This window comes from Tardiphaga sp. 839_C3_N1_4 (assembly GCF_051811045.1).
In the GTDB taxonomy this organism is placed as follows: Bacteria; Pseudomonadota; Alphaproteobacteria; order Rhizobiales; family Xanthobacteraceae; genus Tardiphaga.
The window spans coordinates 2,777,130-3,229,010 of record NZ_JBPWQD010000001.1; the positions used below are offsets into that span (position 1 = coordinate 2,777,130).

A 451,881-nucleotide genomic window follows, 5' to 3' on the forward strand; every position below is an offset into this window, starting at 1 on the left:
GGTGCTCGGCGGTATCGCGCGTGCCTTCGGCTTCTCGATCCTGCGTTTCATCGGCTATATCAAGGACGAGCTGCTGATCGTGCTCGGCACCTCGTCGTCCGAGACCGTGCTGCCGCGCATGATCACCAAGATGGAAGCCCTGGGCGCATCGAAGCCGGTCGTCGGCCTCGTCATTCCGACCGGCTACAGCTTCAATCTCGACGGCACCAATATCTACATGACACTCGCCACGCTGTTTCTGGCGCAGGCCACCAACACGCATCTCACCTTCGGCCAGATGGCCGCGGTGCTGGGCGTGGCGATGCTGACATCGAAGGGCGCATCGGGCGTCACCGGTGCGGGCTTCGTGACGCTGGCCGCGACGCTGTCGATCATCCCCGATATTCCGATCACCGCACTGGCCATTATCGTCGGCATCGACAAGTTCATGAGCGAATGCCGCGCGCTCACCAATCTGATCGGCAACGGCGTCGCCACCATCGTCATCAGCCGCTGGGAAGGCGAACTCGATCGCCATCAGCTCCACGAGGCGCTGCTGCATCCGATCGATTTCGGCGAAGAGATGGAGCGCCGGCCGCTGGACGAACTGCCGGCAAAATCGGCAGCCTGATCGCCCTGTCTAGGGCACGCGATCCGGCATCAGCGTCGCCGCCGCCTCTGCGCTGGCGTCCGCACCTGACAGCAACAGATACTGCCCGTTCTGCAACGTCGCGGCGCTCGCCACGACGACGGCGCGCTTAGGGCAGATGCCAAGGCAGCTCGTCAGCACCACGCGTGGACTTTTTACGTCCTGCTGCACGCTGCGGCGTTTCAAGTCCGACTTGAGCGATTTGCGCAGTGCCTTGCCATCATCAATTCGACCAAGGCATTTCTTGCAGACGAGGACGGGCGACGCGCGGCGCAAGCGCGCGGTGACGACGGGTTTACTGGCCATTGCTCTTATATAGAAACCGCCTGCTGCATTGCGATCACCCCGAGCGCCGGTTGCTGGTGTTCTGCGTGAGATTGCCGTGCGCCGCCTGCTCGCGAATATTGTGCTTCTCGTCGTCGCGATGACCCTTGGTGTTATCGAGCGTGACCTTCGGCGCGCTGCCTGGCCCCTTGTCGCTACAGTTATCCTCGGGAACGGGCTGGATGTGCTTGGTCATCGGGAATCTCCCCTTGTAGGTCGAGGGCAACGCAGCCGCCCAAACTGCGTTCCTTAACCAGGCTCCGGCACATGAAATCGCCGCCCGCCGTTGAACCTTCTGGCGCCGTTGTTTGACGCATAAAATGTTGAGTGGGGGCGCTGCATGAAAATCGCGTTGCTGATCTTGCTGGGTCTGGTTCTGGGGTTGCTCGGTGGAGCGGCCGTGGGGATCGGAGCCGGTGTTGCTTGGGTCGAATTGTTCAAGACCAGCAATTTCGAGGGCTACAGCGCCATGCTGGTGTTTTTCACCTTTATGCCCATTGGCGCACTCCTCGGCGCCGTCGGCGGGGCCCTTCTGTTTGGCATCATGGCCGCCCGCAATGGCGATGTCGCCGTCGAACGCCTGCCCCTGCAGGATCGCGATCAATCCTACCGGTAAGGTTATGCCGGCCGCATAATGCAGCTTAACGTTTTGGTGAGCAGCTCCTCACCACGAACATTTGTGCATTGCAAAATAATCCGTTGAATTTTAGCGAAATTATATTACTTCAGCTATCAGCAATTTGTGCAGACCGCCGGGGCAACGTTGCCCCGGCGCGCAAGTGTTTCAACCATTTTCAGGACTATCCCAATGACAGAGCATAGCCTCTGGCGTTTCTCGCGCGCGTTGCATCGCGCCATCAATGAACGCCAGCTCGACCACCTCACTGACATCATCGACGACAATATCGAGTGGGCGGTCTACGGGCCGATCGACATGTTTCCGTTTCTCGGTGCGCGTCACGGCAAGGCCGCCGTCCTCGATGTCTGCAAGCAGATCGCCGACAATGTGCGGGTGCATCGCTTCGAGCGTGAGTCGATGATCCTTGGTGACGAGTCTGGCTCCGCAATGATGCGCTTCTCGCTGACCGCGCTGGATTCGAACCGCCCCATCAGCCTGCGGCTGGCGCAATTCGCGCAGTTCAAGGCCGGGCGTCTGACCAGCATGCGCGTGGTCGTGGATACGTTCGACCTGGTCGAACAGGCATTGGGCCGGCCTATCCATCTGCCGAAGATCGCCTGAGCGGCACGGCGATTGCCAATCGCCACGTCCATCCCCAGCGAAATGTTGCGACGCCACAATTCCGCCGGGCCTGATGGTATTATGTGCCAATCGATCCGCGATCTTGCTGGGCAGTGGCACGATGGCTTCAATCAAACCGACATATTGGGCGCTCATCACAGCACTCGGCGGAACCGCGTTGGCTTTTCCGGCTCACGCGCAGAATCCGTGGCGTGGTCTCGTCGATGTTGCGCCGCCTCCCGGTGAAATAGAGTCGGTCGACACCACCCCCACTCCTCCTGCAAACACCCCGGAGCCCGACTGGAGCCTCTTGAACGCCGACGATTCGCCGACGGCGAAGGCATCGCTCCGCGAGAAGCGCTCGTCGCTGATCGTCGGCAGCCCGTCGTCCAGCTGGACCAACAATGAGAACAACGGCGCGTCCGCACTCTCGGTCAAGCAGTCGGTTACGCCGTTCTGGGATACGCGCGTCGGCGCCGACATCAATGTCGCGCGGCAGACCGCGCCACGAAGCGCAGCCGATGCCTATCGCAGTCAGTTCGGCGACGGCACGGCACAGGCCCAATCAGGCGGCGCCGCCTGGGCGGCAGCGACTGCTCCCGGCGTGGGTTCGATCTGGGACAAGACGGCGATCGAAGCGCGTGTTGATCCGGGTGCGGATCAAACCAAACTGGGCACCTCGCTCAGCAAGTCGGTACCCATTGCCGGCGATCAGTATTCACTGACCCTGCAGAGCGGCTACAACGTGATCCAGCAAGGCAATATTCCGGCCATTGGCTATAACGGTCGCCCGACGCGCAGCTATGAAACCGACCAGCTCGCGCGCTTCAACATCACCGATACCGGCACCAGCTTCGTCGCCGGACAATCGCTCGCAACCACCGACGACAAATGGCTGCGCAAGTTCGGCGCCGAGCAGAAGCTGTTTGGCGGCGTCAACGTCTCCGGATCGATCAGCGAGACCGTTCAGGGCGTGACCAACAAGACGTTTTCGGCCGGCTTCAAGCATAGCTGGTAAAGTAAGTTTTAATACACTTTGCCAGATGATTGCCGGCAAAGATCGGCGCCCTGCCCCATATTCGCCGCGATCTCGTCAAAATCCACTGCGCAGATGCACACGTAAATTTGTCATGCGGGGGACCGCGCTCGCTCATTGTGAAGTTCACTTCACACAAACAAGGAAGAGCTGATGAGTGCCATTCGTTCAGAACAGACAGAAGCCAAAGATGACGACAGCAACCTCGCCGCTGTGTCTGAAGTCGAAGCGGGCATCCGCGACTTCGTGCGCAACGATATCGCTTACCTCCGTCGTCCGGTGCCTGGCATGGTGAACAATTCAAGTGAAACCACCACCGGCACCGAAGCGCCGCTGGAAGCGACGACCGAAGCGACCGTCAACAGCGTCAATTCGCTGATCCAGCGCGTCGCCGGCACCTCGCTCGGCGAGATCGAGAAGCTGGTTTCCGAACTGGAGAGCCTCCGCGACCTGCTCCACGCCGAAGGCCAGCGCGTTCAGCGCGAGATCTCCGGCTATGCCCAGCTCAGCCAGGCCGCGATGAAGTCGACCCGCCTGATCGCCGACAATGTCGCTCAGTGGAAGCGTACCGCTGACGGTCTGCGTCACGACTGATCGGCACTAGACCGCCCGAATCAAAAACCGCCGCCCGAAAGGGTGGCGGTTTTTTCGTGAGCCCGTTCAATTGAACTTTATTCGTTTTGTTCCCGACCAACGGTTACGCAGCACCTGCGAACTACTTTTGGGGGAATCGATCCGTGGAGACCATTCGGCCGAACAAAACCGATCCCATTCCGGCGCGCAGCAACGCACCCAGGATGGGGACCATTATCTTGCGTTTTGTCGGATTGCTGTTGGTGGCCGTGGCATTGCTCGCCTGGGCCTGGAGTCGCTGAGGTCGCCATCGACCCCACTCACGAAAAAACCCGCGCAGCTCGACGCGGGTCTGGTTAGCAACTCGTAAAAATTACTCGCTGACGACCGCGCTGCTCTCGAGCGTATAGGCGCCATCGGCATAACCCTTGACCACCATGCACGTGGCCAGCATCACCGCAAGCGTCACGCTCGCGAAGATGAAGCCCACAAATTTCAATCCGGTGCGGTCAGCCATTGTCGTCCCCAAAATCGTCCTACGAAGTGTCGTCTCGGTCGTCATACCCGTGAGTCGCAGATCACGCTCACAAGGTTCAGAACCCCTTAACAGAGTTCGGGTTCCATCGATAAAGTTTGAAATGGTTAAGCCGCGTCGCCCCGTTGCGGCAGGAAGACCGAACCGAGGAAGCTGTAGACCTCCTCGCCGCGCTGATTAACGGCAACGTTCTTCGACTGCAAGATGCCCCAGCCCGGACGCGTTGCCGTCGCGCGCACGGACACAACCTCGCTGCGATAGGTCAGGGTGTCACCCGCAAGAACAGGCCGTATCCAGCGCAGATCGCGAAAGCCCGGAGATGGCCCACCGACTGGAGGCTCTTCGCCCCGCGCTTCGGCTTCCGCCTTGGCGCGCTGGCCATCGGCCACCAGCAACTTCATGCAGATCGATGCCACGTGCCAACCCGAAGCAGCAAGACCGCCGAACAGCGATTTGCGACCCGCCTCTTCATCGAGATGGAATGGCTGCGGATCGAATTGTTCGGCAAACGCCTTGATCGACTCGGCCGTGAACGTGAACGAACCGAGTTCGCGGCGATGACCGATTTGGATGTCTTCCAGATAGCGCATGCTGCGACCTAATTCCCGGCGACGGCTTCACGCCGCCCGATCATGATCGGCGTGATCATCTCGGAAATCATATGCCCCTTGGCGTTGAGTACGCTGAACTTGAATTTGACGATGCCCAAAGTCGGCCGGCTTTGCGATTCGCGTGCCTCGACCACTTCGACATCCAGTGTCAGATCGTCGCCCGGGCGAAACGGCGCAAGCCATCGCATCTGATCGACACCCGGCGAGCCCATCGATGCGGTCTTGTGCAGAAAGCCGTCATAGATCATCCGCATCATCAGCGAGCATATGTGCCAGCCGGAGCCGGAAAGTCCTTTGAGCATCGATGCGCTTGCGGCAACTTCATCGAGATGCATCGGCTGCGGATCGTATTCTTTCGCATAGGCGATAATCTCGTCGCGCGTAATATGGCGCGGCCCGAAGGTCCCGAAGTGGCCGGGCTTAAAATCTTCAAATGTCAGGGTCATAATGGGGAATGCCGTCGAGGAAGCCTGATTGTGGCCGTTATTTGCAGCAATCTCAACCCGGTCGCTTGCATGGCTTTCCCGCGATCCTGCCCGTCAATGTGGTCGGGCCGGGATATTTGAAGCCGTTTCTGAATGCAATTGAATTTGTCACTCATCTACACGGCGGGGGATTTCACCGATGTTCGAATTTCGGGATCTGTTTCAGTGGGACCGTTTCATCACACCCACAATCATCAAGACGTTCTACTGGCTGGTGATCGCACTGATCATTCTGTTCGGCATTTCCGGGATCTTTTCCGGTCTCGCCGCAATGGCCATCAGCCCGTTCGGCGGTTTCGTCCTCGTGATGTCGAGCCTCGCCAGCGTGATCGTCGGCATCATCTTCGCACGCATTGCAGCTGAGTTCGTTCTGATCGTGTTCCGCATCAACGAACATCTCGGCGCGATACGGGATCAGGGGCAAAACCTCGGACAGGATCACGGCCACGGCCAGCAGTACTGAGCGTTAGTTCTCTCCGCCGTCATTGCGAGGAGCCCTTGCGACGAAGCAATCCAGTCTTCGCTTGTGGCTCCTGGATTGCCGCGTCGCTTCGCTCCTCGCAATGACGGGGAGAGGATTGAGAATATCTTACGTGTTGAACCGGAAATGCAGCACGTCGCCGTCGGCGACGACATATTCCTTGCCTTCCAGCCGCAGCTTGCCGCCATCGCGCGCGCCGGCTTCGCCACCGAGCCTGACATAGTCTTCATAGCCGATGGTTTCCGCGCGGATGAAGCCCTTCTCGAAATCCGTGTGGATCACAGCTGCAGCCTGCGGTGCCTTGGTGCCCTGGGTGATGGTCCAGGCACGGGCTTCCTTGGGGCCGACGGTGAAGTACGTGATGAGGTGCAGCAGCGAATAGCCTGCACGGATCAGGCGATCGAGGCCCGCTTCTTCAAGCCCGAGCGTATCGAGGAATTCCACGCGTTCGGCACGTGACAGCGTCGCGATCTCGGATTCGATCTTGGCGGAGATGGCGACTGCAACGGCGCCCTCCTTCGCAGCATGTTCTGCAACCCGCTTCGAATATTCGTTGCCCTCACCGGCCGCACCTTCCTCGACATTGCAGACATAGAGAACAGGCTTGGAGGTCAGCAGGCCGAGCATTCCGAAAGCGCGCTCTTCCTCGGGCTTGCGCTCGAGAAAACGCGTCGGCTTGCCGTCGCGCAGCAGCACCAGTGCGCGCTGGACCAGATCGAGCTGTTCCTTCGCGTCCTTGTCGTTGCCCTTGGCCTTCTTGGTCAGGTTGTCGATGCGCTTCTCGCACGAATCCAGATCCGCGAGCATCAGCTCGGTCTCGATGATCTCGATATCGGCGAGCGGATCGATCTTGCCTTCGACATGGGTGATGTCGTCATCGATAAAGCAACGTACCACATGGGCGACAGCATCGACTTCGCGGATGGTGGCGAGAAACTGATTGCCGAGGCCTTCGCCCTTCGACGCGCCCTTCACCAGGCCCGCGATGTCCACGAAGGTCAGGCGCGTCGGAATGATCTGCTGCGACTTGCCGATCTCGGACAATTTGTCGAGCCGCTTGTCCGGCACCGCGACTTCACCGACATTCGGCTCGATGGTGCAAAACGGATAGTTCGCAGCCTGCGCCGCGGCAGTTTCGGTGAGCGCATTGAACAGCGTCGATTTGCCGACATTCGGCAGTCCGACGATCCCGCATTTGAATCCCATGACCCTGTCCTAATTCTTCGACGGCTTCTCAGCGGAGCCGTTGTCGTCCTTCGACGTGAAACCCTTGGCCTGCATCGTCAGATGCACCTTGTTCTGAAACGACGAGTCCTGACCACCGACCAGCAGGCCGACATGATCGGACACCGCATCGTTGAACGCTTCGAGCTGAGGTCGTTCGGCCTTGGCGAAATCGCTCAGCACGTGATTATGCACCAGCTCCTTGGCACCGGGATGTCCGATGCCGAGGCGCACGCGCCGATAGTCGTTGCCGACATGCGCGGAGATCGAGCGCAGACCGTTATGTCCGGCAATGCCGCCGCCGACCTTCACGCGCACCTTGGCGAATGGCAGTTCGAGCTCGTCGTGAAACGCGGCGATGTCGCCGAGTGAAATCTTCAAATAGGCGGACGCTTCCTGCACCGAGCGGCCGGACTCGTTCATGAAGGTCATGGGCTTCAGCAGGATGACGCGCTCACCAGACAGCGTGCCTTCCGAGGTCTCGCCCTGAAAGCGACGGCGCCACGGTCCAAAACCGTGACGCCGCGCGATATCATCGAGAACCATGAACCCGATATTGTGCCGGTTGCCCTGGTATTTGGCACCAGGGTTTCCGAGTCCAACAAAGAGAAGCATGACGCGGAGCTCCGCGCCGGATTACTTCTTCTTCGCCGGAGCGGCGGCAGCAGCCGGAGCCTTCGCGCCAGCGGCGGGGGCCTTGGCGCCGGCAGCCGGAGCCTTGGCACCAGCAGCGGCGGGAGCCGCAGCAGCGGCCGCAGGGGTCGCAGCTTCTTCACCGTAGCCCGACGGCGGCACGATGGTGACCAGCGTCAGGTCAGCATCGCGAGCCAGCGTCTTCACGCCCTTCGGCAGAACAACGTCGGTGATGTGCAGCGACGTGCCGATATCGAGCTGGCCGACATCGACTTCGAGGAACTGCGGAATGCTCTCGGCTTCGGCCTCCAGTTCGATCGTGTGGGTCACGATGTTGATGGTGCCGCCACGCTTCACGCCCGGAGCGCCTTCAGCACCCTTGATGTGCAGCGGAACGCTGACGCGGATGGTCGCGCCTTCGCCGAGGCGGAGGAAGTCGACGTGAAGCGGGAAGTCCTTGACCGGATCGAGATGGAAGTCGCGCGGAATCACGCGGTGCTTCTTGCCCTCGAGTTCGATGTCATAAATCGTGGTGAGGAACCGGCCAGCCAGAATGCGCTGACGCAGTTCGGCATCATTCACCGAAATCGCCACCGGGGGCTTGTTGTCACCATAGATCACTCCGGGCACTCGGCCGGCGCGACGCTCTGCCCGTGCGGCCCCCTTGCCGCCGACCGGACGTGAGGTCGCCTTCAATTCCTTGACGGTCGCCATCGTTTAAGTCCTTGTTTTCTAAAAGTTAAAGGCCGCAATGCGGCCCGTTTTCACGCTGCAGCAAGCCTCCAGGGGTGCGGGGGCTGCGGACGTGGGCGGCTTCTACCGCCGAAATGCCAAAAAGACAAGGAAATGACAGGCTTTTTCTTCGTCTACGGGCCCCTTCCAGGGGCTTATTTTAGCCGTCCGTGCACGGGCAGCCGATGTCCGGCGCGCCGTGCAGGCCACCGGCAGGCGCCCGCTCAGCCGCCGAGCTTGGCTTCCAGCGCTGCGATCCGGGCCTTCAGCGCCTCGTTCTCCTCGCGGGCGAGCCGGGCCATGTCCTTGACCGCCTCGAATTCCTCGCGCTTCACGATATCGAGGTCGCGCAGAATCTTCTCAGCCTGGTTACGCACAACCGTATCGACCTCGCGCTTGACGCCTTGGGCCGCGCCGGCGGCATCATTCATCAGGCGGCCGATCTCGTCGAAGAACCGATTGTTGGTCTGGGTCATGGCAAGAACTCCGGTCGGATGAACAAACACGCGGGATCGATGTGTGGATCGGCAATAGCGATCCCTCGGGATCGACAATGGCGATCCCGGCCGCGCAGTTCAAGTATCGCCTGCTTTTGGCGTTCACAACTGCAGAAGTCCCTTAATTCGTCACATGCCAATGCTTTACTGGCGCCATCGGGAGCCGTAAGCCCACCACATGCCATTCCTGACCATCGCCTTCCCCGTTTTCGATCCGGTCGCCATCGCGCTCGGCCCCATCGTCATTCGCTGGTACGCGCTGGCCTATATCGGCGGCATCGTGCTCGGCTGGATCTATGCCCGCGCACTGATCAAAAGCACGAAGCTCTGGGGTGGCCCTTCGCCGATCTCGCTACTGGATTTCGACGACTTCATCCTGTGGGTGACGATTGGCATCATTGTCGGCGGCCGCACCGGCTATGTGCTGTTCTACAATCTGGATTTCTTCATTACCCATCCCGCCGAGATCTTCGAGCTATGGAAGGGCGGCATGTCGTTCCATGGCGGCTTCATGGGCTGCGTCTTTGCCGTGTTTCTGTTCTGCTGGAAGCGTGGCCTGTCGGTGCTGTCGCTCGGCGACATCACCTGCGCGGTCGGCCCGATCGGTCTGCTGCTTGGACGCCTCGCCAATTTCATCAACAGCGAATTATGGGGCCGCCACGCCGACGCCAGCGTGCCATGGGCAATGGTGTTCCCCAATGGCGGCCCGCTGCCGCGCCATCCCAGCCAGCTCTATGAAGCCGGCCTCGAAGGCATCGGGCTGTTTCTCATTCTGGCCCTGATGATCCGGGCCGGTGCGCTGAAGCGGCCGGGCCTGATCCTCGGCGCCTTCATCTTTTTTTATGCGCTGGCGCGTATTACGGGAGAATTCTTCCGCGAGCCGGACCCGCAACTCGGATTTCTGTGGGGTGGGCTCACCATGGGCATGCTGCTCTCCGTGCCGATGATATTTGTGGGACTCGTTTTGATGGTGCGCGCCTGGCGAAAGCCGCAGGCATCGCTCGAATTGAGTCCGGGCAAGAAGGCCTGATGTGACCGAACAATCGCCTCTGCAGGATGAAATCAAGCGCCTGATCAAGTCGACCGGACCCATGCCGGTCTGGCGTTATATGCAGCTGTGCTTGACCCATCCGCAACACGGCTACTACATTTCGCGCGATCCGCTCGGTCGCGAGGGCGACTTCACCACGTCGCCGGAAGTCAGCCAGATGTTCGGCGAGCTGCTTGGCCTTTGGTCGGCCTCGGTCTGGCGCGCGATCGGCGCGCCGCCCTTCGTCCACCTGATCGAACTTGGCCCCGGCCGCGGCACCATGATGGCCGACGCGCTCCGCGCCCTGCGCGTGCTGCCGCCGCTGTATCAGGCGCTCAACGTGCATCTCATCGAAATCAATCCGGTGCTGCGCGAGAAGCAGAAGGCCACGCTGTCCGGCACCCGCAACATTACCTGGCACGACAATATCGAAACCGTCCCCGCGGGCCCGTCGATCATCCTCGCCAATGAATATTTCGACGTCCTGCCGATCCATCAGGCCGTGAAGCGCGAAGGCGGCTGGCACGAGCGCATGGTGGATATCGACAGCAACGGCCAGCTGATGTTCAGCGCGTCAACTGATCCGCTACCGCGCTTCGATGTGCTGCTGCCACCGCTGGTGCGCGCAGCCCCTGTCGGCGCGGTGTTCGAATGGCGCCCCGATACCGAGATGATGAAGATTGCCAGCCGTGTGCGCGATGAAGGCGGCGCGGCTCTGATCATCGATTACGGCCATGTCCGCAGCGATGCCGGTGACACCCTGCAGGCTATCGCACAGCATAGCTATGCTGATCCGCTAAAGAATCCCGGCATGGCCGATATCACCGCGCATGTTGATTTCCAGGCGCTCGGCCGCGCGGCGGAGGATGTCGGCGCACGCGTGCACGGGCCGGTGACGCAGGGTGAATTCCTCAAGCGCCTCGGCATCGAGACGCGCGCGTTGACCCTGATGGCCAAAGCCACGCCGGAAGTATCGGAAACGGTCTCAGGCGCACTGAAACGCTTGATCGATAGCGGCCGCGGCGGCATGGGCTCGATGTTCAAGGTGGTCGGCGTCTCCGATCCCAATATCGACACGCTGGTGGCGCTGAGCGACGACACCGGCATAGAGACCCCGACATCATGACTTTCACATCACCTTTGCTGTCAGCCATTCCCGGCCTGCGCCACGCGTTCTTCACGCGCGACGGCGGCGTCTCCGAAGGCATCTATGCCGGCCTCAATGGCGGACTTGGATCAAACGACGATCCCGCGCATGTGGCGGAGAACCGCAGGCGCATGGCGGCGGAGATGGGCGTCGCCCCCTTGCACTTCCTCACCGCCTATCAGGTCCATTCGCCCGATGTCGCCGTCGCCACGGCACCGTGGAATGGAGATTCACGGCCGCGCGTCGATGCGATGGTGACGAAGGTCGAGGGCCTGGCGCTCGGCGTCACGACGGCCGATTGCGGACCGGTGCTGTTTGCCGATCCCAAGGCTCGCGTCATCGGTGCTGCCCACGCCGGCTGGAAGGGCGCCTTCACCGGCGTGCTCGAGGCCACCATCGCAGAGATGGAAAAACTCGGCGCCAACCGCTCCGACATCGTGGTCGCGATTGGTCCGCTGATCCGCCAGCCGAGCTATGAGGTTGGCGCCGAATTCGTCGAGCGCTTCACCCAGGCCGACGCCGGCTTCGCCCGGTTCTTCATTCCCTCGACCCGCGCCGGCCATGCCATGTTCGACCTCAGCGGATTCATCCGAATGCGGCTGGAGCGGGCCGACATTGCCATTATCGACGACACCGGCATCGACACCTATCCCGACGACAACCTGTTCAGCTATCGCCGGTCCGTGCATCGGAACGAGCCGGATTATGGCCGCCAGATCCACGCCATCGTGCTTGAGCGGTAACTCGCGCGTTGACGCGCCGTTATCCTTAACGCGGCCGAACTGCCTCAAACTGAACGTGAATTGTCGGGGAGCAGTGACCGTTTCGGTCACCCTGGAAAGACCTGTGGCCGCGTTGCCCTAGACCTTAACGCATTTTAACGATATCGCTCGACCTGTCCGGCGCCGCTTGCGGCAAACGGACGGAAGTCGGGACGCCCTATGCGATTTTCTGCCCTTACGACCGATCGAGCCAGACCGCGCCTGATCCAGGCTACGCTGTTGCTGACCGTAGCGTTCGGGCTTGCCGGCTGCGCCAATGTCCCCAATTCCGGCGGCGCCATGAATGCGCAGGCCAGCCTTTCCACCGCCTCCGGCCCGACGGTCGCATTCGAGTCCATCGACGGGCCTCCGCCGCAGGTATTCGACCGCATGGTCAACCTGCTGGATAGTGAAGCGCGCCTGCGTAACCTTGCGGTTGTGTCGCGCAAGGAGAGCGCGGCTTTCCGGGTTCGCAGTTATCTCGCTGCCCAAGTTCGCGGCGGCCAGACCTCGATCGCCTGGGTGTGGGATGTCTATGACCGCGACCAGAATCGCGCTTTACGCCTGTCAGGCGAGGAACAGGCCGGTAAAGGCGGCCGCGACGCCTGGGCCACGGCCGACGACCTCGTCTTGCGGCGGATCGCGCAGGCGGGGCTCACCGGCCTCAATGGCATGATCAATGGCACCACGCCCGGCGAGCAGCCACCCGCGCCGCGCGGCAACGGACCCGCCATCGCCAGCACCGGTGAATTGCCCGTGCAGGCCACCGCATTTGCCGAGACGCGCTGACTTCAGTTCACGTTAAGCAGAGGCCCGTTTTTACGCAGGAAAACAGCGGCTAACGGGTTGCCAGCGGATGGCCGACCTTGATATCACCTCGCTCAGCTAGACGAGTTCTTGTGGGTAATCCGATATGCTGAACGTTGTATCCACCAAGCCGCGGGGAGACGCGTCGATGTCGGCCAAGAACGGTTCGATCAAACTGGTCGCCGGTAATTCCAATCCTGTCCTCGCGCAGGAAATCGCGACCTCGCTGAATATCCCGCTGACCAAGGCCAGCGTCCGGCGCTTCGCCGACATGGAAATATTCGTCGAGATTCAGGAAAACGTCCGCGGCTCCGACGTCTTCATTCTTCAATCCACGTCGTTCCCGACCAACGACCATCTGATGGAATTGTTGATCATCACCGATGCGCTGCGCCGCGCTTCCGCGCGCCGCATCACCGCGGTGATCCCCTATTTCGGCTACGCTCGCCAGGACCGCAAGGCCGGTGGCCGCACCCCGATCTCGGCCAAGCTGGTGGCCAACATGATCACCCATGCCGGCGCCGACCGCGTCATGACGCTCGACCTGCATGCCGGCCAGATCCAGGGCTTCTTCGATATCCCGACCGACAACCTCTATGCTGCGCCGCTGATGGTGCGCGACATCAAGGAAAAGTTCGATCTCGCCAATGTGATGGTGGTGTCGCCCGACGTCGGCGGCGTCGCCCGTGCCCGCGGCCTTGCCAAACGCATCAACGCGCCGCTCGCCATCGTCGACAAGCGCCGCGAACGCCCCGGTGAATCCGAAGTGATGAACGTGATCGGCGACGTCGCCGGCTACACCTGCATCCTGATCGACGACATCGTCGACTCCGGCGGCACGCTGGTGAACGCCGCCGATGCGCTCCTCAAATACGGCGCCAAGGACGTCTCCGCCTATCTCACCCATGGCGTCTTGAGCGGCGGCGCCGCCGCGCGCATCGCCAATTCCAAGCTCAAGGAATTGGTGATCACTGACTCGATCCAGCCCACGGAAGCGGTGAGCAAGTCACCGAACATCCGCGTGCTCTCGGTTGCCTCGCTGATCGCCGAAGCGATCGGCCGCACCGCATCGGAAGAGTCGGTATCGAGCCTGTTCGACTAAGGCTCGCGCCTTTACACGATCCCAGCCGCGACCTGACCGCGCAGACGTTCCAGACTGAGCAAGGTCTCGGCGCAGGCGGCGGCAACCTTGAGGCCGCTCTCCGCAAAGTGCTTGCGGAAGAATGCCGCGCGCTCTTCGGTCTCGTGGAAATCCTCCGGCGCCGTCACGGCCGAGAACACCGGGATCTCGGTACGTAGCTGCACATCCATCAGCGCACGGATGACGGTGTCAGCCACGAAGCCGCGGGTGCCGCTGTCGATCACGAGGCCGGCCGCGACGATGGCCGTATAGCGCCGCGTCTTGGCCAGCACCTGGACATGCAGCGGGATCTCGAACGAGCCGGGCACTTCGAACAGATCGACCTGGGACGGGCTGATATGACGCGCCTCGATCTCACTCAGAAACGACTCCCAACAGGGCGCAACAATGTCGCGATGCCAGGATGACTGCACGAAGGCGACGCGCTGCGGCTTGGCGAAGCGCGGATGCTGGACTGCGGATGCCTCGGAGGTGGTGTCGTTCATGGCCTGATACTTTCGTTACGGCCAAACTATGCCGAAACCGAACCAGCCCAGCAAGGCCGTCCACAGGCTGTATTGGGGTCCAACAGGACTCCCACGAGGCCGGGAAAGCTTGCGGGCCGCACGGAAGAATCAATAGTTACCACCCCAACCGGACTCGCGGCGCGCGAGGGCGCACCGCACAGACTCGCAATCCGAGAATCCGATTCCGATTTGTTCTCATTGCGGCGAGATGACCTGTGGATGAGGGCCGGTTTGTCTGTGGATGGATTCGTGGTGCCGTTGCGCAGATTCAGCAAATCACATCACTTCAAACTCGCAAGGTCTGGACGAATAGAACTTGCAGCCTGCAGCGACGCTCCGACATTTTCGCGTACCGGCCAGCTGTTTGCATCATCACATTTCAAGAGCAAGGTCGCGACGGCATGTCACTCCTCGAAGGTACTATCGATTCACGGCTCAATCCGCTCGCCGTTGTCGAGGATATTGCCGCCGATCATAACTGGGCGTTCGAGCGCTCCGGCGAAGACGAAGTCACAATTGTTTCCAAAGGTGACTGGACCGATTACCAACTCTCCTTCACCTGGATGAACGAGATCGAGGCGCTGCATCTGGCGTGCGCCTTCGACATGAAGATTCCGCCCGCTCGCCGCGCGGAAGTGCAGCGCCTGATCGCCGCGATCAACGAACAGATGTGGGTCGGTCATTTCGATATCTGGACTCACTCAGGCATGGTGATGTACCGGCAGGCGCTGGTGCTGCCCGATGGCCTCACCGCGACGACCGCGCAGTGCGAAGCGATGCTCGTCTCGGCGATCCATTCCTGCGAGCGCTACTATCCGGCATTGCAGTTCGTGGTATGGGCCGGCAAGACCGCAGCCGAAGCGATGTCTGCTGCGATGTTCGACACTGCCGGCGAAGCATGACCGACGCGCCGGTCATCACCGTGCCGGATGCGCCCGGTGAGGCCGAACGGCTGGTGGTCGCAAATGCGTTGCTGGCCTACAATACCAAGGCCGTTGGCCCCAACAATTATCAGCCGCTCTCGATCCTGATCCACGATCCCGCAACCGGCGAGCCGATCGGCGGCATCTGGGGCAAGACCGCGTTTAACTGGTGTTTCGTCGAGCTGTTCGTCGTGCCCGAACAATTTCGCGGCCAGGGCATAGGCTCGAAGGTCCTCGCCAAGGCGGAAGAGATCGCGCGTGAGCGCGGTTGCATCGGTCTGTGGCTCGATACCTACTGGTTTCAGGCGCGGAGCTTCTATGAGAAGCAGGGCTATGAAGTGTTTGGCGAAATCCCGGACTATCCGCGCGGCGGCCCGCGCTACTTCCTAAAAAAGAGCTTCGTATAGATCGGTTCAGGCTGTGCAGCCCGCCCCGCAATGATATGGTCCCGGCCGTTCTGACAGTCGGGATTTTGCGATGACCTCCTCCACGACCTCACGCGCGCTCAACACCATCGACGCCCACATCGTGCTGGCCGGCGCCGGGAAGATGGGCGGCGCGATGCTGACGGGCTGGATCGCTGGCGGGCTCGATCCCAAACGCGCCGTCGTGATCGATCCGTATGTCTCCGACGAGATCAAGGCACTCGCGGCCAAAGGCGTCCGCCTCAATCCGGATGTGAGAGACATCGGCGCTGTCGCCGCACTGGTTATCGCCGTGAAGCCGCAGATGTTCGCCGAGGTCGGGCCGACGCTGCGCACAATCGCCGGATCATCCCTCGTGGTCTCGATCATGGCCGGCACCACCATCGCCGGCATCGCCAAGGCCTGCGGCGGCAATGTGGTTCGCGCGATGCCGAATACACCGGCCGCAATCGGCCGCGGCATCACCGTGGCGGTTGCCGCCAGCGACGTATCGCAGGAGCAACGCGGCCTGACCGACGCGCTTTTGCGCGCCACCGGATCGGTCGAATGGGTCGATGACGAAAGCCTGATCGATGCTGTGACGGCCGTCTCCGGCTCGGGGCCTGCCTATGTGTTTCTGCTAGCCGAAGAAATGGCCCGCGCCGGCATCGCTGCAGGTCTTCCGCCTGAACTCGCGATGAAACTTGCACGAGAAACCGTATCCGGCTCAGGCGAATTGCTGCGCCAGTCCGATCTCGACGCAGCGACGCTGCGCAAGAATGTCACCTCGCCCGGTGGGACGACTGCAGCGGCGCTCGGCGTGTTGATGGCCGATGACGGCTTCGAGCCGTTGCTGACACGCGCCATCGCCGCGGCAACGGCGCGGTCTAAGGAACTGGCGAAGTAGTTACACCGGCACCCGCACCACCGCCCTCAATCCGCCCATCGGACTCTCGGCCAGCGTGATGTCGCCACCATGGGAGCGCGCGATATCGCGGGCGATGGCGAGGCCAAGACCTGTACCGCCTTCGTCCTGATTGCGGGCATCATCGAGCCGCAGGAACGGCTTGAACACTTCCTCTCGCATGTCGGCGGGGATGCCGGGGCCGTCATCATCCACAGTCACCGTGAGATAGCGATGATCGCGATGGCCGGTGATGGCGATGTCATTGGCATGGCGCGCCGCGTTCGAGACGAGATTGCCGAGGCAGCGTTTGAAGGCCGCAGGCTTCACCGTGACGATCGGCAGGCCGTGGAACGTGACCGTCGCCTTGTGGCCGTTGCGCTCGGCATCGCTGCGCAATTCTTCCAGCGCCGCCGCCATGTCTGTCGGCTGCGCCTGCTCGCCGCTGTCGCCGCGCGCAAAGGCGAGATAGGCCTCGAGCATGCCGGACATCTCATCGATATCCTTGCGCATGCCATCGACTTCCGGACCGTCCTCGATCAACGCAAGCTCAAGCTTGAAGCGCGTCAGGATGGTGCGCAGATCGTGCGAGACGCCGGCCAGCATCGCCGTGCGCTGCTCCATCGCGCGTTCGATACGCGCCTTCATCTCGATAAAGGCATTGGCGGCACGACGGACCTCGCGTGCACCACGCGGCCGGAAATTCGGCGCCTCGCGGCCCTTGCCGAAACTCTCGGCGGCGTCAGCGAGTTTGAGGATCGGGCGGATCTGGTTACGCAGGAACAGGATCGCGACGATCAGCAGGATCGAGGACGTCCCCACCATCCAGAACAGGAAGATTTCCGAATTCGATGCGTAAGCAGCACTACGCTGGGCGAAGATGCGCATCACGGCATCATCGAGCTGGATGCGGATTTCCACGAGATTGGAGCGGCCCACGGTGTCGATCCAGAACGGCCGCGTGATCTGTCGACCGATCTGGACAGACAGCGCCTGATCGAGCAACGAGAAGAACGGCTTCGGACCGGGCGGCGGCATGTCGCCGAGTGGCAGGAAATCCACCACGAGGCCAAGGCGCTGCTGAGCGATGGCTTTGATCTGCGTGCGGTCCTTATCCTGCGGATAGACCTTGTAGACATCGATCAGCGTTGCGATGTCCTGCACCACGGCCTGCGACAGGCGGCGCGTCACCGTGTTCCAGTGCCGCTCCATGAAGACAAAGGCGACCACCGACTGCAGCAGCACCATCGGTACGATCATGATCAGCAGCGTGCGGGCATAGAGGCCCGTGGGCATCACACTCTTGAAGCGCCGGCCCATCAGACTGTGCGCCGCAGAGACGCGGCCTGCCGCAGAGCGGAGGATGGTGATGCCGGTGTCGAGCGTGGTCATCGTGCAAACTTCATCAAACTATGGCGACGCGACGAGGCGATAGCCGATGCCACGCACGGCCTGCAGGAAGAGCGGATTGGCTGGATCGGTCTCGATCTTGCGACGCAGACGATTGATCTGCACGTCCACCGCACGCTCGTTCACGGTGCCACCGCCGCCGGTGAGTTCACCGCGTGGCACGGTCTCGCCGGGCGCCGCGGCCAGCACGCGCAGCATGTCACGCTCGCGGTCGGTGAGATGGATGATCTCGTCACCCTGGCGTAGCTCACCACGCGCGAGGTGATACACATAAGGCCCGAATTGCAGCGACTCTGCGCGCTCGACTGGCACCGGCGCACTACGCTTCAGGATGTTTGCGATGCGCAGCACCAGTTCGCGCGGCTCGAACGGCTTAGCAACATAGTCGTCGGCGCCGATCTGCAATCCCTCGATCCGGCTTTCCGCCTCGTGCCGTGCCGTCAGCATAATGATCGGCACGGCCGAAGACGTCCGAATGAAGCGCGCGAGCTCGAAGCCGGTCTCGCCTGGCATCATCACATCGAGGATCAGGAGATCGAAATGCAGACCGAGCAGCTTGGCGCGCGCTTCCTTGGCGCTCGGCGCCGTGGTGACGCGATAGCCTTCGCCCGAGAGAAAGCGCGAGAGGAGATCGCGGATACGGCGGTCGTCATCGACCAGCAACAGATGCGGCGCATCGTCGGCCAATGGCACCGGCATTCGTTTGGCCTGAGCTAGCATCATGTCTTGTTTGTCCTGCCGTCAGTTTTGGCGGATGCCTGGCCCAAGATGACCTGCAGCACCTTGTCGGGATCATTGCGGTCGATCATGGCCGAGAGAAACCTGCCGATCGCTTCAACTTCGACCGGCGTAAAATCCTTGAGCGCGCGGTTGATGCGATCGGTCTGCAAACCCGCGAGCTGCGCAACGAGAGCTTCACCCTTGGCCGTGGCGAAAAGAAGCCGTTGCCGGCGATCGGCCTCGCCGGATTTCTGAACGATATACCCTTCATCGAGCAATTGCTTGAGGACACGGCCCAGCGACTGCTTCGTAATACGCAAGACATCGAGCAGATCGGCAACCTTCAGGCCGGGATAGCGATGCACAAAGTGTACGACCCGGTGATGGGCGCGCCCGAAACCGAACTGGTCCAGCACATCGTCGGGATCGCCCACAAAGTCGCGATAGGCAAAGAACAACAGCTCGATGATGTCCCAGCGGGGCGGTTTCGCAGGATCGCCGCTGGATTGCCGCTGGATCGTCTCAAGCGATCGTGACGTCGCGTCCTTGGAATTTACGTCAACCATATTGACATATCTTGGGTTCAATCTTACAAAACTGACCATCGCGACGAAACATTAGAACTCTCGCCGCACGGCCCAATAGGGCCGATCTGAGAACCATACCGGACTTCGGCATGGCGCTAAAGCCTGTCCTCGGTCATCCACCGGGGCCGGAAACGCTTTTGCCGTGGGTCCGCTTGACGTAGAACAACATCGACGCTGCCGCCCCCAGGAGCTGCGCCGTAAGCAGGAGTGAGGTCCATGGGAGTTTCGTTCGATAAAATCGATGGCGCAGCTTTGCTGAAATTCGACATTCAGCCCGCGGCGAACGCGGTGTCCGAGGCGGACCGCGCAGCAAAGCTCAGGGATCCGGGCTTCGGCCGGGTTTTCACCGACCACATGGCTCTGGTCCGCTACAACCAGAAGAACGGCTGGCATGGCGCGCGCATCGAATCCCGCGCGAATTTCCCGCTCGATCCCGCAGCGGCCGTCCTGCATTACGCGCAGGAGATTTTCGAAGGGCTCAAGGCCTATGTGCGTGAAGACGGCGGCGTGAATCTGTTCCGCCCCGATGCCAATGCAAGGCGCTTCAGAAATTCTGCCGATCGTATGGCCATGGCCCCGCTGCCCGAGCCCGTGTTTATCGAAGCGATCGAGCAACTCGTGCGCATCGACCGCGCCTGGATTCCATCAGGCGAAGGCAGCCTCTACCTGCGCCCGTTCATGGTCGCGAGCGAGATCTTCCTCGGTGTGAAGCCGTCTGCGGAATACATATTCGCTGTCATCGCCTCTCCGGTTGGCTCCTATTTCAAGGGCGGCCCCGCCCCGGTGTCGATCTGGGTGTCGGAGAACTACACGCGCGCTGCGATCGGCGGCACCGGCGCCGTCAAATGCGGTGGCAACTACGCCGCGAGCCTGCGCGCGCAGGCGGAAGCCAGCGATCACGGCTGCGATCAGGTCGTGTTCCTCGACGCGGTCGAGCGCCGCTACATCGAAGAACTTGGCGGCATGAACATCTTCTTCGTGTTCGAGGACGGTTCGCTGCTGACACCGCCGCTCGGCACGATCCTGCCAGGCATCACGCGTGATTCGATCATCGCATTGGCGAAGGATAAGGGCACGCAGGTACGTGAAGAGGCTTACACGCTCGACCAGTGGCGTGCCGATGCTGCCAGCGGCAAGCTGAAAGAGGCCTTTGCCTGCGGCACGGCGGCGGTCATCTCGCCGATCGGCCAGGTGCGCTCTGCGAGCGGTGATTTTACCATCAATGGCGGCGCGGCTGGCCCCGTCACGATGGGACTGCGCAAACAGCTGGTCGACATTCAGTACGGTCGCGCGCCCGACCCGCATAACTGGATCCGCAAGGTTCTGTAAGCCTACGCGCCTGAAGACAACAAATGCCGCAGCCCTTCGAGACTGCGGCATTTTTATTTGGCTCAAGTCGCCGGCACGAGCCCGAGTTGCTCGCGCCGGGTCCAACGCCAAAGCATGACCGGTGCAACGACCGCCAGACCCGCTGCTAGCCCGATCCAGATGCCGACGCCGCCGAAGCCCAGCTTGAATGCGAACAGCAGGCTGAGACCCATGCCGAAGCCCCAATAGCCCAATGCGGCAAAGATCATCGGCACGCGCGTATCCTGCAATCCGCGCAGCATCCCTGCAGCCACCGACTGCGCGCCGTCCGCAATCTGGAACACCGCCGCACAAAACAGAAACGACATTGCCGTATCGATGACGACGGCATTGGCGGGATTGCTCAGATCGATGAAGGCGCCAATCAGGAGACGCGGCGCAGCCAGCAACAACATGCTCATCGACGCCATGAATACCACCGCAAGGCCGAATGCAGTCCATCCTGCTCGCGTGATGCCATCGCGATCCACGGCGCCTTTGGCCAATCCAACGCGGACAGTTGCCGCCTGGCTCAGTCCCATCGGCACCATGAAGGAGATCGATGCGATCTGGATTGCAATCGCGTGCGCCGCGATGGCGGCCGTTCCAAACTGCCCCATCAGGAACACCGCCGCATTGAAGACGGTGATTTCGAATGCGAGCGTCGCGCCGATCGGCAGACCGATGCGCCATAGCTTTGCAAGGCGCGGCCAGTCGGCACGCCACCAGTTGCCGAATAGACGATAGCGCCGAAACTTCGGATGCCATCCGACGACGAGCGCAAAGACTGCGAACAGAAAGATATTCGACAGCGTGGTCGCAAGACCGGAGCCGCGCAAACCCATCTCCGGAAATCCGAGATGGCCGAACACTAGCACCCAGTTGGCAGCAGCATTGAACAGAGTGGTGACGCCCGTCACCACCAGTGCCCAGAGTGGGCGTTGCACGGCGGCAACGAATGAGCGCAGCACGATGAAGCCCAGCGCAGGCAGGAAGCCCCACTGCAACATGTGCACGAAGCTCTGGGCGTCGGCAGCGGCCTGCGCCTCCTGACCGAACAGCAACAAGATCGCCTCGGCATGCCAGAGGACGATCCACGCCGGCACCGAGACGATGAGCGCTGTCCACAAACCTTGCCGGAACGTCCGCCGGACATCGCGCACCGCATGCAGCTTACGGCCGATCGCCTCCGCCATCATCGGCGACGTCGCCGTGACAAGACCGATGGCGAAAATCAGAAGCGCGAAATAGAGATTCACGCCCAGCGCCGACGCAGCCAGAGCCTCCGCGCTCACGCGGCCGAGAATGATTACGTCGGTCGTCGTCAGTGCGATCTGTGCCAGATTGGTCAGGATCAGCGGCCAGCCGAGCGCAAGCGTCGCCCGCAACTCGGTGAGCCACAGATCGCGCGTTGGCGCTTTCCGACCGACAGCCAACAGCATGGAATCCTTCACTCGATTTGAGTGACGCGGCTGCAAGGGCTTTCGCGTCAAAATCTGTCCGACAACGATGTCGGACATTCACACATCAAAATGCGCGTGAAGGTGCCGTGATAAACGCTACGGGCGTATTTGGCCAGATGCCGAACTAGCCGACGCCGCGACCTTGCAGCGCAGCAGCGGACACCCAGAACACCTCGCCTTCGGAGTCTTCAGTGTCCAGCCAGATCAACGGCAGATCGGGAAAGGCTTCATCGACATTGGCGCGGCCGCGACCGATTTCACACAACAAACCGCCATGCGGGTTCAGGTGATCGCCAGCCTGTTCAATGATCTTCCTGACGATATCGAGCCCATCATCGCCGCCATCGAATGCCATCGCGGGTTCGGCCAGGCATTCATCCGGCAAATCCGCCATGCCCTGTGCATCGACATAAGGCGGATTGGTGATGATGAGATCGTAGCGGGTATCGCCGAGCGGTTCGAACAGATCGCCCTTGTAAAGCGTCAGTCGCTCGTCGAGACCGTAATCGATGACGTTGCGCATGGCGACGGCGAGCGCTGCGGGCGACAGATCGACGGCGTCGACCTGCGCATTAGGGAACGACTGGCTGGCTAGGATCGCGATACAGCCAGAACCTGTGCAAAGATCCAGCACGCTTTCGATCTCCATGGGATCGTCGATCAGCGATCCGCCTTCGCCGTCGTCACCACTGAAATGCGAATCCAGCAATTCGCCGATAAAGGAACGCGGCACGATAGTGCGCTCGTCCACATAGAACGGCAGGCCGCGCATATAGATCTTGTTGAGCAGATAGGCCGCCGGTTTGCGCGTCGTCACGCGGCGATGAATGATGTCGAGGATCTGCTTGCCTTCGGCCGCAGTTACCCGCGCCATGGCGAAATTCTCGAACTGGTCGGGATGCAGATGCAGGACTTCGCAGACGATGAAGGCGGCTTCGGCCACGGGATCGGTGGTGCCATGCGCAAAAGAGAGCCGGGCCTCGATGAAACGGCTGGTGGCGTAGCGCACATAGTCGAGCAATGTCGCCAGCTCGCCCGGCGCCACCTTCGGGAGGGTCGCCGTTGCGATCTTCTTCACGGAGGTCTTTGCCTTTGCAGAAGCCTTGCGCGCAGATTTCCTGACCGCCTTCTTCGCGATTGTCTTCACAGTCTTCTTTGCCATCAGTTTTTATCCCAGCGCGCCGCGGCGTCGTCATCGTCGGTCTTCGCAGCAATCCAGCTGCTGCCACCGGCGGTTTCCTCGCGCTTCCAGAACGGAGCATGCGCCTTGAGGTAATCCATCAGAAACTCGGCGGCCTGAAACGCCGCCTGGCGGTGCGCCGACGCGGTCAGCACCACCATGATATTCTCGCCGGGCAGGATGCGGCCGACGCGGTGAACGATCGTCAATCCGGTCAGCGGCCAGCGGCTCATCGCCTCGTCGGCATGGCGCGCGATCTCCGCCTCGGCCATGCCGGGATAATGCTCCAACGTCAGCGCCGTGGTTGCGTCGCCGCTGCCACTTAAGTTTTCTTGGCCGCGGCAGATGCCGCTGAATGTGACCACCGCGCCGATATCGGTCCGGCTAGCCGTCAGCGCGGCGATCTCGCTGGAGACGTCGAAATCGGCATCCTGAATGCGGATGGTCACGTTGGAGGTCATGAGATCAACGCAGTCGTTGGTAAATCAGCCGCCGGTCATCGGCGGGAAGAATGCAATCTCGCGGGCGCCAGCGATGACGGTGTCGGGCCGCACATGGGTGTGGTCGATGGCGACGCGGATCACCTTCGGCGTCTCGAATGCATAGGCATATTCGTCGCCGCGCGTGCTCAGCCATCCGATCAGATCGCCGACAGTGCGCACGGCTGCTGGCGGCTCGACCGTCTCTTCGGCCTTGCCGATGCGTTCGCGCACCCAGGCGAAGTAGACAACCTTCATGCATCCTCCGCGATGAGGTGATGAATGCCGGAACGGAAATAGTCGTAGCCTGTGTAGATGGTGACGAGCGCCGAAATCCACAACAGCAGCAGGCCGAGCTGCGTGGTGATCGGGATCACCTGATCGCCGGCCTCGCCGGCCAGCAGGAAGCCGATCGCGATCAGCTGGGCCGTCGTCTTCCACTTCGCCACCTTGGTGACCGGGACACTGACACGGAGCGCGGCGAGATATTCGCGCAGGCCCGAGACCAGAATTTCGCGGCACAGGATCACGATGGCAGCCCACAGGGTCCAGCCATGGATGATACCATCGGCCGCCAGCATCAGCAGGCAGGAGGCGACCAGCAGCTTGTCGGCGATCGGATCGAGCATCCGGCCAAAGGCCGACTGCTGATTCCAGATCCGGGCGTAATAGCCATCGAGAAAATCCGTGACCGCGGCGCCGATGAAGACGGCCAGCGCAACCCAGCGCAGCCATAGCGGGCCATCCATGATCGATTGCGAATAGATGCAGCCGACCACCACCGGAATGGCGGCAATGCGGGTCATGGTCAGGATATTTGGCAGGGACATCGCGGAATTCGCGGCCCGTCTCGTGGTCTCTGTCATCCGTCTTACCAATACTGCCAGAGCGCGGAGGTCAACCGCCAGCGAAGCGGGGCGGCTCAGTTTACCGCAAAACTGCCCCAAGGCATGCGACAGCCAGATTACGTCTCGTTCATCTTCGCGGTCATCGGGCCCCGGGCTGGGGGTGGAAAAAGTCGAAAATCTTGCGGGCGCTCTCGGCCGAGATGCCGGGAACCTTGCCAAGGTCGCCCACCGAGGCCCGCTCGATCTCTTTCAGCGTTCCGAAATGGTGCAGGAGTGCCCGCTTGCGGGTTGGGCCGATCCCCGGGATTTCCTGCAATCCGGCCTCGCGGATGTCCTTCTTGCGCAGTGTGCGGTGCGATCCGATGACGAACCGATGCGCCTCGTCGCGCAGCCGCTGGATAAAATACAGAACGGGGTCCCGGGGCTCCAATTTGATAGCCTCGCGGCCAGGAATGAACATCGTCTCGCGGCCGGCGTCGCGATCCCGCCCCTTGGCCACCGCCATCAGGGTCACATCGGTCAGTTTCAGCTCGTCGAAGATTTCCTTGACCGCATTGAGCTGGCCGCGGCCGCCATCGATGATGACCAGATCGGGCCAGAGCGGCACGTCATCGTCCTTCGGCTTCGCCGCTTCCCCTTCAGCCGGCGGCGCCAGCAGCCGCTTGAAACGGCGCTGCAGCACCTCCTTCATCATCCCGTAGTCGTCACCGGGTGTGAGCCCTTCCGACTTGATGTTGAACTTGCGGTACTGATTCTTGATGAAGCCATCCGGCCCCGCCACGATCATGGCACCGACCGCGTTGGTGCCCTGGATGTGGCTGTTGTCATAGACCTCGATGCGCTTCGGCACGGTGGCCATGCCCGCCATCTTCGACATGCCTTCCAGCAGACGCGTCTGCGTCGCCGTGTCGGCGAGCTTGCGGCCGAGCGCCTCGCGGGCATTGGTCAGCGCGTGGACGACCAGCTCTTTTTTTTCGCCGCGCTGCGGTGTCAGCACCTCGACCTTGAAACCTGCCTTGACACCGAGCGCGCTGGCCAGCAGCTCGCTTTCCTCGATGGCATGCGACAGCAGCACCATCTTCGGCGGCGGCTTGTCCTCGTAGAACTGCGCCAGGAACGAGCCGAGCACTTCCTCCGGCGTGTACGATTTTTCGGCCTTGGGGAAATAGGCGCGATTGCCCCAGTTCTGGCCGGTGCGGAAGAAGAACACCTCGACACAGGAATAGCCGCCCTCCTGATGGATGGCGAAGACGTCGGCCTCCTCCACGGTGCGCGGATTGATGCCCTGCTGCGACTGGATCGCAGACAATGCCGCAAGACGGTCGCGATACAGCGCGGCGCGCTCGAAGGCGAGTTCGTCCGACGCCTTCTCCATTTCGCCGGCCAATAGCTGCTTCACCGCGCGGCTGCGGCCGGACAGGAAGTCCTTCGCTTCACGCACCAGTTCGGTATAGCCGGGAAAATCGATCTCGCCGGTGCAAGGACCCGAGCAGCGGCGGATTTGATACAGCAGACACGGGCGCGTACGGCTCTCGAAAAAGGAATCAGTGCACGACCGCACCAGGAACGCGCGCTGCAGTGCCGTGATGGTGCGGTTGACAGCGCCCACCGACGCGAATGGACCGAAATAGCGGCCGGGCCGCGACTGCGCGCCACGATGCTTCAGAATCTGGGGTGCCCAGTGATCGCCCGAGATCAGAATATACGGAAAGGACTTGTCGTCGCGGAGCTGCACGTTGAAGCGCGGCCGCAGTTGCTTGATGAGATTCGCTTCGAGTAGCAGCGCCTCGGTCTCGGTCGCCGTCGAGATGATCTCAACCACCACGGTCGCCGCGATCATGCGTGCGATGCGCATCACCTGCCCGGTTGGCCTTGCATAGGACGACAGCCGCTTCTTCACGTTCTTGGCCTTGCCGACATACAGCACGTCGTTGGCCGCATTCAGCATCCGGTAGACGCCCGGCGATGTAGGTGCATGGCGCACGGCATGTTCGATGGCTGCGCGGCCGATCGCCAACGGGCCTTCGGCGACCACGTCGCCGAAATCGTCATCGCCAGCATCCGGGAGCGCGCCGTCTTCCTCGTCGTCGGCCGCCGCGGGTTCCGGTTCGAGGTCGGGTGGCGCCTGCAGGGTCGAGTGGATGCCCTGTCCGGAACTAGGGCTGTCGGAACCTGGCTCTGCCGCGGGCTCGGATGATGTCTCGTGCAGCGGCTCGGTGGGGTCTTGAATCATGAGCCCAATTTAGGCGCTGCGGCGGGTCATCGCCAGCATCCGACCGACCCAAATGCCCGTGCAACAACCGGTTTCCCGGGTGCTCGCAGCAAGCCACAGGATTTTGGCTGTCCGCCCGGGAAATTCGCGGACTGTCAAAAGTAAGACTCTTTTAACGCCAATACGGCGGCGCCGAGGGCCGTTAAGGACCGCTTAATCTAAAACTCTCGATAAATCGTCTCGATAAATGATGGAATTCCGTAACCCTAAGGCTTCGTTCGGCAGATCCCGAGCGCACTCCCTGGGCCGGCAGTAACGCGTATTTTGGAGAGTTGAGATGAGTAAGTTTGCGTTCGCGGCAGTCGCCCTCGTGGCTGCAGGTGCGACAACAGCACATGCGGCGGACATGCCTTACCGGTCGCGCGCCCCCTATACCGTTGCCCAGCCGCTCAACGCCTATAGCTGGGCCGGCCCGTATCTCGGCGCCACTCTTGGTTACGAATGGGGCAGCGTCTCCAACACCGGTGCGAAGCCCTCGGGCATCGCCGGCGGCGTGACCGGCGGTTACAACTGGCAGAGCGGCAACATCGTGTTCGGTCTCGAAGGCGATCTGCAGGGCACCGGCGCCGATGACCGCTTCGCCACCTACAAGTTCTCGAACCCCTGGTTCGGCACCGCGCGCGGCCGCATCGGCTACGCCTTCAACAACGTATTGCTCTATGGCACCGCCGGTCTCTCCTTCGGCAGCCTGGAAGCCGAGCTGAACGGCCTGCAACAGTCCCAGACCTCGGTCGGCTGGACCGCGGGTGTCGGCGCCGAAGTCGGCATCTACCAGAACTGGACTGCCAAGATCGAATATCTCTATGTCGATCTGTCCAAGAACACCTACACGCTCACCGGTACCGACAGCGCGCTCAGCTTCGGCACTGTGCGCATCGGCGTGAACTATCACTTCTAAGTCCGGCTCCGGACGCCTCGCGTCCGGACCACTGCTTCAAGTACTTCGACTCCAAGTACAAGAAACCATCGCCATCCACTCCCGGCCGCGCTGCGGCCGGGATTTTTTTATGGCCCACTCCCAAGCTGGATCCGCCGCTATCCCGTGATGACCAGATTGACCGCTTTGGGGCCCTTGCCCTTTTTGTCGGGCTCGACCTCGAAGGTGATCCGCTGTCCTTCGATCAGGTCCTTCAAGCCGGCGCGCTCGACTGCGGTAATGTGCACAAACACGTCCCGTCCGCCATCGTCCGGCTTGATGAAGCCGTAGCCACGCTCGCCATTGAAAAACTTGACCGTACCGCTCATGCCCATCGGGTCCCTCCCCGCAATGCTCCGCCGCGGCGCTTTCGCGCTGCGACCGACCGGACATTCACTCCACGGAAGCTAGGCCTTGTTTCAATATCGATTTGGGCCACGTCACTCCGCCGCAACCATTCGCGGAAGCGGAACGTAAAGCCAGTCACAATGACAGCAGCTTAATACGGTTCCGCCGGGATTGACTACCGTTTTTGGCGGCGCCGTTTGATAGTTGGAGTTTGCGTAGTTCAGCGCAGGCTGTGCGACGTCAGGGTTTGGCCGTCTCGAGCCGGAAGCGTCCGGCGCCGCCAAGGCCAAGCGGCTTCTCGAGCTGCGGCAGGATTTCCTTGAGCTCGGTAGCAAGCTTCCACGGCGGATTGACGATCAAAAGTCCCGTCGAGGTCAGCGGACCATCCGCCGTTTGCGGTGCAACGCTGAATTCGAGGCGCAGACATCTACCAGGCGTGGCGGATGCAGCGGCCGTCGCGGCAACGTGCTGCGCCAGCTCATCGGTGGCGCGGCGGCTTTTGGCGGGATACCACAGCATGTAAATGCCGGTCGCCCATTTGGCATAGACCTGCTCGAACACTGCAGCCATCCGCGCGAACTCGTTCTTGTCTTCATAGGGCGGATCGATCAGCACCACGCCGCGTCGTTCTTTCGGCGGCACATAGGCCGGCAGACCGATCCAGCCATCGATATCGACCACGCGCGCCTGCTCGTCCCTCCGCAGCGCTGAGATTAGCTTCTTGCGCGCTTGCGGCTCGACCTCGCAGCACACCATGCTGTCCTGCGGCCGCATCAAGGCGCGCGCGATCAGCGGCGAGCCGGGATAGGCTTTGAGTTCGTGCGGCGCATTGAATGACCGGACGATGTCGAGATAGGGCGCGACCAGCGGCGCACTGGCTTCGCTGAACCGCGCCTGCAGGGCGCGCGCGATGCCGGTGGTCCATTCGCCGGAGCGCGTGGCTTCGTCGCCGGTCAGGTCATAGAGCCCGGCGCCGGCATGACTGTCGATGACGCGGAACGGCGCCGGCTTCTCCTGCAGATGCGTCAGGATGCGGACCAGCACGATGTGCTTGATGACATCGGCAAAGTTGCCGGCGTGGAAGGCGTGGCGATAATTCATGCGCCAGCAGTACGCTAGGAATGCCGGTTGAGCTAGCCGCCTCGCATCGGCGGCATCACCACCTGATCGCGGCGGCAGGCGCGGCGGTCAATCTCCTCGCAGGCGCGGAACTGGAGATCCTTGCTCATGCAGACCCGGACCTCGGTCAGGCGGTTTCGATCGCAGGTCACGGCGATGGCCGAATTGCTGAGACCCGGATTGACCTTGATGAAGGCTTCCTCGATTGCGTCAGGCGCAATTGTCTTGGCCTGCTGCAGATCGAGAAACTCGTCGGGAATTTTGACGCCGGCGCGCGCCTTGCGGATGGCTTCGAAATAGGCGCGCTGGCCGAGGCCGGAGCAGGTGCCGTGCTTGTCCCATTCATTGAAGATCAGGCCGGGCGCCGGCATCAGGTCGAGCATCGACTGCATGATATTGCGTGCCAGCCGCGGGGCCGGACGCTCGCAGTAATTCGGGAAGCCGCGGTCATATTGCGGCCACAGGCCATGAACCACGAAAGAGTAAGGCCGGCCGCCGCATTGCATCTGGGCCGAGCGGTTGTTGCCACCGCGCTCCTGGGCCGCCTCGCAGAAACTCGGCGACCACGACAGCGACAATACGTAAAAATCGAATTCGCCCGGCGCGTTCTGCCGGCGGTCCTGTGCTGAGGCCGGATCGACGCTCAGCGCCGCGAGCGCGAGAAACCCAAGCGAAATGACAAGTCGAAATGCCTGAAACATGACGCGCCCCACCCCTGAGAAGGGCAAACCTAATCAGGCATCAAGAACAATTCAAGAACAAAATGGGTTGGATCCGCAAACAAAGCTTAGTGCTTCGCCGCCCGGCAACGCGGGTTATAGGCCCAGTCGCGGTCGAGACCGACGACGCACCATTCCACGCCCTGGCCGTAGCCGGCAAAGCCGCCATCCTCGATGATCGAGTAATGCACCTGGCGCGTCTTGCCATCGGTCAGCATCGCGTCGGCGGTGCAGTAGCGGCGCGGGATGTTGTCGGAGGTCCAAGGGCGGAAGGCCGTCTCGTGGACTCGGCTGAAGCCGGTAATCTGCAGCGCCGAATTCCAGAAGGTGCTTTCCTTGTCCTGGAACTGCGACGAAATCGTCGAGAGACCAGCTTCGCAATCCGCCAGACGGCCCTCGTAGTTCGGCCCGGACAGCCAGAAGTTCAGCTCGAGCAGGTTCGCAGCCTGTGCGCCCGGAGCCAGGGTCATAAGCCCGAGAACGGCGCCGGTAACGGCAGCCAGGACGGCTTTCTTCCAGGATGAAATGAGGTCGCGCATGGGGAATCCGCCGTCTGATGATTGTTCCCGGAACGTGCCGCGAAGCCCGTGCAGGGTCAAGTGCATCGCGGCCACACCCAGCGCACAACTCTGTCAGAACCCGGACGGCGTTCTTTTCAGCGTCGCCGATGCCCTCTAAGGTGCCCATAACGATGGAGACGGTGATGCGAATGATTCGGTTGGCGATTTTGGCTGCAGGTCTGAGCGGTGCGATCATGAGCAGCGCGGCCAAGGCCGACTGGGTGCCTCCATTCAAGGGCAATGACACCGGCGGCATCATCTCCACATCCCTGATCAGCCAGACCGACATTCGGGCCCTGGCGATCGATCATTGCGCGCGTTACGGCAAGGTCGTGAAATTCCTGAGCGCACCGCAGGAATATGGCGCCTACGTCTCGTTCGCCTGCCGCTGGGTGCCCTATGGCGCCTCGGATCGGCCGCTCCGCGTTCGCTACTGAACCTTTTCACGCGACACAGCGTCTCATCGGCTTGGGGAGAACCAAGCATGATGCGACGCTGTGTTTCACTGTTGAATATTTCCGTTTTGAGCGCGACTGCGATGTTGTGGGCAATACCCGCCATCGCCGATCCCATCGAGTTGCCGGCGCGCAAGGCCGGGCTCTGGGAAATGAAGATGCAGGGCAGCGCCGGGATGCCCGGCATGACGATGCAGCACTGCACCGACGAGACCACCGACAAGTTCATGAACACGACCTTCTCGCCGATGGCGAAGGACATGTGTTCGAAGAACGAGATGAAGAAGACCGCGACGGGCTATGTCACGGATTCGGTCTGCAATATCGGTGGCACCACCAGCACGTCGCATGCCGAGATCACCGGCGATTTCAACTCTGCCTATACGATGAAGATCACCTCGCAGAGTTCGGGCGGCGCCAAGGCCAACACTGGCGACAGCACCACGCAGCTGGAAGCCAAATGGCTCGGCGCCTGCAAACCGGACCAGAAGCCCGGTGACATCATGATGCCCGGCGGCATGAAGATGAATGTCAAAGACATGGAGAAGATGAAGGGCATGCACCGGCCGCAATAGAGCCGCGCGCCCGCTGCGCCGATGTTTTCCACCGCTGCGTTCTCCGCTATAGATGATGGTAATCATCCCAATGGCGTGCATGACGCCAGCGACAGGAAACTCCGAAGGGCAGCTCCATGACTGAATTCACCGCATTGATGTCGTCCATGACGCGCTCCGGCGACGGCTGGGCCACCCATGTCAGCGACGACTGGCTACAGGGCCGTACCGTCTATGGCGGTCTGGCCGCGGCACTGTGCATGCAGGCTGCGCTCAATGAATTCGGCGCCGTGCCGCCGCTTCGCTCGGCGCAGATCGCCTTCGTCGGCCCGGCCCCCGGTCCATTGCAGTTGCGCGCCAGCGTTCTGCGCAAGGGCAAATCGACCTTGTTCGCCAGTGTCGATCTTGTCGGCGAAGCAGGCCTCGCGACCCGCGCCATGTTCTGCTTCGGCGCCGCGCGTGAATCGGCTTTTGCCCATGTGGTTACCGGGACGCCAGAACTGAAAACACCGGAGGACTGCCCGGACTTCTTTCACCGTGCGCCGCCGACGCTACGTTTCCTGGAGCATATCGAAGGCCGGCATATGGGGGGCTCGATGCCGTTCAGCGGCAGCGAGGATCCGCAGATGATGCTGTGGCTGCGCCACCGCGAGCCCGGCATCCAGCCGTCGCTGGTGGCGTTACTGGCCTTAGCCGACGCGCCGCCACCGGCAGCTTCCGTCCGATCCACAACGCCCTCGCCGATCAGCACGATGACCTGGTCGATCGACATGCTCACCGACGAGATCACCACCGACGACGGCTGGTGGCTGATCCGCAATGTCGCCGAGCAGATCGCCCATGGTTATTCCAGCCAGGCGATGACGCTGTGGAATCGAAACGGCCGGCCCATCATGGCCAGCCGTCAGAATATCGCAGTGTTTGGATAGTAGAGGCTTACTTCTTCGCCGCGGCGGCTGCGCGCTCGACGAAGGTCTGGCCACCCTTCATCTTATTGTTGAGCGGCGCTTCGTTGATCTGGATGACGACGGCATCGGCGGTGACGCCGAGATTCTTCACCAGCGCCTGGGTGATGTCGAGCATCATGCCCTTCTTCTGCTCGTCGGTACGGCCTGCCGCCAGGTTGATCGTGATCTCAGGCATTGATGTCTCCTTTTATGATTTCACTCTCGTCATGGCCGGGCTTGTCCCGGCCATCCACGACTTTCTCAATCGACCGTATCAAACAAGACGTGGATGCCCGGGACAAGCCCGGGCATGACGATCAACGGATGGTTATGAGCTCCACTTCACGCCGTGCTTGTCGAGAATCTTGCGGACCGCGCTGACGAGATCGTTTTCCGCGATTTTGGTCTGCGCTTCTGCCTGCTTCTGCAGATAGGCGTCACGATCGCCTTCCAGATCCGACAGTCCGGCACCGAGGATCAGATCCTTCAGCATCACTTCGCCGGTCGCCTTTTCGTCGGAGCCTTGAATGATCACACACGGTGAATTGCGCCGGTCGGCATATTTCAGCTGGTTGCCCATGTTCTTGGGATTGCCGAGATAGAGTTCGGCGCGGATGCCGGCATTGCGCAGGCTCGCAACCATCTTCTGATAATCGGCGACACGGTCGCGATCGAACACGGTGACGACGACCGGGCCGAAATCCGGCGTGGTGTCGATCTTGCCGAGCAGCGTCAGCGCCGCCTGCAGTCGCGAGACGCCGATCGAGAAGCCGGTTGCGGGCACCGGCTCGCCGCGGAAGCGCGAGACGAGACCATCGTAACGACCACCGCCACCGACGGAGCCGAAGCGAACGGGACGGCCCTTTTCGTCTTTGGTTTCGAGCGTGAGTTCAACTTCGTAAACGGGGCCGGTATAGTATTCGAGGCCGCGCACGACAGACGGATCGATCTTGATACGATCGGCTTGATAGCCCGCCGCAGTGATCAGCTTTTCGATCTCGGCAAGCTCGGTGCGTCCCTGCTTGTACGCATCGGAGCTATCGAGCTTCGCAGTCGGCTCGCTCGCCGCGTCGAGGCTACGCAACACGGTTTCGGAATCTTCCGCGGCAAGCCCGGCGCCCTTGGTGAAGTCGCCCTTGCCCTCCTCGCCACCATCCCAGCGTCCGGAACCAAGCAGCTTCCTGATCTCGTCGACCGGAAACTTGTCCATCTTGTCGATGGCACGGAGCACGGTGAGCCGTCGCCCGGCATTGTCGTCACCGCCGAGGCCGATGCTCTCCATCACCCCGTCGAGCACCTTGCGATTGTTGACGCGCACCACATAGCTGCCGCGCGGAATGCCGAGCGCTTCCATCGCATCCGCCGCCATCATGCACATCTCGGCATCGGCTGCCGGCGAGCCGGAACCGACGGTGTCGGCATCGAACTGCATGAACTGGCGGAAGCGGCCCGGACCCGGCTTCTCGTTGCGATAGACGTAACCTGCACGGTAGCTGCGATACGGCTTCGGCAGCGCGTCCCAATGTTCAGCGACGTAGCGCGCCAATGGCGCGGTCAGGTCGTAGCGCAGCGAGATCCACTGCTCATCATCGTCCTGAAACGAGAACACGCCTTCATTGGGCCGGTCCTGATCGGGCAGGAACTTGCCGAGCGCATCGGTGAATTCCATGGTCGGGGTCTCGACCGACTCGAAGCCGTAGCGCTCATAGACCTCGCGGATGGTGTCGGTCATGCGCCGGGTCGCGGCGATATCTGCCGGTCCGCGGTCGCCAAGGCCACGCGGCAGACGCGCGCGCAGTTTCTGGGGTTTTTTGGGCTTTTCAGACTTTTCGCTCATAGCGGCGTGGTACCAGCGCAGGCAGGAACCGGCAAGCGCAGCGCTGGCTGCCATGCGTATTTGGCCTGCGTGCTGCCCCGCGGCGCGGCTACCGCCGCCGCGGAACCATCACCCTGTCTCCTCGTTCAATTTGACACGCCGACAACGTTGGCCGACTCAGAATGAGGCTTTCACGATGCCACCGCTCGCAAGCGCCCTGCTGCAAACAGGGCTCGCGCTCAAGCTCAATCAGGTCAAGCGCGCCACATCATCCTATATCCGTGACCGCAGCGAACAGACCCAGGGCATCGCGGTGTCTTACGCGGTTGCTGCCGGACTTTATGCCGCCGCAGGCGTCTTCCTGATCGCCACCTTGCTCGTCGGCGCTGCCGCGCTGTTTCGTTGGGTCGAACTGCGCTACGGGCTGTTTCAGGCCTTTGGCGCAACCGGCGGACTACTGCTGGTGCTCGCTGTCCTCTTCGCCGTCCTTGCGGCGAGCCGGCTGAAACGTCCGGCGAAGCAGTTTCCAAGCTTAGGGAGCCGCTTGCGTGTCGCGATCAATGCGAGCCCCAGCCAGCATGAGCAGACGATCTCGGCAGCACCCCATCGTGCAGCCGCACCCAATGAATTCAGGCCGAGCATACGCCCTGTCCAGTCCTCGCAGAGCAGCGGCCCGGTGAAAGCTGGACTGGTGCTCGCCGCGACGCTTGCCGGCTGGGCTTTCGCCCGGCGCCGCAACCTTGCGCAACCAGCCCCTACCCGCAGACCCGCGAGCAAAGCGAACGCTTGATGGCCGTCCGCCGATCCGACACGGACAGCCTGCTGCTTGTCGCAGCGACAACATTTGCCGTGCTTGCGTTGCAGAGCTTTTTCTCGGCGCGCACCGCAGAGAGGTCCGTTGTCGATGAGCCGCACCCGATCGGCGACAACGACATCCCGCCACCGGCGACATTCACCCGCGAACTCGCCCAGTCCGGCCGCGGCCGCCATTCGGCCAGTCCGCTGCAGATTCCATGGACGGGCTGGAAGGACGTGCTGTGGCGGACCTATGAGCAGATCAATGATGACCGGTTGCTCGCTATCGCGGCCGGCGTCGTGTTCTTCGGCCTGCTCGCCGTGTTTCCGGCGATCACTGCGCTGGTTTCCTGCTACGGGCTGTTCGCCGATGCTTCCACGATTTCGGACAACCTGCAGACGCTGGCGCTGATGCTGCCGGACGGTTCGTTCCAGATCGTGCAGGATCAGATCGCGCGCGTGCTCGCCAATGGCCCGGCCAAACTCGGCCTTACCTTCCTGTTCGGCCTTGCGCTGGCGCTGTGGAGCGCGAATGCCGGTGTAAAGGCCGTGATAGATGCGCTCAATGTCGTCTACGGCGAGCGCGAGAAGCGCAGCTTCATCAAGCTCAATATGCTCTCGCTCGCCTTCACCACCGGTGCCATCACCGCGCTCCTTCTCATGGTCAGCGCCGTCGTTGCGTTGCCGCTGACGCTGGACCGGATCGGTCTCGCAACCGACAGCAAGACGATCATCAGCCTCGCTCGCTGGCCTCTCCTGCTGCTCATTGTCGTGCTGGCGCTCGGCATCCTCTACCGGTTCGGCCCAAGCCGCCCCGGCGCGCGCTGGGAATGGCTCAGTATCGGCACACTCGCTGCGGCCCTGCTCTGGCTTGCCGGCTCGGCGCTGCTGTCCTGGTATCTGTCGAATTTCGGCAATTACAGCGTCACTTACGGCTCGCTCGGTGCCGCCATCGGCCTGATGATGTGGATGTGGATGTCCGCCATCATCGTTCTGTGCGGGGCCGAACTGAATTCCGAGATCGAGCACCAGACCGCCGTGGATACCACCGTCGGACCGGGACGACCGATGGGCGCACGCGGCGCTGCCATGGCCGATACGCTGGGCCGCGCCAGCATCTGAGGTGCAAAAGCACCGGTGGGCAAGTTCTCCCAGCCCTGCTTTCCGAATCAACAATAATGCTAAGCTTCCCCGTACACTTAGCGCGGGAGCGCTCGCGGCCGTGCCTCCGCCGCGCCGTTCAGGAGTTTGGATTTGAGGATGTTGCGCGCGTTATGATCCGCATCTCCACGATTTTTGTCGGCATTTGCATGGTGCTGGTCTCAGCTTCGCTTGGCCTGGTGCTGTATGCGATCGCCGGCATCAGCGGCTACGAATCTGCCATCGTCGCACTGACCGCGCTGACCGTGATGATCCTCTACAACGCCGTGTCGATGCGCATCAAAGACCGCACCGAATCCACCGGCCAGATCACCGATCTGTCGCGCGGCACCGCCGATCTTGCCCGGCAGGTCGCCGAATTCGGCCGCCGCCTCGCCGTGGTCGAGAGCAAGATCGCATCCGCCGGCACAGCCAATCAGGACCGTATCCAGACCGTCGCCGGTGAGATCGGCGAATTGGGCGCGCTGGTGAAGCAACTCGCTACATCGGTCGCCACCCATGAGGACATGCTGACGGCGATGCCCGCCGCGCCGGCGACTGTTTCGGCGGCGATCGCCCCGCCATCGCCACCGGTCAAAGCCGTGACCGCTGCCGATGTGCCGCTCGCCGTCGAGGTCGCCGAAGACACCGTGACACCGACGGCTCCTGCGATCGTCGTCCGGCCGGAGGCAAAGCCGGCGCGCGACAATGCGCAATTCACCGCCATGGTGAAGGATGCCATCTCCGACAATCGTATCGACATCTATCTGCAGCCGATGGTCACGCTGCCGCAGCGCAAGGTGCGCTTCTACGAGGCGATGACGCGGCTGCGCGACGACAAGGATCAGGTGATCACCGCCGACGAGTTCATCGGCCCCGCAGAAGCCGCGGGCCTGATGGGCCAGATCGACCACATCGTGCTGCTGCGCTGCATGCAGGTGCTGCGCCGCCTGATGGTGCGCAACAAGGATGTCGGCGTGTTCTGCAACATGGCTGGCGCGACCCTGTCGAATGCCGAGACCTTCGCGCAATGCATCGACTTTCTCGAAGCCAATCGCGCGCTGGCGCCGTCTTTCGTGCTGGAATTCAAGCAGAACGTGTTCCGCAATCTCGGCCCGATCGAGAGCGAGCATCTCGCCGCCCTCGCCCAGCGCGGCTACCGCTTCTCCATCGATCACGTCACGGATTTGCGGATCGAGCCCCGCGACCTCGCCGATCGCGGCGTGCGCTTTATCAAGGTACCGGCAGCACTCCTACTCGACCCCAAGCAGACGTCGAATTCCGACATTCATCCCGCCGACCTCTCCGACCTGCTCGGCCGGTTCGGAATCGACCTGATCGCCGAGCGAATCGAGGGCGAACGGGCCGTGGTCGACCTGCTCGACTTCGACGTCCGGTTCGGGCAAGGCTTCCTGTTCGCGGCGCCCCGCCCGCTCCGGCCGGAAACGCCGGCCAATGGCGGTGCGCCAAATCCCGCTATCAAAGAACCCGCCAGGGAACTCGCCAAGGCACCCACGGACCCCAATGGCCTAGCGAGATCCGCCCCGACCACGCCTGCGCGGCCTGAGCCGCCGCGCTCCACCGGCAATGCCGCGCTGGCGCGCCGCGCCACCGGCCCGAACTGAACGGCCCTCAATCCAATGACCACACTACGTTTCGCCGAGCGCTTGCGCGATCTCACGGACAATGTCGATGTCGTCCTCAGCGACATCTGGGGCGTCGTCCATAACGGCCTCGAGTCGTTCCCCGAAGCCTGCGAGGCGTTGCATACGTTTCGCGCCAAGGGCGGCACGGTGATCATGATCACCAATGCGCCGCGCCCCGCCGACTCCGTGCAGCGGCAGTTGCGCAAGCTCGGCGTCGCTGACGACACCTATGACGCCATCGTCTCGTCCGGCGACCTCACGCGCAATTTCGTCGCGGGCCGCCCGGGTCAGGCGATGTATCTGATCGGACCGGACCGCGACAGTTCGATCCATCGCGGCCTCGATGTGAAGCTCACCCAGCTCGATCAGGCCGACTACATCGTCTGCAGCGGATTGTTCGACGACGAGACCGAATCCGCCGACGACTATCGCGACATGATGAACCAGGCGCTGGCGCGCAAGCTGACGCTCGTATGCGCCAATCCGGACATCATCGTCGAGCGCGGCGACCGCTTGATCTACTGCGCCGGCGCGGTCGCTGAACTCTATCGCGAGATGGGCGGCGAGGTGATCTTCTACGGCAAGCCGCATCGGCCGATCTACGATCAGGCCATGGCGCTGGCCAAGGCGAAGCGCGGCAAGGACACGGCGCTGGACCGCGTGCTGGCGATCGGCGATTCCGTGCGCACCGATCTCACCGGCGCACATGCCTATGGCATCGACCTGCTGTTCGTCACCCGCGGCATCCATGCCGGCGACTTCGAAGGCATCGAACAGATGGGCGCCGCGGAAGTGAAGGAACTGTTCGGCCATCCACCGAAAGCGCTGATGCGTGAATTGAAGTGGTGAGCTGACACATAGAGTGGGGTGACGCTCTCGGTCGTCATGGCCGGATGGCGCGAAGCGAGCTTCGCAATAATCCCAGGCTTCTCCCCACGTCATGGCCGGGCTTGACCCGGCCATCCACGTCTTCCTTCATGTGTGACTAAGGCGTGGATACCCGGCATGCGCCGGGCATGACGGCGTTTGTGTTGAGCGTTCGCGCGTCACGCGATTTCAGATTCAGCTGTCAAACATTCCCTGCTCTTCAGACATGCGACATCGCCCCTGTTGTTTGCGGCGCGGGGGCGCCGTCGTGTCTTGCATTCCCTGCCCCCTGTGAGAGGGCGTGCGGAACGCCGGGTGCCCGTTGCACCCTTGGGCCTGATGCGAATGCGGTCTTCCGCAAGGGGTAATGCATCAGGACTTTCGGAGGCGCAGGGCAAGTGCCCGGCGTTCCGCCTGCGGTGTTTTTTCGGTTGCCTGCACATCTGCCATGGCGAACGGTCCCATCACCAAAATTAATGTCCCAGGGCGGAGGGACAGGGTAGCCGCAAAGCACTTGGCCGGACGCGTTTTGACTTGGTCGTCCGTCACACTGTCCAGGGGGTCTTTCCATCCCAAGGTCGGCCGTCTCCTTGCCAGTGTCATTGCTGGCGCAGATCCGTCCTGCCCGAAGACAGACGTCACCCCCAAACCGCGTGACGCCGCATCTCCGGCGTCCACCGCATCCCACCCGCGAACGTGACGATCGCGATCGCCCCTCTCGGTGGGGCAGGACAAAGGGGAATATAAACCTGATGGAGATGCTGTCAACGGGAGATAGGAAAAAATGTTTAGGCGTTACTTGCCGCCTCAGACTGTCATTCCGGGCGGCTGCGCGCCTTCGCGCAGGCGACCCCGGAATCCCGACATATTTTGCGCTGAGCACTCCGGGATTCCGGGTTCGCACTTCGGCGGCATTGCCGGCGACGCACACCCGGAATGACAGGGGGAGCCGAAACGCAAAACGCCCGGCAAGAGGCCGGGCATTGCGAAACTCGAAAGCTCTGAGCGAAGCTGCGCGGCTTACGCCGGCACGGTGTCGGGAAACACGGCTTCGATCTTGGTCTTCAGCGTCGCCGCGTTGAACGGCTTGACGATGTAGTTGTTCACGCCGGCCTTCTTGGCGGCAATCACGTTCTCGGTCTTGGATTCTGCCGTGATCATGATGAAAGGGGTCTGCGACAGGTTGGGGTCGGCGCGGACTTCCTTGAGCAGGTCGTAGCCCGTCATCGGCTCCATGTTCCAGTCTGAAATCACCAGGCCATACTTCTTGGTACGCATCTTTTCCAGCGCCATCGAACCATCGCTGGCATCGTCGATGTGTTCGAAACCAAGCTGCTTCAGAAGATTGCGAATGATGCGGATCATGGTGTTGTAATCGTCCACCACCAGCACCGTCATCGACAAATCAACCGCCATCTTCATTCCCCCTGAGGCACGATACGCAAATGCAAAAAATGATATTTGCCGTCAGGCAAACCGTTCCAACCGGGATTGGCGAGTATTGCTGTCCGCGGCTTGGGGCAAGAATTAGCAGGGTGGGTTAAATTTCCAGTTAACCGCCCCATGGCGCGAAATTCGTCAAATTCGAGAAGAAAGCTGATTTTACCTTCGCTTGACTTCGACGTGGTGGGCGCGCCACGGTCCCTCACCCGCCAAAACCACCAACGAATCCAATCATGACGACTGCCTTCACCGTAATCCGCGACACAACGCCTGCGAATGCCATCCCGCGCGGATGCGTCGTGGCAATGGGTAATTTCGACGGCGTCCATCTCGGCCACCGCGCGGTCATCGGTGCTGCGTTACGCATGGCGAAACTGCATAAAACAAGCGCTTTGGCGGTGACCTTCGAGCCGCATCCGCGCAGTTTCTTCAGCCCGAACACGCCGCAGTTCCGGCTCTCTGACGAAGCCGCCAAGCTGCGCCTGCTGGCGGGAACCGGCCTCGCCGGCGCCGTCGTCATGACCTTCGACAAGGGACGCGCCAGCACCACGGCGCAAGACTTCATTCACCACGATCTCATTGAGCGTCTCGGCATCAGCGGCATCGCCGTCGGCTACGACTTTCATTTCGGGAAAGGCCGCGTCGGTTCGCCCAGCCTGCTGGCCAACGAAGCGCCGCGCCTCGGCATCGAAGTCGACATCCAGCCGCATATCGATATCGATGAGCGCCCGGTGTCTTCGACGGCCATCCGCATGGCCTTGGCTGAGGGCCAGGTCACCGAGGCCACGGAGATGCTGAACGGGCCGTGGTTCATTACTGGCGAAATCATCCACGGCAATAAGCTCGGCCGCGACCTCGGCTATCCCACCGCCAATATCCGCCTGAATACCAATTGCGGCCTCAAGCACGGCATCTACGCCGTGCGGGTTGGCCGCGGAAAAGAGCGCTTCGACGGCGTTGCGTCGTTCGGCCGCCGCCCGACCTTCGACAACGGCGCGCCTCTGCTCGAAGTGTTCCTGTTCGACTTCAAGGGCGACCTTTACGGCCAGACACTGGACGTCGCCTTCATTGCCTTCATCCGCGATGAAATGAAATTCGAGGGCATCGAACCGCTGATCCGCCAGATGGACGACGACAGCACCAAAGCGCGGGCCGCGCTGGCAGCCGCACCGGATGCGTTTCCGAAGCTGGGAGACATCGACTGACCAGGACCGAAAAGCAGAAAATGCTGGCGGGCGAACTCTATCGCCCCGGCAGCCCCGAGCTGGTCGCTGACGAGAAAGCCAACAAGGCCTGGCTCGCAAAATACAACGCGCAATTGGACCGGCCTGTGGCCGAACGACGGACACTGCTCGCCGAGCATTTCGGCAAAGTCGGCGCAGACTGCGTCATCCGACCGCCGTTCTTCTGCGACTACGGCTACAACATCCATCTCGGCGACAACGTCTTCCTGAATTTCAACTGCGTGATCCTGGACATCGTCGAGGTTACCATCGGCGATCGCACCCAGATCGGCCCGGCCGTGCAGATCTACGCCGCCGACCATCCGCGGGACGCAGAGACCCGCCGCAGCGGACTGGAATTCGGCCGGCCGGTCAAAATCGGCGCCGATGTCTGGATCGGCGGCGGGGCCATCATCGTGCCCGGCGTGACCATCGGTGACGGAGCTGTGATCGGAGCCGGCAGTGTCGTGACCCGGGACGTTCCGGATGGCGCCACCGTGGCCGGCAATCCGGCCCGGGTGATTGGCAAACGGGGCTAATCCGGCCCTTTGCGATCCTCTCCCCGACTGCTATTGAGTGCCGGATGTCTGCACGGCGCCCCAGCATAAGCATTATCGGCCCGGCTTCCGCCTGAGCTTCGCTCGGCGCAAGACCGGGACCGTCCAGTTTCATCGCGTTTTCACGCGTTTCAGCGCCATTCGAGCAAGCCAGAGCAATTATGTCCGACAAGCCCGCCAAATCCGATACGCACGACTATTCCAAGACCCTCTATTTGCCGCAGACCGAATTTCCGATGCGCGCAGGCCTGCCGACCAGCGAGCCGAAAATGCTGGCGCGCTGGAACGAGATCGACCTCTACGGCAAGCTCCGCGAGACCGCGAAGGGCAAGCCGAAATTCGTGCTGCATGACGGCCCGCCCTATGCGAACGGCAACATCCATATCGGGCATGCGCTCAACAAGATCCTCAAGGACGTGGTGACCAAGAGCCAGCAGATGCTGGGCTTCGACTCGAATTACGTGCCGGGCTGGGACTGTCACGGCCTGCCGATCGAGTGGAAGATCGAGGAAGAGAACTACCGCTCCAAGGGCAAGGTCAAGCCGAACTTCAAGGACGGCGCGGCGATGATCGCGTTCCGCCAGGAATGCCGTGCCTATGCCAACAAGTGGCTCGACATCCAGCGCGAGGAATTCAAGCGCCTCGGCATCATCGGCGACTGGGCCGGCCGCTACGCCACCATGGACTATTTCGCCGAGGCGCAGATCGCGCGCGAGCTGATGAAGTTCGCGGCCAATGGCACGCTGTATCGCGGCTCGAAGCCTGTGATGTGGAGCGTGGTGGAAAAGACCGCGCTGGCCGAAGCCGAAGTCGAATATGAGGACTACACGTCGGATGCGGTGTGGGTGAAATTCCCGGTCGCCGCCGAATTCGGCCGCCTCGCCAAGGCCGCAGTGGTGATCTGGACGACCACACCATGGACGCTGCCGGCCAACCGCGCCATCTCGTTCTCCAGCAAGATCGCTTACGGCCTCTATGAGGTCACCGAGGCGCCGGAGGATAACTGGCTGAAGACCGGCGATCTGCTGATCCTCGCCGACGCACTGGCCGAGAGCGTGTTCAAGCAGGCGCGCGTCACGTCATGGAAGAAGAGCAGCGAGCTGTCCTCGGACATCCTCGAAGATCTGGAATGCCGTCATCCGCTCAAGGGTCTCGCCGGCGGCTATGATTTCATCGTGCCGCTGCTCGACGGCGATCACGTCACCGACGATACCGGCACCGGCTTCGTGCATACCGCGCCAAGCCACGGCCGCGACGACTTCGATATCTGGACGTCGAATGGCCGCCAGCTCACCGAGCGCGGCATCGCGACCACGATCCCCTATACGGTTGATGAGAACGGCACGCTCACCGAACAGGCGCCGGGCTTCACCGGTGCGCGTGTGCTCAACGACAAGGGCGAGAAGGGTGACGCCAACGAGGCCGTCATCAAGGCGCTGGTCGAGCGCGGCATGCTGGTGGCGCGTGCGCGCCTTAAGCATCAGTATCCGCATTCCTGGCGCTCCAAGAAGCCGGTCATCTATCGCAACACGCCGCAGTGGTTCATCGCGATGGACAAGGACATTTTGGACGACGGCAAGGCGAAGTCCGGCGACACGCTGCGTCACCGTGCCCTCGAGGCCATCAAGATCACGCAATGGGTGCCGGCCACCGGGCAGAACCGCATCAACGGCATGATCAACACCAAGCCCGACTGGGTGATCTCGCGCCAACGCGCCTGGGGCGTGCCGATCGCGGTATTCGTGCGCGAGAAAGGCGACGGCTCCGCAGAGATCCTGCAGGACGAGGTCGTCAACAAGCGCATTGCCGACGCGTTCGAGAAGGAAGGCGCCGACGCCTGGTATGCCGAAGGCGCGCGCGAGCATTTCCTCGGCTCGCTTGCCAATGAGGAGTGGAAGAAGGTCGACGACATCTGCGACGTCTGGTTCGACTCAGGCTCCACACATGCCTTCGTGCTCGAAGACCCCGTGCACTTCCCCGGCCTTGCCGGCATCAAGCGCAAGGTAGAGGGCGGTGCGGACACCGTCATGTATCTGGAAGGCTCCGACCAGCACCGCGGCTGGTTCCAGTCGTCACTGCTGGAGAGCAGCGGCACCCGCGGCCGCGCGCCCTTCGACGTCGTGCTGACTCACGGCTTCACGCTCGACGAGAACGGCCGCAAGATGTCGAAATCGATCGGCAACACCATCGAGCCGCAGAAGATCATCAAGGACTCCGGCGCCGACATTCTGCGCCTGTGGGTCTGCGCCACCGATTATGCCGACGACCAGCGTATCGGCGCGGAGATCATCAAGAACACCATCGAGACCTATCGCAAGCTGCGCAACAGCGTGCGCTGGATGCTCGGCAGCCTCGCGCATTTCCACGACGAGGAGCGCGTAAAGGCAGACGATATGCCGGAGCTCGAGCGGCTGATGCTGCATCGTCTCTCGGAAGTCGATGCCGTGGTGCGGCAGGCCTATACCGATTTCGACTACAAGACGGTGGTGGCCACGCTCGCCGCCTTCATGAACACCGAACTGTCGGCGTTCTATTTCGACATCCGCAAGGACACGCTGTATTGCGACGCGCCGTCGTCGGTGACACGCAAGGCGTCGCTGACCGTGATCGATTACCTGTTCCGCTCGATCGTGACCTGGTTCGCACCCATTCTGAGCTTCACCGCCGAGGAAGCGTGGCTGTCGCGCTACGGCAGCGCGGCCGTATCGGTGCATCTCGAACCGTTCCAGAAGACGCTGCCGGCATGGCGCAACGAGGCGCTCGCCGCGAAGTGGGAGACCATCCGCAACGTCCGCCGCGTCGTCACCGGCGCGCTGGAAGTCGAACGTGCTGCCAAGAACATCGGCTCGTCGCTGGAAGCCTCGCCGCTGATCCATGTCACCGACAAGGCGATCTTCGCCATTCTGGCCGACGTCGATCTCGCGGAGATCTGCATCACCTCGAATGCGATGCTGACCAATGCCGAAGCGCCGGCAGGCGCCTTCGCGCTGAACGACGTGCCCGGTGTGGCCGTGGTGGTGGAAAAGGCCGTCGGCACCAAATGTGCGCGGTCGTGGAAGATCCTGCCGACGGTGGGCGAAGACAAGGAGTATCCTGACGTCACCCCGCGCGACGCGCAGGCGCTGCGGGAATGGAAGGCGCTGGGAGTGGCTGTTTGAAACCAGCCGTCCGCTCCGGGCTGATCGCAGCCATCGTCATCCTGATCCTCGATCAGGCGACGAAGCTGTGGCTGCTCTATGCCTTCGATCTTGGCCATCGCGGCGTGGTCCCGGTCACGCCGTTTTTCGATCTCGTCCTGGCCTGGAATACCGGCATCAGCTACGGCTGGTTCTCCGATTCTGGCCCGACCGGCCAGATCGTGCTGGTGGCCATCAAGGCGATCGCGGTGGTGGCGCTGGCCGTCTGGATGGCGAAATCCGAGACCAGACTGGCCACGATCGGGCTGGGACTGATCATCGGGGGCGCGATCGGCAATGCCATCGACCGGTTCGCCTATGGCGCCGTGGTCGATTTCGCCCTGCTGCACGTCGAAATATCCGGCAAGACCTACAACTGGTACGTGTTTAACCTTGCCGATGTCGCCATTGTTGCCGGTGTAGCGGCCCTGCTGTATGACTCTTTCTTCACGGTACCCGCCGCAAAAGCGCCCTGATCCCAGCCGATACGCAAGGCCAAGGGCGATACCAGCGGAACCGCACCAGGATTCTTCGGATTCTTGCCGATCCGCCAGATATTTGAACAGGATGAACACGATGCGCGAGACCGAAACCGGTTGGGCTCTGCACACTTCATCGGGCGCCTGGACGCGCGCCCTGCGCCTTACCGCCGTTGCCCTTAGCGTTGGTCTCGTGATGTCGGCAGGCGCTGTACGCGCGGCCGATGACGATGACGATGACTCCACCGTCGAACAGAAAGTGATCAAGCAGATCATGACTGGCCTCGGTGGCACCAACATGGAAAACACCGGCATCGACTACCGCGAGCGCTCGCCGCTGGTGGTCCCGCCGAAGATCGACCTGCCGCCGCCGGATGCCAGGGGCCCTGCTCCTGTCGCGAACTGGCCGAAGGATCCGGACGTGCAGCAGCGCCGCGCGGCTGCCGCTGCCGCGAAGACCGGACGCCCTGAAGAAGTCCTGGAAGCCGCGCGGCCATTGACCCCGCGCGAAATGGCGCCGAAGCGCGCACGCGGCGCGTCTGCTGCCGTGGACAATTCCTCGCCGGGCGATCCGAACAAGAACATCGTGCTGAGCCCGAAACAGCTCGGCTATGAAGGCGGCCTGTTCAAGAACATGTTCGGCAGCAACAAGGGTGAGACCGCCGAGTTCAAGGGCGAGCCGACACGCGAGTCGCTGACCCAGCCGCCGGCCGGCTACCAGACGCCTGCCTCGGGCTATGCCTATGGCACCGGGCCGAAGGAAGTCATGAAGAACGATTACAACGTGAACCCGATGACGGGTAAGTTCTGATCGCAGCGCTCCCTTTGCGCCGCCATTCCAAAGACGTCCTTTCACTGCGATCAGCTAGTACGCGCGGATGTGTCCCGCGCGATGGCTTGGTCACGCCTTTCCCCATGCTTTGGAGCTGTTAGCCCCGCCATGACCTCATCATTCCGACTTGCCGCACGATCCGTCGCAGTCGTCACTTTGCTGCTGGCTCCCGCCCTTGCGATATCGGGCGCCCGCGCACAGACGGTGACGGCGAAGCCGCCAACCACGTTCAAGCTCGATAACGGCATGCAGGTTGTGGTGATCGAGGATCACCGCACGCCCGTCGTGACGCAGATGATCTGGTACAAGGTCGGCTCCGCCGACGAGACGCCCGGCAAGTCCGGCCTCGCGCATTTCCTCGAACATCTGATGTTCAAGGGCACCGCGAAACATCCGGTCGGTGAATTCTCGCAGACCGTGCAGCGCGTCGGCGGCGAGGAGAACGCTTTCACCTCGACCGACTATACCGGCTACTACCAGCGCATCAGCAAGGACCAGCTCGGCAAGATGATGGAATTCGAGGCCGATCGCATGACCGGTCTCGTGCTGAAGGATGAGAACGTGCTGCCCGAGCGCGACGTCGTGCTGGAAGAATACAACATGCGCGTCGCCAACAGCCCGGATGCCCGGCTGTCGGAGCAGATCATGGCCGCGCTCTATCTCAACCATCCCTATGGCCGCCCGATCATTGGCTGGCATCAGGAGATCGAGAAGCTCGACCGCGAGGATGCGCTCGCCTTCTACAAGCGCTTCTACGCCCCCAACAATGCGACGCTGATCATCGCCGGCGATGTCGACCCGCAGGAGATCCGCCCGATGGTGGAGCGCACCTATGGCGTGGTCCCGGCGCAGCCGGCGATCCCCGAACGCCGCATGCGCCCACAGGAGCCGACGCCCGCCGCGCCGCGCACGGTGACGCTCGCCGATCCGCGTGTCGAACAGACAAGCCTGCGCCGCTATTATCTGGTGCCATCGGCCACCACCGCTGCGGCCGGCGAGAGCCAGGCGCTCGATGTGCTCGGCCAGTTGATCGGCGGCGGCGCGAACTCATATCTCTACCGCGCCCTCGTCATCGACAAACAGCTCGCGATCAATGCCGGTGCCAGCTACCAGGGCACGGCCCTCGACAGCGCACAGTTTCTGATTTCAGCTTCGCCGAAGCCGGGTGCCGAATTCGCCGATATCGAAAAGACCATCGACGCCGTGATCGCCGACCTCGCAACCAACCCGGTGCCGGCTGCCGACCTCGAACGCGTCAAGACGCAGCTCGTCGCCGAAGCCACCTATGCGCAGGACAGCCAGGCCTCACTGGCGCGCTGGTACGGCGCGGCACTCACCACGGGCCTCAGCGTCGAGGACATCCGTAGCTGGCCCGACCGCATCAAGGCAGTCACCGCCGAGCAGGTGCGCGCAGCCGCACAGACCTGGCTCGACAAGAAGCGCTCGGTCACCGGCTATCTGATCAAGGATACATCTGCGCCGAAGCGCGAGGAGAAGCGGTCGTGAGCATCATCTTCAACGCCGGCCGCCTCGGCATAGCCGTCGCCACCGCCTTCTCACTCGTTACCCTGACGGTGACGCCATCTTTCGCCGCCGCCAAGGTGCAGCGGCTCGTGACGCCAGGCGGAATCGAAGCCTGGTTCGTGCAGGATGCAACCGTTCCCCTGATCGCGATGGAATATGCGTTCGGCGGCGGCGCGGCACAGGATCCGAAGGATAAATCCGGCACCGCCAACATGGTGGCCAGCCTGATGGACGAAGGCGCGGGCGATCTCGATTCCACGACCTTCCGCGATCGCATGGAACGCCGCGCCATCGAGCTCAACTTCAACGCCCAACGCGATTACCTGCGTGGCTCGCTGCGCATGCTGAAAGAGCATCGTGACGAGGCGTTCGACCTCGCCCGGCTCGCTTTGACGTCGCCACGCTTCGACGCCCCCGATGTCGAGCGCATCCGCGCGCAGATCATGTCCGGCCTGCGCCGCGAAACCTCGAACCCGAATTCGCTGGCGACGCGCAAGTTTCTGCAGATGGCGTTCGGCGACCATCCCTACAGCCGACCATCCAATGGCAGCCTGACCGACGTGCCGACCATCAATGTCGACGACATCAAGGCCTACAAGCAACGCATCGTCGCGAAGGACACGCTGAAGATTGCCGTGGTCGGCGACGTCGACCCCGACACGCTCGCGACATTGCTGGACAAGACCTTCGGTGGCCTGCCCGCCAAGGCGACACTGACGCCGATCCCGGACGTCACAGTGGCCAAGCCGCCGCAGAAGGAATCCGTGACGCTGGATGTGCCGCAGACGGTCATCACCTTCGGCAGCCCCGGCGTCAAACGCGACGATCCGAACTTCATGGCTGCCTATATCGTCAATCACATCCTCGGCGGCGGCACGCTGTCGTCGCGGCTGTATCACGAAGTGCGCGAGAAGCGCGGACTGGTCTATTCCGTCAGTGGCTCGCTGCTGTGGATGCAGCATTCCGGCATCTATATCGGCAGCACCGCGACGCGCGCCGACCGTGCCACCGAGACGGTCGATACCGTGACCAGCGAAGTGAAACGCATCGCCGAGCAGGGTCCGACCCAGCGCGAGCTGGACGAGGCCAAATCCTATCTCAAGGGTTCGCAGATGCTGGCGCTCGACACCTCGTCGAAACTGGCCGGCGCACTGTTGCAATATCAGCTCGACAGACTGCCTATCGATTACATCGAGAAGCGCAATGCCGTGGTCGATGCTGTCACGCTCGATCAAGCCAAGGCTGCGGCGAAGAAGCTGTGGGCCGATGGCCTGCTGACCGTCGTCGTCGGCCGCGCGCCCCAAGCCGCCGCAGCGCCGGTGGCCCCGGCGCCGAAGGCCAACTGAGGCGCCGACGTGCAGATCGCGGTGATCGGCGCCGGGGCCGTTGGCTGCTACTATGGCGCCAAGCTGCTGCGCGCCGGCCATGACGTGACATTGGTCGGGCGCCAGATCCATGTCGATGCCATCAATGCACGCGGCCTTCGGTTCGAGAGCGCCGAGTTCGATGGGCTCATTCCGGCGAAGGCGGTGACGCAGATCGCCGATCTCGCGCCGCCGGACCTCGTTCTGTTCGCCGTGAAGTCTGGCGATACGGACAGTTCAGCGGCCGCGCTCAACCCTGTGCTCAAAGCCAATTCCATCGTGCTGAGCCTGCAGAACGACGTCGACAATCCCGAGCGTCTGCGCGCCAGCCTCAGCCAGCCGGTGATCGCTGCAGCCGTCTATGTGGCCTCCGAGATGCCGGGTGCCGGTCATGTGAAGCACAACGGCCGCGGCGAGTTGATCATCGGCGCATCGCCCGAAAGCGAAAGACTGGCGAAGCTGCTGTCCGACGCCGGCGTGCCGACCGCCGTCGCCGGCGACATCGACGCGGTGCAGTGGTCGAAGCTCATCAACAACTGCGCCTATAATGCGCTCTCGGCGGTGGCCGGGATTGCCTATGGCGAGATGTTCAAGGTCCAGGGCGTGCCTGACATCGTCACCAATGCCGTCGTGGAATGCATGGCGGTGGCGCGCGCCTGCGGCGTGTCGCTGCCGCCGGACCTCTTGGACAAGACCCTCGCTCTCGCGGCCAGCATGCCGCTTCAGCAATCCTCAACATCGCAGGATCTCGCCCGCGGCAAGCCGTCGGAGATCGACTTCCTCAACGGCTTCATTGTCCGCAAGGGCCTGGAGCACGGAATTCCGACGCCAACCAACCATGTGCTGCAGGTCATGGTGAAGCTGGTCGAACGCAGCGGGTCGCGGCGCGCCTAGCGGCGCTTCACGGGCTTCGGTGGATCCCAGAGCCGGAAGCCGCCTTTGAATGCATTCGCGTTGTCGCCGCGCCGGGTCTTACGCGGGAGTTTGTCGAGCATCTCCACATTGCCACCGCCGAGCACCGTATAGTCGGGCTCCAGCGCAGCCGTCAGATCAGCAACGACATCAGCCACGCGCTGCCGCCACTTCTTCTTGCCCAGCCGCTTGAGGCCGGCGGCGCCGACATAATCCTCGAATGTCTTGTGGCGATACGGCAGATGGCCCAGCTCCATCGGCTCCAACACGCCATCGATGATCATGGCCCCACCGAGTCCGGTGCCGAGACCGAGAAACAGCATGCGCCCGCCATCATAGCTGCCGACGGCCTGCATCATGGCGTCGTTCACGAATTTGATGGGCTTGCGGAATGCCCGTTCGAAATCGAAACCCTTCCAGCCCGTGCCGAGATTGTGTGGCTCCTTGAGCGGACGATTGCCGGCCACCGGGCCGGGATAGCCGGCTGAGACGACGTCATAGCGCCAGTCTTTGGTCAGCGCCTTGACCTTGCGCACCATTTCCTTCGCGGACAGGTCCGGACCGGATTCGAATTCGCGTTTGATCCCTTCACGGCTGGTCATCACCTTCACATGGGTACCGCCGATATCGATGGTGAGAATATTGCGGGGGGTCTTGGTCATGAGACGTCCGGATTGACTGATGGTGCAACGATAAGCCTTGGCAGGGCGCCAGTTCCAGCATTACCGCTATGTCCCGGGCATATCTTTGCGATCTGCGATCAAGCGCACGGGGGCACCAAGCAAAACGCGGTATCCTGTGCTACGGAGACAGAATGCTGCTCCGGATCACCCGCTCCATCGCCATCGACGAAGACGATATCGATATCGTCTTCGTCCGCGCGTCCGGACCTGGCGGGCAGAACGTCAACAAGGTCTCGACCGCCGCGCAATTGCGCTTCGACAGCCGCAAGCTGACGCTGCCGGAGGATACAGCGATCCGGCTGCGCACCCTCGCCGGCCAGCGTATGACCAAGGACGGCGTGATCGTGATTCACGCCCAGCGCTTCCGCACCCAGGAGCGCAACAAGGCCGACGCCATCGAGCGGCTGGTCGAACTGATGCAGGAAGCCGCCTTCCGGCAGGCGCCGCGGCGGGCCACCAAACCGACGCTGGGCTCGAAGATGCGCCGCCTCGACGGCAAGAAGCGCCGCAGCGACGTCAAGGCCGGCCGTGGCGGGCGTTTCGACGACTGAGCGGCAACCAACGCAACAAGCCAGACCACTTTTCCAGGAATTTCCCGATGGCCAAACCCGTTCATTCCATGATCCGCGTGCTCGACGAAGCGCGGTCATTGGACTTCTACAAGCGCGCCTTCGGGCTCGAGATTGCCGAGCGCTTCGCATTTCCCGATTTTGCGCTGATCTATCTGCGCCACCCCTCCTCGCCCTTCGAGCTCGAATTGACGGTGAATTTCGATCGAACCGAGCCCTATGTGCTGGGCGACGGTTACGGCCATCTCGCCGTCGTGGTTGATGACGTCGCTGCAGAACATGCCCGGTTCGAAGGCGAGAATCTGGCACCCGGGCCACTGCGCGATTTCAAGCATGAGGGCCGGACGCTGGCGCAGTTCTTCTTCGCCACCGACCCCGACGGCTACAAGATCGAGGTGATCCAGAAGGGCGGCCGATTCGCGTAAAGCGTTTTTCGAGCGAAGTGGATACCGGTTCGCGTCAAGAAAACGCGTCAAAACAAAAAGCCAGAACCGGGGAAAAGCGGGTTGCGGCGGGGACATCCGGCACCCGGGGCCATAGAATGGCGCTTCAGGTTCCCTACATAACCCTGCCCCGTCATCACGCCCCGAGATCCATGCCCGTTCGCCAGCTCCCAGAAACCATCGTCAACCGCATCGCCGCCGGCGAAGTGGTGGAGCGGCCGGCCAGCGTGGTGAAGGAACTGGTGGAGAATGCCATCGATGCCGGCGCCAGCCGTGTCGAGATTTTCACCGATGGCGGCGGGCGGCGAAAGATCGCCATCACCGATGACGGCGGCGGCATGACCCACGCCGATCTCACCCTGGCCGTGGACCGCCATGCCACCTCGAAGCTCGATGACGAGGACCTGCTGCAGATCCGCACCCTCGGCTTTCGCGGCGAGGCCCTGCCCTCCATCGGGTCCGTCGCGCGGCTGAGCATCACCACACGCCACGCAAGCGAACCACATGCCTGGTCTCGCACCGTCGACGGCGGCGAGAAATCTGACATCGCGCCTGCGGCACTGTCGCAGGGCACCCGCGTCGAGGTCAGCGATCTGTTCTACGCGACCCCGGCCCGGCTGAAATTTCTCAAGACCGACCGCACCGAAGCGGAAGCAATCCGCGAAGTCGTCCGCCGCCTCGCCATGGCGCGGCCGGACATCGCCTTCACCATGGCCGGCGAAGAACGCGCGCCGGTGACATGGGCGGCGGCGTTGCCCGGCCCGGCCGGACAGTTGACGCGGCTCGGCGACATTCTCGGGCCCGAGTTTCGTCTCAGCGCCATCGAAGTGCGCAGCGAGCGCGAAGGCGTCGTGGTCGAAGGTTTTGCCGCGGCACCATCGCTGACCCGCGCCAATGCGCTTGGACAGTATCTGTTCGTCAATGGCCGTCCGGTCCGCGACAAGCTGATCATCGGCGCGGTGCGCGCGGCCTATTCCGATTATCTGCCCCGCGACCGCCACCCGATCGTCGCACTGTTCGTCACGCTTGATCCGCAGGAGGTCGATGCCAATGTGCATCCGGCCAAGACCGAGGTGCGTTTCCGCAATGCCGGGCTGGTGCGTGGGCTGATCGTGCATGCGCTGAAGGAAGGCCTCGCCCGCGAAGGACGCCGCACCGCAGCCAATAGCGACGGCGCCGTGCTGGACTCGTTCCGCCCCAACTTCGCACCCAATTTCGCGCCGCGCGCAAATGCGAACTGGGACTGGCAGCGCTCGCCGGCCTATCCAGTCAATCCAATGCCGGGCTTCGATGGTTCGGCGGCGTTTGCCGAACGGAGCCAGGCCGCTTTCGATGTCGGCACGCCATCCGCCGATGTGCGTTTCGAGGACGCACCGCAGACCGACCTGATCGACCGGCCGCTCGGCGCCGCGCGCGCACAGGTGCATGAGAACTACATCATCGCGCAGACCCGCGACGGCATGATCGTGGTCGATCAGCACGCCGCCCATGAGCGCATAGTCTATGAGCGGCTGAAGGCGTCGCTGGCCGCCAATGGCGTGCAGCGGCAGATCCTGCTGATCCCCGAGATCGTCGAAATGGACGAGGCCATCGTCGAGAAACTGTTCGACCGCGCCGAGGAACTGGCGAGCTACGGTCTCGCCATCGACAGTTTCGGCCCCGGCGCCATCGCCGTGCGCGAGACGCCGTCGCTGCTCGGCAAGACCAATGCGGCGTCGCTGCTGCGCGATCTTGCCGAACACATGGCCGAATGGGACGAAGCGCTGCCGCTGGAGCGCCGCCTGCTGCATGTGGCCGCGACCATGGCCTGCCACGGCTCGGTGCGCTCAGGTCGGCGGCTGCGGCCCGAGGAAATGAACGCGCTGCTGCGCGAGATGGAAGACACGCCGAATTCCGGCCAGTGCAACCACGGCCGGCCGACTTATGTCGAGCTGAAGCTCAGCGATATCGAGAAGCTGTTCGGGAGGCGGTAGCGCGTCTCACGTATATTTCGGATCGCGCTCGAGCAGCTCGATCGACACGCCCTGCGGCGCGCGGATGAAGCAGATGCGCAGGCCGGGCTTGAGCGTATGCGGCTCCTTGGTGAACTCCACGCCCTTGGCCTTCAGCGACGCAGCCACCGCATCGATGTCCTTCACCTTCAGGCCGAAATGGTCGAGGCCCTGATAGGGCGTGGCCGGCGGCGGGTTGACGCCCATCTCCGGCGTCACGGGGGCGAGGAAGATCATGCCGCCGCCGAGCCTGATATCGATACGGCCAGGGGCACGCAGGATCTCGGCGCCGAGCATGTCAGCAAACCACTGCGCGGTGGCTTCGGTGTCCGGCGTGCGGATATGGACGTGATCCCAAGTGTATTCGATCGCAGACATCGGCGGCTCCTTTTGACGTCTTTTTACACAGATCGCAGAAACGTAAATTCGGTATCGTCATAGGCGCGGCGCTCGAGTTCTTCAAACCCGTCGGGCGCCGCAAAGGCAGCATCCTTCGCCTCTTCCACCACGAGCAAAGCGCCCGGCGTCAGCCAGCCACCATCGCGCAGCGAGGCCAGCGCCTTTTCGGCGAGCTTCATGCGATAGGGCGGGTCGAGGAACACCAGCGAGAACGGCTCGACCGGATGGGCGGGGCCGAGATCGGCGGCATCGCGGCGATACACTTTGGTCACGCCGCCGAGACCCAGCGCCTCGACATTGTTGCGGAGCAAGGCGCGCGCCTCGGAACCGTTATCGACGAACAGCGTGAACTTGGCGCCGCGCGATACGGCCTCGATGCCGAGGGCACCAGTGCCGGCAAACAGATCGAGCACGCGCGCGTCCTCAATCGGACTTTCGTAAGCGTGGATCAGGATGTTGAACAACGACTCGCGCAGTCGATCCGCCGTGGGACGGATCGCCTGCGTCGTGGGCGATGCGATGTTGCGGCCCTTCAGCCGGCCACCGACGACACGCATGGCTTACTCGTCCCGCGGCTTCAGATCGCGCTTGCCGTGATAGCCGCGCTTCGGCTTCTTCGGCGGGCCACCGAAGGTGGCTGCGTCCTCGTTGCGGGCACGCGACTCTTCCGAGCCGGCGCGCTGCACGAGAATGCGACGGCCCTTGCGGTCTTCCACCGTGGAGCGCTTCAGCACCGGCTTCTTGACGATCACCGGATCGAGCGAAACGTCGCCCTTGCTCGGCAGTTGGCGGCCGAAATCGGCACCCGACGCTTCAGCGATCTTCTCGCCGAGCTGCTCGCGCAGCACGCGGGTCTTCACCTCGTCGACCTGGCCTTCCTCGATCTCGCCGAGCTGGAACGGACCGTAGGAAATGCGGATCAGGCGATTCACCTCGAGACCGAGATGCGCCAGCACGTTACGTACTTCGCGGTTCTTGCCTTCGCGGATCGCGAACACGATCCAGACATTGGCGCTCTTGTCGCGCTCCAGCGTCGCATCGATCGAGCCATATTTGACGCCGTCGACCTCGACGCCGTTCTTGAGCTCGTTGAGCTGCGCCTGCGTGACTTCGCCATGGGCACGCACGCGATAGCGCCGCAGCCAGCCGGTCTCCGGCAGTTCCAGCGTCCGCGCGAGGCCGCCGTCATTGGTCAGCAGCAGCAGGCCTTCGGTGTTGAAATCGAGCCGGCCGATGGAGATCAGGCGCGGCAGGCCTTCGGGCAGATGATCGAACACCGTCGGCCGTCCCTCGGGATCGGCATGGGTCGTCATCAGGCCGCGCGGCTTGTGGTAAAGAAACAGACGCGTGCGCTCCGGCGCCGGCAACGGCTTGCCATCGACGGTGATGACGTCGTTGGTCGAGACATCGAGCGCCGGCGAGTTGATGACGCGGCCGTTGACGGCGACGCGGCCCTGCGTGACCCATTCCTCGGCATCACGGCGCGAGCACAGGCCCGCGCGCGACACGACCTTGGCGATACGCTCGCCGGCCTTCTTGGCCGCGGGAACGCGCGCCGGGCGGCGCGCTTCCGGATCGCGTTCGCGATACTCGCCACGGCCACCAAAGGCGGGACGCTTCGCAAAGATTCTGCTGTCGTCCTCGTTCTCACGACGCGGACGCTCATCACTGTCGCGGCTCTCGCTGCGACCATGCTCCTGCCAGTCGGTGCGGCCACGCGGCTCGCGCGGACGATCGAAGCTCGGACGATCTTCACGCGGACGCGAGAAACGCGGACGCTCGCTGTCGCCACGCTCCGGCCGGTCGTCACGCGAACGCTCGAATTTTGGCCTGTCGAATTTCGGCCGATCGAAATTGCGCGCACCATCGCGCGGCGGACGCGCGCTGCGGCTGCCACGATCATCCGAACCGCCTTCGCGCTTCTGCCAGGGTTTCTGCTCGCTGCGATCAGGGCCGCGCTCGAAATCACGCCCACCGCGATCGTTGCGATCACCGCGATCCGGACGATCGCCAAAGCTCTTGCGCGGGCCGCCGCGATCCGGCGCACCACGGGAGAATTTCTTGTCGCCGCCGAACTTCTTCTCGGCGCTGAAGGGCCGGTCGCCGCGCGGACGATCACCGTCGCGCGAGGGGCGCGGGCTGAACGGACGATCGCCTTGCGGACGATCGTTGCGATCACCCTGCGGGCGATCAAAGCGCGGACGCGGACGATCGCCATCGCCGCCGCGGAAGCCTTCGCCGCGCGGCGTATAGGGGCGCTTCTCACCGCCGCCATCGCGCGACGCATAGGGCTTCTTGTCGCCAAACTTCTTGTCGGAGAAACGTCCGGCCGGACGCGCATCGCCGCGGTCGCCACGCGGGGCGCGGTCATCCCTGTTGAAATTCGGACGGTCGCCACGCGGTGCTTCTCCGCGCGGGCTGTAGGGACGTTTGTCACCGCCACCGGCGCGCGGGGAATACGGACGCTTCTCGCGATCGCCGAAATCCTTGCGCGGCCCACGATCCGGACGATCGCCACCACCGCTGCGCGCAGGACGGTCGTCGCGGTTGAAGCGGGCCGGACGCGCATCGTCACGATCGCGACGCGGCGCATCGCCGTAGTCACGGCGCGGCGCGCGATCATCATCGCGCTTGCCGGCGTAAGGCTTCGATCCAAAAGACTTGGCACCAAAAGACTTGGCACCGAACGACTTGCCGCCAGAAGGCTTGCCACCGAACGAGCGCTTCTCGCCGCCGCCAGCACCGGCCGGTTTCGGCGCATAGGTGCCGTCGCGCTTGGCGAATTTCTTCTCTGGTCCACGTGCGGCGCCGGAGCGGCCCTTGCCGGCCCCGCCTTTGCCACCGGGTGGCCGGCCGCGCGAGGGGCCGTTGTTTTTGTCGTTGTCGCGGGGCATGAAGGGTCTCACTGCAGCGGGAGCTGAATTGGGTTGAGCGGTGCGGACAGGGTTCGCGGGCCGAAAATGCGCGCTCATTGGGGCGCATTCTCACGCAAAACCAGTATCCACTTTTGCTGAATGCAACTCCGTAGCAGAGTTTTGCGCAGGAAACGAGCCGTTGACCGCACCTTCTTTCATGGATCTGGCGCTGAAAGCGGCCGAAAACGCCGGAAATGCCGGCGAAGTCCCCATCGGCTGCGTCATCGTCGGGAATAACGAGGTGATCGCCACGGCCGGCAACCGCACCCTCCGGGACCGCGACCCGACCGCCCATGCCGAAGTCCTGGCGATCCGGGAGGCCGCCGCGAGGCTCGGCAGCGAGCGGCTGGTTGACTGCGACCTGTATGTGACCCTGGAGCCCTGCACCATGTGCGCCGGCGCGATCTCCTTCGCCCGGATCCGGCGGTTGTATTACGGGGCAGCCGATCCCAAGGGCGGCGGGGTCGATTCCGGCGTACGCTTCTTCGCTTCGCCTACCTGCCACCACGCGCCGGAGGTCTATCCGTCCGTGGGCGAAACCCAGTCCGCCGCGCTGTTACGAGAGTTTTTTAGAGCGCGGCGCTGAGGCTTTGCTGACAGCCAAGTCAACGGGAACGCGGGTTACTTCGTGCCCGTCTTCGTGGATGACGCAGACGTGGCGCTCATGGTCCTGATGCGTCGCCGGCCGTGCGCTGACTTCGTCGGCGATCACATAAGCCTGTGCAATCGCTTCGGCGTCACTGCGCAGCTCCCGACCAGCATGGTCGCGCTGCGTCGTGCCGTTCTTGAGGTCGAAATAATAGTGCGCCATGGGTACCTCACAGCCCCATCAACGCGTTCCACAACCTTCGGTTCCCCGAGAGGATCACCCCAATACCGTTACTTGCCTTTGCGCTCCCGCGCCACCGCCTGCCAACCGATATCGCGGCGGCAGAAACCTTCCGGCCAGTTGATCAGGCCGATGGCTTCATAGGCGCGGCGCTGGGCCTCAGCGACGGTCTTGGCGGAGGCCGTCACGTTGAGGACGCGCCCGCCATTGGCGAGAATCCAGTCGCCGGATGCCTTGGTCCCGGCGTGAAACACCTCGACGCCCTCGATCTTCTCGGCCCGGTCGAGACCGGCAATCCGGGTGCCCTTTTCATAGTCGCCGGGATAGCCCTTGGCGGCCATGACCACGGTGAGTGCGGGATCCGGGAACCAGCGGAGGTCGAAATTCTTGAGCTGCCCGTCGCAGGAGGCGATCAGGGCTGGCAGCAGATCCGACATCAGCCGGACCATCAGCACCTGCGTCTCGGGATCGCCGAAGCGGGCGTTGTATTCGATCAGCTTCGGACCCTCGTCCGTGATCATCAGGCCGGCGAACAACACGCCCTTGTAGGGATTGCCCATCGCGCTCATGGCGCGCAGCGTCGGCAGGATAATCTCGTTCATGGTGCGATCGCGGATCGCATCGGTAAACACCGGCGCCGGCGAATAGGCGCCCATGCCGCCGGTGTTCGGCCCCTTGTCGCCGTCGAAGGCGCGCTTGTGATCCTGCGCCCCGACCAACGGCAGCGCATGCTCTCCGTCGCACAGCACGAAAAACGAGGCTTCCTCGCCGGTCATGAATTCCTCGACCACCGCTTCCGCACCGGCTGCGCCGAAGCCGCCACCCAGCATCATGTCGATGGCGTCTTCCGCTTCCTTCAGCGTCATCGCAACGACCACGCCCTTGCCGGCGGCAAGACCATCGGCCTTGATCACGATCGGGGCGCCCTGCGCGCGAATATAGGCCTTGGCGGCGTCCGCATCGCTGAAGCGCTCATAGGCCGCGGTCGGAATGTTATTGGCCTTGCAGAGATCCTTGGTGAAGCCCTTGGAGCCTTCGAGCCGGGCGGCTGCCTTGCTCGGCCCGAACGACCTGATACCGGCAGCAGCCAGATCGTCGACGATCCCCTCCGCCAGCGGCGCTTCGGGGCCGACCACTACGAAATCGACCTTGTTCGTCCTGCAGAACGCAATCACGGCGGCATGGTCGGTAACATCCAGCGCGATACATTCCGCCTCTTTGGCGATGCCGGCATTGCCGGGCGCGCACCAGAGCTTGGTCAACAGCGGAGACGCGGCGAGTTTCCACGCCAGCGCGTGTTCGCGACCACCGGAACCGAGGAGGAGAATGTTCATAACCAGCCAGACCAATTGCAATCAAACACGCCCACCATTTAGCACGGCGCGTCGGGACAGCAATCAGTGGTCTGAGTCATCAACCGGCCAAGCGGCCACTCCATCAAGCGACGGCGACATGTGTTTCCGCGCGATAGCGGCGGATCAAACCCACCGTCCAGCCAAGGAAATAGCCGGCGCACGCCCCTGACACCAATTGCCCGATCAGCGGGACGGCAGCACCCGAACCCAGCTTCATCGCAGTTGCGACCGCCACTGCATATTGCAGGAGGAAGACCGACAGGTTGCGGATCAGGGGCAGCCAGCTCCCGGGACGCAGAATGGTGCCGTCCTGCCGATCGACCGTCATCTCGCCGGGACCGACCCACAGAGCGACGGCCGCCATCACGATTGCCGCTGCCAGCCATGCCCCGATCAGATGCAATTGGCCGCCGGCAAAGATCAGCCGCGACAGCCCCATCAGGAGAAACACCATCGGAACGATCAGCAAACGGCGCAGCTGTGTCTTTCGCGGCCGGAGCGACAGGCTTCCGAGCCAGATCAGCAGTGCCAGCAACGCGAATACCCAGATCGGCGTGTTGGTCAGAATGCGCCACGCGATGTCCATGACAATCTCCAGAGCTTTACGTTACTTGCTTTGCACTACTTGCCTTCCGCAGTCGCGATGATCTCACGCAAGGTGGCGACATGCCGCGCGAAGGCGCCGCGCCCGGTCGCAGTGGCCGTCACCGTCGTCTGCGGCTTCTTGCCGACGAACGCTTTCTCGACGCTGACATAACCGGCTTTCGCCAGTGTCTCGATATGTGCGCCGAGATTGCCATCGGTGGCGCCGGTCAGTTTCTTCAATCGCGGGAAATCCAGCCCCTGTGCCGGATGCAGCGCGTTCAGCGCGGCCATGATCTTGAGCCGCAGAGGCTGATGGATGATGTCGTCGAGCTCTGCCATGTCAGCTACGCCGCATCCAGAGACCGCCGAGCAACAGGCCGCCGCCATTGACGACAGCCATCCAGAGCGTGAACCACGGTCCGGCGAAGAAGTAACCGAGCAGCGTCAGCGCGATCACGCTCATGCCGATCACGACGAAGACACGGCCGAACCAGAACCCTGTCATCACGTAAGGCAACATGAAGTAAGTCGTCCAGAACGCTGCGATCTGCCGCGGCGCCATGTTCCCGAAAACGATACTCCACAGACAGCCGAAAGCCACGAACGCAATAAACGCTGCCGTTGCGCGGGCATCGAAGGTGCTGACGCCTTCGCGCTTCTTGTTGAGGGCCCCGATGATGATCGCGCAGATAACACCCGCGACAATGATGACCGACCAGATGACGGGAGCCGCAGCAGGTGCGAAGAACGAGAGCAGATAACCGATAAAAGTCGCAACGCCCCATAGAATGAGCATCGTGCTGGCATGCCGATAGAACACCGACTGTCGGACCAGCCGACTGAGGCTCTCGATCTCCATCAACGCAGCACTGGCTTCCTGACTGTTGATCACGGTGTCACCTCGTTGCGAGATCGTCGGCAACGACGGCGACGAAACTTGTCGTGCTGACGACGTCCATGTGATTTGCATTGTCTAGGACGCGCACGTCGATATTGGCTTTCGACTGCATCGCCTCGCGATATTTGTCCGCGAACATCAGCTCGTCATCGCGCCCGGCGATGACCGATATGGGCCCGTTCGCCGGATCGAGATCCAGGCGATAGTCACGATGCGTGCCGAAATTCTGCAGCAGCCGAAACGAATATTCGGACGTCAGAATACGTTTCGAACCCGGTTGCACGGCAAAAGCAACCACCGGAAGCTGCGAACAGCATGTCACCCCGAACGACTGCAGCACACTGAGCGCGACGATGCGCGGCACATTCGGACTGGCCCATCCGCCTGCGTTCTCGCGTGTGGAGGGCGACTTCAGACCGAGATAGGGTGACAGCAGAACGGTGCGTGCGAACAGTCCCTGATTGACGGACCCTGCGACGCGCAGCGCAAACCCGCCGCCCGACGAATGCCCGGCGAGCGTCAGTGGCGACGCCAGCCCCTGCCCGCGCAAATGGCCGACGAGATCTGCAAGATCATCGTCGAGCTGGCCGAGATAGGCGATATCGCCGCGGGTCCCCGACGCGCCATGGCCGCGCATGTCGGGAGCGATGCTTTCGACGCCCCGCGCGGCAAGCGCTTTCGCGAGGGCGTGCACCGCCATGCTCGATCCCGACGAGCCATGAATGAGCAGTGCGGCACGGTTCACGGACGGTCCGGATGGCGCGTAGCGCCGGTAGGCCAGATTCGAGCCGTCTCTCGCCTGGAAATACTGCAGCGGCGGCACGCCGCCGCGATCCGCACTGCGCGCCGTGTCCGCAATGGAGGCCAGTGCCTTGGGACGGGACACCGGCACCGCAATCATGCCGGCTAGCACCAGGGCGACCAGACCTGCTGCAGCAAGGAGCCAAACGATGCCACGAACTGCGAAGGTCAATATCCACGCCATAATACCGCCATTCTCTGAATACAGACTACTCTGTACAACAGAGTTATCTGCAATTCAATATCTGATTGGCGTTTTGCGACCGACATCCCTACTTTGCGACGATCCTGAAAGCCGAGATTCGATGCCCAAAGCCGCTGCCCCCCTCACCAATTCCCCCGAATTCACCGTCTCCGAGCTGTCCTCAGCCCTGAAACGGACGGTGGAAGACACATACGGGAACGTGCGGGTGCGCGGCGAAATCTCGGGTTTTCGCGGGCCGCATTCGTCGGGTCACTGCTATTTCTCGCTCAAGGACGAGAGCGCCAAGATCGAGGCGGTGATCTGGAAGGGTGTCCATGGCCGGATGCGGTTCAAGCCGCAGGAAGGCCTGGAAGTCATCGCCACCGGCAAGCTGACCACCTATCCCGGCTCGTCGAAATACCAGATCGTCATCGAGGCCATCGAACCTGCCGGGGTCGGCGCGCTGATGGCGCTGATGGAAGAGCGCAAGCGCAAGCTTGGCGCCGAGGGCCTGTTCGACGAAGCGCGCAAACAGTTGCTGCCGTGGCTGCCGGAAGTGATCGGCGTGGTGACGTCGCCGACCGGCGCTGTCATTCGCGACATCCTGCATCGGCTGGAAGATCGCTTCCCGCGCCGCGTGCTGGTCTGGCCCGTGAAAGTTCAGGGCGAAGGCTCGGCCGAACAGGTCGCCGCCGCGATCCACGGCTTCAATGCGCTAACGGAAGGCGGCGCCATTCCGCGGCCCGATCTCCTGATCGTCGCGCGCGGCGGCGGCTCGCTGGAAGACCTGTGGTCGTTCAACGAAGAGATCGTGGTGCGTGCTGCGGCCGAGAGCATGATCCCGCTGATCTCGGCCGTCGGCCACGAGACCGATATCACACTGATCGATTTCGCCGCCGACAAGCGCGCGCCGACGCCGACGGCAGCCGCCGAAATGGCGGTGCCCGTGCGCGCCGAACTGATGGTGGAGATATCCGGCTTCGAGCGCCGCATGATGCTGTGCTGGCAGCGCGGACAGGAATCCCGCCGCAACGAACTACGCGCCGCGGCACGTGCTCTGCCGGATCTCAGCGAATTGCTCGCCATCCCGCGCCAGCGTCTCGATGGCGCAACCGCATCGCTGCCGCGCGCTCTGAAAGCAAATACACACGCGCATCATCGCCGCTTCGCGCAGGCCAGCGCGGGGCTGACGCTGCGCGTGCTGCGCGCACAGATCGCCCATGCTACGCAGCGGCTGACGGTATCGGGCGAACGCCTGAGCCTCTCCGCGCGTGCATTGCTTCGGCAGCGTCGCGATCGCTTTACTGGCCTTGAAGCACGATTGAAGACCTCCAAGCTCGCCAATGCGCAGGCGCAGCGCAATGCCATCACACGCGACAGGGAACGCGCGCTGCGTCTATCCGAACGTGCCCGCCGTGCATTGACGACACTGGTACAGCGCCAGCAGGCGCGCGTGCAGGCGTCGAGCCAGCTGCTCGGTGCCCTTTCCTATCGCAGCGTGCTGGCCCGCGGCTTTGCGCTGGTGCGGGATGAACAAGGTGCCGCGCTGTATGCCGCCGTCAATATCGGAGCCGGCGCCCGCCTGAGCATCGAATTCGCCGATGGCCGCGTCGGCGTGACCGCCGATGGCGACCGCCCGGCCGCGGCAGCGCGTGAAGCGCAGCCTGCGTCGCCGGCTGCACCGAAAAAGGCGACGAAAATCGATCAGGGCAGCCTGTTCTAGAGGTTGCGCAGGCCGCCTTTATTGGGCGACGCCGCGGCCCTATTTATGCTACGAGTGACGACATTCAGGGCCGGTGACCGATCCGGCAAGACGACTTAGTGACGATCCAGGAGACAGCCGTGCTGAACAAATTTGGCCCCTCGGGCCACGGCGAAGCCCAGTTGCAATATCTCGACGGCGATTTCCGCGTGGTGTCGCCCGGCACCTATGTGACTTGCGCCATCACAGGCGAGCGCATCCCACTGGATGAGCTGAAATACTGGAGCGTCGATCGGCAGGAAGCCTATGCGGTGCCGAATGCGGTGCTGGCGCGGCATTATCCGGACGCAGTGAAGGGTCAGAAGTAAGCTCGTATCGGTCGTTCCGCAGGATGAGCCCGCTTCGCTTAGCCCACCTTACGTTCTGAGCGTCTTCACTCTTGCCTGATTGAGCCGTTCGATCACGAAAGCCTGCAGCGCCGCCTTGTCCTCGAAGGCCAGCGTGACGGCGAATGGCACGATCTCCGCCGCGGCCGGCATGCTGCTGAGCTTGACGATGTCCTTCTCGGTCGTCACCAGCGTGAGCCCATCACGCTTCGCTTGCAGGGCCAGCGCATCGATCTCACCGGGCGCATACGGGTGGTGATCGGCGAAAGCTTTCTCCACAGCCACGTCCACGTCTGCATGACGCAACGTGCGGAAGAAGCGTTGGGGATCGCCGATTCCCGCAAAGGCCAGCACGCGCTTGCCGCGCAGAGCCGCCACTGACGCCTCGTCCGGCACGAGGCGCGCCGTCAACACCGGACCACCCTTGCCCGCGACCAGCGCCGCCACGCCCGTCGCCGCAACACCATCGCCGATCACCACGAGCGCATCGGTGCGTGCGATCTGCAGATCGAGCGGCGCGCGCAAAGGTCCTGCAGGCAGCACACGGCCGTTGCCGAGACCGCGATTGCTGTCGATCACAATGAACGATGCATCCTTGGCGATGGCCGGATTCTGGAAACCGTCATCCATCACGATCACACTGGCACCGGTCGAGCGCGCCAGCGCTGCGCCCGCAACGCGATCCCCGGAAATCACCACCGGCACCTGCCGTGCCATCATCAGCGGTTCGTCGCCGACATCTGCTGCCACATGTCTCGACGGATCGACTTTCACCGGTCCACGCAGTCTGCCGCCATAACCGCGACTGAGCACCACCGGCGTCTCGCCGAGATCGCGCAGCACGTGTACCAGTGCCAAAGTCGTCGGTGTCTTGCCGGCACCGCCGACGTGATAATTGCCGACGCAAAGAACGGGAATGCCGACATCGACGCCCTTGCGCGCCATGCGGCTGCCTGCGACTTCGCCGTAGATGGCGCCAAGCGGCATCAGCAGGCGCGACAGCCATGTCGATGGCGGCCGCCAGAACGCGGGCTCACGCATCCTGCGCTCCCGCTTCGAGCCGGAGCTGCATCAAATAGGGCTCCAGCGCATGCAGCGTACGGTCGAGCGCACCGCTAAGCCGTTCAACCACGCGATGCCCGGCCTCGATCGCGGCATTGCGTGCCGCCTCGTTGCCGAGCATCTGGCCGAGCTGTTTCACCATTTGCTCCGAGGAGTCCGCGAGCTTCGCGCCGCCGGCGCCATCGAGCGCCTCATAGACATCGGTGAAATTGAAGACGTGCGGGCCATGCACCACGGATGCACCGAGCTTCACGGCTTCAATCGGATTCTGCCCGCCATGCGGCACCAGCGAACCGCCCATGAACACCACCGGCGACAGGCGATAGAACAGGCCGAGTTCGCCCATGGTGTCGGCCACGTAAATATCAGTGCCTGCATGCGGCAATTCCTCGCGCGAGCGCAAGGCGACCTGCGCACCTGCCACCGTGATCATCTGCGCGATATCTGCGCCGCGATGAGCGTGGCGCGGCACGATGACCGTTAGCAATTTCGGGAAGAAGCTGGTCAGCGTCTTGTGGGTCTCGAGGATGATCTCCTCTTCGCCGGGATGCGTCGATGATGCGACGATGATGGGGCGACCACGCGTCACCGCCATGAGCTTGTCGAGCTTCACGGCGTCACCGGGCGGCGCCTGCACATCGAGCTTCAGATTGCCTGTCACGACGACGCTGCGCGACCCCAATGCGCTGAAACGCTCGGCGTCGGTTTCGGACTGCGCCAGGCAGATCTCGAAACGGCCGAGCAAAGCGCCGATGGTTGCCGAGAATTTCTGCCAGCGCGGGAACGAACGCTGCGACATGCGCGCATTGATCAACACCATCGGCAGCCGACGCTTGGCGGCGGAGATGATGAGGTTCGGCCAGAGATCGCTCTCGATGAACAGCGCCAGACTCGGCTTCCAGTGATCGAGGAAGCGCGCCACGAAGCGCGGTGAGTCATAGGGGATGTATTGATGGATGATATCGGTCGGAAAGCGCTTGGCAATGATCTCGGCCGAGGTCACCGTTCCCGACGTCAACAGGATGCGCATGCCCAGCGCGCGCAACCGCTCGATCAAGGCCGCTGCGGCCAGCACTTCGCCGACGCTGGCGCCGTGAATCCAGACCAGCGGCCCGGTGGGACGCTCGATCTGCGAAATGCCGCGACGCTCGTCGAGGCGGGCGGGATCTTCCTTGTTTTGTTTCAGCCGCCGCTTGATCAGGAACGGCGCAAGCGGCGCAAGCGCCGCCGACAATCTGCGATAGGCGCGCAGCGTGAGCGGCAGCGCGTTAGGCACGACCCGCACCTTCCGGCCGACCTACCGCGTCATAGGCACGTTGCGTGGCCTCGTTCAGCGTGGCCTCGAGCTGCAGGCGCAGCGCCTCCATGGTGGCAGCGTCGGCATCCGCAGGAACGCTCAGCGGTTCACCGCCGACCAGCGCGCCCCGACCGAACGGCAGATTGATCGTCGTGCGGTCCCAGTTGTTGAGCTGGACGTAGCGGCTGGTGGCCATGGCAAACGGCATGATCGGCCGGCCGCTTTCGCGTGCCAGCATGATGATGCCCATGCCGGCGACACGCGAGCGCTTCGGCACGTCGGCGGTCAGCGCCATATTGATACCGCGCTCCAGCACCCGCACCATTTCCTTGAACGCACCGACGCCGCCCTTGCGATGAAACGCGCCGCCATGATCGCCGGAGCCGCGGACGGTGGCGATGCCAAGGCGCTCGGCAGCCAGCGCATTGAACTCGCCGTCGCGATGCTTCGAGATCAGCACCGCGCCGCGATAGTCCTTCTGCCGGATGAACGGCGTCATGAAGTGTTGGCCATGCCAGAACGCCAGAATGACCGGCATCTGCGGCTCGACGATGTCATAGACATCGACGGGATCGAAGGTGAATTTGTTGGTCTTCCAGACCAGACGCAAAAATTCGGCCGCGAGAAACCCCGCGGCGCGCTGAACCCAGCTGCTGCGCAGCGTGTTTCGGAGCAGTCGTTTCAAGCGGTCGGCTTCGCGTCTTGGCCGGGATCGAGCAACCGATGGAGATGGACGATGAAGTAACGCATATGGGCGTTGTCGACGGTCTGCTGCGCCTTCGCCTTCCAGGCCACGAATGCCGACGCGTAATTCGGATAAACGCCCACCACTTCAACCTGGCTGAGGTCCTTGAAGGTTGTCCCTTTCAGATCAGTGAGTTCGCCGCCAATGACCAGATGAAGCAGTTGCTGTGGTGTGTCCGACATGAATCCTGTTCCTGCAGCGGCCGGCTGCGATCCGATAAGTCAAAGATAGTGGTGCTGCCGGTTAAACCCGGCGGTTCTGGAATTGCTCGACGATGTAAGCATGGCGATCGGCCCCCGCTGCCACCAGCAACCCGTGCGTGACTTCCCGGCGATTATAGAGGATGGGATCGCCCGAAAGCTCGGTCATTCTACCATTCGCTTCGTGCACGATCAAATCCGCGGCGGCCAGATCCCAGTCCCGGCTCTGCCCCCCGGCAAAGGCTGCATCCAGCCGGCCATTGGCGATCCAGCACAAGCGCAGCGCCAGCGAGCCGATTCGCGGATAGAGGGTAATGTCCTGCCGGGGATGGACCATCCGCTCGACCAGAGGCTTCGGGCCCGCCACGCGCGAAAAGTCCATTGCGGAACCGGTCGTAGCCCGAACCGGAACGCCATTGCAGGTGGTGCCCTGCCCGCGGATCGCCAGAAAAAATTCATCTGTGGATGGCGCAAATACCGCGGCCATCACCGGCCGGGCGTCCTCGACCAGCGCGACACAGACACACCAATCCTCGCGACCGGCGAGATAACTGCGGGTGCCGTCGATGGGATCGATGATCCAGGTCAGGCGCTTGCCGAGACGGGACTCGTCATCGGCGCTTTCCTCCGAGAGCCAGCCATAATCCGGCGTCGCCGCGCGAAGCCGCTTCTCGATCAGATCGTTGAGGGCGATATCCGCTTCGGAGACGGGGGAGGATTCGCCCTTGGTCCATTTCCTGAGTTCTGTACCGAACATTGCGAGGCCGAGCTCGCCGGCGGCCCGCACTGTGTCCGCCATCAGGGCAACATCTTGCGCGAGCCGTTTGTCTGTATCGAGATCAGCGTCCGGCAATCGTCAGTCCCTCGACGCGCACGGTCGGCGCGTTGACGCCGTATTTGAAAGTGAGGTCGTTCGCAGGTGTCATCGACTTGAAGATCTCGAACAGATGGCCGGCGATGGTGATCTCGCTGACGGCGTAGGTCAGCTTGCCGTTTTCGATCCAGAATCCGCCGGCACCGCGGCTGTAGTCGCCGGTCACGCCATTGACGCCCGAACCGATCAGATCGGTGACGTAAAAGCCTTCCTTGATATCGGCGATCAGGTCTTCGGGGCTCACGTCGCCCGCTTCCATGTGCAGGTTATACGCGCCGGGCGATGGTGACGACGACACGCCGCGATGCGCGTGGCCTGTCGTGGTCATGCCGAGTTCGCGCGCGGTCGCGCAATCCAGCAGCCAGGTGGTCAGCACGCCGCCATCGATGATGGCCTGCTGCTTCGTCGCAACGCCTTCGGCATCGAAGGACTGCGAGCGCAGGCCGCGCACGCGCAGGGGATCGTCGATGATGCGGATATTGCTGGTGAACAGCTGCTTGCCGAGACTGTCCTTGAGGAACGTGGTCTTGCGCGCGACGGACGCGCCATTGGCGGCGCCGATGACATGACCGACCAGCGAATTCGAGACGCGCGGATCGTACACCACCGGCACCTTGCAGGTCGGCACTTTGCGCGGATTGGCCCGCGCCACCGTGCGCTCGCCCGCGAGTTTGCCGACGCTGGCCGGCGACTCCAGGTCGGATGCATGCAGCGCCGAGGTGAAGGCGTAGTCGCGCTCCATCTTGGTGCCGTCGCCGACGATCGCGGTCATCGACACGCCCTGGCTCGATCGCAGATAGGAGCCGTGGAATCCGGTGGAGGTCACCAGCACCATGCCGCCGATGCCGGTCGAGGCGGATGCACCGCCCGACTTGGTCACCCCCTTCACCGCGAGTGCCGCCGCTTCGGCTTCCACTGCGCGTCGTTCGAGTTCGTTCACCGACGGCACGACGGGATCGAGCAGATCGAGATTTGCAAAGTCGCGCGCAAGCAGCGCTGGGTCCGCAAGGCCGACATATTGATCATCGGGTGCGACGCGCGCCATCGCGACAGCACGTTCGGCCAATTGTGCGACATTGTCGCCGGACATGTCATTGGTGGAGATCACCGCCTGACGGCGACCAACGAATACGCGCAATCCCATGTCGTCGCCTTCCGAACGCTCGGAGGCTTCGACCTTGCCGTCACGCACTTCGACGCCATGCGACACACCGCGCACCGCGACCGCATCCGCGGCATCCGCGCCGGCCTTCCTTGCAGCCTCGACGAGACGCTGTGCCAGCACCGAAAGCGCGGACTGGTCGAGCAGATCGGAATTGTCGGATTTCGTGGAGGCGGACGACGACGCGTTTGGTGAAGAATTCACGAACAAAATCCCAACGTTGAGAGACGATTTTCGACCGGTCCGAAGCGGTGATGGCCGCTGTTAGAGATGTGCCTATTTCGCAGGGACTTCAAGCATTTGCCGTGCCGAAAAGGAAAGAATTTCAGGGCTTTCGCAACGACTCGTCAATCATGTCTGCCAAGCTTCTGTCAATCATGAAGGGCAGTCGGATTCGATTAACCAGCCTTTTTAAGCCGATTCCGAACCGGCTCTGGCAAGCTCTCCCCATCGACCGAAAGCATAATTTCGGCGGGGAGATAAAAAGCCGTGAGGCATCAAACAGCGACAGGTGGGGCCCATGCCCCGGGATCGAGCAGCGCATTGCGGCTCGATCCCCATTCACTTCCGGTTCGTTTCGAGGCGCATGATACCCGCGCCGACGGAGCGATCCGCCATATCGAACTGCACCGTACCCGCGTTGTCCTGCATCGCGCCGTCAGCGGCATGCGCATGGCGATCAATGTGCGCGTCAGCGATTTTCTCGGCGTCACCCTGCGCGGTCTCGACGACGGCAAGATGCTGATGCTCGCGCATCGCGATCCATCGCTATCGATTCCATTGCTGGTCAGTTCCGATCGCGAGGAAATCGACATGGCCTGGCAGATGTGGAGCGAGATCTTCGCACTTCCGCAATTGCCCGAAGAGAAGACCTACGAACCGTCGCAGCGCCGCCGTCGCCGCAATGCGATTCGCGAGCGCCGCCCGAAATTCCTGGTGCGTCGTCGTCCAGGCGCGTTGCTCGGCGAAGCCGGCATGTACAAGGGCGAGCGCGAGATCATCGCGCGACATTAATGAGACAGGCAGGAACCTCCTGCCGCTTCACTCAAGGCAACCGCAGCACCTTCTCCGGATTCATGATCCGGTCGGGATCGAGCGCAAGCTTCACCCGCCGCATCAGATCGAGCTCGACCTCCGACGTGTAGAGCGGCAGCCGGTCGATATGCATGCGGCCGATGCCGTGCTCGGCGCTGATGCTGCCGCCACAAGCCACGCTTTCCTGATGCACGATGGTGTTGGCCTCGTGCGCCGCAGCCTCGCGCACCTGCGCATCGCCGATGTCGTAGGGAAACACAACGATCACATGGACATTACCATCACCGACATGGCCGCAATGGGCGACCTGCGCATTCGGCAGCTCGCGCTGCAGCCGACGCGTGACGCGGTCGATGAATTCCGGCAGCGCCGAGATCGGCACCGACGTATCGTTCGACACCGTGAAGCCTTCGCGCTTGTTGGATTCCGAAATCGTGTGGCGCAGGTTCCAGATTCGGTCAGCCTTGGCCTGATCGGTGGCGATCACCGCATCGCCGATGAGCCCGTCCTCCATCGCTGCGGCCAGTGCCGTCTCGAGGCTTTCCACGGCATTCCAGTCCGCGGCGCTGTCAGCCAGTTCGAGCAGCACATACCACGGTGCTTCATCTGCCATCGGACTGCCGCTCGCAGAACCATGGCGCAGCACGATCTGCAATTGGTTCTGCGACATCAGTTCAAAGGCCTCGACACGCCCGCCTGTGGTGCGCTGCAGATACTGCAATAGCGCAATCGCTTGGCCGACCTCGTCCATCGACACCATTGCCGTCGCCGAAACGACGAGCTTCGGATACAGTTTCAGCACGGCGGCAGTGACGATGCCGAGCGTGCCCTCGGCGCCGATAAAAAGCTGTTTCAGGTCGTAGCCGGTATTGTCCTTGCGCAGCGCCTTGAGGCCATTCCAGACACGACCGTCTGCCAGCACGACTTCGAGCCCGAGCACCTGTTCGCGCATATTGCCATAGCGCAGCACACCGGTGCCGCCGGCATTGGTGGAGATCAGCCCGCCGATCTCGCAACTGCCGACGCTGCCGAGCAGCACGGGAAATTGCCGGTCGTGCTGGTCTGCCAGTGCACGCACATCCGCCAGAATGCAGCCGGCTTCCAGCATCACCGCATTGTTGAGCGGATCGAGATGACGCACGCGGTTGAGCCGCGAGACATTGACGATCAGGCAGTCCAATTCGTCCGGTGCGATCGCTCCGCCGGTGAGCCCGGTATTGCCGGCTTGCGGCACGACGGCCACACCGAAGTTGCGGCAGACGCTCATCAGTGCTGCAACTTCCTCCGTACTTCCCGGCAGGGCTACAGCGACAGCAGCCCCGCGATAACGCGCGCGCCAGTCTTGCTGATAGGAGTCGGCATCCGCACCAGTGCGCACATATTTGCCGCCAATAACTGCGGCCACGGCAGCAAGAAATGCGGCAGGATCAACTTTCAGAGACGTCAACACGCTATCCTTCCGCAGAGCTACTCAGCCTTCAGACCCGCGGCCTGAATGATCGGGCCCCACTTCACGCCCTCGGCTTTGACCTGCGCCTCAAGCTCAGGACCGGTCGAGCCCACCGGATCGCCGCTCAGCTCGCGCAATTGCTTCGCCACGTCCGGATCGGCCACGGCCTTGCGGAACTCCGAACTCAATCGCTCGGCCAGCGCCGGCGCCATGCCGGGCGGGCCGAACACCGCGTTCCATGTATAGGTCTCGTAATCAGGCAGGCCTGACTCGGCAACGGTCGGAATGTCCGGGAATGATGGCGACCGCTTCTTGGTCGTGACGGCCAGTGTGCGGATCGAGCCCGCCTTGATGAACGGCGCCGCGCCGCTGAGCACGTCGAACAGAACCGGGATCTGTCCACCCATCAGGTCGTTCATGGCCGGCGCACCGCCGCGATAGGGCACGTGCTCCATCCTCACGCCCGCCTGCACCTTGAATAGTTCTCCCGACAGATTCGGCGGCGTCCCCACACCGGACGATCCATAGCTGTATTTGCTCGGATCGGCCTTGAGCAGTGCGATGAGTTCCTTGACGGTGGTCGCTTGCACCTGCTTGGACACCATCAACACATTGGGCACCGTGACCAGCATCGAGATCGCCGTGAAATCCTTGACGGGATCGTAGGGCGGCACCTTCGCCATCAGAGGATTGATCGTGTGGGTGGAGATCGTGCCCATCAGCAGCGTCAGCCCGTCGGGTTTCGCGCGCGCGACCCGCGTGGCACCGACCACACCGCCCGCGCCGCCGACATTTTCAATGAGGATGGTCTGCCCGAGCTGATCGGAGACCTTCTTGGCGACATGGCGGCTGACGATGTCGGTGGCCCCGCCTGCGGCGAAAGGCACGACCAGCGTGATCGGACCTTTTGGCAATTCCGCCTGCGCCCAGGCATGGGTGCCAGGAATCATCATGCTGGACGCCGCGACGGCTGCCGAGCGGCAGAACGTGCGGCGCGTGATCTTGCTCGCCATTGTTTCCCTACCCTTGATGATTTTTGTTTCCCACACTGGTTTTCCAGCATTGGGTCTCCTAGCGATCGTCGGAAGGGCGCCGCATCCATAGGGATGAGCGCCCATCCGTTGGTTCAGAGCGGTGCGTGTCCGAGCGCAGCGCGGAAGCGGTTCTTCACATAGACACCATCGCGCGGCGGCAGCACGCGCGGCGGGTTTTCCGCCTTCACCTTGATGGTCGCGAGTTTGACGCCATCGCGCGACGACAGGCGAGTGCGCAGATCGTCCACGCCAGCCATATCGTGAATCTCGCGCGTCCAACCGAAGCCGCAGGCTTGCGCCACGCGATCGAGATTGACGCCAAGCCCGGCGTGGCTGACCTGCATGCCGGTTTCGCCGAAATGCCCATTATCGAGAATCGCGATGGTGAGATTGGCAGGTTTGCGCGTAGCGATGGTGGCAAGTCCGCCCATGCCCATCAGCATCTCGCCATCGCCGGTGATGACCAGCACCGAATGGTCGGGCTTCGCCGTCGCAAGCCCAAGGCCGACCATGGCCGCGCTGCCCATCGCAGCCCAGAGATAGTAGTTGTTGTCGTGATCGCCGGCAGCCATCACGTCATAGGACGGTGAGCCCAAACCGGTCACCACAAGCAGATCCTTGCGGCCGGCCAGCAGCTTCTGCACGACCTCGCGGCGATCGAGCGCGCCGGTTGCGTTTACTTGACCCACTGCTTCTCTCCGATCAAACGCTGCCCCAGGAGCAATGCACAGGCTGCATCGCCATTGAATGCCATCGATGCGGCGCCATGCAACAGCGGTGCTACATCCTGCGGCTCATCGGCGCGCCAGGTCAGCACGCCCATCAGGTTGAGCGCCTTCTCGGTCGCCTGCCCCATCGGATTCTGCCACGCATTGAACTCGGCCCAGTCGCCGCGCATGGTCACGACCATCAGAAGCGGGAAGCGCGTGCAGGCCTGCAGCGCCAGCGTGTTGATACAATTGCCGACACCACTGGACTGCATCAACAGCGCACCGCGCTCGCCGCCGAGCCAGGCGCCCGCGAGATAGCCGATGCCTTCTTCCTCGGTGGTCAGCACCACGGAATTGATTGCATTGTCTTCGTCAGCGAGACGGATCGCCGTGGAATGGCCGGCATCGGGCACATAGACGATGTGCTTGACGTCGGCCTCCTTCAGGATGCGGAATACGTCGTGTCGCCAATCCACCTGTGAACCGGGCATGGGCCCTGCGTCTGACATTCCAGTCTCCGTTGCTTGCAGCATAGCGCTGACTCACGCTTAGCCCAAAGCAGACCGCGCAACGCATACAGATTTGCTTGATGAGATATGCCGAGATTTGATCTCTGGCGTTGCAGCACGCGACAGCGCGCGAATGGTGCGACGCAGCTACGTTTTCTCGGGATCGATCATGTGGCCGACCCAGATATTCCGGGCCACGAGATCGGCCGCGATCTCCGTGAATGTATCGCCGACGAAGCGCGCCGCCGCGCTGACCGAGCGGTCTGCCGGATAGGCCAGCACCAGCTTGCGCGCCGGCGTGGGATTGACCAGCGGCGCCGCGCACAGCACGCCGCTCTCGACCAGCGCATGGATCGGCGCAAGCGGCAAAGCCGTCGAGCCAACACCGTTGCGCACGAGATCGATCATCGCACCGAAGGAGTCCGCTTCGACACTGCCACGCAGTTGGATGCCCGCCTGCCGCGCGCATTCCTCCATGATCCCGCGCAGTCCGTGGCGCAGACTGGGCAGAACAAGTTCTTCATGGGCCAGCGCCGCGAACGGAACGGGCCGATCCATGCGCAATCCCTTGCTACCGGCGCTGACGAATAGCAGGTTCTCCATCATTACCGGCACGATGCGCAGTGAACGCAGCGGCTGCGGATCGTAGGACACCGCGAGCTCGAGTTCGCCGCGCTGCAGCCAGTCGAGCAGATGCCCGGTGAAAGCCGATGACAGCCGGATCGAGAGCTGCGGATGCACCTCCTTGATCTTCTTCACCAGGGGAACGGTGACGATCTCGGCCACGGTCGGCGTCGTGCCGATGGAGACGAGCCCCTTGAACGACGCGCTCTCTTCGGATGTGACATTGCGGATGGCATCGAGCTCGGTCATCACGCGGGTCGCGTGGTTGAGAACTTCGCGGCCGATCTCGGTGATGACCATGCCGCGCCCGTGCCGTTCGAACAGCACGGCGCCAAGTTCTTTTTCCAGCAGTCTGATTTGCCGGCTCAGGGCTGGCTGCGCGATGCGCAGGCGATCGGCGGCCTTGCTCAGGCTTCCCAGTTCGGCCACGTGGATGAGTGTCTTGAGCTGTGCGACGTCCATCTCTGTGGTCCACCAGTGCTTCAGACGGCGCGATTACGCCGCCCGCATGATGGCATCCACGAGCAATCCTGCAAACAGCAGCAGCCCCGCGTCGCGGTTGGATTTGAACAGCCGCAGGCACAGCGCGGAGTCGCTGATATCGGTGCGTGCGACCTGCCAGGCCAGATGCACCGCGAATGCCGCGAGGCCAAGCCATGCCGGCCAGCGTGCGCCTGCCAACAACAGCGCCACTCCGATCAGCAACACGGCAAGCCCGTAGAACAGCGTCAGCGCGGCTTGAGTGCGCTCCCCAAACAACAGCGCGGTCGACTTCACGCCGATCAGCGCGTCGTCCTCGGTGTCCTGGTGGGCATAGAGGGTATCATAGGCGATCACCCAGCAGATCGAACCGGCATAGAGCAGCAGCGCCGTCGCATCGATGCGGCCGAACACCACGGCGAAGCCCATCAGCGCGCCCCATGAGAAGGCAAGACCCAGCACGCTCTGCGGCCAGTAGGTAACGCGCTTCATGAAAGGATAGGCGGCAACGATGCCAAGCGAGGCGATGCCGGTAGCGATGGCGAAAGTGTTGAACTGCAGCAACACCACAAGGCCGATCAGTGCCTGCAGCACCAGAAATGCAAAAGCCTGTTTCGCCGTAACCTGCCCAGCCGGAATCGGCCGCGAGCGCGTGCGCTCCACCTTCGCGTCGAGGTCGCGATCGGTGATGTCGTTCCAGGTGCAGCCGGCACCGCGCATGACGAAGGCGCCGATGAAGAACAGCGCGATCATCTTGGGCAGTTGATGAATATCATGCGCCATGCCGGAGGCGAGCGCCGCCGACCACCAGCATGGCATCAGCAGCAACCATGAGCCGATCGGACGGTCGAAGCGCGACAGCCGCAGATAGGGCCGCGACCACAACGGCGCCGAGCGATCGACCCAGTTGCCGGTCGCATCCGCAACGCGGGCGGCCGCGTCGCTCATCGGAACAGAATGATCTGCCACCCGATCATCGGGTGAGCACGTTGCCGTTCAGCGTATCGAAGGTGGTGCCGCCGCTCTTGCGCGCATTGTTCGCTTCCGGCAGCGATGCCGACGAGCCGAGTACATCGCTCAGACGCGGCGCAGCCGCCGGGCCGCCACCACCACCACCCCGTTGTTGCTGCGCGACGCTGCAGACCTTCTGCCGCATGCCTTCGGTGTTCTTGTGGCCGGTCTTCATCTGTTCGCCGACATTGGGCGGGATGCCGCACTTCTGCGCATTCGCCTCGATGTATTTGATCATCTTGACTTCGGTCTGCGAGAAAGAGGTGATCAGCTTGCAGGCCTCGTCCGGAGGCGCGCGGCGTTCGCTCGCAGCCTTGATGGCAGCGCCCTTCTTTTCGGCGTCCTGGCGCAGGGGCAGAAAGCCCTTCATGCAATCTTCGCCGCCGGGCGGACCTGCCTGCTGCTGCGGAGGAGCGCCGAAGCCGCCGCCACCGATTGGCGCGGCGCCATTGGAGGGAAACGCGCTGGGCGCAGCCGCTGCACCATTGACCGGCGGAAATGGCGATGCGCTGGCAGGCGCGCCGTTCACCGGCGGGAACGGCGACGAACTCGCAGGCGCAGCCGAGCTGTTGCCCGGCAGCGGCGCGGGAAACGCGCCCTGGGCGTGAACTTCGATAGCCTGCATGGCGAATAGGGCCATGGACAGCGGCACAATCAAACGACGGATGATCACAGATATTCCTCCGGCAGCTCAGTGCCCCGATTGATCGGGGGCGAAGCCCATCCTGATTCAGGACTTTCTACGATTCCTGCCAAGCCTTAACAACCCACCAAGAGCACGCGGATTCGGGCGGCAGCACGGCGCAAACCCGCGTTCCCGCATGATAATTCGTCGCAGTTGGGCTAAAGCTCGCCCTCTGAATGGAACATGAACGATGCCGCAAGCCGATTTCCGCAGTCCCCGCCTGTTTGTCGATGCGCCTTTTGCAGCCGACGCGACCATTTCGCTCGACCGCAACCAGAGCAATTACCTCGGCAATGTGCTGCGGCTAGGCTCCGGCGCCTCGGTGCTGGTGTTCAACGGCAAGGATGGCGAATGGCAGGCTGCCATTTCCGGCGGCAAGCGGGCAGACCGCCTGACCCTGCTGACCCAGGTCCGGCCGCAGGACCGCCTGCCCGATGTGACCTACGTGTTCGCGCCGCTGAAACATGCCCGGCTCGATTACATGGTGCAGAAGGCCATCGAAATGGGCGCGGCAGCGCTGCAGCCGGTGATGACGCGCTTTACCCAAGCCAGCCGGGTGAATACCGAGCGGATGCGCGCCAATGTGGTCGAGGCGGCCGAACAATGCGGAATTCTGAGCGTGGCCGCTGTCGCCGAGCCGCTGAACCTGCCCAAATATCTCGATCAGCGGGATGCCAAACGGCTGCTGATCTTCTGCGATGAGGCCGCCGAGGTGGCCGATCCCGTGACCGCGCTGACGGGCGCCCGGACGGCCGCCTCCGCCGGAATCGACGTGTTGATCGGTCCGGAGGGCGGCTTTGCCGACGAGGAACGGGCTTTGCTGCTGAAACAGGCTAATATTCTCCGGCTGGCGCTGGGCCCGCGGATCATGCGGGCCGATACGGCGGCGGTGGCCGCTCTGGCGCTGGTGCAAACGGCCCTTGGTGACTGGAATGGTAACCAAGTAGGCAAATAGCCCACTGCCATGACCCGACATTAAGGCCGCCGGGCGATGGTGGTCGAAACGTCGCAACCGCCATGCTATGGGCTGCGCCAACGACCACTCTGTTGAGATTGCTGGACTTCGAGATGACCAAACCCGCCGCCCCTCGCGCGACCGGATCCGCCGCCTGGGCGGATGCGCTGCTGTTGTCGTTTGCCGAGGCCGGCTACGCCCATGCCGAGCCGGCGATCCTGCAGCCGGCCGATCCGTTCCTCGATATGTCCGGCGAAGACATCCGCAAGAGCCTGTATCTGACGACCGACGCGTCGGGCGAAGAGCTGTGCCTGCGGCCGGATCTCACGATCCCCGTGGCGCGCGACTATCTCGCCTCACCGCAGGCCGGCCAGCCCGCGGGCTTCAGCTATCTCGGCCCGGTGTTCCGCTATCGGCAGGGCACGCCCAGCGAATTCCAGCAAGCCGGCATCGAATCCTTCGGCCGTCAGGACCGCGCAGCCGCCGACGCCGAAATGCTGGCGCTCGGCCTCGAAGCGACGGCCGCCTTCGGCCTCAGCGATATCGAAATCCGCACCGGCGACGTCGCACTGTTCGCGGCGCTGATCGAGGCGCTCGACCTCTATCCGGTGTGGAAGCGCCGGCTGATGAAGGACTTCAACCGCAAGATCAGCCTGACCCACGATCTCGACCGGCTGACCCTCGCGGAATCGCCGGTGCGCAACGAATATGAAGGCGTGCTCGCCGCGCTGGCCGGCTCCGACCGCAAGGCGGCGCTGGCACTGGTCACCGACCTGATGTCCATCGCCGGTGCCACCAATGTCGGCGGACGTTCGGTGGCTGAGATCGCCGATCGCTTCCTCGAACAGTCGACGCTGAAAGGCGGCGCACTGCCGCGCGATGCGCTGGTGCTGATCAAGCGCTTCCTCGCTATCTCAGGCGATCCCGACGATGCCTTGCAGCAACTGCGCAAGCTCGCCTCCGATGCCAAACTCAACATCACGGCCGCCATCGACGAATTTGAAAGCCGCATCGGCTTCATGGCGGCGCGCGGTATCGATACCACCAAGACGCGTTTCTCGACGTCATTCGGCCGCGGAGTCGACTACTACACCGGCTTCGAATTCGAACTGCACCGCAAGGGCAATGGCACCGAGCCGCTGGTAGCCGGCGGACGCTATGACGGACTGCTGACGCAGCTCGGCTCCGCCACGCCAATCCCCGCGGTTGGTTTCTCGGTCTGGATCGAAACCTTGACCCAACACGCCTCCTCGGCGCTCGTTTCCGGGAGCGCGTCATGACCGCACCATTCGTCCTCGCCGTTCCGTCCAAGGGACGGCTGCAGGAAAACGCCGAAGCCTTCTTCACCCGCGCCGGCCTGACGCTGGCGAAGCCGGGCGGCGTGCGCGATTACCGCGGCACCATCGCCGGCTTCGACAATGTCGAAATCGCCTATCTCTCGGCCAGCGAGATCGCCTCGAACCTGGCGCGCGGTGCCGTGCATCTCGGCATCACCGGCGAAGATCTGCTGCGTGAAAGCATCCCGGACGCCGACAAGAAGGTCGCCTTGATCGAAGGTCTCGGCTTCGGCAGCGCCAATGTGGTCGTTGCCGTGCCGCAGGCCTGGATCGACGTCCGCACCATGGCCGATCTCGACGACGTCACCACCGGCTTCCGCGCGCAGCACAATCGCCGCATGCGCGTCGCCACGAAGTATATCAACCTGACGCGCAACTTCTTCGCGTCCCACGGCGTGGTCGACTATCGCATCGTCGAAAGCGCCGGCGCCACCGAAGGCGCACCGGCCACCGGCACCGCCGAACTGATCGTCGACATCACCACCACCGGCGCGACCCTCGTCGCCAACGGCCTCAAGGTACTCGATGACGGCGTCATCCTGCGCAGCCAGGCCAATCTTGTCGCCTCGCGCGCCGCCGACTGGTCGCCGCAGTCTCTGGAAACCGCGCGCATCATTCTCGACCACATTGCCGCGCGCGCCCGCGCCAGCAAATATAAGGAAGTGCGCACCCGCTTCGCCGGCTGCAATCAGGCGCTCCTCACCGAGGCTCATAACCGTTTCGGCGTGGTGTCGCCGTTCGGCGGCCCGACCTCGTCGGGCATGATCACGCTGCACTGCCCGCCGGCGCAGCTTTACGCGCTGAGCAGCTTCCTGCGTGCCAACGGCGCAGATACCGTCTCGGTCGCCTCGCTCGACTATGTGATGGATCGCGAGAATCCGCTGTTCGCCAAACTTGAGGCGTTCTTGCGGCAGTAACGCGCAGCACAGCGTTTCGCCTTGCTGGCGGACGCACCGGCTGATTACCATATGATTCATGAGTATATTTTGGATATCGGAATCTGATCGATGATGCTGGGCAGCGACGTATCGAGCCTATCGACCGATGCCGCGACCGCCGCGGCACAAGGCCTGTCGATCGTTGTGCCTGTTTACAACGAGGCGCCCGGCCTTGCTTTGTTTCACGAGCGGCTGGCCGAGCTTGCGACTACACTGAAAGAACGCCACGGCCTCGCCTGCGAAGTCGTCTATATCGATGACGGCAGCGCCGATGGCACGCTGGCGGTTGCGCGCAGCCTCCAAGCGACGTCGCTCGACGTTCAGGTCGTGTCGCTGTCGCGCAATTTCGGCAAGGAAGCCGCGCTGATGGCGGGGCTCGACCATGTCACCAAGGGCGCGGTGCTGTTCATGGATGGCGATGGCCAGCATCCACCGTCGCTGGTCGAACAGCTGGTGCGCCACTGGATCGTCGAAGGCTATGACGTCGTCTATACCGCCAAGGCGCATCGCGACAACGAGTCCTTCCTGCGCCGCCAGGCCGTGCGCGGCTTCTATGCGCTGATCAACTGGGGCGCGCGGCAGAAAATCCCGGAAGACGCCGGCGATTTCCGTTTGCTGTCACCGCGTGCCGCGGCGGCGCTGCGCCAACTGCCGGAGCGCAACCGGTTCTTCAAGGGACTGGCCACCTGGATCGGCTTCCGCCAGCTCCGCGTCGACTATGAACCGGCCGCACGCGAACATGGCGTGACGTCTTTCAATCCCAAGCAACTGATCGGCCTGTCGATCGAAGGCCTGACCTCGTTCTCGGTGGCGCCTTTGCGGTTCGCCAGCCTGCTCGGTCTGCTGCTCGCCTTCGGCGCGTTTCTGTTCGGTCTGTCGATCCTGTGGGAGACATGGGTGTCGGGCAAGTCGGTACCGGGCTATCCATCGCTGGTCGTCGGCCTGATGACCCTCGGCGGCGTGCAGCTGATCATGATCGGCGTGCTCGGCGAATATATCGGCAAGATCCTGTCTGAGCTGAAAGCGCGGCCGATCTATTTCGTCGCCGAGCACAGCGTGAAGCGCAACACTCCCGATAGCGTGGGGCAAACCACCGACCGGACCGCTGCCGAATGACCGGCGCAGCCCTGCGCCGCATCACACTCTGCGCCGACGATTACGGCATCAGCCCCGGCGTCAATCAGGGCATCCGCGAACTCATTGCGCTTGGACGCCTCAACGCCACATCCGTGATGGTGGTCGGTCCAGCGATTTTGCGCGATGACGTGAGTGCGTTGCAGGACGCCGTCGCCAAGAAGCCGAATTGCGAGATCGGGCTCCACGCGACACTGACCGCCCCGTTTCATCCGCTGACGATGCACTACCGGCCGCTGCTCGATGAACTGTTTCTGCCGCTCGGCAAGATGCTGCGCTTCAGCCTGTTGCGAAAACTTGATCGCGAAGCCATCGAAACCGAACTGACTACGCAGATCGCGAAGTTTGTGACCCTGTTCGGGCGCGCCCCCGACTATGTCGACGGACACCAGCACGTGCAGACCTTCCCGCAGGTGCGCGATGCACTCCTCGCCGCAGTGAAGAAAAATGCGCCGAAGGCCTGGGTCCGCCAATCCGGCCGTGTGCTGCCGTTAGGCCAACGCCTCGATAATCCCAAGGCGCTGCTGCTCGACACGCTCAGCGCCACGTTCCGCCGACGTGCGACGCGCGCCGGCGTGACGTTCAATCCGGGCTTCGCCGGCGCCTACGATTTCACGAAGCACGCCGACTTCGGCGCGCTCATGGCCGGTTTCCTCAACGACCTTCCGGATGGCGGGCTCGTGATGTGCCACCCGGGTCATGTCGATGAAATCCTGATCGACCTTGATCCGTTCACCGACCAGCGCGAGCGCGAATATCAGTATCTGGCTAGCGATGCCTTCGCGCAATTGCTGGTGGCAAACAACGTCACGCTGGCGCGCTAGTCCGCGAACTGCCCGCTCGCCTTGATGATCGGCGCCCAGCGATCGACCTCGCTGTCGAGCTGCTTCTTCAATGCCTGCGGCGTCGCCTGATCCTGGGGCACCGGATCGGTGTTGATGTCGTTGAAGCGCTTGATCAGCTCGGGATCGCGCAGCGATTCCTGCAGCGTCTTCGCCAGCTTCTGCACGATGTCATCCAGCGTGCCCTTCGGCGCATAGATGCCGTGCCAGGCGCCGGCCTCGAACCCCTTCAGGCCGGCTTCGTCGGCGGTGGGCAGGTCCGGCATCGACGACAGGCGCGTCTTCGTCGTGATGGCGTAGCTCTTCACCAGCTTGGCTGCGATCGGGCCGGTGGTGTTGGTAGTCTGATCACAAGTGAGATCGATCTGGCCGGCGATCAGGTCGTTCATGACGGGGCCGTTGCCCTTGTAGGGCACTGACAAGATCTGCTTGTCGATGGCATTCATGAACATCAGGCCGCAGAGCTGCGAGGCCGCGCCGAGGCCGGCATTGCCGAAGGTCATCTTGTCGCCGTTGGCTTTGATATAGGTGATCAGCTCGGCGAGCGTGTTCGGCGGCAGGTTCGGCCTGGAGATGATGGTCATCGGCGCATTGGTGACGAGGCCGATCGGCGCGAAGGCGGTCTTGGTGTCGTAAGGCAGTTTGCGATACAGCGTCGCAGCCGTAGAAATTCCGATGTGATGGATCAGGATCGTGTAGCCGTCCGGCTCGGCGCGGGCCGCGCGGGCGGCCGCGATGGTGCCGCCGGCGCCTGTGGCGTTTTCGATGATGATGGTCTGGCCGAGGATCTTCGACATTGTCGCAGCGGTGACGCGCGCGACGGTGTCGGTGGCCCCCCCGGCCGCGAACGGCACCAGCATGGTGATCGGCCTGTTGGGATAGCCCTGCGCGAAGGCAGCGGAGCTTGCCAGCGTAATCGCAAACGCAAGTGTAGCTGTGGCTTTCATGAGATCCTCCCTGAATATTGTTTTGATTTATTGAAGGCGAACGCCCCGGTGAGGCCGGGGCGTTCGGAAATCGCGTCAGACATTCGAACTATGGATCGCGTCCACCACGGCGTCGGTCACTTCTTTCGTCGTGGCCTTGCCACCGACATCCGGCGTGATGATGCCGGCTTCGCAGACCTTCTCCACCGCACGCATTAACCGCGCGGACGCATCGGGTTCGCCAAGGTGATCGAGCATCTGTGCCGCAGTCCAGAAGCTGGCCACAGGATTGGCGATCCCCTTGCCGGTGATGTCGAAGGCCGAGCCGTGGATCGGCTCGAACATCGAGGGAAAGCGGCGCTCCGGATCGATATTCGCCGTCGGCGCAACGCCGAGGCTGCCGGCCAGCGCGCCGGCGAGGTCAGAGAGAATGTCAGCGTGAAGGTTGGTCGCGACGATGGTGTCGAGGCTCTGCGGCTTCAGCGTCATGCGCACGGTCATGGCATCGACCAGCATCTTGTCCCAGGTGACGTCAGGGAAGTCCTTCGACACTTCGTCGGCAATCTCATCCCACATCACCATGCCGTGGCGCTGGGCATTCGACTTGGTGACCACGGTGAGGAGTTTGCGCGGACGTGACTGCGCGAGCTTGAACGCGTAGCGCATAATCCTGATCACGCCGACCCGGGTGAACACCGACACTTCGGTGCCGACTTCCTCCGGCAGCCCGCGATGCACGCGGCCGCCGCAGCCGGCATATTCGCCTTCGGAATTTTCGCGCACGATCACCCAGTCGAGATCGCCGGTTTCGACACCGCGCAGTGGCGAGGTGATGCCGGGCAGGATTTTGGTCGGGCGCACATTGGCGTATTGGTCGAAGCCCTGGCAGATCGGCAGCCGCAGGCCCCACAGCGTGATGTGGTCGGGCACGTCGGGCGCGCCCACCGCACCGAAATAGATGGCATCGAACTTCTTCAGCTTCGGCAGGCCGTCGGCCGGCATCATGACGCCGTGCTTGCGGTAATAGGCAGAGCCCCAGTCGAAGGTCTCGACATTGAAGGTGACGTCGCCGACCCGTTTCTGCAGGGCGTCGAGCACACGAGTGCCGGCGGCGATGACTTCGGGTCCGATCCCGTCGGCCGGAATGGCCGCGATGGAATATTCGCGCATGGTGAGGTCCCTGCTGGGTTGAACTGGCTCTCGCCACCCTGCAGGCGAGCCGCTCCCGGCTCAATCGCGGTTGTTTATACAAATAAATGATATAATGGTTTGTACTTGTCATGGCCGGGCCTGTCCCGGCCATCCACGCCTTTCTTCGGTGTGGCCAAGACGTGGATGCCCGGCACAAGGCCGGGCATGACGAAGAGGGACCACCGATGGATCTGCACCAGTTGCGCTGTTTCGTGACGGCGGCGGACGAACTGCATTTCGGCCGCGCGGCGCAGCGGCTCGAGATGATGCCGTCGGCACTCGGCCGCTATATCCGCCTCCTCGAGGACGATCTCGGCACACGCCTGCTGACGCGCACGACGCGCAGCGTTGCCCTGACCGATGACGGCGTCGAGTTTCTGAAACAGGCACGCGACCTGCTCGCCCGCGCGGATCAGATTGCGTCGTCCTTCCGCGCACGCGTGCGTGCCCGTGCAGCCACGATCCGCGTCGGCGCAATCGACAGCGCCGCCGCCGGGCTTCTGCCGGCGCTGCTTCACGATCTTCGCGAACGCGCCCCTGACGTTGCCATCAAGCTGGATGAAGACAAGACGATTCGGCTGCTGCCGCGCCTGCTGTCGGGCCGGCTCGATCTCGCTTTTGTCCGGCCGCCCGAGAGTGCCGACAAGCGGCTGGAATTCATGTTTCTGTTTCACGAGACAGCCGTCGTGGCCGTCTCCGAGCGCCATCCGCTGGCGTCGCGCACGCATCTGACGATCGCCGATATCGCCGACGAGCCTCTGATCGTGCCGGAGCGACGGTCGCGGCCGCACAGTCACGACCTGACGATGAAGCTGTTTGCGGAATCCGGGCTGCAGGCCAATGTCGTGCAGATCGCCGACGAGAAGCAGACCATCGTCAATCTCGTCGCCGCCGAAATCGGACTGGCGATCGTGCCACGCTGGACCTCCCGCATGCCCGCACGCGGCGTTCGCTATATGCCGCTAGGCATGGCGGCAATGAACAGGCTTCCGCTCGCCGCGGCGTGGGTCAGAGGGACCCGCGATCCGGCACGGGATCAGATTCTCGACATGCTGAAGGCCAATCTGGCACGCTACGCGCTGGAAGCATGACAAGAGGAAGCACGACAAGGCCTGCCGGTCGTTTTGTCGCATAACTAAATTTAATCCAGGCGGCACTTATTGCGACACAAAGCGTCACTACATCTCCAGCGCGCAAAGCAAGCGCGCTTTGAAGACAGAGGACGCCATGACACCGCAAGAACGCCAACTGGTTGACGATCTCTTTGACCGGCTCAGCAAGGTCGAAGGCGCGCCACGCGATCCAGACGCGCTCGACGCCATTGCGCAGGGCCAGCGCCGCGCCCCCAATGCGCTGTATGCGCTGGTGCAGACCGTATTGCTGCAGGACGAAGCGCTGAAGCGCGCCCATGAGCGCATCCAGCAACTGGAAGGCAACGGCGCCCCCGAACAGGCTGCTCAGGGCGGTTTCCTCGATTCGATGCGGGACGCCCTGTTCGGTCAGGGCCAGAGCCCGAACCAGCCGCGCGGCTCCGTGCCGAGCGTTCGCCCGCCCGAGCCGAGCCGTCCTGCCTGGAACACCGGGCAGGTCATCGGCCAGCCACAGCTACAGGGTGGCTATGGTCAGGGCGGATATGGCCAAGGTCAGGCGCCGGGACAGTTCGGCCAGCAGCAACCTCAGGCTGGCGGTGGCGGTTCGTTTCTGGGTACCGCAGCGGCGGCCGCAGCCGGCGTGGTCGGTGGCTCACTATTGCTCGGCAGCATCCGTTCGATGATGGGCGGCAGCCATCAGCAAGGTTTCGGCGACGCCGCCAATGCCAGCGAGAGCAAGAGCCCGTGGAGCTCCGGTTCGGATTCGTCCGGCGGCAGCCTCGGCAATCAGGCCGGCGTCAATGATATCGGTTCGTCCAGCGGCTCCCGCGCCGGATCGTTCGATCAGGCGCAGGCCGATGCCGATCAGGACCAGGATCAAGACCAGGACGAGGGCGATTACGACGCCATGGATATGGATTCCGACGACAGCGATTTGGCCTGATCGTTTAGACCAGCAACACAAAAACGGCCGCTCTCACGAGCGGCCGTTTTCATGTGACGGGAGATCAATCAGATCACGACAACCCGGGCGCCGACGCCGACGCGGCCATAGAGATCGATGACGTCCTCGTTGCGCATGCGGATGCAGCCTGAGGAAACATTGGTGCCGATTGTCCATGGCTCGTTGGAGCCGTGAATACGGTACAGGGTCGAACCAAGATACATCGCGCGTGCGCCGAGCGGATTTTCCGGACCGCCTTCCATATAGCGCGGCAGATCAGGACGGCGCGCCAGCATTTCCTTCGGCGGCGTCCATGACGGCCATTCCTTCTTCGCAGTGATCGTCTTTACACCGGACCAGGTGAAGCCCGGCCGGCCGACGCCGATGCCGTAGCGCATCGCCCTGCCGCCACCCTGCACCAGGAACAGAAACTTGTTCGGCGTATCGACGACGATGGTGCCGGCGCTCTCGCTGCCCTGATATTCGACCATCTGCGGTTGATACTTGGGATCGAGCGTGGGACGCGCGGGATCTGCCGTCTCTTCCTGCCGATAGACGCGTTGTTGCGGATCCATCGGCGGCAGCAGCGAGCGGCGCTGCTCGTAAGAGTAGTCCGGCTGTTGCTGATAACGCTGGCCCTGCTGCGCCGGACCATCGCTGAACAGAAACTCGATGAAGCCGCCGCCCATGCGCGAGCGTTCGGCATAGGCCGTGCGCTGCATCGGGCGCTGCGGCTGCTGCGCATAGACCACCGGAGGCTCGGCGAACTGCGCCGCGGCTTCCACCGCAAGCGTCTGATGCGATCCAGCGGCGATGAAAGATGCGCTGGCAAGAAGCGTGAGAGAGAACTTTCTGAACATCGACGTACTCTGCACTGTTTCGTCGTGCGCGTTCTCACCTGAGAAGCGCTTTGCACACTCCGACTTAAGGTTAAAATCGCCTCGGTTTGGTAAACACAATCGCCGTTTGGATTCACCACGTCGTCAAACGGCGCAGTTCTATTTGGTAGCGTTTATTTTGAATGAACGCGAAAGCCCCATGGTTAACTAACAGTTTGCACAGCGATTATCGGCTATCGGTGCGATGTTCCCGCGTGAACTTCACGTTAAACTCATAGGTATACGAACGGGGGATTGATTGAACGTTGGGGGACCTGATGTCTGTTCGTCGCAAGCGATTTCGCATTGAAGAAGTTTTCGGTACTGCACCTATGCCCAATGAAGTGGTGGGCAGCAGCGAGCCGATGCCAATGCATCGCGAAATCATGGCTGAGCTCCGCGCGATCCGCGCGCAGATGGGAGCGCCGGCCCGCAACGCCGTGACAGATCAGGTCGGCGCCGCCGCCGATCAGCAGGTTGCGGAAGCACAGGCTCTGCTCGCAACCTACCGCGCTCAGATCGAGCAGTGCGAAAAGCTCAAGATCGAACTCGATCTGATCCACGACGCCATTACCCGCACCAAGATGGAAATCGCAGTTCTTCACGGCAAGAGCTTCGAAGGCGACGAAATGGCGAAGGTCAACGGTGAACTCGGCGCCGTCGTCGGCGGCACCGAAGAAGCCACGCAGCAGATTCTCGCAGCAGCCGAAGCCATCGATAATGCATCGACAGCGCTCGGCAAGGTGACCTCACCCGATCAGCAGAAGCAGATGCTGGAGGAGATCGGCGATAACGTCGTCGCGATCTTCGAAGCCTGTAACTTCCAGGACCTCACCGGCCAGCGCATCAGCAAGGTCATGACCACGATGAAGTTCATCGAAAACCGCATTACTGCGATGATGGACATCTGGGGTGGCGTCGATGAGATCAAGGCGCATGCGCCGGCCAAGGTCGATGACCGCAGCGAAGACGACAAGCTGCTCAACGGCCCGAAGCTGGACGGCGACGTCGGCCACGCTTCGCAGGACGATATCGACGCGCTGTTCGGCTAACGCCGAAACCTGCGCGCAAGGTTAGAAACGACTTAACGCCGGGCCGCAACGCCCGGCGTTTTTATCATCACGAAGCAGACCAGTACGATCAACGCTCCCGCCGTCCCGAGCAGCAGTACAGTGCGGTCCGACAGCGTCTCGACCGCGGATGCCACCACGAACGGTGCAAAGGCCTGCACGAACAGAGCCGGCCGCGCGATACGGCCGATGACGCGCCCATACCCGACCGGACCGAACATCAGAAGCGGCAGCGCACCGCGCGCGATGGTCATGACGCCATTGGCCGCGCCGAAGCCGATAGCGAACAAGGCCGCCAGCGGAAACGAAATCCCTGCAAAGGCCAGCATTGCGAAGGCCGATACTACCAGCACCACCGCCCCGCGCGCGATCCACAGCGGATGGGTGCGCCCCGCCAGCATGAAGTCTGCCAACCGCGATGCCACTTGCGCCGGACCGAACATCGCACCGATGGTCACTGCCGTTGCAGCACTGAGCCCGCCGCGCTCCAGCAGCGCCAGCAGGTTCGACGTCACGCCCGACAGAATGAAGCTGTAAAGCGAGAACGCCGCCGCCAGCAGGATGAACGGCCAGCCTTCCGGGCGCAGGGTTGCCTGCTGGGGGACGACAACGGCGTCCGCCACGGGCAGAGGCGCGACGGCGACGTGGCGCGGCAATGCAAAAGCATGAAGCGGCGCAACGACAAAGGCGAAGATCGCTGCGAAGGTCAGATACGTCCCGCGCCAGCCGACAGCCTCAAGCAGAAGATGGGTCGCCGGCCAGCCGACCGTCGAGGCGAAGCCACCTGCAAAGGTCACGAAGGTGATCTGCCGCCGCGCCGAGGCACCGAAGATGCGCGTCAGCGTGGCGAAGGCGGGATCGTAGAGCGACGCAGACATTGCAGCGCCGAGCAACAGCCAGCAGGCCAGATAGGTCGCGGGATGATCGGCTACTGAAAATAGAGCGAGGCCCAAGGCACCGGCCAATGCGCCCGATGCCATGACGACATTACCGCCGTGGCGGTCGATCAATCCACCAACCACCGGCGACAGCAGGCCCGATACGATCAGCCCCAGCGAAAAGCCCGCCATGCCGAAGGCCAGCGACCAGCCATGCGCCGCCGTGACATGCGGCATGGTCAGCACCGGTGGATAGATCAGGATGCCCCAGGTCAGGATCTGGGTGAATGCCAGCACAAGGACCGCGCGGCCCGGTCCGAAAACAAGGTCGCGCAATCGGTGCATGGGTTCACGTCTTCAAGGGAGTGGCGGGACCCGCCTTACGCCTCAGGTCAGGCCTTGTCAGGTCAGGCCTTGGGTGCGCAACGGACATAGACCATGTTGCCGTAGCGAACCGCAGCGTCCTTGTCGATGAAGCGCGTGACGAGAATCCGACCGTCGAAGGAGACGATCTCGCGATCCTTCTCGCCACCGGCGGGACCGGGCGGGCCGATATAGTTCTTGCCGCTCGGCGAGCCCTTGAGGCGCAGTTCCTGCGGCGTTGCCTCGTCGGCAAGATGCATGATGACCCCGCCGGTGGCGCCCTGGCCGATGATATAGGGCTGCTTGCACTGGCCGCGCGCGGCGTTCTCGGTGCGAACGCGATCGTTGGGATTCATGTAGGACGCCAGACCCCAGCGGCCGACGAGTTCTTCCGAGCGGATCGAGGCTGGCAGTTCCGGCGCCGGCGGGGGCTCCGGCGGCGGTGTCGGCTGCGAGTTCCCAAAGCTGAACCCGCCCAATCCACCAGACGTGCCGCACCCACCCAATGACAGCGCCAAAGTTGAAACGATCGCCAGATGGGCAACCGTGCGGGCGTAGCGTGACCTGATCATATTATCCCCTAGAGCAAATTCCCCGGCTGCCCGTCCCGGCAGCCAAGCGCAAAACACCTGACGGCGCAATGAGGTCGGCAGAATTACGCCGACTCTCCATTATGGTTTCCAGATCATCCTATATTGGCCTCACCAAGGCCTTAAGGCCTCGCTTGACTCAAAAAGCGTCTGGCCATATTTCCCGGACGCTCAATTAGCACTCCCGGAGCGCGATTGCTAAGGGAATGAGCCGGCCGCCCCGAGCGTCCCGGCTGGTTTCCCGCCCGCCTCCGAGATGGCAACGAAATCGCAAACCCTAAAGGGACACTCCCATGGCCAAGACCAAATTCCGCCCGCTGCACGACCGCGTCGTCGTCAAGCGCATCGTCGCCGACGAGAAGACCAAGGGCGGCATCATCATCCCGGACAGCGCCAAGGAAAAGCCGTCTGAAGGCGAAGTCGTCGGCGTGGGCCCTGGTGGCCGCGACGAAGCCGGCAAGCTGATCCCGATCGACATCAAGGTCGGCGACAAGGTTCTGTTCGGCAAGTGGTCGGGCACCGAGATCAAACTCGACGGCGAAGAACTCCTCATCATGAAGGAGTCGGACATCATGGGCGTGATCGCCTAAGCGACTCGCTTCAGCCTCCCCACACGCCGTCATCACCGGGCTTGTCCCGGTGATCCACGTCTAGGCCGCAAGCTCGGCAAGGCGTGGATGGCCGGGACAAGCCCGGCCATGACGGAGCTTTAAACTTCCCAAATTGGAGCACCATCAACATGGCAGCCAAAGACGTTAAATTCTCCGGAGACGCGCGCGATCGCATGCTGCGCGGCGTCGACATTCTCGCCAACGCCGTCAAGGTCACGCTCGGTCCGAAGGGCCGCAATGTCGTGATCGAGAAGTCGTTCGGCGCTCCGCGCATCACCAAGGACGGCGTCACCGTCGCCAAGGAGATCGAGCTCGAGGACAAGTTCGAGAACATGGGCGCGCAGATGCTGCGCGAAGTTGCCTCGAAGACCAACGACACCGCAGGCGACGGTACCACCACCGCCACCGTGCTGGCCCAGGCCATCGTCCGTGAAGGCGCCAAGTCGGTTGCTGCCGGCATGAACCCGATGGACCTCAAGCGCGGCATCGATATCGCCGTCGCCGCCGTCATCAAGGACATCACCAAGCGCGCCAAGCCGGTTGCGTCTTCGGCTGAAGTCGCTCAGGTCGGCACCATCTCCGCCAACGGCGACGCCGCCATCGGCAAGATGATCGCCCAGGCAATGCAGAAGGTCGGCAACGAAGGCGTCATCACGGTTGAAGAGAACAAGTCGCTCGAGACCGAAGTCGACATCGTCGAGGGCATGAAGTTCGATCGCGGCTACCTGTCGCCCTACTTCGTCACCAATGCCGAGAAGATGACCGCCGAGCTCGAGGACGTGTACGTCCTGCTCGTCGAGAAGAAGATCTCCAGCCTGCAGGCCATGCTGCCGGTGCTCGAAGCCGTGGTGCAGTCGGGCAAACCGCTGCTGATCATCGCTGAAGACGTCGAAGGCGAAGCGCTCGCCACCCTCGTCGTCAACCGCCTGCGCGGCGGCCTCAAGGTTGCTGCCGTCAAGGCACCGGGCTTCGGCGATCGTCGCAAGGCGATGCTGGAAGACCTTGCGATCCTGACCGGCGGTCAGCTCGTCTCGGAAGATCTCGGCATGAAGCTGGAAAGCGTCACGCTCGCCATGCTCGGCCGCGCCAAGAAGGTCGTGATCGACAAGGAAAACACCACCGTCGTCAACGGCGCTGGCAAGAAGCCGGCCATTGAGGCCCGCGTCAACCAGATCAAGGCGCAGATCGAGGAAACCACCTCGGACTACGACCGTGAGAAGCTGCAGGAGCGTCTGGCCAAGCTGGCTGGCGGCGTTGCCGTCATCCGCGTCGGCGGCGCGACCGAAGTCGAAGTGAAGGAAAAGAAGGATCGCGTGGATGACGCGCTGAACGCGACCCGCGCGGCCGTTCAGGAAGGCATCGTCCCCGGTGGCGGCACTGCGCTGCTGCGTGCCAAGAAGGCCGTCGGCCGTCTCACCAACGAGAACGCCGATGTGCAGGCTGGTATCAATATCGTGCTGAAGGCGCTGGAAGCTCCGATCCGCCAGATCGCCGAAAACGCCGGCGTTGAAGGTTCGATCGTGGTCGGCAAGATCCTGGACGAGAAGTCCGAGACCTTCGGCTTCGACGCGCAGACCGAAACCTATGTCGACATGGTCGCCAAGGGCATCATCGATCCGGCCAAGGTGGTGCGTACTGCACTGCAGGACGCCGCCTCGGTTGCCGGCCTGCTGGTCACCACCGAAGCCATGGTCGCCGAACTGCCGAAGGAAGCTGCACCGGCGATGCCGGGCGGTGGCGGCGGTATGGGTGGCATGGGCGGGATGGGAGGCATGGGCTTCTAAGCCCTGCCTTTTTCGCTCAACCGCTTTGTGATCGAAGGCCGCCTCCGGGCGGCCTTCTTTTTTGCCCTGATACAATGCGCCTGCGACTTATGGCCTTTCGCCTTGGTCGCGGTTCTGATTCAATCCCGTGATTAATCTCGCATGGGCGGAATCAGATAAATCCGCCCGGAGACACGTCGATAACGTCCAGGGACTTTGGAAATGCGCGCGCTTCATCTTTGTCTGCTCGGCCTTACGGTCACCGCCTCGGTTGCGACCGCCCACCACGCCTTCGCGCAGGTGAAAGCCGCGCCGAAGAGCCAGCCGGCAGGCCCCGAGACGCGCTATTTCACCTCGATCGACGGCGTCATGAACGGCAATGCCGACGTTATCCTGCGCGAGACGCGGCAGGGCAAGGCCGTCACGGCCGCGACGCTTGATATCTGCTATCCCGCCGAGAAGGGCAGCGACCGCAAGGATCGCTTCGTCGCCAATCTCACGGTCAGCGGTTCGACGCTGACCGGCGCAACGCAGACCCAGGTCGACAAGCTGCCGGTAACCATCAAGCTGAACCGCCGGCCGACCGGCGACACGTTCGAATTCAAGGGACAGATCTCGGTCGGTCAAACCAACAACAACGTGACGTCCTCGGACAATTCCGATCAGAGCGAGAAGGAATTCCAGGACAATCAGTCCACCGACGACAATATCGCACCCGCGCCGAAGGATTTCACCGAAGTCTCGCCAGAAGCCATCGCGGTGAAGATCAAGCTCGAAGCGGCGCTCGATTTCGTCCGGACGCTGCGCGGGCAGAATGTCGAAGTCGCACTGAACAGTCTGACCGTGTCCTGCGATGCGCTCCGCGCCGGCGAGCAGGTCATCAGCCTCGCCATCGATCCGGAACGCGCTGCAGCGTTCGTCGCCAAAACCAAGACCTATCCCGGCGTCGTCAATGTCGGCTGGACCACGGGCGCTATCGACATGGATCGTACCGTGCGCTTTGCAGCCGCCGACTGGCGCGATGGCGACAAGATCAATCGCGACAAGGTTGCGACCACGCTGGCGAATGTGCTCGCCAGGACCATGTCCGGCAAACCTGCCGCCACGTCATGGGACGACGAGACCGGAAAGCTCAAGCTGACCTTCAAGCGCCCGAGTCAGGTTCTGCCCGCGCTCGAATTGACCGAGACGGTCGAGGTCAGCGCGATCATCGCTCCCGACAAGCCCGGCACGACGGATAAGCTCATCCTGTGGGTCAGCACGCCGTCAGTAACGACCGCGGATGAGACTTCGGGCGCGAAGCTGGCTCTCGCGGATTCGCCGACGGCCGACGAAGAAAGTGATCCGCGCGATGACAACGGCGCGGTTGCAGCCGTCGCGGCGGAGTTCAAGGCACAGCGTTGGGATGCAGATAATTCGAACTGGAAGTGAGCGCCGCTACTTCCTCTCTCCCCTCGTGGGAGAGGGTGCCTGAGCGAAGCGAAGGCGGGAGAGGGGTAGCAGCAAAACTCAGCGCTTGTGGCCCCCCTCTCCCGTCTCGAACGCACTTCGTGCGTTCGATCCACCCTCTCCCGCTAGGGGAGAGGCGAAGTGGAGCGCCTTCGCAGCTCAAGCTATCAGTTCGTATTCAGCCGAAACCGCAGTGACTTCGGACCGACGAACGTCACACTGTCACCCCGCCGCTGCCAATTGGTGGCTGCGCCGAGATCGGCAAGTAGCTGATCATCCAGCGTGGCCTGCGCATCTGAACAGCTGCGATTATCCATTGCGCCGGCCACGAAGACGACCGTATTGCCGGCGACCGAGAACTGGCCCTTGCCGCCCTTGCACCACAACTCCACCCGCGCCTCGCCGGCATCGCCGATTTCCAGATTGGGAATCCGCTTCGAGCCGGGCTGACGTTGCGCATCCAGAGTCATTTCCATGCCGAATGGAAACTCGTCGGCGGCATGCACAGGGACGGCAATCAGAAACGCAGCACCGGCAAGAGTGGCCCGCAGCAAAGTGGTCATGGCAGTCATATGAATTCTCGGCGTGATGGGATCGGCGACAATGGCCGCGGTTCTACGCGCGGCGGCGCTGGTTGACCAGAACCGTCGGGAAACAATATGGCGCGACAACGAAAAATCCCCGCGGCCTTGCAGCCACGGGGATTCGTCATTGTGACGTTGCGTGCGCCCTACGGCGCCAGAACCATCAGCGTAAACGGATAGACATAGGCCTGCAGCATCACGAACAGGCCGACCATGCAGGCCAGCACGATCGAGTGCCAGAACACGAAGCGCAGGATTGTGCCCTCATGCCCGAACCAGTTGGTCGCGGTGGACGCCACAACGATCGATTGCGCGTCGATCATCTTGCCCATCACGCCACCGGACGAGTTCGCCGCGCTCATCAGGATCGGCGACAGACCGAGCTGTTCGGACGTGATCCTCTGCAGGTTGCCAAACAGCACGTTCGATGCAGTATCCGAACCGGTGAGCGCCACGCCGAGCCAGCCAAGCAGTGTGCCGAAGAACGGGTACAGCACACCGGTGGCAGCGAAAGCCAGACCGAGCGTCGCGTCGACACCCGACAGGCGCGTGAGCGTGCCTATGGCCAGCATCGCCGAGATGGTGATCAGCGAATAGGCGCAGATCTTGATGGTGCGGCCATATTCCACAATCATCTTCGCAGGCGAGAAGCCCATGATGAAACCGGAGATGATCGCAGCCAGCAACATGCCGCTGCCAGTATAGGAGACGTAGGTGAACGCGAACACCGCGCCTTCCGGCGTCGGCTTGGCGGCCACCGGCGGCACCTTGTTGATCATGTTGTGCAGCTCAGGCACTGGAAAATTCCAGGAGAAGATCGGATTGACGATCCCCTTGAACCAGTTGGTGCCCCAGACCAGCAGGATGACGCACAGGATGATCCATGGGGTCAGTGCGCTCCAGACCTGAGCCGAGGTCAGCTTCTCCGTGCTCATCGGCTTCACCGGTGGCACGGTCGACGCCGAGTCGTCATGCTGGCGCAGCGCGGCCGAGGTCCAGATCGTCTTGGGCTGCCAGACCTTCAGGAACAGGATCAACGCGCCCATGGAGATCAGCGAGGCGCCGATGTCGACGATCCACGGATTGATGAAGTTCGAGATCACGAATTGCGGGATCGCGAAGGAGAGCGCGGTAACGAGGATGGCAGGCCAGACTTCCTTCATGCCCTTCCAGCCGGCAAAGGCCCAGACCACCCAGAACGGGACGATCATGGAGAAGACCGGCAACTGCCGACCGACCATCGCGCCCAGAATGAAGGGGTCGAAGCCGGTGACGGTGGCAAGGCCCTGGATCGGAGTGCCGAGCGCGCCATAGGCGACGGGCGCAGTATTGGCGATCAGCGACAGGCCGGATGCTGCCAGCGGCGAGAAGCCGAGGCCGATCAGCACGGCGCCGGTGACGGCCACCGGCGTACCGAAGCCCGACGCGCCTTCGAAGAATGCGCCGAACGAAAACGCGATCAGCAGGATCTGCAGACGCCGATCATTGGTGACGCCGCCTATGGCGCGCTGCAGTACCTCGAAACGGCCGCTGTCCACCGTGAGGCGATACATGAAGATGACGTTGAGGACGATCCAGCCGATCGGGAAGAAACCGGTCACGACGCCAAGTGCCGATGCGCGAAGCGACATGTTGGCGGGCATCGTGAATGCGTAGATCGCCACAAGATTGGCGAGCACCAGCGCAATGATCGCTGCGATATGCGCCTTGACCTTGTTGGTGGCGATCAGCACCAGCAGGACGACCACCGGTATCGCGGCTACAAGCGTCGAGATCGCGGAGCTATTGAATGGATTGTAGACCTGATTCCACATGGTCGTTCTCCCCCTTTATATTATTGCAGCGGCTCGATCGTTATCGATCGGCAAATTGCTGATTGTTCACTTGCGAGGGCATCCACGATCGGTCAAAGCCGATAGCGCCCATAAGCTACGCGAAGGCGAGGCCCCCATGCCTCGCTTTTGGTGATGCTAGGGTGAATCACAGTTTCGCGACAAGGTGCCGCAGGCCATCAAACCAGCTACTTTAGTCTAAACGCTGGAATTCATTTCTGATCTTAAGGGCTTAGAGCCCTCCTCCCGGAGACGACCTGTGAATAACATCCGCTCCACGCTCGCGACCGTTTGGCGGATCGCGGTTCCTTATTTTCGTTCCGAGGACAAATGGGCGGGACTCGGCCTCCTCACGGCGGTGATCGCCATCGAGCTGGCGGTGGTCGGTCTCAGCGTTTTGTTCAATCGCTGGAACAACACCTTCTACAACGCACTGCAGGACAGAAACCTCGACGTCTTCACCTATCAGCTCGCTTACTTCAGCGTGCTTGCGGCGATCAACATCGCACTCAAGGTCTATCAGCTCTACCTCAACCAGTGGCTCCAGATCCGCTGGCGGCGCTGGATGACCGAGCGCTATCTCGGCAACTGGCTCGCCGACGCCAACCACTATCGCATGCAGCTGCAGGGCGACGCTGCCGACAACCCGGATCAGCGCATCGCCGAAGACGTGAAGCTGTTCGTGGAGAAGACGCTCGACATCGGCATCGGCCTGCTGAGTTCGGTCGTCACGCTGTTCTCCTTCGTGATCATCCTGTGGGGCCTGTCCGACGCGGCACCGCTGCATGTGTTCGGTCGGGATATCCCGATCCCCGGCTATCTCGTCTGGGGCGCACTCGTCTATGCCGTGATCGGCACTGCGCTGACGCACTATATCGGCGCTCCATTGATGGCACTGAATTTCCAGCAGCAGCGCTATGAAGCGGACTTCCGCTTCAATCTGGTGCGTGCGCGCGAAAATGCCGAGCAGATCGCTCTGCTGCGCGGCGAACCGGTCGAGCGCCAGCGACTCTCGACCCGCTTCCAGCTGGTTGTCGGCAACTGGATCGACATCATGCGCCGCACCAAGAAGCTGACATCCTTCACGGTCAGCTATCAGCAGATCGCGATCATCCTGCCCTATGTTCTGGTCGCACCGGCCTATTTTGCGGAGAAGGTCCAGCTCGGCGCCGTGATGCAGACCGCGGATGCGTTCGGCACCGTGCAGGGTGCGCTTTCATTCTTCGTCACGGCCTATCGCACACTGGCGGAATGGCAGTCCGGCGTGATGCGCCTTGATGGCTTCGAGACAGCCATTGCCAATGTACAGGCGCTGACGACCAAGGCCGATATCGTTCACGCCACTGAGACCGGCACCATTGACATCGCGCTGAGCGATCTGACGCTCACCCTCCCCAATGGCGCTCCCATGGTGCAGACGCCGGGCTTCAGCTTCCGCCGCGGGGAACGCACGCTGTTTACGGGCCCATCGGGCTCCGGAAAATCCACGCTGTTTCGCGCCATCGCCGGCATCTGGCCATTCGGCAAGGGCAAGATCTCGATCCCCGCGGATGCGGCGATCATGATGCTGCCGCAGCGGCCGTATTTCCCGGTCGGCACGCTGCAGGATGCGGTGGCTTATCCTGCCGGGACCGACGCGTTCAGCCCAGAGGAAGTCGCCGATGCAGTCAGGGCCGTGGGTCTGCCTGCGCTGGCGACCCGGCTTGACGAAGATGGCCACTGGAATCGCATGCTGTCGCTCGGTGAACAACAGCGTCTCGGCGTCGCCCGCGCGCTGCTGCAAAAGCCGCAATACCTCTTCCTTGACGAGGCGACCGCATCGCTCGACGAGCCCTCGGAAGAAGCACTTTATCGGCTGCTCGAAGACAAGCTGCCTGACACGACCATCGTATCGATCGGCCATCGCAACACGCTCGATGACTTGCATCAGCGCAAGGTGTCGCTGACGCGGTCCGGCGATCACTTCGCGCTGGGAGATGCAAAGGCCAGGACGGAAACCGCCTGAGGCGTGACGCGCCCCGCTAAAGCCGTTTCCGTTCCGATGGAATCGGAACGGGGCTCTAGCTTCTTGTTTGACGCGTTTTCTTAACGCGAACCGATACCCACTTCGCTCGAAAACGCTCTAAAGCCAGTGCCGCGGCCAGTCGCGGCCTGCCGCATAGCGATGCCAGACAAACGTGAAGCTCGCGAGCAGCAGCGCGCCGACCAGCACCGGCGCGAGCAGGAACGTCCACGGTAGTGCGTGAGACACGACAAGCAACGGATTGATCCCGGCAGGCGGGTGGAATGTGCCGGTGACATACATCGCCAGCACGGCGAGGCCGACGGCCATGGCGGCGGCCCAGGCATGGGGGCCAGTCAGCTTGAGCACCGCGAGCCCTACCAGTGTCGCGACGATGTGTCCGCCGACCAAAGCGCGCGGCTGCGCCGGCTCGGCTTCGGGTGAGCCGATCACGAGGACGATCGAGGTCGCAAAAGGGATGATGACCAGCGGATAATGCGCAACGGCCGAGAAGAACTCCATCACACCGATGGCAATCCCCGCCCCCAGCCCGGCAACGGCACCGGCCAGCGCATTGCGATGATTGTTGCGACGGATCGTTTTCGCTGCGCGCCGCAACCAGTCCCGATTCATGAAGCCCTATCCCAAAAGAAAAGGGGCGGCAGATTGCTCTGCCGCCCCTTCGATCTCAGTCGAAGTTCTTACTTCAGGTTCGACATCGCGGTCAGGTCAGCCGAGAGCTTGACGATGCCGGTCGCGCCACACCAGCTCGAGCCAGCGCCCGACGGGTTGATCGCGGTCACGTTGTTCGTGCCCGAAGCAGTGAAGTCCGAGGTGAAGGCGTTGCAATCACCCTTGGACAGGTTGGTGTCCGAGTAACGCAGGTCCAGCGTGAAGACCTTGTAGGTGAAGCCGATGCCGATGTTCCAAGTGTTGTAGTCGGCATACTTGATGCCGTTCGGGAACTGAGCGGTACCGTAGAAGGCATCCGAGGTGCCCAGCCACTGACGACCGAACTCACCCGAGACGTAGGAGCCGATGCCGGTCGAACCGAACCAGGTCGACGGCGCGATCACCTTACCGGTGATCGAAGCGTAGGTGCCATCAGCGCCGGTGTTCAGGAAGTTCGGCGAGTAGAAAGCGTTACCGCCGAGCGAGAAGTAGTCGTTGAAGGTGTAGTTCACCTTCGCGTAACCCTCGTAGAAGCTGACGTTCTTCTTCATGACGTTGAAGGCAGGACCAGCAACGTTCGAGCCGACCGGGCACACGCCGCCGCCGCCAACGACGGAGTCGATGCACTGGCCACCCGGATAACCGTAGTACCAGAAGCCGAAGTCGAACGCGGCTGCGCCCCAGGTCGGGCGGATACCGAAGTAGCCGTCGAGCTCCATGGAAGCGCGGTTGGTGAACGAGATGCTCTCACCGGCGACACCAGCGTAGATCTGAACGTCCTTGGTGATGTTGTAGCGCGGCTCGAAGTAAGCTGCGACCGAGCCCTTCTGGCCGTTGGACTGGGTGATACCACGGAACACGTAGTTGCTCATGATCGCGCTGCCGAACGCGATGTCCCAAGGATCGTAGGCAGCCACGATCGGCGGCGCCTTCTTGTACATCTTCGCGCCCAGATCGGCTGCGGAAGCCGAGCTCATCCCCATGGCGAGCACCGCAGCAGAGGCGACAACAATCTTCTTCATGACATTCCCCATCACTTTTGAAACCAGAGGCAGTTCCGTGTCCGAAAGACGGCGAGACCGCGAAATTCATCGACTGAACGCAACTTTGAGGCGCAAAGCCGGAGTGGTGAAGGAAAAAAAACGAGCAAGTGCCGCCTAAATAGGCGTTCTGACGTTTCCGTGAGAGGTTGTGGCGCGGTGTTGCAAAAGCACAACGTTTTTGGAGGGATTCCAGCCCGAAAATACCACCACGGGGAATTACCACTGACTGGGAATTGTGGATTGCCGTCCCTGGAGCGGTTAACAGGTGCCCGGTCAGAGCCTCCGGGCCGACGACCAGTCGAATCGCCTGCAAATTCAGGACACCCGGGCATCGGTTGAAATACGCATGCGCGACAGAGCCAGACCAAGCAAAAACCGCAGCGGCGAGCGCTGCGGTTTTCCGGAGTTTATTGGCGAGTCAGGAACGCCGACTTGATCCGGTCCGACTATCTGGTTTCGTCGTGATCGGGCGACGTATCGCCAGGAGATTCGATTGCCGTCGTCTCGCCTGAAGAATGTCCTTCGACCGGTGACGGATCAGGCTCCGGCGTCGCCCAGCTCGGTGTCTCAGCGATTGCCGGTGCGACCGGCTTGGGCTTGGGAGCACGCGGCTTGCGCGGCGGCTTCGGCGGCAGCGCAACCGGCGCTGGAGCTTCTGTCACAGCGGGTGCGGGCGCCGTGCTCGACAACAGCGTAGAAGGAACCTTCACGGACTTCTTGGCAGCTTTCTTCGGCGTTGCTTTCTTGGCAGCCTTTTTCGGCGCAGCCTTCTTCACTGCCTTCTTGGCGGGAGCTTTCTTCGGCGCCTTCTTGGCAGATTTCTTCGCGGCTTTCTTGACAGTCTTCTTGGTGGCTTTCTTGGCCGCCTTCTTCACCGTCTTCTTGGCTGATTTCTTCGCAGCCTTCTTGGCCGCTTTCTTCACAGCCTTCTTCGCGGATTTCTTGACTGACTTCTTGGAGGACTTCTTCGCGGGTTTCGCCGCCGTCAAAAGCTTCTTCTGCTTTTTCTTGTCCTTCTTCGACTTCTTGCCTTTAGCCATCGTGGTCCTCCTGTTGGCGCCGATCCAAAAGGGACCGGCGTTTCAAGTCTTCCGCGCCAGCACATGGCCAGTTTAACGCGGGGCCGGTGTCACAAATAGGTGTCACAATTAGATCAGTTCAATCCTGGCCTGGGACCGCCTGTCGCCCAATCGAGTAGCTCAATCGTATGTACGACCGGGACTGACGTCCCTCCGGCGATCTGAACCATGCAGCCGATGTTGCCGGCAGCGATGATATCCGGCTTGACCATCGCGATGTTGGCGACCTTTCGATCGCGCAACCGGCTCGCAATATCAGGCTGGAGAATGTTGTACGTCCCCGCCGAACCGCAACACAAATGGCTCTCTGGGATATCTTTCACCACGAATCCATTCTTGGAAAGCAATTCTTTGGGAGCGTGTGTGATTTTCTGCCCATGCTGCAGCGAACACGCCGAGTGATAGGCGACGACGAGGTCGCTTTGTTTGTCAGGCTTCGGCAGATCCATGGCGCTGACATACTCGCTGATATCCTTCGCCAGCGCAGAGACCTTGGCGGCCGGCGCGGCAAACTCCGGATCCTCGCGCAGCATGTAGCCATAGTCCTTGATAACGGTTCCACAGCCGGACGCCGTGACCAGGATGGCGTCGAGACCGCCCCGGTCTGCCTCCCCGAGCCAGACGCCGATATTGGCCCTGGCCCGCGCCAGCGCATCCCGGTCGCGGCCGAGATGATGGGTCAGCGCACCGCAGCACTGTTCGTCCCGGACCAGCACGACCTCGACGCCATGACGGGTCAAAAGGCTGATAGCAGCCTGGTTGATTCGCGGCGCCAGCACCTGCTGGGCACAGCCCTGCAGGAGTGCGACCCGGCCACGGCGAGCACCGATCGCGGGAAAAACGCTGCCACCCGATGGACCGGCGGCGGGTAACTGCTTCGGCGCCATGGTCAGCATCGCCTTCACGCGGCTAAGCAGGTTCGGGTTGGATTGCTTGCTGGTCGAGGGCAGCAGCGCCCCCAGCGGCCGCGCCAGCCGGGCCATGGTCATGCTCAGGCGAAACAGACCGGGACGCGGCAGCACCCAGGCCAGCACGTCACGCAGCAACCGCTCGGAGAGCGGCCGTCTGTAGTCCTTCTCGATCTTCACCCGCGCCTGATCGACCAGATGCATGTAATTCACGCCGGACGGGCAGGTCGTCATGCAGGCGAGGCAAGAGAGGCAACGATCGACATGCTTGACCACCTCCTGCGTCGGCTTCTGATCCTTTTCCAGCATCTCCTTGATCAGGTAGATACGGCCGCGCGGACTATCGAGTTCGTCGCCAAGCAGCACATAGGTCGGACAGGTCGCCGTGCAGAAACCGCAATGCACGCATTTGCGCAGGATCTTGTCGGCCTCGGCAATATCCGGATCGGCCAGTTGGGTCGGGGTGAATTCGGTTTTCATGTCGCAAGTCTTTCAAGTACCAAGGCCACGCGACATCCGGCCGCGATTGAGAATGGTCTTCGGATCGAAACTGTTACGCACGCGCTCGCCGAGCGCCGCGATGCCTTTGGGCTGCGGATGAAACACGTCAATGGCACGGCGCACATCTTCCGGCGCGCGGATCAGCGTCGCATGGCCACCGGCTGCATTGACCAGCTTGCGGAGTTGCGCTGCTTGCGCATCGGCCGATGGCGGTAGTGCCGCCCAAATCAACCCGCCGCCCCAGTCATAGATGACCTCGCCTTGCGAGCCTTTGGCGATAGCTTGGCCAAGCGCACCGCCGGATGCCGGCGGCGTCACGATGCGCCAGACCGGCCACATCGCACGCGGCCCGCTCGCTGCGAATGGCGTTACGTCACGGACAGCCGCCCACAATACCGCGGACGCAGCGTCTTCAAGTATCCCAGCCACGCCGAATGGCTTCAGCGTCGCGCTCAGTGACACCGCACGCTGCGACGCGGACGGGGTGATGCCTTCAAGGCGGATCAGCGTGGCCGACTGGTCGGGCGACGCGATTTCGCCAAGCGCGCCCTGCGTGGTGCGCAACGCCGAGCCGGGCAGATGCGCGGCACCTGACACATCGAAGGGCGACCCCAGCGCCGCGGTCATCGCCTTGTTCGCTGCGATATCATCGAGTCCGCGCAGCACCAGCGTGCGCTCGCTCTCCGCCCGCGGCATCACCTTGAGGGTCAATTCCGTCATCACGGACAGCGTGCCCCACGCGCCGGCGAGCAGCTTGCAGACGTCATAGCCGGTGACGTTCTTCACTACCCGGCCGCCAGCCTTGTAGCTGTCGCCGAAGCCTGACACTGCATGCACGCCAAGCAGATGATCGCGCGCACCGCCGGCCTGAATGCGCCGCGGCCCGGCGAGCCCGGCCGAGATCATGCCGCCGATGGTGCCGATATCCGGCGTGCCCAGGAGCTGTGACGTGTTCATCGGCTCGAACGAAAACTGCTGATTCTTGGAATCGATCAGCGACAGCACGTCGGCCATCGGAGCACCGGCCTGTACGGTGAGGATCAATTCGTTCGGCTCATAGGACGTCACCGCATTCAGCGCCGACAGATCGAGCACCGCATTGGTCGCAATGGGCTGGCCGATCGTGCGCTTGCTGCCATGACCGATGATTTCCAGCGGCTGCTCGCTTGCAATTGCCGCGCGCACCGCCTGCTCGACGTCCTGAGCGTCTCTGACTTTCAAAATATCCACGGATGCGTCCAACTAAAATCGCGGCAGATCAGGGAAAGCGAGCTTGCCGCCATGTACGTGCACACGGCCGAGTTCGGCACAGCGATGCAATGTCGGGAACACCTTGCCGGGATTGAGCAGACCCTGCGCGTCGAACGCGCATTTGATGCGCTGCTGCTGGTTGAGATCGACCTCGCTGAACATCTCCGGCATCAGGTCGCGCTTCTCGATGCCGACGCCGTGCTCGCCGGTCAGCACGCCGCCGACCTCGACGCACAGTCTCAGAATATCTGCGCCGAAATCCTCTGCGAGCTGCAACTCGCCGGGCTTGTTCGCATCGTACAGGATCAACGGATGCAGATTACCATCGCCGGCGTGAAACACGTTTGCGACGCCAAGACCGTATTTTGCTGACATCTCCTTCATGCGGCGTAGCACCAGCGGCAAGGCCGCACGCGGAATCGTGCCGTCCATGCAGAGATAGTCCGGCGAGATACGACCCACGGCAGGGAATGCCGCCTTGCGGCCAGACCAGAACAGCAGGCGTTCCTGTTCGGAGGTCGATATCTGGCAGGTGGTCGAGCCGCAGCCGAGCGCTATCTTCTCGACGCGCTTGATAAGTTCGTCGACCTCGACGCCAGGGCCATCGAGTTCAATAATTAAGAGCGCTTCGACATCGAGCGGATAGCCCGCATGCACGAACGCTTCCGCGGCATGGATCGCCGGCTTGTCCATCATCTCCATGCCGCCGGGAATGATGCCGGCGCTGATGACATCGGCAACGCACTGGCCGGCCTGCTCGACCTCGGCAAAGCCGATCATCAGCGCACGCGCCGTTTCCGGCTTCTGCAGGATACGCACGGTGATTTCGGTGATGACACCCAGCAGACCTTCGGAGCCGGTGATGATCCCCATCAGGTCGTAGCCCGATGTCTCTGCGGTCTTGCCGCCAACGCGAATGACTTCGCCCGACATCAATACAATCTCGCAGCCGAGCAGATTGTTGGTGGTCATGCCGTATTTGAGGCTGTGCACGCCGCCGGAATTCTCCGCGACATTGCCGCCAATCGAGCACGCGATCTGCGACGACGGATCCGGCGCGTAGTAGAAGCCTGCATGCGCCACCGCCTGGCTGATGGCGAGATTGGTGACGCCGGGCTCGACGACAACGGCGCGGTTGTCGAAATCGATCTCGCGCACACGCTTGAACTTACCGAGACCAAGCAGCACCGCATCGGCCAGCGGCAGCGCGCCACCGGATAATGACGTGCCCGAGCCGCGCGGCACTACCTTGATGCCGTTCTCGTGACAATATTTTAGAACTTTGGAGACCTGTTCAGTCGTATCGGGCAACACGACGACCATCGGCGGCTGGCGATAAGCCATCAACCCATCCGACTCATAGGGCAGCATTTCCGCAGCGCTGGAAATCACACCCTCACCCGGCACCAGCTTGTGCAGCGCAGCGACAATGGCCTCGCGCCTTGCGAGGACAGCCTGATCCGGCGCGGGCATCATGATGGTCATTGAACGCGCACTCCCGAAGATCGCAGCGATCACTCGGCTGCTTTGCCATGAATCAACCACGTCCGTGCGGCTTTGGGTAGCTTACCAAAGTGTGACGTGCCGGGACGCGCGGCAGCCGCCATCGCACTTGTGGACTACTCGGAGCGTGTGCAACAAACTAAGCTGGAAAGCCAACCAACAAAAAGAGCCATCCATGAAGTCTGTCACTTTCGGCGCCCTGATCGTTCTTGCCGCCTCGACCGCCTCCTCCTTCGCACTTGCACAGGACGTCGCCGCCGGGAAATCTTCCTTCAACAAGTGCCTCGCCTGCCACGCCGTTGGCGAAAACGCCAAGAACAAGGTCGGTCCGGAACTCAACGGGTTGAACGGCCGCAAATCCGGCACCGCCGAAGGCTATTCCTACTCGGACGCCAACAAGAATTCCGGCATCACCTGGGATGAAGCGACATTCAAGGAATACATCAAGGACCCGAAGGCCAAGATCCCGGGCACCAAGATGGCCTTTGCCGGCATCAAGAAGGAATCCGAGGTCAACGACCTCTGGGCCTTCCTCGCGCAGTTCGACAAGGACGGCAAAATCAAGCCGTAAGCGCTGAAGCCTTTTGGTTTGACGCGTTTTCTTGATGCGAACCGGTGCCCACTGAAAACGCGCTAGGCGCCGGCCGCCATCTTAGTCGGCAGCACGGCCTGCACCACAAGCCCGCGTGCGCGGGCATCCATCACGCCGACGGCGCGCAGCGCCAGCAGCGTGACGGTCTGCACCGCGTCGCGCAGCTTGGCCTGATCTTCAAGATTGTCAGGCGCCATCGGCCCGACCAGCGCTTCATGCAACGCGCCGAGCAGTGCAGCGGCTGCGAGCGCCGTGTCCTGCGCCGGCAAATGACCGGCGCGAATAGCGGCCGCAATGCGGGATTCGACTTCGCCGGCGATCTCGCGGCGGCTGGCCAGCCGCGACTCCGTCACATCGACCTCGACCGGCTCGGCCAAGATGCCCCACGACAATTTGCGGTGAGAGACGACATGCACGGCCACTGTGGTCACCGCAGCGGCGAGCGCCGATGACGGTCCCGGCGCGGCATCCGCTGCACGGCGGATCGCGGCGAGTTCGTCGCGCGAGACGTCAGCGATGAGTTCGGAAATCAGGTCGGCCTTGGACGGGAAATACCGATAAACCGTGCCCGCTGCGACATTGGCACGAACAGCAACCGGCGCGATCTGAACCGCCGCCATGCCACCTTCGGCACAGGTTTCGCGTGCCGCCGCCAGAATGGCGCTACGTCGCGCCGCAAGTCGCTTCACGACTTGATGGGTCCGTCGGTAAACCATGAGCGTTCTCGTCCCGGGCACCCCTTGGCCAACCTGACGGCTGTCACAAATAAGGCGCGTAACTTCAAGGTTTTGAGCGAGCTGCGAGGTGCCCGCGATAAGAACTGAACACTAGTTCAGACTCGTTGACAAGGTGTTTTGCGCATGGCGGGATTCAACTTTTCGGGTAGGCCTAGCCGCCGAATCCGAGCGCGCGGGCAGCCGCAGCCACTGCCATCCCGGTGATGACGGCAATGAAGTCGTTGCGGCGGATGATGGTCACGGCCATCGCGGCCAGAATGGCGAATACCACCACCGGCCCGCCATTGACGGCCACTGGCAGCGCGGCAGCAACAATGATCGAGCCGGGCAATGCGTCGAGCATCCGCCGCACCCGCGGCGTCACGTTGACGTAACCCATGAGCCAGTAGCCAGCGAGGCGCGAGGCCGCCGTGACCGCGGTCATGACAGCAAACGCAATCATGACATCACTGCGCAAAAATTCCGTCATGCGGGCACGTCCGTCGAACGTTGCGGCTCGGGCTCATCCATCAGCCCGGCACTAATCGCACCGGACAGCGCACCGGCGATGATGAACCACCAGCCGGGCACCAACCAATGCACCACCAGAGCCACGACGCCCGAGACGACCCACGGGATAGCGCGGCGCGGGCCCTTCCAGGCAGGAACCAGCATCGCGGCATAAAACGCCGGCATCACCAGATCGACGCCGTATTTTCTGGGATCGGTGAGTTGTTCGGCCAGCAAGAAGCCGGGGATGGCCGAAAACAGCCAGGTGAAATACAGCACGATGCCGCCGCCGAGATAGAACGACGCATCGGCGCCGCCGTGATCGCGGTAGCGCATCGCCGCGAGCCAGCCACCATCGGTGACCAGCAGCATCGACGGATAGGCCTGCCAGGCCGGCAGCGTACCGAACCACGGCCGCAGTGTCGCACTCATCAGAAAGAAGCGAATGTTCACGGTGAGTGTGAGCAGCGCCAACGTCGCGATCGCACCCGGTGTCAGCACGTCAGGCCATGACTGCATCGCAACAAATTGCGACAGTCCGCCATAGACCGTGGCCATCATCACTTCGACTTCGACGAGCGAGAGGTTCTTCTGCGCACACAGCGCGCCGAAGGCCATGCCGAAAGCCAGCGTACCCGGCAGCATCGGGCCGATGGCCACGATGCCGGGCAGAATGGCGGCGCGTGACCAGTAGGCTGGTGCTTTCGGGATATGGGTGGCGTGCATGGCGCGATCCGTGTTTTGGCAGCATGGGTGCTGCCATCACACGACCGGGTCAAGTCATCGCCGCCTCATGCGCGCCATGCAGCGCTGCGTGAGACGAAAGGCTGAGATCTTTCTAGTGGCGCATGATCCTGTCCGAAAACCGGCTTCCACTTTTCGGGATCATGCTCACTCCCAGCTGAGTGCACCGCCGTTCTGATATTCGATCACCCGCGTCTCGAAGAAGTTCTTCTCCTTCTTCAGGTCCATGGCTTCCGACATCCATGGGAACGGATTTTCCGTCTCAACGAATACCGGCGCGAGGCCGATCTGCGCGCAGCGGCGGTTGGCGATGAAGTGCATATAGGTTTCGCACAGCGCCGCATTCAGTCCGAGGAAACCGCGCGGCATGGTATCCCGCCCATAGGCCGCCTCGAGCTCGGCGGCCGTGCGGATCATGTCGCGGATTTCCTCCTGGAACGCTTTTGTCCAGAGGTGCCGATTCTCGATCTTGATCTGGTTGATGACGTCGATGCCGAAGTTCAGGTGGATCGATTCATCGCGCAGGATGTATTGATACTGTTCAGCGATCCCGACCATCTTGTTACGACGGCCGAGCGACAGGATCTGCGCAAAGCCCGTATAGAACCACATGCCCTCGAAGATCACATAGAAGGCCACGAGATCGCGCATGAAGGCCTGATCGGTTTCGGGCGTGCCGGTCTTGAAATCGGGATCGTCGAGATGCTGGGTGTGCTTGAGCGCCCAGGCCGCCTTCTCGGTGATCGAGGGCACCTCGCGATACATGTTGAACAGCTCGCCCTCGTCGAGGCCGAGGCTTTCCACGATGTACTGGAACGTGTGCGTATGCACCGCCTCCTCGAAGGACTGGCGCAGCAGATATTGCCGGCATTCGGGATTGGTGAGGTGGCGATAGATCGCCAGCACGATGTTGTTGGCGACGAGCGACTCGGACGCGGCGAAGAAGCCCAGATTGCGCTTGATGGCGCGACGCTCGTCCTCGGTGAGGCCGTCGCGCGACTTCCACAGCGCGATGTCGGCCTGCATGGAGACTTCGGTGGGCATCCAGTGATTGTTGCAGCCGGCGAGATATTTCTCCCAGGCCCATTTGTATTTCAGCGGCAGCAGCTGATTGACGTCGGCGCGGCAGTTGATCATGCGCTTTTCATCGACGGAGACGCGGCCGCCGGAGCGGTCGATGGTGCCGAGGCCGGTGGCGTCGGTGGGCGCTTCGGGGAGCGGGATGAATGCGCGGGACTTGGGGGCGGAGGAGGTGTCGGACCAGTCGAGCATTTTGTAGTTCCTTCGAAGATCAATCTCAGCCCTCATGGTGAGGAGCCGGCCGCTTGGCCGGCGTCTCGAACCATGGGAGCTTGGCGCCATCCTTCGAGACGCCGCTGCGCGGCTCCTCAGGATGAGGGACGGAGTGAGTGGATGGAGGGCGCGCCTTACTGGCACGCCTCGCATTCGGGATTGTCGATCGAGCACGCCATCGCGACATTGAGCTCGGGCGCCGTGAGATCCGACGACTTCACCAGGATCGGCGTCGCGCTCGCTTTCACCGGCGCTGCCGACACACCAGCGGAGACCGCATTGAGCTTGCCGTCGGTGCCCTTGAGCGTCGACTTCTCCACATGGGTCGCGCTGCGCGAGCGCAGGTAGTAGGTCGTCTTCAGACCGCGCGCCCAAGCCAGGCGATAGAGCTGATCCAGCTTCTTGCCCGATGGATTGGCGATGTAGAGATTGAGCGACTGCGCCTGATCGATCCACTTCTGCCGGCGCGAGGCCGCCTCGATCAGCCATGCGCTGTCGATCTCGAACGAGGTCGCATAAAGCGCCTTGAGATCGCTCGGCACGCGGTCGATGGATCCGACGCTGCCGTCGAAATATTTCAGATCCGAGACCATCACCTCGTCCCACAGCCCGCGCTTCTTGAGATCACGCACCAAAAACGCGTTCACGACGGTGAAATCGCCCGACATGTTCGATTTCACATAGAGGTTCTGATAGGCCGGCTCGATTGACTGCGCGACGCCGCAGATGTTGGAGATCGTGGCCGTCGGCGCGATCGCCATCACGTTGGAATTGCGCATGCCGGTGGTCTTCACGCGCTCGCGCAATGTGGTCCAGTCGAGCGTCGCGGAACGATCCATCTCAAGGCCACCGCGGGCATCGGCCACCAGGTCGATGGAATCGATCGGCAGGATGCCGCGGCTCCAGAGTGAACCGTCGAAGGACGGATAGCGACCGCGTTCGGCGGCGAGATCCACCGAGGCCGAGATGGCGTGATAGGCGATCGCCTCCATGCTGGTGTCGGCGAATGCGACGGCAGCATCCGACGCCATCGCGAGACCCAGCGTATGCAGGGCATCCTGATGGCCCATCAGGCCGAGACCGACCGGACGATGCTTGAGGTTCGAGCGGCGCGCTTCCGGGATGGTGTAGAAATTGATGTCGATGACATTGTCGAGCATGCGCATCGCTGTCGTCACCGTGCGCTGCAGGCGGGCGTGATCGATGCCCTGCTCGGTCACGTGATGCAGCAGATTGACCGAGCCGAGATTGCAGACGGCGACTTCGTCATCCGACGTGTTCAGCGTGATCTCGGTGCAGAGATTCGACGAGTGGATGACGCCGGCATGCTGCTGCGGCGAACGCAGGTTGCAGGGATCCTTGAAGGTGATCCAGGGATGGCCGGTCTCGAACACCATGGTGAGCATGCGGCGCCACAGATCGGTGGCGCGCACGGTCTTGTAGACGCGCATCTCGCCGCGCGCCGCCTTGGCCTCATAGGCGGCGTAACGCTCGGCAAACGGCTTGCCATAGAGATCGTGCAGGTCCGGCGTTTCGTCCGGCGAGAACAGCGTCCAGTCGCCGTCCTGCTCGACGCGCTGCATGAACAGGTCGGGCACCCAGTTGGCGGTGTTCATGTCATGGGTGCGGCGGCGGTCGTCGCCGGTGTTCTTGCGCAGATCGAGGAATTCCTCGATGTCCACATGCCAGGTTTCGAGATAGGCGCAGACGGCGCCCTTGCGCTTGCCGCCCTGATTGACGGCAATCGCCGTGTCATTGGCGACTTTCAGGAATGGCACCACGCCCTGGCTCTCGCCATTGGTACCCTTGATGTGGGCGCCGAGGCCGCGGACGCGGGTCCAGTCATTGCCGAGGCCGCCGGAATATTTGGCCAGCAGCGCATTGTCCTTCACCGACTTGAAGATGCCGTCGAGATCGTCGGCTACGGTCGTGAGGAAGCAGGACGACAGCTGCGGACGCAGCGTGCCCGAATTGAACAGCGTCGGCGTCGAGGCCATGAAGTCGAACGACGACAGCAGATTGTAGAATTCGATGGCGCGGGCTTCGCGGTCGATCTCGCGTAGCGCGAGGCCCATGGCTACGCGCATGAAGAAGGCCTGGGGCAGTTCGATGCGATTGCCCTGCACATGCAGGAAGTAGCGGTCATAGAGCGTCTGCAGGCCCAGGAACTGGAACTGAAGGTCCCCTTCCGGCTTCAGCGCGGCAGCGATTCGCTTGAGATCGAAGCGCGCGAGTTCGGGATCGAGCAGCTCCGCCGCAATGCCGGTCTTGATATAGGCGCTGAAATATTCGGCGTAACGCGTCGTCATATCGGCCTGTGACGCGTGGGTCGGGCTGCCGTGAACGAAGGACAGAACTTCGGTGCGCAGCTTGTCGAGGAGCAGGCGGGCGCTGACAAAGGTGTAGTTCGGCTCCTGCTCCACCAGCGTGCGCGCGGCCATGATGCCGGCCAGTGCCAGTTCATCCAGCGTGATGCCGTCATAGAGATTGCGGCGGGTTTCCTCGAGCACCGGGGCGGCATCGACTCCGTCGAGACCGGCGCAGGCCTCGTTGACGATCAGCGCCAGACGCGCCGAATCGAGCGGCGCACGGGTGCCGTTGGCGAGCGTGACATGCAGCACCGGTGCGGTGGAGACGAGCGCCGGCTTGGCGGCCAGTTCCTCGGCGCGGGTCCGCGCGCGTTCTTCGCGATACAGCACATAGGCGCGGGCCACCTTGTGGTGCTCGCTGCGCATCAGCGCCAGTTCCACCTGATCCTGGACGTCCTCGATATGGAAGGTGCGGCCTTCACTGACGCGGCGCGTCAGCGCCGCCACGACTTCGCCGGTCAGTTGTTCCACCGCCTCATGGACGCGGCGCGACGCCGCTGCCGTGTGGCCCTCGACCGCAAGGAAAGCCTTGGTCATGGCCACGGAAATCTTGCTGCCGTCGAAGGGAGATACGGTGCCGTTGCGCCGGATGATCTGCATTGAGGGTTCGCGCGCAGGCGCAGCGAGCGTTTCCGGCGACAGTTGAATCAGCGGCGCATGAGCCGCATCGCGTCCGTTGGACAAAACAGAAGATGAAGTAGGCATCGGCAAGACCCCGTGTGATGCATCAAGCAATGGGGGCTGGGGCCGAAAGGACGCTGCAAAATACACGGCGGAGATCCGCCGGCATTGCCTGCAAGCGACCGCTGGGACACCCCGCCCATGGACGTTCTGGTGTCGCGGCAGGTCTCCTGGCTCGCAGGTCAATGTCTGTTTCAGCCTTCCCGACGCTTGCGCATCAGTGACTTCGATCGAAACAGACTCACTGCTTACAGTTGCGGGGGCAGCGCCGGAATATGACGCAAAACAACGTCTTTACCGGCTTCCCTCTTAGCCACCAAGTCTTGCGACAGGGCGGACCGTGACGTCTACATTTGGTGTTACCCGCGGTGAAGTGTCAAGCGAGCATTGGCGCCGAACGCAACAAATTCGGTAGGGCTGTTGGTTCAGTGGACAACCGCTTGCGTGGCGGAAACCGCGGGGTCGTTGGCCGTTTCTGAACGATGCGATTCGTTGTCCGAAAGGACCGTGAGGCGCAAAACACCGTCATCAACCGATGGAGGATGCGATGCGCAACCTGGTAACGACCACTGAGAGGATCAAACTCAACGCTTTCGTCGAGCATCCGGGCGCACTCGCGGCGTTCGAGACGACGGAGCAGACCGCCCGGCGCCGGCTCGACGAGATGCTGAACGAGGCGCTGATGGACAGCTTCCCCGCCAGCGATCCGATTTCTTCGCTGCAACTCGCCTGAGCAGAATCAGACCGCGCGAAAGCTGGCCCGATACTGGCTGGGCGTCAGGCCGAGCCGTCGTACGAACACCTGACGCATATGTTCGGCGGTGGTGAAACCGGATTCATAAGCCACGACTTTCAGCGGCAGATCGCTGCCTTCGAGGCGGTTACGCGCCGTGTCGATCCTAGCGCCTTCGACAAAATCCGCCGGAGTCATCCTTGTTTCCTGCTTGAATGTCCGCGCGAAAGTCCGCGCGCTCATGCCCGCCACATCGGCCAGTTCGTCCACGCTGTGCGCATCGCGCAGATGGGCCATCACATGGGCATGAACTCGCGCGATCGGCGAGCCCGACTCGGCCGGCGGCACCAGATAGGGACTGAATTGCGACTGACCACCCTGGCGCTGCGCGACAACGACAAGACGCTTGGCCACGGCCAGCGCGACCTCCGCGCCATGATCTTCCTGGACCAGAGCAAGACCCAGATCGATGCCTGCGGTGACGCCGGCCGACGTCACCAGGGCGCCGTCACGACTATAGATGCGGTCGAACTCCACATGCGCTTTGGGGAAACGCAGCGCCAATAGCGGCGCATTCTGCCAGTGTGTCGTCACCGTCTTGTCGTCGAGCAAGCCTGCATGGCCGAGCGCGAATGCCCCGGTGCACACCGAACCATAACGCTCCGCATGGAGCGCCGCATTGGCCAGCCACTGTGTAAGCTGCGGATCGGCTTCAGCCGTCGGCAGCCCCGGCCCGCCGGCCATCAGAACCAGATCCCAGGGTTTGTCCGCGTCACTGAACGTCAGATCAGCGGACATCCTCAGGCCGTTCGATGCACGCAGCGGCGCGCAGTCTGCAGCGACAAGTGTGATGTCGTAGCCGTCGCCCGGCGCGACGAAGCCATTGGCCTCCATGAACACATCGAGCGGACCGGCCACATCCAGCGACTGGACGCCGGGGAATATCGCGAGGGCAACGCTCTTCATGGTGAGGCTTCATTCCAATGGCGAGGACAGGCCCAGGTCATTCTGAACAGATAGTCGTCTTGCGGCAGGAAATCACGGGTGAATGGCAGTCTCGAAGGTGGCCGGGCGATTGAGGATACAACGCGCCGGGGCGACAAGGGTGGATGACAATCCAGATTGCAAGGAGCATCCCATGAGCAAGACCATAGCCGGCATCAAAGTGCCAGACAGCGCCCTCGCCCGCCAAGTCGATCAACTGGTGCGCGATACCGAAAGCGATCTTCTGTATCATCACTCCAATCGGGTTTTCCTGTTCGGCGCGCTCGCCGGGCAGCGCAAGGGTCTCAAGGTCGATTCCGAGTTACTTTATGTCGGCGCGATGTTTCACGACATGGGCCTGCAGGCGCCTTATGCGAGCAAGGAGGAACGCTTCGAGGTCGATGGCGCGAATGCTGCCGCGGACTTTCTACGCAACCACAGGATTGATGAGCGCGACATCGACGATGTCTGGGACGCCATCGCGCTTCACACGACACCGGGCATTCCCAAGCACAAGCGGCCCGTGGTGGCGCTCGTGACAGCGGGTGTCGAGATGGATGTGCTGGGTCTTGAGTACGACGCCTTCACCGATCATCAGCGCCACGAAGTGTGTGCCTGCCATCCGCGCGGCCATGACTTCAAGAACGGCATCATCGATGCATTCGCTGCAGGGACGATCCACAAGCCCGAGACCACCTTCGGCAACGTCAAGGCCGACGTGCTCGACCTCCGCGACCCCACTTACAAGCGCGCGAATTTCTGCAGCATCATTCTGAACTCGGCGTGGAGCGAATAGCCTCCCGCACACGCATGGCGATCAACGCTGCCACCAGCAGCGTTGCGCCGAAGCCAGTTGGCGCGCCGAGAAATGGATAGGCGATCAGCAGCGCAGCAGCGAGACCGAGCACCGGCAGTTCGTGACGGCGAAAGCCTTCCGCGAGACCTATACGGGCGATGAAGCCGATGGCAATCGCAAGCACCATCACGTCGTACAGGAAAAGGTAGGGCGTCGTGAGCAAGGCGCCGACTGCCAGCGCAGCGGCTTTCAGCTCGTAGCGCACGCTGCTGCGCCACACCGGCACCAGCGCCGCTACGACAGCACCAATCATGATCCACTGAAACGTCCAGGCCAGCGGCTCGCTACCGTCGAAATAGCGCACCAGTGCGAAGATGCTCTGCATCTTGCCCCATGGCGCGCGGCCTTCGGTAAGGAAGGCCTGCGAGAACATCGGCATCCAGTGAATAAAGGCCTGCCAACTCTCGGTGCCGAAAGCGAGCCACGACACCGCGGCCAGCAGCGCGGTGGTGATGCCTGCGCTGACGAACGCCTTCCATTGTGACACCGCGATCAGCATCAGCGGAAACAGAAATCCGTATTGCGGCTTGTAGCTGAGCAGGCCCAGACAGATCCCCGACAGGATCGGCCGCGTCGGCAGCAGCACCAGCATGCCGCCGATCAGCGCCGCTGTCAGAAATCCGTTCTGCCCGACAAGGCCGTTGGTCATCACCACCGGAAAAGCCGCAGCCAATAAAAGGCCAAAGGGACGACCGACGATCGCACGCATCGCCGCCAGATACGGCACGAAGCTGACTGCAGCCCAGCCGGCAAAGGCCACGGCATAAGGCAGCTTTGCGAGCAGTGCCGCGATGAACAGGAACGGCGGCGGATAGTGCCAGGCGAAATTTCCGGGATAGCTCTGACCGAGAACAGCGATCTGGACCTTTTTCTGGATGTCCCAGTCATAGGCCCAGGCCGGATGACCATCGAGCACCAATCGCCCGGCAGACCACACATTGACGAAATCGGTGGGCGAGCCGAGGCCGTCTTCATAGATCCAGCCGCGACCGTAGAAGGTCGGGAAGAAGGCGAGATGCAACATCGCCAGGATGATGCAGACGACCAACAGCGCCGGCGGAATTGGGCCACGCTCGGGTGTCGAAGTCATCGTGAGCGGCGCTGGCATAGGGTCCCCAATGCGCATCAAGGGCGCCGGGCGACAGTGCCGAGGGAAGTTTGAGGAAGGTTTAAGTGGGACGTGGTCCCCAGATCGGGCCTCGCTCCATTTGAGCTACAGATAACAAAAAACGCGGCCTTTCGGCCGCGTTTTGCATATTTGCGTGTGAACGACTTTACGCCTGCGGCTGCGGCTCCAGGCCACCGTCCGGACGCGGGCGCGGCTTGCCAGCGGGCGGCACAGCCGAGGTGCGCGGGCCCGACGGCTCCAGCACCGACTCGCGGTTCGGCTTCTTGCCATTCAGCAAATCCGTGATCTCGTCGCCCGAGAGGGTTTCGAATTCGAGCAAGCCCTTGGCCAGCGTTTCGAGGTCATCGCGCTTCTCGGTGAGGATCTTGGTCGCTTCGTCATAGCCTTCGGCGACCAGACGCTTCACTTCGGAGTCGATCTTCTGCGCCGTGGATTCCGAGACCGCCTGGGTGCGGTTCATCTGCATGCCGAGGAAGACTTCGTCGTTGTTCTCGCCATACGACACCGTACCGAGTTCTTCCGACAGGCCCCAGCGCGTCACCATCATGCGAGCCAAGCGCGTGGCCTGCTCGATGTCGGAGGACGCACCCGAGGTGACCTTGTTGCGGCCGAAGATCAATTCTTCAGCAACGCGGCCGCCCATCATGATGGCGAGGCGTGAGGTCATCTGCTCCAGGGACATCGACATCTTGTCGCGTTCCGGCAGCTGCATGACCATGCCGAGCGCACGGCCGCGCGGAATGATAGTCGCCTTGTGGATCGGGTCGGTGGCGATGACGTTGAGGCCGACGATGGCGTGACCGCCTTCGTGATAGGCCGTCAACATCTTCTCTTCCTCGGACATCACCAGCGACTTGCGCTCGGCGCCCATCATCACCTTGTCCTTGGCCTCTTCGAACTCGCTCTGCGTCACCATACGCTTGTTACGGCGCGCGGCAGTCAGGGCGGCTTCGTTGACGAGGTTCATCAGGTCCGCGCCGGAGAAACCGGGCGTGCCGCGAGCGATGGTTTTGAGGTTGATATCCGGCGCCAGCGGCACCTTGCGGACATGGACCTTGAGGATCTGCTCGCGGCCGACGACGTCCGGATTCGGTACCACGACCTGACGGTCGAAACGGCCGGGACGCAGCAGCGCGGGATCCAGCACGTCAGGACGGTTGGTGGCGGCGATCAGGATCACGCCCTCATTGGCTTCGAAGCCGTCCATCTCGACCAACAACTGGTTGAGGGTCTGTTCGCGCTCGTCATTGCCGCCGCCGAGACCGGCGCCACGATGACGACCGACGGCGTCGATTTCGTCGATGAAGATGATGCAGGGCGCATTCTTCTTGGCCTGCTCGAACATGTCACGCACCCGGGATGCGCCGACGCCGACGAACATTTCGACGAAGTCCGAACCCGAAATGGTGAAGAACGGCACATTGGCTTCGCCCGCGACCGCACGCGCGATCAGCGTCTTACCGGTGCCGGGGGGGCCAACCAGCAGCACGCCGCGCGGGATACGTCCGCCGAGGCGCTGATATTTGCCGGGGTCGCGCAGGAATTCGACGATCTCCTGCAGGTCCTGCTTGGCTTCGTCGACGCCGGCGACGTCCTCGAAGGTGACGCGGCCGTGGGCCTCCGTCAGCATCTTGGCGCGCGACTTGCCGAAGCCCATCGCCTTGCCGGCGCCGCCCTGCATCTGGCGCGACAGGAAGATCCACACGCCGATCAGCGCGATGAACGGCAGCCATGACACGAGCAGCGACACGAACCACGGCACGTTGTCGCCCGGAGCCTTGGCGGTGATCGAGACCTTGGCGTCATACAGACGCTTGATCAGGGTCGGGTCGCTCGGCGCATAGGTCTGGAAGCTGGAGCCGTTGGTGAAGGTGCCGTGAATCTCGGGACCCTGGATTACGACATCGCGGACGTGATTTTGATCAACTTCGGTGAGGAGCTGCGAGAACGAAATGTCCTGCGAGGCGGTGCGCTGACCAGGATTCTGGAAAAGCGTGAACAGCGCCAGCAGCAACAAAACGATAATGACCCAGAGGGCAAAATTGCGCAGGTTCGCGTTCATCGATCTTCCTTCGTCGCCGCGCGAAATCGCGGCCTTATTCCCTTGTGGGTCGCCACAAGGGTTCACCCTGGGTCGGTCGGATACAATCTAGGTGCGACCGAGGGCGCTGCCAAGGGAACTGGGATGGACTATTTAACGCATCTACGCGCATTTCCGGTTCAAATAATGGCAGTGCTGACAGGGTTTTCCCACGGTGGTTAAGGTACTGTGGGGCCACAGGTAGGTCTTTGCACTCAATGGGCGCGGCGACGCCTCGGCGGCGCAGGAACGATTCTCAGGCGGTCCTGAGTCAGCGTGATCATGGCACCGGCGAGCGTCTGCTTCAGCAGAATACCTTTTCCGCCCGATCGCGCGGCCTGAAACATGGCGAATACGAGCGTTTCGACCTTGCCGAGCTCGGCCGGCCCTTCGTGCCCGACCTGATCGATCATCCGCAGCAACAACCGAACGCGAATTTCCTCCGCCAGCCCCGCAAATGCTCCTGCATCGATGGCTTCGGGCACCCTCCCCGGACTGTGCAGCGCCAGAAACCGCTCTGCCCCGTCGACCATCAGTTCCAGCGCGGCATCGGCACGCCGCAGCCGCGTTGCCAGCCGGGCGAGATTTCGCGAATCGAAGCCCTCGGACGACAGCGCTGGCATCAGAGTCCGCAGCCGCGGACGGGTGTAGTTCGAATCTGAGTTACTCGGATCGGTCACGAAGCCGATTTTCGCTTTGGTCAGCGTCGCAACAAGTTGCACTTTCGCGATGTGCAAAAAGGGACGCGCGAGCTGGATGCCGTCGCGCTCGGTCAGTCGCGCCATGCCCGCGAGGCCGGCGATGCCGCTGCCGCGCGCCATCCGCATCAGCAGGGTCTCGGCCTGATCGTCGCGGGTATGGGCAGTCAGTACATGGAATGCACCGACGCTGCGTGCGGCCTTGGCCAGCAGCAGATAGCGCGCATCGCGGGCCGCGGCAGGCAGCCCGGTTTTCGGCTTGGCGCCGGTCCAGCGGAGAGTGCGGTGAGGAATATCGAGAGATGCCGCGAGCCGCTTCACGTCGCGGGCCTCGCGGGCCGCTTCAGGCCGTAAACCATGGTCGATGGTCACGGCAATAAGGTCGGGGCCGCGTTTGAGCGCACGCCGCCAACGCGCGGCGAGCCACATCAGGGCGACGGAATCAGGACCGCCGGACACGGCAAGGACCAATGCTGGCGCGGACGCCCAGTCAGCGAATAGCTGTTTCGCCATCTGGGCCGAAATCGGCGACTGGTCGTCGTCGGACATGCGCGTCAGAACCGGTTGCGACCCGGCTGATTGTCCGGATCGATCACCTAGCACTTAACGCGTTTTTGCTCGCGATCCACGCCCTGTTTCACGCCGGCCGAGGCACGGGGATATTTCCGCGTCACTTCACCGAAAGCGGCACAGGCCGCTTCCTTTTCCTTCAGCGCGGCCAGCGACTGGCCAAGCCGCAGCAACGCATCAGGCGCCTTGGCGGAGGTGTCGTATTTCGTGGTCACGCCCAGGAATATCTCGGCGGCATCGCGATATTTCTGACGCTGGAAGAAGCTCTCGCCGAGCCAATACTGCGAATCCGCAATCATTGGATCGCCGGGATATTTCTGAGCGAAGTTGCGCATAGTCTCTTCGGCCAGCGCGTAATCACGACGCTGCATATAGCCGATGCCGAGATCGAACTCGTCCTTCGGGGTCGCGCCCGGCGGTAAGGTCGTCAGTGCTGGTGCTGCTCCGCCCGGGGCGGCATTGCCCAGCGGGAGCGGCTCGCCGGCCCCACGACCGCCCTGTGCACCGACCGGCGCGTTTGCGGGCATCGGCTGCTGCCCGCCACCCAGCGCGCGCGGCACGCCCGGCGCATTGGGGTTTGCATTGGGATCGAACGCATCGTTGCGTCGGCCAGCGCGAGGAGCCGGCGCGGGATCCTGAGCAATTGGTGCGGGTGCCGCGATCTGCGGCTGTTGCTGGTTGTAGCCCGGCTGTTGCACGGGAGCCTGCTGCATCGGCGGCTGCTGGACCGGCGCGGCAGCGACATTGGGACGGCCTCCTGCGCCCGCTGGGGCGGCGCCGACCTGCAGCTGCCGAAGCTGATCTTCGAGCTGGCGGTTACGGAATTGCAGTTCTTCATTCTGGCCGGTGAGCTGCCGCAGCTGGTTCTGCAACCGCTCGATCTGCAAGCCCTGATCGGCATCGTCGTCGCCCGATTGCTGGCCGTAGCCCTGCTGACGGGGAGCCGGCTGACCAAACAACTGCGCGGATACGGGCGATGCCGTCACGAGCAGGACAGACAATAACGCAGCGCCGGCGAGCGAATGAGATCTGGATGACATTTGAGCCTGAAAATGACCGGTTTCGCGCCCCATCGGCGCGCATCACGATGAGGATTTCACTACGCCAAAAATGTGACTTTCGACAGCGACAAAGGCGCCTGCCCCAAACAAAAACGGCGCCTGCCCGGGGACAGACGCCGTTTTGTTTGATATCAGACGTCGCTTACGCGCCGGCGTTCAGCACAGTGACCGCACGGCGATTCTGCGACCAGCACGAGATGTCGTTACACACCGCGACCGGACGTTCCTTGCCGTAAGAGATGGTGCGCATCCGGCTGGCATCGATACCGCGCGAGGCCAAGAAGGTGCGAACCGACTGGGCACGGCGAGCGCCCAGCGCAATGTTGTATTCGCGGGTGCCGCGCTCGTCCGCATGACCTTCGATGGTGAAGGAATAGCGGTTGTACTGCTGCAGCCACTGCGCCTGCTTGTCCAGGGTCGCGATCGCCTGCGGCGACAGTTCGGTCTGATCGCTCTCGAAGAACACGCGATCGCCGACATTGACGACGAAGTCCTGCTGGCTACCCGGCGTGGCAGCATTGGCCATCGCGCCATCGCCACCCAAACCATTCTTGTTGGCGCAGGCGCCCATCGACAGCGCCACGGCCAGCACTGCAGCCAGTTTTAATCCCTGGAGGATACGCATCTGATGCTTCATTCCCGGAGCCTCCACGCTCACGCTTTACCCAACTGTCATTCGGTCTACAGGGCGTTGGTTAAGCGAACGTTCCGTCAACCTTGATGAGGTGTTGCCAAAACCGATCAAAAGCCACAGGCCGCGAAAAAGCAACGACGTGGTTAATGGTTGGCAAATGTGGCGCGACGGTGAAGGTTCTGAGAAAGCAGCTGGTTTTAGGCAGAATCCCACTGCAGGGACTGCTGAGAAAGTCAGCAATGGCTGGCGATGGGATCGCCGCCGCCCTTCGCCCTCAGCTGCGGGGCAACACCGCGGCCTGAGCGATATGGAACTCGGATGAATGGAGATCCGGCGCCAGGGGTTCGCTCTTGCGCTCGAACAGAGCCCGCTGCTCGAAGAGACTGGAGCGGAAATGCGGGTAGCGCATAAAAATGCGTTCGCGCACCGCGGCGTAGTCGGCCGCCATCAGGCATAGCGGCTTGGTCAGCGTCGGATAAGGCCGCGGCTCGCACATCGGCGTCTGCAGGAAAACCTTGCGATAGAACGCGCGATGCTCGGCGCGCACGGTTGCCGTCCCGATATCGGCTTTGAAATAGCCGCAGGCGACATAGCCCAGCCGAACCGTCATATAGGGCAGTTCAGGAAACTTGGTGCGGTTGTTCGGGTCGGCCACGAAGCGGTTCGGGTCGACGATGATCTTCCCTTTGTCCAGCTCGGGACGCAGCAAGTCTCCGAATGCATCGACAGCGGGCGTTTCCGGATTATCCGGCGTCGCTACGCTGACGCGCAATGAGCTGGCGAGCTCGCCATCAACGAATATCCCGAAAGTCCATGAATTCGGCAAATCATCGAAACGGTCGGCGAGACGGCGATCCGCCCGAGGCTCGATGGCCCCCTCATGGAGATAGGCTCTATAGCGCAGGCTATAGATCGCCTCTTTCTCAGCTTCGGTTTCGGCAAGACGGTAGTCAACCCGGTCGAGAATATCGCTGCGCTTCGAAGCTTCAGTCGCTTGATCGGCCGAAGCCATCATTCCGTCTCCTACGCACCAACGCCATGACTACGCGAGTAAGGAAAGGTTAAAGCTTTCTTAAAAGTTGTCAAAGGTTCTGCCGCAATGTGGTTAACCCTTTTGGGCTATTCGGCGCGCGAAACGAATGGAAATGGAAGTTCGAGAGTGTGGCCCGCGGCTGGTCAGGCCGGCGCGCGCGTGGCCTCGACATTGGCGCCGGGCTCGATCACGCGACGTCCGTGGGACGCGTCCAGGAGCTGCCTGATCCGGGTCGCAGGCACCGGGCGGCTGAACAGATAGCCCTGGGCCTCGCTGATCGTGCCGTCGGCACTGATCAGCTCGAGCTGCTCGTTGGTCTCGATGCCTTCGACGACAACCGTCATTCCCAGATCGGCACTGAGGCGCGCGACGCCGCGCAGCAGCGTCAACGGACGGTCCGTATCGATCCCTTCGAGGAATGAGCGATCGATCTTCACCTTCTGCAGCGGGAAATTGTGCAGATAGCTCAGGCTCGAATAGCCGGTACCGAAATCGTCGAGCGAAATCCGGCAACCTGCTGCGTGAAGCTGCGCGAGGGCATCGTGGGTCCACTGCGTGTTACGCAGCAGGGACGATTCGGTGATCTCGATTTCAAGACGACGCGCCGGCAGACCGGACACGTCGAGGGCGTAGCGTACCTCGCTCAACACGTCGCGCTGATGAAACTGCTGTGACGAGAAGTTGACGGCAACGCTGACCGCGTCCGGCCACTTCATGCATTCGATACATGCCTTGCGCAAAATCCAGCGGCCAAGATCGACGATCAGACCCATGTCTTCTGCGACGGGAATAATATCGACCGGCGAAACAGTGCCGCGGACAGGATGATTCCAGCGCAGCAGCGCTTCGCAGGTCGAGATGCGTCCCGACTTCAGATTGACCAGCGGCTGGTAGTAAATCTCGAATTCTTCATTGGCGAGCGCCTGGCGCAGATCCAGTTCGAGCACGCGGCGCGCCTCGACCGTCTGGGCCATCTCGTCGCGGAAGAAGCAGAAGGTGCCACGGCCGGAGGCCTTCGCACGATACAACGCCATATCGGCGTTCTTCAAAAGGTTGTCAGCGCTGACATCGGGTTCCGTCAAGGCGATGCCGACGCTGGCGCCGATCTCGACCTGATGATTGTCGACCTCGTAGCGTTCACTGAGCCGTTCGACGATGCGACGCGCCAGATCGGCTGCATCATGATTTGTCTTGATGGCGCGTTGGAACACGACAAATTCGTCACCGCCAAAACGAGCCACGAAGTCATCCGCGCGCAACATTTCGCGCAGCCGATCGGCGACCATGCACAACAGCTGGTCGCCGCATGGATGACCAAGCGTATCGTTGACCTGCTTGAACTGATCGAGATCGACGAACAGCAGGGCCGACAGCGTGGATTGGTCCGAGCTCTTTAGCATGCGGCCGATTTCGTTCCGGAAACTGACCCGGTTCGGCAGCCCCGTCAATTCGTCGAAACGCGCCATGTGGCTGATACGCGCTTCGGAATTGCGGCGCTCGGTAATGTCTTCAAGCAGAACGACCGTGCCGCCGCCGACCATCGGCTGAAACTTCCACGACAATGCGCGTTCACTCTCGTGGGCATGATCAAGGGTCGTGATTTCGGCTGCCTTCGAGCTTTCAATCTCGGTGATGATGGTCATCGCGCTGGCCGACGACACCGTCCCCGCATTGACGCAGAGCGAGACGACTTCGCGAGCAGTCACGCCGCGCTGCACGAGATCCTCTGAAATCTCCATCATCGCGGTGAAGCGATTGTTGAGCACCGCCAACCGACCATCGGCGCCGAACATGCACAGGCCGTTGGGCATGTTGTTCAGCGCCGTATCGAACTGGCCGGCGATGGAGCCGACCCGCTCGGTGGCCAGCAGCGCCTTGACGTAGACGTCATGCAGACGAAGCGTGATCCGGCGCAGGCCGACAAAGAACAAGACGTTCAGAAACGCGAAGCCGATATAGTAGAAGTCACCGTGGATAATCAGTGCCAGCGCCATCGGACCGCACGCCAGCAGCACCTGCAACTGCGCGATCTTCGGACGGCCATAGGTTCGGCCGGCACCGGCCGCGATATAAGCGACGGTCACTGCCGTACCCAGCATGTGCGCGACCGGATCATCGCTGCCGAGCAAAACGACCCAACACCACAGGCCCAACGCGGCTGCATAGAGCGAGCCGCCAACCATGTAATTGAATTCCCAGCGGATCGCCTCGTCGGGCGTCAGCGCGGTCTCGCGCTTTTCATAGCGGCTAAGCTGAAGGGCCCGCAAAGCGCCAATGACGATGATCAGGGCGGCGCATGGCCACAGCAAAGGATTGCCGGTCTTCACCGCAGTCATGACTGCGCCGGTTCCGGCGCAGACCGCACCGGCCAGCATCGGAATCGGGTTCTCGAACAATGAATCGACGAGCGCCGTGTAGATCGACGGCGACATCGATTTGCTGTTCGTCCGGTTGTGGTCGGCGAGCTGCATCGGGCGTAAATGCGTCCTGTTCAGGCGCACATTGGTACCGGGTCCTGATGAAGTCTTTCTGAGGGAACATCGTTAGCGAACTGTTTACGCATTCGCATAAACAGCAAATCTGCTCGTGATTTCAGCGCGGTGGGCAAAGTTTGCCGGGAATAGCCGGTAATCCGCCCGTCGCCGCCAATCGTTTGTTTACGATAGCAATGGCGACCAGGCCGGGTCGGACGCGAAGCCAGGCGTCGGGACCTTGAGCTCGTTGCGGCCGGACACGTCGACCGTAAACAGGGACGGCCCCCCTCCCATATCGCGGAAGAACATGATCACGCGGCCATTGGGCGCGAAGGTCGGACCTTCGTTGTGATAGCCCGACGTCAGCAGCCGCTCACCGGAGCCATCGGGCTTCATGATGCCGATCGAGAACTGACCACCACCCTGCTTGGTAAAGGCGATATAGTCGCCGCGCGGCGACCAGACCGGGGTCGAATAGCTGCCTTCGCCGAACGAGATCCGCTGGGCGCCGCCCCCTGTCGCCGCCATCGTATAGATCTGCTGCTTGCCGCCGCGATCGGACTCGAAGCAAATGCGGCTGCCATCCGGCGAATAGGACGGCGAAGTGTCGATCGCCGGCGTATCGGTGAGACGCGTGGTGGACTTGGAGCGCAGATCCATCACGAACAGGTTGGAATTGCCACCCTGCTGCAGGCTCATGATGACACGCTGACCATCGGGCGAGAACCGCGGCGAGAACGACATGCCCGGAAAGTTGCCGACGATCTCGCGCTGACCGGTTTCGATGTTGAAAAGATAGACCTTTGGATCACCCTGGCCGAATTCCATATAGGTGATCTCTTGCGTGGACGGCGAGAACCGCGGCGTCAGCACCAGATCCGCCCCGCGCGTCAGGTAGCGCACATTGGCGCCATCCTGATCCATCAGCGCCAGTCGCTTGACGCGGCGCTCCTTGGAGCCCGTCTCGTCAACGAAGACCACGCGGCTATCGAAATAGCCCTTCTCGCCGGTCAGGCGCTCGTAGATCTGGTCGGAAATGATATGGGCGATACGACGCCAGTATTCCGGCGAGGTGAAATATTGCTGGCCTGCCAATTGCTGACCGGTGGCGATGTCCCACAGACGAAATTCGGCTTTCAGGCGACCGTCACCCTGACGGGTCATGCGGCCGGTGACCAGCGCCTGTGCATTCACGGTCTTCCAGTTCACGAAGTTCGGCGGCGCGTCGATGTTGACGGCCTTCTCGACGAAGGCGGCCGGATCGATCGGCGCGAACAGGCCGCTGCGCTTGAGATTGTTGGTGATCACCTGCGAAACGCCGACGCTCACTTCATTGTCCGCGCCAGTGCCGGCGGAGAAATTGGGGATTGCGATCGGCAGCGGCGCGACATTGCCTTCCGTGATCTGCACGCGCGCCTGCCCGAAGGCGGTTCGCGCACTGGTGCCCATCAGCAGACCGGTCGCCGCCATTCCTGTGATGATCTGTCGGCGGCTTGGGCGAAACAACATCGGGGGCAATCCATTCTTGTCGGTCATTATTGCGGGCTTTGCTCGGTATTCGTAATCGTCACCAGGAGTGACGTGCTCATGACCGTCGTTCGGTGAAAACGGGTTCGAAAAACTTCCACTCGTCAAAAAACGCCGTAGGCAGTTTATACGGCGCACATTCGATGATCGCACGCAGTGCGCTCTCCTGATAGACGCGGAAATACGGCGTCGATGGATTGCTGATGGCGACCGGCGTCGTTTCCAACGACCCGTCACGCTTCAGCTTGACGCTGAAAATCGACTCGGTCGTCTGCGCTTCGATGCCGCCATAGGGCTTCTTCCAGCAGCGCTCGACCTGCGACTTGAACATTGCGCCCCAAGTGGCGACGTTGTTGCTCGCATTGCCTTTCGCCAAACCCAGAGCCTCGTTCGGATTGAGGTCGGACCCCGTCACCGAATTCCGTGTCGGATCGCGCTTGTCGATCAGCGCCGCGATCTTCGACTGGTCGAACACGCGTTCGGCTTTCTTGGCTTCCGCCTGAGCCTTTGCTTCGGCCTTGGCCTTCGCATCGGCGTCAGCCTTGGCTTTGGCCTCAGCCTTCGCTTTGGCTTCTGCTTTAGCCTTGGCTTGCGCTTCGGCCTTCGCCTTGGCTTCTGCCTGCGCCTTGGCGTCAGCCTCGGCCTTCGCTTCAGCCTCTGCCTTGGCGTCGGCAACCGCCGCTGCTTTGGCTTCTGCCTTTGCCTTGGCATCGGCCGCAGCTTTCGCTGCAGCCTCGGCTTTTGCCGCAGCCTCGGCCTTCGCTGCTTCGGCCGCCGCTTTCTCGTCAGTCTTCGGCTGTTCCTTCGGCGCCGTCTCGGTGATCACCGGCGGCTTCTTGTCGTCGATCTTGCCGACGGTATCCTCGACCGGCGGCTTGGCCTCGGCGACCTTCTCCACCTTCGGCTTCGGATTTTCCTTCTTGCCGGTCTTTTGACCGACCATGGACTGGCTTTCGACGCTGATGTCGACCCCGACGGAATCCTCCGGCATCACTTCCAATGCTCTGGAAGAGAACGTGAAGAGGCCCCACCCGATCACGAACACATGGAGGATCACCGATGCGACGAGTGTCTTGTCGACTCTCGCGATCAGCTCTCCAATCCTGCTCGTCTCCGGTTGTTGCTCCACGATCTTAAGTCCCCTGCTCCGGCAGGATCACGATATTGGCCTTGAACCCGGCCGCCCGCACTGTGCCGAGCAATTTCATCATGTCCGTGTAGCAGACGTCGCGGTCGCCGCGCAGAAACACGGTATTGTCTGTCTCCGAACGCGTCGCCCGGATCGCCTTGATCTTGGCGTCGAGCTCACTCACCGGCACCAGGGCGTCGCCGACATACATTTCGACCGCCGAATTACAGCCGCCGCCGGTACGCTTCACCGACACGGTGAGCGGCGGCGTATTTGCTGACACCGACTTGCCGCCGCTCGCGATCGGCAGGTCGATATCGATGGTCGAGGTCATCAGCGGCGCCGACACCATGAAGATGATCATCAACACGAGCATGACGTCGACCATCGGCGTGACGTTGATCTCGGCCATGACGGCAGCACGCCGGCGCCCGCGCCGACCTCCGCCACCACCGCCCGAGCCCATATTCATCCCCATGACAGGGTGCTCACTTCAAGGTTCAATTCGTCACCCATCAGACGCGCTCGTCGATCTGGCGCGACAGGATCGCTGAAAACTCGTCGGCAAACCCCTCCAGGCGCTGCGCCTGTTTGTTCACTTCTGACGTGAATTTGTTGTAGAAAATAGTCGCCGGGATGGCGGCGATAAGGCCGATGGCCGTGGCAAACAGCGCTTCGGCGATACCAGGCGCGACCACGGCGAGCGATGTGTTCTTGGACGCCGCAATCGCCTGGAAGCTCGACATGATGCCCCAGACGGTGCCGAACAGACCGACGAAGGGGCCCGCCGAACCGACCGTTGCCAGCACCAGAAGCCGGCGCTCGAGGCGCTCGACCTCGCGGGCGATGGAGACGTTCATCACCTTGTCGATGCGCATCTGCAGGCCGGTGAAGGAGCGCGCCTGGCTTTCGAAAGACCGCTTCCACTCGCGCATCGCCGCGACGAAACACGCCGCCATCGACTGCGTCGGCTTGGCGGAGAGCGCGCGGTACAGATCCTCGATGGACTCGCCGGACCAGAAGGCCTGCTCGAACCGGTCCATGGCGCGGCGTGTGCGCGCATACAGGAACATCTTGTCGATCGCGATCGCCCAGACCCACACCGAACAGCCCAGCAGTCCCAGCATGACCGCTTTCACGATCCAGTGGGCCTGCAGGAACAGCGCGATCAGCGAAACGTCGGATGAAGCCAGCGGCAGGGCTGACTGCGCCACATCGGCCGGGTTCATGAACGGTATCCTCTCAACGCAAAAATCCTCAATTTGCCAGCGACTTGCTCATCGCTGGTGTCGCGGCCACGCATCGCGCGCGGCGCGGAACGCCAGTGCAATGTTCTTGTTGTGTCGCATGGAGGGCTTGTCCGAAGCCGGGCCCTAAATTCCCTGCCAACATGTCAAAACAAGGGCTTGCACGCGTTTCTGCGGCTTTTACCAGACGCCAGTCATGGTTAATGCGGAGTTACCAAAGCGTGTTTTGGCCGAGAAATGAAGCGGTATTCGCTTGTTCGTGAAGGGCCCGTGACAAAGCAAAACCGCCCGCCTGAATGATCAGACGGGCGGCGATGTCGGCATCGGGCGAAGGGGGCGCTACCGCCTGACGCCTATCAGTTTCGGGCTGTTAGCCCTGCGGCTGATTGTTATCCGATGGCGGGGTCGGCTTTGGGCGGTGCTGCGCCATGAACTGGTCGAACTCTTCCTTGTCCTTGGCGTGACGCAGGCGATCGAGGAAGTTCTTGAACTCGTGCTGTTCTTCCTCGAGGCGGCGCAGGGTTTCGACGCGATATTCGTCGAAGGCGCGGTTGCCGGAGGTCGGCGGGCCGAAGCCGAAGCCCGATCCGAAGCCTGAGCGCTCCATGCGGTTGCGCATGCGCTCCATCTTGTACTGCATCCGCTCCATCTTGTTCTCAAAACGGCCGTTACGATCCCAGCAACCCATTTTTCTGCTCCCGAGTGTGAAGAAGAGAAGTGCGAGGCCAACCGGCCACCAGACGATAAAACCGAGCACGATCAGTATGATGTGCCATGGTGAGCGCATCTGGTAGGACACCCGATCATCGGCGGGCGGACCCCATCGATTGTAATCTGCAGCGTTGGCCATTTTCCTCTCCATCAGCGGCACCATGCCGCTTGTGAATGTAAATAACATTTACATACGTAGCTCACGGCCGGATTTTGTCAAGGCGACCGCAAGGGGAGCGCCGCGAATTATTTTGGGGCGGTTCCCCAAGGCCCCGATTTGGGCGCCGTGGATGTGTCGGACTTGTGGACGTTTTGGTCGGTTGGAAAGCCCAGCCCGCGCAAATAAATCAGCGCACCGGCCTCCAGCAGGTCGTCCGGCGACATCGGCAATTTGCGCCGCGCGGCATCGCCGCGGCCGAACAGCGAGGCCACGCCGTGCGCCAGCGACCAGATATGCAACGCCATCATCATCGCCGGCGGACGCGTCACACCGGGCGGCGTCAAGGCGGCCAAACGTTCTGCCGCCGCACGGATCACACCGAAGGCACGTTCTCCCGCCGCGGCCAGTTCAGGACTGGAATCTACGGGGATTCCGGATTCGAACATCGCCGAATAGAAGGCCGGTTCAGTGCGGGCGAAAGCGAGATACGCCTTGCCGATCCGCTCGAAGGCCGTGACCGTATTCGGCCGGCCATCGTCCCACGCCGCCGTCAGCACCAGCTCGAACTGCTCGAAGCCACGCTGCGCGATGCTGGCGAGGAGGTCGTCGCGATCGCGGAAATGGCGATAGGGCGCGGCCGCGCTGACGCCGGCCGTGCGCGCGGCATCGGCGAAGGTGAAGCCCGCAGGCCCCTTCTCCGCAATCAGCCCCAGCGCTGCCTGCAGCAGGGCCTCTTTCAGATTTCCGTGGTGATAACCGCGCTCGCCGCGGCTGTCTTTGCGCCAGCTCATGTGAATGGCTTTAACATGAGCCGGGCCAAAAGGTCACACCAAAACGGTGTGACCGGCGCAAATTCCCTCAACAAATCAACGCCCGCCGCATGCGGAAATCCTGCGGCAGGCATGCGGCCGTGTTGCGACGCGACCGTTTCATGCCCGTCGCAGTGATTTTGCCTCAGCCGAGCCGCTTCGCGGTGGTCTGCATCTCCTCGAATCCCGAGGCGACGGCCTGCACGTCCTCCGGATAATCGGCCATTTCCTGCACCTGGCGGACCTCGATCACCTCGTTGGGCGTCGCCGGGCAGCGACTGGCCCAGGCGATGGCCTCATCGCGCGAGGCGACGTCGATCATCCAGTAGCCGCCGAGCACTTCCTTGGATTCCGCGAACGGCCCGTCGGTCACCACCGGCTTGCCGGATGGAAAGGACACCCGCGCGCCCATCGATGGCGGGTGCAGTCCGTCGCAGGTGATGAGCACACCGGCATCTATCAGCGCCTTGTTATAGGCCATCATCGCGGCGACGCGCTCGACATCCTCCGGCACCGTGCCCGGCGCCGCAGTCTCATAGCCGCCGGGGATCATCAACATCATGAATCGCATGGTCACTATCCCTATTGATCTCGTCGCTTATTTCTTGGCGGCTTGCGCGCGCAGGCGTTCTTCCTTCTCGCGCAATTCCGGTGTGAGGGCGTCGCCGAAATCCTCGGCCGCAAACACCTGACGGATTTCGATCTCGTCGCCGGCCGCGAACGGCGCGCGCTTCATCCACGCAATCGCCTCGTCCTTGGAGGCGACGTCGATCAGCCAGAAGCCCGCTATCAGATCGCGCGTCACATCGAACGGCCCCTGCTTCACCGTCGGCTCACTGCCGGTAAACGCGATGCGCGCGCCCTTTGAGGTCGGATGCAGCCCCTCGCCGGCCTGCATCACGCCGGCATTGCACATCTCTTCATTGAACTTGCCCATCGCGGTCAGCAGTTCCGTCGTCGGCATCACGCCGGCTTCGGTATCCTTGTTCGCATGCACGATCACCATGAAACGCATCGGTCTTTCTCCGTTTGAACGTTTGACTGCAAGGATGACGAAGCAGCTTTTGCCAGTCCGACATGATCGGTGAAATTATTTCAGACGTCATGACCGATGGATTTTTTCCTTCAACCATGGTCAGCGGCAATCCCGCTGCAAAGTTGAGCCATGCCGCTACGCAATCGGCCTGGTCCAGGCTTCTACAATTAGCGGATCACAACTGGCCGCGCGTGTGGCTCTCCCGGACGCAATCATCATCCAACCAGCATTTCGAATGATCGACTAGCGCGACGCCCGATTATCTTTCAGCGCATCTGCGAATTCGGTCACGATTGCCTTTATCAGGCGGCCGCTGAATCTGTCCTTTTGCCACAGCGCCGTCATCTCGACAGGAGATGGCTCCCAACTTGTCAGGACGCGAACAAGCGCACCGGATTTCAGCGCTGCTTCGACCAAAAAGAATGGCAGGTTGGCAATGCCGAGGCCTGCAATTGCGGCGTCCACCAATATCGTCTGCCGGTTGGCCGCGAAGCCGATTTTGGGATGGACAGTCGCAGTCACGCCTTTGTCGTTTCGCAGGTCCCATTCGACCAGATCGCGACGGATCGCAAGTGCGGGAATTTCCTTGACGTCCTGCGGCTCGTTCAAACCGGGGTGTGCCGATAAAAAGCCCGGACTCGCGACCAGCACTCTCGGCAAGGTGGCAATTCTCCTGAAGATGAGTTCGGAGTCCGCGACCGGCCCCATCCGAACCACCAAATCGTATCCTTCCTCAATCAGCGAAACTCTGCGATCGGCAAGGGTTATCTCAATCGTGACATCGGGATGTCTGGCCCCGAACCGGATCAAGACAGGCGCAAGCACTGCAGTGGCGATATCGGGCGGCAAGGAAAGACGAATGTTGCCCGACAGTGCGGCGCGTTCATCCTGAACTTCGGCTACCGCCTCTTCAGCGAGCGAGAAGGCCGCACGGCTTCGTTCGAAAAGTTGCTGCCCCTGCTCTGTGAGCACGACGCCCTTCTTCGTTCGCCGGACGAGTCGAACGTTCAAGGTATTTTCCAGCGCCGAGAGTCGCCGAGACAGCGTCGCTTTCGGAATGCCCGTCGCACGCTCGGCCGCCGCGAGCCCTCCCGCCTGGACAATGCGGGTGAACAGCGCAAGGCCGTCGAAATCTCCGAAGACTGTCATGTTCCATTTATGAAACATGATGACGTCATTTTTCAAGCCTGCCGCAGGCTTTGTTTCATTTCTACACTTATGGACGAGCAATGACGCTCTTTCAGCCAAAACGAGGTCAGATCATGCCCAATTACTTCACCCCAGAAAATTCCGCGCTTCTGCTCATCGATCATCAGATCGGCACGATGCAGTTGATCAAGAACATCGACGTCGCCCGGGCCAAGCGCATGTCGCTGGCACTGGCGAAAACAGCGAGCATCCTGAACATTCCGACCGTCCTGACGTCGAGCCAGGAAGATCGCCTGCAGGGGCCACTGTTGCCGGAGCTGCAGGAGATCCTGCCAGACGCCTTCAAGGCGCGCGTCAAGCGCGAAGGCATCGTCAACGCCTGGACCGACGTCAACTTCAAGGCGGCGGTGGAAGCGACGGGACGAAAGAATCTGATCATGGCCGGTGTCACGACCGACGTCTGCCTTGTCTTCCCGGCGATCGATGCGGTGACCGAAGGCTACAGCGTCCAAGCGGTCATGGATGCTTCGGGGTCTCCATTCGAGCTCTCCGAGGATATGTCCCGCCGGCGCATGCAGGATGCTGGCGTTGTTTTAACAGCGACCAACACGATGATCGCCGAGCTCGCTCAGAACTGGGGAACGCCCAATGGGCAAAAACTCATCCAGTTGCTGTTCACCGAAGTGCTTCCGCCGATCAATCCGTAACGCCATCGCGCCCGCCGAAGCCAAGGAGAAAAAACATGACCTCAGCACCAACCATCGAAGGGATCGGCGTCGTCTCGCCCGAAAGCCATCAGGTGCGGTCGCAAGGGCCATTCCAGTTGCGTCGAATCCATCCCGGCATCTCTCTGGGACAGCCCAATGACGCAGGCTTCGGCGGGCTTGGCGTTATCGACCACGCCCGGCTGCGACCCGGCCTCGTCGTGAGGATGCACGAGCATCGCAATGACGAGATCATAAGCTACATGCGCGCAGGCCGCATGCAGCACACCGACTCCGCCGGAAAGAGTGAACTTATATCGCCCGACCGGTTGATGGTGATGAACGCAGGCCGCGGCTTTCATCACGAAGAACGAGTCGTCGGAGACGACCAGATCGAAATGCTGCAGATTTTCGTTCGGCCTGAGGCCGCAGATGAAGAGCCAATCGTTCAATTTGTCGAAGTCGATGAGATCGAGCGAAACGATCAATGGCGGTTGCTGACCGGACCGAAAGGATCGGGCGCCCCGACCTTCGTACGTCAGGCCGTCTATTTGTACGACACCCAGCTGGCGGCGGGTCGAAGTATCGACCTCCCGTCCAAACCCGGCTTTGATCGTTGGCTATATGTTTTCCGGGGCAGAATATCTGCGGGACAGCACGAAGTCGGAACACACACCGCGCTGATGCTTGCCGCGGATCAGGCCGAGATGACTGTGACCGCCGTCCTGGAAGCGGACCTCGTTGTTTTCCTCGTCGATCGAAACGCGAAGTTCTCGCGTGGAGGAACTATCAGCGGCTGATCCGAATGGATGGTTCGGATCTTGTCCGCGCTCATATGATTGCGTCCTTACGACGCCTGCTTCACAAACACCCCATCCCTGTACGCCGCACCGAAATACACATCGATCGACCGGATAAGATCGCCCTCGAAGCCGAAGACTTCGGTGTTGCGAAAGCTCTTGCCGTCCTTGGCGACGCAGCGATAGGTCACGAAAGCCGTATCGCCATCGACGGCGATACGCTCAAGATCATGCTGCGCGATCCAGTCGGTCACACGCCAGCAGCGGGCGAAATAGGTCACCTTGTCGATCCCGTCGTCGAACGGGCTCGTAAAGGTGAAGTCGTCCGTAAACGCATCTTCGACGGCCTTGCGGTCATTGCGCAGATAGGCTGCAAACAGGTCTCGAATGATCCCGGCCTTGTCGGCACTCATGATGCTCACTCCCGCGGAAACATGTGCGCGTACGGCTCCGCCTCCTTCACCACCCGTGCGAATGATGGACGCGCCAGCAGCCGGCCCAGATAGGCCGAGACGTTGCGATGTGCGTCTCCGAACGGGTGCGCCTTGTTCGCGTAGTAGAGCGCCGGCGCAGCTGCACAGTCGGCGAGCGTGAACGCTGTGCCCATTGCCCACGCGTTCGTCGCCATCTGCTTGTCGATCATGCCGTAGGAGGTGGTGAGCTGCGCCCGCGCCATGGCGACGCCGTGCGGATCCTTCTTGTCGGCCGGCACCAGACGGTCGCCGACGATTTTCTGGGTCGGCGTGTGCACATAGAGATCGTAAAAGCGATCGCGCAGCCGCGTTTGCAGGCCGAGATTGCCGTCGGGGATGAAACTGGTGCGGCCGGGGAAATGCCGGTCGAGATATTCGATGACGATGGAGGACTCCGGGACGATCGCGCCGCGCGCATCGTCCTGCAGCACGGGGAATTTTCCGATCGGCCACAGTTTCAACAGCGCCGCGCGCTCGGCCTCGTCGCCGAGATTGACCATATGCGGCGTAAACGGCGTGTCGTTCTCGTACAGAGCGACCAACGTCTTCCAGCAGTAGGACGACAGCGGATGGAAATGCAGTGTGAGGGACAAGGGAACCTCCAGTCGGGATGGATGAAATACATCGCCGCTGCATGAGCCTGGCGAATGATGTCGACCAAGGACGAATGAGCCCTACACGTTCCGACAGGTATCGGCCCATTTTCGCGACAGAGGAGCCAAAATCCTTCCATACGGGCCTTGGACATATTCAGAGCTCGAAAAGTAGAACGATACTAAGCTGGCAACCTGTGGAAACGGTTGTTTGCCGTTCACACTGCCTCACGCGCGCGTTACCGACTTAGCTGAAAATTAGCTAAGGAGCGTAAGCGTGGCCATTTCCCAAACCTCACAGCGACTCTTCGGAGCGTCTGTCGCAGTTCTTATGACCTTCGCGATCGAAGCTCCGGCGCAGGCGCAGAGCCAGCTTCCGCCCGTCGTTGTCGAACAGGCCAAACCGCGTGCCACGCCAGCACGTCCGCAGCGGTCGCAGGCGGCGCGCTCCGCCGCCAGCCGTCGAACTGCAGCGCGGGGGCCGACGGCGCCGGCCGCGACCGCCGCTCCGGCTGCCGCAGCCTTTGAATCCGGCACCGGCCCTGTGCGGGGCTATCTCGCCGGGCAGAGCACCACCGGCATGAAAACCGACACGCCGCTGCGCGAGACGCCGCAGTCGATCACGGTGGTCACGACCGATCGCATGGCCGATCAGGGCGCGACGAGTGTTCAGGATGCCCTGCGCTATATCCCGGGCGTCTTCGCCGACGCCTACGGTGTGGACTCACGCGGCGACTATCCGCGCATCCGTGGTCAGGACCCCAATATCTATCTCGACGGCACGCGCGCGGCGGACGCCTATCGGTTCAACGAATGGCGGCCCGATCCCTATACGGCCGAGCGCATCGAGGTGATGCGCGGACCGGCGTCCGTACTGTACGGCGACACGTCCACGGCGGGCCTGATCAACCTGATCTCGAAGCGCCCGCAGGCGGAAGCGGCGAGCGAGATCGGCGTTCAATTTGGCAGCTTCAACCGCAAGCAGGTGCAGATCGATACGACCGGCAAGCTGACCAAGGATGGCGAGTGGTTGTATCGCTTCGTCGGCGTCTTCCGCGACAGCAACATGCAGACCGACTTCACTAAGGACGACCGCATCGTGCTGGCACCGTCGCTGACCTGGCGGCCGACCAACAACACCAACTGGACTGTGCTCGGCACCTATCAGAAGGACACGAGCGGCAGCTCTACGGCGTTCCTGCCGCATGAAGGCACGCTGTTCGCGGGGCCGAACGGCTTCATTCCGGTGAATCGCTTCGCGAGCTATCCCGGCTACGACAAATACCAGACCGAGACCGGTGCTTTCAGCAGCCTGTTCGAACACAGCTTCAACGATGCCGTGAAAATCACCCAGAACCTGCGCTTCACGCATGTCGAAGGCATCTATCGGACAGCCTACCCGGATTCCTACTCAAATCCCTCGAATCCGTTTCTGGATCCCGAGCACCGAACGGTGGCGCGCTACATCTCCAGCCAGGAAGTGGCCAAGGACAGCCTGACCATGGACAACAATGTCCAGCTCAAGCTGCTGACCGGACCTGTTTCGCACAAGATGCTGTTCGGCCTCGACTATCGCGACCTGAACCAGCGCACACGTTCAGGCGGTGGCTTTGATCCAACACCATTCGATCTCTATGCTCCCGTCTACACCAGTCTTACGGCGCCTGTGTTGTCCGACACCCCCGCGGTGCGGCAAAGCCAGCTCGGCCTGTACGCGCAGGACCAGATGCGGCTCGGCCCCTGGCTCGCCACGGTCGGCGTTCGACAGGACTATGTCAGCAACCGCGTCGCAGGCAGCCCCGACGAAGACACCAAGGCCACAACGGGCCGCGTGGGCCTGATGTATGAAACGCCTGTTGGCTTCAATCCCTACGTCACCTACGCGCAATCGTTCAATCCGATCTTCGGCGCCAATGTCTGCGCCGAGATCTGCAAGGCGCAGCGCGGCGAGATCTACGAGGTCGGTTTCAAGTACAATCCATTCCCGGGCACCGCGATCAACGGCGCTATTTTCGACACCGTCGAGAAGAACCGGCTGGCCTCAGGATCCGTGCCCGATGCAAATGGTTTCATCGCTTCGATCCAGACCGGACAGGTGCGTATCCGTGGCGTGGAGCTCGAGGTCATCACCCAGGTGACACCCGACCTCAGACTGATTGGCAGCTACTCCTATCTCGATGCCAAGGTTGAAAGCGGCGACAATGTCGGCAAGCATGTGGAAACCGTGCCGGATCATCAGGCATCGCTGTGGGGCACCTATCGCTTGACGTCGCTGGGTCTGCGCGACGTCACCCTCGGCGGCGGCGTGCGTTATATCGGCGAGTCCTGGGACGGCACGGATACGCTCCGCACGCCGGACTACACGCTGTTCGACGCCATGATCAAATACGAGACAGGCCCTTGGCGTTTCCAGGTCAACGCCAGCAACATCGCCGACAAACGGCACCTCGCCACCTGCCTCGCGCGTGGCGACTGCTTCTATGGCATCGGGCGCACAGTGCTGGGGTCAGCGACCTACCGATTCTGAGCGGGTCAGACCTGCCACACCCAGATCGCGGCCGGGCTTGTCCCGGTCGTTGTCGTTCTCTAAACAGCCCTGAACGAGCAAGACACAGGGCAGGATATGACCAAAGCTGACGGTAACATTCGCAAGGTTGCACTCGTCACCGGCGCCGCGCGCGGCATCGGCCTTGCGGTCGCCAAGCGCTTTCTCGGCGAAGGCTATCGTGTCGCGCTGCTGGATATCGAACGCGAGCTGCTCGACGCCAGCGTCAAGGCGCTGAACGATCCCGACAACACGCTGGCGCTGCATACGGATGTCTCCGACGCCGCTGCTGTGGATAAAGCCTTTGCCGCCACGCAGGCCCGCTTCGGCCGGCTCGATGCGCTGGTCAACAATGCCGGCATTGCGAATTTCAAGCCCCTGCTCGAGACGACGCTGGAGGAATGGGAACGCATCATGGCCGTGAACCTCACCGGCCCGTTCCTGTGCACCAAGGCGGCGGCTCCCTTGATGCGCGAGCATGGCGGCGGCGCCATCGTCAACATTGCCTCGATCTCCGCACTGCGCGCGTCCACGCTGCGCGTCGCCTACGGCACCAGCAAGGCCGGCATCATTCACTTCACCAAGCAGTCCGCTGTCGAGCTCGCGCTGCTCGGCATCCGCGTCAATGCGGTGGCGCCGGGCCCGGTGGAAACCGCGATGGCCAAGGCCGTGCATACACCGGCGATCCGCGCCGATTATCACGATGCGATTCCGCTGAATCGTTACGGCGGCGAGGACGAACTCGCGGACGCGATCTTCTTCCTGTGCAGCGACCGGTCGAGCTACATCACCGGCCAGATGCTGGCAGTCGACGGCGGTTTCGATGCCACGGGCATTGGCCTGCCGACGTTGCGGCGCGAGGGCATCAACGGCTAGCGAAGGTCAGCGCCCGGACGCGCAGCATCATCCGGATTGCACGGCTGCCGATCCATCGCGCAGCTTCGCCAGCTTAGAGAGATACTAATTCCAGACTAAATGTATGACGCCCCCGACGTCTTCCGGGCGCGGCGTTGCGTGATAAGTCGCCTGCATCACTTGGTAATGGGGTGCGGGCAAATGAAATTCAAATCTTCCACTCATCTGGGATGGCTTGTCGGAGCGGCGCTGCCGATGCTGGCGTTGATCACGACGCCATCGCAGGCGCAATCGCCGCAAGGCAGCACGGCATTGCCAGCCGTGGTGGTGGATCAACCCATTCGCCCGGCCGCACGTGCGCGCGCGACCCGCCCATCGACAGCACGCGCGCGTGCAACGCGCCAGGCTGCGGCGCGCAACAATGCGCCGGTTGCTGCTGCCACCGCGGCTGCCGGTGTTCGCGCGGAAACTGCCACCGGGCCGGTGCAGGGCTATCTCGCCAATCGCGGCATGGGCGGCACCAAGACCGACACGCCACTCCGCGAGACGCCGCAGTCGATCTCGGTCGTGACCGCCGATCGCATCACCGACCAGGGCGGCCTGTCTGTCCAGGAAACCCTGCGCTATGTGCCCGGCGTGACCGCCGATCCGTTCGGCGGCGATGCCCGCGGCGACTACACGTTAATCCGCGGCCAGGAGCCAAGCCGCTATCTCGACGGCATGCAGGGCTCGCGGCTCAGCCAGGTGCTGGAATGGCGCCGCGATCCCTACGCACTGGAGCGCATCGAAGTGCTGCGCGGGCCATCGTCAGTGCTGTATGGCGGCTCGTCCACCGGCGGCGTGCTCAACGAAGTGTCGAAGCGCCCGCAGGCCGAATCCCGCAACGAGATCGGCGTGCAGTATGGCTCCTTCGACCGCAAGCAATTGCAGATGGACTCCACCGGCAAGCTGACCAAGGATGGCGAGTGGCTGTATCGCTTCGTCGGCGTGCTGCGCGACTCCAACTCGCAGGTCGACTACGTGCCAAACGACCGCATCCTGCTGGCGCCGTCGCTGACCTGGCGCCCGACCAATGACATCTCCTGGACCGTGCTCGGCAACTACCAGAAGGACAGTTCCAGCTCGTTCAGCGCCTTCCTGCCCATCGAGGGCGTGCTGAAGCCCGGCCCCAACGGCTATATCCCGGTCAACCGCTTCGCCGGCGAGCCGAATTACGATCGCTACAACATCACTACCGGCGGCATCACCAGCTTGTACGAGCAGAACTTCGGCGATGCGCTGAAGATCAAGCAGAGCTTCCGCTACAGTCACACCGATGGCGATTACGCCATCATGTATCCGGACCTGTATTCCAACCCGACCAACCCGTTCCTCGACGCCGGCCGGCGTACCGTACAGCGGATCTACTACGCCCGTCAGGCGGCGAAGGACGCCTTCACCTCCGACAGCAATGCCGAAATCAAGCTGCAGACTGGCGCGGTGTCGCACAAGGTGCTGGTGGGCATCGACTATCTCGGCTTGCACGAGAAAACCCGCAGCGGCAGCGGCCTCGATCCGCGGCCGTTCGATCTGTATGCGCCGGTCTATAGCAATTTCTCGGCCTCGCTAACCGACGATCGGCAGGCACAGCAGGGCCAGACCGGCTTCTATGCGCAGGACCAGATGCGGCTGGGACCATGGCTCGCGCTGCTCGGCGTGCGGCAGGACTATGTCAGCTATAGTATCGAGGGGCTGCCCACGCAGAACGACAGGGCCACCACCGGCCGCGCCGCGCTGATGTACGAATTGCCGTTCGGCGTGACGCCCTATGTGTCCTGGGCGCAATCGTTCAATCCGATTTTCGGCGCCGGCACCTGCGCCACGTTCTGCAAGCCGGTGCGCGGCGAGCAGTATGAGGTCGGCGTCAAGTACAATCTGTTCGCCGGCACAGCGATCAATGTCGGATTTTACGACACCACCGAGAAGAACCGGCTGTCGGGCGACCCATCCAATCCGATCTTCTCGATCCAGACCGGCCAGGTGCGGATCAAAGGCGCCGAACTGGAAGTGTTGACCAGCGTCACACCCAATCTCGACCTGATCGGCGCCTATGCCTATACCGACGCGCGGATCGAGTCCGGTGACAATGCCGGCAAGCGCGTCGCCAGCGTGCCGCAGCAGCAGGCCTCATTGTGGGGCAAATATCGCCTGGCCTCGCTCGGCCTGCCTGACGTTACCGTCGGCGCCGGCGTGCGTTATATCGGCGAGTCCTGGGACGGCATCGACGTGCTGCGCACGCCCGACTACACGCTGTTTGATGCCATGATACGCTGGGACAATGGCCCGTGGCGGCTGCAGTTCAATGCGACCAATATTGCCGATACCCGCAACATCGCCACCTGTCTGTCGTTCGGCGATTGCTTCTACGGCATGGGCCGCACGCTGCTGAGCACCGCGACCTATCGATTCTGAGGCCCGGCACCCGCTTCGCTCGAAAACGCTCTAGAGAACGCGGAGCCCCAGCATAAAAAAGGCCAGCGCGCCGATGGATGCCGCCGTGCGCACGTGGTTCCAGCCGGTCCAGACCGACAGATAGCGCGTCCACAGACTTGCCGCCTCGGCGCTGTCGGCGGACGCGACTGCGAGCGCGTCGTTCAGCGGCACGTTGAAGACGACGGTGACGAGGAAGGTGCCGACGGTATAGAGCAGCGCGCCCGTGACGAGGTAGGGTGACGCCGGATGCGACCAGTTCAGCACCGCGATCACAGCGATGATGACGCTGAGCAGGACCGTGCCCATGAAAGCGGTGAGGAACAGCGGACTGAGGATCGTGCTGTTGATCGACTGCATCGCAGCAATGCCGGCCGGCGCCGGCAGCTTGCCGAGCGCGCTCATCACCGTGACCGAGAACACGAAGAACAACCCCGCCATCAGGCCGGAGCCTATCGCTGCCGCAAATGTCAGGCCGAACGACATACGTCCCATCCTCACCTCGACCCTGTCGGTGCTCAGCCTAGCAGTTTTACTACTCGGCGAGCTGCGGCGAAAGTTCGCGCGGGCGTAGCGTGGCGATACTGACGGCAAGCGCACCAACCGCCGTGCAGGCGATGGTCGCGACCATCGGCAGCGAGGTGCCGTCGAAGAACAGCCCGGACACGCCGATCATCACGCCGCCACTGACCATCTGCAGCGTGCCGCCCAGGGCGGAGGCGATGCCGGCGATGGGGCCATGGTTCTCCAGCGACAGCACCATGGTGGACGGGATCACCAGACCAAGGAAGGCGAAGGACACGAACAACAGCGGAATCAGTACGGCAAGGCTGCTGAAGCCGGCCAGCGTGAGCGCCAGCAGCACGACTGCGAAAAACGCATAGGCCGACACCGCCGCCATCACCACGCGGCCCATGCCGAAGCGGCCACCGAGGAAACCCGCGAATTGCGAGGCGCCGATGAAGCCGATGGCATTGACCGAGAAAGCCAGGCTGTATTGCGTCGGCGTCAGGCCGTAGTGCCCGATATAGACGAAAGACGATGTCGCCAGGAACGCAAAGAAGCTCGCCATGCCGAGGCCGCCGATGAAGGTGAGCCCGAGAAAGTGCCAGTCGCGCAACAGTTCGCCGAAGCTGCCGAGCACATTGCGCACACTGCCCGAGATGCGCTCATGCGCGGGGCGCGTCTCCGGCAGCAACGAGGCGACCAGCACAAGGGCAATGACGGCTGCAATGGTCGTTGCGACGAACACTGCGCGCCAGCCGAACGGCACGATCAGCGCACTGCCGCCGAGCGGCGCGAGGATCGGCGACACCGAGAATACCAGCATCACCAGCGACATCAGTTTCGTCGCCTCGACGCCGGTGTGCAGATCCCTGATGATCGCGCGTGGGATCACGCCCATGGCGGCGGCGCCGAGGCCCTGAATGAAACGAAACGCAATCAACCACGCCACCCCCGGCGCCAGCGCGCAACCAATCGACCCGGCGATGAACAGCGTCAGACCCGCATAGAGCGGCGCCTTGCGGCCATAGACGTCGGACAGCGGACCATAGGCGATCTGGCACAGGCCGAAAGCAATGAAGAACGCGATCAGCGTCATCTGCGTTGCCGAGGTCGTGGTGTGCAGATCGGCGGTGATCGCCGGCAGCGCCGGCAGATACATGTCGATAGCGAAGGGGCCGACGGCGGAGAGTAGGCCGAGCACGATGGCGTTGCGGGTAAAGGCGGACATGGGGAAATCTTTTTCTTTTCAGAATCTGGGCAGTGACGCGCGGACTGCGCGCTCCTTCTCCCCGCACCCGTGCGAAGCGAAACTTCGCTAGGCGGGGAGAAGGGTGGGATGAGGGGCAAGGCATGGCGCACCCACAACCATGATTTATCGGATCGCGCTGTAAGACGCGACCCTTGTCTGCAGTGTCTGCGATCAGCTCAGTGCCCCGCCCCTCACCCGCCGCGACGACGTGGCGACCTCTCGCCGCGCGAGTGCGAGGAGAGGTCAGAAAGCGGCGTACGCCTCACATCACTCCATCGCGCAGTTGATCATCCAGGGCGCGCCGAACTTGTCGACACACATGCCAAATCCCTTTGACCAGAACGTGGCGCCGAACGGCATCTTGATGGTGCCGCCCTCGGACAATGCCGCGAACACCTTGGCGCCATCTGCAGGATCCTTGATCTGCAGACAGACCGACATGCCCTGCATCTTCTCGAAATAATCTGACGGCGCGTCCGAGGCCATGATGACCTCGCCATCGACCGAGATCTGGCCATGCAGCACCTTCTTGGCCATCGAGGGCGGCATCTGTTCCGCCGCAGGCGAGCCTTCCACATGCATGATGACGTCGATCTTGGCGCCGATAGCCTTCACATAGAAATTGAGCGCCTCTTCGCAATTGCCGTTGTAGTGAAGATAGGGATTGACCTGCATCGCTCTTTCCTCCGGTTAAAGACTTTGGGGTCGGATCGGGATCATCGCGCGCAAATGGGGATCGCGCAGGTACAGCCCACCCCATGCCATCACGCCGATGTAAAAGCCAAACAACAGATGCGTGAATAGCGGGCTGTCGACGCGCAGGTGCGTCGCCATCGCGCCGCCAAGAAGCCCGGTGAGCAGAATGGCGCCGAAAACGGATGTACGCGGGATCGCGTAAAGCAATGCGCAGAGCAGCGTGAGGACGCCAAGGCCGCGCGCCTGTGCCATGCTGCCGCTATAGCCGAGCTGCTGCATGGTCTCGGTAACCTCCTTGATCGGCACCAGCTTGATGCCGCCATCCATCACCAGGAAGAGGACTACGAGGGTACTGAGGATGCGGCCGATCCAGATTGAGGCACGGGAAATGGGCATCAAATGGTCCTGCGGTTCGAATGGTGTGTTGTCTCAAAGACGAGCGGCGTGGGCGCAATCCGACACCGCCATGAAAATTATTTTGGAGCAGCCGCCTTGTTCTTCGCCTGATTCTTGGCCTTGTTCGCGACTTTCGGTCGCGGTTTGCTCTCCAGCATCAGCCGGTCGAGATGCATCCGGATGTGATCGGCCTCCGCGGACGTATTTGCCAGCGCGATGGCGCGGTTGAAGCTCTCGCGCGCTTCGTCATTGCGGCCGAGCTGCATCAGATAGGCGCCCCGCACGCCGAAAAAGTGGAAGTAATTTGAAAGTTTCGCGGCCAGCGGCGCGATCATCTCCAGTGCCGCTTCGGGGCCGCGCACTTTCGACACCGCCACCGAGCGATTGAGCGTGATCACCGGCGACGGCTGCAATATCTCCAGCGAGCCATAGAGCAGTTCGATCTGCGCCCAGTCGGTGTCTTCCGGCTTGGCCGCGCGGGCATGGAGCGCGGCAATGGCAGCCTGGATCTGATAGGCGCCGGTGCGGCGATGGCGCATCGCCTTGTCGATCAACGCCAGGCCTTCGGCGATCATCTTGCCGTTCCACAGCGTGCGGTCCTGATCGTCGAGCAATACCAGCGCGCCATTGGCATCGAAACGCGCCGCCGAGCGGGCATATTGCAGCAGCATCAACGCTACCAGGCCCATGATCTCCGGCTCGGCCGGAAACAGCTTGAGCAGCAACCGTCCCAGGCGGATCGCCTCCTCGCACAACGGCGCGCGCAGATCGATACTTTCACCTGATGCCGAATAGCCCTCGTTGAAGATCAGATAGAGCATGGCGGCCACGGCAGCGAGACGCTCGCTGCGCTCCGGCCTGCCGGGTGTCTCGAACGGCACATTGGCCTTGGCGACGGCTGATTTCGCGCGGGTAATGCGCTGTTCCATCGCGGCGTCCGAGACGAGGAACGCGCGTGCGATCTGCTTCACCGTCAGGCCCGAGACGATGCGCAGTGCCAGCGCGATCTGCTGCGTCGCCGGGAGCTGCGGATGGCAGCAGATGAACAGCAGCCGCAGGATATCGTCGCGATAGTGCGAGCCGTCGAGCCGGTCGGCGAGCTCGCTTTCGGCATCATCCAGATCAGATATCGCATGGTCGTCGTCCGGCAGCGGCTGCTGCTTCGCGCCGCGGCGGATATCGTCGATGGCCACGTTGCGACCGACCATGATCAGCCACGCCGCGGCATCGCGCGGCGGGCCATTTTGCGGCCAGGTCTTCAGTGCGCGCAGGCAGGCGTTCTGGAACGCCTCCTCTGCAGTGTCGAGATTGCGGAAATAGCGCAGCAACGCACCGAGCGCCTGGGGACGCGCCGAGGTCAGCGCCGCATCGATCCAGGCGACATCCGTCATGGCTGGAACGCTCCGTGAAAGACGCCAATGGGTCGGATCTCATACGCACCGCCGGGATTGGCGCGGCCGAGTTCCCCGGCAATCTCCAGCGCGCCATCGAGATTTTCTGCCTCGACGACATAGAAACCGAGCAACTGTTCCTTGGTTTCGGCGAAGGGGCCATCGAGCACCACCGGCGGCTCGTCCTTGCGCAGCGTTGTCGCCGCGGTGGTCGGCAGCAGGCGCGCCACCGGGCCGAGTCGGCCCTGCTGCGCGAGCTTGCCGTGCACGACGGCGAGCTTCGCCATCACGGCGTCGTCTTCGTCTTTCGACCAGCCGCCGACAACGGCTTCATCATGGTAGCAGAGGATGGCGTAAAGCATGGGGTCTCCTTGGATGAAAGACGGTCGGCATCGTGCGATACCGACAGGTTAGCGGAATTTATTGTGAAGCCGATCGGATTTCGCGCCGAGGGAACCGGCTAGCGCACCGGGCCGCAGAGCAAGGCAATTGCACCTTTCACGATCGCATTCAGCTCAGTGCGGAGAACACCGGCTCGGGCACGGATCGACAGCGAAAACAATATCGCCGACGCCATCTGCGATAGCGCCGCAACGTCCACGGTGTCCGGCATTTCGCCGCGCGTGAGTGCGGTGCGGAAGCACCAGCCGAAGGCATCGTCGACATCAGCAAAACCGCGATAGACCAATTCGCGGATGTCGGGATCGGCAATCGCATCCGAGGCCACGGTCATCACCGTGAAGCAACCGCGCGGCTCCTCACCGGTGAGATAGATGTCGAGTGCCGCATCGAAGAACCGGCGCAGCCGCTCCCGGATATCGATATCGGCCTTGAAGATCTCGGTGACCCGGACAGTGTAGTCGTCCCGATAGCGCTGGTAGCTCTTGATATAGAGTGCGCGCTTGTCGCCGAACGCGCCATAGAGCGACGGCCGGTTCATGCCGGTGACTTCGCTCAGATCGTCCAGTGATGTCGCCGCGAAGCCACCTCTGCGAAACAGCGCCAGCGCCTGCCCGATAGCCACATCGGGCTCATAGGCCCGCGGCCGCCCTCGCCGCTTCGGCCCGGCGGCAGGCTGCGGCGTTGCCACGACAACGGGCTTTTTCTTTTTTTGTACCATTTCGCACTAAATTCCTTGACCGGATCTATATTATGCGAGACGGTACGAAAATCAACCAACGGATCGACCACAACGGTCCGTCAGCTCAAGGAGACTTCCAATGGATCTCTATTTCTCGCCGATGGCCTGTTCGATGGCGACACGCATTGCGCTCTATGAGGCAGAAGCTGGCAGCGCCGCGCAATTCCTCGAGGTCGATCCGCTAAGCAAGGAAGTCCTCAGCGATGGTTCGGATTTCCGCAGCGTCAACCCGCTGGGGCTGGTGCCGACGCTGCGCACCGACGATGGCGCGATCCTCACCGAGAATGCCGCGATCCTGCAGCATGTCGCGGAGCGATTCCCGCAGTCGCCGATCGCCGCCGGTTCAGGCCTGGAGCGGTCGCGGCTGCAGCAGTGGCTCTGCTTCATTGGTACCGAATTGCACAAGGGATTTTTCGTGCCATTGCTCGCCAAGAAGGCCCCGGCTGAGATGAAGGCCTATACGCTGCAGAACGGCCAGTCGCGGCTGACCTATCTCGAGAATCACCTCACCGGACGTGAGTTCCTGCTCGACAGGTTCAGCGTCGCGGACGCCTATCTCGTCACAGTGCTGAACTGGACCATGGTATTGCCGGAGGTGGATCTAAAAAACTGGCCGGCGATCAAGGCCTATCATAAGCGCCTGCGCGAGCGCCCGAGCATCGTGCGCGCCGTCGCTGAAGAGTTCGAACTGTTCAAGGCCGAACAGGAGCGCCACAAGGCGGCGGCGTGATCACGCCACCGCGCGGCGACCGATGATGGCAAAGCGCAGTCGGCTGGAGATCCAGTCGATTGCCGCCACCGCGACGAGGATCATCAGAATCAGGAACGAGACCTTCTGCCATTCGAGCACACGGATCTGCTCAGCGAGCTGAAGACCGATACCGCCCGCGCCGACGATGCCGATGATGGTGGCGGAGCGGGTATTGGACTCGATGAAATACAGCACCTGACCGGCAATAACCGGCAGCACCTGCGGCATCAGGCCGAAGCGAATCTCATGCAGCGCACTGCCACCGGAAGCGCGGATACCTTCGACCTGCTTCTTGTCGGCGGCCTCGATGGCCTCAGAAAACAATTTGCCGAACGCGCCGAAATCCGAAATCGCGATTGCCAGCACGCCGGCGAACGGGCCAAGACCGACGACATTGATCCAGACCAGCGCCCAGATCAGCGTGTCGACGCCGCGGATCGAATCCAGAAAGCGCCTGACGGGAAAGCGCAGCCAGGCCGACGGAATGACGTTCCGTGCGGCGAGCAGACTGACCGGCAGCGCGAACACGGCTGCGAGGGTCGTGCCGAGCAGCGCGATCGACAGCGTCTCCCCCATCGCGTGCAGATAGGCAGGCAGCGACGAACCGGGATTTGGCGGGATCATCATCATGGTGATCCAGCCGAGTTCGCGCAGGCCGGTCCACATCCGCGCCGGCGAGAAATCGAGTTCATTGAGCCCGAAGATGAACAGGGCCAGCGCCGCGACCAAGATCACGGGCGCACCGGCGCGCGAGGCCATCGGTCGGTTGAAGACGTCAGGATAGCGTGCGCGCAATGCGGGGGTGTTGATATCAGGCCGCCCGCTCATGATCTCGCTTCCTTGCCGAATAGACGGCCGCGCAACCAACCGGTCCCGATGTCGATGACGAAGACCGCGACGATGATCATCAGCAGGATCGCACTGACATCGGAATAGTAGAACTTTCTAACAGCAACGACGAGTTCCTGGCCGATGCCGCCGGCGCCGACGAAGCCCATCACGGACGCACCGCGCACATTGATCTCGAAGCGCAGCAGCGTGTAGCTGGCAAAGCCCGCCGCGACCTGCGGCAGCACGGCAAAACGCATGCAGTCGACCCAGCCGGCGCCGGTCGAGCGAATGCCTTCCACCGGCTTCATGTCGATATTCTCGACGATCTCGCCATAGAGCTTGCCGAGCGCCCCAACGCAGTGGATCGCAATGGCCAGCACGCCGGCCATCGGGCCGAGGCCGAAGGCGATCACGAAGATCAGCGCGAACACGATATCCGGCACGGTGCGGCAGAATTCCATGAAGCGGCGCACGACAAAGCGCAGTGGCACCGAGGGCGCGGTGTTCTCGGCCGCGAGAAAATTCAACCCAAAGGCCAGCACGGCACCGATCAGCGTGCCGACATAGCTGATCAGCACGGTCTCGCCGAGCAGCGACAGCCACTTCTTCCAACCCCAGAACCACTCATTGACGTCGGTCCACACCCGGGTGCCAGCCTCGAGCGTGAAGATACGATCGAAATAGCTGCCGAAATTGCCGATCTTCTCGACGAAGGTCCTGAGATTGACCTCGGCCCCCAATGCCGCAACGAACAGCGCCGCAAAGCAGGCCACGACGACAAGCGTCGTGCGTAACCGCCGGCGCGCGACCGCCTTGCGATAGGCGTCGTTCAGCGCAGCGAGTTGCGGAGCCGGAAGGATGGAAACGGCGGCGGACATGATGTGCGGGCCTATCTGGGATCAGACACAGAAAAGGAGCCGGACCATTTCTGATCCGGCTCCCTTCAATGATCAGGCGATCAGGACGCCTTCTTCTTGCGAAGTGCGTCGACGAACTTGATCAGGTCGATGGTGGCGTCCCAATCCTTGGTGGTCGCGGCGTGGAAACCCTTCTTCTGGCCATCTGATAGCTTGTCGAATGCGGCCTTGTCCTTGGTCGGCGCGTCGGTGAAGGCCTTGGCGATAGCAACCTTCAGCTCTTCCGGCAGGTCCGAGCTATAGGCATAGGGACCGTTGATGATCGGGGCCGACTTGTGGATGATGCGGAAGTCTTCCTTCTTCATCGCCGAGCCGTCGGCATTCTTCAGCATGCCCTTGGTCAGCATCTGCTGCAGCGTCGAGTCGTTGTCGTTGGTCCACTGGTTGGCGGCGACATCGACGGTGCCCTGCGACAGCGCGAGCATCGCGTTTTCATGGCTGCCGGTGAACACGACTTTGCTGAAATAGGTGTCGGCGTCCGAGATGCCCATCTTGTCCAGTTCGAAGCGCGGTACGTTGTTGCCCGAGGTCGAGTTCGGATCGACGAGACCGAGGTTCTTGCCCTTCAGATTGTCGACCGACTTGTAGGGGCTCGACGCCTTGACGAAGAACACCGAGTAATAGCCGGTCGAGCCATCGATGTTGATGTCGTTGGCAAACGCATCGGTCTTGACGCCGGTGAGACGGGCGCGTGCGAACGAGGCCGAACCGTAGCTCGCGATATGGATATTGCCCGAGCGCTGACCTTCGATGACGGCTGCGTAGTCATTGGCAATGCGCAGGTTGACTTTCACGCCGAGTTCTTTCGACAGATAGGTGACGAACGGCGCCCAACGCTCGGTGACGCCCGAGGCGTTCTCGGCGGGAACGACGGCGAAGGTCAATTCCGGATACTTGGCTTTGTAGTCTTGGGCCGAAGCCGAGGTGGTGGCGAAAGCCAGCGCTGCGGCGCTGAGCAGAATGGAGCGACGGTTGATCATGACAATCCCTGTTTTGATCTGAGGTGAAACGTTTCTTCTTGGCAGAAAGCGCGTCTATCGCGGCGATGCCATCGTTACGATGACGTCACCACGATAATTTCAACGCACTGCAATCACGCGACGGCAGCAACACCGTATTCGGGAACTCGGGTGGGCGTCGGCACACGCGCCGATCCCATCACCTCGTCAGCTTCGAGATCGTAGAGTTCGCGGGCGATATGTTCGGTGAGCGCAGCCGGCTCACCGTCGAACACGACACGGCCGGCGGACATGCCGATCAAACGGTCGCAATAGGTGCGCGCCAGATCGAGCGAATGCAGGTTGCACATCACGGTGATGCCGAAGTGCTTGTTGATCCGCAGCAGCGCATCCATGACGATGCGGGTGTTGCGCGGATCCAGCGACGCGATCGGCTCGTCCGCGAGGATAATGTCGGGCTGCTGCACCAGCGCCCGGGCAATCGCGACGCGCTGCTGCTGGCCACCGGAAAGCTGGTCGGCGCGTTGCGAGGCGTATTGCGCCATGTCGAACTGTTCCAGCGCCGACATGGCCAGCGCGCGGTCGTCCTCGGGCCACATCTGCGTGAGCGAGCGCCACTGCGGCATCTCCGCCAAGCGCCCCATCAGCACATTGGTCAGTACATCGAGACGGCCGACGAGATTGAATTGCTGGAAGATCATCGCCGAGCGCGCGCGCCACTTGCGCAGATCGCGGCCCTTGAGTGCCGTGACGTCGACGCCATCGAACATGATGCGCCCATCGGTCGGCTCGGCCAGACGATTGATCATGCGCAGCATGGTTGACTTGCCGGCACCTGAACGACCGATCACGCCAACGAATGCACCGGGCTTGATCTCGAACGATGCGTTATCGACGGCAGCCTTGGCGCCGAAACGGCACGTCAGCTTATCCACCACCAGCATGAGGCACTCCAATGACAATAGACATCGCCACCGGTAACGCCCGCGTTTAACAATGATGTGACATGTGCCCTGCGCATACGGGTTATCGTCATTGCGGGAAAAACAAGCCCGAATTCATGCTGACGTCACGACACCGTCACGAAACCGACCGAAGAGGTGCCCGCGCGCCAGCGCACACTCTGATATATCACCCACCGATTCCTCTTCCGTCGCACGAGCGTCACATGGCTGGAAAACAACTCTCGCTCACGCCTGCGGTCGATCCCACCGCGAAACTCGTCGACACCAAGCTCGGCGCCTATACCGAAGTCGGCGCGCGCACGATCCTCAACGAAGTGACGATGGGCGACTATTCATATGTCGTGAATGACGGCCAAATCACCTACACGACGATCGGAAAGTTCTGCTCGATCGCGGCGATGATCCGGATCAATCCCGGCAATCACCCGATGCACCGGGCGACGCAGGCGCACTTCACCTATCGCGCCAGCGCCTATTTCCCCGGTGAAAGCGACGACGCCGACTTCTTTGCCTGGCGACGCGAACATCACTGCACTATCGGCCATGATGTCTGGCTCGGCCATGGCGCCATTGTGCTGCCCGGCCGCAGTATCGGCACAGGTTCTGTGATCGCCGCCGGTGCCATCGTGACCAAGGACGTCGCCCCCTATACGATCGTTGCTGGCAATCCGGCGCGACCGGTGCGGCGGCGGTTCTCGGAGGCAGTGGAAGACGGGCTGATGGAGCTCGCCTGGTGGGACTGGGAGCACGAGATGCTACGACAGGCACTGCCGGATTTCCGCAAGCTTCCGGTCGAGGATTTCTTAAGCAAGTATAAGGGCGTCAAGGCGCCCAGGCAGATGGCAGTGACATGACGGATATCTTCATCGACGGCGGACGCACTTTGCTCGGCCAGGACATCGCCGAGACCTCGCTGCAGATTGGGGGTGGCGTGATTGCGGACATCGGATCGGATGCGCCCCATGGCGCGCTCGGCCTCGATGCGTCCGATCTGCTGGTGCTGCCGGGAATCGTCGACCTGCATGGCGATGCCTTCGAGCGGCAGTTGATGCCGCGCCCCGGCGTCGACTTTCCGGTCGATGTCGCCTTGATCGACAGCGACCGCCAGGCCATCGCCAATGGCATCACCACAGTGTTTCACGGCACCACATGGTCCTGGGAGCCCGGCCTGCGCGGCGCGAAGAACGCCCGCAAGCTGCTGAATGCCATCGAGACGCTGCGGCCGCAGCTCGCATCGGATACGCGGTTCCACCTGCGGCAGGAGACGTTCAATCTCGACGCCGAAGATGAGATCGTAGGCTGGCTGCAGGCCGGTCGCATCAATCTCCTCGCCTTCAACGATCATATGGACATCGCCGGAATCTCAAAGCCGGCGAAGCGCGCGCGGATGGTGGAACGTACCGGGCTGAGCAGCGATGCCTTCGACCAGTTGGTCGATCGCGTGCTGTCGCGCACCGATGAGGTGCCGGCCTCGATTGTCCGCCTCGCCAAGGCGGCGAATGCTGCCGGCGTGCCGACGCTCTCTCATGACGACGCGACCCCTGCCATGCGCGACGACTTCCGCCAACTCGGCGTCAACATCGCCGAATTCCCGATCAATGAAGAGACCGCGAAGGCCGCCGCTGCGGCCGGCGACTTCATCGTATTCGGCGCACCCAACGTCGTGCGGGGCGGCAGCCACACCGGCTGGACCAAGGCGTCCGACATGATCGCCAAGGGCCTCTGCTCGATTCTCGCCTCGGACTATTATTATCCCGCACAGCTGCTGGCCGCGTTCCGGCTGCTCCATGACGGCATTCTGTCGCTGCCGCGGGCTTGGGCACTGATCTCGTCCGCACCAGCGAAAGCTGCCGGTCTCACCGACCGTGGCGAGATCATCGAAGGACGCCGCGCTGATTTGCTGCTCGTCGATGACAGCATCGCAATGCGTCCGCGCATCGTCGCCGTGATCGCGCAGGGCAAGCTCGTGCATCTGACCGATGCCACAAGGCTTCAGCCGGCGCGTGCCATGCACCGCAAGGCTATTGCCGCAGCGTAACGCGGCGGCTCCTCTCTCACTTGAGCATGATCGTTCCCGAAAACCGGCATCCACTTTTCGGGATCATGCTCTATGGTGCGGCCATGAATGAATTCCCGCGCTACGCGCTCTATTACGCCCCCGACGCCGACAGTGCCCTCGCCCGCTTCGGCGCCGAGACCCTCGGTTACGATCCTTTCACCGGCAATGACGTGCTGGTGCCCGGCGATCTCATGATGCAGGCGCCGGACTGGCCGGCGCTGATCAAGGACCCACGCAAATACGGCTTTCACGCCACACTGAAGGCACCGTTCTCGCTGGCGCCGGAAGCCACCGAAGCCGACCTGATCGCGGCCTTCCATGACTTCGCCCGGATGCCCCGTGCCATCCCGAAAATCTCGCCGGTGGTTCGTATCATCAGCGGCTTCACGGCTGTCGTGCCGGATGCGCCCTCCCCTGAGCTCGCCGCATTGGCGCAGACCTGTGTCGAAGGATTCGAGGTGTTCCGCGCACCAATGACGCCGGGGGATCGCGCGCGGCGCAAACCGGAGAACCTGACGCCGCGACAGGTCGAGCAGCTGGATCGTTTCGGCTATCCCTATGTGCGCGACGATTTCCGGTTTCACATGACGCTGACCGGACGGCTTGCTCCCGAGCGCAGCGCAGCGGTGCTGGCGATATTGCAGCAGCGGTTCGCGACACTTGATCTCACCTCACTGCGAATCGACCGCATCGGCCTGTTCCGCCAGACATCTGCGACGTCGCGCTTCCAGGTGCTGCGTCACGCGCCGCTGACGGCGACCTGACGCGTCACGAGGATGCCATCTCGTCCGCCCGTTTCCAGGCGGGAAACGGATCGGCGAGCCCGGCCCAGCCGGAGATATCCATGCCGGGCTTGCCGGGCACGAGGCAGGCATCGAGCCGGCGACGGATGTCGCTCTCATCCATGTCGGAGCCGATGAAGACGATCTCCTGACGTCGGTCGCCATAGATCTCGTTCCAGTTCTTCTTCAGCGACTGCCGCCAATACGGATCGTCCGGCCAGCGATCAACGGGGACATTGGCCCACCAGAATCCCATGCCTTCCGTGCGCACGATGGCGCCCGCCTGGCTGAGCTCCCCGACCCATTGTGGCCGCGTTGCCAGCCAGAAATGCCCCTTGCTGCGGATCACGCCGGCCCAGCTTTCGCGCAGGAAGGCCTGAAACTTCACGGGCTCGAATGGTCGCCGCGCGCGATAAACGAAATTCGTCACGCCGTATTCTTCGGTCTCCGGCACGTGATCGGCAAAGCCATAGAGCTCCTTGTGCCAAAGCGGATGCTGCTGCGCCTTTTCAAAATCAAATCGTCCGGTATCGAGCACACGGTCGAACGGCACATTGGCAAAGTTTGCCTCGATGATATCGGCGTCGGGATTGAGCGCGCAGATGATCTTGCGCGCGCTGTTGCATTGCTCGGGCGTGGCGTCATTGACCTTGTTGAGCACGACGACATCGGCGAATTCGATCTGCTCTACCAGCAGGTCCACGAGCGTACGCTTGTCACCGTCGAGCGCCTCGCCGCGGTCTTGCAGGAAGTCGGTCGAGGAGTAATCCTTCAACAGGTTCACCGCATCGACCACCGTCACCATGGTGTCGAGCTGTGCCACGTCGGACAGGCTGTCGCCGTTCTCGTCGCGGAAATCGAAGGTCGCGGCCACCGGCAGCGGCTCTGCAATTCCGGTGGATTCGATCAGCAGGTAATCGAACCGCTGGCTCTCGGCGAGCGCACGAACCTCCTTCAGCAGATCGTCGCGGAGCGTGCAGCAGATGCAACCATTGGTCATTTCGACCAGCTTCTCATCCGTCCGCGACAGGTTGGCACCGCCATCGCGAACCAGGGCCGCATCGATGTTCACCTCGCTCATGTCGTTCACGATCACCGCCACCTTCAGGCCGTGACGGTTGTTCAGCACATGGTTCAGCAAAGTTGTCTTTCCAGCCCCGAGGAAGCCGGACAAGACTGTGACGGGGAGTTTTTGCATCGAGATCGAACAGTCTTTTAAGGGTACGGGACATTGGGCTCTTCATATTTGTAATGTTATAACATTACAATCCTCATGCCTGTCAACCCGCGCACACCGATCCCGTCGATGCGCTGTCAGCTTTTCTGATTCTGCTGGAAATCATCTGGCGCGGTCAGCTCACGCTCATTGCGTGGACGCTAGCCAGCTCGCGCGATTGTCTCGGCATCCACCGGCTTGGCGAAGGTCACACGGTTTCGACCGCTGGCTTTCGAGACGTAAAGCGCCCGGTCCGCGGCAGGCGTGAGACCGCAGGGGTCGTCGCCCTCGCGGCCAATAGCAATGCCGACGCTGGCGCCAACCCTCAGTTCCAGGTCATCGATGACGAACGGCTCCGAGAGCGTCCGAATGATGCGGCGGCCCAGCAACATCGCCTCCTCGCGATTGCCGACGACGGATTGCACCACGACGAATTCATCACCGCCCATGCGCACCGCGAAGTCGCCGTCGCGCAAAATTCCGCTGAGCCGGCTCGCAACTGCCTGCAGCAGCGCGTCGCCTACAGGATGGCCATGCACGTCGTTGACCTCCTTGAACCGATCGAGGTCGACGCTGTGAACGGCAATGAGACAGCCCACCGCCCTGGCGCGCGCCGCTATGATCGCGAGGCGTTCCTGAAAGCCAAGCCGATTGGCTAGGCCCGTCAGCGCATCGTGCCGCGCGAGGGTCGAGAATTCGTGCTTGAGCGAGATCTGCTCGATATTCTGCCGATAGATGAAACGCACGGTCTCGAAGCTGCCGAGCAGGAACGCGATCAGGATCACGGCATAGAAAGCCAGATTGCTGTCGACGCGGGCCAGCGCTGAGAATGCCGTCGGCAAGGCAACCAGCATCAAGGCCGGCAGCGCGATCCCGGGGCGAACGGAAATCCGGCAGACGATGCCGGCCGCATAGCCGAAGACCAGCGCCGTTGCGAGGAGTTGATGCGCAGGATTCTTCGCCCAGAAAGTCGCCGCGCCAAGCAAGCCAATCAATCCTGCAAAGACGTAGCTGCTCCACGCGTAAAGCCGCTCCCATCGCTCGGCCGCGGCGATGGTGAAGCTGCGTTGACCTTTGCTGCGATGATAGACGCCCTCTGTCGCCACGCGGAAGATCGTGACGATCACTCCGGCTGCACTCAACCCGTAGAACCATGGATTTGCAGAACTAATGGCGACGTGACACGAGACGATGGCCAGTGTGAAGCCGGCGATCGAGAGCGGCACACGCGTCTGGAAGAGCATGTCGATGAGTTCGATCCGGACATGGTCCGGAACGCCTACGAAAATTGATCTCCAGAATCTGACCACGTCGCCTCTCCCCGAAGCACCCGATACCGCCAAAGTCTGAAATTTTCATCGGCGAACTCGCTCAAAATCTAACTGAGTTAATCGGCGGTTACCAAACGTACCGCTTGCCTCGTCGCATCCCCCGAACCTGTGAGCCAGACGGCTGACCCAGCAATGCGCGAGCTGGCCATTTGCCCACTGACGACGCCAACCATCCCTTGTATCCCTTGGCGCCTGCACTCCCAGCGTACTGCTGCCATCAGCAGTCCTGAGCTGTTTCAAACGTCCCAAATTCTGGTAGATGAAGCCGTCCCGGCAATCAGCCGAACGACATTCCCCCAAATATCCACCCGCCCCGCCGCCAGATCTCCGGCGCCGATCAAGTGCAGACGACCGGGCAAAGTTGGCCTCATGAACGACCTGTTGATCAAATTCGGTCTGCGCTTCGAGAGCCCTGAACAGGAAACAAGCTTTGTCCGAAGCTTTGCGCTCGGAGAGCTTCGCCGCGCACAGGCCGCGATGGTGCTTGGTGCAATCGTCTATTGCGCTTTCGCCATCTGGGACCGGATTCTCGATCCCCTCGCATGGACCACGACATTCGCCATCCGCGCCGCAGTCGCCGCCATCATTCTGCTGCCCCTCACCGCGGCACTGTTTCTGCCGCGTGCACGCCGCTGGGCCAAACCCATCTATCTTCTCTACTGCGTCGTGCCGGGCTGCGTCCTCAGCATCATCTATCTGTTCATCGATCGCGGCTTCGAACATTCCACGGCCGGAATCATCATCGTGATCCTGTTCGTCTCGACGCTGCTGCCGCTTCGCCTCCCCGCACTGACGGTTTTCTGCATCACTACATGGGCGTGCTTCATCTATTGCCAGACCTTTGCGACCTATCTGACGGACGGCTTGCGCTTTATCAACAATTTCGAGATCGGCTTTGCCTATGTGCTCTCGCTCTACGCGGTCGGTGCACGGGAATTTCAGGCGCGGCGCCAATTCCAGACATCGCAAGCCCTGCAGGACGAGAAAGAGCGCTCCGTTGCCGCGCTGGTTGAACTGCAGAGTACGCAATGGCAACTGGTGCAGGCCGAAAAGTTAGCGTCGCTCGGGCAACTGGTCGCCGGTGTCTCGCATGAAGTCAGCACGCCGCTCGGCGTCGCCCTGACCACCGCGACCGTTCTCGAAGGTGAGCTGAAGATGCTGACCGCCACAATCGAATCCAGTCAGGTGCAGCGCTCCGCGCTCACGCAGAGCATCGCGCGGCTCAGCGAAGGCATGAAACTGCTGTTCGACAATCACCGTCGGGCTGCGGACCTGGTCCACAGCTTCAAACAAGTCGCGACTGACGAAGCCAACCAGGAACGCCGCGCGTTCGAAATACGTGGCTGGCTCGGCGAAGTCATGAGTACGCTGCAGCCGCTGCTGGACCGCAGCGGCCACACGGTTCGCGTGATATGCGAGGACGGCATCGTGGCCGACACTTATCCGGGTGCCCTCGCGCAGGTTATTCGCAATCTGGCGCTGAATGCCGCGGTCCATGGCTTTCCCGATGGCCGCACCGGTGTGATCGAGCTTGCCGTCTCCCGGCTGGACGATTGCAACATGCGCGTCGTCGTGACTGACAATGGCGCCGGCATCCCACCGGACGATCTGCCGAAAGTTTTCGATCCGTTTTTCACGACACGGCGCGACAAAGGCAGCACCGGCCTCGGCCTGCACATCGTCTTCAATCTGGTCGTCTCGACCCTGAAGGGGCAAATCGATCTGGCCAGCGAACCGTGGCAAGGTACACGGTTCACACTGGACTTGCCGCTGGATCCCGAGAACCCTAGCTCACCGGCGTCGAAGACCGGCGAGTTCCAGGTCAGTCACGGCGCGACGGGACCTGAAGCTCGCCATCGCGCCTTGTCCTGATCGATCAGAAGCCGAGTGCGAGACCGTCCTTGCGGTGGTCCGAGGCGCCGAGCAGCACGCCGCGCTTGTAATCGATCTGGATGGCCTGGCAGCCGCCGATGCCGGTATCCATCATCTGCAGCGTATGGCCGCGGGCGGCCAGATCGTTGCGCACCGCTTCCGGGATGGTCTTTTCAAGCTGCAGCAGATTGTTGGTCGCGAACGAGCGCGGCGCCTCGGCAGCGGCCTGGATGTCCATCTTGCGGTCGATCACATCGGATATGAACTGGGCATGGCCGGTGGCCTGATAATGGCCGCCCATCACGCCGAATGGCATGACCGCGCGACCGTCTTTCATCAGCATACCCGGGATGATCGTGTGCATCGGCCGCTTGCGCGGGCCAAGCGAATTCACATGGCCGGGCTTGGCGCGGAAACTCCAGCCGCGGTGATGCAGCAGCACGCCGGACTTCTTTGCATAGATGCCGCTGCCGAACGGACCGAACAGCGAATTGATCAGTGACACGGCGTTGAGATCGCGATCGACCACCGTCAGATAGACCGTGTCCTTGTGGATGACCGAGTCCCAATCCTCTTCCGCAGAGGCGTGCTTCATGTCGATCTTGGCGCGAAGGTCGCCGATGAATTTGTCCGACAGGAAGCGCTCGACATCGACCTGGCCATAAGGCGGGTCGCAGAAATAGGCATCGCGCGTGCGATAGGCCGCCTTTGTCGCCTCGGCGAGCACATGGATACGGTCGGCCTCGCTCAGATTGGCGATGTCGTAACCGGCCAGCACGCGCAGGATCATCAGCGCCGCGAGGCCCTGTCCGTTCGGCGGACATTCGGCGACGTCATAGCCGTGATGATTGGCCGAGATCGGCGTCACATAGTCGGAGCGCTGCTCATTGAAATCATCGGCCTCATGCACGCCGCCGACGGCGCGCAGCGTGGTGATGATATCGTCAGCTACCTGGCCTTGGTAAAAGCCGTTGCGGCCCTCGCGCGCGACCCGGCGCAGCGTGGCAGCGAGCGCCGGCTGGACGCGCTTGTCACCGACCGCGGGGGCATGGCCGCCCGGCAGATATTGCGCGGTCGCGTCGGGATGCAGCTCCAGCTTGCGGCGCCATTTGGCCCAGTCAGCGGACACGCGCGGCGTAATGAGGAAGCCATTCTCGGCGGCATCGATGGCGGCGGCAAACACGTCGGCCAGCGGCTTCGAGCCATGATCCTTGCTGAGCGTGCACCAGGCATCGATGGCGCCAGGCACGGTAACGGTCTCGACACAGGTCTCGGGAATGTCGCGGGCGCCGGACGCCGCATATTTCTCGGAATCGATCTTGGCCGGCGTACGGCCGGAGCCGTTCAGCGCGATCGGCGCGCCGCCCTTCGGCGAATAGAGGGCGAAACAATCGCCGCCGATGCCCGTCATCGCGGGATCGGCCACGCATTGCACAGCGACCGCTGCCAGCGCCGCATCGATGGCATTGCCGCCCGACTTCAGCATCTCCACTGCAGCCAGCGTCGCCAACGGATGCGAGGTTGCGGCCATCCCGTGCTCGGCAACGGCGACGGAACGGGCAACGGCCATGAAATCACGCATGAGAGTCCTCTATCGGTACGAAGCCGCCTGGCGCAGATCGCGCGATGAGGCGGGAGAGATGCGGTCGAGCGCCGAGCAGATCGGCCCCCAGGCGCGCGGGGATGCCGTGTGGTTTAGCGTGTGAATCGGCAGTGCGGTAGCCGTTAGCGCAATAATGATACCGGCAGCTGCCATCGCGAGCGCGATATCGCGCCGCAACCCAACCGTGCAGATCGTTGCACGGCTCCCGGGGCCTATGCGGCCTGCCCGCATCCGCCTGATTACCGCGGCACCGGGCAACGCCGCAAGCAGGGCCACGAGGCAGCAGATCATGTCGCGTGCCTCCCGATCATGGCCTCAGGACTTGTGGCAGCAGGAGCTGGCGACAGTTCCCGTCGGCGCCTCGGTGCTGAGCACACTGCGGCCATCGCGCTCCGGCGCGATATCATGCGCCGGATTCGCCGCGAAGAAGCCGTTCGGCTTCAGCATGAAGCCGGCATATTCCACCGGCATCACCGGGAAGTCTTCCGGCTTGCAGACATGGGTATGTCCGAAGGAATGCCACAACACGATGTCGGTGTTCTCGATATTGCGGTTCTGCTCGATGTAGCGCGGCAGGCCGTCGCCGCCGGCATGGACGTTCGGATAATCGCCGCTGGCGTATTTCTCGGCAGGATCATAGGCCGTCACCCAGACATGCCTGGTGGCGAAACCGCCACGCTTGCGGACGAAACTGCCTTCCTGCGCCAGCATCAGCGGGCTCGGCATCACGGAAAGCTTGTAGCCCGCGGGATTGCCGACGCTGTTCTTGCTGTTCGGGTTGGTGACCTTCCAGTAGCGGCCGCTCTGACCGTCGGCGATCGCCGCCGCATCGCGCTCGCGCGCCAGCGTGCGGCTCTTGAGATCGAACGCATTGCCGTGTGGATTGTCCGTACCCCACGGGCGTTGCGCGAATTCGTGTTCGGTCACGGTGTTGCCGCCGCCGTCGAGGTCCATATGCATGCGGACATTGAAGAAGTGCTGATGCGTCGGGCCGCCGAGATTCTCGTCGACCATGCCGCCCCAAGCATATTTCTGGCCGGGCGCCACCGCCGCCGTCTGGATGATGCCGGTGAGCTTGGCCTCCAACTGGATGGTGCCGTCCTGGTAGAGATACCAGTAGAAGCCGTAGTCATAATTGCCGACGGTCGCGAAGAAGCTAATAACGAGGCGCCGCGAGCGGCGCACTTCGAACAGCCCATTACGGAATTCGTAATGCTTCCAGAGGATGCCATAATCCTCTTCGTGCATGCAGACCGCATTCTTCATCGTGAACGGCTTGCCCTGCTCATCTGCCGCCGGGATGTCGAAATAATGGATGTTGCCGAGGCAGTCGCAGCCGAGTTCGAGCGCGTTGGCGAGCATACCCAGGCCGTATTCGCCGGCATCGAAAGCCGACTTCCAGTAGTGATTGGCGCTCGGGTCGGCGTAAGGCACCACCATTTCGGTGACGCTGGCACGGTGGATGATGGAGCGCTTCCTGTCACCGTCCTGATAGCCAAGCTGGTTCAGCACCAGACCTTCGCGCGGCGTGAAGCCGACACGAAAACTCCACTTCTGCCACTCCACGTTCCAGCCATCGACCTTGAAGCTCGGACCTTCCGGCTGCTCAATATTCAGCGGCTTGATGTCGGTGCGCGGATTGGTGTTCTCATGGGCGCCGTAATTGCGCTTCTTCTTCGGAATCGGAATGACGACTTCGTCATCGAGCAGATCGACCACTTTCTGGTGGATCAGATCGACGACGGCCACGACACCCTCGACCGGATGCGCATAGGCGTTGTCCTTGATGTCCTCGCGGAAGAACGTGACGGCACGCACGATGCGGCGACCGCGCTCGAAATCGCGATCGAAGAAGCCCGACGAGAACGGATCGACCTGCGCCATCTCCATGTCCTTGTCGGACATGCCACGACGGCGCATCGCGTTACGCCAGCCCTCGTCGGACTTGACGATCTGCTCGCACAGCATGAACTCGCCGATCATCACCGGCGGCTGGCCGTAAGGCGCTTCAGAATTCGGCAGCAGCTTGGTATCAACGATCTTGCTGGCCGTGAGATCGACAATGTATTCGGTCGATGCGCCGGTTGCGGAGTCCAGCACCACGATGAAGGCGAGGCGCGGAAGCGGCGTGCCACCGGCATAGGCGCGCAGATCAGCCTTACTCGGCTCTTCCAGCCGCACGATGGGAAAGCGGGCCCGCGCCGACAGTTTGGCATCTCTCCTTACGAGATCGCAGGCCGCCCCGATTTCATCCAGCGACAGCGGGTTGAGCGGATGGAACGGCACCGGCGCAGCCGTTGGCTGAACGATCGCGTCACTCTCGATCTTGGTCATGACCGTCATAGGCAGAACTCCTGAAGGCGCCTAGCGCCATGGGGGATGGGAAGCGTCGAGGGTTAAGGACGCTCATTGCAAGCGCTCCCGGCCTGGGGCTGCCGAAAACAAGGCCTGTGTGTAGGGATGCTGCGGATTGTCGAAGATGTCGGCCGTCGGGCCGCTTTCGACGATCTCGCCCGATTTCATCACCATGATGCGGTCGCATAATTCACCTGCGACTCGCAGGTCGTGGGTGATGAACAGCATCGCAAGACCAAGCCGGCTGCGCAGATCGGCGAACAGTTTGAGCACCTGCGCCTGCACGGTAACGTCGAGCGCCGAGACGGCTTCATCAGCAATCAGAATCTGCGGCTCCGAGGCCAATGCCCGCGCGATGCAGATGCGCTGGCGCTGACCGCCGGAAAATTCATGCGGAAAGCGGTCGAGGATCTGCGTATCCATGCCGACAAGCTCCAGCAGTGTCGCGACCCTGACGCGTGCGACTTCGGGCGTCGCTCCAAAATTGACGACTCCTTCGATCAGCGATCGTCCGACCGAGAGGCGCGGATTGAGCGACCGATAAGGATCCTGAAACACGACCTGAATGTAGCGGCGATGCGGACGCAGCATCTCGTTGGATGCGCGCGCGATATCGGTGCCTAGCAAGCTGATCTCGCCCGATGTCGGCTTCATCAGCCGCGACACGCAGCGCGCCAGCGTCGACTTGCCGGAGCCGGACTCGCCGACCACGCCGAGAATTTCACCGCGGCCCAAAGTGAATGCAGCTTCCTTGACCGCCTGCGTCACCCTGCCCCGGCCAAGGAAACCGCGATGGCCATAGGTCATCTTCAGTGCCTTGACCTCCAGCACCGACGGCATCGGCTCCCGCACCGCGGTCGCCATGCGGATACCCTTGGGTACGGAATCGATCAGCAGACGTGTGTAAGGCTGCGTGGGATTCTTGAGGACAGCGTCGGCGCCGCCGCTCTCCACGACCACGCCCTTCTGCATCACCACGACCTGATCGGCGATATCGGAAACGACGCCGAAATCGTGTGTGATGAAGAGCACGCCGATATTCTTGCGTTTCACCAGATCCTTGATCAGCACCAGGATCTGCTTCTGCGTCGTGACATCGAGCGCCGTGGTCGGCTCATCGGCGATCAGCAGGATCGGTTCGAGCAGCATCGCCATGGCGATCATCACGCGCTGGCGCTGACCACCGGAGAGCTGATGCGGATAGGCATGCATCATCTGCGCGGCATTGGGCAGCAGCATGTCTTCCAGCGCCGCGAGAACGCGCTTGTCGACTTCGGCCTTGGGATGCCGCTTTTCGGAATGCCATTCGATCAGCTCCGCAAGCTGCTCACGCACGGTCATCACCGGATTGAGCGCCGTCATCGGCTCCTGAAATATCATGCCGATGCGGCTGCCGCGTAGTTCGCGCATCCGGTCGGATGTGGCCCCGATCAACTCTTCGCCGAGCAGCTTGATCGAGCCGGCGACAGGCTTCAGCCCTTCAGGGAGCAGGCCCATGACGCTGAAAGCTGTCACTGACTTGCCGGAGCCGGATTCACCGACGACGCAGACGATCTGCCCGAGCGGCACGGTGACATTGATATCCCGGACGATACGGCGTGCCTCGGCATCATGCGTCAGCCCGACGGTGAGACCCGCGACTTCCAGGACGGGCTCGCTCATTTGACGCCTCCCACCGAACGCGCGAGACGGGGATCGAGCATGTCGCGCAGACCGTCGCCAAGCCGATTGATGCCGAGCACGGTGAGCGCAATGCAGATACCGGGGAACAGCATCAGGCCGGGCCTGATTTGAAAATAGAGCCTCGCATCGGCCATCATGTTGCCCCAGCTCGGAATCTCGTCGGGCATGCCGATGCCGAGGAAGGACAGCGAGGCCTCGATCAGGATCGCGGACGAGGCGATATAGGTGGCCTGCACGATCAGCGGCGCAAGAATATTGGGAACAATATGTCTGATAACCAGCACCGGCAGCCGCGTGCCCATACTGACGGCAGCTTCGACATAGGCTTCTTCGCGCACGGTCAGGACGACGCTGCGCACCATGCGGGCGACGCGCGGGATTTCGGGAATGGCAATGGCGATACAGATGGTGACGAGATTGGCGCCGAGCCCGCCGATCAGCGCGATGGCCAGCAGAATCGCGGGAATTGCCATCATGCCATCCATCATGCGCATCAGCACATTGTCGATCCAGCGCACCATGCCGGCGATCAGGCCAAGCGCGCTGCCGGCCATAACCGCGATAACTGCCACCACCGCGCCGACAATCAGCGACACACGGCTTCCATAGATCAGCCTGCTCCAGATATCGCGGCCGAGATTGTCGGTGCCGAGCCAGTTGGCCGCGCTCGGCGGGCGCAGTCGCAGGCGCGGCTTGAGCGCAGCCGGATCCACCGTCCACAACACGCTGGCAAAGATCGCTACCGACGCAAGCAGGATGAGAACCCCGAGGCCGAACAGGATCGTCTTGTTGCGCAACAGTTTAGAGACGAAGGTCCAGACGCCGACAGGCGAAGACGCTGGCGCTATGACGGTAGTGGCGGTCATTGCGCGCTGATCCTTGGGTCGAAGAATGTGTAACTGATATCGACCAGGAGATTGATCGCCACATAGGCGCCGCCGAACACCATGATGATCCCCTGGATCACCGGGTAATCACGCGCCAGCACCGAGTCGACGGTAAGACGACCGAGACCGGGCAGATTGAACACGCTCTCGGTGACGACAACGCCGCCGATCAGCAGCGCCACGCCGATGCCGACGATGGAAACAATGGGCACCGCAGCATTGCGCAGCGCATGTTTGAACACCACGATGGGCTCCGGCAGGCCCTTGGCGCGTGCGGTGCGGACGAAATCTTCGTTCAGAACTTCGAGCAGGCTGGTGCGTGCGACACGGGCGATGAGCGCGACATAGACGAGACTGAGCGTCAGCGTCGGCAACGCGAGGTGCCACAGAAAAACACCGAGACCATTCGAGAGCGGCGCATAGCCCTGCACGGGGAACAATCCCAGCTGCATCGACAGCAGATAGATCCAGAAATAACCGATGGCAAAGGTCGGGACGGCGAAGCCGGTCACCGACGTCCACATGGCGAAACGATCGAACCAGCCACCGCGACGCCATGCCGCGAGTACACCAATCGGCACGCCGACGAGCACCGAGAAAATGATGGTGGTGAGCGAGACGGCGAATGTCGGACCGACGCGCTGGGCGATCAGCGTCGAGACCGGCTGATTGGAGACGATGGAGATGCCGAGATCACCCTGAAAAAGCCGCCACAGCCAGTGCAGGAACTGCACCGGCAATGGTTGATCGAGGCCGAGCCGCGCGCGGATCGCGGCGATCGCTGCTGGATCGGCATTATCGCCGGCAAGCTGCGCCACGGGATCGCCGGACGAGAAGCGCAAAAGAAGGAACGCAATCAGCGCGACCACCGCAAGCACGGGGACGACCGATACGGATCGCTTCAGGAGGACGCCGGCGATCGCCATAACGTTATGCCGTCTTCTCGACGTTCCAGAACAGCGGCGCTGGCGCCCTCACGATGTCCTTGAGAGCTTTGCTGTGTGATACCGGCTGACGGAACTGGCCTCCCGGAATATGCGTCATCACATCATAGGCGCGCTTCTGGATCGCCTCGGCGACGGACTTCTGGGCGGCGGCTTCAGGCTCCAGCGCAAATTTGTTGCGCAGGCTTTCGATCTCGGTGTCTTCCGGCCAGCCGAAGAAGCCGCCATTCTTCCCGCGGGTGTCAAGCACCGTGCTAGCCAGCGGGTTCATGAGTTCAGTCGTGGTGGTGACCCAATGGGTCATCGACCAGCCGCCATTGGCGGTCGAATCCTGCTTGACGCGGCGCGCCAGCAGCGAGCCCCAGTCCATGGTCTGTACCTCGACGTTCATGCCGATGGCACGGAGCTTCTGCGCCGTGACGGTGCTGGAGCCGGACAGCAACGGCGAGTCCGTGCCCTGTAGCATCACGACCTTCTCCCCCTTGTAGCCGCCCTTCTTCAGGAGGTCCTTGGCGCGCGCAATATCCGGCTTGGTGTTCCAGCCAACCTCGCTCGCCAGCGGCGTGGTGACGCCGAACATTGCAGCGGAAGCCTGATAATATTCGGGATTGCCGACCTGCGCATCGAGCCAGTCGGCCTGGTCGCTCGCATACATCACGGCCTGCCGGATTTCCTGCTTGTTGAACGGCTCCGTGAGCCAGTTCATGCGCACCACCGACATGAAGCCGAGTGGATTGTAGTCGGCGACGGTAACGTCCTTTGCGGCGATCAGCGACGGCAGGATGTCGTGCGGCGCGGCTTCAAGAAAATCGATCTCCTTGTTGATCAGCGCATTCGCCGCCGTCTGGAAGTCCGGCATGCTGATCCACTCGTAGCGATCGATCTTGACGATCTTGCCGCCGGCGAGGCCATCGGACGGCTCGTCGCGCGAGATGTAATCCGCGTTGCGCTCATAGACGGCGCGGTTGCCCGGGCGAAACTCCGACGCGATGAAGCGGAACGGGCCGGAACCAACGAACTCCGTGACCGGCTGATCCGGCGCCTGCGCGGCAAGACGCGCCGGCATGATGAAGGGCATGATGCTCGACGGCTTGGCCAGCGTCTGCAGCACCTGACCGTAAGGCGACTTCAGCACCAGCTGGAACGTGCGCTCATCGACGGGCTTCAACTCCGCGACGAAACTCATCATCCGCGAGCCCATGGTGTCGCGCTTGGCCCAGCGCTGCAGCGACGGAATCACGTCGGCCGACGTCACCAGCGCGCCATCATGAAATTTCAGGCCGGAGCGCAGCCTGAACGTATAGGTCAGCTTGTCGGCGGAGACCTCATAGGCCTCGACCATCTGCGGCCGAATCTGGAATTTCGAGTCGGTGGAGAACAGCGTGTCATAGATGTTCAGGCCGTGGTTGCGGCCGGTCCATGCGGTGTTGATCAAGGGATCCGTGGCACGCAGCGGCGCGTGCATGACGGCGCGGATGACCTTGCTTGATTGAGCGCGCGCGATACGCGGCATCATTCCTACGGCAAGACCGGCGGCGCTGACCTTGAGCAACGAACGACGGCTGAAATCATTGAACATGGCGGTCTCCAGGCAATGAGGGTGATGCGCAAACGTCAGATGGTAGGTTTGGACAGCGCTTCGCCGATGGCACGGAACGCCGCAAGCCAGCGATGGTCGATGGCGATATCCATCGGCTTCGGCTGTGCCGCGACCTTGACGATCACTGTATCCGTGGTGGGATCGATGTAGATCCACTGGCCATGGATGCCGACGGCCGCCAGATCGAGCCGTGCGGGATCGATGGTGTACCAGCAGGCGCGATAGCGACCGCTCGGAAATACGAAAGCGAGATCGCCATTGGCGAAAGCCTGCGTATTGCCATTGAGATGGATGTCATCGACCCAGTTGCCCGGTACCACCTGCGTTCCATTGGCGAGGCCGCGATTACGGATCATCTCGCCGAAGCGGGCGAGATCGCGCACCGTCGCGCAGATGCCACCCGCAGAGCGCGACGCGCCATGCGTATCGAGCGTGATATAGGCGTCGTCCTCGGCGCCCATCGGCGCCCAGATGTAGTCGGACAGGATCTGCGCATAGGGCTTGCCACAGGCCTTCTCATAGACCCAGCCCAGCACGTCGGTATTGGTCGATACATAGTGAAACACCTGGCCATGCGGTCCACCATTCGGCCGCAGCGTCGCAAGGAAGCTGCGCTGGTCGCCCTGTGCGGTGCCGTTGGGCAGAACGTCCCAGCCATTGCAGAGGCGATATTTGACGACATCGCCATCCGGGTCGTCGTAGTCCTCGTCAAATTTGATCGCGACGGTCATGTCGAGCAGATGACGAACGGTGCATTCGCCGTAGACCGATGAAGCTACTTCAGGAACATAGTGGGCGATCGACTTATCGACATCGAGCAGACCGCGCTCGACGAGGATGCCGCCCAGCGTGCCGCAGATCGATTTGCTGACCGAGCACACGAGATGCGGCGTATGCGGCGTCATGCCCTCGCCGTACCATTCGCTGACGATCCTGCCGTGCTGCATCACCAGCAATCCGTCCGCGTAGGTCTGCGCCAGCGTTTCGGCGACCGTTGTCTGCTTTCCGTCGGCGACAAAGGCCACCGTGGTGAGATCGCGAACCGATGACGTCAGTGCGCTCGGCGTTGAGGAGCGTCGGATATCCGCCGTCGGCAGCACCTGCCGCGTATTGCGAAAGCTCCACTGGCTGTACGGATAATTCCGCCAGTTGAAGCGGGTTACCAGCGCTTCGGCCGAAGGAGGCGCACCCCTCATGACGTCACTTGGCTTCATCTCGACCTCGTATGGCACCGCAGCATGATAGCGAACCGCCCTAGGGGCCTGCTCGCATGCGGGATCATCGGCGGGGGCGGATTTGGCCGTTATCAAGAATCGGCAATTCTTGCGAAAATCAGCACATGCCTTTCCAGCGGGACTGGCATAGGCTTTGCTTAGATTGACATCTGCACCCTGATTGAGCGGCCAAGAGTGGATCCGGCATGTTGTTGTCTCCTGATGTCTCTGCTGGTGGAAGCGCTGCAATAGCTACGGATTCCTGGCTATTCGACACCGCGAGCGATGACGTCGATACGCATTGCGCCAATCTCGGCCGCTGGCGGCTGGATTACGATCAGATCAGTTGCGGCGCTTTTCGCGGCACTTTCACCGAGGTACGGCTGCCCGGACTTCAGGTGTTCAGGGAAACCACAAGCCAGAAAGTGCGCCAATACGGACTACTCGGCTCCGACAGCTTCGGCATCGCGCTACCGTGGAATACCCAGACCGACATCAATTTCAACGGCGCCTGCATGTCGCCGGGCAACGTCATCACGTGCTTCGATGCAGAAGTCGACATGTGCACACCGCCGGAGTTCGAGTTGCGTGGCGTCGTGATGGACGCGGCGCTGATGGAAAAGACACTGGCTGCTTTGCAGATCGAACTGCCCGACGGCCTCTGGCATCAGTTGAGGGAATTGAAGACGGACCCGGATGCGATCGACCGCGTCCGGCAGTTGCTGGTCTATGCGCACCAGATCGTCGCGCAGACACCGCAAATTCTGGACGACATTGCCGCCCGTCAGCATCTCGAAGACAATTTGCTATCGGAAATTATCGACCTGTTGCCAACGTTGCAGCCTTGCGACGACCTGCGCGGCGGCAATGCGCGCAAGCGTCTGGTCGAACGCGCCTGCGCCTTGATGCTCGCGCGGCCGGACGAGCCGATGTCGATCCTCGATGTCTGCAAGGGCGTCGGTGCCAGCCGCCGCAAGCTGAACTACTGTTTTCAGGACGTGCTCGGCAGCAATCCAATCCACTACCTCCGAGCGGTGCGGCTCAACCGCGTCCGCCGCGAACTCAAGCGATGCGTCGATGAGCAGATCGGTGTGTACGATATCGCGGTGAAGTGGGGCTTCTGGCACTTCAGCCAGTTCTCGCTTGACTACAAGCGCCACTTTGCGGAATTGCCGTCCGAAACCCTGCGTCGGGCGCGAATGCTTCACTCCTAGCGCGCTGGCCCCGCAGGCGAACGACGTGTCGTTGAACGCGCAGTCTCATATTCATCGCGCGTCCGGGCGACCAGCGTCGCTACGGGCTCGATTGCAGCAACACCTGAGACAGAGTGGCCTGCGCTCCAGACATCGCGCCATCGCTTGACCCCGGACGTCGCCTGCCGGCCATAGAGCGCATCGGCGCGTTCTTTGGTCATGTCCGTCGGCAGATCTTTCGGATCAAGGCCCGCGGCGACAATCGAGGGAACCAGCGTATTGGTTTCCAGTCCGGTGAAGGCCCGCGACAGCAGAACATCATCGAGTTCGGACGTGACGAGCATCTGCTTGTACTCGTCCACCGCCATGCTCTCCTCGGTGGCAATAAACTTGGTGCCCATATAGCTGAGATCACAGCCGAGCACCTCGGCGGCAAACACCGCTTGCCCGTCCGACACGCCGCCGGCCAGCACGATCGGCCCCTCCCAGAACGAGCGAGCCGCGCGCACGAACGAAAAACCGTTGACCCAGCCGGTCTGCCCGCCGGCACCCGCCGTCAGCAGGACGAGCCCATCGACTCCCGCTGCAATGGCTTTCTTCGCATGACGGATCGAGGCGACATCGGCAAACACCATGCAGCCTGCATCATGCAGTGGTGCGACGACGGCGTCCGGCGGCCCCACGCTGGTGATCACCATCTCGCAGCCATGCCGGATCACCGTCGCAAGATCATCCTGCAAGCTCTCGCGGCGAATGATGAGATTCGGACAGAACGGCGCGTCGTCCGGCCGGAGCGCGCCGAGAATGCGCCCTATCCAGCCATCGAGTTCATCGTCGGTTCGGCAATTGGCGGTGGGAAACGAACCGATCACACCGGCCTTGCAGGCGGCAATGACGAGATCCGGACCTGACACGCGAAACATCGGCGCCGCGACCAAAGGCACCGACAGCCGCGGCCGAATTATTTCCGCAAACCGCGCAGCACTCGCCTTGCCGCTGGAGTCGTTGATCACGCGGCGGTCATCCGAAGGAAGCGGCATCTGTTTCCATTTCTCTCATTCTTCGGGAGGATAGCCGGAATTTCCCGGCGACCGCTATATGCCGGACGGAATGTCCGGCATGAGGCGGTTACTCCGCGGGCGATGCCACTGCATGCTCCTGCGCCTGGCCCCTCTCGTCCTTCTTGCGGCCCGGAAACAGGCGCTGCACCAACACATAAAGCACCGGCACGAAAAAGATGCCGAGTGCCGTCGCGGTGACCATGCCGCCCGCGACGCCGATGCCGATGGCATTCTGGCTGGCCGAACCTGCACCGGTCGCCATCGCCAGCGGCAGCACGCCGAGAACGAAAGCCAGCGAGGTCATCAGGATCGGGCGCAGACGCTGTCTCGCTGCGTGCAACGTCGCCTCGACCAGCGACTTGCCCGCCGCCTGTTGCTCGATGGCAAACTCCACGATCAGAATCGCGTTCTTCGCGGACAGGCCTATCGTCGTGAGTAGACCGACCTGGAAATAGACGTCGTTGGCCTGCCCGAACATCGTGGCCGCCGCCAGCGCTCCAAGGATACCTATCGGCACAGATAGCATCACGGCGAAGGGAATAGACCAGCTCTCATAGAGGGCCGCGAGACAGAGAAACACGATCAGAACCGAAATCGCATAGAGATAAAGTGTCTGGCTGCCGGTCAACCGTTCCTGAAACGACAGACCCGTCCATTCATGCGTATAGCCGGCCGGCAGTTTCTTCACCTGTTCGTCGACCGCGGTCATCGCGGTGCCCGAACTGGTGCCGGGTGCCGCCTGTCCCTGGATCTGCACGGCCGCCACGCCATTGTAACGCTCGAGGCGCGGCGAGCCGTAGCTCCATCTCTCGCTCGCGAAAGCTGTGAACGGCACCATCGAGCCCGACCCGTTGCGCACATACCATCTTCCGATATCGGTCGTCCCCATCCGGAACGGCGCGTCGCCCTGCACGTAGACCTGTTTCACGCGGCCGCGGTCAATGAAGTCGTTGACATAAGAGCCGCCCCACGCCGCCGACAGCGTCGTGTTGAGGTCGGTCAGGTTGATGCCAAGCGCCGTGGCTTTCGGCTGATCGATATCGAGATTGAATTGCGGCGTATCATCCTGACCGTTCGGCCGCGACTGCGCGACACGCTTGTCGCCTGCAAGCTGTCCGAGCAATTGATTGCGGGTCTTTAGCAGCTCCTCGTGGCCGGCACCGCCGGAGTCCTGCAGATAGAAGTCGAAGCCACTGGCATTGCCGAAGCCCGGCAGCGACGGCGGCAACACGGTGAAGGCCATCGCATCACGAATCTTCGAGAAGACTGCCATCGCGCGTCCGGCGATGGCCTGTGCCGACTTCGCGTGATCCGCACGTTCCGCAAACGGCTTCAGGCTGATGAATGCGAGGCCCACATTCTGACCTTGCCCGGCGAAGCTGAAGCCGCGCACCGCAAACACGCCCTGCACCGTATCCTTCTCATTCTCCATGAACTGGTGCTCGACCTGCTTGATCACGTCGAGCGTGCGGCCGGCGGTGGCGCCCACCGGCAGCTGGATCAGCGAGATGAGCGTGCCTTGGTCTTCGTCGGGAAGGAACGAGCTCGGCAACCGGACGAATAGCAGCACCATGCCGGCGACAACGGCGACGAAAGCGATCAAGGCAGCGGCGGGCCGCCGTACCACAGCACCCGTGGTCTTTTCATAGCCACTCGCAGTGCGATCGAAAGTGCGATTGAACCAGCCGAAGAAACCGCGCTTCTGGCCATGACTCTTCTCGGGCTTTTTCAGAATCGTCGCGCACAATGCCGGCGTCAGGATCATCGCCACCAGCACCGATAGCACCATGGCCGACACGATGGTGAGCGCGAATTGGCGATAGATGATGCCGACAGAGCCGCTGAAAAAGGCCATCGGAATGAACACCGCTGACAGCACGACACCGATGCCGACCAGTGCGCCGGTGATCTCGTGCATCGACTTCTCGGTCGCCTCGCGCGGCGACAGGCCCTCTTCCTCCATCACGCGCTCGACGTTCTCCACCACGACGATGGCGTCGTCGACGAGAAGGCCGATTGCCAACACCATCGCGAACATGGTCAGCGTGTTGATGGAATATCCGGCAATCGACAGTACGCCGAAGGTGCCGAGCAGAACCACCGGCACGGCAATGGTCGGGATGATGGTCGCCCGCCAGCTCTGCAGGAATACAAACATCACGATGAAGACCAGCACGATCGCCTCGAACAGCGTGTGCACGACCTTCTCGATCGACAATTTCACGAATGGCGTCGTGTCATAAGGGTAGATCACCTTCAGCCCCGCCGGCATATTCGCCGTGAGCTGATTGATGCGCGCCTTCACACCCTCGGATGTGGCCACCGCATTGGCACCGGTTGCCAGGCTGATGCCCATGCCGGCCGCCGGCTTGCCATTGTAGCGCGCGACGGCGTCATAACTCTTGGAGCCGAGTTCGACGCGAGCGACATCCTTGATACGAACCGTCTGGCCCGACGTGCTGGTCCGCAGGATGACGTCGTTGAATTGTTCGATTGTCTGCAACCGGCTCTGCGATGTGATCGTCGCATTGAGCTGCTGGCCATCGACTGCCGGGAGCCCGCCGAGTTGGCCTGCGGTCACCTGGGTATTCTGAGCTGTGATGGCCGCGGTGACATCGCCCGGCATCAGATTGTATTTCGCGAGCTTGTCGGCATCGAGCCAGATCCGCATCGCATATTCAGCGCCGAACAACTGTACCTGACCGACGCCCGAAACGCGGCTGATCGGTTCATTGATCGAACTCGCCACATAATCCGCGATGTCGCTGGCGGTCATGCTGCCGTCCTCCGAGACGAAGCCGAGAACCATCAGGAAGCTCGACGACGACTTCACCACGCGCAGGCCCTGCTGCTGCACCACCTGCGGCAACAGCGGCATCGCAAGCTGCAGCTTGTTCTGCACCTGCACCTGCGCAATGTCGGGATTGGCCTCGTTGCTGAAGGTGATCGAGATCTGCACAGTGCCGGTCGAGGTCGAGTAGGACGACATATATTGCAGATAGTCGACGCCGGTCATGTTCTGCTCGATGACCTTGGTCACCGAGTTCTCCGCCGTCTGCGCATTTGCGCCCGGATAGGTCGCGGAGATCGTGATCACCGTCGGCGCGATCTGCGGGTACTGGGCAATCGGCAGCCCGAGAATGGCCAGCAGGCCGCCGAACATGATCAGGATCGCAAGGACCCAGGCAAAGATCGGCCGCTTGATGAAGAAATGCGACATACCGTTATTCCTTACGGGCTATGGGCGCAGCGTCGGGGCCCGCGTCAGCCTGCTTGCCCGGATTCAGGGTCAGGCCGGTGGCGGGATCGACGGTCACCTCGACGGTCCGCGCATTGGCGCCCGGCTTGACCTTCTGCAATCCGTCGATGATCACGCGATCGCCCGAGGCAGCGCCGCGCTCGACAAGCCAGTTGTTGCCGACCGCCTGAGTGACTTCGATAATGCGCTGCTCGACCTTGCCGTCTTTGTCGACGAACATGGCGGTCGCTTGCCCGAGCGGATTACGCGACACCGCACGCTGCGGGATCATGATCGCAGTGCGATCGACACCGGCCACAACGCGCGCACGCACATACATGCCAGGCAATAGCGCCCGGTTTGGATTTGCGAAGATGGCGCGGGTGCTGACCGAACCGGTCGCCTCATTCACGCTGGAATCGGTGAAGCTGTATTTGCCCTTCTGGTCGTAAGTCTTGCTGTTCTCCAGCAACAGCTCGATCTGGACACGACCATCCGGCTGCTTCAACCGGCCGCTCTGAAGCTGCGAGCGCAGCCGCTCCATTTCCGAGGTCGATTGATCGAGATCCACATAGATCGGATCGAGTTGCTGGATCGTGGTAAGCGCACTGGCCTGACTCGCGGTGACTAGGGCACCCGGCGTAATCGACGACTTTCCAATGCGACCGGAGATCGAGGCGGTCACCTTCGTGCGGTCGAGCGCGATCGCTGCGGTATCGCGATTGGCCTCGGCAGCCTTCAGATCGGCTTCTCCCTGCTTGAAGGTCGCCACTGCATCATCGACATCTTGCTGACTGGCGGCATTGGTCTTGAGCAACTGCGTCTTGCGTTCGGCCTTCAGCCGCACGCTCACGAGATTGGCTTGCGCCTTCAGAACCGCAGCCTCCGCGCTTTCGAGCGCAGCCTGATATTGAACCGGGTCGATCTCGTAGAGAAGATCGCCTGCTTTCACTTCCGAACCTTCGACAAAGTTTCGCTTCTGCAGGATTCCCGTAACCTGCGGCCGCACTTCCGAGACCTGATAGGCATTGACCCGGCCGGGAAGCACGGTGGAGACCGGCGCCTCCCGTGTCTTCAGAACCAGAACACCAACTTCGGGCGCCGGCGGAGCCGTAGCTTCCTTCTTCGCCTCGCCGCATCCCGTGAGCGCCAACAAGCCAACCAGGGCGAAAGGGCGCGCAAATCCAAGGCTCATCATCAGTTCACCAATACAAAACGGCGTCCGGCATCCGCGCAAATCGCGGACGACGTCGCCGTTGGAAATATGTGGAAACTCTTCAGTTTCCGTGCAGGAAACTTGGTAGTTTCCTTCCGGGAAGTCAAGCGCTATACTGCGGGGGAAGTCGCTGCTCAAGCGTTTGTGAGACGGCCTCCATTAACGGAATCGATGCGCAATGGTTGCACCAGCAAGTGCGAGGAAGAATCGCGACGGCACTTTGTCGCAGGCAACGCGTCTGCCGCCAGCGGGTCCTGCCGCATCGAGCACTTCGGCTTCGCCATCCGACGAACGCACCGAGCATCTGCTCACGGTAGCCAAAGCAACCTTCACGTTGAAGGGCTTCGCGGCGACCACCATGGATGACATCGCCGGTGCGGCCGGGATGTCGAAGAAAACGCTCTACAAGATGTTCGCCAGCAAGAGCGAGCTGTTCCGCGCCATGCTGCTACGAAGCCTGCCGCAAGTCCGCTTCGGTCACGCGGAAGCCAAAGGCACGCCGATCGACCAGTTGAGGCTATCCCTGAAGCGCATTGTCGATATAGCCCTGGCGCCCGACGAGATCGCGCTGCATCGGCTGATCATCAGCGAACGCCTGCTCTCCCCGGATATCGCCGGTATCTTCGCCGAGGTCATCTTCGAACTGGGCGCCCGGGACGTGGTAGAGGCCCTTAAGCGCGTGACGCTCCGGTCCGAGCTGCGCGATCAGCCCATCAAGCAGGTGTCCGAAATGCTGCTCGGTATCGTGTTCGCCAATGATCATTTCAGGCTGATGGCGGATAACAGCTATCGCCTCAACCGGCGCATGCTCAACACGCGGATCGAGTTGGCGATCGCGATGTTCTGCAAGCCTGCCTGATCACGTATCCGATTTCTTAACCGATTGATCACCATAATCGGCCAAGCTGCGCCATTGCGCGGCATACCGCCGCGCGCCCTTGGACCGGATACGGCATGTTCCAGATGTTCCTGCGGGCTCGTGCCCAGAACTATCTTCGCAGCCTTGTCGGCGAGCGTGAGTTCAGGGCGCGTTCGGCCGAGCGCGATGCCGAAACTGATCGTGAGCGGCTGGATTACGTCCTTTCGGCCCTCGATAGCGCGCTCAGCAATGCCGAAGCCGAACAGGCCGGCCTCACCCGGCGCGTTGACGATGTGCTGGCGCGCGCGGCTGTGACCTTCGGCAATGGGGACGACGAGTATCTTACGCGGGAGAAGCTCGACAGCGATCACCTGGACCTGTTCGAGACCGAAATTTCAAACGGCCAGCGCCGGTTGCGCGACCTTGCTGTCAGCATCTCGCACTTCAAGTTCCTGAAGACCGCCATGCTGTCGCGGTTTCCGGATTACAAAGGGCCGGGGTCGCGGGCGTCATCGTAACGGCAGATGCCTATTCGCTTCGGGCGGAATCCTTGGCATCGCTCCAGCGCCGCTTGAAGCCCGCCGCATCCGGCGAACCGCCATCGCGATTGCGCCGCCGCTCACCGCTGAACGTCCGCATGTGATCGTTCACGAACGACATCAGTTCGTTGCGGAAACGCTCAGCCGAGAATTTCTCGGCCTGCATGCGGCAATCGGCACGCGAAAATGAACTCTCATTGGCCACGAAAGCGCGAACGCATTCTGCAATCGCCTTCGGCTCGTTGGAATCGAAAAACATGCCGGTGCGCAATTCGGGAGAGGCCGAGACCGTCTCGCGCGCACCGCCGCGGCCGAACGCCAGAACAGGCGCCCCCTCGGATTCAGCTTCGACAACGATGATCCCGAAGTCCTCCTCGGCAGCAAAGACGAAGGCACGCGCCGTCGCCATCAATTCGCGCAGCTTCTCATCACTGACAAAGCCGACAAATGTCACGTTCGGGCCGGCGATTGCCTTCAACCGCTCCGCATCCGGGCCGTCGCCTGCAACGATCAGCTTCTGATCCGGCAATTCAGCAAAGGCCTGGATCACGGCTTCGATCTTCTTGTAGGGCACCAGACGACTTGCCGCGAGGAAGTGGTCTCCGATCGGCAGATCAACCGGCAACTTCGACATGGTCACCGGCGGATAGATGACCTTGGCGTCGCGGCCATAGACCTTCTTGATCCGCTTGGCGACGAAATTGGAGTTCGCCAGCATGGCGTCTGGCCCATGGGCCGTGCGCACGTCCCAGATCCGGATGCGGTGCAGCAACGCCCGCGCCAACGCGCTCTTGATGCCAGCGGTGTAGCCGCTTTCATTCAGATAAGCGTGCTGCAGATCCCACGCATAACGCATCGGCGAATGCACATAGGACACGTGAAGCTGGTTCGGGCCGGTGATCACGCCCTTGGCCACCGCATAGCTGCTGGAAATAACCAGGTCGTAGCCCGACAGATCGAACTGCTCGATCGCGATCGGCATGAGTGGCAAATATGACCGATGACGTTTGCGGATGAACGGCATCTTCTGCAGGAAGCTGGTACGCGCCTTCTTGAAGCCAATCTTGGCGCGATCTTCTGGCGTCAGCACATCGAACAGCGTGAACACATCCGCTTCCGGATAGCACTGCAATATCTCGCGCAGCACCTGCTCGGCACCGCCCAGCGTGTAGAGCCAATCGTGGACGACAGCGACGCGCATAGGACCTCAACGGCGGAAACGACGAATGTGGGCTGACCTGAAAATAGACCAATGCGCCCCTTCTACAATCCACTCCTACAACTTGCGTTAATTCGATTGCGAACTGTCGGTAAAAATTGAATCAATTCAGATGTGTTCTGATAACCTCTGCGGAAAATGCTCCCCGGGTCGCAGGACGCGGTCGGTACCATGTCCATCCAGGGCAGAAGAGCGCGCATTCTGGCGCACCATCCGCGCCGTTCAGCATAACGAGAGTTTTTGCGCATGATGACGTTACGCCAGGTTGAAGTGATCCGCGCCGTCATGGTGACGGGCACCATTGGCGGCGCTGCCAAACTCCTGAATGTGTCCGCGCCCGGCATCAGCCGCCTGGTCAAATACACCGAGAAGTCGCTCGGCATCCGCTTCTTCCAGCGCCAGAACGGACGCTACTTCCCGACGCCTGAAGCGCAGAATATTTTCGAACAGATCAACGGTGTCTACAAGAAAGTCGACGATCTCACCGAGATCATCTCGAAGATCGGCCACGGAACGCTGTCGGAACTGCGCATCGGATCGGTTCCCAGTATCTCGCAGGTGATGGTGCCGCGCGCCATCGAGCAGGTGCGGCGGCGTTACCCCGGCCTGCGGATCGACATCAACATTCTCAAGCTTGAGGAGGCCATCGACTATCTGCTGCTCGGTCGCGGCGACTGCGTCGCCATGAGCTATCGGCTCGAACATCCCGGGCTCGACTTCATGCCGCTGGCATCCGGCGAATTGTTCTGCATCGTGCCAGAGGGACACGAACTCGCAGGTCGCAAGCAGGTCTCGGCCAAGGAGATCATCCGGTACCCCCTCATCGGCATCGATCCCAACGATCCCTACGGCCGGATCATGGCGGAGATCTTCGCCCGCAATAAACTCAAATACGACATCACCATCCGGGCGAGATTTGGCACCACGGTCTGTGCCCTGGTGAAGGCAGGGTTGGGCATCGCGGTCATAGACCAGTTCACGGTGGCCCATGGCGGCTATCCCGGCGTCGAGGTGATCCGCATCGTCGAACCCACCCGGTTCGATACCTACGTCGCCGTGAAACGCGGCGCGCCGCTGTCACTGCATATCGAGCATTTCATCGACTGCCTGCGCACCGAGATGCGCGCAGTCGGCTCTCACAAAATTGCCGCCGCAAAGCCGGCCGCGCGCGTCCGTAAAAAATAACATCATGTTATGTTTGTTGTATAACAGGGTAATTGTGTTAGATCGCCGCCGCGCTATCTTCTGTCCTGTTTCTGATGATGATTGACAGTATTGGCCATCCGTTCATGACCTCTGCGACGCCCCATACCCCGGCGACGGGCCAACGCTTCCTTACCGGCCTGCTTGGTGCGCCGATCGCGCATTCGGCGTCGCCGGCGATGCATGAGCGGGCCGCCGACGCCATGGGTGCACGCTGTTACTATCAGCTGATCGAAATCGCCGGTGCCGACCGCAGCGGATTGCGCGCCATCCTGGACAGCGTCCGTCGCCTCGGTTTTGCCGGCATAAACGTGACTTTCCCCTATAAGGAAGCCGTGGTCGATCTGCTCGATGATCTGTCCCCGGGGGCCAAAGCCATCGGCGCCGTCAACACCGTTGTGGTCCGCGACGGCAGACTGACTGGCCACAACACCGACACCACGGGCTTTGCAAGGGCCGCCAGGCAACTGGTCGCCAATTCCAACCATGGCCCGGTCGCGGTCATCGGCACCGGCGGCGTCGGCAAGGCCATCGCCTTTGCATTGGTTGATCTCGGCGTTTCGGAAATCCGGATTTTCGATACGGACACGGCCAAGGCCCGGCATCTCGTTTCCCTACTCCACAACCGGCAAAGCATCCGCGTGGCGGACAGCGTCGATGACGCGGTTCGCGGTGCAGTCGGCATCGTCAATGGCACCCCCATCGGCATGTTGCCCAACCGTGGCACGCCTGTGCCGGATGCGCTGCTGCATGCGGAAGCGTGGGTTGCGGATGCGGTGTATTCCCCGCTGTGGACGCCGTTGCTCAACGCGGCCAAGGCGAAGGGAGCTCCGGTAATGACCGGCCGCGATCTGGCGATCTACCAGGCCGCCGATGCCTTTGAGTTGTTTACAGGATTTGCGCCTTCACCGACTGAAATGGGAATTGCTTTCGACGCCGTCATGGTCAAAAGGTACCCGACACCAAATGCAGCCTGAATGAAGCGGCCGCTCATAAGGCCGCGTCCACAAACACAACAATAGCAACAGGAGGATTCCATGAAGCCAGTGTTTTTGGCGAGCGCCCTGCTCGCGACTGTATTGACCGGCGCTGCCATCGCGCAGTCCGGAGCCCCTATTAAACTCGCCAATGTCGCCGAGCTCTCGGGCGGCGGCGCCACCGTCGGCACCAACTGGAAGAACGGCATCGATCTCGCGATCGAGGAGATCAACTCCAAGGGCGGCGTGCTCGGCCGCAAGCTGGAAGTGACCCACGCAGACTCACAGTCGAACCCCGGTGTCGCCCGCGCCCAGGTTCAGAAGGCACTGGACGCCGAGCCTTATGTGCTGCTCGGGCCCGGCTATTCCGGCTCGGTGAAGGTCACCGCGCCGCTCGCCGCCGAAGCCGGCATCGCGCAGATCATGGGCGGCGAAGCCGCCGAACTGACCCAGGCCGGTAACAAGTTTCTGTTCCGCACCTCCTTCGGCCAGCAGTCGTCGATGCCGAAGGTCGCCAAATATATCAACGATGAACTGAAGGCGAAGTCCGTCGCCATCGTCTGGGTCAACAATGATTTCGGCAAAGGCGGGCGCGATTCCATCAGCAAGGAATTCGCCAAGTACAATATCAAGGTCGCGGCCGATCTCTCAACCGAAGCCGGCCAGGCCGATTTCGCGGCCGACGTCAGCAAGATCAAGGGAGCGGCGCCAGACGCGGTATTCGTCTATGTTAACGAAGAAGAGAGCGCGCGCATACTCAAGGAGCTGAAGCGCCAGGGCATCACCGTGCCGCTGGTCGGCGAAACCACGCTGGTCGGACAGAAGGTCGTCGAACTCGCCGGCGACGCAGCCAACGGTGCCCGCGGCCATGTCGGCCTCACCACCGACGCGCCGGTCGAACTGATCAAGGCGTTCCGCGACAAGTTCGTGAAGAAGTATAACTACGTCCCGGACCATAACGGCCTCAAGGGCTGGCTCGCGATCTACATGATCAAGGCCACCACCGAGAAAATGGGCAAGGTCGATTCCAAGGGCTTCGCCGACGCGCTGCACGGCTTCACCATCACCGCCGCCAAGGAGCCAGGCATCCTGATGGACGCGACCTTCGACGCCAATGGCGACATCGATAGACAGGGTTTCCTGGTCGAGATCGTCGAGGGCAAGCAGGTCGTCAAGCAGGTGCTGCCAAAGCTCGGCAACTGAGGCCTCGCGTACTTAACCTCTCCCCGCTTGCGGGGAGAGGTCGGAGCCGAGCGGAAGCGAGGCTTCGGGTGAGGGGGAGCGAGTGTTTCACTCGCAAGAGCCCCTCTCCCCAGCCCTCTCCCCGCAAGCGGGGCGAGGGAGCGCGCGGCCGGTGCTTTAGCTGCCGGCCATTTGGAGAACCACATGTCCAACCTTCTCGATCTCCTCATCGCAGGTCTTGCCACCGGGGCGATCTACGCGATCGTCGCCGTCGGATTCACGCTGCTGTGGCAGACCTCGCAGACCATCAATTTCGCGCAGGGCGAATTCGTCATGCTGCCGGCCTTCCTGATGCTGGCGGTGATGCATGCCGGTGCACCGTTCTGGCTGGCGATCCTGATCGGCATCGCGCTGTCGCTGCTGCTGCTGGGCCTCGGCTTCAAGATGCTGCTGGTCGATCCAATGCTGCGCCATGGCGTGCTGCCGCTGGCGATTGCGACCATGGCCCTGGCCATCGGTATCAAAGAGGCCGCCAAGCAATTCTGGAGCGCCGAAGCCTCGCCATTTCCATCGATCATCCCGGGCGGTGACATCACGATTTTCGGCCGCGTCGTCGCCCTGCAGAGCATCGGCGTGCTGGTGCTGGCGATTCTCGCAGTACTCGGCCTGACAACACTGCTGAACCGCACCTCCATCGGTCACCAGATGCAAGCTGCCGCGCAGAACCCGACGGTCGCACGCATCATTGGCGTGCCCGTTGAACGCATGATCCTGCTGACCTTCCTGATCAATGCGTTTCTGGTCGCGCTGGCCTCGCTTCTCATCACACCGATCTATCTCGCTAAATTCTCCAACGGCGAAGTGCTCGGCCAGGCAGCGTTCATCGCCGCCATTGTCGGCGGTTTCAATCAGGTCCGCGGCGCCATTGCCGGCGGCCTGCTGATCGGCGTCGTCGACAATCTGTCAGCCGCCTATGTCTCCACCCAGTATCGCGCCGCCGTGCCATTGGTTCTGTTGATCGCGATCATTCTGTTTCGGCCGCAGGGCATGCTCGGCCGCCCCGAGGAGCGCACCGTATGACCGCGGCCAAGTATCTCAAGATCGGCTTCGGCATCGTTGTCATTGCCGCGCTGATCATCGTTCCGATGAACTTCAACCGCTACGGCCTGTTCATCCTCAGCCAGTGGGCTGTGATGACCATCGCCGCCATGGGGCTCAATCTGACGCTGGGCTATGCCGGGCAGGTCTCGCTGGCGCAGGGCGCCTTTGTCGGCATCGGCGCCTATACCGCGGCGATCATGACCTCCAGCGGCATGCCGCTGATCGCGGCACTCGGCGTCGCCATCGTGCTGTGTTTCGTTATCGGCTGGATCCTCGGTTATCCCGCCCTGCGCGTGCAGCATCACTACCTGGCTTTTGTCACCCTCGCCTTTTCGACGCTGGCCTTCCTTGTCTTCCGCAACGAGGATTGGCTGACCAAGGGCATCTACGGCATCAGCAACATCCCTCGCCCGGAGATCTTTAGCTATCCGACGCGACGACCGTTGCCATTCTATTATGTCTGTCTGGGATCGCTCGGGCTCGTCTCACTGGCCGTCTGGTGGCTGATCCGTTCGCCCTGGGGCCGTGCTTTCATTGCGCTGCGCGAAAATCCCGTTCGTGCGCTTTCGCTCGGCATCGACACACGGCGCTATACGCTGATGGCCTTTGCGATCGGCTCCGCACTCGGCGGCGTCGCTGGCACGCTCTATGCGCCGCTGACCCAATATGTCGATCCCGTGCCATTCCACCTGTCGCTGTCCCTCGATCTCCTGATGATGGTGATCGTGGGCGGCTCCGGCTTCTTCTTCGGGCCCTTCCTCGGCGCAATGATCGCTGTGCTGCTGCCTGAATGGCTGCGCTTCACGCAGGGTTACTATCTCATGCTCTATGCCATCGCGGTGATCCTGCTACTGATCTACTCACCCACCGGCATTCTCGGCATTCTCGATCGTTACATCTCCGAACGCCGCACCAAGGCCGCTTCCGCGTTGCGCGCGGTCGCCAAAGCGAAACTGGAAACGGCGCCATGACCGCAGTCCTCGAAGTCAGCAATATCCGCAAGAGCTTTGGCGGCATCACCGCTGTCAACGGCGTCTCGTTCGATGTCCAGGAAGGCGAAATCCTCGGCCTGATCGGCCCGAATGGCTGCGGCAAGTCCACGCTGTTCAACTGCATCCTCGGCCAGCTCACACCGAGCGCCGGCGAAGTGAAGGTCGACGGCAAGGTGGTTACCGGGATGCGGCCGTCGGAGCTGAACGGCCTCGGTGTCAGCCGCACGTTTCAATTGCTGCAGGTATTCCCAAAGCTGTCGGTGCGCGAAAATCTGATCCTCGCCGGTCAGGAACACCAAGGTAACATGCTGTCACGCCTGCTCGGCCCATCCGATGCCGGCCTGACGGAGGCCGCCAATCAGATGATCGGCTTCTTCAAGCTCGACCATCTCGCCGATGAGCCCGCGGGCGGCCTCTCTTATGGCCAGCAGAAACTGCTCGACGCAGCGATGGCCTTCATGGGCGGACCGCGTCTCGTGCTGCTCGACGAGCCTGCCGGCGGCGTCAACCTAACAATGCTCGCGGATCTCAAGGACCGACTCGCGGCGATCAACCGGGAGAAACGCGCCACTTTCGTTGTCATCGAGCACAACATGGAATTCGTGATGTCGCTCTGCACGCGCGTAATGGTGATGGCCGAAGGCAAGGTTCTGGCGGTTGGGCGACCGGACGAAATCCGCGCCAATCCTGCCGTGATCGAAGCCTATCTGGGACATTGAGGATAGTGCCATGAGCGATGCAATCCTGGACGTTCAGAACCTTGTCGGCGGCTACGGCAAGATGACGATCTTGAATGGCACCACCTTCTCGGTGCCGGCTGGGTCCATCACCACCGTCATCGGGCCAAACGGCGCCGGCAAGTCCACGGTGTTCAAGGCGATCTTCGGTCTGCTGAAGCTGCGCGAAGGCAAAGTCGTATTCAAGGGCAAGGACGTCACCGGTCTCAGCCAGCGCGCACTGCTGACGGCAGGCATCTGCTACGTCCCGCAGGGCCGCAATATCTTTCCGGAACTGACGGTCCGTCACAATATCGAGCTTGGTGCCGTTGCCGCCGGCCGCGACATCACCGATCTGCCGGCCCGTATCGAGGCCGCTCTCGACAAATTCCCAGTGCTCCGCACCAAGGCCAAGCAACAGGCGTCAACCTTGTCCGGGGGCGAGCAGAAGCAGCTCGAAATCGCCCGCGGCCTCTTGCTCGATCCACAGCTGGTGCTGATCGACGAACCTTCCATCGGGCTGTCGCCGCTGATGGTGTTGCAGACGTTCAACATCCTGAAGGAACTGCGCGACCGCGGCGTCTCGATCCTGATGATCGAGCAGAACGCACGCTCGGCACTGGAGATTTCCGATTTCGGCATCGTGCTCGAACTCGGCCAGACCCGCTTGATGGACAAGGCCGACCGTGTGCTCAACGATCCGCGCATCGGACAGTTGTTCCTCGGCGGCGCCATGACGGAGACCGCGGCATGACCAAGCGTTCGATCGCCACCGTCTCGCTATCAGGCGCACTGGATGAGAAACTCCGCGCCATCGCTGCTGCCGGCTTCGACGAGGTCGAGATCTTCGAAGCGGATCTTCTGTCCTTCAATGGAAGCCCCAAGGACGTCGGCCAGATGTGCCGCGACCTCGGCCTGACCATCTGCGCTTTCCAGCCCTTCCGCGACTTCGAGGGCATGCCGGAGCCGCAGCGTAGCCGCAACTTCGCGCGCGCGGCGCGCAAGTTCGACCTGATGAAAGAATTGCAGACGGATCTGATGCTGATCTGCAGCAACATCTCGCCGGCCTCGCTTGGCGGTATCGACCGAGCCGCAGCGGATTTTCGCGAGCTTGGGGACCTCGCCGCGCAGCATGGCATGCGTGTCGGCTTCGAGGCACTCGCATGGGGCGCTCATGTCAACGACTATCGCGATGCCTGGGAGATCGTGCGCCGCGCCAATCACCCGTCGATCGGCGTGATCCTCGATAGCTTCCATGCGCTGGCCCCGGCATTTCCCGTCAGCGCCATCGCATCCATACCGGCGGACAAGATCTTTCTGGTGCAGCTCGCCGACGCGCCGAAGCTGGGCCTCGATGTCCTGTCCTGGAGCCGGCATTTCCGCTGCTTCCCCGGCCAGGGCGACCTGCCTGTGGCCAAGTTCATGGAAGCCGTGCAAGCCACCGGCTATAGCGGCGCGTGGTCGCTTGAGATTTTCAACGACCAGTTCCGCGCAGGCTCCGCCGTTCGAACGGCCACTGACGGGTTGCGTTCACTGATCCTGTTGCAGGATCAACTGGCAAAGACACCGGCCGACGCCCTGCAGCCAAAGACATCGACCCGCGGCGTCGGCTTCATCGAATTCGCCGTCAACGAGACCAAGGCGACTGACCTCGCAACGCTGCTCAGCCAACTTGGCTTTCACAAGACTGGCGCCCATCGCAGCAAGGACGTCGAGCGCTGGTCGCAGGGCGCCATCGAACTCGTGATCAATTCTGAGCCGGACGGTTTCGCGCATTCGCATTACGTGACGCATGGCCCCGGCGTGTGCGCCATCGCACTTGACGTCGGCAATACCAAGCAGGCCATGGCGCGCGCGGAAGCGTTGCAGGCGCGGACGTTCTATCAGCCAGTCGGACCGGGCGAGCTGGAAATCCCGGCGATCCACGGCGTCGGCGGCAGTCTTCTCTATTTCCTGGAAGCGGCCGGCAAGAACTGGGACGTAGATTTCGAGCCGCTCAAGAGCGATGCCGATACAGATCATCTTTCCGTCGTCGATCACATCTCGCAATCGATGCCCTATGACGAGATGCTGTCATGGCTTCTGTTTTACACCGGCATTCTCGACCTGCAGCGCCTGCCGCAGATGGAAATTCCGGACCCGGTCGGCCTCGTGCAAAGCCAGGCGCTGATATCAGCCAATCAGTCGCTGCGCATCATCTTGAACGGATCATCCGCAACGCGCACGCTGTCGAACCGCTTCATCTCGGAGTTCTTCGGTTCCGGCGTGCAACATATCGCGTTCTTGTGCGACAATATCTTTGCTGCTGTGGCCGATATGCGCAAACGCGGCGCCAAATTCCTGCGCATTCCCGACAATTATTACGATGACGTGGAAGCCAAATATGGGCTCGATGCCGAGCTGATGGCTGCGCTGCGCGACAACCAGATCCTGTATGATCGCGAAGGCGACGGCGAATTCTTCCAGATCTACACGCCGAGCTTCGATGAGCGTTTCTTCTTCGAGATTGTCGAGCGTCGCAACTATCAGGGATTTGGTGCGGCCAATGCAGGCATCCGGCTCGCCGCGCAAACGCGTGACGCGCGGCCTGTGTCCGTGCCGCGCGCCTGACGAACTCGTTAAGACTTACTTCGGCCGAACGCTTTGATGACCACCGGGACTGCCTGGGGGAGGAATCACCGGCGTATTGCTGTTATCGGAGCTCGGCGCCGGCGCCCGCATCGCGGAATCGACATTGCTCGGCGGACACAAAACGCCATCCGATTTCGCGAGCGTGTCGCCCAACGGCTCAGACCTCTGCCCGGTCGTCGTACCGCTGGGAGTAATCGTCCCCTGCGGGGTCGTTTGTGTCGGCGTGCAATTGGTATTTGCACGCTCTGCAGCTGGTGGTGCGGTCTGAGCGGGTGGCGTAGCAGGCGTTGGCGGCGCCTGCGCGAGGGCAGCGCTGGAACCGGCGATGACAAGACCTGCGATGACAAGCGACTGTTTGATCTGCATCTGGAGCAAACCGCGGGCGCGAATAGAGGTTCCGGCCTCGCGCTGCAACAGTCAGGATTTAATGTAGCGGATCAGCGAAAAATGCCCCATCGGCGGCATCGGCCGGCGCTCGGCCAGCCTGATCCCGCCATGCACCGCCGCCCAATCCACTAGCCGCTTCCACGGGAATTCCGGTCGCCAGCCAAGGCGACGCGCCAAGGGTGCAAAGGCCAGTTCGAAAATCTTGCGCGGACCGCTTTCAGCGCCGATGTGGTTGACCAGAATGAGCTCGCCACCTGGCTTCAGCACACGGACGAAATCATCCAGCGTCGCTTCCGGATCGGGCACGGCAGTGATGACATATTGCGCTACCACGGCATCGAAATGATTGTCGGGAAATGCGAGGTTCTTCGCATCCATGACCGCCAGCGTTTCGACATTGGTGAGATTGTGGGTGCGGACGCGCTCATGCGCCTTGCGCAACATCGGCTCGGAAATATCGACGCCGCAAATCTTCGTGGTGCGAGCGTAATCGACCAGCGACAGACCGGTGCCGACGCCGACATCGAGGATGCGGCCGCCGATGCGATCGGCCTCGATGATTGTCGATTGCCGACCGCTATCGAACACCTTGCCAAAAACGAGATCGTAAATCGGCGCCCAGCGCCCGTAAGCCTTCGCGACCCCTGCGCGGTCGATATCGCCAGCCATGCCCCTACCCTGAACTCTTACGCACGCATCGCTGCGACGGCGGGGACATTAGCATCGCGGGGGGAGGTGCTGACAGGGCTTTTCGCCGCAGCGCTCTTGATGAAGCCGCCGCCGAGCACGCGGGCCTGACCGTCCGGCGCGTCGTAGAACACACAGGCCTGGCCGGGCGACACGCCCTCTTCGCCGCCGACCAGTTCGATCTCGTAGCTGCCATTCACAGCACGCAGCCAGGCCGGCTGCGGTCCACGGGTCGAGCGCACCTTGACGAACAGTTCAAGACCACTGCCCACGGCGCTTTCCAGCCTCCCGCCGCCGATCCAGTTGACGTCGCGCAGCACAATGCGGTGCATCCGCAAGGCCTCGCGCGGGCCGACCACCACGCGCCGGGTGATGGCGTCGAGCTTGATCACATAGAGCGGCGCGCTCGCTGCAATACCGAGGCCGCGGCGCTGGCCGATGGTGAAATGGATAATGCCGTCGTGGCGGCCGATGACATGGCCATCCATATCAACGATCTCGCCCGGCTCGAGCGCATTCGGCTTCAGACGCTCGATCACGTCGGTGTAGCGGCCGGACGGCACGAAGCAGATGTCCTGGCTGTCCTGCTTGTCGGCGACCGACAGATCGAACTGCCGGGCCAGTTCGCGGGTTTGCGGCTTGCTCATGTCGCCGAGCGGAAAGCGGAGATAATCGAGCTGTTCCTGCGTGGTGGCGAACAGGAAATAGCTCTGGTCGCGATCGGCATCGGCAGCGCAGACCATGGCACGCGAGCCGTCAGCAAGGCGGCGTGAGGCCACGTAATGCCCGGTCGCCAATGCCTGCGCGCCGAGATCGCGCGCGGTCGCCAGCAGATCGCGGAACTTGACCGAACGATTGCATTCGATGCACGGCACCGGCGTTTCGCCGGAGGCATAGCTCGCGGCGAAATTGTCGATGACGGACTCGCGGAACCGGCTTTCGTAATCCAGCACGTAATGCGGGATCCCGATCCGCTCGGCCACGTCACGGGCATCATGGATGTCACGGCCGGCGCAGCAGGCGCCCTTGCGGTGGGTGGCGGCGCCGTGATCGTAGAGTTGTAGCGTAATACCGACGACGTCGTAGCCCTGCGACTTCAACAGCGCAGCCGTCGCCGAGGAGTCGACGCCGCCGGACATGGCGACCACGACCCTGGTGTCCTGCGGACGGCCTTCGAGATCGAGACTGTTGAGCATGGTTTCGGTCACTGATGCGACCGCGCTGGCTACAAACCGTCGCGATCAGGAAAACGGAGCCAAATCCCGGAACTTAAGGTCGGTCCGACAATGGTTGGGATATGGCACTTTAATATAGGCCGCCTTGCGCTCAATCAATCACGGCGCCTCGCCAGAAACGGCAATTCTTGCCGCCGGGCAGAAAAGATAATGCCGCGACGGCCCCCAAGCAGGCTCCCTCCAAATCGCAACATACTGATTTATATGAATATTTTTCTTGAACGAGACGTGGCCCGGTCCTTGCTGAAAGGAGGATAGAACTCTTCTGGAAAGGCCACCCGTGGTTAGCGTTACGCAGGATATCGCCTCAACCGTCTCGTTTCAGGGCACGCGTTCGACCTCGTCGCGCGACGATCAGCGGTCGGATGCCGACAGCTTCGGCTCGCTGGTCGACAACACTGCCGTAGTGGCCGATCGCGCCGCAGCCGCCCAGCCTGATCTGCCAGCACCGGCACGGCGCGACGACACGCGCTCCTCGAGCAATGACCGAACACGGCAGTCCGATGATCGCGCCGACAACGCGGCCGCGAATCCGCGCGACCGCGACACCCAGGCAGCCGATGCCGCGCAGGACTCCCGCAAGGCGACGAAGAGCGACCCGAGCGACACGAAGGCCGATTCCAAGGCCGACGCGAAAACGGGCGACAAGACCGACACCAAGGACGCCTCGTCCAAGGATACCGACAAGAGCGCAACGACCGACACCGACGCAACGGCCTCAACCGAGAAGCCCGTCGCGATCTCCGCCGTCGCCGTCGCAATTCCGGTGCCTGCGGCCACGACAGATGTTGCAGTAGCTCCGACAGCGCCCGAAACCACCGGCGTTGCACAGCCTCTCGCCATCGCTGCAGCCGTTTTGAAAGCCCAGACGGCAGTGACCGAAGCTGCGACGGCTGACGCCGAAGCGGCACCTGCAACGACGCCCCCGGAAGCCGAAGCGAATTTCGCGGCACTTATCGCATCCGCGACGCCCGCGGGCGGCAAAGCCGGCGCAAAGAAGACCGGCGCAGCCGATGCCACAACGGCATCAACGGCCGAGGCTAAATCAGAAGACAAGACCAAGACCACCGAGACGACGTCCGCGCAGCCAGCCGACGCGGCCGCAGCGTCGACCGTCGGCAAGGATACCAAGCCGGGCGACAAACCCGTAGATGGCTTGGCAACTGACGCGACCGCCGTTGCACCGGAAGCTGCAAAGCCTGCGGCTGGCGCTGGCCATGAGCGTCGCACCGAACACGTCGCTCAGGCTGCAGTAACGGATGTGACCGCGCCGACCACCAATAGCTTGCAGCAGCAGCCATTGCAGACCGCACCGACACCAATTGCAGCTGCGACCCCGCAATTGACCGCCACGGTCGCCACCAACGCGCCGGTGCCTTTGAATGGCGTCGCCGTCGAGATCGCGCAGAACGCCAAATCGGGCAAGAGCAGCTTCGACATCCGGCTCGACCCTGCCGAACTTGGCCGTATCGATGTCCGGCTCGAAGTCGACAAGCATGGCAATGTCACCTCGCACCTCACCGTCGAGAAGCCGGAAACCCTGACCATGCTGCGCCAGGATGCACCGCAACTGCAGCGCGCGCTCGAACAGGCCGGCCTCAAGACCAACGACAGCGGATTACAATTCAGCCTGCGCGATCAATCGCAAGGCCAGCAACAGAACAGTGGCGAGAATTCGGGCCGCAACGCCCAGCGCCTGGTGATCCACGAAGACGAGTCCGTGCCTGCGATCGCTGCGGGCCGCAGTTATGGCCGCATGCTGGGATCCAGCAGCGGCGTCGACATCAGTATTTGAGGAGCGAACCATGGCAGTTGACGCAACGACTCCACCCCCAGTCGTATCCGGTACCACACCGGTATCGAACTCGAGCAGCAGCTCCGGCTCGACGACCACCGGCATTGCCGATAATTTCCAGACGTTCCTGACGCTGCTGACGACGCAGCTGCAGAACCAGAACCCGCTCGATCCGCTCGATACCAACCAGTTCACGCAGCAGCTCGTGCAGTTCGCGGGCGTCGAACAGCAGCTCAAGTCGAACGATCAGTTGAAAGCCCTGGTCGATCTTGGCAAAGCTACGGAAGCGACGCAGGCGCTCATCTATGTCGGCAACAACGTCGCTGTCGATGGCAGCACGGCGCAATTCAAGACGTCGGCGACATGGAATCTGCTCGCCGACAAGGACTCTACAGCCACCGTCAACATTACGAATTCAGCTGGTAACGTTGTCTACACCGGCAAGTATACGTTGCAGTCGGGCAACGGCACTTTCGTATGGGACGGCAAAGGCAATGACGGCGTTCAGTATCCCGAAGGGGCCTATACGCTGACTGCAACGGGCAAGGACGACAACGGCCGTGATGTTGCTATCTCCACGGAAGTCCAGGGCGTTGTCGATTCCGTCGATCTGTCAGCGAGCCCCGCTCTGCTCTCGATCAACGGCAGCAACTATACCGTCGATAAAATCAAGCGCGTGGTGCGTCCGACGACAACGCCGACGACTCCAACCACACCGACAACCTGACGCTGCGCCGCATCATCTCCTCGGGACGATTATTTCGAACCAAATCCAGTTCTATTCGCATTGGAGTTGTAGGCTTAGGCAAATTTTAAGTCGCTGGGCGTAGATTGTTGAAGTGAGTTCAGTGGTTGAGAGTTTGTGAGTACGCCATGACAGAACCCCATCGCCCGAGGGTCAAATACGTCATCGGGCCTGACGGCAGTCCGTTAACAATTGCGGATCTGCCCGCGCCCGGAACTAAACGGTGGGTCATCCGCCGCAAAGCCGAAGTTGTGGCCGCCGTCCGCGGTGGCCTTCTGTCCCTGGAGGAAGCCTGCAGCCGTTATACGCTGACAGTCGACGAATTCCTCTCCTGGCAGTTCTCGATCGACCAGCACGGTCTGGCAGGACTGCGGACCACCCGCATCCAGCAGTATCGTCAGTAAACGAATCGTTAATATCTCCAATTCGATGAAAACCGGCTCCCTCATGGGAAGCCGGTTTTCGTCATTTGGCCATATTTTTGCCACCCGTTAACCGCCGTTAACCATATCGAAACCATACCCCGGCAAAATTTGCCCAGTCGGTCTTTGAGGCCGAATCTCAGGGGCTGGTTCGTGCAGAGTCTTCTAAGTTTCCTTAAGGGTCTCGGCGCGGCGCGCCTGATGGCGATGGTTGCGGTGACCGCCGCACTCATCGGCTTCTTTGCTTTCGTCATCATGCGGGTCACCACGCCGCAGATGACCACCCTGTTCACGGACCTGAGCGTCGAGGACTCCTCGGCGATCATCAAGGACCTGGAACGCCAGGCCATCCCCTATGAGCTGAAGAACGACGGTGCCGCCATCATGGTGCCGAAGGACAAGGTGACTCGCCTGCGCATGAAGCTGGCGGAAGGCGGCCTGCCCAAGGGTGGCGGCGTCGGCTACGAGATCTTCGACAAGTCGGACGCTCTCGGAACAACAAGCTTTGTCCAAAATATCAATCACTTACGCGCCCTCGAAGGCGAATTGGCGCGAACGATCCGGGCGATCGACCGGGTACAGTTCGCCCGCGTTCACCTCGTCCTGCCGGAACGCCCCCTGTTCTCCCGCGAAGCTCCCGAGCCTTCGGCCTCGATCGTCGTCCGCGTCCGCGGCGCCCTCGACCCGCAGCAGGTCCGGGCGATCCGCCATGTCGTCGCCTCGGCCGTCAACGGCCTGAAGCCGGCCCGGGTTTCGATCGTCGACGAAGCGGGACAACTGCTCGCCGACGGTGCCGCCGACGCGACCATGGAAGGCGCCACCGGCGACGAACGCCGCGCCGGCTTCGAAAAGCGGATGCGGAGCCAGGTCGAAGCGATCGTTTCCTCGGTGGTGGGCGCAGGCCGGGCCCGGGTCCAGCTCACAGCCGACTTCGACTACAACAAGGTCACGCAGACCTCCGACAAATTCGACCCGGAAGGCCGGGTCTTGCGCTCCAGCCAGAGCCGCGAAGAATCCTCCGCCGTCGGCGAGCGGGATGGCCAAGTCACCGTCAACAACGAACTGCCGGGAAATCAGGCGGCCGGCAACACGGGGACGGCGAAGGATCAAAGCAAGAAGTCGGAAGAAACCAACAATTACGAAATCTCCCGCGTCACCAAGACCGAAGTTACCGAAGCAGGCCGTGTCAATCGCATCTCGGTCGCGGTACTGGTCGACGGCAGCTACAGCAAGAACGAGAAGGGCGAGCAGGTCTACGCCCAACGCCCCAAGGAAGAACTCGATCGCATCGCAGCGCTGGTCCGTTCGGCCATTGGCTTCGACCAGAAGCGCGGCGATCAGGTCGAGGTCGTCAACCTGAAATTCGCCGAGGGCCCAACTGTCGTTCCGACGCCGGAGCCGACCGGTTTGCTCGGCATGATGCAATTCACCAAGGATGACGTGATGCACGTCATCGAACTCGCGGTCATGATGCTGCTCGGTCTGGTCGTGATGTTCATGGTCATCCGCCCGCTGGTCCGCCGCGTCCTCGCCTCTGAGCCCGTGCCGGCGCTCCCTGCAGCCAACGCTCTCGCTCTTCCCGACGGTGTCGCTCTCAGCGCTGACGGACAGACCGTCATTCCCGCCAGCGGCCCCAACATGATCGACGTCGCCACCATCCAGGGTCAGGTCCACGCGCAATCCGTGCATCGCGTGGGCGAACTGGCCGATCGTAACCCCAACGAAACCGCAGCCATTGTTCGCGCATGGCTGCAGGAACCGGCGTGATCTGAATGGCATCCGTTCCGCAAACCACCGGCGACAACAGCAGCGACATCGCCAGCGTCGTAGCATCGCTCGCACAGCGCCAGGGTGGCCGTGCGCCGGCGAAGCCGCTGAGCGGCCCGAAGCGCGCAGCCATCCTGATGCTGGCGCTGGGTGAACAATATGGCGGCAAGGTCTGGGCGCAGCTTGACGACGACGAGGTGCGCGAGCTTTCACTCCACATGTCATCGCTCGGCACCATCGAGCCGGAGACGGTCGAAGATCTGCTGCTCGAATTCGTGTCACGGATGTCCGCCTCCGGCGCCCTGATGGGCACTTTCGATGCCACTGAGCGTCTGCTGACCCAGTATCTGCCGTCCGAGCGCGTCAGCGGTATCATGGAAGAAATCCGCGGCCCTGCAGGCCGCAACATGTGGGAAAAACTCTCGAACGTGCAGGAAGAGGTTCTCGCGAACTACCTGAAGAACGAATATCCGCAGACCGTCGCTGTGGTGCTGTCGAAGCTGAAGCCGGAGCATGCAGCGCGCGTCCTCGGCATCCTGCCCGAGGATCTCGCGCTCGACGTCATCAATCGCATGCTCAAGATGGAAGCGGTGCAGAAGGAAGTCATCGAGCGCGTCGAACAGACGCTGCGCGTCGAATTCATGTCGAACCTCTCGCAGACCCGTCGTCGCGACGCGCACGAAGTCATGGCGGAAATCTTCAATAACTTCGACCGCCAGACCGAAACGCGATTCATCACCTCGCTGGAAGAAGACAATCGCGAGGCGGCCGAGCGCATCAAGGCGCTGATGTTTACCTTCGACGACCTCATCAAGCTCGATGCCGGCTCGGCACAGACCCTGATGCGCAGCATCGACAAGGACAAGCTGGGTATCGCACTGAAGAGCGCCAACGAGGAAGTGCGCGCCTTCTTCATGGGCAACATGTCGTCCCGCGCCGCCAAGATGCTGACCGACGATATGGCCGCGCTCGGCCCGGTCCGTCTGCGCGATGTCGACGAGGCACAGGCACTGCTGGTGAATTTGGCCAAGGATCTCGCCGCCAAGGGCGAAATCGTGCTGACCAAGAACCGCGCCGACGACGAGCTGGTGTATTGATGGCCGCCCCCGCAAAATTTCTGTTCGATATGGACTTCGCAGCGCCCGACAAGACGCGTGCGCCCGCGATCACGCCCGCCGAGATCGCGGAGAAGGTCGCCAACGCCGAAGCCCAGGCCTATCGCGCCGGCTTCGATGCGGCCCAGCGCGAAGCCAAGGCCGAAAGCGACCGTCGCGCCGCATTGGCGCTGGAACAGATCGGCGTTGCGATCTCCTCGATCTCGTCGCGCTTCGGGGCCATCGAAGAAAAGATGGAAACCGAAGCGGTCGATGTCGCGGTGTCGGTGGCACGCAAACTCTGCAATGAATTGATCGCCGTCGAGCCGCTCACGGAAGTCATGGCCCTGGTCCACGACTGTTTCAAGAACCTGGTGTCGACGCCGCATCTCGTGGTGCGCATCAACGACCAGCTCTATGACGAAGCACGCGAGCGCATCGAAAAACAAGCCAAGCAGAGCGGCTTCGCCGGTCGCCTCGTCATTCTTGCCGAGCCGGACATCGAGAGCGGCGACTGCAAAATCGAATGGGCGGATGGCGGCGTCGTGCTGGAACGCGCGGCCATCGACAGCAAGATCAACGAACTCGTCGGACGCTATATGGCGTCGCGCAATCAGGCCTGACAGGGCTGTGAGGACTAGAACATGAGCGATCCACAGGTGCCGCTTCCCGACCTCAATGCCACCGATCCCGGCGCAATGGGCGACGTTGGCTACGCTGACGAAGAACAGGTCACGCGCATTGCCGCCGATCTCGAAGCGGTCTTCGACGTTCCGGTTCAGGTATCGGCCGTGCTCGGCCGCTCCAAGATGGGTGTGGGTGAATTGCTGAAGCTCGGGCCCGGCACCGTGCTCGAACTCGACCGCCGCGTTGGCGAAGCGATCGACATCTATGTGAACAACCGCCTGGTGGCGCGCGGCGAAGTCGTCCTCGTCGAAGAAAAGCTCGGTGTCACCATGACTGAAATCATCAAGGCTGAACGCAGCTAATTCGGGACAAACGGCGCCTCAAGGGCGCGACCAGGATATAACAGGAGATCACCATGCGGCTTCTCATCGTTGGTACCCTCAAGGGCCAACTCACCACCGCCACCAAGATCGCCATGGATAACGGCGCCTCCGTGGTTCATGCCGAAGGCCACGATCAGGCGATGGGCGTGTTGCGCGGCGGCAAGGGCGCAGACCTCCTGCTGGTGGATGTCGCCCTCGACATCCGCGATCTCGTGATGCGGTTGGAAGCCGAGCACATCCATGTGCCAATCGTCGCTTGCGGCATCACCACCGATGCCCGCGCTGCGGTGGCGGCGATCCATGCCGGCGCCAAAGAATACATCCCGCTGCCGCCGGATCCGGAGCTGATCGCCGCCGTTCTGGCCGCCGTCGCCAACGACTCCCGCGACCTGATCTATCGCGACGAGATGATGGGCAAGGTGGTCAAGCTGGCGCAGCAGATCGCCGGCTCCGATGCGTCGGTGATGATCACGGGCGAATCCGGCACCGGCAAGGAAGTGCTGGCGCGCTATGTCCATACCCGCTCCAACCGCGCCAAGAAGCCGTTCATCAGTATCAACTGCGCTGCAATCCCCGAGCATCTCCTGGAGTCCGAACTGTTCGGCCACGAGAAGGGCGCCTTCACCGGCGCAATCGCACGCCGCATCGGCAAATTCGAGGAAGCCACCGGCGGCACACTCTTGTTGGACGAAATCTCGGAAATGGACGTACGGCTGCAGTCGAAGCTGCTGCGCGCCATTCAGGAGCGCGTCATCGACCGCGTCGGCGGCACCAAGCCGGTGCCGGTGGACATTCGCATCATCGCAACCTCGAACCGCAATCTCTCCGACGCCGTGCGCGAAGGCACGTTCCGCGAAGATCTTCTGTTCCGCTTGAACGTCGTGAACCTGAAGATCCCGCCGCTGCGCGATCGCCCGGCCGACATTCTTGAGCTGGCGCAACATTTCGCCAAGAAGTATGCCGACGCCAATGGCGTGCCGGTGCGTCCGATCTCCGCCGAAGCACGGCGCGTGCTCACCGCCAATCGCTGGCAGGGCAACGTCCGTGAACTCGAAAACACGATCCACCGTTCGGTGCTGATGGCCAACGGCGACGAGATTGGCGCGGATGCCATCCTGACCCCGGATGGTGATCGTCTCGACCTCGCCAAGACCCCGCCGGCCGTCGCGCACGCCACCATGGCGGCAGAAACCGTGACCCGCGCACTGGTCGGCCGTACCGTAGCCGATGTCGAGCGCGATCTGATCCTGGAGACGCTGAAGCACTGCCTCGGCAACCGCACCCATGCGGCCAATATTCTTGGCATCTCGATCCGCACGCTGCGCAACAAGCTCAACGAATATGCCGATGGTGGTCTGCCGATCACACCGGCCGGAGCAGGCGCCGGCGACTATCGTGCGGCCATGGGCGCGATGTAATTACGCAAAGAACGACAACGACGCGCCCTGCGAATAGCTCGGCGCGTCCTGCTTCCGAAAAATCTTGATCGGATCGCCCGGCGTCAGCTCCTGCCGGGTGAACATCGCATAGGCGTAGAGCGCGAGATAACCGATCGAAATCGCGCCGATCACATAGACGATCCCAATGCCGATCCGCTTCATGCGACCGCACCCCGCCGCACGAGATGGCGGAGCCACAGCCAGATCATCGGGACGACCACGAGTTCGCCGATCAGACTGATCAGGAGTCCCACGGTCGGAAAGCCATGACTGAGCAGGGCCAATAGACGCGCGGCAGCGCCGAATACGAGGATGAAGGTCACGATCGAAATCCGCTCAAAGCGCTTTTCGATCTGCGGGATCGCCGACCAGTAGATCAGCCCGACCGCCACCAGCACGCCCTTGATGAAGCGCACATAGCCTTCCATGGTCACGCCGAGCCTGACGCCCGACAGGCTGGTGCCGAACAGCACGCCGGTCAGGCCGAACAGGATGGCTACGAGGCCGACGATCGCCAGTGCGATCTGAAGCAGTCTGCGTTCCAAAATGGGCTCCTGGGCTCAAGCAGCCTAATAACTGCGTCATGGAACGACAATGAGCAACCGGCCACGTTGGCGCACGCGACTTGGGGTCTCCGGCTTGCGTCAGACGCCTGAATGGTTAGCTTTCCCCGCTGAGTCGCGGCAAAATGGCCGTGCACCGCTTTCCAGAGACGCAATGCCGACCTTTACCCCGCATCAGGATGCCGCGCTGAAAGCCGTCGACGACTGGCTGAAGGCAAAGCCAGGCCGCAACGGCACACCGCAGGTGTTCCGGCTGTTCGGCTTTGCCGGTACCGGCAAGACGACATTGGCGCGGCACGTCGCCGACAATGTCGATGGCGAGGTGAAATTCGCGGCCTTTACCGGCAAGGCCGCGCTGGTGATGCGCAACAAGGGCTGCGACGGCGCATCCACGATTCACTCGCTGATCTATCGCGCCCGCGAGAGCGGCGAGGAGCAGCCGAATTTCGAACTGTGGGACGACGCGCCGGCGTCGAAGGCCAAGCTGATCGTTATTGACGAATGCTCCATGGTGGACGCCGAACTCGGCCGCGATCTCCTGTCCTTCGACTGCCCTTTGCTGGTGCTGGGCGACCCCGCGCAGTTGCCGCCGATCCAGGGCGGTGGCTTCTTCACCGAGACCGAGCCCGACGTGATGCTGACCGAAGTGCATCGTCAGGCCGAACACGATCCGATCGTGCGCATGTCGATGGACGTGCGCGAGGGACGCTCGCTGCAGCCCGGGCAATACGGCCTGAGCGAAATCGTGTCGCGCAAGGCACTCGATCCGGACCGCGTGATGGCCGCCGATCAGGTACTGGTCGGCCGCAACAATACGCGGCGCGCCTACAATATGCGTGTGCGGCAGAAACTTGGCATTGAGGACCTGTTGCCGGTGGCCAATGACAAGCTGGTCTGCCTGCGCAACAACCGCAAAAAGGTGCTGTTCAACGGCGGTCTGTGGCGGGTGAAGGCGCGCGCCGCCTCGAAATCGCAGATCATCACCATGCGAATTTCCCCGGATGAGGATTTTGGCGGCAAGGTCACCAAGGTCTCGGTGCGCGCAGACTGTTTCTCCGGCGGTGTTGAGACGCTGCCATGGGAGCAACGTAAGCCTTACGATGAATTCGACTACGGCTACGTGCTGACCGTACACAAGAGCCAGGGCTCGCAATGGGATGATGTCGTCCTGTTCGACGAGAGCTTTGCATTTCAGGAGAGTCGCGCCCGCTGGCTCTACACGGGCATCACCCGCGCCGCGAAGCGCTTGAGCATCGTGGTGTGACGCCTGCATTTTACAGTTAATCGCATGGGTTGATCTGCCGCATCCCCGATCATTGTGCATTATGGAACCATAAGGCCGCCCACACGTTTCGGCCACTTACGCACAACAAGGAGTTCGATATGCATCCCGCGAAAATCCTGACGATGGCCACGATGATCGGCGCAAGCGCGCTGGCGATTTCTGCACCGGCAACATCCGCGCCGCTGATCAGCCAACCCGGCCTCGCCAGCGCCGTACCGTCGGCCACCGAGAACGTGCAGTATTATCGCCGTTACGGATATGGCCCGCGCTATGGCTACGGTCCTGGCTACTATCGCCGGGGACCCGACGCCGGCGCCGTGATCGGCGGCCTCGCAGCGGGTGCCATCATCGGCGGCGCGATTGCGGCCAGCCAGGCCAACGCGGCATCCCAGCAGAACGCAGCCTATTGCGCGCAGCGCTATCGTTCCTACGATCCGGCGTCAGGCACTTATCTAAACAACGATGGCAACCGTTATCCCTGCCCATAAGCGCTTAGCGCCATAGTCAATTAGAAAGCCGCGGGACACATGTCCCGCGGCTTTCTCGTGCCTTGGTCAAATCCTCACGAACTCGTGTCCGGTATCGCGTAACAAGCGAGATCCTTCTCCGTATCTCCGATATGCCGGCCGGAAATGTCGATTGCGAACCGCAGGCTCCGGTCTAGACTGCCGATATCCGGCCATCGATCATCCAAGAGGACCTGCTATGCGCCGCTCCCTGTTCAGCCGCCTCTCGCTCTGCGCCGTTGCCGGCGCATTGGCGATTTCGACCGCCCTCGTCGCTCCCACTTTTGCTGCCGAAGAGGCTGTCATCATTCCCGCACCCGCAGCGGACACGCCGGCCGCGACCGGCATTCAGACTGCGGTGATTGCGGGTGGGTGCTTCTGGGGCGTCCAGGGCGTATTCCAGCACACTGCGGGCGTCGTTAACGCTGTATCCGGCTATGCTGGCGGCTCTAAGAGCTCCGCCAATTACACAGCCGTGAGCACCGGCTCGACCGGACACGCCGAAGCGGTCGAGATCAAATACGACCCGGCGAAAATCAGCTACGGCAAGATCCTGCAGATCTATTTCTCGGTGGCACACGACCCGACCCAGCTGAATCGCCAGGGCCCGGATTCGGGCACGCAATATCGGTCGGAAATTTTCGCGACGACGCCGGAGCAGAAGAAAGTGGCGGAAGCCTATATCGCCCAGCTCAACGCTGCGAAGGTCTACAAGAAGCCGATCGTCACCAAGCTCGGAATGCTCGAAGCCTTCTATCCGGCGGAGGCTTATCATCAGGACTACCTGACGCTGCACCCGAACCAGCCCTATATTGCCTATAACGATATTCCGAAGGTCGAGAACCTGAAGAAGATCTTTGCCCAGAACTATATCGAAAAGCCGACGCTGGTGAGCGCGTCGAAGGTCACAAATTGACCTGAGCGCTCGCAGCCACGGCCGATCGGGAAGGAGAAAGAATGACCGATACGAAGACGACATCCGGCAAGGTCGAAAAGAGCGAAGCCGAATGGCGCCGCGAACTGACCCCGATGCAGTATGCGGTACTGCGCGAAAAGGCGACGGAGCGTCCGTTCACCGGCGAGTACGAACACGACCATACGCCGGGCACCTTCGTCTGCGCAGGCTGCGGCCAGACGCTGTTCGAGTCCGATGCCAAGTTCGATTCCGGCTGCGGCTGGCCGAGCTTCACGCAGCCTTCACGAGAAAGTCATATCGACGAAGAACGCGATGTGACCCACGGCATGATCCGCACGGAAGTGCTGTGCTCCAAGTGCAATGGTCATCTCGGACATGTGTTCGACGACGGCCCCGGACCCACGGGATTGCGATACTGCATCAACTCTGCGGCCTTGAAACTTCAGCCTAAATAAATACGTATCCCGTATCGAACTGTTTCCATGCCTCGCGCGACTCATCGAAGTCTCGCGGGGCATTTCTGTCAAAGCTTTTGCCTTCTGCCTGTTACTTGAACATGCCTCAGCGGCATGCACGTTTGCGAAGAAGAATAAGAAAGTACCAAGATGTCTACCCGTTCAAACCGTTTGTTGCTTGGCATTGCACTTGCGGGTCTCATTCTCGAAAGTTTGGTGTCCCACCCCGCACTGGCGACCGACAAGGTGTCGCTGTTCAAGGTGATCACGGCCAAGGACGAGATCATTATCGGCATTAACGATGATCAGCTCTCCACTTTCGAAGCCAAGAACGCCGGCGGCGTCGCCAAGCATCTGGTCCAGAAGGGTACGCTGACGGCTTGGCAATACGCGGTGCGCAAGGCTGAGGCGGGGGCGCTGGAGCAGGCGCCTTTGCGGCAGGTGGGACTTATGTCGACTGAGGCACTGCGGGTCGAGCCCTATACGACCCCCCTGAAAATCGTGCCGCTGCCGGATGTGACCGGACAATAGGCAAATATTGCGCTGCGCGCGCCGCTGCCCATGCCTTGGGCGCGCGCTAAGCTCTTTAAATCACAAAGCTATTACGGCAATACCGTCCGCGCACTGCGATTCATCATGCTGTATCGCAGGTGTCGCAATCGGCCAAAACGTGCTTATATTGGGGTCTGTCCTGAAATGATGTTCCGCGCGCCGCCGGATCGGCTGCATTGCGAATGAAGCGTCGTTTCGTTGCGTATTCAGATGAGGTCCCCGACCATGGCAGCTTTCAGCTACAACACCGCAGCCGAACTCTTCCCCGCCGCGATCCGCAAGAAAAAACGTGCCGGTTTCGCCTATCGTCGTTTCGATACGGCCGCCGCCGCTGTCCAGTTCGCGATCGAGGAGCTGCCGGCTGACTCGCTGAACGGCGCCTATCTGCAGGTCGAGGAAGCGCGTTTCGACCAGAGCGGCATTCGCTCGCTCTATGAGAGCCAGGACTTCCCGCTCGAGCGCCGCGTGCGCGCCGAAGAGCCTGCGACCGACGACGCCGACGCAGCTTGAGCTTTACGAATTGAGACGATCGCAGCCCGGACTCTGAACTAGAGTCTGGGCTGTTTTTCGAGCCACTTGCGCAGCATTCTGACGTTGCGGACATTGGCCCGGAACATCACGTCGAACGCATCGCCGATAAACGGCACGATGCCGACAGCACCGTCCACCGCAACATTGCCCAGCATGCGCGCCGTCAGATGCCACGGCGCACCGAGCGCCCGCGCCTCGCGCACCACCCATAGCGAGATCGCCGTGGTGATGATGTCGCCCACGATCGGAATCAAGCCGATCAGACCATCGATGCCGTAGCGGATCTTGGTGCCCGGCACGATGAAGGCGACGTCGAGCAATTTCGCCAGCGCATCCAGCCGCGCCAGCCGTTGCTCGCGCGTGAGATTGGCAAACGGATTGGCGCCCGTTCCGAAGTCGAACCGAAAGCCCTGCACATCCGGCCGAAGTTGCTCGGGCCGAACCTCAAAACCATCCTGATCGATGATCGGACCATGCGCGGACGCCGCCTTGCGCGGGCGGCGGGCGTCGTAAGTGGTTGATTGACCTGTGCTCATCATCGCCATCACATGGGGGACACACGCCAACTCTGCAAGCGGCATCGCGTCACGCCGCGTCGGCTGTCCACCTATTTGCCGCGTAGAAATCCGCCAACCACCGGTTGAATTGCAGGGAACCCGCTGTATTCTCCCCCGCCGAGAAACGGACAGGGGGATGGATCATGCGACGACCCTTGGGTGACGTGTGCCTCGATATCGCAAGCTTCGCCCGGGAGCGTAAGCACGAATTTCTCTCCTACATCCTGCGGCTCGCGGCAGCAGAGGCCTACAAGACCACGGCCGAAGACGACGCGTTCGAGATGCCGATGCCGCGAAGGCTCGCCGCCCGCGAATTGATTGTCGGTTTCTGGGACTGGGACATCAGCAACGACCGCAACTATCTTGATGCCGAGGCTGCACGCTTCTTCAATGTCGATCCCGACAAGGCCGCGCGCGGTCTGCCGAACACGGCCTGTCTCGCGGCGATCCATCCCGATGACGTCGCCCGGGTGCGTGCGGCCGTCGCGGCTGCGATGCGATCGGGCGGCGTGTTTGAGTGCGAATATCGCCTGGTCAGGAACGACCGGGTCAGATGGATTCTCGCGCGTGGCAGTTGCACGCTGGACGGACATGGCCGCCCCGTCCGCCTGCCCGGCGCGATCATCGACATCACCCACGACAAGACGATGAACTGAGGCGATCAGGCCAGCTTGCGGGCGCGGTCGATGGCTTCGTCCATGTTGAGATCCGGCACCATCGACGGCGCTTCCAGATCGCAGATGGCGAAGCGGTTCTTGCCGTCGTTCTTGGCGGCATAGAGCGCCTGGTCCGCAGCCGCGATCAGCCGCTCCGGATATTGCCCGACCTGCGGATGCCATTGCGCAACGCCGATGGACGCCGCAATCGGAATCTCGCCGGGCGCACAGCCCGCGGCGTCGATACGGCACACTTCCAGAATGCGGCGCGCGATGTTTGCCGCTTCGTGCAGCGTCGTCGCCGGCAGGATGATGCTGAACTCGTCGCCGCCGGAACGCGCGAGCAGATCGCCGGGGCGCAGCTTGCTCTGGGTCATCAGCGTGAAGTGACGCAGGCAGTCGTCGCCGGCTGCGTGGCCGTGGCCGTCATTGATTTCCTTGAAGCCATCCAGATCGATCGCCAGCAGCGCGAACGGCTTTTGCGTGCGGCGCGCCAGCGCGCATTCCTCGGTGAGACGCTGCACCAGGTGACGGCGATTGGCGACGCCGGTGAGATCGTCGACCAGTGCGAGTTCGGCGACTTCGCCGCGCAGGCGGTCGATGGCCATCAGGAGGAATCCGAAATTCCACGACATCGCCAGGAACACCAGCACCAGCACCATGGCGGCCTGGAAATTGTTGAAATCGGCAAAGGTCATGTTGCCGCCGATATTCGCCAAAGCGGCCGCCGAACGCACCGCATGCACGGCAACGAGCGTGATCGCGAGCCAGCCGGCGAGACGGGCGCCGGCATTGCCGCCGCCATCCTTGCGCGACAACAACAGCGGCACCGTCATGGCAACGGTGACCGACTGGCCGGCGGAATAGATCAGCACGCGCATCGCCATGTTGTCGTGCCACAACGCGAACAGCAGCAGGCCGGCCAGGCTGGCGCCGATGATGACGGCTTGCGCGCGCCAGCCCGTCGGGCGGCCGTAGAACTGGTTCATGCCGATGGCGGCGAGGCTGGTGGCCAGCAGCAGCAGGCCGTTGCCCAGCACGATGGCGATCAGCGGATCGACGCTGACGCCGCGCAGCACCGAGATGCTGTTGCCGAGCGCCGCGGCGAACGCGGCGGCTGTCCAGTAACGCGCGGCGTGCAGGTTGGGATAGCTGGTCGCCACATAGGCCCAGACCACGCCGAGGGCCAGAAAATTGACGGTGAACACCGTGAACAGGGTGCCGACGTTCAACATCGGCGGCACCCGCCACGTTGTGCGTCGCGCTTCTGCGCGCTGCTGTCGATCCCCGTCATCGCTCTCACCACTCGTTCCCAGCAGGTGGTAAAATGCGTCGGCGACGCTTAACGGAATCTCACTCGCGGCGGATAATCCCCAGTGTGGTTTTGAAAGAGTGAAAGGGAATGGGTTAATCCGACTTTCACCATCGGGGTTCGCCACGTTCGCCCGGCGGCCGCGCGGCCTAACAAAAGTTTAAAACCGCGCGCGCCCTCGCCCTATCGTCCCCTCGCCTATCGGCCGGCCGCGAGGCGATCGGCGAAATAGCCGATGGTCTTGCGATAGATCGTGGCCCTGTTCCACTCGCGCATCGCCTCGAAATTCGCCGTGCCCTCGCCGTAGGGCTGGCCGCCCCGGAAGCCCGCGGTCTTCAGCAGGTTCGCGGTCGAGGCCAGCACGTCCGGCACCGAATGCCTGAGATCCACATGGCCGTTGCCGTCGAAATCGACGCCGTATTTGATGTAGCTAGACGGCAGGAATTGCGTCTGGCCGAGCTCGCCGGCATAGGCGCCGATCAGGTCGCGCTGCGGCAGGTCGCCGCGCTGCAGGATCTTCAGCGCCGCGATCAGCTCGCCCTGAAACAGCTCGGTGCGGCGGCAGTCATGCGCCATGGTGGAGAGCGTGCGGATCACCGGCATCTTGCCGATGTCGCCCTTGCCGAAATCCGACTCGAGGCCCCAGATCGCCACCACGATTTCAGGCGGCACGCCGAAGCGTTGCTCGATGCGCGACAGCAGCGAGGCGTGGCGCTGCATCATCTGCAGGCCCATGGAGATGCGGCCCTGGCCGACGCGGGTCGAGACATATTGCTCGAAGCTCTTGTTGAAGGTGCCGCGCTGGCGGCGATCGAACGACAGCACCGCGGGGTCCTGCGTCACGCCGGCAAAGGCCTGCGCAATCACGCCCTGCGACACGCCGGCGGCGGCGGCCTCCTGCGACATGGCCGCGATAAAACCCTGGAAATCGCCGCCGCATTTGGCGGCCTGCGAGGGTGTGGCCGTCAGCACAACCGAGGCAAAGGACACAGCGGCAATGGCAATGGCGGAGATACGATTGATCATGAAAAACCTGCTGGGTTGGCGATACCGGAGTGTGGCATGACCGGTGTGTCCGAACAACGGCGCCTCTCTTCTCCCTCCCTCAAGCGGCGAAGCCGCGCAGTGGGGAGGGTGGCTGGCCGAAGGCCAGACGGGTGGGGTGATGCAATAAGCTCGGAGTGTGCGGAGGCACCCCACCCCGGCCTCCACTTCGAACGAAGCTTCGCTTCGTCCTCGTTCGGCCGACCCTCCCCACTGCGCAGCTTCGCTGCTTGAGGGAGGGATATCGCGCCCGCCTGCGCGCCATCGCTGATGTGAATGTCAAACAGCCATTGCCCTTCAGACATGCGTCATCACCCCCATTGTTTGCGGCGCGGGGGCGCCGTCATCTCTTGCATTCCCACCCCCTTGTGAGAGGGCGTGCGGAACGCCGGGTGCCCGATGCACCCTTGGGCCTGATGCGAATGCGGTCTTCCGCAATTGTGAGTGCATCAGGACTTTCGGAGGCGCCGAGCGATTGCCCAGCGTTCCGCATACGGTGTTTTTTCAGCCTGCTTGCACTTTGCCTTGGCGAACGGTCCGATCACCAAAATGATGGTCCCACGGCGGAGGGACAGGGAGCCTCAAGCGAGTAAGCCGGACGCGTTTTGACTTGGTCGTCCGTCACACTGTTCAGGGGTTTGTCCATCCGAAGGTCGGCCGTCTCCTTGCCAGTGGCAGTGCTGGCGCAGATCCGTCCTGCCCGAAGACAGACGTCACCCCATGAACCGCGTGACGCCGCATCTCCGGCGTCCACCGCATCCCACCCCGCGAACGTGACGATCGCGATCGCCCCTCTCGGTGGGGCAGGACGGAGGGGATAATAATCCTTATTCCCGAAACGTCAAGAACAAACCATGAACTTTTGGTCGCCGGCCGGGCGGCGCGTCCCGCCGGTAACCACTGCCCGCTTTTGCCCACAGATGCATGCACGCTTTGCGCGCTAAGGCTTTGACTTCGCCTGCGCTATCCCCCACTTAACCGCCATGGCCAAGAAACCCGGTACCAATCCCAAAGGCGAATTCGCCTTCTTCAACGTCTTCTATGAAGACGGCTCGCAGCGCTCCAACCGCCGCGTCCCCTCCGAATTGCTGGGGGGACTCGACGGCGATGAGCCGGCCAAGGCCGCCATCGCCGAGCAGGACCGCGAGATCGCCGAAAAGTCCGGCCGTCCGGCGCTGGAGATCAAGAGCGTCGAGCGCGTGGGCGCGAAGAAGAAGTAGTTAGCTTCGCGAAATCTGCATCTGAATTTGGAATGGCCGGGCTTGTCCCGGCTGTCTACGTTAGGCCGCACAAATCGAAAGAGTTCAACGGCACCGACGTCGCGCTACAGCGATTAACGTGCGAACTTTTCGAGCTCTGCATTCAAGCGGAATGCTACTGCCTCGCGCAGATGCCTTAATTGCCTTAGGATTGGCGCACCCCTTGAACCAAATATCACTGATGCACGTCTGGCGTAGGTCCAGAACGTCCAAGTCCGATAGTCATCGCTGTGTTCGCCAAAATCGACGACCCTTCCAAAACGCTGAACAACGGCCTCAACCTTAATTTTAGACTTCAAAAACGCGCGATCTTTTCCCGGGTACCGCTTGATAAGACTAAACACATGAGCCTTCGCGACGCGAGCAATCTTGCGATTAAGGTTCGCCAGCGTGCTATCCCTCAAAAAAATGTTTTTCCCATCAAATCGAAACCCCAAATACTCAATTCCATTCCTTCCCTGCAAGCCATGCACCAACTCGCACGTTTGCCGCATACCCGTTTTTTTGAACTCAAAGACAGAACACTTTTCTTCTTTGATACGCAGCTTCTTTCCAAACTTTTCAATCTGTTTTCTTGCTTCATTCATAAGTGAAATTCCGGCGGCGGCCTGCCCTGGAATAATAAGTAGAATATCGTCGGAGTATCGCATGTAAGCTCCACCGAGCTTTCGCGTGATGTCATTCATCACGATATCAAACTCAAAAAGATACATATTTGCCAACAGATCGGAGATTGGCGAGCCTTGCGGAATACCGAAAGGCTTGAAGTTTACTTGTATAAGACTCTTTCGGCCGTCGCCGCCTGCGATCTTTTCCCGAAATTGCTTTCCGGTACACAACTGCTTGGGCATTGACTTGAATGGAACAAGATATCCATTGATTGCCTCGCCTTTACTCCCCTTTCGCTTCTCGCCGAACAGGTCCAAGCGCTCATAGACGCTCAATTTCTCTACCACCGAATATCTTGTCACAGCGCGAAACACCCGCTCATGGTCGGGCGGCAGCTTTTTCTGTTTGATAATGTTTGACCATTGAGCACGGAGACGGTCGTGATCCAGATGCTCAAAAAAACTACTGATATCCAAAGCTACGACCGCACAATCGCCAGCAAGACTGATTGTATTGAACGCATCGTTAGCAAAATGGATATTGCACTTACCGGCACCCGTTTCAGTACGCAAACGGCGATATGCCAAGACGCATTCGCTGATCTCAGCCTTAGCAAGCGCAACTTCATAAAGCTGAGAAATCTGATGCCTGTAATAAGATAGTATATATGCGTCAGACCGTGCTGCGTAGCGAATAGGGCGTTCTTTAATTTTCCCAGCTGCTCCTTTCGGAGCGAATTTTGTCCAACGGTTGCTGAACAACATGAAGGGATAGAAGGTGTGCTTTGCGACCCGCTCGGGGTCGGTCGCAAGTGCCATAGCTTCGGGGATGGAAATCAGCGCGTCGAAATGAGGATAGCGTTTGAGATCCCCGGGACGCATTTCCCATTTCGTCAAGCGACGCTCCATCCGAGAGGGGGCGAGGCATTCGGTTGCGGTCCGAATTATCTCCCCGCCCCACACCGTTTGTTACGAGTCGTCACCAACTCTAGATCCGCAACAGATCGATATTCTAGTCTATTATGTCATCCTGGGGCTTTACGCCTTCGGAGCGCATGCGGACTACAACCGACGAGAGACCACATTGGATCAATTACTCATTCAGTTATTCGTCAACATTTGCCTTGACAGTTTCAACCGTCGCTCCGTCCCTCCGAGAAGGTTTGGATAACGCCCCCGCGAAGGAACGCGGGTTCCATTTAGGCACAGATTTTGGCTGTTCAATGGGCGATAATAGGACTTTTACACAACTATCAAATAAGCATCTGAAATCTATATAATAATCGAATCTCGCAATGTTCCGTCTGCCGTTAAATCGCCCAATATGTGACAAATAAACGATAACGCACCGCAAAAATCGCAAGCCAGCTGGCCTCGCATCAAAAGCCGAAATCTGGGTCATCATCTTTGCGAGGAGGCCGATGCGGACGCTCTGGAATTAGTTCAATCGCCTTCTCATAATATGACGAAACCTGATCAAGCCTCGCATCAAGTTCGTCTTTCGACAGAAGTGAGAACTTTCGACTAGTGACCTGACGCAACTCGCGTCTATGCGTGACGAGCCCCTTCGACAGATCAACGATCATGGTGCCTTCGTCGTCGGACTGAAATTCGTATACTAGAGCACTACGCCACATTCTGAGCTGCTCATCGTTCGGACATTCTTCTTGGCGTGGCTGTAGCGCAACCAACCAATTTGAGTTCGTCTTCTTCGAGAAGTATCGACCGATCGCTTCGATCTTAGTCGTTCGACCATTTGGCAATCGATAGACGCTCGGAGCGAGAGAGTTGCCGCTCCATTGATGATTATCCGCAAATCTGACGAACAGTTCGACCGCCTTAAGTACAGATGCTTGCGCCTCGGGATAAACCTTCTGCCGAACAGCATTGCGCAGCGCGGTTTCCGGCAATTCGCGTGTCATTACAATTGGTGCGACTTTGCGCAGCCACCCCAATGTCACCACAGGCGCTGGCGTTCGTCGAAACGCCAAGCAAGCACCCATCGTGGAGGCCCCTGACAAGTGCCAGAACCTGACCAGATCGTGGATAGGCGGAAGATTCTCTGCCATTCGGCAACTCTACCTGAGTCGCTGTAAAGATGTATTTTATCGTCACGTATTCTTGGGTTGCGAAGAAGCCTCTACGCCGCCTCACCTGCCATCTGCCTGTTCGTCATCACCTGCGCCGCGATGATGATCCACGGGAGCACCAGTTCCGGCACGAGATAGGTGATCCACAGGGCATGCGGTTCGGGCAGGCCGACCTTTGATATCGACAGCACGCGGCCGAGGCCGCCGACGAACACCGTCGCCGCCATCAGGAAGACCAGCGTGTTGTGGTCGCGAATGGTCGATGCCGCCCACAGGCCCATGACGCCCGACATCAGATAGATGCCGCCCATGAAGCGATGCACATTGTCGAGCCGCGGCGCGGTCTCGGGCTGGCCCATATACATCTGCAGGGAGCCGCCGAAGATGGCGATGGCGCCGACCAGAAACAGGCAGACCTGGACAACGCGCTGGCTGAGCAGCATCGGCGCGAGTGACGTCATGGCAATGTCCTCGGGTGAAAATGTGCTTCAGGAAAATCGATCGGCAATGCGTGACGCTAACGCGGGACGCGGCACAATCAAAGGGTGTGGCGGAGTTATCAACGTGGGCCGCGTCGTGTGCCGCGCTCCCGCGCGCAGCGAGGTGTGCCAGGCGGGATGCGGACATTCTCCCGGTTCGAGACGGTGCGACCCGAAAGGTGGTGATTGCGGCTGCGCTGGTGACGGCCCCTCACCCGACCGGCTTCGCCGGTCGACCTCTCCCCGCATTGCGGGGAGAGGTTAAGAGCGCGCACGATAAAAGGCGGACCTTGCGGTCCGCCTTTTTTATTCGGTCACCCCCTCGTCGTGGAAAAGTACTTAGGCCCCTCGTCACGCCAGCCTGAGCGTGAGCTGCCGCTCGCGGCCGGCGTGGCGCTGGACGAAGTCGTCGAGCGACGAGGTCACGTCCTCGTAATTGCGGTCGGCGCGGCGGCGGATCTCGCGGGCGACGTCTTCCGACACGTCATCGGCCCAGCGTTCGGCGGTGTTGAAGGCGATCACGCGCTGCGGATCGTTGTACTGGCCGGACATCAGATCGGCGATGACGGTTTCGAGATCGGTCGCCGCGACATCGGCCTCGCGCCAGGCGCAGCCGGCGCGGTCGAAACAATCCAGCACGAGATAGACGGTCTGCTCGCCGGCATCCGGCACCAGCGACGGGGTCCAGGCGCGCGTCATCCCGCCCTCCTGCCCTTGGTCACCCCTTTGGCCACCGGCCGCGCCGCCGTCTTCGCCGGCGCGGGCTCCTTCTTGCCGGTGATCGGCAGCAGCATTTCCTTCTGGCCGGTGGCGCGCTTCGGCGGCTTCTTCGCCTTCGGCTTCGGCGCGGCGCCGCCGCCCTTGAGGCTCTGCTGCAGGGCGGTCATCAGATCGACCACATTGGTGCCGGGCCGCGCCTTGCCATGCGGCTTGATGGCGACGCCGCTGCGCTTCTGGTTGACGAGATCGACCAGCGCGGACTCGTAGCGATCCTCGAATTTGCCGGGCTCGAATTCGGCGGCCTTCTGCTCCACGATATGCCGCGCCAGATCGAGCATGTCCTTGGTGACCTTGACGTCCTGGATGTCGTCGAAATACTCCGCCTCGTCGCGCACCTCATAGGGATAGCGCAGCAGCGTGCCCATCAGCCCGTTCTTCAGCGGCTCCAGCGCGATGATGTGTTCGCGATTGGTGAGCACGAGCCGGCCGATGGCCACCTTGCCCATGTCGCGGATGGTCTCGCGGATCACCGCATAGGCGTCGTGGCCGATCTTGCCGTCGGGCACGAGGTAATAGGGACGAATGGCGTAGCGCGGGTCGATATCGGCCTTCGGCACGAATTCATCGATTTCGATGGTCCGGGTGGAGTCCAGCGCGATGTTGTCGAGTTCGTCTTTCGACACCTCGACATAGGTATCGGTATCGACCTTGAAGCCCTTCATGATGTCGTCGGCCGCAACCTCCTCGCCGGTATCCGCATCGACCTTCAAATACTTGATGCGATGGCCGGTGTTGCGGTTGATCTGGTTGAAGCTGATCTTCTCGGAATCCGACGTGGCGGGAAACAGCGCGACCGGACAGCTCACGAGGGACAGGCGCAAAAAGCCCTTCCAATTGGCACGCGGGGCCATGGCAATACTCCAACTCGACAAACGCTACAGAACGCGGACTCAAGCGGGTCCCGCCCGATTTGTTCCCGGCGCCGGAACCAGTTCGGCAGGCGGGGGTTTGCCCGGCAGTTCACCGGGAGAGCGATGATGAGCAACGAGATACCGAAGGACGAGCCGCGCGAGGACGCCGGCGCGTCGAACAAGCAGACCGATCAGCCGTGGAAGGGCGTTCCTGAAAAGGAGCAGTTCGACCCCAAGCGCGAAAAGCCCGACCTGGAAAAGTGGAAAGATACCAGCACCCATTGAGGCGGCGCAGACAGGCCGCCATGAAGCATACACGTTGCCCAGCCGCGGCGCCGGGCGAGCGACATCATGGCAATGCCCCTCTGAAATCCGATTGGGATGAATTGGATAGGGCAGAATGAAATATCGCAAAGGACCCGACGCGCCTGTCATGCACGCCGGACGGCGCATTCAGCTCCACGGGCGAGCAGAATGCCCGCGCTATATGCGGCGATATCGGCAAAAGCGAAGTATCGCCCTATCAGCAGCACGCCGATGGTCGTCCGGCGAAAGGCATCGAGCCACGGCGTGTGCCAGAGCTGGCTGACTTCGACGCCGGCCGCGAGCACGATGGCGATCACCACGACGATGCGCGGACGCGCATCCGGCCAGCACGCCCGCAGCGCACAATAGACCATGGCGCCCCAGAGCGCGGAGCCGAGATATTTCGCAAGCGTCGGCTGCATGCCAATCGCTGGCCAGCGCGTCAGCAGGCCCACGGCAATGATGAGGATGGCCGCCAGAACGTAAGGCGCGCGTTGGCGGAGGCGCATGTCAGACCGGCTCCGCTTCCCCGCGCAGGCGCGGCCCGCCGGGTTTGGCGCGCGGCACGATGGTTTCCGGCCGGTAGATCAGCGTTACCAGCGTGTAGCTGATGATGAGCAGCAAAAACCATGAGCCCAGCTTGGCAAAGGACACCACCGACCACGACTGCATCTGCGAGGGATAGAGCCAGGTCCGTGTGAAGGTCCCGATATTTTCCGCAAACCAGATGAAGAGCGACACCAGCAGCAGACCGACCAGCAGCGGCATCGTGCGATCCACACGCCACACCTTGAAATACAGCGTGGTGCGGCCGAGCAGCAGGACAGTCGCCGCGAACAGGACGAGCCGGAGATCGGGCATATAATGATGCGCGAAGAAGTTCGCGTAGATCGCGAGGCTCAGCGCGATCATCGCCCAGCGCGGCGGATGATACGAGAAACGAAAATCGAACAAGCGCCAGACGCGGCACAGATAGCTGCCGATGCAGGAATACATGAAGCCGGTGAACAGCGGCACGCCAGCGATCCGGAAGAAACTGGGCTCGGGATAGATCCACGATCCCACCGACGTCTTGAAGATCTCCATCGCCGTGCCGACCACGTGATAGATGACGATCACCTTCGCCTCGTCCACCGACTCGAGCCGCGTGGCGAGCAGTACAACCTGCACGGCCAGCATGCTGAGAAACAGGAAATCGTAGCGCGGCAGCCAGGCGCCCTTGGGATAGAGATAGAACGTCGCGATGAGCAAGAAGACGACGAGGCCGCCGAACAGGCAGGCCCAAGCCTGCTTCATGCCGAAGCGAAGAAACTCATAGAAGAATGAGGTGATGCGGCGCGATGCCAGCCGCTCGCCGATCCGGCGCTCGGCCGCAATGAACAAGCGCAGCGCGGGCCATTCGTCCAGGGCGCGGGACGCTTCGGGGCGTGAGCCGGACATCTGTCTCACACGCACGCCCCGAAACGATGGTCCGCTTAGTTATCCAGGAACGAGCGCAGCTTGCGCGACCGCGACGGGTGCTTGAGCTTGCGCAGCGCCTTGGCTTCGATCTGGCGGATACGTTCGCGGGTCACCGAGAACTGCTGGCCGACTTCTTCCAGCGTGTGGTCGGTGTTCATGCCGATGCCGAAGCGCATGCGCAGCACGCGCTCTTCGCGCGGGGTGAGCGAGGCCAGCACGCGCGTGGTGGTCTCGCGCAGGTTGGACTGGATCGCCGCGTCGATGGGCAGGATCGCGTTCTTGTCCTCGATGAAATCGCCGAGATGCGAATCTTCCTCGTCACCCACGGGGGTTTCGAGCGACAGCGGCTCCTTGGCGATCTTGAGAACTTTGCGAACTTTCTCCAGCGGCATGCCGAGCTTCTCAGCCAGTTCCTCGGGAGTAGGTTCGCGGCCGATCTCGTTCAGCATCTGGCGGCTGGTGCGCACGATCTTGTTGATCGTCTCGATCATGTGCACGGGAATGCGGATGGTGCGGGCCTGGTCGGCGATCGAACGCGTGATCGCCTGCCGGATCCACCAGGTCGCATAGGTCGAGAACTTGTAGCCGCGGCGATATTCGAACTTATCGACGGCCTTCATCAAACCGATATTGCCTTCCTGGATCAGATCCAGGAACTGCAGGCCGCGGTTCGTATACTTCTTGGCGATCGAGATCACGAGACGGAGATTGGCTTCCACCATCTCCTTCTTGGCCTGGCGGGCTTCGCGCTCGCCCTTCTGCACGCCGTGCACAATCTTGCGGAATTCGCCGATCTCAAGACCCGTGAGGGCCGCGAGCTGCTGAATTTCGCCGCGCAGTTCCTTGATGCGGTCTTTCTCAATGGCGACGAAGTTCTTCCAGCCCTTGGCCGAGAGTTTCGAGACGCGGTTGAGCCAGCGCGGATCGAGCTCCGAGCCCTGATAGTTGCGCAGGAAGTCCTCGCGCGCGACGCCGTGGCTGTCGCCGAGACGCAGCAGGCGGCCTTCGAACGACACGAGGCGCTTGTTGATGTCGTAGAGCTGCTCGACGAGTGAATCGATACGCGCCTGGTTGAGGCGCAGCGACTTCACCTCGACGATGATCTCGTCCTTGAGCTTCTTGTACTTGCGCTCCTGCGACGGCGACAGCGAGGGGCCCTGCGAGGCGCTCTCGAGCTGGTTCGCGATGTCCTGTTCCTGCAGCTTGCGCAGCTTCTTGTAGCTGTCGGCGATCTTGTCGAAGGTCTCGACCACCTTCGGCTTCAGCTCGGCCTCGATGGCGGCGAGCGACATCTGGTTCTCGAACTCGTCGTCGTCCATATCGCCGTCGGCAGCGCTTTCCGACGTGCTTTCGCCGGCGGGAGCTGCAGCAGGCGCCGAACGCGGCGGCGCCGGACGGAACGGGGTAGCGGACGGCGGTGCAGCCGGCGGCGCGGCCACGGCTTCGGCGCCTTCGGCCACAGCTTCGCCATCGCCGGTGGGCGGTGCGATCAGCGCCGGGTTCATGTTGTTCTTGGCGTCGGGGCCAGCGTAAGTCGCTTCGAGATCGATGATGTCGCGAAGGAAGATCTTTCCTTCGTTGAGTTCATCGCGCCAGATGATGATGGCCTGGAAGGTCAGCGGGCTTTCGCAGAGGCCTGCGATCATCGCCTCGCGGCCGGCCTCGATGCGCTTCGCGATCGCGATTTCGCCTTCACGCGACAGCAGTTCGACGGTGCCCATCTCGCGCAGATACATGCGGACGGGATCGTCGGTGCGCTCGCCGGGCTCCGACTTCTTGACTTCGGTGACGGCCTTCTGCGTGACTTCGACGAGTTCGTTATCGGTATCGTCGTCCTCGTCCTTGCTCTCTTCCTCGCCGTCGCTGTCTTCGTTTTCGGAAACGTTGATGCCCATGTCGGAGAGCATCGACATGATGTCTTCGATCTGTTCAGGAGAGGTGGTATCAGACGGCAAGACGTCGTTGAGCTGATCGAAGGTCACGAAGCCGCGCTTCTTGGCCTGCTTGATCATCTTCTTGACGGCAGCGTCGGACAGGTCGAGCAAAGGTGACGGCGCGTCTGCGGAGTCCTTCTCCGGCGTGTCAGCTGCCTTGTCGTCTTTTTCCTTGTCCTTGGTCTGCAGCGTCTTTGCCTTGGTGGCCATTCAATGCTCCTGAAACGCGCTCACGCCGGGGGCGTCACCGCCCCGCTATCAATCCAGGGGGCGCTAGCGCCCCGATCCAATCATCGTCACCACTTGACGCACAAAGGGCGGCGCATATCCATCGCCACCCCCGACGTCGTCTTCGCGGTTTTCACTACTTAAGCCCCAGACCCTTAACGTGGAGAGCCTTAAGCCCGGATTAACCCTGTTTTTGCAGCCAAACCATGGGTTTGGCGAGTCTTTTCGCGGTTTGCCCGGGCACCATCCGCAGCAAAGTTGCCTTACGAACTGCGCTGGAACCGCCCCGAGGATTCTCCGAATCCCTCGATCAGCGCCTCGATCCCGTCGACCTCAGCCAACCGGGCCTTCACATCGCGCAACCAGCCGTAGTTCGTTTCGCTCGCTTCTGCGCCCAGAGCAAGCTCCGCGTCTTTAAGCTCCCTAAGTAATGAGTGCCACTGGCGATGCAAGGCAACGAGCTGCGTCCAGGTGGAAAGAACATCCTCGCGGGCCGCGCCGGGCCGCGCCGCCCACACCGCCTGAGTGGTAACTGCCTGCTCAACGTGTTGTAATTGCTCGGAATATCCAGCTTTAACCAGATCTGAACGCATTTGTTCACTTTGCTCGGCCTCATCGCCGTGATGATGCTCATGGGCAAAGGCCGCGATGATCCCGGCACGCAGCCGATGCATCTCGGGATGGGCGAGTTCCAGCGCCGCCACCTCCTCCAGCCGGTCATGCAGCAACCAGGGATGGTTGATCAGCGACTGCACGATCAGCGCCTCGCGCCTGGAAATGGCGCTGCGCTGGCCGCGCATGATCGACGAGGTCGCAAGCTGTGGACTGACCACCTGATAGGGCCCGCGCTGGATGGTCTGGGGTCCGGCATTGGCCCCAAACCGCCCGCCGCTACTGATTCGCCCCGCCGGACCGGGGGTGAACGGGCGCGGAGAACGGGCAAAACCGCCGCCTCCGCCGCCCTGCTGGAAGCCGCTGCGGCCGCCGTTGTTACCGCCGTAGTTACCGCCGTAGTTTTTTGGGCCGGTGCCGAAGGCGCGCTGCAGCCGCTCGGTCATGTCCTGGCGGTAGTATTTCTTCACGACATCGTCGCGGATGCCGTTCGACAATTCGTTGATGCGCGCCTCCAGCGCGGCACGGCGCTCCGGCGTCGCGAAGGTGCCGCCGGCGATCTCGCGCGCCCAGATCAGATCCGACAGCGTGCCCGCCGCCGCCATCACGTCCTCGATCGCGGCGCGGCCGCCAGAGCGCGCGAGGTCATCGGGGTCCTGCCCTTCGGGCAGCAGCGCAAAGCGCAAACTCTTGCCGGGCTTGAGATGCGGCAGTGCCAGCTCCGCCGCGCGCCATGCCGCCTTCTGCCCGGCCTTGTCGCCGTCGAAACACAGGATCGGCTCGTCGGCCATCTTCCACAGCAGCTGCAGCTGGTTCTCGGTCAGCGCGGTGCCGAGCGGCGCGACAGCGCCGGGAAAGCCGACACCGACCATGGCGATGACGTCGACATAGCCTTCGACCACCACCAAGGCTGCGCCGTCATGCGCGGCCTTCCGCGCCATCGGCAGGTTGTAGAGATTGTCGCCCTTGTGAAACAACGGCGTTTCCGGCGAGTTCAGATATTTCGCCGGCGCATCCTTCTTCAGCGCACGGCCGCCAAAGGCGATGATGCGCCCGCGCACGTCGGAAATCGGAAACATCACGCGGTCGCGGAAGCGATCATAGGGCACGGGGATGTCTTCGCCGCCGATCAGCAATCCCGCCTCGACCATGTCGGGTACGGGCACGCCGGCGGCGCCGAGATATTCCTTCAGCGCGAAGCGGTCTTCGGATGCAAAGCCCATGTGGAACTGGAGCTGCACCGCAGGCGTGATGCCGCGATCGGCGAGATAGCCGCGCGCACGGGCGCCTTCGCGCCCCACCAGCGTCTCCGCAAAAAACTTTGCGGCGAGATCCATGACGTCATAGAGCGTCTTGCGGCGCTGCTCATGGCGCGCAGCGTCCGGCGTCGCCGCCGGCAGCGCCACACCCGCCATCTGCGCCAGCCGCTCGACCGCTTCGACGAAACTGGCGCCGTCGGTCTCCATCACGAAATTGATGATGTCGCCGTGCTTGCCTGACGAGAAGTCGTGGTAAAACCCCTTCTCGTCATTGACGAAAAACGACGGCGACTTTTCCTGCTGGAACGGCGACAGCCCCTTCCACTCCCGCCCCGCCTTCTTCAACTTGACGCGCTTGCTCACGACTTCCGAAACCGGAAGCCGGGCGCGCAGATCGTCGAGGAATTGGGGCGTGAAGCGCATGGGCCGTTATCGTGCGATCAGGTTAGGTAAGTGTTGCGGGCTCGGATGTGAGCCTTTTGGGCCTTGGCCCATGAGCCTTGGCCCAGCCGACCATGGATATAGGTTTTCCGGGAGCAGATTTGAACTGGCCGTTATTGATACCGCTATTCACAGGGCCGGACCGGATTGGGTGCGCCACACTCCGACCTCATCCTGAGGAGCGCGCTCTTGCGCGCGTCTCGAAGGATGGCGGGCCATTCGCTGGAGACGCACCCCACATTCATGGTTCGAGACGGCACAAGAGCGCCTCCTCACCATGAGGACGGAGTTTTTGATGAGATTCCCCGCCATTCCAATTGGAATGGCTGAGGTTCGCGCAAGGGCGCGCCCCGGAATGACGTAGGTGTGGCAAGCTTGTTTCAATTTGCTTGAACTCGCCCCGGTTCCACGATCACATATCCCATGTTCACGACATTCCGCGGCGGAAATACCGGTGCATGGCAGGTGATCTCGATCTCGCCCGTCAAAGGCGAGACGCTCAAACCCGTTGCCGCGCTGTCCATCACCCATGCCGACGCCATCTCGCTGCCGCTGCTGCCCTCCCAGACATCCTGGCGCCTCGCCGGCGTCGCCAGCCACGTCCGCTATGTCGAGCGCACCGAGAAGATCGCACTGGTTGCGGCACAGGCCGGCCTCGGCCGCGCCGAGGCGACCCATGGCGCGCTGATCCCGATCAGGAAGAACGCCGCCTGGTGGGACATGACCCAGAACGAGCGCCGTCGCATCTTCGAGGACAAATCCCGCCACATCGCCGACAGCCTGAAATACCTGCCCGCCATCGCGCGCCAGCTCTATCATTCCCGCGATCTCGGCGAGCCCTTCGATTTCCTCACCTGGTTCGAATATGCGCCGGAGCACGCGCAGGAGTTCGAGGATCTCGTCGGCGGCCTCCGCGAGACGGAGGAATGGAGCTATGTGGAGCGCGAGGTGGATGTGCGGGTGGTGAAGGTGGCTTGACCAGCCGCATATACAATCGTATATACGACGATAACCTAACTCTTGCGTAGCAAATTCCCAATTCAGCACCCTATAGCTGCTGATCTAAGTCGGGACTTTGCGATGATAGAGAACCTCGCGCATGTGTTCGTCGGCATTTCAGAGTTCGGCTGGAATCCGGCCAAGCGCAAAAGCAATCTGATCGATCACAAGATCGACTTTGCTCACGTTCGACAAATCTTTGATGGCTACATTTTCGTCCGGAGATCGGATCGTCATGGCGAAATCAGGTACCAAATCTTCGGCTATCTCGAAGGGCGAGAAGTCGCCGTCGCGTGCACGATCCGCGGCACATTCTGCCACATCATCTCGGCGCGCCGCGCGCGAAAAGATGAGCGAAGAAAATATTACGATCGTCTCTAGATACGAACCTATTCGAGGCCGGACCGATTGGGCCGCACTCGACGCACTGACCGACGAACAGATCGAAGAAGCGGTTCGCAATGATCCCGACGCCGTGCCTCTCGATATCGACTGGTCGGATGGCGTCGTCGTCATGCCCGCCAGGAAGAAGGCCATCTCCATCCGCATCGACGAGGACGTGCTGGATTTCTTCAAGAGCGAGGGCGATGGATATCAGGGCCGGATGAATGCGGTGCTGCGGTCTTACATGCTGCAGAAGGCCAAGCCGAAGACCAAGAAACGGGCATAGCTTTATTGTCATTCCGGGGCGGGACCGGCGCCGAAGGCGGCGGGGCCGAGCCCGGAATCTCGACATGGGAGTCTCCGGTAGCGCCAAGCCATATCGGGATTCCCCGCCACTCCAATTGGAGTGGCTGAGGTTCGCGTGCGAAGACGCACGCACCCCGGAATGATGGGTGTAAGGCTGCACGCTGCATGGCACCCATTCAAGACGCCGCACTTCTGGCATGGCATCACATGCGCCATATCTCTCCCACCGCCCCGCCCGCCTGAAAGCCTACATGTCCCATCCTGCCGAACATCCCGCCCGCGACTCCGGTCCCGGCGGCTGGCTGATTTTTTCCTTTGCCGTCGCCTGCGGCGTCACCGTCGCCAATATCTATTACGCGCAGCCGCTGGTGGGACCGATCAGCGAGAGCTTCGGGCTCGACCTGTCGTCGGCCGGCATCATGCTCACCATGGTGATGTTCGGCTATGTGCTGGGCCTGCTGTTCCTGGTGCCGCTCGGCGATCTCGTCGAGAACAAGCGGCTGATCCTGATCACGCTGGGCAGCCTGATCGTGAGCTTGCTGATCGCCGCAGCCGCACCCACTGCAGCGATCTTCATCGCCTCGACCTTGCTGCTCGGCGTCGCCGCCGTCGGCACGCAGATGATCCTGCCGGTGGTGGCGCATCTGGCGCCGGAGCAACGGCGCGGGCAGATCGTCGGCACCGTGATGAGCGGGCTGCTGTTCGGCATCCTGCTGTCGCGGCCACTGGCCACCATGGTGGCTGGCTCGTTCGGCTGGCGCGCCGTGTTCGTGATGTCCGCGGTGCTGATGTGCGGCGTATTCGCACTGATGGTGATCGCGCTGCCGCGCCGGCAACCGAAGCATGAGTTGACCTATGCGACGCTGATCCACTCGCTGTGGGACCTGATGCTGACCACGCGCGTGCTGCAGCAACGCTCGGCCTATCAATGCCTGCTTTACGGCTCGTTCAGCCTGTTCTGGACGGCGATGCCGCTGGTGCTGGACCAGCCGCCGTTCTCGTTCGGCCATATCGCCATGTCGGCCTTCCTGCTGTCCGGCGCCGGCGGCGCATTGGTGGCGCCGCTTGCGGGGCGCCTCGCCGATCGCGGCCGCGGCGATCTCGTGACCGTCACCGCGATGCTGCTGGTGCTGGTGAGCTTCGTGCTGACTTGGATCGGCGGCCATACCGGGGGCGCGACGGCGGTCACACTCTTCGTGATCGCGGGCATCCTGATCGATGCCGGCACGCAGGGTAATGTGGTCGCCGGACAGCGCGCGATCTATGCCCTCGCCGGCCATATCCGTAGCCGGCTCAACGCGCTGTTTCTCGCCTGCGCCTTTTTCGGCGGCGCGATCGGTTCGGGCTTCAGCGGATTTGCAGTGGCATCAGGCGGCACGTCGATGATCGCCTTGATCGGCATCGGTGCATCGCTGATTGCGCTGGCGCTGTTCGGGCTGGAAGTCGCCAGCAGACGCAAGGTGAGCTAGAGCGCAAGGAAGCGCCCGGACATAATGCACGTCGTCTCGTCGACCGGCTTGTTGTAGATATAGGTCCAGGCTTCGCTCACGCTGCCATCGGCGAGCGTCACGGCGATCCGCTCACGCAGATACAGCGCCGGCTGCGGATGATCCGGGCCGACGCTCTCATAGTCGTCGAGCGCCGCCATCAGCTCATCCGGTTTGCGCAGGCGAAACAGCTCGCCGAACACGATGTCCGCGGGATCGTCGGAGTGCAGCAGGCCGGGATAATGCGCGATCATATAGAGCCTGCCACGGCACGAGGCTTCACCAAGGAAATCCGCACCGGCCGAAAGCAGCTTCGACATCGGATGATCGAAGCCGCGCATCAATGTGCCATAGACGAAAACGCGATCGGGCATGACGTCAGTCAGACTTTCTCGGCCAGCGCCGCGGCGACATCGTCGCCCGCGGAGACCACATTGATACTCACATCCATGCCGAGAAACGCATCGGCCGAGCCCATATAGGTGCCGTGCAGCGGCACCGCCTGGCGCGGATCGCGCGCCACCGCGACGCGAATGAGATCCTTGCTGCCGATGATGCCATTGGTCGGGTCGAATTCGATCCAGCCTGCGGCCGGCAGATAGACCTGCACCCAGGCATGGGTCGAGCCGCCGCCCACATAATTGTGCTCGCGGTCGCCATGGATGAACAGATAACCCGACACGAAACGCGCGGCGATGCCGAGCCGGCGCAGCGCCTCGATCATGAACAGCGCAAAATCGCGGCAGGTGCCGGATTTGGTCTGCAGCGTATCGAGCGGATGCTGGGTGCCGTGCTCGTAGCGCTTGCGATAGGCGAACTGCTTGCGGATGCCGAGCGTCATGCCGGTCAGAATATTGACGGTCGGCGTGCGACCCTGCGGGTCGAGAAATCCGCGCGCCCATGCCGCCAGTTCACCATCGGGATCGCCATATTGCGGCCGGATGAATTCCTGCAAATCGGGTAGTTCCTCGGCGTCATAGAGGAACGGATAGAAATAGGCTTTGTCATCCGCTGTCAGCGCGAACTCGTCCGACGGCAGATGTTCGATGGTCGCGGTGGATACGAAAGTGAGTTTGCGTGCGTGTTCGTCGAAGGTGGCGATCGCCACCGAATTGCCGAACACGTCATGGATCCAGCGCAGCGACAGCGGCTCCGGCGTGATCTCGAGCTTGCCGTTAAGCATGCGCAGATCATGGCCATCGCGCGGCCGCAGCATGATCCGGTGCTCGCCGAATGCAACGGGATGCGCGTAGCGATATTCGGTCTTGTGATGAATCGTGAGCAGGGGCATCAATGGTTCGTTCATGCGTGATTTGTCCCGTGTAATTTATACGGAAGCCTGCAGAATCACAGACCGGGATGCCGCATCGTTAGGCAATATCGGGAAAAAGCCTTGGACAGAATTTTGGACAGAGCCTTGGATAGCAATCAGGACACATCCCTACGTCTCGGCCCCCAGGAGGTTCCGCCCGTTCTGGAACTCAATACCGCCGGACACTCTCCTTTTCTGTTCACCTGCGATCACTACGGCCGGCTGATTCCCGAGATGCTCGGCGATCTCGGCCTGCCCGAGAGCGAGCTCGTCCGCCACATCGCCTGGGATGTGGGCATCGCCGGCGTGGCCGAGCAAATGGCCCGGGCGCTGGGTGCGCATCTCGTGGCGCAGCGCTATTCGCGGCTGGTGATCGACTGCAACCGCCCGCCGGGCGCCGTGAGCGCGATTCCGCTGATCAGCGAGGCGACCACCGTGCCCGGCAATGACGGTCTCACGTCCGATGAGAAGGCGCGCCGGCGCGAGCTGATCTTCGATCCGTATCACCGCCGCATCGACCAGGTGATCGATGCACGGCAGGCGAAGGGCCAGCCGACAGTGCTGGTGTCGCTGCACAGTTTCACACCTGTCTATGCCGGCATTCCCCGCCCCTGGCATATCGGCACGCTCTATCAGCACGACAGCAAACTGCCGCCATTGCTGCTGCATCATCTGCGCGCCGAGGCCGATCTGGTGGTGGGTGACAACGAACCCTATGCGGTCTCCGACGCGACCGACTACACAATTCCCGTTCATGGCGAAAAACGCGGACTGATGAATACGGGCATCGAGATCCGGCAGGATCTGATCACCGACCCAAGCGGCCAGACCGAATGGGCGGAGCGGCTGACGCGTATTTTTACGGAGATCGAGGCGACGCTGATCACGCCGCGCGCGTCGCATCTGTAGCCTTCGATGCCGGCGTAGACGATGCATCTGCGTGGCGTGAGGCGCCTAGCCGTGCGTCCCGATGAAATAAGCCACCACCACAAATCCGGCAGCGACCGCCCACAGGAAATAGGCCGCGCGGCCACCAGGGCTCAGCGTCGAGTCAGACGGGTTGTCCGGATTGACGAAGACCTTCACGGCGTCATCGTTCTTGTAGTCCATCCCGAACAGCCGCAACTGCCATTGCGGTGGGTTCGGGTTGCTCGTGCTCAAGCTCCCAGCGGACCCGATGTATGCGACGTGCTTGAAACGGTAATTGTATTGCACGTTCCGGGTCTGCATCACCGGCCCGCTGCGACCGGTGTCGCTGTCCCGACTCACATAGGTTTCGGGCGCGCCCAGCTTGACGATGCCGGGCACCACGGGCCACTTCTTGGCCAGGGACCCCTGCCGGTGTAGCGCCAACCCAAACAAGGCAACGAGGAAGCCGAACCCGCAAAGCGCCGTCACAATCGGCGATCGTTTCGGATCGACAAGATGGTCGGCGATGAATTCGTTGATGCGGGCGCCGCCAAAGATGCCGCCGACCACAATCACCAGCACGATGACGGCGGCGATGCCAAGGCAACCGCCGATGCCCTTCGGCATCTCGCGATCGAGTACAGCATCGCGCGGATGCCGCGGGTTGTAGTAGACCATCACCGCGGTGCCGACCGGATAGCGCGCGATAGTTTCCGCGACTTCGAAATTGCCGCGGTCCTCGCCGATGCTGACGCGGTTGTTGGTGAGCTTCTGTCCGCTCACGGTGTATTCGTAGACGATATTCGCAAAATTGCGCTTTTCGGTGCGTTTGCGATCTTCCCGCGTATCGTCGAGCACCTTGACGTCTCGCACTTCGGAGGTCGAGACGATCACCTTGCCGAAGGTCGATGGCCAGTCACTGGCAGCGCGGACCTGTAGATATTTATAGCCGGCGGCAACCAGAATCAGGCCGAACGGCGCGAGTAGCATGGCATAGACGAACCAGGGAATGTCGGGCACGGCGAAACCTCATGGCACGGCGCGGCGCGCCCCGAGGTTTGACGTGACGATGCGGGATAAGGTTCAGCGCGACAAAAGATTCAGCGGGCGCGTGTCAGTGCCAGCCAGACTCCGCCGCCGATCATGAAGCCGCCGGAGATGCGCGACAGCAGCCGCGTCCGCCGCGCCGAGAAGAACTGTCGCGCACGGCCCGCGGCCACCGCATAGACAATATCGGTGAGCGCGGCCGTCACCATGAAGGTTGCACCGAGGATTCCGACCTGCAGGATGTGGTTCTTCTCCATGTCGACGAATTGCGGAATGAAGGCGCCGAAGAACACCAGCACTTTCGGGTTGCTCAGCAGCACCATCATGCCCTGCAGGAAGAAGCCGCCACGCGGCGGTGCCGGCGGCGTATCCGCATCGATGCCCTCCACCGGCGCGCGGACCATCTTGATGCCGAGCCACACCAGATAGGCAGCGCCGGCAAAGCGCACCCAGTCGAACCAATAGCCCATGGTGGCCATCAGCGTTGCAAGCCCAAGCGCAACGATGCCGATCACCACGGCAAGCCCTGCTTGCGTGCCGGCAATGCTGATCATCGCCGCGCGCGTGCCGTAGCGCAGCCCGTTGGCGATCACCAGCGTGACGTTCGGGCCGGGCAGCAGCGCCAGCGCGACGCAGGCAGCGACAAAGGCGAGATAGACTTGCAGGGACATAGGCGGCCTCTCGATATTCTCCGTCATGCCCGCGCTTGTCGCGGGCATCCACGTCTTCGAGTCAAGCAAGACGTGGATGGCCGGGGACAGGCCCGGCCATGACGGTGCTATTGTTGCACGGTCAAAACTAGCACCCAAAGTCGGCAAAACAAATCGCTCTTGCCTGATCTAGACGTGTCTGCTTGCCTGTTACCGCAGCGGAGGATGACGGCAATGATCGACATCAGCAAGTTCAAACCCGCGATCGTCTACACGATCTATGTCGCGTCGACGCCCGAGAAGGTCTGGCAGGCACTGACCTCGGCGGAGTTCAGCCAGCAGTATTTCTCCGGCTTCGCAGTGCAGCTCGAGGGAAACGTCGGCGGCGCGTTCAAGGTGCTCGCGCCGGATGGATCGCTGCATGTTTCGGGCGAGGTGATCGAACACGATCCGCCGCGCAAGCTCACCATCACATGGGATGTGAACTGGCCCGGACTTGTCGAAGCGCTCGGCTCGACACTCGTCACCTATGATCTCGTGCCGTCGGCCGAGACGGTGAAGCTGACGATGACGCAGGCGCATGACCGCACGTTGAGTGACGACATTCTCTCGGGCGGACGCGCAGGCTGGCCGGCGATCCTGTCCAGCCTGAAGAGTTTGCTGGAAACCGGCAAGGTCCCCGCGATCCAGATGGAGCCGCCGCTGAAGCTGCTGGCGGCGCTGAAGGAGATGGGAATCAAGGTGCCGGGGATGTGAGCAGCACGCGCTGTCGCTCCCTCTCCCCGCACTCCGCGCGAAGCAACGCTTTGCTAGGGGAGAGGTTAAGAAAGAGCGCCCTACCCCAGCGCCCGCAATTCCCGCCTGAGCACCTTGCCCGTCGCGGTCATCGGCAGCGACTCCGCAAACTGCACGTGACGCGGATATTCATGCGCGGCGAGTTGCGATTTGACGAAATCCTGCAGCTCGCGCGCTAGCTTGTCACTCGGTTCAAAGCCCGGGCGCAATACGATCCAGGCCTTGATGGCTTCGGTCCGGATCGGATCGGGAATGCCGACCACCGCCGACAGTGCCACCGCGGGATGCTTCAGCAGCGTATGCTCGATCTCCGACGGACCGATGCGATAGCCGGCTGATGTGATCACATCGTCCTCACGTGACACATACCAGAAGTAACCGTCATCATCCTGGATGCCGAGATCGCCTGTCAAAAGAAACTCGCCGGCGAATTTCTTTGCGGTGCCTTCGGGGTTCTGCCAGTAGCCGAGCATGGTGCAGGGATTGGGCTGCCTCACGCCGACAATGCCGCGCTCGCCGCGCGGCAGCTCCTCGCCCTGCTCGTTGACGATACGTACATCGAAGCCCGGCGTCGGCTTGCCCATGGAGCCCGGGCGGATCGGAAACAGATCGGCATTGTTGCCGACGACGAGATTGCATTCGGTCTGGCCGTAGATTTCATGCGCGTCGATACCGAACGTATTGCGCACCCAGTCGAGCAATTCCGAACCGAGCGACTCGCCGCCGGTGAGCATGCTGCGCAGCTTCACGCCATCATGTTTGACATTTGCCTGCCGCATCAGCTTCAGCGCCGTCGGCGGCAGGAACACGTTGCGTATCTTGTGGTCGGCCATCAGCTGCATCGCTGCCGCTGGTTCGAATTTCCTGGCGCGATAACCGACGATCGGCACGCCGTGATACCAGGCCGGAAACAGCGCATCGAACAGCCCGCCGATCCACGCCCAGTCGGCCGGCGTCCAGTAGACATCGCCCGGCTTCGGAAAGAAGCCGTGCACCATCTCCACATTGGGCAGATGGCCGAGCAGCACGCGATGGGCATGCAGCGCGCCCTTGGGATTTCCCGTGGTGCCCGAGGTGTAGATGATGATCGCGGGATCGTCGCAGGAGGTATCGACCGTCGTGAAGTCTTCGGACGCGCCCTCGATCGCCGACCAGAACGGTTTGGCACCGGCATGCGGTGCACTGTCCGTGACGTAGATATCCTGTAAATGAGGCAGCCGCTCGCGGATTTTCGACAGCTTGTCCCAGCCACTCGCGTCGGTGACGATGGCCTTGGCCCCGGAATTGGCAAGGCGGAATTCCAACGCGTCCTCGCCGAACAGCGTGAACAGCGGCACCGACACCAGCCCGGACCGGAACGCCGCGAGATGCGCCACCGGCAATTCCACCGATTGCGACAAAAACACCGCAATGCGGTCGCCGCGCTGCAGGCCATCCGCCTTCAGCACATTGGCGAAGCTGCGCGAGAAAGCCTGCATCTCGTCGAAGGAGAAACGATGCGTGCCGCGGTCCTCGTCCACATAGATCAGCGCCAGCCGCCCGCTACCGTCGGCATGACGGTCGCAGGCCACCGTCGCGATGTTGAATCGCTCCGGCACGTCCCAGCGGAAATTGCGGGCGAGCGTCTCATAATCCGTGGTTTCGACCAGCATGGCAGGCGGCTCCCTGCGGCCTTGCTTGCTTCTTCTCGTTATACCAGGGGAGAAGTCTGAACGGCCGCGGCCCCATTCTTAAACGAGGAGTCCCGTCCGCCAAAGTGCCTTGAAATTCCCGGCCCGGCATGGTCTCAAGCACCCTATTCGGAACCCGGCGCTATCAGCGCCTTCGCAAGCTCAATCCGGCAGAAATTCCCCATGGCACGCAGGTTTTCGGCCGCTTACCAGTCGGAGCCAGTATCCAGCCTGGCGCTGTGGGCGCGGCGCCTCGCGGCTTTCGCCGCCATTGCAGCCCTCACCTCGATCATCATCGTCCGCTTCGGGTTCCTCGAAGTAAAACCGGCACTGATGACCTTCTTCGGCGCGTTGGGATTCGCCGGCCTCTCGATCCTGGTAGCGCTCGCTGGCTTTGCCGCGATCTGGCAGAACGGCTCGCGGGGCATGAGTGTGATCATGGTGGCGCTGATGCTCGACGTCGTGATCCTGGCGTATCCCGGCTACCTTGCGTACCAGTATCGCAAGCTGCCGAAGATCCACGACATCACCACCGACCCCGTCGACCCGCCGCGCTTCGAGGCGCTGGCGCGGCTGCGGACCGGCGACGGCACCAATTCAGCCGTCTATTCCGGCCTCTACTCCGCGGAGCAGCAGCGCACGGCCTATCCGGATATCGAGCCGGTGGAGCTGGAGGTGCCCGTGCAACGCGCCTATGACGTGACGCGCGCTTTGGTCGAAAAGCGCAAGTGGATCGTCATCGACGAGCGTCCGCCGCAGCCGCCGCGCCGCATTGGCCGTATCGAGGCGGTGGCGCGCACCCCTATCATGGGTTTTCGCGAGGACGTCTCGATCCGCTTCACACCCGACGGCGAAGGCTCACGCGTCGATATCCGCTCGTCGTCGCGCTATTTCGAAGGCGACCTCGGCAGCAACGCCGCGCGCATCACCAAGCTGATCGATGACATCAACACCGCCGTCGACAGCGCGCCGGCGCCGAAGAAGGCAGCGACGCCGGCGAAGGCTGCGGCAAAGGGTGTGAAGAAGTAGACTTCGATATGCCGGCCTCTCGCTCCCTCTCCCCGCGCAGAGCGGGGAGAGGGTCGGGGTGAGGGGCGGAGCGCGGGCGCTCATCTCGGTTAGCAACAGAGGGTCGGCGCGATCCGATAGCCTGCAACTGCAGCGATCGAAGTGCCGTGCCCCTCACCCGCCGCGAAGACGCGGCGACCTCTCCCCGCGCAGAGCGGGGAGAGGTTAGATTGCAGCGACGCAGTTATCCCCGCGCACGTTTTTCCACGTTCGCGATCCGCTCGGGCACGCCGAACTCCTGCCGGCAGACATCAGCGAGGACCGCGATCCCTTCGCGGATTTCCTGATGGGTCGGGCTGGCGAAGCAGATGCGAATGTGGCTGTGCGCATAGGCCTTGTCGACAGACCATTCCGGGCCGGGATTGATCGACACGCCGGCCTTGAGCGCCGCCTGGTAGAGCTTCATGGCATCGACATTGGCGGGCAGTTTCACCCACAGAAAGATGCCGCCTTTGGGTTCGTCGAATTCCGCCGCCGTGCCGAACTGCTCGTTGAGCGCATCCATCAGCGTCTCCAGCTTGGCGCGTAGTCCCCGCGTCGCCTTTGGCACATGGGTGGCGAAATGCGGCACGCAATATTCGGCGAGGACCATCTGCTCCAGGGCGCCTGAGCCGGCATCGGTCTTCAGCGCCAGCATGCGTGACATGATCTCCCAGGGCGCGACGATGTAGCCGACGCGGAGAGCAGGCGCGATCGACTTGGAGAACGAGCCGATATGGATCACGCTGCCGCTTGTATCCATCGCGTGGAGCGCCGGCGGACGCTCGCCGTTCCAGATCAGGTCGGCATAGCAATCGTCCTCAAAGATGGGGACGCCATATCTGGCCGACAGCGCCAGCAGCTCGCGGCGACGGCTTTCCGGCATGATGGTGGCGGTCGGATTCTGCACGGTCGGGATCGTGTAGATATATTTCGGCCGGATGCCCTTCGCCTTCAGATCTTCCAATGCTGAGGTCAGCGCGTCCATCCGCATGCCGTCGTCATCCAAGGGGATGCCGACGATATTGACGCCGAGACGGGTGAGCCGGTTGATGGAGCCTTGATAGCAATCACGCTCGATGATGACGGTGTCGCCCTTGGCCAGCAGGCTGTGATTGACAAGGTCGAGCGCCTGCAGCGAGCCGGAGACAACCAGGATGTCATCGGCGCTGCAATCGATGCTCGCATCGCGCTTCAGCTTGGCAGCAATGAAATCCCGCAGCGGCAGATAGCCCTGCGGACCGCTCGCCAGGCCGTAGGTTGCCAGCGTGCGTCCCTCGCGCAGCATGACGGCATTGGCGGCAGCAGTCAGGCCCTCCACCGGCACCTGATCCATATCGTTGTTCCCGCCGACGAAGCTGTATTTGGCGAGACCGGTCCATTTTGCCGCAGCCGCGGGCAGGCCCCGAGGCAGCAATGGCGCGTAGTCGAACCGTGCAGTGGTCATGAACGTCGTCTCCCTGAGGCCCTTTTGGGTACGAAGGCTGCTTTTTATGATGAAGGCTGCCTCGTTGGACCGCCCTCCGCGTGTATCGCGCGCCGAATGCCGGATATTACCCCTTTGCCCTCACGCGGTGCACCATTAGAGTGCCGCCGAAATGTAAAGCTTTTCCGGCAGGGGCATGCACGACTTAATCCGCGACATCACGCTCTGCATCCTGTTTGCGTGGGGCATCGGGCTTATTGCGCATTTCACCCGGCAGCCACTGATTCTTGCTTATCTGATCGCCGGCTTCATTATTGGGCCATTCGGCATCGGCTGGGTCAAGTCGGACGAATCCATCAGCACGATCTCCGAACTCGGCCTGATCTTCATGCTGTTCATGATCGGTCTCGAGATCGATCTGAAGAAGATCATCCGCGCCGGCAAGGTCATCCTGTTCGCCGCGGGCGGCCAGTTGATCGCAGGCTGCGTGCTCGGCGCCGCCTTCTTCATGGCGCTCGGGCTCAAGCTCGGCGGAGGCGGGTTCGATGCGCTGTATCTCAGCGTCGCCTGCGCACTGTCCTCGACAGTGGTCATCGTCAAGGTGCTGTATGAGAAGCGCGAACTCGACACACTGCCCGGCCGCATCACGCTCGGCATCCTGGTGCTGCAGGACATTTTCGCGATCCTGTTTCTGGCGGTGCAGCCGAGCCTCGCCGATCTGCAGGTCAGCGTCATCGCGCTGTCGATCGCCCGCGTCGGCGTGCTGGTCGCCACCGCGCTGATCCTGAGCCGCTACGTGCTGCCGGCGCTGTTCCACCAGATCGCGCGGCGGCCGGAACTGGTGCTTCTGGGCGCGCTGGCCTGGTGCTTCCTGATCGGCGAAATCGCCGAACGGCTGCATCTGTCGCGCGAGATGGGCTCGCTGGTGGCCGGCGTATCGCTGTCGACCTTCCCCTATGCGCTCGACGTCACCGCCAAAGTGACGACACTGCGGGATTTCTTCATCACGCTGTTCTTCGTCGCCGTCGGCATGACGATCCCGATCCCGAACGGCGCCACTATCGGCCTCGCACTGATCATCGCCCTGTTCACCGTGATCAGCCGCTTGCTCACGACCTTCACGCCGCTCTATCTGATGAAACAGGGGCTGCGCGCCAGCCTGCTGCCAGCGCTCAATCTGGCGCAGATTAGCGAATTCTCGCTGGTGGTGCTGCAAACGGGCATCGCCGCCGGCCATATCACCACGCAGACCTCCAGCGCGGCGTCTTTCGCCTTCGTGATCCTGGCGGTCCTCTCCACCTTCGCGATGATGCGCAGCGACCAGATCACGCGCCTCTTGATCGGCCCGATGAAGCGCATCGGGCTGCGCGACCTCGACCACGGCCAGAAGACTCATGACGCCGATCACGCCGCCGGCCATGGCGAAGCCCGCCGCATCGTCATTCTCGGCTTCTTCCGCACCGCCTCTGCCCTGCTCGCCGAGATCGAGCGCCAGAACGAGTCGCTGCTCGACCAGATCAGCGTCGTCGACTTCAATCCCAACGTCTTCCGCACTCTGGTCGGGCGCGGCCAGCACGTGATCTATGGCGACATCAGCAATGTCGACACGCTGGTCCATGCCGGCGTCGGCAATGCCGAGATCATCATCCTCAGCGTGCCGGACTCGCTGCTGAAGGGCGCGAACAACGAGAAGCTGGTCCGCCATGTCCGCTCGATCAACCCCAACGCCAAGATCATCTCCACGGCGGACGTGCTCGGCGACGTGAGCGATATTTACGCGGCGGGCGCCGACTACGTCACCGTACCCCGGCTCAGCGACGCCCATGCGCTGTATGAGGTGATCGAGGCCGCCGATCAGGGCCTGCTGGACGCCAAACGCGCCGACATGGACGCGCAGCTGGCGGAACGGCGAGAAGTGCTGCCTTAACCTCTCCCCGTTCTTTACGGGGAGAGGTCGCCGCGTCTTCGCGGCGGGTGAGGGGCATGGCACGGACTTCACCACATCGACGGAGTTTGCGGATCGCAAGAGCCCCTCACCCCGCCCTCTCCCCGCAAGAGCGGGGCGAGGGAGCGAGAGGCCGGTGCCTAGCCTACCTCCATTCCGCACTGCGAACCCGCATACCGCCCCCCATTTCCGCGGGTTGCACCGCCCCCCGCTCTGCGCCATATGGACTTCACACAGAGCAAGAGTGCATTCATGGCCGACCCGATTTCAGACGTTCTGCAAGCCTTTGCCGCCGGCGAAATGGTCGTGGTGACCGACGATGACGACCGCGAGGGCGAAGGCGACCTCATCGTCGCCGCGTCGTTCTGTACCGCCGAGAAGATGGCCTTCATCATCCGGCATACTTCCGGCATCGTCTGCGCGCCGATCACCACCGAGGATGCACGCCGGTTGCGGCTCGATCCGATGGTGGTCAACAACGATAGCAATCACACCACCGCCTTTACCGTCTCCATCGACTACAAGCCCGATGGCGGTACCGGTATTTCGGCCGATGAGCGCGCCTCGTGCTGCCGCGCACTGGCCAATCCGAATGCCGGCGCCAATGACTTCGCCCGCCCCGGTCATATATTCCCGCTGATCGCTAGAGAGGGCGGCGTGCTGATGCGCTCCGGCCATACCGAGGCCGCCGTCGATCTGTGCAAGCTGGCCAATCTCGCCCCGGTCGGCGTCATCAGCGAATTGATGAACGACGATGGCTCGGTGATGAAGGGCCAACAGGTCGTCGACTTCGCGGCCAAGCACAAGCTCAAGCATGTCACGATCGCTGACATGATCGCCTATCGCCAGGCCCGCGAAAAGCTGATCGAGCGCGTCTCGACCTTCACCACCGACAGCCCGATCGGCCCGCTGCATGGCTATTCGTATCGCTCGCCGTTCGATCCGATCCACCATGTTGCCTTCGTTTACGGCAGCGTCGGCGACGGCAAGAACGTGCTGACGCGCTTCCACAAGCCGAACATCGTGCGCGACGTGTTCTTCGGCCCGGCCAAGATGCAGCCCGTGCTGGAACGCTTCAAGAAGAACGGCAGCGGCGTGCTGGTTTATCTGCGCGATGGCGCCGCGGGCGTGCCCGTCGAGCCGCTCGATGCGCCGAAGTCGGCGGAAGCCGACCGCAACCGGCAGTGGCGTGAAATCGGCGTCGGTGCACAGATCCTGCGCGATCTCGGCGTCACCTCGATCCGCCATCTGACCTCGTCGACCCATGACTACAAGGGCCTGTCGGGTTTCGGCATCGAGATCGCCTGCAACGAACAGCTTGATGGCGATAGTTCAAAGACCTAAAATGCCGTAGCACGCAATGCGCGGGTGCCACCTGAGACGGCACCCTGTTGAGCGAAACAGCGCTTGCGACCAGAACACGCGCAGCCAATGCGCATTACTCAGCCATGATGTGAAAGGGATTTCGATGAGCGTTGCCCCCAAGGCAAAGGACAAGCCGGCCGCTGCAAGTTTCCAGTGGGACGATGCGTTCCTGCTCGATAGCCAGCTCACCGAAGACGAGCGCATGATCCGCGACACCGCGCGCGCTTACGCCCAGGACAAGCTGCTGCCGCGCGTCAACGACGCTTATCTCAATGAGCATACCGACCGCGAAATCTTCAATGAGATGGGCGAGCTCGGCCTGATCGGCATCACGCTGCCGGAAGACTATGGCTGCGCCAATGCCAGCTATGTCGCTTACGGCCTCGTGGCCCGCGAGATCGAGCGCGTCGACTCAGGCTACCGCTCGATGAACTCGGTGCAGTCGTCGTTGGTGATGTATCCGATCTACGCTTACGGCGACGAGAACCAGCGCAAGAAATACCTGCCCAAACTCGCCACCGGCGAGTGGGTCGGCTGCTTCGGCCTGACCGAACCCGATGCCGGCTCCGATCCCGGCGGCATGAAGACCCGCGCCGAGAAGGTGTCCGACGGCTACAAGCTGTCCGGCTCCAAAATGTGGATCTCGAACGCCCCGATCGCCGACGTGTTCGTGGTGTGGGCGAAGTCCGCCGCACATGACAACCAGATCCGCGGCTTCATCCTCGAGAAGGGCATGAAGGGCCTCACGGCACCGAAGATTGGCGGCAAGCTCAGCTTGCGCGCCTCGATCACCGGCGAAATCGTCATGGACGGCGTGATCGTGCCGGAAGAAAACCTGCTGCCCAACGTGTCGGGCCTCAAGGGTCCGTTCGGCTGCCTCAACCGCGCCCGCTACGGCATCTCCTGGGGCGTGCTCGGCGCCGCCGAAGACTGCATGGCCCGCGCCCGCCAGTACACGCTGGACCGCAAGCAGTTCAACCGCCCGCTCGCTGCCACCCAGCTGGTGCAGAAGAAGCTCGCCGACATGCTGACCGAAATCTCGCTCGGTCTGCAGGGCAGCTTGCGCGTCGGCCGCCTGATGGACGAAGGCAACTTCCATCCGGACATGATCTCTGTGGTCAAGCGCAACAATTGCGGCAAGTCGCTGGATATCGCCCGCATGGCCCGCGACATGCACGGCGGCAACGGCATCCAGGCCGAATACCATGTGATGCGCCACGCGCAGAACCTGGAAACGGTGAACACCTATGAAGGCACCCATGACGTGCACGCGCTGATCCTCGGCCGCGCGATCACGGGTATCCAGGCGTTCGGTTAAGCCGCTCGCGCTGTAAATCAACCGCTTCGAAATGCCCGGCCTTGTGCCGGGCATTTTTCGTTTGAGGACTTCAAAACCGGGGCGGCTTGACGCGCCCGGCATCATGTATCATCATAAGTTACATGAGACGAGACAACCGCCTCTCCGCCACGCTGCATGCGCTGCTGCACATGGCCGAGCAGAACCGCCCAATGACCTCAGCCGAACTGGCCATGTGCATGACCACCAATGCCGTGGTGGTCCGCCGCACCATGGCGGGGCTGCGCGAAGCAGGCCTTGTGCGTTCCGAAAAGGGTCATGGCGGCGGCTGGGAGATCGCGCGCGATCTGTCCACGGTGACGCTGAAGGATATCTATGACGCGCTGGGCAAGCCCAGCCTGATGGCGATGGGCATTCATCTGGAAAGCCCGACCTGCCTCGTTGAGCAGGCGGTCAATCACTCGCTCACATCGGCCTTCGCGGAAGCGGAAGCCGTGCTCATCGGCCGCCTTGCGGATGTCACGCTGGCGCAGCTCGCCGCGGATTTTCACGCGCGGGCGGAGGACCATCTCAGCAAAATTCAGAGCAAGATTTCAAGGAAGACAAAATGAGTTTCGATGCCATCGTCATCGGCGGCAGCTATGCTGGCCTCTCCGCAGCGCTGCAATTGGCGCGTGCGCGCCGCAAGGTTCTGGTGATGGATTCCGGCCAGCGCCGCAATCGCTTCGCGGCCCATTCGCACGGCTTCCTCGGCCAGGACGGTCGCGCCCCCGGCGCTATCGCCGCGGATGCCCGCGCACAATTGCTGGCCTATCCAACAGTGCAATGGGTCGATGCAAAGGCCACCGCCGGCAAAGGCCTGGCCGATGAGTTAACCGTCAGCGCAGGGAACGGCGCGCAATACGAGGCCCGGCGCATCATCCTTGCCGCCGGCGTGGTCGATACATTGCCGGACGTCCGAGGTCTCGCCGAACGCTGGGGCAAGCATGTGTTTCATTGCCCCTATTGCCACGGCTACGAGCTTAATCAGGGCCGCATCGGCGTGCTGGCGTCGTCGGAGATGTCGATGCATCACGCCTTGATGCTGCCGGACTGGGGATCGACGACGCTGTTCCTCAACCGCGCCTTCACGCCGGATGCGGACCAGCTCATGCAACTGATGCAGCGCGGCGTCACCATCGAGCGTGAACCGATCAGGCAATTGTCAGGCGCATCCATCGATGTCGAACTCACGGATGGCCGCATCATTCCGCTCGATGGCATGTTCACGCTGACGCGCACCAGTCCGGCGTCGCCACTCGGCGCACAGCTGGGCTGTGCCATGGAAGACGGGCCAATGGGACCGTTCCTGCAGACCGACATGTTCAAGGAAACCACCGTCTCCGGCGTGTTCGCCTGCGGTGACATGGCGCGCGCGACGGGCTCCGTGGCGCTTGCGGTGGGCGATGGCGCAATGGCCGGGGTCGGCGCGCACCGATCGCTGATGTTCGGGCCGGGGCACGCATAGGGCCTACGGCGCCTGACGCTTCCAACGCATGGCAGGCGCGAGATCGGGCCGTTTGCTTTCCCCGCTCCCCTTGCTAGTCATCACGGTCAAGAATTCTGGGAAGGACCGACCATGAGCGACAAGGACACCAGCGCCAACGACGACGTTCCGTTCAATCGCGATTATCCGCTGAAGCCCGGCGTCGTCGATCAGGTCCGCGCAAACGTGCGCCGGGTTCTCTGCAACAACCCCTCGCCTTTCACCTTCACCGGAACCAACAGCTACATCGTGGGTACCGGCAAGGTCGCGATCATCGATCCCGGTCCGGCCAACGACGCCCATCTGCAGGCGCTGCTCGATGCCGTGAAGGGTGAGACCGTGACGCATATTCTCGTCACCCATACCCATAGCGACCATTCGCCGAATACCGCGGCGCTCAAGGCCGCCACCGGCGCCACGGTCTATGCCGAAGGCCCGCACCGCGCCTCGCGGCCGCGCTTCGAGAGTGAGAAACACTCGCCGGAATCCGGCAGCGATCGCGACTTCAAGCCGGACGTGCTGGTGGCGGACGGTGACGTGATCGAGGGCGACGGCTGGGCGCTCGAAGGCGTCTTCACGCCCGGCCACACCGCCAACCACATGGCCTTCGCCTGGCGCGAGAAGAAATATTTGTTTGTCGCCGATCATGTGATGGGCTGGTCGACCTCCATCGTGGCGCCGCCCGACGGATCGATGATCGACTACATGGCCTCGCTCGACAAACTCGCGGGGCGCGACGAAGACCTGTATTTCTCAGGCCACGGTCCGGATATTCCCGATGCGCAGCGCTATGTGCGCTTTCTCATTAGCCACCGCCGCGCCCGCGAGGCCTCGATCCTGCATCGCCTCGGCAAGAGCGAGGCGGATATTCCGACCATTGTGCGTGCAATCTATATCGGGCTCGATCCGCGCCTGACGGGTGCCGCCGGCTATTCGGTGCTGGCGCATCTGGAAGACCTCGTCGCCCGCGGCATGGTGCTGACGGACGGCGATCCGGTCATCGGCGGAAGCTACCGGATGGCCACTTAACCTCTCCCCGCTCTGCGCGGGGAGAGGTCGGCGCGTAGCGCCGGGTGAGGGGCCGATCGCGACAGCAACTACAATCTTGAGCTATCGGGTCGTGCGATCTCCGACTCACCGATAGCAACAGAAACGTGAGGTCGTGCCTCGCCCCTCACCCCAGCCCTCTCCCCGCGCAGTGCGGGGCGAGGGAGCGAGAAGCCGGCGCGTCGATGCCTGTAAGAGGCATCTTCCGTTAAGGCAGGTTCACGATCTCGACCCAGTTCGGATTCTTGCCCACGGGTGTTTCGCCCAACTTGGTCAGGCCGCCCGTCGCCTTGTCGATGGCATAGGCTGTCATGCTGTTCGATAGCTGACCAACTGCCAGCAGATAGCGGCCCGACGGATCGATATTGAATCCGCGTGGCTGCTTTTCCGTGGCGGTCGAGCCGAGCGACGTCAGCGCGCCGGTTTTGGGATCGACACGGAACGCCGCGATCGTGTTGCTGGTGCGTTCCGACGCATAGAGAAACTTGCCGTCCGGCGTCAGATGGATATCCGCCGCCCAGGGCTTGCCCTCGAAGCCCTTGGGCAGCGCGGAGGCGACCTGCGTCTCTTTCTTCAGCGTGCCAGTCGCGGCGTCCCACGGAAATACATAGATCGCCGCGTCGAGTTCGTTGAGCAGATAGACGAACTTCTTGTCAGGCGAAAACACCAGATGGCGCGGGCCACCTTTCGCCTTCACGCTCACGGTCGGCGGATCGTTCGGCGTCAGCTTTCCGGCCTTGGCATCGAATTTCTGCTGATAGATGACATCGCCGCCGAGGCTCGTATGCAGCACATAGCGATTGGTGGGATCGACGATGATGCAATGCGCATTCGGTTCGGTGGCGACGACCTGCTGTGCCGGCGCGATCACGCCATTCGGCCCGATGGCGTTCACCGTCACCTTGTTGCCGCCATAGGACGCGCTGAGCAGGAAGCGCCCGGTGCGATCGACGGCGATATAGGCCATGGAATCGGCCAGCGGCCCGGGGCCGACAAGTTTCAGTTTTCCAGTTTTGGCATCGATATCGAAGGTCACCGCCGTGTAGGGCTCGTTGCGCAAACCGGCATAGAGCCGGTGCTTCTCAGGACTGATGGCCAGCGGCAGCGAGCCGCCGGGCTTTGCCGGCCCCGGCACCGCCACGGTATCGATCGCAGCGAGATTTCCATTCGCCTTCAGTTCGAGAATGCTGATGTTCTGGCTGTCGGCATTGCCGACATAGACATAGGTGGCGGCACTGGCCGATGACATGATGAGCCCTGTTGCTAACGGGAGCGAGACGATCGCCAGCAGCGCCTTCAAACCGGCGCTGGCACGCGTGAATGGCCAACGGCGCGAAACGGAACGAACCCGTGCGAGCATCAACACCTCCCTGCCTCTTTTCATTGGGAGGGATGATGCTACCGCCTTCCGGAATAGGCAAGCTGCGCTGCGGCAAAGTCAGAACCGCGAGATCAGAACCGGCCGGCCACCGTCAGCCGCAGTGCCAGCGGCTCGACCGGATGCAGCACGCGGTCCATGATGCCGGTCTGGCACACGGCAGCAGGCGCCGTCGGCGCCCCGCCACCCGCCGGGAAACACGCGGCGAACAGCGAGTCCGTTTTCAGCAGCGAGCCATAGGCATAGGTGATCTGGTCGGACTTGCTGTCGAGGATGTTGAAGGCATCGAGCTGGATGCGCCAGCCATTGTCGAAGCGGTAACCAACCTGCCCGTTGAGCAGGCCCGTGGCTGGCGAGATGAAGGCCGCGTCTTCAGTCAGCGGACGCGGGCCGAAATAACGATAGCGCAAGGCGCCGAACCAACCGGTCGCTTCGCCCAGCCTTATGCCAGCCGAGGCGATCATGTTGGGGGCGCCGGGAATGAAATTGCCGGGCGCGTTGCCGATCTGCGAGGCCGGATAGCCGTCGAACTCCGCATAGGCCGCCGCCTGGTCGGCATTGCTGCCGCGGAAGCGCGCGCGCGTCATTGCGAGGTCGGCTTCAAGACTCAGCCATGACGTGGGCTTGTAGTCGTTGGTCCATTCGAAGCCGACGCGGCGGCTGGGACGACTGGCTTCAGTGTCACCAGCATCGCCGACGAACAGGATTTCGGAGGCGGAATCCAGCATGAAGAGCGCGATCGAACTGGTCAGCCCTGGAATGAGTTTGGTACGCAGCCCGACTTCGGCGCCCTTTGTCTTGACCAGGAAGGGCGAGCTATCGACCGGCGAACCATCAGACGGCGATTCCTTGATGGTCACACCGCGCGCATCGTTGCTGTGAAAGCCCTCGCCGGCATTCAGGAACAGCTCGGTCTTCGCAAAGGGACCAATCACCAGACCGGCCTTGGGGCTCCCGATGGTCGCCGTGGCACTGCCGGAATTGGCGGGATTGAAGAACGAATTGACCGTGGTGTCGTAATAGTCGCCGCGCCAGCCGATATTGGTGCGCAACCAGTCGGTCCAGAACGTCGTGTTCTGGACGAACACGCCGACGCTGCCTTCCTTCACGCCGTCGTTGCGCGTGGTCGAGAGATATTGCCGCTTGATGGTGTTGCCGAGGCTGACATTGATATCGTCGTAGCGGCTCTGGATGCCGACTTCGGTTTCGTTGCGGAAGCCCGCGATATTGTACTTGAATGTATGCGAGGCATTGATGCCGCCGAGCACGCGGTCGTCATATTGGTGAAACTGATCGCCATTGACGGGATCGCTGAGGAAGAACGTGAAGTTGTTCCAAAGATTGAGCTTGCTCTTGGTGACGTAGAAATCGAGTTTGGTTGCGCTGTCGAGATCGGTTTGCCGGAGGCGGCCGGACAGCGAAAAACGCTCCGAATTGCCACCATCGCTCGGATCGAGCGCGCCGTAGCGGCCGATCTCGCCAGAAGTGATCGCCCGCAGCGGCACCTGATCGGTCGAATTCCACTTGTTGCCATAGGCCATGCCGGTGAGCGAGAAGCCGTTGTCAGCGGTGCCCTGGCTGTAACGGATCACGCCGTTGAGCTTCTGAAGCTTGTCGGGATTGTCCCACGGGCCGTTATAGAGATTGGCCTCGGCGGCCACCAGCAGCGTGCCTTCGCCGACCTCGCCCGACGTGACGCCGAAGGCGCGGTTGTAGCCGAAGCTGCCTGATGTGATCGACGCCATGGTGCGCGCGACACTGTCGATCAGGCTGACATGGATCGCACCCGCGGACGAGAAGTCGCCTTCGTCGGCGAAATACGGTCCCTTGCGGACATTCACCGAACTGATCAGTTCGGGGATGAGGAAGTTGGTATCGGCATAGCCCTGGCCGTGACCATGGGTGCGCATGTTCACCGGCATGCCGTCGATGGAGATGGCGAGATCGGTGCCGTGATCGAGATTTACGCCGCGCAGGAAGTACTGGTTGGCTTTGCCGTCTCCGGAATGCTGGGTGACGATCAGGCCGGGCGCCACTTCGAGCGCCTCGGCCGGGCGCGACAGAGGACGTGCATTGACCTCGGTGCCGCTGATCGTCCTTTCACTGGCAGAGGCGGGCAGCGCCTGTGCCGCACCGGGGGTGACACTCATGCCGCCGGCCCCCAACGTCGGTGCGGCAACATGGCGTGCCGCCGGGCGGCCTGCCTCATTCCCGCTGCGCGGTACGCGCGGCTTCGCCGCATGCCGCGGCGGCGCCTCGACTTCAACCGGCGACAGCACGGTTGCCGGTTGCGCAGGAGACGGCGTGACGGCTGTAAGCAATGAGACCAGCGACAGTCCGGCCGATGGAAAGAGAGAGCGATGCATCGGTCAGGCGGCCGGGCTATGCTGGGTTCAACGGGAACACACTGACATGCCGAGTATGACAAAGTCAAAGATTCATCATACTATTTGAGAGGACCGATGCAGCGCATTACGATCACGCTCGATGACGACCTGATGGAAGAGCTGGATGCGATGATCGCCGAACACGGCTATCAGAACCGCTCCGAAGCGATCCGCGATTTCGCCCGTGCCGGCATGCAGCAGGCCGCACAGGAAAAGGGCAAGGCCGGCGAATGCGTGGCCGCCCTGGTCTATGTCTATGACCACGCCCAGCGCGATCTGTCACGCCGTCTGGTCGACACCTATCACCATCACCACGACCTCTCGCTGGCGACGCTGCATGTGCATCTCGACGGCGACAACTGCATGGAAGTGACCGCGCTGCGCGGCTCCGGCAGCGAAGTACAACACTTTGCCGATCACATCATTGCGGAGCGCGGCGTGAAATATGGCCGCGTGGTGATGATGCCGACGGGGAAGAAGGTGGAGGGGAAGAAGAAGGAGCACAGCCACGGTTAGTTCAAGCGCTGCGGCCGATGGCCTCCCTCCCCCAAGCGAAGCGCAGCGGGGAGGGTCGGCCGATAGGCCGGGGTGGGGGTAGCCCCACACTCGGGCCGGAGTTTGTGGCACCCCCACCCGACCGCGCTACGCGCGGCCACCCTCCCCGCAAGGGGGAGGGAGAAGCAAGATCAATCCCAATCCGGCGCGAAACCCGGATTCACCAGTCGCTGCGTCTTCGGCAATGCCGCGATCGCCTTGCGGTCGTCGTCGTCCAGCGTCACCTTCAGCGCGTCGAGATTGGCCTGCTGGCTCTCCTTGCGGGATGCCTTTGGGATCGCGGCGACGCCGTCCTGATCGAGCAACCATTTCAATGCGACCTGCGCCGCCGACACGCCGTGTTTGGCGGCGATGGTCTTCATCGCGTCATTGTCGGCCAGCCGGCCCTGACCGAGCGGGCAATAGGCCACCAGCGGGATCGACTTGGACCGCAGATAGGTCAACAGCTTCGTCTGGTCGAGCAGCGCATGATATTCGACCTGGTTGCAGGCAACCGGCGCGCCGATCTCTTCCACCGCCTGCTTCATCAGCTTGACCGGAAAATTCGCGACGCCGATGGCGCGGACGCGGCCCTCGTCCTTCAGCTTCAGCAGCGTCTCGAAGATCGCCGGCAGATCCATGCCCTTCGAGGGCCAATGCACCAGATAGAGATCGATGACATCGAGACCGAGCTTCTTCAGGCTGGTGTCGAAGGCGCGCTTGATGGCATCCGGCGCGAGATTCTCGGGCCAGACCTTGGTGGTGACATGGAGATCCTTGCGGGCGATGCCGGAGGCCTTGATGCCGGCACCGACTTCGGCCTCGTTGCCATACATCTCGGCGGTGTCGATGTGCCGATAACCGAGCCCGATGGCACTTTCCACGCCGGCGACGCAGCCGTCGCCCGTAAGCTTGAATGTGCCGAGGCCGAGCTTCGGCACTGAAATGCCCTGCGTGTTCAGATTGTCCATGTCACTTCCTCAAGCATGTCAATTCTTCAATATGGCGAAACCGTCCGAGACGACGGCGCCTGAAGTGTTTGATACGGTGCCAGCCTGCAACGATAAACTCAAATCACCGGGAGAGTTTCAGCACCATGGAAAAGGCATTACGCGGATGGCTCGACTCCCACGGCCTGCTGGCCATCACTGCGGCCGTGCTTGGGATCATCAGCCTGCTGGCCATGATCCTGGTGCTGGGCGGCTTCTGGCTGGCGCGCTAAACGACATCATCTCACGATGTCGCTAATGGGCTTCTGAATGTCGCCCATGGACTGGCGCCGATCCCCGAAATACGCGACACTCCGGGCCTGATCGCCACCCGGATTCTCCATGCGCTATTCGCTGACGTCGCTGCTCAGGCAAACCCTCACTGGCCACAAAGGCTGGACGCCGCAATGGCGCGATGCCGCCCCCAAACCCGAATATGACATCGTCATTGTCGGTGGCGGCGGCCATGGCCTCGCGACCGCCTATTATCTGGCGAAGGAATACGGCCTCACAAATATCGCCGTGCTGGAAAAGAGCTGGATCGGGTCAGGCAATATCGGCCGCAACACCACGATCATCCGCTCCAACTATCTGCTGTCGGAAAACATCTCGCTCTACGAGCTGTCGCTGAAACTGTGGGAAGGCCTCGAACAGGACTTCAACTACAACGCCATGGTCAGCCAGCGCGGCGTGCTGAACCTCTATCATTCCGACGGCCAACGCGACGCCTATGCGCGGCGCGGCAACATGATGCGGCTGAACGGCGCCGACAGCGAGTTGCTGGACCGCGAGGGCGTGCGCAAACTCTATCCGTTCCTGAATTTCGATGCGGCGCGCTTTCCGATCCAGGGCGGGCTGCTGCAGAAACGCGGCGGCACGGTGCGCCATGATGCCGTCGCCTGGGGCTATGCCCGCGGCGCCAGCGATCGCGGCGTCGATGTGATCCAGAATTGCGAAGTGACGGGGATCGATATCGTCGACGGTCGCGCGGTGGGCGTGCAGACCTCACGCGGCGCGATCAGGGCGAAGAAGATCGGCCTCGCCGTCGCCGGCTCGTCGTCGCGCGTCGCGGCGATGGCCGGGATGCGGCTGCCGATCGAAAGTCATGTGCTGCAGGCCTTCGTCTCCGAAGGATTGAAGCCTGTCATTCCCGGCGTCATCACCTTCGGCGCCGGGCATTTCTATATCAGCCAGTCCGACAAGGGCGGCCTCGTCTTCGGCGGCGATATCGACGGCTACAACTCCTATGCCCAGCGCGGCAACCTGCCTGTCGTCGAGGATGTCTGCGAAGGCGGCATGGCGCTGATGCCGGCCGTCGGCCGCGCGCGAATGCTGCGCAACTGGGGCGGCCTCGTCGACATGTCGATGGACGGCTCGCCGATCATCGACCGTACCCATATCGACGGGCTCTATCTCAATGCCGGCTGGTGCTATGGCGGCTTCAAGGCGACGCCGGGCTCGGGCTTCGTCTTCGCGCATCTGCTGGCGAAAGACGAACCGCATCCCGCCGCCAATCGGCTGCTGCTGGATCGCTTTCGCAGCGGTCGCATCGTCGATGAAAAGGGCCAAGGCGCCCAACCGAACCTGCACTGAGGCCCCATGCGCATTCCCTGCCCTTATTGCGGATCCCGCGACACCTCGGAGTTTTCCTATTCCGGCGACGCCACGCTGACGCGGCCCACGCCCGACAATGCCGATGCGATGTTCGACTATGTCTATCTGCGCGACAATCCGGTCGGTGTTCACAGGGAATATTGGTATCACACGGCCGGCTGCCACGCTTGGCTGAAGGTGACGCGCAACGTCTCGACCCATGAAGTGATCGATGCGGTACTCGCGCATGATGAGGCTGCGTCATGAGCACATCGCGTCGCCTCGCAGCCGGTGGATTGATCGATCGGTCCAAGCCGATCGGCTTCAGTTTCGACGGCAGGAGCTATGGCGGCTATGCCGGCGATACGTTGGCGTCGGCGCTGCTCGCCAATGACACGATGCTGGTTGGCCGGTCGTTCAAATATCACCGGCCGCGCGGCATCTTCTCCGCCGGACCGGAAGAACCGAACGCACTGGTGACATTGCGCTCCGGCGCGCGCGCCGAACCGAACACCAAGGCGACCACGGTAGAACTCTTTGATGGGCTGAACGCATCGAGCCAGAACTGCTGGCCGTCGCCGAATTTCGATCTGCGCGCCGTGCATCAGCTCGCCGGGCCGCTGCTCAATGCCGGCTTCTACTACAAGACCTTCATGTGGCCCGCTGCGTTCTGGGAGAAATTCTACGAACCGGCAATCCGCCGTTCGGCCGGTCTGGGCGCACTGAGCGGCCTCGACGACCCAGATACTTACGAGAAGTCGCACGCGTTCTGCGATCTGCTGGTGATTGGTGCCGGCCCGGCAGGCCTCGCTGCAGCGCTCGCTGCCGGACGCGCCGGGGCGCGCGTCATTCTCGCCGAAGAAGACTTCGTGCTTGGCGGCCGCCTGCTCAGCGACACCGCACAGATCGATGGCGTGTCGGCGGCCTCATGGGCGGCGCTGGCGGAAGCCGAACTCAACACGCTGCCAAATGTCCGCATCCTCACGCGCACCGCCGTGTTCGGCGCCTATGACGGCGAATATGGCGCCATCGAGCGCGTCAGCGATCACCTGCCGGTGCCACCGCCCTTCGCGCCGCGTCAGCGGCTATGGAAGATCGTCGCCAAACAATGCGTGCTAGCGACCGGCGCGTCCGAACGGCCGCTGGTGTTTCCCGGCAATGACAGGCCCGGTGTCATGCTGGCGTCGGCTTTGCGCACTTATGCCAACCGTTTCGGTGTCACTCCGGGCCAGCGCATCGCGATCTTCACCACGTCGGATGACGGCTGGCGCAGTGCGTTCGACTTGCAAGCGGCCGGCGCCGAGATCGCTGTTATGGTCGATGCACGGACAGACGTTGCGCCTGACGTGCGCAAACTCGCAGGCACCGCACCTCAATTCCTCGGCGCGCATGTCTCGGACACATCGGGCTATCGCCGGCTCACAGACATCACCCTCACCGACAGCACCGACAAGACACGCAGCGTGGCCGTCGATACGCTCGGCGTCTCCGGCGGCTGGTCGCCGAGCATCGGCATCGCCACGCATCTCGGTGGCAAGGGGAGCTGGTCGGAGGAAAAGTCGGCATTCCTCTGCAACGATCTGCCCCCGGGCATGCAACTCGCGGGAGCCGCAGCGGCGCAATGGACGCTCGCAGACGCCTTGCAACATGGCGCGCTGGCCGGAGCAAAAGCTGCCTCGCATGTCGGCCTTGGACTGCAGGCGCAGAAGCCGATCCTCGCAAGTGACGAAGCAGCATCCGGCAACACTCCGGTCTGGCTGTTCAAGGGATCGCGCCGCAAGGCGTTCGTCGATCTGCAGAACGATGTCACCGCAACCGACGTCGCCCTTGCCGCGCAGGAGGGCTTCCGCTCGGTCGAGCAGCTCAAGCGTTACACGACTTTGGGCATGGCCACCGATCAGGGCAAGACGTCCAACGTCAACGGACTTGCGATCCTGGCCGGCGAAATCAGGCAAACCATCGCCGAGACCGGCGCGACGCGGGCGCGCCCGCCGCATGTCCCGGTCGCCATCGGTGCCTTTGCGGGTCTGCACAGCGGCAAGCATTTCAAGCCGACGCGGCTGACGGCGAGCCACGCATCCTCCGCTGCGGCAAACGCCACCTTCGTCGAAGCCGGCCAATGGATGCGCGCGCAGTGGTTCAATACGCCGGGGGAGACTGACTGGCTGCAAAGCGTTACCCGCGAAGTGAAGGCGGTGCGCTCCGGCGTCGGTATCTGCGATGTCTCGACGCTCGGCAAGATCGCGCTGCGCGGGCCCGATGTCGGCGCGTTCCTCGACCGCGTCTATATCAACACCTTCTCGACGCTGCCCGTCGGCAAGGTGCGCTACGGCGTGATGCTGCGCGAGGACGGTTTCGTGATGGACGACGGCACGACGGCGCGTCTCTCCGCCGATCATTATGTAATGACGACCACCACCGTGAATGCCGGCAAGGTGATGCAGCATCTCGAATACTGCCATCAGGTGCTGTGGCCCGAGCTCGACGTGCAGATAGTCTCCGTCACCGAACAATGGGCGCAAGTTGCGGTCGCGGGGCCGAAGTCGCGCGACCTGCTGCAGGCGCTGCTCGGCGACGCCTTTGACGTCTCCAACGAGACCATTCCGTACATGGCCTGTGCCGAATTCCATGTCGGCACCGTTCCGCTGCGGTTGTTTCGTGTCTCGTTCTCCGGTGAACTTGCTTACGAGATTGCGGCTCCGGCGGGCTATGGCGAAGCGCTGTTCAACGCACTGATGCAGGCCGGCAAGGCCTTCGACGTCACGCCCTATGGCACCGAGGCGCTCTCGGTGATGCGGATCGAAAAGGGCCATGTCGCCGGTTCCGAACTCAACGGCCAGACCGTGGCGCGTGATCTCGGGCTTGGACGCATGATGTCAGTGAAAAAGGATTATATCGGCCGCACCATGGCCGGGCGTGAGGCACTGATCGATCCGGATCGGCCGACGCTGGTCGGCCTGCGGCCGGTCGATCGCAGCCAGCGCCTGCGCAACGGCGCGCTGCTGTTTGCGCGCGATGTCACACCTGCGCCGGACAACAATGTTGGCTTCATCACCTCAACGGCCTTCAGCCCGGGCAACAATCACTGGATCGGCCTTGGCCTGCTGGCGCGCGGACCGGAACGGCACGGCGAGATCATCCGCGCCTGGGACCCGGTCCGGTCAGGCGACTATGAGCTCGAAGTCGTCGATCCCGTCTTCATCGATGCAGAAGGAGCGCGGCTGCGTGCTTGACCTTGCTCACATCTCCGCCTTCGCTGAGTTGCGCTCCATAGGCGATGGCCGCGGCGTGATCGCGCGCGAGCGTCGCGGCATCGCCATTGCGACGGTCATGGCCCGCAAAGGCCAGGGTGCCGCGCTCGCTGCTGCCGTGAAGGAACAGTTCGATATCAACCTGCCACTGGGACCGCACGGTTCCGGCAGCGATGCGACCTCGTTTCTCGGCACCGGTCCCGGCCGCTGGCTGGTGACCCACGATGCGGGCACACCGCGTTTCGTCGATAGCCTTGCGCAGCAGCTCGACGGCCTCGCCTCGGTGGTCGATCAGTCCGATGGCGTCGGTCTGCTCAGGCTGTCAGGTCCGGCCCTGCTCGATGTGCTGGCCAAGGGCGTCGCTATCGATCTCAGCGCCGCGGCGTTTCCCGCCGGCAGCGTGGCGGTGACGCAGATCGCCCATATGGGCGTGACGCTATGGAAGGTCGACGAGGCGCCGACGATTCACATCGCAGTCGCGCGCAGCATGGCCGGCAGTTTCCTGCACTGGCTGGAAGCGTCGGCTGCGATCGTCGGGCTGGCAGTGGACACTTAGGCTCAGTAGCCGCGGCTGCGATCCACCGAGTCTTTCGGCTGCACACCGGCCTGCACGGCTTCGGCAGTGGCGAGAATGGTATCACCGATGGCGGTCATGGTGACCTCGCAGGCGTCATGCGGCGTCAGCACGATCTGCGGATGCGACCAGAACGGATGGTCCTTGGGCAGCGGTTCAGTGTGAAAGACATCGAGTGTCGCGCCAGAGAGCTGCCCGCTTGCGAGCGCATCGAGAATATCCTGCTCGACGGAGTGCTCGCCGCGGCCGACCTGAATGAGATAGCTGCCGCGCGGCATCTTCGCAAACAGGCTTGCATTGAGAATGCCGCGGGTTTCCTCGGTCAGTGGCAGCAGGTTCACCAGCACCTCAGAGCCCGCGAGCATCGCGTCGAGTCCGTCGCTGCCGTGGAAGCCGGTCACGCCGGGCGTCGTCGGCTTGCCCGAACGGCTCCAGACCCGGACGGGAAAGCCCAGCATCGCCAGATCCGAGGCGACGCGTGCACCGATAGCGCCGTAGCCGAGAATGCCGATCGGAACCTCGGACGGGCGGCGTCCGCCGCCGAGGCGCTTCCAGACGTGATCGCGCTGGTTCTGCAGGTAAGTCCCGAACTGGCGCTGGTGATAGATCACGTTCCAGATCACGAAGCCGGACATCATCTGCGCCTGTGCCGGCTCGACCACGCGCACCACGTCGATGCCGTCGCGCAGGCTCGGACAGTTCAGGATGCTGTCGGCACCGGCGCCGATGGAACACGCCGCCTTCAGGTTCGGATAGTGATCGAACGCATCCGCATGCGGATGCCAGCTCACGGCCATGCTGACTGTGGCGGGATCGGTGCCGTCGAGGTGATCGACAAAACTCACCTTGCCGTCGAGCCGGGCGATTTCGTTGGCCAGGTATTTGCGCAGGTTGATGGTCCTGCTCAGGAAAACGCAAGTCACGGGAGACGTCGGCATAAGGTCAGGCGGCCTGGGATGGCGAACTCTGGCCGGGGACGGCGCCAAGCAATTCGCGGGTGTAGGGATGTTCCGGCGCCGCGAACAATTGGGCGGTCGGTTTCAGTTCGACGATGACACCGCGCTGCATCACCGCGATACGGTCGCAGATCTGTGCAGCGACGCGCAGATCGTGGGTGATGAACAGCATCGAGAGACCAAGGCGGGCCTTGAGGTCTTCCAGCAGCTTCAGCACCTGCGCCTGCACGGAGACGTCGAGTGCAGAGACGGCTTCGTCGGCGACGATGATCTCCGGATCCATTGCAAGCGCGCGGGCGATGCCGAGACGCTGGCGCTGGCCGCCGGAGAACTCGTGCGGATACCGATCGAGCGAGCCGGCATCAAGGCCGACCATCCCGAGCAGATCACGCGCACGCTGCATGGCGACCTTGGGGTCGGTGCCGCGGGCAATCGGGCCATCGGTGATGATCTGGCCGACCCGGCGGCGCGGATTGAGCGAGGCGAACGGATCCTGAAAGATCATCTGGATGCGGTGGCGCTGCGCGCGCAACGCCTTGCCTTCGAGAGCTGTAAGATCGACATCGCCGATGCGCACGGTGCCGCGGTCGGCTTCGATCAGCCGCATCACGAGACGCGCGACGGACGACTTGCCCGAACCGGACTCGCCGACCAAACCGACGGTCTCGCCCTGCATGATCGAGAACGTGACTTCGTTTGCTGCCTGCACGCGGCGATCCGGCTTGAACCAGCCGCCTGAGGTCACATAGGTCTTGTCGAGGCCGATGACCTCGACAGCCTTCGCATTTTCATCCAGCGACGCGCGCACCGGCGGGTGCATGGACGGCACGGCAGCCAGCAGAGCCTTGGTATAATCGTGCTGCGGATTCCTGAAGACGGCGTCGATCGAGCCTTCTTCCACGATCTTGCCATGACGCAACACCACGACACGATCGGCGATATCGGCGACGACGCCGAAATCGTGGGTGATGAACATCACCGCCATGTTGCGGCTGCGCTGCAGGTTGCGGATCAGCTTGAGGATCTGCGCCTGGGTGGTGACGTCGAGCGCCGTGGTCGGTTCATCCGCGACGAGCACCGATGGCTCGAGCGCAAGCGCCATGGCGATCATCGCGCGCTGGCGCTGGCCGCCGGAGAGCTGATGCGGATAGGCGCGGATGATGCGCTCCGGATCGGGCAGACCGACTTCCTTCGCCAGATTGAGCGCCTTGGCGCGACGTTCCTTCGGCGTCAGCAGATTATGGGCCTCGAACATTTCCATCATCTGCTCGCCGATCCGCATCAGCGGATTGAGCGCCGTCATCGGCTCCTGGAACACCATGGCGATGCCGCGGCCGCGCACTTCGCGCCAGCCGCTTTCGTCGAGCTTCAGGAGATTCTGGCCCTCGAACAGAACTTCGCCGGTCTCGGTCTTCACCGTATCCGGCAGCAGGCCCATCAGCGCGTGCGCGCACATGGACTTGCCGGAGCCGGATTCGCCGACGACGCAGACGATCTCGCCGGGAATGAGATCGATGGAGACGCCGTCGACCGCATAAGGGCGTTCGGCGCTCTTCGGCAAAGCAATCTTCAGGTTCTTGATGGAAACGGCGGGGGTAGCAGTCATCAGCGGCTATCCTTCGCCAGGCGCGGATTGAGCGCGTCGTTGAGGCCTTCGCCGATCAGGTTCATGCCGAGTACCGAAATCAGGATGGCGACGCCGGGGAAGACCGTGATCCACCAGGCCTGACGGATCACCGTCCGGCCCGCGCCGACCATATAGCCCCAGGACATCAGGTTGGGATCGCCAAGGCCGAGGAACGACAGCGAGGATTCCAGCAGGATCGCATTGGCCACCATCAGCGAGGCCAGCACGATCACCGGCGACAGCGCATTCGGCAAAATCTCGCGCGAGATGATCCAGGTGTTGCTCTGGCCGGTCACGATGGCGGCCTGGACATATTCGCGCGTACGCAGCGACAGCACCTCGCCGCGCACCAGACGCGCCACCGGCGGCCACGAGACGATGGCGATGGAGCCAACGATGGAATAGATCGACGGCTGCAGGATCGCCACCAGCACAATGGCCAGCGGGAAGCTCGGAATGGTCTGGAAAAACTCGGTGAAGCGCATCAGGGCGTCGTCGACCTTGCCGCCGAAATAACCGGCGATGGCGCCGAGCGGCACGCCGATGGTGAGCGCCACGGTAGTCGAAACGAGACCGACCAGCAGCGACACGCGGGCGCCATAGATCAGGCCGGCAAACACATCGCGGCCCAGCGCATCGGTGCCGAGGGTCACCATGGGATTGGTGAAGGGCGGCAGGAACGGCCGCTGCACCATGCGCCAGGGCGAGGTCGGAAAGATCATCTGCCCGAACAGCGCGATGAAGATCGCAATCGTGATGATGACCAGACCGATAAGGCCGCCAGGATTGCGCAGCATCAATTTCCAGAACTTCTTCATGATGCAAACTCGATGCGTGGATCGACCAGCCGATAAACGAGGTCGGTGACGAGATTGAAGATCAGGACCATCGCCGAGCAGACCACAAAGACGCCGAGCAGAAGGTTATAATCGCGTTGCAAGAGTGCCTCATAGAGCAACCGGCCAATGCCGGGCCATGCAAACACCGTCTCGGTGAGCACGGCGCCGCCGACGAGCGTACCGGAGTGGACGCCGGCCAGCGTCACCACCGGCAGCAGCGCGTTGCGCAGCACGTGACGGCGCTGGATGATGTTGTCGCGCAGGCCCTTGGCACGGGCCGTCTTGACGAAATCGAGCCGCTTGACCTCGAGCATCGAGGCGCGCGTCATGCGCGTATAGGTCGCCATGAAGAACAGGCCGATGGTCATCGCCGGCATCACCAGATGCAGGGCCACGTCCTTGACATGCGCAAGCCCGGTGTAGTTCGCGCCGATAGTCTCGTAGCCGAAGCTCGGCAGCCAGCCGAGATAGACGGAGAACAGCAGGATCGACATCAACGCGACCCAGAAGATCGGCGTGGCATAGAACAGCAGCGCCGAGACAGTGATGGCGGTGTCCGCCCATGTCCCCGCAAATCTCGCGGCCAGCGTACCGAATGTGATGCCCAGCAACAGCGATATGCCAAACGCCGTCAGCGTCAGCAGCAGCGTCGCCGGCAACCGCTCGGCGATCAGCTTCGCGACCGGCATCTGCTGGCGGAACGAGAAACCAAGGTCCAGGGTGACGACACCCTTCACGTAAATGAACAGCTGCTCCGGCAGCGGCTTGTCCAGTGAGAACTTTTCACGCAGCTGCTGGACGAATTGCGCATCGCTGGCGCCGGCCTCGCCGGCCATCACCGCTGCGGGATCTCCGGGCGCAAGACGGATCAGGAAGAAGTTCATCACGATGATCGCAATCAGGACGAACACGCCCTTCACGATCCTCTGGGCAACGAATGACAGCATCAGAGGTCCATCGCATTCAGGTCAGAGTACACAAAGAAAACCCGTGACGATCGCAGGGATCGTCACGGGCATCAGGCTGGAAGCTTACTTGTCGATCCAGGCGTCGCGGAAGCCATCATTGACGCCGATACCGGTCGTGATCAGGTTCTTGATCTTGCAGTTCGTGATGGTCGGGAACTGCAGTTCAAGCTGCCAGGCGACAGGCACATCCTCGACGAGGATCTTCTGGACCTTCTCGTAGATTTCCTTGCGCTTCGAATCCGGCGTTGCGACGGCGCCCTCTTCGAACAGCTTGTCGACCTCAGGATTGGAATATCCCTCGAGGTTGTTGAAGAGCTGGCCTTTGGCGATCGCGCTTGTCACGTAGTTGCGGCCAACGCCGAGCGCCGGATCACCATACTGATACAGATAGGTGAACGAGATGTCGTAATCCCATTCGCTGTTCTTCTGGTTGGAGCCGGGAACGTCTGTGGCGATGGTCTCGATATTCATGCCGACGTCGACGAGGTTCTGCTTCACAGCTTCACCCCAACGCGACCAGGTTTCGCCATAGGGCAGCGGCATCAGGCGGACCTTTTCGCCCTTGTAGCCGGCTTCCTTGAGCAGCGCCTTGGCCTTGGCCGGATCGTACGGATATTTCGGCACGTTGTCGGTGTAGAACTTGATCGCCGACGAGGACGGGCCGGTGGCGACTTTTCCGAGACCGTTCCAGATCACGTCGCGCGCGAATTCGCGATCCACCGCGTACATAATCGCCTGACGAACCTTCTTGTTGGCGAGCACGGGGGTGCGGTTGTTGAGCCACATCCAGGCCATCGGCGAGAAGAACTCCCAGCCATCGCCTGTGACGCAGGTGTTCGGCAGCTTGCTGACGCGCGGCACGTCGAAGTTCTCGATCGAACCGCCGGGCAGCACATCGACCTTGCCGGTCTCGTAGGCCACCGAACGCGCGGCAGCGTCCGGGATGATCTGCCAGTAGATGCCGTCGATATAGGGCTTGCCCTGGACGTGGTAGTTCGGGTTCTTCACCAGCTGGATGAACGAGCCCTTCTTCCATTCCTTGAACATGAACGGACCGGTACCGATCGGCGTATTGTTCGCCGGATTGGTCTTGACGTCGGAGCCTTCATAGATGTGCTTCGGGATGATCGGCATCGAGCCGACTTCAAAGATACCGATGAAGGGGCCGAAGGGCTGCTTCAGCGTGAAGACGACGGTGTAATCGTCGGGCGCTTCGACCTTGTCGAGCTGCACGAGGTTGTTGCGGGCACGCGCGTGGGTCACCTTCAGCGTCTCGATGGAGAACAGCACGTCGGCCGCGGTGAACGGCTTGCCGTCATGCCAGGTCACGCCCTGCTTGAGCTTGAACGTGTAGGTCTTGGCATCCGGGCTGATTGTCCAGCTCTCGGCGAGACCTGGCTGCGGCTCCAGTGTCTTGCTGTAGCGCAGCAGGCCTTCATAGATGTTGCCCGAGACCATCTGGGTCGGGCCGTTCTGCACCAGTGCCAGCATCAGGCCCGGCGGCTCTGGCTGGATCACCGCATTGATGGTGCCGCCCATCTTCGGCTCCTGCGCGAGCGCCATCGTGCTCGTGAAAACGAGCGGGCTCACGCTGGCCAGTGCCAAAGCGAATACAAATTTCTTCAACATATCTTTCCCCTTAGTGCCGGCTGGCACGTAACCCAGATCAGTTGACGATGTGTAGCGGAAGTCGGGTCAATTCTTGTAATCGGCGTCCGTGCGCTCGAGCATGCGCTTGAAGGCCTCCCACTCGCTGTCCGGCTTGCCGCCTTCGGTGCCATGCACCTTGTCGTAACCGCGGTCATACTGGCCGGCGGTGTGTGCGGCAATGGCGTGGGACGGGCGAATGACTTCTGCGCCGGTTGAAAGAATCGCGAGCTGCGCGCGGCAGGAGCGCTCCATGTTGAACATCAGCTTGAAGGCCTCGCCAACCGAGCGGCCGCAGGTGAGCAGGCCGTGATTGCGCAGGATCAACACCATCTTGTCACCGAGATCGGCGACCAGGCGCTCACGCTCGGACAGGTCCAGCGCGATGCCTTCGAAGTCATGATAGGCGATTCGGTCGGTGAACTGCATCGACCACTGGTTCAGCGGCTGCAGACCGTCCTTCAGGCACGACACAGCGACACCGGCAACGGTATGCGTATGCAGCACGCATTGCGCGTCGTGGCGGGCGGCGTGAACGGCGCTGTGAATGGTGAAGCCGGCCGGATTGATACCGAGGCCAAGCGGATCGTCGACGACTTTACCGTCAACGTCGACGGTGACGAGGTTGCCGGCCGTCACTTCCTCGAAGCGCATGCCATAGGGATTGATCAGGAAGCGGTCTTGGGTGCCGGGGACGCGCACCGAAATATGCGTGTAAATGCTGTCATCGAGGCCGAGGCGATGGATCAGACGATAGGCAGCGGCGAGGTCGATACGGACCTGCTTGGCGGCATCGAGGGTCGGCGTAATGTTTGCATGCATGTTCACAGGCGCGGTTCCCGGCTTTTTTTAAGATGCGGGCAGGAAACACAATCGCATGGCAGCTCGCAAGATTAAACTGTCGACAATCGACGATTAATTCTTGTACAGGGGAAGAAACGGGTCCCCGCATGCGTTTGATTACTCCTCCAGTTGGTCTGACCGCCCTCGCCGACACCGATCTTGTCGGGCAGGTCGCACGCATCCTGACCCAGGCCATCATCAAGGGGCAGCTGCTGCCCGGCGCCAAAGTCGTCGAAGCCGGCATCGCCCGCGAACTCGGCGTCAGCCGCGCTCCTGTCCGTGAAGCTGCACGGCTGCTCGAGCAACAGGGCCTGCTGGTCTCGCATCCGCGCCGTGGCTTCTTCGTCCGCAAGCTTGAAGCAACGGATATCGACGAGATCTACGACCTCCGCATTTGCGTCGAATGTCACGCCGGCGTGCTCGCCTCGAAGAACATGACGCCTGCCAATCGCGACATGCTGCGCCGGCAGATCGATGTGATGCACGAGACCGCCGGCATCGATGATCATGCCCGGCAGATCGAGGAAGACTACAAATTTCACCGCATGATCTGCGAGATCGCCGGCAGCAAGCGCCTGCTGCGTCTGTTCGATGACCTCGCGTCAGAACTGCGGATGACGATCGGCCTGATCGGCCGACTCTATGACGACCCGCATCGCATCGCGCAGACCCATGAGGCGCTGCTCGAAGTGCTCGAACAGGGGCATCCCGATATCATCACCGCGCGGATCGACTATCACATCGGCGCTGCCTGGCGCGAAGTCGGCAAGCTGGTTCGCGAACTTCCCTCCTCAACAAATGGAGCCGCCACGTGAAGGCAGTGTATTCCGACAAGCACAAGAGCCATGATCCGCAGTTCTTTCTTGTACGCGGTCAGGTCCGTAAAACCACCGAGCAGCCGGAGCGCGCCGAGCGCTTGCTGAAAGGCCTCGCCGACGGAAAACACACGATCGTCGCGCCGACCGAATTCGGCCAGGGCCCACGTGCCCGCGTGCACTCGCCGGAATACCTGCGCTTCCTCGAAGGTGCCTGGGAGGAATGGATCAAGCTGCCGGACTACGGTCCGGAAATGATCGCCAATATCCATCCGAACCGCGTGCCGGGCAGCTATCCGACCCACATCACCGGCAAGCTCGGCTGGCACACCGCCGATACCGCAGCGCCGATCGGTCCGGGCACCTGGCTTGGTGCCTGCGCATCCACCGACGTCGCCGTCACCGCGGCGCAGATGGTGATGGACGGTGAGGACGCCGTCTACGCGCTCTGCCGCCCGCCCGGCCACCACGCCTATCGCGACATGGCCGGCGGCTTCTGCTTCATGAACAATTCGGCCATCGCCGCCGAGCATCTGCGCACGAAGCATGAGCGCGTCGCGATCCTCGATGTCGACGTGCATCACGGCAACGGCACGCAGGGCATTTTCTATTCGCGCCCGGACGTGCTGACGGTGTCGATCCATGCCGATCCCGTCGGCTACTATCCCTTCGTCTGGGGCTATGCCCATGAGAAGGGCGAAGGCAACGGCCTCGGCACCAATCTCAATATTCCGCTCGCGCTCGGCACCGGCGACGACGGTTTCATCGATGCGCTCGCCGTCGCCGAGAAGACCATCAAGTCGTTTGCGCCGACCGCCCTCGTTCTCGCCCTCGGCCTCGACGCCTCCGAACACGATCCGCTGGCAGCCCTGAAAGTCACCACCCCGGGCTTCAAACGCATCGGCGAAGCCGTCGCGCGCATGGGCCTGCCCACGGTCCTCGTTCAGGAAGGCGGATATCTATCCGACATCCTGGGCGCCAATCTGACCTCGACTCTCGCCGGTTTCGAAGCCGCGCGGTAATTCCTCTCAGACGTCATTGCGAGGAGCGAAGCGACGCGGCAATCCAGAAAGTCACAAGCGAAGACTGGATTGCTTCGTCGCAAGGGCTCCTCGTAACGACGGGGAGAGGTCAACGACAAACATTCACCGACCCCAACAACACCCAAGAAAACTCGAAGGACAAACTCGAATGTCGACCAATGCAGAAATCTTCGCGCGTCGCGAAGCCGCCGTTCCCCGCGGCATCGGCCACTCCACCCCGATCTCGGCACAGCGCGCGCTGAATGCGGAAGTCTGGGACGTCGAAGGCAAGCGTTATGTCGACTTCGCCGGCGGCATCGCCGTGCTGAACACCGGCCACTGCCACCCGACCATCATGGCCGCGGTGCGTGCGCAGATGGAGAACTTCACCCACACCTGCTTCCAAGTGCTGCTGTATGAATCCTACGTGACCCTCGCCGAGCGCCTGAACAAGCTGGCGCCGATCGATGGTGCCACCAAGACCGCATTCTTCACCACCGGCGCCGAAGCGACCGAAAACGCCATCAAGATGGCCCGCGCCGCCACCGGCCGCGCCGGCGTGATCGCCTTCACCGGCGGTTTCCATGGCCGCACCCACATGACCATGACCATGACCGGCAAGGTGTTCCCGTACAAGAAGGGCTTTGGCGGAGCCATGCCGGAAGTCTGGCACGTACCGTTCCCGGCCGCGCCGCTCGACGTCACGGTTGAGGAATCGCTCAAGTATCTCAGCTTCCTGTTCAAGGCCGACATCGATCCGGCCCGCGTCGCCGCCATCATCATCGAGCCGGTGCAGGGCGAAGGCGGCTTCCACCAGGCGCCGCCGGAGCTAATGCGCGCGCTGCGCAAGATCTGCGACGAGAATGGAATCGTCTTCATCGCCGACGAAGTGCAGACCGGTTACGGCCGCACCGGCAAGATGTTCGCGATGGAACATTACGACGTGAAGCCCGACCTCATCACCGTGGCGAAGAGCCTCGCCGGCGGCTTCCCGCTGTCGGGCGTGATCGGCAAGGCCAAGATCATGGACGCTGCCGATCCGGGCGGCCTCGGCGGGACCTATGCCGGCAACCCGCTGGCGATCGCGGCTGCGATGGCCGTGCTCGACGTGTTCGAGAAAGAGAAGCTGATCGACCGCGCCAACCATATCGGCGAACGCATCACCACGCGCCTGAAGAAGATGCAGCAGCGCAACGACCTCGTGCCGATCGCCAGCATCCGCAATGTCGGCGCGATGATCGCCTTCGACATCGTCAAGGAGCGCGGTAGCGACATGCCGGACTCCGAAATGACCAAGAAGGTGACGCAGAAGGCGACTGAAGAGGGCCTGATCCTGCTGTCCTGCGGCGTGAACTTCAACACTATCCGCGTGCTCGTTCCGCTGACCGCCCAGGACGAGATCCTCGACGAAGGCATGGAAAAGCTCGAGCGCGCGCTGACCGCCTGAGCCCTCTCACAAGAAAAGGAAAAACACATGGCTCTCGATCCCGCACTTCGCGACAAGATCATCGCTGCCGTCGACAAGGGTTTCGATGCCCAGGTCAAGTTCACGCAGGACATGGTGCGCCACGTCTCCACGCGCGGCAACGAACACACGATGCAGGACTTCATGTTCCGCGCCATGAAGGCGCGCGGCTACAAGATGGAGCGCTTCGAGATGGACCGCGCCGCGCTCGGCCATCATCCCGGCGCCGGCGCCTGGGACGAACTGCACTCGACCGCGCCGATCGTGGTCGGCACGCATTATCCGCGCGAGGAAAAGGGCCGCTCGCTGATCATGCAGGGCCATGTGGACGTGGTGCCGGAAGGCCCGCTCGACATGTGGGCCACGCCGCCTTACGACCCCGTGATCCAGGGTGACTGGATGCAGGGCCGCGGCGCCGGCGACATGAAGGCCGGCTGCGCCTCCAACATCTTCGCCCTCGATGCCTTGAAGAGCCTCGGCCTGCAGCCGGCGGCAACGGTCTATCTGCAGTCGGTGGTGGAAGAGGAGTCCACCGGCGACGGCGCGCTGATGACGCATCTGCGCGGCTACAAGGCCGACGCCGTGGTGGTGTCGGAGCCATCGCATGAGACGATCACCCGCGCCAATATCGGCGTGGTCTGGTTCCAGGTCGAAGTCCGCGGCGTGCCGGTGCATGTGCAGCGCATGGGCACTGGTGCCAACGCCATCGATGGCGCCTATCGGATCATCGGTGAATTGCGCAAGCTGGAAGCCAAGTGGAATGCGACCAAGGACCAGCATGAGCACTTCAAGAACATCGAGAAACCGGTCAATCTGAACATCGGCAAGATCGCCGGCGGCGACTGGGCGTCGTCAGTCCCGGCCTGGTGCAAGGTGGACTTCCGCATCTCGCTGCTGCCGGGCAAGACCGCCGAAGCGGCGAAGAAGGAGATCGTCGACTGCGTCGCCGCCTTCGCGCATCAGGATCCGTTCCTGTCGAACATCCCGCCGACCGTAACCTTCAACGGCTTCCAGGCCGAGGGCTACGAGCTCAAGCCGGGCTCGGATGCAGAAGCCACGCTGGCCGCAGCGCATGAAGCGGTGTTCGGCCAGAAGCCGAAGCCGGAAATCTCGCTCGCCTATCTCGATAGCCGCGTCTACGCGTTGTTCGACAATGTGCCGACGTTGAACTACGGCTGCATCTCGCGCGGCGTCCACGGCTTCGACGAAGGCGTCAACCTGCCCTCGCTGAAGAAGACGACGACGGCGCTGGCGCTGTTCATCGCCGAATGGTGCGGCGTGGAAGAGATCAAGGCCTGATCATTCAGGCCTCAGCCTGAAGACCGAATGGGCGGCGGGGCAATCCGCCGCCTTTTCATTTCTGCCAGCTGCAGATGCCGCCTGTGCGGCACGGCCAGACCTGCACCCGCGTGTCCGCCGCATTGGAATCCAACGGATTGCCGCGACGAACGACCTTCTTCTGCGCAGCGCGCTGCGCCACCGGCTTCACAGCCTGCGTACGCGCAACGCGCGGTGCTGCCTTCGCCGGGTCGGCTTTCACATTCGCCTTCGCATCGGCCTTGGCCTGGATCTGCACCTGCTCAAATGACGCGGGCGGGCCCAGCAGTTTCGGCGACAGCACAGCCTTCTGCAGGTCGAGCAGCAGGTATTCGCCGGGCTTGTAGGTGTCAGCCTGTGCCGCACCAAAACTCGCCAGCAGAGCAATGCTGGCCGAGGCTGCAATCAGATATCTCAAACGCATTTACGCCTCCTGAGGCCGGTTCCCGGCTTCTGGACTAACAATGTCTCTAAGTTAAGCATGGATAACGTTGAATCCAGCCACGAGTTTCCCGGAAAGTGCCTGCGGCGCAGGCATTTCTGGCGGTAAGACTAACCGTCCATGGCGCCCCCGCCGATTGATCCAGCGCAATGCGACCCCGCGCTGCTGCGCCGACCCTCCGCTCAATCAGTTCAGCAGCGGAGACCGCCATGACATCCGTCCAGCCCTATCCCATCGTCAGTAATCTCATCGAACGCATTGGCGACTGGTTGATCCAGCGCCGCCAGCTCAACGAACTCGGTGCACTCGACAGCGGCGAGTTCAAACGCATGGCCCATGAGCTTGGCCTTGCGCCAAGCGATCTCGATACGATCGTGCGCAGAGGCGTGAACGGTGCGGAGGAATTGCCGCAGATGCTCCGCGCGCTCGGTTTTGACGACGCCGCCATTGCCAAGATCCGGCCGCCTGACATGATGGAGATGCGCCACGCCTGCGCCAGTTGCGCGCACAAGCGGGCCTGCGGCGCCGATCTCGCAGCCAAGACGGCGGCGGCGAATTACGAGAACTATTGCGCCAATGCCAACGACATTACGCTGCTGGCCCGGGCTGCGGAGTAGATTATTCTCCACCTTTACTAAAAATGCTCGAAAAGCCGGCCAGGTAAGCCTAATCGGTTAGGTTAAGATTTGGTTTAAGTTGCGACAAAACCCGGCTGGGATAGCGTCGATCGTGTCGCGCAGTGGGGCGCGGAAGTCGCTTTCCAGCCCCGAATTTCAATGCACGGCACGGGACCGCCGTTATTACCTGCGTCGGCGGTCCCACCCCTTGGCAGCCCCGGCTGTACCCAACGCCACCTCCCAACTCGGCCACTTGAGAATGCGCATGTTGCACCTGCTCGCAACTTGCAATGTGCCACCCGCGCCGCAGCATCGTTACATGTCATGCAAGCAGTCATCGCGTCGCAACAAGAAGCGCTTTGTGAATGCTCGCAATTTAATCCGCGACACAGTGTTGCTGCGCGCAATCTTCCTTGACTTGCTCTCGCCGCACTTGGCAGTCTGAGATCACACAAAAAAGCATCGGGCAACGACCCAGATGCCTCTAGGGAGAGACACCATGGACTCATTTCTGAGGCCGCTTGCGGCTGCGAGTATGATTGTTGCTGGCGCCCTTGCTTCCACTACTCCAGCATCTGCCCAGCAAGCGCCGATCAAGATCGGCATTCCGACGTCGGTCCAGTTGCAGGTCGGCCGCGACACCCAGAACGCCGCTAAGCTGGCCATCGAAGAGATCAATGCCAAGGGCGGGTTGCTCGGCCGCAAGCTCGAAATGGTTGTCGCTGACGAGACTGAGAATCCCGAACAGGGCATCGCTGCAATCAAGAAGCTCACCGCCGATGACAAGGTCAACGTGCTGATCGGCGGCTATACGTCAGGTGTGACGCTGGCTCAGCTGCCGCACATCTCCAACGCCAAGACAATCTATCTCGGCGTCGGTGCTGCCTCACCTGCCATCACCGCAAAGGTGAAAACCGACTACGACAACTACAAATACATCTTCCGCGCCTTCCCCATCAACGCGGCGCATCAGGCGCGCGCGCTCGTCGACTTCATCAACGGCAAGCTCAAGGGCGAGATGGGCCTGAAGAAGATCGCCATCGTCGGCGAGAACGCCAAATGGGTGCAGGATCTCGTTCCGATCCTGAAAAAGGGTGCGACCGACGGCGGCACCGACGTGACGCTTGCCGAGTTCTTCGACACCTCGACTTCCGACTTCTCGCCGCTGTTCGCCAAGGTGAAGAATTCAGGCGCGCAGTATCTGATCGTCGTGCTCTCGCATGCCTCATCGGACATCTTCGTCAAGCAGTGGCATGACGCGCAGGTGCCGATCCCGATCGGCGGCATCGACGTCAAGAGCCAGGACGCCGACTTCTTCACCCGCGTCAGCGGCAAGGCCAATGCCGAAACCGTCGGCATGTTCGCCATCCGCGCGCCGCTTACGCCAAAGACCATTCCGTTCTGGGATGAATTCGTGAAGCGCTTCGGCACCGCACCTGTCTATACCGGCATCGGCGCCTATGACGCGGTCTATGTCTATGCCGATGCCGTGAAGCGCGCCAACTCCATCGAGCCCGACGCTGTCATCAAGGAGCTGGAGAAGACTGATCATGTCGGCATCGCCGGCAAGCTGGTGTTCGACGAAGTACACGACGTGAAGACCGGCCCGGGACTGCAGAATCTGCTGTTCGTACAGTGGCAGAAGGACGGCGCCCGCGTTGTGGTCTGGCCGAAGGAAGCCGCTACCGGCCCGATGATCGCACCGCCCTGGATGAGCAACTGACCTGTTGATCGCGATCATCATGATCGCAGCATAACCGCACGGCCGGCGATCCTCTCGCCGGCCGGAAAAAGGGAGGCGCGACCACTCACGCGTTCGCCCTCTTCTGTCCGGTCTTCAACAGCGGGTTCTCATGCTTCAGATTCTGATCTACGGCGCGGTCTCCAGCGCCATCTATGCGATGCTGGCCGTTGGTTTCACCCTGATCTTCGGCGTCGCCCGCATCCTCAATCTTGCCCATGGCTCCTTCTACGCACTCGGCGCCTATGCGGCCTATGTCCTCACCTCGCTGCTTGGCGTTCCGCTCTTCATAGCTGCCCCACTGGCGGTGCTGATCGTCGCCGGCTTCGGCGTGGTGATGGAGCGTTTTCTGGTGCGTCCGCTGCGCTCGTCTCAGCTCGCCGTGCTGATGATTACCCTCGCCGTTTCGCTCGCGGTCGAACAGGCGCTGTTCATCACTTTCGGCTCCGAATATCGCAACGTGCCTTCGTTCGTTGCTGACAAGCTCTCGATCGGCGGCGTTGATATCTCTGGCCAGCGTCTGCTTGCCCTTGTCGCCGGTGTCCTCGTGCTGCTCGGCCTCTGGCTATTCATCCAGCGCACGCGCCTCGGCGCCGCCATCCTCGCGGTGTCCCAAGACCCGGAAGCCGCGCAATATATGGGCATCCCGACCAACCGCATCTTCTCCATTGTGATGGCGATCTCCGCCGGCACTGCGGCGCTCGCCGGTGTGCTGGTGTCGCCGTTCCTCACGGTGCAGCCGACCATGGGCCTGCTGCCGATGGTGAAGGCCTTTGCCATCGTCATCGTCGGCGGGCTCGGCTCGATCCCCGGCAGCATTATCGCGTCGCTGATCCTCGGCTATTCCGAGACCATCGTTGCCTATCTGATTTCGACATCATGGACGGAGCTGGTGTCGCTGGTCGCGGTCGTCGTCACGCTGATGATACGCCCGTCGGGACTCCTCGGGCGACGGGCGGCATTCTGACATGAAACGCATCGCCCCCATCGACATCGCAGGCGGCATCCTCGTCGTCGCCTTTCTCGCGCTGCTGCCCATGTTCGCCGCCAGCAACTATCTCACCGGCGTGCTCACGGTCTGCGTGATCTACGGCATCTGGGCATCAAGCTGGGACTTCATGTCCGGCCTCACCGGGCGCGAGAATTTCGGCCACTCGCTGTTCATCGGCGCCGGCGCCTATACCGCCGGCTTCCTGTCCTCGATCTGGTCGACAAACCCGTGGGTCAGCCTGCCGCTCGGCGTGGTGATCGCCATCGCTTTCAGCCTGCTGGTCGGCTTCCCGACGCTGCGGCTGCGTGGGCCTTATTTCGCGCTGGCGATGCTGTCGGCCTCGGCGATCCTGCAGCGGCTGTGTCTGATCTTCTGGGAATATACCGGCGGCGAGGAAGGTATCTACGGCCTCGATCCCTTGATGAAAAACCCGCTGCATTACTACTGGTTCGTGCTGGCGATTCTCGTAGCTGCAGTGATCACGCTGACGTTGCTGGCGCGGTCGCATTGGGGCCTCCTGCTGCGCGCGATTCGCGGCGACGAGGCGACCTGTCAGGCTGCTGGCATCAATGTCACCTTCTACAAGATCGTGTCGCTGATGATCTCGGCAGGTTTCGCCGGTCTGGGCGGCGCGCTCTATGCGCATTACCAGCTACAGGTGTCACCGCCGCTGTTCTCGGTCGTGGTCTCCATCACGGTGATCATCATGGTCTATGTTGGCGGCATTGGCTCGATCTATGGCGCCGCCGTCGCCGCGATCCTCCTGACGCTGCTCACCGAGATGCTGCGCGGCTTCGGCGAGTACCGGCTGTGGATCTATACGCTCACTTTGATGCTGATCCTGTTCTTCCTGCCCAATGGACTGATCGCGCCGCTCTGGCGCCGGCTGACGGAGCGCCTGCGATGACCGACCTGCTCGAAGTCAACGGCGTGACCAAGCGCTTCGGTGGCCTGACCGCCGTGAAGAATGCGAGTTTTACGCTGAAGAAAGGCGAGTTCACCGGCATCCTCGGCCCCAACGGCGCCGGCAAGACCACGCTGTTCAATATCCTCACCGGCTTCATGCAGCCGACATCAGGTACGATCCATTTCAACGGCGATCTCGTTCGAGAACTCGCGCCCTACAAGGTGGTCAATCGCGGCATGGCGCGGACCTTCCAGCTCACGCGTCCCTTTGTCGGCATGAACCTGCTGGAAAACGTGCTGGTCGCCTGTATGTCGCCGCGCGCCAGTGAGGACAAGGACAAGGAAGCACGCGCCAGCTATCTGCTGGGACAGGTCGGCCTCGGCGGCCGTGACAAGGAGCCGGTGGAGACGCTGCCTTATGGCGACCTCCGGAGGCTCGAAATCGCCCGCGCGCTGGCGACCCGGCCGGACCTGTTGCTGCTCGACGAGCCCTTCGCAGGGCTTGGCAGCAGCGAGATCGAACAACTGGCGCAACTGATCCGCAGGCTGCATCGCGAGGAGAACCTCACTATTTTGCTGATCGAACACAAGCTGCGCGAGTTCATGGCGCTGGTATCGCGCGTGATCGCGATGAATTTCGGCGAGATCATCGCCGTCGGCCCACCGGAAGAAATCGTGAAGAACGAGAAGGTGATCGAAGCCTATATCGGCAAGACGGAGGACGCCCATGCCTCTGCTTGAAGTCGCCGATCTCAAGGTCAGCTACGGCAAGGCGCTGGCCATCGAATCCGTCTCGATCAGGGTCGAGAAGGGCGAACTCATTGGCGTGCTCGGCCCTAACGGCGCCGGCAAGACCACACTACTGAAGGCCATCTCGCGCAGCATCGCCTCGCAGGGCACGTTGAACTTCAAGGATGCGTCGCTGCATCCGATCGAGCCATATAACGTCGTCGCCAAGGGCATTTGCCACTGTCCCGAGGGGCGAAAGCTGTTCTCGGAATTGTCGGTGTTGAAGAACCTGCAGCTCGGGGCTTACCTCCGCAAGAACAATGCCGACGTCGAGAAAGACCTGGAGCGCGTCTTCACGCTGTTCCCGGTGCTGCGCGAGCGGCAATGGCAACAATCGAGCACACTGTCTGGTGGCGAGCAGCAGATGGTAGCCATCGGCCGCGCGCTCATGGGCCGCCCGGAACTGCTGCTGCTGGACGAGCCCTCGGTCGGCATCGCGCCGCGACTGAAGGGGCTAATCTTCGACTCGATCCAGCAGATCAGGAGAGACGGCACCGCGATTTTGATCGTCGAACAGGACGCGACATCGACGTTGCGGATCGCGGATCGGGTCTATGTGCTGGAGCATGGGCGAACGATCCGTGAGGGGACGTCCGCAGAGATTGCCGGAGACAAGTATATCCAGCAGATTTATCTGGGGGTGTAGCCAAGTACTCTCATGTCATCCCCGCGTAGGCGGGGATCCATAATCACGGCCGGCGTCGTTTAGGCGGCAGAGCTACGACTATCTTACTCAATCCAAATCTCAAGCGTGTATGGGTCCCCGCCTTCGCGGGGACGACGGGCTGAGATTTCCGCGAGTAACGCGCTTACGCCTTCCGCGTGTACAGATGAAACCCGCCATAGATGCCCGAACGATCCGCAGCCAGACCTTGGGCGCTGCGCGCCTCATCGCGCTGCCACGTCTCGCGCAGCGATGCATGTTCCGGATCGTCCAGCGGTGACTCGGCACCGGCGGTGCGGAAGATCACCCGGATGCCGTCTTTGCCGGCGCGGTCGATCGCGTCCCACAGCGCACGGATTTCATCCGGCGCCATCCAGTCCTGCGAATCCAGCAGCACGACCGCGTCGATCTGGCGAGCCGGAAGGCTCTCCAGGAACACACGCAGATTGGCATGCACCGGCGTGACCAGAGCGGCGCGGCTGGCGGTGTCCCCGTAACGGCTCTGCTGCAGATACAACGGCAGGCATTTGTCGCCGGGGCCGACATAGCTGCGGCTCAGCGCCTGCCATGCGAAATAGTTGTTGGCGTTCGGATGCACGTCGATCAGGGCGAGCAGACGTTGATGCAGCACTTCGTTGAGCGGCTGGTTGCCGCCCAGCAGCGTGCGCTGCTGGGGTGGGATGCCGAGGCTGAACAGCAGAGCGGGTGTTTTCGTCATCAGGCGAGCGAGCCGCGAATGAAACAGCCAGTGCAGGCGTTCCAGCGCACGCTTGCGCGCCGGCGACTGGGCGTCATCATGCAGCAGCGCCTTCAGATCGATCCGGGCGAGTTTCGCCAGGGTATGCGCAAAGCCGATGAAGCGGCCGAGCGCGCCGTGGCGATAGAAGCCGTCACTGAAGTAACCGTAACGGGGGCGGCCCTGGATATCGCGCTCGTCCCAATAGCCGCGCGCTTCGGCATCGAGCAACGGCCGCAGCCGCTCGCGATAGAGGCCCACATTGCTATCGGATGCGCCTTCGCCGAAGAATTTCCAGAAATCATGATAGTTCGGCAGTGCGCGCAGGCCTGCGAGCTTCAGCTTCAGCAGTGACAGATGCGCTTCATTCAGATCGACCGCATAGACATGCTCGGGCTTGGCCGACAGATAGGACAGCGCATTGCAGCCGCCGCTGGAGATCGTGACAATCGTCGAACCGGGCGCCAGTTTCAGCGCCGCCATGTCGGCTTCGGGATCTTCCCAGATCTGGGTATAGACCAGCCGGCGGAACCAGAAGGCGAACAGCCTGTCCCAGATCGTCGTTTCTTCGCGACCACGGCTATTGCGAACGGCGTCGGCGATCAGATGCGTATTCATCGGCTTCTTGGACCCTTCGAATCGACAATCTGAAATTTTTATCAAGCGCAGACTGCGGTTTTGCGACAGTCATTCTAAATTTCGGCCACTTCCCGCGACGAAACTACTGTCACACCGCTGTCGTGTTGCGATGAAATGGATCGCTCATCCGGATGCGATGAGGTGCGCCATGACGATTGTCTCCGAATACGAGGACGGCGGTCAGCCCGCGTGGTCGAACGAAGCCACCCATCGCATGAACCGGATGTATCGCTGGCAGCGCTTCATCTATGACGCGACGCGCCGGTACTATCTTCTCGGCCGTGATCAGCTCATCGCAGAACTCGTGCCTGCGCGGGGCGCGACGGTGCTGGAGATCGGCTGCGGTACCGGCCGCAATCTCGTTCAGGCCGCCAGCAGATATCCACAGGCGGTATTCTACGGCATCGATATTTCGACCGAGATGCTGACCACGGCCATCGCGTCCATTGCACGCAACGACCTCACGGATACTGTCCGTGTCGCCCATGGCGATGCGACGAATTTCGATCCGGCACGCATTTTCGCCGTTCCGTCATTCGATCACGTCATGATTTCCTACAGCCTGTCGATGATCCCGAGCTGGCAGGATGTGCTCGATCACGCCGTCTCGCAGCTCAAGCCCGGCGGGCAACTGCATATTGTCGATTTCGGCCATCAGGAGCGGTTGCCAAAGATCGCGAGCAAGCTGCTATTGCGCTGGCTGACGCTGTTCGACGTGACGCCGCGCCGCGAGCTTCTCGATGTGCTGAAGACACTCGCGGAGCGTCACCACGCCAATCTCGATTTCAATCGCCCGTTCCGCGGCTATGCGCAATCGGCGGTGCTGACGCTGCCGAAGTAAATTCAGGCGAGCTTGCGTCTGCTCACATTCCGGTAGGCTTCGACGGCGCCGAACAGCGTCAGCGACAGCACGAACGGGATCAGGTGATAGAACAGCCGGAACAGCAGCAACACAGCCAGTAGCTGTTCGGTATGTTCGCCGCCAAGCCCCACCAGAATTGTCGCATCGAACACTCCGATGCCAGCGGGGGCATGGCTGGCGAATCCCAACAGCGTGGCGGCGATGAAGACGACGATTACCTGCGCGACGCCGACATCCATCGTTTCGGGGATCAGCACATACATCGCCAGAGCCGCCGCGCCGAGATCGACCAGACCGATACCGATCTGGAAGAACACGTTACGCCCGCTCGGTACCGGCACCGACCAGTTGCGGCCACCGAGCGTCCGAATGCCGTTCCACGTCCAGCCCACATACGTGATGATACCCACCAGAATTGCCACCGCGATGAAACGGTTGATCTCGGGCGAGAGCTGATCGATCCGGCTGATGGCGCCTGGCTCGTGCAAGGTGCTGAGCGCCAGCGCGGTGAGATTGCCGAGCCAGAAGGTCAGACCCGTCAGGAAGCAGATGCGGGCGACGCCGGCAGGACCGATGCCGTGCGGTGCATAGATCCGGTAGCGCACCGCCGATGACACCAGCAGCACGGCGCCGGTTCCGTGCGAAATCGGATAGCTGGTGAAATTGGCCAGCGCTGCAATCCTGAAGGGAATGTCCCCCCGCCCGATCATCTGAAGCGCCAGCCAGTCATACAGCGTCAGGCTGCCATAGGAGATCGCCACCAGCACCAGCGAGAGCGCGATGCTGCCTGGCGGTACCATGTGCATGGCAGACAGCACGTGGGCGAAATCCACGCCCTTGAGCGCCTTCGTCAGCGCCATAAACGCAATCGTAGCAATTGCTATGCTAAGGAGCGCGCCAAGCCACCTCCAGCTGAGGCGCGTACGCATCAGCTGCATGATATTTTTCAATGCGGGTGGCACATTGTTCTACTTTTCATTAGGTCTGAGCACGCCGTGATTCGCGCATGTGTTCGCGCGTTCTGTTGCACGTCCATGTGACAGCTGCGCAAAAGCAGCGTTTTGGCGCCGCCCAACAATCCGGTGATTTCCAGATTTCGCCCCCGCCATGTCGCATCAAGGTCATGCGGGTTCCGTAAGCCATACGCACTGAATGCACTGATTCATCCAAGCAGGACACCATGTCGACCGAGACCGAATATCAGCTCACCGAAAACCAGTGGGACACATTGCGGATGCTTCGCCCCGCGATCCTGCCACCGGCCAAGCTGAACCGTTACGTTCTCGATCAGCTGGTTGCGATGGGACTGGTTGCGCTATCGGACACTGATCCGGCGCTGACATCCATGGGCCGCGCCGTGGTTCTGCGCGGCTGTCCGCGACTGTGGGATCTGGCGGCCTAAACCGAGGCTTTCGCCGTCAGGGCGCATCCGCCCGCTGAAGCAGAAATGCGAGCGCATCCTCGCAGCGGTCCTCGACCTTGAAGCTGAGAAACTCGTCGGCGCGCGTGCGGCCGAGATTGACCGCAGCGATGGGAATCTCCGCGCGCACCGCCGCTTGCACGAAGCGAAAGCCGGAATAGACCATCAAAGACGAACCGGCGATCAGCATGGCATCGGCCTTCTGCAGGTGGCCGAGCGCAGCATCGACGAATTCGCGCGGCACGTTCTCGCCGAAGAACACGACATCCGGCTTGAGGATGCCGCCACAGATCTCACAGGCCGGCACGACAAAGGATGCGAAGTTGACGCCCTCCAGATCGGCATCGCCATCGGGCGCAACGGCCGCATCGAGGTCCAGCCATCCTGCGTTCAAGCGCCCCATCTCGTGCTGGAATTCATCGCGCTGGATCCGGCGTTCACATCCCATGCAGCGAACGAGGTCGAGCCGGCCGTGGAGGTCGATGACCTTCTTGCTGCCGGCCGCCTGATGCAGCCGGTCCACATTCTGGGTCAGCAGAACTTCGCATTTTCCGATCTGTTCGAGACACGCCAATGCGTGATGCGCATCGTTCGGTCGCGCCTGGCCGAACCGACGCCAGCCAATGAGACTGCGCGCCCAATAACGCTGCCGTGTCAGTTCCTCGCCCATGAAGGCCTGAAAGGTCACAGGCTGCGTGCGCTTCCAGTTGCCGTCAGTGTCGCGATAATCGGGAATGCCCGAATTGGTGCTGCAGCCCGCACCGGTCAGGACAAACAGACGTTGATGGCGATCGACGAAGTCGCGAAGGGCATTGGATGGGGTCATAGGGGAACGATTATCTCTCGGCGGCAGATTATGCCAAGCCGCCACGGACGCGGCACTTGGCACTGCTTATGTGGGGACGGAATTCGGCGAGTCCACCACGCGGGATCACGCCACGGCGTCGAATATCGCTGGCGAGCGGATGAACCAGTTTGTTCATGAGTGGAGACAAGGTGCTTAACCGTCATACTGGCATATCTATGTCGGCGGCTGACACGCGCGGTCCCTTGCCAGAACGAAATCAATGGATGCTGCGCTTGGTCCAACCATAGGCGACCATTGCATCGTGAAGTGCATTCCTAGCGTCAACAGTGCTGACCGGATCTTCGCTCGCAGCAGTTAGCCTGCTGACGACATCGATCCATTGAGGGGACGCGCGGGTTTCAGATCCGACGTAGCGCTGAATCCATCTCAGCGCCGAAACAACCGACAACAGCTTCCGATCACCCGTCGGGGTCTGACCAGGCGCATCAGCAGTCAAAGTGATCGGCGCGAAGATGATCTGCACCGTTACCCCGTCGGTTGGTGGATGAAGTTCCAAGCCGGTGTAGCGCAAAGTACAACGTATCCGCAAAGTCCCAAATTTCAATTTGGAAACAGGCGCCCGTAGGATCGCACTGATGCCCATGAACCGATATGCCAACGAGAACCCAACCGGCTGCTCGTCATCGGACTGTTCAACGTTCCATACATCTGCGCCTCGAACGGGAGGTTCAAGATCACAGCGAAAGTCGATGCCAATTACTAGGTCCGACGCCATGCTTCGACAGGTGGTTCCTGTCCGCCTTGCGCCATGAGCCAACCCTGGCGATGACCAAGCACGCGCAGCCTCAAATATGAATTTACTTGTCGAGCTTGAACACCATCTGTGTCGGGCGCACGAACCGCAATGCGATCAGAAGCAGCGTCATGACCATCACCATGTAAATCACGGCCATGGCATCGATGGAATAGACGGGGCGAACACCACCGGCAAACATATTGTAGAATAACGCGACGACAAGCGTCTGCGATCCACCGCCGCCGAGGAGAAATGCAAGCTCGAAATTCGATATCGTGTTGACCAGCACAAGGACGCCGGCGGTCAGTATTCCCGGTACCATCAGGGGAAACAGAATCCGCCTGAAAATCTGAGCCCGGCTTGCGCCAAGCATTGACCCGCTCCATTCCAGATTGACGCTGATCTGCTCGAAGAATGGCATCAACACGAAGACGGCCAGCGGCACCATCGGCACCAACACTGCCAGAATCACGCCGACGACGGATCCGCCGACACCATACCGATAAAGAGTGGTCGCCAGCGGAATCCCGTAGGTCATCTGCGGGATCACCAGCGGCAGAAAATACAGCAGCAGAATGACCGATTTGAATCGGAAATTTCGTCGCGCAAGAATGTAAGCGGCCGGAAATCCAATGGCCAATGCAAGGAAGACAACGACGACCACGATCAGCAGCGTGACGCCCAATACCTGCCCCAGATCGAAGTTCTTCCACGCATAAGCGAACCAGTCCGTCGTATAGGCCGGCGGCAGCAGGCCGCCGAACCAACGCTTGGCGAACGAGCTCACGACAACATGCGACACGATCCCAAGCATGTTGAGGATGAAACCCACAATGAACAGATAGAGCGAGAGCTTCCACATTCTGCTTCGCATTGTGCAGCCCTATCTCTTTCCGACGCCCATCGTCGCAGCTGGCGACAACCGTCGACGGAACAGGATGATGACCAGCAGTGCTGCCAGCTGACACAGGCCCATAACCACTGCAATCGCGGAAGCAGCCGACATGTCATATTGTTCGAAGGCCTTCTGATAGGCCGCAATGGAGATCGTGCGCGTGGTGCCCGCCGGCTGCCCGAGCATGATGGCGGAGGGAAAGACCGCGAAGCTCATGACGAACACCAGCGCGAATGCGATGGCAAGACCGGGCGCGATGAGCGGCAGCATCACGCGCCGGAAGACAATCGAAGGTGTCGCACCAAGCATCCGCGCCGAGCGTTCAAGGCTGGGATCGATGCCGGATATGTATCCCAGCAGCATCAGGAAGCAGAACGGAAACTGCTGCATGAACAACGCCAGCATGACGCCAGCATAGTTATGGGTCAGAATGAACGGCTCTTTGATAAGCCCTAATCCGAGAAGGACCTGATTGAACCAACCCTGCGAACCATAGAAACCCAAGATACCTTCCGACAGCAGGATCACGCCAAGCGAAATAGGCATGATCAGGATCGTGGTCACGGTCCGTTCCATGAAAATGCCCCGGCGCATGCCGTAAGCCAGCCAAAGAGCGAGCAGAAGGACAACGACCGTAGTGGGGATCGCCAGACTGAAGGTGATCCAGATCGTACCATACTGATAGGGATCGCTGAAGAACGTGAGATAGTTCGCAAAACTGAAGCCGCCAACCTTTTGCGGCCGAAGGCTGAGATAGACACCATACAGAAACGGATAGACGAACATGCAAAGAACGTAGAGCAAGGACGGCAGCAAACAGAAGAATGCCAGCGCGTCGAATTCGCTCTTCTCATCGTTGGCTACGGCGCGCATTATTTTCTCGCCTATTCCGCAGGAAGCAAGACGACCTTGTCGATCGGAAACTGAAGGCCAATCGTGTCGGCGGTTCGTATCGCCTCGGCAGTGCGCAACCAGACCCGGGTGTTGTCATTGATCCGTATGGCGGCTTCCTGTTCCCGACCGAGATACTCGACCACTTCGACACGGCCGCTAACATCTTCGGCACCGGAAGCCACCTCACCGCCCGCCCGGATATCGTCCGGGCGGATCGCCATCACCATATCGGTATCCACGCGCACATCGGCCCCTGCCCGCGCCCGAATGCGGATTCCGTCGCCGACACCTTCGGCGATTCCGTTGGACACTGACGCGATCCTGACCTTGAAGAAATTCCGGAAACCCATGAAGTCCGCCACGAAGACATTCTTGGGCCGGTCGTGAATTTCCTGTGGGGTACCCGACTGCATCAGGACGCCATTGCGCAACACCACAATCCTGTCCGACAGCGACAATGCTTCAGCCTGATCGTGGGTCACATAGATCGACGTCAGCCCCAGCGCGGCGTGAATCTGCTTGATTTCCGCCCGCATCTCGACTCTCAGCTTGGCGTCGAGGTTTGATAGCGGCTCGTCGAAGAGCATCAGGCGCGGATGCAAGACGAGAGCTCGCGCAATCGCAACGCGCTGCTGCTGGCCACCGGAGAGCTGGCCCGGATAGCGCTCCTCATAGCCGGTCAATTGCACCAGTTTGAGCATCGCATCGGTGCGCTTCTTGATCTCATCCTTCGACAGCGGCTTCAAGGTGAGCCCGAACGAGACGTTGTCGAAGACCGTCATGTGTGGAAACAGCGCGTAATTCTGGAACACCATTCCAAACGCACGCTTCTCGGGCGGCAGATGATCGACCCGCGCTCCATTGAGCCTGATCTCACCCTCGGTCGCCGCAATCAGGCCTGCGACGATCGACAAGGCCGTCGACTTTCCGCATCCACTCGGTCCGAGGAAGGTGACGAACTCGCCCTTTCGGATATCGAGTTCGAGGTTGTCCAGCACGGTCTTGTTGCCATAGCGCTTGGTGATTCCAAGCTTCAGCGAGTCCAACGTATCTCCCGACCCGTTCATGTCGTCCCGTTTCTGAGTAAGAAGCAACAAAGCCACCGGCGGGTCCGTACATGCGGACCCGCACGCTCATCGAATTGATTACTTCTTGACCTGGTTTGCGCCCACTTCCCGGTCCCAACGATCCATCGCGTAGCTCAATTCCTTCACGCCAAGCGGCGGGGATACTTTCCACTTGGTGCCGACTTCGTCGTATTCGGGCCGCCAGAACTCCTTCACCAGTTCCTGAATCTCCTTGGGCGCCTTTTCCATGGTGGCCGCGGTGATCGTCGGCCCAATGAAGCCCGGCCAGGAAAGCACCTGCTGCTCGGGCCGGCGCATAAACTTCATGAGATCGAGAATGACGTCGACCTGCTCTTTCGGCACGCCTGTGGGGATGCACCAGTAATGTCCGTCGACCACGAAGGTCGTGTTCTGAAGGATGGTGATCTTGGAGTCCGGCGGGATGACGCTCTGGGCGCGGGGCTTCATGTCCCATTCCATGATGCCGGCAATCATCCAACGTTGCCCCTGGGCGAATTCCTTCAATGTGATCGCGGTGCCCGTCGGATAGTATTCGACGTACTGCCCAAGCTCCTTCAGATAGGCCCAGGTCTTGTCCCACCCCTTGTCGGGATCAAGTGGCTTTGAGTCATTTAGAATGTGCGCCATGCCCAGCACGATTGACCGGCCCGGTCCGCTATTCGCCGGCCGCGCATACATCAGCCGGCCCGGATTTGCCTTCGCCCAGGCCAGCAATTCTTCAGCAGTTTTCGGCGGGTTGGGGACCTTGCTGGGATTGTAGACGAACACCGGTCCGCCGGCGTTGCCCACCGACGGCACCATGTAGTCGCGGCCCTCGTCGTACAGCGCCTTGCCGGCAGGCGTCATCTCATCGCGCGGAAACTGTTTCTCGAAGTCAGGAATCTTGATCAGCTGGTTGTTGGCCGCGAGAAACGCACCACCGTCCTGTCCGGTCAGCACAAGGTTGATGTCCAGCCGTCCGGCATCCTGCTGAGCCTTGATCTTGGCCGGCAATTCCGGCGCCGGCGCACGCTGAATCCTGATCTCCTTGATCTTGTCGGGATTGGCCTTCTTGTAGTTCTCGATGATGACCTGGGTAGATGCGAGATCGCCCCCGGTATCGATGATCGAGAGAACGATGGGCTCGGCGGCCTTCAGAGGTTCACCAGCGAAAGCCGTCACGGCGAGGACAGCCACGGCGCCGGCAAACGGGCGCAATAATGCATTCGGACAGATCCGCATTTCCGATTCCTCCCTGGCATATGCACCCGCGTCGCGCGCGGTTGTCATTTATTTGTAAACACAACATCGACGAGTTAGGCGACATCTGTCAAGCATTGGGAGATCGCAATCGGCCGATCATGAGCAGGACTTGCTGATGTCGCGATGTCGCAACTTGCCCGTCTTGCTCGTTCGCATATCAATCTGTGACTTCATAACCGCCCCTAAGGGCCGACAAGTCGGCGCCTTGAGAAGGTCGGCCATCGGGAGAGACGCATGCCAATTGGAGTCGGCCTGATTGGGCTAGGAATGGCGGTGAAGCCGCATATTCTTTCGTTGCTTGAACTGCAGGCGCAGGGACGGATCACAATCGTCGGCGGATTTGCGCCGTCAGCGGACCGGCGGTCAGCGTTTTCACAGCAGTGGGGCGTTCCGGTTTTCGATAGCCAAGAGGATTTGCTGTCGCGCTCCGATCTCGATCTCGTCCTGATACTGACGCCCCCTGGAACGCATCTGGCGGCCGTGCAGGCTGCAGCCGCATCAGGGAAGCACATTCTGGTGGAGAAGCCCGTCGAGATATCGGTTGCCAGGGGCGAGGAGCTCGCGGCCGTCACGGAGGCTGCCGGCGTGCGGTGCGGCGTGTGCCTGCAACATCGCTTTCGTCCCGCAGCACTACGCCTGAAGGCGGTGCTGGATCAGGGAGATCTGGGCGATATCCTGTCGGCGAGTGCATCGATCCGCTGGTGGCGTGATGACGCCTATTTCCGTCAACCGGGCCGCGGAACGAAGGCTCGCGATGGCGGCGGCGTATTGCTCACGCAGGCCATCCATACGCTCGATCTGCTTCTGCATTTCGTAGGGCCCCACAGGGACGTCGCCGGTTTTGCATCGACCTCGCCGCTCCGAACGATCGATACTGAAGACGTGACCGCGGCGGCCGTGCGTTTCCGGAGCGGTGCCATCGGCGTGCTCGATGCCACCAGCGTTGCGCGGCCCGGCTATCCGGAGCGCATCGAAATCGCCGGCACGCGCGGCTCGGCCTATCTCGAGACGTTCCAGTTGGCCATCCATCGCCACGAAGGCCCGCCAGAGACGGTCGGGACCGCGCAATCGGGCGGCGGAGGCGCCGATCCGATGGCATTCGATCACGGCCCGCATCGGGGCGTGATCACCGAGATGCTGGATGCAATCGAACAACGACGCGAGCCATCCAATAGCGTGCGCTCCGCCCTTCACGTGCAGCGGCTGATCGAAGCCTGGCTGTCAGACGCCGCCGTCCGCGCTTGACCGGACGCCCTCACGGCCGCTCGCGCCTCAGCAGTTTGGCGAGCGCCGCAATCCCGGATTGTCAGCGGCAGTGCACCAACTTGTCAAAAAGATGTAATGTTGCCAAAGACTGGAGCATGTTCGGAGCAAGGACGGGGTGAACATGGGCTCAACGGTCAAACGGGACGACATCATTCCGGAGCGCCCGGCGGTAACGGGAAAGCTCAGCGACCGCGTCTACGATCATGTCCTCAGCCAGATCACGGTTGGAATCTATCCGGTCAATTCGCGGCTTCCCCCCGAGACACGCCTGGCAGATCAGCTTGGCGTTTCACGCCCGGTCGTCCGCGAAGCGCTGATGCGGCTGCGCGATGACGGCGTCGTCGCATCGCGGCAGGGCGCCGGCTCATTCGTGACGCGACGTCCCGCGGCAGACGTTTACAACTACGCTCCCGTGGGAAGCATTGCCGATATCCAGCGCTGTTTCGTATTTCGCATCGGCATCGAAGGAGAAGCTGCCGCGCTTGCGGCGCGCGATCACGATCCGGAAGGTCTGCGCCGGATCCGCGACGCTATCGTGGCACTGGATCAAGTGATCGCGGATGCCGCACTGGGCGTGGAGGAAGACATCGCGTTCCACCGCTCAGTCGCAGAGGCCACCGGCAATCGCTTCTTCGCCGCGACTCTCGCCGCGATCCAGTCTCAGGTGAGCGTGGGCATCACACTCAATCGAAATCTCTCCTTGATCCAGCCTCGCGACCGACTTCTGCGTGGGCAAGAGGAGCACCGGGCCGTGTTCGATGCGATCGCCTCCAGAGATGAAGCCGGAGCGCGCGAAGCCATGCGGTCGCATATCGAGAATGCCCGCAAGCGCGTTTTTGAAGGCGGATAGCTCCGCGCCGCAGGGCTCGCGCGCCCGGGCGGTTGTTCTCAGATGAAATTCAGGAGATTCTCGATCTGCAGCTCGCCGACGAGCCCGTGCATTTCATCGTCCACCGCGCCGACGGCGAACAATATGCCGAGAAGATCAAGACTGGATGGAATGCAATCGTCGCTGACGCAGGCCTCAGCACTGACGTTGTCCGGCATATCCTGCGTCACACCGCAGCGACATCGCTCATGCAGATGGGCACCGACCCGTGCCAGGCCGCCGGCTGGCTAGGGATGACGCTGGAGCAGATTCAGGACAATTACGGACGTCACCACCACCCGGACTTCCAGGAAGAAGCCGCAGAGGCGTTCAGCGGGCGACGCTGATCAAGGTCGAAAACCGAAGGAGGAGTGTACTAAGAAAGAAACGCAGGGCCGGAGGGAATCGATCATGCCGCATCTTCGACCGGCTTGTCCTCCTCCTCGAAATCAACGGAGCCCGTTTCGTTCGCTCGCTCGACGAGCGCATCATATTTCTCTTTCAGCAAACCGGGCTTTTTATCCGCGAAGAGCCTTTTGATAACGAGGTGCGGATTTAGAATTACGGCGTGCGACAGTTTGCCGGAAGCTCCCTCGCGCACACGGATGAAGCCCAACTCAGCTAGCAATTCGATCCGTTCAGCCCATAGCCGCACGGCTCTCTGACCTGAATAGCCCGAATGACGGGCCAGCATGGCCGCCGCTCCGAGGCTGATATACATTTCGTCGTATGCCCGGCACCAAAGCTCGAAATAGGCGTCCGATGCCGGCTTCCCTTTGGTCAGATCGTCGATGATTGACATGATGATCGGAAGGGTTCGCGGGATTGAGGTAAAACCGTCATCTGTATGACGGGTCCATAGATCAGCAGGACGGAGATCGGGCCACAACGTCTTCCGCAGGGCGGTCACCTTCTTTGCGACGCGAGATCTTTTTACCATGTGGCACCTTTTTATGGTCGAGAAGCGGGGCGGCCGAAGTTTGGACCCTCGGCCTAGTCCCTAACCGTTCACGACGCGGGCTTGAATCCGCGCCACCAAAAGAACCCTCAGTGACCTGACGCTAGAATTGCAAAAAATCCCTGCATTATCAAATACTTAAGTAAATCCAGTCCCGGTCAATCGGTGTGCTGGCATCAATTACCAAATTATCTCAGTTGGATCGTATAATCCATCTCGCGTAGATGAGATGTATTAGACCTTTCGAAAAATCGTGTGAGAGAGTGCACTTACGCGAATTTTCCTGTGCTCAGGTAATCGGGTGATTGGGTACTCGGGTGCTCGGGTGCTCGGGTGGACGAAAACCGGCTGGAGCGCGAGCACGGTCGGCCCACCGGCGAAAGTTGTCTCGCGGCTGCGGTCGCGTCTGGCGCGCTGTCGCCGGCTCGGTCTGCAACTCGCCGACCATATCGGCAAGCTCGTGCATTTCGCCGTCCACCGCGCCGGCGGCGAACAATTATGCCGAAAAGATCAAGACTAGGTGGGATACGATCGTCTTTGACGCGGACCTCAGACCGACACCGCCCGGCGCATGCAGCGGCTCGATACTGCCCAAGTCGATCCCGATTTTCTGATGCATTTGTCTCACGGCATAGGCGCCCATTTCAGATCGCTCAAGTCGGAGGGTAGGGCTCTGCCGGAGGATGTCTCGATCCTCGGAGCGGTAAGCTTCACAGTGAGCTGGAGCCATCCCTGCGTTACTGCAACGGTCGTGACGAATGCTTCCCTCGCGTCGCGTGGAGGTTTTCTGAAGTGCTCATACGTCGGAAGTTTCAGTTCGGCGCACAGATCCTTCACAGACGGAGTGCCGAAGTGGATCTCCGCAATAGAATGGGCGAACGCGTTTCTGATTTTGCCGATGTTGACCAAATCTCGACGTGTAATAGGCCCGATGATGCCAAACGCATACGCTATGTCGATACGGCTTCCCATTGAAGCGAGGATGCCACCTTCCATTTTAAAGAGGCTATCCTTCAGCTTTGTTTTCTCTGCGGGCCCCAGGTCGTCCCGCATGATCCTTCCCAATCCCGCACTGAGCGCGGTCTCGACGATGGCCCCACCGACTATTGCAGTCAGACGGTCGCCGGCATGGTCTCCGCCCGCGGCGGCTTCCTTCAGCGCCTTGGTAGCTTCGAAAAAGCCCAGAGACGTTCGTGAAATCTCTTTGATCGACGTCGGCTTAGACTTGTTCGGCGCCATTGCAGCGGTCCCTGTTCGTATATGGAGGGCATCACTATTGCAGGTCGCTCGCCGGTTCTCCAAGAGAAAGGGCGGGCTTGAGCAATGACCCCACAGCTCGCCGGCATCCTCGCCGATCTCGACATCGAAGTGGTGGAGACCCGCGTGCGCCGCGAGCCCGAGCAGACCTCCGCCACCGTACATACTGGCCACACGGCGGCGACTGGCTAATGCAGATGGGCACCGACGCTTGGCAGGCCGCAGGATGGCTAGCGATGACGCTGGAACAGCTGCAGGAGAATTACGGGCATCATCATCCCCACTTCCAGTAAGAGGCCGCAGAGGCTTTCAGCGGGAGCGCTAAGGCTGTTCAATGAGTTGACTGATCAAAGCCGAAACGCGTTCTGGCGGCGCCCTGTCGATATCTGTTGCGAGTTGAAGTGGACGCCTGAAGAATCCCGCGAGAAAAATTAGATACGCTCTATTCCCAAGCTCGTCGGGCGCGATTCTGAATTCTAGTTCTTCATTCGCGCGGTTGTCCCAGATTTGCCGCATCTCTCGACCGAAGAGGTAGATGGGTGAGACTGAATCCGGTGAACGTATGTGTTCGTAAACTTCAAGCCGTCTTATGATAGCTCGCTCAAAACTGGCCGCTGCTTGCTCCGCATCCAACCACCGCGAAAGCGTTTCCGCTTGACCACGGCGAATGCGAAACAGATCGACTGATGCGAGTTCCAAATCCTTGATCCACTATTTGACGAAGTACACTTCAACAGGCAGACCCGCCTCTTGAAAAAGTCCCGCCACGTTGTTCAATTGTCCCTCGGACCTTCCTACACCGTACCTTGCCGACTTGTTCGAAAGAACCCACGGAACTTCAAAACCCGTCTGTTCAAGATATAGCTCTCCAGCAATGCGTGCCACATCCTCGTCCGCCAACATGGGATGCCCCAGCGGTAACAATCGAGAAAGCTGGTCGGTTTCGCGGGGCCGAGCAAACCGACGATCTGGTGACGTAGCTTCGTAACTTTCTTCGATGCAGAATCGCACCCCTCCGTCCGGCGGCACTAACCACAGGAACGTGATGTTTGTTAAGTAGCGCTGCATCACGAGGTTAGTCTCAGCAAATGCACGAATCCCACCAAGCCAATCGCCCGTCGTCGGATTCAAGTCGTGCCAGAAGATGGGGGAAGCGTTGAATTCTGAGGTCTTGCGGGCGCCGGTGATGCAAATCCCGAACAAAACATCGAGATCTTCACCAGCCGCCATTGCCATCAGCAATTGCCTCTAAGTATCCCCATATCGTTGCGTATTTCGTTGCGCGATTCTTAGCTCAAGCGACTAAGTCTTTGAAATCATGGTCGGAGTGGCAGGATTCGAACCTGCGACCCCTGCGTCCCGAACGCAGTGCTCTACCGGGCTGAGCCACACTCCGACTAAGAGCGCGGCTTATAGCCTTGGGTTTCGCATCCTGCAAGAACCCCGGTAAAGAAGCCTGACCAATTTTGAAGACAAGGATCCCCTGCATGGCCGTAGGCCTGACGACCCGGATAAGCCCCGCCGACGCCGCCCATATTGCGGAGGCAGCGGGCTGCCTGCGCGCAGGCGGGCTGCTGGCGTTCCCAACCGAGACGGTCTACGGGCTTGGCGCCGATGCGGCCAATCCGCGGGCCGTAGCGGGGATCTATGAAGCCAAGGGCCGGCCGTCGTTCAATCCGCTGATCGCCCATGTGCCCGATCTCGCCGCTGCCCGGCGCATCGCCCGATTCGATGCGCGCGCGCTGGCGCTTGCCGAGGCGTTCTGGCCGGGGCCGCTGACGCTGGTGCTGCCCAAGGCGGCGGACTGCCCGGTGGCCGATCTGGCCACCGCCGGCCTCGACACCATTGCCATTCGTGTGCCGGCCCATCCCGTGGCCCACGCGCTCCTGCAGGCCTTTGGCGGTGCCGTGGTGGCGCCGTCGGCCAATATCTCCGGGCATGTCTCGCCGACCACCGCAGCCCATGTGCTGAGCGATCTGGATGGCCGGATCGACATGATTCTCGACGGCGGACCGGTTGAAGTGGGCGTTGAATCCACCATCGTCGGTTGTTTCGACCTGCCGATGCTGCTCCGCCCCGGTGGCCTGCCGCGCGAGGCGATCGAACGGGTGTTGGGCCAGCCACTGGCGAGCCCGCCGGACGAACCCGCAAGCGATACAAACCAGCCGCTGGCACCGGGCATGCTGGCCTCGCATTATGCGCCGCGGACACGGGTGCGGCTGCTGGCCGACAACGTGAATCCCGGCGAGGCGCTACTGGCTTTCGGATCGGCGCCGCTGCCGGGCATTGAGGCCGCCGCCGCTGTCCTGAATTTGTCCGAACAGGGCGATCTCGGGGAAGCCGCCACCAATCTTTTCGGCTATCTTCGCGCGCTCGACGCCGCTGCTATGGCTTCGGGCGCGAGCGGCATTGCGGTGATGCCGGTGCCGAACCACGGGCTGGGCGAAGCCATCAATGACCGGCTGCGCCGCGCGGCCGTGTAACGCGAACACGAGACCAAGAAACGCGCCAAGAAAATATCCAAGGGAATAGTTATGAATATCGTCCAGCCGAAGCCGCCCACGCTCTCCCCCGAAACCATTGCGCGCTTCCGGGCCATCGTCGGCGACAAATACGCCATCACCGATCAGGCCGACGTGCATCAATACGTCACCGAGGATCGCAACCTGTTTTTCGGCACCTCGCCGCTGGTGCTGCGCCCAGGCTCGACCGCCGAAGTTGCCGCGATCTGCAAACTCGCCACCGAGACCCGCACCGCGCTCGTGCCGCAGGGTGGCAATACCGGACTCGTCGGCGGCCAGACGCCTTATGGCGGTGAGGTCGTGCTGTCGATGCGCCGGATGGACAAGGTGCGCGATCTGGACACCTCGTCCAATACGATGACGGTGGAAGCCGGCCTCGTGCTGCAACTCGCGCAACAGCGCGCCGCGGAAGCCGACCGGCTGTTTCCGCTGTCGCTGGGCTCCGAAGGCAGCTGCACCATCGGCGGCAATCTCTCCAGCAATGCCGGCGGCACCACCGCCCTCGCTTACGGCGTGGCGCGCGAAATGGCCCTTGGCCTCGAAGTCGTGCTGGCCGATGGCCGCATTCTCAATGGCCTGTCCAAGCTGAAGAAGGACAACACAGGTTACGACCTGCGTAACATCTTCATCGGCGCCGAAGGCTCGCTCGGCATCATTACTGCAGCGACGCTGAAGCTGTTTCCGAAGCCGCGCGCGGTCGAGACCGCCTTTGTCGGCCTGAAGTCGCCGGACGATGCGCTGAAGCTGCTCAGCATCTCGCGCTCGGAGGCCGGTGGCAATCTCACGAGCTTCGAACTGATCGCCGATATCGCTGTGGATTTCAGCGTCCGCCACGGCATCGGCATTCGCGATCCGCTCTCCAGCAAACACGCCTGGTATGTCTTGATGGAATTGTCGTCGGGACGCGACGATGCCCGCGCGACATTGGAGGCGATCCTCGAACGCGGCTTTGAAGACGGCATCGTGGATGACGCCGTGATCGCCGAGAATATCGCCCACCGTCAGGCGTTCTGGAAACTGCGCGAGGAAATCTCGCCGGCGCAGAAGCCGGAAGGCGGATCGATCAAGCACGATATATCGGTGCCGGTCGCTTCCGTACCCGCCTTCATCGCCGAAGCCAATGCTGCCGTCGTGAAGCTGATGCCCGGCGCACGCCCGGTGCCGTTCGGTCATCTCGGCGACGGCAACATCCACTACAATGTCACGCAGCCCAAGGAAACGCTAGGCGACAGCGACGGCCGCGAGAAATTCCTGGCGCGCTGGCACGACGTCAACGAAGTCGTCTTCGACGTCGTGCTGCGCATGGGCGGCTCGATCTCCGCCGAACATGGCATCGGCCAGATGAAGGCGGCTGAGCTGCCCTCGGTGAAGGACCCCGTCGCCATCGAACTGATGCGCAGCCTGAAGGCGATGCTGGATCCGCTGAACATTCTCAATCCGGGCAAGGTGCTGCTGCCGGTGCAACATTGAAAGTTGCCCGGCTCGTCGACACCGACATTCAAGCGGTCGTTCAGCTCTGGCTGCGCTGCGGACTGGTCCGGCCCTGGAACGATCCGGAGGCCGATATCAGGCTGGCGCGCGCAGGCACCAATGCCGACGTCCTGGTCGGTCGCAAGGGAAGGACCATCGTCGCCTCCGTGCTGGTCGGCCATGATGGCCATCGCGGCTGGGTCTATTACGTCTCGGTCGATCCCGACCACCAGCGCCAGGATTTCGGCCGCGGCATCATGAGTGCAGCCGAAGATTGGCTGCGCGAGCGCGGCATCGAGAAGATGCAGCTCATGGTGCGCTCGGATAACACCAAGGTTCAGGCGTTCTACGAGTCGCTCGGCTACGGCGAACAGAAACGCGTGATCTATGCCAAGTGGCTCGACGGACGGCCGCTGACGCCGTGAGCTAGAACAACGAGCCTTGCCCGTCGTCCTCGGCCACCGCGACCTTGCGCGGCGCCCTCGTTGGCTTCACCTGCTCTACAGCGGCCTCTTCCGCCGAGATCGGCAGGATCAGTTGCGCATCGTCATTGGCCACCTTGTTGACGGCCATCGCCACCGGATGCCAGGCGAAGGTGCCGTCTGCCGGCGCAGCGAGCATCGTCATCACGTCGGACGCACTATCCGAACTGCAATCGAGCCACTGGCCGAAATGATCGGGTGCGATCGTCACCGGCACGCGATGGTGCAGTACGGACATGCCCGTGCTGGCTTCTGCAGTAATGATCGCAACCGTGTCGACTTCTTCGCCGTTCGGTCCCATCCAGGTCTCGGCCAGACCTGCGAATCCCATCGGCCCGCCTGCACCTGGGTGGATAAAATACGGTTGTTTGCGTTCACCGCGATTTTGCCATTCGTAATAGCCATCGGCCGGAATCAGACAGCGGCGGCGGCGAATCGCGTTTTTGAAGGCCGGCTTTTCTTGCACCGTCTCGGCGCGTGCATTAATCAGAAGCGTAAACTTCCGCGGGTCCTTGACCCAGGAGGGCAAAAGGCCCCATCGCATCAGACGGAAATGCCGGGATCCGTTTTCAACGATGACAACAGGAACCGGCTGCGTCGGCGCAATATTGTACCTCGCAGGAAAATTCGGTTGCTCACTATAACTGAATACCTGCCGTAACGCTTCCGGCGCTGATGTAATGACAAACCGCCCGCACATTCTCGATCCGCAATCCTGCCTCTTCAGGCGGTTTTAACCCAAAACCCCAACAGTGCGACATATGACCCTGACGGCCATACAACCGGCGCAGCATGACCATCACGATCTGGCCAGTGCCGGTGTCGGCCCCGTTGCGTCAGCTGCCGAGCTGATGGCCGCCAATATCAATCCGCGCACGGGTCTGGCGACCGACTATCTCAATCACTTCAATGAAGCCATCATGTTGCTCGAGCTGATCCCGGACATGCCGGACTGCTATGAGCTGTTTCTGGAATGGCAGCCGCTCAGCTATGCCGAGCACTTCATCAAATCCAACTTCAAGGCCCGCGATCTCGCCATCGCATCCTATGAGGCTGCACGCCCAACCATCCGTGCAGAATTCGATGCGCTGGTCGCGAACATGACGCAGATCCTGATCACGGTCGGTGAAGCCATGCGCACCGTGCAACAGGATCGAACCCGTGCCATGCTGGCCGAACAGGCCGCCGGCTGGGTCAAGCCGATGGTCGGCACCGCCGGCGGCATCATCAACGGCCGCGATCAGGAATCCGACGTCGACAGCATCATGGCGCAATGACCTCGTGACCGACACGCCTCCCGCCCATCCGCAACTCGCCACCAGCGCCGCCATCTTCCGGGATGGCAAAGTGCTGCTGGTCCGCCGTGCCCGCTCGCCCGGCAAGGGCTTCTATTCGCTCCCCGGCGGACGCGTGGAATTTGGCGAATCCCTCGCTGTCGCCCTCGCCCGCGAGGTGATGGAGGAAACCGGGCTGACCATCGACATTGTCGGCCTGTCCGGCTTTCGCGAAGTGCTGCCGAACGACAAGGTCGCCGGGCATTACCTGATCATGTCCTTTGCGGCACGCTGGGTGGCTGGCGAGCCGGAGCTGAACGACGAACTCGACGATTTCCAGTGGGTCGCACCTGACGATCTCAGCGCCTTCAAGACCACCGATGGCCTCGGTCCGATCCTCGCCATGGCGGAAGATCTCGTCGGACCATAGATAACCCCTTGTCGCACCTGCAGCGCTGCCTTGCCTCAGGCGCCTTGAAAAGGCATATCAGCCGGGTTCCGGGACCATTCATGTTGAAGCACCTGCTCATCATTCTGACGGTTGTGACGGTCGGCGCTGGCTCTGCCCGGGCGCAGGACGCGGCTGCGCCATTCGACAATGACTTGCAGCGGATGTCGGAGATTCTCGGTGCGCTGCATTACTTGCGCGGCATCTGCGGCAATAACGAAGGCAACAAGTGGCGCAACGAGATGCAGGCGCTGGTCGATGCCGAGACGCCGTCCGGCGAGCGCCGCACCCGCATGATCGCCGGTTTCAACCGCGGCTATAACGGCTTCCAGCAGACCTACCGGACCTGCACGCCTGCCGCCAGTATCGCGATCCGCCGCTATATCGACGAAGGCTCTCGGATCTCGCGCGATCTCACCGCAAGGTATGCGAACTAGATGAAGCCACATGCGATCGACACTGTCTTTTTCGACCTCGACGGGACGCTGACCGATCCCAAGATCGGCATTACGGGCTCGATCCAGTATGCGCTCGGCAAGCTCGGGCTTCCCGTCCCGACACAGGACGAACTGACCTGGTGCATCGGTCCACCGCTGCGCGCCAGCTTCGTGGCATTGCTCGGCGGCGAGAAAGATGCCGACCGCGGTGTCGAGCTCTATCGCGAGCGGTTCGGCACGACAGGCCTGTTCGAGAACACGCTCTATCCCGGCATCGCAGACACGCTGACGGCGGTGACCGCGCCGGGACGACGGCTGTTCGTTGCAACCAGCAAGCCGCATGTGTTCGCCGATCGCATCATTGACCACTTTGGCCTGCGCAAATACTTCACGCGCGTGTTCGGCTCGGAACTCGACGGCACCCGCGTCGACAAGAGCGACCTGCTGCGCTACGCGCTCGATGAAGCCTCAGTCGATCCGGCGCGAGCGATTATGATCGGCGACCGCAAGCACGACATCATCGGCGCTGCGAATAACGGCATTCCGGCGGTCGGCGTGCTCTATGGCTATGGTGGGCGTGCGGAATTGACCGAGGCCGGAGCGAAGCACCTGGTGGCCTCACCTGCGGAAATTCCGGGTCATATCAACCAGTCGTAGATGGGTAGAGGGTCTTCGCGAAACCCATCAATCACACACGACCAAAAGATGGGTTTCGCTGCGCTCTACCCACCCTACGATAATCGCAATTTCAATGCTTCCCCGCGCCCATATAGCCAAACAGGAATCCCGCGACCTTGCGTTTCTGGATTTCTTCGCTGCCTTCGGTGATGCGGTAGCGGCGGTGATGGCGATAGATGTGCTCGAACGGCTTGTGGCGTGAATAGCCCATGCCGCCATGCACCTGCATCGCGCGGTCGGCGGACTCGCAGCACAGCCGGTTGGCCCAGTAGTTACACATCGACACCTTGTCGGACAGCGTGTGTTCGACCTGCGCCTGAGTGAGCTGGTCCATCTCCCATGCGGTCTTGCGGATCAGGAGCCGCAGCATCTCGGCCTGCGTGGCGAGTTCGACCAACGGAAACTGGATACCCTGATTGCGCGCCAGTTCCTCGCCGAACGGCTTCCGCTCGCGCGCGTATTTCACGCTTTCATTGATGCAATAGACCGCCGCCCCCAGCGAACTCGCCGCCTGCCGGATACGGTTCTCGTGCACGAAACACTGCGCCAGCGACAGGCCGCGGCCGATCTCGCCGAACAGTGCATCATCCGGCACGAACACATCGGTGAACGACACACGCGGATGGTCTGTGGGCATATTGAAGGTCCACATATATTCTTCGATCTTTACGCCTGCGGCCTTGGCCGGCACCAGGAAACAGGTGATGCCGCGCGCATCGCCGTCGTTCCCCGACGTGCGCGCGAACAGCGCGCAATGCGTGGCCACATGCATGCCCGTGGTCCACATCTTCTCGCCGTTGATGACCCAGCCCTTGACGCCATCACGCGTCGCCTCTACGGCCGTCGTCTCCATATGCGTGGCATCGGAGCCGTGTTCGGGTTCGGTGAGACCGAAGGTGATGCGATATTTGCCTGATATCGAGCCCTCGATCATCTCCTTCTGGTCGTCGCGGCCATAGCGATCCAGCATCGTCACCAACGGCAGATTGCCAACAATGGAGTGTTCGTTCTGCAGATCGTTGTGCAGGCCAAGACCCTTGGCGGCGAAATGCTCGCGGATCACGGCCATCCAGAGATTGCTGCCGTCCTTGCCGCCATAGCGCTTCGGGATCGCAAAGCGCAGATGGCCGGCACTGTCGGCGAGATTCTTCGCCTGACGCAACAACTGCTCCCATTCGTGCCGCGGCAGCCCGCCATTGTCGAAATCGGTGCGCGCCCATTCGCGGCGATGATCGAAGAAGCGGATATTGTCATCCCGCTCTTCGAGCGGCTTGATCTCGCGCAGGATGAATGAATCGAGTTCGGCGAGATAGGCGACCAGATCGGCCGGCAGGGAAAAATCCAAGGCGCTCTCCCGATTGTTTTCCGAGCTTTGTTGCTCTTGTTAATCGAGCGATTAAGATGGCATCGTCCGATCAAGTCAAGCGCGGCAAGTCAAGTACGCTTTGGCGTCATAAATTCTGCGTAACGAAAAACAAAAGGGAGGCCGCGATGGCTCTGCAATTCTCAACCGTGACCCGCAAGGGACCGATCACCATCGTGACGCTGTCGCGTCCGGAAGTTTACAACGCACTGCACACCGATGCGCATAACGAGTTGCACGAGGTGTTCAACGACTTCGCTAGCGATCCCGAACAGTGGGTGGCGATCGTCACCGGCGCCGGCGACAAGGCGTTCTGCGCCGGCAACGATCTGAAGTGGCAGGCCGCCGGCGGCAAGCGCGGCTGGAACACGTCGGGCTTCGCTGGCCTCACCGCGCGCTTCGATTGCGACAAACCGATCATTGCTGCGGTGAACGGCGTTGCCATGGGCGGCGGCTTCGAGATTGCGCTGGCTTGCGACCTGATCATCGCGGCGGAGAATGCGACCTTTGCCCTGCCCGAGCCGCGCGTCGGCCTTGCTGCTCTTGCCGGCGGCTTGCAGCGCCTGCCGCGCCAGATCGGCATGAAGCGCGCCATGGGCATGATCCTCACCGCACGCCATGTGAAACCGCAAGAAGGCTATGAGCTCGGCTTCGTCAACGAAGTGGTGCCGCAGGGCGAAGCCCTGAACGCCGCGCTGCGCTGGGCCGAGACCATCTGCCAAAATTCGCCGATGTCGATCCGCGCCTCCAAGCAAGCGATCCAGAAGGGCATGGCGGTGTCGCTGGAGCAGGCCATCACCGAGCAGCGCGACTATCCGGCGGTGAAGGCGATGGCGGCATCGGAAGACTATATTGAAGGGCCGAAGGCGTTCTCGGAGAAGCGCAAGCCGAACTGGAAGGGGAAGTAGCGCCGCGGCGCTTACTTCGGTTCCAGCTCGCGCTTGTAGGAACCATAGTTCGGCTGATCGACGGCGAGCTTCGCCAGTGTCGTCTGCCACAGATGCTCTTTCACACCGGGCGTCGTGAGATCAATGTCGCCTTGCGCAATGCGGTCGGCGAGATCCTGGTTCAACCCGTCGAGCGTGCCATGCACGCCGAGCAGCATCGTCAATCCATGCAGCTCGGCGGCGTCGCTGTCGCCGGCGAGCGTCAGTTGCCGTGTTACCAGATCAAGCGCGTTGATCGCGACACGCAGCTTGAAGGCGGCATGACCTGAGATTTGAGGTGCAATGTCGTTGCGGAGAAAATCCGCGACGGCCTTCACCAATTCGTCCGGCCTCGGTTCGTCCTGCATGTCTTCACCTTGTTTTTGCGCATGATCTGATCCGAAAACCGGTCGCCACTTTTCGGGATCATGCGCGCGGTGCCAATAGTCTGAGCAGATCAATCTCGGTCTCCGACGAGCGCCGGCCGATCATCGCGCGCTCCATCGAATGATCCGGCCCGAGACGAAACCGCTGCATCATCCCGACGCACATCACGCCCCAGCGTAGCGTGCCCATCACTTCCCAGAATTTCACCCGCTGTGCATCGACAGCAATTCCGCCGGCCGCTTCGTAACCAGCGAACAATTCTTCATAAGTACCAAACCCGCCAACCGGCTTGTCGATGACGCCGAAGCGCCATGAATTGACGCAGATCCAGCCGAGATCCTCCATGGGATCACCGAGATGCGCGAGCTCCCAGTCCAGCACCGCGCGGACGCCATCGGGCCCGATCATCAGATTGCCATGCCGGAAATCGCCATGCACCAAAGTGACGCGTTCGGATGGGCCGGGATCGTTGTCGCGCAGCCAGCGCAACGCCAGCTGGAACACCGGGCGCGGCCAGCCAAAACCGTCGATCTCGCGCTGTAATTCGGCGATTTCTGCTGCGGCAGTCATGCGGCGAAGCTGCGGCAGGCTCGCAGCAGGCAGTCCGTGGATCCCGGCGAGGATCTCGCCGCATTGCCGGGCAAGTTTGGGCCGCGCGCCCGCGAATTCATCGTCGCGCAAAATCTTGCGCGGGATGGTTTCGCCGGCGACTCGCTGCATGATGAAGCCCGTTCCCAGATCGTCATCGGGTTTGAGCACATGCAGCACCTTCGGCGACGGTACGCCGGCATCGTGTGCGAGTTGCATCAGCACCGCCTCCGCATCGAGCCCCGCAGCTCGGCCGGGCGCGGCGCCATAACCCGACGGTGCGCGACGCAGGATTGCACCCATAGCGCCATCAGGATGCGTGATGTCGAACGACCACGTCTCCTGGCTGGCACCACCGGACAAACGCTTTGCATCCATCACGCCGGTGGCGCCATTGCACCACGACGTGACGCTGCGCGCGAGCAGCTCCGCGACGGAAGCTGAGCTCAAGGCCTATTTGCCCGTGAACTTGGCCGGGCGCTTCTCGAGGAATGCGGCGACGCCTTCCTTGAAATCCGGCGACGCACCGGCAATCCGCTGAGACTGCACTTCGAGATTGATCTGGTCCTCAAAGGAATTTTCCGGGCTGTCCCAATAGAGCTTGCGGATCAGCGACAGCGCCAGCGTCGGGCCATTGGCGAGATCGTGGGCGAGCTTCATGGCCTCGTCCATCAGCGCGGCGTCGTCATAGACACGGTTGACGAGACCCCACTCCAGCGCCTTCTCCGCCGGCAGCTTTTCGCCGAGCAGCGACAGCTCCACCGAACGCGCCTTGCCGATCAGGCGGGGCAGAATCCAGGTCGAGCCGCAATCCGGCACCAGGCCGATACGACGGAAAGCCTGCAGAAAATAGGACGACTTCGCACAGAGAATGAGATCGCCCATCAGCGCGAAGCTCATGCCCGCGCCGGCCGCCGGGCCGTTCACGGCGGTGACGATCGGACAATGCAGGTTCTGCAGCCGGCGCAGGAACGGATGGAAGGCGGTCTCCAGCGTGGCGCCGGCGCTGCTGCGCGACTTGGTCACCTGATTGTTGCGGCCCTGAAGATTTGCGCCGGTGCAGAAGGCGCGGCCGGCGCCGGTGATCACCAGACAGCGCACATTGTCGCGGCGCTCGTCGATTTCTTCCAGCGCCTCGGTGAGGCCGCCAAGCATGTCGACCGAGACCGCATTCATCACCTCCTGATGATCGAGCTTCAGGATGGCGACATTACCGTCGAAATCGAGGGTGACGTGTTTGAACTGCATGGTTTCCTCACGGGACAGTCCGCGTGTTTATTCCGCGGTGTGGAAGCTTTGTATGTCAGGCAGCATATTTGATTTTTCGGACGCGCTTGTCCATGCTTCCTGGGGAACACCAGCCCACCAACGGACGCACGGCATAACGCGCGCCAAACATGGAAACGCTGACATGGCAACGCCTACACAGATATTCGACCTCAGCGGCCGCGTGGCCGTCATCACCGGCGGCAATGGCGGTATCGGCCTCGGCATCGCGCAGGCACTGGCCACCGCCGGTTGCAACGTCTCGATCTGGGGCCGCAACGCCGAGAAGAACAAGGCCGCAGCTGCCACCATGGCGGATTGCACTGGCAAGGTCGATACGCTGGTCTGCGACGTGACTGACACCGCCTCGGTGAAGACGGCCATGGATGCGACACTCAAGAAATTCGGCCGTGTCGATGGCTGCTTCGCCAATGCCGGCATCGGCGGCGGCGGCCGGCATAATTTCATCGACCGCACCGAAGAACAGTGGCGCACCATGTTCGCCACCAATCTCGATGGTGTCTTCCATGCCTTCCAGGTCGCCGCGCGACATATGACGGAACGCGCCGAGGCCGGCGACAAGTTCGGCCGGCTGGTCGCGACGTCAAGCCTCGCTTCGATCTTCGGCACCGCACGCAACGAGCATTATGCGGCGACCAAGGCCGCGATCAATGCGCTGGTGCGCGCGCTGGCCGTCGAATTGGCCCGTCAGGGCGTGACAGCCAACGCAATCCTGCCGGGCTGGATCAAGAGCGACATGACCGCAGGAATCATGGGCAACGAGAAATTCGTCGCCAATGTCATGCCGCGCATCCCGGTGCGCCGTTTCGGCGAACCGTCGGATTTTGGCGGCATCGCTGTCTATCTGATGAGCAAGGCGTCATCGTATCACACGGCGGATACGTTCGTGATCGATGGCGGGTATACGGCGTTTTAGACGGACAGCCCTTGCTTCCCCTCGCCCCCAGCGGAGCGAAGCTCCGCGCCGTGGGAGAGAGTGGATCGACCGCGACAGCGGTCGAGACGGGAGAGGGCAATTCTGCGTATGCGGCAAGACCCTCTCCCGCCTTCGCTTCGCTCAGGCACCCTCTCCCGCAGCGCGCAGCTTCGCTGCGCTGGGGGAGAGGGAAAAAGCTATAATGCCACAGCTTCCTTCGTCTTTGGCCGCACGCCCACCGTCATTGCAAATCCCTCATAGTCCTTCGCCGCCACATCGTTGCAAATCTGCCGGTAGACGCCGACGCCGCCGATATAGGGCATGAATATCTGCGGTTTGCCGGGGATGTTGGCCCCCATGTACCAGGAATTGGCCTGGGGATAGAGCGTGCCGGCCGCGACCTCATTGACATGCGCGACCCACTTGTCCTCCGCGGGATGCGTCGCCTCGATCGCCTCTGCGCCACGGTCACGCATGTAGCTAAGGCAGTCGGTGATCCAGTCGACATGCTGCTCAATGGACACGATCATGTTTGACAGCACAGACGGCGAGCCGGGGCCGGTGATGATAAAGAGGTTCGGGAACCCGGCGCTCATCAAGCCGAGATAGGTTCGTGGGCCTTCCGCCCATTTGTCATTCAGCGTCTGGCCGCCGCGGCCGCGAATGTCGATCTTGGCGACCGAACCGGTCATCGCATCGAAGCCGGTGGCGAGCACCAGTGCGTCGACCTCGTAATTCTTGCCGCCGGTGCGCACGGCATGCGGCAGAATCTGTTCGATCAGATGGGCCTTGATATCGACCAGCGTCACATTCGGGCGATTGAAGGTCGCATAGTAATCTGTATCGACGCAGATACGCTTTGAACCAACCGGATGATCGGTCGGCTGCAGCAGCCTTGCCGTTTCGGGATCGCTGACGATCTCTGAGATTCTCTCGCGGATAAAATCGGCGGCGGTATCGTTGGCGCGCTGATCCAGGACCAGGTTATTGTAGACGCCCATGAAGGTAAGTCCGCCCGATGTCCATCGCGCGTGATACTTCTCACGCCTTGCATGCTCCGGATCGTCGAGCGCGCCGCGATCCGGAACCGGCTGCACGATGCCGTTCTTGAACTCCTCACGCGCCTGCCGGCGAATCTCCGGATAGTTGTCGCGAAACGATTTGCGCTCATCATCGGTAAGCGGCGCATTGCGCGCCGGCACGCTAAAATTTGCGGTGCGCTGGAACACAGTGAGCTGGCTCGCCTGTTCGGCGATCAGCGGGATCGACTGGATCGCCGACGATCCGGTGCCGATGACACCGACGCGCAGGCCGGTGAAATCGACCGTCTCATGCGGCCAGTTGCCGGTGTGATAGACCTTGCCCTTGAAATCCTTCATGCCCCTGAAATCGGGCGTGCGGGCATTCGACAGACAACCCGTCGCGAGCACGACATGCTGCGCGATGGTGGCCTGTCCATCGGAAGTCGTTACCGCCCATCGATTAGCGCACTCATCGAAAACTGCGGATTTGACCGTCGTGTTGAACTGGATGTCCCTGCGCAGATCATAGCGATCGGCGACATGGCCGGCATAGCGCAGGATTTCAGGTTGCGGCGCATAGCGCTCGCTCCAGTTCCATTCCTGCTGCAATTTGTCATCGAACGAAAACGAATACTGCATGCTCTCGACGTCGCAACGCGCGCCGGGATAGCGGTTCCAGTACCATGTGCCGCCGACATCGCCGCCCTGTTCGAAGACTTTCACATGGAGACCGAGACCGCGCAGCTTGTGCAGCAGATAAAGCCCCGCGAACCCTGCGCCGACGACCACGACATCGATGCGCGCGTTTTGATGTGAGACAGATTGCGGCTGTGCAGCGGCCATGCGTTCACTCCCGTATTTTTTGCTTTGCTTGTTACACGCAGCATTTCCCGCATGACGCGAAAGCGCAAGCAGGAAATCTGGCGTCGTTGCCCCGGTATTTTGCCAGGCGGAATGCCCTCGTCCGCTTGGCATCGCCCTTCCCCATACGCTAGCGTTCATCACGAACTCGCCACATGAAGCGGGTCACAAGAGATTCAGGGAGACACGCCGATGAAGTCGCCAATCTGCGAGATGCTGGGCATCGCGTTTCCGCTACTCGCCTTCAGCCATTGCCGCGACGTGGTTGCTGCCGTCAGCCGTGCCGGCGGCTTCGGTGTGCTCGGCGCCACCGCGCATTCTCCGGAGACGCTGGAGCAGGAACTGAGGTGGATCGACGATCATGTCGACGGCAAGCCTTACGGCATCGACGTACTGATCCCCGAGAACATCTCCACCGCAGGCGAGAAGGATGTCACCTGGAAGTCGCTGGAGCGCCGCATCACGCCGGAACATCGCGCTTTCACCAGGAGCCTGCTGAAGAAATACGGCGTCGATCTCAAGATCACCGAAGTCTCCTCCGATCAGCCGCAGCCATTCGACGGCGAGACTGCACTGCGGCTGCTCGACGTCTCCTTCAACCATCCGATCCGGCTGATCGCCAATGCACTCGGCGTGCCGCCGAAGGCGATGATCGAGATGGGCAAAGCCCATGGCGTTCCGGTGGCGGCACTCGTCGGTGCCAAGGAACATGCGATCCGGCAGGTTGCGGCCGGCGTCGATATTCTCGTGGCGCAGGGCACCGAGGCCGGCGGCCATTGCGGCGAGGTCTCGACCATGGTGCTGGTGCCAGAGGTGATCAAGGCCATCAAGCCGATGCGCGAAGTGCCGGTGCTCGCCGCCGGCGGCATCATGACCGGGCGGCAGATGGCCGGCTGTATGGCGATGGGCGCGGCAGGCGTCTGGACCGGTTCGGTGTGGCTCGCGACCACGGAATCCGAAACCTCCGAAATCTTTCGCGAGAAGATGATTGCCGCCTCGTCGCGCGATGCGATCCGCTCCAGGGGCCGTACCGGCAAGCCCGCACGGCAATTGCGCTCGGTCTGGACCGATGCCTGGGATCGCGGCGAAGACAGCCCCGGCGCGCTGCCGATGCCACTGCAGAGCCTGATCAGCCGCGACGCCTTCGCCTCGATTGATCGTTCCGCAGCCGCGGGCAATGCGCAGGCACGGGATCTGGTCAGCTATTTCGTCGGGCAAGGCGTCGGCCTGATTGACAGCGTCAAGTCGGCAGGCGCAGTTGTGCAGGAATTCAAGGAGGACTTTGCCGAAGCGGCAGAGCACCTCACCATGCTGGTTTCAGAATAGAGGCAAGAGCAAGAACAATGGCAGTATCGAACCAAGCTGAAGACCGCATCCCCGTCATCGTCGGCGTCGGCGAATTCTCCGATCATCCGGGGGAGCTCACGGAAGGTCTTGAGCCGCTCGCGCTGATGATCGAAGCACTGAAGCGCGCGGAGCAGGACTCTGGCGGGAAGCTGCTTGGGGATATCGACTCGCTCGACATCGTGAACTTCCTGAGCTGGCGTTACACCGCGCCGGAGAAGCAGCTCAGCGAGAAGCTCGGCATCGCGCCGAAGCACGCCTATTACGGTCCGGTCGGCGGCGAGAGTCCGATCCGCTATATTCACGAGGCGGCGAAGCGGATCGCGCGCGGCGAATCCCAGGTCGCGGCGATCACCGGCGCGGAATCGCAGGGCACTGCCACCAAGGCCGAACGTGCCAAGGTGGATCTGCCTTGGACTCCATTCGCCAAGGATGCGCCGGAGCCGCTCCGCGGTGCCAACTATCAGAAGCCGATGGCGACCAAGCTCGGCGTGGCCAAACCGGTCACGGTCTACCCGTTCTATGAAGCCGCCTCTGCCGCGCATTGGGGCCAGACGCCGCGGGAGGCGCATCGCGAATCCGGCGAGCTGTGGTCACGCTATGCGGGCGTCGCTGCGACCAATCCCGAGGCGTGGATCAAAAAGGCTTACACACCGGAACAAATCACTACACCGACGCCCGACAACCGGCTGATTGCCTGGCCCTATACCAAGCTAATGGTCGCCAATCCGATGGTGAACCAGTCGGCCGCCATCCTCGTCACCAGCCTTGCGAAAGCGCGCGCCGCTGGCGTGCCCGAGGACCGCATCGTGCATATCTGGGGCGGCGCTTCAGCCGAGGAGCCGCGCGACTATCTCGACCGCGACCAGTATGTGGAGAGCCACGCGCAGAATGCGGTGCTGAAGGTGGCCATGGATCTGGTCGGCGGCTCCGGCAAGAATTTCGGCGCCATCGAGCTCTATAGCTGTTTCCCCTGCGTGCCCAAGATGGCCCGCCGCACCCTCGGCCTTGGCAGCGATGTGCAACCAACCGTGACCGGCGGTCTCACCTTCTTTGGCGCGCCGCTGAACGACTACATGGCGCATGCCGCCTGCGCGATGGTCCGCAAAATCCGCGCGGGGACCAAGACGGGCCTGCTCTACGCGCAGGGCGGCTTCGTCACCAAGCACCACGCATTGGTGGTGTCGAAGGAGGCACCAAAGGAGACGCTCGCGCAGGACACCAATGTGCAGGCGGACGCCGACCGCAACCGCAAGCCGGTCCCGACATATGTCACCGAGGCCTCGGGCAACGGCACTGTCGAAAGCTTCACGGTGATCTACGGCCGCGGTGGCGAGATCGAACACGGCGTGGTGATCCTCCGCACCGCGGCCAATGAACGCGCGCTGGCGCGTGTGCCGGCGCAGGACAATGCGACGCTGGCGTTTCTGATGGATCAGGACAAGACGCCGGTGGGGGCGTCGGGGCCGATCAGCACGGCGGATGATGGCGTGCTGGAGTGGCGAAAGGCGCAGTAAAGCGAGATGACCAAATTCATTCCAAAGGATGCAAACTTCGAGGCCCGTGTGCAGGCGAGCTTCGCGCGCCAAACGGCGATGACAACACTGGGTATCGAAGTCGCTCGCCAGGCCGCCGGCGAAGTCGAACTCAAAATGCCGTACAACACCGCCTTTACGCAGCAGCATGGATTCATTCATGCCGGCATCATCACGACAGCGCTGGATACAGCCTGCGGATATGCCGCCTTCTCGCTGATGCCCGACGATGCCGCGGTTCTGACCGTCGAATTCAAGACCAATTTTCTGGCCCCGGCCCGCGGCGAGCAGTTCCTGTTTCGGGCCCGCGTGCTCAAGCCCGGCCGAACCATAACGGTTTGTGAGGGCCAGGCCTTTGCGGTGGAGAGAGGCGAGGAGAAGCTGATCGCAACAATGAGCTGCACCTTGATGGCGCTATTCGATCGCGAAGGCATCACGCACTAGATAATCGTAAACGGAGGGGGCACTATGCCGGGCATACGAGCCCGGCATAGCGCGGCGTCAACGCCCTACCCCTTCACTTCCTTCTTGTCCGTCTCGGCCGTCGGCTTGCCGTTTTTCGGAGTACCGCTGCCGCCAGTGATACGGACCTTGTCGCCGTCGTTGAGGCCGTCCGGCGGGGCAATGACGATGCGATCGTCGGCGGCGATGCCGGATGCGAGCTCGATGTCGCGGCCGAGATCCCTGGCGATGGTCACGGTCTTGAACAGGATCTTGTCGTCCGGTCCAACGGTTGCGACGCGCAGGCCGCTCTTGTTGAAGATCAGTGCCGAAGCCGGCACATGCAGCGGCGCGGAATCACGCGCGAGGCTCATCTTCACATTGGCATAACCGCCCGGCAGCAATTCGCCGTTGGGGTTGTCGAGCACAAGCTGCATTCGCGTGGTCCCCGAAGCTACATCGACCGATTGCGACGAAGCTTCCACCGTGGCCGGGAACGTCTTGTTCGGATGATCGGGCACGCTGATGATCGCCTTGGCACCTAACCTGATCGCCGGCACATAGCTCTGCGGCACGTCGACATAAACGCGCAGCTTCTTGATATCAGATACCACGAACATCGCGGCACCGGTGCCGGTGCCGCCCGAGATCAGCGCGCCGACGTCGGTGTTGCGCTGGGTCACAACGCCATCGAACGGCGCGGTGATCTTCTTGTAACCGGCCAGCGCTTCCAGACGCTCGACATTGGCTTGGCCGGAATTCACGGCGGCGCGCTTGTTGTTCAGATCGGCAGTGCGCTCGTCGATTTCCTGCGCCGAGACGAAATTCGACGCCACCAGCGTCTTGCGGCGGTTCAGCGTCGCTTCCGACAGCTTGGCGCTGGACTGCTGACTGACGAGATCGGCGCGGGCCTGCAGCAACTGCTGATCGAGATCCGGGGCTTCGATCTCGGCGATCACCTGGCCGGATCTGACCTGTGCACCGATATCGGCGCTCCAGCTCTTCAGATAGCCCGAGACGCGGGCAAAAATCGGCGCGCGGTAATAGGCTTCGAGCCGGCCGGGCAGATCGAGCGACGCGTTGAGAACGCGGGCATCCGGCGGAGCCACAGCCACCGTCGGGATCGCCTGATCGTCGGTCCAGGTCTTCAAATCGCTCTCGGTCTTGGCGCGGGCCATGATGCCGGTGACGACGATGGCGCCGGCGGCGCACAAGCCAATCACTCCGACCAGGCCGAGCTTGCGGCGTGACACCGGGGGGGTCTGCTCAGTGGGCATGCAAAGTCTCCGAGGTAGCCACGTCAGCCGCAGGCTGATTTTCGGGCTGCTGTTTCTTGTGAACCATGCTGAAAACCACCGGCACGAACATCAACGTGGCGATGGTAGCAAAAATCAGGCCGCCGATGACAGCGCGGCCAAGTGGCGCATTTTGCTCGCCGCCCTCGCCCAGCCCCAGCGCCATCGGCGCCATGCCGATGATCATGGCCAGGGCCGTCATCAGTACCGGGCGGAAGCGGACGAAACCGGCTTCGGACGCGGCCTTGATGGGATCACCGAGGATCGCGTAGCGCTCGCGGGCAAAGGAAATCACCAGCACCGAATTGGCCGTTGCGACACCCATACACATGATGGCGCCGGTCAATGCCGGAACCGACAGCGTGGTCTGCGTCGTGAACAGCATCCAGACGATGCCGGCCAATGCCGCCGGCAGCGCGGTGATGATCACGAACGGATCGGACCAGGACTGGAAGTTCACGACGATCAAGAGATAGATTAGCACGATAGCGCCGAGCAGGCCGAACAACAGGCCGGCAAAGGCGCTGTTCATGGTCTGCACCTGACCGAGCAGCGCCACATTGCTGCCCTTCGGCACATCCGCCTTGGTTTCTTCCAACACCTTGTAGATATCGTTGGACACGGAGCCGAGATCGCGACCCTGCGTGGTGGCATAGATCTGCACCATGGACTGGATGTCATATTGCGACACCACGGCATTCGAGGTCGAGCGATTGATGCTGGCAATGCCGCCGAGCATCGGGGAGTTGTTGCTGGCATTCACGGCCGTGATCGGCAGCGTCTCCAGCGCACCCAGCGAATCCAATTTGTATTGCGGCGTCTGCATCACGATGGAATAGGACACGCCGTTATCGGGACTGAGATAATAGGTCGGCGCGACTTGCGACGAACCTGCGAGGTTGACCACGAGGCTGTTGGTGACATCGCGCTCAGTCAGGCCGACATATTGTGCACGGGTGCGGTCGACATCGATGTTGAAGCCGGGATTGTTCGGCGACTGCTGGAGCCGTGCATCGGCAATGCCGGGAATGCGACGGATCTTGCCGAGCAGCTTGTTGGCATATTCGAAGTTCGCCGCGAGATTCGCACCGCGGATCTGCAGGTCAATCGGGGCCGGGGCGCCGAAGTTCAGGATCTGGCTGACGATGTCGGCAGGCAGGAAGGCGAAGCTGACACCCGGGAACTGCCGCGGCAGTTGTTCGCGCAATTGCCGGACATATTCCTCGGTCGGCCTGTGGCCTTCCTTCAGCTTGATCTGGAAGTCACCATCCTGCGGGCCGATCACGCCGGTGTTGTTATAGGTGAGATTGATGCCGGAGACGGGCATGCCGATATTGTCGGTCATGGTCTCGATCTGATCCGGCGGGATGATCTTGCGCACCGCCTTGGTGATATCAGCGAACTGGTTGGCAGTTTCCTCGATGCGGGTGCCGACCTGGGCGCGGACATGCATCAGGATGGCGCCGCCATCGACCGACGGGAAAAAGTTGCGGCCGAGGAACGGCACCAGCAGGAATGACACGCCGACGACGCCGAGGAAGCCGATCACAAAAACGGGGCGCCGCGCCAGCGCCATATCCAGCAGGCCATGATAGCCGCCGCGAATACGTTCGAAGCCGGCCTCAAAGCCACGCTGGAAGCGCACCAGCGGATTGCGGGTCGGCGGCTTCTCGCCGTCATGATGGACATGCCGCTGCAGCAGATACTTGGCCATGGTCGGCACCAGCGTGCGCGATAACAGGAACGACCAGACCATCGCGAACATCACCGCTTCGGCCATCGGCACGAACAGGAAGCGCGCGATGCCGTTGAGGAAGAACATCGGCACGAAGACGATACAGATACACAGCAGCGACACGAATGCCGGCGTCACGATCTGCGCCGCACCGTCCATGATCGAGCTCTCGACGTCCTTGCCCTGCTCCAGATGGTAATTGATGTTTTCGATGGTCACCGTGGCGTCATCGACGAGGATGCCGACTGCGAGCGCCAGACCGCCCAGCGTCATGATGTTCAGCGTTTCGCCAATCATCGACAGCATGATGATGGCGCCGAGCACCGCTAGCGGGATCGACACCGCGATGATGACGGTGGAACGCCAGCTGCCGAGGAACAGCAGGATCATCACCGACGTCAGCAAGGCCGCGATAACGCCTTCCACGGCCACGCCCTCGATGGCGCCGCGCACGAAGCCGGATTGGTCGCCGATATAGCTGATCTTCAACGCGTCCGGCAGCGCCGCGCGATAGTCGATCACCTTCTGCTTGATGCCGGATATGATATCGAGCGTCGAGACCGAACCGGCCTTTAGCACCTGCATCAGCACCGAGCGATTGCCATCCACATGCACGATATTGGTCTGCGGCGGATTGCCGTCGCGCACGGTGGCGACGTCGTCCACATAGACCATGGCGCCGTTGACGCTCTTGATTGGCAGCCGGCCGAGTTCTTCGATCTTCAGCGGCGAATTGTTGAGGTTGATCGTGTATTCGAACTCGCCGATCTTCTGCGTACCGACCGGCGTGATCAGGTTCTGCGCCGCCAATGCATTGGCGACGTCCTGCCCCGACAGACCGCGCGCCTGTAGCGCGCCGGGATTGAGGTCGATCTGGATCTGGCGCTGCTTGCCACCGAACGGGTACGGAATCGCCGCACCGGGCACGGTGACCAGCGGTGTACGGAGCTGATTGATGCCGATATCGGCGAGGTTCTGTTCTGTGAGACCATCGCCTGACAGAGCAACGTTGATGATCGGAACCGTCGAGGCCGAGTAATTCAGGATCAGCGGCGGCGTGGCGCCAGGCGGCAACTGCTTGATCAGCGTCTGCGAGATCGCGGTGACCTGCGCATTGGCGGTGCGGATGTCGACATTGGGCTGGAAGAAGATCTTGATGATGCCGAAGCCGGCATAGGAATTCGCCGTGATGTGCTCGATGTCATTGACCGTGGTGGTGAGTGCACGCTGGAACGGCGTTGTGATACGGCCGGACATCTGGTCCGGCGGGAGGCCGGTATACTGCCAGACCACGCCGATGACAGGGATGCGAATATCAGGGAAAATATCGGTTGGCGTGCGAAGCGCGGCCAGCGGCCCGACAATCAGCAACAGCAGGGCCAGCACCACAAAGGTGTAAGGCCGGGTGAGGGCGATGCGCACCAACGAGATCATGAACGGGTAGTCCTCGATACATTGACGAGAGGGGCACAGCGGAAGACCCGCCTGCCCACGATCGAATTCACCTGTTTAGAGAGATCGTCCGCATCCGATTAGTGAGCCGGGCCGGCATAAGCCTATCGGCTCGGTTCATGAATGAACGGGCAATCCTCTTGCATGAAGGGCTGCGAACGAGTGGTTTCCGCGCCTGTCCACACCAGCAGATTTACCCGACCTGCGACAAAATAGCTAACGCGCCAAGCCTCACGGCAATTCACTTCAGCGGTATTGTTAATTGTTTCCGGTCCGCCGTGGCGTCCGCACAACAGTTTAGGCTTTAAAAGATGTGGTTGCGGCTCGCGACACCCAAGGTGTCACAGGCCGGTCAAGATGAACTATCTGTAATGCGCGCGACGCAAGCAACGCCCTGCCTATTCGGGCAGCCTGCCGCCCCGGGATTGGGCGACATCCATCAGGTCATCAGGCCAAGCGCATCTTCAAAAAAAGCCGGCCCACCGAAATTGCCGGACTTCAGCGCCAGCAGCATCTGGCGCTCCGCCGCACCGACCGCGCGCAACACCGGCACACCGGCGGCGATTTCCGCACCGACCAGAAAACCCGGAATGCCCAAACGATCCACGACAGCGCCGGATGTCTCGCCGCCAGCCACGACGAGCCGTTGTACGCCGGCGCGGACGAGACCTTCAGCGAGATCAGCCATCGCCTGCTCGATGGCATGCCCCGCGGCATCGCGGCCATGGCGCTTTTGCAGCGCCGTCACCTGATCCGGCGTCGAACTGCTGGCGATCAGGACCGGGCCCTTACCCAACCGTTCCTTCGCCCAACCGAGCGCGCGCTGCACTTCCGCGCCACCGGCAATCACCTGTTCGGGATCGAGACGCAGCACCGGCATCACCTGTTCGGCGCGCGCGATCTGCTGTAGCGTCGCCTGCGAACAACTGCCGGCCAGACAGGCTGCAGCGCCACCCACGGGCGTATCCTTGATCGAGGTCGCCGCATTCGCCTTGACGCGCCCTGACGCGACCAGTGCACGCGCGAGACCAAGCCCCATGCCGGATGCACCGACAGAGACGCGATGACCGAGGGCGACCGCACCGATGGTTTCCAGATCGCTGGCAAATACGGCGTCGATGATCGCCGCGCCAAAACCATTCTCCGACAGTCCGTCGAGATGGGTCCGCACCACGTCGGCGCCGCAAGCGACAACTCCGAGATCGACCAGCCCGATATTTGTCGCGCTCTGCCGCGCCAGCACACGGACGAGATTGGAGTCGTGCATCGGATTGAGCGGGTGATCCTTCAGCGGGCTCTCGTTCAACGGCACAGAGCCAACGAACAGATTGCCCTGATAGACCGTCCGGCCGGTCTCGGGAAATGCCGGCGTCACCAGCACGATGTTGTCGCCGGAATCGATCCGCAACGCGTCCATTACCGGGCCGATATTGCCGGCATCGGTGGAGTCGAATGTCGAACAGATCTTGAACAGCACATGGTCCGCGCCGCGGCTGCGCATCCATTTTTCGGCGGCGCGCGATTTCTCGACCGCCCTGCTGGCCGCGATCGAGCGACTCTTCAACGACACTACAACGGCATCGACGTCCGGCAGCTGCAGATCGTCCGCAGGAATGCCGATGGTCTGCACCGTGCGCAGACCGCAGCGGGTCAGCGTGTTGGCCAGGTCGGACGCACCAGTGTAGTCGTCGGCGATGCAGCCCAGCGCCAGCGTCATGCTTTCACTCCGGCATAGGGCTTGAACCAGCCGAGTCCTGCGACCGTGTCGCCGGCCGGGCGATATTCGCAGCCGATATAATTGTCGTAGCCGATCCGGTCGAGTTCATCGAACAGGAACGGATAGTTCAGTTCCTCGCCGGACGGCTCGTTGCGCGACGGCACGCTGGCGATCTGGATATGCCCGATCCACGGCAGCATCTCGCGCAGCCGCATGGTGACGTCACCGTGCATGATCTGGCAGTGATAGATATCGAACTGCAGCCCGAGATTCGGAATCTTCATGTCAGCGATGATGTCGCGCGCGAACATAAAGTCGTTGAGAAAATAGCCGGGCACGTCGCGCGGGTTGATCGGCTCAATCACCACGTCGACGCCATGTTCGCCGAGAAAATTCGCGGCCCATTCAATGGATTTGCGGAAAGCCGCCACGGCCTTCGGATCGCGACGATCAGCGAGACCTGCCATCATGTGCAGGCGGCGGACATTGGTGGCCAGGGCATAAGGCAGTGCCGTGTGAATGCTCTGCCGGAGCTCATCGAATTTGTCGGGACGTGCGGCAAAACCCTTTTCGCCGGCATTCCAGTCGCCGGGCGGCAGATTGAACAGCACCTGCTTCAAGCCGTTGCGCTCCAGCCGTTCGGCAATCGCCTCCGGCGGATGCTCATAGGGAAACAGGAATTCCACCGCCGTGAAGCCGGCGTTCGCCGCGGCATCGAAGCGATCGAGGAATGCGTGTTCGTTAAACATCATGCTGAGATTGGCAGCGAAGCGGGGCATCGATCGTCCTCGTGTTCTTAATTCGGCTCACCCGGCAGCTTGGTACCGGTGACCTTGGCATACATCCGCGCCACCGACGCATCGTCATCGCGGCCCATGCCGGAGGCCGAGGTCATCAGAAACATCTGCAAAGCCGCAGCGGAGACTGGCACGGGGAATTTCGCTGTACGCGCCATGTCCTGGATGATGCCAAGATCCTTGACGAAGATATCGACCGCGCTGCGCGGCGTGTAATCGCCATCGAGCACATGCGGCATGCGATTCTCGAACATCCAAGAGTTGCCGGCGGAGGCGGTGATCACCTCGTAGACCTTGCGGATATCGAGACCCTGCTTGGCGGCAAACGCGATGGCTTCCGAGGCGGCGGCGATATGTACGCCCGCAAGGAGCTGGTTGATCATCTTGAAAGCGGCGCCCTGCCCGGCGGCATCACCGAGTTCGTAGAGCTTGGCGGCCATCGCATCGAGCGCTGGCCGCGCCTTGGCAAAGGCAGCCTCGCTGCCAGAGGCGAGAATGGTGAGTTCGCCCTGCGCCGCGCGCTGTGCACCGCCGGAGATCGGGGCATCGAGGTAATGTCGGCCTGTGGCTTCGAGATCCCCAGCGAGACGGCGGGCGACATCGGGATCCATCGTCGCGGACGATACGAATACCGCACCTTTCGGCAGCGTTTCGGCAACGCCATCCGTCCCGAACAGGATGGTCGCTGTCTGCGCTGCATTGACGACGACGCTGATGACGATATCTGCGCCCTGCGCTGCGCCGGCCGGGGTATCAGCGCCCTGCCCTCCGTCAGCCACGAAGCGCTTCACCGCATCCGCCGAGACGTCGCAGCCGGTCACCGTGAAGCCGGCCTTCTTGAGCGACAGGGCCATGCCATAGCCCATCGACCCCAGACCAATAACGGCGACGCGTGGTTTTTCAGATGCAGGTGACATGCGGCAATTCCTAGGGGTCCTCGATGGCCAGCTTGAGGCGGCCTTGCCTCTCGGTAACACGGCTTGGCCATCATGCCAAAGCGTGGGAAAAAGCATTACGAGGAAATGCCAGGAAAAGACCGAGGACATCCGGTGACTGACACAAAGCTGCGTGAAGAGATCTGCCGGCTCGGCCGCTCGCTGTTCGACCGTGGGCTAACGCCGGGCTCATCAGGCAATATCAGCGTGCGCTGCGATGATGGCGGCTGGCTCGTGAGCCCGACCAATGCATCACTGGGCTCACTCGATCCGGCCCGGCTGTCGCGCCTCGACAGCAACGGCCGCCTCATGTCTGGCGATCCACCGACCAAAGAGGTTCCGCTGCATACGGCGCTGTATGAGACCCGCAGCGCCGCCCGCGCCGTGGTGCACCTGCATTCGACCCATTCGGTGGCGGTGTCGATGCTGCCAGAGATCGATCCGCGCGCCGTGCTGCCGCCGATGACGCCCTATTACCTAATGAAATGCGGCGCGACGGCCCTAGTGCCCTATTATCGGCCCGGCGATCCGGCGGTCGCCGATGCCATCAAGGGCCTCGCCGGTAAATATTCATCCGTGCTGCTGGCCAATCACGGCCCGGTCGTGTCCGGCGACACGCTGGAGGCGGCGGTCTACGCCATCGAGGAACTCGAAGAAACCGCGAAGCTCTACCTGCTGCTGCGCGGGCTCAACCCGCGGCACCTGACGCCGGCGCAAGTGAAGGACTTGGTGGCGACGTTCGGGCTGGTGCTGCCGGCTCATGATGGACATGGGCACTAGTCGCCCACATCCTTCGACAACTTACAGCCCCAGATAAGCCTTCCGCACATCCGGATTGGTCGCGATCTCCGACGCCTTGCCCTGCATCTGGACGCGGCCGGTCTGCAGGATGTAGGCGCGGTCGGCGATCTCCAGCACTTCGGCCATGCGCTGCTCGACGATCAGCACGGTCATGCCGGTGCTGCGGATCTTGACCACAGCCTGGAAGATTTCGTCGACCAGTTTCGGCATGATGCCCTGCGAGGGCTCATCCAGCATCAGGAGCCGTGGCCGGGTCATCAACGCACGGCCGATGGCCAGCATCTGCTGCTCTCCGCCGGAAAGCGTTTCGGCGCGCTGCTCGAGCCGCTCCGACAGACGCGGGAATAGTTCGAACACCAGCTTCAACGGCTCGTCGCGGTCGGCCTTGCCACGATACATGTAGCTGCCGAGCCGAAGATTGTCGTGCACCGACAGCCGTGGAAACAGCCGGCGGTTTTCCGGCACATAAGCAATGCCGCGCGCAGTGATCAGATGCTGCGGCACGCCATTAATCTGCTCGCCATCGAACGTGACCGTGCCCGAGCGCGGACGCTCGGCGCCTGCGATGGTCTTGATCAGCGTCGACTTGCCGGCGCCATTGGAGCCGCAGACGGCAACGATCTCGCCCTTGGCGACGTCGATGGTGACGTCCGAAATGGCGACCAGCCCCTGATAGGCGGTGGTGGCTTCACGCACCGACAGCATGGCGATCCCCGAGATAAGCGCTGATGACTTCCGGATGCCGCACGACATCGGTGGGTTTGCCCTCGACAAGCTTCTTGCCGAGATTGAGCACGATGGCGCGGTCGACCAGCGGCATCACGATTTCCATGACGTGTTCGACCATCAGCACGGTGACGCCGGTCTCGCGGACCTTGCGCACCAATGCCACGCCGGACTGCGCCTCAAGCGGTGTGAGCCCGGTAAGACATTCGTCGAGCATTAGGAGCTTCGGCTCGGTGGCGAGCGCACGGGCGACTTCAAGCCGGCGCTTCTCCGATGGAATGAGATCGCGGGCGAGTTTGTCGGCTCGCGGGGCGAGCCCACAGAACTCAAGCACTTCATGCGCCTTGCGCCGGGCGTCACGCATCTTGTCGTTGCGGATCAGCGCACCAACGATGACGTTGTCGATGACAGTCATCGTCTCGAAGCTCTTCACCACCTGGAACGTGCGCGCGATGCCAAGCGCGCAGCGCTCAGCCGCGGGTAGGCTGGTGACGTCCTTGCCGTCGAACCAAATTGTTCCCTGCGTGGGTGGCAGCACGCCTGCGATCAGATTGAAGAGTGTCGATTTGCCGGCGCCGTTCGGGCCTATCAGGCCGACGATCTCGCCAGTACCGACCGAGATCGACACGTCACTATTGGCGATTAGGCCGCCGAAGCGCTGCCAGACGCCACGGGTCTCTAACAAAGGCGCGCTCATTGCGGCACTCCTTTCGAGGCCGGGCGGCGCGAGAACAGGCCGATCAGACCATCCGGCCGCGCCAGCGAGATTATCACGATTACCGCACCATACAGAATGAGGTCGACGCCGCGGCCGGAGCCGCCGATGAACGAGCGAGTCAGTTCGGTCATCGGGATCAGGATCACCGCGCCGAGCACCGGGCCCCACAGCGTGCCGATACCGCCCAGCACCGCCGGCAGCGCCATCAGCAACGAGAACTGGAAGGTCATGACGCTTTCAGGATCGATATAGGACACGAACTGCGCATAGAACGCGCCGCCGATCGCGGTGAGGAAAGCGGAGACGGCAGCGGCGCCCATCTTGGAATTGAACACCACGACGCCGAGGCTTTCGGCCGCATCTGGATTATCCTTCACCGCGCGCCACCAGAAGCCCCATTTGGAGTCTTCCAGCCACCAGGTGATGAACCAGGCGACGCAGCAGAACACGAGGGCGAAGTAATAGAACGGCAGCTTGCTGCGCGTGAACTGGAACTTGGCCCAGCTATCGCCGCGCACCGGGATGTCGATGCCGAGCGCCGCACCGGCATAGTCCCAGTTGTGGAACAGCAGGAAGCCAATTTCGGCGATGACGATGGTGGCGATGACGAAATAATGGCCGCGCAGGCGGAAGGTCGGATAGCCCAAGGCGAGCGCGATCAGCGCGGAGATGATGCCACCGCCGAGCATACCGAACCACGGCAGCACGCCGAATTTGGTGAACAGCAGCGCCGTCGTATAGGCGCCGAGGCCGAAATAGAGCGCATGGCCGAGCGAAATCTGGCCGCAATAGCCGCCGAGGATATTCCAGGCCTGCGACAGCGCCGCATACATCAGGGTCAGCACCATGATGTTCTGGACATAGACGTCCTTGACGAAGAACGGCACGCAGGCGGCGATGGCCGCAAGCGCGGCGGCGAGGATGAGGTCGCGGCGGCGACGCTGGGTAAAGCTGTCCATCAGATCGATCCGAACAGGCCGCGCGGCCGGACAAAGACAACGAGAAGATAGACGGCATAGATGCCGACCGATTTGAGCGACGGCGGCAGGATCATCGCCGTGGTCGCCTCGACCAGACCGACGATGATGCCGCCCGCGAACGCGCCGAACACGCTGCCAAAGCCGCCGAGCGCCACGGTGACGTAAGCGATCAGCGCAAAGGACGCGCCCACGTCGGGGTAGATGTAGAAGAAGATCGCCATCACGCCGCCGGCGAGACCGATCAGCGCCGAGCCGAGGCCCCAGCCGAGGGCGAACACCTTGTTCTTGTCGATGCCGACCAGCGCCACGGCACCGGCATCCTCACGGGTTGCTTCAAGCGCGCGACCGAAGTCGGTCTTCTTCATGAAAAAGTAGAGCGCACCGAAGGCAGCGATGGAGATCAGCGCGCCGACCAGCTGCGGCACCGGCAGGAATACGCCGAAGATCGAGATCGTCTTGCCGCCGAGCATCGACGCCGGGATGCTGCGATAATCCGGGGTGAAGAAGAACTGCGCGAGGCCGCGCATCAGGATGGCGAGGCCGAAGGTCGCGAAGATCTGCACCATGCCGATATTGGCCTTGGCCCGCATCGCGAAGCGTATGATCACGAGATAGATCACCGCGCCGAACACGAACATGCCGGCGGCCACCAGCGGGATCGACAGCAGTGGGTCGACCGCCCAGAACATGAACAGGAAGAAGGTGAGATACATCGCCAACATCAGGAATTCGCCATGGGCGAAGTTGGTGACGTCCATCAACCCGAAGATCAGCGCGAGGCCGACCGCGAGCAGGCCGTAGAGCAGCCCCATCAGCAATCCGCTGGCAAGGCTCTGGATGATGGTCGCGGCGGTCACGAAGTAATCCTCTCTGTCTGTCGTCCCCGCCTAGCACGCCGTAGGCGTGCGCGGAGCGGGACCCATAACCACCGACATCACAACTGGGCGATGCCGGTCAGACTAGGTGCAAACCAATCCTTCGGAGGATATGGGTCCCCGCTTTCGCGGGGACGACACCGGAGTGTGGTGACGTCGTCGAGTCCGACGACGCCGCTACATGCGTTTAGAGAACACGCCTTACGGCATCGGCCAGATCGCATCCGCCACGGCGGCCTGCGGCGGGAAGATGGTGACGAACTTGCCACCGTTATACTGCAGCAGTACCGGATCGGCGTTGTTGTTCTGGCCCATCTCGTCGAACTTGACCTTCGCCCACGGCATGATCGTGCTCTCACCCGGCATGTCGGTGGCGACCAGCGCTTCGCGGATTTTCTCACCATCGGTGGACTTGGCGCGATTGATGGCGTCAGCCATCACGATCAGGCCCATGAACTGGCGCGAGGAGTAGTCATTGAAGTCCTTGCCGGACTTCTCCTTGAACATGTCGTTGATCTTGCCGACCATCGGACGCTTGGCGGCGAGATCGAGCGAGAAAGAACCGCGCGAGATCACGCCCGGAATCTTGTCACCGACCGCATCATACAGCGCCTTCTCGGAGAAGCCGGCGTCCTGTGCGACGATGTTCTTGGCCTTGTAGCCGAGTTCGCCCATGGTCTTGATGAGCAGGATGCCATCGGTGGTGTAGCTCGACGGCATCAGCACGTCGGCATTGGCAGCCTTGAGCTGCTGCACTTCGGCAGTGAGTGACGGCGAATTGGCGCGATACTTGATGTCGGCGACGATCTTGTAACCGCGGTCGGCAGCGAGCTTGAGCTGCGCATTCGCCGAGTCGGTACCGAAGATCGTATCTTCATGGAACAGCGCCAGCGTCTCGATCTTCTGGCCTTTCTTCTTCAGTGCATCGAAGAAGTCGAACATCGCGGTCGAGAACATTTCGTCATGCGGCGCGGCACGGAAGTAATACTTCAAACCACGGCGATGCAGGCTCGGCGACGAATTGTCGGCCGACAGGAACGGGATCTGGTAGCGCTCGCAGATCTGGCTGACGGTGACGGCGACGGCGCTCTGATAGGTGCCGACGATGGCTGAGACCTTCTCCTGCGTGATGAGACGCTCGGCTTCGGCGCGGCCCTTCTGCGGATCGGCCTGATGGTCGGCGAAGACGAGACGCACCTTGGCGCCGCCGAGACCGGTGAAGCCTTCGCCCTTCGCCATCGGCAGCGCGAAATCGTAATCCTTGTTGATGATGTCAGCAGCCGTTTCGAAAGCCTTCTGCGCGTCGACGCCGATCTGCGCGCTGGCGCCGGACAGCGGATAAATCACTCCAATCACAACTTCCTTGACCTGTGCGCGCGCAGGCTTGGCGAGAGGCAGCAGCGCGGCGGAAGCGGCGCCTCCAAGCAATACGTTTCGGCGAGAAATCGTCATGTCTTTGTCCTTTGTGACCGGCGGCTATCGATGAAACTAATCAAGGTTACGGTAAAGCCCGAAAGATCGGCAAGCTGCTTCTTATAAAACAGCCAAATGCTTATTCTTGAGGTCAGTAACGAGCATGACGCCCGGTGCATGCGTGATGGCAAACGGCACGCTGGCTGCAGCAATGACGGCTTGCGGCGTCACGCCACATGCCCAGAACACCGGGATTTCATCCTCGTTGATGTGCACCGCATCGCCGTAATCAGGCTTGTTGATATCCTTGATGCCGATCGACTGCGGCAGACCCAGATGTACCGGCGCACCATGCACTGCGGGAAAACGCGAGGTGATCTGGACGGCGCGGATCGCATCAGCCGGCTTCAGCGGTCGCATCGACACCACCATCGGCCCGGCGAACGGACCTGCGGATTTGCAGGCGATGTTTGTGCGATACATCGGCACCAGCACATCCTGTTCGATGTGACGGATCGGCAGGTCATCGGCCATCATGGCTTCTTCGAAAGAATACGAACATCCGATGACGAAAGACACGAGATCGTCGCGCCAGTACTTTGTCACCTCGTAAGGGCGATCAATCGCCTCACCATCCTTCCAGACGACATATTGCGGAATGTCAGTCCGAATATCGAGATCAAGACCGAGGGCGGGAATGCTTGGATTGCCGACATCCGACATGCCGATGATCGGGCACGGCTTCGGATTGAGTTGGCAGAAGCGATGGAAAGCCGCGGCCTGGGCTTCCGGCAGAATGACGAGATTGCCCTGGACATAACCCGGGGCCACTCCGGCGGTGCTGCCATATTTGCCCGCGCGATATTCGCGGCGAGCAACCGCGCTGGGCAAGTCCGAGGATCGATCGTCGCCTTGCTGCGCTGCCGAAGAAATAGCCATCTTAGTGTCCTGCCTAATTCTGCCTCGACACGCACTGAAACTCAGGGCTAGTATAATGTCTAATCGTTGTTTTTAATCAACATCCATAAATCCTACTTATCGAAAGCCGGATCGCATCCATGGCGGACTTCAAGGCGCTGGAGACCTTTCTCTGGGTGGTCAATCTCGGCAGCTTCCGCGGCGCGGCCCAGAAGCTCAACACGACCCAGCCGGCAATCTCCCAGCGTATCGCGCAACTTGAGCACGAGATGGGCGTGCGGCTCCTGCAGCGTGACCGCCGTATCGCCTCGCCGACGCCAGCCGGGCGGCAGATGCTGGTCTATGCCGAAAAGCTGATCGGCCTGCGCTCAGAGATGATGGCGGCGGTTGGCGATCGCTCGGCAATGCGCGGCGTGCTGCGGCTCGGCGTCGCCGAAACCATCGTCCACACTTTGCTGACGCGGCTGATCAAGCACGTCAACATCTCGTATCCGAACCTGTCCCTCGAAATCGAGGTTGATATCACGCCGAACCTGAACGCGCGGTTGCAGGCACAGGAGATCGATCTTGCTTTCGTGCTCGGGCCGCTTTCAACATCCAACATTCGCAACCGTGTGCTGTGCGACTACCCCGTCGGCTTTCTCGCCAGTCCTTCACTCGGGCTGGGCAATGATCTGCTCTCGATCCATGACCTTGCGAAATTTCCCATCATCACCTTCTCGCGCAAGACCCGGCCCTACGAGATCGCGCGTTCGCTGTTCAACCGGCCCGACCTGCCACCGATCCGGCTGCACGCCAGCGCGTCGCTGTCTACCGTGATGCACATGGCGATTGACGGCTTGGGCATCGCACTGATCCCGACAGCCATCATCGAGAACGAACTCGCGGACGGACGGCTGCAATTGCTCAATACCAACCTGCAGCTCCAGCCACTGACATTTTCGGCAAGCTGGCTCGCGTCGCCCGACACCGCCGCAATCGAACTCGTCGCAGGCATTGCTGCGCAACTGGCGCAGAACAGCCCATTGGTTGACGAGCCGGCATCGTCGGGTCATTGAAAAGCAGGCCTCTTCAACACAAACTATCGGGACAGACCGCATGACCACGCTTGGCGACAACCTCAAAATCGATTCCGCGCGGCTCTGGGACACCATCAACGAGACGGCAAAATTCGGCGGCACCGCGAAGGGCGGCGTACGACGCCTAACGCTCGGTCCTGAAGACAAGCTGGTCCGCAACTGGTTTCGCAAGGCATGCGAAGACGCTGGTCTGGAGGTGCATGTCGACGCGCTCGGTTCGATGTTCGCGCTGCGCAAGGGCCGCGACATGTCGAAGGCCCCGATCGGCGTCGGCTCGCATCTCGATACCCAGCCGACTGGTGGCAAGTTCGACGGCATCCTCGGCGTGCTCGGCGCGCTGGAAGTCGTGCGGACGCTGAACGATGCTGGCATTGAAACCGAGATGCCGATTTGCATCGCAAATTGGACCAATGAAGAGGGCTCGCGCTTTGCGCCGGCGATGATGGCCTCCGCCGCCTATGTCGGCGACTTCACCACCGACGATATTCTGTCGCGCAAGGACATTGCAGGCGTCACCGTCGGCGAGGCGCTGGATGAGATCGGCTATCGCGGCGAGTTGCCGGTCGGCACACAGAAATTCTCCGGCTTTGTCGAGCTGCATATCGAGCAGGGCCCGATCCTCGAGGCCGAGAGCAAGACCATCGGCGTGGTCGAAGCTGGCCAGGGCGTGCTGTGGTTCGACGGCAAGATCACCGGCTTCGAGAGCCATGCCGGTTCGACACCGATGCCGCTGCGCAAGGATGCGCTGGCGACGCTGTCGGAGATCGTGCTGGCCACTGAACGTGTCGTCAGCAATATCGGTGCGCTCGGCACTATCGGCGAAGCCGTGATCGCAAATCCGTCGCGCAACGTGATCCCAGGGGAGATCGCCTTCACCATGGATCTGCGCAGCGCCGATGCCGGCAAGCTGGACGCCATCGAGAAAGGCGTGCGCGATGCCATCAAGGAGATCGCTGCGCATCGCAAGGTCGACGTTGCCTTCGACAAGGTCTGGCACAAGCCGCCGACGCACTTCAACAAGGACTTCGTCAATGCGGTCGAGACCGCTGCGACGTCGCTCGGCTACTCGCATCGTCGTATCACCTCAGGCGCCGGCCACGACGCCTGCAACCTCAACAACATCATGCCGACAGCGATGGTGTTCATTCCGAGCAAGGATGGCATCAGCCACAACGAGCTCGAAAGCTCGACGCAGGAAGATTGCGCCGCCGGTGCCAATGTATTGATGCATACGGTGCTGGCGCTTGCCGGCGTCGCATCGAAGTAACGAAGACAGACAGGGGATAGTGATGCGGGGTGTATTCGTCGATGCCAGCGAAGAACTGGCAAAGATTCTGGAACGGCTGACGCAGCCGGGCGACATCGCGGTAAAGATCAATCGCGATGAGGATATCAAGTCGGCCGATTTGCCCAAGGTGCTGGACGGCGCCGAGATCGCGATCGTCGATCACACCTATCTGCCGACCGATGTGGCCAAGCAGTGCGCCGGCCTGAAGCATGTCGTGTTTCTCGGCACCGGCGCGCGCAGCTACATGCATATCGAGGAGCTTGCCGGGCTGGGGATCGAGGTGCACCTGATCCGCGGCTATGGCGATACGGCCGTTGCCGAATGCGCCATCGCGCATATGTGGGCTGCTGCGCGCGGCCTTGCCCAGCAAGACCGTGAAATGCGGGCCGGCAACTGGCTGCGCGATGAAGGCATGGAGCTGACCGGCAAGACGGTCGGCCTGGTCGGCTTCGGTGGCATCGCCGCGGAAGCCGCACGCATTGCGCTCGGCTCGGGCATGAAGGTGTTAGCCTGGAACCGGTCGCCGAAGTCCTATCCTGGCGTGACCTTCACCGATCTTGACACGGTATTGTCGACCAGCGACGTGGTCTCTATCCATCTGCTGCTGAATGACGAGACGCGCGGCATGATCACACGCGACCGCATCGCGCAGATGAAGAAGGGCGCGATCCTCGTCAACACTGCCCGCGGCGCTGTCGTCGATGAAGCCGCGATGATCGATGCGCTGAGGTCCGGTCACTTGCGCCATGCCGGCCTCGACGTTTTCGACATCGAGCCGTTGCCGGCAGGCCATGTGCTGACAACGATCCCGAACGTGACGCTATCGGCGCATTCGGCTTTCCGCACGCCTGAGGCGAGTGTGAACTTGATTGCGGCGGCCTGGAAGCATTGCAGAAGGATTGCAGCTTAAGCGCTGCGAACTCCCAAAATGAAAATGCCCGGCTCAAAGCCGGGCATTTTTATGGATGCGCAAGAAGCAGAATTACTCCAGCATTTCCGCAACGGCTTTTCCGCAAGCAGTCGTGTCAGCCTGGCCGCCGAGATCGCGGGTACGTAGCGTCCTTTCGCCAAGCGTACGTTCGATCGCTTTGACGATGGAATCCGCAGCTTGCTTCTCCCCGAGATGCTCCAGCATCATCGCGCCGGACCAGATCATGCCGATCGGGTTAGCAATGCCCTGCCCCGCGATGTCAGGCGCCGAACCATGCACGGGCTCGAACACCGACGGGAAATCACCGGTCGGATTGATGTTGCCGGAAGGTGCGATGCCAATGGTACCGGTGCAGGCCGGGCCGAGATCAGAGAGGATGTCGCCAAACAAGTTGGATGCGACGACGACGTCGAACCAGTCCGGATGCATTACGAAATTCGCGGTGAGAATGTCGATGTGATACTGGTCCCACTTTACATCGGGATAGTTGGCGCCCATCGCCTTCACGCGTTCGTCCCAATAGGGCATCGTGATCGCGATGCCGTTGGACTTGGTCGCCGAGGTCAGATGCTTCTTCGGCCGCGACTGCGCGAGGTCGAACGCAAATTTCAGGATGCGGTCGACACCGGTGCGGGTCATCACCGTCTGCTGGGTAACGAATTCACGGTCGGTGTCCGGGAACATACGGCCGCCGACGGATGAATATTCACCTTCCGTATTCTCGCGTACCACCCAGAAGTCGATGTCGCCGGGCTTGCGGCCGACCAGCGGACAGGGCACGCCGGGCATCAGGCGGACCGGGCGCAGATTGACGTATTGATCGAACTCGCGGCGGAACTTGATCAGCGAGCCCCACAACGAAATGTGATCCGGAATCTTTGCCGGCAGGCCGACAGCACCGAAATAAATCGCATCGTGCTTGCCAATCTGCGCCTTCCAATCGTCCGGCATCATCTGGCCGTGCTTCTCGTAATAGTCGTAGGACGAGAAGTCGTAGTGATCGAAATGCACCTTCACGCGATGCTTTTTCGCTGCCGCTTCAAGGACGCGCAGGCCTTCGGGCATCACTTCCTTGCCGATGCCGTCGCCGGGGATGACTGCGATCCGATATTCTTTTTGTGCGCTCACGAGCAGGTTTCCTTCGCCAGTAATTCGGGCTCAGATGTGGACCAATCCCGGCCCGCGATCAACGCTGCACTGCAATGTTGACCGCTTTTGCCGCGGGGTCCTAATTCTGTCCCAGCCACTCCTGCAATCCAGAGGCATTTCATGGATCTTCATTTGCGCGGCAAGCGCGTCCTGATCACGGGCGCATCCAAGGGTATCGGCGCGGCAGCCGCGGAAGCCTTTGCCGAAGAAGGCTGCGATCTCCGCCTTGCCGCCCGCAATGTGGAGCAGATGCAAGCCGTGGCAGACCGGCTGCGCTCCAGCCACCAGATCGACGTCGCCGTGCATGGCGTCGATCTGCGCAAGCCGGACGATCTGGCCGCGCTGGCGGCTGCCGCCGGCGATATCGACATTCTCGTCAACAATGCCGGCGATATTCCCGGCGGCTCGCTCGACAAGATCGACGAACCGACCTGGCGCCATGCCTGGGACCTCAAAGTGTTCGGCTTCATCAATCTGACGCGGCTGATTTATGCGCAGATGAAGGCGCGCGGTCATGGCGTGATCGTCAACGACATCGGGGCTGCCGGCGAGAAGTTCGACGCCAATTACATCTGCGGCAGCGCCGGCAATGCGGCGCTGATGGCGTTTACGCGGGCGCTGGGCGGAAAGAGCCTGAAGGACAATATCCGCGTGGTCGGCATCAATCCCGGCCCGGTGGAGACCGAGCGTCACGTCACGCTGATGAAGACGCGCGCCAAGACCCAATTGGGCGACGAGAACCGCTTCCGGGAATTGCAGCAGGGTCTGCCGCTCGGGCGCGCCGCGAAGCCGCGTGAGATCGCCGACATGATGACGTTTCTGGCGTCAGATCGCGCGGGCTATACGACCGGCGTGATCTACACGGTGGATGGTGGCTACAGCGCAGGCTGGGGCGGCTAGTCGCTTTTCCTAACCTCTCCCCGCTCGCGGGGAGAGGTCGGAGCACGAGCGGCAGCGAGTGATCCGGGTGAGGGGGAGCCAGTGTTTCACTCACTGGCTCCCCCTCACCCGTCGCGGACTTCGTCCGCGCCACCCTCTCCCCGCAGGCGGGGCGAGGGAAAAAGCGCGCTAACTCAGCGCGCCGGCATGGACCCACCACAGCGGATGAGCGAGCTGGATGGCGCCGGCCGCGCGCTGCGCGTCGGTGTCGTTGCCGAACAGCGCAAAACAGGTCGCGCCAGAGCCCGACATGCGGGCCAAGCGAACGCCTTCGGCATCGCGCAAGGCCGACAGCACCGTGTTGATGACAGGCTCGACCTTCAATGCGGGCGCTTCCAGATCATTGGTTCCGGCATTGAGCGCATCGATCCAGGCATCGAGTAAGCCGCCTTCATTCGGCCAGGTGGCCCGTTTCAACACGTCCTTGACGCCGACACGGAGTTCGCCGTTCTTCAGGCCGAGCTCCTTGAACACATCCTTGGTGGCCACCGGCACGCGCGGATTGACCATCACGCAGGGCAAACGCGGAATGCTGAGCGGCAGCAGGTTTTCGCCCACACCCGTCATCACGCAGGCGTGCGACGGCACGCAAACCGGCACATCGGCGCCGGTCAGGCGCGCCACTTCGAGCACGCGGGGATCGTCCATTTCGAGATTGTTGGCGCGCACCAAGAGGCGGAGCGCTGCGGCAGCATCCGCCGACCCGCCGCCAATGCCGGCGGCAACCGGCAAGTGCTTGTCGAGTGCAAAGCGCCCGAATGTAAGACCCTCGACGCGCTCGCCGAGCAGCCGGGCGGCCTTGATCACGAGATTATCGGCGCTGTCGCCGCATTCCTGCGCGCGCGGACCGGTAGCGGTCAGCGACAGATCGCCGCCCGCATCGAGCGTCAATCTATCGGCGCAATCGGCAAAGGCCACGACGCTTTCGAGATCATGATAGCCGTCAACTCGACGGCCGATGACGCGCAGGGTCAGATTGACCTTGGCGCGCGCATCTTCTTCGAGAACCGGGCTCGTTGAACCGGTCGTGCCCCCAACCATGGAATTAGCCGCCTTTGCCGTCTTCTTTTTTCTTGTCGTTGGATGCGGCCGAGGACGAAGGTTCGTCCGACAGACCGTTTTCCATCTTGGCTTCGATCTTCGGAATCTCTTCGGCTTCCGGCTTCAGATCCTTGGCATGCTGCCACTGGAACTTGGCTTCCAGCTTGCGACCGACGCGCCAATAGGCATCGCCGAGATGGTCGTTGATGGTCGGATCTTCCGGCTTGAGATCGATGGCGCGCTCGAGTTGCTTCACGGCGTCGTCAAAATTGCCAATGCGATAATAGGCCCAGCCGAGCGAGTCGACGATGTAGCCATCGTCCGGACGCTGATCGACGGCACGCTTAATCATTTTCATGGCGTCGTCGAGGTTGATGCCCTGATCAATCCAGGAATAGCCGAGATAGTTCAGCACATGCGGCTGCTCGGGCTGCAATTCGAGCGCCTTGCGCATATCGACTTCAGCCTTGGCCCACTGCTTGGAACGCTCCAGGCAGATGCCGCGGAAGTAGAAATACACCCAGTTCGGCTTGTCCTGGTTGGCGGCGATGACATCGATGCCCTTGGTATAGGTTTCGGAGCAATCGGCGAATTTCTTGCGACCGCGCTCGATATTACCGAGCGCCATAATGGCTTCGAGATCCCGGGGATCGTCGGCGACAACGCCCTTGAGAATCTTGATGCCTTCATCGCTGCGATCAGCCGCATCGAGATCGGTGGCCTGCTGGATCTGCGCATTGCGCTTCAGCGCCGAATTGGCGGGCACGCGCTCATAGACCTTGATGGCCATCTGCGGCTTCTTCACCGACTCGTAGAGATCGGCGAGCGACAGCAGCGCCAACGAGTGGTCCGGCTTGAGATAAAGCGAGAGCTGCAGATAGACCAGCGCGAGATCCTCACCGCCGCGGCGGGTCAGCGACGCGCCGATGCCATAGAGCGCTTCAGCAGCGCCAGCCTGCGGGCTGTCGACCAGCGGAGCCAGTTTCTTGCCGGCCTTGGTTTCGCGGATACCTTCCAGCACCAGCGGGTGACGGGCGAGCTTCTTGTTGAAGGTCTCGTAGATGCCGAGCGCCGCAGCATCGTCCTTGTTGCGCGAGGTCCAGCGGCCATAGGCATCAACCACGCGCAGCGCAGAATCGTCGAGCTTGTAGGCGCGCTCGAAACGGGCGCCCGCATCCTTCTGCTTGTTGGCAAGATCGAGGATCAGGCCGGCATGCAGATCCTTGAAGATCGGATACCATTCCGGACCGGCCAGCTTGTCGATATTGGCAATCGCCGTCTTGCTCTCACCGGCGCCGTAACCGGCCCAGGCCGACAGCAGCGTCGCCACGAGGTCGGTGATCGGGCCGCGAACCGACTGGTTGATATTGGTCTGCGCGGCAGCGTATTTCTTCAGCTTGAGATCGCGCACACCCACAACGAGACGGGCGACGCGGTTCGACTTGTCGATGGTCAGGATGCGATCGGCAAGCTTCACGGCCTCTTCGATATCGCCATCGGCGAGCGAGGAGATGAAAGCGCGATCGAGCAGCTCATTGTTCTTCGGATCGGTGCGCAGAGCGGAGCGGTAAAACGCCGCAGCCGAGGTGGCGTCGCGCTCGACGCTGGCATGGCGAGCGGCCAGATAACTGCCGGCGGTGGTGAGCGACTTCAGATCGCGGGAGGTGGGAAACTGGGCGGCGGAGCTATCGCCGGTATGATCCGGGGTTTGCGCCGGCAGCTGACCGGGCATCGCGAGGACGGCGACCGCGGCGGCAGCGAGCGTCAAACGATTGAAACGGATGGACAACATAGGGTTCGCCTAGCTCCAGGATTTACGGGCAGGATATCGAGCAAGAACGCGAGCAGGACTGCAAGACAGGCTCGGATGCGCGGCCGACCCGGCAACGTAGCGCATGCCGACAATGCCGCGTTTGGCGGTCAATCGCAAGGATCGGGGGCGCGATCGCACCAGTGGCACCTTGAAGCCTATCAGCAATTGGGCCGCCGAATTGCGCCACTGCCCCTGAAAACGCTCGCACTGTGGCGTTATCGTGACCTCCGGCCGGTGTGGCGGCCCGCCGACAGGCGCCGCCGCTCACACAATCGTAATCAGCGAACCGGTTACATCGCCTCGTAGTTCGGGCCGCCGCCACCTTCCGGCGGAACCCAGGTGATGTTGCCGTTCGGATCCTTGATGTCGCAGGTTTTACAGTGGACGCAATTCTGCGCATTGATCTGGAAACGCGGGCCGGTCGTTTCCTCGACCCATTCATAGACGCCTGCCGGGCAATAGCGATTTGACGGGCCGGCAAAGACGTCATGCTCGGACTTCTTCTGCAGCTCTATATCCGCAACCTTGAGGTGGATCGGCTGGTCTTCCTCGTGATTGGTATTCGACATGAACACCGAGGACAGGCGATCGAAGGTTAGCTTACCGTCCGGCTTCGGATAAGGGATCGGCTTGTATTCTTTCGCCGGCTTCAGCGTCTTGCGATCCGGCTTGGCGTGACTGAGCGTACCGAACAGCGAGAAGCCCAGCGTATTGCACCACATATCGAAACCGGCCAGCAGCATACCGATCCGGTTGCCAAATTTGGAAAGCAACGGCTTGACGTTGCGGACCTTGTGCAGGTCCTGACCAATCGCCGAACCGCGCCAACCAGTCTCGTATTCCGTTAGCTCGTCATTGGCGCGACCGGCGGCCAGCGCGGCTGACACCTGCTCCGCGGCCTGCATGCCGCTGGCCATCGCATTGTGCACGCCCTTGATGCGCGGCACATTGACGAAGCCTGCTGCGCAACCGATCAGCGCGCCGCCCGGGAAGACCAGCTTCGGCACCGACTGATAGCCACCTTCGGTGATCGCGCGCGAGCCATAGGCTAGGCGCTTGGCGCCGGCGAAGGTGTCGCGGATCATCGGATGGGTCTTCATCCGCTGAAATTCCTCGAACGGATACAGATACGGATTGTCGTAGTTCAAATGCACCACGAAGCCGACCGCAACAAGGTTGTCGTCGTAGTGGTACAGGAACGAACCACCGCCGGTGTTGTCGTCGAGCGGCCAGCCAAGCGTATGCTGGACCAGGCCCTTCTTGTGCTTGGCCGGATCGATCTGCCAGATTTCCTTAAGGCCGATGCCGAACTTGCCGGGCTCGCAATCCTTGTCGAGCGCGAACTTGGCGATGACCTGCTTGGTCAGCGAGCCACGCGCGCCTTCGGCGAACAGCGTGTACTTGCCCAGCAGTTCCATGCCGCGGGTGAATGAATCCTTCGGCTTGCCGTCGCGGCCGATGCCCATGTCGCCAGTGGCGATACCGCGCACCGCGCCATTGTCGTCGTACAGCGTCTCGGCGGCCGCAAAGCCCGGATAGATTTCGACCCCGAGCGCCTCAGCCTTGGCGCCGAGCCAGCGGCACACCATGCCGAGTGAGGTGATGTAGCAGTGATGATTGTTCATCAGCGGCGGATTGATGAAATTCGGCAAGCGGATGCCACCGGTCTCGCTGGTCAAGATGAACTGGTCGTCCTTGACCTGGGTCTTCAGCGGGCAGTCGGCGTCCTCGCGCCAGTCGGGAATCAGCTTGTCGAGAGAGACCGGATCGATCACCGCGCCGGATAGGATGTGCGCACCGACTTCGGAACCCTTTTCCACCACAACGATGGACAGGTCCGCATTGAGCTGTTTCAGCCGGATCGCGGCCGACAGACCAGAGGGCCCGGCACCGACGATGACGACGTCGAATTCCATGGACTCGCGCGGCGGAAGTTCTTCAGTGCTCATAATCTCGTCTCGGACCCGTTTCCAACCCGTTCAGAACGCTTCTAAGGGCTGTTGTTTCCGATTTTTGACGGAAGAACAACCACCTAAATGCACAGGGGACGTTTCACTGGGCGGCGATCCGGCCTAGATTGCTGGCATGCCTGTGACCTTCAGCCATGACGCCTGAACCCCACCCCAGCGTTGCGCAACTGCTCGCCTTTTATCTGGAGGCCGGGGTCGATTGCGCATTGATGGATGAGCCGGTGAACCGGCTGTCCGACGACCTCCCGCCGCCTGCCCGGGAGCTGTCCGACAGCGCGCCGAAGCGACCACCTCTGAATGGCATACCACCTCCGCCGCCGCGACCACCCGCCCGTGTCGAGGTCGCCCCGGACGTGGCGATTGCCGCCGCCCGGGACGCCGCGCGCACCGCGCCCTCGCTCGAGGTGCTGCGTGGCATGCTGGATACATTCGACGGCTGCGCCCTGAAATCGACCGCGACCCAACTGGTGTTTGCCGACGGCAATCCGCAGGCACGGATCATGTTCGTCGGCGAGGCGCCGGGCCGCGACGAGGACATCGAAGGCCTGCCCTTCGTTGGCCGCTCCGGCAAATTGCTCGATCTGATGATGGGGGCGATCGGGCTGAAGCGCACCGACGTCTATATCGCCAATGTGATTCCATGGCGCCCGCCGGGCAACCGCACGCCGACGCCGCAGGAGACGCAGATCTGCCTGCCGTTCATCCAGCGCCAGATCGAACTGGTGAATCCTGACATTCTCGTCACGCTCGGTAACCCGTCGACGCAGACGCTGCTGCAGACCCGCGACGGCATCATGAAGTCCAGGGGACGCTGGGTCGACTACGACACCGGCACCCGCAAGATCAAAGCACTGGCGACGTTCCACCCGGCCTATCTGCTGCGCTCGCCCTCCTACAAGCGGATGACCTGGATGGATTTGCGATCGATCGCCAAGGCACTGGAAGCGCCGTCGGGCAGGACCAGCTAAGCAAAGGCGTTCGTCTAGGGCGCCTTCGGCCGCACGATCGCCCAGCCAATTCGCAGCAAGGGCTGCCGGCCATTCACCAGACGTTCGAAGGCGCGCGGCACTTCCGGCACGAGGTTGGGAAAGCGCTGCGCGATCTCCGCGGGCGGCGTGCCGATCGTATCTGCTGCGCGCCACACGACGACGCCGCCGGTCTCGGCGAACTTCGCGGGCGTGACCCATGGCGTGCGCGAAGGCACTGCATCGTTCAGCAGATGCGGCCGTGACGCGCTCATGCCGATCAATGCGGCGAGTTGCGCATCGCCGGCCACCGCCGGCAATAGCTTATTGGTCCGGCGCTCGAAGCTCTCACCGAAGAAGCGTCCGATCTCGCGCGCGGGAAGCGCTGTGACATCCTCGGGACCATCGACCCAAGGCAAAATCACGAGGCTGGCGAAAGCTGCCAGTGCCGGTGCAATGATCGCAAAGGCCCAGACCTTGCGCAGCACGCGCTGGCGCCGCAGCGCGATCAGATCGCCCGACGCCACGACGACGGCCAGACCCGACGTGACCAGCGCAATACCGGCGCCGCCGACCACGCGATCAAGGCCGTAGAGCGCAGCGAACAGGCTGCCGAGAAGCCCCGGTACGAGCGCGAAGAAAAACACATAGCCACGCGCCAGCGGATCGACCGGCGGGCGGAAGATGATCGGAGCTTCCTCGGTCTTCGGAACGATACGGCCCCAGTTCATCACCGTCAGCACGATCACGCCCGTGATGGCCGCAAGCAGCCAGGCGATCAGGATACTCCACTGCCGCGCCTTTCCGGCGAGATCATCCAGGTGCGGCAACGCCGGCAGCACGGGCGCTCCTGCCCGGATCACCCAGATGGCCCATGGCAATGTCAGCACGGCGATGACCAGAAGCGCATAGAGCGGATCGAACGAAGCAAGGTTACGCCGACCGCGCGATGTCGCGAGACCGAAGACGAGCGGCAGCGGCAGCAGCCACATCGCATGGGGCGTGGTCAGCAGCAGCAGGCCGGCCTCGATCGACAGTGCGAACCAGGCATTGCGACGACCCTGCCCGATCGCCAGCCAGGCGTGCAGCAGGAACATCGCCCAGAGCGGCCGCGCCAGGATCAGCGGGCCGAATTCGATGCCGGGTGTGCTGAAGGCCGTGACCGTCATGGTGAGCAGCACGGCGATGACGGCCTGAGGTCCGCCGACGATGGCGCTGCCCAGCTGATAGACCGCACGGAAGGTGAGGACGGCGCAGATCTGCGCCAGCAGATAGACGCCAAAGACGTGATTGCCGGCAGCCCGGAAGGCGATATCCGCGAGCCAGAACGCGAGCGGCGGGCCCATATGGGTGCCGACCTGATATTCCCGGCCATAGGCCAGCACGGTGGCGAGATCGCCCGGTGGGCCGCGATAGAGCAGCAGAGGCACGACCAGCCAGATCGCAGCCTGACACAGCACGACGATCCAGAACACCAGCCGTGGCCGGGCGCGGATCAGTTCGACGATCAGGGAGGTGAAACGCATTGAACGTCTGAACCGGCCAGCAAGGAATGAAGCTTGCTCAGGTGATACGGCGCGGAGCCGGGAGAGGCAACCGCCTGAGCGCTCAGGCGGAAATCTCGATGTCGAGGATGGTCTGGGTCTCGATCAGGCCCGCCGCACGGGCGCTCGCCTGGTGTCGCGCACGCGCCGCCGCCACCGGCGCGAACAGGCTGCGGTGATGAATAGTAGGCCCCAATTCGTTCAGCGCAGCCATATGCTGCGGCACGCCATAGCCCTTATGGACCTCGAAACCATAGCCCGGGCAATCCTCAGCGAGCCGGCACATCAGCCGATCGCGCGAGACTTTTGCAATGATCGAGGCTGCTGCGATGGACAACACCAGCGCGTCGCCGCCAATGACCGCCTCGCAATCGGCCGTCGTATCGATCTTGTCGCGGCCATCGACGAACACATGTTTCGGCGCGTCCGGCAGCGACGCGACCGCACGCGCCAGCGCCCAGAGCGAGGCCCGCAGGATATTGTCGCGATCGATCCGGACGGGTGATGCATAGGCGACGCCGAATGAAGCCGTAGCGCAAATTTCCTCGAACAGCGCCTCGCGCTTGCTCTCCGTCAGTTTCTTGGAATCGTCGAGCCCCTTGGGAATGTTGTTCGGGTCCAGAACGACCGCCGCAGCCACGACCGGACCGGCCAGCGGACCTCGGCCGGCCTCATCGCAGCCCGCTACCGGCCAAATGCCTTTCTTGAGCAGTGCACGCTCACGCGTAAAGCTCGGCGCGACCACGATCTTGCGCGGCTTGGCCGGCGCTTTCTTCTTCACATCCCGAATCATGGGGGGATCGTGCTGAAGCAGGCCAACACGCGCAACCGGGAACTCCGAATCGTGCCCGCTATTCAGGTCGGGCCTTAATCGTCCAGATGCACCCGCCGGTCGTCACCGACCTCGATCCCCGGTGCCGTCACCACGTCCCAGGCGTGCCCGTCCGGGTCGGCAAAGTAGCCGGAATAGCCACCATAGTCGGTCTTGCGCGCCGGCTTCAGCAGCGATCCGCCGCAATCGACGGCGAAAGCGAGAACCACATCGACCTCGCCTTCGGAGCGGCAATTCCACGCCAGCGTGCTGCCGCGAAACGCCTGCGGCCTTGGATGGTCGGGCAATGTCGCGTCCTGCGCCAATTGCTCCCACGGAAACAGCGCCAGGACGCTGGCGCCGGTGTCGAAAAAGGCGATGGCATCGCCCGAGGCACGGGCCTTTCGCGTAAAGCCCAGCGCTTCGTAGAACGCAATGCTCCTGCGCATATCCGCGACGCCCAGCGTGATCACCGTCATGCGCGCGATCGGCGCCGGTGGTTTCGTCATCGTCATGCGTGTCACTCCTAGACTCACTCTATAGATCGAAAAGAGGGACGTTGGCAGGCTCTGGTTTCCTGCCAACGTCCCCTCTCCACCACTCCGTACGCTGCGAGACCTGCGGAGTTAGAACAGATTCAGTTGCTGACCGGCACCGGCCGGCTTCTCGAAATGATCGAGGGTGAGTTTCGAACGACGCTTGTTGAGGCCAAGCTTCGTGCAGGCGATCTCGAAGCGGCGACCGATCATCCAGGCCATGGGCCCCGTGCCCTTCATGCGCGTGCCCCATTGCGAGTCGTAATCGCGGCCACCGCGCATTTCGCGGATCAGCGTGAAAACATGCCGATAGCGATCCGGATAATTCGCGATCAGCCATTCGCGAAACAGATCGCGCACTTCCATCGGCAGCCGCAGCAAAACGTAACTGGCTTCCTTGACGCCGGCATGCGCGGCGGCATCGAGAATGCGCTCGATCTCGCTGTCGTTCAGCGCGGGGATCACCGGCGCCACCATCACCGTGGTCGGAATGCCAACCTCGGATAGCTGCCGCAAAGCTTCCAGCCGCTTCGACGGCGTCGAAGCGCGCGGCTCCATGGTGCGCGCGAGCTTCGGATCGAGCGACGTCACCGACAGCGCCACTTTGACCAGATTGCGCTTCGCCATCCGCGCCAGGATATCGATGTCGCGCGTCACCAAGGCAGACTTCGTCACGATGCCGACGGGATGACCGGTCTTCTCCAGCACTTCGAGAATGCCACGCATCACCTGACGCTCGCGCTCGATCGGCTGATACGGATCGGTATTGGTACCGATCGCGATCATCTTCGGCTCGTATTCGGCGGCGGCCAGCTCCTTCTCGAGCAGCGCCGGCGCATCGGGCTTCACGAACAGTTTGGATTCGAAATCGAGCCCGGGCGAGAGACCGAGATAGGCGTGGGTCGGCCGCGCGAAACAATAGACGCAGCCATGCTCGCAGCCACGATAGGGATTGATCGAACGGTCGAAGCCGATATCCGGCGACTCGTTGCGCGTGATGACCTTGCGCGCGGTGTCCGTCGCAACGGTCGTCTTGAACGGCGGCAATTCATCGAGGCTCTGCCAGCCGTCATCAAAGGCGACCCGGGCCTCTGCCTCGTAGCGCCCGCTGTCGTTGGACTGGGCACCGCGGCCGCGCCGCCGCTGCTTGTCGATCGCCACCGCGATCTCGGGAAAAGGGGAAAGCGCACCCGCCGGCTTATCGGAGGGCGCCGGGACCGGCGGGTGCTTGAGGGCAGCGATCTGGCGACTCATGAAGCCACGATAGCGCATACATGGAACAAAGCAAGAACATAGATGAAGTGGCACACGGCCGGGGCACTGTGCATTCTCCCGCCGCCTTGCAGAGGCGGCCGAAAGTCGAACCGCCCCGAAATTGCAGCAGCCGCCGGTGCCGCATAGACTATGACGAAATGATAACGCGGCCACCCCGTTGTTGAGAGGTATTATCCGACACCCATGCTGAGCGTGATCATCCCCACCGAAGGCGTCGAACAGCCCGCTGTTGCCACACTGGCAGCGCTGGTGCCGGGCGCGGCTGCCGGAGTGATCCGCGAAGTGCTGCTGGTCGATCGCGCCGGCACAGACGTCATCGAACGCGTCGCCGATGTCGCCGGCTGCGGCTTCCTGACCTCGCAAGGATCGCGCGCCGCGGCGATGGCCGCCGGCGCCAAGCAGGCGCGCTCGCCCTGGCTGATGTTTCTGCATGCCGGCGCCGTGCTCGATGCGGGCTGGATCGAGGAGACCCAGCAATTCATCCAGCGCGTCTCGACCAGCGAGCGCCCCCGCGCAGGTATTTTCCGCTATGCGCGTTCGCCCTATGACGAGACCAATTTTCGCGATGGCCTGAAGCACCTGGTCCGGATGATCACAGGCCCCAAGGCCGATCAGGGCCTGCTGATCGCCCGCGAACACTATGATCGTCTCGGCGGCTACGCACCCGATGCCCGGCGTTCCGAAGCGCGGCTGCTGCGCCAGCTCGGCCGCTCCTCACGCACATTGCTACGCAGCCGGATCATCGTCGCCTGATCATGGCCGTCCAAGCCCCCGATGCCGTTCAGCCTGCAGTGCTACGCGATCTCCAGCCTGGCGATATCGACTGGGTCATCCGCAGTCACGGCGAACTCTATGCGAGTGAATACGGGTTCGATGCATCCTTCAAGGCGCTGGTAGCCGACATCGCCGCAGAATTCGTCGCAACATGCGATGCCACGCGCGAACGCTGCTGGATCGCCGAGATGGATGGCGCGCCCGTCGGCTCGCTGTTTCTCGTGAAGGCATCCGACGACGTCGCCAAGTTTCGGCTCTTGCTGATCGATCCCAAGGCGCGCGGACAAAAGCTCGGCCAGCGCATGGTGACGGAATCCATCGCCTTCGCGCGGCAATGCGGTTATCGCAGGATCACGCTGTGGACCCAGAGCAATCTCGGCGCTGCGCGAAAAATCTATCAGGATGCCGGCTTCGCGCTGGTCGCCACCGAGCCGCATCGCAGTTTCGGGCAGGATTTGATCGGCGAGACCTGGGAGCTCGCGCTCTAGACCGACGCGCCCTTCGCCTTCGGGCGTCGCAGATGCTCATCGAGCCGCGGCATGATCTCCACGAAATTGCAGGGCCGCGTGCGATAATCCAGTTGCGCGGCAAGGATGCCGTCCCAGCCATCGCGGCAGGCACCGGGCGAACCCGGCAGGCAGAAGATAAACGTCGCGCCGGCCGTGCCTGCCGTGGCGCGGCTCTGGATCGTCGAGGTGCCGATCTTGGCGTGACTCAGCATGTGAAACGCAATCGAGAAACCATCCATCCGCTTCTCGAACAGAGGCTCGATGGCTTCCGGCGTGACGTCGCGGCCGGTGAACCCCGTGCCGCCGGTCGTGATGATCGCGTCGACAGCGGGATCGGCGATCCATCCACGCACGATCGTCCGGATCGCCTCGACATCGTCAGTGACAATATCTCGCTTCGCCAGCGTGTGACCGGCCGATGTCAGCCGATCCGCCAGCGTCGCGCCGGACTTGTCGTCGTCAAGCGAGCGCGTATCGGAGATGGTCAGTACCGCAATGTTGAGCGGCACGAAGGCCTTGGTCGTGTCCGGCTCCATCGCTAAAGCCGATCCGTCGCAAATGTGTTGCAGGCCTGCACGGTGCCTTGCTGATAGCCAGTCATGAACCAGCGCTTGCGCTGTTCGGCAGAACCATGCGTGAAGGAATCCGGCACAACGCGGCCCTGTGCCTGACGTTGCAGCGTATCGTCGCCGATGGCGGACGCGGTCTGCAACGCGGCATCGATGTCACCGGCTTCGAGGAAACCGGGCCGCTTCTTAGATTCGCGATTGACCCAGACGCCCGACAGACAATCGGCCTGCAGTTCGACGCGAACCTGCAGCAGATTGGCCTCCGCCTTGCTGCCCGCCTGCTGCTGCAGCCGTGTCACGCGCGGAATGATCCCGAGCAGGTTCTGAATGTGATGGCCGGCTTCATGCGCAATGATATATGCCGCGGTAAATTTGCAGGCATTGCCGGAGCAGCCGCGAAATTTGGTTTCGACCTGACGGAAGAAGCCAGTGTCGAGATAGATCTTCTTGTCGGGCGGACAGTAGAACGGCCCCATCGCCGACTGCGCATTGCCGCAACGCCCGCCATTGGTGGCATTACGAAACAGCACGATCTGCGGCCCCGTATATTTCTGTCCGCTCTCCTTGAAGATTTCATCCCAGCGATCGTCGATCTCGCCGAGCACGCCCGAAATCATGCTGCCCATTTCATCGGTAGGCGCGCCTGATTTCGTCGGCGTCGAGCGCCGATCGGTCTGATAGGTCGGCGCCTGCTGGCCGCCGGTGAGAATTTCTGCACCGCCGATAAGAATGCGCGGATCGATGCCGAACGCCCAGCCAACGAGGCCAAGCACAATCACCGTGCCGATGCCGAGACCACCGCCACCGCCCGGAATTCCGAAACCACCGCCACCTCCGCCGCCATATCCGCCGCCGCTATCGTCACGACGGTCGTCGATATTGTCGCTGCGACGGAAGTCATCGTAACGCATGAGGTAATTCCTTCATTTCAAGTCGCAGCATTTTAGACCGGTTTGACGCGATCCGAACACCATAACGCAATTGCAGCGCAAAATTTCCATTCCATTAAGCATTAACCTGCCCGGCAAAACTTGCCTAGTTCGAACTCGTTACCAATTAAGTCGATTTTTACTTTGCCCGGTCAATGTCTGCCTGTCGGTTGTTTAGTCCCGCGTCGCCGACAGCGTCGCCTGAGTCAGAGTAATTGAGTCATGGTTGTTTCGCGTCGCGGGGCGTCTGCAAGGGCGCCCCGCTCTCACTTCGAAACCTCTCCGAGCAGCAGCATCGTCATTGGTGATTGCGTCGCAGAGATGTCAAAACTCCCGGCAGGGTCGGTCGATCTGGTGTTCGCAGATCCGCCGTACAATCTGCAGCTGAAGGGCGATCTCAAGCGCCCCGATGAATCCCATGTCGATGCGGTGAATAATGACTGGGACAAGTTCTCGTCATTCGCCGCATATGACGACTTCACGCGCGCGTGGCTCCTGGCCGCACGCCGTATCATGAAGCCGTCGGCGACCTTGTGGGTCATTGGCTCCTACCACAACATTTTCCGCGTCGGCGCGATCATGCAGGATCTCGGCTTCTGGGTCCTCAACGATATCGTGTGGCGCAAATCGAATCCGATGCCGAATTTCCGCGGCCGTCGTTTCACCAATGCGCATGAGACCATGATCTGGGCTGCGCGCGACGAGAACGCCAAGGGCTATACGTTCAATTACGAAGCCCTCAAGGCCGCGAATGAGGACGTGCAGGCACGTTCCGACTGGCTGATCCCACTCTGCACCGGTGACGAACGCCTGAAGGGCTCGGACGGCAAGAAGGTTCACCCGACCCAGAAGCCGGAAGGCCTGCTGGCCCGCGTGCTGCTGTCATCGTCGAAACCCGGCGATCTCGTCATCGATCCGTTCAACGGCACCGGCACCACCGGCGCTGTTGCCAAGCGCCTCGGCCGCAATTACATCGGCTTCGAACGCGACCGCGACTACGCCGCCGCTGCCGAAGCACGCATCGCTGCGATCGAGCCGCTACCGGAAGCCACCCTGGCCCCGTTCATGACAGCGCGCAGTGCGCCACGTGTGGCGTTCTCCGAACTGGTCGAGCGCGGCATGATCTCGCCCGGCACCAAGCTGGTTGATCTCAAGAAGCGTCATGGTGCATTGGTGCGCGCCGACGGCGCCATCATGTTCGGCGACAAGGTCGGCTCGATCCATCGCATGGGCGCGATGGCCCAGGGCTCCGCCTCCTGCAACGGCTGGACGTTCTGGCATGTCGAGACCAAGAAGGGCCTGCGCTTGATCGACGAACTCCGCGCTGAAATCCGCAGCGAAATGGGTGCGGTCTAAAGTCCCCGCCCATGCCACCCGCCGGACGCATGCGCCCGGCCTTCGTCAAAACATCGCTTGCACTCCCCATGAATTCAAAGCACGAGACGACGGTCCGCGCCCGCGGTCCTCGCCTCGCGCTTTGACGTACAAAATCCAGGGAGATTTGAGATGCTGAAGTTTTACTTCAACGGGTCGCCAAACCCGACCAAGGTCGCGCTGTTTCTGGAAGAAGCCGGCCTGCCCTATGAGCCCATCGCCATCGACACCCGCACGGGCGCGCAATTCAACCAGGACTTCCTGAAGGTCAATCCGAACGGCAAGGTGCCTGCGATCGACGACGACGGCGTCAAGGTGTTCGACAGCAATGCCATCCTGCTCTACCTCGCCGAAAAGACTGGCAAATTCCTGCCCGCCAACACCCCGGCCAATCGCGGCGAGATGCTGTCCTGGCTGATGTTCGTCGCCACCGGCGTCGGCCCGTTTTTCGGCCAGGCCGTCCACTTCAAGCATTTCGCGCCGGAGAAGATCGACTACGCGCATAATCGCTATCAGTTTGAGGCGAAACGCCATCTCGGCGTGCTCAATGAACGCCTGGCCGGACGGCAATATATGGTCGGCGACAGCTACACGATCGTCGACATGGATGTCTGGGGCTGGGTGCGGATGACGAACTTCATCCTAGGCGACGAGGGCTTCGCCCAATTCCCCAATGTGAAGCGCCTGCATGACGAGATCTCGGCACGTCCCGCCGCGGCGAAGGCTGTCGCGTTGAAGGACCAATTCAAGTTCAAGGCCGAGATGGACGACGAGGCCCGCGCCGCCATGTTCAAGCATCTGGCGACCAAGGTCGCCTAATCACGAGCCATCCGACGAATGCCGGGCGCAACACTGCGCCCGGCATTTTGTGTTAGGCAGGCACGCGTGCCATCTCTTCCGGGAACGGACCCAGCACCCGCTCGACCAATGCCGTGTCGCAATATTCCTTGATCATGGTGATCTTGCCGTTCTCGACGCGCCACACCATGCAGTAGTCGTTGTCGTAACGATCGCCGGTCTTGGTGATGTTGTCGCCCTTGGCCTCGACCACCACCAGATTGCCTTCCGCAATGAAGTTGGAAGCGACCGTGCGCGGTCGAATGTCGAACAGCGACCTGAAATGTCCCATCAGGCCGTTGAGGATCGCATCCTTCCCCCTGAACGTATGTGCCCAAGAATATTGGCCGACGACGACCCAGCATGCATCATCCGCGAGATGATCGGCGAAGGTCGTGCCGCTGCGGTTGGCTGAATCGTTATAGATCTGCTGGATAAGCTTCTTGTTGTCTGCCGTGCTCATTGTTCTGCTCCATCGCTTGAACGATGACGCAGTATGGGTTGGGGCATCCCCATTCTTCCAATCGATAGTCTGTATGATATATATTCGGCCTATGAATTTGGCCGCGCTTGATCTCAACCTGCTGGTCGCGCTCGACGCATTGCTGCGCGAGGCCAGCGTCAGCCGCGCCGCGATGCGGATCGGATTGTCGCAACCGGCCACCAGTCATGCCCTGCGACGCCTTCGCGATCTGCTCGGCGACCCGCTGCTCGTCCGCGTCGGCGCGCGCATGGAGTTGTCGCCGCGGGCGCAGGCCATGCGAGCACCGCTCGCCCAGACACTGGAGCAGGTCCGCGGACTGTTCGTTCCAGACGTCTTCGATGCCAGCCAGAGCGACCGGCATTTTCGACTGATGATGCCGGATCTCGCCGTCGAATTGCTGATGCCACCCTTGATGAAGAAGCTCGACAGCATCGCGCCGGGCGTCCGGATCAATGTCGTGCCATGGCGCGGCCCTTCGATCATGACGGCGGAATTCGCCCGCAGCCTCGACATGGTGATCAGCATCGGCAACGCCTTCAACGGCTTCCATCGTCAGTTGCTCTATGTCGATTCCGACGCCCTCGCCGTCCGCAAGGGCCATCCGGCGGCGGCGCGCCTGAAGACCACCGAGGGATTTCTCAAAGCTCGCCATGTTGCCGTGGTGCTCCGAGGCCAGAGCGAAGATCTGATCGACGACTGGCTGCACAGCAAGAAGCTCGAGCGACGGATTGCCCTCGTCGTGCCGAGCTATATCGAGGCGCTGCACGTCGCGGCACGGACCGATCTCGTGGCCTTTGTGCCGCGACGCCTGATTGCCGCATTGGCTCAGCCGCTATCGCTCACGACAATTGCGCCGCCATTCGATCCCGGCAACGACGAACAGTTCATGTTCACGCCGACACGCGCGCAATTCGATTCCGGCTCGATCTGGCTCCGCAAGATCATGCTGGAAACCGGCCGCGAGCTCGATCCGCCGAAGCGCCGTACGGCCTGACATATCGCACCCGGTCAAATTTGCCGGCAAAGCTTGCCGGCAGGCAACGTCGCTCAGCAACTGCAAATTCCCAAGTGCTTATGATGTCTGAATATTTCTGATGGCCTGATTTTTGCGTAGTGGGTCGCAAATATCTCGCAGCAAGAGAAATTCAGATGTCGAACTCCATCATCTCCACCATGCAGTCCTTCAAGCTCCCGAACAGGCTGCAGCCGTCCGATAAGGCCGAGAGCGGCCTCGGCAATGCAACAACGGCAGCAAAATCGCCGGAAGAGAAATTTCTCGACTACGCGAAAAAGACGCCGGCGGAAAAAATGCGCGACGCGCTGCTGTCGAGCATCGGCGTGACGGAAGAAGAACTGAAGAACATGTCGCCCGAACAACAGCGGGAGATCGAGCAGAAGATTGCCGACAAGATCAAGGAAGCCGTGAACAAGAAGACCGAGAATGGTGGAAGCGCCAGCGGTTTCTTCACCGATATCAGCGCCTGACAGGCACACCTTCACCGCCAAAGAAATTGGCGCCGCAGTGGCGCCAATTCCAGACCAATCGAAATAAGCGGACGCGATCAGCGCGCGGCGGCCTGGCGTACCAGATTCTGCCGGGCCTCGCCGAGATAGCCGCGGATTTCCTTGGTCAGCAATCCCGACTGCGACGACAGATCGCCGGATGCCACCATGGTCGATGTGGCGAGTTGTTCGGTGTCCTTGGCGGTCGTTGCCAGCGACTGAATGTTGGTTGAAATCTCGCGCACCACGGCGAAGGCCTCATCGATGTTGCGCGCGATATCGGCTGTTGCCGCGGACTGCGCTTCCGAGGCACTCGCGACCTTACCGGTGATCTCGTTCACTTCCGCGATCACGGTGCCGATCTCCGTGATCGATGAGGAGACCTTGTCGGTGGCCGACTGAACCTGGCCGATTTCTTTTTCGATCTCGGCGGTGAAGTTGGCGGTCTGTGTCGCCAGCGCCTTTACTTCATGCGCCACCACGGCAAAGCCGCGACCGGCATCGCCTGCACGGGCCGCTTCGATCGTTGCGTTCAGCGCCAGCAGGTTGGTCTGGCTGGCAATCACATTGATCGAAGTCACGACCTCGCTGATGCGCACCGCAACGGCGCGAAGCACGTCCACATTGCTGGCTGCATCGGCGACGCGTTCGACGGCGCGGCCGGCAATTGCGGCCGAGCGATTGACGTCGGCGCCGACTTCGCTGGCACTGGATGACAGCCGCGCGGTGGCCGAAGCCACCGACTGCATGTTGGCGGACGCCTGTTCGGATGCCGCCGCCACCGATGTGACGCGGGTCAATGTCGAGGATGCACCGGTCCGCAGATTGCCTGCGGTGCTGCTCATCTCGACCGCGCCGCTGTCGAGTGCGGATACGATGCCACTCACGGTGGATTCGAGCTGGCTGGTCTGGCGCTCGAAATTCTTGATGCGGTCGGCGATACTGTCGGTCGCCGCGTTCATCGCCTTCGCGCCGTGCAACAGGCCGCCATGCAATCCGCCCGGCAGGATGCGCCGGTAGTATTTGTTGTCGTTGAGCGCCGCCATCGCCGCGGTGGATTCACGCACGAAGGCATCGCAACCATCGATCATGTCATTGACGCTGTGCAGCAACTCGCCGGTGACGCCGCGCACCGGGATTCCAAGGATACGGGCCTCGAAATCTCCCTGCGCGATGCGCTGACAAGCGATACGCGCCTTTTCGATCAGGCGCGCCGTCTTGCCCATCAGGACAAGCGCGACAATTGCCGCCGCGATCGCAACGGCCTGGCAGACCATGGCTGCGACTAGAAGACCGAAGAACTGAAGTACCAGAGCAAGCACAGAGCCGGCAATGACGACGAGCGTGCTAAGCTGCGCTCTTGAGAGAAAACATAAGTTCGTCATAGCTGACCTTCTGGGATGCAACGAAATCGGTAAGGGCCTTGTAGCCGGCGGCGAGGGATTCCTTGCCGTTCACGTGCCGTTTCTCGATGGCCAAGACTTCGGCATAGAGTGGTGCGATGGTCTTCTTGATAAGATCCGGCGCGGGCACGCGGCGATTGGAATGATAGCCGGCGACCTTGCCGTCGAGGCCGTAGGACGGCGTGACATGGGCGAAGACCCAGTAATGATCGCCATTGCTCGCCATGTTCTTCACGAAGGCGAAGATCTCGCGGCGCTCCTCGACCGTGTCCCAGAGCAGCTTGAAGACACTGCGCGGCATGTCGGGATGACGGATGAGACTGTGGGGCTGGCCGAGCAACTGTTCTTCGGTATAGCCGGCCATCTTGCAGAACAGACGATTTACATAGGTCATGCGACCCTTGAGATCCGTCTTGGATACGATGAGCTCCGAAGCCGGAAAGAAAGTCTCGCGGCCGCTCGGCTTAATCTGGTTGGACATCATTGACCTGTCGGTGACCGATTCACCCAAAAAGAAGTGCTACCGGTATTAGGGAACGCGGCTGAATTTTGCGTTAAGGTTCCGTCCACCATGAATTCGCTGCCGGCGGACGATCCGGACGCATTTTTCCGTCGCGATCGTCCCAGTTGCCGCGATTGCCTTTCCCGTGCCATGACCTCGATCAAATCGAGGGGGAGGCAACAAAATGACCGTTCTCATTGCAGGCGGCGGAATTGGCGGACTGACGCTTGCGCTCAGCCTGCACCAGATCGGCGTGCCATGCCGCGTGTTTGAAAGCGTGCCGGCGCTCAGGCCGCTCGGCGTCGGCATCAATGTGCTGCCGCATGCGGTGCGCGAGCTGATCGAACTCGGCCTGCACGACCAGCTCGACGCGTCCGGCGTGCGCACCCGCGAACTCGCCTTCTTCTCCAAGCACGGCAAGCCGATCTGGAGCGAACCGCGCGGCATCGAGGCCGGCTACAGATGGCCGCAGTTCTCGATCCACCGCGGCAGGCTGCAGCAGATCCTGCTCGACACCGCCATCGAACGCCTCGGCGCGGAGAACATCCTCACCAGCCGTCATTTGACCGGCTGGACGGAAACGCCGGACGGCATTCGCGCCGACTTCATCGACAAGGCCACCGGCAAATCCGCCGGCAGCCATGACGGCACGCTGTTGATCGCCGCCGATGGCATCCATTCGGCGATCCGGCAGAAGCTATATCCGCAGGAAGGCGCGCCGCTCTGGAATGGCCGCATTCTGTGGCGCGGCATCACCAAGAGCGATGCGTTCCTGACCGGCCGCACCATGATCATGGCCGGCCATGAGATCCTGAAATTCGTCTGCTACCCGATCTCGCAGGCACCCGATGCCGATGGCAAATACGACATCAACTGGGTGGCCGAACGGCACATGCCGCCAACCTATGAGTGGCGCCGCGAAGACTACAACCGCGCCGCGCGACTCGATGAATTCCTGCCCTGGTTCAAGGACTGGCGCTTCGACTGGCTCGACGTGCCCGGCCTGATCAGCAACTGTCCGCACGCCTATGAATATCCGCTGGTCGATCGCGATCCGGTCGATCGCTGGACCTTCGGCCGCGTCACGCTGATGGGCGACGCCGCACATCCGATGTATCCGATCGGCTCCAACGGCGCGTCGCAGGCCATTCTCGACGCGCGCGTGCTGACGCGTGAGATTCTTGCGCTTGGCGACGTGCCGGCTGCGCTCGAAGCCTATGAGGCCGAACGACGCCCCGCGACCACCGACCTTGTGATGCTGAACCGCCGCAATGGACCGGAACAGGTCATGCAGATCGTCGAGGAGCGCGCGCCCGAGGGCTTCAATGTCGTGACCGACGTGCTCTCGCAGCAGGAACTCGAAGACATCGCCGCCGACTACAAGCGCGTCGCCGGATTTCAGGTTGAAGGGCTCAACGCGAAGCCGCCGATCGTGACACTGCCGCAATCGTCGCAACTTTCCAGCGCGGGCTGATCCAGCTCGCGCGCCGGCGCGCATTCAAGCGTCTGGATTCAAACTTCAATCCAGGCCATGCGCAATGACCTTGCGCATGACGTTCGGCAAGGCTTCGTCATCCAGTGTTGCGATCGGGACCCAGCGCATGCCCTCCGGGGGGCGGGTGCGGGGTGGGACGTGCGCCGTATAGACGGCGAGCTCCAGAGGGAAGTGCGTGAAGATATGGGTGACCGCGCCTGTTTTGCGATGCCACGCCGTGAGATTTTTTAAGGTCGGCGCCTGCTTCAAGGCGTCCTTGTCATCGTGACCGGCCAGCCACTCCGATGACGGCACTTCGGTCATGTTTCCCAGCAAGCCCTTTTCCGGGCGGGTGCGCACCAGCAGTTCGTTGCCCCGCGTCACCACGAAAGCCGCGCCGCGGCGCAGCGTGCCGGCCTTCTTCGGCAGTTTGCGCGGAAACGTCTCCTGATCGCCGCGGGTCTTTGCCGCGCAATCGTCATTGATCGGGCACAGCGCGCAGGCCGGCTTCTTCGGCGTGCAGATCGTCGAGCCGAGATCCATCAGCGCCTGGGCGCTGTCGCCCGCCCGCGAGGGACCGAGCAGTGTGGCTGCGAGGCCCACAATCACCGGCTTGGATTTCGGCAGCGGCTCTTCCACCGCATAGAGCCGCGACGTCACCCGCTCGATATTGCCGTCCACCGGCATGCATTGGCGGCCGAAGGCAATCGCGGCGATGGCCGATGCCGTATAGGGCCCGATGCCCGGCAGCGCGCGCAGGCCGTCCTCGGTATCCGGGAAGACGCCGCCATGGTCGCGCAGCACGGTGACGGCGCAGGCATGGAGATTGCGCGCGCGGGAGTAGTAGCCGAGCCCTGCCCACATCCGCAGCACATCGTCCTGCGAGGCACTGCCGAGATCGCTCACCGTGGGCCAGCGTGCCAGGAACTTGGCGAAATACGGCCCGACCGCCTGCACGGTGGTCTGCTGCAGCATGATTTCCGACAGCCAGACCCGATAGGGATCGATGCCCTCGCCGGGCAACGGCCGCCACGGCAAGCGGCGGCGATGCTTGTCGTACCAGGCAAGCAGTTGCGCCGGGCGCTTTGCGGCGGCGCTTTCCCCGCTATCCCGTGTGGAAGGTTTCTTTCGTCGGGTGGCGGCGGCTGATAGACTCATGCCGACCATGTATCCAAAACGCCCGACCATGAACAAGCCCGGCTATATCTCGGCGAAACCGCTCTCCGTCCTGCTCGGCGGGGTGTTTGCCGATGCCTATGCCAAACAGGGCTTTGCCTCGCGCGAACTGGTGACACGCTGGGCGGAAATCGCCGGCCAGCAGGTGGCGAACTTCTCGGAGCCGCTGAAGATCCAGTGGCCGCGGCCTGTGGAAGGCCAGCCGCAGGAGCCGGCGACACTCATCCTGCGCGTCGAGGGCCCGATGGCGCTGGAGATCCAGCATTCGTCGGACGCGATCCTGCAGCGGGTGAACCGCTTTTTCGGCTGGAATGCGGTCGGCAAGATCGCGCTGCGCCAGGCGCCGCTGTCGCGGCCGCAGCCTCGCCGCACCGTGAAGCCGCCGGATGCCAAGGCCATCGCCCAGGTTGCGGAAACGCTGCCCGAGGTCGAGGACGACGCCTTGCGCGAGGCGCTCGCGCGGCTGGGCGCCTCGATCAAGCGAAGTTGAGGCTTTCCAGCTCGCCCGGAACCGGCGCGTGCTTGCCACATTTGTGGTTTCAAGTTAGCGAAGCGAACCTTTTCCCGGCGTCCGCCGCCGCTTTGGAGCATTCCTTTGATCATCACGCGCCGTGACTTCACCGCCGCCCTTGCCCTGACCGGCGCCGCAGCAGCCATCGGCCTGTCGCCGCTGCAGCTGATCTCCGAGGCTTTCGCGCAGAACGCCGTCGACGTCGCCAAGCCGGTGTCGCTGCCCGACATGGCGCTCGGCCCGAAGGATGCCGCCGTCACCGTCACCGAATATGCCTCGATGACCTGCCCGCATTGCGCAGCCTTCACCGAGCAGGTGTTCCCGAAGATCAAGGAAGCCTTCATCGACACCAACAAGATCCGCTTCGTGTTTCGCGAATTCCCGCTCGACATCAAGGCCGCCGCCGGCTCGATGCTGGCGCGCTGCATCGCCAAGGAAGACTCGGGCAAGTACTTCGCCGTCATCGACATGCTGTTCAAGCAGCAGAACGACTGGGTGATGAAGGACACCGCCGCGACCCTGACCCGCATCGGCAAGCAGGCCGGCCTCAGCCAGCAGGCCGTGGAAGAATGCCTGAAGGACCAGGCACTGCTCGACAAGATCGCCGCCGATCAGAAATATGCCAATGAAGTGCTGAAGGTGAATTCGACACCGACCTTCTTCATCAATGGCGAAATGCTGAAGGGCGAGCAGTCGTTCGAGGAATTCTCCAAGAAGATCACCCCGCTGCTGAAGAGCTGAGGTCTTCTTGTCCCTCCTCGCCTTTACGCGGGGAGGGATTCCTGAACGCCCGAGCCCTTTCATGACCCCGACCTTCCTCAACTACGCCGCCCTTGGCTGCGCCATCGTGCTGGAAACCGTCGGCACGGCGCTGCTGGCGCAGTCGCAGCAGTTCACGAAGCTCTGGCCGACGTTCGGCATGGCCGTCTGCTACATCCTGTCGCTCTATTTCCTGTCGCACGCGCTGAAGGTGATGCCGGTCGGGATCGCCTATGCGATCTGGAGCGGGCTCGGCATCGTGCTGATTTCGGCGGTGAGCTATTTTGCATTCCGGCAGGCGCTCGATCTCGCCGCCATTATCGGCATCGGCTTCATCCTGACCGGCGTGGTCATCGTCAACGCGTTCTCGGCCAGCGCATCGCATTAGCGCGCTGCCGCGCCATCGTGTTCTCTGATTCCTCGCTTCAAACAGCCACGCGCCCGCAATCTCGCGGCGCTTGCGCGTCCGAGGTGTGAGCAGTGCCCCTCGAACGATGAGGGGTGGCGACGCGCCGTGAGGCGCAAAGGGTGGTTTTATCGCGATCCGCTCCACCGGAACGCCGGCAAGCTGCAACCGCGCAACGCCTCACGGCGCGCCACCGCGGCGATTTCTGTCCCCGGGACCGTTCTTCCGGGCAAAGGCGCAGAGCTCCGCACTCCGCTGATCCCGACGGTTTCCCGCCGTTCACCAATGCCACGTCCAGCCAGCATGAGTGGCAGACCCCCGTAGTGGGGCCGGACGGTGACCCAAGGCCTCCCGAGTGCGCGGGGTACGTCACCCCACACCCGCAGGCGCCGCATCCCTGTCCCACTTCAAGACGCCTCATGAAGCGCCCCTCGCGAACCGGATAAGATTTGATTATAATCTTATAGGAAAACTGTCAAGTGCCCGCCGGGCATTTTTTCGATGCCGGATGCAACTGAAGCCGCGCTCATGCGTTCACGTAGTTCACCCAAAAGGATAGTTCAGTTCCCCTCGTCCAACTCGATGAGCCTTGCCCCATGCCGACACGCGCCAGCCACCTGCCGCATTATGTCGAGCGCACCGCGCTTCAGAAATTGCGCGATACGCCGGGCCTGCTTGCGCCGCATTTGATGCCTGCCGGGCCGAAGACCCTGTCCAAGATGGTCGAAAAGACCTGGATCGCACCGCTGGCCGGCTCGCCGGTGCGCTATCGCATCACGCCCGAAGGCGAAGCCGCGCTGAAGGCCGAAATCCCGACGCCGCGCAGCGCGCAGGCCCGCGCCCGCTGATATCAGGCGATAGCCGCCGGTGATAGTGGCGCCCGCGCGTCAGCAGATCTTAACGGATGGTGCCCTCGCGGATTAACTGTGTTTCCACACATTATCGAAGCGTAAACGCGCGTTAAGGAACGTTTAAGCGCCATCTCCGCATTCTCGTCCCATTAGCGTGAGGGGCGTATCATGTTTGAAAATTTCATCTGCGAGATCATCGGCCTGGCATTTCTCGGCCTCTGCATTGCCGTACTCGGCGCACCGCAACAGCGCCGTCCGAATGGATATGCGCGGGACGTGTAACTCTTCGCGCAGTGCTCGCAGCATTTGCATGCTGTAGCAAAGCAGTGAGACTCACTAATAGCCGAATAGCCGATCTTTCAACTGATCGCACGCGCCGTCGAGGCCGGGAAATAGTGAACCGGCGTTGATGCCCATCATGCTCAACTCACCTAAAACCTCGGTTCGAATCGAGGCAGGCAAATCTATCGCACGCAGGTAGGTTTTCTCTACCGTCTCCTTCGATCTCACATAGTCCTCAACATCTTCCACGTTCGTGACAGTTAGCAACGCCTGCTGAGGAACTAACCGCGGATTGTTGATCGCGATGGCGTCTAGAATTGAAAAATGGGGTCGCGCCGGCGAGAGTTTTTGCAACTGATTCCAATCGGATCGCCACTGCGTTCGATCGAACAAGAAGATGCGAACGCTGCCTTCGGAATTACGAGCGCGCTTAAACGCAAAATAAGCTGCAATGAACGGTGAATAGGTCCAATCTAGAAGGGGCGTCGGATAGCCGTGATGCTGCGCGAGACTTACAAAAGCTCCGTGTTCGATCGGATTCTTGAGATCAAATACGTGTCTCGTTAAACTGCTTAAATGCTGATGCAAAGCAGCCACGTCATCTCTCAAGAACCTCACGAGATCGGTACGCTCTGTCCTATGAAATGCTGTGCATAGTCGCCACTGATTGCTCTCTTGTCCGCGATAAATGTATTGATAGTGCTCAAGACTACGCACGTAATGGCGAAACTCTTCCCAAGAATTCACATCTAGCGGCTCAATATCCGACGGCCTTCTAGCCGTCGATCGATGCAGAATGGCTTCACCGTTGGTATCTATATTCGTCTGCAATTTTACCTTTATCGAATTGCCCGCCCACTCCCAGTCAATATCGGCAGTCGCGGGAAAGGTGACACCAGGAAAGCGCTCACGCAGTAGCGCCCAATTTGAGAAGTCTAGAGTGTGGGGGTCCAGCGGGGTTAGAGGTACACTTGCTGTGGAAAAGGAGCTGCTTCCGATTGGGATTCGAACGAATGCGTTGATGGAAGGCAGATCCATTCGATCATCGAACACATAGGCTTGCACTTCAAAGAAGGAGCCAATCTGATCGATCTCTAGAACGGCAGCACCGGAGTTAGTCCCTGCGTACCGCCCCAGCCAATGGCCTTTCATCGCCTCCCCCTCATTTTATCTAAGTCGATTATCGACCTCGCCTCTTTGCACCCTACAGACCAATCTACCTCAACCCACGCGCCCTATCTCCACTCCCCAAATATCTGCTGGCAGCCATCTGGCCCATTGAAGGAATACGCCGCAGGCGGTCCATCACGGGCGCTCTCACCGCAACGGGCATTTGGAGGCCCCTCCTCCCCCCTTAAAACAAGCCCTTTTTCTCACCCTCCCCCACCTATCCCCCGCAAAACCCTTGGGAAAAGCGGGGTTCCGCGGTTGCGCGGCTGCCCTCGTCTCGCCATTGTCCGGGCCAATGAGAGCCGCGACTAGCGAGTCTCCGTCCGCGCGGCAGATGCATTTATGCTATTGTTCGTGCTGGGGGATTCGCGATTCTCGGGGCTTTTTGAATAAAGTGGCCTGTCGGCTAACCAGAGTACCGTATCCATGAAACTCACGCGCCTGCGCCTGCACGGATTCAAGTCGTTCGTCGAACCGACCGACTTCATGATCGAGCCCGGTCTGACCGGCGTCGTCGGCCCGAACGGCTGCGGCAAGTCCAATCTGGTGGAAGCGCTGCGCTGGGCGATGGGCGAAACCTCGCACAAGTCGCTGCGCGCCGCCGACATGGACGCGGTGATCTTCGCCGGCTCCGGCAACCGCGCCTCGCGCAACCACGCCGAAGTGGTGATGACGATCGACAATACCGATCGCACCGCGCCGGCCATGGTCAATGACGCCGAAATTCTCGAAATCTCCCGCCGCATCGAGCGCGAAGCCGGGTCGCAATACCGCATCAACGGCCGCGACGTGCGCGCCCGCGACGTGCAGATCCTGTTTGCCGATGCCGCCACCGGCGCGCGTTCGCCCGCCCTCGTCCACCAGGGCAAGATCGGCGAAATCATCCAGGCGAAGCCCGAGCAGCGCCGCCGCGTGCTGGAAGACGCCGCCGGCGTCGCCGGCCTGCATGCGCGCCGCCACGAAGCCGAGCTGCGCCTGAAGGCCGCCGAAACCAACCTCACCCGCGTCGAGGACGTGATCGGCCAGCTGTCGGGCCAGATGGAAGGCCTGAAAAAGCAGGCCCGCCAGGCGATCCGCTACCGCGAAGTCGCCGGCAAGGTGCGCAAGGCCGAGGCCATGCTGTTCCACCTGCGCTGGCTGCAGGCGCATCAGGACAATGCCGAAGCCGCGACGCTGCACGACCAGTATGTCCGCGATCTCGCCGAACGTACGCGTGAGCAGGGCGAAGCCGCGCGCATCCAGGCGATCCGCGCCAGCGAATTGCCTGCGCTGCGCGAGGCGGAAGCTGCTGCCGCCGCCGGTTTGCAGCGCCTGACCAATGCCCGCGACATGCTCGACCGCGAGGAAGAGCGCGCCAAGGAGCGCGCCGCCGAGCTCGACCGTCGCCTGACGCAGTTCGAGAGCGATGTCGCGCGCGAGATGAAGCAGTCGGAAGACGCCGAATTCGCGCTGCTCCGTCTCGACGAAGAAGACGCGATGCTCAAGGAAGAGATCATGCAGCGCGTCGAGCTGCGTGGCGGCGTCGATGACCGCGTCTCCGAGGCCGAGGCTGTGCTGGCCGCCGCCGAGCGCACCTTCACCGAACTCACCACCGCCCATGCGGACATGACCGCCAAGCGCAACCAGTTGCAGTCCAATGTCCGCAGCCAGGCCGATCGTCTGGCGCGTCTGGGCCAGGAAATCGCCAGCGTCGAGGCCGAGATCGAGGCGCTGACGGCGCAGACATCGGGCTTCGGCGATCTGGATGAGCTCGCCGCCCTGATGGAGACCTCGCAGGAAATCCTGCTGCAGGCCGAAGGCAGCGTGGCGGACAACGAGGCCGCGCATATCGCGGCCCGGCAGACGCTGGAAGCCTCGCGCGCGCCGCTCAACGACGCCGACAGGAAGGTGCAGCGGCTCGAGACCGAAGCCCGCACGATTTCGAAGATCCTCAACGGCGAGACCAAGAATCTGTGGCCGCCGATCATCGACGGCGTCAGCGTCACCAAGGGCTATGAAAAGGCGCTCGGCGCCGTGCTCGGCGACGATCTCGACGCGCCGGTCGATCCCTCGGCGCCGATGCGCTGGACCAATGCCGGCGACCACGCCAACGATCCCGTCCTGCCCGCCGGCGTGGAATCGCTGGCCTCGCATGTCAACGCGCCGGCCGAACTCGCACGCCGCCTGAAGCAGATCGGCGTCGTCTCCAAGGATCAGGGCGCAGCGCTGGTCTCGCAGCTACAGACCGGCCAGCGGCTGGTGTCGCTGGAAGGCGACGTCTGGCGCTGGGACGGTTTCGTCGCCGGTGCGCATGCGCCGACCGGCGCCGCCCGTCGCCTCGCCGAGCGCGCGCGCCTGACCGATATCGAAGCCGATCTGGAAAACGCCAAGATCGACGCCATTGCCAAGCGCGAAGCGCTGGAAAGCGCCGAACAGGCGCTGAAGGCTGCGGCCTCGGCCGAAGGCGCATCGCGCGACGCACTGCGCAATGCCCGCCGCGACGTCGACCAGGCCCGCGAGCGCCATGCCAACGCCGAGCGCGAGATCAACCGCCATGCGGCCCGCCGCGCGACGCTGACCGAAGCGCAGTCGCGCCTGTCCAACGATCGCATGGAGGCGGAAGCCGCCCATGAGAGCGCGCATGCCGCGCTGGAATATCTGCCGGAAAGCTCCGACGCCGAGGCGCAGCTCGCGACCGTGCGTGGCGAGATCGAAGGCCATCGCCGCGGCGCAGCTCAAGTGCGCGCCGAAGCGCAGGCTTTGGCCCGCGAAGCTGAACTCGCCGACCGCCGCCTGCAGGCGATCATCGCCGAGCGCACCGACTGGGCGAACCGCAAGACCTCCGCCGCCTCGCAGATAGAGACCGTTGCCGCGCGCGTCGCCGAAGTGACTCGTGAGCGCGCCGAACTCGAAGACGCCCCGGCGCTCTATCTGCAGAAGCGCCGCGCGCTGATCTCCGAAGTCGAGAGCGCCGAACAGGCCCGCCAGCTCGCCGCCAACGCACTCGCCTCGGCCGAAAACGCCATGCGCGAGACCGACCGCGATGCCCGCGGCTCGCTGGAAGCGCTCTCCGCCGCCCGCGAAGCCTGCGCCCGCACGGAAGAGCGCATGGAAAGCGGCAAGCGCCGCCTAGAGGACATCGAGCGCGAAATCCGCGACATGCTCGAAGTCGAGCCGGAAGGCGTCGCGGCGCTGGCCGAAGTCCGCCAGGACGATACGCTGCCGCCGTTGGCCGACATCGAAGCCGACCTGGAAAAGCTGCGCCGCGATCGCGAGCGTCTTGGCGCCGTCAATCTGCGCGCCGAGGAAGAGCTCAACGAAGTCGAAGGCACGCATAACGGCCTCGCCACCGAGCGCGACGACCTCGTCGAAGCCATCAAGAAGCTGCGCACTGGCATCCAGAGTCTGAACAAGGAAGCCCGCGAACGGCTGATGACCTCGTTCGACATCGTCAACGGCCACTTCAAGCGCATGTTCGTCGAACTGTTCGGCGGCGGCGAAGCCGAGCTGAAGCTGATCGAGAGCGACGATCCCTTGGAAGCCGGCCTCGAAATCGTCGCCAAGCCGCCCGGCAAGAAGCCGCAGACCCTGTCGCTGCTGTCAGGTGGCGAGCAGGCGCTGACCGCGCTGGCGCTGATCTTCGCGGTGTTCTTGACCAACCCGTCGCCGATCTGCGTGCTGGACGAAGTCGACGCGCCGCTCGACGACCACAACGTGGAGCGCTTCTGCAGCCTGCTGCACGAAATGTGCGCCTCAACCGAAACCCGCTTCATCACCATCACGCACAACCCGATCACCATGGCGCGCATGCACCGCCTGTACGGTGTGACGATGGCGGAACGCGGCGTGTCGCAGCTGGTCTCGGTGGATCTCGAAAATGCGGTGAAGATCCTCGATCAGGAAGTGGCGTAAGTTTCTTCTCTTCCCCTCTCCCCTTGCGGGAGAGGGTGGATCAATCGAGCGAAGCGAGATTGAGACGGGAGAGGGGTTGCAGCGACCTGAGAGCCTGTCCCCTCTCCCGCCTTCGCTTCGCGAAGGCACCCTCTCCCGCAAGGGGAGAGGGGAAGAAAGCAAGCGCGTCCGGCATGACCGCCCCCGATCTCCCCGCCGAACTCACCGCAGCCCTCAACGCCCGCCTGCACGGCTTCTCGCGCAGCGACGCGGCTGCGCGTTCGGACGCGATTTCGAAAACCTATCGCGCAGGCGGTGGCTCCACGACCATCCGCAACGAGACCGACGCACTCGCCTATGCGCTCGCACGCATGCCGGCGACCTATGCGGCGGTCATCGCCAGCCTCAATGCGCTGCAGGAGACACGACCGGACTTCGCACCGACCACGCTGCTCGATTGCGGCGCCGGGCCGGGCACGGCAACGTGGGCCTGCGCGGAGGCATTCCCGTCACTCGCTGCGTTCACGCTGCTCGATGCCAATCCTGCGCTGCGTACACTCGCGCTCGCTCTGGCGCAGGACAGCCACCGTATCCCCGCGATGAACTACACGCTCGGCGACGCTGCCGCGACAATCGCCAACGCCCCGTCCGCCGACCTCGTCATCGCGAGCTACGTCATCAATGAGCTCAACGATGCCGCGCGCCTACGGCTCGTCGCGGCGATGTGGACAAAGACGAATGATACATTGCTGATCGTCGAGCCCGGCACACCCGCAGGATATCAACGCATCCTCGATGCGCGTGCGCAGCTCATCGATGCAGGCGCGCATGTGATCGCACCCTGCCCGCATGACGATGCATGTCCGCTGGTGAAGCCGGACTGGTGCCACTTCAGCCAGCGGCTGCAGCGCTCCCGTGTGCATAAACAACTCAAATCCGCAGAACTTCCCTATGAGGACGAGAAATTTATCTATGTCGCGCTATCGCGCGCGCCGATCGCACAGCGGCCGTCGCGCGTACTCGCGCAGCCGCTCACCACCAAGATCGCGATCACAGCAAAACTCTGCACAGATGTAGGCGTTATCGCCGCAAACGCCCCACGCCGCGACAAGGCGAAGTATGCAAAGTTCCGCAAGCTCGACTGGGGCGATGCGGTTTTCGATTCATCGCCATCATCCGCGGAATAATTCTCTACAGCTGGCGTTTGTTCTCCTGACGCGACTGCGTCGCCATTCATCAGGAGTAACGCTGCAATGACCAAATCATTCGCCGCCCTCGCGGCTCTGACTCTCATGCTCGCTTCGTCCGCCGCTTCGGCGCAGATGCTGAAGACCGCCGACACCGCCAAAGGCAAGACCTTCGTCGATGCCAAGGGCATGACACTCTACACCTTCGACAAGGACGCCGGCGGCAAGTCGATGTGTAACGGTCCCTGCGCCGAGAACTGGCCCGCGCTGATGGCTGCCGACGATGCCAAGCCGAGCGCCGACATGACCATCGTCGTGCGCGACGATGGCAAGAAGATGTGGGCTTACAAGGGCAAGCCGCTCTACACCTTCAAGAAGGACACCGCCGCCGGCGACACCAATGGCGACGGCTTTTTGAATGGTGCCTGGCATATGGCGAAGCCGTAAGCGGCTTCTGCGCTGGAACGACCCGCTAGTCGCGAGATTGCGGCTAGCCCACTGCAAGGCCCCTCACCCGACCGGCTTCGCCGGTCGACCTCTCCCCGCACAGAGCGGGGCGAGGTCAAGGAAGGTGGCGCCGTGCTTACCTCTCCCCGCTCTGCGCGGGGAGAGGTCGACATGCGCGCATAGCGCGGATGTCGGGTGAGGGGCATGGCACCGCCCTCACCTACATTCAGTATTTGCGAATCTCGTTTTTCCTGCGGATAGACCGCTCTCAGAACGAATGCCGGATGCGGCCCATTACCTGATGGGCAACGGCATCGTTGCTGCCGACGATCGCATCATAGTTCACCGACAGCACCGTGAGCGGCGCGAGCTTGCCGGAGAGGCCGGCACCGATCACGCCGCGATCGCGCAGCGCGCTGCCGGTCGCGGTGATGAACGAGCCCGGCAACGTGGTATCGGCAAAACTCGCATTGATGCCGCGCACGCCGTCGCTGAATTCATGCAGCCAGGCCAGCCGCAATTCCGGCGTCAGGACGCCGCCATTCAGCGCGTAGTCATAGGCGAAGCGTGCGCCGACGCTTGAGCGCAGCGATTCCGAACTGTCAGCGCCGACCACCAGCGCGGCAGCGCCACCGCGCTCCGCGAAGCCATCGGTCATCACCCGCGTATATTGCAGGCCGATCTCCGGCGTGACGACCCAGCCGCTGACGCGCAGATCGGTGCCCACCGTACCGCGGATCGCATAGTGATCGCCGCTGAACGCCGCGGTGTTCGTCGTGCCGACTGCCACGCGCGTAGTGTCGTAATCGCTGAAGCCATAGAGACCCATGGCGGTCGCGAACCAGCCCGGGGCCTGATAGGTGCCATAGCCGCCGATGGTGCCGGTCGAGATCTTGGTGTGGCTGCCAACATTATCGATGTCACCGCGGGTCAGCGCGTAGCCACCGAACACGCCGGCGACCAGACTGTCGGTGATGCGCCGGTCGTAGCCGGCGAGCACGTTGACCGTGTTCGACTTGAAGCCCGGTGCGTCAGTGCGTGCGCCTTCGCGCGCGAAGCTGGCGCCCGACGTGATGAACAGGCCCTGTTCGGCAGCGACCGCCACCGGACGCAGACCCGGGAGTGCCTTGGCCACCGGCGCATAGGCCATCGCATCGGCTGCATTGCCGCCCCAGCCGGCATCAGCCAGCGCTGAACTTGCGCTGCCAGGGAATCCCGTCACCGCGGCCAGCGCACGATCCGCACTGAAATTCCTGTCGAACATGCCGCCGTCGAACATCGCCAGCGCATTGCCCATACCAGACATGTCGGTGCCGAGGCCGCCGAGCCGGTTCTGCGTCAGGTGTTGGCCGACCAGCGAGGTCGTCTGGAATGCGTCATTCATGGTCATGCGGCCGAGGCCCTGATAGGCCGCGGGCGTGAGCTGCGCCAGCGCCGCGCCGACATCTGCCGAGCTGGCAACGCTGTCGAGCAGATTGACCACCGCACTGCTGGTGGCGGTGGCCGGCAGATTATCGAGCAGCGAGGCGACGCCCAGCGAGCCCGCACTGGCAAAGGACGCGAACGAAGACGACGCTCCGGTGATCACCTCGAACGACGTATAGAGTGTACCGCCGATATTCACGGTCTGACCGGCCTGCAGCGCGGCGCGCTTGGCGTCGGTGAGGCCCGCCTTGTTGTAATTCAGCGTATCCGTACCAACACCGCCATCGACGAGACCGACGATGCGCGAGCCCTTCATGATGTTGACGGTGTCGTTGCCGCCTTCCATGTTCACGGCGCGGCCGGTGTTGCCGATGATGGTGCCGTAATTGGTCAGCACGTCGGCGCCTTCGCCCATCTGGATGGCGGAGCCGTCGCCGCGGATGAAGCGGGCGGAGCCGGTGCCGGTATAGGTGACGCCGTTGAGGGTGCCGACGGAATTGGGATCTGCCACGCCCGTATTCATCAACACGATCGCGTTCGGATCGGGGATCGCACCATTGCCGATTATCGTGCCGCGGTTAACGATGGTGTCGTTGTCGATCGCCGTTCCGGTCTTGTTTTCAAGACGGATCGCGTAACCGTTGAGACCCACAATCGTGCCACCGAGATTATTGATGATGGTGGTTGCGGCCACGCCGCTGCGATCGACGTTGGTATCCTTGTTGACTACGATGCCGGTGTTCGTCCCGCTGATCATGCCGAAATTGGTGATCGTACCGCCGCCAATGGAAATGCCTTCGCTGGCATTGGCGCGCCCGCCACTATCGAAACCGCCAGCGCCGGTGCCTTCGATGATGCCGTAGTTGATGATGGTTCCGACATTGTCGATATCAACGCCGTCGCCGTCACCATTGATCTGCGCGATACCGTCGGAATTGAAGATGTTGCCGACACCGGCATAGGTGCCGGTGATGCGACCGTAGTTGGTGACGGTGCCGGCGCCGTCGGACCCGACGCCCGAGCCGTTGCGGCCGAGGATCGTGCCACCGGCCGCGTTGTTGACCGTGACGTCGGTGTCCGCGGTAATGCCGTGGCGTGCGCCGGAAATCAGGCCGCCAGCTTGATTGTTGACGACGACGCCAAGATTGCCGCCCGTGTCGATGCCGTCGGACGTGCCGTTGGCACCACCGGACGTATTGGCACCGAAGCTGCGGATGATGCCGAAATTATTGATCACAGCGTTGGCGCCGGGCCGAACCGCATCGTCGGTCATGGCTTCGATCACGCCGGTCGCACGGTTGATGATGGTCATCGATGCCGCGCCAGTCATGCCGCGAAAATCGAGCGCCTGCCCGAGCGCAGCATAGCCGGTACCGCCGGCCTGGATCAGTCCGGCATTGTCGATCACGATGGTGCCTGACGACATCGCAAGATTGAAACGGAACACATCGTTCTGTGTCGAACGCACGATGGCGCCGATATTGTTGAGGAACGTGAAAGTGCGGCCCGCCGTTGCGCCGGTGGCGTCGATGACGCGCCCCGTGCCGGTGTTTTCGATCACGCCGGAATTGGTAACGACGACGCCGGTCGATGCGCCGTTCCACCCGATGGTCGCCGTGCCGCTGGTGGATCGCAGCGTGCCGGAGGCATCGACCGTTCCGGTCTGCGTGCCGCTAAGTGTCTTCGTCGTGGTATCCGTGGTGCCGGCTGGTACCGTGAATGTCTGCGCCTCCGCCGTCATCGGCGCGAACAGCGCCGCCACAACCACGCCCATCGCAAGCCGGCTCACGCCGTTACGCCATTCCAACATCACTCAAGTCCCCAGCCCAAAGGTTAGGGTTTCATTAGGTTTTGCGCATGACGGTTGGATGACGAATGACGCACAGGCGCTAACCCGCAGACAATCTGCTGACGTCTCCGATCGACTGATGCAGCACCGCAACGGTGTAGACTGACAACATCTCCTTCCAAAGTTGTAGCAGAGGGCACACATGACAGGGCGCGATGGAGGAGCGTCTTTGAACGTATTCCACGCGAGCTGCGACCAATCCGTGCCGCGACATGCCTGCGGCCCCTGCTCTGCGGCCGCATGATCGGCTAGGCTTTGGGTTTGATGGTTTCTTTTGGGGGTTCTTACATGTCGACCGGCTGGATCGTTCTTGGCGTCATCGTTGTCCTGATCTTCCTGGCATTTGCTGCCTACAACCGGCTGGTGGCGCTGAGCCAGCGGGTCAACCAGTCCTTTGCCGATATCGACGTGCAGCTCAAGCAGCGCCACGACCTGATCCCGAACCTGATCGAGACCGTGAAGGGCTATGCGGCGCATGAGCGCGGCACGCTGGATGACGTCATCAAGGCGCGCAATTCGGCGATGAATGCACAGGGCCCGGCGCAGGTCGGCGCCGCGGAAAACCAGCTCTCCGGCGCCCTCGGCCGGCTGATCGCGCTGTCCGAGGCCTATCCGGACCTCAAGGCCAATACGAACTTCCAGCAGTTGCAGAGCGAACTTTCAGACATCGAGAACAAGATCGCCGCCTCGCGCCGCTTCTTCAACAATGCCGTGTCCGAATACAACACCGGCATCCAGCAGATGCCCGCGGCCTTGTTCGCCAGTACCTTCGGCTTCCATTCAAAGGAATTCTTCGATCTCGGCGAGACCCGCAAGGAGGTCGAAGCCGTGCCGCAGGTCAAGTTCTGATCCTCAGACCCAGAACACATGCCCCTCCCCGTCATTGCGAGCGCAGCGAAGCAATCCAGAAAGCCACAAGCGAAGACTGGCTTGCTTCGTCGCAAGAGCTCCTCGCAATGACGGCTGCTAGTGAATCCTAGGACTGCATCATGGCCGCCTATGGTCTCTATACGCACATCGCCTCGAACAAGACGCGTTCGATGCTGCTGCTCGCAGGACTGTTCCTGCTGATCTATGTGATGGTGTTCGCCGGCGCCCTGATCGGCGAGGTGGCGGTCAACAGCAACGGCTCGGTCGCCTATTACATCAACGCCGCAACGCGCGACCTGATCAAGGCGTTGCCCTTCGCAACCATCGGCGCGGTGCTGTGGATCATCATCGCCTATTTCGGTCATCAAAAGATGATCGACAGCATCACCGGCAGCGAAAGCGTGACGCGGCAGGAGCAGCCGCGGCTCTATAATCTCCTTGAGAACCTGTGCATCTCGCGCGGCATTCCGATGCCGAAGCTGAAGGTGATGGACTCTGATGCGCTGAACGCCTTCGCCACCGGACTGAACCCCAGGCAATATTCTGTCACGGTCACGACGGGCCTCCTGCGCGCGCTCAACGATGACGAGATGGAAGCGGTGCTCGGCCACGAGCTGACGCATATCCGCAACGGCGACGTACAGTTGATGGTGGTCGCCGTCATCATCGCCGGCGTGGTCGGCTTCGCCGCCGAACTGTTCTTCCGGATATTCATCAATTCCGGCTTCAACTTCGGCAGCAGCCGTTCGTCGCGATCGTCTTCCTCGTCTGACAGCAACAGCAAGGGCTCCGGCGGCGGCGCGGTCATTGTGATCATCATTGCCGTGGCGCTGATCGCGCTGGCCTGGGCGCTGTCGCTGGTGGTGCGCTTCGCGCTGTCGCGCTCGCGCGAACTACTGGCCGATGCGGGCTCGGTGGAGCTGACCAAGAATCCCGACGCCATGATCTCGGCGCTCCGCAAGATCGAGAATCGCGGCGAACTGCCCGGCGCGACATCGGCCGTGATGGAGATGTGCATCGACAATCCCCGCGAGGGTTTTGCCGATCTGTTCGCGACACATCCGTCAGTGGATTCGCGGGTGGCTGCATTGGTGAAATTCGCCGGCGGTCACGATCCCGGCCGGATGGCACTGCCGTCCGATACGGACGCGCCCGGAGAGGCCGACGACACACCGCCGCTGCCGCCGCGCTCCGGCCCATGGAGCAACGGCAAATCGCCTACAGGCAGTGCGCAGGAGCCGCTACAGGGCCCCTGGGGTCGCCACGCTTAAGACTTGTCTCAGTTGGTGGATTTGCGCAGTTCGAGCGCTTCGGTCTTTTCCGGTTCCGGCGTCTTGGCAATTTCCTTGGCCGGCTCGGACTTGATCGATCCAACGGCGTCGATCTTGCTGCTCTCGACGCGCGGGGTCGAGACGCGGGTCACCGTATTGTCGGCACCAGCGGAAGCATCGGCCGAACGGGTGGACGGCGCACGCAGCGAACGCGGGGCCGACAGCGAGCGGGCCATCAGCATCTGGCCGCGGCCGCCCTGGTGGCGGAAATCGCAATAGGCGAAGCCCATGCCGGAGACCGAGCCGCGGAAGCTGCGCTCGTCATTCTTGTTGAGATTGAAACACGGCTCGAACGGGATGCCCTTGATCGAGGCGCAGATGGCCTCGCCGCGGACCTGCAGCGTGTTGCCCGGCAGGCGCATATTGCGCGCCGGACCCGAGCCCGAGAACTGGACAGCGCCCGCCGCACCACCATCGTCGAACACGCGGCCTGCGCCGCGAGTGCCGTCGAAACAGGTAAAGGCAAAGACCTTGCCGGCGACGAACTTGCGGGCTTCTTCAGCCGTCATCGACCCAGCCAGCGCGGGGGTCGCCACCGTGGCGGCAAGCACCGCTCCCAACACATAACGCGCAACCATAGGATACTCCGAACAACCGAGCGCGGATGACCGCCAGATGTCTTTACCCGCTGCTTACCATACCAACCGTGGCAACAATGGAGCAGGTTGGTTGGTAAAGTCTGAACGTCGTTAGCCGATCTTTACCACGATTCGCCCGCGGACCTGCCCGGCCAGCACCTTGGCGCCGGCGTCGATCACTTGGTCCAGCGGAATTTCCTGAGTGATTTCAGCAAGTTTTGTGTGATCCAGATCCGTCGCCAGCCGCGCCCAGGCCTGCTTTCGCAGCTCGATCGGGCACATGACAGAATCGATGCCGAGAAGACACACGCCGCGTAAAATGAAGGGTGCAACCGAAGATGGCAGGTCCATGCCGGCCGCGAGGCCGCAGGCAGCGATGGCGCCGCGATACTTGGTCATCGACAGGAGATTCGCCAGGGTGGTCGAACCGACGCTGTCGATGCCGCCGGCCCAGCGCTCCTTGGCCAGCGGCTTGGCCGGGCCTGAGAGCTCGTTGCGGTCGATGATCTCGCTGGCGCCGAGGCCCTTGAGATAACCCTCCTCCGAGGTCCGGCCGGTCGAGGCGATGACCTGGTAGCCGAGCTTCGACAGCACGGCGATCGCCACCGAGCCGACGCCGCCGGCCGCCCCCGTCACGACGATCGGGCCATCGGCCGGCTTCAGCCCGTGATTCTCCAGCGCCAGCACGCTGAGCATTGCCGTGTAGCCGGCGGTGCCGACCGCCATGGCGTCGCGGGTGGTCATGCCGGCCGGCAGCCGCACCAGCCAGTCGCCCTTCACGCGGGTCTTTTCGGCATAGGCGCCGAGATGGGTTTCGCCCATGCCCCAGCCATTGCCGATCACCTTGTCGCCGGGCTTCCAGTTCGGATTGGATGAGGATTCCACCGTGCCGGCGAAATCAATGCCGGCAATCATCGGGAAGCGGCGAACCACCGGTGCTTTGCCGGTGACGGCGAGGCCGTCCTTGTAATTCACCGTGGACCACTCGACCCGCACGGTAACATCGCCGTCCATGAGTTCGGTTTCGTCGAACTGCGTCAATGCAACCGTGGTGCCTTTGTCAGCCTTGTCGATGCGGACAGCCTTGAACGTTCCCAACACGCGTCTCCCGAATTTTGCTTGTGATTTCAGCTGCCGAATTATGCCGCGTCATGGCGGGAAACGCCACCCGCGCCAGCCGGGCAGGAGCTCTGCAGCCCTGCCCGGCCATAGCGGCGTAACGCGGCGATGATGGCTATCAGGCAGCCAGTTTCCGCGTCGCTGCAATATTGGCGATGGTGGCCGCACAGGCCGTGGCCGCCTCGGTGCCCTTCACGACGAAATGCTCGCGGAAGAAGCGCAGATGCTCGGCGTGCTCGTGAAAGTGTTGCGGCGTCAGCACCGCCGAAATCACCGGCACATCGCTGTCGAGCTGCACCCGCATCAGACCATTGATCACGGCCTCGCAGACAAACTCGTGGCGATAGATTCCTCCATCGACGATGAGCCCGGTGGCGACGATCGCGACATAGCGCCCGGTGCGCGCCAGCAATTTGGCCTGCAACGGAATTTCGAAGGCGCCGGGCACTTCGAATAAATCGATCTGACTGTCAGGCACACCATGCCGTGCAAGTTCGGCGACAAAACCGACACGGCATTGATCGACGATGTCCTTGTGCCAGCACGACTGGATGAAGGCGATTCGCCCGGTCGCTGGTGCAGAGTTGAGGGAAGAGGAGGCTTTGAAGTTCATCACAGGCTGATTCATGGATGCTCTCGCGGTTTGAGACCAGAATCAGGACGTACGGTCACACGCCGAGCATCCGCTTGAGGCGGTGACCCTGCGCATACCCGTTCTCTTTCATCCGGACTATGACCGTCGGCTCCGGCATCGCACCGGATCTGCTGACCCTGACGGTATGACCCGTCAGGCGCTCGCGGGCTCCCGAGCTTGCGCCCGATTACCGCCGGTGGGGATTTTCACCCCGCCCTGAGAACGAAGGCCGCCCCGATCGGAGCGGCCAAGATCAATTTTTATCGCTGGAGATTAGCGAGTCAACAGCAGGCTCACGCCGGCTGTGCAATCGGACGCTTCACCGGCTCTTCGACGATCGGCAGGTTGATCAGCGCCGACAACACGCCGAACAGCACCGACAGCCACCATACCGGCGTGTAGGAGCCGAACTTGTCGAACACGACACCGCCCAGCCACGCGCCGAGGAAGCCACCGACCTGATGGCTGAAGAAGGCAAAGCCGTACAGCGTGGCCAGCCAGCGCGTGCCGAACATCAGGGACACCAGGCTTGATGTCGGCGGCACGGTGGAGAGCCAGGCAAGCCCGCTGATGGCGCCGAAGACGAGCGCCGAGGTGGTGGTCAGCGGCAGCATGATGAAGGCCACCGTCGCCAGCGCGCGGGTGAAATAGATGAAAGAGAGAATGTAGCGCTTCGGCAGTTTGCCCTGCACATAGCCGACCGTCAGCGAGCCGATGATGTTGAACAGGCCGATGATGGCAATCACCCAGCCGCCCACAGCCGCCGGCAAGCCGCGATCGACCAGATAGGCCGGCAGATGCATGGTGATGAAAGCGAGTTGGAAGCCGCAGGTGAAGAAGCCCAGCACCAGCAGCACATAGGAGCGATGGCCAAAGGCTTCCGTGAGTGCGCTCTTGAACGACTGCTTCTGCGCCACCGGCGCGTCTGCAGGCGCGGCACTCGCGGTCGGGGTCGCCAAGGCGAGCGACAACGGGATCACCAGCAACATCAGCACCGCGAACACGGTGAGCGTCGCCTGCCAGCCGGTGTTGTCGATCATCGCCACTGTGAAAGGCGCGAAAATGAACTGGCCGAACGAGCCTGCGGCGGTGCCGGCGCCGAGCGCGATGCCGCGCCATTCCGGCGGCACCAGTTTGCCGAAGGCGGACAGCACCAGATTGAACGAGCAACCCGACAGGCCAAAACCGATCAGCAGCCCGGCGCTGATATTCAGCTCGAGCGGTGTCGAGGAATAGCGCATCATCAGCAAACCAGCCGCATAGAGGAAGGCGCCGACGCAGATCACGCGCACGCTGCCGAACTTGTCGGCGACGGCGCCGGCGAAAGGCTGGCCGATGCCCCAGAGCAGGTTTTGCACGGCGAAGGCGAGCGCGAAAACGTCACGGCCCCAGCCGAACTCCTGGCTGAAGGGCTGCATGAAAAAGCCGACACTGGAGCGCGGCCCGAAGGTCAGCATGCCGATCAGCGATCCGCAGATGATGATCACCAGCGGCGTACGCCAGCCAAAACCAGATGCCGGGCGCGTCGCGCCGTCGATTGCCGCCATGTCGTTTCCCCGGATCAAATTCGGATTGAAAATTCAGCCGGCCCAAGAGCGCAAGCCCGGTCCGGATTGGACAGGAGATTAATGCATTCGCATGGAAATCCCAATGGCGATGACGGGGATTTCGGGAGATGCATTGCTGGGATGCAAGGCCGCGCAGACGTCATCACAGCCCAGGGCCGGGATAACATTCTGCGGAAACCGGAATGGAAAGAGCGATGCCGGCATGGCATCGCTCTTGGCAGGCTCGGAGGTAAAGTCGTGGCTGTTACGGTTTGATTTCGGAGAGCTTGGCGGAGATTTCCGCCGTCTGTGCCGCCGTGCCCCAGCTCGGCGCCTCGCTGCCGTCGCCCCAGTTGCGCGGACGGTAGAAGGAATGCACGCCGGTCTTGTACATCTTCTTCATCTCGCGGACCCAGGACGGGTGCACCCAATAGGCATGGTAATGCGTGGACTTCGCGACTTCCGGCAGCCAGATCCGGCCGTCCAGCGTCGCCTTCGCGATCTTGCGGGCGCGCTCCCACATATCCGGCTCTTTCACGACATCCGGAATGCCGTCGCAGGCGAAGGTGAACTGGCAGGCCAAGCGGCGATGCTTGTTCTGGTAGACGACGCCGCAGACGGTTGTCGGATAGAAGCCGGAGAACACGCGGTTCATCACCACCTGCGCCACCGCCATCTGGCCGCGCACCGCCTCGCCGCGGGCCTCAAAATAGATGGCTTCCGTCAGACACTTTTCCTGCTTGCCGCGGGTCTGCTCGGTGAGACCCATACGTTCGGCCGGCGTCTTCGCACGCTGATTGGCGCTGTTGACCTCGCCCTTGCCGGCAACGCTTTCGCCGCCGTCGGTCGGGTTGATCGCCGCATGCGGCACCACCGCTGTAGCCTTCATGTCAGGATCAAGCGTCGAGCCCGGCATGGCAATGCCCGGCATGGCTGTCCCTGGCGTTACGATGGTCGGCTCTTCGCCGGGTTGCCAGCGCTCCATGGTCTCGACTGATGCGCCGAGCGACGAGCTTCCGAAAAACAGGCTCGCGGTCTTCACAGAGAAGCCGTCCTTGGCCGGCGCCGGCTCGACGGCGATCACCGCTGCATCGGTCTTGGCGTCCTCGGTGGGCTGCACGGGCTGCGATGCGTCGTATTGCGCGAGCGGCGGGGCACGCAGCGCTTCATCGAGTTCGGGATCGAGCGGGGCATGCTCCGCGGATGGCAGTGCATCGACGGTCTTCGCGCCCATCACCGATCTGTTGTCGTCGAATGAATCCTGCTTTGCCGGCTCATCGGGCGCCACGGTCTCGGGCGCGCGGATGGCGAGGCGATCGCCCTTCAGCGAGCGATCCACCTTGGGGAAATCGGCGGCCTCATAGTGGCGGGGCGGCTGCGCCAGCGGATTGCGGGTCAGTGCACCGGTGATGTCCGTCAGCGCTCCGCTGGCGGCGATGCCGGAATTGTCGAGGCTGGCGAGTTGCAAGGTGGGATTGCGCGAGGCCGTACCCATTGGGCGACCGAACGAGAATGTCGCAACCTGAATGGAGGAGACGGCGGGCGCGAACACGCGCTTCTGCCAGCGTTCGGTCACGCCCGGCTGGCGAGCCAGCAGCGAGGCGATGTCCTGATAGCCAGATTCCGTCGGGGCCAATGCGAAAACGCAGAGACCGAAGCCGAAGAACGCGCCACGCGCGCCCTTCGGCCGGTTACGCAGTACTAACATCGATACGCTCACGCAACGCTTACACCAGCATCGCCCTGCACGGCACTAATCTGCACATCCGTACATTTCGATCTATTTCGTTAGTACGGAATCAAAGTTGCCGCGGAGTTAATCGGCGATGCAACGACGCCACACGCAAGCTGTACGAGCGCAGTGCGAAACCATTCGAAAGCCTTGGTAAACCGCGGCTCCACAAAAGTAGTAAACATCGCGTTGACAAAGATGATGAAGAGAAATTTGCGGATGCGTGAAAATGTTTGCGAGTTCCATGCCGACGCACGAACAAACACAGCATGAGGCACGCAATAAAAATGGCCGGGGAACTCCCCGGCCATTTTTCAGATCATGAAATCAGCGAAGCACTTACGCCTGGCTGGAAATTTCCTTGCCGAGCGCAGCCTGTGCTGCAGCGAGACGCGCGATCGGCACGCGATAGGGCGAGCACGACACGTAGTCGAGGCCGATCTCATGGCAGAAGGCTACCGATGCCGGATCGCCGCCGTGCTCACCGCAGATACCAACCTTGATATCGGGGCGAGTCTTGCGGCCACGCGCGACGCCGATCTTCACCAGCTCGCCGACGCCGCTGCGGTCGACCGTGATGAACGGATCGACCGGCAGAATGCCCTTGGCGATATAAGTACCGAGGAAGCTTGCGGCGTCGTCACGGCTGATGCCGAAGGTGGTCTGCGTCAGATCGTTGGTACCGAACGAGAAGAACTCGGCGGTCTCGGCGATCTCGCCGGCCAGCAGACAGGCGCGCGGCAGTTCGATCATGGTACCGACCGAATAGTTCAGCTTGCCGCCGGTCTCCTTCATCACCGCCACCGCAGTAGCATCGATGCGCGCCTTGATGAGATCGAACTCCATCTTGGTGACGATCAGCGGCACCATGACTTCGAGGCCGACCTGTTCGCCAGTGCGCTTGCCCGCTTCGATCGCGGCTTCGAACAGCGCGCGCGCCTGCATCTCGGCGATTTCGGGATAGGCGATCGCAATGCGCACGCCGCGGAAGCCGAGCATCGGATTGAACTCGGCGAGATCACGCGCGCGGTCCGCAAGCTTGCGCGGATCTGTGCCCATGACACGCGCCACTTCCTCGACTTCGCCCTGGGTGTGCGGCAGGAATTCGTGCAGCGGCGGATCGAGCAGACGGATGGTAACCGGCAGGCCCTTCATGATCTCGAACAGCTCGACGAAGTCGGCACGCTGCATCGGCAGCAGCTTGGCAAGCGCGGCGCGACGGGCCTGCTCGTCTTCGGCGAGGATCATCTCGCGCACGGTGCGGATCCGGGTCTCTTCGAAGAACATGTGCTCGGTGCGGCACAGGCCGATGCCCTCGGCGCCATACTTGATGGCGGTGCGGGCGTCTTCCGGCGTGTCGCCATTGACGCGGACCTTGAGCTTGCGGACCTTGTCTGCCCAGCCCATCAGCGTTGCGAATTCGCCCGACAGTTCCGGCTCGATCATCGGCATGCGGCCGGACAGCACATGGCCAACCGAACCGTCGATGGTGATGACGTCGCCCGCCTTGAACACGCGGCCACCGATGCTCATGGTGCCGCGACCGTAGTCGACGCGGACAGTGCCGCAGCCGGAGACGCAGGGCTTGCCCATGCCGCGCGCAACCACCGCCGCATGCGAGGTCATGCCGCCGCGGGTTGTGAGAATGCCTTCGGCGGCGTGCATGCCGTGAATGTCTTCCGGCGAGGTTTCGACGCGAACAAGAATAACCTTCTTGCCGTCGGCCTGCAGCTTGGCGGCTTCATCCGACGAGAACACGATCTCGCCCGAGGCGGCGCCCGGCGATGCCGGAAGGCCCGTGGCGATGACGTCGCGATTGGCTGACGGATCGATGGTCGGGTGCAGCAGCTGATCCAGCGACGCCGGATCGATGCGCGACACTGCGTCCTTCTGCGAGATCACGCCTTCATTGGCGAGTTCGACCGCGATGCGGATCGACGCCTTGGCAGTACGCTTGCCATTGCGGGTCTGCAGCATCCAGAGCCGGCCCTGCTCGACCGTGAACTCCATGTCCTGCATGTCGCGGTAGTGCTTCTCGAGCTGGGTATAGATGCGCGTCAATTCCTTGAACGCCTCCGGCATCGCCGCTTCCATCGACGCCTTGTCCGAACCGCTCTCGATCCGCGCGTCTTCGGTGATGTCCTGCGGCGTGCGGATGCCCGCCACCACGTCCTCGCCCTGCGCGTTGATCAGGAATTCGCCATACAGCTTGCTCTCGCCGGTCGACGGGTTGCGCGTGAACGCAACGCCGGTGGCCGAGGTCTCGCCCATATTGCCGAACACCATGGCCTGCACGCTGACGGCGGTGCCCCACGACTCTGGGATATCGTGCAGACGGCGATAAGTCACCGCGCGGGTATTCATCCAGGATGAGAACACGGCGCCGACGGCGCCCCAGAGCTGCTCATGCGGATCCTGCGGGAAGTCCTTGCCGGTCTCGCGCGCGACGGCTTCCTTGTACTGGCCGACGAGCTTGACCCAATCGTCACCATCGAGATCGGTATCGAGCGTGTAGCCCTTGTTGTCCTTGTAGGTGTCGAGAATGTCTTCGAAGTGATGATGCTCGAAGCCGAGCACCACGTCGGAATACATGGTGATGAAGCGGCGATAGCTGTCATAGGCGAAACGCTTGTCGCCCGACAGTTCGGCCAGCGCTTCCACCGTGGTGTCGTTAAGACCGAGATTGAGGACCGTGTCCATCATGCCCGGCATCGAGGCGCGGGCGCCGGAGCGCACCGAAACCAGCAGCGGATTTTTCTCGTCGCCAAAGCCCTTGCCGGTGATCTTGCCGACGGCCTCGAGCGCCTTCTCCACCTGCGACTGCAATTCCTTCGGATAGGATTTGCCGTTCGCGTAGAAATAGGTGCAGACCGAGGTCGGAATGGTGAAGCCGGGAGGCACCGGCAGGCCCAGATTGGCCATTTCGGCGAGGTTCGCGCCCTTGCCGCCGAGCAGGTCGCGCAGACCAGCCTTGCCCTCGGCCTTGCCGCCGCCGAACGAATAAACCCACTTGCCGGCCTTGATGACGTCAGTCACCGGCTTGCTGGTGGCCTTCTTGACGGCTTTGGTCGCCGAAGTCTTGGCTGTAGAAGATTTGGCCACAACCGCCTTCTTGGATGCGGGAGCCTTTGCAACAGGCTTCGGAGCAACCTTTGCTTTCACAGCCGTTTTGGCCTTCGCCGCGGATTTTGCTGCAGGTTTTGCAGCTGGCTTCTTAAGCGCCTTGCGGGCCACCGAAGCTACTTTGGGCGCAGCCTTCGACAGCTTTGACTTCGCAGGGGCTTTCTTGGACTTCGAGGCGGTTTTGGCCATGGTTCTCAATCAATCCGCGAGAGGAAACGACAGGGAAATGTGCCGCGTTACACCACGTTTCAGGGACGTGGCGCAAGCAGCCCGGAGGTACCGCTGTAGGTAACGGCCGTGTCAGAATTTAGCCGATTTTGAGCAGCTTGAAGACGCCAAGCCCGGCCAGTCCGATGAAGATCAGATAAATCGCCACCACCAGATTCAGAAACCGCGGCATGATCAGAATCAGAATGCCCGCGATAAGCGCGACAATCGGCTGGATGTGAGCTGCCGTGATGACCATGGAGTATCTCCGTGAGGGAATCGATTCGGGTGCGATGCGCCGCGGGGATTTAGCAGCATAAAGACGCCCTGCCCATCAATGGGTTCCCGCATACCTGCATGCAGTGCATCAAAAACCAGCAATTGCGCCTGTGAAATTCCGGAACGATCGCTGGCGGCATGCATTGGCCGACGGTGAATAAACCAGACCAGGCTGGATGGCATTCCGGCATTTGCCGGGCATCGTTCACGAAGGAGACGATCATGCGAAACAAACTTATTGCAGCAGCGGCCCTTGTCGGCGCGCTCGGCGCACCGCTTGCAGTGCAGGCTCAGGGCGTCACCGTCGGTGTATCGGGGGGCGATCGCGTGATCGTCGACAACAACGATCCGGATGGCATCACTGTGCAGGCGCGGCCGGCATTCCGTGAATATGTGGTGCGCGAACGCGTGCCGACCTTCACCGTGCCCGATCGCATCGTCGTCGGCACCACGCTGCCTGAAGCCGGCGTGACCTATTACGACGTGCCGCAGACGGTCGCGACGACGCCGTATCGCTACACGGTGGTGAATGGTCAGACAGTGCTGGTGGAGCCGCGCTCGCGCCGCATCGTGCAGGTCGTCGACTAGCACGTCACGTTGAAAGAAGATTCGTTCGGGCGCCGCGAATGGCGACCGGGCGAAGAAGCCCCGCCCCGGTCATCCCCCACCGGGCGGGGCTTTTTCTTTGCGCGGGACTACGAACTCTTCAGCAGCGACAGGATGTGGTTCGTCGACTTGTAACTCGCCACCGCATTGTCGCGGAAGCTCGGCGTCCAGTTCGACGCGCTGCGTTCTTCATCGCTCATCGCCGAATAGGTATTGAGAATACCCAGGCTGAACTGGCTGGGATCGCCGCTCTTCTGGCTTGCCTGCAACGCCTCGAGAATACTGGTGCGATTGCGTGAATCCAGCACCTGCTTGGCGGCGAAGCTCTCTTCCTTCGAGAACAGACCATCCTGATTGAGCGAGATCGCCGAGAGCGAACGGTTGTCGACGGCGGAGAAATCCGCGAGCTGGCCGGTCTTGCGCCGACTGTCATAAACGAGTTCGCCCTTGCCGGCCTCGAGCGCCGCCTTGGCCTGCGCATCCAGCGCCGCACGCACGCTCTTCGCTACACTCGCGATGTCCGGCACGGGCACGGTCGTATCGGGCTGCGCGAGATAGGCGGCGACGGGATCGTTGGCGATGCCGGACGGCGCCTTGGTCGGTGTCTGCTCGGTCGCCTGAATGCCCTTCAGCACGGCCTCGCGCTGCGCGGACCAGCTCGCCGAGGCTTTCTCCTCGCTGCCGGCGGCATCGAGATAATCCAGCGCCGCCTTGTAGATGCCGCTGGCATCGCCGGTGAGTTTGGCCGTGCCTGCAGCAGGCGCCAGCGCTGCGTTGAACCGATTGCCCAGTTCGGCCTTGGCAACCGTCTGTTCGTCGGCGGTGAAGGTCCCGCCGTTGTTGGTAGCCATGGCATAGAGCGAGCGGCGATCCAGCGTCGAGAGATCGATGGTCAGCTTGCCGTTGTTATCCAGCGGCCCCGTCGCTTTCGCGGCCACATATTGGGCCGCCAGCTTCGCCCGCAAATCCGTGATGACGGTCGCGATATCCTTGTCGGAGCCGGAGCTCGCCAGCTTCGCCCGCGCCGCCTCCGACAGCGTCAGATTGGTCGCCGCATCGGACGAGGACGACGATGCGCTTTCATTGCTGTTGAGCGCATTGGCCAGCGACGGCTGGGCCGTGGCTGCGGCCCGCGCATAGGCGGAGCCGTAATTGGCATAGGGATTGAGGCCGGTATTGACCGAAGTCATGGGGCGATCCTTGGGCAGTCCTGCCCGCGCTGGGAAGCGACGGTTAAGAAACCGTTACGGAACCGGACCATTTCAAGGTGTGGTTAATGGAAGGTAAATGTTTCCGGAGATTGCTGAAATATCGCGCAGGCCTCTCCCCTGTCATTCCGGGGCGCGCGCATCTTCGCGCGCGAACCCGGAATCCCGCAGTGTTCAACCATTTCGAGATTCCGGGTTCGGGTTCGCCGCCTGTCGGCGTCGCTCCCGCCCCGGAATGACAAGAGCCTTAGTCTTGAATCTTCGAGAAATCCGCCACCGCACGCGTTGCCGCACGAATCTCGTTCAACAGCTTCAGGCGATTTTCGCGCACAGCCGCGTCGTCGTCATTGACCTTCACCTTGTCGAAGAATGCATCGACCGCGGGGCGCAGCTTGGCCATGGCGGTCATCGCACCGGCAAAGTCTTCCCTAGCGACGGCGTCGCTCGCTTCCGGTCTGACCTCGGCAATCGCCTTGGCCAGCGCCTTTTCTTCGTCGAGCTTGAACAGCGCGGCATCGGGCGCGCCGTCGAAGGTCCGCTTGTCCTTCTTCTCCTCAATGGCGAGGATGTTTGCCGCCCTCTTATATCCAGCAAGCAAATTTTTGCCGTCGTCAGACTCGAGAAACTTCCCAAGTGCCTGAATGCGTCGCGTGACCATTAAGAAATCGTCACCGTATAAACCGCCGAGTGCGAAAACAGCATCGACCAGATCATGTCGAGCTCCGCGTTCGCGCAAATAGAACTTCAACCGCTCTGCAACGAACTGAACAAAGCTAAAGTAAGCAATAATTGCCCTTGCTGATCGATATCTTTCAGCAACCGTCGGGAATACTGCCCCAGAGGCCCTCAAACTATCCGCGAACTCCTTAGAGACAGAGGCGAGAAGCTTGTTCAAGTCTTCCTCATCTCCATTGAAGGGCGAAACTCGATCCTGCGCTTCCCCAATTAGACGCGTCAGGAAGTCTTGAAATGGCAGTCGAGTGCCATTTTCCAATATAATCCTGATCACCCCGAGAACCGCTCTACGCAGCGCAAATGGATCTTTCGATCCGGTGGGCTTTTCATCTATGGCCCAAAAGCCGACTAAAGTGTCCAGCTTGTCTGCTAGCGCAACAGCAACGCTTACTGGGTCGGTTGGCACGCTATCGCCCTGCCCCTGCGGCTTCCAGTGATCTTCGCTCGCAGCGGCGACCGATGTATCCTCGCCATGGGCCAACGCGTAGTACTTACCCATCAAGCCCTGCAGCTCGGGGAATTCGCCAACGACTTCCGTCAACAAATCCGCCTTCGCAAGCTTTGCGGCGCGTGCCGTCTTCGCCGGATCGGCACCGACCAGCGGCGCGATCTCGCCGGCGAGACGCGCAATGCGCTTGATGCGTTCCGCCTGCGTCCCAAGCTTCTCGTGAAACACGATCTGCTCGAATTTCGGCAGCCGGTCTTCCAGCTTCGTCTTGAGATCCGTCTCGTAGAAGAACTTCGCATCCGACAGGCGCGCGCGGATGACGCGTTCGTTGCCGGCGATGATCGCGGTGCCGCCATCGCTCGCTTCGATATTGGCGGTGATGACGAACTTGTTGGTCAGCTTCTGCGTCTTGGGATCGCGGACCACAAAGCATTTCTGGTTGGCGCGAATGGTGGCGCGGATCACCTCGTCCGGGATCGACAGGAAGTCCTTGTCGAACGAGCCCATCAGCACGACCGGCCATTCGACCAGGCCAGCGACTTCGTCGAGCAGCGCGGGGTCTTCGACCAGCTCATAGCCCTGTGCAAACGTCAGCTGCCGCGCATCGGCCAGAATGATCTCCTTGCGGCGCTCGGGATCGAGCACGACCTTGGCGGCCTGCAGCTTCGCTACATAGTCGTCGAAGCGACGCACCTGGATGGCATCAGGCGCGAGGAAGCGATGGCCGTAGGTGGTCTGGCCGACACTGACGCCGCTGAGGTCGAACTGCACCACTTCCGGTTCTTCGGTCTCGATGCCGAAGGTGGCGACGATGGAATGCAACGGGCGCACCCAGGTCAGCGCGCTCGATTTGATCGACTGCTCACCCCAGCGCATCTGCTTCGGCCACGGGAAGGTGCGGATGATGAGCGGCAGGATCTCGGCCAGCACGTCGACCGTCGGCTTGCCCGGCTTTTCCGTCAGCGCGATGTAGAAATCGCCCTTGGGGTCGCGCTGGATTTTTGCCTCATCGAGCGACGCGAGACCCGTCGCTTTGAGGAAGCCCTGGATCGCGGCTTCGGCGCCGCCGACGCGCGGTCCCTTGCGCTCCTGCTTGAGGTCGGACTGGCGCGCGGGAATGCCGTGCACCGTCAGCGTCAGACGACGCGGCGTCGCAAAGGCCTTGGCGCCTTCATAGACGAGACCTTCGGCAACCAGTCGGTCGGTCACGATGCGGCGCAGGTCTTCCGCCGCCTTGGCCTGCATGCGGGCGGGAATTTCTTCGGAGAACAGTTCGAGGAGAAGATCAGGCATCAGGCAGCACTTCCGGCTTCGGTATGCACCCACGCTTCGCCGCAGGCCTTGGCGAGTTCGCGGACGCGCATGATGTAGCTCTGGCGCTCGGTGACCGAGATCACGCCGCGCGCATCGAGCAGATTGAAGACATGGCTGGCCTTGATGCACTGGTCGTAGGCCGGCAGTGCCATCAGATGTTCTTCGCGCTTGCCGCCCTTCCAGCCCGCATCGAGATACTTCTTGCAGGCGGCCTCGGCCATCTTGAACTGCTCGAACAGCATCGCGGTATCGGCATGTTCGAAATTGTGCCGGGAATATTCCTGCTCGGCCTGCAGGAAGACGTCGCCATAGGTCACCTTGTCGGCGCCGTCGCGGCCGTTGAAGTTGAGATCGTAAACGCGGTCGACGCCCTGCACATACATTGCGAGGCGTTCGAGACCGTAAGTGAGTTCGCCGGCGACCGGCGCGCATTCGACGCCCGCGACCTGCTGGAAGTAGGTGAACTGGCTGACTTCCATCCCGTCGCACCAGCATTCCCAGCCGAGACCCCAGGCGCCCAAAGTCGGGCTTTCCCAGTCGTCCTCGACGAAGCGCACGTCATGCAGCGCGGTGTCGATGCCGATGGCTTTCAGCGACTGCAGATAGAGATCCTGCAGATTCGGCGGTGATGGCTTCATGATCACCTGGAACTGGTAATAGTGCTGCAGCCGGTTCGGGTTCTCGCCGTAACGGCCATCCTTCGGCCGGCGCGACGGCTGCACATAGGCGGCCTTCCAGGGCTTCGGCCCCAGCGCGCGCAAGGTCGTCGCGGGATGGAAGGTGCCGGCACCCATTTCCATGTCGTAGGGCTGCAGGATCACGCAGCCCTGCTCGGCCCAAAACCGCTGCAGAGCGAGAATGAAGCCCTGGAACGAACGTTCCGGGCGCATGTGCGGAGGCAGGGAGTCCATGGTGGTTTCTGGGCCGTTTTTCCGGGGATTCGCCAAGGGGATCAAGGCGGATCAAAGCGCGCGGACCGTATCGGCGCGGCCTTCGGGAATCAAGGCAATGCAGCCGGATTCGGCGGTAACCGGCGGGTAACCGCACCGGCAACTGGCCTGATCCGCAGGGGCAGTCGTTAAGTGCTGCGCGCTATCCTGACGGCATCGATGGGAACGAACCCGGTCATCGGGACTTACCCCAGCGAAAGGCTCGAACAATCCAAGTCGCGCGGGCCGAAGACCTCCAAGTCTTAAGTTGTCCAAATCTCCAGGGCCAAGGGACCTCCAAGCCTGAAAGCCCAACTTTGTCGCCGGTCTCGAGGACGTGCCCCGTCCTCAGGCCGGCGCAAATGTTTTGGGGGCCTGTTTGCGGCTCCTAGCCCGGCCGATAGGCGCCCGTGACGGGATCGCGGCGCAGGGTTGGGACTTCCGTGGTCTCGCTGCGTTCGGCGACCCGCGCCTGGCGGGCTTCTTCCAACTCATGATTGATCCGCTTGGCGGTTCGATAGGCCCAGCGGACAACGGCTGCGCTCCCAAGCGCGCCTGCAAGTGCGACCAGCGGCGGCATCTGTCGATTCCTGTCGTTCATCTCAAGCCCCCTGCCGATAGTCTCGCGCAACCGCCGGATTCCTGCAATTGGCTTTTAAGCCACCAAATGCCGCGCAATACCGTCCTGCTAAAAGCCGTATTTGGACCACAGCGCGCGAGTCTCCAGCGCCGAGATCAGTTGATCCGGTAATTCCGAAAATCCGTCGAGCGAGAGCTGCGAGCCCGCGCCTGATTTGCGGCCGAGCAGACCCGACAACATGCCGGATGGCTGCGCGATCACCGGCATCTGCACCTTGTCTCCATAGCGTGCGCGCAGCACCGAGCGCAGATCGCCGATGGCATCGCTGAGGCCGAGCGCGATGGATTTTTCACCGGCCCAGTATTCGCCCGAGAACAACACATGCTCGGCGCCCTTCAGCCGGGGACCGCGGCTCTCCTTCACGAGATTGATGAAGATGGCGTGGATTTCGCGCTGAAGCGATTTCAGCCGCGCCACATCATCGGCATCTTCCGGCAGGAACGGATCGAGCATCGCCTTGTGCTCACCCGCCGTATAGAGACGCCGCTCGACGCCGATCTTCTTGATCAATTCCTGAAAGCCGAAGGTGCCACCGACCACACCGATCGAGCCGACGATCGAGGATGGATCGACGAAAATTTCATCGCCCGCGCAAGCGATCATGTAACCGCCGGACGCAGCGACATCCTCGACGAACACATACACCGGTAGTTTCTTCTCCGCCGCGAGCTGGCGGATGCGCAGATAGATCTGCCGCGACTGCACCGGCGAGCCGCCCGGCGAATTGATCACCAGTGCGACAGCCTTGGCATTCTTGATCGCGAATGCCTTGTCCAGCAGCCTTGCCACGCCCGCGAGCGACAATCCCGGACGCAGCGGCGTGACGGCGCCGATCGTGCCGGACAGACGCACCACCGGAACGACTGCAGATGCGCGACGGAAACGCGCAGGCAGCAGCCTTGTGATCGCCGCTTTTAAATTGGATTCGCTCATTCAAATTTCCTCGACATTAACCAACTTTTATCACGCTGCTGTCATTGAACCGAGAGACGCTTTCAGCGTTTGAAAACCATAACAGGCCTTTACGCCGCAGCGGGAGAAGACATGAAAATCTATCTGCTCATGCTGATCATCGGTACGCTGCTCACGGCGATCCACTTCACGTCGACGCCGCAGAAACGTTCCGAAACAGCTCCTCAATAAACAACACGCTGACTGCGGCATCGCCTAGAGCGATGTCCGAAGCGACGACCACGGCAGAACAGCCTGCCCGGCCAGCACGCGCTGGATATGGAGATCAGGCGCGCCATCCGCATCCCGCAGCGAGATGCCGAGGTCAATTGCCGCAGGCGCGCGGCCACCCTTCACAGCACGCACCAACACCCTGATCGCCGGCGCGGTCGCATCGCCATGCACCGGCATGATTGCGACGCTGCCGAAGCCGCGGCCCAGCGCCGCCAGCACATCGGCCAATCCGTCCGCGCGCCAGATCAGCGTCAGCACGCCGCCGGATTTGAGCAGCCGCCGCGCGGCGTGAATCCATGTCTGCAGCGTGTCCTCGGTCGCGACATGGGCGATCTCGCGCGATTTGTTCGGCGAGGCGCGATGGCGCGCGGGATCGTTGAAGGGCGGATTCATCAGCACCGCGTCGGCGCTGTCTTGCGGCAAACCTGCGGCAGCGAAAACATCGGCGCTCGCGGCGATATCGAGCGTGACGACATCCGCCGCAACACCGTTCGCCGCGGCGTTTTCTCTCGCTAGTTCAGCGAGTTGCGGATCGATCTCGACCAGTGTCAGGGACACGCCGGGGACACGCCGCGCCAGCGCCAGACCGGCCGTCCCCACGCCTGATCCAAAATCGACGACCTTGTGACCGTCTTGCGCCGACGTTGCAGCGGCCAGCAGGATCGCGTCATGGCCGGCCCGATGGCCGGATTTCGGCTGCCGCAGCCGCAATTGGCCACCCAGGAAGCCGTCCTCCGTGGTCACGATCGCGTCAGCCATCACATCAATCCTGCGGCCGCAGCTCGTGGGCCAGTCCGGCATCCGTCAGCACGCGACGCGCCTGCAGGTCATCGTCTTCATGGACCAGGATCCGGCGCGGAATGATACCCAGCGATCCTTCGATCACGCTCATATTCTGGTCCAGCACCAGATGGTGGATATTCGCGCCATCGAGCAGCGCGCCCACCGCCGAGACCAGCACCACATCGTTCGTCCGCATGATTTCGCGCAATTGGAGGTCGCTCCCTGCCAGTAACCGGGTGTGTATCTATAGGGAAGTCAAGGTTCCGATGCCCTTGCCGCGCCGCTGCGCAGTTTCTATTGTGCGGCCCGATATCGGTCGACGGCAATTCAGCAGATGGGGACACCTGTTTTCAACGTGAATTCGCCCTATTTGAATATAAGCGCTGCCAGTGCCTGCCTTTTTCATGGCCCGACGAAGCGCCCTTGTAATTCGGAGAGCCCAGCGTGGCGGTGATTGTTCCCTTCGAGAGTCACGCGACAGCGTCGATCGACCAGTTGGTCAGCCTTGTCGCCCCTGACATGGAGCGCGTCAATGCGACGATCCTGTCGCGGACCGGCTCGGAAGTCACCATGATCCCCGAGGTCGCCAACCACCTGATCTCCTCGGGCGGCAAGCGGCTGCGCCCGATGCTGACGCTCGCGATGGCCAATCTCACCGGCTACACCGGCGATGGCCATATCAAGCTCGCGGCCTCCGTCGAATTCATGCACACCGCAACGCTCCTGCATGACGACGTGGTCGACCAGAGCGAACTGCGCCGTGGCAAGCTGTCCGCGCGCATGCTGTGGGGCAACGAGGCCAGCGTTCTTGTCGGCGACTTCCTGCTCGGCCAGGCCTTCCGCATGATGGTCGAAGTCGGCTCGCTGCGCGCGCTCGATATTCTTTCCTCGGCAGCCGCCACCATCGCCGAAGGCGAAGTGATGCAGCTCGCCGCCGCCAAGAACACCGCGACCACTGAAGACGAATATCTTGCCGTCATTCGCGGCAAGACCGCCGAACTGTTCGCCGCGGCCTGCGAAGTCGGCCCGGTGATCGCGAACCGTCCGAAGGCCGAGCAGACCGCGTGCCGTTCGGTCGGCATGAATCTCGGCATTGCCTTCCAGCTGATCGACGACGTGCTCGACTACGGCGGCAAGGCCGCCAAGCTCGGCAAGAATGTCGGCGACGATTTCCGCGAGGGCAAGATCACGCTACCCGTGGTGCTCGCCTTCCGCCGCGGCAACGATGCCGAGCGCGAATTCTGGATCAAGGCGCTGGAGCGCGGCGAGATCGGCGAAGGCGACCTCGATCACGCCATTGGCCTGATGACCAAGCACCGCGCGCTGGAAGACACGATCAACCGCGCCCAGCATTACGGCGCCATGGCCGTCGATGCGCTGGCGCTGTTTCCGTCGTCACCGATGAAGACTGCACTGGAGCAGGTCGTGGCGTTCTGCCTGGCCCGCACGCACTAAGGGCCAGACGTCACTGCACCGCTATGACAACCTTCCCCTTCGCACGGCCGGTCTCGACATAGGCCAGTGCATCCCCGGTGTTCTCGAACGGGAACACCTTATCGACGACCGGGCGGATCACGCCGGCTTCGATCAGGGACGTAATCTCACTCAACTGCTGCCCCTGCGCGCGCATGAACAGGAATGAATAGCGTATGCCGAGGCGCTTGGCCTTTTTCCTCACGCCACGGCTCAGCAGGCGTATGACCAGTTTCAGGAACGGGTTCAGACCAGCTTCCGCGGCGAAGGCCGGATCTGGCGGACCGGAAATAGAGATAAGCTGGCCACCCGGCTTGAGTACACCCAGAGATTTATCGAGCGTCTTTGAATCCTGACTGTTCAGCACAAGATCGTAGCCAGACAGGACCTTCTCGATATCCTGTGTGTTGTAGTCAATGACCACATCCGCCCCGAGACTTTTGACCAGTTCGGCATTCTTTGCGCTGGTCGTCGTCGCAACTGTCGCGCCGAGATGCTTGGCGAGCTGGAGGGCAAAAGTCCCGACACCACCGGAGCCGGCCTGAATGAAGACCTTCTGACCGGGCTTCACCTTGCCCACTTCGACGAGCGCCTGCCATGCCGTGAGCCCTACCAGCGGGATGGAAGCCGCTTCCGTCATGGTGAGATTTTTCGGCTTTAGCGCCAGGTCGTCTTCATTGATGGCAATGAATTCGGCGAATGTACCGACCCGATGATCGCGCGGCCGCGCATAGACTTCATCGCCCACCTTGAACCGGCTCGCCCTGGATCCTGTCCTGACAACCGTTCCGGCGACGTCGTGACCCAGGATAAAAGGCGGACGATAGGGAAGAATGAGCTTGAACTCTCCATCCCGAAGCTTGGAATCCAGCAGGTTCACAGCTGTGGCGTGAACCCGGACCAGGACGTCAGTGTCCTGCACCTCCGGTTCCGGCACGTTGGCCAGACGCAGAGCGCCGCCTTTCTTATAGCGATCGATCAAGAATGATTTCATCGGACTAACTTTCGTTTCTGTGGCAGCCGGCAGCGCGAGCCATGCGGCGATACAAGCTTATGCGGGAAGCCCGTTGAATTTCCGAAGAGCGTTGTCGACGAAGGACTCGGGCAGGAAGCGGCGCAGAAAGCGGACTTGTCCTGCAGCTTTTCCAGCGGTGTAGCGTCTCTTGGGCGATCCCGCATTGGCCGCCCTGACGACAGTTTTGGCGACCACTTCGGGTGCATCGCCCTTCGCAACGATCTCGCGCATCAGCTTCTCCGCGTCGGTGCGAACCGTATCGTAAACCGCAAGCGGCCGGTCCGGTCGCGTGATGTTCTCTTCGAAGGACGTGCGGGTCACACCGGGCTCGACAAGCACGATGCGGATGCCCTGCGTTCGCACTTCGTGGTCAAGCGATTCGGAATAGCCTTCGATGGCGTGCTTGGTCGATGCGTAGAGTGCGTTATAGGGCGCGGGAATCAGTCCGAGTATGGAGCTAAGGTTGATGATCCGGCCTCTGCCCTGCTGTCTCATCACGGGCAGAACGGCATTTGTCACGCGTATGGTGCCGAACACGTTCACGTCGAACACGGCTTTCGCCTGTGCCGTCGTGGATTCCTCAGCACCGCCCAACAGTCCGATCCCGGCATTGTTGACGAGAAGATCAATCCGCCCGGCGCGGCTTTGAACCTCGTCAACGACGCTCTGCACGGAGGCATCGTCGATCACGTCGCAGATCAGCATCGTGATCCCGTCCGAGGTATCGGGCATCGGCTTTCGGCTGGTGCCGAAGACACGGTAGCCATCGCGCTGCAGCGCTCGGGCGGTCACTAGCCCGATACCGGAGGAAGCTCCCGTTACCAGGGCAATGCCGCGTTCTGTCTTGCTCATCGGCTTCCGCTTTCATTTTCGCATGGAACATCGATGAACAGTCAGTTACTATCGAATCAATAGTAAGTCACTACTAAAAAGATATCGACATGAAGAATCTTTCGGACCAACCATGCCTGATCGCCCGCAGCCTCGCGATTGTGGGGGACGCATGGAGCATGCTGATCATGCGCGACGCCCATGCGGGGCTGACCCGTTTCGATGATTTCCGCAAAAGTCTCGGGATCGCGCCGACGATGCTGACGGGGCGGTTGTCAGCCCTGACCGACGAAGGAATGCTGGAGAAACGCCGCTATTCCGACCGTCCGCCACGGGACGAATATGTGCTGACGGAAGCGGGCCGCGACTTTCTGCCGGTGCTGTTTGCGATCGGCGCATGGGGACGCAAGCATCGCGGCGGGGGCGACGTCACCCGGTTCTTCGACGCAGAGCGCGGCACCGAGATCGATCCCGTTACCATCGACCGCGTGACCGGCGCACCGGTCGGAACACGGCCCATTCGCGTCGCCGCAATCGAATGAGCCGCACGCAGCATCGCGGCGCCATGGCCGTCGATGCGCTGGCGCTGTTTCCGTCGTCACCGATGAAGACTGCACTGGAGCAGGTCGTGGCGTTCTGCCTGGCACGGACGCACTAAGGCGCCTTCACGCTCCCGATCACGCCACAGCGCGCGCTTTCTCCCGCGCTGCCTCGATATCGCGTGCCGGCGGTGCGCCGAACATGCGGCCATATTCCCGGGTGAACTGCGGCACGCTCTCATAACCGACGGCGAAGGCTGCGCTGCTCGCGGCCGCGCCTTCCCACAACATCAGCCGCCGCGCCTCGATCAGGCGCAACCGTTTCTGAAACTGCAGCGGCGTGAGTGACGTCACCGTGCGAAAATGCTGGTGGAATGACGACGGGCTCATGCCCGCAACATCTGCAAGACGCTCGACCAGTACCGGCCGCGCGAACTCGGTGCGCAACACCGCGACCGCGCGCGAGACACGCTGCGCGTGGCTGTCCGGCCAGCCAAGCCGTCGGATCGCCGGCCCATGGCGACCAGCCAGCAGCCAGTAATGCATCTCCCGCACCAGCTGCGCGCGCAGCACCGGCAATGACGCCGGACGATCAAGCAAGCGCATCAGCCGCAACGCCGCGTCCGCAACTTCGGCATCGGTGGGCTCGACCCGGACACGCGCGAGATCGGCGCTTGGCTCCGCTTTCATCTCGACAACCAGTTCGGCGATCACGGCCAGATCAAGTTCGAACACCAGCGAGAGATAGGGCGCGGCAATGCTCGCCCGTGTGATCTGACTGACGATCGGAACATCGGCCGTGATGATCAGCGAATCCCCGGCAGCGAAGACAAAACTCTCCGTCCCCATGGTCACATGCTTGGTACCCTGCACGACGAGGCAGATCAGCGGCTGGAAGATCGCGTGGACAATGTCGCTGGGTGTGGTTGCGCGCACGGCTGCAAGGCCCAGGATCGGCGTGATCGCGATGCCGGCACTGTCGGCATGGGTCTCTGTGTAACGGCGAACGGCATTGAGAAGCGTGGTCATGAGGCTCAGCCTACATCATCGTAAATGCACCAGCACATGATTTTGGAGGATTAGGCAAGGAACGTCGAGCTTCGGGCAACCAGCCCTAGTTCGTCGGGGCGATATCGGAATGGTCACACCACAGGAGCTGACCATGACCAAGATTACCCTCGTTACCGGCGCCAGCCGCGGTCTCGGCCGCAATACCGCTCTCAACATCGCCCGTCACGGCGGCGATGTTGTCCTCACCTATCAAAGCCGCAGCGAAGACGCACAGGCTGTCGTCTCTGAAATCCAGCGCATGGGCCGCAAGGCGGTGGCGCTGCAACTCGACACCGCCAAGATTGCCGGCCTCGCCAACTTTGCTGGTCGTCTGCGAACAGCGCTGCGCGAAACCTGGTCGCGCGAGACGTTCGACCATCTCGTGAACAATGCCGGACACGGCGATTATGCACTGATCTCCGACACCACCGAGGCGCAATTCGACGGGCTGGTGAACGTCCATTTCAAGGGCGTGTTCTTTCTCACGCAGGCACTGCTGCCACTGATCGCAGACGGCGGCCGCATCGTGAACCTGTCGTCCGGACTGACCCGCATGTGCCTCCCGGGCTACGCCGCTTATGCCGCCATGAAAGGCGCCGTCGAGGTGATGACCATGTATATGGCCAAGGAACTGGGTAGCCGCCGGATCACCGTGAACACAGTGGCGCCCGGCGCGATCGAAACCGATTTCGGCGGCGGCGCCGTGCGTGACAATCCGGACATCAACAAAACGATCGCCGGCATGACCGCCCTTGGCCGCGTCGGCCTGCCCGACGATATCGGGCCTATGATCGCGAGCCTGCTGTCGGCGGGTAATCGCTGGGTGAACGCACAGCGGATCGAGGTGTCGGGCGGACAGGGGCTGTAGACAAAGCAATCCCGGCGCTGACGAACGGCGCCGGGAGACATCTCGCATAATTCAAGTTGCTGGTCTGATTTAAACTCGCGCCACCAACTCCTTGATCAGCGTCGTGATCCGCCCCGTCGGCGATTCCAGCTCTTTCATGATCGAGAAGTGATCCGCGCCCGGGATCTCCTCATAGCTCACCGGCAGACCGTGCTTTGCCCGATGCACGGCGAGGTCCGCGGTCTGCTGGCGCAGGATCGGCAACTCGCCGCCGCCGACCACCAGCGCCAGCGGCTTGTTCGGGCCGCCATCCTGCAGCAGCGGCGACTGGCGTTTCGACATCGCCTCGTCGAGCTTGAGCTTCTCGTTGAGATAGGACGCACGGATCGGCTCGAGATCATAGATGCCCGAGATGGCGACGCCGCCCTTCACTTTCGGATGCGACAGCGTTGTCGATGTGAGATGACCGCCGGCCGACCAGCCGGACACCACGATGCGGTTCGGATCGCCGCCGAGCGAAGGCAGCTTCTCCACCAGCGCATCGACGCCGGCATGCATCTCAGCCACGATCTCCTCCAGCGTCGCGTCCGGCGCCAGCGTATAGCCGATCGCAGCGACGTTGATGCCGTGGGCGATGGGACCTGCAGCGAAGCAGGTGAAGAAGTCCTTCGAGCGCATCTGCCAGTAGCCGCCGTGAATCAACAGCAGTGTCGGCCCGCCATCGGCCGCCTTGATGAAATCGAACCTATTGCGCTCGCGTGGACCGTAGGCAACGTCGAGATGCGCAGGGTACTTCGCCTTCATCGCGTCAGAGCGCTGGCCCCATCCGGCGGCGATGTCGGCGCTGCCCGCAACGGCAGTCGAGTTGTTCAGACCGGCATCGCGCTGTTCGCGCGTCATCGCGCGCCAGTTGGAATCGCCGAAAGGCTTACTCATGGTTGCATCCCTGCATTGTGTGAGGCGACTTGGGTGAAAGAGATCTGGCCTGCGAGTCCCATTTATCCAGAAAATGGTCTACACGGCTACGTCGGGATCGACATCCCAAGCATACGAATTGCTCTGCATCCGAAATTGGAGACGTGCGTGGCCTCTCAGCAAGATCTCATCAAAGCAACGGCCTGCGCCGTGGTCGATCAACTCAATGCCGGGACGGTAACGCCGCTCGACCTGCTGGACGCGCTGGAAGCGCGCATCAAGGAAGTCGATGGCCAGGTCAACGCGCTGCCGATCCTGTGTTTCGATCGCGCGCGCGATGCTGCGAAAGAGTTGATGAAGAAGCCGCTCGGCGAACGCGGCATCCTTGCCGGCCTGCCGGTGCCAATCAAGGATCTCACTGCGGTGGCCGGCGTACGCACCACGCAGGGATCGCCGATCTACAAGGACGTGGTGCCGACCAAGTCCAACGTGCTGGTCGAACGCCTCGAAGAAAACGGCGGCGTGATCTATGCGAAGTCCAACACGCCTGAATTCGGCGCCGGCGCCAATACGTTCAACGAAGTGTTCGGCGCGACGCTGAATCCGTGGGACCTGTCGAAGTCGGCCGCCGGCTCATCCGGCGGCGCCGCGGCAGCACTTGCCAGCGGCACGGCGTGGATTGCCCATGGCTCCGACATGGGCGGCTCGCTTCGCAACCCCGCGAGCTTCTGCGGCATCGTCGGCCTGCGTCCGAGCGTCGGCCGCGTTGCGTCCACGCCCGCCGTGGCGCTCGCCCGGATGGTGAGCGTGCAGGGCCCGATGGCCCGCACCGTGGAAGACCTCGCATTGATGCTCGACGCCATGAGCGGCGAACATCCTGCCGATCTGATCTCGCTGCCGAAACTGCCGACTTTGTTCCGCTCCGCCGTGCGCGCCGGCACCAAGCCGAAGCGCATCGCCTATTCACCGGACCTCGGCATCACGCCGGTGGATCCGGAAGTCGCCGCCCTCACTCGCAAGGCGGCAGAGAAGTTCGCCGACGCCGGCGTCATCGTCGAGGAAGCGCATCCCGACCTGCGCGAAGCCCACGAATGTTTTCATGTGCTGCGCGCCTATGACTTCGCGATTTCGAAGCTCCAACTGCTCCGCGACAAGCGCGATCAGCTGAAGCCGGAAGTAATCTGGAACATCGAGCAGGGCTTGAAGCTCACGGTCGATGACCTGGCGAAGGCGGAAGCGCAGCGTGTCACGCTGGCGGCGCGGGCCTACGAGTTCTTCCAGACATACGACCTGCTGCTGTGCCCGGCGACCATCACGCCGCCCTTCCCGATCGAGCAGCGTTATCTCGCCGAATGCAACGGCACCAAATTCGACAACTACGTGCAGTGGCTGGGCATCGTCTATGCGATCACGCTGACCTGCTGCCCGGCGCTGTCGATGCCCTGCGGCTTCACCTCGACCGGCCTGCCGGTCGGATTGCAGGTGGTCGGCCCGCCGCGCGGCGAAGCCTCACTGCTCGCCGGCGCACGCGTGCTGGAGGACATCCTGGGTCTGCGCGACTCCACGCCGATCGATCCGCGCCTGGCGAAGTAACGGAACTCCGCCCTCATACTCGCTCGTCCTGGCTGACCTTGTGCCAGCCAGGACGATGCCTTTGGGCGGGACCGCCCGGAGTACTGCTACCCTATATAGACTTTTGTCTAAGCCACATTGTCCCACGTCGCGGCTAGTCATGTGCGGCCGCGGCCGGGATGCAGGCATCGCCTGACAGAACGATCCTGCCAGCAGCAATGCATTCCGCGGCATTGGCTTTTCGTGCCGAGCGTGGCAACGGGACATTTCATTTCACGGAATACGAGGGTTCTACGTGGCAGATTCATTCGCACCGCCGGCGGACGGCAAACTCCATTTCGACGATGCTAAAAAACGCATCAAGGCGATCTTCATCGGCTCGATGGGCAATCTCGTCGAATGGTATGACTTCTACGCCTATACCGCCTTCGCATTGTATTTCGCGCCGGCCTTCTTCCCGAACTCCGACCCCGTCGTGCAGCAGCTCAATGCGGCCGTGCTGTTTGCCGCCACCTTCCTGATGCGGCCGCTCGGCGGCTGGCTGTTCGGCTATCTCGCCGATACCTATGGCCGTCGTATGTCGCTGACAATCTCGGTTTTGTGCATGTGCTTCGGCTCGCTGATCATCGCCTGCACGCCGACCTATGCCACTATCGGCATCGCGGCACCGATCCTGCTCGCACTCGCCCGCATCATCGAAGGCCTCAGCCTCGGCGGCGAATACGGCGCCAGCGCCACCTATCTCTCGGAAGTTGCCGATCCCAAGCATCGCGGCTTCTATTCAAGCTTCCAGTACGTCACGCTGATCGGCGGCCAGCTGACCGCGATCATCGTTCTCCTGCTGCTGCAGAAGGTATTCCTCACCGAGCAGGAGCTGAAGGACTGGGGCTGGCGCATTCCGTTCGTGATCGGCGCGGGTCTTGCGGTCTTTACCGCCGTGATGCGTCGCGACATGCACGAGACTGACCAGTTCGTTGAAGCGAAGAAGCAGGCCAAGCCAATGGGGTCGCTGCGCGCGCTGATGGCCTATCCGCGCGAATTGCTGCTGGTTGTCGGCCTCACCGCCGGCGGCACCGCAGCGTTCTATACTTTCACCACCTACATGCAGACCTTCGTGAAGCTCTCGGTCGGCCTCACCGCGGACCAGACCACCACGGTGATCTTTGGCACGCTGATATTCGCCTGCCTGCTGCAGCCGATCTATGGCGCGATCTCCGACCGCATCGGCCGCAAGCCGCTGCTGATCTTCTTCGGCGTTGCCGGCACGCTGGCAACTGTTCCGATCCTGACAGCGTTGCAGGCCACCAAGTCGCCATTCATGGCATTCCTGCTGATCTGCGGCGCCTGGGTGTTCGTGGCCGGCTATACCTCGATCAACGCGGTTGTGAAGGCCGAACTGTTCCCGACCAATATCCGCGCCCTCGGCGTCGGCGTGCCCTATGCGCTGACGGTGTCAATCTTCGGCGGAACGGCGCCGGCGATCGCGCTGTACTTCAAGCAGATCGGTCATGAACAGTGGTTCTACTATTATCTGTCGGGCATGATCTTCCTGTCGCTGCTGATTTACGCCACCATGCGCGACACCAAGCATAAGTCGGCGATGCACCGTCACGAGTGACGGCCGCAGTCTAGACAAGGAGCGTCAGCCATGACCGAGGATCACACCCCGCCGGAATCCAAGCTGACGCAGACCAAACAGCGCTGGGCGCGCGAAGGCCGGTTTCTCACCGGCAAAATTGCGCGCCCGGACGACCAGCGGCTCCCGCCCGGCCAGCACCTGACCCAGGACTGGCCGGTACTGGATCTGGGCATCACACCCGACGTCCCCCGCGAGCGCTGGCGCCTTGATGTCTACGGCGCCGTCGAGACGCCGCTGTTCTGGGATTTCGGCCAGTTCCGCGCACAGCCGCAATCGACCTTCATCTCTGACATCCACTGCGTCACCACCTGGTCGCGTTACGATAACCAGTGGGAGGGGCTTTCGACCCGCGCGCTACTCGATGCGTGCCAACCGAAACCCGAGGCGCGCTTCGTCGTGCTGGAATCCCATGACGGCTACACCACCAACCTGTCGTTGGAAGACTTCGCTGCCGAGGACGCACTGCTGGCGCATTCGTGGCAGGGCTCCCCGATCGAGCGCGACCATGGCGGCCCCGTGCGCGTGATCGTGCCGCATCTGTATTTCTGGAAGAGCGCCAAGTGGCTGCAGCGCATCCAGTTCGTGACTGATGACCGGCCCGGCTATTGGGAAGTCCGCGGCTATCACAACCGCGGCGATCCCTGGCAGGAGCAGCGATATTCGGACGATTGATAGCGACGCGTTGATGGAAACCTGATTGCGCTCGATCAGCTCATTGTGACGCCCGCGAAGGCTGACGCAACGGCTCACTCGTTTTAGCTGTGAATAGAAACTCTATTTCAGCACTTCGCAAACGGTGCGATGGTCCTGACGTATCAGTCCCTCGGTGCGGCAGGAGACTTTCGCCCACCAGCCGTCGAGCGACTCGCGATCGCAATGAAGTTTGACGCTCATGCCATCGGCAAATTCGATCCATTCGGAAAAGCGATGCGACGGCACAGCGATCACCACGGGGATATCGCTGCTGAGCGCACGCTCAATCAGATAAGCGAGCCCCTTGCCCTCGCGCTCCTGCTTGCCGAACCGGTTGATGATGACCAGATCGGCGCCCTCGTCGATAGCGTCGGCGACCTGCGTGCCCGCATTGAGCAATTGCCCGACATCCAGCTTGCAGCCTTTTGCGCCGGGGCCGAGATCCTGAAACAAGCGCACCTGCGCGCCCGTATGCAACATCACCGCTGTGAGCTTCGGCACGTCCACTTCGCGATGTCCGAGCTGCACCAGCCCGACCGGGCGAACGCCCCGCTTGCTCAGATCAGCCGCAAAAACCTGCAATACGGCATCGGGGTCCTGGTCCTTCTCATAGACCAGCGCAGCGAGATCGCATTGGGCATCGAACATTGCGGGATTCCGGTTGAGACCCAGCGCGCCGGGAGCGGCCGGGGACAGCGCAATGCTAGTCCAGAATAGAGGCATTCGAAAGCGCGATCAGGGTGGCGGTCGCGATATATTTATCCGGATACAACGAGGATACCGCCGGGTGGCAGGCTAGAATCTGCGCTTCTTGCCGATATCGCCCTTCAGCGCCAGCAGTTCCTTGCGTGCGGCGGTGGCCGCAGCGCTTTCGATGCCACGATAGCGCTTGATGAGCGTCAGACCGAATGGCGTGAGGAGAGCTCCGCCCCCATTCTTGCCACCTGTCTGGCGCTCGACGGCGGGCTGCCCGCAGATGCGGTTGAGTTCATCCACCAAATCCCAGGCGCGCTTGTAGGACATGGCCATGGTGCGGCCGGCGGCGGAAATCGAACCGGTGGCGTGAATATGTTCGAGAAGCTGGATCTTGCCCGGTCCGATCCGTCCCTCGGAATCGAGGTCGATACGGATACTGAGGGCTGGCACCGGCGGGCTGGTTGATTTGGACATAGCCCAAGTTTACTTCCGTAGACGCAACCTTGCCAGTCCAACAATCAAGGAACGTTTCAGCGTTGGCGGCATTCGGAGCAAACCACTTCGCCCTTGGTCACATGGGCGATGCCGCGACAAACCCACCGCCTAGCCATCGCGTGCAGCGGCCGCCGTGCCAGCTGATAAATAAAATACACATCGAGCATGGTGAAATCGAATCCGTTTGTTCCAGCATAGATAGGGCGGCGCTCTGCAATCAGAACGCCGCCTTTCTTGTATCTGCTATCCGTTTTAGTTAGCCGTGAATTTTCTTCGCGGTCTCGGCGATCACCTTGCCCTGATAACGAGCACCGGCCAGTTCGTTGGCCGAAGGCTGGCGGCTGCCGTCACCGCCGGTGATCGTAGTCGCGCCATAGGGCGAACCGCCCGTGACCTCATCGAGCTTCATCTGGCCCTGGAAGCCGTAATTGAGGCCGACAACGGTCATGCCGAAATGCAGCAGGTTGGTGATGATCGAGAACAACGTGGTTTCCTGGCCGCCATGCTGGGTCGCGGTCGCGGAGAAGGCACCGCCAACCTTGCCATGCAGCGCGCCCTTGGCCCACAGACCGCCGGCCTGATCGAGGAAATTGGCCATCTGCGAAGCCATGCGGCCGAAGCGGGTGCCGGTGCCGACGATGATCGCATCGTAATTGGCGAGATCGTCGATGGTCGCGATCGGGGCAGCCTGGTCCATCTTGTAGTACGACGCCTTGGCGACCTCGGCAGGCACCAGTTCAGGCACGCGCTTGATGTCGACGGTGGCGCCGGCTTCGCGTGCGCCTTCGGCGACGGCATTGGCCATCGCTTCGATATGGCCGTAAGCGGAATAATACAGAACGAGTACTTTGGTCATGGTCAGTCTCCGTTGGATTGGGATGAATAGGTCGGGTTGATGGTTGGTGGGCGCCGTCAGGCCGCGTCCACCAAGACGAGTTCGGAATCTTCAAGCGCCTTGATCGTGACGTTTGCTTCATCACGGATGGCGACACCGTCGCGGGCGTTGACGCGAATGCCGTTGATCTCAATCGCGCCGGCCGCCGGCACGAGGTAGCCGTTGCGCGAGCTACCCAGCGGATATTGCGCGGTCTCACCGGCCTTCAGCGTGGTGGCCAGCACCCGGGCGTCAGCCCGGATAGGCAGTGCCCCGGCGTCGTTCTTGAAGCCGCTGGCAATGGTGACAAACTGGCCGGAGCGATCGGCCTTCGGGAACGGCTTGGCGCCCCAGCAAGGCTGGCCGCCCGTTTGTGTGGGCTCGATCCAGATCTGGAAGATCCGTGTGGTCGATGCCTCCAGATTATATTCGGAGTGCCGGATGCCCGAGCCCGCACTCATCACCTGGACGTCGCCGGCCTCGGTGCGGCCCGTGTTGCCCAGACTGTCCTGATGCGTGATCGCGCCTTCGCGGACATAGGTGATGATTTCCATGTTGGAATGCGGATGAGCCGGGAAACCGGTGTTCGGCGCGATCTCGTCGTCGTTCCAGACGCGCAAGCTGCCGTGGCCCATATTCTCGGGGTCATAATGGCTGCCGAACGAGAAATGGTGCTTGGCCTTGAGCCAGCCGTGGTCGGCGCCACCGAGTTTGTCGAAAGGTCTGAGGTCGATCATGACGAAATCTCCGTCGTTTGATGCATTTGCATCCTGGGCATCTGGATATGCCCTCGCAGATGGCGCATAAATAGAAATGATGGAAACTCATCGTTTCGGATTTTGAGATGCCTAAACTTCCCGATTTCGAAGCGCTGGCGATTTTCGCCAAGGTGGTCGAACTGCGGTCCTTCGCGGCGGCAGCGACCGAGCTGACCCTGTCCAAGGCCACCGTCTCCAAGGCGGTCGGTCGGCTCGAGGATCGCCTGGGCGCGCGGCTATTCAACCGGACCTCACGGCGGCTGGCGCTGACCGACTCCGGCAAGACGCTGGCGGTGAAGGCCGCGCAAATGCTGGCGGACGGCGAGGCGCTCGAGAACGAGGCACTGGCGCAGTCGGCGACACCGCGCGGGCTGGTACGGCTGGCCGTGCCGATGACCTACGGCACCAATACAGTGGCGCCGCTACTGCCGGAATTTCTGGCACAGTATCCGGAGGTCTCCATCGACCTCAGCCTCAGCGACGCGACCGTCGATCTGATCGGCGAAGGCTTTGACGCCGCGATCCGCATCGCGTCGCTGCCGGACTCATCCCTGATCGCGCGGCGGCTGCGTCCGGTGAAGCGCTACATCGTGGCCGCGCCGTCCTATTTCGCGAAATACGGCCGGCCGACGCATCCCATGCACCTCGCCGACCACAAGTGCTTTGGCTACACCTATCTCTCGACACCCGGCGTCTGGCACTTCACCAATGCGGCCGGCGAACAGGCCAGCGTTCGGCCGGCCGGGCCGCTCCGCGTCAACAATGGCGAGGCGCTGCTGCCTGCGCTGATCGCCGGATTGGGGATCAGCGACCTGCCGGATTTCATCGTTGGCGAGGCCCTGGCCAGCGGCCTGCTTGAAGCCGTACTGCAGGACTGGTCGCAATCGTCGAGCGGTGTCTACCTCGTCACGCCGCCGGGCGGTCCCCGCCCCGCCCGTGTCGAAGTGCTGCTGGAATTCCTCGCTGACAAACTCGCCGCTGCCGGCAAGCGCCCACGCAAGACATCAGGCTAGCTCGCCTTCATCATCTGCCCGTAGATGCCGAAATACTGGTCGCGCATATTGGCGATATCGAATTCGGTGACGAAATCCTTCGCCGTCCTTGCGATCTTCGCGGCAAGCTCAGGCTGCGCCGCAAGCGCCGCGATCTTGTCCGCGAGATCCTCGGCGGATCCGACCTTAAATTTGATACCGTTCGAGCCATCCACCAGCAGTTCGGCCGGGCCATCGACATCCGCGGCGATGACGGGCAGGCCGACCGCCATGGCTTCGAGCAGCACCAGTCCGAAACCTTCGAAACGCGATGGCAGGACGAAGATATCGGCCTCGTCCAGCGGACGGCACACATCGGTGCGCCCACACAGAAAACGAATACGATCGGCGACATTCTCGGCGATCGCCTGCGCCTTCAAACTCAGGAGGGTCGACTCGTCGCCCGCCGGCGGGCTGCCGACGAAATCGCAGCGAATGTCGAGCCCGCGCGCGACGCAGAGGCTGACCGCCTTGATCAGGATGTCCTGGCCCTTCTGTTTCGGATAGATGCGGGCCACGTTGATCAGCCGCAGCGGCGAGCCGAAACGGCGTTGCCGCGCCACTCTATCGAATGTCGCGAGCGGGATACCGTTATGCACCTTGAACAGGCGCTTTAGTTTGACAGATTCACATTCACGCTCGACCGCAGCAGAGATCGCGATGTTCCAATCGACGAACCGCTGATGCAGCCGAAGCTTCACGCGGTCCCACGCGTTGACGAGGCCGGTATTGTGAATCGTGTAGCCGACGCTCATCGGACGATACAGTTTACTCAACATGGCGAAGTGCTTGGCGCCGCTGTCATGCGCATGGATGATACGAATATCGTGACGGCGGATGATGTTGAGTAAACTTAGAATGACACGTGGATTGCGGTTCCCGGGTGGGCGCTTGAGGAAGTAGACCGGATGGCCTGTCGCGGAGAGCTCGGCAGCCAGGTCGGGATGGAAAAAGTCGTTGATGACGACGAAAACCTGCGGAATGTCCTCTCCCGGCGTGCAACTGGCAGCGAAATTGATCAGCAGTCGCTCGGACCCGCCCACGGTCAGCGACGAAATCAATTGAAGCACACAACCCACTTTGAAATGCTCCCGGCCCGAATGCCGGGCGACTTCCAAATCCGTCGCGCTCCAAACGGCCCGATTGCGAAATAGCGCCAGGGTTTTTGTCTGTTCGGAGTAATCCATTCCCTATTTCGGCTGACGCTCGTGGCTATTCTGCGGCGCACCAAATGCGCCACGGAAGCGAATTCTGGCGGAAAGACGGCAGAGTTGCGCTGGAATGCGCACGCAGGTTGACGGTGGGCCAAAACACATCAGATTTTCCGAAAGCGCAAAACTTCCACGCCATTTCCCGCAACGCTACATTCGTTGCTTTCGCTCGGCGATATTCAGTCAGCCATTTCATTGACTGAATCCGTGTCGGACGTAGCTTTGATGCTCGCCATTGCATCAGAGAAAGTGACCATGACCACCGCCTCCCCTACGCGACGTTTGCTATCAACGCTCATCGCCACAGCCTTCAGCGCAGCGATCGCCACATCCGCTTTCGCTGCCGATCAGATCACACTGCGCGTCGGCGACCAGAAGGGCGGCAATCGTTCGCTGCTGGAAGCCGCCGGTCTCACCAAGGACCTGCCCTACAAGATCCAGTGGTCGGAATTCCCTGCGGCCGCGCCGATCCTCGAAGCCATCAATGCCGGTGTGCTCGATGTTGGTTACACCGGCGACCTCTCTTTCCTCACGGTCTACGCGGCGGGCGCGCCGATCAGGGCGATAGGCGGCACACGGTCCAATGCGGACACACAGGCGATTCTGGTGCGCAACGATTCACCGATCAAGACCGCTGCCGACCTCAAGGGCAAGCGCCTCGCAGGCACACGCGGCGGCTGGGGCCAGTTCCTGATTGAGGCGACGCTGGAGAAAGCCGGTTACAAGACCAGCGACGCAACTTTCGCGCCGCTCGGTCCCGTCGATGCCAAGATTGCACTTCTCGCCGGTTCGATCGACGGCTGGGCCGTATGGGAACCCTACATCTCCTACGCCGTGCTGAAAGACAATGCACGGGTGGTTGCCGATGGCACGGGCCTGACCCCGACCTTGACCTTTATCGTCGCCTCCGAACAGGCGATTGCCACCAAGCGCGAGGCCGTCGCCGACCTGTTGCAGCGGCTCAACAAGGCCCGCACCTGGTCGCGCGAACATGTCAATGAATATGCCAAAAACACCGCCGAATTGACAAGGCTGCCGGAAGACGTGCTTGCGCGCGCCTACAAGGCGCAGGACACACGGCCGATCGCCATCGACGATGGCGTGGTGAAGGAATTCCAGGAAGCCTCCGACCGCGCCACGCGCTACGGGATCCTGTCCAAGCAGGTCGATGTCAGCAAGGCGGTCGACCGCAGCTTCACGCAGGCTGCGCCGGCGTCGAACTAGCGGGCGGTTGCGCAGCGAGAATGCGCATCGTCGCAATCGCCGCGATCAGCGACAACCCTGTGGCGACGCTGAACAGCGTCCCATAGCCGAGCAGATCGGCAATGCGGCCCGACAGCATCGAGCCGATGAAATAGATGATCAGCTGGGCACAGGCCAGAATCGTGAAGTCGGTGCCCGGCTGATCCTTCGATGCCGCCGCCATAAACAGGCTGTAGAGCGCAACGATCTCCATGTAGCGGATCAGGGTCTGGAATCCGGCCGCGCCGAAAATCGGCCAGATGCCGGTCACGACACCCAGCGCATGCGCCGTGAACAGCGCAAAGCAGATGGTGCGGAGAATGCCGAGCAGGCCCAGCGTCCAGCCAGTGCCGCAGCGTTGCAACAGCCAAGCCGCGCCAGCCGCGCCCACGAGGCCCGCCGTCGTCGCGGCGCCACCCGAGAGATAACCGATCTGTTTGAGCGGCACGCCGGCATCGACGAGGTAGCTGCCCTCCATTGCTTTCACGAGACCCTCGCTCATCCGATAGATCAGTGCGATCCAAAGGATGTTGCGCACCTCGCGGCGGCGCAGGAAGGCCATCACGGAAGGCCGCGGCTTCGACGGATCGATCTGTTCGGCATCCTCCTCGCGCATCGCGAAGGCAGCAAAGAGCGGGATCAGCGAGAAGCCCGCGATGGTCAGCAGCATACCGGTCCAACCGATCTGCGCATAAAGCACGAGACCCAGTGTGCCGCCGATCACCACACCGAAGGCGACAGAACCGCCCTGGATCGCATTGCCGATGGCGCGATCCTCCGGCGCGAGATATTTCGCGGCATAGCCGTCGGTGGCAATGTCCTGTGTCGAGATCAGCAATGAGCCGAACAGGCCCACCGTGATGATGCCCCATACATTGGTTGCGCCAAGCGGGATCAGGCACAGCAGGCTGATGATCACGCCGGTCTGGGTCACGATCACCCAGCCGGCGCGATGCGCGCGCGCGAAGGGACGGATGCGATCGACGATAGGCGCCCAGAAGAACTTCAACAGCAACGGCAGGAACCAGAGACTGAGATAGCCGATCTCGCTGCGCGACACGCCGGCCTCGCGCATAATCGGCGGCAGCGCCGCCGCAAACAGATAGGACGGGATCGCCTGTGCCAGATACAGCCCGCCCAGCACGACGAACAGGCGTTTGCGTCCCATGACGGCGACCGGCGCAGATGCGTTAAGCTCCGCGGTGCTCATGCGAGGCTGCGATGTTCGGCGAGAAAGGCGCGCGCGGCGATCTCGTCCTCGAGCGCCACCAGCGGCATCGGCCAGAGCTTCCGAAACGTCTCTTCCATCTTCTTGTTGGCGCCGGGGCGTACAATCGCCACAGCACGGCAGCGCGCGGAGATATGGCCGCGCGTCGCCTTGAACCACAGCGCCTGCTCCCGCTCGCCGGCGACGGACAGTTTCCCGCCGCCCCCGAACACGGTCAGAAGTTCGAATGGCGCATCATGCTCGCCGACCCGGGCCAGCGCGGCCAGATAATCGCGCTCGTCCGTGTCAGCGTAAGGCGGCAGGAACCGTAGCGTCAGCAGGCTCCCATCAATCTCTAGATTCACCATGATGGCAATTAGAACTCCCTGGGAAGTGGCCTTGGAAGGTTTGGTCTTAGAATGTCTTGCGATAGCCGACCGTCACGGTGCGGCCCCAGGAATAGACCGGCAGGTTGCGCACCGAGGTTGCTGTCGGGTTCTGCAGCTCCGTATCGAATAGGTTGTTGACGGCTGCATAGGCTTCGCCGCCATAGACCGGCCCGCTCAGCGCGGCATTCATCGTAAAGCCGCCCTCGATGGGATAGACCGTATTGGTCAGGTTGATGCCGCGATTACGAGCGGCATAGCCCTCGCCCTCGACGCGCAGCTTGATGCCGTTGTCGAAGCGATAGTCGCCAAAGATCAGACCGCGCACCGGACTGCCGATCCGGTTGTTGGGCAGCCACGAGTCGAGCACACCGTCCTTGTTGGTGTCGTAGCGGCCTTCCTTGTAGCCGATCGTGGTACCCAGCGTGAAATTCCGGTTGATCGCCATCTCGCCGATATATTCGACGCCGTAGATCATTTCCTTCTGCTGCGAGATCAGGTTGGTGACGGGATCGAATGTCACGCCCTTCTCGGAGGTGCTGACGAAACCGGTGATGCTTCCCTTGTAGGGGCCGTCGCCGCCGCGGATGCCGATTTCGTAGTTATTGACGATCTGGGCTTCCGGCGCGATCGAGGTGAAGGAGATGGTCTGGCGTGCCAGCGGCAGGCAGTTCGGCGTCGCTACCGGACAGGCAAAGGCGGTGGATGAAAGGCCGGCGCGGCGCGTATAGGCACCGACATCGGGCAGCGCATAGCCCTGCGAGAAACCGCCGAACAGATCGATCTTGTTGTTGAGCTTGAAGGTCGCGCCGAGATTGTAGGTCGGCGAGGCATATTCGTATTGGCCGCCGATAACATTGAGCGCTGGCAGAACGAAGCGCGTCACGGGCGAGATCGCGGCATAGGCTGCCGGACGCAGGAAGTCGTCGACGCTGAGATCGAAATGCTCGTAGCGAACGCCGCCGCGCGCGGTCAGCCGATCGGTGATCGGGACTTGCACCAACGCAAATCCGGCTGTCGTCACCTGGGTCAGCGGCGTGAAGACATCGCGGCCATCGGTCAGTGTCTGCCATGTCTTGTCATGGACGACGTCGGTACCCCAGGTCACCTTGGCACCGTTCCAGATGCGGTCGAGCGGCGTATCGATCGTCAGATTGACCCCGCCGCGCTCGGAATACAGCGTGGTCTGGTTGGCGGGGCTGGTCGGGCTCAGCGGGTTTCCGGAATAATAGACCAGCGAGTTATAGGGATAGGAGAACTCCGAATAGTTGAAGCGCTTCTTGATGTCATTGTAGAAGCCGACCACGCTGAGATTGCCGAGCACGAAGTCGGTATCGCTGTAGCGCAATTGGAACGAGCGCGAATCTTCCAGCACGCTCTGCCCGGTATAGGGCTTGGTGAAATCCGGCTTCGCATAGGCGCCGGAATAGTCGGTGAGGTATTTCGGCGTCTGGTCGAGATAGAACTGGCTGATCGAGGCTTCGATGCGCTTGCCGCCATCGAAATCGTAACCGATCTTGCCCAGGAAATTGCTGCTGGCGAGACGATCACCACCTCCCTGCCCGAGCATGGCGTCCGATGGCAGCTCGCGGCCCGCGCCATCATACGTCTTCTGCGCGCCGCGACCGCTGCCAACGAACACGTAGTCGACGCCATTGGTGTGCTTGCCGCTGACGCTGGCCGACAGCTCCGGTGCCAGCGAACCGCCGGGATCGGCAGTGAAGGTGCGCAGCGCCGTGTTGACGCTGACGCGCGGACCGCCCGGCTGCGCTTTCTTGGTGACGAAATTCACCGTGCCGCCTGTCGCGCCGGCACCATAGAGGCTCGATGCACCGGCGACCAGTTCGATGCGCTCGACGGAATTCAGATCGATCAGCGACAGGACGCGCGAGACGTCGCGGAGCGGCGTCGTCAGCGGCACGCCGTCCATCAGCACCAGGAGGTCGCGGCCGCGATAGCTTTCGGAAGCGCCGGAGATGGTCTGGTTCGACACCGAAAAGCCCGGCAGCAATTTAGCCAGCAGCGCGGATGCGCTGCCGCTCTGCTTGAGCTGTTCGTCGATTTCCTTTTGGTCGATCACCTGCACAGTCTGCGGAATATCCGAAATCGAGCGCTGGGCACGCGCGGCCGTTACCGTGATCTCGTCGAGCGTGACGCCCGCGCTCTGCTGCGCCACGGCCTGCGATGACATGAGCCCGACGGCGGGGATGAGAAGGAAATGGCTATAACGCATGAGCTCGGAGTCTTCCGTATGTTCGTGGCGACGAAGCACTGGAGAAACCGAGCCGGTCAATTCGACCGAGGCCGCAGCAGTTTGGAATCAATGTAAATTCCAGCCGCGGCTTTACTCTTCTTACGCCTGCGCATTCCGTCTATCGTCACAGCGATACGGCACAGCCCATTGCATGACTTGGACTCGGTGAATTGATAGTCGGACTGGAGCGAACGAAGCGGTTTGGATTCGATGCTGTGGCAAACGCGCATCAGTCGCGGTCTCCATCCTGCGTCGATGCCGCTCCCGATTGCCCTCTCGTCCCGCTCTGGCTGGTTGCCGACGATATCGATGACACCCTGCGCAAACCGCTTGAGAGCCGCCTGCCGTGGAAGACCGTGCAGCGCAATTCGTTGGGATCGTTTCGCGCAGCGCCGTTCCAGTCAAAGGCGATCCTGCGGATGCAGCCGCATCTCGGACTGATGTCGTGTTTCGATCCCGCACCGCTTTGGACCATGCCCGACGACGATAGCGCCACGACCGGCAACGACTCGTCGCAGGATATCCTGGTGCTGCGGCCATCCGATGGCGTGGTGATCGTCCAGCAGGACGGCCAGCGCCAGACATGCATGCCGCGCGAGGCGATCATTCTCGATCCCAGCCGCGCCACCACCTTCATCATGAATGATGTGAGCCGTGTCGATTGCCTGCTGCTCCCCAGCAATGGTCATACCGGGTTGCGCCACATCGCCCATGACAATGGCGGGCTGATCGCGCTTGGCCATTACGCCGCCGCGGTGATGCGCGGCCTGCTGCCGATGAATTCGGCCGCGCTGACCGGCCTCGCCATCGACTACATGAACGGCCTTGTCGCTACGATGATCGATGAGGCCGATGCGCCGGAGCGGCGCGCAGCGCTGCGACAGGACCGGCCGACCATCAGCCTGCTGTCGCTCAAGGCCGATATCGAAGCCAGCCTCAGCCAGCCGACGCTGTCGCTAGAACGGCTGGCCACGACCCATGGCGTCACCGCACGTTATTTCCAGAAATTGTTCGAGGCCGAGGGGCGGACGTTCTCGGATTACCTCCTGGAGCGCCGGCTGGAGCGCGCCTTCCACATGCTGCGCGACGGCAACCGTGGGGATCGCGCCGTCAGCACCATCGCCTTCGAGGTCGGCTTCGGCGATCTCTCTTATTTCAACCGCACCTTCAAGAAACGTTTTGGCGCCACGCCTCGGGAAATACGGGCGCGGTTTGAAGTGATGCTGGTGGGTGCACAGTCACCGATAGTCGACAATTAGCGAGTTGTAGCACGAACAACTCTACTGTCGTCCCCGCGAAGGCGAGGACCCATAGCCTCCATCCTCTCCGCTGAAGTGAAGGCTTCTCCCAACGGTGATCATCGAAACGGGAGTGTTTATGGATCCCCGCCTTCGCGGGGATGACAACAGGGTGTATGGAGGGCCCGCCGCTTAGTCTACCTTCGCCACCGTCGTCCCAGCCCGCGGCAGGATCTCCACCGTGGCCGTGCGCCCTGCGACCAGCGTGGCGCCGGCCGGCACCGGATCGAGTGCGATGCGCACCGGCACGCGCTGGGCGAGGCGAACCCAACTAAAAGTCGGCGTCACATTGGCCAGGAGATTGCTGCCTTCAGCGCGGTCGCGGTCCTCGATGCCGGCGGCGACGCTTTCCACATGGCCGGTGAGCTTGGCGGCATCGCCCATCAGGTGAATATGAACGGGATCGCCGACGTGGATCCGCGACAACTTGGTCTCCTCGAAATAGCCGTCCACATGCAGGCTCGACGTATCGACCAGCGCCATCACGCCCTTGCCGGCGGTGACATAGGTGCCCGGGCGCAGATCCATGTTGGAGATCACGCCAGAGACGGACGCATGAACCTCGCTGCGATCAAGATTGAGCTGCGCCACGGCCTGATCGGCGACGGCCTGATCCAGCGATGCCTTGGCCAGCAGCTGCGTTGCGAGCACCTGCTCCTTCTTCTGTTGCGACACCGCCGCAGTGGTGAGGTCGTTGTAACGCTTCAGATCGAGATCGGCCTGTTCAAGGCTGGCCTTGCGGCCCGCCACAACGGCTTCGGCCTGCTGCAGCGCCAGCGCGAAGCGCGCGCGGTCGATCCGCATGATGACGTCACCGCGGGCCACTTTCTGGTTGTCCTTCACCAGAATCTCGGTAACGAAGCCCGAGACATCCGGCGCCACGGTCACCACATCGGCGCGCACGCGGCCGTCGCGGGTCCACGGCGCATCCATGTAATAGACCCAGAGATAGTGCCCGACGGCGAGCGCGGCGACGACGGCCAGCGCGGTGACGGCGAAACCACGAACGAAACTCACAGCGTTTTTCATGACAGCAATCCAGAGGATAAATAGACCACGCCGCCCAGCAGGCAGACATACAGAGCAAGATCGAACAGCGCGCGATGCCAGACATAACGATAGAGGCCCGAGCGCTCGATCAACGGGCGCAGCAACGCGCCGATGGCGTAAGTGATGACCAGCCACAGCATCAGCGATGGCAACAGCACACCGAACACATCGATTTCATATCTCATGCGGCCACACTCCCGGCACGAAGCCCCGATTCGGGCAGATAGGCCGGTGCCGTCGGAAACAGTCCGCGGCGAATGCCGACAAGCCCGATCAGCGCGTCCGCGCGCCCTGCCCCGCGTTCGCCCATGGCTTCCGACAGCGCGTGATCGACTTTCGTCAGCAGTGGTTCCGGCATCGCACCGCCTTTGTAGTTGCGGAAGCTCGTGGCGAGTTCATCAAGCATTGCGTCCATCGCCTTGAGCGTCCGCAGCGACAGATGATGACGCGCCCGGCGCAGATCGACGATGTTCAGCCCGACGCGCAATTCGCGCAGGTTGTCGACAGCACGCAGCGGCGAATCCTTCAGCGCCGTCAGCCGCGGTGCGAGGAGACCGATGCGGTTCAGCATCAGCCCGGCAAAGGCCGCGCGGTCACGATTGCCGCGCTGTTCGGCAGCCTGCGCGATGGCGATCCAGCCGCGCCGCATCAGCCGCTTCACACTCCATTCGGAGCCGACTGAGCGGATCAACTGGATCGAGATGACCGACAGTTCAGTACCGACGAAGAAAGCCACGCTGGAATTGGCAAAAGTCGCGAAGTCGGCATTGTAGGTCGTCTGGAGCGCCATCAGCGTCGCGGTATTCGCGGCCAGCAGCATGCCGATGAAGAAGGTGGCGGGGCGCGCGATCAGATAGCCGAACAGCAGGAACGGCGGCGCCAGCACGGCCACAAGCAACTCGACATCGGTGATGGCAGGCAGGATCGCGAACAGATAGAGCGCGATGATCACCATCGCGGCCAGCGTCCATTTGGCAAAGCCGCGCAACCCCACCGCGGGATCGTCCATGCTGGCGAAGAACGAGCAGCCGACAGCCGCCATGGTCGGTGCTGTCGCGCCATCGGTCCAGCCGGTGGCGATCCAGAACGCGCAGCATACGAGGATGGTCACGAATACGCCCGCGGCAGACCACAGCGCCATGCCGTGATCGACATGCCGCACCGGGGCCACGCCGGCTTCAGCCTGAAAGGCGAGTTTCGCGCCCGGCGGACGGCCGCCTTCGGCAATCGCCTGATTGAGCACCCGGCAATCCGCCGAGATATCGACGAGCTCGCGCATCCGCATCAGCAGACTGGCGATCATGATCTCGTTCCACGACGACGACGCGCTCAGTTTCGGCTGCTGCGCGGCGATCATGCTGCGCAGCCGCTCGGCGGGTTCGCGGTCAGTGCCGTTGTCGGCAATCCAGGCCGAGACGTCGTCGATCAGCGCCATCAATTGCGGATGGGCCGTCCGTCCATTCTCGCCCAGCGCATTGATGCGATCGCCCATGGATGACAGCAGCGGCAGGAAGGTCAGCATCCGCGTGCGCAAGGCCCGCATCCAGCGCGAGGTCTCGCGCCCACCGAGCCGGTCATAGGCCAGATGATCGGCGAGCGTATCGATATCCACGGCGTCGGCAGCGAGCTTGAGGCGCAGATCGCGTGTTGCCGGATCGGCGCTGCGGCCGGCCAGCACGTCCTGCGTCAGCTTGCGCGCACCGGCGAGCCAGGTATCGACCCGCGCTGCAACCGCCGGGCCGACGCTGCGCGGCAGCAGGATAGCAGAGACCAGCGTCGCGCAGAGAATCCCGACAATGATCTCTTCGCTTCGTGCGACCGCTGTATCGAAGATGGCGGCGGGTTCGTTGACCGAGGGAAAACTGATCAGCGCGCAGGTGTAGCCGGCCAGCATGAACATGTAGCCGCGCGGCGTCCTGTCCAGCAGTGACACATAGAGACAGAGACCGACCCACAGCGCGATCGCGAGGCTCAGCAGTTCCGGTGAATTGACGAGATTTGGCACCAGCACGACGCTGGCCGAAGCCCCAACCAGTGTGCCGATGACGCGAAACAGCGCTTTCGAACGCGTCGCGCCGGCCAGCGGCTGCGAGGCGATATAGACTGTGGCCAGTGCCCAATAGGGCCGCGGCAGATCCATCGCGAAGCCAATCAGCAGCGCCATCATGCCGGCGATGAAGGTTTTCACGGAGAAGATGATGTCGGCGTGGCGGACGAGAAACGGAGGTTGGGCAGCAGCGGAGGTCATGGCAGCGCGTCCGCCTCCTCGGCCGCCTCATACAGACGATTGGCCGATTGCTCGATCCGTCCGAGCACATCGAAGGCGATGGCGAGCTCGTCCGGCGCGATCCCTTTCATCAGGTCACCGCGCAGCCGCCGCATCACCCGCCGAATCTCCTCGGCCTTGGCGTCGCCGAGCGGAGTCAGATGCAGCACCTTGGCGCGGCGATCGGTCGGGTCCTCGCGCCGCTCGACGAGCCCTTCGGCAGCCAGCAGATCGATCAGCCGGACCACCGACGGGCCCTCAAGCCCCATTTCGTCGGCGAGCACGCCCTGACGCACATTCTCGCGTCCGGCGCGGGACAGGATCAGCAGTGGATGTGCCGTGGCTTCGGACAGGCCATGCGCCGACAGGGTCTGGTCAGCCTTGCGGCGCCAGACCCGTGCCAGTCGCGCAACCAGCAGGCCCAGTTCGGCCTGAATATGCGCTTGGGAGTGGGGCATGGAAATTAGATAGGATGCTATCGATTAGGCTGCAATCGATTTTGTGCACCGCGCCAATCACGGTGTGGTGAGGATCGGCGGCAGGCCGAAGAACCGGCCAGCCGGGTCGGCGATCCGAAATGCCGAAAACAGTGCCCGCGACCAAATATGGAGAATTTCCCAATGATTTCCGTGGGCCATATCTTTCAGCGATTGAAATCCCCCTTGTTTCTGCCATGTTCGCGCCCAAAGCAGGCATCGGGTAGTGTTCTCCGGCGCGCGAATCTCCATCGCGCGGATGCTCCAGTTGAAAGCGGCAAAGGAATTCCATGGCGAAGCCAGCAGTGATTGTCGTCGGCGCGGACAAGGGTGGGGTCGGCAAGACCACGGTTTCGCGGACGGTTCTGGACTATTTCAGCGCCAATAACGTCCCGACCCGCGCTTTCGACACCGAGTCGCCGCGCGGCACGCTGAAGCGGTTCCATTCGGACATCACCGAGATCGTCGACATGACGACCACGGCCGATCAGATGAAGATTTTCGATACGCTCAACAGCGCGTCGCCCTCGGTGACCGTGATCGACGTCCGCGCAGGCCTGCTGTCCCGGGCGCTGGCCGATCTGCGTGACATCGGCTTCCTCGATGCCGCCAAGTCCGGCCAGATCACCTTTGCCGTTTTCCATATACTCGGCCCGTCGATCGCCTCCCTGGACGAGATCGCCGAGACCGCCGGCTTCATGGACGGCGCCAAGTATTTCCTGGTGAAGAACTTCATTAACAACACCAGCTTCTTCGAATGGGACCAGGCGACCTACAATTCCTATTTCCACCGCATCAAGGGCGCCACCGAGATCACCATCCCGAAGCTGAACGAAATGGCCTATGAGCAGGTCGAAGTCTCCAGCGTGCCGTTCCTGAAATTCGTCGCCAACAAGGGACCGCATGACGAGACCGCGAATTATTCATTCGTGCTGCGCGGCTATGTCCGGCACTGGCTGGCCAATGTCTGGAGCGAATTCGACCGCATCAAGCTGACCGATATCGTCCACGACAAGCCCGGCGCCCGCAGCCCGGGCGAGAAGTAAGTCCATTTAACGATTGGAGCGGCGTCGGATTCGCCTGATATTGCGCCGATGCGACGCACGCCCGTTTATATCATCTGCTCGACGCGGCCGATGGTCGGCAAGACCCTCGTCGCGCGCCTGTTATGCGAATTCCTGAAGCTGCAGCGCGGCGACGTCATCGGTTTCGATGTCAGCCTGAAAGAACCGTCGCTGCTGGATTTCCTGCCGAAGCTGACCGAGACCGCCGACGTCAATGACACATTTGGCAAGATGTCGCTGATGGACCGGCTCATCATCAACGACGACATGGCCAAGGTGATTGACCTCGGCTATTTCGCCTTCGACGAATTCTTCAAAATGACCGGCGAGATCGGTTTCGCCAAGGAAGCGGCACGCCGCGGCGTGGCGCCCATCGTGTTCTTCATGGGCGACAGCGACCGTGCCTCATTGCGCGGCTACGAGATGCTGCAGCAGCAATTCACCCGCAATTCGCTCTATGTGATCGACAACGAACACGTGCTGCGCGGCGAAATCCCGATGGCGCTGGCGCAGGGCCGCATGCTGCGTATCGCGGCGCTGCCGGTGTTCCTCAAGACCTATATCGACCGGCTGAATTTCTCCTTCACCAGCTATTTGCGCTCGGAGCAGGATTCATCCACCGAGCTGCATCAGTGGATCCGGAAGAATTATTTCAGCTTTCGGGAAATCGAGCTGGGACTTTTGCTGCAGGGCTCGTGACGGGCAATCAATGCCCGTCGAACGTCATCAACGTCCGCACCGGCACATTCATCGCCCGCAGCTTCGCCGCGCCGCCGAGATCCGGCAGGTCGATGATGAAACAGGCGGCCATCACCTCAGCACCGATCTGGCGCATCAGTTTGACCGCACCTTCAGCCGTGCCGCCGGTGGCAATCAGATCATCCACCAGGATCACGCGCTCGCCGGGCTTGATGGCGTCGGCATGCACTTCCATCTCGTCGATACCGTATTCAAGGGAGTAAGCGATCCGCACGGTCGTGTGCGGGAGCTTGCCCTTCTTGCGGATCGGCACGAAGCCGGCCGAGAGCTGATGCGCCACCGCGCCGCCGATGATGAAGCCGCGCGCTTCCATACCGGCGACCTTGTCGATCTTCAGCCCCGCCCAGGGCTGCACCAGCTCATCCACCGCGCGGCGGAACGAGCGCGCATCACCCAGCAGTGTGGTGATGTCGCGAAACAGGATGCCCGGCTTCGGATAATCCACAATGGTACGGACGGAGGCTTTGAGATCGTGCGCGAGTTCGGGTGTCATCAGGGTCTTTCGGTTCTTCAGATGGAGATCAGTTGGGGCGCTGCCCCAACCGAAATGCGTTTTCGACGATACGTAAGCCGACCTCGCCGCCAAGCGACATCAGCGATTCCGGGTGGAACTGCACGCCGCCGACCGGCAGCGTCTTGTGTTCGATGGCCATGGCGACACCGTCCTCGGTCGAGGCCGTCACGGTGAGCACATCGGGCATGCTGTCCTGCTCGACAAACAGCGAGTGATAGCGGCCGATGACGATTTCATTGGGCAGACCGTTCATCAACCGCCCGCCCCGCACCTGCACCCGCGACGGCCGGCCATGCGCCGGCTGCGCGAGCTGGCCCAGCACGCCGCCAAAATATTCGCCGATTGCCTGCACGCCCAGGCACACGCCAAACACCGGCAGTTTCTTGGCCAGCGCGGTATCGAGTGTCTTGCCGATACCGAAATCGGCAGGACGTCCCGGCCCCGGCGACAGCACGAGGAGATCGAAACTCTCGCGGTTCAGGACGGTCTGTGCATGGACATGACGAACCACGCTGACGGTCGCGCCGACCTGACGGAAGTAATCTGCCAGCATATGCACGAAACTGTCATCATGATCGATCAACAAGACCTTCTTGCCCGAACCGGTTGCATCCGGCGCGAAGGCCGACAGACGCTTCGGCGGATCGCCGCGCAGCGCCTGGAACAGGGCCGCGGCCTTGGTCTGGCATTCCTTCTCTTCAGCGACGGGATCTGAATCGAACAGCAGCGTTGCGCCAACTCGCACTTCGGCGAGGCCATCCTTCATGCGGATGGTACGGATGGTGATGCCGGTATTGATGCCGCCATCGAATGACACGGCGCCGATGGCGCCGGCATACCAACGCCGCGACGAGCGCTCGTTATCTTCGACGAACTGCATCGCCCACAATTTCGGCGCACCGGTCACCGTCACCGCCCAGGCGTGGGTCAGGAACGCATCGAGCGCGTCGAAACCGGGCCGCAGCATGCCCTCCACATGATCGACCGTGTGGAACAGTTTCGAATAGGTCTCGATCTGCCGCCGCGCCAGCACCTTGATCGTGCCGGGCACGCAGACGCGCGCCTTGTCGTTGCGATCGACGTCGGTGCACATGTTGAGTTCGAATTCGTCTTTCTCCGAATTCAGGAGCTGACGAATCTGCTCGGCATCGCCGATGGCGTCGACACCCCGCGCTATGGTGCCGGAAATCGGGCACGTCTCGACGCGGCGGCCGTCGGAGCGCACGAACATCTCGGGCGATGCCGCAACAAGAAACTCGCCATCGCCGAGATTCATCAGCGCGCCATAGGGCGACGGATTGATAACACATAGCCGCTGGAACACTTCCGCCGGCGAACGTTCGCAGGGCTCGGCGAACAACTGCCCGGGCACCGCCTCGAACAGGTCGCCGCGCGCGAAAGCTGCACGGGCGTTCTCGACGGTGCGCTGATATTCGCCGGGCGCGTGATCGGCAAAGCCCTGGCGCGGCGCCTTGTTGTAGCCGCTGTCGGGCGTGTCGCGCGGTAGGCCCTCGGTGGAGCGGTCCTTCCAGGTGAAGTCATAGGACATCAGCACGCCGCGACCGGTGGCACGGTCATAGGCCAGCAGCGTGTCGGGCAGATACAGCACGATGTCGCGTTGGTCGACCTCGCGCGTGCGCTTCTGCTTCAGATCTTCCATCTGGAACACGAGATCATAGGCGAAGGCGCCATAGAGCCCGAGCATGGAATCGTCTGAGGAGAACAATTGCGCGACCATGTCGCGCACCAGCGACATCACGCTGGCGCGGCGCGTGCGCTGGTCTTCCTCGAGCGGCGCCTCGCCGCGGATGATGTGGCCCTTGAGCTTCGACATCGTCCGCCCGTCGAGGGCGATACAGGGATCCTGCAGCGTGTCGGCGAGGAAGGCGATCAACACCTGGCCACGCTTGTTCAGCGCCGTCAGCGTGAAATCCGTCCCGGTGGTTTCCAGCAGCAGCGGCGGATCGGCGAAACCGAGATCGAAGCTTTCATAGCGGCCGGGCACCGTGGTGCCCGACGAGAGCACCACGCCGCGGCGCTGGTCGAGCCGGACGATCAGATCGTCCAGCGCGGTGCCGCCGGTGAAATAATCGACATGGCGCGCCACGGAGAGACCCGCGCGGGTCTTGTAGGCGCTGTCAGCGGGGAGCGAAAACACAGTCCTGTTCATGGTGTCCTCTTAGGAAACATGCCGGAGGGGGCGCCACACAGAACAAACAGGCCAAAAAACGAACAAAGGCCGTCGCACTGCGATGGCGGCCTTCGACGATTGAAAATAAGCAAATCGCACCGACCACCTCTTCAGGAGGTGCGCCACCAACGACGGCTGTTGCGGACAGGGGTGCTCATGGCCGGCAAATCACCATGGCCGGGCCCGAAGGTCAAGGGACTAGACGGCCTCCGGCCGCTCCCGGACGAATACCGTCAGCTTGAGCGCCCCGACGCCGTCCTCGATCGGGGTCCAGCCGATGCTCTCGTACCAGGCCCGACGGGGCGGGGCAGCGCAGAGATAGACCCGGGCATGACCGCGGGAGAAGGCCTCCAGACAGGCCCGCTCGATGAGCGACGGGGCGACGCCCTGCTTGCGGGCATCGGGCTCGGTCCAGACCGCCGCCACCCAGGGCGTATATTGCGGGCGCTCGTCGAGATCGGACACCAGCAGCGACGCCGTTCCGAGAAAGTCCGGCCCACGATGGGCCACCAACGCAATCGGCAGGTCGGTCCCCTGCATGTTCTCGCGCAGCCGCTCGACGATATAGGCCTCAGGCACGCCATGACGCTTCCACCACGCCTGCCAGATACGATCGGCGACGGCGTCGAAGAAGTCGGCCTGCTGGCGCAAATCGGAAATGGTGTAGTCGGATGCCATTGGCATCCGACTACATGCTCACCGATCATGCATCAAGCCGGCGAACGGAAGCGCCGAGGGCACGGCCGCCGCCAATCGTTTATCCCAGATGCTTCTTGAAGAACGCCGTGGCCCGGCCCCAGGCGAGTTCGGCGGCTTCGCGGTCATGGACGCTGACGCGCTGTTCGTTGACGAAAGCGTGGTCGGCATCATAGCGGAAGAATTCGGCGGACTTGCCGGCAGCCTTCAGGCCGTTCTCGAACGCATCGACCACGGCAGGTGTGCACCAGTCGTCGCGATTGGCGAAGTGGCCCTGCAGCGGCACCTGCACATCGGCGGGCTTGGCGGCCTGCTCCGGGGGAATGCCGTAGAACGCCACGGCGGCCTTGAGTTCGGGAATCTTGCACGAACCGATGATGGTCACGGCGCCGCCAAGACAGAAACCGGTGAGACCGACTTTGGCACCGTTGCGCGACAGATATTGCGCCGCGCCGCGCACAGTCTGCGTCGTGGCATCCATGAAATCCAGCGAGTTCATCTCTTTGCCGGCAGCGTCCGTGTCGTGATAGGGCACGACCACGCCGTTATAGAGATCCGGCGCCAGCGCATCGAAGCCGGCCAGCGCGAGACGATCGGCCAGGCCCTTGATCTGCTCTTGAAGACCCCACCATTCCTGGATCACGACAATACCCGGCGCGTTGCCGGCCTGGGCATTGGCGAGATAGCCTTTGGCTTCCTTGCCGTCGGGGCGCTTGAAGCTGATCGATGTTCCCATGGTGTCCTCCGCTGGAATGGTTCGGGCCAACTTATAGACCCCTCACGTGTCAACTCAACCGGGCCAGCGCACGCTGCAGGTCGCGCTTGTAGGTGAGAAAATCGACAAACAGTCCGTGTTCGCCGCCGTCCCGCCGTGGCGGTTGCGCGAACCACTGTGTGATCTCCTGCCGCAGCGCTGCTGCCGCATCCGGCCGCGCGGCCTTGGCCGCGAGATAGGCCGCAATCACGCGGGCCTGCAATGCACGCCCTTCCCAGCCCACGCCCGCGCCTTCCAGCAGCCCGGCCACATACAGGCCGTTATCCTCGGACGGAAACATGTTCATGAACAGCCTGGGCGCACCGATCGCGTCCTGCCAATCGAGTGCACGGAGATCGCCGAGGAACGGAAACGTGATCCGGTAACCGGTCGCAAGCAACACCAGATCGACCTCGTCGCAGTGGCCATCGGCAAACACGACCACCTTGCCGTTGAATTCGCGGACCGGCTTGCGCAAGCCGACATCGCCCTGGCCAAGATGCTGCAACACCAACGAATTGACGATCGGCGTGCGGTCATAGAGGCGGTGCTGTGGCTTCGGCAGACCGAAGCGCTCCGGCGCGCCGACAATGAAGCGCAGGATCGGCTCGTGCAGCCTTGACCGCAGGTTCTTCGGAATGATGAAGCGCTTCGGCTTGTGGTTACCTTCATCCGCCGGCTTGCCGGCGAGAAACTTCGGCACGAAGTGATTGCCGCCGCGCACGCTCCACAACACTTTATCCGCGCGATGGACCGCATCGACGACAATGTCGCAGCCGGTATTGCCCATGCCCACCACCAGCACGCGCTGGCCGGCAAAGATATCGGCGGTCTTGTAGTCCTTGGCGTGCATCACCGGACCATCGAAGGTGCCTGACGTCTTGGGGATCAAGGGATCGCTGAGATGACCGTTGGCGATGACGACGCCGGCATAGTCGGCTGCCGCACCGTCGCTGAAGACGGCGCGCCATCCGCCGCCCTCCCGCGTCAGACTGCGAACGCCGATATTGAAACGGATCAGCGGATAGAGATCGAAATGCCGGGCATAGCTCTGCAGATAATCCAGCACCTGGCGATGGCCCGGATAGGCCGGCCAGTCCTCCGGCATCGGGAAATCGGCAAAGGCCGTGGTGCGCTTCGACGAGATCAGATGCGTCGAGGCGTAGACTGCGCTCGGCGCCGCGCCATACAGCCACTGCCCGCCGACATCGGCGTTCTGCTCGACGGCTTCCACAGCATGGCCAGCGGCCTTCAGGCTCTGCATTGCGGCAAGACCTGCGGGACCGGAGCCGATGACAAGGAAAGTCATGACCTCGGCTCCGGGCGCTTGTCGCGATAGCGTTCGAACACGGCGCGCGCATCAAGCCTGGGCGAATATCCGAATTCGGATTTGAGCCGGGTGTTGTCGAGCACCGGACGATACTGGATGAATTTGACATTCTGTGGTGTCAGTTTGGTCAGCCCGAGCGCATGGAGCAACCACAGCGCGCCCTTCATCACCGTGGGCGGAATTGGAATGAACGGCTTGCCGTTCAGTTGCGTGATTTCGCGCAGGCTGAGCGTGCCGTCGCCGGCGAGATTATAGATGCCGCCCTTGCCGGTGCGCACCGCCTGCGCCAGCGCCGCCACCACATCGGAATCGGCAATCAACGAGAACGGCGTTGTGGTGCCACTCAGACCAGTCACGACAGGGCGCTCGAACAATGCGGTGATCTGGTTGTTCGTGGTCGGCCCCAGCACCGTGCAGGGGCGGAACACGGTCTGCCGCAATTGCGGATGATCGCTACGCCAACGCGCCAGCATCTCCTCGACCTCGCGCTTGTTGCGCGCATAAGGGAAATCCTCGTTGCCGCGCAGCGAATCGATCTCACGCAGCGGCACGGGATTGTCGGCGTGATAGCCATAGGCTGCGCCGCTTGAGGTGACGATGAGGTGGCCAACACCAGCCGCGAGACAGGCTTCCAGCACATTGCGGGTGCCCAGCACGTCGATCTCGTAGTCGCGCCGGTCGTCGCCTCCGACGGCAACGACCGAGGCGAGATGCACCACGGTGCGCGGCTTCACGCGCGCGATGACCTCCTTCAACGCGGGATCGCGAATGTCGCCGTGCTCATAGGCAACGCCGTCCAGGCGCTCTTGCAACGGCACCTCGCGCAGATCGAGCGCCGTCACCGGCCCGTCACCGCGCGCCAGTTCGCGCAACAGCGCGCTGCCGATGAAGCCTGCCGCGCCGGTGATCAGCACGCCGCTATTCGCCATCGCGTCGCTCATGCCGCACCTTCAATGCGTTCCGGATGCGGGTCGCGCCGTTTCCACCAGGCCGCCAGCGCCCAGCCGGAGACGAGATGCCAGACTCCCCAGCCAGCGGCGACCAGCGCAGCCCCGCCAAGGCCGTCGAACTGCGTGAGGATCAGCGCCAGTCCCAATCCAGAATTATGCATGCTGACCTCGATGGTGAGCGCACGGGTGTCGTAGTCGCTCAGCCCAAGGATCTTCGCGACGCCCCAGCCGAGCGCGACGGCAATCGCGTTATGCAGCACGACGAATGGCAGCACCGAGGTCGAGAACACCGAGACGTAGCGCCAGTTGGTGATCGTCGCGGCCAAAATAAATCCGATCAGGAACACGAAAGACAGGATCTGCAGCGGCCGGCGCAGACGGTCGGCCAGCCCCGGCAGATGACGCACCGTGAGCAGACCGGCAACCATCGGCACGCCGAGCAGCAGCACGGTCGATCCGATAAACGAGACGGGATCGACGCTCACCTGGCGCAGCAGTGCGGCGGTTTGCGGATTGAGCCCGGCCCAAAACAGGATATTCAGCGGCGTCGTGACGGAGGCGAGCAGGCTGGAGATGCCGGTCATCGACACCGACAGCGCGGTGTTGCCGCGCGCCATATGGGTGATGAGATTGGAGATGTTGCCGCCGGGACAGGCCGCCACAACCATCATGCCAAGCGCGATGGAGGGCTGCGGCTTTAACACCATGGTGATCGCCCATGTGACCGCCGGCAGAAGGATCAGTTGCGCGGCGAGCCCCGCGAGCGGCGCCGCCGGACGTCGGAACACATCGACGAAATCGGCGACGCGAAGATCGAGGGCGACGCCATACATGATCAGCGCCAGCACGATGCCGAGCGCCATCTGGCCACCCGGACTGATGTTCAACAGAATATCGTCGATCGCCGCGCCCGCCATCCATCCCCCCGATGAGCGTGGATATCCGTGACGCTCACCGAGCCCGCGTCTCCCGCCTTTGCGCGAAGCTTAGTCAACGGTTCCCCGAGAATCCATGGTCCGGGTGCGCACAGGCTGAAAACGAAAAAGGGCCCCATCGGGGGCCCTTTTGAAAGAATGTTTGCGACGCTCAGTGAGCGTTCGCCCAGACCTTCTTCTTCGTGAAATACATCAGGAACGCGAAGATGATCAGGAACACCATCACCTGCAAGCCAATACGCTTGCGGGCCTCGAGATGCGGTTCTGCGGTCCACATCAGGAAGGTCGAAACGTCCTTGGCGTAATTCTCGACCTTCTGCGGGGTGCCGTCGTCATAGGTCACCTGATCGTCGGAGATCGGCTTCGGCATCTTGATGGCGTGGCCGGGGAAGTACTTGTTGTAATACGCGCCCGGCGGCAGCTGAAAATCCTTCGGAGCTGGATCGACGTAACCCTGCAGCAGCGCGTCGATGTAGTTCGGGCCCTTCTCCTGGAACTGGGTGAAGAAGTCGAACACGAATTGCGGGAAGCCGCGGTCGTAGTTGCGGGCCTTGGCCATCAGCGACAGGTCCGGCGGATAGGCGCCGCCATTGGCCGCGCGCGCCGCGTTCTCGTTCGGGAATGGCTTGGGGAATGGATCCGCGAGACGACCAGGACGTTCGAACATGTCGCCGGCGTCGTTCGGACCGTCCTGCACCTTGATCTCGGATGCCACTGCCAGCGCCTGAGCCGCAGAGAAGCCCGGGCCGCCCACGTCCGCGAGGTTGCGGAAGTGGATCAGGCTCATCGAGTGACAGGTCGAACAGACTTCCTTGTAGACCTTGTAGCCGCGCTGCAGGGCACCGCGGTCAAACTTGCCGAAAGGGCCGGCAAATGACCAGTTCAGAGACGGCGGCGTCGGGCCGCCATGCTCGTCAGCAGCCTTGGCGCTCTGCGTGCCGCCGGCCATCAGACCACCGGTGAAAACCAGCGCGACGATCGCGGAGGCGACCTTCTTGCCGTATTTGGCCAGCACATCGTCAGCGATCGAGTTCGGCACTGCGCGCGGCGTTTCGATACGGCTGAGGATCGGCAGCACGATCAGGAAGTAGGCGAAGTAGCAGAAGGTCAGGACACGGCCGGCAATGATGTAGATGCCTTCCGCGGGCTTGCCGCCGAGCCAGCCGAGCAGGACCGCCACCACGACAAACATCCAGAAGAACTGCTTGGCCAGCGGACGATACTTCGACGACTTGGTCTTGGCGGTATCGAGCCAAGGCAGGAAGGCCAGCACGATGATCGCCGAGAACATCGCGATGACGCCGCCGAGCTTGCTCGGGATCGAACGCAGGATGGCGTAGAACGGCAGGTAGTACCATTCCGGCACGATGTGTGCGGGCGTCACGCCCGGGTTGGCCATGATGTAGTTATCGGGATCGCCGAGATAGTTCGGGATGTAGAACACGAACCAGGCGTAGAAGATCATGAAGCAGACCATGCCGAAACCATCCTTGATGGTCGCGTAGGGCGTGAACGGCACGGTGTCCTTCTCGGTCTTCGGCTCGACGCCGGCCGGATTGTTCTGACCGGCGACATGCAGCGCCCAGACGTGCAGCACGACGACGCCGGCGATCACGAAGGGCAGAAGGTAATGCAGCGAGAAGAAGCGGTTCAGCGTCGGATTGCCGACCGAATAGCCACCCCACAGCAGGGTCACGATGCTCTCGCCCACATAGGGAATCGCGGAGAACAGGTTGGTGATGACGGTGGCGCCCCAGAAGCTCATCTGGCCCCACGGCAGCACGTAGCCCATGAAACCGGTCGCCATCATCAGAAGGTAGATGATCACACCGAGGATCCAGAGGATTTCGCGCGGTGCCTTGTACGACCCGTAATACAGGCCGCGCAGCATGTGGATGTAGACGGCGATGAAGAACATCGATGCGCCGTTGGAGTGCAGATAACGCAACAGCCAGCCGTAGTTCACATCGCGAACGATGCTCTCGACCGAGTTGAAGGCCATGTCCACATGCGGCGTATAGTGCATCGCCAGGATCACGCCGGTGACGATCTGCACGCCGAGCATGAAGGACAGGATGCCGCCGAACGTCCACCAGTAATTCAGGTTACGCGGTGTCGGATAGGCAATGAACGAGGAATGGACGAGGCCGATGATTGGCAGACGCTTTTCAATCCACTGCAAAGCGGGATTGGTCGGCTGGTAGGTCGATGGTCCGCTCATGATGCGATCCTGAGAAGAGAAAAACACTATCGGCGCGAGATCGGATGGGATCCGACAGCTCAGCCGATCTTGATCTTGGTGTCAGAGACGAAGGCGTAAGGCGGGATCGGCAGGTTGAGCGGCGCCGGACCCTGACGGATGCGGCCCGAAGTGTCGTAGACCGAGCCGTGGCAGGGGCAGAAAAAGCCGTCGTAAGCGCCTTCGTGAGCAATCGGGATGCAGCCCAGATGGGTGCAGATGCCGATGACGACCAACCACTGGTCGTGGCCTTCCTTGACGCGGGCCTGATCGGTCTGCGGATCGGGCAGGCTCGACACCGGAACGGCGCGCGCCTCTTCGACCTGCTTCTTGGTCCGGTTCATGATGTAGATCGGCTTGCCGCGCCAGAACACCTTAATGTCCTGCCCCTCGGCGATGGGGGCCAGATCGACCTCGATCGGCGCACCCGCCGCGATGGTCGAAGCATCTGGATTCATTTGAGAAATCAGCGGCCAGACGGCGGCTGCGGCGCCCACTGCAGCCACTGCCCCAGTGGCCACGAACAAGAAATCACGGCGCGTGTGTTCCGCCGAAGACGTTGTCGTCACGATCCCAACCCTTTCTTATCTGCAGCCGGCTTAGACACCCCCGGTCACGCCTTTGCGTTGACCTGAAGCAAAAAACCGACGCCCGCGATTCTCCCCACGGCGGCAGAGGCCTACTAGTCCTTGCCTAACAGGCAGAACACGCAGTCCAGAATCGTTCTATTGGCACCCTTGGTGCGGCAGTGCAAGCCTACGATCGGCGAAGCAAGATGCGATGCACCACAGAATCAACGCCTTTCCGCGCGGCGGATAATTCGGCATGTCGTGACTATCAGAAACGGCCATCAGGCCTTGGCTGACAAAGGATCGCGATTCGCAGTCGGTAGCGCTCCGCCGATTTTCCGGACACCTCTCGCGCGCCACGATTCGCGCGACGGCCAGGCAAAAACGGCAATAATTCATGATCGTGAATAATTCTGCGTCGTTTCAGCAACAAATCGCGCTCAAGTAGCGCGTTTGAAGACGTTCTAAATCCCTAATTCTGTTCTCATTCTTCGCCTGCGCTAAAGCGAAAGCATCCAAATTTTACCGGTAGAGCCGGCCTAACTGGGGCATCGCAGCGTCATGACAACACCACACCTCGTCGAATCGGCAACTCGGTTGCATGCGCTTCGGGCTCTATATCTTTGCGCCGTCGGCAGTCTCGCTTTGTCGATTCCGACCGGTACTGCCGACGCTCAGTCTGCCCTGCCGCCAGTGACGGTGGATGCGCCGCAGCAGCGTACGCGTCCAGCGGCGGCCCGGCCGGCCCAACGCGCATCGACCAGCCGCGCCGCCCGCGCCAATCGCACAGCCCGTGCGCCGCAGGCGGCACCGGTGGCACCAGCCAATCCCAACGCCGGTGAGCGCGCCGGCGGCCCGGTGATCGGCTTCGTCGCCAATCGCAGCGGCTCCGCTACCAAGACCGACACCCCGATCATGGAAACTCCGCAATCGATCTCGGTGATCACCTCCGACCAGATCAAGACCCAGGACGCACAGACCCTCACTCAGGCGCTGCGCTACACCGCGGGCGCTAATGGCGACGTCAATGGCGGTTCCGACACCCGCAATGGCGGTATTCAGATCCGCGGCTTCGACATGACGCAGCAGGGGCTGTATCTCGATGGCCTGCGGCTACCCAGCACGCCCTATATCCATTTCGACAGCCTCGATCCCTTCGGCGCGTCTCGTCTCGAAGTGCTGAAAGGGCCGTCCTCGGTGATGTATGGCGGCAGCGGGCCGGGCGGCATCCTCAACTATGTCAGCAAGCTGCCGACCGCCCGGCAGTTCGGTGAAATCTCGGTATCGGGCGGCAGCTTCGATCGCTATCAGGGCGAGTTCGATTTTGGCGGTCCCGCCAACAAGGACGGCACGGTGCTCTATCGCCTGACCGGCCTGGTCCGTGACGGCGGCACGCAGGTCGATGACGCCAGGGACAGCCGCGTCTTCATCGCGCCGGCCGTCACCTTCAAGCCGAACGAAGACACCACACTCACAGTGCTGGCGAATTATCAGAAGGAAAAGAACGGCTGGGGTCTGCAGTTCCTGCCGGCATCCGGCACGATCTATCCGAATGCAGGCCGTATCATTCCGGTGAACCGCAACACCGGCGAACCCGGCTTCAACAGATACGACAACGAGATCGCCAATGTCGGCTATCTCTTCTCACATAACATCAACGACAACCTGACCTTCCGGCAGAACCTGCGCTATTCGTGGATGCATAACGAATCCGACAGCATCAACGCCGGCGGTTATCTCGATGAAGCTGCCGGGCTGCTCTTCCGCTACGGCGGATCATCGGTCTCGACGATCAACTCCATCGCGGTCGACAACCAGCTGGAGGGTCACTTCACCACCGGCATCCTGAGCCACACCACGCTGTTCGGCATCGACTATCGAAACACAACATCGACCGACGTCAACACGAGCTACAGCGCCGATCCCCTCAACGTCTTCAACCCCGTCTACACCAACACCTGGACCAAGGGCGCGCTCTACGAAGACTATCGTGTGAAGCAATCGCAGGTGGGCATCTATGCGCAGGACCAGATCAAGCTCGGTCGTCTTTCGGTCCAGTTCGGTGGCCGGCAGGATTTTGCCAAGACGGCCTACGACAACCACATGGACGGTTCATCGACCTCCACCGACGCCTCGGCCTTCACCGGTCGTGCGGGCGTGATCTACAATTTCGACAGCGGCGTGGCGCCCTACTACAGCTACTCGGAATCTTTCCTGCCGGTGCTTAACATCGCCAATGGCAGCCTGCTGGCGCCGGAAACAGCGCATCAGCATGAGGTCGGCATCAAGTATCAGCCGGTCGGCGTCAATGCGATGATCACGCTCGCCGCCTTCGACCTGACCCGGCAAAATGTCGTTCGCTTCCTGCCTGTTGCGCCGTTCACGGCGATTCAAACGGGCGAGGTCAATTCCCGCGGCATCGAACTGGAAGCCACCGCCACCCTCGCCGCCGGCTTCAACGTCCGCGCCGCCTATTCCTACATCGACATCGAAGTCACCAAGGATCCGGTGAATGTTGGCAAGGCTCTGACCACCGTGCCGATGAATCGCTTGGGCATCTGGAGCGACTACACGATGCAAGGCGGCCTGTTCGAGGGCGTTCAGGTCGGCGGCGGCATTCGCTACATCGGCGATAGCTGGGCCGACGATGCCAACACAAGCAAGGTGCCGGGAGCCACCTTGGTCGACGCGCTGCTGGCTTATAACCAGAATAACTACCGGCTCGCGCTCAACGTCACCAATATTGCGGACACCCGCTATGTTTCATCCTGCTACAGCCCCGTCTATGGCTGCTTCTACGGTGACTCGCGCAAGGTCGTCGCCAAGCTGACCTATCGCTGGTGAGTTTAGAACTGCCCTAAAACGCGACAATACGCCACCGCCCGTCCCTCGACCGGCGGTGTGCATCCGCGGTAGTAAACGCGACGACAACAACACGGGCGGAACGCCATGAGATCGATCTTCGGGCGCCTGCATCGCTGGGCTGGACTCCTCACCGCAGCATTTCTGTTCTTCTCGGGCGTCACCGGCGCGGTTATCTCGTGGGATCACGAGCTTGACGATCTCCTCAACAGCAAGCTGAAGGACGTCACCACCGCGGGCCCCGCCAAACCGTCGATCGAACTCGCGGGCCTGATCGAGCAGCGCGATCCGCGCGCGCGTGTAATCCATATGTACATGACGCCGGAAAAGAATGAGTCGCTCTCGTTCTTTGTTCTGCCGCGGATCGATCCCACCACCAGCAAGCGTTACACGCTCGATTACAATCAGATATTCCTCGATCCCAACACCGGCGAAGAACTCGGCCGGCGCTATTGGGGCGCGGTGTGGCCGGTCACGCGCGAGAACTTCGTTTCGTTTCTCTACAAGCTGCACTACACGATGCACATCCCGGAATTCTGGGGCAGCGACCGCTGGGGCATGCGCATCCTCGGCGTCATCGCCATCATCTGGACCATCGATTGCTTCATCGGATTCTACCTGACGCTCCCCTCGCGCAAACGCGTCAAGGCGGGAGCCGCTCCCGCCGTCGCGCGCGAACTCGGCAAGGGGTTCTGGGCGCGCTGGAAGCCGGCCTGGATGATCAAGACCTCGGGCAGCGCCTACCGGATCAATTTCGACATCCACCGCGCCTTCAGCCTGTGGACCTGGGGCTTGCTGTTCATCATCGCCTTCACGGCATTCTCGCTAAACCTCTATTTCGAGGTGTTCTCGCCGCTGATGAAGAAGTTCTCGGACTACACGCCGACGCCTTACGAGCAGCGTGAGTATCGTCACCTCGATAGTCCGATCGAACCCAAGATGACCTGGGCCCAGATTCTCGAGCGCGCCACCGCCGACGGCAAGGCACGCGGCTGGGCCACACCGATCGGCTCGCTGTTCTACGGCCCGGCACACGGCGTGTATCAGGTGTTCTTCTTCGAGCCTGGCGACGATCACGGCGCCGCAGGCGTTGGCCCGCCGTCGCTGTTTTACGACAGCGAAGACGGCCGTCCGCTCGGCGCCAAGCTGCCCTGGGTCGGCACTGCCGCGGACATCTTCGTGCAGATGCAGTTCCCGATGCATTCGGGACGAATACTGGGTTTGCCCGGCCGCATCCTGATTTCTGCGATGGGTCTCGTGGTGGCGGTGCTCTCAGTGACCGGTGTCGTGATCTGGTGGCGCAAGCGTCGCGCCCGCGTGAAGGTACGCGAGACAACGGAAGCACGTTCGAATACGCGACTCGCGCCGGCGGAATAGAGCCGCCGGCCTTGTCCGACTGCATATCAGGCGCTATCGCCTGACTCGGGCTGCGTCGATCACGGCGTGGCCGGAGAACGTCCAACGTGCGTATCGCCCTTTACCAGCCCGACATCCCGCAGAACACCGGCACCATCCTGCGGCTTTGCGCCTGCCTCGACGTCGAGGCGCATATCATCGAGCCGGCGGGCTTTCCGACATCCGACCGGCATTTCCGCCGCGCCGGCATGGATTATCTCGATCAGGTGTCGATCGTCCGGCACGATTCATGGCGACATTTCGAGGACTGGCGCCGCGAGGCCGGTCATCGCCTCGCCCTGTTCACGACCAAGGGCGCTGAGCCCTATCTCGATCATCGCTATTCTGACGATGAGATTCTGCTGTTCGGCCGCGAGAGCGCCGGTGTGCCGGAGGATGTCGCGGCTGCTGCAGACAGCCGCGTTGTTATTCCCATGCGTGAGAGCCTGCGGTCGATCAATCTGGCGATGACGGTGGCCATGGCATTGGGAGAGGCCCTGCGGCAGACGCGCGGCTGACTACCGCCCGCTCGGCACACGCGTAGCGATGTAGTCCTTGCCCTTGGCCGTAAACGTCTCGCGAATTATGAAGCCGTCCGCCGGCGACATCGGGCCGATCGGCACCGGCCCCGTGGGCATGATCAGCGTGGCATTGCCGCCGACGAAGATCAGCAGGTGGCGACGCTCTGCAAGCAGCTTCTCCGACCAGGCGATCAGGCCGGAATGGATCGGCTCCTTCTGCCACGCGAATGGCGTGCCGGGATCGACCTGCCCATAGATGAACCCGGTGGTCGGATAGACCGAGAACACGATCTTGGAATTCTCCGGTTTCCAGGACTCCGGCATCTCGTCGTCCTGGATCCAGACGCAATCGAAGGCGCGGCATTGCTGTGGCCGGGTGTCATAGATCTTGCAGCCCTGCGCGATCGCGCAGTGCTTGCACCACTTGCCTGCCGGCTTGGCGAGGTCGTCGATGCGATAGACCTTGCAGCACATGGTGCAGGTCCCGCACGTACGTGTGGCGGCGACAGAACTGCCGGATGTAACGAGCGACGGCTGCATGGTATCCAGGTGCGACAATTTGACGTGATGTCATCGACCTTTGGCGGCCCGCGCCGGACATCGCAATTGACATGTCGGTGATCGGCCGGGACATCCACCGGCCAGCCGTGCTAAGAGCCGCGGCTTACCCCATATGGAACCGAGATGTGGCCCGAGCCGGATCGGGCATGCCGGTTTTAGAGAGCTGAGACAGTGAGTTACGCGGTCAAAGAGATTTTCCTGACACTGCAGGGCGAAGGCGCCCATGCCGGCCGCGCGTCTGTCTTCTGCCGGTTCTCGGGCTGCAATCTGTGGACTGGCCGGGAACAGGACCGCGCCGAGGCCACCTGCCAGTTCTGTGACACCGACTTCGTCGGCATGGACGGCACACTTGGCGGCCGCTACCCGGACGCCGAGAAGCTCGCCGACACCATCACCGCGCAATGGGTGGGCCCCTCCGACAATCGCTATGTCGTGCTGACCGGCGGCGAGCCACTGCTACAGGTGGATGCCGAGCTGATCGACGCGCTGCATGCGCGCGGTTTCGAGATCGGCGTCGAGACCAATGGCACCGTCGCGCCGCCCGCAGGCATCGACTGGATCTGCGTCAGCCCGAAGGCCGGCGCGGAACTGGTGGTGCACAGCGGACACGAATTGAAGCTGGTCTATCCGCAACCACAGGCGATGCCGGAGAAATTCGAAGGCCTCACCTTCGAGCGTTTCTCATTGCAGCCGATGGACGGGCCGGACGCCATCAGCAATACCGCTGACGCGGTGGACTACTGCCTGCGCCACCCGCAATGGCGGCTGAGCGTACAGACACACAAGACACTTGGGATCCGCTAAGGATCCGGACTTCTAAGGACGACGACTTCCGATGTGGGAATTGACCAAATCGTTTCGCTTCGAGGCGGCGCATGCGCTGTCTCACACCACGCTGGGCGAAGTGAGCCAGGAAATCCATGGCCACTCCTTCCGCGCCGAAGTCACCATCCGCGGCGTGCCGGATCCCGTGACCGGCATGGTGATGGATCTCGGCTTGCTCGACCGCAGCCTCGATGAGCTGCGCAAGACCCTCGACCACAAGTTTCTCAACAAGATCGAGGCGATCGGCATTCCGACGCTGGAGAATCTCTCGCGCTTCATCTGGGATCGCGTCGCCGACAAGGCTCCGATCGTCCGTGTCGGCGTGTTTCGCGACAGCTGCAATGAGAGCTGCGTGTATTTCGGGCCGAAGGGCTAGAGTCTCTATTGGAGCCTGATCTCTCGACAAACGAATTCGTTTGTCGGCGAAAACCGGTCTCCAGCTTTCGGGATGATGCTCTAGTCTTTCCCTGTGATCATGCAGGTCGCGGTGGCATGGGCACACAGCCTGCCATCCTTGTCGATCAGTGTACCCTCCGTCGCAGCCATCCTGCGTCCCATGTGAATAATACGGCCTTCGGCGCGGATCGGCCCTGATGCAGCCGTCATGGCGCGAATGTAGGTGACCTTGAGATCGAGCGTCGCGTAACCGGTCCCTGCTGGCAGCGAGGTCTGCACCGCCAGCGCGATGGCGCCATCCAGCATGGTCGCCGCGTAACCGCCATGCACCGTTCCGAGCGGATTGTAGTGATCCTCGTTCGGCGAGCCGACCAGCACAACCTTGCCCTGCTCTGCGGACTCGCCCTTGATGCCGAGTGTACGGCCGATGCCGCGCGCAAATCCGCCTGCGGCGAAGGCCTGCTGCACAATCTTCAGGCCGCTGCTCGCGTCACCAATCTCAGTTGTCATGTTTGCCTCCGCCGTCCCGTGAACATCGTTGTTATGGGACCGGGATGGCAGAGCTTGCCTTTCAAGTCAACATTATTGACCTTAAGACTTGAACTTGGCTAGTCGCGCGCCGCCTCCGCCATCACCGCCGACCATGCGGCCTGACTGCCTGCCCCCGCCTTCTTGAAGGCGCGCGCCATGATCTTACGTTCATGGCCCGATGCGATGCGCTCGACTGTGCGGCCGGCGGGCGTCAATTCGAGAATTTTGAAACGATGCCGCGCCGGATCGCGCTTGACGGCCACATAGCCCTCATCGAGCAATTGCTTCATGGGGCGATGCAGCGCCTGTTTCGAAATCTGCAGGATCGCCAGCAGATCCGACATCGTAATGCCATCGCCGCGCAGCACAGCATAGAGAATGCGATGATGAACCCGCGACAGCCCGACCGTCGCCAGATATTCGTCGGCCGCGCGCGTCATCCCGCGCCATCCGAAATACATCAGCGCCAGTGCGTCATCGAGCGGATCGAGCCTCTTAAGGTCAATATTATTGACTTGAGAAGCGGCGATGCTAGGTTTTCTGGGAGATGGGCTCATCGAAGGCTCACGACAGGGAGACGAGACGCATGTTGACGCGATGGCATTCGCGCAGCAATGGGCTGCAAACTGGAATCGGCTTGCGATCGATACGATCGTTGATCATTTTGCTCCCGAAGGTGAGATGCGCAGCCCGCTGGCAACCAAACTGGCGGGATCATCCACCATAAAGGGACGCGACGCCATTCGCACCTACTGGCACGCGGCCTATGGCGGGCTGACCGAGCCGCGCCTCACGCTGGCGAGCATCGCCTGGGACGATGAGTTACAGCGCCTGACGGTCTGGTGGAGCGCGCCGCTGCCCAGTGGACCGACCAGGGCGTGCGAGATGATGGATTTCGATGCCGATCACCAGATCATCGCAGCGAAGCCTATTCCGGCGCCGGCAGCTAGGACCGCCGCGGGCGGCACGGCACGTGCGCTCCCGCATGCGTTTCGATGATCGCCGTGCATTTCCCGCACTGGTGCCTATAGTGGACGGACTCATCGAGAGCCCATCCCGTGCGCATCCTGCTGATCAATCCCAACACCACCGAGAGCGTCACCACGCTGGTGAAACGGCATGTCGAAGCCGTCGCCGGCGGTGCCGCGACCTTTGTGCCGGTAACCGGCCGGTTCGGCGCCCGCTATATCTCGACGCGCGCCTCGGCTGCCATCGCAGGCCATGCGGCGCTCGACGCCTATGCTTCTCATGGCGCCGGCTGCGATGCAGTCTATCTCGCCTGTTTCGGCGACCCAGGCTTGCTGGCGTTGCGCGAGATCGCTGATGTCCCGGTCGTCGGCATGGCGGAGGCATCCTGCATCGAGGCCTCCAGACGTGGGCGTTTCGCCATCGTCACGGGCGGCGCGCTCTGGGGGCCGATGCTCCGGGAATTCGTCGGGAGCATCGGCTTGGCCGACAAGCTCGCCCAGGTACGCACCATCGCACCGACCGGCAGCGATATCGCGCGAAATCCCGATGCCGCACTGGCCGCACTCGCCAGCGCCTGCACCGCCTGTGCCACGGACGACGGGGCCGAGGTCGTGATCCTTGGCGGCGCTGCGCTCGCCGGCCTTGCGTCTCGCATCCAAGCTGACGTGCCGGTACCCGTCCTGTGCTCCGTTGAGACCGGCACGCACGCGGTGATCGCCGCGGCAGCGAAAGGTCTCGACAGCAGCCCACCGCCTGCGCTGGAGAGTGTCGGCCTCGGCGTGGAACTCGCAAAACTGCTTCAACAAAAATAGCTGACAGAAACATCCCCGTGTTCGGCCTGTCATGACGCGCAGCTAGACTCAGCGCGTGTCACACACATTTCGGGAGCCGACCATGGAATTGAAATCAGGCGATGTCGTTATGCTGAAGTCGGGCGGTTGCCCTCTGACCGTGGCCGACGTTGACGGCAACGATATTGAATGCATCTGGCTGGGCGAAGAAGGCGATTTGTTCCGCGAGACCCTTCCGCGTGCTGTGCTCGAACTCGCGCTCGTCATCCCGCATGACGACGAAGACGAGAGTGAAGAAGACGAAACTGAAGAACACGACGAAGACGAAGAAGAGCACAAGAGCAAGGTAGCCTGATCAGGTCATCCGCCGCCGGGCGCAAATGTCCGGCGGCAGCTTGTCGGTCAGCCTTGCAGAACAAGCTCGAACGCATTTGCCTCGATATGACCCGCACCGCCGCCGGTCGCGAAGACCGCGACGGTCGCTTGCCTATGTTCGGGACAATGATAGACGGCAATGCCGCTGCCCGGACCGCCGCCGGTGTGCCCGGCAACGCATAAATTACTGGCTGTCGTTCCAGCCATGACGCCAAGGCCGTAAGCCGCGTGTTGCCATGGACGTCCTGCACCGGGATCACCTACTGCGATCCCGTGGCGCATCTCGTCGCGTAGCCCCGCAGGCAACAAATCCGTCGTCATCAAGCGATGCAGCAGTGTTGCAGCATCGCGCAATGTTCCGACCGCCAGCCCGTGATAGACCCAGCGCGGATCGTAAGACTGAACATCTCCCATCCGGACATCGGCGAGATCGCTGCGCTGATTGGCGATGCGCGGCCCGACCACGCCAAGCGGTTCGAACAATCGGCGTCGCATCACTACATCGAGCGTCAACCCGCTCATTTGTTCAAGATGCTGCCGGACCAGCAGATAGCCGACATTCGAATAAGCGAAACTTCCCGGTTCAATTCCGGCATGCAGGGCGGCGACCGATTGCAGCAGCCGGTCTACCGACCACGCATCTTCACCGGCAGCAACCGCGGCATGATAGGCGGTAGCAGAACCGTAGTCGGCCAGACCGGCGCGATGCTGCAACAACTGGCGGAGCGTAAAGGACTCGCCCGGCAACGCATCATCCAGAGCCAACTGTCCATCACGCACCATGGTCAGTGCCGTGGCGGCAATCAGCGTCTTGGTGAAACTCCACCACGGCACAACGATGTCGGCATCATCGCTGATATCGGCAGAACCGGGGCGGATGACATGCTTCATGGTGCCGTCGAGACTTAGAGCTGATGGTCGTGCTTGAATCGCGCAATCGTCTGGTCGGCGATAACGGTCAACACATCGACCTCCATCGGAAAGTCCAGCGCCAGCCAGGCATCTTCCGCCAGCGCCAGCACATGGCCGAGCGCCGGGCCCTTGGCGATGCCGCGCGCCATGAAGTCGGCGGCCCTGAGCGGAAACACCGGCGGGGTCCATCGCTCGGGCAAGGTCACGAGTGCTTTCCAGGCCTCGCTGTCAGCATCACCGCCGGCGCGGGCCCAGGCCAGCATCATGCGGTTGCGATAACGGACTTCGCCGAGTCGATAGAGTCGCCGCCGGGCGTGAGATTCGTCCATGCCCTTCAGCCGCCACCAGCGATGGCCCATGGAATCCAAGGCCTTGGTTTCGTCATTAGACAACCGCAGCTTTTGCGCAAGCCGCCGCGCATCCTCGGTGACGGCCACGCCAAGCGCGCCAAGCCGCAGAACCGCATCGGGTTTTTGCCCAAGCACCTGCTCGATGGCGATCATCGCCGCGAGTGGTCCCTTGTAGGTAACGCCGCCCGCGATCCGCAGCATCAGGCCGGCATCGACCATCGCATCCACGGCCGCGAAGGCGCCATCGGCCACCAGCAGCTTCAGCAACTCCATCCTGATACGTTCGGCCGATATTCCCGCCAGTCCATCGCGGCCACGAATGCTGGCGAGATAGCCCTCGCGATCCGGCGTCCCGGCGCCATAGGCGGCATGAATGCGGAAGAACCTGAGAATGCGCAGATAGTCTTCGCCGATGCGCCGGTCGGGATCGCCGATGAAGCGCACCCGCCGGGCATCAAGATCGGACAGGCCGCCGACATGATCATGCACCACGCCGTCGATGGATGCCGAAAGGCCGTTCATCGTGAAATCACGTCGTTCGGCATCGCACTTCCAGTCGCGCCCGAACGCCACCTTGGCCTTGCGGCCAAAGGTCTCGACGTCTTCGCGCAATGTCGTGATCTCGAACGGTGCGCCCTCGACCACCAGCGTCACCGTGCCGTGCTCAATGCCCGTCGGCACGCTCTTGATATGGGCCGCCCTGGCGCGGCGGATCACTTCGTGGGGCACGGCCGTCGTGGCGATATCGATTTCGCCCACTGGCAATTTCATCAAAGCGTTGCGCACAGCGCCGCCGACCGCGCGGGCTTCCTCGCCATTGCCATTGAGCAGCGCCAGCACCTGCCCGGACGGTCCTGACGTGAGCCACGGCGCGTCGTGCAGTTTGCGCACGCTCATTTTTCGACCCCGGGAACGAGCCTGCCGTTTTCGATATGCGCCGGGACATAGGTCGATCCCGGCGGCGCGCCGGAGAATTGAGCCAGCAGCACGAGGCTCACTATCACCAGCACGGCGGCGGCGATGGCGAGCCTGATCATCACCGGCATCGGCCACGATGATTTCAGCGCTACTCCATTCTTGGTCGCGATCAGGAAAATAGCGTAGAGCGCAAACGGGATGAGGAAAATGCCGACTTCGGTCAGAACCGGACGGATCATGTGAGCACGATCCGTTCATACAGTACGCGCAGGATGCCTGCGGTGGCGCCCCAGATATAACGTTCGGCGAACGGCATCGCGTAATAGGACCGCTCCATGCCGCGGAATTCCTTGCTGTGCAGCTGATGATTGGCGGGGTCCATCAGAAACGCCAGTGGCACCTCGAATGCGCTTTCGACTTCGTTCTCGTTGATCGTGAGACTAAAGCCTGGCTTCACCCGCGCCAGTGTCGGCAGGATGCGAAAGCCGAAGCCGGTTGCATAGAGATCGAGATAGCCGATCGGCTCGACGAAGGAGCGATCGAGACCGATTTCCTCCTCGGCCTCTCGCAACGCGGCATCCAGCGGCGAGGCATCGGTCGGATCGATCTTGCCGCCGGGAAACGAGATCTGTCCGGCATGATCGTTGAGATGCGCGGATCGCTGGGTGAGCAACACGGTTGGCTGTTCGTGTTCGACGATGCCGATCAGGACCGCGGCCGGACGGATCGGCCGCTCCTGCGCCACGATCTGGATCATGCGGTCGTTGCCGGCATCGCCGGTGACGGGAATGATGCTGGCGTCGGTGAGCCCCTCGGGCACATCGAAATTCAGGCGTGCCTTCGCCCGCTTGAAAAACTCAACTGAACCGATATCCGCGGCATCCGCGTCGGTCTTCAGCATCGGCTCATTCGCCCGGCTCACTTCAATCGGCTCACTTATGTAGCTTCCCTGACCTGCTCCGCATCGGCCATGGCGAAAAACGCGCCCGCGGAGGCGATGCCGAACATCGCGATACCATCGACCATCCGCTCCTCGCCCATGTCAACCAGATCGTAATAGATCGCCCGCGTCACCTTGGCCCACAGGTCACCGCGGACATGCAGGTAGGGCGTCAGCCCGCCGTCTTCAGCCATCTCGAATCGCAGCCGGTGTATGCTGTCACACTCCACCCAATCGTCCACATTGGTGCGAAACTTCAACACCGTGCCGCGCGTGTCCTGCTCCTTGAGCATCTCGACGGCGAGAAAAGGAGCATCGTCCACGGTGATGCCGACCTTTTCCACGGGGGTCACGAGAAAGTGCTTGCCGTCCTCACGCTTCAGGATCGTTGAGAACAGCCGCACCAAAGCGGGCCGGCCGATCGGCGTTCCCAAATAGAACCACGTACCATCGCCAGCGATTCGCATGTCGAGATCGCCGCAGAATGGCGGATTCCACAGATGCACCGGCGGCAGACCCTTGCCGGCTTTACCGTTGGCCGCCGCATCCTTCGCCGCAGTGGTCAGGCCATCCAGCCCCTGATTTGCGATCTGCCCTTGCTTCGCCATTGTTTGCCCTGACTTTACCACTGCCATTTGGCACGTTTGGTGCAAGTCTTGAACCTCAAGTCTTGAAACGTGCGGTGTCACATTCAAACTCGCCACAACGTGATGCAGTTCATAGCCGCATCCCGATATTGTGGGGATAGTTTAATTCAACAAATACATGGCCTTCGCTTAAGTTTAGCATCAGGTCCATGGAATACATAAGATGGCGTGACGACAAATGCGGCGGCGTTTTTCAGGCGCCGTTCACCCGAAGGAGCAATGGATGGCTGGCGCTGACAGTGTCGAGAAACTCGAAGACGTGATTGTTCGCTCCGCGGAACAGGTGGCTGGCCAGATGCGCGCCGCCAAGGACGCGATCTCCACTGTCATCTTCGGCCAGGAACGCGTCGTCGAAAACACGCTGGTGACCATCCTGTCCGGCGGCCATGCGCTGCTGATCGGTGTTCCGGGCCTCGCCAAAACCAAGCTGGTGGAAACGCTGGGCGTCACGCTCGGCCTCGATGCCAAGCGCATCCAGTTCACCCCCGACCTGATGCCTTCAGACATTCTCGGCGCCGAAGTGCTGGATGAGAGCGTCGCCGGCAAGCGCTCGTTCCGCTTCATCTCGGGACCTGTGTTCGCACAGCTTCTGATGGCCGACGAAATCAACCGCGCCTCGCCGCGCACGCAATCCGCATTGCTGCAGGCGATGCAGGAACAGCACATCACCGTCGCCGGCGCCCGGCACGATCTGCCGAAGCCGTTCCATGTGCTGGCCACGCAGAATCCGCTGGAACAGGAAGGCACCTATCCGCTGCCGGAAGCGCAGCTCGATCGCTTCCTGATGGAGATCGACGTCGATTATCCGGATCGCGAAGCCGAACGCCGCATCCTGTTCGAAACCACCGGCGCCGAAGAAACCATCGCCAAGGCTGCCGTGACCGCTGAAACGCTGATTACCGCGCAGCGCCTAATCCGCCGTCTGCCGGTCGGCGACAGCGTGGTCGAAGCGATTCTTACATTGGTGCGCTCGGCACGTCCGGGACCGGACGCAGGCGATGCCAGCAAGCTGATCGCCTGGGGCCCAGGTCCTCGCGCGTCACAGTCGCTGATGCTGGCAGTGCGTGCCCGTGCATTGCTCGATGGCCGTCTCGCGCCGTCGATCGACGACGTGCTCTATCTCGCCGAACCGATCCTGAAGCATCGTATGGCGCTGACCTTCTCGGCGCGTGCCGAAGGTCGCACAGTCCCCGACGTTATCCGTCAGCTCAAGACGCGGATCGGTTAATGGCCGCAGCGCCGGATCACGCCACGCAGGAGATCATCGCAGTCCGCCGCGCCGATGGTGAAAGCCGTTCGCTTGCTGCGTCATTGCCGCGTCTGGTGCTGGAGGCCCGGCGCATTGCTGCGACCGTCATCCATGGGCTGCATGGTCGGCGCCGCGCGGGCCACGGCGAAAGCTTCTGGCAGTATCGTCGCTTCGTCTCCGGCGAGCCGTCGCAGAATGTCGACTGGCGTCGCTCGGCGCGCGACGATCATTTGTATGTCCGCGAGCAGGAATGGGAAGCCGCGCACACAGTTTGGCTGTGGCCCGACCGGTCGCTGTCGATGGCCTTTGCCTCCAAGGGCGCGCGCGACAGCAAGCTCGAACGCGCGCTGATCGTGACCTTCGCGCTGGCCGAACTGCTGGTGGCCGGCGGTGAGCGCGTCGGCGTACCCGGCCTGCTGAATCCAACCTCGAGCCGCAGCGTCATCGACAAGATGGCGCAGGCGATGCTGCACGACACGACAAACCGCGCCAGCCTGCCGCCGTCCTTCGTCCCGTCCGCGCTGGCGGAGATCGTGGTGCTCGGCGACTTCTGGTCGCCAATGCCGGAGATCAAGGAAATGCTGGCGGGACTGTCGTCGTCCGGCGCGCATGGCGCACTGGTACAGGTCGTCGATCCCGCCGAGGAGAGCTTCCCTTATTCCGGCCGCGTCGAATTCGTCGAGCCCGAAAGCGGCAATGTCATCACCGCGGGCCGTGCACAGACCTGGGCCGAAGACTATGTGGCCCGCGTCGCCGCGCATCGCGAGGAAATCCGCGCCGAAACCGCCAAGCTCGGCTGGCTGTTCTCGACACACACCACCAGCCGCTCGGCGGCTGAGCTGCTGCTGTTCCTGCATGGCGGCATGATGGTCAACAAATCTGCCGGCGGCGGCAGCATGGTCAAGGCAGGACGTTCAGCATGATTCCTGGCTTTCCGCTCGCCTTCGCCCAACCGCTGCTGCTGCTCGGCCTGATCAGTCTTCCGGTGCTATGGTGGCTGCTGCGCGTGATGCCACCGCGTCCGCAGCGCATCGCGTTTCCGCCGACACGTCTGCTGTTCGATATCACGCCGAAGGAAGAAACCCCGTCGCGCTCTCCATGGTGGCTGACGCTGCTGCGCCTGCTGGCTGCGGCGCTCATCATCTTCGCTGCCGCCGGCCCGATCTGGAATCCGCAGACCGGTACGGCCGGCAGCAATGCGCCGCTTACGATTTTGCTGGACGATGGCTGGAGCGCCGCGGCGAGCTGGGACGCTCGCGTCAAGGCGGCGGATGAGCTGATTGCCAATGCCGACAGCAATCGCCGCGGCGTGGCCCTTGTTCCGCTGTCGGAACCGAACCGCGACATCACAATGCTACCCGGCGGCACCGCACGCGTCGCGCTGCGTCAGCTCTCGCCGAAGCCCTATGCGATTGACCGCGTCGATACGCTGCCCGCGCTGGAGCGCTTTTTGAAAGCCACCGGCGACAGCGAGATTGTCTGGCTCTCCGATGGCGTCGACACCGGCCGTGGCGCGGACTTCACCCAGGGCCTTGCAAAGACCATCGGCGACCGCACGCTGACCATCTATGACGGTGGCGCCACGCCGGCCCATGCGCTTGTCGCAGCGGAAAACGCCGCAGCAAAGATGACCGTGAAGGTGCTGCGCGCCAACAGCGGTGGCCCGGACGGCGGCGTGGTGCGCGGTCTCGACCAGAAGGGATCGCCGGTTGGCGAGGCCAAGTTCCTGTTCACGCCGAACGACCGCGAGACCGAAGCCTCGTTCGATCTGCCCGTGGAACTGCGCAACGACATCGCGCGGCTTGAAATCACCGGCGAACGCTCCGCCGGCGCCGTGCAACTGCTGGACAAGCGCTGGCGCCGTCGCGCCATCGGGATCGTGTCGGGCGCGACCAACGACACGGCCCAGCCGCTGCTGGCTTCGACCTTCTATCTGACGCGCGCGCTGGCGCCATTCGCCGACGTCCGCCTCGGCGATCGCGGCGCGCCGCAGCAGGCGATCACCCAGTTCCTCGATCAGAAACTGCCGATGATCGTGCTGGCCGATGTCGGCACGCTGTCGCCGGAAATCCGCGAGCGTCTGAATGCCTGGATCGATGCGGGCGGCGTGCTGGTGCGCTTTGCCGGCCCACGCCTCGCGCAAGGCGACGACGATCTCGTCCCGGTCAAACTGCGCCGCGGCGACCGCAGCCTCGGCGGCAGCCTGACCTGGGAGAAGCCGCAACATCTGGCATCCTTCGCCGCCGATGGACCGTTCGCCGGCCTCCCTGTCCCGAAGGACATCACCGTGAACCGCCAGGTGCTCGCCGAACCCAACGCAGCGCTGGCATCGAAGAGCTGGGCGTCGTTGGTCGATGGCACACCGCTGGTCACCGGTGAGCGTCGCGGCAAGGGCCTCGTGACCTTGTTCCATGTCAGCGCCGATATGCGCTGGTCCGACCTGCCATTGTCTGGCACCTTCGTTGAAATGCTGCGCAGGGTCGTCGATATCTCCGGCTACACGTCCACGCCCGGCGCAGGTGTCGCGGGCGAGACCGGCGCGGAAACGGTTGCGCCACTGCGCACCCTTGATGGTTTCGGTGCTTTCACCCCGCCACCATCAACGGCCAAGCCGCTCGCCGCTGACTATCGCGACCGCGCCACACTCGATCACCCGCCGGGCTTCTATGGCCCTGCCGATGGTCCGCTCGCGGTGAATGCACTGGCATCGGCTGATCGCATTGAGCCTATCGGTTTCTCAGGCCTGAAGGCCAACCGCGCCAGCTACACCAATGCCGAACCGCGCGACCTCCGCGGCATCCTGCTCTCCACGGCACTGGCGCTGTTTTTGGTCGACGCGATCATTGTCGCGCTGCTGGGGGGAGCCATCGCCGCGATGTTTCGTCGCCGGGCTGTGTCGGCCGCACTCGCCGTGGCACTCGCGCTCGGCACCGTCATAGGATCGCTGGCGCCATCGCGGGCCGATCCGGCCAGTGACGATTTCGCCGTCAAGGCCGTGTCGCAGACCCGGCTCGCTTATGTCGTTACGGGGAATGCCGACGTCGACTCGATCGTCAAATCCGGTATGACCGGACTGACGCTGTTTCTCGCGCAGCGTACCGCGCTGGAAGCCGGTGAGCCCGTCGGCGTCGATCCTTCTCGCGACGAACTGTCATTCTTCCCGCTGATCTATTGGCCGATCATTCCCGGCGCGGCCAAGCCGCCGCAGGAAGCCATCAACCGCATCGACGCCTATATGAAGCAGGGCGGCACGGTGCTGTTCGATACCCGCGATGCCGTCGAGGCGCCGCCCGGGCCGAACGGCGAGTCGCAAACGCCGGGGATGCTGACGCTGCGCAACATCCTGTCCTCGCTGGATGTGCCGGAGCTCGAGCCGGTGCCGCGCGAGCATGTGCTGACCAAGACCTTCTATCTGCTGCGCGACTTCCCCGGCCGCTTCAATTCCGGACCGACCTGGGTCGAAACGCTGCCGCGCGACGACGGCGATGACGCCGCCTCGCGTCCCGCCCGCGGCGGTGACGGCGTGTCGCCGATTATCATCACCTCGAACGATCTCGCCGGAGCCTGGGCAATGCGGCCGGACGGCCAGCCGATGCTGCCGCTGACGCCCGGCGAACCGCGGCAACGCGAATTCGCGTTCCGCGCCGGCGTCAACATCGTGATGTACACGCTGACCGGCAACTACAAGGCCGATCAGGTCCACGCGCCCGCGCTTATCGAACGTCTCGGACAGTAGGAGCGCGACATGCAATACGGCATCGCGTTTACGCCTCTCGTTCCGACCATCGTGCTGTGGATCGGCCTCGCCGCCATCGTGGTGATATCGGCGCTGCTGTTGCTCGGCCGCGCGCGGGGCGCTGCGGTGCGCGTCGCGGCGCTAGCGCTGATCCTGCTGGCGCTGGCCAATCCATCCTTCACGCGCGAGGAGCGTGAACCGCTCACATCGGTCGCCGCCGTCGTCATCGACAAGAGCCCGAGCCAGAATTTCGGCGAGCGCACGAAGGAGACCGAAGAAGCGCGGAAGCAGCTCGTCGACCGACTGAAGCAGGTCAAGGGTCTCGAAGTCCGTGTCGTCGAAGCCGGACAGGCTGATGGCGAAACCGATGGCACCAAACTGTTCGGCGCACTGTCCTCCGCTCTCTCCGACGTGCCGACCGACCGTGTCGCCGGCGCCTTCCTGATCACCGATGGCCGCGTCCACGACATCCCGGCCAATGTCGCAGGTCTCGGCTTCAATGCGCCGGTCCATGCGCTGATCACCGGCCGCAAGGACGAGCGCGATCGCCGCATTGCCATCACTGCCGCGCCCCGCTTCGGCATTGTCGGCCAGTCGCAACGCGTCACGTTCCGGCTCGACGATCAGGGCGTCACCGGCGAACGCGCCCGGGTCGCCATCCGCCGCGACGGCGATACGCTGAGCGAGCGCACAGTGCTGTCCGGCCAGACCGTGTCGGTCGATATCGACATCAAGCACGCCGGCCCGAATATCGTCGAGATCGAAGCCTCGCCGCTCGACAACGAACTCACGCTGGTCAACAACCGCGCCGTGGTTGCCATCGATGGCGTGCGCGACAAACTCCGCGTGCTGCTGGTCTCCGGCGAACCGCATTCCGGCGAACGCACCTGGCGCAACCTTCTGAAATCCGACGCGTCCATCGATCTCGTGCACTTCACGATTCTGCGTCCGCCGGAGAAGCAGGACGGTACGCCGATCAATGAGCTCTCGCTGATCGCGTTTCCGACCCGCGAACTGTTCCAGCAGAAGATTCACGAATTCCAGCTGATCATCTTCGATCGCTATGCCCGCCAAGGCGTGCTGCCGATCGCCTATTTCGACAATATCGCGCGCTATGTCCGCGCCGGCGGCGCCGTGCTGGTCTCGGCCGGCCCGGACTATGCGTCGAACACGTCGATCTGGCGCACACCGCTGGATTCGGTGCTGCCCGCCGAACCCGTCGGTGTCAGCGAGAAGCCGTTCTATGCGCATCTCAGCGATATCGGCAAACGTCACCCGGTGACGCGCGGGCTCGAAGGCTCCAATTCCGAACCGCCGAAATGGAGCCGCTTCTTCCGCACCGTCGAGACCCGCAACACCACCACCCCGCCGGTCATGACCGGTGCCGATGGCCAGCCGCTGCTGCTGCTGTCACGCTCCGGCGAAGGCCGCGTCGCGCTGCTGCTGTCGGATCACATCTGGCTCTGGGCGCGCGGCTATGAAGGCGGCGGCCCGCATCTCGATCTGCTTCGTCGCACGTCGCACTGGCTGATGAAGCAGCCGGACCTCGACGAGGAAGCACTCAAGCTGCAGAGTCAGGGCAAGGATCTCGTTGTGCTGCGCCAGACCATGGGCGACGCCGTGCAGCCCGTGACGGTGACCTCGCCATCAGGCAAGACCCGCGAACTGACGCTGTCAGCCGGCGAGCCGGGCCTGTGGCGTGCAACCACGCCAGCCGACGAACTCGGCCTGTGGCAGGCCACCGACGGCACACTGAAGGCGCTGATCAATGTCGGCCCGATCAACCCGAAGGAATTCTCGGAGGTCACCTCGACCACCGAGATGTTGAAGCCGCTCGCGCAGGCCTCGGGCGGCGATGCCCGACGGATCAATGAAGGCTCGGGCATCGACCTGCCCCGCATCGTGCCGGTGCGCTCCTCGACCGTGTTCCGCGGCGATGGCTGGATGGGCGTGCATATGCGCGACGCCAGCGTGGTCCGCGGTGTCGGCGTGCTGCCGGTGTTTGCCGGCCTGATCGGGCTGCTGCTGCTGCTCGGCGCCTTTGCCGCGACGTGGCTAAGAGAGAGTCGGTAAGACCTGCCTCCCTGCACCAGCGTTGCCGTAATCCCACAGCCTGCCCGGTTTCTATGTCCGGCGATGACTGGCCGTTGACACCCGGCCGCCTGTCGCGCGATGTTACATTATAACATCGGTACTGGCAGACCTCTCCGCCAACCGATGCCGGGGCGGCCGGTCGGCATGAAGTGGTTTCGGACGAATATCAGGAATGGGGCAAAGCTGGCGCTGTTCGCGCTGGCGGTGCAGCTCGTTCTGTCGTTCGGCCATGTCCATGGCGGGACGGTGCACGCGGCCCCTCTCGACTCCACCATCGCGGTTTCAGCCGGTGATGCGGCCCAGACACCGGCCGCTCCAGATACTGACCACCATCACCGCGCCGCCGATCCCTGCGCCGTCTGCGCCGTCATGGCGATGGCCGGTACAGCGCTGTTCGCCGCGCCGCCGGTCCTGCTGTTGCCGCAGGCTGCCGTCCTGCTGCAGCGGATCACCGAAGCCGAATTCGACCATCTCGACTCCATCAGCGGCGCATCGCAGCCGCGCGGCCCTCCTGTTTCCTGACACGACCTTTGACAATCGTTGCCGCGAATTCCTCGCGAACAGCGTAACCGAAGTGAGATTCGCATCACCGCGAGTCCCGGCCCAAGCGCCCGAGCGCGCAGCCGGTGAAGTCAGGACAAACCTATGTCGATTCAATTCAAGCGCGCCCTCCTGCTCGGCACATCCGCCGTGGTGGGACTGAGCTGCCTCCCGCAATCCGCGCGCGCGCAGACGCAGCTTCCCGCCGTGGAAGTCACCGCGCCAAGCCCGATCGTGCGCCGCAAGCCGGTGCCGTCACGCACCGCGCATACCCATGTCACGCGCCCCGCGCCGAACCGCAATGCCGCGCCGGTACCCGTCGAGGCGGAGCCAACCGTGCAGGCCCAGCAGGGCGAACTCCCGATCGTCACCGATCAGTTCGCCACCGTCACCGTGGTGCCGAATGACGAGATCCGCCGCTCTGGCGCCTCGACGCTCGGCGACCTCCTCGCCAACAAGCCCGGCATCACCGGCTCCGGCTACGCGCCCGGAGCCTCGAGCCGGCCGATCATCAGGGGTCTCGATGTCAATCGCGTCGGTATTGTCGAGAACGGCATTGGCAGCAACGGCGCATCCGATCTCGGCGAAGATCATTTCGTGCCTGTCGATCCATTTGCCGCCAATCAGGTCGAAGTGATCCGCGGTCCGGCGACGCTGCGCTACGGCTCGCAATCGATCGGCGGTGTGGTCAGCGCCAGCAATAATCGCATTCCCGATGCGCTGCCGAACTGCGCCGTGGCGGCGCCGTTCCAGAGCTACGGCATGCCGGTGAAGGCGCCGGCCGCCGGTCTCGCCGCACCCGGCTGCATGAATGCGGAGGTCCGCACCTCGTTCAGTTCGGTGGATCGCGGTGTCGATGGCGGCATCCTGCTCGATGCTGGCGGCGGCAATGTCGCCGTCCATGCCGACGTCTATGGCCGCAAGGCTGGCGACTACAATGTGCCGAGCTATCCCTATGCGGAGCCCGGCCTTGCCTTCAACGGCAAGCAGCCGAATTCGTCGAACCAGTCGGCTGGCGCCTCGGTCGGCGGATCGTATTTCTTCACCGGCGGCTATATCGGTGCTGCGATCACGCAGAACAATACGACCTATCGCATTCCCGGCGTTGAAGGCGCTGCGGTCGGCACGCGCATCGCCGGCCAGCAGACCAAGTTCACCGCCAAGGGCGAATATCGTCCGGATGCCGCGGCGGTCGAGGCGATCCGCTTCTGGGTCGGCGCGACGAACTACAAGCACAACGAGATCGGCCTCGCCGATGCCACCGATCCGACCAGCGATGGCGTCCGACAGACCTTCACCAACAAGGAGCAGGAAGGCCGGCTCGAAGTGCAGATGATGCCGTTCAATGCGCGCTTCGCCACGATTACTTCGGCCTTCGGCCTGCAGGTCAATCATCAGGAGCTGACGGCACCGAGCCCTGACGACATCGGCAGCCCTCTCAATGGTCTGTGGGACCCGAACAAGAACACCCGGGTCGCGGGCTACAGCTTCAACGAGTTCAAATTCACAGAAACCACAAAGGCCCAGATCGCCGGCCGCATCGAGCATGTCGAGCTCTCCGGCACGACGCCATCGTCGATCCCGAACGAGTTCGATCTCAATGCAGATCCGGGCGCGATCGGCCCGGCTGTCGGGCGCAACCTGACCTTCACGCCGAAGAGCGGCAGCATCGGTCTGATCAAGGATCTGCCCTGGTCCGGGCTCTCCACCAGCATCACCGCGCAATACACCGAGCGCGCACCGAAGCCGGCCGAACTGTTCTCGCGCGGCGGACATGATGCGACCGAGACCTTCGATATCGGCAATCCCAATCTCGGTATCGAGACGGCGAAGTCGGTCGAACTCGGCCTGCGCCGTGCCGCCGGTCCGTTCCGCTTCGAGCTCACCGGCTACTACACGCAGTATGACGGCTTCATCTATCGCCGCCTGACCGGCAACACCTGCGGAGACGGGGTCTGCCAGGCGGGGCTTGGCCTCGAACTGAACCAGGCGATCTATTCGCAGCGTGACGCCACCTTCCGCGGCGGCGAATTCCAGAGCCAGCTCGACGTTGCGCAAATCTATGGCGGCACATGGGGCATCGAGACCCAGGCCGACATCGTGCGCGCGACCTTCAGCGACGGCACCAACGTGCCGCGCATTCCGCCGGTGCGCGCCGGCGGCGGCTTGTTCTGGCGCGATGCCAACTGGTTCGCGCGCGTGAACCTGCTGCATGCCTTCGCGCAGAACGATATCGCTGACATCGCCGAGACGCCGACATCGGGCTACAATCTCCTGAAGGCCGAAGTCAGCTACAAGACGCTGCTCGACCCGCGCATCTACGGCGCCAAGGAAATGACGCTTGGCGTGGTCGGCAACAATCTGCTCAACGAGAACATCCGCAACGTGTCCTATAACAAAGACAACGTGCTGCAGCCCGGACTGAACGTGCGGGCATTTGCGAGCGTGAAGTTCTGAGCAGCTAACCTCGTCATTCCGGGCTGCGCCGACTTCGGCGCAGACCCGGAATCCCGGCGTGATGAAGCTCAGTGCAAGGCACTTCGAGATTCCGGGTTCAGGCCGATCCGCTTCGCGGCTCGACCTGAACCGGAATGACAGCTTGTGGCTTTTACTTCGCCGCGTCCCAGTCCGGCCGGACAGCGCCGGCGAGACCCGCGGCAGCGCCTTCGACCAGCTCAAGCACCAGTAGTCGATTTTGATCGACCGGACCCGGCATGGTCACATCACCCTTCGGGATCGCCTTGAAGCCGACCCGGCGGTAATAGGGCTCGTCGCCGACCAGCAGGATGAGCTTGTGACCCTTCGTCCGCGCATCGGCGATGGCGCGGTCCAGCAGCTTGCGGCCGACACCGCGGCTGCGGAACGGCGGCTCGACGGTCAGCGGCCCGAGCAGCAGTGCCGGCGTGTCGCCCACACAGATCGGCAATTGCCGGACCGACCCGACCAGCAACGTGCCGATCCGCGCCGTGAAAGACAGGTCGAGCAGATGGCTGACATGTTCGCGCAGCCGGTAGGCTGACAGCACGTAACGGCCCGGACCGAAGGTACGGGCATGCAGCCGTTCGATGATCTGGGCGTCGTTGGCGGTTTCCGCCAGAATGGTCAGAGAAAGGTCATTCATGTCGGGAGGCGAGATAGCATCTGGCGGGCGCGGGGTCCATTGCCGGGCGCATGGGGATCATGCCCGCCAGGTGGCGCTGATTGGCTTGCCGTCAAAGATCTCGGCCAGCCGCAGCCTCGTGCCCTCGGTGATGTTGTGAGGCAGGGCATCCAGGGCAAAGAAGCCGGTTTCGGCGATTTCGCGATTGGGCTCCGGCAACCGGTCCTGTCGAAACCGCCTGACCACATAGACCGCCACATGATCGCGGATCGAGACGTGGCTGTTGAGAAAGACGCCATGCAGAACCGGCTCGCCGGTGAGTTCGATGCGCCCCTCTTCCCGCAGCTCCATGTCCAGCGCCTCGCGAAAGGTCTGGCCGACCTCGACGCCGCCGCCGGGCAGATACCAGCCGAGGACGTAAGTGTGCCGGACCAGAAACACGCGGTTATCCGCATCGAGCACCACGGCGCGGACGCCCAGCGTCATGCCGCGCGCGACGCGGAAATACAGATGCACGAATTTGCGCAGGGTTGGCTCCAGCCGCTGCCGCAACGTCGGTGAGGTCATCGCGGCAAATTCCTGGCTGGCGACACGGTGGGTCCTTGCGTCATATGCCCCACCTTGCCAAAACATGCAGGGATTTCACAGGCATGAGGGCGCATTGAGCCGGCTTGTTCACATACGCGCAGGGGCAGATCGCTTCCGATGACGGCTTTCACCCTCGCCCATCTGTCCGATCCGCATGTTCCGCCGATGCCGGAGCCGCAATGGCGCGAGCTCTTGGGGCAGCGCGTGCTCGGCTACCTGAACTGGCGGCGCAACCGGCACCTGATCCACCGCCGCGACATGCTGGATGTCATCGTCAGCGACATGCAGGCGCAGCAGCCGGACCATATTGCCGTCACCGGCGATCTCGTGAATCTCGCCCTGGATGCCGAATTCCCGCGTGCGCGCCGCTGGATCGAAAGCGTCGGCACACCGGACAAGGTCTCGCTGGCCCCCGGCAATCACGACGCCTATGTGCGCGGGGCACCGGAGCGCTTTGCGGAAACCTTCGGCGACTATATGCGCAGTGACGGCACCCCCGATACGCGCTTTCCGTTTCTGCGTATCCGCGGCCCGCTGGCACTGATCGGCGTGTCTTCAAGCGTGCCGACTGCGCCGTTCATGGCGACGGGCTCGCTCGGTGACGCGCAGCTCAAGGCACTCAACCTTATGCTTGGCGCTCTCGCAGAAGCGCATCTGTTTCGCGTATTGCTGATTCATCATCCGCTGCGCTCAAAGCAGAAGATGAAGCGACTGACGGATTCAGATGCGTTGCAGGCCATACTCAAGCGCCACGGCGTCGAGCTGATCCTGCACGGTCATGACCACATTCACTCGACCATGTGGTTCGACGGCCCGCAGCGGCGCATTCCTGCCATCGGAGTGCCGTCGGCGTCAGCGGTTGCACACGGCCACAAGCCAGCAGCCGCCTACAATCTGTTCGCCATCGAACGCGACGGCGAGCGCTGGCGCTGCGAGCAAACCGTGCGGGGCTTCGGGGGCAGCAATATGGTGCATGAGCTGACGCGGACGTTGCTGGTGTAGCGTGACTAATGTCCGCGCACGGACACGAACAGCGCGAGCGCAAATAGTCCCACGACGCCGACCATCACACCAAACACAAACGGCCAGAACCGGCTGCGCGGCTTCTTCGCCGGGCTCGGGTTCACGTTCAGCGGCGCCGGCATTGTCACCAGCGCGTGCTCGCGCTCGATCATGCGGCGCGCGATATAGTCGGTGACCGCCTTTACGATGGTCGGAACGTCATGCGCCTCGGCCAGCACCACGCGACCGTGGCGGGTATCCTGCACGAAGCGATACATGCGCTTGTCGCGGCCCATGGCGACATGGGCGACCATGTCAATCCACAGCCGCGGCGTGTCGCCCTGGCTGATGCCCCGGTCGAACATCTCAATGCCAACAGGGATCTCGGCGAACAGCGGATCAAGCGCTTCATTGAGGATCTCCAGCCGCGCCACTTCGGCATCGCGCAACTCGACGACGACACCGGTGCGATCGGCCGCCTCGATGCGGGCCTGACGCAACGCGTCGCGCAGCCGCTGCGGCCTGGCTTCCTCTACAGGCTTCGTCCCGTTACTCGCCACGCTGGACCTCTTTCTGGCTGCCTGAGCGCGCCATCCACCGGGCAGTAACCTATCAGTAACCACGAGTGCCGGAAAGGCCGTTTGTTTCCAGAGGCTTGGCCGCTAAACGCATCAACGGCCCCACCCGGTTTCCCGGATGGAGCCGCTGATATCCTTGGACGTCTTCTTATGGGCAAATCAGCGACAGGCTTGAGGCGATCCGGCGGCACTGGCGCCGCTCGGGATCTCAGCTTCAGGCGACCCGTCGGCCTAAGCGACCTGGCGGCTCGGCTCTTCGACGATGGAGAAGCGGACGCCCGCACGGTGGCGATTCTCTTCCGACACGGTCTTCCAGGCTTCTTCGGCCTGCTTGCGCGTCTTGAACGGGCCCTGCACCTGGGCCGAGCCTTCGACCAGCTTGTGGAAGTTCATCGAACCGAACTCGCCGCCGATGACCCAGAAATTGCTACCGTGTGACATGTCGTGCTCCTGTTCATTCTTTAAATCGACATTCGTGACATGCGATGCATTCACCGTGTGAACAGATAACGCCATGTCAGACAAAACCGCCAGATGGCTTGTGTTTGAATGGTGATGTGATGTAACATCACGACTTGTAATAAATGTCATTTTGTTAATTTTGTCACAATTAACGACCGAGTGGTGACTCGGGGAACCAGGAATTGGCGCGGATGGCGGGCGAGTCTGGCAAGAAGCTGTTCGTGGGGCCGCGCTTCAGGCGGATCCGACAGCAACAGGGCCTGTCCCAGACCCAGATGGCAGAGGGCCTCGGCATTTCGCCGAGCTACATCAACCTGATCGAGCGCAACCAGCGGCCGGTCACCGCGCAATTGCTGCTGCGCCTCGCCGAGACCTATGACCTCGATCTCCGCGATCTCGCGACGGCTGATGAAGATCGCTTCTTCGCGGAGCTGAACGAGATCTTTTCCGATCCGCTGTTTCGCCAGATCGATCTGCCGAAACAGGAATTGCGCGATCTCGCTGAACTCTGTCCCGGCGTCACGCATGCGCTGCAGCGGCTCTATGCGGCCTATACCGAAGCGCGGCGCGGCGAGACCATGGTGGCGGCGCAAATGGCCGATCGGCATGAAGGCGCGCCATTCGAAGCCAATCCGATCGAACGCGTGCGTGATTTGATTGAGGCCAACCGCAATTACTTCCCCGAACTCGAAGCGGCCGCCGAAGGCCTGCGCGACGAGATCAACGTGCCGTCGCAAGACCTGTTTGCGGCACTGAGCGCGCGACTGCGCGACAAATATTCGATCGTCACCCGCATCATGCCGGTGGACGTGATGCGCGAGACGCTCAGACGTTTCGACCGACATCGCCGGCAATTGCTGATCTCGGAAATGGTCGATGCGCCCGGCCGCGCCTTTCAGGTCGCGTTCCAGATCGGTCTCGTCGAGTGCTCGTCAAATTTCGAGAGCATCGTCGGCCGCGCCGGCCCTCTCGACGACACGACGCGGCGACTTTATCGCATCACACTGGCCAACTATTTTGCAGCGGCGGCGCTGATGCCCTATGCGGCGTTCCATACCGCCGCTGAAGCGCTGAGCTATGACGTGCAGGTGCTCGGCCAGCGCTTCAATGTCGGCTTCGAGCAGATCTGTCATCGCCTCACCACGCTGCAGCGGCCGAATGCGCGCGGCGTGCCGTTCTTCATGCTGCGCGTCGACAATGCCGGCAACGTGTCGAAGCGGTTCTCGTCAGGCACCTTCCCGTTCTCGAAATTCGGCGGCACCTGTCCACTGTGGAACGTGCACTCGACCTTTGACACGCCGGACCGTTTGCTGAGCCAGGTGATCGAACTGCCCGATGGAGGCCGTTACTTTTCCATTGCGCAGACGCTGCGCAGGCCGGCGGCACCACACCCGCAGCCGCAACCGCGCTTCGCTATCGGCCTCGGCTGCGAGATCCGCCATGCCGGCAAGCTCGTCTATTCGGCCGGCCTCGATCTGGAAAAAACCGAGGGGACGCCGATCGGCGTCAACTGCCGGCTGTGCGAGCGCGAGAATTGCGGCCAGCGCGCCGAGCCGCCGATCACGCGGAGCCTGATCCTGGACGAGAATACGCGACGGGTATCGTCATTTGCTTTCAGCAATGCGCGGGAACTATAGTTGCAGGGTCTTCCCGATCGCCCCTAACATTGAGGCCGTTGATGACGTTGCTGGTCCGGGAAATGCTGCCGTCCGAAGCTCACGTCGTCAGCACCTATTTCCACAATGCCACGCCGGAATTCCTGGAAACGATGGGCGTCGATCCAACCAGGATGCCGCCGGCGCTGATCTGGCAGGAGCGTATCGGCCAACAATATGCCCTCCCGCCGGAACGCCGCGCCGCCGCTGTCGCGCTGTGGCTAATGGATGATCAGCCCATCGGGTTTTCCAGTTGTGACAAGATTGTCTATGGCGAAAGCGCCACCATGCATCTTCACGTGCTGCACCCGGACAGACGACAAACCGGAATCGGTACAGAATGCGTTCGCCGAAGCGTGGCGATCTATTTCGACATGCTGAAGCTCAAATCGTTGTTCTGCGAGCCGAATGCCTTCAACGTCGGGCCGAATCGAACCTTGCAAAAAGCCGGCTTCAAATATGTGAAGACCCACATGACGGTGCCCGGACCGTTGAATTTTCATCAGGCCGTGACACGGTGGGTCCTCGAACGATGAGTCGGACAGAGTTTGCACGACAGAGAGTTGAACTCAGCACATGTGGTGGAAAGCGTCGTTGAAAACATTTGCCCTCGTCACTTTCGCGGCCAGCCTGACGCTATTCGCCACCCCCGCCTCCGCGCAGCGTGCCGCCGCCTGTCACAACGGCCAGAGCTTCGATGAATTTCTCGCCGGCCTGAAGCAGCAGGCCCTCGCCGCCGGCGTGTCACAGCGCGCGATGGCGGAGGCCTCACCCTACCTTGTCTACGACCAAGGCATCGTCAATCGCGACCGCGGGCAGCGGGTGTTCGGGCAGTTGTTCACGCAATTCGCTGGCCGCATGGCGGCGGACTACCGGATGCAGAACGGGCAACTCAAGATCAAGGCGAATGCCGCAGCCTTTGCGCGCGCCGAGAAGGAATATGGCGTGCCGCCTGCCGTCATCGCGGCGTTCTGGGCACTGGAGAGCGACTTCGGCGTGCAGATGGGCAATCTGCAGACGCTGCGTTCGCTGGTGTCGCTGGCCTATGACTGCCGGCGCTCGAAGATGTTTCAGGACGAGACCATCGCCGCGCTGAAGATCATCGATCGCGGCGATCTGTCGCCCGCCGAGATGATCGGCTCATGGGCCGGCGAACTCGGCCAGACGCAGTTTCTGCCAACGCATTACTTCAACTATGCCGTGGACTATGACGGCGACGGCCATCGCAATTTGCTGCGCAGCCCCGCCGACGTGATCGGCTCGACCGCTCACTATATTTCCACCGGTTTGAAATGGCGACGCGACGAACCGTGGCTGCAGGAGGTGCGGGTCACCGACAACGTGCCGTGGGATCAGGCCGATCTCACCATCCAGTTGCCCCGCGCGAAATGGGTGTCATTCGGCGTCAGCTATCCCGACGGACGACCACTGCCGAACGACACTATGCCGGCATCGCTGCTGCTGCCGATGGGTCGGCACGGCCCCGCCTTCCTCGCCTATGCGAATTTCGCCGCCTATACCGAATGGAATAATTCGCTGATCTATTCGACGACAGCAGCCTATCTCGCCACCCGCATCAATGGCGCCTCCAAGATGCGGCAGCCCTCCGCCCCTGTCGCGCAGCTGTCACATCCTGAATTGCGCGAGCTGCAGCAACTGCTGGTGAAGCGCGGCTTCAATGTCGGCAAGATCGACGGCATCCTCGGTCAGCAGAGCCGCACCGCGGTGAAGGCCATGCAGGTCAAGTTCGGCCTGCCCGCGGACTCCTGGCCGACGGCTGAATTGCTGGCGGCGCTGAAATCCGGGCGGTAAATTTCTTCTCTTTTGTGAGGCCGGGGCGGTTGAAATCAGCCAGCCGCGCCCCAACTCCATGCAACAGCATCTTTCTCGACCTGCCGCGCTGTGCCTCGAAACGCATCACAAAAGAGCATCCTCATGCCGTTCTATGATTCCGTCGTGCCCGCCTATCTGCAGATGCTGGCCAGTCTGTCCGCTGGACTGAAAAAGGCCGAAGCCTATGCTGCCGCAAAGAAGATCGAGCCCGCCGTCCTGCTCGGCACGCGACTTTTCCCGGACATGCTGCCACTGAGCCGGCAGATCCAGCTCTCCTGCGATTTCGCCACCAAGGGCAGCGCGCGCCTATCCGGCAGCGAAGTGCCGGCGGTGCCGGATACCGAAACGACCTTCGATGAATTGCAGCAGCGAATCGGCAGGACCGTCGATTACCTGAAGAACTACAAGCCCGCCCAATTCGACGGCGGCGAGACCCGGGAGATCACCTTCCCCACCGGCCCCGGCAAGACCACCACCATGTCCGGCCAGCAATTCCTCACCAGCTTCTCGCTACCGAGCTTCTATTTCCACGTCACCACTGCCCACGGCATCCTGCGGATGTGCGGCATCGACGTCGGCAAGCGCGACTTCCTCGGCGCGCAGTAAGCCGCGCTGTCACCGCAGGATATTCGACTACACGCAGGCCGATGGAGAGATCATGATCATTCAATCCATCGCTGCCACGATCGTTTTATCCTGAACCGACGACATGCAGCGCAGCGGTATTGCCAATGCGCTGCATGATGCCCAATTCGATTTCACCTTTCATCGACTGGATCATTCATCATGAGCACGTCCAAACTCTTCGAACCCTACAAGCTTGGTGCGAACACGCTGACCAATCGCACGGTGATGGCACCGCTGACGCGCAATCGCGCATTGCCTGGCAACGTGCCGAACCCGCTGGCGATCGAATATTATAGCCAGCGTGCCAGCGCCGGCCTTCTGGTGACGGAAGGGACACCGGTGTCGCAGCAGGGCCAAGGCTATCAGGACGTCCCGGGCATCTACACCAAGGAACAGATCGCTGGCTGGAAGAAGGTGACCGAGGCCGTGCATGCCAAGGGCGGTCATATCTATATGCAGATCTGGCACGTCGGCCGCATCTCGCATGTCAGCCTGCAGCCGAATGGCGGCGCGCCGGTGGCGCCTTCCGCGATCCGCGCCAACACCAAGACCTTCGTCAACAATACCTTCACCGACGTCTCGGAACCCCGCGCGCTGGAGCTGGGTGAAATTCAAGGCGTCATCGACAGTTTCGCACGCGGCGCAGCCAATGCGGTCGAAGCCGGTTTCGACGGCGTGGAGATCCATGGCGCCAATGGTTATCTGCTTGAGCAATTCGCGCGTGACAGCACCAACAAGCGCACCGACGCCTATGGCGGCTCACTCGAGAACCGCGCCAAACTGATGCTGGAAGTGGCCGCGGCAGTTGCCAAGGAAATCGGCGGCGACAGAACCGGCATCCGCATCTCGCCTGTGACGCCGGCCAACGATGCCGCCGCCGACACGCAGACGCAAAAGCTGTTCGACTACATCACCGACGGGCTCAGCGCCGAGAAGCTGGTCTATCTGCATGTCGTCGAAGGCGCGACCGGCGGCTCGCGTGACAACGCGCCGTTCGATTATGCCAGCCTGCGCAAACGTTTCAGTGGAACGTATATCGCCAATAACGGCTTCGACCTCGCGCTCGCCAACAAGGTTCTCGAAACGAACGCTGCTGACCTGATCGCGTTCGGCAAGCCGTTCATCTCGAATCCGGATCTGGTCGAGCGCCTGAAGACCGGCGCACCGCTGAACGAGGCCGACAAGGCGACGTTCTATGGCGGCGGCGCCAAGGGCTACACGGATTATCCGGTGCTGGCAGCATCGAAGTAAGGCGCGCTATCAATAAAATGAAAAGGCCGGGATCGCCCGGCCTTTTCTGTTATTTGCACATTCGCAACGCGCTTCGCACTTACATCCATCCCGCCGCAAAGACGCGGCGACGTCTCGACAGGTTCGACATGACGCAGTCCACATATCCCGCTTCCATGAAGGCCGTTGCCTTCGACCACTTCGGCGGGCCGGAGGCCTTGCATTATGTCGAGGTACCCTCGCCGTCAGTGAGACCGAACGACCTGATCGTGCATGTCGCGGCTGCCGGAATAAACCGGGCGGACATCAACTATCGGGAGGGACGGTATGGCAAGGAGCCGAACTTCGGCGATTCCGACCTGGCAGGTCTGGAAATTGCGGGAACGGTGGTCGATGTCGGTGGCGCCGTCACACAGTTCAAGCCGGGCGACCGCATCATGGGCATCACGGGCGGCGGCGGCTATGCAGAGCTTGCCCGCATCGATGTCGGACTCGCGATGCCAGTCCCGTCCTGGATAACGGATATTGAAGCTGCAGCCATTCCCGAAGCCTTCGTGACGGCGCATCAAGCGCTCTTCCATCTCGGCGGCCTGCAGAAGGGCGAGCGGGTGCTGATCCATGGCGCGGGCGGCGGCGTGGGCTCCGCAGCGGTGCAACTGGCCATTCTATCCGAGGCCGGCAAGGTCATCACCACGAGCAGCGCGCAGAAGCAAGACAGGCTGCGGGCGCTGGGTGTTGATCTGGCGATCGATTACCGCGGCGAACAATTCGATGAAGTCCTCGCGCGATTGTCGCCCGATGCGGGAGTCGATGTGATCCTCGACTTCGTGGGCGGCCCCTATCTCGAGCGCAATATACGATCGCTCCGACCCGGCGGGCGCCTGATCCAGATCGGCGTATCCGGCGGATCGCAAGCGACGCTCCCTCTCGATCTCGTTCTTTTCAGGCGGCTGCGGATCGAAGGAACCGTGATGAAATCCGTTTCGCTGACGGAGAAGCGGAACATCGTCGGGCGATTTTCCGAGCGGTGGATGCCGGCACTCGCGAAAGGTGAATTGAAGCCGATCATCGACCGGACGTTTGCCTTGCGCGAGGCCAGCGAGGCGCAGCGGCATTTCGAGCGCGCCGAGCATTTCGGCAAGATTCTTTTGGTCCCCTAGATCGCGCAGAAATTGCGTCCCGGCCCGATGCGGGCCATCGCGCGACTTTGTGAAGCCGGGATTTCACGAATGCCGCTGCGGCAGGCCCGATAAACATACGTTCGTTTATGCCGCACCAATGCAAGCATGAGAACCGCAAGCTCTCGCGCAATGGAGGCGCGCGGCCTGTTGTCACAACAGTGGTGCGTTCACGACCAAACGGCAGATGGAATGCACTCCGATCCTGGACTGCCTGCCCGCCACTGCAAAGGACACAACATGAAGATCCTCCTTGATCAGATTCTCTCTCAATCGGCCTATTCGAGCGAGATCGACGTTCCCATCGAGAAGATCGATATCGCTGACTGGCTGTTCAATCTGCCGGAAGCCGAATATCAGCGCTGTTGCCCGCCGGACCACATCTCCGCCGGAACGACCAGCACCGACGATGGCCGACGGATGTCGATCAATGTGGAGCAGATCGGAGTCGGACTGGTAATCCAGCACTATGTGGCCGAACAGGCAACACCGACCTATTGCCGGATGAATTCGCTGTCGGACGTGTTTACGGCGAGCGGGCGCACGCAAGTCAATGTCATCTGGGAATTGATTGCGGAGCCATTGGACGCCGGCCGCACGCGCTACACCAATCGCGTCACCTGCCACCCGACTGATGCTTTCATGGCGTTCATCGCCGAGCACGGCCAGACCTTCGAGCAGGCAGCAGCCGCACGGCAGGCCGCTGGAGGCGACCACAACAGCCGGGAGACGCCGCTGTTCGCGGCCAGCATCGCCCGCAAGGCGCTATCGGCCAAGAGATAAATTGAAGGTCGTTGTTGCGTGTGTTGTCGTCGCGACGGCGAGAATGCGGATAAGCGAAAGGCCGGGATCTCTCCCGGCCTTCTTGTTGTTCGGAGTATCAGTCTCAGTTCGCCGACGCGCGCTTCTGCGGCGGGGTCGCGGGCCACGACTTGATCAGCGTGTCGTAGTCCACCGTCTCGCCCTTCGGTTTTTCGTTCGCCAGCTTGCGTTGGGGCGCGATGTTGCCGTCCTTCGCCGACTTGTTGTACCAGAACTCGGCGGTCTCCTTCTTGTTCAGCTTCGGTCCGCATTCGCCCTGAACCTTGGATCGTTCAAGACGTTCGAGCACCGAATCCTGAGCTGCGGCCAGCGAGTCCATCGCCTGCTGCGGGGTCTTCGCACCGGACGACGCGTCGCCGATGTTCTGCCACCACAACTGTGCCAGCTTCGGATAGTCCGGGATGTTGTTACCGGTCGGCGACCACTGCACGCGGGCCGGCGAGCGATAGAACTCGACCAGACCGCCGAGCTTCGGCGCGCGTTCGGTGAACGACTTGTCCCAGATGTCGGACTCACGAATGAAGGTGAGACCGACATGGCTCTTCTTCAGCGACACCGTCTTCGAGGTGATGAACTGCAGGTAGAGCCAGGCTGCCTTGCGGCGATCGGCCGGTGTCGATTTGAGCAGCGTGCCCGAACCGACGTCCTGATAGCCGAGCTTCATGCCTTCCTTCCAGTACGAACCATGGGGCGACGGGGCCATGCGCCACTTCGGCGTTCCGTCAGCATTCATGACCGCGAGACCCGGCTTCACCATGTCGGCGGTGAAAGCGGTGTACCAGAACATCTGCTGGGCGATATTGCCCTGTGCCGGCACCGGACCCGACTCCGAGAAGGTCATGCCCTGCGCCTGCGGCGGGGCATACTTCTTCATCCAGTCGAGATACTTCGCGATCGAATACACGGCGGCCGGACCGTTGGTATCGCCGCCGCGCTCGACGGAGGAGCCCACCGGACGGCAGCCTTCCATGCGGATGCCCCATTCATCGACGGGCAGACCGTTCGGAAGACCCCTGTCGCCGTTGCCGGCCATCGACAGCCAGGCGTCGGTGAAACGCCAGCCGAGCGACGGATCCTTCTTGCCGTAGTCCATGTGGCCATAGACCTTGACGCCGTTGATCTCCTTGATGTCGTTGGTGAAGAATTCAGCGATGTCTTCATAGGCCGACCAGTTCACGGGCACGCCGAGATCGTAGCCATACTTGGCCTTGAACTTGGCCTTGTAGTCGGGATTGGTGAACCAGTCGTACCGGAACCAGTAAAGGTTGGCGAACTGCTGGTCGGGCAGTTGATACATCTTCTTGTCCGGCGCGGTGGTGAAGGACGTTCCAATGAAGTCCTTGACGTCGAGCGTCGGGCTAGTGACGTCCTTGCCTTCTGCGGTCATGTAGTCCGACAGCGCGATGGTCTGGCCGTAGCGGAAATGCGTGCCGATCAGATCGGAGTCGTTGATCCAGCCGTCATAGACGTTCTTGCCGGACTGCATCTGGGTCTGCAGCTTCTCGACCACGTCGCCTTCCTGAATCAGGTCATGCTTCAGCTTAATGCCGGTGATTTCGGAGAACGCCTTGGCGAGCGTACGCGATTCGTATTCGTGCGTGGTGATGGTTTCGGAGACGATATTGATCTCCATGCCCTTGAACGGCTGCGCGGCCTTCTCGTACCACTGCAGTTCTTTCAGCTGCTCTGCCTTCGACAGCGTGGATGGCTGGAATTCGCTGTCGATCCACTTCTGAATGGTGGCGTCGTCGGCCTTGGCCGGCGCGGCGAGCAACGCAGTCGCCGTGATCAACGCAGCAGCGCTGGTCATCATGATATGGCGCGTCGGGCGACGTGCCTGTGTCGTCAGGTGCCTCATAGCTTCCTCCCTCACTTCTGTTTCAGGCCCAGGTTCATCCCGAGACTGCAGTCCATGCCGGTCAGACGGTGCGAAAAATTGCCACCGCCGAGACCAGCGAAATCAATGTCGCGAACCACAGGTTCGAGATCTCAAGTCCTTCCTCACCGATCGGCAGCGTCGCGATCGGATCGCTGCCGACGAAGCCGATCCACAACAGGTGGATGACGGCCGCTGCGATCAGCGACAGGAACAGCCGGTCGCCGCGCGTGGTGGGAATGCGCAGGATGCCGATGCGCTCGGCCTCGGGATAGGCGACTGCGAGCCAAGTCATGGTGCCCAGCGTCAATGCCAGCAGCCCAAAGAAGATCGCCGTCGGCGGTGTCCAGGCCATCCATGCAATATTTTCCATGACGGCCTCCTAGACCCGGCCAAGCGCGAAACCGCGCGCGATGTAATTGCGGACGAACCAGATGACGAGGGCACCGGGGATGATGGTCAGCACGCCGGCAGCGGCGAGCAGGCCCCAATCCATGCCCGAGGCCGACACTGTGCGCGTCATAACCGCCGAGATCGGCTTGGCATTCACCGAGGTCAGCGTGCGCGCAAGCAGCAATTCGACCCAGGAGAACATGAAGCAGAAGAAGGCAGCGACGCCGATGCCCGACGCGATCAGCGGCACGAGAATCTTCACGAAGAACTTCGGGAACGAGTAACCATCCAGAAATGCCGTCTCGTCGATCTCGCGCGGCACGCCGGACACGAAGCCTTCGAGAATCCACACCGCCAGCGGGACGTTGAACAGGCAATGCGCCAGCGCCACGGCCCACGGCGTATCGAACAGGCCTATGGCTGAATAGAGATTGAAGAATGGCAGCGCGAACACGGCGGGCGGCGCCATCCGGTTCGACAGCAGCCAGAAGAACAGGTGCTTGTCGCCCAGAAAACGATAGCGCGAGAACGCATAGGCCGCAGGTAACGCGAAGGAGATCGACAGTACGGTGTTGATGATGACGTATTTCAGCGAATTGATGTAACCGGAATACCAGCTCTCGTCGGTGAAGATGCGGGTATAGTTCTCCAGCGTCGGCTGGTGCGGCCACAGCGTCATGGTCGAGACGATCTCGGTATTGGTCTTGAAGCTCATATTCACGAGCCAGTAGATCGGCAGCAGCAAGAACACCAAAAACAGTAACAGGATAATGCGACGCCCAGGGATCGTATGCATCAGACCGCTCCCTCGCGCTTGGTGTGATCGACGCCGGCATTGGTCATCACGGTGTAGAATATCCAGCACACGATCAGCACGATGATGTTGTAGACCAGCGACAGCGCCGCAGCCTTGCCGAGATCGAACTGGCCGAGCGCGATCTTGACGAGCTCAATGGAGACGAAGGTGGTCGAATTGCCGGGACCGCCGCCGGTGACCACGAAGGGCTCGGTATAGATCATGAAACTATCCATGAAACGCAACAGCACGCCGATCAGCAACACACGGTTGAGCTTCGGCAACTGGATCGCGCGAAACACCGCCCAGCGCGACGCGCCGTCGATCTGTGCCGCCTGATAATAGGCATCGGGGATCGATTTCAGGCCTGCGTAACACAGCAGCGCGACGAGGCTGGTCCAGTGCCAGACATCCATCACGATGACGGTAGCCCAGGCATCAAACTCGTTCGACACGTAATTATAGTCGATACCCATGTGGTTGAGTGTATAGCCGAGCAGGCCAATGTCGGGACGGCCGAAGATCTGCCAGATGGTGCCGACCACGTTCCATGGAATCAGCAGCGGCAGCGCGAGGATCACGAGGCAGACTGCGACGCGCCAGCCGTCACGCGGCATCGACAGCGCGACAAGAATGCCGAGCGGCACTTCGATGGCGAGGATGATCGCGGAGAAAGCCAGGTTTCGCAGCAGCGACGCGAAGAAACGCCCGCCGAGATCGCTGGACGGATCGAGCAACTCCTTGAACCAGCCAACGCCGTTCCAGAAGAACTGGTTGTTGCCGAAGGTGTCCTGCACCGAATAGTTCACGACCGTCATCAGCGGCAACACCGCGGAGAACGCCACGATGAGAAACACCGGCAGGACGAGGAACCAGGCTTTTTGATTGACGGTTTTGTCCATCATGCAACCCCTTCGACAAGGCGGCTGTCAGCATAAACGTGCACCCGGCCGGGATCGAACACCAGCCCGACATCGCTCCCCGCAACAGAAAATCCCTGAGGTACGCGCGCGGCGAACTTGACGCCGCCGATGCGGACGCGCGCGAAACTGATACGGCCGAGATCGTCGACCCGCTCGACCTGCGCCAACAGCAAGCCCGGTGCGGGCGTCGCAACATGGACAAATTCGGGGCGAACGCCGATTTCGATTGTCGCGCCCGCTGGCAACTTGTCGTAACTGCGCTGCAGCGCGATCACGTGCCCGCCGATACGCGCCTCGCGGCCGCTGACTTCGGCCGGCACGATATTCATGCCGGGCGAGCCGATGAAATAGCCGACGAATGTATGTGCGGGCTTGTCGAACAGCTCCTGCGGCGTGCCGGACTGTACGACACGCCCGTCATGCATCACCACCACCGTATCGGCAAAGGTCAACGCCTCGGTCTGGTCGTGGGTCACGTAGATCATCGTGAGGTCCAGCGCGCGGTGCAGTGCCTTGAGCTTCGAGCGTAGTTCCCATTTCAGTGCGGGATCGATCACCGTCAGTGGTTCGTCGAACAGCACCGCAGCAACGTCGGAACGCACCAAGCCGCGGCCGAGCGAGATCTTCTGCTTGGCATCGGGCGTTAGCCGCGTTGCCTTGCGGCCCAGATAGGGCGTGAGATCGAGGAGTTCGCCGATCTCGGCGACACGTGCATCGATCTGGGCTTTCGGCACGCCGCGATTCTTCAGCGGAAAAGCGAGATTCTCGCCGACCGTCATGGTGTCGTAGATGACCGGGAACTGGAACACCTGCGCGATGTTCCGCGTCTGGGTCGACAGCGGCGTGATGTCCTTACCGTCGAACAGGATCTGGCCGCGCGTCGGCGTCACGATGCCGGAGATCAAATTGAGCAGCGTGGTCTTGCCGCAACCGGATGGGCCGAGCAGCGCATAGGCGCCGCCCTGCCGCCAGGTCATGGAGATCGGCTTGAGGGCAAAGCTCTCCAGATCGGCATCGGGGCCGCTGTAGGACTGCGCGAGATCGACGAGATCGATGCGGGCCATGTTACGCTCCCTGCGTGCTGTTGGGAGCGGCGACCAGACGGTCGCTGCCATCGAAGACGAACAGATTGGCGGGATCGAGCACGGCGTCGAGCATGTGGCCAGGCAGGAATTCATGCACGCCCTGCAGCACCGCAACCCAATTCGACGCGTCGCGTTTCAGATGGACGAAGCTTTCCGATCCGGTGATTTCGGTCACGGTTACTTCCGCAGGAAATGCATGCCGTCCGGCGAGACCACTGGCGACTTCGAGCTGATGCGCGCGGAAGCCAACGCGATAGCTGCCGTTGGCGAGGTTTGCGTAGAGCCCGCTGGCGGGCGCCGTCGCACCGCCCGCATAGTGCACATTTCCGTTCTTCTTCTCGATCACCACCAGATTAAGCGGCGGATCGGAGAACACTTCGGCAGCCTTGAGAGTCTCGGGGTGGCGATAGACTTTGGAAGTCTGGCCGACCTGCAGAACCTGGCCTTCCCACAGACACACGGTGCTGCCGCCCAATAAAAGCGCTTCGGAAGGCTCCGTCGTCGCATAGACGAAGATCGCGCCGGAGGCCTCGAAAATCTTCGGCAGTTCGGTACGTAGCTCTTCGCGCAGCTTGTAATCGAGATTGGCGAGCGGCTCATCGAGCAGCACCAGATCGGCGCCCTTGACCAGCGCGCGGGCAATTGCGGTGCGCTGCTGCTGACCGCCGGAGAGCTGCAGCGGCGTGCGTTTCAGATAGGGCTCAAGCTTGAGCAGTGCAGCCGCTTCGTGCACGCGCGTCTCGATCTCGGCCTTCGGCTTGCCCTGCACGCGCAGCGGCGAGGCGATGTTTTCATAGACCGACAGCGAGGGGTAATTGATGAACTGCTGATAGACCATCGCCACCGAACGCTTGCGGATATCGAGGCCGGTAACGTCCTTGCCATCGACCAGCACGCGGCCTTGGGTCGGCTTGTCGAGTCCGGCCAGCAGCCGCATGATCGAGGTTTTGCCGGCCAGCGTTGGCCCGAGCAGCACGTTCAGTGTGCCCCTTTCCAGCGTCAGCGAGACGTCACGGATCGTCGTGACGCCGTCCACCATCTGCGAGACGTGATCGAGCGCAACACTCATGACCGCGCTCCCGCTTCACGCATTGGATTGGCGGGCTGGGCGCGATTAGCCTGCAGCCATTGATCGAGAGCTGCGATCTCTTCCTTCGACAGGCGCAGACCAAGTTTGGAACGGCGCCACACGATATCCTCGGCACTGACGGCCCATTCATTGGCCATGAGATAGCGCACTTCGCGCTCGGTCAGCGTTGCCCCAAAGGCCTGACCGAGATCGGCCGGCGACTTCGCAGTGCCCAGCATCTTCGCGGCGCGCGTGCCATAGGCATGTGCCAGCCGATTGGCATGAGCCGGCGTCAGGAACGGATAGTCGCGCAACAATTCGGCGATCAGCGCGTCGACCGCGGAGACATCGAAATCACCACCAGGCAGCGTGGCATGGGCCGTCCAGCCTTCCTTCGCCTTAGTGCCCTTCAGATAGGGCGCGAGTTTCTGCAGCGCCTCTTCGGCAAGGCGGCGATAGGTCGTGATCTTGCCGCCATATATCGACAGCAGCGGCAGGCCGCCGGGCAGATCGAGCTCGAACACATAGTCGCGCGTCGCCGCCTTGGCCTCGTTGGCGCCGTCATCATAGAGCGGGCGCACGCCGGAATAGGTCCACACCACGTCTTCGGCCAGCACGGGCCTGGCGAGATATTCGCTGACCGACTTGCAGAGATAATTGATCTCGTCGGCAGAGATTTTCACATCGGAGGGATCGCCGTCATAATCGATATCGGTGGTACCGATCAGGGTGAAATCGTCCTGATAGGGAATCGCAAACACGATACGACCATCGGCATTCTGGAAGATGTAAGCACGGTCGTGGTTGTAAAGTTTCGGCACCACGATATGCGAGCCCTGCACGAGGCGGACTTTCGCTTTCGCATTGACGCCCGCACCGACCGCCAGAACATTCTCGACCCACGGACCACCGGCATTGACCAGCGTGCGCGCGCTGATGGTCGAGCGGTCGCCCGTCGCCGTATCCTGCACCGTGACCTGCCACATCCCGTCGGCCTGCCTAATCTCGGTTGCGCGCGAGCGCGTGCGGATGTCAGCGCCCCGGTCGGCGGCATCACGCGCGGTGAGCACGACAAGGCGCGCATCATCTACCGAGCAGTCGGAATATTCAAAGCCACGTTTGAACCGGCCGGGCGCCAGCGGCTTGCCGGTCTCGTCGCGCGTGAGGTCGAGCGTGCGCGTCGGGGGCAGAAGCTTACGGCCACCGATATAGTCGTAGAGGAACAAGCCCAAGCGTAGCAGCCAGGCCGGCCGCAGACCGGCGTGATGCGGCAGCACGAAACGCAGGGGACGGATGATATGCGGCGCGATCTGCCAGAGCACTTCGCGTTCCAGCAGCGCGTGGCGCACCAGTTTGAAGTCGTAATATTCGAGGTAGCGCAAGCCGCCATGGATCAGCTTGGTCGACCAGGACGACGTGCCGCTGGCCAGATCGTTCATCTCGCAGAGGAACACGGAATTGCCGCGGCCGACGGCGTCGCGGGCGATGCCGCAGCCGTTCACACCGCCACCAATGATTGCGAGGTCGTAGATCTGACCCACCCCGTCTCCCCTCCTGCGCCAATTGTCTGGCGCCTTCCTTCGGACGCGCCATCTTCGCTTTCAGCGATTTGGCTTTCGTTTTCGATTAAACCACAACCTAAAACGAAAGCAACTGGCATTTTCGGGGTCTGAACAGGCGCTAAGAGGGCCGATTTGGGTCACACCCACCGGCTGTCATCCCCCGCGAAAGCGGGGATTCGATCACCGCTAGCGCCTGCAATCTTGCCGAGGGGGCCGGTGACGACGGGATCGCCCAGTCCAAGCGCGCAATTGCGCGCCAGGCCGGACGATGACAGCTCGTGGTGAGTGCAAGAGGGTGGACCTACCCCTCCTCGGCCTCATCCGCCGACCCCGGCAAGGCCGCGATCACCTGCACGCCCCGGCTCCGGCAGATCTCCTGCAAGGAGGGCGGCAGCGGGACGTCGGTCACGAAGGTTTGGATCTGGCTGATATGGGCGATGCGAACGGCCGCGCTACGCCGGAGCTTGGTCGAGTCGCACACCAGCATGACGCTGCGGGCATTGGCGATGATCGCCTGCGCGGCCTGTACCTCGCGATAGTCGAAGTCGAGCAGCGCCCCCTCCTCGTCGATCGCCGAGGCGCCGATGATGGCGTAATCGACCTTGAACTGACCGATCAGCTTGATCGCCGTGGAGCCGATCACCGCACCATCGGAGCGGCGCACGGTGCCACCGGCGACAATCACCTCGATATGCGGGTGACGATAGAGCATCATCGCCACATTGAGATTGTTGGTAATGACCAGCAGGTTTTCGTGATTAATCAGCGCACTCGCAACTTCTTCCGTCGTAGTGCCGATATTGATGAACAGCGACGAGCCATTGGGAATCTGCGCGGCGGCGGCGACGCCGATCGCCTTCTTTTCTTCGGCGGCCACGAAGCGTCGCGCTTCATAGGCGAGGTTTTCCACGCCGGAGGCGACGATGGCGCCGCCGTGGATGCGCGTCAGCAGGCGCTGGTCGCAGAGATCGTTGAGATCCTTGCGGATGGTCTGTGCGGACACCTCGAAGCGGCGCACCAGGTCGTCGACCATCACGCGGCCAAAGGCGCGCGCGTGATTCAGGATTTCGGATTGGCGATGGGTCAGGCCAGCAGTCACGACAGCACCTCGGATCGAACGGTTCCATGGTGCGGGTGTTGGCGGCAATGGTCAACGCGTCACCGGCGCAGGCGCCATCCGCGTCGCCGCCGCGACGTCGTAAGAGAGTCGCCCTCTAGGGCGTCACAACTGCTTGGATACCCTGCGCGAATTGAAAGGCAGCGCGTTCAGCCTCGCGCGCATTGCGAAACAGCTGGCCTTCCATGGGGTTGAAACGGTGCGACGCGGCGAAGAACCTGTACCCACCGGGATCGCGAACCACGATGCCGGCAGCCTGCGATGAGACTTCGATGATGTAAGTGTCTGACATGGCGGCCCCCTACGCGATAGGCGATGCATATTCCGGGCCACTAACTGCAGAGGAGGTATTTCGTTCCCGCCGGTGTTTGGAATTGCTCAGGTCGAGATCGTCGCGTCCGGACGCTTGATCACCTGCGGGCGCCCCGCCTCGTCGATGGACACGAAGGTGAAATTGCCGTCGGTCACCAGGATCGGGGCGTTTTCGTTGCGGCGAAGCACCCAAGCCTCGATATGCACGGTAAGTGACGTGCGGCCCATCCGCACCAGTTCCGCATGCACGGACACGACGTCACCGACATGAACGGCCTTGCGGAAGGTCATTGCCTCGATGGCGACGGTGACCGTGCGCGTCTTCGCCACCTTGGCGGCAAAGATGCCGCCGCCAAGATCCATCTGGCTGAGCAGCCAGCCGCCAAAGATATCGCCATTGGCATTGGTATCTGCCGGCATCGCCACCGTGCGGATGGTGAGATCGCCGGTCGGTTCCGCATCCAGCCCAGTCACTGGCTGCGTCGTTGATTCAGTCATGAGCAAAGCCTGCCGCAAATTGAGTCATCATTTAAAGGTTTCCCAGCCGGCATCCGGCGCAAAGCGATCGCCGAACCGGGCCGCCAGCGTGCGCAGCGTGGCGGTGATATTCTCGGTTCCACGCGTCCGCGCATAGTTCAGCGGGCCGCCGCGGAACGGCGCATAGCCGGTGCCGAAGATCATTGCGCCATCGACCACATCGGCGTTGTCGACGATGCCTTCGCGCAGACAGGCGACGCAGACATTCGACATCGGCAGCACCAGGCGATCGATCATCTCCTGGGTCGGCCGCGCGGTGGCGACCGCGCTGGAGCTCTTCTCGGCCTTGCCGTCGTGCCACGTATAGAAGCCCTTGCCGGTCTTCTTGCCGAGCTCGCCCTTGTTGACCTTCTCGCGCAGCCAGGCCGGCGTCGGTGGCAGCAGGTCGCCGAACTTCGAGCGCAGCATGTCGCCCACGGCGAGGCAGATATCGAGACCGACCTGATCGGCCAGCTCGATCGGTCCCATTGGCATGCCGAACTGTTCGGCAGCGGCATCGATGGTTTCCTTGTCGACCTTCTCCTCCATCAGCATCATCGCCTCGAGCATGTAAGGCGTCAGCGCACGATTGACGAGGAAACCGGGCGACGACTTCACCGGCAGCGGCAGGCGATCGATGGCGCCGACAAAGGCCGTGGCCTTCTTCAGCATCTCCGTATCGACGCCGTCATGGCTGACGACCTCGACAAGCTGCAGGCGCGACACCGGGTTGAAGAAGTGCAATCCGAGCAGCCGCTCCGGCCGCGCCAAAGTGCTGCGCAGATCCTGCAGCGGAATGCTTGACGTGTT

General features: G+C 62.2%; 446 protein-coding genes, 1 tRNA gene, 2 pseudogenes and 2 riboswitches (2 of these 451 running past the window's edge). Of the genes and pseudogenes, 196 read left to right on the forward strand and 253 right to left on the reverse strand.

What is annotated here, in order from left to right; translation table 11 throughout:
* Positions 1–610: the end of a dicarboxylate/amino acid:cation symporter gene (locus AB8A38_RS13285; protein WP_439086277.1), read on the forward strand. 710 nt of this gene lie to the left of the window's left edge; only the last 610 of its 1,320 coding nucleotides appear in the window; the start codon falls outside the window, past its left edge; the stop codon is at positions 608–610.
* A gap of 9 nt (positions 611–619) precedes the next feature.
* On the opposite strand, the gene AB8A38_RS13290 is transcribed toward AB8A38_RS13285, so the two are convergent.
* Positions 620–934 (reverse strand): (2Fe-2S) ferredoxin domain-containing protein, encoded by a 315-nt coding sequence (locus AB8A38_RS13290; RefSeq protein WP_439086278.1) that lies wholly within the window; start codon positions 932–934, stop codon positions 620–622.
* 34 nt (positions 935–968) lie between these two features.
* Entirely contained in the window at positions 969–1,148 is a 180-nt protein-coding gene (locus AB8A38_RS13295; protein ID WP_089261775.1) for a hypothetical protein, read from the reverse strand.
* 144 nt (positions 1,149–1,292) lie between these two features.
* Between AB8A38_RS13295 and AB8A38_RS13300 the strand changes: the two genes are divergently transcribed.
* The 4 genes from AB8A38_RS13300 (at position 1,293) to AB8A38_RS13315 (ending at position 3,822) form a co-directional block, all read left to right on the forward strand.
* The gene (locus AB8A38_RS13300; protein ID WP_439086279.1) at positions 1,293–1,568 is read left to right on the forward strand and encodes a hypothetical protein; all 276 of its coding nucleotides are present in this window, start codon (positions 1,293–1,295) and stop codon (positions 1,566–1,568) included.
* A 192-nt stretch (positions 1,569–1,760) separates the two neighbouring features.
* A complete protein-coding gene (locus AB8A38_RS13305; RefSeq protein ID WP_068731173.1) occupies positions 1,761–2,192 on the forward strand; it encodes a nuclear transport factor 2 family protein in 432 nt (143 codons plus the stop codon).
* A gap of 121 nt (positions 2,193–2,313) precedes the next feature.
* Positions 2,314–3,210 carry a hypothetical protein gene (locus AB8A38_RS13310; protein ID WP_439086280.1) on the forward strand — a complete coding sequence of 299 codons (897 nt, stop codon included), beginning with the start codon at positions 2,314–2,316 and terminating at the stop codon, positions 3,208–3,210.
* 171 nt (positions 3,211–3,381) lie between these two features.
* On the forward strand, positions 3,382–3,822 hold the full coding sequence (locus AB8A38_RS13315) for a hypothetical protein (protein ID WP_089261783.1): 441 nt from the start codon (positions 3,382–3,384) through the stop codon (positions 3,820–3,822).
* Positions 3,823–4,174: 352 nt separating this feature from the next.
* On the opposite strand, the gene AB8A38_RS13320 is transcribed toward AB8A38_RS13315, so the two are convergent.
* The 3 genes from AB8A38_RS13320 to AB8A38_RS13330 form a co-directional block, all read right to left on the reverse strand.
* Entirely contained in the window at positions 4,175–4,318 is a 144-nt protein-coding gene (locus tag AB8A38_RS13320) for a hypothetical protein (RefSeq protein WP_170849743.1), read from the reverse strand.
* Between the two features lie 125 nt (positions 4,319–4,443).
* Positions 4,444–4,926 carry a MaoC family dehydratase gene (locus AB8A38_RS13325; RefSeq protein WP_315840836.1) on the reverse strand — a complete coding sequence of 161 codons (483 nt, stop codon included), beginning with the start codon at positions 4,924–4,926 and terminating at the stop codon, positions 4,444–4,446.
* Positions 4,927–4,934: 8 nt separating this feature from the next.
* Positions 4,935–5,393: a MaoC family dehydratase gene (locus AB8A38_RS13330; protein WP_439086281.1), complete on the reverse strand. Its 459-nt coding sequence runs from the start codon at positions 5,391–5,393 to the stop codon at positions 4,935–4,937.
* 178 nt (positions 5,394–5,571) lie between these two features.
* On the opposite strand from AB8A38_RS13330, the gene AB8A38_RS13335 reads away from it, so the two are divergent.
* Positions 5,572–5,895 carry a DUF4282 domain-containing protein gene (locus AB8A38_RS13335; RefSeq protein ID WP_439086282.1) on the forward strand — a complete coding sequence of 108 codons (324 nt, stop codon included), beginning with the start codon at positions 5,572–5,574 and terminating at the stop codon, positions 5,893–5,895.
* A 126-nt stretch (positions 5,896–6,021) separates the two neighbouring features.
* On the opposite strand, the gene ychF is transcribed toward AB8A38_RS13335, so the two are convergent.
* The 4 genes from ychF to AB8A38_RS13355 all read right to left on the reverse strand — a co-directional run bounded on the left by ychF (position 6,022) and on the right by AB8A38_RS13355 (position 8,978).
* A complete protein-coding gene (ychF, locus tag AB8A38_RS13340; RefSeq protein ID WP_175367602.1) occupies positions 6,022–7,119 on the reverse strand; it encodes a redox-regulated ATPase YchF in 1,098 nt (365 codons plus the stop codon).
* A gap of 9 nt (positions 7,120–7,128) precedes the next feature.
* Positions 7,129–7,752 carry an aminoacyl-tRNA hydrolase gene (gene pth / locus AB8A38_RS13345; protein ID WP_320447012.1) on the reverse strand — a complete coding sequence of 208 codons (624 nt, stop codon included), beginning with the start codon at positions 7,750–7,752 and terminating at the stop codon, positions 7,129–7,131.
* A gap of 21 nt (positions 7,753–7,773) precedes the next feature.
* On the reverse strand, positions 7,774–8,484 hold the full coding sequence (locus tag AB8A38_RS13350) for a 50S ribosomal protein L25/general stress protein Ctc (protein WP_068731165.1): 711 nt from the start codon (positions 8,482–8,484) through the stop codon (positions 7,774–7,776).
* Between the two features lie 242 nt (positions 8,485–8,726).
* Positions 8,727–8,978: an accessory factor UbiK family protein gene (locus tag AB8A38_RS13355; protein ID WP_089261793.1), complete on the reverse strand. Its 252-nt coding sequence runs from the start codon at positions 8,976–8,978 to the stop codon at positions 8,727–8,729.
* A gap of 199 nt (positions 8,979–9,177) precedes the next feature.
* Here AB8A38_RS13355 and lgt point away from each other — a divergent pair, with 199 nt between their 5' ends.
* The 5 genes from lgt (at position 9,178) to AB8A38_RS13380 (ending at position 13,846) form a co-directional block, all read left to right on the forward strand.
* Positions 9,178–10,029 (forward strand): prolipoprotein diacylglyceryl transferase, encoded by an 852-nt coding sequence (gene lgt, locus AB8A38_RS13360; RefSeq protein ID WP_439086283.1) that lies wholly within the window; start codon positions 9,178–9,180, stop codon positions 10,027–10,029.
* A gap of 1 nt (position 10,030) precedes the next feature.
* A complete protein-coding gene (locus AB8A38_RS13365; protein WP_439086284.1) occupies positions 10,031–11,155 on the forward strand; it encodes a class I SAM-dependent methyltransferase in 1,125 nt (374 codons plus the stop codon).
* Positions 11,152–11,919, forward strand: a complete 768-nt coding sequence (gene pgeF, locus AB8A38_RS13370; protein WP_439086285.1) for a peptidoglycan editing factor PgeF — start codon at positions 11,152–11,154, stop codon at positions 11,917–11,919. The genes AB8A38_RS13365 and pgeF overlap by 4 nt, the downstream gene beginning before the upstream one ends.
* Before the next feature lie 198 nt (positions 11,920–12,117).
* The gene (locus AB8A38_RS13375; RefSeq protein ID WP_439086286.1) at positions 12,118–12,726 is read left to right on the forward strand and encodes a hypothetical protein; all 609 of its coding nucleotides are present in this window, start codon (positions 12,118–12,120) and stop codon (positions 12,724–12,726) included.
* 166 nt (positions 12,727–12,892) lie between these two features.
* Positions 12,893–13,846, forward strand: coding sequence for a ribose-phosphate pyrophosphokinase (locus tag AB8A38_RS13380; protein ID WP_089263589.1), 954 nt, complete (start codon positions 12,893–12,895; stop codon positions 13,844–13,846).
* An 11-nt stretch (positions 13,847–13,857) separates the two neighbouring features.
* Here AB8A38_RS13380 and AB8A38_RS13385 read toward each other — a convergent pair whose 3' ends face one another.
* Positions 13,858–14,370, reverse strand: coding sequence for a 6,7-dimethyl-8-ribityllumazine synthase (locus tag AB8A38_RS13385; protein ID WP_315840828.1), 513 nt, complete (start codon positions 14,368–14,370; stop codon positions 13,858–13,860).
* 422 nt (positions 14,371–14,792) lie between these two features.
* Between AB8A38_RS13385 and AB8A38_RS13390 the strand changes: the two genes are divergently transcribed.
* From AB8A38_RS13390 to proC, 3 genes are all read left to right on the forward strand, one after another.
* Positions 14,793–15,293 (forward strand): YbjN domain-containing protein, encoded by a 501-nt coding sequence (locus AB8A38_RS13390; RefSeq protein ID WP_315844344.1) that lies wholly within the window; start codon positions 14,793–14,795, stop codon positions 15,291–15,293.
* A complete protein-coding gene (locus AB8A38_RS13395) occupies positions 15,290–15,721 on the forward strand; it encodes a GNAT family N-acetyltransferase (protein WP_439086287.1) in 432 nt (143 codons plus the stop codon). Before AB8A38_RS13390 ends, AB8A38_RS13395 begins: the two co-directional genes overlap by 4 nt.
* A gap of 70 nt (positions 15,722–15,791) precedes the next feature.
* Positions 15,792–16,625, forward strand: a complete 834-nt coding sequence (gene proC, locus AB8A38_RS13400) for a pyrroline-5-carboxylate reductase (protein WP_315840825.1) — start codon at positions 15,792–15,794, stop codon at positions 16,623–16,625.
* Here proC and AB8A38_RS13405 read toward each other — a convergent pair whose 3' ends face one another.
* The 3 genes from AB8A38_RS13405 to AB8A38_RS13415 are packed head-to-tail and all read right to left on the reverse strand — an operon-like array spanning position 16,626 to position 19,318.
* Entirely contained in the window at positions 16,626–18,014 is a 1,389-nt protein-coding gene (locus AB8A38_RS13405) for an ATP-binding protein (RefSeq protein ID WP_089261811.1), read from the reverse strand.
* A gap of 18 nt (positions 18,015–18,032) precedes the next feature.
* Entirely contained in the window at positions 18,033–18,755 is a 723-nt protein-coding gene (locus AB8A38_RS13410; RefSeq protein WP_315840824.1) for a response regulator transcription factor, read from the reverse strand.
* A complete protein-coding gene (locus AB8A38_RS13415; protein WP_439086288.1) occupies positions 18,752–19,318 on the reverse strand; it encodes a MarR family winged helix-turn-helix transcriptional regulator in 567 nt (188 codons plus the stop codon). Before AB8A38_RS13415 ends, AB8A38_RS13410 begins: the two co-directional genes overlap by 4 nt.
* Positions 19,319–19,555: 237 nt before the next feature.
* Between AB8A38_RS13415 and AB8A38_RS13420 the strand changes: the two genes are divergently transcribed.
* The gene (locus AB8A38_RS13420) at positions 19,556–20,668 is read left to right on the forward strand and encodes a branched-chain amino acid aminotransferase (protein WP_439086289.1); all 1,113 of its coding nucleotides are present in this window, start codon (positions 19,556–19,558) and stop codon (positions 20,666–20,668) included.
* 62 nt (positions 20,669–20,730) lie between these two features.
* Here AB8A38_RS13420 and AB8A38_RS13425 read toward each other — a convergent pair whose 3' ends face one another.
* From AB8A38_RS13425 to uvrC, 6 genes are all read right to left on the reverse strand, one after another.
* Positions 20,731–22,128, reverse strand: a complete 1,398-nt coding sequence (locus AB8A38_RS13425; protein WP_439086290.1) for an MATE family efflux transporter — start codon at positions 22,126–22,128, stop codon at positions 20,731–20,733.
* Between the two features lie 145 nt (positions 22,129–22,273).
* Positions 22,274–23,311, reverse strand: coding sequence for a 50S ribosomal protein L3 N(5)-glutamine methyltransferase (gene prmB, locus AB8A38_RS13430; protein WP_315840820.1), 1,038 nt, complete (start codon positions 23,309–23,311; stop codon positions 22,274–22,276).
* Complete coding sequence (locus AB8A38_RS13435; protein ID WP_315840819.1) at positions 23,311–23,790, reverse strand: molybdenum cofactor biosynthesis protein MoaE; 480 nt, start codon at positions 23,788–23,790, stop codon at positions 23,311–23,313. Before AB8A38_RS13435 ends, prmB begins: the two co-directional genes overlap by 1 nt.
* Before the next feature lie 24 nt (positions 23,791–23,814).
* Positions 23,815–24,066, reverse strand: coding sequence for a molybdopterin converting factor subunit 1 (moaD, locus tag AB8A38_RS13440; RefSeq protein WP_315840818.1), 252 nt, complete (start codon positions 24,064–24,066; stop codon positions 23,815–23,817).
* A complete protein-coding gene (gene pgsA, locus AB8A38_RS13445; RefSeq protein WP_315840817.1) occupies positions 24,063–24,674 on the reverse strand; it encodes a CDP-diacylglycerol--glycerol-3-phosphate 3-phosphatidyltransferase in 612 nt (203 codons plus the stop codon). The genes moaD and pgsA overlap by 4 nt, the downstream gene beginning before the upstream one ends.
* A 121-nt stretch (positions 24,675–24,795) precedes the next feature.
* Entirely contained in the window at positions 24,796–26,889 is a 2,094-nt protein-coding gene (uvrC, locus tag AB8A38_RS13450; protein WP_439086291.1) for an excinuclease ABC subunit UvrC, read from the reverse strand.
* A 316-nt stretch (positions 26,890–27,205) separates the two neighbouring features.
* Between uvrC and AB8A38_RS13455 the strand changes: the two genes are divergently transcribed.
* A complete protein-coding gene (locus tag AB8A38_RS13455) occupies positions 27,206–27,826 on the forward strand; it encodes an outer membrane protein (protein ID WP_068731146.1) in 621 nt (206 codons plus the stop codon).
* 137 nt (positions 27,827–27,963) lie between these two features.
* Here the strand turns inward: AB8A38_RS13455 and AB8A38_RS13460 are convergent, their stop codons facing one another.
* The 4 genes from AB8A38_RS13460 to AB8A38_RS13475 all read right to left on the reverse strand — a co-directional run bounded on the left by AB8A38_RS13460 (position 27,964) and on the right by AB8A38_RS13475 (position 30,569).
* The gene (locus tag AB8A38_RS13460) at positions 27,964–28,179 is read right to left on the reverse strand and encodes a cold-shock protein (RefSeq protein ID WP_068731145.1); all 216 of its coding nucleotides are present in this window, start codon (positions 28,177–28,179) and stop codon (positions 27,964–27,966) included.
* Between the two features lie 253 nt (positions 28,180–28,432).
* Positions 28,433–29,293 carry a 23S rRNA (adenine(2030)-N(6))-methyltransferase RlmJ gene (locus tag AB8A38_RS13465; protein ID WP_439086292.1) on the reverse strand — a complete coding sequence of 287 codons (861 nt, stop codon included), beginning with the start codon at positions 29,291–29,293 and terminating at the stop codon, positions 28,433–28,435.
* 32 nt (positions 29,294–29,325) lie between these two features.
* Positions 29,326–30,012, reverse strand: a complete 687-nt coding sequence (locus AB8A38_RS13470) for a ribonuclease T2 family protein (protein WP_120288589.1) — start codon at positions 30,010–30,012, stop codon at positions 29,326–29,328.
* An 86-nt stretch (positions 30,013–30,098) separates the two neighbouring features.
* A complete protein-coding gene (locus AB8A38_RS13475; RefSeq protein WP_089261833.1) occupies positions 30,099–30,569 on the reverse strand; it encodes a hypothetical protein in 471 nt (156 codons plus the stop codon).
* A 164-nt stretch (positions 30,570–30,733) separates the two neighbouring features.
* Here AB8A38_RS13475 and AB8A38_RS13480 point away from each other — a divergent pair, with 164 nt between their 5' ends.
* The 3 genes from AB8A38_RS13480 to AB8A38_RS13490 all read left to right on the forward strand — a co-directional run bounded on the left by AB8A38_RS13480 (position 30,734) and on the right by AB8A38_RS13490 (position 32,528).
* On the forward strand, positions 30,734–31,027 hold the full coding sequence (locus AB8A38_RS13480) for a hypothetical protein (RefSeq protein WP_068731365.1): 294 nt from the start codon (positions 30,734–30,736) through the stop codon (positions 31,025–31,027).
* A 101-nt stretch (positions 31,028–31,128) separates the two neighbouring features.
* Positions 31,129–31,620, forward strand: a complete 492-nt coding sequence (locus tag AB8A38_RS13485) for a DUF3617 domain-containing protein (protein WP_439086293.1) — start codon at positions 31,129–31,131, stop codon at positions 31,618–31,620.
* A gap of 116 nt (positions 31,621–31,736) precedes the next feature.
* Positions 31,737–32,528 (forward strand): thioesterase family protein, encoded by a 792-nt coding sequence (locus tag AB8A38_RS13490; RefSeq protein ID WP_439086294.1) that lies wholly within the window; start codon positions 31,737–31,739, stop codon positions 32,526–32,528.
* A gap of 7 nt (positions 32,529–32,535) precedes the next feature.
* Here AB8A38_RS13490 and AB8A38_RS13495 read toward each other — a convergent pair whose 3' ends face one another.
* On the reverse strand, positions 32,536–32,742 hold the full coding sequence (locus AB8A38_RS13495) for a tautomerase family protein (protein ID WP_093759344.1): 207 nt from the start codon (positions 32,740–32,742) through the stop codon (positions 32,536–32,538).
* Positions 32,743–32,874: 132 nt separating this feature from the next.
* Positions 32,875–34,437, reverse strand: coding sequence for a histidine--tRNA ligase (gene hisS / locus AB8A38_RS13500; RefSeq protein ID WP_439086295.1), 1,563 nt, complete (start codon positions 34,435–34,437; stop codon positions 32,875–32,877).
* 121 nt (positions 34,438–34,558) lie between these two features.
* On the opposite strand from hisS, the gene AB8A38_RS13505 reads away from it, so the two are divergent.
* The 4 genes from AB8A38_RS13505 (at position 34,559) to AB8A38_RS13520 (ending at position 38,792) form a co-directional block, all read left to right on the forward strand.
* Complete coding sequence (locus tag AB8A38_RS13505; RefSeq protein WP_439086296.1) at positions 34,559–35,152, forward strand: phage holin family protein; 594 nt, start codon at positions 34,559–34,561, stop codon at positions 35,150–35,152.
* Positions 35,152–36,279, forward strand: a complete 1,128-nt coding sequence (locus tag AB8A38_RS13510; protein ID WP_439086297.1) for a YihY/virulence factor BrkB family protein — start codon at positions 35,152–35,154, stop codon at positions 36,277–36,279. The genes AB8A38_RS13505 and AB8A38_RS13510 overlap by 1 nt, the downstream gene beginning before the upstream one ends.
* A gap of 152 nt (positions 36,280–36,431) precedes the next feature.
* The gene (locus AB8A38_RS13515; protein WP_439086298.1) at positions 36,432–37,922 is read left to right on the forward strand and encodes an EAL domain-containing protein; all 1,491 of its coding nucleotides are present in this window, start codon (positions 36,432–36,434) and stop codon (positions 37,920–37,922) included.
* 15 nt (positions 37,923–37,937) lie between these two features.
* The gene (locus AB8A38_RS13520) at positions 37,938–38,792 is read left to right on the forward strand and encodes a TIGR01459 family HAD-type hydrolase (RefSeq protein ID WP_439086299.1); all 855 of its coding nucleotides are present in this window, start codon (positions 37,938–37,940) and stop codon (positions 38,790–38,792) included.
* Between the two features lie 1,038 nt (positions 38,793–39,830).
* Here the strand turns inward: AB8A38_RS13520 and AB8A38_RS13525 are convergent.
* The gene (locus tag AB8A38_RS13525; RefSeq protein ID WP_089263591.1) at positions 39,831–40,226 is read right to left on the reverse strand and encodes a response regulator; all 396 of its coding nucleotides are present in this window, start codon (positions 40,224–40,226) and stop codon (positions 39,831–39,833) included.
* Positions 40,227–40,486: 260 nt separating this feature from the next.
* On the opposite strand from AB8A38_RS13525, the gene AB8A38_RS13530 reads away from it, so the two are divergent.
* The 8 genes from AB8A38_RS13530 (at position 40,487) to AB8A38_RS13565 (ending at position 50,302) form a co-directional block, all read left to right on the forward strand.
* A complete protein-coding gene (locus AB8A38_RS13530) occupies positions 40,487–41,458 on the forward strand; it encodes a bifunctional riboflavin kinase/FAD synthetase (protein WP_439086300.1) in 972 nt (323 codons plus the stop codon).
* A complete protein-coding gene (locus tag AB8A38_RS13535) occupies positions 41,455–42,015 on the forward strand; it encodes a sugar O-acetyltransferase (protein WP_439088514.1) in 561 nt (186 codons plus the stop codon). Before AB8A38_RS13530 ends, AB8A38_RS13535 begins: the two co-directional genes overlap by 4 nt.
* A gap of 179 nt (positions 42,016–42,194) precedes the next feature.
* Entirely contained in the window at positions 42,195–45,191 is a 2,997-nt protein-coding gene (gene ileS / locus AB8A38_RS13540; RefSeq protein ID WP_439086301.1) for an isoleucine--tRNA ligase, read from the forward strand.
* A complete protein-coding gene (gene lspA / locus AB8A38_RS13545) occupies positions 45,164–45,685 on the forward strand; it encodes a signal peptidase II (protein WP_315840806.1) in 522 nt (173 codons plus the stop codon). Before ileS ends, lspA begins: the two co-directional genes overlap by 28 nt.
* Positions 45,686–45,785: 100 nt before the next feature.
* On the forward strand, positions 45,786–46,499 hold the full coding sequence (locus AB8A38_RS13550; protein WP_315840805.1) for a hypothetical protein: 714 nt from the start codon (positions 45,786–45,788) through the stop codon (positions 46,497–46,499).
* A 129-nt stretch (positions 46,500–46,628) separates the two neighbouring features.
* Complete coding sequence (locus AB8A38_RS13555; protein WP_315840804.1) at positions 46,629–48,026, forward strand: M16 family metallopeptidase; 1,398 nt, start codon at positions 46,629–46,631, stop codon at positions 48,024–48,026.
* 29 nt (positions 48,027–48,055) lie between these two features.
* Positions 48,056–49,390, forward strand: coding sequence for a M16 family metallopeptidase (locus tag AB8A38_RS13560; RefSeq protein ID WP_439088515.1), 1,335 nt, complete (start codon positions 48,056–48,058; stop codon positions 49,388–49,390).
* Between the two features lie 9 nt (positions 49,391–49,399).
* Complete coding sequence (locus AB8A38_RS13565; protein WP_439086302.1) at positions 49,400–50,302, forward strand: ketopantoate reductase family protein; 903 nt, start codon at positions 49,400–49,402, stop codon at positions 50,300–50,302.
* Here the strand turns inward: AB8A38_RS13565 and AB8A38_RS13570 are convergent.
* Positions 50,299–50,982, reverse strand: a complete 684-nt coding sequence (locus AB8A38_RS13570) for an ROK family protein (RefSeq protein WP_439086303.1) — start codon at positions 50,980–50,982, stop codon at positions 50,299–50,301. The genes AB8A38_RS13565 and AB8A38_RS13570 overlap by 4 nt on opposite strands.
* Positions 50,983–51,137: 155 nt before the next feature.
* Between AB8A38_RS13570 and arfB the strand changes: the two genes are divergently transcribed.
* From arfB to mutL, 3 genes are all read left to right on the forward strand, one after another.
* On the forward strand, positions 51,138–51,554 hold the full coding sequence (gene arfB / locus AB8A38_RS13575; protein WP_093759989.1) for an alternative ribosome rescue aminoacyl-tRNA hydrolase ArfB: 417 nt from the start codon (positions 51,138–51,140) through the stop codon (positions 51,552–51,554).
* Between the two features lie 47 nt (positions 51,555–51,601).
* Entirely contained in the window at positions 51,602–51,997 is a 396-nt protein-coding gene (locus tag AB8A38_RS13580) for a VOC family protein (protein WP_439086304.1), read from the forward strand.
* Positions 51,998–52,167: 170 nt separating this feature from the next.
* Entirely contained in the window at positions 52,168–53,988 is a 1,821-nt protein-coding gene (mutL, locus tag AB8A38_RS13585; protein ID WP_439086305.1) for a DNA mismatch repair endonuclease MutL, read from the forward strand.
* A gap of 6 nt (positions 53,989–53,994) precedes the next feature.
* On the opposite strand, the gene AB8A38_RS13590 is transcribed toward mutL, so the two are convergent.
* Genes AB8A38_RS13590 through AB8A38_RS13600 form a run of 3 tightly spaced genes read right to left on the reverse strand, consistent with a single transcriptional unit; the run spans position 53,995 to position 57,299 of the window.
* Positions 53,995–54,384, reverse strand: a complete 390-nt coding sequence (locus tag AB8A38_RS13590; protein ID WP_184513758.1) for a VOC family protein — start codon at positions 54,382–54,384, stop codon at positions 53,995–53,997.
* Positions 54,385–54,407: 23 nt separating this feature from the next.
* Complete coding sequence (rsmD, locus tag AB8A38_RS13595) at positions 54,408–54,962, reverse strand: 16S rRNA (guanine(966)-N(2))-methyltransferase RsmD (protein WP_439086306.1); 555 nt, start codon at positions 54,960–54,962, stop codon at positions 54,408–54,410.
* A 3-nt stretch (positions 54,963–54,965) separates the two neighbouring features.
* Positions 54,966–57,299: a pseudouridine synthase gene (locus tag AB8A38_RS13600; protein WP_439086307.1), complete on the reverse strand. Its 2,334-nt coding sequence runs from the start codon at positions 57,297–57,299 to the stop codon at positions 54,966–54,968.
* A gap of 178 nt (positions 57,300–57,477) precedes the next feature.
* Here AB8A38_RS13600 and AB8A38_RS13605 point away from each other — a divergent pair, with 178 nt between their 5' ends.
* Positions 57,478–57,906, forward strand: coding sequence for a nucleoside deaminase (locus AB8A38_RS13605; RefSeq protein ID WP_068733659.1), 429 nt, complete (start codon positions 57,478–57,480; stop codon positions 57,904–57,906).
* Here the strand turns inward: AB8A38_RS13605 and AB8A38_RS13610 are convergent.
* The 6 genes from AB8A38_RS13610 to AB8A38_RS13635 all read right to left on the reverse strand — a co-directional run bounded on the left by AB8A38_RS13610 (position 57,877) and on the right by AB8A38_RS13635 (position 61,972).
* Positions 57,877–58,131: a DUF6894 family protein gene (locus AB8A38_RS13610; protein WP_439086308.1), complete on the reverse strand. Its 255-nt coding sequence runs from the start codon at positions 58,129–58,131 to the stop codon at positions 57,877–57,879. The genes AB8A38_RS13605 and AB8A38_RS13610 overlap by 30 nt on opposite strands.
* A gap of 68 nt (positions 58,132–58,199) precedes the next feature.
* A complete protein-coding gene (purD, locus tag AB8A38_RS13615) occupies positions 58,200–59,483 on the reverse strand; it encodes a phosphoribosylamine--glycine ligase (RefSeq protein WP_439086309.1) in 1,284 nt (427 codons plus the stop codon).
* 103 nt (positions 59,484–59,586) lie between these two features.
* Positions 59,587–60,090, reverse strand: coding sequence for a DUF6622 family protein (locus tag AB8A38_RS13620; RefSeq protein ID WP_439086310.1), 504 nt, complete (start codon positions 60,088–60,090; stop codon positions 59,587–59,589).
* Between the two features lie 35 nt (positions 60,091–60,125).
* Positions 60,126–60,428: a winged helix-turn-helix domain-containing protein gene (locus tag AB8A38_RS13625; RefSeq protein WP_089261883.1), complete on the reverse strand. Its 303-nt coding sequence runs from the start codon at positions 60,426–60,428 to the stop codon at positions 60,126–60,128.
* 1 nt (position 60,429) lies between these two features.
* Positions 60,430–60,981: a hypothetical protein gene (locus AB8A38_RS13630; protein WP_439086311.1), complete on the reverse strand. Its 552-nt coding sequence runs from the start codon at positions 60,979–60,981 to the stop codon at positions 60,430–60,432.
* A gap of 4 nt (positions 60,982–60,985) precedes the next feature.
* Entirely contained in the window at positions 60,986–61,972 is a 987-nt protein-coding gene (locus tag AB8A38_RS13635) for an alpha/beta hydrolase (RefSeq protein ID WP_439086312.1), read from the reverse strand.
* A 121-nt stretch (positions 61,973–62,093) separates the two neighbouring features.
* On the opposite strand from AB8A38_RS13635, the gene xseA reads away from it, so the two are divergent.
* Both xseA and AB8A38_RS13645 read left to right on the forward strand, forming a co-directional pair.
* Positions 62,094–63,695, forward strand: coding sequence for an exodeoxyribonuclease VII large subunit (gene xseA, locus AB8A38_RS13640; RefSeq protein WP_439086313.1), 1,602 nt, complete (start codon positions 62,094–62,096; stop codon positions 63,693–63,695).
* A gap of 119 nt (positions 63,696–63,814) precedes the next feature.
* Complete coding sequence (locus AB8A38_RS13645) at positions 63,815–64,042, forward strand: DUF2093 domain-containing protein (protein ID WP_089261889.1); 228 nt, start codon at positions 63,815–63,817, stop codon at positions 64,040–64,042.
* A 48-nt stretch (positions 64,043–64,090) separates the two neighbouring features.
* Here the strand turns inward: AB8A38_RS13645 and lpxK are convergent, their stop codons facing one another.
* From lpxK to AB8A38_RS13675, 6 genes are all read right to left on the reverse strand, one after another.
* Positions 64,091–65,101, reverse strand: a complete 1,011-nt coding sequence (gene lpxK / locus AB8A38_RS13650) for a tetraacyldisaccharide 4'-kinase (RefSeq protein ID WP_439086314.1) — start codon at positions 65,099–65,101, stop codon at positions 64,091–64,093.
* Complete coding sequence (locus AB8A38_RS13655) at positions 65,094–66,398, reverse strand: 3-deoxy-D-manno-octulosonic acid transferase (protein WP_439086315.1); 1,305 nt, start codon at positions 66,396–66,398, stop codon at positions 65,094–65,096. The genes lpxK and AB8A38_RS13655 overlap by 8 nt, the downstream gene beginning before the upstream one ends.
* Entirely contained in the window at positions 66,391–67,104 is a 714-nt protein-coding gene (locus AB8A38_RS13660) for a lysophospholipid acyltransferase family protein (RefSeq protein ID WP_439086316.1), read from the reverse strand. Before AB8A38_RS13660 ends, AB8A38_RS13655 begins: the two co-directional genes overlap by 8 nt.
* Entirely contained in the window at positions 67,101–67,346 is a 246-nt protein-coding gene (locus AB8A38_RS13665) for a DUF4170 domain-containing protein (RefSeq protein WP_439086317.1), read from the reverse strand. Before AB8A38_RS13665 ends, AB8A38_RS13660 begins: the two co-directional genes overlap by 4 nt.
* A gap of 61 nt (positions 67,347–67,407) precedes the next feature.
* Positions 67,408–68,217: a 3'(2'),5'-bisphosphate nucleotidase CysQ gene (locus AB8A38_RS13670; protein ID WP_439086318.1), complete on the reverse strand. Its 810-nt coding sequence runs from the start codon at positions 68,215–68,217 to the stop codon at positions 67,408–67,410.
* Positions 68,204–69,604, reverse strand: a complete 1,401-nt coding sequence (locus tag AB8A38_RS13675; RefSeq protein WP_439086319.1) for a TldD/PmbA family protein — start codon at positions 69,602–69,604, stop codon at positions 68,204–68,206. Before AB8A38_RS13675 ends, AB8A38_RS13670 begins: the two co-directional genes overlap by 14 nt.
* 285 nt (positions 69,605–69,889) lie before the next feature.
* Here AB8A38_RS13675 and AB8A38_RS13680 point away from each other — a divergent pair, with 285 nt between their 5' ends.
* A complete protein-coding gene (locus AB8A38_RS13680; RefSeq protein WP_315840784.1) occupies positions 69,890–70,414 on the forward strand; it encodes a DUF6101 family protein in 525 nt (174 codons plus the stop codon).
* 31 nt (positions 70,415–70,445) lie between these two features.
* Here AB8A38_RS13680 and AB8A38_RS13685 read toward each other — a convergent pair whose 3' ends face one another.
* The 7 genes from AB8A38_RS13685 to AB8A38_RS13715 all read right to left on the reverse strand — a co-directional run bounded on the left by AB8A38_RS13685 (position 70,446) and on the right by AB8A38_RS13715 (position 76,923).
* Positions 70,446–71,882 (reverse strand): FAD-binding oxidoreductase, encoded by a 1,437-nt coding sequence (locus AB8A38_RS13685; protein ID WP_439086320.1) that lies wholly within the window; start codon positions 71,880–71,882, stop codon positions 70,446–70,448.
* A 20-nt stretch (positions 71,883–71,902) separates the two neighbouring features.
* Entirely contained in the window at positions 71,903–72,898 is a 996-nt protein-coding gene (locus AB8A38_RS13690; RefSeq protein WP_439086321.1) for a Bug family tripartite tricarboxylate transporter substrate binding protein, read from the reverse strand.
* A gap of 113 nt (positions 72,899–73,011) precedes the next feature.
* Entirely contained in the window at positions 73,012–73,608 is a 597-nt protein-coding gene (locus AB8A38_RS13695; RefSeq protein WP_439086322.1) for a thiamine pyrophosphate-dependent enzyme, read from the reverse strand.
* The gene (locus AB8A38_RS13700; protein ID WP_315840780.1) at positions 73,596–74,138 is read right to left on the reverse strand and encodes a thiamine pyrophosphate-binding protein; all 543 of its coding nucleotides are present in this window, start codon (positions 74,136–74,138) and stop codon (positions 73,596–73,598) included. Before AB8A38_RS13700 ends, AB8A38_RS13695 begins: the two co-directional genes overlap by 13 nt.
* Before the next feature lie 147 nt (positions 74,139–74,285).
* Complete coding sequence (locus tag AB8A38_RS13705; RefSeq protein ID WP_439086323.1) at positions 74,286–75,224, reverse strand: LysR substrate-binding domain-containing protein; 939 nt, start codon at positions 75,222–75,224, stop codon at positions 74,286–74,288.
* Positions 75,225–75,257: 33 nt separating this feature from the next.
* Positions 75,258–76,190: a 4-hydroxybenzoate octaprenyltransferase gene (gene ubiA / locus AB8A38_RS13710; protein ID WP_315840778.1), complete on the reverse strand. Its 933-nt coding sequence runs from the start codon at positions 76,188–76,190 to the stop codon at positions 75,258–75,260.
* 25 nt (positions 76,191–76,215) lie between these two features.
* Complete coding sequence (locus AB8A38_RS13715; RefSeq protein WP_315844340.1) at positions 76,216–76,923, reverse strand: hypothetical protein; 708 nt, start codon at positions 76,921–76,923, stop codon at positions 76,216–76,218.
* Between the two features lie 205 nt (positions 76,924–77,128).
* Here AB8A38_RS13715 and AB8A38_RS13720 point away from each other — a divergent pair, with 205 nt between their 5' ends.
* The 5 genes from AB8A38_RS13720 (at position 77,129) to AB8A38_RS13740 (ending at position 82,126) form a co-directional block, all read left to right on the forward strand.
* Positions 77,129–77,893 carry a 16S rRNA (uracil(1498)-N(3))-methyltransferase gene (locus AB8A38_RS13720; protein ID WP_315840777.1) on the forward strand — a complete coding sequence of 255 codons (765 nt, stop codon included), beginning with the start codon at positions 77,129–77,131 and terminating at the stop codon, positions 77,891–77,893.
* 113 nt (positions 77,894–78,006) lie between these two features.
* Entirely contained in the window at positions 78,007–79,173 is a 1,167-nt protein-coding gene (locus AB8A38_RS13725; RefSeq protein WP_315840776.1) for an ATP phosphoribosyltransferase regulatory subunit, read from the forward strand.
* A complete protein-coding gene (gene hisG, locus AB8A38_RS13730) occupies positions 79,170–80,147 on the forward strand; it encodes an ATP phosphoribosyltransferase (protein WP_315840775.1) in 978 nt (325 codons plus the stop codon). The genes AB8A38_RS13725 and hisG overlap by 4 nt, the downstream gene beginning before the upstream one ends.
* 90 nt (positions 80,148–80,237) lie before the next feature.
* Positions 80,238–81,284 carry a glycosyltransferase family 2 protein gene (locus tag AB8A38_RS13735; protein WP_315840774.1) on the forward strand — a complete coding sequence of 349 codons (1,047 nt, stop codon included), beginning with the start codon at positions 80,238–80,240 and terminating at the stop codon, positions 81,282–81,284.
* Positions 81,281–82,126, forward strand: a complete 846-nt coding sequence (locus tag AB8A38_RS13740) for a ChbG/HpnK family deacetylase (protein ID WP_315840773.1) — start codon at positions 81,281–81,283, stop codon at positions 82,124–82,126. Before AB8A38_RS13735 ends, AB8A38_RS13740 begins: the two co-directional genes overlap by 4 nt.
* Here the strand turns inward: AB8A38_RS13740 and AB8A38_RS13745 are convergent.
* Entirely contained in the window at positions 82,123–83,091 is a 969-nt protein-coding gene (locus AB8A38_RS13745) for a tripartite tricarboxylate transporter substrate-binding protein (RefSeq protein ID WP_439086324.1), read from the reverse strand. The two genes, AB8A38_RS13740 and AB8A38_RS13745, sit on opposite strands and share 4 nt — an antisense overlap.
* A gap of 75 nt (positions 83,092–83,166) precedes the next feature.
* Positions 83,167–84,240 carry a tartrate dehydrogenase gene (locus AB8A38_RS13750; protein ID WP_315840771.1) on the reverse strand — a complete coding sequence of 358 codons (1,074 nt, stop codon included), beginning with the start codon at positions 84,238–84,240 and terminating at the stop codon, positions 83,167–83,169.
* A gap of 206 nt (positions 84,241–84,446) precedes the next feature.
* Here AB8A38_RS13750 and AB8A38_RS13755 point away from each other — a divergent pair, with 206 nt between their 5' ends.
* Both AB8A38_RS13755 and AB8A38_RS13760 read left to right on the forward strand, forming a co-directional pair.
* On the forward strand, positions 84,447–85,352 hold the full coding sequence (locus AB8A38_RS13755; RefSeq protein WP_315840770.1) for a LysR family transcriptional regulator: 906 nt from the start codon (positions 84,447–84,449) through the stop codon (positions 85,350–85,352).
* A gap of 136 nt (positions 85,353–85,488) precedes the next feature.
* Positions 85,489–86,295 carry a DUF2076 domain-containing protein gene (locus AB8A38_RS13760; protein WP_315840769.1) on the forward strand — a complete coding sequence of 269 codons (807 nt, stop codon included), beginning with the start codon at positions 85,489–85,491 and terminating at the stop codon, positions 86,293–86,295.
* A 68-nt stretch (positions 86,296–86,363) separates the two neighbouring features.
* Here the strand turns inward: AB8A38_RS13760 and AB8A38_RS13765 are convergent, their stop codons facing one another.
* Positions 86,364–87,155: a L,D-transpeptidase gene (locus AB8A38_RS13765; protein ID WP_315840768.1), complete on the reverse strand. Its 792-nt coding sequence runs from the start codon at positions 87,153–87,155 to the stop codon at positions 86,364–86,366.
* A gap of 296 nt (positions 87,156–87,451) precedes the next feature.
* Between AB8A38_RS13765 and AB8A38_RS13770 the strand changes: the two genes are divergently transcribed.
* The gene (locus AB8A38_RS13770) at positions 87,452–88,225 is read left to right on the forward strand and encodes a protein phosphatase CheZ (protein WP_089261924.1); all 774 of its coding nucleotides are present in this window, start codon (positions 87,452–87,454) and stop codon (positions 88,223–88,225) included.
* Positions 88,226–88,257: 32 nt separating this feature from the next.
* On the opposite strand, the gene AB8A38_RS13775 is transcribed toward AB8A38_RS13770, so the two are convergent.
* Both AB8A38_RS13775 and AB8A38_RS13780 read right to left on the reverse strand, forming a co-directional pair.
* The gene (locus tag AB8A38_RS13775; RefSeq protein WP_315840767.1) at positions 88,258–89,466 is read right to left on the reverse strand and encodes an MFS transporter; all 1,209 of its coding nucleotides are present in this window, start codon (positions 89,464–89,466) and stop codon (positions 88,258–88,260) included.
* Between the two features lie 62 nt (positions 89,467–89,528).
* Entirely contained in the window at positions 89,529–90,056 is a 528-nt protein-coding gene (locus tag AB8A38_RS13780) for a hypothetical protein (RefSeq protein ID WP_068733601.1), read from the reverse strand.
* A gap of 311 nt (positions 90,057–90,367) precedes the next feature.
* Between AB8A38_RS13780 and AB8A38_RS13785 the strand changes: the two genes are divergently transcribed.
* From AB8A38_RS13785 to AB8A38_RS13795, 3 genes are all read left to right on the forward strand, one after another.
* A complete protein-coding gene (locus AB8A38_RS13785) occupies positions 90,368–90,664 on the forward strand; it encodes a co-chaperone GroES (protein WP_089261928.1) in 297 nt (98 codons plus the stop codon).
* A gap of 149 nt (positions 90,665–90,813) precedes the next feature.
* On the forward strand, positions 90,814–92,469 hold the full coding sequence (gene groL, locus AB8A38_RS13790) for a chaperonin GroEL (RefSeq protein ID WP_068733597.1): 1,656 nt from the start codon (positions 90,814–90,816) through the stop codon (positions 92,467–92,469).
* Between the two features lie 201 nt (positions 92,470–92,670).
* Positions 92,671–93,879 (forward strand): hypothetical protein, encoded by a 1,209-nt coding sequence (locus AB8A38_RS13795; RefSeq protein WP_439086325.1) that lies wholly within the window; start codon positions 92,671–92,673, stop codon positions 93,877–93,879.
* A 185-nt stretch (positions 93,880–94,064) separates the two neighbouring features.
* Here AB8A38_RS13795 and AB8A38_RS13800 read toward each other — a convergent pair whose 3' ends face one another.
* Positions 94,065–94,460, reverse strand: a complete 396-nt coding sequence (locus tag AB8A38_RS13800; RefSeq protein WP_439088516.1) for an META domain-containing protein — start codon at positions 94,458–94,460, stop codon at positions 94,065–94,067.
* Positions 94,461–94,627: 167 nt separating this feature from the next.
* Positions 94,628–96,295 carry an L-lactate permease gene (locus tag AB8A38_RS13805; protein ID WP_175366442.1) on the reverse strand — a complete coding sequence of 556 codons (1,668 nt, stop codon included), beginning with the start codon at positions 96,293–96,295 and terminating at the stop codon, positions 94,628–94,630.
* 277 nt (positions 96,296–96,572) lie between these two features.
* On the opposite strand from AB8A38_RS13805, the gene AB8A38_RS13810 reads away from it, so the two are divergent.
* Positions 96,573–98,318, forward strand: coding sequence for an ABC transporter ATP-binding protein/permease (locus tag AB8A38_RS13810; RefSeq protein WP_439086326.1), 1,746 nt, complete (start codon positions 96,573–96,575; stop codon positions 98,316–98,318).
* A 117-nt stretch (positions 98,319–98,435) separates the two neighbouring features.
* Here the strand turns inward: AB8A38_RS13810 and AB8A38_RS13815 are convergent, their stop codons facing one another.
* The 6 genes from AB8A38_RS13815 to AB8A38_RS13840 all read right to left on the reverse strand — a co-directional run bounded on the left by AB8A38_RS13815 (position 98,436) and on the right by AB8A38_RS13840 (position 105,254).
* The gene (locus AB8A38_RS13815) at positions 98,436–98,948 is read right to left on the reverse strand and encodes an HPP family protein (protein ID WP_089261937.1); all 513 of its coding nucleotides are present in this window, start codon (positions 98,946–98,948) and stop codon (positions 98,436–98,438) included.
* A gap of 68 nt (positions 98,949–99,016) precedes the next feature.
* Positions 99,017–100,009: a TorF family putative porin gene (locus AB8A38_RS13820; protein WP_315840764.1), complete on the reverse strand. Its 993-nt coding sequence runs from the start codon at positions 100,007–100,009 to the stop codon at positions 99,017–99,019.
* 467 nt (positions 100,010–100,476) lie between these two features.
* Entirely contained in the window at positions 100,477–101,070 is a 594-nt protein-coding gene (locus tag AB8A38_RS13825) for a hypothetical protein (RefSeq protein ID WP_089261941.1), read from the reverse strand.
* A 113-nt stretch (positions 101,071–101,183) separates the two neighbouring features.
* On the reverse strand, positions 101,184–102,497 hold the full coding sequence (glcF, locus tag AB8A38_RS13830; protein WP_315840762.1) for a glycolate oxidase subunit GlcF: 1,314 nt from the start codon (positions 102,495–102,497) through the stop codon (positions 101,184–101,186).
* A gap of 12 nt (positions 102,498–102,509) precedes the next feature.
* A complete protein-coding gene (locus tag AB8A38_RS13835) occupies positions 102,510–103,748 on the reverse strand; it encodes an FAD-binding protein (RefSeq protein ID WP_439086327.1) in 1,239 nt (412 codons plus the stop codon).
* A 12-nt stretch (positions 103,749–103,760) separates the two neighbouring features.
* Positions 103,761–105,254, reverse strand: coding sequence for an FAD-linked oxidase C-terminal domain-containing protein (locus tag AB8A38_RS13840; protein WP_439057263.1), 1,494 nt, complete (start codon positions 105,252–105,254; stop codon positions 103,761–103,763).
* A gap of 193 nt (positions 105,255–105,447) precedes the next feature.
* Between AB8A38_RS13840 and cycA the strand changes: the two genes are divergently transcribed.
* Positions 105,448–105,843: a cytochrome c-550 CycA gene (gene cycA, locus AB8A38_RS13845; RefSeq protein ID WP_115034028.1), complete on the forward strand. Its 396-nt coding sequence runs from the start codon at positions 105,448–105,450 to the stop codon at positions 105,841–105,843.
* Between the two features lie 62 nt (positions 105,844–105,905).
* On the opposite strand, the gene AB8A38_RS13850 is transcribed toward cycA, so the two are convergent.
* The 5 genes from AB8A38_RS13850 to AB8A38_RS13870 form a co-directional block, all read right to left on the reverse strand.
* Positions 105,906–106,580, reverse strand: coding sequence for a TetR/AcrR family transcriptional regulator (locus AB8A38_RS13850; RefSeq protein ID WP_175366435.1), 675 nt, complete (start codon positions 106,578–106,580; stop codon positions 105,906–105,908).
* 172 nt (positions 106,581–106,752) lie between these two features.
* Complete coding sequence (locus tag AB8A38_RS13855) at positions 106,753–107,070, reverse strand: AzlD family protein (RefSeq protein WP_439086328.1); 318 nt, start codon at positions 107,068–107,070, stop codon at positions 106,753–106,755.
* The gene (locus AB8A38_RS13860) at positions 107,067–107,816 is read right to left on the reverse strand and encodes an AzlC family ABC transporter permease (RefSeq protein ID WP_439086329.1); all 750 of its coding nucleotides are present in this window, start codon (positions 107,814–107,816) and stop codon (positions 107,067–107,069) included. The genes AB8A38_RS13855 and AB8A38_RS13860 overlap by 4 nt, the downstream gene beginning before the upstream one ends.
* Before the next feature lie 165 nt (positions 107,817–107,981).
* Positions 107,982–109,106, reverse strand: coding sequence for a ribonucleotide-diphosphate reductase subunit beta (locus AB8A38_RS13865; protein WP_439086330.1), 1,125 nt, complete (start codon positions 109,104–109,106; stop codon positions 107,982–107,984).
* 155 nt (positions 109,107–109,261) lie between these two features.
* Positions 109,262–112,201, reverse strand: a complete 2,940-nt coding sequence (locus AB8A38_RS13870) for a ribonucleoside-diphosphate reductase subunit alpha (RefSeq protein WP_439086331.1) — start codon at positions 112,199–112,201, stop codon at positions 109,262–109,264.
* A gap of 119 nt (positions 112,202–112,320) precedes the next feature.
* Positions 112,321–112,535, reverse strand: a riboswitch (cobalamin riboswitch).
* Between the two features lie 189 nt (positions 112,536–112,724).
* Between AB8A38_RS13870 and AB8A38_RS13875 the strand changes: the two genes are divergently transcribed.
* On the forward strand, positions 112,725–112,910 hold the full coding sequence (locus AB8A38_RS13875) for a hypothetical protein (protein ID WP_315840755.1): 186 nt from the start codon (positions 112,725–112,727) through the stop codon (positions 112,908–112,910).
* Positions 112,911–112,916: 6 nt separating this feature from the next.
* Here the strand turns inward: AB8A38_RS13875 and AB8A38_RS13880 are convergent, their stop codons facing one another.
* Positions 112,917–113,876, reverse strand: coding sequence for a GlxA family transcriptional regulator (locus AB8A38_RS13880; protein ID WP_439086332.1), 960 nt, complete (start codon positions 113,874–113,876; stop codon positions 112,917–112,919).
* A 172-nt stretch (positions 113,877–114,048) separates the two neighbouring features.
* Between AB8A38_RS13880 and AB8A38_RS13885 the strand changes: the two genes are divergently transcribed.
* Positions 114,049–114,690, forward strand: a complete 642-nt coding sequence (locus AB8A38_RS13885; protein ID WP_439086333.1) for an HD domain-containing protein — start codon at positions 114,049–114,051, stop codon at positions 114,688–114,690.
* On the opposite strand, the gene AB8A38_RS13890 is transcribed toward AB8A38_RS13885, so the two are convergent.
* The 15 genes from AB8A38_RS13890 to AB8A38_RS13960 all read right to left on the reverse strand — a co-directional run bounded on the left by AB8A38_RS13890 (position 114,662) and on the right by AB8A38_RS13960 (position 131,027).
* On the reverse strand, positions 114,662–115,858 hold the full coding sequence (locus tag AB8A38_RS13890; protein WP_439086334.1) for a glycosyltransferase family 87 protein: 1,197 nt from the start codon (positions 115,856–115,858) through the stop codon (positions 114,662–114,664). The two genes, AB8A38_RS13885 and AB8A38_RS13890, sit on opposite strands and share 29 nt — an antisense overlap.
* A gap of 166 nt (positions 115,859–116,024) precedes the next feature.
* The gene (gene ftsH, locus AB8A38_RS13895) at positions 116,025–117,941 is read right to left on the reverse strand and encodes an ATP-dependent zinc metalloprotease FtsH (protein ID WP_089261969.1); all 1,917 of its coding nucleotides are present in this window, start codon (positions 117,939–117,941) and stop codon (positions 116,025–116,027) included.
* Positions 117,942–118,174: 233 nt separating this feature from the next.
* Positions 118,175–119,206 (reverse strand): tRNA lysidine(34) synthetase TilS, encoded by a 1,032-nt coding sequence (gene tilS, locus AB8A38_RS13900; protein WP_439086335.1) that lies wholly within the window; start codon positions 119,204–119,206, stop codon positions 118,175–118,177.
* Positions 119,207–119,253: 47 nt separating this feature from the next.
* Complete coding sequence (ybgF, locus tag AB8A38_RS13905) at positions 119,254–120,267, reverse strand: tol-pal system protein YbgF (RefSeq protein WP_315840750.1); 1,014 nt, start codon at positions 120,265–120,267, stop codon at positions 119,254–119,256.
* Positions 120,268–120,430: 163 nt separating this feature from the next.
* Positions 120,431–120,925 (reverse strand): peptidoglycan-associated lipoprotein Pal, encoded by a 495-nt coding sequence (gene pal, locus AB8A38_RS13910; RefSeq protein ID WP_175366426.1) that lies wholly within the window; start codon positions 120,923–120,925, stop codon positions 120,431–120,433.
* Positions 120,926–121,196: 271 nt separating this feature from the next.
* A complete protein-coding gene (locus AB8A38_RS13915; RefSeq protein ID WP_315844338.1) occupies positions 121,197–121,934 on the reverse strand; it encodes an N-acyl amino acid synthase FeeM domain-containing protein in 738 nt (245 codons plus the stop codon).
* A 164-nt stretch (positions 121,935–122,098) separates the two neighbouring features.
* Positions 122,099–124,426, reverse strand: coding sequence for a putative bifunctional diguanylate cyclase/phosphodiesterase (locus AB8A38_RS13920; protein ID WP_089261975.1), 2,328 nt, complete (start codon positions 124,424–124,426; stop codon positions 122,099–122,101).
* Positions 124,427–124,612: 186 nt separating this feature from the next.
* Entirely contained in the window at positions 124,613–125,938 is a 1,326-nt protein-coding gene (gene tolB, locus AB8A38_RS13925; protein ID WP_439086336.1) for a Tol-Pal system beta propeller repeat protein TolB, read from the reverse strand.
* 76 nt (positions 125,939–126,014) lie between these two features.
* Positions 126,015–127,049 (reverse strand): cell envelope integrity protein TolA, encoded by a 1,035-nt coding sequence (gene tolA / locus AB8A38_RS13930; protein ID WP_439088517.1) that lies wholly within the window; start codon positions 127,047–127,049, stop codon positions 126,015–126,017.
* Positions 127,050–127,089: 40 nt separating this feature from the next.
* Positions 127,090–127,563: a biopolymer transporter ExbD gene (locus AB8A38_RS13935; RefSeq protein ID WP_439086337.1), complete on the reverse strand. Its 474-nt coding sequence runs from the start codon at positions 127,561–127,563 to the stop codon at positions 127,090–127,092.
* A 37-nt stretch (positions 127,564–127,600) separates the two neighbouring features.
* Positions 127,601–128,314 carry a protein TolQ gene (gene tolQ, locus AB8A38_RS13940; RefSeq protein ID WP_089261977.1) on the reverse strand — a complete coding sequence of 238 codons (714 nt, stop codon included), beginning with the start codon at positions 128,312–128,314 and terminating at the stop codon, positions 127,601–127,603.
* Positions 128,315–128,702: 388 nt separating this feature from the next.
* Entirely contained in the window at positions 128,703–129,182 is a 480-nt protein-coding gene (locus AB8A38_RS13945; RefSeq protein WP_068733781.1) for a DUF2852 domain-containing protein, read from the reverse strand.
* Positions 129,183–129,289: 107 nt separating this feature from the next.
* Entirely contained in the window at positions 129,290–129,994 is a 705-nt protein-coding gene (locus AB8A38_RS13950; RefSeq protein ID WP_089261979.1) for a TetR/AcrR family transcriptional regulator, read from the reverse strand.
* A 163-nt stretch (positions 129,995–130,157) separates the two neighbouring features.
* Positions 130,158–130,583 (reverse strand): YciI family protein, encoded by a 426-nt coding sequence (locus tag AB8A38_RS13955; protein WP_439086338.1) that lies wholly within the window; start codon positions 130,581–130,583, stop codon positions 130,158–130,160.
* 27 nt (positions 130,584–130,610) lie between these two features.
* A complete protein-coding gene (locus AB8A38_RS13960; protein WP_439086339.1) occupies positions 130,611–131,027 on the reverse strand; it encodes a YciI family protein in 417 nt (138 codons plus the stop codon).
* Positions 131,028–131,089: 62 nt separating this feature from the next.
* Here AB8A38_RS13960 and AB8A38_RS13965 point away from each other — a divergent pair, with 62 nt between their 5' ends.
* The gene (locus AB8A38_RS13965) at positions 131,090–131,287 is read left to right on the forward strand and encodes a hypothetical protein (protein ID WP_439086340.1); all 198 of its coding nucleotides are present in this window, start codon (positions 131,090–131,092) and stop codon (positions 131,285–131,287) included.
* Positions 131,288–131,291: 4 nt separating this feature from the next.
* Here the strand turns inward: AB8A38_RS13965 and AB8A38_RS13970 are convergent, their stop codons facing one another.
* On the reverse strand, positions 131,292–132,233 hold the full coding sequence (locus tag AB8A38_RS13970; protein WP_439086341.1) for a LysR substrate-binding domain-containing protein: 942 nt from the start codon (positions 132,231–132,233) through the stop codon (positions 131,292–131,294).
* A gap of 77 nt (positions 132,234–132,310) precedes the next feature.
* On the opposite strand from AB8A38_RS13970, the gene AB8A38_RS13975 reads away from it, so the two are divergent.
* Complete coding sequence (locus AB8A38_RS13975) at positions 132,311–132,904, forward strand: isochorismatase family protein (protein WP_120288533.1); 594 nt, start codon at positions 132,311–132,313, stop codon at positions 132,902–132,904.
* 41 nt (positions 132,905–132,945) lie between these two features.
* Here the strand turns inward: AB8A38_RS13975 and AB8A38_RS13980 are convergent, their stop codons facing one another.
* Positions 132,946–133,188: a hypothetical protein gene (locus tag AB8A38_RS13980; protein WP_439086342.1), complete on the reverse strand. Its 243-nt coding sequence runs from the start codon at positions 133,186–133,188 to the stop codon at positions 132,946–132,948.
* On the opposite strand from AB8A38_RS13980, the gene AB8A38_RS13985 reads away from it, so the two are divergent.
* Positions 133,165–133,701, forward strand: a complete 537-nt coding sequence (locus tag AB8A38_RS13985; protein ID WP_439086343.1) for a pirin family protein — start codon at positions 133,165–133,167, stop codon at positions 133,699–133,701. The two genes, AB8A38_RS13980 and AB8A38_RS13985, sit on opposite strands and share 24 nt — an antisense overlap.
* Before the next feature lie 47 nt (positions 133,702–133,748).
* Here the strand turns inward: AB8A38_RS13985 and AB8A38_RS13990 are convergent, their stop codons facing one another.
* Both AB8A38_RS13990 and AB8A38_RS13995 read right to left on the reverse strand, forming a co-directional pair.
* A complete protein-coding gene (locus AB8A38_RS13990; RefSeq protein ID WP_439086344.1) occupies positions 133,749–134,114 on the reverse strand; it encodes a nuclear transport factor 2 family protein in 366 nt (121 codons plus the stop codon).
* A 5-nt stretch (positions 134,115–134,119) separates the two neighbouring features.
* Entirely contained in the window at positions 134,120–134,767 is a 648-nt protein-coding gene (locus tag AB8A38_RS13995; protein WP_439086345.1) for a glutathione S-transferase family protein, read from the reverse strand.
* Positions 134,768–135,098: 331 nt separating this feature from the next.
* Here AB8A38_RS13995 and AB8A38_RS14000 point away from each other — a divergent pair, with 331 nt between their 5' ends.
* From AB8A38_RS14000 to AB8A38_RS14010, 3 genes are all read left to right on the forward strand, one after another.
* Positions 135,099–137,294: a TonB-dependent siderophore receptor gene (locus AB8A38_RS14000; protein WP_315840743.1), complete on the forward strand. Its 2,196-nt coding sequence runs from the start codon at positions 135,099–135,101 to the stop codon at positions 137,292–137,294.
* A gap of 96 nt (positions 137,295–137,390) precedes the next feature.
* On the forward strand, positions 137,391–138,188 hold the full coding sequence (locus AB8A38_RS14005) for an SDR family NAD(P)-dependent oxidoreductase (RefSeq protein ID WP_315840742.1): 798 nt from the start codon (positions 137,391–137,393) through the stop codon (positions 138,186–138,188).
* Positions 138,189–138,368: 180 nt separating this feature from the next.
* On the forward strand, positions 138,369–140,618 hold the full coding sequence (locus tag AB8A38_RS14010) for a TonB-dependent siderophore receptor (protein ID WP_439086346.1): 2,250 nt from the start codon (positions 138,369–138,371) through the stop codon (positions 140,616–140,618).
* A 30-nt stretch (positions 140,619–140,648) separates the two neighbouring features.
* Here the strand turns inward: AB8A38_RS14010 and AB8A38_RS14015 are convergent, their stop codons facing one another.
* From AB8A38_RS14015 to AB8A38_RS14045, 7 genes are all read right to left on the reverse strand, one after another.
* Positions 140,649–141,131, reverse strand: a complete 483-nt coding sequence (locus tag AB8A38_RS14015) for an anthrone oxygenase family protein (RefSeq protein WP_439086347.1) — start codon at positions 141,129–141,131, stop codon at positions 140,649–140,651.
* Positions 141,132–141,171: 40 nt separating this feature from the next.
* On the reverse strand, positions 141,172–142,371 hold the full coding sequence (locus tag AB8A38_RS14020; RefSeq protein ID WP_439086348.1) for a multidrug effflux MFS transporter: 1,200 nt from the start codon (positions 142,369–142,371) through the stop codon (positions 141,172–141,174).
* 288 nt (positions 142,372–142,659) lie between these two features.
* Positions 142,660–143,067 carry a VOC family protein gene (locus tag AB8A38_RS14025; protein WP_439086349.1) on the reverse strand — a complete coding sequence of 136 codons (408 nt, stop codon included), beginning with the start codon at positions 143,065–143,067 and terminating at the stop codon, positions 142,660–142,662.
* Positions 143,068–143,082: 15 nt separating this feature from the next.
* On the reverse strand, positions 143,083–143,484 hold the full coding sequence (locus tag AB8A38_RS14030) for a DoxX family protein (RefSeq protein ID WP_315840738.1): 402 nt from the start codon (positions 143,482–143,484) through the stop codon (positions 143,083–143,085).
* Between the two features lie 77 nt (positions 143,485–143,561).
* A complete protein-coding gene (locus AB8A38_RS14035; RefSeq protein WP_439086350.1) occupies positions 143,562–144,875 on the reverse strand; it encodes an RNA polymerase sigma factor in 1,314 nt (437 codons plus the stop codon).
* Positions 144,872–145,237, reverse strand: coding sequence for a YciI family protein (locus AB8A38_RS14040; RefSeq protein WP_315840736.1), 366 nt, complete (start codon positions 145,235–145,237; stop codon positions 144,872–144,874). Before AB8A38_RS14040 ends, AB8A38_RS14035 begins: the two co-directional genes overlap by 4 nt.
* 98 nt (positions 145,238–145,335) lie before the next feature.
* Complete coding sequence (locus tag AB8A38_RS14045) at positions 145,336–145,995, reverse strand: TetR/AcrR family transcriptional regulator (protein ID WP_439086351.1); 660 nt, start codon at positions 145,993–145,995, stop codon at positions 145,336–145,338.
* Between the two features lie 100 nt (positions 145,996–146,095).
* Between AB8A38_RS14045 and AB8A38_RS14050 the strand changes: the two genes are divergently transcribed.
* Positions 146,096–146,746 carry a glutathione binding-like protein gene (locus AB8A38_RS14050; protein WP_439086352.1) on the forward strand — a complete coding sequence of 217 codons (651 nt, stop codon included), beginning with the start codon at positions 146,096–146,098 and terminating at the stop codon, positions 146,744–146,746.
* Here AB8A38_RS14050 and phnE (AB8A38_RS14055) read toward each other — a convergent pair whose 3' ends face one another.
* The 4 genes from phnE (AB8A38_RS14055) to phnC form a co-directional block, all read right to left on the reverse strand.
* The gene (gene phnE, locus AB8A38_RS14055; RefSeq protein WP_439086353.1) at positions 146,747–147,595 is read right to left on the reverse strand and encodes a phosphonate ABC transporter, permease protein PhnE; all 849 of its coding nucleotides are present in this window, start codon (positions 147,593–147,595) and stop codon (positions 146,747–146,749) included. It abuts the gene before it with no gap.
* On the reverse strand, positions 147,592–148,476 hold the full coding sequence (phnE, locus tag AB8A38_RS14060) for a phosphonate ABC transporter, permease protein PhnE (RefSeq protein ID WP_439086354.1): 885 nt from the start codon (positions 148,474–148,476) through the stop codon (positions 147,592–147,594). Before phnE (AB8A38_RS14060) ends, phnE (AB8A38_RS14055) begins: the two co-directional genes overlap by 4 nt.
* 80 nt (positions 148,477–148,556) lie before the next feature.
* Positions 148,557–149,495, reverse strand: coding sequence for a phosphonate ABC transporter substrate-binding protein (phnD, locus tag AB8A38_RS14065; RefSeq protein ID WP_439086355.1), 939 nt, complete (start codon positions 149,493–149,495; stop codon positions 148,557–148,559).
* 113 nt (positions 149,496–149,608) lie between these two features.
* Complete coding sequence (gene phnC, locus AB8A38_RS14070; protein WP_439086356.1) at positions 149,609–150,418, reverse strand: phosphonate ABC transporter ATP-binding protein; 810 nt, start codon at positions 150,416–150,418, stop codon at positions 149,609–149,611.
* A 224-nt stretch (positions 150,419–150,642) separates the two neighbouring features.
* Here phnC and AB8A38_RS14075 point away from each other — a divergent pair, with 224 nt between their 5' ends.
* Genes AB8A38_RS14075 through AB8A38_RS14085 form a run of 3 tightly spaced genes read left to right on the forward strand, consistent with a single transcriptional unit; the run spans position 150,643 to position 153,262 of the window.
* Complete coding sequence (locus tag AB8A38_RS14075; RefSeq protein WP_439086357.1) at positions 150,643–151,293, forward strand: chloramphenicol acetyltransferase; 651 nt, start codon at positions 150,643–150,645, stop codon at positions 151,291–151,293.
* Complete coding sequence (locus AB8A38_RS14080; RefSeq protein WP_439086358.1) at positions 151,290–152,477, forward strand: alpha-D-ribose 1-methylphosphonate 5-triphosphate diphosphatase; 1,188 nt, start codon at positions 151,290–151,292, stop codon at positions 152,475–152,477. Before AB8A38_RS14075 ends, AB8A38_RS14080 begins: the two co-directional genes overlap by 4 nt.
* A 26-nt stretch (positions 152,478–152,503) precedes the next feature.
* Entirely contained in the window at positions 152,504–153,262 is a 759-nt protein-coding gene (locus AB8A38_RS14085) for a DUF1045 domain-containing protein (protein WP_439086359.1), read from the forward strand.
* 4 nt (positions 153,263–153,266) lie between these two features.
* Here AB8A38_RS14085 and zigA read toward each other — a convergent pair whose 3' ends face one another.
* Both zigA and AB8A38_RS14095 read right to left on the reverse strand, forming a co-directional pair.
* Positions 153,267–154,478, reverse strand: coding sequence for a zinc metallochaperone GTPase ZigA (zigA, locus tag AB8A38_RS14090; RefSeq protein WP_439086360.1), 1,212 nt, complete (start codon positions 154,476–154,478; stop codon positions 153,267–153,269).
* Positions 154,479–154,657: 179 nt separating this feature from the next.
* Complete coding sequence (locus tag AB8A38_RS14095; protein WP_439086361.1) at positions 154,658–155,806, reverse strand: diguanylate cyclase domain-containing protein; 1,149 nt, start codon at positions 155,804–155,806, stop codon at positions 154,658–154,660.
* A 390-nt stretch (positions 155,807–156,196) separates the two neighbouring features.
* On the opposite strand from AB8A38_RS14095, the gene AB8A38_RS14100 reads away from it, so the two are divergent.
* Positions 156,197–157,699: a sensor histidine kinase gene (locus tag AB8A38_RS14100; protein ID WP_439086362.1), complete on the forward strand. Its 1,503-nt coding sequence runs from the start codon at positions 156,197–156,199 to the stop codon at positions 157,697–157,699.
* Between the two features lie 4 nt (positions 157,700–157,703).
* On the opposite strand, the gene AB8A38_RS14105 is transcribed toward AB8A38_RS14100, so the two are convergent.
* The 7 genes from AB8A38_RS14105 to AB8A38_RS14135 form a co-directional block, all read right to left on the reverse strand.
* Positions 157,704–159,281, reverse strand: coding sequence for a gamma-glutamyltransferase family protein (locus AB8A38_RS14105; RefSeq protein WP_439086363.1), 1,578 nt, complete (start codon positions 159,279–159,281; stop codon positions 157,704–157,706).
* Between the two features lie 336 nt (positions 159,282–159,617).
* On the reverse strand, positions 159,618–161,636 hold the full coding sequence (locus AB8A38_RS14110) for a primary-amine oxidase (RefSeq protein WP_439088518.1): 2,019 nt from the start codon (positions 161,634–161,636) through the stop codon (positions 159,618–159,620).
* A 72-nt stretch (positions 161,637–161,708) separates the two neighbouring features.
* The gene (locus tag AB8A38_RS14115) at positions 161,709–163,319 is read right to left on the reverse strand and encodes a dipeptide ABC transporter ATP-binding protein (protein ID WP_439086364.1); all 1,611 of its coding nucleotides are present in this window, start codon (positions 163,317–163,319) and stop codon (positions 161,709–161,711) included.
* Entirely contained in the window at positions 163,316–164,206 is an 891-nt protein-coding gene (locus tag AB8A38_RS14120; protein ID WP_439086365.1) for an ABC transporter permease, read from the reverse strand. Before AB8A38_RS14120 ends, AB8A38_RS14115 begins: the two co-directional genes overlap by 4 nt.
* Positions 164,203–165,147 (reverse strand): ABC transporter permease, encoded by a 945-nt coding sequence (locus tag AB8A38_RS14125; protein ID WP_439088519.1) that lies wholly within the window; start codon positions 165,145–165,147, stop codon positions 164,203–164,205. The genes AB8A38_RS14120 and AB8A38_RS14125 overlap by 4 nt, the downstream gene beginning before the upstream one ends.
* Before the next feature lie 10 nt (positions 165,148–165,157).
* A complete protein-coding gene (locus tag AB8A38_RS14130; protein ID WP_439086366.1) occupies positions 165,158–166,750 on the reverse strand; it encodes an ABC transporter substrate-binding protein in 1,593 nt (530 codons plus the stop codon).
* Positions 166,751–166,785: 35 nt separating this feature from the next.
* On the reverse strand, positions 166,786–167,985 hold the full coding sequence (locus AB8A38_RS14135) for a serine hydrolase domain-containing protein (protein ID WP_439086367.1): 1,200 nt from the start codon (positions 167,983–167,985) through the stop codon (positions 166,786–166,788).
* A gap of 206 nt (positions 167,986–168,191) precedes the next feature.
* Here AB8A38_RS14135 and AB8A38_RS14140 point away from each other — a divergent pair, with 206 nt between their 5' ends.
* Positions 168,192–169,199, forward strand: coding sequence for a helix-turn-helix domain-containing protein (locus AB8A38_RS14140; RefSeq protein WP_439086368.1), 1,008 nt, complete (start codon positions 168,192–168,194; stop codon positions 169,197–169,199).
* Here the strand turns inward: AB8A38_RS14140 and AB8A38_RS14145 are convergent.
* The 3 genes from AB8A38_RS14145 to AB8A38_RS14155 form a co-directional block, all read right to left on the reverse strand.
* The gene (locus AB8A38_RS14145) at positions 169,196–170,218 is read right to left on the reverse strand and encodes an NAD(P)H-dependent flavin oxidoreductase (RefSeq protein WP_439086369.1); all 1,023 of its coding nucleotides are present in this window, start codon (positions 170,216–170,218) and stop codon (positions 169,196–169,198) included. The two genes, AB8A38_RS14140 and AB8A38_RS14145, sit on opposite strands and share 4 nt — an antisense overlap.
* An 88-nt stretch (positions 170,219–170,306) precedes the next feature.
* On the reverse strand, positions 170,307–173,459 hold the full coding sequence (locus AB8A38_RS14150) for an efflux RND transporter permease subunit (RefSeq protein ID WP_439086370.1): 3,153 nt from the start codon (positions 173,457–173,459) through the stop codon (positions 170,307–170,309).
* 4 nt (positions 173,460–173,463) lie between these two features.
* Complete coding sequence (locus AB8A38_RS14155; protein ID WP_439086371.1) at positions 173,464–174,675, reverse strand: efflux RND transporter periplasmic adaptor subunit; 1,212 nt, start codon at positions 174,673–174,675, stop codon at positions 173,464–173,466.
* Between the two features lie 196 nt (positions 174,676–174,871).
* On the opposite strand from AB8A38_RS14155, the gene AB8A38_RS14160 reads away from it, so the two are divergent.
* On the forward strand, positions 174,872–175,552 hold the full coding sequence (locus AB8A38_RS14160; RefSeq protein ID WP_093759430.1) for a TetR/AcrR family transcriptional regulator: 681 nt from the start codon (positions 174,872–174,874) through the stop codon (positions 175,550–175,552).
* A gap of 95 nt (positions 175,553–175,647) precedes the next feature.
* Positions 175,648–176,070 carry a hypothetical protein gene (locus tag AB8A38_RS14165; RefSeq protein ID WP_116661170.1) on the forward strand — a complete coding sequence of 141 codons (423 nt, stop codon included), beginning with the start codon at positions 175,648–175,650 and terminating at the stop codon, positions 176,068–176,070.
* A gap of 10 nt (positions 176,071–176,080) precedes the next feature.
* On the opposite strand, the gene AB8A38_RS14170 is transcribed toward AB8A38_RS14165, so the two are convergent.
* Positions 176,081–177,292 carry a glycosyltransferase gene (locus AB8A38_RS14170; RefSeq protein WP_439086372.1) on the reverse strand — a complete coding sequence of 404 codons (1,212 nt, stop codon included), beginning with the start codon at positions 177,290–177,292 and terminating at the stop codon, positions 176,081–176,083.
* A 264-nt stretch (positions 177,293–177,556) separates the two neighbouring features.
* On the opposite strand from AB8A38_RS14170, the gene AB8A38_RS14175 reads away from it, so the two are divergent.
* The 8 genes from AB8A38_RS14175 to AB8A38_RS14210 all read left to right on the forward strand — a co-directional run bounded on the left by AB8A38_RS14175 (position 177,557) and on the right by AB8A38_RS14210 (position 186,091).
* Positions 177,557–178,495 carry a LysR family transcriptional regulator gene (locus AB8A38_RS14175; protein WP_439086373.1) on the forward strand — a complete coding sequence of 313 codons (939 nt, stop codon included), beginning with the start codon at positions 177,557–177,559 and terminating at the stop codon, positions 178,493–178,495.
* A gap of 104 nt (positions 178,496–178,599) precedes the next feature.
* Complete coding sequence (locus tag AB8A38_RS14180; RefSeq protein WP_439088520.1) at positions 178,600–179,490, forward strand: shikimate dehydrogenase; 891 nt, start codon at positions 178,600–178,602, stop codon at positions 179,488–179,490.
* A gap of 60 nt (positions 179,491–179,550) precedes the next feature.
* On the forward strand, positions 179,551–180,693 hold the full coding sequence (locus AB8A38_RS14185; RefSeq protein WP_439086374.1) for an ABC transporter substrate-binding protein: 1,143 nt from the start codon (positions 179,551–179,553) through the stop codon (positions 180,691–180,693).
* 183 nt (positions 180,694–180,876) lie between these two features.
* Positions 180,877–181,752: a branched-chain amino acid ABC transporter permease gene (locus AB8A38_RS14190; protein WP_068733471.1), complete on the forward strand. Its 876-nt coding sequence runs from the start codon at positions 180,877–180,879 to the stop codon at positions 181,750–181,752.
* A complete protein-coding gene (locus AB8A38_RS14195; protein WP_439086375.1) occupies positions 181,749–182,744 on the forward strand; it encodes a branched-chain amino acid ABC transporter permease in 996 nt (331 codons plus the stop codon). Before AB8A38_RS14190 ends, AB8A38_RS14195 begins: the two co-directional genes overlap by 4 nt.
* The gene (locus AB8A38_RS14200; protein WP_089262045.1) at positions 182,741–183,484 is read left to right on the forward strand and encodes an ABC transporter ATP-binding protein; all 744 of its coding nucleotides are present in this window, start codon (positions 182,741–182,743) and stop codon (positions 183,482–183,484) included. Before AB8A38_RS14195 ends, AB8A38_RS14200 begins: the two co-directional genes overlap by 4 nt.
* A gap of 10 nt (positions 183,485–183,494) precedes the next feature.
* Complete coding sequence (locus AB8A38_RS14205; RefSeq protein WP_439086376.1) at positions 183,495–184,235, forward strand: ABC transporter ATP-binding protein; 741 nt, start codon at positions 183,495–183,497, stop codon at positions 184,233–184,235.
* Positions 184,232–186,091 (forward strand): bifunctional sugar phosphate isomerase/epimerase/4-hydroxyphenylpyruvate dioxygenase family protein, encoded by a 1,860-nt coding sequence (locus AB8A38_RS14210; RefSeq protein ID WP_439086377.1) that lies wholly within the window; start codon positions 184,232–184,234, stop codon positions 186,089–186,091. Before AB8A38_RS14205 ends, AB8A38_RS14210 begins: the two co-directional genes overlap by 4 nt.
* 15 nt (positions 186,092–186,106) lie before the next feature.
* On the opposite strand, the gene AB8A38_RS14215 is transcribed toward AB8A38_RS14210, so the two are convergent.
* From AB8A38_RS14215 to mnmA, 3 genes are read right to left on the reverse strand one after another with little or no spacing between them, the layout of a single operon-like run.
* Complete coding sequence (locus AB8A38_RS14215) at positions 186,107–186,478, reverse strand: hypothetical protein (protein WP_439086378.1); 372 nt, start codon at positions 186,476–186,478, stop codon at positions 186,107–186,109.
* A 51-nt stretch (positions 186,479–186,529) separates the two neighbouring features.
* Entirely contained in the window at positions 186,530–187,168 is a 639-nt protein-coding gene (locus AB8A38_RS14220) for a class I SAM-dependent methyltransferase (RefSeq protein ID WP_439086379.1), read from the reverse strand.
* Positions 187,169–187,185: 17 nt separating this feature from the next.
* Positions 187,186–188,382, reverse strand: a complete 1,197-nt coding sequence (mnmA, locus tag AB8A38_RS14225; protein ID WP_439088521.1) for a tRNA 2-thiouridine(34) synthase MnmA — start codon at positions 188,380–188,382, stop codon at positions 187,186–187,188.
* Between the two features lie 319 nt (positions 188,383–188,701).
* Here mnmA and AB8A38_RS14230 point away from each other — a divergent pair, with 319 nt between their 5' ends.
* The 8 genes from AB8A38_RS14230 to flbD all read left to right on the forward strand — a co-directional run bounded on the left by AB8A38_RS14230 (position 188,702) and on the right by flbD (position 196,672).
* Entirely contained in the window at positions 188,702–190,216 is a 1,515-nt protein-coding gene (locus AB8A38_RS14230; protein ID WP_315840712.1) for a flagellar hook-length control protein FliK, read from the forward strand.
* Between the two features lie 10 nt (positions 190,217–190,226).
* Positions 190,227–190,943 carry a flagellar hook assembly protein FlgD gene (locus tag AB8A38_RS14235; protein WP_315840711.1) on the forward strand — a complete coding sequence of 239 codons (717 nt, stop codon included), beginning with the start codon at positions 190,227–190,229 and terminating at the stop codon, positions 190,941–190,943.
* Between the two features lie 146 nt (positions 190,944–191,089).
* A complete protein-coding gene (gene sciP / locus AB8A38_RS14240; protein WP_002714638.1) occupies positions 191,090–191,365 on the forward strand; it encodes a CtrA inhibitor SciP in 276 nt (91 codons plus the stop codon).
* Positions 191,366–191,536: 171 nt separating this feature from the next.
* Entirely contained in the window at positions 191,537–193,150 is a 1,614-nt protein-coding gene (fliF, locus tag AB8A38_RS14245) for a flagellar basal-body MS-ring/collar protein FliF (protein ID WP_439086380.1), read from the forward strand.
* A 5-nt stretch (positions 193,151–193,155) separates the two neighbouring features.
* Positions 193,156–194,247 carry a flagellar motor switch protein FliG gene (gene fliG / locus AB8A38_RS14250; RefSeq protein WP_089262059.1) on the forward strand — a complete coding sequence of 364 codons (1,092 nt, stop codon included), beginning with the start codon at positions 193,156–193,158 and terminating at the stop codon, positions 194,245–194,247.
* Positions 194,247–194,867 (forward strand): FliH/SctL family protein, encoded by a 621-nt coding sequence (locus AB8A38_RS14255; RefSeq protein ID WP_439086381.1) that lies wholly within the window; start codon positions 194,247–194,249, stop codon positions 194,865–194,867. Before fliG ends, AB8A38_RS14255 begins: the two co-directional genes overlap by 1 nt.
* Before the next feature lie 21 nt (positions 194,868–194,888).
* On the forward strand, positions 194,889–195,233 hold the full coding sequence (gene fliN, locus AB8A38_RS14260; RefSeq protein ID WP_089262063.1) for a flagellar motor switch protein FliN: 345 nt from the start codon (positions 194,889–194,891) through the stop codon (positions 195,231–195,233).
* 53 nt (positions 195,234–195,286) lie between these two features.
* Positions 195,287–196,672 carry a sigma-54-dependent transcriptional regulator FlbD gene (flbD, locus tag AB8A38_RS14265; RefSeq protein WP_068733445.1) on the forward strand — a complete coding sequence of 462 codons (1,386 nt, stop codon included), beginning with the start codon at positions 195,287–195,289 and terminating at the stop codon, positions 196,670–196,672.
* Here flbD and AB8A38_RS14270 read toward each other — a convergent pair whose 3' ends face one another.
* Together AB8A38_RS14270 and AB8A38_RS14275 are read right to left on the reverse strand one after the other, a co-directional pair.
* Complete coding sequence (locus tag AB8A38_RS14270; RefSeq protein WP_093759441.1) at positions 196,673–196,855, reverse strand: hypothetical protein; 183 nt, start codon at positions 196,853–196,855, stop codon at positions 196,673–196,675.
* The gene (locus AB8A38_RS14275) at positions 196,852–197,238 is read right to left on the reverse strand and encodes a DUF4345 domain-containing protein (protein ID WP_315840709.1); all 387 of its coding nucleotides are present in this window, start codon (positions 197,236–197,238) and stop codon (positions 196,852–196,854) included. The genes AB8A38_RS14270 and AB8A38_RS14275 overlap by 4 nt, the downstream gene beginning before the upstream one ends.
* Before the next feature lie 172 nt (positions 197,239–197,410).
* Here AB8A38_RS14275 and AB8A38_RS14280 point away from each other — a divergent pair, with 172 nt between their 5' ends.
* The 6 genes from AB8A38_RS14280 to AB8A38_RS14305 all read left to right on the forward strand — a co-directional run bounded on the left by AB8A38_RS14280 (position 197,411) and on the right by AB8A38_RS14305 (position 201,480).
* Positions 197,411–198,520: an ATP-dependent DNA helicase gene (locus AB8A38_RS14280; RefSeq protein WP_093759443.1), complete on the forward strand. Its 1,110-nt coding sequence runs from the start codon at positions 197,411–197,413 to the stop codon at positions 198,518–198,520.
* Positions 198,521–198,639: 119 nt separating this feature from the next.
* Positions 198,640–199,029 carry a BA14K family protein gene (locus AB8A38_RS14285; RefSeq protein ID WP_439086382.1) on the forward strand — a complete coding sequence of 130 codons (390 nt, stop codon included), beginning with the start codon at positions 198,640–198,642 and terminating at the stop codon, positions 199,027–199,029.
* A gap of 217 nt (positions 199,030–199,246) precedes the next feature.
* Positions 199,247–199,963: a peptide-methionine (S)-S-oxide reductase MsrA gene (msrA, locus tag AB8A38_RS14290; protein WP_439086383.1), complete on the forward strand. Its 717-nt coding sequence runs from the start codon at positions 199,247–199,249 to the stop codon at positions 199,961–199,963.
* 41 nt (positions 199,964–200,004) lie between these two features.
* Entirely contained in the window at positions 200,005–200,418 is a 414-nt protein-coding gene (gene msrB, locus AB8A38_RS14295) for a peptide-methionine (R)-S-oxide reductase MsrB (RefSeq protein WP_093759446.1), read from the forward strand.
* Between the two features lie 150 nt (positions 200,419–200,568).
* Positions 200,569–200,949 carry a hypothetical protein gene (locus tag AB8A38_RS14300; RefSeq protein ID WP_139285870.1) on the forward strand — a complete coding sequence of 127 codons (381 nt, stop codon included), beginning with the start codon at positions 200,569–200,571 and terminating at the stop codon, positions 200,947–200,949.
* A gap of 246 nt (positions 200,950–201,195) precedes the next feature.
* The gene (locus tag AB8A38_RS14305; protein ID WP_068733430.1) at positions 201,196–201,480 is read left to right on the forward strand and encodes a hypothetical protein; all 285 of its coding nucleotides are present in this window, start codon (positions 201,196–201,198) and stop codon (positions 201,478–201,480) included.
* A 38-nt stretch (positions 201,481–201,518) separates the two neighbouring features.
* On the opposite strand, the gene AB8A38_RS14310 is transcribed toward AB8A38_RS14305, so the two are convergent.
* On the reverse strand, positions 201,519–202,040 hold the full coding sequence (locus AB8A38_RS14310; RefSeq protein ID WP_439086384.1) for a DUF4112 domain-containing protein: 522 nt from the start codon (positions 202,038–202,040) through the stop codon (positions 201,519–201,521).
* A gap of 161 nt (positions 202,041–202,201) precedes the next feature.
* On the opposite strand from AB8A38_RS14310, the gene AB8A38_RS14315 reads away from it, so the two are divergent.
* Positions 202,202–202,714: a PAS domain-containing protein gene (locus tag AB8A38_RS14315; RefSeq protein WP_439086385.1), complete on the forward strand. Its 513-nt coding sequence runs from the start codon at positions 202,202–202,204 to the stop codon at positions 202,712–202,714.
* Between the two features lie 5 nt (positions 202,715–202,719).
* Here the strand turns inward: AB8A38_RS14315 and AB8A38_RS14320 are convergent, their stop codons facing one another.
* Complete coding sequence (locus AB8A38_RS14320) at positions 202,720–203,949, reverse strand: GGDEF domain-containing protein (protein ID WP_439086386.1); 1,230 nt, start codon at positions 203,947–203,949, stop codon at positions 202,720–202,722.
* 275 nt (positions 203,950–204,224) lie between these two features.
* Positions 204,225–205,052 carry a lytic murein transglycosylase gene (locus AB8A38_RS14325; RefSeq protein WP_439086387.1) on the reverse strand — a complete coding sequence of 276 codons (828 nt, stop codon included), beginning with the start codon at positions 205,050–205,052 and terminating at the stop codon, positions 204,225–204,227.
* 1,001 nt (positions 205,053–206,053) lie between these two features.
* Here AB8A38_RS14325 and AB8A38_RS14330 point away from each other — a divergent pair.
* Entirely contained in the window at positions 206,054–206,290 is a 237-nt protein-coding gene (locus AB8A38_RS14330; protein WP_068733419.1) for a hypothetical protein, read from the forward strand.
* A 113-nt stretch (positions 206,291–206,403) separates the two neighbouring features.
* Here AB8A38_RS14330 and AB8A38_RS14335 read toward each other — a convergent pair whose 3' ends face one another.
* From AB8A38_RS14335 to AB8A38_RS14355, 5 genes are all read right to left on the reverse strand, one after another.
* Positions 206,404–207,834, reverse strand: coding sequence for a reverse transcriptase domain-containing protein (locus AB8A38_RS14335; protein ID WP_439086388.1), 1,431 nt, complete (start codon positions 207,832–207,834; stop codon positions 206,404–206,406).
* Between the two features lie 482 nt (positions 207,835–208,316).
* A complete protein-coding gene (locus AB8A38_RS14340) occupies positions 208,317–209,006 on the reverse strand; it encodes a hypothetical protein (protein ID WP_439086389.1) in 690 nt (229 codons plus the stop codon).
* A 71-nt stretch (positions 209,007–209,077) separates the two neighbouring features.
* Entirely contained in the window at positions 209,078–209,488 is a 411-nt protein-coding gene (locus AB8A38_RS14345) for a DUF4345 domain-containing protein (protein WP_439086390.1), read from the reverse strand.
* A 369-nt stretch (positions 209,489–209,857) separates the two neighbouring features.
* Positions 209,858–210,205: a hypothetical protein gene (locus AB8A38_RS14350; protein WP_120288496.1), complete on the reverse strand. Its 348-nt coding sequence runs from the start codon at positions 210,203–210,205 to the stop codon at positions 209,858–209,860.
* Positions 210,202–211,137: a Ku protein gene (locus tag AB8A38_RS14355; protein WP_439086391.1), complete on the reverse strand. Its 936-nt coding sequence runs from the start codon at positions 211,135–211,137 to the stop codon at positions 210,202–210,204. The genes AB8A38_RS14350 and AB8A38_RS14355 overlap by 4 nt, the downstream gene beginning before the upstream one ends.
* Positions 211,138–211,263: 126 nt before the next feature.
* Here AB8A38_RS14355 and AB8A38_RS14360 point away from each other — a divergent pair, with 126 nt between their 5' ends.
* The gene (locus tag AB8A38_RS14360; RefSeq protein ID WP_439086392.1) at positions 211,264–211,422 is read left to right on the forward strand and encodes a hypothetical protein; all 159 of its coding nucleotides are present in this window, start codon (positions 211,264–211,266) and stop codon (positions 211,420–211,422) included.
* Between the two features lie 146 nt (positions 211,423–211,568).
* Here AB8A38_RS14360 and AB8A38_RS14365 read toward each other — a convergent pair whose 3' ends face one another.
* The 4 genes from AB8A38_RS14365 to dnaG all read right to left on the reverse strand — a co-directional run bounded on the left by AB8A38_RS14365 (position 211,569) and on the right by dnaG (position 217,360).
* Positions 211,569–211,952 (reverse strand): DUF2809 domain-containing protein, encoded by a 384-nt coding sequence (locus AB8A38_RS14365; RefSeq protein ID WP_439086393.1) that lies wholly within the window; start codon positions 211,950–211,952, stop codon positions 211,569–211,571.
* Between the two features lies 1 nt (position 211,953).
* A complete protein-coding gene (locus tag AB8A38_RS14370) occupies positions 211,954–212,883 on the reverse strand; it encodes a DUF817 domain-containing protein (RefSeq protein ID WP_439086394.1) in 930 nt (309 codons plus the stop codon).
* Positions 212,884–212,918: 35 nt separating this feature from the next.
* Positions 212,919–215,048 carry an RNA polymerase sigma factor RpoD gene (gene rpoD / locus AB8A38_RS14375; RefSeq protein ID WP_175368825.1) on the reverse strand — a complete coding sequence of 710 codons (2,130 nt, stop codon included), beginning with the start codon at positions 215,046–215,048 and terminating at the stop codon, positions 212,919–212,921.
* 281 nt (positions 215,049–215,329) lie between these two features.
* Complete coding sequence (dnaG, locus tag AB8A38_RS14380; protein WP_439086395.1) at positions 215,330–217,360, reverse strand: DNA primase; 2,031 nt, start codon at positions 217,358–217,360, stop codon at positions 215,330–215,332.
* Positions 217,361–217,801: 441 nt separating this feature from the next.
* Between dnaG and AB8A38_RS14385 the strand changes: the two genes are divergently transcribed.
* The 4 genes from AB8A38_RS14385 (at position 217,802) to AB8A38_RS14400 (ending at position 220,536) form a co-directional block, all read left to right on the forward strand.
* The gene (locus AB8A38_RS14385) at positions 217,802–218,356 is read left to right on the forward strand and encodes a chlorite dismutase family protein (RefSeq protein WP_439086396.1); all 555 of its coding nucleotides are present in this window, start codon (positions 217,802–217,804) and stop codon (positions 218,354–218,356) included.
* A gap of 102 nt (positions 218,357–218,458) precedes the next feature.
* Positions 218,459–218,758, forward strand: coding sequence for a BrnT family toxin (locus tag AB8A38_RS14390; RefSeq protein WP_439088522.1), 300 nt, complete (start codon positions 218,459–218,461; stop codon positions 218,756–218,758).
* Entirely contained in the window at positions 218,727–219,047 is a 321-nt protein-coding gene (locus AB8A38_RS14395; protein WP_439086397.1) for a BrnA antitoxin family protein, read from the forward strand. Before AB8A38_RS14390 ends, AB8A38_RS14395 begins: the two co-directional genes overlap by 32 nt.
* Positions 219,048–219,318: 271 nt before the next feature.
* A complete protein-coding gene (locus AB8A38_RS14400; RefSeq protein WP_439086398.1) occupies positions 219,319–220,536 on the forward strand; it encodes an MFS transporter in 1,218 nt (405 codons plus the stop codon).
* Here AB8A38_RS14400 and AB8A38_RS14405 read toward each other — a convergent pair.
* Together AB8A38_RS14405 and AB8A38_RS14410 are read right to left on the reverse strand one after the other, a co-directional pair.
* A complete protein-coding gene (locus AB8A38_RS14405; protein WP_439086399.1) occupies positions 220,533–220,928 on the reverse strand; it encodes a gamma-glutamylcyclotransferase family protein in 396 nt (131 codons plus the stop codon). The genes AB8A38_RS14400 and AB8A38_RS14405 overlap by 4 nt on opposite strands.
* 8 nt (positions 220,929–220,936) lie before the next feature.
* A complete protein-coding gene (locus AB8A38_RS14410) occupies positions 220,937–221,845 on the reverse strand; it encodes a transglutaminase family protein (protein WP_439088523.1) in 909 nt (302 codons plus the stop codon).
* A gap of 126 nt (positions 221,846–221,971) precedes the next feature.
* Between AB8A38_RS14410 and AB8A38_RS14415 the strand changes: the two genes are divergently transcribed.
* Entirely contained in the window at positions 221,972–222,775 is an 804-nt protein-coding gene (locus AB8A38_RS14415) for an N-formylglutamate amidohydrolase (RefSeq protein ID WP_439086400.1), read from the forward strand.
* A gap of 45 nt (positions 222,776–222,820) precedes the next feature.
* Here AB8A38_RS14415 and AB8A38_RS14420 read toward each other — a convergent pair whose 3' ends face one another.
* Together AB8A38_RS14420 and AB8A38_RS14425 are read right to left on the reverse strand one after the other, a co-directional pair.
* A complete protein-coding gene (locus tag AB8A38_RS14420) occupies positions 222,821–223,795 on the reverse strand; it encodes a DUF3592 domain-containing protein (protein WP_439086401.1) in 975 nt (324 codons plus the stop codon).
* 80 nt (positions 223,796–223,875) lie between these two features.
* Positions 223,876–224,493, reverse strand: a complete 618-nt coding sequence (locus AB8A38_RS14425) for a LysE family translocator (RefSeq protein WP_439086402.1) — start codon at positions 224,491–224,493, stop codon at positions 223,876–223,878.
* Between the two features lie 213 nt (positions 224,494–224,706).
* On the opposite strand from AB8A38_RS14425, the gene AB8A38_RS14430 reads away from it, so the two are divergent.
* On the forward strand, positions 224,707–225,228 hold the full coding sequence (locus AB8A38_RS14430) for an SRPBCC family protein (RefSeq protein ID WP_439086403.1): 522 nt from the start codon (positions 224,707–224,709) through the stop codon (positions 225,226–225,228).
* Positions 225,229–225,308: 80 nt separating this feature from the next.
* Here AB8A38_RS14430 and AB8A38_RS14435 read toward each other — a convergent pair whose 3' ends face one another.
* Positions 225,309–226,919, reverse strand: coding sequence for an acyl-CoA synthetase (locus tag AB8A38_RS14435; RefSeq protein WP_439086404.1), 1,611 nt, complete (start codon positions 226,917–226,919; stop codon positions 225,309–225,311).
* 201 nt (positions 226,920–227,120) lie between these two features.
* Between AB8A38_RS14435 and AB8A38_RS14440 the strand changes: the two genes are divergently transcribed.
* A complete protein-coding gene (locus tag AB8A38_RS14440) occupies positions 227,121–227,966 on the forward strand; it encodes a DUF1499 domain-containing protein (protein WP_439086405.1) in 846 nt (281 codons plus the stop codon).
* Positions 227,967–228,189: 223 nt separating this feature from the next.
* On the opposite strand, the gene AB8A38_RS14445 is transcribed toward AB8A38_RS14440, so the two are convergent.
* Positions 228,190–229,431: a PLP-dependent aminotransferase family protein gene (locus AB8A38_RS14445; RefSeq protein ID WP_439086406.1), complete on the reverse strand. Its 1,242-nt coding sequence runs from the start codon at positions 229,429–229,431 to the stop codon at positions 228,190–228,192.
* Between the two features lie 175 nt (positions 229,432–229,606).
* Between AB8A38_RS14445 and AB8A38_RS14450 the strand changes: the two genes are divergently transcribed.
* The 6 genes from AB8A38_RS14450 (at position 229,607) to AB8A38_RS14475 (ending at position 236,571) form a co-directional block, all read left to right on the forward strand.
* On the forward strand, positions 229,607–231,337 hold the full coding sequence (locus AB8A38_RS14450) for a cation:proton antiporter (protein ID WP_315840685.1): 1,731 nt from the start codon (positions 229,607–229,609) through the stop codon (positions 231,335–231,337).
* 270 nt (positions 231,338–231,607) lie between these two features.
* Positions 231,608–232,699 carry a 3,4-dihydroxy-2-butanone-4-phosphate synthase gene (gene ribB, locus AB8A38_RS14455; RefSeq protein WP_089263618.1) on the forward strand — a complete coding sequence of 364 codons (1,092 nt, stop codon included), beginning with the start codon at positions 231,608–231,610 and terminating at the stop codon, positions 232,697–232,699.
* 124 nt (positions 232,700–232,823) lie between these two features.
* Positions 232,824–234,038, forward strand: a complete 1,215-nt coding sequence (locus AB8A38_RS14460) for an acyl-CoA dehydrogenase (protein WP_120288483.1) — start codon at positions 232,824–232,826, stop codon at positions 234,036–234,038.
* Between the two features lie 122 nt (positions 234,039–234,160).
* Complete coding sequence (locus tag AB8A38_RS14465) at positions 234,161–234,628, forward strand: Rrf2 family transcriptional regulator (protein WP_439086407.1); 468 nt, start codon at positions 234,161–234,163, stop codon at positions 234,626–234,628.
* Positions 234,625–235,524 carry an NAD(P)/FAD-dependent oxidoreductase gene (locus tag AB8A38_RS14470; RefSeq protein WP_439086408.1) on the forward strand — a complete coding sequence of 300 codons (900 nt, stop codon included), beginning with the start codon at positions 234,625–234,627 and terminating at the stop codon, positions 235,522–235,524. The genes AB8A38_RS14465 and AB8A38_RS14470 overlap by 4 nt, the downstream gene beginning before the upstream one ends.
* Positions 235,525–235,635: 111 nt before the next feature.
* Positions 235,636–236,571 carry an MBL fold metallo-hydrolase gene (locus AB8A38_RS14475; protein WP_439086409.1) on the forward strand — a complete coding sequence of 312 codons (936 nt, stop codon included), beginning with the start codon at positions 235,636–235,638 and terminating at the stop codon, positions 236,569–236,571.
* A 226-nt stretch (positions 236,572–236,797) separates the two neighbouring features.
* Here the strand turns inward: AB8A38_RS14475 and AB8A38_RS14480 are convergent, their stop codons facing one another.
* Both AB8A38_RS14480 and AB8A38_RS14485 read right to left on the reverse strand, forming a co-directional pair.
* Positions 236,798–237,949, reverse strand: coding sequence for a lactonase family protein (locus tag AB8A38_RS14480; protein WP_439086410.1), 1,152 nt, complete (start codon positions 237,947–237,949; stop codon positions 236,798–236,800).
* A gap of 92 nt (positions 237,950–238,041) precedes the next feature.
* A complete protein-coding gene (locus tag AB8A38_RS14485) occupies positions 238,042–240,333 on the reverse strand; it encodes a TonB-dependent receptor domain-containing protein (protein ID WP_439086411.1) in 2,292 nt (763 codons plus the stop codon).
* Between the two features lie 96 nt (positions 240,334–240,429).
* On the opposite strand from AB8A38_RS14485, the gene nikR reads away from it, so the two are divergent.
* On the forward strand, positions 240,430–240,870 hold the full coding sequence (gene nikR / locus AB8A38_RS14490) for a nickel-responsive transcriptional regulator NikR (RefSeq protein ID WP_315840679.1): 441 nt from the start codon (positions 240,430–240,432) through the stop codon (positions 240,868–240,870).
* Between the two features lie 170 nt (positions 240,871–241,040).
* On the opposite strand, the gene AB8A38_RS14495 is transcribed toward nikR, so the two are convergent.
* Positions 241,041–241,859: an aldo/keto reductase gene (locus AB8A38_RS14495; RefSeq protein WP_439086412.1), complete on the reverse strand. Its 819-nt coding sequence runs from the start codon at positions 241,857–241,859 to the stop codon at positions 241,041–241,043.
* Between the two features lie 125 nt (positions 241,860–241,984).
* Between AB8A38_RS14495 and AB8A38_RS14500 the strand changes: the two genes are divergently transcribed.
* The 5 genes from AB8A38_RS14500 to AB8A38_RS14520 all read left to right on the forward strand — a co-directional run bounded on the left by AB8A38_RS14500 (position 241,985) and on the right by AB8A38_RS14520 (position 247,277).
* The gene (locus tag AB8A38_RS14500) at positions 241,985–242,110 is read left to right on the forward strand and encodes a hypothetical protein (RefSeq protein ID WP_439086413.1); all 126 of its coding nucleotides are present in this window, start codon (positions 241,985–241,987) and stop codon (positions 242,108–242,110) included.
* Between the two features lie 109 nt (positions 242,111–242,219).
* Positions 242,220–243,470 carry a sarcosine oxidase subunit beta family protein gene (locus AB8A38_RS14505; RefSeq protein ID WP_439086414.1) on the forward strand — a complete coding sequence of 417 codons (1,251 nt, stop codon included), beginning with the start codon at positions 242,220–242,222 and terminating at the stop codon, positions 243,468–243,470.
* Positions 243,471–243,476: 6 nt separating this feature from the next.
* Entirely contained in the window at positions 243,477–243,737 is a 261-nt protein-coding gene (locus AB8A38_RS14510) for a sarcosine oxidase subunit delta (RefSeq protein WP_439086415.1), read from the forward strand.
* On the forward strand, positions 243,734–246,703 hold the full coding sequence (locus tag AB8A38_RS14515; RefSeq protein ID WP_439086416.1) for a sarcosine oxidase subunit alpha family protein: 2,970 nt from the start codon (positions 243,734–243,736) through the stop codon (positions 246,701–246,703). The genes AB8A38_RS14510 and AB8A38_RS14515 overlap by 4 nt, the downstream gene beginning before the upstream one ends.
* Positions 246,696–247,277: a sarcosine oxidase subunit gamma gene (locus tag AB8A38_RS14520; RefSeq protein WP_439086417.1), complete on the forward strand. Its 582-nt coding sequence runs from the start codon at positions 246,696–246,698 to the stop codon at positions 247,275–247,277. Before AB8A38_RS14515 ends, AB8A38_RS14520 begins: the two co-directional genes overlap by 8 nt.
* A 2-nt stretch (positions 247,278–247,279) precedes the next feature.
* Here the strand turns inward: AB8A38_RS14520 and AB8A38_RS14525 are convergent, their stop codons facing one another.
* The 6 genes from AB8A38_RS14525 to AB8A38_RS14550 form a co-directional block, all read right to left on the reverse strand.
* A complete protein-coding gene (locus tag AB8A38_RS14525) occupies positions 247,280–248,218 on the reverse strand; it encodes a 2-hydroxyacid dehydrogenase (protein ID WP_439086418.1) in 939 nt (312 codons plus the stop codon).
* A gap of 19 nt (positions 248,219–248,237) precedes the next feature.
* Positions 248,238–249,857, reverse strand: coding sequence for an ABC transporter ATP-binding protein (locus AB8A38_RS14530; protein ID WP_439086419.1), 1,620 nt, complete (start codon positions 249,855–249,857; stop codon positions 248,238–248,240).
* A complete protein-coding gene (locus AB8A38_RS14535; protein WP_184513560.1) occupies positions 249,857–250,696 on the reverse strand; it encodes an ABC transporter permease in 840 nt (279 codons plus the stop codon). Before AB8A38_RS14535 ends, AB8A38_RS14530 begins: the two co-directional genes overlap by 1 nt.
* On the reverse strand, positions 250,693–251,664 hold the full coding sequence (locus tag AB8A38_RS14540) for an ABC transporter permease (RefSeq protein WP_315840671.1): 972 nt from the start codon (positions 251,662–251,664) through the stop codon (positions 250,693–250,695). The genes AB8A38_RS14535 and AB8A38_RS14540 overlap by 4 nt, the downstream gene beginning before the upstream one ends.
* Before the next feature lie 84 nt (positions 251,665–251,748).
* Entirely contained in the window at positions 251,749–253,314 is a 1,566-nt protein-coding gene (locus tag AB8A38_RS14545; RefSeq protein ID WP_439086420.1) for an ABC transporter substrate-binding protein, read from the reverse strand.
* A 66-nt stretch (positions 253,315–253,380) separates the two neighbouring features.
* Entirely contained in the window at positions 253,381–254,154 is a 774-nt protein-coding gene (locus tag AB8A38_RS14550) for a class II aldolase/adducin family protein (RefSeq protein WP_092139360.1), read from the reverse strand.
* Between the two features lie 128 nt (positions 254,155–254,282).
* Here AB8A38_RS14550 and AB8A38_RS14555 point away from each other — a divergent pair, with 128 nt between their 5' ends.
* The 4 genes from AB8A38_RS14555 to AB8A38_RS14570 all read left to right on the forward strand — a co-directional run bounded on the left by AB8A38_RS14555 (position 254,283) and on the right by AB8A38_RS14570 (position 258,776).
* Entirely contained in the window at positions 254,283–254,990 is a 708-nt protein-coding gene (locus tag AB8A38_RS14555; protein WP_439086421.1) for a GntR family transcriptional regulator, read from the forward strand.
* A complete protein-coding gene (locus AB8A38_RS14560; protein ID WP_439086422.1) occupies positions 254,987–256,012 on the forward strand; it encodes a histone deacetylase family protein in 1,026 nt (341 codons plus the stop codon). Before AB8A38_RS14555 ends, AB8A38_RS14560 begins: the two co-directional genes overlap by 4 nt.
* Before the next feature lie 169 nt (positions 256,013–256,181).
* Positions 256,182–257,459, forward strand: a complete 1,278-nt coding sequence (gene gabT, locus AB8A38_RS14565; RefSeq protein WP_439086423.1) for a 4-aminobutyrate--2-oxoglutarate transaminase — start codon at positions 256,182–256,184, stop codon at positions 257,457–257,459.
* 27 nt (positions 257,460–257,486) lie between these two features.
* Complete coding sequence (locus AB8A38_RS14570) at positions 257,487–258,776, forward strand: ArgE/DapE family deacylase (protein WP_439086424.1); 1,290 nt, start codon at positions 257,487–257,489, stop codon at positions 258,774–258,776.
* 55 nt (positions 258,777–258,831) lie between these two features.
* Here the strand turns inward: AB8A38_RS14570 and AB8A38_RS14575 are convergent, their stop codons facing one another.
* The gene (locus AB8A38_RS14575; protein ID WP_439086425.1) at positions 258,832–259,218 is read right to left on the reverse strand and encodes a hypothetical protein; all 387 of its coding nucleotides are present in this window, start codon (positions 259,216–259,218) and stop codon (positions 258,832–258,834) included.
* A gap of 227 nt (positions 259,219–259,445) precedes the next feature.
* Here AB8A38_RS14575 and AB8A38_RS14580 point away from each other — a divergent pair, with 227 nt between their 5' ends.
* The 6 genes from AB8A38_RS14580 (at position 259,446) to AB8A38_RS14605 (ending at position 264,926) form a co-directional block, all read left to right on the forward strand.
* Positions 259,446–259,853: a hypothetical protein gene (locus AB8A38_RS14580; RefSeq protein WP_439086426.1), complete on the forward strand. Its 408-nt coding sequence runs from the start codon at positions 259,446–259,448 to the stop codon at positions 259,851–259,853.
* Between the two features lie 499 nt (positions 259,854–260,352).
* Positions 260,353–261,576, forward strand: coding sequence for an ABC transporter substrate-binding protein (locus AB8A38_RS14585; protein WP_439086427.1), 1,224 nt, complete (start codon positions 260,353–260,355; stop codon positions 261,574–261,576).
* Positions 261,577–261,706: 130 nt separating this feature from the next.
* Positions 261,707–262,561 carry a branched-chain amino acid ABC transporter permease gene (locus tag AB8A38_RS14590; RefSeq protein WP_068733337.1) on the forward strand — a complete coding sequence of 285 codons (855 nt, stop codon included), beginning with the start codon at positions 261,707–261,709 and terminating at the stop codon, positions 262,559–262,561.
* A gap of 1 nt (position 262,562) precedes the next feature.
* Positions 262,563–263,492 carry a branched-chain amino acid ABC transporter permease gene (locus AB8A38_RS14595; RefSeq protein WP_315840661.1) on the forward strand — a complete coding sequence of 310 codons (930 nt, stop codon included), beginning with the start codon at positions 262,563–262,565 and terminating at the stop codon, positions 263,490–263,492.
* The gene (locus AB8A38_RS14600; protein WP_439086428.1) at positions 263,489–264,232 is read left to right on the forward strand and encodes an ABC transporter ATP-binding protein; all 744 of its coding nucleotides are present in this window, start codon (positions 263,489–263,491) and stop codon (positions 264,230–264,232) included. The genes AB8A38_RS14595 and AB8A38_RS14600 overlap by 4 nt, the downstream gene beginning before the upstream one ends.
* On the forward strand, positions 264,219–264,926 hold the full coding sequence (locus AB8A38_RS14605) for an ABC transporter ATP-binding protein (protein WP_089262171.1): 708 nt from the start codon (positions 264,219–264,221) through the stop codon (positions 264,924–264,926). The genes AB8A38_RS14600 and AB8A38_RS14605 overlap by 14 nt, the downstream gene beginning before the upstream one ends.
* Positions 264,927–265,089: 163 nt before the next feature.
* Here AB8A38_RS14605 and AB8A38_RS14610 read toward each other — a convergent pair whose 3' ends face one another.
* Positions 265,090–266,298 carry a DUF3419 family protein gene (locus AB8A38_RS14610; protein WP_439086429.1) on the reverse strand — a complete coding sequence of 403 codons (1,209 nt, stop codon included), beginning with the start codon at positions 266,296–266,298 and terminating at the stop codon, positions 265,090–265,092.
* A 169-nt stretch (positions 266,299–266,467) separates the two neighbouring features.
* Between AB8A38_RS14610 and AB8A38_RS14615 the strand changes: the two genes are divergently transcribed.
* Positions 266,468–267,160 carry a class I SAM-dependent methyltransferase gene (locus AB8A38_RS14615; protein ID WP_439086430.1) on the forward strand — a complete coding sequence of 231 codons (693 nt, stop codon included), beginning with the start codon at positions 266,468–266,470 and terminating at the stop codon, positions 267,158–267,160.
* A 2-nt stretch (positions 267,161–267,162) separates the two neighbouring features.
* Here the strand turns inward: AB8A38_RS14615 and AB8A38_RS14620 are convergent, their stop codons facing one another.
* Positions 267,163–268,041 (reverse strand): lysylphosphatidylglycerol synthase transmembrane domain-containing protein, encoded by an 879-nt coding sequence (locus AB8A38_RS14620; protein ID WP_439086431.1) that lies wholly within the window; start codon positions 268,039–268,041, stop codon positions 267,163–267,165.
* Between the two features lie 320 nt (positions 268,042–268,361).
* Here AB8A38_RS14620 and AB8A38_RS14625 point away from each other — a divergent pair, with 320 nt between their 5' ends.
* Entirely contained in the window at positions 268,362–268,583 is a 222-nt protein-coding gene (locus tag AB8A38_RS14625; RefSeq protein WP_439086432.1) for a hypothetical protein, read from the forward strand.
* 16 nt (positions 268,584–268,599) lie between these two features.
* On the opposite strand, the gene AB8A38_RS14630 is transcribed toward AB8A38_RS14625, so the two are convergent.
* The 6 genes from AB8A38_RS14630 to AB8A38_RS14655 form a co-directional block, all read right to left on the reverse strand.
* A complete protein-coding gene (locus tag AB8A38_RS14630; RefSeq protein WP_439086433.1) occupies positions 268,600–269,427 on the reverse strand; it encodes an NAD-dependent protein deacetylase in 828 nt (275 codons plus the stop codon).
* Between the two features lie 238 nt (positions 269,428–269,665).
* Complete coding sequence (locus AB8A38_RS14635; RefSeq protein WP_439086434.1) at positions 269,666–270,184, reverse strand: hypothetical protein; 519 nt, start codon at positions 270,182–270,184, stop codon at positions 269,666–269,668.
* Positions 270,185–270,266: 82 nt separating this feature from the next.
* Complete coding sequence (locus AB8A38_RS14640; protein ID WP_093759509.1) at positions 270,267–271,079, reverse strand: ABC transporter permease; 813 nt, start codon at positions 271,077–271,079, stop codon at positions 270,267–270,269.
* A 9-nt stretch (positions 271,080–271,088) separates the two neighbouring features.
* A complete protein-coding gene (locus AB8A38_RS14645; RefSeq protein WP_439086435.1) occupies positions 271,089–271,973 on the reverse strand; it encodes an ABC transporter permease in 885 nt (294 codons plus the stop codon).
* A gap of 11 nt (positions 271,974–271,984) precedes the next feature.
* Positions 271,985–273,040 (reverse strand): ABC transporter ATP-binding protein, encoded by a 1,056-nt coding sequence (locus AB8A38_RS14650; protein ID WP_439086436.1) that lies wholly within the window; start codon positions 273,038–273,040, stop codon positions 271,985–271,987.
* A gap of 99 nt (positions 273,041–273,139) precedes the next feature.
* On the reverse strand, positions 273,140–274,303 hold the full coding sequence (locus AB8A38_RS14655) for an ABC transporter substrate-binding protein (protein WP_439086437.1): 1,164 nt from the start codon (positions 274,301–274,303) through the stop codon (positions 273,140–273,142).
* A gap of 255 nt (positions 274,304–274,558) precedes the next feature.
* Here AB8A38_RS14655 and AB8A38_RS14660 point away from each other — a divergent pair, with 255 nt between their 5' ends.
* The 3 genes from AB8A38_RS14660 to AB8A38_RS14670 all read left to right on the forward strand — a co-directional run bounded on the left by AB8A38_RS14660 (position 274,559) and on the right by AB8A38_RS14670 (position 276,805).
* Positions 274,559–275,569: a Gfo/Idh/MocA family protein gene (locus AB8A38_RS14660; protein ID WP_439086438.1), complete on the forward strand. Its 1,011-nt coding sequence runs from the start codon at positions 274,559–274,561 to the stop codon at positions 275,567–275,569.
* A 142-nt stretch (positions 275,570–275,711) separates the two neighbouring features.
* On the forward strand, positions 275,712–276,440 hold the full coding sequence (locus AB8A38_RS14665; protein ID WP_439086439.1) for a FadR/GntR family transcriptional regulator: 729 nt from the start codon (positions 275,712–275,714) through the stop codon (positions 276,438–276,440).
* A gap of 32 nt (positions 276,441–276,472) precedes the next feature.
* Complete coding sequence (locus AB8A38_RS14670) at positions 276,473–276,805, forward strand: hypothetical protein (RefSeq protein ID WP_439086440.1); 333 nt, start codon at positions 276,473–276,475, stop codon at positions 276,803–276,805.
* A 62-nt stretch (positions 276,806–276,867) separates the two neighbouring features.
* On the opposite strand, the gene AB8A38_RS14675 is transcribed toward AB8A38_RS14670, so the two are convergent.
* Complete coding sequence (locus AB8A38_RS14675) at positions 276,868–277,260, reverse strand: hypothetical protein (RefSeq protein WP_439086441.1); 393 nt, start codon at positions 277,258–277,260, stop codon at positions 276,868–276,870.
* A 780-nt stretch (positions 277,261–278,040) separates the two neighbouring features.
* Positions 278,041–278,655, reverse strand: a complete 615-nt coding sequence (locus AB8A38_RS14680) for a hypothetical protein (protein ID WP_439086442.1) — start codon at positions 278,653–278,655, stop codon at positions 278,041–278,043.
* Between the two features lie 84 nt (positions 278,656–278,739).
* Between AB8A38_RS14680 and AB8A38_RS14685 the strand changes: the two genes are divergently transcribed.
* On the forward strand, positions 278,740–278,865 hold the full coding sequence (locus AB8A38_RS14685; protein ID WP_439086443.1) for a hypothetical protein: 126 nt from the start codon (positions 278,740–278,742) through the stop codon (positions 278,863–278,865).
* A 519-nt stretch (positions 278,866–279,384) separates the two neighbouring features.
* On the opposite strand, the gene AB8A38_RS14690 is transcribed toward AB8A38_RS14685, so the two are convergent.
* Positions 279,385–279,909, reverse strand: a complete 525-nt coding sequence (locus tag AB8A38_RS14690; protein ID WP_439086444.1) for a hypothetical protein — start codon at positions 279,907–279,909, stop codon at positions 279,385–279,387.
* 83 nt (positions 279,910–279,992) lie between these two features.
* Positions 279,993–280,069 (reverse strand) — tRNA-Pro (locus tag AB8A38_RS14695).
* 91 nt (positions 280,070–280,160) lie between these two features.
* On the opposite strand from AB8A38_RS14695, the gene AB8A38_RS14700 reads away from it, so the two are divergent.
* The 3 genes from AB8A38_RS14700 to AB8A38_RS14710 are packed head-to-tail and all read left to right on the forward strand — an operon-like array spanning position 280,161 to position 283,090.
* The gene (locus tag AB8A38_RS14700; RefSeq protein WP_439086445.1) at positions 280,161–281,156 is read left to right on the forward strand and encodes an L-threonylcarbamoyladenylate synthase; all 996 of its coding nucleotides are present in this window, start codon (positions 280,161–280,163) and stop codon (positions 281,154–281,156) included.
* Positions 281,157–281,207: 51 nt separating this feature from the next.
* The gene (locus AB8A38_RS14705; protein ID WP_439086446.1) at positions 281,208–282,665 is read left to right on the forward strand and encodes an FAD-binding oxidoreductase; all 1,458 of its coding nucleotides are present in this window, start codon (positions 281,208–281,210) and stop codon (positions 282,663–282,665) included.
* On the forward strand, positions 282,662–283,090 hold the full coding sequence (locus AB8A38_RS14710) for a GNAT family acetyltransferase (RefSeq protein ID WP_092139459.1): 429 nt from the start codon (positions 282,662–282,664) through the stop codon (positions 283,088–283,090). The genes AB8A38_RS14705 and AB8A38_RS14710 overlap by 4 nt, the downstream gene beginning before the upstream one ends.
* Position 283,091: 1 nt before the next feature.
* Here AB8A38_RS14710 and AB8A38_RS14715 read toward each other — a convergent pair whose 3' ends face one another.
* A complete protein-coding gene (locus AB8A38_RS14715) occupies positions 283,092–283,847 on the reverse strand; it encodes an SOS response-associated peptidase (RefSeq protein WP_439086447.1) in 756 nt (251 codons plus the stop codon).
* 61 nt (positions 283,848–283,908) lie between these two features.
* Here AB8A38_RS14715 and AB8A38_RS14720 point away from each other — a divergent pair, with 61 nt between their 5' ends.
* The 4 genes from AB8A38_RS14720 (at position 283,909) to AB8A38_RS14735 (ending at position 285,963) form a co-directional block, all read left to right on the forward strand.
* On the forward strand, positions 283,909–284,424 hold the full coding sequence (locus AB8A38_RS14720) for a hypothetical protein (RefSeq protein ID WP_439086448.1): 516 nt from the start codon (positions 283,909–283,911) through the stop codon (positions 284,422–284,424).
* A 4-nt stretch (positions 284,425–284,428) separates the two neighbouring features.
* The gene (locus AB8A38_RS14725; RefSeq protein WP_439086449.1) at positions 284,429–284,851 is read left to right on the forward strand and encodes an NUDIX hydrolase; all 423 of its coding nucleotides are present in this window, start codon (positions 284,429–284,431) and stop codon (positions 284,849–284,851) included.
* Positions 284,852–284,931: 80 nt separating this feature from the next.
* The gene (locus AB8A38_RS14730) at positions 284,932–285,306 is read left to right on the forward strand and encodes a TIGR02301 family protein (protein WP_439086450.1); all 375 of its coding nucleotides are present in this window, start codon (positions 284,932–284,934) and stop codon (positions 285,304–285,306) included.
* Positions 285,307–285,321: 15 nt separating this feature from the next.
* On the forward strand, positions 285,322–285,963 hold the full coding sequence (locus tag AB8A38_RS14735) for an HAD family hydrolase (RefSeq protein ID WP_439088524.1): 642 nt from the start codon (positions 285,322–285,324) through the stop codon (positions 285,961–285,963).
* Positions 285,964–286,054: 91 nt separating this feature from the next.
* Here AB8A38_RS14735 and AB8A38_RS14740 read toward each other — a convergent pair whose 3' ends face one another.
* The gene (locus AB8A38_RS14740) at positions 286,055–287,329 is read right to left on the reverse strand and encodes an acyl-CoA dehydrogenase family protein (protein ID WP_439086451.1); all 1,275 of its coding nucleotides are present in this window, start codon (positions 287,327–287,329) and stop codon (positions 286,055–286,057) included.
* Positions 287,330–287,475: 146 nt separating this feature from the next.
* On the opposite strand from AB8A38_RS14740, the gene AB8A38_RS14745 reads away from it, so the two are divergent.
* Entirely contained in the window at positions 287,476–288,255 is a 780-nt protein-coding gene (locus tag AB8A38_RS14745) for an enoyl-CoA hydratase-related protein (RefSeq protein ID WP_439086452.1), read from the forward strand.
* Positions 288,256–288,266: 11 nt separating this feature from the next.
* Here AB8A38_RS14745 and AB8A38_RS14750 read toward each other — a convergent pair whose 3' ends face one another.
* From AB8A38_RS14750 to AB8A38_RS14760, 3 genes are all read right to left on the reverse strand, one after another.
* Positions 288,267–288,641 carry a DUF6285 domain-containing protein gene (locus tag AB8A38_RS14750; protein ID WP_439086453.1) on the reverse strand — a complete coding sequence of 125 codons (375 nt, stop codon included), beginning with the start codon at positions 288,639–288,641 and terminating at the stop codon, positions 288,267–288,269.
* 58 nt (positions 288,642–288,699) lie between these two features.
* On the reverse strand, positions 288,700–289,626 hold the full coding sequence (locus AB8A38_RS14755) for a phosphotransferase family protein (protein ID WP_439088525.1): 927 nt from the start codon (positions 289,624–289,626) through the stop codon (positions 288,700–288,702).
* Positions 289,627–289,701: 75 nt separating this feature from the next.
* A complete protein-coding gene (locus AB8A38_RS14760; RefSeq protein WP_439086454.1) occupies positions 289,702–290,496 on the reverse strand; it encodes an enoyl-CoA hydratase/isomerase in 795 nt (264 codons plus the stop codon).
* A 163-nt stretch (positions 290,497–290,659) separates the two neighbouring features.
* Between AB8A38_RS14760 and AB8A38_RS14765 the strand changes: the two genes are divergently transcribed.
* Positions 290,660–291,451 (forward strand): SDR family NAD(P)-dependent oxidoreductase, encoded by a 792-nt coding sequence (locus AB8A38_RS14765; RefSeq protein WP_439086456.1) that lies wholly within the window; start codon positions 290,660–290,662, stop codon positions 291,449–291,451.
* A 197-nt stretch (positions 291,452–291,648) separates the two neighbouring features.
* Here the strand turns inward: AB8A38_RS14765 and AB8A38_RS14770 are convergent, their stop codons facing one another.
* Complete coding sequence (locus tag AB8A38_RS14770; RefSeq protein WP_439086457.1) at positions 291,649–293,316, reverse strand: flavin-containing monooxygenase; 1,668 nt, start codon at positions 293,314–293,316, stop codon at positions 291,649–291,651.
* 210 nt (positions 293,317–293,526) lie between these two features.
* Between AB8A38_RS14770 and AB8A38_RS14775 the strand changes: the two genes are divergently transcribed.
* Genes AB8A38_RS14775 through AB8A38_RS14785 form a run of 3 tightly spaced genes read left to right on the forward strand, consistent with a single transcriptional unit; the run spans position 293,527 to position 296,657 of the window.
* Positions 293,527–294,660, forward strand: a complete 1,134-nt coding sequence (locus AB8A38_RS14775) for a nitronate monooxygenase (RefSeq protein WP_315840641.1) — start codon at positions 293,527–293,529, stop codon at positions 294,658–294,660.
* A 17-nt stretch (positions 294,661–294,677) separates the two neighbouring features.
* The gene (locus AB8A38_RS14780; protein WP_315840640.1) at positions 294,678–296,195 is read left to right on the forward strand and encodes an acetyl-CoA acetyltransferase; all 1,518 of its coding nucleotides are present in this window, start codon (positions 294,678–294,680) and stop codon (positions 296,193–296,195) included.
* 6 nt (positions 296,196–296,201) lie between these two features.
* Positions 296,202–296,657 (forward strand): PaaI family thioesterase, encoded by a 456-nt coding sequence (locus AB8A38_RS14785; RefSeq protein ID WP_315840639.1) that lies wholly within the window; start codon positions 296,202–296,204, stop codon positions 296,655–296,657.
* A 65-nt stretch (positions 296,658–296,722) separates the two neighbouring features.
* Here the strand turns inward: AB8A38_RS14785 and AB8A38_RS14790 are convergent, their stop codons facing one another.
* The 5 genes from AB8A38_RS14790 to ltnD form a co-directional block, all read right to left on the reverse strand.
* Complete coding sequence (locus AB8A38_RS14790) at positions 296,723–297,931, reverse strand: efflux RND transporter periplasmic adaptor subunit (protein ID WP_315840638.1); 1,209 nt, start codon at positions 297,929–297,931, stop codon at positions 296,723–296,725.
* On the reverse strand, positions 297,921–301,118 hold the full coding sequence (locus tag AB8A38_RS14795) for an efflux RND transporter permease subunit (protein WP_315840637.1): 3,198 nt from the start codon (positions 301,116–301,118) through the stop codon (positions 297,921–297,923). Before AB8A38_RS14795 ends, AB8A38_RS14790 begins: the two co-directional genes overlap by 11 nt.
* A gap of 457 nt (positions 301,119–301,575) precedes the next feature.
* Positions 301,576–302,853: a 3-oxo-tetronate kinase gene (otnK, locus tag AB8A38_RS14800; protein WP_439086459.1), complete on the reverse strand. Its 1,278-nt coding sequence runs from the start codon at positions 302,851–302,853 to the stop codon at positions 301,576–301,578.
* The gene (gene otnI, locus AB8A38_RS14805) at positions 302,850–303,632 is read right to left on the reverse strand and encodes a 2-oxo-tetronate isomerase (protein WP_439086460.1); all 783 of its coding nucleotides are present in this window, start codon (positions 303,630–303,632) and stop codon (positions 302,850–302,852) included. The genes otnK and otnI overlap by 4 nt, the downstream gene beginning before the upstream one ends.
* 17 nt (positions 303,633–303,649) lie before the next feature.
* Complete coding sequence (gene ltnD / locus AB8A38_RS14810; protein ID WP_439057171.1) at positions 303,650–304,567, reverse strand: L-threonate dehydrogenase; 918 nt, start codon at positions 304,565–304,567, stop codon at positions 303,650–303,652.
* Between the two features lie 132 nt (positions 304,568–304,699).
* Between ltnD and otnC the strand changes: the two genes are divergently transcribed.
* Entirely contained in the window at positions 304,700–305,365 is a 666-nt protein-coding gene (gene otnC, locus AB8A38_RS14815) for a 3-oxo-tetronate 4-phosphate decarboxylase (protein WP_439086461.1), read from the forward strand.
* Between the two features lie 21 nt (positions 305,366–305,386).
* On the opposite strand, the gene AB8A38_RS14820 is transcribed toward otnC, so the two are convergent.
* From AB8A38_RS14820 to AB8A38_RS14845, 6 genes are all read right to left on the reverse strand, one after another.
* Positions 305,387–306,091 carry an ABC transporter ATP-binding protein gene (locus AB8A38_RS14820; RefSeq protein WP_439086462.1) on the reverse strand — a complete coding sequence of 235 codons (705 nt, stop codon included), beginning with the start codon at positions 306,089–306,091 and terminating at the stop codon, positions 305,387–305,389.
* Entirely contained in the window at positions 306,075–306,809 is a 735-nt protein-coding gene (locus AB8A38_RS14825) for an ABC transporter ATP-binding protein (protein ID WP_439086464.1), read from the reverse strand. The genes AB8A38_RS14820 and AB8A38_RS14825 overlap by 17 nt, the downstream gene beginning before the upstream one ends.
* Positions 306,806–307,789: a branched-chain amino acid ABC transporter permease gene (locus tag AB8A38_RS14830; RefSeq protein WP_439086465.1), complete on the reverse strand. Its 984-nt coding sequence runs from the start codon at positions 307,787–307,789 to the stop codon at positions 306,806–306,808. The genes AB8A38_RS14825 and AB8A38_RS14830 overlap by 4 nt, the downstream gene beginning before the upstream one ends.
* Complete coding sequence (locus AB8A38_RS14835; protein WP_210269314.1) at positions 307,789–308,622, reverse strand: branched-chain amino acid ABC transporter permease; 834 nt, start codon at positions 308,620–308,622, stop codon at positions 307,789–307,791. Before AB8A38_RS14835 ends, AB8A38_RS14830 begins: the two co-directional genes overlap by 1 nt.
* A 264-nt stretch (positions 308,623–308,886) precedes the next feature.
* Positions 308,887–310,137 (reverse strand): ABC transporter substrate-binding protein, encoded by a 1,251-nt coding sequence (locus AB8A38_RS14840; protein WP_315840629.1) that lies wholly within the window; start codon positions 310,135–310,137, stop codon positions 308,887–308,889.
* Between the two features lie 81 nt (positions 310,138–310,218).
* A complete protein-coding gene (locus tag AB8A38_RS14845) occupies positions 310,219–311,037 on the reverse strand; it encodes a putative hydro-lyase (RefSeq protein WP_439086466.1) in 819 nt (272 codons plus the stop codon).
* Positions 311,038–311,156: 119 nt separating this feature from the next.
* Here AB8A38_RS14845 and AB8A38_RS14850 point away from each other — a divergent pair, with 119 nt between their 5' ends.
* The 3 genes from AB8A38_RS14850 to AB8A38_RS14860 are packed head-to-tail and all read left to right on the forward strand — an operon-like array spanning position 311,157 to position 314,293.
* Positions 311,157–312,074, forward strand: coding sequence for a LysR family transcriptional regulator (locus tag AB8A38_RS14850; protein WP_116661272.1), 918 nt, complete (start codon positions 311,157–311,159; stop codon positions 312,072–312,074).
* Positions 312,075–312,114: 40 nt separating this feature from the next.
* A complete protein-coding gene (locus AB8A38_RS14855) occupies positions 312,115–313,362 on the forward strand; it encodes a Zn-dependent hydrolase (RefSeq protein ID WP_439086467.1) in 1,248 nt (415 codons plus the stop codon).
* Between the two features lie 22 nt (positions 313,363–313,384).
* Entirely contained in the window at positions 313,385–314,293 is a 909-nt protein-coding gene (locus AB8A38_RS14860) for an NAD(P)-dependent oxidoreductase (protein WP_439086468.1), read from the forward strand.
* 72 nt (positions 314,294–314,365) lie between these two features.
* Here AB8A38_RS14860 and AB8A38_RS14865 read toward each other — a convergent pair whose 3' ends face one another.
* Positions 314,366–315,442 (reverse strand): tartrate dehydrogenase, encoded by a 1,077-nt coding sequence (locus AB8A38_RS14865; protein ID WP_439086469.1) that lies wholly within the window; start codon positions 315,440–315,442, stop codon positions 314,366–314,368.
* Positions 315,443–315,583: 141 nt separating this feature from the next.
* On the opposite strand from AB8A38_RS14865, the gene AB8A38_RS14870 reads away from it, so the two are divergent.
* A complete protein-coding gene (locus AB8A38_RS14870) occupies positions 315,584–316,363 on the forward strand; it encodes an SDR family oxidoreductase (protein ID WP_439086470.1) in 780 nt (259 codons plus the stop codon).
* A 168-nt stretch (positions 316,364–316,531) separates the two neighbouring features.
* Here AB8A38_RS14870 and AB8A38_RS14875 read toward each other — a convergent pair whose 3' ends face one another.
* From AB8A38_RS14875 to AB8A38_RS14885, 3 genes are all read right to left on the reverse strand, one after another.
* Positions 316,532–317,443, reverse strand: coding sequence for a 4-(cytidine 5'-diphospho)-2-C-methyl-D-erythritol kinase (locus AB8A38_RS14875; protein WP_439086471.1), 912 nt, complete (start codon positions 317,441–317,443; stop codon positions 316,532–316,534).
* A 4-nt stretch (positions 317,444–317,447) separates the two neighbouring features.
* Positions 317,448–319,235 (reverse strand): tetratricopeptide repeat protein, encoded by a 1,788-nt coding sequence (locus tag AB8A38_RS14880; protein ID WP_439086472.1) that lies wholly within the window; start codon positions 319,233–319,235, stop codon positions 317,448–317,450.
* Positions 319,236–319,546: 311 nt separating this feature from the next.
* Positions 319,547–321,205: an electron transfer flavoprotein-ubiquinone oxidoreductase gene (locus AB8A38_RS14885; RefSeq protein ID WP_315840621.1), complete on the reverse strand. Its 1,659-nt coding sequence runs from the start codon at positions 321,203–321,205 to the stop codon at positions 319,547–319,549.
* A 155-nt stretch (positions 321,206–321,360) separates the two neighbouring features.
* On the opposite strand from AB8A38_RS14885, the gene AB8A38_RS14890 reads away from it, so the two are divergent.
* Positions 321,361–322,194 carry a uracil-DNA glycosylase gene (locus tag AB8A38_RS14890; protein ID WP_315840620.1) on the forward strand — a complete coding sequence of 278 codons (834 nt, stop codon included), beginning with the start codon at positions 321,361–321,363 and terminating at the stop codon, positions 322,192–322,194.
* A gap of 14 nt (positions 322,195–322,208) precedes the next feature.
* On the opposite strand, the gene AB8A38_RS14895 is transcribed toward AB8A38_RS14890, so the two are convergent.
* The 4 genes from AB8A38_RS14895 to AB8A38_RS14910 all read right to left on the reverse strand — a co-directional run bounded on the left by AB8A38_RS14895 (position 322,209) and on the right by AB8A38_RS14910 (position 326,336).
* Entirely contained in the window at positions 322,209–323,717 is a 1,509-nt protein-coding gene (locus tag AB8A38_RS14895) for a glycosyltransferase family 39 protein (RefSeq protein ID WP_439086473.1), read from the reverse strand.
* 82 nt (positions 323,718–323,799) lie between these two features.
* Positions 323,800–324,528, reverse strand: a complete 729-nt coding sequence (locus AB8A38_RS14900) for a ribonuclease HII (protein ID WP_439086474.1) — start codon at positions 324,526–324,528, stop codon at positions 323,800–323,802.
* Between the two features lie 74 nt (positions 324,529–324,602).
* Positions 324,603–325,055 (reverse strand): VOC family protein, encoded by a 453-nt coding sequence (locus tag AB8A38_RS14905; RefSeq protein ID WP_439088526.1) that lies wholly within the window; start codon positions 325,053–325,055, stop codon positions 324,603–324,605.
* Positions 325,056–325,172: 117 nt separating this feature from the next.
* Positions 325,173–326,336 carry a PA0069 family radical SAM protein gene (locus AB8A38_RS14910; protein ID WP_439086475.1) on the reverse strand — a complete coding sequence of 388 codons (1,164 nt, stop codon included), beginning with the start codon at positions 326,334–326,336 and terminating at the stop codon, positions 325,173–325,175.
* 204 nt (positions 326,337–326,540) lie between these two features.
* Here AB8A38_RS14910 and AB8A38_RS14915 point away from each other — a divergent pair, with 204 nt between their 5' ends.
* Together AB8A38_RS14915 and AB8A38_RS14920 are read left to right on the forward strand one after the other, a co-directional pair.
* On the forward strand, positions 326,541–327,110 hold the full coding sequence (locus AB8A38_RS14915) for a glycosyl transferase (protein ID WP_315840616.1): 570 nt from the start codon (positions 326,541–326,543) through the stop codon (positions 327,108–327,110).
* Positions 327,107–327,619, forward strand: a pseudogene (locus AB8A38_RS14920) (GNAT family N-acetyltransferase); the annotation flags it as partial. The gene AB8A38_RS14915 and the pseudogene AB8A38_RS14920, both read left to right, overlap by 4 nt.
* On the opposite strand, the gene moaB reads toward AB8A38_RS14920, so the two are convergent.
* Positions 327,616–328,176, reverse strand: a complete 561-nt coding sequence (gene moaB / locus AB8A38_RS14925; RefSeq protein ID WP_315840615.1) for a molybdenum cofactor biosynthesis protein B — start codon at positions 328,174–328,176, stop codon at positions 327,616–327,618. The pseudogene AB8A38_RS14920 and the gene moaB overlap by 4 nt on opposite strands.
* Positions 328,177–328,178: 2 nt before the next feature.
* On the reverse strand, positions 328,179–329,120 hold the full coding sequence (gene ypfJ / locus AB8A38_RS14930) for a KPN_02809 family neutral zinc metallopeptidase (RefSeq protein WP_089262405.1): 942 nt from the start codon (positions 329,118–329,120) through the stop codon (positions 328,179–328,181).
* A 240-nt stretch (positions 329,121–329,360) separates the two neighbouring features.
* On the opposite strand from ypfJ, the gene AB8A38_RS14935 reads away from it, so the two are divergent.
* A complete protein-coding gene (locus AB8A38_RS14935) occupies positions 329,361–330,494 on the forward strand; it encodes a site-specific DNA-methyltransferase (RefSeq protein ID WP_093759553.1) in 1,134 nt (377 codons plus the stop codon).
* A 150-nt stretch (positions 330,495–330,644) separates the two neighbouring features.
* Complete coding sequence (locus AB8A38_RS14940) at positions 330,645–331,331, forward strand: glutathione S-transferase family protein (RefSeq protein ID WP_439086476.1); 687 nt, start codon at positions 330,645–330,647, stop codon at positions 331,329–331,331.
* Between the two features lie 52 nt (positions 331,332–331,383).
* Here AB8A38_RS14940 and AB8A38_RS14945 read toward each other — a convergent pair whose 3' ends face one another.
* Complete coding sequence (locus tag AB8A38_RS14945; protein WP_439086477.1) at positions 331,384–331,812, reverse strand: nuclear transport factor 2 family protein; 429 nt, start codon at positions 331,810–331,812, stop codon at positions 331,384–331,386.
* Positions 331,813–331,903: 91 nt separating this feature from the next.
* Here AB8A38_RS14945 and AB8A38_RS14950 point away from each other — a divergent pair, with 91 nt between their 5' ends.
* Both AB8A38_RS14950 and AB8A38_RS14955 read left to right on the forward strand, forming a co-directional pair.
* Complete coding sequence (locus tag AB8A38_RS14950) at positions 331,904–332,827, forward strand: LysR family transcriptional regulator (protein WP_439086478.1); 924 nt, start codon at positions 331,904–331,906, stop codon at positions 332,825–332,827.
* Positions 332,828–332,982: 155 nt separating this feature from the next.
* Positions 332,983–333,318 carry a hypothetical protein gene (locus tag AB8A38_RS14955; RefSeq protein ID WP_315840611.1) on the forward strand — a complete coding sequence of 112 codons (336 nt, stop codon included), beginning with the start codon at positions 332,983–332,985 and terminating at the stop codon, positions 333,316–333,318.
* A gap of 77 nt (positions 333,319–333,395) precedes the next feature.
* Here the strand turns inward: AB8A38_RS14955 and AB8A38_RS14960 are convergent, their stop codons facing one another.
* Entirely contained in the window at positions 333,396–334,721 is a 1,326-nt protein-coding gene (locus AB8A38_RS14960; RefSeq protein ID WP_315840610.1) for a methyl-accepting chemotaxis protein, read from the reverse strand.
* Positions 334,684–335,220: a PAS domain-containing protein gene (locus AB8A38_RS14965; RefSeq protein ID WP_439086479.1), complete on the reverse strand. Its 537-nt coding sequence runs from the start codon at positions 335,218–335,220 to the stop codon at positions 334,684–334,686. The genes AB8A38_RS14960 and AB8A38_RS14965 overlap by 38 nt, the downstream gene beginning before the upstream one ends.
* A 205-nt stretch (positions 335,221–335,425) precedes the next feature.
* Here AB8A38_RS14965 and AB8A38_RS14970 point away from each other — a divergent pair, with 205 nt between their 5' ends.
* Positions 335,426–336,715, forward strand: a complete 1,290-nt coding sequence (locus tag AB8A38_RS14970; protein WP_439086480.1) for a flavin-dependent oxidoreductase — start codon at positions 335,426–335,428, stop codon at positions 336,713–336,715.
* Between the two features lie 45 nt (positions 336,716–336,760).
* Here the strand turns inward: AB8A38_RS14970 and mutY are convergent, their stop codons facing one another.
* A complete protein-coding gene (gene mutY, locus AB8A38_RS14975; RefSeq protein WP_439086481.1) occupies positions 336,761–337,873 on the reverse strand; it encodes an A/G-specific adenine glycosylase in 1,113 nt (370 codons plus the stop codon).
* 28 nt (positions 337,874–337,901) lie between these two features.
* On the opposite strand from mutY, the gene AB8A38_RS14980 reads away from it, so the two are divergent.
* The 4 genes from AB8A38_RS14980 (at position 337,902) to AB8A38_RS14995 (ending at position 340,415) form a co-directional block, all read left to right on the forward strand.
* Positions 337,902–338,381 carry a DUF721 domain-containing protein gene (locus AB8A38_RS14980; protein ID WP_068733742.1) on the forward strand — a complete coding sequence of 160 codons (480 nt, stop codon included), beginning with the start codon at positions 337,902–337,904 and terminating at the stop codon, positions 338,379–338,381.
* A gap of 105 nt (positions 338,382–338,486) precedes the next feature.
* Positions 338,487–339,143 carry a DsbA family protein gene (locus tag AB8A38_RS14985; RefSeq protein ID WP_089262423.1) on the forward strand — a complete coding sequence of 219 codons (657 nt, stop codon included), beginning with the start codon at positions 338,487–338,489 and terminating at the stop codon, positions 339,141–339,143.
* Between the two features lie 61 nt (positions 339,144–339,204).
* Positions 339,205–339,549, forward strand: coding sequence for a DMT family transporter (locus AB8A38_RS14990; RefSeq protein WP_175368737.1), 345 nt, complete (start codon positions 339,205–339,207; stop codon positions 339,547–339,549).
* Between the two features lie 614 nt (positions 339,550–340,163).
* Positions 340,164–340,415 carry a hypothetical protein gene (locus AB8A38_RS14995; RefSeq protein WP_439086482.1) on the forward strand — a complete coding sequence of 84 codons (252 nt, stop codon included), beginning with the start codon at positions 340,164–340,166 and terminating at the stop codon, positions 340,413–340,415.
* Between the two features lie 339 nt (positions 340,416–340,754).
* Here the strand turns inward: AB8A38_RS14995 and AB8A38_RS15000 are convergent, their stop codons facing one another.
* A complete protein-coding gene (locus AB8A38_RS15000; RefSeq protein ID WP_439086483.1) occupies positions 340,755–341,852 on the reverse strand; it encodes an FRG domain-containing protein in 1,098 nt (365 codons plus the stop codon).
* A 444-nt stretch (positions 341,853–342,296) separates the two neighbouring features.
* Here AB8A38_RS15000 and smc point away from each other — a divergent pair, with 444 nt between their 5' ends.
* The 3 genes from smc (at position 342,297) to AB8A38_RS15015 (ending at position 347,374) form a co-directional block, all read left to right on the forward strand.
* Positions 342,297–345,761 (forward strand): chromosome segregation protein SMC, encoded by a 3,465-nt coding sequence (smc, locus tag AB8A38_RS15005; protein ID WP_439086484.1) that lies wholly within the window; start codon positions 342,297–342,299, stop codon positions 345,759–345,761.
* Between the two features lie 173 nt (positions 345,762–345,934).
* A complete protein-coding gene (locus AB8A38_RS15010; protein WP_439086485.1) occupies positions 345,935–346,927 on the forward strand; it encodes a small ribosomal subunit Rsm22 family protein in 993 nt (330 codons plus the stop codon).
* A gap of 66 nt (positions 346,928–346,993) precedes the next feature.
* A complete protein-coding gene (locus AB8A38_RS15015) occupies positions 346,994–347,374 on the forward strand; it encodes a COG4315 family predicted lipoprotein (RefSeq protein ID WP_439086486.1) in 381 nt (126 codons plus the stop codon).
* Positions 347,375–347,642: 268 nt separating this feature from the next.
* Here AB8A38_RS15015 and AB8A38_RS15020 read toward each other — a convergent pair whose 3' ends face one another.
* A complete protein-coding gene (locus tag AB8A38_RS15020; protein WP_439086488.1) occupies positions 347,643–350,609 on the reverse strand; it encodes an autotransporter domain-containing protein in 2,967 nt (988 codons plus the stop codon).
* 327 nt (positions 350,610–350,936) lie between these two features.
* Between AB8A38_RS15020 and AB8A38_RS15025 the strand changes: the two genes are divergently transcribed.
* Both AB8A38_RS15025 and AB8A38_RS15030 read left to right on the forward strand, forming a co-directional pair.
* Positions 350,937–351,497, forward strand: coding sequence for a LemA family protein (locus AB8A38_RS15025; RefSeq protein WP_439086489.1), 561 nt, complete (start codon positions 350,937–350,939; stop codon positions 351,495–351,497).
* 140 nt (positions 351,498–351,637) lie between these two features.
* Positions 351,638–352,789: a M48 family metallopeptidase gene (locus tag AB8A38_RS15030; RefSeq protein ID WP_439086490.1), complete on the forward strand. Its 1,152-nt coding sequence runs from the start codon at positions 351,638–351,640 to the stop codon at positions 352,787–352,789.
* Positions 352,790–352,797: 8 nt separating this feature from the next.
* Here the strand turns inward: AB8A38_RS15030 and AB8A38_RS15035 are convergent, their stop codons facing one another.
* From AB8A38_RS15035 to AB8A38_RS15070, 8 genes are all read right to left on the reverse strand, one after another.
* Positions 352,798–353,427, reverse strand: coding sequence for a hypothetical protein (locus tag AB8A38_RS15035; protein WP_439086491.1), 630 nt, complete (start codon positions 353,425–353,427; stop codon positions 352,798–352,800).
* Positions 353,428–353,538: 111 nt separating this feature from the next.
* A complete protein-coding gene (gene acuI, locus AB8A38_RS15040; RefSeq protein WP_439086492.1) occupies positions 353,539–354,525 on the reverse strand; it encodes an acrylyl-CoA reductase (NADPH) in 987 nt (328 codons plus the stop codon).
* A gap of 139 nt (positions 354,526–354,664) precedes the next feature.
* Positions 354,665–355,174 carry a 6,7-dimethyl-8-ribityllumazine synthase gene (locus AB8A38_RS15045; RefSeq protein WP_439086493.1) on the reverse strand — a complete coding sequence of 170 codons (510 nt, stop codon included), beginning with the start codon at positions 355,172–355,174 and terminating at the stop codon, positions 354,665–354,667.
* An 81-nt stretch (positions 355,175–355,255) separates the two neighbouring features.
* Positions 355,256–355,408: riboswitch (FMN riboswitch) on the reverse strand.
* Positions 355,409–355,473: 65 nt separating this feature from the next.
* On the reverse strand, positions 355,474–356,727 hold the full coding sequence (locus tag AB8A38_RS15050; protein ID WP_116661310.1) for an MFS transporter: 1,254 nt from the start codon (positions 356,725–356,727) through the stop codon (positions 355,474–355,476).
* A gap of 265 nt (positions 356,728–356,992) precedes the next feature.
* A complete protein-coding gene (locus AB8A38_RS15055; RefSeq protein ID WP_439086494.1) occupies positions 356,993–358,435 on the reverse strand; it encodes a cell wall hydrolase in 1,443 nt (480 codons plus the stop codon).
* Positions 358,436–358,515: 80 nt separating this feature from the next.
* The gene (locus tag AB8A38_RS15060) at positions 358,516–358,770 is read right to left on the reverse strand and encodes a hypothetical protein (RefSeq protein WP_439086495.1); all 255 of its coding nucleotides are present in this window, start codon (positions 358,768–358,770) and stop codon (positions 358,516–358,518) included.
* A gap of 28 nt (positions 358,771–358,798) precedes the next feature.
* Positions 358,799–361,771, reverse strand: coding sequence for a pyruvate, phosphate dikinase (gene ppdK, locus AB8A38_RS15065; RefSeq protein WP_439086496.1), 2,973 nt, complete (start codon positions 361,769–361,771; stop codon positions 358,799–358,801).
* A gap of 118 nt (positions 361,772–361,889) precedes the next feature.
* Positions 361,890–362,048 (reverse strand): DUF3096 domain-containing protein, encoded by a 159-nt coding sequence (locus tag AB8A38_RS15070; RefSeq protein ID WP_439086497.1) that lies wholly within the window; start codon positions 362,046–362,048, stop codon positions 361,890–361,892.
* 242 nt (positions 362,049–362,290) lie between these two features.
* Here AB8A38_RS15070 and AB8A38_RS15075 point away from each other — a divergent pair, with 242 nt between their 5' ends.
* The gene (locus AB8A38_RS15075) at positions 362,291–362,656 is read left to right on the forward strand and encodes a DUF1236 domain-containing protein (RefSeq protein ID WP_439086498.1); all 366 of its coding nucleotides are present in this window, start codon (positions 362,291–362,293) and stop codon (positions 362,654–362,656) included.
* 107 nt (positions 362,657–362,763) lie between these two features.
* On the opposite strand, the gene AB8A38_RS15080 is transcribed toward AB8A38_RS15075, so the two are convergent.
* From AB8A38_RS15080 to AB8A38_RS15110, 7 genes are all read right to left on the reverse strand, one after another.
* Entirely contained in the window at positions 362,764–363,864 is a 1,101-nt protein-coding gene (locus tag AB8A38_RS15080) for a hypothetical protein (protein WP_439086499.1), read from the reverse strand.
* Between the two features lie 265 nt (positions 363,865–364,129).
* On the reverse strand, positions 364,130–366,358 hold the full coding sequence (glyS, locus tag AB8A38_RS15085) for a glycine--tRNA ligase subunit beta (RefSeq protein ID WP_439086500.1): 2,229 nt from the start codon (positions 366,356–366,358) through the stop codon (positions 364,130–364,132).
* Positions 366,358–367,290, reverse strand: coding sequence for a glycine--tRNA ligase subunit alpha (locus tag AB8A38_RS15090; protein ID WP_439086501.1), 933 nt, complete (start codon positions 367,288–367,290; stop codon positions 366,358–366,360). Before AB8A38_RS15090 ends, glyS begins: the two co-directional genes overlap by 1 nt.
* 406 nt (positions 367,291–367,696) lie before the next feature.
* A complete protein-coding gene (locus AB8A38_RS15095; protein ID WP_439088527.1) occupies positions 367,697–367,888 on the reverse strand; it encodes a hypothetical protein in 192 nt (63 codons plus the stop codon).
* A gap of 108 nt (positions 367,889–367,996) precedes the next feature.
* Entirely contained in the window at positions 367,997–368,881 is an 885-nt protein-coding gene (locus tag AB8A38_RS15100; RefSeq protein WP_439086502.1) for a S49 family peptidase, read from the reverse strand.
* Between the two features lie 234 nt (positions 368,882–369,115).
* Positions 369,116–369,892: a tRNA1(Val) (adenine(37)-N6)-methyltransferase gene (locus tag AB8A38_RS15105; protein WP_439086503.1), complete on the reverse strand. Its 777-nt coding sequence runs from the start codon at positions 369,890–369,892 to the stop codon at positions 369,116–369,118.
* Between the two features lie 4 nt (positions 369,893–369,896).
* On the reverse strand, positions 369,897–370,124 hold the full coding sequence (locus AB8A38_RS15110) for a putative signal transducing protein (protein WP_068733164.1): 228 nt from the start codon (positions 370,122–370,124) through the stop codon (positions 369,897–369,899).
* A 236-nt stretch (positions 370,125–370,360) separates the two neighbouring features.
* On the opposite strand from AB8A38_RS15110, the gene AB8A38_RS15115 reads away from it, so the two are divergent.
* Positions 370,361–371,371 (forward strand): polyprenyl synthetase family protein, encoded by a 1,011-nt coding sequence (locus tag AB8A38_RS15115; RefSeq protein WP_089262468.1) that lies wholly within the window; start codon positions 370,361–370,363, stop codon positions 371,369–371,371.
* Between the two features lie 10 nt (positions 371,372–371,381).
* On the opposite strand, the gene AB8A38_RS15120 is transcribed toward AB8A38_RS15115, so the two are convergent.
* Positions 371,382–372,383, reverse strand: coding sequence for an NADP-dependent oxidoreductase (locus AB8A38_RS15120; RefSeq protein ID WP_439086504.1), 1,002 nt, complete (start codon positions 372,381–372,383; stop codon positions 371,382–371,384).
* 57 nt (positions 372,384–372,440) lie between these two features.
* Positions 372,441–373,256, reverse strand: coding sequence for an oxidoreductase (locus tag AB8A38_RS15125; protein WP_439086505.1), 816 nt, complete (start codon positions 373,254–373,256; stop codon positions 372,441–372,443).
* Between the two features lie 89 nt (positions 373,257–373,345).
* Between AB8A38_RS15125 and AB8A38_RS15130 the strand changes: the two genes are divergently transcribed.
* Entirely contained in the window at positions 373,346–373,777 is a 432-nt protein-coding gene (locus AB8A38_RS15130; RefSeq protein WP_439086506.1) for a winged helix-turn-helix transcriptional regulator, read from the forward strand.
* Positions 373,771–373,893, forward strand: a pseudogene (locus AB8A38_RS15135) (polyprenyl synthetase family protein); the annotation flags it as partial. The gene AB8A38_RS15130 and the pseudogene AB8A38_RS15135, both read left to right, overlap by 7 nt.
* A 19-nt stretch (positions 373,894–373,912) precedes the next feature.
* Here the strand turns inward: AB8A38_RS15135 and AB8A38_RS15140 are convergent.
* A complete protein-coding gene (locus AB8A38_RS15140) occupies positions 373,913–374,803 on the reverse strand; it encodes an AraC family transcriptional regulator N-terminal domain-containing protein (RefSeq protein ID WP_439086507.1) in 891 nt (296 codons plus the stop codon).
* A 133-nt stretch (positions 374,804–374,936) separates the two neighbouring features.
* Here AB8A38_RS15140 and AB8A38_RS15145 point away from each other — a divergent pair, with 133 nt between their 5' ends.
* Positions 374,937–375,692, forward strand: coding sequence for an SDR family oxidoreductase (locus AB8A38_RS15145; RefSeq protein ID WP_439086508.1), 756 nt, complete (start codon positions 374,937–374,939; stop codon positions 375,690–375,692).
* Positions 375,693–375,761: 69 nt separating this feature from the next.
* Here AB8A38_RS15145 and AB8A38_RS15150 read toward each other — a convergent pair whose 3' ends face one another.
* A complete protein-coding gene (locus tag AB8A38_RS15150) occupies positions 375,762–376,607 on the reverse strand; it encodes an alpha/beta hydrolase (RefSeq protein WP_439086509.1) in 846 nt (281 codons plus the stop codon).
* A gap of 147 nt (positions 376,608–376,754) precedes the next feature.
* Here AB8A38_RS15150 and AB8A38_RS15155 point away from each other — a divergent pair, with 147 nt between their 5' ends.
* The 3 genes from AB8A38_RS15155 (at position 376,755) to AB8A38_RS15165 (ending at position 380,469) form a co-directional block, all read left to right on the forward strand.
* Positions 376,755–378,179: an amidase gene (locus AB8A38_RS15155; protein ID WP_439086510.1), complete on the forward strand. Its 1,425-nt coding sequence runs from the start codon at positions 376,755–376,757 to the stop codon at positions 378,177–378,179.
* Positions 378,180–378,540: 361 nt separating this feature from the next.
* A complete protein-coding gene (locus tag AB8A38_RS15160; RefSeq protein ID WP_439088528.1) occupies positions 378,541–379,776 on the forward strand; it encodes an MFS transporter in 1,236 nt (411 codons plus the stop codon).
* Positions 379,777–379,806: 30 nt separating this feature from the next.
* Positions 379,807–380,469 (forward strand): sulfite oxidase-like oxidoreductase, encoded by a 663-nt coding sequence (locus AB8A38_RS15165; RefSeq protein ID WP_439086511.1) that lies wholly within the window; start codon positions 379,807–379,809, stop codon positions 380,467–380,469.
* A gap of 102 nt (positions 380,470–380,571) precedes the next feature.
* Here the strand turns inward: AB8A38_RS15165 and AB8A38_RS15170 are convergent, their stop codons facing one another.
* The 4 genes from AB8A38_RS15170 to AB8A38_RS15185 all read right to left on the reverse strand — a co-directional run bounded on the left by AB8A38_RS15170 (position 380,572) and on the right by AB8A38_RS15185 (position 383,292).
* Positions 380,572–381,138 (reverse strand): DUF2478 domain-containing protein, encoded by a 567-nt coding sequence (locus AB8A38_RS15170; protein ID WP_439086512.1) that lies wholly within the window; start codon positions 381,136–381,138, stop codon positions 380,572–380,574.
* A 147-nt stretch (positions 381,139–381,285) separates the two neighbouring features.
* Complete coding sequence (locus AB8A38_RS15175) at positions 381,286–381,660, reverse strand: winged helix-turn-helix domain-containing protein (protein WP_439086513.1); 375 nt, start codon at positions 381,658–381,660, stop codon at positions 381,286–381,288.
* Positions 381,661–381,937: 277 nt separating this feature from the next.
* The gene (gene wrbA, locus AB8A38_RS15180; protein ID WP_439086514.1) at positions 381,938–382,537 is read right to left on the reverse strand and encodes an NAD(P)H:quinone oxidoreductase; all 600 of its coding nucleotides are present in this window, start codon (positions 382,535–382,537) and stop codon (positions 381,938–381,940) included.
* 56 nt (positions 382,538–382,593) lie between these two features.
* Positions 382,594–383,292, reverse strand: a complete 699-nt coding sequence (locus AB8A38_RS15185) for a pirin family protein (RefSeq protein WP_315840575.1) — start codon at positions 383,290–383,292, stop codon at positions 382,594–382,596.
* Between the two features lie 107 nt (positions 383,293–383,399).
* Between AB8A38_RS15185 and AB8A38_RS15190 the strand changes: the two genes are divergently transcribed.
* Positions 383,400–384,326 carry a LysR family transcriptional regulator gene (locus AB8A38_RS15190; RefSeq protein ID WP_439086515.1) on the forward strand — a complete coding sequence of 309 codons (927 nt, stop codon included), beginning with the start codon at positions 383,400–383,402 and terminating at the stop codon, positions 384,324–384,326.
* On the opposite strand, the gene AB8A38_RS15195 is transcribed toward AB8A38_RS15190, so the two are convergent.
* A complete protein-coding gene (locus tag AB8A38_RS15195; RefSeq protein WP_439086516.1) occupies positions 384,323–385,423 on the reverse strand; it encodes a glycosyltransferase family 4 protein in 1,101 nt (366 codons plus the stop codon). The two genes, AB8A38_RS15190 and AB8A38_RS15195, sit on opposite strands and share 4 nt — an antisense overlap.
* Positions 385,424–385,810: 387 nt before the next feature.
* Between AB8A38_RS15195 and AB8A38_RS15200 the strand changes: the two genes are divergently transcribed.
* Positions 385,811–386,779 (forward strand): ABC transporter substrate-binding protein, encoded by a 969-nt coding sequence (locus tag AB8A38_RS15200; protein ID WP_439086517.1) that lies wholly within the window; start codon positions 385,811–385,813, stop codon positions 386,777–386,779.
* On the opposite strand, the gene AB8A38_RS15205 is transcribed toward AB8A38_RS15200, so the two are convergent.
* Genes AB8A38_RS15205 through AB8A38_RS15215 form a run of 3 tightly spaced genes read right to left on the reverse strand, consistent with a single transcriptional unit; the run spans position 386,751 to position 390,623 of the window.
* Positions 386,751–388,007: an MFS transporter gene (locus AB8A38_RS15205; protein ID WP_439086518.1), complete on the reverse strand. Its 1,257-nt coding sequence runs from the start codon at positions 388,005–388,007 to the stop codon at positions 386,751–386,753. The two genes, AB8A38_RS15200 and AB8A38_RS15205, sit on opposite strands and share 29 nt — an antisense overlap.
* The gene (locus tag AB8A38_RS15210; RefSeq protein ID WP_439086519.1) at positions 388,004–388,372 is read right to left on the reverse strand and encodes a hypothetical protein; all 369 of its coding nucleotides are present in this window, start codon (positions 388,370–388,372) and stop codon (positions 388,004–388,006) included. Before AB8A38_RS15210 ends, AB8A38_RS15205 begins: the two co-directional genes overlap by 4 nt.
* Before the next feature lie 46 nt (positions 388,373–388,418).
* Positions 388,419–390,623, reverse strand: a complete 2,205-nt coding sequence (locus AB8A38_RS15215; protein ID WP_439086520.1) for a TonB-dependent receptor — start codon at positions 390,621–390,623, stop codon at positions 388,419–388,421.
* A 236-nt stretch (positions 390,624–390,859) separates the two neighbouring features.
* On the opposite strand from AB8A38_RS15215, the gene AB8A38_RS15220 reads away from it, so the two are divergent.
* On the forward strand, positions 390,860–391,903 hold the full coding sequence (locus AB8A38_RS15220) for a helix-turn-helix transcriptional regulator (RefSeq protein WP_439086521.1): 1,044 nt from the start codon (positions 390,860–390,862) through the stop codon (positions 391,901–391,903).
* 171 nt (positions 391,904–392,074) lie between these two features.
* Here AB8A38_RS15220 and AB8A38_RS15225 read toward each other — a convergent pair whose 3' ends face one another.
* Genes AB8A38_RS15225 through AB8A38_RS15245 form a run of 5 tightly spaced genes read right to left on the reverse strand, consistent with a single transcriptional unit; the run spans position 392,075 to position 395,986 of the window.
* Complete coding sequence (locus AB8A38_RS15225; protein ID WP_439086522.1) at positions 392,075–392,971, reverse strand: efflux RND transporter periplasmic adaptor subunit; 897 nt, start codon at positions 392,969–392,971, stop codon at positions 392,075–392,077.
* Positions 392,968–393,177 (reverse strand): DUF1656 domain-containing protein, encoded by a 210-nt coding sequence (locus AB8A38_RS15230; RefSeq protein WP_439086523.1) that lies wholly within the window; start codon positions 393,175–393,177, stop codon positions 392,968–392,970. Before AB8A38_RS15230 ends, AB8A38_RS15225 begins: the two co-directional genes overlap by 4 nt.
* A complete protein-coding gene (locus tag AB8A38_RS15235; RefSeq protein ID WP_439086524.1) occupies positions 393,174–395,240 on the reverse strand; it encodes an FUSC family protein in 2,067 nt (688 codons plus the stop codon). Before AB8A38_RS15235 ends, AB8A38_RS15230 begins: the two co-directional genes overlap by 4 nt.
* Positions 395,237–395,716, reverse strand: a complete 480-nt coding sequence (locus AB8A38_RS15240; protein WP_439086525.1) for a MarR family winged helix-turn-helix transcriptional regulator — start codon at positions 395,714–395,716, stop codon at positions 395,237–395,239. The genes AB8A38_RS15235 and AB8A38_RS15240 overlap by 4 nt, the downstream gene beginning before the upstream one ends.
* Positions 395,717–395,773: 57 nt before the next feature.
* Positions 395,774–395,986 (reverse strand): hypothetical protein, encoded by a 213-nt coding sequence (locus AB8A38_RS15245; protein WP_439086526.1) that lies wholly within the window; start codon positions 395,984–395,986, stop codon positions 395,774–395,776.
* A gap of 38 nt (positions 395,987–396,024) precedes the next feature.
* Between AB8A38_RS15245 and AB8A38_RS15250 the strand changes: the two genes are divergently transcribed.
* Both AB8A38_RS15250 and AB8A38_RS15255 read left to right on the forward strand, forming a co-directional pair.
* Complete coding sequence (locus AB8A38_RS15250) at positions 396,025–396,780, forward strand: hypothetical protein (RefSeq protein ID WP_068733121.1); 756 nt, start codon at positions 396,025–396,027, stop codon at positions 396,778–396,780.
* A 48-nt stretch (positions 396,781–396,828) separates the two neighbouring features.
* On the forward strand, positions 396,829–397,497 hold the full coding sequence (locus AB8A38_RS15255) for a hypothetical protein (RefSeq protein WP_439086527.1): 669 nt from the start codon (positions 396,829–396,831) through the stop codon (positions 397,495–397,497).
* Positions 397,498–397,504: 7 nt separating this feature from the next.
* Here the strand turns inward: AB8A38_RS15255 and AB8A38_RS15260 are convergent, their stop codons facing one another.
* From AB8A38_RS15260 to petA, 9 genes are all read right to left on the reverse strand, one after another.
* Positions 397,505–398,050 (reverse strand): adenine phosphoribosyltransferase, encoded by a 546-nt coding sequence (locus AB8A38_RS15260; protein ID WP_068733118.1) that lies wholly within the window; start codon positions 398,048–398,050, stop codon positions 397,505–397,507.
* Positions 398,051–398,078: 28 nt separating this feature from the next.
* Positions 398,079–400,241 (reverse strand): anthranilate synthase component I, encoded by a 2,163-nt coding sequence (locus AB8A38_RS15265; RefSeq protein ID WP_439086528.1) that lies wholly within the window; start codon positions 400,239–400,241, stop codon positions 398,079–398,081.
* Between the two features lie 219 nt (positions 400,242–400,460).
* Entirely contained in the window at positions 400,461–400,946 is a 486-nt protein-coding gene (locus AB8A38_RS15270) for a GNAT family N-acetyltransferase (RefSeq protein WP_315840562.1), read from the reverse strand.
* A 73-nt stretch (positions 400,947–401,019) separates the two neighbouring features.
* Positions 401,020–401,694, reverse strand: coding sequence for a dienelactone hydrolase family protein (locus AB8A38_RS15275; protein ID WP_439086529.1), 675 nt, complete (start codon positions 401,692–401,694; stop codon positions 401,020–401,022).
* A 49-nt stretch (positions 401,695–401,743) separates the two neighbouring features.
* Positions 401,744–403,021 carry a flavin-containing monooxygenase gene (locus AB8A38_RS15280; RefSeq protein ID WP_439086530.1) on the reverse strand — a complete coding sequence of 426 codons (1,278 nt, stop codon included), beginning with the start codon at positions 403,019–403,021 and terminating at the stop codon, positions 401,744–401,746.
* Positions 403,018–403,983 carry an SDR family oxidoreductase gene (locus AB8A38_RS15285; RefSeq protein ID WP_439086531.1) on the reverse strand — a complete coding sequence of 322 codons (966 nt, stop codon included), beginning with the start codon at positions 403,981–403,983 and terminating at the stop codon, positions 403,018–403,020. Before AB8A38_RS15285 ends, AB8A38_RS15280 begins: the two co-directional genes overlap by 4 nt.
* Positions 403,980–404,909, reverse strand: coding sequence for a bile acid:sodium symporter family protein (locus AB8A38_RS15290; RefSeq protein WP_439086532.1), 930 nt, complete (start codon positions 404,907–404,909; stop codon positions 403,980–403,982). The genes AB8A38_RS15285 and AB8A38_RS15290 overlap by 4 nt, the downstream gene beginning before the upstream one ends.
* A 169-nt stretch (positions 404,910–405,078) precedes the next feature.
* The gene (locus tag AB8A38_RS15295) at positions 405,079–407,148 is read right to left on the reverse strand and encodes a cytochrome c1 (protein ID WP_439086533.1); all 2,070 of its coding nucleotides are present in this window, start codon (positions 407,146–407,148) and stop codon (positions 405,079–405,081) included.
* Between the two features lie 59 nt (positions 407,149–407,207).
* A complete protein-coding gene (petA, locus tag AB8A38_RS15300) occupies positions 407,208–407,735 on the reverse strand; it encodes a ubiquinol-cytochrome c reductase iron-sulfur subunit (RefSeq protein ID WP_068733107.1) in 528 nt (175 codons plus the stop codon).
* Positions 407,736–408,380: 645 nt separating this feature from the next.
* Between petA and AB8A38_RS15305 the strand changes: the two genes are divergently transcribed.
* From AB8A38_RS15305 to AB8A38_RS15315, 3 genes are all read left to right on the forward strand, one after another.
* Positions 408,381–410,579, forward strand: coding sequence for a TonB-dependent siderophore receptor (locus AB8A38_RS15305; RefSeq protein WP_315840557.1), 2,199 nt, complete (start codon positions 408,381–408,383; stop codon positions 410,577–410,579).
* A 105-nt stretch (positions 410,580–410,684) separates the two neighbouring features.
* Positions 410,685–411,974, forward strand: a complete 1,290-nt coding sequence (locus AB8A38_RS15310) for a PepSY-associated TM helix domain-containing protein (protein ID WP_315840556.1) — start codon at positions 410,685–410,687, stop codon at positions 411,972–411,974.
* 86 nt (positions 411,975–412,060) lie between these two features.
* A complete protein-coding gene (locus AB8A38_RS15315) occupies positions 412,061–412,510 on the forward strand; it encodes a tRNA (cytidine(34)-2'-O)-methyltransferase (RefSeq protein ID WP_315840555.1) in 450 nt (149 codons plus the stop codon).
* Here the strand turns inward: AB8A38_RS15315 and AB8A38_RS15320 are convergent, their stop codons facing one another.
* Positions 412,511–412,987 carry a hypothetical protein gene (locus tag AB8A38_RS15320; RefSeq protein ID WP_439086534.1) on the reverse strand — a complete coding sequence of 159 codons (477 nt, stop codon included), beginning with the start codon at positions 412,985–412,987 and terminating at the stop codon, positions 412,511–412,513.
* 258 nt (positions 412,988–413,245) lie between these two features.
* Between AB8A38_RS15320 and queE the strand changes: the two genes are divergently transcribed.
* Positions 413,246–413,878: a 7-carboxy-7-deazaguanine synthase gene (gene queE / locus AB8A38_RS15325; RefSeq protein ID WP_439086535.1), complete on the forward strand. Its 633-nt coding sequence runs from the start codon at positions 413,246–413,248 to the stop codon at positions 413,876–413,878.
* 31 nt (positions 413,879–413,909) lie between these two features.
* The gene (locus AB8A38_RS15330) at positions 413,910–414,275 is read left to right on the forward strand and encodes a 6-pyruvoyl trahydropterin synthase family protein (protein ID WP_439086536.1); all 366 of its coding nucleotides are present in this window, start codon (positions 413,910–413,912) and stop codon (positions 414,273–414,275) included.
* A gap of 80 nt (positions 414,276–414,355) precedes the next feature.
* Here the strand turns inward: AB8A38_RS15330 and AB8A38_RS15335 are convergent, their stop codons facing one another.
* Both AB8A38_RS15335 and AB8A38_RS15340 read right to left on the reverse strand, forming a co-directional pair.
* Complete coding sequence (locus AB8A38_RS15335; protein ID WP_439086537.1) at positions 414,356–414,805, reverse strand: PaaI family thioesterase; 450 nt, start codon at positions 414,803–414,805, stop codon at positions 414,356–414,358.
* 98 nt (positions 414,806–414,903) lie between these two features.
* A complete protein-coding gene (locus AB8A38_RS15340) occupies positions 414,904–415,266 on the reverse strand; it encodes a MarR family winged helix-turn-helix transcriptional regulator (RefSeq protein WP_439086538.1) in 363 nt (120 codons plus the stop codon).
* A 157-nt stretch (positions 415,267–415,423) separates the two neighbouring features.
* Between AB8A38_RS15340 and AB8A38_RS15345 the strand changes: the two genes are divergently transcribed.
* The 3 genes from AB8A38_RS15345 to AB8A38_RS15355 all read left to right on the forward strand — a co-directional run bounded on the left by AB8A38_RS15345 (position 415,424) and on the right by AB8A38_RS15355 (position 416,941).
* Positions 415,424–415,825, forward strand: a complete 402-nt coding sequence (locus AB8A38_RS15345) for a nuclear transport factor 2 family protein (protein WP_439086539.1) — start codon at positions 415,424–415,426, stop codon at positions 415,823–415,825.
* A gap of 59 nt (positions 415,826–415,884) precedes the next feature.
* Positions 415,885–416,607, forward strand: coding sequence for an aspartate/glutamate racemase family protein (locus AB8A38_RS15350; protein ID WP_439086540.1), 723 nt, complete (start codon positions 415,885–415,887; stop codon positions 416,605–416,607).
* An 82-nt stretch (positions 416,608–416,689) separates the two neighbouring features.
* On the forward strand, positions 416,690–416,941 hold the full coding sequence (locus AB8A38_RS15355) for a YodC family protein (protein ID WP_315840549.1): 252 nt from the start codon (positions 416,690–416,692) through the stop codon (positions 416,939–416,941).
* Between the two features lie 47 nt (positions 416,942–416,988).
* On the opposite strand, the gene AB8A38_RS15360 is transcribed toward AB8A38_RS15355, so the two are convergent.
* From AB8A38_RS15360 to AB8A38_RS15380, 5 genes are read right to left on the reverse strand one after another with little or no spacing between them, the layout of a single operon-like run.
* Positions 416,989–417,852 (reverse strand): serine hydrolase domain-containing protein, encoded by an 864-nt coding sequence (locus tag AB8A38_RS15360; protein ID WP_439086541.1) that lies wholly within the window; start codon positions 417,850–417,852, stop codon positions 416,989–416,991.
* 14 nt (positions 417,853–417,866) lie between these two features.
* Positions 417,867–419,120, reverse strand: a complete 1,254-nt coding sequence (locus tag AB8A38_RS15365; protein WP_439086542.1) for a CCA tRNA nucleotidyltransferase — start codon at positions 419,118–419,120, stop codon at positions 417,867–417,869.
* On the reverse strand, positions 419,117–419,380 hold the full coding sequence (locus AB8A38_RS15370) for a DUF6111 family protein (RefSeq protein ID WP_068733079.1): 264 nt from the start codon (positions 419,378–419,380) through the stop codon (positions 419,117–419,119). Before AB8A38_RS15370 ends, AB8A38_RS15365 begins: the two co-directional genes overlap by 4 nt.
* The gene (locus tag AB8A38_RS15375) at positions 419,377–420,042 is read right to left on the reverse strand and encodes a CoA pyrophosphatase (RefSeq protein WP_184513346.1); all 666 of its coding nucleotides are present in this window, start codon (positions 420,040–420,042) and stop codon (positions 419,377–419,379) included. Before AB8A38_RS15375 ends, AB8A38_RS15370 begins: the two co-directional genes overlap by 4 nt.
* Positions 420,043–420,077: 35 nt before the next feature.
* Positions 420,078–420,689: a DUF1285 domain-containing protein gene (locus AB8A38_RS15380; protein WP_439086543.1), complete on the reverse strand. Its 612-nt coding sequence runs from the start codon at positions 420,687–420,689 to the stop codon at positions 420,078–420,080.
* A gap of 262 nt (positions 420,690–420,951) precedes the next feature.
* On the opposite strand from AB8A38_RS15380, the gene AB8A38_RS15385 reads away from it, so the two are divergent.
* The 6 genes from AB8A38_RS15385 (at position 420,952) to AB8A38_RS15410 (ending at position 430,804) form a co-directional block, all read left to right on the forward strand.
* A complete protein-coding gene (locus AB8A38_RS15385) occupies positions 420,952–421,956 on the forward strand; it encodes an AAA family ATPase (protein WP_315840544.1) in 1,005 nt (334 codons plus the stop codon).
* A complete protein-coding gene (locus tag AB8A38_RS15390) occupies positions 421,956–422,900 on the forward strand; it encodes a DUF58 domain-containing protein (protein WP_439086544.1) in 945 nt (314 codons plus the stop codon). Before AB8A38_RS15385 ends, AB8A38_RS15390 begins: the two co-directional genes overlap by 1 nt.
* A complete protein-coding gene (locus tag AB8A38_RS15395; RefSeq protein ID WP_439088529.1) occupies positions 422,900–425,713 on the forward strand; it encodes a DUF4159 domain-containing protein in 2,814 nt (937 codons plus the stop codon). The genes AB8A38_RS15390 and AB8A38_RS15395 overlap by 1 nt, the downstream gene beginning before the upstream one ends.
* A gap of 9 nt (positions 425,714–425,722) precedes the next feature.
* A complete protein-coding gene (locus tag AB8A38_RS15400; protein WP_315840543.1) occupies positions 425,723–427,786 on the forward strand; it encodes a hypothetical protein in 2,064 nt (687 codons plus the stop codon).
* A gap of 165 nt (positions 427,787–427,951) precedes the next feature.
* A complete protein-coding gene (locus AB8A38_RS15405; protein WP_439086545.1) occupies positions 427,952–428,329 on the forward strand; it encodes a DUF2946 family protein in 378 nt (125 codons plus the stop codon).
* 123 nt (positions 428,330–428,452) lie between these two features.
* Positions 428,453–430,804, forward strand: coding sequence for a TonB-dependent receptor (locus tag AB8A38_RS15410; RefSeq protein ID WP_439086546.1), 2,352 nt, complete (start codon positions 428,453–428,455; stop codon positions 430,802–430,804).
* Between the two features lie 151 nt (positions 430,805–430,955).
* On the opposite strand, the gene AB8A38_RS15415 is transcribed toward AB8A38_RS15410, so the two are convergent.
* Positions 430,956–431,468 carry a GNAT family N-acetyltransferase gene (locus AB8A38_RS15415; protein ID WP_439086547.1) on the reverse strand — a complete coding sequence of 171 codons (513 nt, stop codon included), beginning with the start codon at positions 431,466–431,468 and terminating at the stop codon, positions 430,956–430,958.
* A gap of 57 nt (positions 431,469–431,525) precedes the next feature.
* Positions 431,526–432,014 carry an NUDIX domain-containing protein gene (locus tag AB8A38_RS15420; protein ID WP_439086548.1) on the reverse strand — a complete coding sequence of 163 codons (489 nt, stop codon included), beginning with the start codon at positions 432,012–432,014 and terminating at the stop codon, positions 431,526–431,528.
* A 138-nt stretch (positions 432,015–432,152) separates the two neighbouring features.
* Between AB8A38_RS15420 and AB8A38_RS15425 the strand changes: the two genes are divergently transcribed.
* Positions 432,153–433,037, forward strand: a complete 885-nt coding sequence (locus tag AB8A38_RS15425; RefSeq protein ID WP_439086549.1) for a metallophosphoesterase family protein — start codon at positions 432,153–432,155, stop codon at positions 433,035–433,037.
* Positions 433,038–433,042: 5 nt separating this feature from the next.
* Here the strand turns inward: AB8A38_RS15425 and AB8A38_RS15430 are convergent, their stop codons facing one another.
* Both AB8A38_RS15430 and AB8A38_RS15435 read right to left on the reverse strand, forming a co-directional pair.
* Positions 433,043–433,597, reverse strand: a complete 555-nt coding sequence (locus AB8A38_RS15430) for a hypothetical protein (RefSeq protein ID WP_439086550.1) — start codon at positions 433,595–433,597, stop codon at positions 433,043–433,045.
* 249 nt (positions 433,598–433,846) lie between these two features.
* Positions 433,847–434,056, reverse strand: coding sequence for a DUF4170 domain-containing protein (locus AB8A38_RS15435; protein ID WP_068733054.1), 210 nt, complete (start codon positions 434,054–434,056; stop codon positions 433,847–433,849).
* A 212-nt stretch (positions 434,057–434,268) separates the two neighbouring features.
* Here AB8A38_RS15435 and AB8A38_RS15440 point away from each other — a divergent pair, with 212 nt between their 5' ends.
* The 7 genes from AB8A38_RS15440 (at position 434,269) to AB8A38_RS15470 (ending at position 441,383) form a co-directional block, all read left to right on the forward strand.
* Complete coding sequence (locus AB8A38_RS15440; RefSeq protein ID WP_439086551.1) at positions 434,269–435,714, forward strand: helix-turn-helix domain-containing protein; 1,446 nt, start codon at positions 434,269–434,271, stop codon at positions 435,712–435,714.
* Positions 435,715–435,755: 41 nt separating this feature from the next.
* Positions 435,756–436,268: a GNAT family N-acetyltransferase gene (locus AB8A38_RS15445; protein WP_439086552.1), complete on the forward strand. Its 513-nt coding sequence runs from the start codon at positions 435,756–435,758 to the stop codon at positions 436,266–436,268.
* Between the two features lie 40 nt (positions 436,269–436,308).
* Complete coding sequence (locus tag AB8A38_RS15450) at positions 436,309–437,544, forward strand: lytic murein transglycosylase (protein ID WP_439086553.1); 1,236 nt, start codon at positions 436,309–436,311, stop codon at positions 437,542–437,544.
* Positions 437,545–437,667: 123 nt separating this feature from the next.
* The gene (locus AB8A38_RS15455; protein WP_439086554.1) at positions 437,668–438,171 is read left to right on the forward strand and encodes a DUF1993 domain-containing protein; all 504 of its coding nucleotides are present in this window, start codon (positions 437,668–437,670) and stop codon (positions 438,169–438,171) included.
* A 180-nt stretch (positions 438,172–438,351) separates the two neighbouring features.
* A complete protein-coding gene (locus AB8A38_RS15460) occupies positions 438,352–439,443 on the forward strand; it encodes an alkene reductase (RefSeq protein ID WP_439086555.1) in 1,092 nt (363 codons plus the stop codon).
* 128 nt (positions 439,444–439,571) lie between these two features.
* Positions 439,572–440,582, forward strand: coding sequence for an NAD(P)H-quinone oxidoreductase (locus tag AB8A38_RS15465; protein WP_439086556.1), 1,011 nt, complete (start codon positions 439,572–439,574; stop codon positions 440,580–440,582).
* 258 nt (positions 440,583–440,840) lie between these two features.
* Complete coding sequence (locus AB8A38_RS15470) at positions 440,841–441,383, forward strand: hypothetical protein (protein WP_439086557.1); 543 nt, start codon at positions 440,841–440,843, stop codon at positions 441,381–441,383.
* 103 nt (positions 441,384–441,486) lie between these two features.
* Here the strand turns inward: AB8A38_RS15470 and AB8A38_RS15475 are convergent, their stop codons facing one another.
* From AB8A38_RS15475 to AB8A38_RS15525, 11 genes are all read right to left on the reverse strand, one after another.
* The gene (locus tag AB8A38_RS15475) at positions 441,487–443,280 is read right to left on the reverse strand and encodes an ABC transporter substrate-binding protein (protein ID WP_439086558.1); all 1,794 of its coding nucleotides are present in this window, start codon (positions 443,278–443,280) and stop codon (positions 441,487–441,489) included.
* Between the two features lie 61 nt (positions 443,281–443,341).
* On the reverse strand, positions 443,342–443,671 hold the full coding sequence (locus AB8A38_RS15480; protein ID WP_320446639.1) for a DUF2160 domain-containing protein: 330 nt from the start codon (positions 443,669–443,671) through the stop codon (positions 443,342–443,344).
* A 9-nt stretch (positions 443,672–443,680) separates the two neighbouring features.
* Positions 443,681–444,487, reverse strand: coding sequence for a carbohydrate ABC transporter permease (locus AB8A38_RS15485; RefSeq protein WP_439086559.1), 807 nt, complete (start codon positions 444,485–444,487; stop codon positions 443,681–443,683).
* Positions 444,487–445,389, reverse strand: coding sequence for a carbohydrate ABC transporter permease (locus AB8A38_RS15490; protein WP_093760069.1), 903 nt, complete (start codon positions 445,387–445,389; stop codon positions 444,487–444,489). The genes AB8A38_RS15485 and AB8A38_RS15490 overlap by 1 nt, the downstream gene beginning before the upstream one ends.
* On the reverse strand, positions 445,389–446,474 hold the full coding sequence (locus AB8A38_RS15495; RefSeq protein ID WP_439086560.1) for an ABC transporter ATP-binding protein: 1,086 nt from the start codon (positions 446,472–446,474) through the stop codon (positions 445,389–445,391). The genes AB8A38_RS15490 and AB8A38_RS15495 overlap by 1 nt, the downstream gene beginning before the upstream one ends.
* A 1-nt stretch (position 446,475) precedes the next feature.
* Complete coding sequence (locus tag AB8A38_RS15500) at positions 446,476–447,564, reverse strand: ABC transporter ATP-binding protein (protein ID WP_439086561.1); 1,089 nt, start codon at positions 447,562–447,564, stop codon at positions 446,476–446,478.
* Complete coding sequence (gene glpD / locus AB8A38_RS15505) at positions 447,561–449,105, reverse strand: glycerol-3-phosphate dehydrogenase (protein WP_439086562.1); 1,545 nt, start codon at positions 449,103–449,105, stop codon at positions 447,561–447,563. The genes AB8A38_RS15500 and glpD overlap by 4 nt, the downstream gene beginning before the upstream one ends.
* A gap of 322 nt (positions 449,106–449,427) precedes the next feature.
* A complete protein-coding gene (locus AB8A38_RS15510) occupies positions 449,428–450,225 on the reverse strand; it encodes a DeoR/GlpR family DNA-binding transcription regulator (protein ID WP_315840526.1) in 798 nt (265 codons plus the stop codon).
* 115 nt (positions 450,226–450,340) lie between these two features.
* Positions 450,341–450,535 carry a hypothetical protein gene (locus AB8A38_RS15515; RefSeq protein WP_089262592.1) on the reverse strand — a complete coding sequence of 65 codons (195 nt, stop codon included), beginning with the start codon at positions 450,533–450,535 and terminating at the stop codon, positions 450,341–450,343.
* Positions 450,536–450,621: 86 nt separating this feature from the next.
* Positions 450,622–451,053: an acyl-CoA thioesterase gene (locus AB8A38_RS15520; RefSeq protein WP_093759634.1), complete on the reverse strand. Its 432-nt coding sequence runs from the start codon at positions 451,051–451,053 to the stop codon at positions 450,622–450,624.
* Between the two features lie 27 nt (positions 451,054–451,080).
* Positions 451,081–451,881 carry the 3' end of a 3-hydroxyacyl-CoA dehydrogenase NAD-binding domain-containing protein gene (locus AB8A38_RS15525; protein ID WP_439086563.1) on the reverse strand. 1,296 nt of this gene lie beyond the right edge of the window, so 801 of the gene's 2,097 nt are visible here — the last part of the coding sequence; the start codon falls outside the window, past its right edge; it ends in the stop codon at positions 451,081–451,083.

Excerpts from the sequence above, each read along its gene's own strand:
- AB8A38_RS13290 (WP_439086278.1), bottom strand. The coding sequence starts at position 934 with ATGGCCAGTAAACCCGTCGTCACCGCGCGCTTGCGCCGCGCGTCGCCC.
- AB8A38_RS13295 (WP_089261775.1), bottom strand. The coding sequence starts at position 1,148 with ATGACCAAGCACATCCAGCCCGTTCCCGAGGATAACTGTAGCGACAAG.
- AB8A38_RS13300 (WP_439086279.1), top strand. The coding sequence starts at position 1,293 with ATGAAAATCGCGTTGCTGATCTTGCTGGGTCTGGTTCTGGGGTTGCTC.
- AB8A38_RS13305 (WP_068731173.1), top strand. The coding sequence starts at position 1,761 with ATGACAGAGCATAGCCTCTGGCGTTTCTCGCGCGCGTTGCATCGCGCC.
- AB8A38_RS13310 (WP_439086280.1), top strand. The coding sequence starts at position 2,314 with ATGGCTTCAATCAAACCGACATATTGGGCGCTCATCACAGCACTCGGC.
- AB8A38_RS13315 (WP_089261783.1), top strand. The coding sequence starts at position 3,382 with ATGAGTGCCATTCGTTCAGAACAGACAGAAGCCAAAGATGACGACAGC.
- AB8A38_RS13320 (WP_170849743.1), bottom strand. The coding sequence starts at position 4,318 with ATGGCTGACCGCACCGGATTGAAATTTGTGGGCTTCATCTTCGCGAGC.
- AB8A38_RS13325 (WP_315840836.1), bottom strand. The coding sequence starts at position 4,926 with ATGCGCTATCTGGAAGACATCCAAATCGGTCATCGCCGCGAACTCGGT.
- AB8A38_RS13330 (WP_439086281.1), bottom strand. The coding sequence starts at position 5,393 with ATGACCCTGACATTTGAAGATTTTAAGCCCGGCCACTTCGGGACCTTC.
- AB8A38_RS13335 (WP_439086282.1), top strand. The coding sequence starts at position 5,572 with ATGTTCGAATTTCGGGATCTGTTTCAGTGGGACCGTTTCATCACACCC.
- ychF (WP_175367602.1), bottom strand. The coding sequence starts at position 7,119 with ATGGGATTCAAATGCGGGATCGTCGGACTGCCGAATGTCGGCAAATCG.
- pth (WP_320447012.1), bottom strand. The coding sequence starts at position 7,752 with ATGCTTCTCTTTGTTGGACTCGGAAACCCTGGTGCCAAATACCAGGGC.
- AB8A38_RS13350 (WP_068731165.1), bottom strand. The coding sequence starts at position 8,484 with ATGGCGACCGTCAAGGAATTGAAGGCGACCTCACGTCCGGTCGGCGGC.
- AB8A38_RS13355 (WP_089261793.1), bottom strand. The coding sequence starts at position 8,978 with ATGACCCAGACCAACAATCGGTTCTTCGACGAGATCGGCCGCCTGATG.
- lgt (WP_439086283.1), top strand. The coding sequence starts at position 9,178 with ATGCCATTCCTGACCATCGCCTTCCCCGTTTTCGATCCGGTCGCCATC.
- pgeF (WP_439086285.1), top strand. The coding sequence starts at position 11,152 with ATGACTTTCACATCACCTTTGCTGTCAGCCATTCCCGGCCTGCGCCAC.
- AB8A38_RS13375 (WP_439086286.1), top strand. The coding sequence starts at position 12,118 with ATGCGATTTTCTGCCCTTACGACCGATCGAGCCAGACCGCGCCTGATC.
- AB8A38_RS13380 (WP_089263589.1), top strand. The coding sequence starts at position 12,893 with ATGTCGGCCAAGAACGGTTCGATCAAACTGGTCGCCGGTAATTCCAAT.
- AB8A38_RS13385 (WP_315840828.1), bottom strand. The coding sequence starts at position 14,370 with ATGAACGACACCACCTCCGAGGCATCCGCAGTCCAGCATCCGCGCTTC.
- AB8A38_RS13390 (WP_315844344.1), top strand. The coding sequence starts at position 14,793 with ATGTCACTCCTCGAAGGTACTATCGATTCACGGCTCAATCCGCTCGCC.
- AB8A38_RS13395 (WP_439086287.1), top strand. The coding sequence starts at position 15,290 with ATGACCGACGCGCCGGTCATCACCGTGCCGGATGCGCCCGGTGAGGCC.
- proC (WP_315840825.1), top strand. The coding sequence starts at position 15,792 with ATGACCTCCTCCACGACCTCACGCGCGCTCAACACCATCGACGCCCAC.
- AB8A38_RS13405 (WP_089261811.1), bottom strand. The coding sequence starts at position 18,014 with ATGACCACGCTCGACACCGGCATCACCATCCTCCGCTCTGCGGCAGGC.
- AB8A38_RS13410 (WP_315840824.1), bottom strand. The coding sequence starts at position 18,755 with ATGATGCTAGCTCAGGCCAAACGAATGCCGGTGCCATTGGCCGACGAT.
- AB8A38_RS13415 (WP_439086288.1), bottom strand. The coding sequence starts at position 19,318 with ATGGTTGACGTAAATTCCAAGGACGCGACGTCACGATCGCTTGAGACG.
- AB8A38_RS13420 (WP_439086289.1), top strand. The coding sequence starts at position 19,556 with ATGGGAGTTTCGTTCGATAAAATCGATGGCGCAGCTTTGCTGAAATTC.
- AB8A38_RS13425 (WP_439086290.1), bottom strand. The coding sequence starts at position 22,128 with ATGCTGTTGGCTGTCGGTCGGAAAGCGCCAACGCGCGATCTGTGGCTC.
- prmB (WP_315840820.1), bottom strand. The coding sequence starts at position 23,311 with ATGGCAAAGAAGACTGTGAAGACAATCGCGAAGAAGGCGGTCAGGAAA.
- AB8A38_RS13435 (WP_315840819.1), bottom strand. The coding sequence starts at position 23,790 with ATGACCTCCAACGTGACCATCCGCATTCAGGATGCCGATTTCGACGTC.
- moaD (WP_315840818.1), bottom strand. The coding sequence starts at position 24,066 with ATGAAGGTTGTCTACTTCGCCTGGGTGCGCGAACGCATCGGCAAGGCC.
- pgsA (WP_315840817.1), bottom strand. The coding sequence starts at position 24,674 with ATGACAGAGACCACGAGACGGGCCGCGAATTCCGCGATGTCCCTGCCA.
- uvrC (WP_439086291.1), bottom strand. The coding sequence starts at position 26,889 with ATGATTCAAGACCCCACCGAGCCGCTGCACGAGACATCATCCGAGCCC.
- AB8A38_RS13455 (WP_068731146.1), top strand. The coding sequence starts at position 27,206 with ATGAGTAAGTTTGCGTTCGCGGCAGTCGCCCTCGTGGCTGCAGGTGCG.
- AB8A38_RS13460 (WP_068731145.1), bottom strand. The coding sequence starts at position 28,179 with ATGGGCATGAGCGGTACGGTCAAGTTTTTCAATGGCGAGCGTGGCTAC.
- AB8A38_RS13465 (WP_439086292.1), bottom strand. The coding sequence starts at position 29,293 with ATGAATTATCGCCACGCCTTCCACGCCGGCAACTTTGCCGATGTCATC.
- AB8A38_RS13470 (WP_120288589.1), bottom strand. The coding sequence starts at position 30,012 with ATGTTTCAGGCATTTCGACTTGTCATTTCGCTTGGGTTTCTCGCGCTC.
- AB8A38_RS13475 (WP_089261833.1), bottom strand. The coding sequence starts at position 30,569 with ATGCGCGACCTCATTTCATCCTGGAAGAAAGCCGTCCTGGCTGCCGTT.
- AB8A38_RS13480 (WP_068731365.1), top strand. The coding sequence starts at position 30,734 with ATGCGAATGATTCGGTTGGCGATTTTGGCTGCAGGTCTGAGCGGTGCG.
- AB8A38_RS13485 (WP_439086293.1), top strand. The coding sequence starts at position 31,129 with ATGTTGTGGGCAATACCCGCCATCGCCGATCCCATCGAGTTGCCGGCG.
- AB8A38_RS13490 (WP_439086294.1), top strand. The coding sequence starts at position 31,737 with ATGACTGAATTCACCGCATTGATGTCGTCCATGACGCGCTCCGGCGAC.
- AB8A38_RS13495 (WP_093759344.1), bottom strand. The coding sequence starts at position 32,742 with ATGCCTGAGATCACGATCAACCTGGCGGCAGGCCGTACCGACGAGCAG.
- hisS (WP_439086295.1), bottom strand. The coding sequence starts at position 34,437 with ATGGCAGCCAGCGCTGCGCTTGCCGGTTCCTGCCTGCGCTGGTACCAC.
- AB8A38_RS13505 (WP_439086296.1), top strand. The coding sequence starts at position 34,559 with ATGCCACCGCTCGCAAGCGCCCTGCTGCAAACAGGGCTCGCGCTCAAG.
- AB8A38_RS13510 (WP_439086297.1), top strand. The coding sequence starts at position 35,152 with ATGGCCGTCCGCCGATCCGACACGGACAGCCTGCTGCTTGTCGCAGCG.
- AB8A38_RS13515 (WP_439086298.1), top strand. The coding sequence starts at position 36,432 with ATGATCCGCATCTCCACGATTTTTGTCGGCATTTGCATGGTGCTGGTC.
- AB8A38_RS13520 (WP_439086299.1), top strand. The coding sequence starts at position 37,938 with ATGACCACACTACGTTTCGCCGAGCGCTTGCGCGATCTCACGGACAAT.
- AB8A38_RS13525 (WP_089263591.1), bottom strand. The coding sequence starts at position 40,226 with ATGGCGGTTGATTTGTCGATGACGGTGCTGGTGGTGGACGATTACAAC.
- AB8A38_RS13530 (WP_439086300.1), top strand. The coding sequence starts at position 40,487 with ATGACGACTGCCTTCACCGTAATCCGCGACACAACGCCTGCGAATGCC.
- ileS (WP_439086301.1), top strand. The coding sequence starts at position 42,195 with ATGTCCGACAAGCCCGCCAAATCCGATACGCACGACTATTCCAAGACC.
- lspA (WP_315840806.1), top strand. The coding sequence starts at position 45,164 with ATGGAAGGCGCTGGGAGTGGCTGTTTGAAACCAGCCGTCCGCTCCGGG.
- AB8A38_RS13550 (WP_315840805.1), top strand. The coding sequence starts at position 45,786 with ATGCGCGAGACCGAAACCGGTTGGGCTCTGCACACTTCATCGGGCGCC.
- AB8A38_RS13555 (WP_315840804.1), top strand. The coding sequence starts at position 46,629 with ATGACCTCATCATTCCGACTTGCCGCACGATCCGTCGCAGTCGTCACT.
- AB8A38_RS13570 (WP_439086303.1), bottom strand. The coding sequence starts at position 50,982 with ATGACCAAGACCCCCCGCAATATTCTCACCATCGATATCGGCGGTACC.
- AB8A38_RS13580 (WP_439086304.1), top strand. The coding sequence starts at position 51,602 with ATGGCCAAACCCGTTCATTCCATGATCCGCGTGCTCGACGAAGCGCGG.
- mutL (WP_439086305.1), top strand. The coding sequence starts at position 52,168 with ATGCCCGTTCGCCAGCTCCCAGAAACCATCGTCAACCGCATCGCCGCC.
- AB8A38_RS13590 (WP_184513758.1), bottom strand. The coding sequence starts at position 54,384 with ATGTCTGCGATCGAATACACTTGGGATCACGTCCATATCCGCACGCCG.
- rsmD (WP_439086306.1), bottom strand. The coding sequence starts at position 54,962 with ATGCGTGTCGTCGGTGGCCGGCTGAAGGGCCGCAACATCGCATCGCCC.
- AB8A38_RS13600 (WP_439086307.1), bottom strand. The coding sequence starts at position 57,299 with ATGCCCCGCGACAACGACAAAAACAACGGCCCCTCGCGCGGCCGGCCA.
- AB8A38_RS13605 (WP_068733659.1), top strand. The coding sequence starts at position 57,478 with ATGGATCTGGCGCTGAAAGCGGCCGAAAACGCCGGAAATGCCGGCGAA.
- AB8A38_RS13610 (WP_439086308.1), bottom strand. The coding sequence starts at position 58,131 with ATGGCGCACTATTATTTCGACCTCAAGAACGGCACGACGCAGCGCGAC.
- purD (WP_439086309.1), bottom strand. The coding sequence starts at position 59,483 with ATGAACATTCTCCTCCTCGGTTCCGGTGGTCGCGAACACGCGCTGGCG.
- AB8A38_RS13620 (WP_439086310.1), bottom strand. The coding sequence starts at position 60,090 with ATGGACATCGCGTGGCGCATTCTGACCAACACGCCGATCTGGGTATTC.
- AB8A38_RS13625 (WP_089261883.1), bottom strand. The coding sequence starts at position 60,428 with ATGGCAGAGCTCGACGACATCATCCATCAGCCTCTGCGGCTCAAGATC.
- AB8A38_RS13635 (WP_439086312.1), bottom strand. The coding sequence starts at position 61,972 with ATGGCGTGGATATTGACCTTCGCAGTTCGTGGCATCGTTTGGCTCCTT.
- xseA (WP_439086313.1), top strand. The coding sequence starts at position 62,094 with ATGCCCAAAGCCGCTGCCCCCCTCACCAATTCCCCCGAATTCACCGTC.
- lpxK (WP_439086314.1), bottom strand. The coding sequence starts at position 65,101 with ATGCGTGAGCCCGCGTTCTGGCGGCCGCCATCGACATGGCTGTCGCGC.
- AB8A38_RS13665 (WP_439086317.1), bottom strand. The coding sequence starts at position 67,346 with ATGTCGGACACACCACAGCAACTGCTTCATCTGGTCATTGGCGGCGAA.
- AB8A38_RS13690 (WP_439086321.1), bottom strand. The coding sequence starts at position 72,898 with ATGGCGAGCAAGATCACGCGCCGCACGTTCTGCCGCTCGGCAGCCGTC.
- AB8A38_RS13700 (WP_315840780.1), bottom strand. The coding sequence starts at position 74,138 with ATGTCAGACGCAGGGCCCATGCCCGGTTCACAGGTGGATTGGCGACAC.
- AB8A38_RS13705 (WP_439086323.1), bottom strand. The coding sequence starts at position 75,224 with ATGGACGTCGCACAGCTCAAGACACTCATCCACGTGGCCGAACTGGGA.
- ubiA (WP_315840778.1), bottom strand. The coding sequence starts at position 76,190 with ATGAGCGACGCGGCCGCCCGCGTTGCGGATGCGACCGGCAACTGGGTC.
- AB8A38_RS13720 (WP_315840777.1), top strand. The coding sequence starts at position 77,129 with ATGCCGCAAGCCGATTTCCGCAGTCCCCGCCTGTTTGTCGATGCGCCT.
- AB8A38_RS13725 (WP_315840776.1), top strand. The coding sequence starts at position 78,007 with ATGACCAAACCCGCCGCCCCTCGCGCGACCGGATCCGCCGCCTGGGCG.
- hisG (WP_315840775.1), top strand. The coding sequence starts at position 79,170 with ATGACCGCACCATTCGTCCTCGCCGTTCCGTCCAAGGGACGGCTGCAG.
- AB8A38_RS13735 (WP_315840774.1), top strand. The coding sequence starts at position 80,238 with ATGATGCTGGGCAGCGACGTATCGAGCCTATCGACCGATGCCGCGACC.
- AB8A38_RS13740 (WP_315840773.1), top strand. The coding sequence starts at position 81,281 with ATGACCGGCGCAGCCCTGCGCCGCATCACACTCTGCGCCGACGATTAC.
- AB8A38_RS13745 (WP_439086324.1), bottom strand. The coding sequence starts at position 83,091 with ATGAAAGCCACAGCTACACTTGCGTTTGCGATTACGCTGGCAAGCTCC.
- AB8A38_RS13750 (WP_315840771.1), bottom strand. The coding sequence starts at position 84,240 with ATGCGCGAATATTCCATCGCGGCCATTCCGGCCGACGGGATCGGACCC.
- AB8A38_RS13755 (WP_315840770.1), top strand. The coding sequence starts at position 84,447 with ATGGATCTGCACCAGTTGCGCTGTTTCGTGACGGCGGCGGACGAACTG.
- AB8A38_RS13760 (WP_315840769.1), top strand. The coding sequence starts at position 85,489 with ATGACACCGCAAGAACGCCAACTGGTTGACGATCTCTTTGACCGGCTC.
- AB8A38_RS13765 (WP_315840768.1), bottom strand. The coding sequence starts at position 87,155 with ATGTTCAGAAAGTTCTCTCTCACGCTTCTTGCCAGCGCATCTTTCATC.
- AB8A38_RS13770 (WP_089261924.1), top strand. The coding sequence starts at position 87,452 with ATGTCTGTTCGTCGCAAGCGATTTCGCATTGAAGAAGTTTTCGGTACT.
- AB8A38_RS13775 (WP_315840767.1), bottom strand. The coding sequence starts at position 89,466 with ATGCACCGATTGCGCGACCTTGTTTTCGGACCGGGCCGCGCGGTCCTT.
- AB8A38_RS13780 (WP_068733601.1), bottom strand. The coding sequence starts at position 90,056 with ATGATCAGGTCACGCTACGCCCGCACGGTTGCCCATCTGGCGATCGTT.
- AB8A38_RS13785 (WP_089261928.1), top strand. The coding sequence starts at position 90,368 with ATGGCCAAGACCAAATTCCGCCCGCTGCACGACCGCGTCGTCGTCAAG.
- groL (WP_068733597.1), top strand. The coding sequence starts at position 90,814 with ATGGCAGCCAAAGACGTTAAATTCTCCGGAGACGCGCGCGATCGCATG.
- AB8A38_RS13795 (WP_439086325.1), top strand. The coding sequence starts at position 92,671 with ATGCGCGCGCTTCATCTTTGTCTGCTCGGCCTTACGGTCACCGCCTCG.
- AB8A38_RS13800 (WP_439088516.1), bottom strand. The coding sequence starts at position 94,460 with ATGACCACTTTGCTGCGGGCCACTCTTGCCGGTGCTGCGTTTCTGATT.
- AB8A38_RS13805 (WP_175366442.1), bottom strand. The coding sequence starts at position 96,295 with ATGTGGAATCAGGTCTACAATCCATTCAATAGCTCCGCGATCTCGACG.
- AB8A38_RS13815 (WP_089261937.1), bottom strand. The coding sequence starts at position 98,948 with ATGAATCGGGACTGGTTGCGGCGCGCAGCGAAAACGATCCGTCGCAAC.
- AB8A38_RS13820 (WP_315840764.1), bottom strand. The coding sequence starts at position 100,009 with ATGAAGAAGATTGTTGTCGCCTCTGCTGCGGTGCTCGCCATGGGGATG.
- AB8A38_RS13825 (WP_089261941.1), bottom strand. The coding sequence starts at position 101,070 with ATGGCTAAAGGCAAGAAGTCGAAGAAGGACAAGAAAAAGCAGAAGAAG.
- glcF (WP_315840762.1), bottom strand. The coding sequence starts at position 102,497 with ATGAAAACCGAATTCACCCCGACCCAACTGGCCGATCCGGATATTGCC.
- AB8A38_RS13840 (WP_439057263.1), bottom strand. The coding sequence starts at position 105,254 with ATGACCATCATGATGCCCGCGCCGGATCAGGCTGTCCTCGCAAGGCGC.
- cycA (WP_115034028.1), top strand. The coding sequence starts at position 105,448 with ATGAAGTCTGTCACTTTCGGCGCCCTGATCGTTCTTGCCGCCTCGACC.
- AB8A38_RS13850 (WP_175366435.1), bottom strand. The coding sequence starts at position 106,580 with ATGGTTTACCGACGGACCCATCAAGTCGTGAAGCGACTTGCGGCGCGA.
- AB8A38_RS13855 (WP_439086328.1), bottom strand. The coding sequence starts at position 107,070 with ATGACGGAATTTTTGCGCAGTGATGTCATGATTGCGTTTGCTGTCATG.
- AB8A38_RS13860 (WP_439086329.1), bottom strand. The coding sequence starts at position 107,816 with ATGCACGCCACCCATATCCCGAAAGCACCAGCCTACTGGTCACGCGCC.
- AB8A38_RS13865 (WP_439086330.1), bottom strand. The coding sequence starts at position 109,106 with ATGCTCGACTGGTCCGACACCTCCTCCGCCCCCAAGTCCCGCGCATTC.
- AB8A38_RS13870 (WP_439086331.1), bottom strand. The coding sequence starts at position 112,201 with ATGCCTACTTCATCTTCTGTTTTGTCCAACGGACGCGATGCGGCTCAT.
- AB8A38_RS13875 (WP_315840755.1), top strand. The coding sequence starts at position 112,725 with ATGCGCAACCTGGTAACGACCACTGAGAGGATCAAACTCAACGCTTTC.
- AB8A38_RS13880 (WP_439086332.1), bottom strand. The coding sequence starts at position 113,876 with ATGAAGAGCGTTGCCCTCGCGATATTCCCCGGCGTCCAGTCGCTGGAT.
- AB8A38_RS13885 (WP_439086333.1), top strand. The coding sequence starts at position 114,049 with ATGAGCAAGACCATAGCCGGCATCAAAGTGCCAGACAGCGCCCTCGCC.
- AB8A38_RS13890 (WP_439086334.1), bottom strand. The coding sequence starts at position 115,858 with ATGCCAGCGCCGCTCACGATGACTTCGACACCCGAGCGTGGCCCAATT.
- ftsH (WP_089261969.1), bottom strand. The coding sequence starts at position 117,941 with ATGAACGCGAACCTGCGCAATTTTGCCCTCTGGGTCATTATCGTTTTG.
- tilS (WP_439086335.1), bottom strand. The coding sequence starts at position 119,206 with ATGTCCGACGACGACCAGTCGCCGATTTCGGCCCAGATGGCGAAACAG.
- ybgF (WP_315840750.1), bottom strand. The coding sequence starts at position 120,267 with ATGTCATCCAGATCTCATTCGCTCGCCGGCGCTGCGTTATTGTCTGTC.
- pal (WP_175366426.1), bottom strand. The coding sequence starts at position 120,925 with ATGAAGCATCAGATGCGTATCCTCCAGGGATTAAAACTGGCTGCAGTG.
- AB8A38_RS13915 (WP_315844338.1), bottom strand. The coding sequence starts at position 121,934 with ATGGCTTCGGCCGATCAAGCGACTGAAGCTTCGAAGCGCAGCGATATT.
- AB8A38_RS13920 (WP_089261975.1), bottom strand. The coding sequence starts at position 124,426 with ATGCAGCTCGCCGACCACAACCGGACGAACAGCAAATCGATGTCGCCG.
- tolB (WP_439086336.1), bottom strand. The coding sequence starts at position 125,938 with ATGTTGTTTCGCCCAAGCCGCCGACAGATCATCACAGGAATGGCGGCG.
- AB8A38_RS13935 (WP_439086337.1), bottom strand. The coding sequence starts at position 127,563 with ATGGGGATGAATATGGGCTCGGGCGGTGGTGGCGGAGGTCGGCGCGGG.
- tolQ (WP_089261977.1), bottom strand. The coding sequence starts at position 128,314 with ATGAACCCGGCCGATGTGGCGCAGTCAGCCCTGCCGCTGGCTTCATCC.
- AB8A38_RS13945 (WP_068733781.1), bottom strand. The coding sequence starts at position 129,182 with ATGGCCAACGCTGCAGATTACAATCGATGGGGTCCGCCCGCCGATGAT.
- AB8A38_RS13950 (WP_089261979.1), bottom strand. The coding sequence starts at position 129,994 with ATGAGCTGGCGCAAAGACAGCCGCGGCGAGCGCGGTTATCACCACGGA.
- AB8A38_RS13955 (WP_439086338.1), bottom strand. The coding sequence starts at position 130,583 with ATGCGATTCATGATGTTGATGATCCCCGGCGGCTATGAGACTGCGGCG.
- AB8A38_RS13960 (WP_439086339.1), bottom strand. The coding sequence starts at position 131,027 with ATGCGTTTCATGGTGATCGTGCATGCGAACAAGGATACCGAAGCCGGC.
- AB8A38_RS13965 (WP_439086340.1), top strand. The coding sequence starts at position 131,090 with ATGATCGGTGAAATTATTTCAGACGTCATGACCGATGGATTTTTTCCT.
- AB8A38_RS13975 (WP_120288533.1), top strand. The coding sequence starts at position 132,311 with ATGCCCAATTACTTCACCCCAGAAAATTCCGCGCTTCTGCTCATCGAT.
- AB8A38_RS13985 (WP_439086343.1), top strand. The coding sequence starts at position 133,165 with ATGCGCGCAGGCCGCATGCAGCACACCGACTCCGCCGGAAAGAGTGAA.
- AB8A38_RS13990 (WP_439086344.1), bottom strand. The coding sequence starts at position 134,114 with ATGAGTGCCGACAAGGCCGGGATCATTCGAGACCTGTTTGCAGCCTAT.
- AB8A38_RS14000 (WP_315840743.1), top strand. The coding sequence starts at position 135,099 with ATGACCTTCGCGATCGAAGCTCCGGCGCAGGCGCAGAGCCAGCTTCCG.
- AB8A38_RS14005 (WP_315840742.1), top strand. The coding sequence starts at position 137,391 with ATGACCAAAGCTGACGGTAACATTCGCAAGGTTGCACTCGTCACCGGC.
- AB8A38_RS14010 (WP_439086346.1), top strand. The coding sequence starts at position 138,369 with ATGAAATTCAAATCTTCCACTCATCTGGGATGGCTTGTCGGAGCGGCG.
- AB8A38_RS14015 (WP_439086347.1), bottom strand. The coding sequence starts at position 141,131 with ATGGGACGTATGTCGTTCGGCCTGACATTTGCGGCAGCGATAGGCTCC.
- AB8A38_RS14020 (WP_439086348.1), bottom strand. The coding sequence starts at position 142,371 with ATGTCCGCCTTTACCCGCAACGCCATCGTGCTCGGCCTACTCTCCGCC.
- AB8A38_RS14025 (WP_439086349.1), bottom strand. The coding sequence starts at position 143,067 with ATGCAGGTCAATCCCTATCTTCACTACAACGGCAATTGCGAAGAGGCG.
- AB8A38_RS14030 (WP_315840738.1), bottom strand. The coding sequence starts at position 143,484 with ATGCCCATTTCCCGTGCCTCAATCTGGATCGGCCGCATCCTCAGTACC.
- AB8A38_RS14035 (WP_439086350.1), bottom strand. The coding sequence starts at position 144,875 with ATGACGGATGTCGCCTGGATCGATGCGGCGCTGACCTCGGCGCGTCCC.
- AB8A38_RS14040 (WP_315840736.1), bottom strand. The coding sequence starts at position 145,237 with ATGCTTTACGCCATCCTCTGCTACCATGATGAAGCCGTTGTCGGCGGC.
- AB8A38_RS14045 (WP_439086351.1), bottom strand. The coding sequence starts at position 145,995 with ATGGTACAAAAAAAGAAAAAGCCCGTTGTCGTGGCAACGCCGCAGCCT.
- AB8A38_RS14050 (WP_439086352.1), top strand. The coding sequence starts at position 146,096 with ATGGATCTCTATTTCTCGCCGATGGCCTGTTCGATGGCGACACGCATT.
- phnE (WP_439086353.1), bottom strand. The coding sequence starts at position 147,595 with ATGAGCGGGCGGCCTGATATCAACACCCCCGCATTGCGCGCACGCTAT.
- phnE (WP_439086354.1), bottom strand. The coding sequence starts at position 148,476 with ATGTCCGCCGCCGTTTCCATCCTTCCGGCTCCGCAACTCGCTGCGCTG.
- phnD (WP_439086355.1), bottom strand. The coding sequence starts at position 149,495 with ATGATCAACCGTCGCTCCATTCTGCTCAGCGCCGCAGCGCTGGCTTTC.
- phnC (WP_439086356.1), bottom strand. The coding sequence starts at position 150,418 with ATGCTGGTGGTGGATAAGCTGACGTGCCGTTTCGGCGCCAAGGCTGCC.
- AB8A38_RS14075 (WP_439086357.1), top strand. The coding sequence starts at position 150,643 with ATGGCTGGAAAACAACTCTCGCTCACGCCTGCGGTCGATCCCACCGCG.
- AB8A38_RS14080 (WP_439086358.1), top strand. The coding sequence starts at position 151,290 with ATGACGGATATCTTCATCGACGGCGGACGCACTTTGCTCGGCCAGGAC.
- AB8A38_RS14085 (WP_439086359.1), top strand. The coding sequence starts at position 152,504 with ATGATCGTTCCCGAAAACCGGCATCCACTTTTCGGGATCATGCTCTAT.
- zigA (WP_439086360.1), bottom strand. The coding sequence starts at position 154,478 with ATGCAAAAACTCCCCGTCACAGTCTTGTCCGGCTTCCTCGGGGCTGGA.
- AB8A38_RS14100 (WP_439086362.1), top strand. The coding sequence starts at position 156,197 with ATGAACGACCTGTTGATCAAATTCGGTCTGCGCTTCGAGAGCCCTGAA.
- AB8A38_RS14105 (WP_439086363.1), bottom strand. The coding sequence starts at position 159,281 with ATGCGTGATTTCATGGCCGTTGCCCGTTCCGTCGCCGTTGCCGAGCAC.
- AB8A38_RS14110 (WP_439088518.1), bottom strand. The coding sequence starts at position 161,636 with ATGACCAAGATCGAGAGTGACGCGATCGTTCAGCCAACGGCTGCGCCG.
- AB8A38_RS14115 (WP_439086364.1), bottom strand. The coding sequence starts at position 163,319 with ATGAGCGAGCCCGTCCTGGAAGTCGCGGGTCTCACCGTCGGGCTGACG.
- AB8A38_RS14120 (WP_439086365.1), bottom strand. The coding sequence starts at position 164,206 with ATGACCGCCACTACCGTCATAGCGCCAGCGTCTTCGCCTGTCGGCGTC.
- AB8A38_RS14130 (WP_439086366.1), bottom strand. The coding sequence starts at position 166,750 with ATGTTCAATGATTTCAGCCGTCGTTCGTTGCTCAAGGTCAGCGCCGCC.
- AB8A38_RS14135 (WP_439086367.1), bottom strand. The coding sequence starts at position 167,985 with ATGAAGCCAAGTGACGTCATGAGGGGTGCGCCTCCTTCGGCCGAAGCG.
- AB8A38_RS14140 (WP_439086368.1), top strand. The coding sequence starts at position 168,192 with ATGTTGTTGTCTCCTGATGTCTCTGCTGGTGGAAGCGCTGCAATAGCT.
- AB8A38_RS14145 (WP_439086369.1), bottom strand. The coding sequence starts at position 170,218 with ATGCCGCTTCCTTCGGATGACCGCCGCGTGATCAACGACTCCAGCGGC.
- AB8A38_RS14150 (WP_439086370.1), bottom strand. The coding sequence starts at position 173,459 with ATGTCGCATTTCTTCATCAAGCGGCCGATCTTTGCCTGGGTCCTTGCG.
- AB8A38_RS14155 (WP_439086371.1), bottom strand. The coding sequence starts at position 174,675 with ATGATGAGCCTTGGATTTGCGCGCCCTTTCGCCCTGGTTGGCTTGTTG.
- AB8A38_RS14160 (WP_093759430.1), top strand. The coding sequence starts at position 174,872 with ATGGTTGCACCAGCAAGTGCGAGGAAGAATCGCGACGGCACTTTGTCG.
- AB8A38_RS14165 (WP_116661170.1), top strand. The coding sequence starts at position 175,648 with ATGTTCCAGATGTTCCTGCGGGCTCGTGCCCAGAACTATCTTCGCAGC.
- AB8A38_RS14170 (WP_439086372.1), bottom strand. The coding sequence starts at position 177,292 with ATGCGCGTCGCTGTCGTCCACGATTGGCTCTACACGCTGGGCGGTGCC.
- AB8A38_RS14175 (WP_439086373.1), top strand. The coding sequence starts at position 177,557 with ATGATGACGTTACGCCAGGTTGAAGTGATCCGCGCCGTCATGGTGACG.
- AB8A38_RS14180 (WP_439088520.1), top strand. The coding sequence starts at position 178,600 with ATGACCTCTGCGACGCCCCATACCCCGGCGACGGGCCAACGCTTCCTT.
- AB8A38_RS14185 (WP_439086374.1), top strand. The coding sequence starts at position 179,551 with ATGAAGCCAGTGTTTTTGGCGAGCGCCCTGCTCGCGACTGTATTGACC.
- AB8A38_RS14190 (WP_068733471.1), top strand. The coding sequence starts at position 180,877 with ATGTCCAACCTTCTCGATCTCCTCATCGCAGGTCTTGCCACCGGGGCG.
- AB8A38_RS14195 (WP_439086375.1), top strand. The coding sequence starts at position 181,749 with ATGACCGCGGCCAAGTATCTCAAGATCGGCTTCGGCATCGTTGTCATT.
- AB8A38_RS14200 (WP_089262045.1), top strand. The coding sequence starts at position 182,741 with ATGACCGCAGTCCTCGAAGTCAGCAATATCCGCAAGAGCTTTGGCGGC.
- AB8A38_RS14205 (WP_439086376.1), top strand. The coding sequence starts at position 183,495 with ATGAGCGATGCAATCCTGGACGTTCAGAACCTTGTCGGCGGCTACGGC.
- AB8A38_RS14210 (WP_439086377.1), top strand. The coding sequence starts at position 184,232 with ATGACCAAGCGTTCGATCGCCACCGTCTCGCTATCAGGCGCACTGGAT.
- AB8A38_RS14215 (WP_439086378.1), bottom strand. The coding sequence starts at position 186,478 with ATGCAGATCAAACAGTCGCTTGTCATCGCAGGTCTTGTCATCGCCGGT.
- AB8A38_RS14220 (WP_439086379.1), bottom strand. The coding sequence starts at position 187,168 with ATGGCTGGCGATATCGACCGCGCAGGGGTCGCGAAGGCTTACGGGCGC.
- mnmA (WP_439088521.1), bottom strand. The coding sequence starts at position 188,382 with ATGCTCAACAGTCTCGATCTCGAAGGCCGTCCGCAGGACACCAGGGTC.
- AB8A38_RS14235 (WP_315840711.1), top strand. The coding sequence starts at position 190,227 with ATGGCAGTTGACGCAACGACTCCACCCCCAGTCGTATCCGGTACCACA.
- sciP (WP_002714638.1), top strand. The coding sequence starts at position 191,090 with ATGACAGAACCCCATCGCCCGAGGGTCAAATACGTCATCGGGCCTGAC.
- fliG (WP_089262059.1), top strand. The coding sequence starts at position 193,156 with ATGGCATCCGTTCCGCAAACCACCGGCGACAACAGCAGCGACATCGCC.
- AB8A38_RS14255 (WP_439086381.1), top strand. The coding sequence starts at position 194,247 with ATGGCCGCCCCCGCAAAATTTCTGTTCGATATGGACTTCGCAGCGCCC.
- fliN (WP_089262063.1), top strand. The coding sequence starts at position 194,889 with ATGAGCGATCCACAGGTGCCGCTTCCCGACCTCAATGCCACCGATCCC.
- flbD (WP_068733445.1), top strand. The coding sequence starts at position 195,287 with ATGCGGCTTCTCATCGTTGGTACCCTCAAGGGCCAACTCACCACCGCC.
- AB8A38_RS14270 (WP_093759441.1), bottom strand. The coding sequence starts at position 196,855 with ATGAAGCGGATCGGCATTGGGATCGTCTATGTGATCGGCGCGATTTCG.
- AB8A38_RS14280 (WP_093759443.1), top strand. The coding sequence starts at position 197,411 with ATGCCGACCTTTACCCCGCATCAGGATGCCGCGCTGAAAGCCGTCGAC.
- AB8A38_RS14285 (WP_439086382.1), top strand. The coding sequence starts at position 198,640 with ATGCATCCCGCGAAAATCCTGACGATGGCCACGATGATCGGCGCAAGC.
- msrA (WP_439086383.1), top strand. The coding sequence starts at position 199,247 with ATGCGCCGCTCCCTGTTCAGCCGCCTCTCGCTCTGCGCCGTTGCCGGC.
- msrB (WP_093759446.1), top strand. The coding sequence starts at position 200,005 with ATGACCGATACGAAGACGACATCCGGCAAGGTCGAAAAGAGCGAAGCC.
- AB8A38_RS14300 (WP_139285870.1), top strand. The coding sequence starts at position 200,569 with ATGTCTACCCGTTCAAACCGTTTGTTGCTTGGCATTGCACTTGCGGGT.
- AB8A38_RS14305 (WP_068733430.1), top strand. The coding sequence starts at position 201,196 with ATGGCAGCTTTCAGCTACAACACCGCAGCCGAACTCTTCCCCGCCGCG.
- AB8A38_RS14310 (WP_439086384.1), bottom strand. The coding sequence starts at position 202,040 with ATGATGAGCACAGGTCAATCAACCACTTACGACGCCCGCCGCCCGCGC.
- AB8A38_RS14315 (WP_439086385.1), top strand. The coding sequence starts at position 202,202 with ATGCGACGACCCTTGGGTGACGTGTGCCTCGATATCGCAAGCTTCGCC.
- AB8A38_RS14320 (WP_439086386.1), bottom strand. The coding sequence starts at position 203,949 with ATGTTGAACGTCGGCACCCTGTTCACGGTGTTCACCGTCAATTTTCTG.
- AB8A38_RS14325 (WP_439086387.1), bottom strand. The coding sequence starts at position 205,052 with ATGATCAATCGTATCTCCGCCATTGCCATTGCCGCTGTGTCCTTTGCC.
- AB8A38_RS14330 (WP_068733419.1), top strand. The coding sequence starts at position 206,054 with ATGGCCAAGAAACCCGGTACCAATCCCAAAGGCGAATTCGCCTTCTTC.
- AB8A38_RS14340 (WP_439086389.1), bottom strand. The coding sequence starts at position 209,006 with ATGGCAGAGAATCTTCCGCCTATCCACGATCTGGTCAGGTTCTGGCAC.
- AB8A38_RS14345 (WP_439086390.1), bottom strand. The coding sequence starts at position 209,488 with ATGACGTCACTCGCGCCGATGCTGCTCAGCCAGCGCGTTGTCCAGGTC.
- AB8A38_RS14350 (WP_120288496.1), bottom strand. The coding sequence starts at position 210,205 with ATGACGCGCGCCTGGACCCCGTCGCTGGTGCCGGATGCCGGCGAGCAG.
- AB8A38_RS14355 (WP_439086391.1), bottom strand. The coding sequence starts at position 211,137 with ATGGCCCCGCGTGCCAATTGGAAGGGCTTTTTGCGCCTGTCCCTCGTG.
- AB8A38_RS14360 (WP_439086392.1), top strand. The coding sequence starts at position 211,264 with ATGAGCAACGAGATACCGAAGGACGAGCCGCGCGAGGACGCCGGCGCG.
- AB8A38_RS14365 (WP_439086393.1), bottom strand. The coding sequence starts at position 211,952 with ATGCGCCTCCGCCAACGCGCGCCTTACGTTCTGGCGGCCATCCTCATC.
- AB8A38_RS14370 (WP_439086394.1), bottom strand. The coding sequence starts at position 212,883 with ATGTCCGGCTCACGCCCCGAAGCGTCCCGCGCCCTGGACGAATGGCCC.
- rpoD (WP_175368825.1), bottom strand. The coding sequence starts at position 215,048 with ATGGCCACCAAGGCAAAGACGCTGCAGACCAAGGACAAGGAAAAAGAC.
- dnaG (WP_439086395.1), bottom strand. The coding sequence starts at position 217,360 with ATGCGCTTCACGCCCCAATTCCTCGACGATCTGCGCGCCCGGCTTCCG.
- AB8A38_RS14385 (WP_439086396.1), top strand. The coding sequence starts at position 217,802 with ATGTTCACGACATTCCGCGGCGGAAATACCGGTGCATGGCAGGTGATC.
- AB8A38_RS14390 (WP_439088522.1), top strand. The coding sequence starts at position 218,459 with ATGATAGAGAACCTCGCGCATGTGTTCGTCGGCATTTCAGAGTTCGGC.
- AB8A38_RS14395 (WP_439086397.1), top strand. The coding sequence starts at position 218,727 with ATGAGCGAAGAAAATATTACGATCGTCTCTAGATACGAACCTATTCGA.
- AB8A38_RS14400 (WP_439086398.1), top strand. The coding sequence starts at position 219,319 with ATGTCCCATCCTGCCGAACATCCCGCCCGCGACTCCGGTCCCGGCGGC.
- AB8A38_RS14405 (WP_439086399.1), bottom strand. The coding sequence starts at position 220,928 with ATGCCCGATCGCGTTTTCGTCTATGGCACATTGATGCGCGGCTTCGAT.
- AB8A38_RS14410 (WP_439088523.1), bottom strand. The coding sequence starts at position 221,845 with ATGCCCCTGCTCACGATTCATCACAAGACCGAATATCGCTACGCGCAT.
- AB8A38_RS14425 (WP_439086402.1), bottom strand. The coding sequence starts at position 224,493 with ATGTCCCTGCAAGTCTATCTCGCCTTTGTCGCTGCCTGCGTCGCGCTG.
- AB8A38_RS14430 (WP_439086403.1), top strand. The coding sequence starts at position 224,707 with ATGATCGACATCAGCAAGTTCAAACCCGCGATCGTCTACACGATCTAT.
- AB8A38_RS14435 (WP_439086404.1), bottom strand. The coding sequence starts at position 226,919 with ATGCTGGTCGAAACCACGGATTATGAGACGCTCGCCCGCAATTTCCGC.
- AB8A38_RS14440 (WP_439086405.1), top strand. The coding sequence starts at position 227,121 with ATGGCACGCAGGTTTTCGGCCGCTTACCAGTCGGAGCCAGTATCCAGC.
- AB8A38_RS14445 (WP_439086406.1), bottom strand. The coding sequence starts at position 229,431 with ATGACCACTGCACGGTTCGACTACGCGCCATTGCTGCCTCGGGGCCTG.
- AB8A38_RS14450 (WP_315840685.1), top strand. The coding sequence starts at position 229,607 with ATGCACGACTTAATCCGCGACATCACGCTCTGCATCCTGTTTGCGTGG.
- ribB (WP_089263618.1), top strand. The coding sequence starts at position 231,608 with ATGGCCGACCCGATTTCAGACGTTCTGCAAGCCTTTGCCGCCGGCGAA.
- AB8A38_RS14460 (WP_120288483.1), top strand. The coding sequence starts at position 232,824 with ATGAGCGTTGCCCCCAAGGCAAAGGACAAGCCGGCCGCTGCAAGTTTC.
- AB8A38_RS14465 (WP_439086407.1), top strand. The coding sequence starts at position 234,161 with ATGAGACGAGACAACCGCCTCTCCGCCACGCTGCATGCGCTGCTGCAC.
- AB8A38_RS14470 (WP_439086408.1), top strand. The coding sequence starts at position 234,625 with ATGAGTTTCGATGCCATCGTCATCGGCGGCAGCTATGCTGGCCTCTCC.
- AB8A38_RS14475 (WP_439086409.1), top strand. The coding sequence starts at position 235,636 with ATGAGCGACAAGGACACCAGCGCCAACGACGACGTTCCGTTCAATCGC.
- AB8A38_RS14480 (WP_439086410.1), bottom strand. The coding sequence starts at position 237,949 with ATGCTCGCACGGGTTCGTTCCGTTTCGCGCCGTTGGCCATTCACGCGT.
- AB8A38_RS14485 (WP_439086411.1), bottom strand. The coding sequence starts at position 240,333 with ATGCATCGCTCTCTCTTTCCATCGGCCGGACTGTCGCTGGTCTCATTG.
- nikR (WP_315840679.1), top strand. The coding sequence starts at position 240,430 with ATGCAGCGCATTACGATCACGCTCGATGACGACCTGATGGAAGAGCTG.
- AB8A38_RS14495 (WP_439086412.1), bottom strand. The coding sequence starts at position 241,859 with ATGGACAATCTGAACACGCAGGGCATTTCAGTGCCGAAGCTCGGCCTC.
- AB8A38_RS14500 (WP_439086413.1), top strand. The coding sequence starts at position 241,985 with ATGGAAAAGGCATTACGCGGATGGCTCGACTCCCACGGCCTGCTGGCC.
- AB8A38_RS14505 (WP_439086414.1), top strand. The coding sequence starts at position 242,220 with ATGCGCTATTCGCTGACGTCGCTGCTCAGGCAAACCCTCACTGGCCAC.
- AB8A38_RS14510 (WP_439086415.1), top strand. The coding sequence starts at position 243,477 with ATGCGCATTCCCTGCCCTTATTGCGGATCCCGCGACACCTCGGAGTTT.
- AB8A38_RS14515 (WP_439086416.1), top strand. The coding sequence starts at position 243,734 with ATGAGCACATCGCGTCGCCTCGCAGCCGGTGGATTGATCGATCGGTCC.
- AB8A38_RS14530 (WP_439086419.1), bottom strand. The coding sequence starts at position 249,857 with ATGACTGCTACCCCCGCCGTTTCCATCAAGAACCTGAAGATTGCTTTG.
- AB8A38_RS14535 (WP_184513560.1), bottom strand. The coding sequence starts at position 250,696 with ATGAAGAAGTTCTGGAAATTGATGCTGCGCAATCCTGGCGGCCTTATC.
- AB8A38_RS14540 (WP_315840671.1), bottom strand. The coding sequence starts at position 251,664 with ATGCTGTCATTCGTTGCCCAGAGGATCGTGAAGGGCGTGTTCGTCCTG.
- AB8A38_RS14545 (WP_439086420.1), bottom strand. The coding sequence starts at position 253,314 with ATGTTGAAGAAATTTGTATTCGCTTTGGCACTGGCCAGCGTGAGCCCG.
- AB8A38_RS14550 (WP_092139360.1), bottom strand. The coding sequence starts at position 254,154 with ATGCATGCAAACATTACGCCGACCCTCGATGCCGCCAAGCAGGTCCGT.
- AB8A38_RS14555 (WP_439086421.1), top strand. The coding sequence starts at position 254,283 with ATGCGTTTGATTACTCCTCCAGTTGGTCTGACCGCCCTCGCCGACACC.
- gabT (WP_439086423.1), top strand. The coding sequence starts at position 256,182 with ATGTCGACCAATGCAGAAATCTTCGCGCGTCGCGAAGCCGCCGTTCCC.
- AB8A38_RS14570 (WP_439086424.1), top strand. The coding sequence starts at position 257,487 with ATGGCTCTCGATCCCGCACTTCGCGACAAGATCATCGCTGCCGTCGAC.
- AB8A38_RS14575 (WP_439086425.1), bottom strand. The coding sequence starts at position 259,218 with ATGCGTTTGAGATATCTGATTGCAGCCTCGGCCAGCATTGCTCTGCTG.
- AB8A38_RS14580 (WP_439086426.1), top strand. The coding sequence starts at position 259,446 with ATGACATCCGTCCAGCCCTATCCCATCGTCAGTAATCTCATCGAACGC.
- AB8A38_RS14585 (WP_439086427.1), top strand. The coding sequence starts at position 260,353 with ATGGACTCATTTCTGAGGCCGCTTGCGGCTGCGAGTATGATTGTTGCT.
- AB8A38_RS14590 (WP_068733337.1), top strand. The coding sequence starts at position 261,707 with ATGCTTCAGATTCTGATCTACGGCGCGGTCTCCAGCGCCATCTATGCG.
- AB8A38_RS14595 (WP_315840661.1), top strand. The coding sequence starts at position 262,563 with ATGAAACGCATCGCCCCCATCGACATCGCAGGCGGCATCCTCGTCGTC.
- AB8A38_RS14600 (WP_439086428.1), top strand. The coding sequence starts at position 263,489 with ATGACCGACCTGCTCGAAGTCAACGGCGTGACCAAGCGCTTCGGTGGC.
- AB8A38_RS14605 (WP_089262171.1), top strand. The coding sequence starts at position 264,219 with ATGCCTCTGCTTGAAGTCGCCGATCTCAAGGTCAGCTACGGCAAGGCG.
- AB8A38_RS14610 (WP_439086429.1), bottom strand. The coding sequence starts at position 266,298 with ATGAATACGCATCTGATCGCCGACGCCGTTCGCAATAGCCGTGGTCGC.
- AB8A38_RS14615 (WP_439086430.1), top strand. The coding sequence starts at position 266,468 with ATGACGATTGTCTCCGAATACGAGGACGGCGGTCAGCCCGCGTGGTCG.
- AB8A38_RS14620 (WP_439086431.1), bottom strand. The coding sequence starts at position 268,041 with ATGGCGCTGACGAAGGCGCTCAAGGGCGTGGATTTCGCCCACGTGCTG.
- AB8A38_RS14625 (WP_439086432.1), top strand. The coding sequence starts at position 268,362 with ATGTCGACCGAGACCGAATATCAGCTCACCGAAAACCAGTGGGACACA.
- AB8A38_RS14630 (WP_439086433.1), bottom strand. The coding sequence starts at position 269,427 with ATGACCCCATCCAATGCCCTTCGCGACTTCGTCGATCGCCATCAACGT.
- AB8A38_RS14635 (WP_439086434.1), bottom strand. The coding sequence starts at position 270,184 with ATGGCGTCGGACCTAGTAATTGGCATCGACTTTCGCTGTGATCTTGAA.
- AB8A38_RS14640 (WP_093759509.1), bottom strand. The coding sequence starts at position 271,079 with ATGCGAAGCAGAATGTGGAAGCTCTCGCTCTATCTGTTCATTGTGGGT.
- AB8A38_RS14645 (WP_439086435.1), bottom strand. The coding sequence starts at position 271,973 with ATGCGCGCCGTAGCCAACGATGAGAAGAGCGAATTCGACGCGCTGGCA.
- AB8A38_RS14655 (WP_439086437.1), bottom strand. The coding sequence starts at position 274,303 with ATGCGGATCTGTCCGAATGCATTATTGCGCCCGTTTGCCGGCGCCGTG.
- AB8A38_RS14660 (WP_439086438.1), top strand. The coding sequence starts at position 274,559 with ATGCCAATTGGAGTCGGCCTGATTGGGCTAGGAATGGCGGTGAAGCCG.
- AB8A38_RS14665 (WP_439086439.1), top strand. The coding sequence starts at position 275,712 with ATGGGCTCAACGGTCAAACGGGACGACATCATTCCGGAGCGCCCGGCG.
- AB8A38_RS14675 (WP_439086441.1), bottom strand. The coding sequence starts at position 277,260 with ATGTCAATCATCGACGATCTGACCAAAGGGAAGCCGGCATCGGACGCC.
- AB8A38_RS14680 (WP_439086442.1), bottom strand. The coding sequence starts at position 278,655 with ATGGCGCCGAACAAGTCTAAGCCGACGTCGATCAAAGAGATTTCACGA.
- AB8A38_RS14685 (WP_439086443.1), top strand. The coding sequence starts at position 278,740 with ATGACCCCACAGCTCGCCGGCATCCTCGCCGATCTCGACATCGAAGTG.
- AB8A38_RS14690 (WP_439086444.1), bottom strand. The coding sequence starts at position 279,909 with ATGGCAATGGCGGCTGGTGAAGATCTCGATGTTTTGTTCGGGATTTGC.
- AB8A38_RS14700 (WP_439086445.1), top strand. The coding sequence starts at position 280,161 with ATGGCCGTAGGCCTGACGACCCGGATAAGCCCCGCCGACGCCGCCCAT.
- AB8A38_RS14705 (WP_439086446.1), top strand. The coding sequence starts at position 281,208 with ATGAATATCGTCCAGCCGAAGCCGCCCACGCTCTCCCCCGAAACCATT.
- AB8A38_RS14715 (WP_439086447.1), bottom strand. The coding sequence starts at position 283,847 with ATGTGCGGGCGGTTTGTCATTACATCAGCGCCGGAAGCGTTACGGCAG.
- AB8A38_RS14720 (WP_439086448.1), top strand. The coding sequence starts at position 283,909 with ATGACCCTGACGGCCATACAACCGGCGCAGCATGACCATCACGATCTG.
- AB8A38_RS14730 (WP_439086450.1), top strand. The coding sequence starts at position 284,932 with ATGTTGAAGCACCTGCTCATCATTCTGACGGTTGTGACGGTCGGCGCT.
- AB8A38_RS14745 (WP_439086452.1), top strand. The coding sequence starts at position 287,476 with ATGGCTCTGCAATTCTCAACCGTGACCCGCAAGGGACCGATCACCATC.
- AB8A38_RS14750 (WP_439086453.1), bottom strand. The coding sequence starts at position 288,641 with ATGCAGGACGAACCGAGGCCGGACGAATTGGTGAAGGCCGTCGCGGAT.
- AB8A38_RS14755 (WP_439088525.1), bottom strand. The coding sequence starts at position 289,626 with ATGGATGCAAAGCGTTTGTCCGGTGGTGCCAGCCAGGAGACGTGGTCG.
- AB8A38_RS14760 (WP_439086454.1), bottom strand. The coding sequence starts at position 290,496 with ATGCAGTTCAAACACGTCACCCTCGATTTCGACGGTAATGTCGCCATC.
- AB8A38_RS14765 (WP_439086456.1), top strand. The coding sequence starts at position 290,660 with ATGGCAACGCCTACACAGATATTCGACCTCAGCGGCCGCGTGGCCGTC.
- AB8A38_RS14770 (WP_439086457.1), bottom strand. The coding sequence starts at position 293,316 with ATGGCCGCTGCACAGCCGCAATCTGTCTCACATCAAAACGCGCGCATC.
- AB8A38_RS14775 (WP_315840641.1), top strand. The coding sequence starts at position 293,527 with ATGAAGTCGCCAATCTGCGAGATGCTGGGCATCGCGTTTCCGCTACTC.
- AB8A38_RS14780 (WP_315840640.1), top strand. The coding sequence starts at position 294,678 with ATGGCAGTATCGAACCAAGCTGAAGACCGCATCCCCGTCATCGTCGGC.
- AB8A38_RS14785 (WP_315840639.1), top strand. The coding sequence starts at position 296,202 with ATGACCAAATTCATTCCAAAGGATGCAAACTTCGAGGCCCGTGTGCAG.
- AB8A38_RS14790 (WP_315840638.1), bottom strand. The coding sequence starts at position 297,931 with ATGCCCACTGAGCAGACCCCCCCGGTGTCACGCCGCAAGCTCGGCCTG.
- AB8A38_RS14795 (WP_315840637.1), bottom strand. The coding sequence starts at position 301,118 with ATGATCTCGTTGGTGCGCATCGCCCTCACCCGGCCTTACACCTTTGTG.
- otnK (WP_439086459.1), bottom strand. The coding sequence starts at position 302,853 with ATGACGCTGGCGCTGGGCTGCATCGCCGACGACTACACTGGTGCGTCC.
- otnI (WP_439086460.1), bottom strand. The coding sequence starts at position 303,632 with ATGCCCCGCTTCGCTGCCAATCTCAGCATGATGTTTAACGAACACGCA.
- ltnD (WP_439057171.1), bottom strand. The coding sequence starts at position 304,567 with ATGTCACCTGCATCTGAAAAACCACGCGTCGCCGTTATTGGTCTGGGG.
- AB8A38_RS14820 (WP_439086462.1), bottom strand. The coding sequence starts at position 306,091 with ATGCTGTCGGTGCGTGAAGCCACCACCGCCTATCAGGGGCTGGTCGCC.
- AB8A38_RS14825 (WP_439086464.1), bottom strand. The coding sequence starts at position 306,809 with ATGAGCGCGCCTTTGTTAGAGACCCGTGGCGTCTGGCAGCGCTTCGGC.
- AB8A38_RS14830 (WP_439086465.1), bottom strand. The coding sequence starts at position 307,789 with ATGGACAGCTTTACCCAGCGTCGCCGCCGCGACCTCATCCTCGCCGCC.
- AB8A38_RS14835 (WP_210269314.1), bottom strand. The coding sequence starts at position 308,622 with ATGGGGCTGCTCTACGGCCTGCTCGCGGTCGGCCTCGCGCTGATCTTC.
- AB8A38_RS14840 (WP_315840629.1), bottom strand. The coding sequence starts at position 310,137 with ATGACGATTTCTCGCCGAAACGTATTGCTTGGAGGCGCCGCTTCCGCC.
- AB8A38_RS14845 (WP_439086466.1), bottom strand. The coding sequence starts at position 311,037 with ATGGCTATTTCTTCGGCAGCGCAGCAAGGCGACGATCGATCCTCGGAC.
- AB8A38_RS14850 (WP_116661272.1), top strand. The coding sequence starts at position 311,157 with ATGGCGGACTTCAAGGCGCTGGAGACCTTTCTCTGGGTGGTCAATCTC.
- AB8A38_RS14855 (WP_439086467.1), top strand. The coding sequence starts at position 312,115 with ATGACCACGCTTGGCGACAACCTCAAAATCGATTCCGCGCGGCTCTGG.
- AB8A38_RS14860 (WP_439086468.1), top strand. The coding sequence starts at position 313,385 with ATGCGGGGTGTATTCGTCGATGCCAGCGAAGAACTGGCAAAGATTCTG.
- AB8A38_RS14870 (WP_439086470.1), top strand. The coding sequence starts at position 315,584 with ATGGATCTTCATTTGCGCGGCAAGCGCGTCCTGATCACGGGCGCATCC.
- AB8A38_RS14875 (WP_439086471.1), bottom strand. The coding sequence starts at position 317,443 with ATGGTTGGGGGCACGACCGGTTCAACGAGCCCGGTTCTCGAAGAAGAT.
- AB8A38_RS14880 (WP_439086472.1), bottom strand. The coding sequence starts at position 319,235 with ATGTTGTCCATCCGTTTCAATCGTTTGACGCTCGCTGCCGCCGCGGTC.
- AB8A38_RS14885 (WP_315840621.1), bottom strand. The coding sequence starts at position 321,205 with ATGAGCACTGAAGAACTTCCGCCGCGCGAGTCCATGGAATTCGACGTC.
- AB8A38_RS14890 (WP_315840620.1), top strand. The coding sequence starts at position 321,361 with ATGACGCCTGAACCCCACCCCAGCGTTGCGCAACTGCTCGCCTTTTAT.
- AB8A38_RS14895 (WP_439086473.1), bottom strand. The coding sequence starts at position 323,717 with ATGCGTTTCACCTCCCTGATCGTCGAACTGATCCGCGCCCGGCCACGG.
- AB8A38_RS14900 (WP_439086474.1), bottom strand. The coding sequence starts at position 324,528 with ATGATTCGGGATGTGAAGAAGAAAGCGCCGGCCAAGCCGCGCAAGATC.
- AB8A38_RS14905 (WP_439088526.1), bottom strand. The coding sequence starts at position 325,055 with ATGACGAAACCACCGGCGCCGATCGCGCGCATGACGGTGATCACGCTG.
- AB8A38_RS14910 (WP_439086475.1), bottom strand. The coding sequence starts at position 326,336 with ATGAGTCGCCAGATCGCTGCCCTCAAGCACCCGCCGGTCCCGGCGCCC.
- AB8A38_RS14915 (WP_315840616.1), top strand. The coding sequence starts at position 326,541 with ATGCTGAGCGTGATCATCCCCACCGAAGGCGTCGAACAGCCCGCTGTT.
- moaB (WP_315840615.1), bottom strand. The coding sequence starts at position 328,176 with ATGGAGCCGGACACGACCAAGGCCTTCGTGCCGCTCAACATTGCGGTA.
- ypfJ (WP_089262405.1), bottom strand. The coding sequence starts at position 329,120 with ATGCGTTACGATGACTTCCGTCGCAGCGACAATATCGACGACCGTCGT.
- AB8A38_RS14935 (WP_093759553.1), top strand. The coding sequence starts at position 329,361 with ATGGTTGTTTCGCGTCGCGGGGCGTCTGCAAGGGCGCCCCGCTCTCAC.
- AB8A38_RS14940 (WP_439086476.1), top strand. The coding sequence starts at position 330,645 with ATGCTGAAGTTTTACTTCAACGGGTCGCCAAACCCGACCAAGGTCGCG.
- AB8A38_RS14945 (WP_439086477.1), bottom strand. The coding sequence starts at position 331,812 with ATGAGCACGGCAGACAACAAGAAGCTTATCCAGCAGATCTATAACGAT.
- AB8A38_RS14950 (WP_439086478.1), top strand. The coding sequence starts at position 331,904 with ATGAATTTGGCCGCGCTTGATCTCAACCTGCTGGTCGCGCTCGACGCA.
- AB8A38_RS14955 (WP_315840611.1), top strand. The coding sequence starts at position 332,983 with ATGTCGAACTCCATCATCTCCACCATGCAGTCCTTCAAGCTCCCGAAC.
- AB8A38_RS14960 (WP_315840610.1), bottom strand. The coding sequence starts at position 334,721 with ATGACGAACTTATGTTTTCTCTCAAGAGCGCAGCTTAGCACGCTCGTC.
- AB8A38_RS14965 (WP_439086479.1), bottom strand. The coding sequence starts at position 335,220 with ATGTCCAACCAGATTAAGCCGAGCGGCCGCGAGACTTTCTTTCCGGCT.
- AB8A38_RS14970 (WP_439086480.1), top strand. The coding sequence starts at position 335,426 with ATGACCGTTCTCATTGCAGGCGGCGGAATTGGCGGACTGACGCTTGCG.
- mutY (WP_439086481.1), bottom strand. The coding sequence starts at position 337,873 with ATGAGTCTATCAGCCGCCGCCACCCGACGAAAGAAACCTTCCACACGG.
- AB8A38_RS14980 (WP_068733742.1), top strand. The coding sequence starts at position 337,902 with ATGAACAAGCCCGGCTATATCTCGGCGAAACCGCTCTCCGTCCTGCTC.
- AB8A38_RS14990 (WP_175368737.1), top strand. The coding sequence starts at position 339,205 with ATGACCCCGACCTTCCTCAACTACGCCGCCCTTGGCTGCGCCATCGTG.
- AB8A38_RS14995 (WP_439086482.1), top strand. The coding sequence starts at position 340,164 with ATGCCGACACGCGCCAGCCACCTGCCGCATTATGTCGAGCGCACCGCG.
- AB8A38_RS15000 (WP_439086483.1), bottom strand. The coding sequence starts at position 341,852 with ATGAAAGGCCATTGGCTGGGGCGGTACGCAGGGACTAACTCCGGTGCT.
- smc (WP_439086484.1), top strand. The coding sequence starts at position 342,297 with ATGAAACTCACGCGCCTGCGCCTGCACGGATTCAAGTCGTTCGTCGAA.
- AB8A38_RS15010 (WP_439086485.1), top strand. The coding sequence starts at position 345,935 with ATGACCGCCCCCGATCTCCCCGCCGAACTCACCGCAGCCCTCAACGCC.
- AB8A38_RS15015 (WP_439086486.1), top strand. The coding sequence starts at position 346,994 with ATGACCAAATCATTCGCCGCCCTCGCGGCTCTGACTCTCATGCTCGCT.
- AB8A38_RS15020 (WP_439086488.1), bottom strand. The coding sequence starts at position 350,609 with ATGTTGGAATGGCGTAACGGCGTGAGCCGGCTTGCGATGGGCGTGGTT.
- AB8A38_RS15025 (WP_439086489.1), top strand. The coding sequence starts at position 350,937 with ATGTCGACCGGCTGGATCGTTCTTGGCGTCATCGTTGTCCTGATCTTC.
- AB8A38_RS15030 (WP_439086490.1), top strand. The coding sequence starts at position 351,638 with ATGGCCGCCTATGGTCTCTATACGCACATCGCCTCGAACAAGACGCGT.
- AB8A38_RS15035 (WP_439086491.1), bottom strand. The coding sequence starts at position 353,427 with ATGGTTGCGCGTTATGTGTTGGGAGCGGTGCTTGCCGCCACGGTGGCG.
- AB8A38_RS15045 (WP_439086493.1), bottom strand. The coding sequence starts at position 355,174 with ATGAATCAGCCTGTGATGAACTTCAAAGCCTCCTCTTCCCTCAACTCT.
- AB8A38_RS15050 (WP_116661310.1), bottom strand. The coding sequence starts at position 356,727 with ATGGCGGCAATCGACGGCGCGACGCGCCCGGCATCTGGTTTTGGCTGG.
- AB8A38_RS15055 (WP_439086494.1), bottom strand. The coding sequence starts at position 358,435 with ATGTTAGTACTGCGTAACCGGCCGAAGGGCGCGCGTGGCGCGTTCTTC.
- AB8A38_RS15060 (WP_439086495.1), bottom strand. The coding sequence starts at position 358,770 with ATGGCCGGGGAGTTCCCCGGCCATTTTTATTGCGTGCCTCATGCTGTG.
- ppdK (WP_439086496.1), bottom strand. The coding sequence starts at position 361,771 with ATGGCCAAAACCGCCTCGAAGTCCAAGAAAGCCCCTGCGAAGTCAAAG.
- AB8A38_RS15070 (WP_439086497.1), bottom strand. The coding sequence starts at position 362,048 with ATGGTCATCACGGCAGCTCACATCCAGCCGATTGTCGCGCTTATCGCG.
- AB8A38_RS15075 (WP_439086498.1), top strand. The coding sequence starts at position 362,291 with ATGCGAAACAAACTTATTGCAGCAGCGGCCCTTGTCGGCGCGCTCGGC.
- AB8A38_RS15080 (WP_439086499.1), bottom strand. The coding sequence starts at position 363,864 with ATGACTTCGGTCAATACCGGCCTCAATCCCTATGCCAATTACGGCTCC.
- glyS (WP_439086500.1), bottom strand. The coding sequence starts at position 366,358 with ATGCCTGATCTTCTCCTCGAACTGTTCTCCGAAGAAATTCCCGCCCGC.
- AB8A38_RS15090 (WP_439086501.1), bottom strand. The coding sequence starts at position 367,290 with ATGGACTCCCTGCCTCCGCACATGCGCCCGGAACGTTCGTTCCAGGGC.
- AB8A38_RS15095 (WP_439088527.1), bottom strand. The coding sequence starts at position 367,888 with ATGCCGCCGCTGGTCGCACTTGCAGGCGCGCTTGGGAGCGCAGCCGTT.
- AB8A38_RS15100 (WP_439086502.1), bottom strand. The coding sequence starts at position 368,881 with ATGAGCGAATCCAATTTAAAAGCGGCGATCACAAGGCTGCTGCCTGCG.
- AB8A38_RS15105 (WP_439086503.1), bottom strand. The coding sequence starts at position 369,892 with ATGGCTGACGCGATCGTGACCACGGAGGACGGCTTCCTGGGTGGCCAA.
- AB8A38_RS15120 (WP_439086504.1), bottom strand. The coding sequence starts at position 372,383 with ATGAAATCATTCTTGATCGATCGCTATAAGAAAGGCGGCGCTCTGCGT.
- AB8A38_RS15125 (WP_439086505.1), bottom strand. The coding sequence starts at position 373,256 with ATGAGCAAGACAGAACGCGGCATTGCCCTGGTAACGGGAGCTTCCTCC.
- AB8A38_RS15130 (WP_439086506.1), top strand. The coding sequence starts at position 373,346 with ATGAAGAATCTTTCGGACCAACCATGCCTGATCGCCCGCAGCCTCGCG.
- AB8A38_RS15140 (WP_439086507.1), bottom strand. The coding sequence starts at position 374,803 with ATGACCACGCTTCTCAATGCCGTTCGCCGTTACACAGAGACCCATGCC.
- AB8A38_RS15145 (WP_439086508.1), top strand. The coding sequence starts at position 374,937 with ATGACCAAGATTACCCTCGTTACCGGCGCCAGCCGCGGTCTCGGCCGC.
- AB8A38_RS15150 (WP_439086509.1), bottom strand. The coding sequence starts at position 376,607 with ATGAGTAAGCCTTTCGGCGATTCCAACTGGCGCGCGATGACGCGCGAA.
- AB8A38_RS15160 (WP_439088528.1), top strand. The coding sequence starts at position 378,541 with ATGGGCAATCTCGTCGAATGGTATGACTTCTACGCCTATACCGCCTTC.
- AB8A38_RS15165 (WP_439086511.1), top strand. The coding sequence starts at position 379,807 with ATGACCGAGGATCACACCCCGCCGGAATCCAAGCTGACGCAGACCAAA.
- AB8A38_RS15170 (WP_439086512.1), bottom strand. The coding sequence starts at position 381,138 with ATGTTCGATGCCCAATGCGATCTCGCTGCGCTGGTCTATGAGAAGGAC.
- AB8A38_RS15175 (WP_439086513.1), bottom strand. The coding sequence starts at position 381,660 with ATGTCCAAATCAACCAGCCCGCCGGTGCCAGCCCTCAGTATCCGTATC.
- wrbA (WP_439086514.1), bottom strand. The coding sequence starts at position 382,537 with ATGACCAAAGTACTCGTTCTGTATTATTCCGCTTACGGCCATATCGAA.
- AB8A38_RS15185 (WP_315840575.1), bottom strand. The coding sequence starts at position 383,292 with ATGATCGACCTCAGACCTTTCGACAAACTCGGTGGCGCCGACCACGGC.
- AB8A38_RS15190 (WP_439086515.1), top strand. The coding sequence starts at position 383,400 with ATGCCTAAACTTCCCGATTTCGAAGCGCTGGCGATTTTCGCCAAGGTG.
- AB8A38_RS15200 (WP_439086517.1), top strand. The coding sequence starts at position 385,811 with ATGACCACCGCCTCCCCTACGCGACGTTTGCTATCAACGCTCATCGCC.
- AB8A38_RS15205 (WP_439086518.1), bottom strand. The coding sequence starts at position 388,007 with ATGAGCACCGCGGAGCTTAACGCATCTGCGCCGGTCGCCGTCATGGGA.
- AB8A38_RS15210 (WP_439086519.1), bottom strand. The coding sequence starts at position 388,372 with ATGGTGAATCTAGAGATTGATGGGAGCCTGCTGACGCTACGGTTCCTG.
- AB8A38_RS15215 (WP_439086520.1), bottom strand. The coding sequence starts at position 390,623 with ATGCGTTATAGCCATTTCCTTCTCATCCCCGCCGTCGGGCTCATGTCA.
- AB8A38_RS15225 (WP_439086522.1), bottom strand. The coding sequence starts at position 392,971 with ATGAAAAACGCTGTGAGTTTCGTTCGTGGTTTCGCCGTCACCGCGCTG.
- AB8A38_RS15230 (WP_439086523.1), bottom strand. The coding sequence starts at position 393,177 with ATGAGATATGAAATCGATGTGTTCGGTGTGCTGTTGCCATCGCTGATG.
- AB8A38_RS15235 (WP_439086524.1), bottom strand. The coding sequence starts at position 395,240 with ATGACCTCCGCTGCTGCCCAACCTCCGTTTCTCGTCCGCCACGCCGAC.
- AB8A38_RS15240 (WP_439086525.1), bottom strand. The coding sequence starts at position 395,716 with ATGCCCCACTCCCAAGCGCATATTCAGGCCGAACTGGGCCTGCTGGTT.
- AB8A38_RS15245 (WP_439086526.1), bottom strand. The coding sequence starts at position 395,986 with ATGGAGATTCGCGCGCCGGAGAACACTACCCGATGCCTGCTTTGGGCG.
- AB8A38_RS15250 (WP_068733121.1), top strand. The coding sequence starts at position 396,025 with ATGGCGAAGCCAGCAGTGATTGTCGTCGGCGCGGACAAGGGTGGGGTC.
- AB8A38_RS15255 (WP_439086527.1), top strand. The coding sequence starts at position 396,829 with ATGCGACGCACGCCCGTTTATATCATCTGCTCGACGCGGCCGATGGTC.
- AB8A38_RS15260 (WP_068733118.1), bottom strand. The coding sequence starts at position 398,050 with ATGACACCCGAACTCGCGCACGATCTCAAAGCCTCCGTCCGTACCATT.
- AB8A38_RS15265 (WP_439086528.1), bottom strand. The coding sequence starts at position 400,241 with ATGAACAGGACTGTGTTTTCGCTCCCCGCTGACAGCGCCTACAAGACC.
- AB8A38_RS15270 (WP_315840562.1), bottom strand. The coding sequence starts at position 400,946 with ATGCCAATGGCATCCGACTACACCATTTCCGATTTGCGCCAGCAGGCC.
- AB8A38_RS15275 (WP_439086529.1), bottom strand. The coding sequence starts at position 401,694 with ATGGGAACATCGATCAGCTTCAAGCGCCCCGACGGCAAGGAAGCCAAA.
- AB8A38_RS15280 (WP_439086530.1), bottom strand. The coding sequence starts at position 403,021 with ATGACTTTCCTTGTCATCGGCTCCGGTCCCGCAGGTCTTGCCGCAATG.
- AB8A38_RS15285 (WP_439086531.1), bottom strand. The coding sequence starts at position 403,983 with ATGAGCGACGCGATGGCGAATAGCGGCGTGCTGATCACCGGCGCGGCA.
- AB8A38_RS15290 (WP_439086532.1), bottom strand. The coding sequence starts at position 404,909 with ATGGCGGGCGCGGCGATCGACGATATTCTGTTGAACATCAGTCCGGGT.
- AB8A38_RS15295 (WP_439086533.1), bottom strand. The coding sequence starts at position 407,148 with ATGAGCGGACCATCGACCTACCAGCCGACCAATCCCGCTTTGCAGTGG.
- AB8A38_RS15310 (WP_315840556.1), top strand. The coding sequence starts at position 410,685 with ATGAGATCGATCTTCGGGCGCCTGCATCGCTGGGCTGGACTCCTCACC.
- AB8A38_RS15320 (WP_439086534.1), bottom strand. The coding sequence starts at position 412,987 with ATGTGCTGCAAGGTCTATCGCATCGACGACCTCGCCAAGCCGGCAGGC.
- AB8A38_RS15330 (WP_439086536.1), top strand. The coding sequence starts at position 413,910 with ATGTGGGAATTGACCAAATCGTTTCGCTTCGAGGCGGCGCATGCGCTG.
- AB8A38_RS15335 (WP_439086537.1), bottom strand. The coding sequence starts at position 414,805 with ATGACAACTGAGATTGGTGACGCGAGCAGCGGCCTGAAGATTGTGCAG.
- AB8A38_RS15340 (WP_439086538.1), bottom strand. The coding sequence starts at position 415,266 with ATGACGCGCGCGGCCGACGAATATCTGGCGACGGTCGGGCTGTCGCGG.
- AB8A38_RS15345 (WP_439086539.1), top strand. The coding sequence starts at position 415,424 with ATGGCATTCGCGCAGCAATGGGCTGCAAACTGGAATCGGCTTGCGATC.
- AB8A38_RS15355 (WP_315840549.1), top strand. The coding sequence starts at position 416,690 with ATGGAATTGAAATCAGGCGATGTCGTTATGCTGAAGTCGGGCGGTTGC.
- AB8A38_RS15360 (WP_439086541.1), bottom strand. The coding sequence starts at position 417,852 with ATGAAGCATGTCATCCGCCCCGGTTCTGCCGATATCAGCGATGATGCC.
- AB8A38_RS15365 (WP_439086542.1), bottom strand. The coding sequence starts at position 419,120 with ATGAGCGTGCGCAAACTGCACGACGCGCCGTGGCTCACGTCAGGACCG.
- AB8A38_RS15370 (WP_068733079.1), bottom strand. The coding sequence starts at position 419,380 with ATGATCCGTCCGGTTCTGACCGAAGTCGGCATTTTCCTCATCCCGTTT.
- AB8A38_RS15375 (WP_184513346.1), bottom strand. The coding sequence starts at position 420,042 with ATGCTGAAGACCGACGCGGATGCCGCGGATATCGGTTCAGTTGAGTTT.
- AB8A38_RS15380 (WP_439086543.1), bottom strand. The coding sequence starts at position 420,689 with ATGGCGAAGCAAGGGCAGATCGCAAATCAGGGGCTGGATGGCCTGACC.
- AB8A38_RS15385 (WP_315840544.1), top strand. The coding sequence starts at position 420,952 with ATGGCTGGCGCTGACAGTGTCGAGAAACTCGAAGACGTGATTGTTCGC.
- AB8A38_RS15390 (WP_439086544.1), top strand. The coding sequence starts at position 421,956 with ATGGCCGCAGCGCCGGATCACGCCACGCAGGAGATCATCGCAGTCCGC.
- AB8A38_RS15400 (WP_315840543.1), top strand. The coding sequence starts at position 425,723 with ATGCAATACGGCATCGCGTTTACGCCTCTCGTTCCGACCATCGTGCTG.
- AB8A38_RS15405 (WP_439086545.1), top strand. The coding sequence starts at position 427,952 with ATGAAGTGGTTTCGGACGAATATCAGGAATGGGGCAAAGCTGGCGCTG.
- AB8A38_RS15410 (WP_439086546.1), top strand. The coding sequence starts at position 428,453 with ATGTCGATTCAATTCAAGCGCGCCCTCCTGCTCGGCACATCCGCCGTG.
- AB8A38_RS15415 (WP_439086547.1), bottom strand. The coding sequence starts at position 431,468 with ATGAATGACCTTTCTCTGACCATTCTGGCGGAAACCGCCAACGACGCC.
- AB8A38_RS15420 (WP_439086548.1), bottom strand. The coding sequence starts at position 432,014 with ATGACCTCACCGACGTTGCGGCAGCGGCTGGAGCCAACCCTGCGCAAA.
- AB8A38_RS15425 (WP_439086549.1), top strand. The coding sequence starts at position 432,153 with ATGACGGCTTTCACCCTCGCCCATCTGTCCGATCCGCATGTTCCGCCG.
- AB8A38_RS15435 (WP_068733054.1), bottom strand. The coding sequence starts at position 434,056 with ATGTCACACGGTAGCAATTTCTGGGTCATCGGCGGCGAGTTCGGTTCG.
- AB8A38_RS15440 (WP_439086551.1), top strand. The coding sequence starts at position 434,269 with ATGGCGGGCGAGTCTGGCAAGAAGCTGTTCGTGGGGCCGCGCTTCAGG.
- AB8A38_RS15445 (WP_439086552.1), top strand. The coding sequence starts at position 435,756 with ATGACGTTGCTGGTCCGGGAAATGCTGCCGTCCGAAGCTCACGTCGTC.
- AB8A38_RS15450 (WP_439086553.1), top strand. The coding sequence starts at position 436,309 with ATGTGGTGGAAAGCGTCGTTGAAAACATTTGCCCTCGTCACTTTCGCG.
- AB8A38_RS15455 (WP_439086554.1), top strand. The coding sequence starts at position 437,668 with ATGCCGTTCTATGATTCCGTCGTGCCCGCCTATCTGCAGATGCTGGCC.
- AB8A38_RS15460 (WP_439086555.1), top strand. The coding sequence starts at position 438,352 with ATGAGCACGTCCAAACTCTTCGAACCCTACAAGCTTGGTGCGAACACG.
- AB8A38_RS15465 (WP_439086556.1), top strand. The coding sequence starts at position 439,572 with ATGACGCAGTCCACATATCCCGCTTCCATGAAGGCCGTTGCCTTCGAC.
- AB8A38_RS15470 (WP_439086557.1), top strand. The coding sequence starts at position 440,841 with ATGAAGATCCTCCTTGATCAGATTCTCTCTCAATCGGCCTATTCGAGC.
- AB8A38_RS15475 (WP_439086558.1), bottom strand. The coding sequence starts at position 443,280 with ATGAGGCACCTGACGACACAGGCACGTCGCCCGACGCGCCATATCATG.
- AB8A38_RS15480 (WP_320446639.1), bottom strand. The coding sequence starts at position 443,671 with ATGGAAAATATTGCATGGATGGCCTGGACACCGCCGACGGCGATCTTC.
- AB8A38_RS15485 (WP_439086559.1), bottom strand. The coding sequence starts at position 444,487 with ATGCATACGATCCCTGGGCGTCGCATTATCCTGTTACTGTTTTTGGTG.
- AB8A38_RS15490 (WP_093760069.1), bottom strand. The coding sequence starts at position 445,389 with ATGGACAAAACCGTCAATCAAAAAGCCTGGTTCCTCGTCCTGCCGGTG.
- AB8A38_RS15495 (WP_439086560.1), bottom strand. The coding sequence starts at position 446,474 with ATGGCCCGCATCGATCTCGTCGATCTCGCGCAGTCCTACAGCGGCCCC.
- AB8A38_RS15500 (WP_439086561.1), bottom strand. The coding sequence starts at position 447,564 with ATGAGTGTTGCGCTCGATCACGTCTCGCAGATGGTGGACGGCGTCACG.
- AB8A38_RS15515 (WP_089262592.1), bottom strand. The coding sequence starts at position 450,535 with ATGTCAGACACTTACATCATCGAAGTCTCATCGCAGGCTGCCGGCATC.
- AB8A38_RS15520 (WP_093759634.1), bottom strand. The coding sequence starts at position 451,053 with ATGACTGAATCAACGACGCAGCCAGTGACTGGGCTGGATGCGGAACCG.